Below are 461,373 nucleotides of genomic sequence, written 5' to 3'. Positions count from 1 at the left end.
TCGTAGCCGTGCTCGTGGCGGATCACCTCGCGTACGCCCGGCACGTTCTCCAGCCCGGAGATCGGCTTTTCGGCCGCCAGCATAACCCGCTCCTGCGGAAATCTCTTCTTGATTTCCTTGATCGGACCTTGCAGCACCGGATTCGACTTGTGCATAATCGTAATGTTACGGCACAGCTCTTCTACGTGCTCCATCCGATGGGTGGAGAACACGATGCTCGTGCCGTTATCGCGCAGCTCCTTGACTGTCGTCTTCAACAGTTCTACGTTGACAGGGTCAAGACCGCTGAAAGCTTCGTCGAGAATGAGAATTTTCGGATTATGGATGACGGCCGCAATAAATTGGATTTTTTGCTGATTGCCCTTGGAAAGCTCTTCAACCTTCTTATTGTAGTATTCCGGCACCTCGAATTTGTCCAGCCAACGCTTCAGGTTCGCGTCCGCGTCCTTGCGGGACATGCCGCGAAGCTGAGCCAAGTATATAATCTGGTCGCTCACCTTGATCTTCGGATACATTCCCCGTTCCTCGGGGAGATAACCGAGCATGCTGAGCTGCTCCTGGGAGTAAGCTTTGCCGAAGTAGCGAATAGCGCCGCCGTCAGGCAGAATAAGTCCCAGCACCATGCGCATCGTCGTCGTCTTGCCCGCGCCGTTCGCGCCGAGCAATCCATAAATTTCTCCTTGAGCCACCTCGAAGCTAAGGCCGTTTACAGCGCGTTTGTCGCCGTAATCCTTCACAATGCGATCTACGTTAAGAGAGTTCACCGTCTTTGCTCCTCCTTCCGAATTAAACAGCTCAATATATCTTCCAGTTCCATGCGCTGGACGCCCAGCACCTGAAACCCGCAACCGTTCAGCCAGCTTTCCGCCGCTTCCGCTTCGTTTACTTCGATTCGGTATACGCCGGAGCCGGCTTCCTCCATTCCTTGCAAGCCGGGCGTCCGCGCAATCAGGGAAGCTTCCGCTCCCTGAACGATGACCGTCCGCCATTCGTCGAACAGTCTGTCCTTCTCATACATTCCGAGCGTCTTGCCTCGGTACAGGAACAGGATGTAGTCGGCCAGACGCTTGACCTCTTCCGTAATATGAGTCGCAACGACAAGCGTCCGATTGCCCGGCTCCATGTAGCGGCGGAGCTCCTCCAGCATAATTTTCCAAGCGAAAGGATCGAGACCCGACGACGGCTCGTCGAGAAGCAGCAGCTCCGGATCGTGGGCGAGAACGGCGGACAGCTCGGCTTTGCGCCTCATGCCCTTGGACATTTTCGACAGCTTCATCCGGCCGTCCACGTCGAATTTGCGAAGCAGCTTGCGATAGCGCTCCCAGCTCCAGCCCGGGTACCAAAGGGAGGCGAACCTTCCCTTCTCCTCCGCCGTCATGCCGTCCTCGTAAGGATGAGGATTCTCGGTCAGAAGACCGATCCGCGTCTTGAAGTCGTCGCCGAGCGCTGCGTCCAGCCGTTCGCCCAGCAACTCCGCCTCTCCTCCGAGAATGGGCTCTAGTCCGAGCAGCGTCCGAAACAAGGTGCTCTTGCCCGAGCCGTTGGGCCCTACGATTACGGTAACCATTCCGCTCGGAATGTCGCAATCGAGCGGACCGAGGCGAAACCGTTCGTTCGCGGCTTCCATACCGCGCAGCGAAATAACCGGCTCCTCCGACAATGCTATCGTCATGACGTTTCCTCCCTCTTCCTCTTCAGAATGTCGCGGAACAGCTTCTCCATCTCCTCGTCGGAGCAATGAAGCTGGAGCCCCGTCTCGATAGCCCGGTTCAATTCCTCCGCTACCCGATCAAGCCGATGGGCATCCAGCGCTCCGGAATCGACGCCGGCCACGAACGTACCCGTTCCTTGACGGGTGCGGATAATCCCTTCGTTCTCCAAATCCTGATAAACCCGGCGTACCGTGATGGCGCTGCACTTCAACGACGCCGCCAGCTCCCTGATGGAAGGAAGCATCGTCCCCTCCTTCAGCTGTCCTCCGAGGATGAGCCCGCGAAGCTGGACTTCGATCTGATGATACAAAGGCTCAGGACGTTGTTCGTCTATTCGAATCGGCAGCCACACAAGCTCACCCCTTCTTGAAGTCGTGTTGTCATGAAATCAGAACGTAAACGGCCGGGATTTGATTCGCCTGAGCGTCAGCCGAAACCCTTCGCGGAAGGCGACCGCCGCCAACAATACGCTAAGGATCGGCAGCCAGACACGACCGGTTTGAATCTGGGCAAGCACGGTGTCTACGACATGGATGTCTTGCCAAGTCAGGAAGGCGACTGCAGCCGCGCTGACTACGAAAAAGCTCGTATAGATGACTGTAAATTTCTTGCCGTCATAACCAAGCTCCAGAAAAATGAAGAAGGCGTTGACGACGAGACCGTAACCGATCCAGACGATTGCGTTCTCCAGCCATTGGATCGCCGTCGCCTCGGCGCGAAGGCCGCTTGAAATGGCATACTGCAAAAACAAGTACACAAGGCCATTCAACGGAACCATGACCGCAGCTTGCAGCCATCTGGACAGCACGATCGCTTCGGCCGGAATCGGCATCGTCCGCCAATGGGACAGCCTTTTGTGGTAGGTGTTATTCCTCCAGACGGAGATAGAATTTTTGTTAATCAGCAGGCCGAATGCCGGAAACAAGCACAGGTACATCCAGTCGATCAAGCCATTGGCATTCTTCGGCGTCTCCGGATCGGTCAACACATCGTTGAGGGTCACGCTAATCAATCCGCCCGAGTATAAGACGAAGAGCAAGGTAAGCACGAAGCCAAGCCAATCACTCTTTAATTGGAATCGCCCCAAATGTTTCACGGCCTGCCAGACGCTCATGGCGTGAGCCTCCTATCGTCAGTGTGTTCATGTGTGTATATCCATATACACACTATACACGCTGTCGAAAGCCATCGTCAACTTGCCTTCAATAAATTTTGTGCAACGGGTTTGCTTTTTTGCTATGCTTGGGAATGACCAACAACCGGAGGGATTACCCATGAACGATAAACCTGCGCGACGCGCCCCCGCCCGCCACAATGCGAAGCCGAAGCCGATAATACCGGCGGGCAAAAACGCGAAGCATGCCGCACTGGCCTTGGAACGGGAAAAGAAGCAGGCCGAAGCCGAGGCCAAGGCCAAGCAAGGCTCCAGAAACTCCAGAAAGACGGCAAAGGCGAAGGAACGCCCCAAAGCCGGAACCGCCGAAGCCAAGGGACAGCGAGGCATCAAACCCGCCGCCCCGGAAGGCGACAACAACCCAACGAAGAAGGACGCTTACGCCACCGAGCGCAAAAAAGTGTTGGCCGAGGTGGCCGCTCTCCAAAAAGCGAAGCAGCCCGTTGGCCGATCCAAATCCAAAACATCCGCAAAAACCCGCCTAACCGCCAAGCAAGCCGCGGTTCCTCCGCGCAGCTTCGAGGTGCAGGAGCCGTCGGAGCTGCTCGCGTTCCTTATTTCGCAATTAAAGAACGAAGGCCGAAATTCGATCAAATCGATCCTTGCGCGCGGACAGGTTTCCGTGGACGGGCAAGCGTTGACCGCCTACAATTATCCGCTGAAGCCGGGGCAGACCGTCTCCGTCAGCAGAGCGAGAGCGAAGGAAGCGACACGCTTCGCCGGTCTTTCGATTCTGCACGAGGACGACGATGTCATCGTTATCAACAAGGATGCGGGTCTACTGTCTATCGCTACCGAACAGGAGAAAGAACTGACCGCCTACCGGCAGCTAACCGAGCACGTGCGGGCGGGCGATCCGAGCCGTCGAATCTTCGTCCTGCACCGTCTCGACCGGGACACCTCGGGCGTCATGATGTTCGCCAAAAGCGAGCAGGTTCAGAAGAGCATGCAGGATGCCTGGAAGGATGTCGTAAAGGAACGGACTTACGTCGCTCTAGTGGAGGGGACAGTAACTGCTTCCGAGGGAACGATCTCCTCCTGGCTGAAGGAAAATGCGGCGATGAAAGTGTATTCCAGCCCCGAACCGAACGACGGCCAGCATGCGGTTACCCATTACAAGGTTGTTCAAGCGGGCCGGCAGTACTCCTTGCTTCAGGTGAATCTGGAAACCGGGCGCAAAAACCAGATCCGCGTCCACCTGCAGGATATCGGCCATCCGATCGCCGGCGACAAGAAGTATGGCGCAAAAACGAAGCCGATCGGCCGTCTCGGCCTGCATGCGAGCGTGCTCAGCTTCGAGCATCCGCGAACGGGCGAGCTGATGCGCTTCGATACGGGCGTGCCGACCGCATTCCGGAAGCCTCTCTCCTAACAAAAAAGGAACCGACCGAATCTCCTTCGGAAGGTTCCTTCTTCTTTATGCGAAAGCCGATTCATTCCGCGTCCTTGCCCGCATCGCCGCCGTTCCCGTGGTAACCCCGCTCGCCGTATGGCTGAAGCCGATCGATCCACGACTGTTCGAGCTTGACCAGCTCGTCCTTCATATCGTAATAGATCGACTCGTTCTCCTTGCGCTCCAGCTTTTCCAGCACCTCGAACTCGAACGAATCCGCTCCGTACTCGTTCCATTCCCGCTGCAGCTCCCGGTTCGTATGCGAACCCATCGCGAGCATGAATCGTCTGCCGTTGAGGGACTTAAGATCAGGCGTACTCGCGATGAGCCTGCGTCCGTTGCGGTTATTGACGATAGCGTAGACGCCGCCTTCGATTTTCGTTTCTTCCTTGTATTGCCGTTGCAGCTCTTTCTTACGATTCATTCCGTTCCCCTTCTTCCGTTAATCTTTTAACCAATATTCGCTTCCGTCCGGCTTCCGGTCCAGGAATCCGTATTCGATCAAATAGCGTCTGAGGATAACGTAATCGTCGTAGGCGGTCTTCAGCACCTCGTTCGATTCCTTCTCCGTGTAGATTCGCCCGCGTTCGAACCGATCGGCGATTTGGCGAAGCACGATCAGCTTCTGCTTCTCCGGCAGCTTAAACGTCTTCAACATCCCTTCGGGGCCTTCCAGAAAATATTTCGCAATCGCCGCTTCCCTCTCCCGCTCAGTGACATTGTAGCGGTCGTCGACCATCCGCGCGGTTCGGTGAACGTCCATGAACGCCGGAGCATGCCGATCCCTTTCCTTCAGAAGCTCCATCATGGCGAGGAACAGCTTCGCCTGGCGCTCTTTCTCTTTCAACGCGAATCGATGGTTGCGGATCGTGGACGCGCTGCCTATGCCCAGCTCCTTCTGCACCTCGGCATCGGACCTTCCTTGATGGAACAGACGGAGAAGCTGCGCCTGGTGCTCGGTCAAGCCGGTCAGCTTCTTGTCGAGGGAGACCAAATAGTCGAACATCGACCCGTGCGCCCCTTCGACATGGCGCCGAATATACTTCGCCGCTTCATACCAAACCCCATCCCCCGGATAAACGACGCCCTTCTCCGCGGAATGTCCGCATACGAGGCAGACGTAAGCTTCTTTCTCCTCCGCGTATCCCCACTTAAGCTCCTCCAACGAAGCATTCCAAAATCGTTCGGTCAAATCCATCGAATTAAACACACCTTATATTTGTTTGTTTTATTATAGACATTTAATTTATTTGTCTATTATATTAAACAAGTTTGACTCTTGCAACAAATTAGAATATTATCTAATTAAATAAATGTCTAATTTATGGATTGGAGAGTCCCGCATGCAATTGGAAAAACTCGTCGCTTATCACAAAGCGCTGGCCGATCCGACCCGCATCAAGCTGCTCGTCCTGTTATCCGGCGGGGAGCTGAGCGGTCAAAGCTTGGCCGAAAAGCTGTGCATATCTCCCGCCACCGTCACCCATCACGCCTCCAAGCTCCGCGCGGCCAGCCTTATTAACGAGAGACGCGACAAAAACACGATTTACTTTTCGCTGAACGATTACTTCATCCGGACGAGCGGAGCCGCGACGGCGAACCTCATCTACAAGAATACATCGACAGGAGGCATACCCGATATGGAAGTCGAACCGAACCAACGGCTCCGGGATTCGGTAATCCGGAATTTCATTACTGCCGACGGCAAGCTCAAGCATATTCCCGCGCAGCTCAAGAAGAAGCTCATCGTGCTGGAGCATCTCGCCGCCGCGCTCGAACGAGGCCGCACGTACTCGGAAAAGGAAATCAACGCCTTCATCCAGACATTCCACGACGACTTCGCCACCATTCGGCGGGAGTTCATCATGCATCAGATCATGTTCCGCGAGAACGACAAGTATGAGCTTAACCCGCCGGAATTATGGGCGAAGTGGCGAACGCTGTCTTAGCGTTCTTCTTATGCTTATGCCTGCTGCCGTTTGGCGATCCGCAGCAGGCTTCCGTCTTGCGAGCATATGTACAGCTCCCCGTCCGCATCTACGCCGAAGGAAGTAATCCGTTCGCCGGATTGCAGCAGCGTCCGGTTGTCGACCGTTCCGTCATCCCTTTGCCTCAGAGCCCAGATCGTGCCGGTCGCATAGTCCGCGTAGATATACCAGCCTATCCATTCCGACAACTGCTTGCCCCGGTAGACGTAACCTCCCGTAATAGAGACGCCGAGCTCCCGGCCGTATTCATAGATCGGCAAAATAAGTCCGTCCTTCACGCAGCCCGACGCAGGCTCGTAGCACTTCGACGCCTCCATCGCGTTCCAGCCGTAATTGCCGCCCTTCTCGATTACGTCGATCTCTTCCAGCCGATCCTGCCCGACATCCGCAGCCCACAGCTTGCCCGTCGCCGCGTCGAAGCTGAATCGCCACGGGTTGCGAAGACCGTAAGCGTACACCTCCGGCGCCCCGCCGCCGTTCGCGAAAGGATTGTCGGAAGGTATGCCGTAGGAACGGCCGTAAGCTCCCCCGGAAAGAACGTCTATCCGCAAAATTTTTCCCAAAAGGCTGTTCGTGTTCTGAGCGTTGCCGTAAGGGTCTCCCCCGCTGCCTCCGTCGCCTGAAGCGATGTACAAGTAACCCTCCGGCCCGAAAGCCAATTGGCCGCCCTTATGGTTCGAGAACGGCTGCTCGTATGTAAGAAGGACTAGCTCGCTCTCCGGATCGAGCCGTTCGGGATGCTCCGGATCCGCTGTAGCGAACCGCGAGATGACCGTAGCGTTCTTCGTCGTGTAATTGACGTAGGCGACCCCGGGACGCTTCGGATCGAATGCCAAGCCGAGCAAGCCTTGCTCGTTGCCGTCGGCATATACCCGGTCCGTCAGGTCGAGCACCGTCTCGGGCGTCTTGTCCGGCTGCTTCAAGTCCAGCATCCGAATTCGCCCCGGCTGCTCGACGACGAACGCCTTATTCGCGAGCCCCGCCGACAATCCGCCGTCGATCGTCATCCCGACCGGGTTGTCGAACGCACCTTTGGGAGCGACCTCCTCCAGCGTTACAGCCGGCAAGGCTTGTTCGATCGCGGAATCCAACGGTTCGGAAGGCACGTCCCCCTTATCGTCCCTGCATCCCGTCCATATCGCCATCGCGCCCAATAGCAGCATTACCGTCATCCGCCGCTTCAACTCTATCACTCCCTTTTTTACCGATCATCTCATAACGGGAGCCGCTTTGAGAAGCCGGGCATTAAAGTTACCTCCGCTGCAGCCCAACAATTATTGCCTATCGGCTCGTCGCGTCGCTTCTCCGCCGCTGTAGCCCAACAATTATTGGCTATTTGCTCGCCGCGCCGCTTCTCCGCCGCTGTAGCCCAACAATTATTGGCTATCGACTCGCCGCGCCGCTTCTCCGACCCTGTAGCCCAACAATTATTGGCTATCGACTCGCCGCGCCGCTTCTCCGACGCTGCAGCCCAACTATTATTGGCTATCGGCTCGCCACATCGCTTCTCCGCCGCTGTAGCCCAACAATTATTGGCTATCGACTCGCCGCGCCGCTTCTCCGACGCTGCAGCCCAACTATTATTGGCTATCGGCTCGCCGCGCCGCTTCTCCGCCGCTGTAGCCCAACAATTATTGGCTATCGGCTCGCCGCGCCGCTTCTCCGCCGCTGTAGCCCAACAATTATTGGCTATTTGCTCACCGCATCGCTTCTCCGCCGCTGTAACCCAACAATTATTGGCTATTTGCTCGCCGCGCCGCTTCTCCGCCGCTGCAGCCCAACAATTATTGGCTATCGGCTCGCCACGTCGCTTCTCCGCCGCTGTAGCCCAACAATTATTGGCTATTTGCTCACCGCATCGCTTCTCCGCCGCTGTAGCCCAACTATTATTGGCTATTTGCTCGCCGCGCCGCTTCTCCGACCCTGTAGCCCAACAATTATTGGCTATCGGCTCGTTGCGCCGCTTCTCCGCCGCTGTAGCCCAACTATTATTGGCTATCGGCTCGCCGCGTCGCTTCTCCGCCGCTGTAGCCCAACAATTATTGGCTATCGACTCGCCGCGCCGCTTCTCCGCCGCTGTAGCCCAACAATTATTGGCTATCGGCTCGCCACGCCGCTTCTCCGCCGCTGTAGCCCAACAATTATTGGCTATTTGCTCACCGCATCGCTTCTCCGCCGCTGTAGCCCAACAATTATTGGCTATTTGCTCGCCGCGTCGCTTCTCCGCCGCTGCAGCCCAACAATTATTGGCTATCGCCTACATGTCAAAAAAAACGGCCATATCCCCGCCGCAACGACGACAGGGACAAAGCCGTTCCGCTTCCCGCGCTCTGCTAACGGCGATACCGCACTCGATCAAGGAACGGCATCGTTCTTCCGCAAATATTCGCCTCGTTCCCAACTGCTGAAATGATCGTCCCAGACGATATGGTACAGGTTCCCTTCGATTTCGACAATCGTCCCCTTGGAGCCGTCCGGCACGTATTCCACGGCATCGCCCACTCTCAGTGACATGCCCCTCACTCCTCTTAGCCGAGTCGAAAGACGATTCCATGTCCACCTTTCGGATAGACCCACTTGATGTTCTCGTGAGGGCAGCCGATCCGGCAGCTTCCGCATTCGTGGCACCCTTCGTACCCGACGTGCATGCGGATGTCCTCCCATTTGTACACTTCCGCAGGACAGAAAATCGTGCACAGCTTATCGGGGCAGTGATCCAGACATACGTCCGCACTCAGGACGTGAAGGTGCGATTGCGTGTCCGCATTGAACCGCAGCAAATACTGCTTCTCCTCGATTGTCGTCGCTTTCGCGGCTGCGGAGCCCGAAGCCGCTGTCGCCGAAGGATTCGTATCGTCGCTCATCACTTGATCACCCTCCATGCCCGGTACAAGTCGCGAGCCATCTTAAGCTTCTGCTTCGCCGGCCCGATGTCGCGCCAAATCCGCTTCTGCTTCTCCCATTTGGAAGCGCCGTCCACCGTCAGCATCGTGCTCGCCGCCTTGTTCATCATAGGAATGTACTGCTCGAAGTATTGAGGGAACTTGTCAAAATGGTGCGTAGCGTCCTTGTATTTCTTCAAATCCTGCCCCACGAAGCTGTCCATGAGACGCTTGCGGTAGCCGTCGAGCGAAGCTTCCGAGAAATCTCCCCGGCCCATCGCCCCGACGATCGTCTCCGCCGCGATTCGTCCCGATGTCATCGCCATGTTCGAGCCTTCGCGGTGAATGGCGTTGACAAGCTGCGCCGCGTCGCCGATGACGAGCACGCCGGCTGCGGCCACCTTCGGCATCGATTTGTACCCGCCTTCGGGAATGAGATGCGCCAAGTATTCCTGCGGCTCCGCTCCTTGAATGTAGGGGCGGATCATCGGGTGAGTTTTGACGTACTCCATCAAGACGTAAGGCTTTATTTTATGCTTGATTAGGCCGGATAGCAGCGTCCCGACACCGATGCTGAGCGTATCCTTGTTCGTGTACAGAAACCCCGTGCCCAGAATTCCTTTCGTCGCGTCTCCGAACAGCTCAATCGTGCAGCCTTGGCCTTCCTCCAGATTGAACCTTTCCTCGATTACCTTCTTGTCGAGCTTCAGAACCTCCATCGTCGCAAGCGCAACCTCGTCGGGCCGGAACTCCTTGTGGAAGCCGAGAGACTTGGCAAGCAGCGAGTTCACGCCGTCCGCCAGCACGACGACGTCCGCGCGCAGCTCCCCGTCGGGCCGATCCGTCCGCACGCCGACGACTTTACCGTTCTCCACAATGCACTCCAGCACGACCGTCTCGCATAGCAGCAAAGCACCCTTTTCCACCGCTTTCGCCGCGAACCACTGATCGAATTTCGCCCGCAGCACCGTGAAATTGTTGTAAGGCTCCTCCGCCCACTCCAGCCCCTTGTACGAAAAAGTGACCGCGGACGTCTTATCCATCATCATGAACCTCTGCTCGACGATTGGCCGCTCCACCGGCGCTTCCTTGTGGAAGTCCGGTATGATTTCCTCCATCATTTTGCGATAGAGCACGCCGCCCATGACGTTCTTCGAGCCGGGGTACTCTCCTCTTTCGATCAACAGCACATTCGCACCGGATTTCGCCAGCTCGTAAGCGCAAGCGATTCCCGCCGGCCCCGCTCCGACGACGATGACGTCGAATTTTTCAGATGACATTCGCGTTCTCCTCCTTCCGGCCAAGCGCTGCTTTGAACCCTTCTATGAGCAGAGGCACGATTTCCAGCGCATCGCCGACGATGCCGTAATGGCAAGCTCCGAAGATAGGCGCTTTCGGGTCTTTGTTGACCGCGATAATAAGCCCCGAATTTTGCATGCCGACGATATGCTGAATCGCTCCGGAAATGCCGATGGCGAAGTAAATTTTCGGGGTAACCGTTGCCCCCGTCTGCCCCACTTGGTGATGGTGCCCGATCCATCCGGCCTCCACCACATCCCGGCTTCCGCCGACAGCCGCGCCCAGAACGTCCGCAAGCCTATGCACGAGCTGAAAGCCTTGCGGCCCGCCCAAGCCTTTGCCCCCTGCAACGACGATGTCGGCTTCGTCGATCTTCACCCGTTTCTCCGTCGCCCTGACGATCTCCAGCACCTTAGTGCGCACGTCCGATTCGACGAGCGGGATGCTCTCCTGGATGATTTCGCCGCTTCTCCCTTTCTCGCAAGGCAGCGCTTTCATAACCTTGGGGCGAACGGTTGCCATCTGAGGACGATACTTTTTGCACAAAATCGTCGCCATAATGTTCCCCCCGAAAGCCGGGCGGCTCGCGAGCAGCAAGCCGGTATCCTCCTCGACGTCCAATTGGGTCGTATCGGCGGTAAGTCCCGTCGGCAAATCCGTCGCTACCGCGCTCGCCAGGTCTTTGCCCGTGGAGGTCGCGCCGTACAGCAAAATTTCCGGCTTATGCTTCTGCACGCAAGCCAGCATCGCCTTCATGAAGGTTTCCGTCCGGTAATGGCGAAAGATCGGATCGTCGTACACATAGGCGACGTCCGCGCCGTATTCGAATGCGCTCTGAGCCAAATCGCCAACATTCTCGCCGATAATGACGCCCGCCAGAGCCGTTTTTCGTTTTTCCGCAAGCTGACGACCCGCCCCAAGAAGCTCCAGCGATACCGGAGCGATAGCGCCGTCCTTCTCCTCGATGAACACCCATACGCCTCTATAATCGTCGAAATTCATTGCGCCGCCCCCTGTCCCGCCTCGAACAGCTCTTTGCGCTCCAGTACGATATCGAGAAGCTGTCGAACCCGGTCGGCGGCGGAATCGCCTTCCAGCAGCTTGCCGCCTTGCGGCTTTTGCGGAGCCCAGACGGAGCTGACGATCGTCGGCGAGCCTTTGAGCCCGAGCTGGGGCCGGTCGATGTCCGGCAAATCGCCAACAGACCAAATATGCGGCTGGTAACGGGCCGCTCTAAGCATATTCGGCAGCGGAGAATAAGGCACTTCATTGATTTCTTTCTCAACGGAAAAAAGACACGGGAGCGTCGTCCGAATCGCTTCGTAACCGTCCTCCAGCTTGCGGTGGACGATGGCGTAGCCTTCTTCCTTGTTCACTTCGACGACTTTGTTCACGGAGGTAAGCGGAGGAATATCGAGCCTTCGGGCGATTCCGGGACCGACTTGGCCGGTATCCCCGTCGATCGTCATTTTGCCGCAGACGATCAGATCGATCGGACGAATGTCCGCGATCTTCTCCAGAGCTTTCGTCAGCGCATAGCTTGTCGCCAGCGTGTCCGCTCCGGCGAACGCCCGGTCGCTGATCATGTACCCTTCGTCAGCGCCGATCTCGATGCATTTTTTGATCGCCTTGACCGCCGGCGGCGGCCCCATCGTCAGCACCGACACGACGCCTCCGTATCGCCCTCTCAATCGGACGGCTTCCTCAACCGCGTGCGAATCGTAAGGATTGAGAATCGCCGGAGCGCTGGAACGGTCCATCGTGTTCGTCTTCGGATTCATCTTGATGATTTTCGTATCCGGCACCTGCTTGATGCAGGCGACGATATGCAGCATATGGCCCATCCCCCAATAGAAAGCGCATCATGATTTCTATATATGAAGGGGACGGGCGAATGATGCCTGGGTTTGTCCGAAAAGCAACGGAAAGGAATGCCGGGACTGCTAAGCTTCTCGGAACGGAATGCGGATACGAAATACGCTCCCCTTCCCTACGAGGCTTTCTGCTTCGACGGTTCCCCATGAAGCCGAACGATCCTCTGCACGATCGACAAGCCAAGCCCGGTATTTCCTTTGTCCCGTTGCCTGGCGGAATCTCCGCTATAGAAGCGTTCGAAAATAAACGGAAGCTTATCTGCGGCAATGCCGTCGCCCGTATCGCTAATGGCGACCGTACAGAAGCGTTCCTCCCGATACGCGCGAATTTCGATCGAGCGGCCTTCCGGGATGTGCTGCACCGCATTGGACAACAAATTCGACCAAACTTGCATAAGCAGCACCTTGTCCCCGAGGATTTCCAGCCTTGCCGGGACGCTCAAGCGGACAGCGATTTCCTTTTCCGCAATTTTCCACTCCAGTAGCTGCAACGTCTGCCTCAACTGCGGCTGCAGCAGAAAAGCTCTCTTATCTACCGCTTCGGTTGCGTTGTCCAGAGTGGAAAGCAGCAGTAACTGCCTGCCGAGAGCCGCAAGGCGACGGGTCTCCTGTCCGATAATGCCCGCATAATGACTGATTTGGCCGTTGTCCGGATTTTCCCTTATTATCGAATCGGCAAACCCTTGAATCGATGCCAGCGGAGACTGGATTTCGTGGGAGACGTTGGCGACGAAATCCTTCTTCTCTTGATCCGATCTTTCGAGCTGGAGCGCCATCATTTGAAAATGCGAAGCGAGCTGCCCGATCTCGTCTTTTCTGCCCGTCGGGAGCTTCAATCGGAATATGCCCTGCGAGATTCGCTTGGTCGCCTCGGTCAGACGAACGATGGACTGCACGAGGTAGCGAGTGCTGAGCAAAAAGTAAGGAATGCTGATCAATACCGTAAACGCGAAAAGCAGCACGAAAAAAGTCCGCAGCTCGTCGAACTGCAGCCGAGTATCGTGCCGCAAAAACAGAGCGTACCGCTCCGCGCCCGCTTCCAGAAGAACGCCGACCGTATTGCTCAATCGATTGTCGAAGTAGCTCGTTGAGAACAGCTTATTGGGGTGCTTGGCGATGCCGTGATACTCCGTGCCGGACAGGACGCTTTCCTTGATTGCGGAGGACAGATCGCTCTTGCGGAATTCCCCTCCGTAAAAAATATCGTTGCCCCTCGCATCCGTCACATAAATTTGGTAGCCGAGCGACGCGGTTTGTTCGAGGAAGTCTCCCATCGTCTCGGGATACTGTCCGATATAAGCGCGAATGTTGTCCGCTGCCGTAAACATTCTATAGTCGTTATACGATTTGAGCTCCAAATTATAATAGGCGTTGGCGATAATGAAGCCTATGAAGGAGCTCACCGCAATCGTATAGATGGTTACGAGAAACACTCGCATGTAAAGCGATCTCATGAGGCGGATACCTCTAGCTTGTAGCCGATTCCTCTGATCGTATGAATGGCGAAGCCCTGCTCGTATTCGGAGAACCGCTTGCGCAGCCGCTTGATATGGACGTCGACCGTTCTTTCGTCGCCGCTGTAATCGGTGCCCCAGATGAGACGTATCAATTCGTCGCGGGAAAATACTCTGCCCGGATACTCCGCCAATTGAGCCAACAGCTCGAATTCCTTAAGCGGAGGAAAAAACACCTCGTCGCCGACCGCGACCTCGTAGTTTTTCCGATCGATGATGAGCTGGTTCAGCTTGATTTTGTCGCTGGATGCAAGAGAATATCTCCGGAATAACGCTTTGATCCGAAAGAGCAGCTCCGGCAGCTCCAACGGCTTGGTCATATAATCGTCGGTTCCGTGGAGATATCCTTGCTCCTTATCGCTCAGTTGATCGCGGGCGGAGAGGAGAATGATCGGAATGTCGTAGTTTTTGCGAATGTGATCGCACAGAGTCAAGCCGTCGACCTCCGGCATCATCACATCCAGAATAGCGAGGTCTATCACTTGTTTGCCCAGGACGGCCATCGCTTCGCGACCGTTCGGCGCTTCCGTCACCCGAAAGCCTTCGTGGGTCAAATAATGACCGAGCAATTTGCGATAATTGGCGTCGTCGTCCGTAATGAGCATGTGCTTCATCGCCATTCCCTCCTCCCCTGCCGATAGTTGGCTGCCTATGTTTTGCGAACGTTGTCGCTTCTCTTCAGAATAAAGATCAGAAAGGGGCCCCCGATTACCGCCATCAGGATGGAGGCGGGAATCTCGGCCGGAGCAAGCACCGTTCGTCCGACGGTGTCGGCCGTCAAGATGAGGAGCGCGCCCCCGACCGCCGAGAATGGGATGAGCACCTTGTAGTTCGAGCCTACCAGCACCCTGCCGATATGAGGGACGAGCAAGCCTACGAACATAATCAGTCCGCCGATCGCCGTCGCCACCGAAGCCAGAAGCACAGCCGCAGCCGAGATGACCAGCCGGACCCGCACGATACGAAGGCCCAAATTGCGCGCCGTCTCGTCGCTGAAGGCAAGCAGGTTGCACCACGGACTGAGGAACAGCGAACAGAACAGACCGATTCCGCCGAACAGTCCGAGTATGTATACGTCTTCCCACGTTTTCATCGTGAAAATGGAAGAGATAGCTTGATTGACACTCGTAACCGCATAGCTGCCGCGATAATTGAAAGACTGCCCCAGTCCGGTGAAGGTGGCGTTAATGGCGATGCCGACCAGAATGAGCCGTAGCGGATTCAGATTCGTTCGCCAGGACAAGGAATAGACGAGCCAGCAAGCGAACGCACCGCCGAGCACGGAGAACAGCGGCGACCAGAAGTAAAGCATGGGGAACAGCGTAACGACGGTAATCGAGACGAATCCGGCTCCCGACGATATGCCGATAATGCCGGGCTCCGCCAGCGGGTTTTTCATGACGGCCTGAAGCAGGACGCCGGATACGGCCAGTGCGGCGCCGGCAAGCATAGAAACGAAAATGCGGGGAAACCGCAAGTCCCGGATAATCTCGACTTGTTCGTTGTTTCCGAAGAGCAGCCCTTGAACGAGCTCCCCGAATCCGACCTTGATGCTTCCCGTCATTGCGGATAAGACCGCTACCGTCGCAAGCAGCGCAGCGGCAACGAGAATGACCATCCATTGTCTGAACATCTCACACGATCCTTTGCTTCATTCGATAGAGCTTGCTTCGGGTTACGGGTATAGCATAGGCAGCAGCGCATGGAGCGCTTCGTCGACAGCCAGATTGCCCGTCGTCCCGAACAGCTTCTCGTCGAGATCGAACACCCGTCCTGTCTGAACGGCGCTGAAATGCTTCCAAATGTCGTTCTTCTTGAATTCCTCGTCGAACATCTTCACGACTTCTTCGGGCATGCCGTGCGCGGCGCGGAGAATGACGTCCGGGTTCGCTTGCTGCAAATATTCCGTGTTCGATGCCAGAAATTCGACCTTCTCCCCTTGGACGATATTGACCCCGCCCAGCAGATGAACCAAATCTCCAATATACGAATGCTCGGTAGCAACCAAATAGCTGCCCGGAACGCCTAGCAGAATTAATACCGTTGGCGCTTTCTTCCCTGCCGAAGCTTCGCGGATATCGCTTAATACCTTGTCGTATTCGCCGATAATTTCCGCCGCCTTCTCTTGCCTGTCGTACTTCTCGCCGAGCTTGGCAATCGCGGTCTTCATGCTGTCCAGGCTCGTCAAATCGACGAACGTCGCATCGATTCGGGCATTCACGAATACCGGCTCAAGATCGTATTGCAGCGTCGTCACGGAGAGCACCTCCGTCGGCTTTAACGACTTAACCAGCTCCATGTCCGGACTCATCGGATTGCCTACCTTCGTGACACCGTCGTAACGCTTCGGCAACGTCTTGACGCTTTTCGGCACGCCGACCAAATCGATTTCCAGCCGGTCCATAATTTGCGTTAATGCGACCGTTGTGGAGACGATTCGATGCTCTTTCGTCCCTTCGGCGGCAGCCTCCGTTGCCTTGGCCGTCGGCGCAGAAGCCGTCGGAGCGTCGGCATTCGAGCCCGATTGCGCGCCGCCGCAGCCGGTCAGACAGAACAGAAGCGCCGCGACGAGCGCCGCGGGTCCCTTCAACTTCTTAACCATCGTTGATCCTCCCGCCCGTTCAAGCTTGGGGCTTTCGATTTTTTCCTCTTTGAACGTAGAGGGCTGCTCCGGCGAGAAGGAGGATGACGGCACCCGCTATCCACCATTGAATTCTGGAATTAGATGCTTCCTTCGGGGCGTCCGTCCCGGTCAATGCGGCCGCTTGGTTCGCTTCTCCATCGCCAGACGCGGCCGTCTGCCGATCATCCTCGTCGGATGAGAGCGCTTCTCCCGATGCCGAAGCGGACGGACTTGCAGCCTCGCTGTCATTCTCTTTAAGCTCCTCCGTACTTGGCGCTTGATCGGTCGGTCGTTCCGATGCGAGACTCGACTCGGTGGAAGCTTCTTCGGCATTTGCGACGCTTTCGGACGATTTCTCGCCAGCGGACGCAGCGTCTGCTTTTGCCGTTGCCGACGCTTTCGTCGCGGTCTCCGGCTTCTGCGTCGATGAGGCTGCCTCTTGCGGCTCGCTTGCCGGCTTGGGGGCTTCGGATCCGGTCGGCTGCTCGGCTTTCGCGTTCGCCGGCTCTGTCTTCCCCGTTGCGGCAGGCGTTGATGCCGGTTCCTTAGTCGGCGCAGCCCCATTATTCTTCTCGGCGCTTGATACAAGTTTGAAGCTGGAAGAGTCGAATACGAGCCGGATCGTGTAATCATGGTCGTAATCGATATCCGGCACGGTAACGTGGATTTTGGCGACGATCGGCTCTGTCACATTCGCCGAAAATTCCACGACCCGCTTGTCTTCCCGCTTGTTGACGACAACAACCTTGGTATCGACGTAGCCGCCATTGCCGGGAACCTTGAACTCCGTTACCCATTTGCTATGGTTGATCTTCAGTTGAACCTTCGCCGTACCGCCGCTAACGACGACGGTCGCCGGCTTCTCCCAGTAGTCGTTCGCCATGGAAACGGAATCGTCCTCGGCTTTCAACACCAAATAATCGGCCGTATATTTTCCGTCAGCCAACGCCGTCTCGGCAAAAACCAGGGAAGATCCTATCGACAACCAAATTCCGAGCGCTGCAAGCAGACTCCGTACTGCCAAGCGATATTTCAAGGAAATCCAGCTCCTTCTTGTCGGTTCACCGTCTATTATCCATGCGTTTATTGATGTTACTAATTTTGATGTTGATGTTGATGTTGATGTTGATGTTGATGTTGATGTTGATGTTGATGTTGATGTTGATGTTGATATTGATAATCATTATCATGTTATATGTTACCTATATTTAACGTCCCGCGTCAATAGTATTTTGAATTTTATCCCAATTGCTTGCTTCACCCCGCAGCGCGTCGGTGTTGCATGAACAAGTCAGCCCGGCCAAACCGGTCTGAGACTCCTCAATTTGCAGCTCAACAAGCAAATACGCCTTCGGAGTCCTTTGTACGTCGAAGTTTTGGATTAACTGCAATAGATACCGCTATTCATCCCGTAGAGCCACACCGCTGAGATCGAACTGCAAAAAGCACCGTTATTTTTTTCCATTTCGGTGCTGAACGCTAAAAGCGCCTTAATTAAATGTACCCTTTGCAGGTAATATCGCTAACGCACCGATCTACCCTCAAAATAAAGGTATATTTTGCAGTTGAACGTCGGGCTAGGCTTGGCGCGCGGAGCGTCCATCGGTCATTCGGCGTTAGTCCGGCTCGGGGCCGTTCGTCCATCGGTCATTCAGCGTTAGTACGGCTCGGGGCGGAGCGTCCATCGGTCATTCGGCGCGGCTCGGTTTGGTTCGGCGACAAGCCCGGCTTCGGGTTCGGTCCTGGGAGTCGGACACACGTCTCCAAGAAAGGTCGGTTCCAAGCACCGCTCCTCTGTCGGTTCAGGTGTCTTTGAGATGCTCATGTGGGTGCAAGAGGTTGAAAACTTATGCTTTCTGAAATTCTATGAAAAAGCTTTCGGGAGTTGGAGCCGCCCCCGAAAGCTCTCTCTAACGTCTTATTGCTCCACTTGAGCAAACGGCTGGCGTACAACCTTTACGTCGTAATAGACGATTTTGTTGGAGAGAATATAGTCCGGCTTTTCGCGGTGCGAATGAGACTCGCGGAAAGCTTCGCTGCGCGTCCATAGCTGGAAGTCCTCTCTGCTCTCCCAACGGGTGCTGACAGTCACTTCGTCGTACTCCTTCGTATTCTCGGTCAGCATGACCTCAAGGCCCAGAAACCCTTTCATCCCTTCTACCTTCCCTACACGGTTGAAGCGCTCGATCAGCTTTTCCCCGTTGCCTTTCGTAATTTGCGAGACATTCGTTACAATCACCATGTTTGTTTCCTCCTTGAATGGTTGTGGAATTGGAATAATGACGGGATATGAACCCTTCAGATCGATTTGGGCCGCTACCCCGAACACGTTCAGCATAAAGCGCTGATCGATAACCGATTTCGGCGGTCCGCTGGCCGCGATTCGGCCGTTCTCCATCGCAATCAGATAGTCGCTGTACGCAGCCGCTTGCTGCAAATCGTGAAGCACCATCACGATGGTTAACCCCAGACTCCGATTCAGCCTGCGCAGCGTCTCCATCAGCTCCAGTTGAAACGCCAGATCCAAGTACGTCGTAGGCTCGTCGAGCAAAATAATTTGCGCTTCCTGAGCTAGCGCCATAGCGATTCGCGCCTTCTGCTGCTCCCCGCCCGATAAGGTGTGGAACAGACGGTCTTCGTTATGGCGAATGCCGACTGCGGACAACGCCCATTTGACTGCTCTCTCATCCTCGGGCGACATCCGGCTGCGAAAAGAGGATTGGCGGGGCGCCCTGCCGAGAGCGACTAGCTCACGCACCGTCAGATCCGGGATATGTCCTTTGTCCTGACTTAGCATGGACACCTTGAGAGCGAATTGCTTCCGCGAAAAAGCCGTCCCCGGTTCTCCGTCATAGTGAATCGCACCGCTCTCGGGCCGGATCAATCCGGCGATCATTCGCAGCAAAGTCGATTTTCCCGAGCCGTTGCGCCCGACAATAGCGGTAATTCGGCCCTTCGGCAGCTTCTCGTTCGCCACATGCAGCTGGAAATGATCCTGCTTATAGGCAAGCTCGCTAATTTCAACCGCCATTACTTGATCAACCTCCTTTTTTTCAACAGCATTAAGAAAAAAGGAGCGCCGACGCATGCCAGCAATATGCCGGCGGGCAGCTCCAGCGGATCGAACCAGCTGCGCGCCGCCGTATCGGCTGCGACCATCAGGATTGCGCCGCCGACGATCGAGAACGGCAGAAGATAGCGGTAGTCCTCGCCGATCAGCAGTCGGAAGGCATGCGGCACGATCAAACCAACGAAACCGACAAGCCCCGCAACGCTAACAGCCGCGCCTGCGAGCAACGAGGACAACGCAACGATTAGAAATCGATGGCGCTCCACGTTCTGTCCCAGCGATTGCGCCGACTGGTCGCCGAGCATGAGCAGATTCGCAGATTTCATGGCGAGTGGAGTCAGCGCCAGACCTACGGCGGCATACGGCAGCATGAACAGGAGATGCGGCCAGCTTCTGCCGCTCAAGCCTCCCGCCAGCCACGGAATGACGCTCTGAATCCGGTCGCTGTTCAGCACCATAATGCCGTTCATGATTCCTCCCAGAAATGCGTTGACGGCGATGCCAGCAAGCACGATTTTCACGGGAGAGCTTCCGTTGTCCCAGGCCAGAAAGTAGATGAATGCCGAGGATACCACGGCTCCGGCGAAAGCGAATCCTGGCAGCAGCAAGCTGAATTGGGGAAAAAGAACGAGCGCGATTACGGCTCCGATGCCGCCTCCGGCCGATACGCCGATAATTGCAGGGTCTGCCAGCGGATTTCGCATAACGCCCTGTAGCAGAGCGCCGGAAGCGGCAAGACATGCCCCTGTCAACAACCCGACCAACACGCGCGGAAGTCTCACGTCCCAAATAATCGACTCATTCACGGCATTGCCCTCTCCGAACAGGACGCGCACAATTTCCGAAAACGAGATCGATACCGAACCGCTGCCGACTCCGAATAATATCGTCGCGATCAGTGCCGGAACAATCGCCAGAGCCAGCCAACGCCGCCGCTTATTTCGTGTGCGCACGTTCATGGCTCCAGCAGCTCCGCGAGCCGCTCCACGGCTTCCGCCGCGCGCGTTCCAGGGTTCGTTCCGAACAATTCCGAGGGGAGCACGTGAATTCGCTTGTTCCGCACCGCCGCGAGCGAGTTCCATGCCGGATTGCTCTCCATCTCCCGGACGAAGCCCTTCTCCACTTCCTCCGAGTCGCCGTGAGTCATAACCAGAATCAAATCCGGATTCGCTTCAATTACACGCTCCGCATTCAATTGCGCGTATTGCGGAAAGTTCTGCAAGCTGGGAAAATCCGAAGCGACGTTGTAGCCGCCGGCAGTCTCCAGCAGATTTCCCGCCAACGAATTCGGCAATGCCGCCAAATAAGTTCCCGGAGCGCCATAGACAACAAGCGCTCGTTGAGCCCCCTTCGGCCGACCCTTTATGTCCGCTAGCTTGCGATTCATCACGTCGACCGTCTCTGACGCAAGCGTTTCTTTGCCCAACATCTTGCCCAGCAGCAGGATCTCGCGACGAATATCTTCGATAGAATTCGCTTGCGTAAGAACGAGCTTGACGCCAATTCGCTCCAGCTTAGGAATATCGTTGTCGTTGATCGGATGATTGCCGAGCACGACGTCCGGCCGCAACGCCGCTATTTTCTCCAAATCGACCGTATGGACCGAACCGACGATCGGAACTTCCCGAGCTGCTTCATTCGGGAGAGAGCCATGATCGTCCGGTCTCCCTACCAGCGTCCCCTTCAGCGCGTACACAATGTCGAGCTCGCCGTTCCCCAAAGCGACGATTCGCTTCGGCGTCTCGTCGAACGCCACCTTGCGCCCCGCGAAGTCCTCGACGACAAGCTTCCCTTCGCTAGCGTCTTGGCTTGCATTCATCGCACCGCAACCGGTCATCACTCCCGCCAAGAGAATCGTCGGAATGAGCATAGCAACGCGGCGCCTTGCGCTTTCCTTCAATGGGATATGCCTCCAGCCCGCAATAGATGATAGTGATTATCATTGTTGATTACAGCTAAAGTGTACATTCGGACTGTGAACGGAACATGAATTTCAGATTACATTTTCAGCCGATCCTGATCTGGGAGAATCTGTCCAATTTGTAATGCAAAGTTCATGCTCCGTTCATGAATGCCATGTATCATTCAAAATGCAGTTAAATTAGGCTCGTCGGTTTCGCAGTGAATGCCGTACGGTCGTTAAGGTACGGTGCAAGGTATTATTTTTTTGATTATTCATTGATAATGATAATCATTATTATGATGTCGTTGCAGCTGCCAACCTGAGCCGTTCGAATGGAGGGGCGAAGCGAAGTTAACTAACATCGGGGGGCTGACACACAAGCGGATATACCTGTTAGTACCGGCAATTCAACTATTCTAAACAATCAAAGGAGTGTATTTCATTATGTCTAAAATCTCTTTCTTCAACAAAAAATCGATTGCTCTATTGATGGCTTTGGCACTTGTACTATCGTTCGCGCTGCCGGCTTCCGCCGCCCCGTATTCCGCCCAGTTCCTGGACAGCTCGGGGTCCCCTTCGGCGCATGCTTCCTCTTATATCGATGGCGGAGTCGTCGATATAACGGGCTCTGCGGGCAACTACACGGTGACGCTGAAGCTTAAAAACTTCGAGCCGTCCTTCCCTCTTATACCGATAAGCTACCCGTCCTTGTACGTGGATCTTAACGGCGCTCCAACCGGAGATGGCACGTACGAGGTTGCCGCAAGCAAAACGGTGTCGGGCTCCTATACGTACTTCACGTTCAGTGGAGTCGCCAACTTGACGGACAATTTGCCGGTTTTGCTGCATGTGAACGTAGCCGGCATCCACAACCAGCAATATAATCTGTTCCTCGACTACTAATAGACAGCCCGTCTTAGAGTCTTGATCTGCTGCAATTGCGACCGCTAACCGGAGTGCTTCCGGGAAGCGGTCTTTTTTTCGGCAAAGAGACAAGGAGCATCATGAAAAACGTAAAGCCTGTCCAACGTCCAACGCAACGCCTAATCGCCTCTTTGGCGCACTCCAGTCCGACACTCGAATGGACGGAATAACCGGCTAGGGTAGGGCTATTGAGTTGGCGGACGGGCGAACGGAGAAATTAACCCGCTGTGGTTAGGCTATTAAGTTGGCGGACGGGCGAACGGAGGAATTAACCGGCTAGGGTTGGGCTACTAAGTTGGCGGACGGGCGAACGGAGGAATTAACCGGCTGTGGTTGGGCTACTAAGTTGGCGGACGTTCTAACAGAGGAATTAACCGGCTAGGGTTGGGCTACTAAGTTGGCGGATGGGCGAACGGAGAAATTAACCGGCTGTGGTTGGGCTCCCAAGTTGGCGGACGTTCGAACAAAGGAATTAACCGGCTAGGGTTGGGCTACTAAGTTGGCGGATGGGCGAACGGAGAAATTAACCGGCTAGGGTTGGGCTACTAAGTTGGCGGATGGGCGAACGGAGAAATTAACCCGCTACGGTAGGGCTACTGGGTTGGCGGACGGGCGAACGGAAGAATTAACCGGCTGTGGTTGGGCTACTGGGCTGGCGGACGTTCGAATGGAGAAATTAACCGGCTAGGATTGGGCTACTGGGCTGGCGGACGGGCGAATGGAGAAATTAACCAGCTAGGGTTGGGCTACTAAGTTGGCGGACGGGCGAACAGAGGAATTAACCGGCTAGGGTTGGGCTACTGGGCTGGCGGACGGGCGAACGGAAGAATTAACCGGCTGTGGTTGGGCTACTGGGCTGGCGGACGGGCGAATGGAGAAATTAACCGGCTAGGGTTGGGCTACTGGGCTGGCGGACGGGCGAATGGAGAAATTAACCAGCTAGGGTTGGGCTACTAAGTTGGCGGACGGGCGAACAGAGAAATTAACCGGCTGTGGTTGGGCTACCAAGTTGGCGGACGTACGAACGGAAGAATTAACCGGCTACGGTAGGGCTATTGAGTTGGCGGACGTTCGAACAGAGAAATTAACCGGCTAGGGTTGGGCTACTAAGTTGGCGGACGGGCGAACGGAGAAATTAACCAGCTACAGGAGGGCTACTGTGTCGGCGAACGGGCTGCCTACTAACAACAAAGGCCGTCCCTCGGGCCGCTTCGGACCTTCGGGACAGCCTCTTCGCTGTACGCTTCTTATTCGGCAGACTTCTTGGCCGCTTTCGCGTCCAAATCGAGCAAGCCCAGAACTAGCGTTACCGCCTCTGCCCGCGTAGCAGGTGCGTTCGGATCGAACCTGTTATTGCCTTTGCCTTTGATTAATCCGGCTTCGACGGCCGCCGCAATCGATTTGCGCGCCCACTCCGGTATATTCCCCGCATCCGCGAACGTTAACCGGGCGTCGTCCTTCAACTCCAGCCCGGCAGCCTTCGCAATGATAATCGCCAGCTCTACTCTCGTAATCGATTTGCCGGCGCGGAACGTACCGTCCTCATACCCGCTTATCAAGCCGAGCTTCGAGGCCAGGACGGCATGCTTGCGCGCCCACGCCGGAATTTGCTCGAGATCTCGGAAATCGGATTCACTGACGTCTCCTTCCAGCTTCAACGCTTGGCTGACGATCGTAATAAGCTCGCCGCGAGTAATGTTTTGGTTCGGACGGAAGCTTCCATCCTTGAAGCCTGATACGATGCCCAATTGAACGGCACGGTTAATTTCGCGAATTGCCCAGTGACTGCCCGTATCGGAGAAGTTCGCTTTTGGCGCTTGCTCTTCGTTGCTGCTTTCTTCCGTTTTCGGCTGTTCAGTTTCCGTTGGCGGTTTCTCCTCATCCGTACCCGGGTTTTCGAGACTCGGGCTGGATATGTTGCCGTTGCCTCCAGGAACGGTCGGATTGCCACCCGCAGAAGTCATGGAGCCTTCATCGAACTGAAATTGAATATCGTACGAATGGTGATAGTTGAATTCATTCCAATCGATTCGAACGGTGCCGCTTTGTTTGCCCGACAACGTCGTCAGCGGATAGGACACGACCCGAGTATTGTTCGCCGTGTCGCGGCTGACGATGCTGCCGCTGCTGCCGTTCATAGTAATCTGATTGACTTCGAAGCTCCGCAAGACGGTGAACGACACCGTTTTGCTCCCTCCTGCCACTTTCAGCAGCGCCGGACTGATGACATAATCGTTCGCGATTGACGTACTGTCCGTCCCGTTCTTCAAAATCCGGAAAGGAAGAAAGTAGTTCCCGTCCTGCAGTGTGCCGGTTCCCGAGCCTCCGCCCGGAACGCCCGGTACGACAGGTCCCGCAGGATCCGGTCCGCTCACATACGGAGCCGCAGAAGCGCCGTCAAACCGGAAGCGGATGTCGTACTCGCTATAAATACTCTGCGCCGCCCAATTGAACTTCGTCCATCCGACCGTATCGACGGTCAAGTCTGTTACGGGGAACGATACGACTCTCGTATTGGCAGTCGCGTTCGTGCTCTCCACCGTTACCGCTTGGCCGTTCACCTTCAGCGACGGAATTTCCGCGCTCTGCTTCAAGGTGAAGGAGATTGTCTTAACGCCGCCGGCGATACGTAGCCTTGCAGGCGATACCGCATAGCCGTTAAGAGTCGAGACCTCTTCCTGATCTTTCTTCAAAACGGTGAAACCGATCGTATATTCGCCGTCGGGCAGATCGTTCGCCGTAACGACGGAAGCGTCGAACGACTGCACCGCTTGCTGTAGAGCCGTAAGCGCGGATGCCGTCAACGCTTCCGTATTCGCTCCGTTCACGGCGACTTCGCCCGCAGCGGCAACCGCGTCGGACAACGCCGTTTTCGCCGTTAGCGGATACTGCCCCACCTGCGTGCCGACGACAGCCGCCCGCAGCTTGCCGTTCGCGGCCGCGATCTCCCCCTGCAGCGCGGTATTGTCCACGTCGTTGAAATGGAAGCGAATGTCGTAGGTGTTGTCGTATGAGGCTCCCTGATGCGACGTGACGACCCTTACCTTCGCCAGCGTCTGCTGCGTCAAGTCAGCCGCAACAAACCGAACGACCCGGCTGTTGTCGGCCGTATTTTCGCTAAGCACCGTCACGTCGGAGTAAACGCCATCCTTCGCGACCTTCAATTCCCGAATAACGGAGCTTCCTTTGACCGTCAGCGTAACTTCGTACGTTCCGTCGCTACGAGGCAATATTTTGGCAGGCTTCGCCAAGTAGCTGTCAACTTCGGAAAACGCGGAGTGCGTGGCGTGCAGCGTCGAGTAGTACAAGTCGTATTCGAACTGCGCCACCGCTTTGAAAGCATCGACGGCGGCTTTCAAATCCGCAGCGGCGTTAAGAATATCCGGTCTCGTCGCATTCAAATTAGCGGCGACAGGCTCCGTCGCGGCGATCGCGTCCGACAAATCCGCCTTGGCCGCGTCATAATCCGCAGCGTCCGCGCCCGAAAGCTTTGGTGCCTTGTCATGATAGCGTACGGCATCGACTAGAGATTGCTTAAGCTTCTGATGGATAAGCCGGTTGAAGCTTAAGTAGAGCGATTGCTTCACTCCGTTCAGCTTGAACGTAATATGCCCGAGTCCGCTCCATACGGTATCCAGATTGTCGTCAAAGCTTTTCAGAGCGCTCTGATAGACCGTGTCGCCGATCGCCGTATTGGGATATCTGGTAACAGCCGCAGGAAGAATAGCTTCATACATATCGGGGCTGAAATACACGCCGTTCCCGAACGGTATGAAAAACATGACCTTGTTGTCGTCCGGCCTTTGATTCAACCGAATGTTACCGAGCACTTCTCCCGAATTTACCGTATAGGAGGCTTGAGAGATCGTCGTCACCGCGCGGCTCAACAATCCGACTTTCGCGGACTCCTCATTGGTCGCATTCGGTGTGTCCAGCACGTACAATTCGAAAGGCTCAAACTCCACATACCTGTGCTGCAACGTCCATTCGTATTGCCCTCTGATGCCGGTAACCGTATTATCGACCTGCGTTTGCGTAGCCGCGGGGTCTTCCAAATACTTTTCCCCATTCGTCAAAAGCCTCTGGAGGCTTTTAATGTCACTATGAAAGTATTCTCCTGCGACAGTAGCCGATTTCACGTCGCCGGGGCCGCCGTTCGTTTGTCCGTTAACGAGCGCCTTGCTAATGAACTTGGACATAGCCGGAAGAAGCGCCCGCAGCGCCGTTTTGTCCGCCACTTTTTGCAGCGCCTGAAATCCCTTCAAATGCTGTTCGAGCTTATTGTGAATGGTCGCGTAAGCGGCCTGATCGCCCTCGGTCGTAGCGTTCAATTCCACCTTCGCGGCAAAAATCGCCGTTTCCAGCAACGCTCGGCTGCCGGCCGGGTATTGTCCGTAAGCCGCTCCTTCCGCGCTTCCCTCGTAGACCTCTTGAGCTTTCGCCAATAACGTCTGCAACTTCTCCAGCGTTACGCTGCCCGAATTCGAGCCTTCGCCGGAGCTCGTCCCTGGATCCTCTCCGCCGCTGCCCGGCAAGTTCAGCGGGCCAGTGTCGATGCCGATTTGCGCATGATACCAATGGTTATATCCGATCTCCGTAATATTAATGTGCATTAGAATGTCTTGTTTCTTCGTAATGTCCGTTATGGCGTACCGAATAATCTTCTTATCCGCCGTCGGTCCTGCACTGACTGTCGCATTCACATAAGCGGTCGTATCCGGGGCGCTTGAGCCTGAAATCGGAGGCTTCGCTGCGCCGTCGGGTCGATAACCCAAATATTCGAATTTGTTCAGATTTTCCGTCTCGATCTCATGCTCGAAAGTAATGACTCCGTCATTTACCCTCAGCGTCCCCTTCGTACCGTTGATCTTCATGTACATATTAGCCGTCGAAACGGAGACTTCCCCGTCCTTCAGGATGTTAAAATCGAGCTGGTACGCGCCGTTCTGAACCAGAGCGTTGCCGGCGGCCGCCGATGCGGAAGCAATCGGCCCCGCATATAAGTACGATAGAATCAAGCTAAAAGATAACAAGAAGACGATTGTCGTCTTTAACCGGGTTTTCAATTTCAATGCCGAACTCTCCTTATCGATAGATTGGATGATGTCTTACGCGAGCAAGCTGCACCGCTTTTAGATCGATGCGGGCTAACGTCCTCCCTCCTTTTTAGACAATAATGATAATCATTATCAATATTTGTTCAAAAAAAATAAACCATTGTCGGCGCTAAACGATGTCAGCATCAGCTAATAGTTTACTTTTAAAACGTGAACGGAGAATGAACATTAGATTACAGTTTAAAAATGAAAACGACCCGCGAAGGGCCGCTTTACGCTAACCAGCCCTTCCTCGGATCGTCTCCCTATTCAACATGCTCTCGCACTCAAGTTCCAAAAATCGCATCGATAACCGGCTTCGTATGTCCGCCCGGATAGCACAAGTAGAGCAGCACGTACACGGTAATGCCGGTGAGCGCCGTCGCGAACCAAATGAGCGCCGTCGTACGTCCCCACTTGCGATGCTTGGCGAATTTTTTGCGCCAGGCCAGCGTTAGAGTCGTAATGCCGAAGACGGCGGCAACCGTTGCCAGCACGATATGAAACAGCAGGAAAATCAAGTAGATCGTCTTCAGATCGTCCGGACCGCCCCATGACGTGTTGCCGATGAAAATCGTCCGCGACATGTAGATGATAAAGAAGAGCAGCGCCGCCACCGCAGCCGCAACCATCGTCTTCTCATGCGCCTCGCGCTTGCGCTTAATAATTTGACGCCAGCCGATCGCTACCAGAATCGCGCTAAGCGCTATGAAGCTCGTACTGACAGTAGGAAATATGAAATACCAAGACATCAGGGACTCACCTGCTCCATCGACATGAAATCTGCCTAACTGTCTACATTCTACCTGTCCGCCGTCCTAAGGGCAAACGAATCCGGCGCTTTTCACACATTGTTCAAACGACCGGGGCAACCGTCGCTTCCGAGCCGCTTACGTCATCTTCTTTGGCTCGTTCGGAACGATACCAGCCCATGAAGACGACGAACAAGGCGCCCACGTTCACGAATTCCTGAACCAGCTTCATAATGATGCCGCCCAGCTGCTGATCGTCCCTCGGACTCAACAAGTTGAAGAACGCAGGACCGCCCTCGAACTTGGCAAGCAAGGCAGCCGGATCTCCGGAAACGCAGTACCCCATCGCCTTCGTCCATACTTCGGGATCGTTATAGACCGAGAACAAGGATGTGTTCGCGAAAATAATAAGAACGCAAGCGGGCGTCAGCAGCAATCCGTTAACGAAAATGTAGCCGAGACGCCATAGCGGAGTCAGCCGCGCCCACTCCGGCACCGGGCAATGAATATGCCACCACATGATCATAGCGGATATAAGCAGCAGCACGTAGTATGCCGTGTGTACCGAATAGTGCGTCATAATGTAATCGTGATTTCCCGGCATATGATACACCGAGAATACGAGATTGAACATAAATAAGCCGACGAGCGGATTCATTAAGAAGCGGAGCGGCCGCCAGAATGCCCTGCCGAACATCCATCGCCACAGCCAAGCCGGAATACCATACAACAACAAAGGCGGTACGATAACATAAGAGATCGCCATGTTCGTCATGTGGAACGAGAACATGAGATGACCGAGCAGACTTAGCGGTCCGCCTTGCGTCATGTACAAAAGAAAAATCGCAAGCAAGAACGAGAATTGCCGCTTGAACGGAACGTCCTCGCTTCCCGCGAACTTCTCTCTCCATGGTCCGACCGCGAACGTATACAAAATCGCTACCGCCATCATGAAAGCCATAAACAACGGGCTCCACAAATCGCGGAACGAGAAATATTCAAGTCCCCACATCGGGATTGCCTCCTTCCATGCAAAAGAGAGGCGGAACAGGGCCCGCCTCTCTGAAGTTATTGCCTTATGACCTTACCACCATACCCAGTACAACGCCATGATGACCATCGTGAAGACGACGAACACTCCGGAAAGAATTCCGATGATCGGGAACAGGTGTCCCCGGTCTTTCATGTGCATCCAGAAAGCCATCTGAATAAACACTTGCAGTACCGCCATGCTTATGAGAATGATGTACGTAAACGTGGTGTTGATATCTCCGGCCGATACCGCCGCGAAAGCGATAATCGTAAGTGCGAGAGACATGATAAATCCGACGACGTGCTTCTGGGGGCCTTCCACCCGATGACGCTTCGCCCCCGACTCTTGAGCCGAATGGTTGCTTGCCATGAGATTAACCCACCTTTCCCATCAGGTAAACAACGGTGAAGATGAATACCCATACGACGTCGATAAAGTGCCAGTAAATGGCTGAGACGTAGATTTTCGGAGCGGTAACGACCGTCAAGCCTTTTTTGAAGATTTGAGCGATCAGAAGACCGATCCACAGTACGCCGAACGCTACGTGAGCGCCGTGGAAGCCAACCAGCGTATAGAACGAGGAACTGAACGCGCTCGTTCTGAACTGATGTCCTTCGCTTACGTACGTGTTGAACTCGTAAATTTCCAAGCAGAGGAACGCGAGTCCGAGAAGAATCGTGATGGCCAGCCATACAATCATCGGCTTCACTTTGTTGCTATGCATCGCTTGAACGGCGAATACGCTGGTCAAGCTTGAGAAAAGCAGGATCATTGTAGCTGCGAATACCATTGGCAGCTCGAACAAATGCGAAGCCGCCGGTCCGTCGCCGATGTTGTGGCGAAGAGCCAGGAATGCGGAGAACAACGTTCCGAAGAGCACCGTTTCCGCTCCAAGGAAAATCCAGAAGCCCAGAACCTTGTTGCGGCCTTCCAACGTCGCTCTTTCCGGCTCGTGCGGCAATTGTCCGTCTACGTGCTCGTGTGCGCTCATGCTTGCACCCCTTTATCCTGATCTTCCGGTTCGATATGGTAACCGTGATCGTCATATACGGAACGGAGGAACATGCAGATGAACGTGACCGCGAGACCGCAGATCGTTACTGCCAGGTGATCATACATGAATCCGAAACCGGCGATGAACAAACCGATGCTCATGATAAGCGGAAGAATCGAATTCGATGGCATGTGGATCGGTCCGACAGGCTCCGCCGGGGTCATCTCCGTATTTCCATCCATTTTCTCTTTCCACCATGCATCGTAACCGCGAACAAGCGGAGTTTGCTTAAAGTTGTATTCAGGAGGCGGCGAAGGAATAGTCCATTCCAGCGTACGTCCGTCTTCCCATGCGTCGGCCGCCGCGTTACGCGGTTTGGCCCAAGTGATGAAGATGTTGATCAGGAACGCGATCGTACCGATACCCATCAGGAACGCCCCGATCGAGCTGATCAAGTTCATCGTGTCGAAGCCTTGGTGCGGCAAGTATGTGAATACCCGGCGCGGCATCCCGAGGAGACCAAGGAAATGCTGGACGAAGAACGTCAAGTGGAAGCCGATGAAGAACGTCCAGAACGTAATCTTGCCGATTCCCTCGTTCAGCATGCGTCCGAACATCTTCGGCCACCAGTAGTGAAGACCGGCGAAAATACCGAAGATCAATCCGCCTACGATAACGTAGTGGAAGTGGGCTACGACGAAGTAGCTGTCGTGGTACTGGAAGTCGGCCGGAGCCGATGCCAGCATAACGCCCGTAACGCCCCCCATGACGAACGTCGGGATGAACCCGATTCCGAACAAGCTTGCCGTCGTGAAGCGAATCGAACCGCCCCACAGCGTGAAGAGCCAGTTGAAGATTTTGATCCCCGTCGGCACCGCGATCAGCATTGTCGCGATGGAGAACAACCCGTTCGCTACCGGTCCGAGACCCGTCGTGAACATATGGTGAGCCCATACCATGAAGCCGAGGAACGCGATCAACACGGTTGCGAATACCATCGAGCTGTAACCGAACAGACGCTTGCGGGAGAACGTGCTGACGATCTCGGAAATAACGCCGAACGCAGGCAAGATCAGGATGTATACCTCAGGGTGACCGAACACCCAGAAGATGTGCTCCCAGAGTACACCGTTGCCTCCGGCGCCCGTCTCGAAGAAATTGGCTCCGAACAGCCGGTCGAACATCAAAGCGACGAGACCGACAGTCAGAACTGGGAAGGCGAATACGATCAGGGCCGAAGTAATGAAGATAGCCCAAGTGAACATCGGCATGCGCATGAAGGTCATGCCGGGCGCTCTCATGTTGATGATCGTCGCCATGAAGTTGATACCGCCGAGCAACGTCCCGATACCTGCGATCTGCAGACCGAGCACGTAATAATCGACGCCGTGCGTATCGTTATAGCTCGGGCCTGCGAGCGGAACGTAAGACGTCCACCCTGCATCCGGAACGGCGCCGGCGAACCAGCTGATATTCAGCAGCAAACCGCCGAAGAAGAACGTCCAGAAGCCCAAAGAGTTAAGAAACGGGAACGCGACGTCGCGCGCGCCGATTTGAAGCGGTATAACCGCGTTCATCAAGGCGAACAGCAAAGGCATCGCCGCAAGAAAGATCATCGTCGTTCCGTGCATCGTAATCAATTCGTTGAACGTGTCGGGGAAACGACGTTGTTCAACGGCTTCATCAGCTGAATCCGGATCAAAATCGCTTCCAGACCTCCGACGAGGAAGAACAGCAAGCCCGCGATCATGTATAGAATACCGATTTTCTTATGGTCGACGGTTGTGAGCCAGTCCATCAAGCCCGTGTACCGTTTGACCTTGTGCTCATGTGCATGTGCATGTGCAGCCAAGACAGCGAACCTCCTTCAAAACCTTAGTAGTCGAGCTTGTAGCCAGCGAGGTATTTGGCAATACCGTCGATTTGCTCTTGCGTCAATTCATTGACTGCCGCGCTAGGCATTTGGTTACCCGGTTTGATCTTCTGAGGATCGGTGATCCAATCCTTCAAGTTCTGTTCCACCGTCTTGTCTTCCTCTTGAGGATCGCTGACGACGTCCGAGTTGTACAAAATTCCGGCGATCGTCTGACGCCCGCCGACGCCCGTCAAATTCGGCGCACCCGACTGTCCTTGCTCGCCAACCGCGTGGCAAGTCAAGCATTTGGCCTCGAAGGTAGCCGCGATATCTTTGTCGGCTGCCGTTACCGCAGGAGCTTTCATTGCCGCTACCCACTTGTCGAAGGAAGCTTGGCTGACCGCTTTCGCTTTGAAATCCATATACGCATGGGAAGGACCGCAAAGCTCCGCGCACTTCCCTCGGAAAACGCCTTCGTTAGGGAACTCCAGGAACATCTTGTTCGTGAGCCCAGGGTTCGTATCCATCTTTCCTCCGATAGCCGGAATCCAGAAGGAGTGCTTAACGTCCGCCGATACGAGCTCGTACTGAATTTTCTTGCCCGTCGGGACGACAAGCTCCTGCGCCGTCTTAATGCCGTATTGCGGGTACTCGAACTCCCACCAGTAAAGATGGGCCGTTACTTTGACCTGCACGGCGTTCGCGTCTTTGCTGTAATCCTTGGCCAGTCCGAATACCGTCTGAATCGTCGGAACGCCGAGAATGACGAGCAGAACGAGCGGAATGACCGTCCAGATGATTTCCAGAGTGTGGTTGCCTTCGACTTGTTTCGGAATGGTCTTGTCGCCCGCGCGACGGCGGAAGCGAATCAGAACGTAAATACAGATCGCGAAAACGACCACTACGACCAAAGCCATGATGCCAATGGACAGCTTCATCAAATCAAATTGCTTCTCAGCCACCGGCCCTTGCGGATTCAGCGTAGAAAGATCCGCTCTGCCGCACCCCGACAGAAGTAGCATCAAACCTGCCAACACCGGAAGAAGGCGCTTGGTTACGTGCCACCGATTCATCTCATCAACCCCAATTTGACGTATTCATAGATTGCCTTGAACCCAGGTTCGATCAGGAATCTACATGTTCACGGATGTTGGTTCGAACAACACACGTTCTTAAATCACTCTAATAAATATAAAGATTGATCTGTCAGTTTGTCAACGTTCACAAAGGAGTTCACAAATTGTTCTCAAAACTGTCAAAAACGTTGTCGTTCTAAGGTTTCAGCCGCTTTAGAGCCGTTCTCCGAGCGCCTTCCGCGCCTTGCCGCTCGCCTGCCGCCAGCCTCTTCCGCCGACGACGTCGGATAAATCCCCTCCTCATCTTTTTACCAACGGAGCCCCTTTTTATGTACTCGCCGCCCCGCATACTTTTCAGACAGCCGGAAAATCTATAGCTATTCAAGCCATCGAGGGGGTAGTCCCATGGTTTCCCGACATTTTCTCGGCATATGCGGCAGCGCCGTCCTGCTGGCGACGATGACAGGCTGCAACTATACGGCGCACTTTCAAAAAAGCAACCAGGATTACGCCAGCCGCGCCAAAAACGATCCGAAAACGTTCCAGTCGCGTTCTTACGCCCCGCTCTCCTCCGATCCCGAGCAGCATAAGAACAAATATTTCGAATACAGCTCCGTCGTTTCCCGCAAGGTCGATTCCTTGCCGGGCATTAATACCGCAATGGTGTTCTTGACGGACAAAAACGCCTACGTCGGCATTTTGACGGACGCCTCCGCTACCGGCACCCGCGCGCATGGCGGCAAAGAAGTGAGGGAGCAAGTAAACAGCGGAACCATGGAAGGGGTATACAACGTCGACAACGGCAGCTCCAAATGGGACAACCGCCAGCTGGCCAACCATTACAATTCTTATTTCACCCACAGAGACGTCGCCGACTTGTCCACCGAGCTTCGCCAAGTTATCGGAGAAACGGTGCGCAATGCTCATCCGAGGGTCAATCAGGTTTATATTTCGGCCAATCGGGAATACGTCAACCAGCTTGTCGAATTCGCCAAGGCATCCTGGGGCCGCAAGCCGCTGACTCCGCTCACGAACGACTTCAATACGCTCGTCAGTTACGTGTTCGGGCTGGGCAATGAAGTGCCTCTTCCCTTGTACGAGCGCGACCATGGCGTGAACAGCGGCGCGGCAGGCTCGATCCCATCGAAAGCTCCGGCTCCTTCCCCATCGTCATGAGGACGCGGCAAACCGCTTATTATATATGTAGCGATTAATCCGGTCTCGGACCGTAGTGCAAAAAAAGAACCGACAGGGAGCGGCCGTAAAAACGGTCGCTCTAGCGTCGGTTCTTTGTGCGGCTTTCACTCAGGAAGCCGGGCTATTAAGTTTCACCATCTCGCGTTCGACGAGCGTCGTCAGCTCGTCCTCATAACCTCCGGTGATGCGATATTTGCGAATGTAATCTTTAACGAACTTGCGCGGATCCTTGGGGCGGAAAATTCTCGTCAGTTCTCTCAAACTTTCTTGAACTTCATTGTGGCTACGTTTGGCCATGCAATTCCCTCCCAGTGGAATGGATTCCGCACCGGAACCGGCATTGCTTCATGTTCCGGGACGGAGGCGAGTTACGCCACCGGAGAACCCGAAAAGAACGGTTCGTCCTGCAAGAAGTGTCAATTGCACCGCCACATCAGCCCTGGCAGCCAGTTCGTTCCTGCTTTAACCCATTATACCAGTAATCGGACAGGGATTAAAGCAAAAACATCCGTATCGAATCTTGTCAAATATGCCTAGCGTCGCGCACTTCGAACCAATGCCGGGAGCCCGAGAGAACGAACCGTTCTCCGGACTGAAGCTCATACGCCTTCTTCGGAACAAGCCGTTCCCCTGACTGAAGGAACGTTCCGTTCGACGAATCGTGATCTTCCAGAACGAACACTCTTCTCGATTCGTCGAACCAGAGCGTGCAATGCTTGCGGCTCACCTCTTCAACGTTCAAAGGAAATACAAGCGAGCATTGAAGAGGATCTCTGCCGATCGACAGCCCCTGCTCGTTCAATCGGAAGCTGGAGCCGGCGAATTCTCCTTCGAGTCCGCATAAGCGAGGCTCCTCGTCCGTAACCTTTTCGTCAATCGGGGTGTGTGCACGCGAGGCAAGGGAAGCGTATAAAAGGCCGTCTGTTCGAAATCCTCCAAGGGTACCGAATCCGTATCTTCTTCCATCTTATTCGAGCTTACGCCCGATGTTGCCGACGAATCGTTCCATTCCATATAAGAAACGTCGTCCGACGAACTCCCGGCCCCCTCCGCATAAGCGGGGTACAAGCCATCGCTGCGGCCTCTTGCCGTCATCTGCAAAAAGGCGACGACAGCGAACACGGCTACCGCGATTCCGACGCCGAACGCCGCCAGCAGCGGAAGCGTTCCGATCGCGGCGTCAGCAGCCGACGTTCTTAGCTCTTCCGATTTTTGCGCCGCAAAAACCGGAGTGGCTGCCGTCAAATAAAACGTTGCCGGCGCTATCGCACCGACCGTAATTCGCGCAAGGCGGGCTGCGGTCGCCCGGCTCGATCTTGACAGACCTCGTTCGTCTGTCCGCTGTTTGATGTGTATAGGCAACGCGCTCACCTCCTGCGGCTTCGTTTTAACTTTGTAAACGCTTTCCTATATCTTCAGAAAGGGAAGGAGTAGTAGACAAGATTGTCTTTAGTATATCCAATTCTCCGATCGTCTTCAACGAACTTCCTCCATTTTTTAGCTAAATTTTATTTAATCTTCCTTCCCGCATGCTTTTTCGGATTTCTAAGGACAGCATTCCACTAATGGGCGTTGCAATTCGCGGAAAAATTCTAACAATCGGGTAACTGGGTAAGGTTGCTGGGCGGTTGATATGAAATGTGGAATAAAAAGATTTTTTCTTCTTACTTTGTACTTTTTTAGAGAAATCAATAAGAATAGGACGATTTTTTCACGTTATTGCCGCGTTTTGAGCCGATTTCGGGAGATGCCGAAGGAGATAAGGCGATTTCCTAGTCTTCCTTTCGCCCCCCCTTCGCCCACAATTGAGATTAGAACGATTTTTTCGCTCTATTACCTGAGACGATTCGTGGAAGAACTGCAGGTTGGGCCCGGGCTCGCTTGATGCGCTTATGGGTTTTAACAAATCAAGTTCGTCTTTACGGTGCGCACAATTGAAGGGAGCGAGTTACTCCGTGCGTAATCGTTACAAAGACGACGGGCTTTTCGCATGAGCATCCCGCACCGAGAGTCGCCTCAATCCGCAGCTAACCGGAGGCGAAGCTGCCTCGTCCTGCAGCTTTGGCAACTTTTTCTGAACGAACGGGATAATGGTACAATTGACGGGCAGACGGCACCGGCGCCTCCGTCAGTGCATTTCCGCTAAAAAAGACGCCATCCCAGCGCTAAAGGCCCGGATAGCGTCTTCCCATTCCCTTCTATTGAACGTCTTCCGAAAGATACGGAACCGAATCGGAACCGGTGTTACTAAAGGTCCATTTTCCACCTTTTTTGACTACGCCGTCGGAGAAGACCGTACGGACTTTGAAGTGGATACCGTTTAGGTTGACCTCCATAAGGGCCGAAATAACGACGATAGCCTGATCGTTTTCTTCGGAATCAACGACAGCCCACTTTTCGATAGTCCTCTTGATATCGAAACTGTCGAAAAACCATTGCATCTGCTGCTTCAACTCTTCAGCCTCCGCGTCGTCTTTCGTCGTCACGGTCGCCATGAAGTCGTCCATTTTTTTCTCGTAAATAGCTTTCGTCTGGGCGTCGAACAAAGCTCCAATAGCCGCTTTATCAGCCTCGGGGAAAGAAATCTCTTGCGCAAACAGCTTATCTACGCTCAGAATGTCTGCTTTGAGAACCTCAATATTGTAAATTCCCCATTCGCCCGAGCTGCTTTTGCGCAAAGTAGCGTTGTAGACGGACGAGTATTCCGGGAAAAAAGCTCCGCTCACCTTCACGGTTTCGTCCGTTACTTTTACGACCGCCTCGTCGCCCGAAAAATCGGTGATCAGAAGCTCCTTAAACGTAGTTTGGGTTTTCGTTCGCTCCCAATTCGGAAGAAGTGCCTTAATGTCAACCCCCGAGTCATCCGCAAACAATTGAACGAAGCCTTCCAAATCGTCCGCCGCTTCGATCAAACGAAACTTATCGAAAACGCCGAGAATGGCTCTCTTCTCTTCCTCCGTCGGACCCCAATTGGTAATAATAACCTTTCTTGTAACGCCGTCCCAATCCACCTTTTTGTCGGTCAGCGCTGCGATAAAACGTACGCCGATCATCGTCCGGCTGTTGATCACCTTAATTTCTCCGCTGCTCGCGACGGTTTTCCCATTCACGAACGCCACGTCTCCGCCGGTCGACATTTCGATTTTGTGGCCTTCCGTCGAAGCTTTGATCGTCTTCGTCTTTGCTTCATAGTCGATCTCATAGCCTAGCGCGTTGAAGAGAGCGCGAAACTCTACGTACGTTTTGCCTTTAATAACGATAGGAGCCGCCGAGAAAGCGACCTCTTTGCCGTTCAACAGAACGGTTGCCGTAGCAGGCTTGGCCGATCCGGCCGCCGAAGCCGTTCCGGTCAGACCGAAAGCAAGCACCGCCGCAAATACGAAAAGCATCAAACGTTTCATTCTATCATCCACTCCCGTTATTCTGTGATGAAAATCAGCACTTCCTAATCTAGAATACTTCATCTATTAAATTCATTAATTACTTTTATGAAATTTTTATATTAACTGTTGCCTTGTGTCCGGTCACGCTCATTCAATCAACGAACGCAAATCCTTCAAGCTTGGCTTTTTGAACGAAACCTTCGCCTCATCGTTCTCAAACGCGATCCCCTTGATCTGAATAAGCTTGGGCAGCTCGTCTCCAAGCGGAATAATCTGATCGTCGAAAGCCGTCAACGGCAGCTTGATCTTTTTCGCCTTTGCCTCTACTACTGTTGCGACCAAATTCGGAGACTGCCAGCTCAGCCGATACGTTACTTGCAAACCGACCGGAATCCGTTCTTTCCACAAAACCTTCAAATTAGCGATAAGCAGTTCGCCCTGCAAGTCAAAATCCGCCCCCGTTACGCGAACGTCCGGCTTCACCTGGGGATTGTCCGCTACGGAAGCTTTTGCCAAATTGATTACATCCTCTTCGCTAAGAACGAGCTCCAGCTTCATCCGCTTGACCATCTCGATAGCCCTGTCCTTGACGGGAACCTGCTCGTAGGCGAGATTAAGTCCCTTGTCGGGCGCTATGTACAGAATAAGCCCCGCTCCGGCCAGTACGGCCAATAGCAGCAGCGCGACCAAAAATAAAATTAGCTTTTTCAAAAAAGGCCTCCTCGGTTTGTCCCGTTTCGCAGATTTGGTGGATTGACTTTCGCACGATGGAAGAGTATAACAGGAGGTACAATCGTTGACGGGAACACGTCCCCCGCTATTCCGTTCACCAGAGAGCCGGCGAAGTGCTGCAAGCCGGCGTTCGGATACGGTATCGACATCCTCCCCGAGAAGCCGCGCCGAAGCGAGCTGCACGTAAGCGCGGACGACATTCCCTCGTTACGGGAAGCCGCGTCATGCATATGGATACGCGGAACAAGCGCCGAAAGTTTCGCCGGCAAAGCGATTCATTCGGAACCAGGGTGGTACCACGGAGAGCATCCGTCCCTTTTTTCAGGGGCGGTTTTTTTATGCCGTAAAAAGTTATTCCGATTAACCATTAACCCCAAGAAAGGCTGTGTTGCGCATGTCTCATTCTTCACGCTCCGATCTTAAGGTTCCTCTTACCGACGTTCTTCATGCCGCGCAGGTTTTGCAAGACGTCGCCGTGCCGACTCCGCTCCAATACAATCTGGGCTTATCGTCGAAATTCGGCTGCAACGTTCACTTGAAACGAGAGGATCTTCAGATCGTCCGTTCCTTCAAAATCCGAGGCGCTTACAACCTGATCGCATCTCTTACCGAAGAGCAGCGCAGCCGGGGAGTCGTCTGTGCCAGCGCGGGCAACCATGCCCAAGGAGTCGCTTACTCCTGCCGGAAGCTGGGACTCATGGGCATAATCTATATGCCGTCCACGACGCCGCGCCAAAAAATCAATCAAGTGAAGCTGTTTGGCGGAGAAAACGTGGAGGTTCGGTTGTTAGGCGATACTTTTGACGATGCCTATGCGGAAGCGATCCGGGTGAGTCAGCAGGAAGAGCTGCCGTTCGTCCATCCGTTCGACGATCCGCGCATCGTAGCCGGGAACGCGACGGTCGGCAAAGAAATCGTCGAGGCCGGCATTCATCCCGTAGATGTTGTCATCGTTACCGTCGGGGGAGGAGGCTTGGCTTCCGGAGTTGCCTCTTATGTGAAAGCCGTCAATCCGGAAGCGAAAATCATCGGCGTGGAGCCGGAAGGCGCTCCTTCCATGCGCAAAGCGCTTGATTCGGGAGAAGTCGTCACGCTCGAAGAGATCGACAAATTTGTCGACGGCGCAGCGGTAAAAAGAGCCGGCGACCTGACGTTCGAAATATGCCGCGAGCTGCTGGACGATGTCATCGTCGTGCCCGAAGGCCGGGTATGCACGACGATTCTCGAGCTGTACAACGAGCATGCCATTGTCGCTGAACCGGCGGGCGCGCTTACCGTTGCGGCGTTGTCTACGATAGACCCCGCGTTTTTGCAGGGCAAGAACGTCGTCTGCGTCGTTAGCGGCGGCAACAACGACGTGGACCGGATGCAGGAGATCAAGGACCGGTCCTTGATCTATGAAGGGCTTAAACATTACTTCATGATCAACTTTCCCCAGCGCGCCGGGGCGCTGCGCGAATTTCTCGACGATGTGCTCGGCCCGAACGACGATATCGTGCAGTTCGAATATACGAAGAAGCACAACAAGGAAAACGGCCCTGCCCTCGTCGGCATTGAGTTGAAGAGCCGCGAGGACTACGAGCCTCTGGTCGAGCGTATGACCGTGAAGGGCTTCAAATTCCACGAGCTCAACAAGGATCCTTTGCTCTTCAACTTGTTGATTTAATTGTTCTCGCGCGGTAGCTCGTACCACTGTTGCGCGCCCGCATACACTTTCCGTCAAATGTATGGGAGCTCGTACCACTGTTGCGCGCCCGCATACACTTTCCGTCGAATGTATGGGAGCTCGTACCACTGTTGCGCGCCCGCACACACTTTCCGCTGAATGTATGGGATCTCGTACCACTGTTGCGCGCCCGCACATACTTTCCGCTGAATGTATGGGATCTCGTACCACTGTTGCGCTCCCGCACACACTTTCCGTCGAATGTATGGGAGCTCGTACCGCTATTGCGCTCCCGCACACACTTTCCGCTGAATGTATGGGATCTCGTACCACTGTTGCGCTCCCGCACACACTTTCCGCTGAATGTATGGGAGATAATCCCTACTATTGCGCGTCAAATTTAGCTGTCCCCTCCGTCGAAGCTGACTAATAGGGACAGCTTCTTTTGTTGGAGCAGATTTGCAACTACGAATATACGCGAAACGCGATTCACCCCATTAGCCCCGCTCCCCTCCCTCTCCTCCTTCACTCCATTCGAATACTCGGTTAATCCGGCTCTTACACTTTAGCGCTAAAGTAGCATTATATCGGCGTCCGGATGGAAAAATAGAACCGGATCCCGCCTACTGCGAAAGGTGGCCAACGATGAATCGTCAGCCGAATAAGATCATGATTTTGTACGCGCGTTTCGGCGAAGGGCATTATCAAGCCGCTTCCGCTCTGCGAGACAGCTTTGCCCGACTAGGCAACGCCGAGATCATGCTGATCGATTTGCTTGCGGAATCGCATCCCTTCATCAACGAGTTTAGCCGATTCGTTTACCGCAAAAGCTACACGATGTGGCCCCAAATGTACGGCTGGGTGTACGAGGCGACCCGAGGCATGAAAGCCGATTCGCTGTTTGCCCATTGGCTTCATTCGTTCGGTACGGTTACGATGCAGCGAGTCGTAGAGCGCGAGAAGCCCGACGCTGTCATCCACACGTTTCCGATGATGGTCATGCCGACGGTTACGAACCGGTTGCGAAAAAAAATTCCGATGTTCAACGTCGTGACGGACTTCGATCTGCACATGAGGTGGGTCCATCCGGACGTAGACAAATACTATGTTGCTACCGAGGATATGGCCGAGCAGCTTCTAAATCTCGGCATAACAGCCGAGCGGGTAGCTGTAACGGGCATACCGATCCGGTCATCGTTCGCTCCCGGGAGAGTGCACGAATCGGCCGCCTTCCGTTACGGACTCGAACCTTATCGTCCGACCGTGCTTGTGATGGCCGGGGCTACGGAGCCTTATCCGGAATACGCGCGGCGATCCGGGAGCTTACCGCCGGCGGCAAAGCGCAGGCGGCGATCGTCTGCGGCCGGAATCGGCTGCTAGAGGAGGAGCTTCGCCGCTACTATAACGGGGACTCCCACATATCCGTCCTCGGCTTCATCGACCGGATCGACGAGCTGATGGGGCTCGCCTCCTGCATCGTGACCAAGCCGGGCGGCTTGACGCTCTCCGAGGCCATATGCGCCGGTATCCCGATCGTCCTCTATAGGCCTGTGCCGGGACAGGAACGCAACAACGCCCTTTATTTGCAAAACAAACAAGCCGCTGTCGTGTGCCGGACGTCTTCCGAGCTCTTAACCGCCATGACAGGCATTCTGGAGCTGCCAAGTCTTCGCCTTCACCTCCAATCGGCCGTTCGAAAGCTGCGTCAGGAAAACTCGTCCGATCGGATCTGTTTGGATATCCTTCGTCAATTGAATATAATGGAAGAGGTTTCCGAAACCCCTATACCAGTCTGAACGTAACAGAAGGAGAACTCGCCAGTGAAAACCGCGCCGCTGCGATCCCTAACTTCGTCGAACATGCTTCTCTATATCGTCATCCTGTTTTTGGTCGAATTCGTCCGGGGAGCGACGGTCATCAGCTTCATGCCTATTTACGGCGAGAAGGTTCTCGGATTAAGCCTCGACGTTATCGGGGCGGGCATTACCGCTCATTACGTCACCGATACGGCATTGAAGCTGGCGATCGGCTATTTAATGGACCGCTTCGCCGTGCGTACACTCGTAAATGTCGGCTTGTTCTTTTCTCTGATCGGGGTGCTCCTGCTGCATAACGCGGACGTTCCCTGGCTGTTCATAACCGCTGCCGCTCTGTACGGAATCGGAATATCGCCGATTTGGATCGTCTGCCTGACGAAGGTACGCGAGGATCGGCGCGCTACGCAGATGGGCTTTCTATACACCATCTGGCTTGTAGGGCTAGGCGCGGGACCGGTAGTCACGAACGTTCTGCTCGATGTCGGCCGGGAAATGACCTATTGGATTTTGCTGGCAACCGCGCTCGCATGCTGGATACTTTCCTTTTTCTTGCCTGCTGAGGAGCATGCCCATATCGACCGCACGCCGTTCGGCCAACAGCTTGCCATTCTCGGCGAACGAATGAAGGAAATGAAAACCTTGCTCCCGGGCATGGTGCTGCAAACTCTTGGCGCGGGCATGCTTCTTCCCATATTGCCGAGCTTTGCCGTGAACGGCCTTGGGATGACCTCGTCCCAATATTCGCTTTTGCTCGTCATCGGGGCGGGTTTACCGTTATCGGTTTAATCCCCATGGGCAAGCTGTCGGACAAGCTGGGCAAAAAATGGTTTCTAGTTATCGGCTTTCTCATGTTCGGCATCGTGCTGTACGGGTTGACGCTTAGCCCGTCCATCGGGTTTTCCCTGGTGTGCGCTTTCGTCCTGGGAATCTCCTACGCAGCGGTGCTCCCCGCTTGGAACGCGCTTCTCGCCGCCTATGTGCCTCCCGGCCAGCAAGGGCTTGGTTGGGGTGTCTTCTCGACGGTCGAGGGCGTCGGCGGGATGATCGGCCCTTATGTCGGAGGAGTGCTCGCCACCGTGCTGTCGCAAGCTCATGTCGTTGGGCTCGCCGGTATAATGTTCATGGTCATAAGCATCTTTTACGTATTTTTTCCGTTCCGGCTTTTCCGGGGGAAAGCTAGAAGAATAGGAGAAATCTCATGTCCTGGTTAAGCGGCAGCGAATGGTTCGAATACGCGAAAAATATGAAGCTCGAAGATATCCAAGGCTGGCTCGACCGCTATTCGGCGCTGGGTCCGCTTCCGGGAATCGCCCTTCCTTTGCTGGAGGCGCTGCTCCCGTTTTTGCCGCTTGTCGTATTCGTGGTGGCGAACGCATCGGCTTACGGGATGTGGGCCGGCTTTCTGTATTCGTGGATCGGCGTGTGCGTCGGATCCCTGCTCGTCTTCATGCTGGCGAGAAAGTTCGGCAACAAATACGGCGACCGAATTCGCAAACGATTCCCGAAATCGGAGAAGTTTTTCGGCTACGTGGAACGGAAAGGATTCACGCCCATTTTTCTGCTGTCGTGCTTTCCTTTTTCCCCTTCCGCTCTCGTCAATATTTCTGCCGGCCTTTCCCGAATGCCTCTTCATACGTTCCTCGTATCGATAGTGCTCGGCAAAGCGGTCATGATCTTCACCCTTTCCTTCCTCGGACACGACCTGCGTGCAATGGTGGATCATCCTTGGCGAATCGCCGCCGCTGTTGTCGTTCTCATCGCGCTCTGGCTCGGAGGACGCAAGCTGGAAGCCAGATACGAGTAGTCGGGGGGACGGAAAATGCAGCTGCCATTCGAGGGAACCGGATTCCGCCTCGTATCCGCCGTGTCGGTATGGGGATACAGCATCGCTATCGGTTCCATACTGCTGCTGCTCGGAGGGATGATTGCGGTCATCCGGGCCAGCTCCGACGACAGCGGGAAATTCAGCGAGCTGAGGCAAATGGTGGAAGCGATGTTCGGCACGCCCGCCCATCTGCGTCCCGGATCGGACGATGAGACGGAAAGCTCCCGACAGACGGCGGCCGGCAAATCGTACGAGCCGTTCGAGGATCGTTGTCCCGCTTGTCAAATAACGGTTACCCACGAGCACCAGAATTGTCCTTCCTGCGGCTTGCGGCTTCTCGATTGATAATCGACGGCATAACCGCGACCGGACCGTGGAACCCTACTTCATGAGCTCGACATTCGAAGGAGGGGACGGCCATGTCCGGAGAACTTCCGTCAGCCAAGCAAAAAGCCGCCGCCAAAGCGCAATCGATAGCCGATCGAAGCGGCCAAGGAAAGCAAAAGGCCAGTCAGTTGCAATCGGAGGCCGATCATGCGGCGTATCCGAAGCACGGACTTTAGGAGGGCGAACCGATGAGCGAGCATTCCGGCCAGCATTCCATGGAGCCGATTTCCGGCGAAAAGGTTACCGTGGACGGCGTATACAAGAACGAGTGGGGCAACGAGGAAGAGCTGAAGCGGGGGCAAGTGTTTCCCGCCGATCTCGCGCTCGGGTCGACCGAGTGGGAGCTTGTGGAGTTCAGCTACGAAAACCACCACGAAGGCCGAACGGACCCCAGACTCGTGCCGAAAGCCAACGATACCGACCAATTGGGCAAAATCACTCACCCCCGCCGTCAAATGGACCGGGGCAAAAAGTAATAATAAAAACGGTTGAGCGGCCATGCGGCCGTCCAACCGTTTTTATTAGATTAAGCCTCCTCGGGGGAAGCTTCCTCCCGATGGAGCCATTGCTCCATCAGCTTATCGAGCCTGCGCATGCTTTCTTCGTAAGAGAATACAGACGACGTAATGACCAGCAGCCTCGCCCGGTCCGTCCCTTCCCGGTCTTTGGTCTGAGCCTCGACCAGCTCCGTCAACGTTAACGACGCTTCCTGCGGCGGAGCGGACGCCGCGGCTCCGGGCTTCATGACGCCCTCCCACTTCCATAGCAGCTGCTCGTGATAGCCGCACAGAGACTCGATTTGCCGATCGACAAGATGATTCCACGTTTCTGCCGTTTTGACGCCCCAGTAATGGTCCTCGACCGCATCGATCAGCGACACTCCCCGCTCCAGCGCGGTAAGCATGCCTTTGTACACGACGAGGAGCCGCACGCGAGCCGTTCGGGATTTGCGACGCCATACCCGCTCCTCGGCGAACATGTCGTAGAACTCCTCCAGCTTGCGCAGCTTCGTACGCAGCTTTTCGTGCTCCTCGCGAAAAACATTCTCCTTCAGCTCATTGGACACCGCCGTCCGCAGCAGCCGGGACAGCATCGTCTGCGTCTCCTGCACCTGCTTGACGAACCGTGTGCGATGGCGGGGAGGCGCGACCGCTACGTTGACGACGAAAGCGCTGACCATCCCGGTCAGAACGGCGGCCAGCCGCTCAAGGGCAAGCATCCATCCTTGACTGTGCGCCTCCATGATAACGACAACGGTCACAAGCGTAAGGCCGATCGTTTCTTCCGTCTTCAACTGGATGCAAAGCAGAATGACACCGATACATACGAGTCCGACCGTCACGGGCGTGCTGCCGACGAGCCATACGGCTCCGAGCGCGATAGCGGCGCCCAGCACATTGCTCTGCACCTGCTCAAGCATCTGCATCCAGGAACGGTAAATGGACGGTTGAATGGTGAAAATGGCGGCGATAGCCGCGAGGAGCGGAGATTCCAGCCCGACGAGCGTGCCGATCCATAGAGCCAGCGCAACGGCCAGCCCCGTCTTGAATACCCGCGCGCCAATCGTCATCGCCGCTCACCGCCGTTCTCCGGCGGCAACAGCTCCACGACCGCTTCCGCTGCCTGCTCGCCGTTCAACAATAGAGCAACCTTATGTACGCCCGGATAATGGCGCCGGGTCGACAAGTCCGCGAACGAATGGCGTCTGCTGCCGTACGCCCGGCTCCCTCCGAGTACGACCTTCTCGCTCAGCTTGAATAGCTTGCGATAGAGTCGGCCGTTCGCACGCGGATAGTAGACAGCCAGCTCAAGCCGCAGCTTGATCGGCTCCCCCGGCGGCATCGCGAGCGCATAGCGAACGTCCACCGAGCCTCCGACGGGAACGGAATCGGGGCTTACCGTCCATTCCTCCACCCGGACGCCGGGCTGCGGGCGCATGCCGAACAGAGCCATGACCGCCGGATGAGCCGCCCGGATCAGCCCTCGGCAAGCGTGACGAACGATCCAATCGGTCGCCGCGTCGCTTCCAAGCCATCGTTCGGCCAGCTTTGCCACCAGCTCGGGGTGATCTTTGGAAATATCGTTCAAATTGTTCGCTACGCTTCGGCGCACGTATTCCGACGAGTCCGCGCGAAGCCGCTCAAGTATAGGCAAGATCGGCGAAGGATCTCGCTTGAACGCCGGCAGCGCGTCCGCCCAAGGCAATCTCGGCCGGCAGCCTTCGCTGGCGAGCCGCCGAACGTGCTCGTCCGGATGCGAGGCCCACTCCATCATCGTCGCAAGCATTCGGCCTTCGTCCCTTCGGATGAACGGACGAACGGCGAATTCCGACGAAGACATCGGAGTGAACGCGGCCAATGCGTCAACCGACCGTTCCCAATGCTCTAATCCGTACCGTTCTACGAAATCGGGAAAAAACAAATAAGGAAACCCCCGGCAATTATCCGCTATCGCTTCAAGCACGTCCAACGCCTTTCCATATTCCAAGGGCAATTTTCCGCCCAAGCTTTCCGTAATGCGCCGGATGCGTCCCTTCAATTCCAATTCGTCCCAGCCATCGCCAAGCGTTGCTTCGACGAAGCCGTCCGTATCGAAAACAGGATAGACCGCTCTAACCTTGGCCGCGAATTCCCTTAAGAACGTTTCCCGATACATCTCTTTCAGCGGTTCCGCCACGATGTCTCCTCCTTGACGCCGATTCGGTCGGATTCATTATAGCACGCCGCCTTCCCCATTCTCTCCTCTGCCTTTATAATGATGAGAAACAAATCGACAAATGGTCGACACGGGAAGGGGCGGCATGCGATTGTGATTCTGTTTGTCGTCAACGAAAGCTCCGGCAATGGCCGCGGACGCAAAATATGGCGCCAAGTGAAGCAAGAGCTTCGGCGCAGAAGCATAAGCTATCGGGTCGTCGCAGCGGCGACGGAAGCCGAGTCCGCAAGACAAACGAAGGCTGCGATCGATTCCGGCGATTTGAAAGCGATTGCAATTATCGGCGGTGACGGCTCTCTTCATAGTCTTCTTCCTCATCTCGCGGGAAGCGGCATTCCAATCGGCCTCATTCCGTCCGGCTCGGGCAACGATAACGCCCTTACCTTCGGCATCCCTCGAAATCCGATGAAGGCGCTTGACATCGTCCTTAACGGGCAGCCCCGGGCTGCCGACTTGATCGCGACGATCGAAGCTCCTCCCGCAGGAGCGCATAATACGCCTCATGCGTTCGATTCTGCCGGCTCGCCCTCCAGTCCGCCCCGCTACTCCTCGACCGCCATCGCCGTCGGATTGGACGGAGCCGTCGCCGACGACGTGAACCGCTCCCGGTACAAGCGTTGGTGCAACCGGCTGGGCGTCGGCTCGCTCGCTTATCTTATCGGCCTTCTCCGCATGCTGGCGGTATTTAAGCCGCAACGGATCGCCGTTACCGTCGACGGAGAGCGCCGCGAGTTCGAACGAGGCTGGCTCGTCGCCATCGCCAGCCATCCGACCTATGGCGGCGGCCTCCGAATTTGCCCCGACGCCAGAGCCGACGACGGCGAGCTGCATGTCTGCGTCGTCCATGACTGCTCCGCCTTGCGGATACTGAGCGTCTTCCCTACGATATTGAACGGCTCGCACGTCAAGCAGCCGTATGTCGCTATGCTGCGCGGGAAATCCGTCCTAATAGAAGCTCCCCGCCCCCTGCTTGCTTTCGGGGACGGGGAGCCTGTGGGACGAACGACGATCCGCGCGGACGTCCATGCAGGTCAGCTGCTTTTTTTGACTGCGGCTTCGGGATAGCGGAACGGGAACATGATTTCGAACATTGTGCCTCTGCCAAGCTGGCTGTCGACCGTAATCTTGCCTTGGTGATTGTCGACGATTTTGTAGCTGACCATGAGGCCGAGTCCCGTTCCCTTTTCCTTCGTCGTATAGAAGGGCTGACCGATCTTCGCCAGCTGATCCTCTCCGATTCCGGGCCCTCGTCCATGATTCGAACATACACGCTGTCGTTCTCGCGAGACAGCTTCACCCGGATGGCTCCGCCGTCTATCATCGCCTCTATCGCATTTTTGATGACGTTAATGAACACTTGCTTCACCTGGTTTTCAACCCCGTACACCCACAGCGGCTCCGAGCCGTACTCGGATTCGATCGCGATATTATGCAAGATCGCCTGTGCCTCAAGCAGCGTAACCGTATCCCTCATCATGACGCGTACGTCGTGGTACGACAGCTGGTACACCTGCGGCTTGGACAGCATGAGCAGCTCGCTTACGATATCCTCGATCCGGTCCAGCTCGGAATTCATGATATCGTAGTAGGTCGTCGTGTTTTTCCGACCGGAAGCTATGAGCTGCAGAAATCCCTTAAGCGAGGTTAGCGGGTTGCGGATTTCATGAGCAATGCCTGCGGCCAGTTGCCCGGCCACGTACAGCTTCTCCGAATTGATGAGCAGCTCCTCGTTCTTCTTCCGTTCCGAAATATCCCGGATAATAACTTGAATGGCAAGCTCGTTGTCCAATGTCGTAATCGTTTCCACAATTTCCGTGTGCAGCACTTTGCCGTTCAACGTAATCCATTCCTGCTCCAGCGGACGCCCGCTGCCGATCAGTACGAGATTGTTCAGCCTCTCGCGCACTTCGGCGTGATCCCTCGCCGGCAAAAAAGAGAAAATCGACTTGCCCAGTAAGTCCTTCTCCTCCTCCGCTTCGAACATCCGCATCCCCGAAGCGTTCACGAATCCCCAATGATCCCCTTTGAAAATAGCGATCGTATCGAGCGAGTTTTCGACCAGCAGCCGGTACCGTTCATCCATCTGGTTAAGCCGCTTGTCGATGTACCACGTCACTAGAGTCGACATGAGAATGAGCAGCGCGCCAACCGCAATAATAACGGCCATAAGGTTAATGTCCTGGCTGAGCTTGTCGACGCTCGCGTACGTTTTTTTCTCGATCGTCAGCGCGTGATTTCCGAGAATCTGCACGATAATGGCGGATCCTCCAAGAACAAGGCTCGCCGCCATATTCCGATACCCCAACGATCTCATTTCCGCCAGACGGAAGGAAAAATACGTTCCCGCAAAAATAACGACAATCGACAAAAAAATGTAGACCGGGTGGGGAGTCAGCTTGTCGATCGGCTGCCCCAGCATGCTAAAATAATTCAGAAAAACGATGCCGAACGCAAGAATCGTGCTCCCCAGCAGCAAAGGGTGACGAACGACTCCCTGAAAGGTAAGCATAACGAATGCCATCAACGAGAAAAAAATGATGAAAAACAGGCCTACCGGCATACTCCATTCGAAATACCATTCCTGGTCGAAGGCAAGCATCGTGATGAAATGCTTCGTCCACAAGCCAACGCCGAAGACGAACGCTCCTCCTGCCAGCCAAAATTGTCGGAACGTACCGTTCGTCCTTTTGAGGTTGCCAATGAAGTTGAACATCGTGTACGATGCGAGTATGCTGATTAACAGGGCCAGCGACATGAAAAGGATACGAAATACTGCACCTGAACCATCCATAGGTTAGTTCCCTCGCAAATGTTTTGTCATTGATTGCTAATGTAACCTACTGTTCACATTCGACGGCTTTAGGCAAAATCCTTTCCATTTTGCAGTTATAATTTGTATAAAACAGGAATCTACTAGGAGGAAACATCATGTTCAAATCGTTCTTCGGAGAGTTCAAAACGTTCGCCATGCGAGGAAATGTCGTGGATTTGGCGGTCGGGGTTATCATCGGAGGCGCGTTCGGCAAAATCGTCACTTCTCTCGTCAACGATATCGTCATGCCGCCGATCGGGCGCTTGCTGGGCGGGGTTGATTTTACTGACTTGTTCATTAATCTTAATCCGGAGAAGCTCACCAAAGCGAAGGAAGTCCCCAAAACGCTCATTCAAGCCCAGGAAGCCGGAGCGGCCGTCATAGCATACGGACAATTTATCAACGTCATGCTGGATTTTATCATCGTCGCTTTTTGCGTGTTCATGCTAGTGAAGCTTCTCAATAAACTAAGCCGCAAAAAAGAAGCCGCTGAAGAAGCGGCTCCGGCAGCGCCGACGACCAAGGAATGCCCTTACTGCATTTCGGAAATTCCGATCGCCGCTACCCGCTGCGGACATTGCACATCCGAGTTGAACGCCTCTCCCGCAAGAGGCTGACGAGTTCATGAGCTCGGAAGAGAGATTCGATATTTACGACGACGACGGCTCTCCGATCGGAACGGCATCCCGCAAGGATGTACACAGACTCGGTTACTGGCACCATACGTTTCACTGCTGGCTTGCGCGACGGATGCCGGACGGACGAACGGCCGTGCTGTTCCAGCGCCGAGCCGAGAGCAAGGATACGAATCCGGGCTGCTTCGACATTACGGTAGCCGGCCATCTATCTGCCGGAGAGACTCTGCAGGATGCCGTTCGGGAGATGGACGAGGAAATCGGCTGGAGCGTCCCTTTCGAGAGGCTTGTCCCGTTCGGCACGATCCGGGAGAATGCGAGCGGGGAGCTTCGGGGCGTGCCTTATATCGACCGCGAGATCAGCCATGTGTTCGGCTGCCTGACCTCTCATCCGCTGAATCGCTTCAAGCTGCAGGAGGAAGAGGTCGCCGGCATCTACGAGTGCGACGCGGAGCGGTTGATCGATCTCATGGAAGGCCGGATCGCCGCCGCCCAAGCCGACGGCTTCCGATTAGGGAAGATCGGCTTGAGCGAAAGCTCGGCAACGCTCCGTGTCTCCGATTTCGTCCCCAGAGACTTAAGCTACTATGTCGACGTATTCCGATTTTTGCTCTCCTTGACGGAGCGCGGGGAGATCGATTCGTTCGATAAGCCTTGAAGCAGCAGACGGACCGGCGTCCATTCGAGCCGGCCGTCTTTTATTTTGCCTTCCTGCCAATTTCCCGTAGGCGGATCGTAGAACAGAATCTCGTGCTTGCCGTCGCCGTCGGTGTCCCATACCCGGAAAGGCCGGCCGTCCTGAAAGCGGCCGAATACCTCGCTGTCTCCGACGGCCTCCCACTCCATATAAGCGGTTGAAACGTCCGGGCGTGATTCATTCTGACGCGGCCTTCCCAGCCACCAGATGCCGTCGCTTGGACGATAATACAGCACTTCTTCTTCATCGCTGTCGAACTTGCCGCACCAATAGGACAGCCCGTTCCGAAACCGTCCCATTCCTTCCCAATTTTGATACCATCGTTCAACCATGCCATGGATGTTGTAAAATTCGGTGTGACGCGGAACGGTGTCGAAATCGTTGATTTCCGGTTCGCCGAGAAGCTCGGAAAGCTGTTGGTGCATGCAGCCGTGCAGCCCCGAGCTTTCAATGAACCGGCCAAGCTCGTCTGCGGTGGCGAACGTCTCCGGCTGCGTCAGAATGCGCCGTTCCGCATCGACATCATAACAGGGAGACCGCCGGATCTCTTCCGGAACGGACGTCCACGGTGCGACGAGAGCCGCATCTCCGCCGTTCTTGACGTACCAGGCTATCGCCTTGCGGATGTAATTGCGGTGAAACTGCAAAAAATCGAGCCCGTAGCCGGAGGGCGGTCGCGTAATATCCACGCTATGCCGTGCATGATGCCAACGTTTGTGCTCCTCCAGCAGCCGCTCCGGAAAGTTCGGAATGATCGGCAAAGGCAGTCCCCCTTCGCAAGCGTTCGCCTCGTCGGGCAGACGCCTTTACGACCATTGTATGCCGGCAAGGCTGATGGACTGCCCTCTTAATTATGCCGGCGGCATTCCCGCCGCTTTGCGCACTTCATTGGCAAGCCGATGGAACTCGTCCCTCGCTTCCTTGGACTCCGTCGCGTTGAAGCCGGCTTGCAGGAAAGCAATGATTTTGTTAGCATCCTTTTCGCTCATGACAGACTCCTCCTCCCCGTTCAAGCTCCACCAGCCTTCGCCGCCGAAAGATTCGTTAAGATCGACCGCGAGTCCGTTCACTGTCGTATCGATTTTATATTGATAGATGTTAGCGTGACCGCTCTTCTTGCCGCCGCTCCACGCATAGGTTTGCCAGAAATGCCCGCACGCCTTGCGCTTCGCCATTTCCTCGATCACCGCATAGGAGCCGTATACGCCGACCTCGTAACCGGGCAATTCGGCTTTCGCCGCTTTTAGATAAGCCTCTATATGGCCGTAATCGCCTGGCTGCGCATCGTAATCGACGGCAAAATAGATCGCGCTGCCTGTCGTCTGACCAATCCCAATCGCTTCTTTGTATGCAGACGCTCCATCCAGCTTCCCTGCGGACGCTCCGCCGGACGGCCGGCTCGCCGTCGTCTCGAACACGGAGACGATCTGCATTCCGGCATCCGTAATGACTTTGGCTTCCGCGTCGGTCAACCGCTTCCATTTATAGGCTGCCGGAACAAGGTACCTTCCCGCGAATTCAAAGCCTGACTTAGCAAGAGATTTGGCCGTCTTGGCCGTAAGCGGATTCGCGCAATCGATTCCTTTTGCCACTTTCGCTCACCTCTTTATAAGAAGATGACAGCTCCGCCGCAAACGTTCGGGCTGGATATATATTCAAAAAACTAACATTTGGTTAATAATTGATCATCAGGATATCTCATACCTTGCAGTTATGATGAAATTACCCATTATGCAACGGAGGAGGTCATGATCTTGAGAGACATTAGAGAAGCTATTCATTCTTTGGACGACACTTTTCTGATCAACAAGTTTATTTCCGCCGCGGAATACTCCATGGACGACGAGTTCATCCAAATTCTTCTTCAGGAAATTAAAATCCGCAATCTGACGCTCGAACAAGTGCTCAAGGAGCTGCACTGATTCAAAAAAAAGCGCGGAACCCCTCGCTCGGCTCTGCGCTCCCCAGTTGATTACGCTGACTGCAGCAGCGCGGTTCTCCGAAACTTGACGAAAGATACGATTCGCCACGGCAGTACGTACGAAAAAGCCACGACCATGAACAAAGCGCTTAACGTCTGCGGATCGATCATCTGCAAGTAGCTGCGCAGAGCGAACCGTATGGCGAGAACGGCCACAAACGCGACAATGAATCCGACGTTCTTTTTCGCGTAAATCTGCTTGTCCTCCCGTACTTCGTACTCCGTCGTCCATATGAGAGGAATCGACAGCGCGACCCCGATCGCGCAAGCGACCAGCCACTCATACGCCGGCGCGTGAACGTCCTTGTTCAGCACCAACGCAATGCCCGGAAGCATGAACAGCACCGGAAGCAAAATTCTTCGCCCATCTCCTTTTATCGGACGGTAAAAGCTTCGCGTTCTCCTCCAAAGCACCAGAGCGGCGATCAGAATGAAGGTTACATAAAAAGAATTGCCCATGCTCGCACCACTTTCAACAGACTGGATTCGTTCGTACTCCAAATTCCTCTTTTTCCCTTTTAGATAGTATACATGCATTCCCAACTCCAGTGAACAAAAAAGGCAGCTCCCTCTACTCGGGAACCGCGCCGTTGCTCTTCCACATATCGCCAAGATTAGGTCTTTTGTAGTAGAATGATAAGGATCAATAGTCCTAGCCAATCCTCGAGCCGATCGGGAATATAAAGGGTGCAATATGAAAAAAACAGTCGTGATACTCCTATTTCTTTTAACGCTGCTTAGCGTTAACAACCGCACTTCCTTCGCCGCCGACTTACTCCCCAAAGCAAATTCACAATTAACCATTAATGGTGCTCCTTTCAAATCAACAGCGCCATTACTTAGTAAAGGAAAAGAAGTTCTCGTCCCCCTAAAAGACTTCGTAACTCAACTCAAACTTAATCTGGAATGGAATACCGAATACTCCGGCTATCGAATTAATTCTTTGAAAAAAGTAATTTTAGTAATGCCTAACAGCAAATTAGCAAATATCAAAATTATTAGCGAGAAAAATTATAAGAGTGCTACTGCAGGAATAACATATGAATTTGCATCAAAGATTGAAAGGATGCCCGCCGCGTTAATTAGGCAAAATAATGTCCAATACATATCCCTTCAATGGCTTTGCAAACAATTGGAACTCAAATTACAATCTAATAACTCATCCCTTATTGCTGCTGGTGAAGTTGCTCCGGCAACTTGGAAAAACTTAACGCCGCTCTATGAAACACTTAAAAAGAAATATGAATACGATTATTTTTCTTCCGACCTGGAAACATTCATGAAATATGAATTTAATGCTGGCGTAAATCGTGGATTCATCGAAGTCGAAAATAAACAAATCATTGCACTGATTGGAAAGAAGATTTGGACAAACTATAAAGACACTGCTACAGATTTGACTACCAATAAAGTTATAACACTCCCTCGTTTATCTCAAATTACCATCACAGATGAACTTTCGGGTGATGAGACGATAATAACCTACAAAAACAAACTATATAAAATATCGAATTCGTTCGCATTGTCTTACTTTAAGAAGGATCCTCAAAAAGAGTTCAAGTGGTCTGCAAAAGTTTGGAACGCAATAAAAGAAGAAGAAGTGTTTATTGGTATGACTACCCCTCAAGCATTAATGTCCTGGGGCGAGCCTGATGATATTAATACAACCACAACAGAGTATGGAATTTTTGAACAATGGGTCTACGGATATAGTTACCTCTATTTTCAAAATGGCAAGCTTACAACCATTCAAAATTAATAAATTACGTTCAGGAAGCAAGCGAATTCCAACTCAAGCTATAGCCACTCCCCAGCCGATGGGGATTTCTGCAGGTGAAATCATGAAAAAGAAAATATATTTATCTGTTCTAGCACTTTTAATTATCTTGTCTTCTTTTGGACTCGGGGCATATGCAGCTGTGAAATATTCTTTAAGCGTTAATGGAAAAGCAATTAAAACCGATGTCAAAGTAATTAATGGAAAGCCATACCTAGCATTAGATTCGCTAAAGGATTTGAAAGGGATCACTATTAAACATGATCCCAAGAAAGGTACAATAACTATTAATGACGCACCGGCAAAAACAGCAACTCCAGCCGCTGCACCCAAACCAAACTCAACGCCAAAAACGGTTGATTATAAGAATGTTATTAGTGCCCCTTCGGTTTTCAATTATAGCGTCAATTCAGTAGATGGGGTTAAGCTTACTTGGATGGCAAGCAATATATCCAATAAAACTATTAAATATTACACAGTAAAAATAAGTACTTATAATCCCGTAGGTGATCCTTCTTACGATGAAATGTCCGGTAAAAGTAAATTTACTCTTCAATATGTTGGTCCGGTTAAACCTGGTGAGGAATTAGTTGTATTTAATCTTTTTACTTATCAAGGTGCCTTAGAGACAATTGTTATCGATGAAATATTAATGGAATACACTGATGGTACAAAAGAAACACTTAAATATGGTCTGAAAACGAGCGATAGTAGTGGTTACGAATAAGGATTGGAAGAGGAGGCTGTCCCAGAAGTAAGTTCAAAAAGGGGAAAAATCTAAAAATGGCGGTGCAAGGGAGGTTATCCCTGCGCCGCCTTTGCTAGTTTTGGTCCATTTCCGCTTTCTCCAACAAATTGTGGGCAAGCGAAAGACATCCGACCTCTAGGCTTATCTTCGGCAAGCCGCGAAGTAGACCGCGCCGGAATCCCGGTTGTTTTTCATTTGCCCAAATACACTCTCCGGCTCGATCATTCTCCGAAACCGATAACCTCGTACCACTGTTGCGCTATCGATCACGCATCCCGCCGAATGTATGGTACCTCTTCCCACTGTTGCGCTCTCGATCACACTTCTCGCCGAATGTATGGTACCTCTTCCCACTGTTGCGCTATCGATCACGCATCCCGCCGAATGTATGGTACCTCTTCCCACTGTTGCGCTCTCGATCACGCATCCCGCCGAATGTATGGTACCTCTTCCCACTGTTGCGCTCTCGATCACACTTCTCGCCGAATGTATGGTACCTCGTACCACTGTTGCGCTATCGACCGCACTTCCCGCCGAATGTATGGTACCTCTTCCCACTGTTGCGCTCTCGATCACACTTCTCGCCGAATGTATGGTACCTCGTACCACTGTTGCGCTATCGACCGCACTTCCCGCCGAATGTATGGTACCTCTTCCCACTGTTGCGCCTTCGACTACACAATTAAGGTGGCCATCTCTCTGAAGAACTTTTAAATGCAAAAAGCGCGGCCTTGGAAAACCCAAGAGGCCGCGCTGTGCTTAAAAAGTGAAGTGGTGCTGATGAAGGGATTCGAACCCCCGACCTACGCATTACGAATGCGTTGCTCTACCAGCTGAGCTACATCAGCAAGTCACTTGTCCTATATTATTGATTTTCCCGACAAAAGTCAACAGTAATTTCGCAGGTATTTTTTTACATATATCTAGACGACGTGAAATACCCGATTGCTTCTTCTTTCCTTCGTCTCGGAGCTCCAATCCGCAGCCGCTGCGCCGGCGCCCACGGCGAACGACTTCTCGCTGCCCAGCCCGCTGATCATCAGGTGCAGCTGCTGCTTCAAATCGACCTCGTACGGATATCGCAAGGAATTTCCTTCCGGAGTGCGAATAACCCGGACGATCGGTCTTTGCTTGCTATCCTCGTGAAAACCGCTTACGACTCCGATTTCCCCGCTGCTTAGACGGACGGTCGTCCCCTTCGGAAACAAGGCGAGATTATCGCGCATCCGACGCACCTTTTCCAAATCGTATAATATTCCCGCTCCGCCATACAGAACCTCCAACGCCTCGTGCGGAAGCATCGGGCTATTGTTGCCGCGGCCATTAACGAGCGTATCGAACAAGTCGAACATGCTGATCCACTGAATATGCTTGTGGATGCTATTGCTCTCCAGTCCGTACGGATAGCCGCTGCCGTCGATTCTCTCATGATGGTACAAAGCGCTATGCGCAGTCAGCAGCGGGAAGCCGCTGTCGCGCAGCAAACGATAGCCGAGCTCGGTATGGGACATGTACTTCTCCAGGCTGCTGTCCTTCGCCGTGCATTTCAATCCTCCCGGCAGCAGCAGACGGCCGACATCGTGAAGTATCGCTCCCATAGCCAGCGCGTGCAAATTTTCCGAATTAAGCCCATCCTCCAGTCCGAGGCGGGTAGCGCACACACCCACGTTCAACGCATGCTCCAGAAAATGCTGCTTGTCCCCGTCGGCCAGCATCGTCGTCAAGTGAACCGGCAAGCAGAGATGATTGCGCCGCTCGCGCAAATCGGCCACCAGCATCTTCGCCGCATCGTGGCAGAAGCGGACAACGTTCGCGGACAGCACGTCGCGCTTGCCGACGAGCAGCTCGTCCATCACATGCGACAGCGCCCCGTGCAGAACGATGATCGTCTCGTCGCGAATAGCTTGATCCGGAGCGATATCCTCGGTGCCCTCTTCTTCGATGTGCAGGAACGGCAAGCCCAATTGCGCCAGCTTGTTGATGGCATGCTCCGTCAGAATGAAACCGCGGCCGGCCAGAACGTGGCCTTGCTCCGTATAGATGGATCGTCCCAGCTTCATTCCTGGACGGCATTGATTCGTTCGTACGATAATCATTTTTTCATCGCTCCTTGTAGTTGCTCGGGTTCCGCAACGCTCCCTTGTCATAGTCCTATCGTACCGGAGTCTTACGTCATATGACCAGTGACGGGTGTCACTCCTAAAGTCATGTTTTAAGTGATTCCTGTCGAAAATTACGTCGCTCAACGGTTCCGAAATGCCTTATAATGGAACAGACATGGAAAGGGGAATCACGGATGCTTAGAATCATTATCGCCGACGATCAGACGCTTATGAGGGATGGGCTGCAGACGATCCTTCAACTGGAGGACGACATTGAGGTAGTAGCGACCGCCGAGAACGGCGAAGAGGCTTGCCAGCTTGCCCTGCAGCTCCGCCCGGATCTCGTGCTGATGGATATACGCATGCCGGTGATGAACGGGATCGAAGCGGTCAAAAAGCTGCACGAGCAAGCGCCGGATACGAAAGTGCTTATGCTGACGACTTTCGACGAGGACGATTACATTATAGAAGCGCTCGCCAGCGGAGCGGTCGGCTTCCTGCTCAAGGATATCCCGACGAATAAGCTGCTTCAGGCTGTACGAGACGCGGCCAAAGGCGAGATGATGCTGCCGTCCTCCATAGCGGTCAAGCTGGCGAACCGGCTTGCTTCTCCTTCCGCCCATCGGCCTGCGGCGCCCGGGCGCATGCGCGGCAAGACGACGGACCTTAAATTCACGGAACGGGAGATGAGCATCATCGCCCTCATGGTAGAGGGCCGCACCAACCGGGATATTGCCCAGCTTCTGTTCATGAGCGAGGGAACCGTCAAAAACTATATCAGCACCATCTACGATAAAATCGGTACCAACGATCGGACGCAGGCCGTCATTTGGCTGAAGGACATGACTGTCATATGACAGAGACCGCAGTGAAACGATGGTATGCGAGAGGATTGCGAAGCCATTTCCACCTGCTTCGCGTTCTGGGCTTTCTGCTCGGCATTCTTCTGCTCATCGGCTGGGGGCTCGTCTCCTTGGAACGATCGCCGGCCGGCCAAGGACTCGACAGCTCGAAGTGGCAATGGGCGTCCGCTTCATCCTTCCAAGAAGCCGCCCCTCCCGATCAAGGCTGGATCCCCTTATCGAGCCGACCCGATCTGCATAATGAATCCCGCTATTACTGGCTCCGAATCCCCTTGGCTTACGATGACGAAGCGCCGCTTCTGCGCGAGCCGACGCTCTGGGTATTCAATACCCCCTCTCTCCGGGTGTTCGACCGGGGCAATGGCTGTTTTCCTACGACCCGAAGGAGCGGAGCGATAGGCTCAACCTGTTCACCCACTGGAACGCAGCGCCGCTTTCCTCACCTCTTCCATCCGAGCTGTACATGCTTATCGACAACCGCGAAGCATTGAACCCGGCTCCGTGGATCGGACTGATCGACAAAAGCGACCTGCTCATCCATCTCGTACGCAAAGACACGTACAGCTTGGTGCTCGCCGGCTTCTTTCTATTAGGGGCGTGCGTCGCGCTCGGCTTATATTGGGGAAGACGCGATCGTCTGCATCTTTACTTTTTCCTATTGTCGTTGTGTTGCTGTTACGCCGCCTTCGTCCGCAATTACTTGCTTCAGGCCTATTGGGATCAGCCTTGGCTCAGCTACTTGGAGCTGGCGGTATTCCCGTTCGGAGTGACCGCGTTCGTGAGCAGCATTCATGAAGTGTTCCGCATGACGTTAAAAACCCGGGTGTTGGACGAGTTCCGGCGCATCCTGTTCTGGTTTTCCTGTCTGACGCTCGCAAGCGCGCTGTTCTTGAATATGAAGTGGTATTCGTGGCTGCTCAGCTATCCGCTGCTCGCCTTGTTTCTTCTTACCGCTGTCATCGTATTCTGGGTTCTTCGCTCCACCTACCGGGATCGCAAGGATCCGGAGTCCATCTGGATGCTGGCGGGCTTTCTTATCGTTACGGCTTTGGCGCTCATTCACGTTCTTCGCATTTACTTGCCGGCCGTCTTCGGGCGGATTGAGCATTTCGCGCCGCCGCTCGCAGCCCTGCCCTTCGACTTGCTGTCGATTGCGATGTTCTTGTTCCTTCTCTGTCTCGTCCGGGTCATCATCTACCGTTTCGGCGTCCTGAACGAGAAGCTGCTGCAATTCAACAAAGCGCTTGAGGAAAAAGTTGCGGAACGGACCGGTGAGCTTCAGGGAAAAACGGCGCAGCTCAAGGAAGCGAATGCCAGGCTGTCTCGCTCCATGCGCGAGAAGGCGGAGACGCTGGCCGATTCCAAGGTACTCGAGGAACGCAACCGCATCACCGGTACGATTCACGATACGATCGGCCACTCCCTTACCGCCACTATCGTTCAGTTGGAAGCCGCCAAGCGCCTTCTGGACCGCGACCCGCTGCTGGCGGAGGACAAGCTGGGCGCCTCGCAGGAGCTCGTCCGCCGCGGCCTGGAACAAATCCAGCAATCCGTTCCTATGCTCAGAGAAGACTCCGGGCATTACGACTTGGCCGAGGCCATGAATCGTTTGATTCGGGAGACCGAAAGCTCGACCGGCGCCACCGTCGATTGCACAATCGGAGCGCTTCCCGCTTCCCTGCTCTTGCTGCATAAGAGAGTGCTGTTCCAAGCGCTTCAGGAAGGGCTGACGAACGGTTTGCGGCACGGCGCCAGCAGCCGCTTCGAATTTTCGCTGCAAGCCAAGAACGGACAACTGCTCTTCCGGCTCGCCAGCGACGGCAATACCTATAAGCCTGCCGCATTCGGATTCGGGCTTCGAGCCATGTCCGAACGCGTCTCCCAGTTGGGCGGCATCATGACGGTTTCGCCCGGACAGCCCGGCTGCGTTCTGACCGTATCGCTTCCGTATGAAGCATCCGGCCAGCAGGGACAGGGGCTCGCAACAGGAGGATTAAAATGAACGGCTTTCTTCGCGCGCACGTCCCTCTAATTCGAACGTTGGCCCTGCTGGCCGCGCTGCTTTTTGCCGTGGGATGGGGACTTACCTCCCTGGAGAAAAAAGACGGCACCGTCACCTTGCCCGATGACGGCTGGGAGTGGCATCCGGCCGATTCCCTCGAGGAAGCGGCACCGCCGCCGACCGGAAGCGATTGGAGTTCCTTCTCGGGAACGGTCGACCGGACGTACAGGTACTACTGGCTTCGAGTGCCTCTGCCGGAGGAGTCCGGCCTAGAAAATCCGTATTTATGGATCATTAACGTCGGCAGCATGAAAGCCTTCGACGAGGATCGGTTGCTGCTGGACGCCAACTTTATGAAGAAAGGCGTTCGCTTAAGCGCAAGCTTTCATTGGAAGCTGGTGCCGCTGCCCTCTCCGGCCCCGAAGCAGGTCTACCTGCTACTGCGCAATTCCGTCTCCGGGGGAGTCAGTCCTTGGATCGACTACGGCAATAAATCCGCGCACGTGAACCGGATTCTGCATGAAGATATGGATAACATCGTGCTGGGAGGCATGCTGCTGTTCAGCTGCTTGATCTCTCTCGGTTTGTATGCGAGCCATCGGGACAAGCTCTACGCTTATTTCGCACTTCTAGCTTTTGCCGGAGGATACGCTTCCCTCGTCCGGAACCATTTGCTGCAATTTTTCTGGAACAGCCCTTGGCCTGCGTATCTCCAAGATGTGTGCATGCCTTGGGCAACCTTCGCCACGCTTGGCATTATGGCGTCGCTGTTTCCCGGGCATCTGACTTTGGCAAACCGTATTCTGCGAGTCTTCATGCTCGTTCTATCCATTGCGATGACGATTTCGGCCGCTTTCTTTTTTGACGTTTACGGCTTCTTGGGTGAAATGGTGTACCCTCCGGCCTTTCTTTTCGTTTTCTGCATCGTGTTTATATCGATCTTCGCCGCGTACAAAAGGCGCAAAGATGTGGAATCGGTCTGGGTTCTGGCCGGCTTCATCCTGCTGCTGGCGATCGCGCTCATTCATATACTGCGGTTCGCTTGGCTGCCAGGCATTACCGACTGGCTCCGAGCGCATATCGCATGGATCAACAGCCTGCCATTCGACTTGCTGTTCTGGGGGCTGTTCGGATTCGTTATTTGCCTCATCAGGGTCATTATGTACCGCTATACCGCCATGAATCGGCAGCTTACCGAATGGAACCGTTCCTTGGAGCAAGTCGTGCAGAACCGAACTCACGAGCTAAAAGAGCGGAACGAGCAGCTTGAAATAACCCACGAACGACTGGCCGCGACCATCCGAGAAACTTCGGAGGCTCTCGCGGAGACGATTATTCTCGAAGAACAGCACCGTATTACGGGAACGATTCACGATGCGGTAGGCCATACGCTGACGGAAACGATCGTTCAGTTGGAGGCGGCGAAAAGGTTGCTTCATCGGGATCGGACGCTGGCGGAGAGCAAGCTGGAAGCTTCCCAGTCGCTGGTTCGTCGCGGACTTGCCGATATTCGGCAATCCGTTCGTCTTCTGAAGGAGGATACGGAGCACTATGATTTGCCCGGCGCAGTCGGGGCGCTCATAAGAGAGACGGAAAAAGAAGCACTTTGCTCCATCGAGTGCAAGATCGGCAAGCTGCCCGAGTCCATGAGCATTTTGCACAAAAGAATCGTGTTCCAGACGCTGCAGGAAGGCCTTGCGAATGGCATCCGCCACGGCCAAGCGCGCTTCTTCCAGCTTTCGCTCGGCGTCTCCGGAGATTGCGTGAAGCTGCGGCTGTCCAACGACGGCCTTACTTATGTCCCTTCCGATTTCGGATTCGGACTGGAGGAAATGACAGACAGGGCAGCAAGGCTCGGAGGATTGCTGAAGGTAGAGCCCGGAACGCCCGGCTGCGTCATTACTCTATCGCTCCCCGTCGGCTCTCCCGTGTTATAAACCTACTCTTCAAGGGTAAAATAGGTTTATCCGAGAAACGGAAAGCGTTAGCTTTGCTTTTCGGTTCTTCAAGAAGGAGGGCTTGGCATGGCTTTTTTTCAATCTATTTTGCTTGCGTACGACGGTTCGAACACTTCCAAAAAGGCTGCGGCCGCAGCCGCCCAAATAGCCGCAGTTAATCGCTCCAAAGTCGAGGTTGTGCACGTGCTCGAAAGGCTCAAACCGGTAGTGACCGGCGAGCCTGCGGTGTATACGCCTCCCGGAATCGATCTCATTCAAGACGCTTCGCAGGAAATTCTCGAACAATCCTTCGACTTGTTCCCGCCCGAAATCAACCCCCGGTTGACTTTGCTAAGAGGCGTGCCCGGCCCAACGATCATCGAGCATTCGAAGCAGATCGGCGCGGATCTCATCGTCATCGGCCACCGGGGATTGAACCGGATGGAGGAGATGTTTCTCGGAAGCGTCGGGCAATACGTCGTCAGGCATTCCGCGATGCCTGTGCTCGTCATGAAAGATTAGAAGGAAGCCGGTCGCTCCGGCTTTTTTTAATGACGGGCTATTGTTGTTTCGAGGAGATGATTGCGATATACTAACTAAATAGAACATTTGTTCCCATTTTGTATATTCGCTCAGCTCCGGGAGGCTTCCGCTTTCGATGAACCCGATTCGATATGAACCGCTTGTTCCGCGCACGCTGTTGAATGCCGTGAAAGCTCCGTCCATGCCGTTCGACTGGTCGATCAATCCGTACCGCGGGTGCCAGCACGGATGCAGCTTCTGTTATGCTCGCAGCACCCATTCGTTCCTTGGAGAAAGTGCGGACGATGCGTTTCGAAGCCATATTTATTGGAAGAAGGATGCTTCGGCTATTCTGCGCTCCCAATTGCGGCGCATGGAGAAGGGAAAGAGCGGACTGCCTTCCCACGTTGCGATCGGGACGGCGACCGATCCTTACCAGCAGCTTGAAGGCCGGGAGATGCTGACCCGAGGCTGCTTGGAGACGTTGGCCGAATTCGGCGTTCCCGTCAGCATTACGACTCGCTCGCCTCTCGTGCTTAGAGATCTTGACGTATTAAGAAAGCTGCCCGGCTGTTCGGTCAATGTTAGCGTCCATACGTTGGACCCCATCGTCTGGCGCACTTTCGAGCCGTCCACCCCTTCGCCCAAGCTACGCTTGGACACCGTCCGCCGGTTGAACGAGGCCGGAATCGCCGCGAATGTTTTTATGGCCCCTATATTGCCGTATATTACGGACGACGACGCTTCCACGGAAGCGATCATCGACGGGTGCGCTCGCTCGGGAGCGCAATCTGTCATGCCTTCTTTTCTTCGCTTATCGACGCCTGAAGTGAAAGCTTGGTTTTTCTCGACGTTGGATCGAGCTTACCCTCGCCTGACCGCCGATTACGGAGCGCTGTATTGGCGTTCTTCAAGCGCCTCCGACGAATACAAGCTTCCCGTTCGGGAACGAATCCGCAAACAGCTTGCCGATTACGGCCTTTCTTCCTTTGAGAAGGTCCCGCAGCCAAAAGCCGCCAACACGATCCATGCCGCTCCTCCGTCCGCCTGTAGCGCCGAGGCCGCTCCCGTTCAACTAACGTTATTTTAAGGTGCGTCGATGCGGCGTTGCTTGGGCAACACCCTCGCCTGTGTCCGAATGCTATTCGGCTTTTTTTGCGCTATACCGGTATCTTCCTTATAATGTGAAAAAAAAGAACCGGAGGATTGCCCATGACTACGCTGTTCCGCGAAACTTTGAGTACTTCCAGGCGCGACGAAATGATAGACATTACGAGACAAGTCGCTTTGACCGTATCGCGCCACGGGATGACGGAAGGGATCGCCCTTATTTATTGCCCTCACACGACTGCTGGAATAGCCATTAACGAGAATGCCGATCCGGACGTGAAGCATGACGTGCTTATGCGTTTGGACGAAGTATACCCTTGGAACCACCCGAAATATCGCCACGCGGAAGGAAATACAGCATCGCACCTGAAGGCGATTACGACCGGCACCTCCCAGGCCGTCATCGTAGCGGAAGGACGCTTGGCGCTCGGCCGATGGCAAGGCATCTACTTCTGCGAGTTCGATGGCCCCCGCCAGCGCGAGTTTTTCGTGAAGCTAATGGAAGGCTGAGCCGTTGGAGATTTGGTCCGGGCGGAGTTGTGACCGTTCGCGGCACATTTCCAGCTCCGAGCGGCCGGGTGAGCCGTGTTGTGACCATTCGCGGCACATTTCCAGCTCCGAGCGTCCGGGTGAGCCGTGCTGTGACCATTCGCGACACAACTCCAGCTCCGAGCGTCCGGGTGGGTGGAGTTGTGACCATTCGCGGCACATTTCCGGCTCCGAGCGTCCGACTGGGCCATGTTGTGACCATTCGCGACACATTTCCGGCTCCAAGCGTCCGACTGGGCAGAGTTGTGACCATTCGCGGCACATTTCCGGCTCTGAGCGTCCGGGTGAGCCGTGTTGTGACGATTTGCATCACAGCTCCGGCTCCGAGCGGCCGACTGGGCAGAGTTGTGACCATTCGCAGCACATTTCCGGCGCGGAGCCGCTCGGCTAGGCGGAGTTGTGACGATTTGCATCACAGCTCCGGCTCCGAGCGTCCGACTGGGCAGAGTTGTGACCGTTCGCGGCACATTTCCGGCTTCGGGCCTCCGTTTCGGATGAGTTGTGATCATTTGCGGCACATCTCCGGCTCCGGACCTCCGTTTAGGCGGACGCAGAGCAAAGAAGGGCTATTCCCCCGAGTCTTCTGACCTGGGGGAATAGCCCTTCTTCGCTTATTAGAGTTAGTTCGATACTGTGTTGATTAAGGGAGCGGCGTCGAGCTCTACCGACTGTTCGGCATCATTGTCTTCGAACCAGCGTCCGACTCCTACAAGCGATGGCCCCAGCCGCTCTTCTTCCGGATAAAGGACTCGCACGACCTTCTCCTCGAACAACGCTTCCGCCGTTACTTTGCCGACGGCGACCGCGACTACGCCGTCTTCGAAAGCTCGCAGCAGCAGCTCATCTTGCCCAGTCTCGCGAGCGCGGTGAAACACGCATCGCGCTTGAACGGTACTCGTGAAAACGACGGCATTCAAGCTTCCCGCTATACAGCGAGAAATCAACTCGTCAAGCGGCCCCGTATCCGGCATGACGTGAATATAAGGCATAAGCTCTACGCACTCCGCTCCAGCCTCCCGCAGACGGACGGATATTTTCGGCGAAGGGTCCCCGTACAGCTGGAGCGCTATTCGGGCTCCTTCCAGCGGGAATTCGGCCAACTCCCGGTATACGCCGTCCGTCGTTCCGTCGTCGGCTTTGACGGTTGGCGCGATATCAAGCTTGCGCAATGCGTTGACCGTCTTGTACCCGCGAGCGGCGATCCTCGTAGATGACATAACCGCCAGCAATTCGCTGCGGAGCCCTAGTTCCTCCGCCTTGTTAACGAGAGCTTCGGTGCCGATCCCGGTCGTCAGCACAAGCCAATCGACCGGCTTCACGGTCAGCTCTCGAATTTGCTCTTCCAGCATCCGATCGTCCGAGTAGACCGTTCCTTGAGCCGGATAAATAAAGGGCTGTCCGCCCATCTTAACGACCATTCTCGTAAATTCCTCCGCGCAGCGCGGCCCCGTAACGGCGATATGCTTCCCATCGAGCTTCCCCATTCGTATCGCCCGTCCCTTCCGATGTAAGTCATACTGATTGTACCTTTTTTGGCCGTTCTAGAAAACACTTATGTTAGGTTTCATTCCATTGGAGGCTTCTCAACAAGCGACGCCTGCGCTTTCGAATCGGCGCCTCCGGAAGCCGGCTTTGGCGGCTTGGCGGTCAAAGCATCGAACGCTTTCCGCAAATCATCGTTTTCGATAATTTGCTGCCAAGGATCTTTTGCGAGGTTAAGAGTCTTCTCGATCCGTCCGAGCAACGCCGCGCGAGCGTCCGGATCCGCGAGCGATTCTTTGATCTGCCCAATACCGACGCGCTGAAGCCACTCGGACGTCCGCTCGTTCCAACTGCCCGTCTCCCGGTAATACTGCAAATACGCGCCTGTCCATTCCAGCACTTCATCCTCCGTCTTCACCCTCACGAGCAGGTCGGCGGCGCGAATTCTCGTCCCCCCGTTACCCCCGACATAAATTTCCCACCCTCCGTCTATAGCGACAACGCCCAAATCCTTGATCGTCGCTTCCGCGCAATTCCTCGGACAGCCGGAGACGGCAAGCTTCACCTTGGCCGGCGTATTCAACCGCTCGAACTTCTTCTCCATAGCAATGCCCATTCCGATCGCATCCTGCGTACCGAACCGGCAGAACGTATTGCCTACGCATGTCTTGACGGTACGCAGCGCCTTCCCGTACGCATAACCGGAAGGCATGTCGAGATCCTTCCACATCGCCGGCAAATCTTCCTTTTTCACGCCAAGCAGATCGATTCTTTGTCCGCCCGTTATTTTCACGAGAGGCACCTCGTATTTTTCCGCCACGTCGGCAATTCGCTTCAGCTCTTCCGGAGTCGTCACGCCGCCGTATATTCGGGGAACGACCGAGAAGGTTCCATCCTTCTGGATATTCGCGTGATTGCGTTCGTTCACGAAGCGGCTCTCGAGCTCGTCTTCATGCTCCTCGGGAAATAACATACCAAGATAATAATTCAACGCAGGGCGGCACTTGGAGCAGCCTTCCGGATTCGCCCATTCGAGGACGTGCATCGCTTCCTTGGTCGTCGTCAGCTTCATTCGCGCGATCGCCTCGACGACTTCGTCCCGGGATAATGTCGTGCAGCCGCAAATGCCCTCTTTTGCGTCCACCACGCTATCCGCGCCGAGAGTCGAAATCAGAATAGCTTCCACGAGGGGCTTGCAGCCTCCACAAGAGCCGGACGCTTTCGTGCAAGCTTTGATTTCACCGATGCTTACACAGCCTTTTTCCCGAATCGCCTCGACGATCGTATCCTTCGCGACGCCGTTGCAGCCGCACACGATTTCGTTGCCGCTCATTTCCGCTATGAGGTCAACTGGCGAGCTCGGTTTACCGATTCCTCCGCCGGAAGCGCCGAACAGCACCTCTCGCTCGCGCCCCGCGAAATTTTCTCCTCCCCGGATTAGAGAGAACAGCTTCGAGCTTTCCGAAGTATCTCCGAGCAAAACCGCCCCGACGACTTTTCCATCCTGAAAAACAACCTTCTTGTATATGCCCTCCACATCGTCCTGAACGCGCAACGATTTCGTACCAGGGTCGTCTCCGAACCGCCCCGCCGAAAAGACGTTCGCCCCGGAAACCTTCAGCTTCGTCGAAAGCACGGACCCGGCATAGCCGGACGTTTCCGCGCCGGCGAGCTTTTTGGAAAGAACGGCCCCCTGCTCATACAACGGGGCGACGAGTCCGTATACGACACCTCTATGCTCCGCGCATTCTCCCAGCGAATAGATTCCCGGCACGCTAGTCTGCATGTAATCGTCGACGACGATGCCTCGGTTCACTTCGATGCCGCTGCTTTTGGCAAGCTGGACATTAGGTTTGATTCCAACCGCCATTACGATCAGGTCGGCGTCGACACGCGTGCCGTCCTTGAAGCTGAGACCCGTCACGCGTTTTTTCCCTAGAATCGCATCCGATTGCTTTTCAAGCAGGAATTTCATCCCTTGCCGCTCCAATTCCGCCTGGAGCATCTTGGAGCCGGTCCGGTCCAACTGGCGTTCCATCAAACAATCGAAAATATGCACCACATTAACGTCCATCTTCAGATTGAGCAGCCCGCGAGCGGCTTCGAGCCCGAGCAGACCTCCTCCGATGACGACCGCCTTCTTATATTCACGGGCCGCTTCGATCATCGTATGGCAGTCTTCTATGTTCCGAAAGGCGATAACGCCTTCCTTGTCCGCTCCCGGAAGCGGCAGCATGAAGGGCAGAGAGCCCGTCGCCAGCACCAGTTCGTCATAAGGAACGACTACGCCTCTATCCGTTCGGACCGTTCTGCCAAAAGTATCGATATGCGTAACCGAATGACCGGCGTAAAAAGCAATTCCATTGTCCGTGTACCAATTCCAATCGTTCAACACGATTTCATCCAGCTTGGCATCTCCCGCCAATACGGAGGACAGCAGAATACGATTATAGTTCGGATGCGGCTCCGCTCCGATTATCGTCAGCTCGAACTTGTTCGGATTCAACTTGAGCAGCTGCTCCATGAACGCCACTCCAGCCATGCCGTTCCCAACCATGACCAGCTTACGCCTCATTCCGAATTCCTCCTCTTCTGAACGCAAAAAGCCTATTTCAACCGCGCCAAACTAGCGGTGAAACAGGCTTCGTCGCCGGAGAGACCGCACTCCGTTGTGCGCGTCCATTCATCCTGCCCTATAGATGTAGTATAAGAAAAAACTCTTGATCATGTCAACAAATTTAACATATAATCAAGTTCGCGTAATACTAAAAGTAGGTTATCGACATAACGCTGGAATTCATGTTATATTATATTACGCAAATGGCACTTTTACCATTTCGTTCTGCGCCTTCGCGCGCCGCCCGTCAAGTCAAGGGGAGGAAATCCCATGTATAAACCATTGGTTTGGCTAGAAGAGGGGCTCGACCCCGCCCCGGTCAACAAGCTTGCGCAAGCGTGCGCGGCCCTCACTTGCGTCCGATCCGAGAATGAGCTCAAATCCTCCGTCGCCTCCGCATCCGCCGTTATTCTCCACGTGTCTTACAGCAAGCTTCGCGATCGGCAAATTACCGTCATAGGACTTCGCCGCATGCCGATTCTTTGGCTTTGCGCGGAACCTCGTACTCCGATGGAATTAGAGTCGGGCTATTCTCTTGACGGCATATTGTATCCCAGCATGACCGGCCGCGAGATCGAATGGGCTCTTAAGTGGGGAACTCGCGCTTTTCAAGAGAGAAGACGGTGGCTTGAGGAGAAGGAACAGCTTCTTCAGCGGCTCGAAGAACGGAAGTGGGTCGATCAAGCCAAAGGAATCCTTTGCGAAATCAAAGGTATATCGGAGTCCGAGGCATACGACTTTCTGCGAAAACAGGCGATGAACGAGCGCAAACGGATCGGAGAAGTCGCCGCGTCGATCGTCAAAGTATACCAGCTCATCCATGGCTGACAGATTTGATGTTAATTTAGTTGACACAACATTCACTTCGAACATATAATGGCGATAGCAACCTCGATCGAGGCGGCGGGTTCCGGCGATGAAGCCGGGAACGCCACCTGAAATCACGTTCGCCCGAATAAGCACGCAACGGTTCACGGCACAAGGGAGTGCCCGAGCCTGGCAACGAAGCCGGCAGCTGTCGATTTATTCGACTGCTCCGGCTTTTCTTATGTCCGTAAAAACGGTTTCATAGCTACAATACCAAAGGGAGAGATGTTCAATGGCCGGAAAAGGATTCTTGCAAGCGGGACACAAGCCTTCGCTATTCAGCGCCTTCGCTTACTTCGACGTCAGCTTCATGATTTGGGTGCTGCTCGGACCGCTGTCCATTATCATTATGAAAGATTTCGACTTGAGCGCGGCCCAAAAAGCGAATCTGGTCGCCCTCCCGATTCTGGGAGGCTCCATTCTGCGTCTCGTATTAGGCTTCCTGACCGACCGCATCGGACCGAAACGGACAGCCCAGCTCGGAATGCTTATTACATTCATTCCGCTCATTTGGGGATGGCAGTTCGCCCACACCCTGAGCAGCCTGCATTATGTAGGCCTTCTGCTCGGCGTCGCCGGAGCGAGCTTCTCCGTCGCTCTCCCGCTGGCCAGCCGCTGGTACCCGCCGCAATATCAAGGGCTTGCCATGGGCATCGCCGGAGCCGGCAATAGCGGTACGGTATTCACCACGCTGTTCGCCAACCGGATCGCCACCTACTACGGAGATTGGCATGTCGTGTTCGGATTTGCTCTCATACCGATCGCCGTCGTATTCGTTGTTTTCTCCTTGCTTGCCAAGGACAGTCCTAATCAACCGGCTCCGGCCAAGCTCATCGACTACGGCCGAGTAATCGCCAAGCGCGACACATGGATTTTCAACCTGCTCTACAGCGTCACGTTCGGCGGCTTTGTCGGCATGTCGAGCTACTTGCCGATTTTCTTCAATACGCAATACGATCTTTCCCCAATTCAAGCGGGCAATTTCACTACCTTATGCGTCATTGCAGGCAGCTTCTTCCGACCTGTAGGTGGCTGGCTGGCCGATAAGCTCGGCGGAATCCGCATGCTGCTCTTGCTGTACGCTGGAGTCGCCGTCCTGCTCGCATTCATCTCCACCCTGCCTTCGCTAACCTTGATCACCGTCCTTCTATTCGCCATGATGATGCTGCTCGGCATGGGCAACGGCTCGGTGTTCCAACTGGTTCCTCAACGGTTCAGCAAGCAGATCGGTCTCGTAACCGGAATCGTCGGCGCGGCCGGCGGTCTTGGCGGCTACTTCCTGCCGAAAATTCTCGGCAACGTGAAGCAAGCGACAGACAGCTACTCGACCGGCTTCCTGATCTTGGCCGGAATCGCCGTCTTGTGCATCATCGCCATCCTGGCCGTTCAGAAGAGCTGGAAATCTTCCTTCGTCGGCGAAGGCGGGCGCGCAAACGCCATCGTCCCGAAAGAGCTGTCCGCGTAAACAAGCTCAAGTCCCGCTCGGACGCCAATTTCCCGAAACAAACCCGATGAACAGTCCTCCCCCTTCCCGCATAAGCTGTAGGGACAGCAGCCCATTCGGGAAGGGGACGCTATATTGAACGGTCAAACGGTAATGCTGCCTATCCACGTTAAGAAGATAACCGCCGGAAGCCACGTCAAGGTTAACATTCCGATCGTCGTCGGAGGCACGACCCCCAAGGCGCGGCAAGCGATGAACAAAGCTATTGAGAACAAGTCGACCGAGCTGATGAAGCAGCAAGGCTTTCCCAGCGAGGATATCCAGGAGATGGACGGCACGTTCGAGATCAAGACGAACGAGCGCGGCGTCCTGAGCCTGTCGCTGCTCAATTATGTTTTCACCGGAGGCGCGCACGGCAATACGATCCAGAAATCGTTGACGTTCGATGCGGACACCGGCCGCAGCTATAAGTTGAGCGAGCTGTTCAAGCCCGACAGCAACTACAAGCAAAAGCTTAATGCCATTATCGAGGCGCAAATCAAAGCACGCGAGCTGCCTTTGCTCGTGCCTTACCCCGGCATATCCGACGATCAGGATTATTACATTGCCGACAAATCGCTAGTCATTTATTTTCAGCTGTACGAAATCGTCCCTTATGCATGGGGCTTCCCTTATTTCCCGATCTCGGTATTCGAAATCAAGGATATTATCGACGAGAACGGACCGCTCGGCGAAATGATGTATTAAGCCGACGCTCCGGCAGCGAATATAAAAAAAGCCATCGACTCGCGATGGCTTTTTTATACGGGTCGGCAGGAATCTCGAACGCTTAGTCGATACGCCTTTGCCGTCACACAATCATTTCTTCTTGCCGGCATCGATGTCCTCCGGCTTCAGCCCCGCCCAGACATTCGGCACGCTCACGCTGTCCGGATCGTCAAAAACGAGAAACGCGCTGGGCAAATACCGTTCTCCATATTGTGATGATGGCTTGTTGACGACTTCGCCTTGCCCGTTCACAAGCACCGTAGAGGAGCCTCCATCGAGATTGGCCGCTATGACCGCTCCGTGAGCAAGCATGATTTCCTGCGCATCGTAGAGAGTAGCTCCGATACTATAGCCCGGCTGCCGCCCATCGATCATCAGGAACAGAATCGCCCCGTCCTCCCTCTGCCCCATTACGGTCCGAGGCGCGATTCCCCAACCCTGCTCCTTGCTCGGAATGAGCCCTTTGCCGTTCACGATAATGCGCGGGGAAAAACTGACTGCCTCCGATATGCCCAGATCGAGCAGCTCCTGTATGCCGTAACGTCCGGCGAGCATCTTGCCGTCTTTGTCGATTCCGACGATTTGCGTACTCTTCGCTTTGCCGAGGCCGTTGTAATAGATTTGTCCATGACTAATGACAAGCCCGATCGGCTTGAAGCCGTTGCCTTTCCAATTCGGATCGGCGAACCCGCCCGCATTGACGCCCGCGATCGCTCCGGTTCGCTTCACCATGCTCGAAACCTTCTCGCCCTTGTCAGCTTTTATCGGCACGACCAGTCGGATTTTTTTCGGATCGCGAACCGTCAGCAAATAGCCATGATAGCCTGCTCCGTCGATTTCTTCAACGGACGTCAGCGGCGCGTTCTCATTTCCCAAGCCTCCTGCTTCTTCGCCTGTCCCCGAACCCGGATCGGGAGCGATCGTATGAAGATCCCTCTCTTCACCCATTTGATCAAACCGTTGCACGTAGAGCGCTACTCGTTCCTTTAATCCTTTTTCGCCAATAATATATTTCGCCCAATGACGATGCTGAGTCGTTATCAGGGAATCGGCCATCATATAGCGGAACTCATTGCCTGACGGAGTCAGAAAAAACCACACGGCAAATACGGCTGTTCCCAGCAGCCCGGTCCAGAAGCCCGCTTTTGCAAGCGTCCACACAAACGATTTTCGTCGGCGCCTCGTCTGGCGGCTTCTGCTCGTTCTGCTGCCGACCGGCGACGAGGCCGGCTGTCCGCTGCGAGCGGCGGACGGCGTTGGGTTTGTATTCGGCGGGATGGCGTCCACACTCCTCTCTATTGCTGCCTCACATTTGACGTATGGCAAAGTTATCATGTTGCAAGACAAAAGTACATTCGCCAAAAGTTCTATGCATCCGACAGATTGCATCGACATCATTTCCCAGGAAATGACCAGTGCAGGCAAGCCTGAGGGCGTTTTCTGGTATAATGTAGCTTAATCGTTTCACACAACGCACCCGCCATTGGAGGTCATTGCATTGACAAACGCCGATTATTCGAACTATTCCATCGCCGTCGAGACGGACGGCTTTCCGATCTACCGCCTAACCGACCGCTCGACCGATTCCCTCGTGTCCGTATGCCCCGAGCGCGGAGCCATCGTAATCGGCTGCCGACTGAACGGCCAAGAGCTCTTCTATCTTGACCGAGCCACGTTCCTCGATCCGCAAGCCAACATCCGTGGCGGCAATCCTGTCCTCTTCCCGATCTGCGGACAGCTTATCGGCGGGCAATACGAATGGGAAGGCCAGACGTACGGCATGAAAAACCACGGCGTGGCGCGAATCAATCCTTGGGAGGTCGAAGCCTCGGGCGCGACGGAGGATTCCGCATACGTCACGGTAGTTCTTCGCAGCGACGAAAAGACGCTGAGCGCGTACCCTTTCGATTTCGAGCTTCGCTTCACCTACCGGCTTAAGAACGGCGTATTGTCCATCGAGCAAAATTATTCGAATTTGTCGGACAAGCCTATGCCTATGGTTGCTGGCTTTCACCCCTACTTCGCGGCGGAGGGCAAAAACCTCCCTTACGCAACGGACGCGACGAAATATCTCGACTACAACGACAACGTCGTGAAGCCGCTTGCCGATACGGTCGATTTGAACGGCCTGGTCGAGTCTGTTGCGCTGCTAGACCCGGTCAAGCCGGAAATCTCCTTTCCTCTAAATGGCGAACGGCGAGTTCGGCTATCTTACAGCGAGCAGTTCCGCAACGTCGTTCTCTGGTCCGTCGAGGGCAAGCCGTTCGTATGCGTCGAGCCTTGGACTGCGCTCAACGAAGCTCTGAACAGCAAGGAAGGCTTGCTGCTGGTCGGGCCGGGCGAGTCGCTTGCTCTGGAGCTTAGCTTTGCTTGCGAAGCGAACGACTGAACAACTGGACATTCTAACGCATGAGGCTGTTTATTCGCTCCTGAGACGAGCGGATGGGCAGCCTTTTTTCCTGCTCGTTCAGCGTTTCTTCAGCAGGCTTTCATCTTCTTTTCAGAGAGCTCTGCTAATGTTAAGAACAAGCAAAAGGAGGTGCGGGCAATGAAAGCCAATATCCAACGAGCTCTTCGAAAATGGCTCATCGGAGCGGGATGTACGCTGTCGGTCGCATTGTTATTTCAGTACGCACGGACGTCGGACACCTATCAGGCATCGGTAAATACCGAAACAAGCGGGTATACGCAGAACGATACACCGGCCGCCAATAACGACACAGGCTCTTCGCTAGGCAGGAATGGATGGCGAGAGCGCGCGGGGCAGCGCGAAGACTCCGGCTCTTCGCTCGATGATCGATCCGACTCGTCGTCCGGCGACAGCTTTGGCTTCCGCTCGCAAACGCGGGCGTCATGACCGGTCTCGGCATTGAAAAAGTCGTTCAAACCGACCGATTTCGCGCCATGAACACCGATGTTGACACAGCCTTGCTCGTGGATCGGTACGATGAGCGGCCGTTCCTCGAAGTCCGGCAACAATTCGCCAGCTCGGAAAATCGATTCAGTCGGTTTAATCCGGACAGCGAGCTTAGCCGCTTGAACGGAAGGCACGGCCGACCTTGCCGAATATCGGCCGAAATGGCGGCGATTCTCCAAGCGGCTGCGGCGTATCGCAAGTTAACCGGCGGCATATTCGATCCGGCGATTCTGCCCGAGCTCTCGAGCGCCGGCTACAACGTCAGCTTTGAGAAGATGACGGAGAGGACAGAGCTGCCGAAACCGGACGAAAAAGCTCGCCCGATGGAGCTCCGCGGCTGGCAGCTGTTCCCGCGCGCAGGTCTCGTTCGCCTCCGCCGCGGAACCAGACTGGACTTGGGCGGAATCGCGAAGGGCTGGACGGTCGACCGGGTATCCGAAGGATTAATCGGCCGACGCATTCGCGCCGGGCAGCTAAACGCCGGAGGAGATTTGCGCGTCTGGTCGGAGCCGGGCTTGCCGGCTTGGGAGATCGAAGCGGCGCTTCCCGACGGATTCGCATCGAACGCGCCTTCGTTCCGGTTTGCTTTGCGCAACGGAGCCGCCGCTACTTCCAGCACACTTCGGCGCCAATGGGCAACGCCCGGAGGAAATCGGCATCACTTAATCGATCCTCGCTCCGGCCTTCCTGCCGCCAGCGACACCGTGCAGTGCACCGTCGTCGGAACGACGGCAGCGGAGGCCGAAATAGCTGCCAAGACGGTGCTTTTGCTAGGTAGCGAGGATGGACTCCGCTGGTTGGAACGAACTTTTCCCCTATGCGATGCGCTTTTGTACAAACAAGACGGAACGGCTATCGGCGTATTCGGAAAACACGGTGACGCCGAGTGGAAAGAAGGAGGAGGTATCCTATGACGGATTGGCTGATGCAGCTGCCTACCTGGGTCATTACGCGCGTGGCGGGATTGTCCGCTTTCTATTTGTTGACGATAGGCGTCGTCTCGGGCATTTTTTGCGGATCGCCTGGCATTAAAGGCGTCTGGAAAGCGCGAATCTTTCGATTTCATTCCTGGACGCAAGGCTTCGGCCTCATCGTTGCTATAGCGCATGTCATTGTCCTTGCCATAGACCGCTACGCGAAATTCGATTGGATTACGTTGATCATCCCTTTCTCCGCTCCGCAGCATCGGCTAGAATACGGGCTCGGCTCTCTCGCTATGTATGGCCTGCTCGCCATTCTGTTAACGTCCGATTTCCGCGGACTCCTCGCCAATCGCATTTGGAAAACAATCCACATGACCGCATATCCCGTCTTTTTTCTGGCGCTCATTCACGGGCTTTTTTCCGGTACGGACAGCGCGAAGCCTCTCGTCTTCTGGAGCTACGCAGCCGCGGCCCTGCTCGTCGTAGCAGCCACCGTCATTCGGGCGTTAACCGAAATGAATAAGACGCGCGAAAAAAGAGCCGCCCCCATTCGGAGGCAGCCCCTTCCCTAATCCGAACTATTTGGACTCCAGTCCGTCCAGCAGCGACTCCCACTCCGTCCAGGAGTAGACCGCCGCATACTCCCTCAGCAGCGCAAGCATCCCCTTGGCGAGAAGCTTGTCGGGCACCAGCTTGGCCCATTCCGATTCGAGCCTCTCAAGAGCGGAGGCCGCTTCCGTCCGCACAGCAGGCGGAACCGAGTCGGGAATAGCCGACACAAGCCGCTTCAGCTCTTCGAGCTGTCCATTCCGCTGCTGCGCCTCCGCTTCCAACGGCCATCCGGCCTTCTCCCTCAGAGCGTTCATATCGGGAGCGGGAAGAATCGGCTCTTCGCCGGTCAGCAGAAGCCCTTTCATCAGGTGATCGATCCGATTGATCAGAAAGCGGGAAACACGCCCTTCATCAAGCTCCGCATCGTCGAAAAAAAGCTTCTCTAGATAACGGCCTGTCATTCCTTCGAACATCGTCGCCGCATCCGTGACATATCGCGCCGCCCGGTTCCCGTAAATAGCGGAGATGTGAGACAACGTCCATACCGCCGACCTCGCCCTTGTCCGCATCAGCAAGTTTTGAACTTGAGGATTAAGCCCCGTCGCCGGCTCCAGGAACAACATGCGCATAAAATGCAGATGTTCCCGAAAAAACCGGAATTGACGTTCGATTAGCACGCGAAGCTTGTCCCTGGAAGAAAGCTCCCTGTCTTCAGGGAGCTCCTCCATACAGCGGAACAGCATATCTGTGTAATATTCGAGCACCGATAGGTACAATTCATCCTTCGAATTGAAGTAAAAATACATCGAGCCCTTCGCCATGCCGATTTCGCGAGCGATCTCTTGAATGGAGGTAGCATGGAATCCTTTGCGGGAGAAGCAGCGGATAGCCGCTTCCAGAATAGTCCGCTTTTTATCCTGCACGGGCTTAAGCCCCTCTCTCCCGTTATTCCGCCAACGTTTTCGGCTTGCGGCGCAGCTTCATCAGAATCTCATAGACGATCGGCACGATGAGAAGCGTCAGAAGCGTAGAGCTGATTAATCCGCCGATTACGGTAACGCCAAGACCTTTGGAAATAATGCCGGCTCCTTCGTAACCAAGCGCAAGCGGAAGCAGCGCTCCAATCGTGGCAAGAGCCGTCATCAGGATCGGACGAAGACGAGTACCTGCCGCTTCCAGCAATGCTTCGCGGGTCGTCAGACCTTCGCGCTCCTTGTGAATGACGCGGTCAATTAGCACGATAGCGTTGGTCACGACGATACCGATCAGCATAAGCGCACCCATGAGCGCGGAGACGCTGAGCGTTTCGCCGGTAATCCAAAGAGCGACGAGGCCGCCAATGACGGCGAACGGCAGAGCGAACATGATGGCGAATGGAGCGAGGCCGCCTCCGAACGTCAGCACGAGCACCAAGTAGACAATGGCGATGGCGGCAAGCATAGCCAGACCCAGCTGCGTGAACGTTTCGTTGATCTGCTCGGTAACGCCGCCGAATTTCACTTGCACCGAAGCCGGCTTCTCCAGTCCGTCAACCTTCTTCTGAAGATTGCTCGACACTTTCGCTACATCCTTCTCGGTGATCTCCGCGCTGACCGTAACGACCATCTTGCCGTTCTCCCGGGCAATCGAATTCGGAGATTCGCCTTTTTCGACTTTAGTCACGTCACGCACCGGAACTTCGACGCCGAGCGGAGATTGGAGCTTCGTGTCGATGACGTCGTTGATCGTGCCGTATTCGGCCGTATCGGCTTGTACGTAGACGTTGTAGGTTTTCGAGTCTTCCTTCACCGTCGTCAGCACCGGCTGCTCGCGGGCAGGCATCAATGCCATGGCGATTTGCCCTGCTGTCAGCCCGTATTTGCTCAGCTTCGCCTGATCGGCAACGATCGTGTACTGCTCGTATGTTTTGGACAAGCTCGTATCCACTTTCTCGAACGCTTTGTCCTGGTTCATCAAGTCGACGACTTGATCGACGACAGGTTTGATTTGCTCCAAGCTGTCGCCGTATACGCTGAGGCTGAATCCGCTGCCGCCGATTCCGCCGCCCATGTCCATTTCCGACCATTCGCCTTCCGGCACGACCTTGTGCAGCTCTCCGAGAATCGCTTCCTTTTTGTCCGCGAAATTTTTCGTGTCGCTCTTGAACTGCAAGAAGAACAATCCGGATTTGGAAGGCCCCGGGGACAGCGGGTTTTTGCCGCCGATCGAATATTGCAGTTGAGTAATGTCCGGCTCTTTAAGAAGATACTTCTCCGCTTCCAACGCTCGTTTCTCGACATCCTCAATTCGATCGCCCGGCTCCGGAGAGTACGTAATGAGAGTGTACTTGTCTTCTTCCTCCGGCAGGAAGCTGGCTCCTATTTGCCCGACAAGCGCCAAGCTGCCGCCCAGCAATGCGAACGCGATGACAAGCGTGATGATTTTATGGTTAAGCGCCGACCGGAGAAAGCCGCGGTATTTGCGAGCCAGATACCCCGGTTTTTCGTCGTGATCGTGGTTTTTGGCTCCCGCTTTCAGACCTCTCTTGAACATCTGATGCGCGAGCATCGGCACGACGGTAATGGCAACGAGCAGAGAAGCCAGCAATGAGAATACGATCGTAAGCGCGAACGGCAGGAAGAGCTGACCGACCATGCCGCTGACGAGCCCAAGCGGGAGGAATACCGCTATCGTAACGATCGTCGAGGACATAATTGGAAGGAACATCTCCCGAGTCGCCTCGCGGAACAAGTCTACGCCCTTCAGCTTCTCGCCGGTCAACGCCAGCCTCCGGTAGATGTTCTCGATAACGACAATCGAGTCGTCGACGACCCGTCCGATCGCTACCGTCATTGCGCCCAGCGTCATGATGTTAAGCGTAATATCGAATTGCTGCAGCAGCAGCACCGCGATAATGAGCGACAGAGGAATGGAAACGACCGAGATGAGTGTCGTCCGGATATTGCGCAAAAACAACAGGATGACGGCAATCGCGAACAATGCGCCGAACAAAGCTTTATTCAGCATTGTGCTGACTGATTCCTCGATCGGCTTGCCTTGGTCCATCAACACGCTAAGCTTAAGGTCTTTGTACTGCTCCCCGAGCTTGTCCGCTTCCTTCTTCACGGCGTTAACGACATCGACGGTGTTCGCATCGTTCGATTTGACGATTTGAATACCGATGGACACGGCGCCGTTCGTGCGGGAGATCGATTCCTCTTTGCCGGTCATGCGGATATCGGCGATTTCCCCTAACGCCACAGTCGGAATTCCGTCGGCCATGGTCATTCCCGGCGACAATTCATCAGGCTGCGGCGCCGCCGAGCCCGCTCCGGAGGCTGCCGCAGGAATGGCCGGGATGGCGAGCCGTTTCAAATCGTCGATCGTCGTTACTCGCCCGTCTACAACGATCGTTTTTTCCGAATTTTCCAGCGTGAACAAGCCCAGCGGAGCTTTGACCGCCGAAGCCTGTACAATGCCTTTTACCGTATCTTCGCTTAAGCCAAGCTCTGCCATCTTCGCTTTGTCGAAGGACAGCGTCACTTGTTGAACGTATTGGCCCGCGATCTGTACGGACGCAACTCCCGGTATTCCTTCGAGCACCGGCTGCACTTCCTCGGATACGGTCTTCGTCAGATCCGCAAGCTCCTTCAGACTGCCTTCGCCGGAAGCGCTGAGCGAGATAACCGGAAAGGAGTTGATGGAAAACTTCGAAATTTCGGGAGCCTGGACGCCGGATGGCAGAGCGATTCCCGAGGTCGCTTCGCGAATATCGCTAAGCGCCTTGTCCATATCTTGACCGAAGTCGAACTCAAGCGCGATAGAGGATACGTTCTCCATGGAAGTGGAGGTAACGTTCTTGACTCCTTCCACGTTCTTGAGCTTCTTCTCCAGCGGCGACGTCACTTGCTCGACGACAGAGTCTGGAGCGGCTCCCGGATAGACGGTCGTCACGCTCAAATAAGGAAACGTTAAATTCGGCAAGCTTTCCTGCTTCATGTTCAAGCCGGAATAAAGCCCCGCCACGATGACGATTAGCGTAATCATCCATAGCGCGAACTTGTTTTTTAGCGAAAATCCGATAATGCTCCGCATAACCCCAATCCTTCCGCTTGCTTATTTTTATTAGAGTCCCGATATTGTATCGAACAACCGGTCGACTAGTCAATTGTACGTTGGATCGTATATTCCGGTTTCGTTTCGAACAATCGGTCGATAATTTCGTCCGTTAACGAAGGTGAGATCTAGTTGAATGCCTTTAGTTTGGACAAATGGGGAAAGATTGACTCCTCCCTCGAACCGAACCGAGCGCAACGAGAGACGCAAGAAGCCTCCTGATTAGCTGCACAACATGCATGTGTTTACGAGGTCGTCTATTCGGGTCCAGCAACTACCTGCAGTTCGTACAGTAAATTGTACTAATTTAGCCCGCATGAGGGAAAAGCGGCGGAATTACCTGCACGAAATACAGTCTACCTCCAACTTTAAGGCTTATGCTGGGAGTTACCTGCACAAAATACATCTAGACTCTAAACTTCTCATAGGTCGAGTCCGAAGTCGGAAACCCTCGTTTCGCCTCGGGTCGCATATGAGTCGCTTCAGAACGCTCTAACCCGATTTCGCCCCACTGAACAACCGAAAGTCGCCTATCCAATAGCTTCGCAATACGATTTTGCCCACTTGGAGCTTCGGTTTTGAATCGCATCTTTTTGAACCCCCCTCTGCGAGAAGGCAAAATTGAACTGGAGTTAAGGGACGAGCTGCGGAGGAAATTATTGACGGGTAAAATATCAGACCGCTTAGATGTCTTTGGAACGCCGAAGCTAAAACTCCGGTCGGCCCGATAACAAAAAAAAAAAACCGACCGGCTTCCCGGTCGGCTTAAGCTTCAATACAAATGGCAAGCCGTATAATGATCCGGCTCGACTTCCTTGAACTCCGGCATCGACTCGGCGCACTTCGCCATCGCGTTCGGACAGCGCGTGCGGAACGGACAGCCGCTCGGCGGATTCAACGGGCTCGGTATTTCACCCTGCAAAATAATACGCTCGCGCTCCCGCTGCAGCTTCGGATCCGGCAGCGGAATGGCGGACAGCAGCGACCTCGTATACGGATGGAGAGGCTTCGAGTTCAGCTTCTCGGACGTCGTCACCTCGACAAGCTTGCCGAGGTACATAACGCCGATCCGGTCGGAAATATGCTTCACCATCGCCAAGTCGTGCGCGATGAACAAGTACGTCAAGCCGCGGTCATGCTGCAGCTTCTTGAACAAATTGACGACCTGCGCTTGAACGGATACGTCCAGCGCGGAGATCGGCTCGTCCGCGATAATGAATTCCGGCTCGATGGCCAGCGCCCGAGCAATGCCGATCCGTTGGCGTTGACCGCCCGAGAACTCATGCGGGAATCGCCCGGCGTGCTCCTCGTTCAGGCCGACGTCCTTCAGCAGCTGCTTAACGCGCGCGTCCCTCTCCTTGCCGCTGTACAGACCGTGGATGTCGATACCTTCGGCTATAATGCGACCGACCGTCATACGCGGATTCAACGATGCGTAAGGATCCTGGAACACCATCTGCATGCTCCGGTTGAATTTCCGCTTGCCGTCTCTATCCATCTGCCGCACATTGCGGCCGTTGAACGCGATGTCGCCTTCCGTCGCATCGTACAAGCCGATCAAAGTTCGGCCCGCCGTCGACTTGCCGCAGCCGGATTCGCCGACCAGCCCGAACGTTTCTCCTCGCTTGATCGCGAAGTTCAAGCCGTCGACTGCCTTCAATATCCGGCCGCCGCCCAGATTGAAATGCTTCTTCAAGTCCCGCGCTTCCAGAATGATATCTTCAGCCATTGGCGTGTCCTCCTGCTCCGACCGGACGTCCTACCTTCGGCGCGTCCTCGTGGTTTAGCCAGCATGCGGCGCTGTGGGAGTCCGAGATATGAAAATGACCGGGATCCTGCTCCTTGCAAATCTTCATGGCGTAGGGGCAACGGGCCGCGAACGCACATCCGACAGGCGGTGCATACAAATCCGGCGGCGAGCCCGGGATCGATTCGAGCTCGCTGTTTCTATCGCTATCGAGACGCGGAACCGACTTCAGCAATCCCCACGTGTAAGGATGACGAGATTCATAGAAAATTTCGTCCAATGTCCCCTGCTCGACCACTTTGCCCGCGTACATGACGATGACTCGTTGAGCGATTTCAGCCACTACGCCGAGATCGTGAGTAATCAAAATAATCGATGTGTCCGTCTTCTTCTGAATATCTCTCAGCAGATCGATGATTTGAGCCTGAATCGTAACATCGAGTGCGGTCGTCGGCTCGTCGGCTATGAGCAGCTTCGGATTGCATGCAAGCGCTAGAGCGATCATGACCCGTTGGCGCATCCCGCCCGACAGCTCGTGCGGAAATTGATGAACCCGCTGCTCCGGATTGGACATCCCGACCAGCGACAGCAACTCGACCGCCCTCTTCCACGCTGCAGACTTACTCACTTTCTCATGCTTGATGACGCCTTCGGTAATTTGCGCGCCGATCGTCATCGTCGGATTGAGCGAGGTCATCGGATCCTGGAAGATCATCCCCATTTCGTTCCCGCGAACTTTTTCCATCTGCTTCTCGTTCAGCTTGACGATGTCCGTCTTGCCGTCGAATACGATGGCTCCGCTCTTGATGAAGCTGGGGGGCGTAGGTACCAGCCGCATAATCGTCTGGGCCGTTACCGATTTGCCGCAGCCCGACTCGCCCACGATGGCGATCGTCTCGCCTTTATTCAAATCGAAGGAGACGCCGCGAACGGCCTGAACCTCTCCCGCGTGCATTTTGAAAGAAACCTTCAAATCCCTCACTTCAAGAATGGGCTTGCTCATGGAGCACTCCTCCTTATTTCCTCATCTTCGGATCGAGGGCGTCGCGAAGTCCGTCCCCAAGCAGGTTGAAGCTGAGCAAAATCAAGCTGAATACAATTGTCGGGAAAATCAGCCTGTGCGGCTGATACCTCATATATTGGGCGCCGTCGTTCAACAAGTTGCCCAAGGACGCGAGGGGCGGCTTAATTCCGAGACCGGTAAAGCTCAGAAACGCTTCCACGAAAATCGCCGACGGTACGACGAACGTAATTTGAACGATGATGATACCGATGACATTGGGAATCAAGTGTCGGGCGATAATGCGAACCGGACTCGCTCCCAGCGTTCGCGCCGCAAGGACATACTCCTGCTGCTTCAATAGCAGCACTTGTCCCCTTACGAGCCGCGCCATCGTTACCCAGCCTGTAATGGCGTAAGCGAGAATAATCGAATCCACGCCGGGACCCAACAGAACGATCAGCAAAATCGCGATCAGCATGTAAGGAATGGCGGAGACGATTTCGATAAAGCGCTGCATGACGGTATCCAGCTTGCCGCCGAAGTAGCCGGAGATTCCTCCGTAGATAACGCCAACCACCAGGTCGAGCAGTGCGGCGATTATGCCGATAAACAGTGAAATGCGCGTGCCCCACCATACGCGAACCCACAAATCCCGGCCGAAATCGTCCGTGCCGAAAAAATGCCCGCCCGAAGGCTTAAGGTTGATTTCGCTCAAGTTCTGGGTTTCGTAATCGTAGCCGCTAAGCCACGGAGCCGCGACGGCCAGGACGGTCAGAACGATCAGAACGACTAATCCGATCATAGCCAATTTGTTACGGCGCAATCTCCTCCACGCATCCTGCCAATAGTTGAGAGAAGGACGAACGATGACATCTCCGCCGTTCGACGGATCAGCCGGCGCGAAAAGATCCTTGGATATTTTGCCCATGCTCTACCTTCTCCCTTCCAGCCGGATTCGCGGATCGATCAAGCCGTATGCAATATCTGTCAAGAACATGACGACAATCAGAATGGCTGCGTAGAATATCGTCAAGCCCATGATCATCGTGTAATCGCTCGACGTAATCGAGCTGACGAATTGAGAACCCAAGCCGGGTACGGCAAAAATTTTCTCTACGACGAGAGTGCCCGTCACGAGGTTGACCGCAATCGGCCCATAATCGTGACGACCGGCAAGATAGCGTTTCGAACCATATGAGTAAACACGACCCTTCCGGTCGCGATTCCTTTCGACTTCGCCGTCTTGATGTAATCTTGGCTGGCTACGTCGAGCATCGAAGCCCTCATCATCCGGGCGAGTATCGCTATGGTGCCTAACGATAGCGCAAGCGCGGGCAGAATGCGGTGCTCCGGCCCTGTCCATAGCCCCGGAGGCAGCAGCCCCCATTTATTGCCGACAAAATAGGACAACAACGGACCGATAACGAAGGACGGTATGGAAACCCCGACCAACGCGATGAACATGGCGGAATAGTCGCCGAATTTATTGTGCTTCAGCGCCGCGAAAGTTCCGAGGAACAGACCGACGATGACAGCGAACACGAGAGAAATGAGACCGAGCTCGGCCGATGCGGGAAAAGATTGCTTGATTACTTGCACGACGGGACGATTCGGAAATTGATACGCAACCCCCAAATCTCCTTGAGCGACATTGCCTACGTATTTCAGATATTGCTGCCAAACAGGCTTGTCCAAGCCATATTGTTCCTTCAGGATCTGGATGCTGGCCGGAGGCAGCTTCCCGCTGTTCTCACCGAATGGGTTGCCCGGCAGCAGCTTCATCAGGAAAAAGGTAATCGTCACGATGAGCCACAACGTGATGAGCATATACAGCAGACGCCGCAGCGTATACTTTAGCATGTATTCTCTCCTCCCCAAGCAACATGAAGGAAGCCGTTCCGCCTGACGAACGGCCTCCTTCATATATGGCTTGAATCAAGTCTTTTGGATGGGAATCTTATCCTTCGATCGAAGCCCACTTCAGTTCGAAGTCAGGACCGTAAGGAGGAAGGATAAGCCCTTTTACCTTGTCCTTGATCACGAACGGAGAGGAACGGAAGTACAGCGGGTACAGGGCGGCATCGTCCATCAGAATTTTTTCCGCCTTGACGAGCATTTCGGAACGTTTCGCAAGATCAAGCTCGGTTTGAGCGTCCTTCACGAGCTTCGTATATTCGTCGTTTTTCCAATCTTGAGTATTGAAAGGACCGTCGTTAATGAACATATCGAGCCAAGTCATCGGATCGTTATAGTCCGCGCCCCATAGCGAGGAAACGATGGTGTAGTTTTTGCCCAATTCGCGCTCCAGACGGACGGCATGCGGCAGAGGCTCTGCCGATACGTCCACGCCCAGGTTCGTCTTCAACTGGGACGTTACGAACTCCAGCAATTTTTTGCCGGTTTCGGTGTCGTCGCCGATGATGGACAGCTTGCCGAATTCTTTCACGTCTTTAATGCCGGCTTCCGCCATGCCTTCGGCAAGGAGCTGCTTGGCTTTCGCTGCATCGAACGGCACTTCGATGTCGCCGACGACTTTGCGGAATTCTTGGCCGTTGCCGTCGGAGTTGCCGTTCGGAACGTAACCGGTAGACGGAACGGAGCCGTTCATCAGCACCGTGTTGACCAGACCAGCGCGATCGATTGCTGCGCCGAACGCTTGACGGATTTTTTTGTTCGCGAACGCAGGAACTTTCGTTTGCTGGAAGTTCAGGTAGCCCGTCACGAGCTCGCTCTTGATATGAAGCTCGGATTTGCCTTCGTAGGCTTTCATTTGATCGCCTTTGATATCGGCATAGTCGGTTGCGTTCGTTTCGTACAAGTTCAGACCGGTTGCGGTGTCTTTAACGATGTTAAGAGTGACCTTGTTGATCTTAACGTTAGCCGCGTCCCAATATTTCGGGTTTTTCTCGAGAACGATCGTTTGCTCGTGATCCCATTTCGTGAGGACGTAAGGACCTGCGCCCAGCACTTTGTCGGCTTCGGTGCCGTTTTGCGCGCCGGCCGCTTCGATTTGGGATTGCTTTTGCGGATAGAAGTTCAGGAACGCCAGCATAGAGGTGAAGAACGGAACCGGGTGATCCAGCTTGATTTCAAGCGTTTTTTCGTCGAGCGCTTTCGCTCCGAGCTTGTCTTGAGCCGCTTTGACCGCTTCCGGCGTTTTGGCGTTCATAATTTCCTCGCCGCCGTCGATCCATGCAACGACGAACGCGTAAGTAGCTTTCGTAGCCGGGTCCAGCGTACGTTTGAAGGAATAAACGAAATCTTGCGCCGTTACCGGAGTGCCGTCGGCCCATTGAATACCGTCGCGCAGCTTCATCGTGTAAGTAAGCCCGTCCGCAGATACGGTCGGAAGCTCGGAAGCGAGCGCCGGCTGCGGCTTCATGTCTTTATCCAAACGGTACAGCCCTTCGCTGATCGCGCCCAGGAACGTAAACGATGCGGCGCTTTCCGCAATCGATACGTCGAGCGCCGGAGGCTCTGCCCGGTAGTTCATGACCAGTTCTTGCTTCTTGCCGGTATTTCCGCTTGTTGCGCTTCCGGAAGGACTGCTCGAGCTGCCGGAGTTGTTGTTCCCATTGCCGCAGGCCGCCAACGCGCCTACAAGTGTCAGTGCCATTAGGCCTGTAACGACTTTCCTAACCTTCATTCCATGTGCCTCCCCTAGATGATTGTGCCTTCCATCATGCCGCCGTTATCGTGATGACTTTTTCACTGTGCATATTGTGCGCATGACTTCTCTCACGTATGAATATTTAGGACACGGTCATTCTACTACGCAATGTTCGGAGATAACAATGACAGAAATTATCCAATGTTATATTAATTGACATCAATAGAGAAATATAAGTGACACGAAAATCACGGGAAGCGCATTCATTGGCGAATTAAAATAAGAAAGGGCGAATATACCAGTGAGTGCTTTAACTCATCAAAGCCTTGCCGCGCAAGGACATAACCTAAAGCCGCCTAGCGATGACCATTAATAATTATACATAAACAATGCATAATGAAATTAATTTGAAAAATATTAACCAAATTTAAAATTTAGACGAAACGGACAATAAAAAAAGAAGCTCATTCAAATTAATCTGAATTTTTCTTCGTTATTCGTCTGTTTTCATCCATTATCTCAGTTAACGTGTCGATGTGTTGGTGTGCTGTCGTAGCAATACATTGATGTAAGTCCGCTTAAAAGCTTTAAAACATTAAACCATTGATGCTTATTTATGCATAAAAACCGTTTAAAAAATGAAGTCGACCGCCCTCTGCCGCATCCCCGCCTATGAATTTGAACTCGGTACATACATGTCATGTAATTTACAACTATGGAAAACCGCCCCTTACCCGAGCGAAAGATTAGGTATTGCTTTTTATCTTCGAAGCTTGTATAATTTGAAGTTAGTTAGTAAGTGACCACCTCGATTTTTCCACGTTGGGCAATACCTCCCGTTCCCCACACATTCCTTAATTTGGCTGCTGGAAGGAACACGAACTCTCACCGGAGCGGCCTTGGAGCCGCAAAGACGATGGAGAGGCAGGGCTATCGTTGTTTTCGTGTCAGTGAATCAGGAAGAATCGCGCGGTCGCGCTACCACATAAAAAGACCCCCGCCAGGTAATAACCTGCGGGGGTCGTCCATTTTTATACGGGCTTCGCGGCTTCGTCAGCCGACCATCATATGAATTTCAGCGCCCTTTTCGCCTTCGCCGGAAACGTTCTTCGGTCTCTTAAGCAACAGACCGAGCACTCCTCCGACAATGGCAACATACATCAATATTCCGAAGGTATATCCAAAAGCGTCCGCGTAAATAGGCAAGTCGACTGCTTTCTTGCCTTGATCAATCAGCAAATCCTGCATTCTCGTCGTGGAGATCGTCGTTAACCCGGCTACCGCGAACGACATCATAACCTGCTGGGTAGCGTTGGTCAAGGAGGTTACACGGCCGACCAGGTTTTGAGGAGCGGACTGGATCAGATGCGTGTTAAGCGGCATCATGAACAATCCCATCCCGGCGCCGAGCATTCCAAGCGGCAGCATAATCGAAAGGTCGCTCGAATCCGCCGAAATGTTGGAGAGCAGAATAGCTGCACCTGTCGTAATAATCATCCCGACGACGACGAGCGGACGAGCCCCGAATTTGTCGGAGAGCTTGCCGCCGATCGGCATGAAGACGGCCGACGCCAGAGCTTGAGGAAGCATGAGCAAGCCCGTTTTGATCGGAGAATAGCCTTGCGCTTGCTGAAGGAACAGCGGCACGAGGAACATCGTTCCGAACATCGCCATCTGGGAAATCCATTGAACGACGATGCCTCTCGTGAAGTTGCCGGAACGGAACACCCGCAGCTCCAACAGAGGATTTTTGCGCGTCAGCTCAATGATTACGAAGAGCACAAGCGCCACGACACCGACGGAAATGCCGGTAAGAGTCGTCGCCGCCGTCCATTTGGATTCTCCTTCAGCCGTGAACGATCCGCCCTCGGAGACGCCGTAGACGAGCGCAGCGAACGCGATTGGCGCAAGAATAATTCCCGGAAGATCCAGACCCGGCACCGATTGGCGGGCAATGTTCGGAAGCGTACGAATACCGAGCAGAACGCCAATGACCCCGATTGGAAGATTAACGAGGAAAATCCATTCCCATGTCGCTTTCTCAACAAGCCAACCAGCCAGTACGGGACCGAGCGCAGGCGCGAGAAGAATCGGAATCCCCATCATGCCCATTACTTGCCCCACTTTGTCCGACGGCGCCAGGCGATAGATGAACGCCATCGAAATCGGCATAACGACGCCGCCGCCCAACCCTTGCAGAATGCGGAACGCAATCAGCATTTCCACCGAATTGGCCAGGGCGCACAGACCGGAGCCGATCGTGAACAGCCCGATGGAAATGAGGAACACTCTCTTCGCCCCAAACCGATCCGACAACCATCCGGCAAGCGGTATAACCGCCGCTTGCGCCAGCGCGTAACCTGTGACCGTCCATTGAAGCAGACTGAAATTGCTTTGATTGAACTCTCTCGCCAACTGCGGCAAAGCGACGTTAACGGCAGTACCGTCCAGGATGACCATGAACAAACCGACGATAATCGCAACCAGCGGTCCGATGATTTGCTTCATGGACAGGGAACCTGTCGAAGGTGCAGCATTTGAATTTGAAGCCATGTTTCTCCTCCTATCCTTATAGAGACGCACTCCTGAGCGTAGTCTCTCTTGTCCGTTGACCCGCGCGGGCAGGCGCGGTACAATTGACTTATATGGACTCTACAAAGGGACGCCTGCAACAAAACGGACAATTGTCCGATTTATTTTCGATGTTACCGGACAATTGTCCGGGTGTCAATACGAATACGAGCCTTTATTTAGAAAAAATTAGCGAGGTGGAGCCTATGAACGTTCGACGAGAACGTAAGGATGCCGCGGAGCACCGCAAGCTGATCCTGCGGACGGCCGAATCTCTCTTCGCCGAGCATGGCGTTAACGGTGTCAGCATGCACCAAATCGCCAAAACCGCCGGAATCGGTCAAGGAACGCTGTATCGTCGATACGCGCACAAAGGCGATCTGTGCTGCGATCTGGTGAACGATCACTGCGTGCAATTGATGGAGATATCGACCAAACTGTTGGAGCAGCAGGGCAAGTCGTCGGCCGAGAAGCTCGGGGAGCTTCTGGACCTGTGGATCGATGCCTTGGAGGAGAAGGCCGATCTCGTCATCGTCATCGAATCTCAAAAGCCCAAGGAGTGGGACGAACGGGGAACGACCTGGTTTCATTCTCCTATGTATCGCTTCATGCTCGACTCTACAGCAAGCTTGCTGAGGGATCTCTTGCAAGAAAGGCCCGTTCAACCTTTCGATCCCATGCTGACCGCGCACGCGCTCATTTGCTCCATAGCTCCGGCCGGCTACTTTCATTTTCGACGGGAGCAAGGCTACTCCGTCGAGCAGATGAAAAGGGCCTACCGGCAAATGTATCAGCTTCCGACGAACTGAGCGGAAAACAAAGGCTGCATCGTCCATAGGGCGATGCAGCCTTTTGTCGGTTCAAGCTTCGTAGGATCGGTTCTGGCGCGCTCTCGACACTTTGACGAGTCTCTCGCCGAGCACGATAATCGGCACGACGATTTCAACTAGCAAAATTCCGCTGACGGCATCCAAAATAACGTGTTGCTTAACGAACAAAGTGGACAGAATGATAAGGGAGGACATCCCCGTAATCAATATCATGTTCCATTTATTCCGGAATTGACTCGTCCAGAGCATCCTCATGACCATGTAGCTCGAAAAGCAGTGAATGCTCGGGAAGCAATTGAACGGTTGATCCCGGTTGTAGATATATTCCATCAGTCTAGTGAACGGATCGTTCCCGGTCAGAGCCGGGCGGGGAACCGTCGTCTGGAACACGGAATAAATCATGTAGCAGACGAGCGCGCATACGATATACGTAAGCAAGGCGCGAAAATACACGTTAACGTCTTTTCGAAAAAAATAAACCAGACAAACATAGATGTAGAATATCCAAATCGAATAAGGCAGCGAGAAATATTTGATAAACGGAATCGCTTGATCGATCGACGTAACCAGACTGCTAACATCCTGGTCCGAGCGATTGGTCCATTTGTACATCATACCCAAAAACGGAAACACGAGCATAAAAATTAACGGCGTATACTTCTTCCATTGAATATCCCGAACTCGTTGAAGCATTTTAGTTCGCTTCCCCCTTTGCTCTCTTTTTCTCTATGCGCCCTCATCTTCAATTGTGCTTCGGCAAATGGCTTACGTAGCTGTCGGACAATCGAAGCAGCTCAAGCGCGCGGTCGTACTCCTCTTTGGTCGCCATCGCCGCCTTCGGCGCCTCGCCTTGGAAGGTGTAATTCGTCCCGTCAGCGAAGCCGTCGCCCGGCACGAAGATTCCGTTGCCGTTAATGAAAGAGCCTGTAGGCAAATAGTAGCGCTGAGGCAGTACATTGCTCGTCGAATTGAGCAAATCCTGGCCGAAGTGAATATGGTTGTCTAGAGAGATGCCCAGCAAATTCGCCACCGTCGGAAATATGTCCGATTGGCCGCCGGTCACCGTCAGCTTTTCGGGCTCCGTCTCGCCCGGAACGGCCATAATAAGCGGAATGTTCAGCATTTCCGTGAAATTGTACGGCCGATCGTAAATTTCGTACATCAGGTCTCTTTCGCGACTATTCAGGGAATAAATCGGCAGCCCCATATGATCGCCGTATACGACGAGTATACTCTCATCCCATAAGCCCGATATTTTGAGCTTCTCGACGAACTGCCCGAGAGCGTAGTCGGCATAATGCTGAGCCTGAATATAATCGCCGACCATCGTCCCTTGATACCTCTCCGGCAGCTTGAAGCTAAGCTTTTCCGACGGAACCATATTGAACGGATGATGCGCGGACATCGAGATCAGTTGAGCATAGAAAGGCTTGCCCTCTGCGCGCATCTCCAGCAGCTTGTCGGTCGTCTTGGCATAGAGCACTTCGTCGGACGAGCCAAAGCCGACAAAATCCTTGTCGCCGAAGTAGCTCTTGTCGTAATAATGCTGAAAGCCCAGCGCTTTGTACAGCTCTTTGCGATTCCAGAATTCCACGTCGTTCGTATGGAACGTAGCCGTCTTATACCCATGCTCGGCCAGCGTCTTCGGCATGCTGGGCAGCGCCAGATCTCCATAATCCTGAGAAGCCGCTCCGTATTGCGGAATAAGTAACGACGTATTAACTACGTATTCCGCATCCGACGTATTGCCTTGTCCAACCTGCTGGTAGAAACGAGGGAAATACTTATTCTCTCTCATCAGCTTGTTCAGGTTAGGCGTCACTTCTTGTCCGTCAAGCTTAAGGTCGAGAAGAAAATTCTGAAAAGCTTCCAATTGGACGATGATAAGGTTATCGCCCTTCGCTACTCCGAAATCGCGCGAAGAAGCGGACGACACCGATTGCTTCAGATTGGCGATCTTCTCCGGCGTTATCGTCTCCGGATCGACGGCTTCGTTCGAACCGTTGGCGAACGCGGTCGTGATTCCCCCCGAGAAAACGCTGGAGACCAACGTATGGATTTCGTAGTTAAGGATGCCCATCCCTTCCGCCTGTCTCAGCTCGTTGACGCTGTCCCGGTGTGTCCACACGGTCGATACGCTGGCAATGAGAGAGCATACGAGCAAGACGGAAGCGTATTTCGCCGACTCGCGTACGGCCAATCGCTTGCCCCACGTTCTGACCGACTTCCGAGCGGCAAGCAAAATCCAGAAAACGACGATGTCGATGTAGATCAGCAAAAAGTACGGATGAAGCAGCGAGAAGACGCTCCCCTTCACTTCCGTCACTTGGCCGACCTGCTGCAACGCATGGAAAGTGACGATGACCCCGAAATATTTGTAGTACATAATGACGGCGAAATAGATGCAGGTCATAAGCAGGTCCGCGATCAGGTAAGCGCCCAGCTTACGTCTCGGGAAGAGTAGCTCGATCAAGCCGAACGCGACCCACACGGAAGGAATTCCGGCGATCATCGTCTTCCACAAGGAGCCGGCGTCGAATATGACGATCTGCGCCAAGCCCATTTTGAGTATCATAATGAGGGTGAAAAAGACGAACGGCTTGGAAAACCAAGAACCGATTATTCTCAGACGCATTCGCTCCCACCTCTCTGTTTTCGTATAAATTTCATGGACGGCGCTCTGAGACTTATTCATTATAACGAAAGCAACCTTTCGATTAAAGTAGAAGTGGGAGGAAGGTCGCCTAAAGGTTGGCTAAAGCCGCTCATGTCACGTATAATGTTGCAAATGAAAGGAGTGGCGGCCATGGCCATCCGATATACGCGCGAATACGATCAGATCCTCGACGACTTGTCCCGGGCGATTGCGACGGTTCCGGATTTCTACGACGCCTTCGAGATGGAGGCAGCCGATTGGGAAGAGCTTAGCGATGATGAACGCTCCGTCTGCGTGCGGACGCTTGCCGACGACATCTTCTACGCGCTGGGAGCCGATCCGGAAATTCCCGTCGGGACGGGAACAGCTTCCTACGACGCTTCCCACGGCTTCATCAAAGTCGCGGCGACCGATCAGCTCGTTCACGTTATTCCGCTTCGCGAATAGACTCCGCGGCGGCCCTGCGGATTTGTCCGATTTGGGTCGCCAGGAACGCTATGAACAAGAAAAGCACGATTCCGATCCCGACGACGGACCAGTTGATCGGAACCTTCATCTCCGTCAGCGCCAAATAGATAGACAATCCCGCCACCGTCAACGAGTTTTCCACGAAATTTTGCACGGCGATCGTTTTCCCCGGCCCTACCGACCGTTTCCCTTCTTCCTGCAGCATCGTATTAAGCGGAATGAGGAAAATGCCTCCGAACACTCCCACGAGAAACAACAAAGATACCGTCAGCCACAGCATATGCGTGAATGAAGCGATCATGACCGTGGCAACCATAGCGATTCCGTAATAATAGCCTCGGTGAAGATTGCCTTCCGGCACGAGCTTGGGAGTTATGACCGCACTTGCGACGACGCCCAGCGCCGTAATTCCGATAATGAGCGATTGCTGGTCCGTGTCGGTAATGCCCAGGTTGACCGGAAGCCAGGCAATCAAGGCGATTCGCAGCACCGCCGCCGTCAACCAGAACGACCCGGTGCCGATCAAGGAGAATCGGGCGCGGGAATTCCGGAAGAGCGTCTTCAAGTCGGCAAAAAAGCTGCGCGCGGCCGAGCCGTAACGAATATCGGCATGCCCCGCCCTTGCGGGGATAAGGAAAGTCATCGAGAGGGATATTAAGTATACGAGCAAGCAAACGAGAATAGCCGGCAAGTCCGATCGGGATGCCAACAGACCTCCCGCCACCGTACCGGCGAGAATGGCGAAAATCGTGGATCCCTCCACCTGCGCATTGGCCCGAAGCAGTTCTCTCTCGTTCGAGGTAAGCTCCGATAAAATGCCGTATTTGCCGGGAGAATACACAACCGCCCCGATTCCGACCAGAAAAAAACAAATGACAGGCGAGACGCCGAACAACAGCAGCGTAATGCCCGCCGCTTTCAAAGCGTTGCCGTACAGCAGAACGTGAGCCTTGGCGTTCTTGTCGGCGAAGGCGCCGACGAGCGGCGCAAGCACGACATAAGCGAGCAATACCGCCATCTGAATATAGGTGACCATCCCGTCCGGATTGGCGACGCCTTGACGCTTCACCATCCCTACGATAAGAAAGAAGTTCAGGTTGTCCGCAAAAGCGCTCATGAACTGCGTTACCACTACCGCCTGAAGCGGAGTGAGCCCCATCTTCCTTTTAACCTCGATTCCCCGCATGTCTGCGTTACCCCCGTATCTAATTTCCGCTTCATATTATACACCGATCCCCCTGCCGAGTCATATTCTGCCTGCTAGCGCTGCCAAATCAAATGAAAAACAGGACGGAGCGGCGGCTGTACCCCTGCTCTGTCCTGTCTGTATATAACGCATAAATAAGCCGTAATAAAAGATAGTTACGTCGACCCTTACCGATAGGAACGAATAATACCTCTTAATTGCTCCAGCGTACGCGAAAGCTCCACATTCTCGACGACGTGCTCGCAGCTTTTTCGATAAGTGACCTCATCCGGATAGTGGTCCAGATAGGCGTTGACGACCTCGTAGCTTGTCCCCTTGCTCTCAAGCCGCTCGCGTACCGTCTGCTTGTCCACGTAGATGAAGATGCGGACGACGCGATCGCCGAACAACCGCTTGACGACCGAAGCCCCTTCGCGATTGAGGATCAAGCTTACATCTGCCTCTCCGGACAGAGCTCTCTCCAGCTCCCGATTCAATATTCCGTATTTGTGCCGGTCGATCTCCGAGGTTTGGACGAACAGGCCTCCGTTCTCCCATTCCTCGAATTGCTCCGCGCTTATGTAATGATAGTCCGAGTCCGGTTTCGCCGGATTGCGCGGAGGGCGTGTCGTGCACGATATGACTGGCGTCAGGCCGAATTCCCCGCCGATTTTGCGAGCGATCGTCTTGCGTCCCGAGCCGCTGGTTCCGGTAAACACGAACATGCGCTTTTGCGAATCCATAAGGTCCCCTCCTCTTTTTTTCGTATCCTATACTTTATATATCGGCATAGACCTTTGTTCCCAGAAGGTAATCCTCAAGATATAATCGCAGGAATGCGAAAAAGACCGTAAATAAGGCCAAATACCCGCCGGAAATTATGACCCCGGATGCCTGCCCGAATAGTCGTCTCGTCCGATTTCAATAGTCCTAGAATGTGGTTAGCTATATTTTGTCGTATAGAATCGAAAAACCTGCAACGGAGGCGCATTATGAGGCGATTGACGGCGGTCATGACTATGGTCGCGCTATTATGGACGGGAAGCAATGCTTATGCAAGCGCGGACGCGGCATCGCCGTTCTCCGACATTCGAGGGAACTGGGCGGAGAACACGATAAAAGATATGGTTGCCCGGGGCGTATTGGACGGTTTCGCGGACGGCAAGTTCCGCCCCAACGATCCCGTAAAGGTCGACCAATTTATCAAAATGCTCATTTTGTCCTATGCCGACCTGCATCAAAACAAGGAACGAAGCTGGAACGAAACGTTCCTCTCCTCCTTAAGCGAGGACAATCGCATGATCCTTAAGCAGGACTATCGGTACTTCGACTTCAAGCCGAGCACATCCGGCTTCTGGGCGAAGCCGTTCATTGACGTCGCCAGCGATTTGCACTTCCTGAACAAGAGCCGGTATAGCGATTTTCAAGCGAATATGACCCGCGAGAACGTCGCAGAGGTGCTGTACTATACGCTTCAGGAGACGGAGTTTCTGGAGGACGAGCAGTTCAGCGAGCAAGCGGCGAAAGCGTACGGCGATTTGACGAGCGCGACGGACCGCGAGCGGAAGTTCATCGCCGAATCTCTCGTCAAAGGGATTATGGTCGGTTACGACAACGGCAATTTCGGCGTCGGCAAAATCGTTACTCGGGCCGAGGCGCTCTCTCTGCTGGAGAGACTGACGAATAAGTCCAAGCGCGTTCCGATCAAGGCTTCTCCGGAAAAGCTGCAGCGGCAAGTTCCTACTCAAGGCGGCGGCAGCAAAATCGTCGCGTTCCCGGACAAGAGAATGTGGGATGCGTACGATGTCTTGGTTCAAATCGGAAAAGTGCGCGGTTTGAATCAGGACATGCTGGAGACGAAGTTGCGGTTGTTCAAGGACCAGACGGAGAAGGACGCCGTCCAAAGCCAAACGGCCGGAACGGCCAAAGCGACGGAGGAAGCTACTCTCTGGCTCGACCCTCAATACAATACGTATGGCATCACGATGCGGCTAAGAAGCGGAACGTTCGCCCGGAACCAGGAGTCGGTCCAGACGTTCGCGAACTATTTGTTCGGCTATAACGCATCCACGTTCTATCCGCTGTTCAACTCGGTATGCACCGACACGGAGGCCGGCAAAAAAGTCGAGTCCAAACGCGTCGTCATCGGAGGCGACACCGTCGACATCCAAGTAGACGCCGCGAACAAAACGGTTGTCTTCTCAATTTCCAAGAAGCTGGAAGCTTAGCGTTGCGGAATGCCGGCCTCATAGCTCGTAGTCTCGGGATCGCTAGTTGCGGTAGGTTCGTAGTCTCGTGGGTTGCTGGTTGCGGCGGGCTCGTAGTCTCGCTGATTGCTGGTTGCGGGGCTCTTAGTCTCGTGGGTTGCTGGTTGCGGGGCTCTTAGTCTCGGGGCACAGCCTGCCAGCAACTCACGACTCGATTCCGATGGTGTAACCGCCAGCAGACGGCCACAATTATCGTATCTCCGCCGAACCCCCGACTCCGCGCTGGAATTGTGACGCTATTCATCACATCTCCGCCGACATCCCAACTGCGAGCCGGAATTGTGACGCTAATCAGCACATCTTCGCCGACATTCCGACTGCGAGCCGGAATTGTGACGATATTCATCGCAACTCCGCCGACATCCCGACTGCGAGCCGGAATTGCGACGCTAATCAGCACATCTTCGCCGACATCCCGACTGCGAGCCGGAATTGTGACGCTAATCAGCACATCTTCGCCGACATCCCGACTGCGAGCCGGAATTGTGACGCTAACCATCATATCTACGCCGACATCCCGACTTCGAGCCGGAATTGTGACGCTAATCAACACAACTCCGCCGACATCCCGATGACGTAAAATTGTTTGTGTACCATGTTTTGGAGTCTTACCAAAACAAAAAAAAGTAGGGTATTCTCGGGGTTACGACGCCACCAAGAAGGAGCCCTACTCGATGACTACTATACCCGAAAACATGCTTAACGATCTATTTGAAAATCTTGTCACACAGTTTGTGAAACAGAACATTGAGACGATCATGCGAGCTGAAATCAAACACATGTTGGAGGAGCAGGAAGAACATCAGCGTAATAGCCGGAACGGTTATTACACGCGCACCCTCCACACGAAGTATGGTCACATTGAAGATCTCCAGGTACCACGTGACCGTAATGGCCAATTCCAAACCAGCGTATTCGAGCCGTATCAGCGCCGAGATGGTTGGCTAGAGGAAGCTGTTATTCAGATGTACAAAAGCGGTATGGGCACACGAGACGTCGCCCGTTTCATTGAAAGCATGTTTGGTAGCCAATATTCGCCTACGACCGTCAGTAATATTACAGCGACAGTGTTGGAGGACATTCAAATCTGGTTGCAGCGCCCGCTAAAGAAACGTTACTCGGTTATTTATCTCGACGGTCTTTACGTCAAACTCAAACGCGGCACCGTAAGTGGCGAAGTCGTTTACTTTGCGATGGGGATCGACGAAGATGGTCACCGGCAAATCCTTGGCTTCTACATTGGCGGCCAAGAGAGTTCAAATGGCTGGCGGGAAGTACTCAAAGATCTTTATAAACGCGGGGCGACAGACGTGCTGCTCGGCGTGTTTGACGGCCTGACAGGGCTTGAAGTAGCCTTCCGCGAGACTTACCCGAAAGCCGACGTGCAGCATTGTGTGGTGCACAAAGTCCGTGCTACTTTCCCAAAAATCCGGGTGCAACATCGAACGGAAGTTATCGAGGATATCAAAACGGTTTACACGGCTGAGGACAAAGATCTTGCATTAGCAGCCTTCGACACGGTTTACGCAAAGTGGGGCAAATTGTATCCAAAAGAGATGGAACTTTGGAAGGAGCAACTGCCTACGTTGCTGACCTTTTACAAATTTCCCAGCCTCATCAAGGAAGCCATTTACACTTCCAACCCAATCGAGCGGATGAATAAGGAAATCCGCAAGAGACTCAAGCCGATGAATAGTTTAACGAACATGGATGCGGCAGAGAAGATCGTTTACTTGCAGGCAATCGACTACAACGAACGTAACGAAAGTCGCGCCATACGTGGGTTTGCAGATCCTGAAGTGAAGAAGAAGTTAACCGAGATGTTTGAGGCACGATATTCGGACAAGATAACATCCGAGGAGTAGCGCCACAAAAACCAATCTCCCGCGCCTTCGCTTGAGCTGCGCTCTCCGCCAACTCTAAAACCTAAAATCATGTCCATCATCCCGATGGAAAAACCTACTACACAAACTTCTTGACGCTACCGACATCCCAACTGCGAGCCGGAATTGTGACGCTATTCATCACAGCTCCGCCGACATCCCGACTGTGGGCCGGAATTGTGACGCTATTCATCACACCTTCGCCGAAACTCCGACTTCGAGCCGGAATTGTGACGCTATTCATCACATCTCCGCCGACATCCCGACTTCGAGCCGGAATTGTGACGCTAATCAGCACATCTCCCCCGGAACTCCGACTTCGAGCCGGAATTGTGACGATAATCATCGCAACTCCGCCGGCATCTCAACTGCGAGCCGGAATTGTGACGATAATCATCGCAACTCCGCCGGCATCTCAACTGCGAGCCGGAATTGTGACGATAATCATCACATCTTCGCCAACATCTCAACTGCGAGTCGGAATTGTGACGCTAACCACCACATCTACGCCGACATCCCAACTGCGAGCTTAAGTAGTTGAGACCTTGCCGCTCGCCGAAGCCGCGGCGGCGAGAAGACGACCAATCTCGGGCCCGATATCATCGGGCTCGTTCTTGTAGTTATAGGTGCCGAAGAAAGTTTGCGTGGCGGCTTCGTCAGCGCCGATCAACCGATAGGCCGCAACGGTCTCCGGAGGGGTCGGCACATTTTTCGTCAATTGGCAGCCCATCCGGAAGCGCGACATCAGCTTCTTCTCCATTGCCGACTGGTACCATTCTCCCATCGGTCCCCAATTATCGTTCCATTCATCCGGCTTATGCTCGGACAGAGTCGCGGCCAGCGTCCTTGCTCCAAACAGTGCGTCGTGCATCCCTTGCCCTATCGTAGGATCCTTGAAAGAGAGCGCGTCGCCAACGACGGCCCAGCCTTTCCCCATTCCCCGATAAAAGTCGTTGTCGTAACCGAGCAAGCCCCGAACAGGACCGACAAACTCCGCTCCCCGCACGCGCGCCGGGAGAGTCGTATGCGAAAAGCCTTCTTCGTAGAGATCGCGCATGCCCGCCTCGGGATTCTCCTTGAATCGGCCCAGCCACTGCTCGTCGTTCAATGGGAACATCGCCCCTATGACGAATTGGCCGTCGCTCGTCGGGAACGCAATCGCCCATTTGTCATCCTTCTTGTAAAATTCGACGTGCCGTTCTCCTTCTTGAGCAAAGCCGCTCGCGTAAGCGACATAGGAAGCAAAATCGGTCGGCACCCTCTCCAAGCATTCGCTTCCAGCCAGCTTGCGGATGCTGGACAACCGGCCGTCCGCGCCGACGACCAGCTTTGCGGTAAAGCTCCCGGCATCCCCGGAGCGGTATCGCCCCGCCACTCCCGTTACCGTATCGACATCGCCGTCGCGGAGCAGATCGGTTACGCGAAACCCTTCCAATACGGTAACCCCTCGCTGCGATTTGGCATGCTTAAACAATACGTCGTCAAAATAGACCCGGCGGACGCATAAGCATCCCGATTCTTCTTCCGTCCCCGGAAATCTCCCGTCCAGTACGGCCCCTTCGAAGTTCATATGCGCGCGGCGATAGACCGGAGTCCCCGTTGCGAGCAACGAGTCCAGCACCCCCATCTCCTTGAGCATGGCCACCGTGTTGCCGTAAATATTGTGCGTCGACAGCGTGTCGCTCGGGAACGTTCCGCGATCCAGCAGCAAGACTTCATACCCCGCTCCGGCCAACTCGTAAGCAAGCGCGGAACCGGCCACCCTCGCTCCGACGATAATAACGTCGTATTCCATTCTCATTCCATCGTCTCCTTCCGTCCGCCATCCGGCGAACATCTCTTCGCTTCATCATTGTAGGAAGGGACGAGGCCATATGACCAGTTACGGCAGTCATCGATCCCGTCATGGCGAATCATGACAAGTAAAAGCGTTTCGGCGTCTTTCGTCCCTATTCCCGCCATTCATTCGCATTATGCGGTTGACACGCTGTAGTCATATTTAGCCCAACTCTGGAATCCAATCCGCGAGCCGCTGCTCTCTAACCTGGTTTTGCCCACTTCGAGCGCCACTTTTGAGCAGAATCGTCGAAAAACCCTCTGCAAGCGGGCAAAATCGAACTAGAGCAATACGATGGTGCTGCGAGAAAGAATTAGTTGGGCAAAATCGAGTTGGAGCAACTTGGAGATGCTGCGAGGGGAGTTAGTCAGGCTACATCGAGTTGGAGCAACTTGCAGGTGCTGCGGAAAAGCACGAAAAAAACCGTCCCCGGTCGGAACGGCTTAATTCGCCAACGGATTTAGAACAACGATTCGACCCGAACGGCGCACACTTTGAAGCCGGGCATCCGGCAGGTCGGATCGAGAGCCGGGTTCGTGAGCTTGTTAACGTTCTGCGTGTCTCCCCAATGCATCGGCACGAATACGGTATCTTCCCGAATAGCGCCGGACAGCCTGCAACGGACGACGATCTCACCGCGGCGGGAGGCTACCTTGATCAAAGTCCCTTCCCGTACACCGTGCTTGCGAGCCGTTACCGGATGGATTTCGAGATACGATTCGACGTCCCGGGCGGCCAGCGTATGGCTGCGACGCGTTTGAACGCCGGTCAAGTAATGGGTAAGCACCCGCCCCGTCGTCAAGTTCAAAGGGTAGCTGTCGTCCGTCCGCTCGTCGGGAAAATGAACGGGAACCGGCACCATCTCCGCTTTGCCGTTCGCATGGGCGAACTTCGCTTCAAACATTCTCGGAGAACCCGGGTGATCCACGGACGGGCAAGGCCAATAGATTCCTTCTTCCTTCCGCAGCCTCTCGTACGTAATGCCGTAATAGTCGGCAATTCCGCCTCGGCTTGCAATCCGAAGCTCCTCAAAGATGTCCTCCGACGACTCGTAACGGAAAAAGGAGCCTTTACCCAGTAGTTCCGCCAGCTCGCACAATATGCGCCAATCGTGCTTCGCCTCTCCCGGAACCGGGCGATTCGCAGGACGAAGCAGCACGCGCCCTTCCAGATTCGTCATCGTACCTTCGTTCTCGATGTAGGCCGACACGGGCAGAATCAAATCCGCGAGCCTCGCCGTCTCGGACATGAACATATCGGCAACGACGAGAAAATCGAGCTTCTTCAGCCCTTCCTCCACGAAGTTCGCGTTCGGATTCGAGACGATCGGATTCGAGCCCATGACGAACAAGGAGCGGATTTCCCGGGCGTGAATCTTTTGCATCATCTCATAGGCGGATACGCCCTTGCCCGGCAGCTCGGCAGGCTCAATTCCCCACACGCCCGCGATATAGGCTCGATCCTCGGGGTTCTCGATCAGGCGATAGCCCGGCAGTTGGTCCGCTTTCTGCCCATGCTCCCTGCCGCCTTGACCGTTGCCCTGTCCGGTCACCGCTCCGTAGCCGCAGCCGGGCTTGCCCATGTTGCCGGTCATAAGCGCCATATTAAGAAAGCTCCGCACGGCCATATAGCCGTCGGTCTGCTGCTCGACTCCGCGCGCGGTGAACACCATGGCCGTCGCCGCTTTCCCGAAGGCCAACGCCGCTTGCCTAATCTGCTCGGCGGACACTCCCGTAATATCGGCAATTTCACCTAGATCCAGACTTTCCAGACTTGAGCGGACGTCATCGAACCCGGTCGTCCTCTCGTTCACGAACTTTTCATCGATAAGCCCTTCGTCCAGCAGTACCTTCTGAATGCCTCCGGCAAGCGCGGCATCCATTCCCGGCTTTACCTTCAAATGAAGATCGGCGATCGCCGTCGTCCCCGTCTCGCGCGGATCGATGACGATGAAGTACGTCCCGTTCTCCTTCGCTCTCGTAAAATACGGCATCAGCGTCGGCTGGCACTCCGCAATGTTCGTACCCGCCAAAATAATGCATTTGGCAAGCGGAATGTCGGACATCGGATTGGTCAAGCCGCGATCCGCCCCGAACGTCTTGTTGCCCGCGGAAGCGGCCGCCGACATGCAGAAGCGCCCGTTATAATCGATATATCGCGTTTGGAGCGCAACTCTCGCGAATTTGCCCAGCAAATAAGCCGTCTCATTCGTCAAGGAGCCTCCGCCGTACAGTCCCAACGTATCCGGACCGCCGTTGTCGCTCAGCGCATCGAACTTCCGCTTGATCAGAAGATAGGCTTCCTCCCACGATACCGGAACGAAATGTCCGTCTTTCTTCACGAGAGGCTGCAAAATCCGGTCTCCCGTCAACGCGTGCTGATAGGCGTTCATTCCCTTAATGCACAATCTTCCTTCCGAGGCCGCGTTCAGCTTGGGAACGACCGTATAGACAGGGCGCGCTCCGGAGGCGGCTCTCTCCTCGGTCACTTCCATCTTGCACTGCACGCTGCAAAAAGGACATTGCGTATCGAACGTTTTTCGATCCGCCGATGAGGGCATCGAGGTCGCAGTTATCATGGGATCACCTCCTTATTGGCCGACGGTAACGGCGGTAGCCTGTTGATGGTCGAGCTTGATTCTCGCCAAAAGCTCCTCGCGAACGTCCCGTTGGAATAAGCTCTCGCGAATCGGAATCAAGCCGACCCGTTCGATCCATTGCGCTGTCGTCTCCCGATATCGAGCGTCTTCCCCATACCATTGCGCGAATGCCGAAGCGACATCAAGCACCGCGTCCGGATCGCTCTCGCTATACAGCAATTGCCCTTCGCGGACAAAATCGGTGCCCGAGCCCCCGACGTACACTTCCCAGCCGCCGGGCGTTCCGACGATGCCAAGATCCTTGGCGAGCGTCCCCGCGCGGTGCAGCGGACTTGCCGATACCGCCGCCGAGAAAGCGGCGGGCATCTGCATCGCCTGCAGCCGCTTTTCCAGCCGTGCTCCCATTCCGACCGAGTCCTGCATCGCTTGCCCGTCGAACGACAGCCCTGCGCAGGTGCCGACCGAGCTGACCGCATGCCCGTAAGTATTTTGAGCGTAGGGCATTCCCAGCTCGGCATCGATCAGCTCCGAGAACGGCCCCGCTACGCCGAGCAAATCGAGCGAGGAGGAGCCTAGCTTCACGAGAGGAATATCGTATTTGTCGATCACGTCGGCGATTCGTCGCAATTGCTCCGCATTCGTCACGCCTCCGTACATTCGAGGGGTGACGGCGCGCGCTTCCGCCCCAGGCTCCGCCACGGCTATCCCGCCCAGATAGTATCGTACGGCAGGCTTGCATATCGGACATCCGTCCGCCCTCGCCCAGCCGAGTCCAGCCATCGCTTCCGATACCGAGCGATAAGCCCCCCCGCGCAAAGCCGTCTTCAGCTCTTCGTGATCCATCGTCGTACAGCCGCATACGGCTTCCTTCGGTTTTTCCGACGCCGCGTCCGGATGGGCAAGCGTATAGGCGAGAATGCCGGAAACGAGAGGCTTGCAGCCGCCGCATGAGCTGGACGCCTTCGTGCAAGCGCGCACTTCCTCGAACGTCTGCAAGCCGTCGCAGCGAATCGCCTCCATAATAGCGCCTTTCGTCACGCCATTGCAGGAGCATACCGTTTCCTTGTCGGGCATCGCGGCAATGCGCTCTTCCTCGGAGGACCCCGAAGCGGATACCGGCTCTTCGAGAACGGACACGTCCGCGCCTTGCTTAATATAAGAAAGCAGCTTGTTCCCCTCGCTGCTGTCCCCGTACAGCACGGCTCCCACGATCTTGCCGTCCCGCATCGTCACCTTTTTGTATGTCAGACGTTTACCGTCATAAATCTTTAATGCCGTTTCCGCTTCGGAATCGCGGATTTCGCCGGCGGAGAACACTTCGACCCCCGATACCTTCAACTGCGAATAGAGAATCGAGCCCGCGTAGCCTTCGGTATCCATTTTGCAAATTTCCTTCGCCAGCACTTTCCCTTGCTCATAGAGGGGAGCGACCAACCCGTACACCATGCCTCGGTGCTCCGCGCATTCGCCTACGGCGTATACGCCGGGCACGCTCGTCCGCATGCGATCGTCGACGACGATCGCCCGGTTCACTTCGATTCCGCCGTCCTTAGCCAATTGCACGTGCGGACGCACGCCGACCGCGATGACGACAAGATCCGCCGCCACCTTCGTGCCATCCTTGAACAGAAGCCCTTCGACGCGTTTTTTGCCAAGAACCATCTCGGTCTGCTTCTCGAGCAGGAAGCGCATCCCTTGGCGTTCCAGCTCCGTCTTCAACATCTGGGCGGAAGTCGGAGTCAGCTGCCGCTCCATCAAATGCTTGTATATATGCACGACGTGAACGCTCATGCCCAGATTGAGCAGGCCGCGAGCCGCTTCCAGTCCGAGCAAGCCTCCGCCGATTACAACCGCATTTTTGTACTTTCTCGAAGCAGCCATCATTTTATTGCAATCGTTAATGTCGCGAAACGCCGTCACGCCCGGTTTGTCGGCACCCGGAAGCGGCAGCATGAAAGGCAGCGACCCGGTCGCAAGAATGAGCTTATCGTAAGGAACGCTCCTGCCGGAATCGCTGACGACTCTGCGCTGCTCGGTATCGATATGGGTAACGGTCTCGCCCGTAAATAAAGCAATACCGTTATCGGAGTACCATTTGCGATCGTTGATCGTAATATCCTCGACCTTCGTGTCTCCCTGAAGCACCTTGGAGAGCATGATCCGATTGTAGTTAGGATGGGGTTCGCTTCCGAAAATGGTGATGTCGAAGGCGTCCGGCGACAGCTTCAATATTTCTTCCACGCAGCGGACGCCCGCCATGCCGTTGCCCACCAAGACGAGCTTTTGTTTGCTCATGCAAGCGATACCTCCATGCATCTTTCCGTGAGAAGGATGCCTTATACTAGTAACCGGGTCCGTCAGGCCGCCGCCGCGCGTCCCGCCGTCTTCATCTTTTTGGCGGCGTAATGAATGGTCAGGCATAGACAAGCGAACAAGGCGAGCAAGACGAAGCCTCCCGCGAACGTTCCCGTCGCGTTCTCGATCATGCCGAGCACAATCGGAGGAAAAAAGCCGCCAACGCCGCCCGCCGCCCCGACGATTCCGGTGACCGCGCCGGTGTTGCCCGACGAAACCTTCGGAACCATCTGGAACACCGCGCCGTTGCCAAGTCCGAGGAGCGCTCCCGTCACGAGACAGCATAGGCCGAACGCGGTCAGGTGATGAAGCGCGGCTCCGATAGCGAGCGAGCTAAGCACGATGCCTCCGAATACGATCGTCAGCACCTTGCCGGATCCGATCCGGTCCGCCAGCCAGCCGCCTAACGGTCGAATAAGCGTAGCGACGAGAACGAAGGCGGCCGTCCGCAGACCGGCCTCGGTCGCCGGCATATCGAACAATTCCTTCAATAACGTAGGCAAGTAGACGCTGAAAGCGACGAAGCCGCCGAAGGTCAGGAAATAATAGATGGATAAATACCACGTCGTCCGATGCCGCAGAACGGACATCGACTGCCTGAACGTTCGAACCGCCCCTTGCTTCGGCATCTCCTTCGCTCCGAGGACGAATATCGCGGCGACGACGGTAATCATAACCGCCAGTATGCGGAAAGTCGCGTCCAACCCGTAGCGGTCGACCAGAATGGGAGCTAGGAAGCTGGAAGCGGCAACGCCCAGATTGCCTAGACCGGCCAGCCCGAGAATAAACCCTTGCCGCTCCGGCGAATACCACCTGGACACGTAAGTGAGCGATACCGCGAACGTCGTTCCGCCCATTCCGGCAAGTACGGCGCAGAGGAGCAGCATCCCGTAAGAGGATGCCGCGCTTGCCAGAAGCAGCGGAACGATGAGGAACAGCATCGTCGCCGCGAACGTCTTTTTGCCGCCGAACCGATCCGTATAGATGCCCATCGGAATCCGCAGCACCGAGCCGAGCAGAACGGGAGCGGCGACCAGGACGCTTTTCTCGATCGTCGTCAGCCCGTACATTTCCTGGATCCGGGTCGCCAGAGGCGAGAACAGGTTCCATACGACGAACGAAGCCGACATGGCAAGCGTCGAAAAAAGTAATGCGCGTGTAGAGTCCCGGTTGTTCATGCTCCTTGTCTCCTCGCTATGCAGAATCCATCAAGATGCTTGCGACTCTTCGTTAAGGTGGAGCCACATATCGCCCGTCGCTTCATCCACATCGATACGGAACGTCGTTACGCAGCCTTCGTCGGGCTCCTGAACGAGCCCGTCTTTCAGGTTGATCTTCCAGTCGTGCAGCGGACAGAACACGTGATGGTCGCACACGATGCCTTCGGACAGCTTGCCGTTCTTGTGAGGGCAGCGATTCTCGATCGCTTTGATCGAGCCCCCGACAGCTTGAAGAGGGCTACCTCTATCCCTTCGATATGAACGACGCGGGATCTTTTCTCCGCGATTTCCGATATGTGGCCGACATTGAATCGTTTCATGCGCAGCTTCCTTTCTATCCTCGATTAACGTACGGCAGGCTCGCCGGCTATGGGCACGAAGTTGCGGTTCAGCTCTTGCTTCTCGATAATTTCTTTCCATGGGTCCTTCGTCAGGCTAAGCGTCTTCTCGATTCGCTCGACAAGCTCCGCCCGGTCTTCTTGCTTCTCCAGCGCGGCTTTGATCGTATCGAGGCCGACCCGTTCCACCCATTCGCTCGTCCGCTCGTTGTACTTGCCGGTCTCGCGATAATATTGCAAGTAGGCTCCCGCCCACTCCAGCACTTCCTCTTCCGTCTTCACCTTGCACAGCAGATCGGTGGCGCGAAGCTTCGTTCCCCCGTTGCCTCCGACGTGAAGCTCCCAGCCGCCGTCGATGGCGACGACGCCGAAATCCTTGATGTTCGACTCCGCGCAATTCCGAGGGCATCCCGATACGGCCATCTTCACTTTGGCCGGAGTATTCAAGCGCTCAAACTTCTTCTCCAGATCGATTCCCATCTGGATCGAATCCTGGGTGCCGAACCGGCAGAACGTCGAGCCGACGCAAGTCTTGACCGTCCGCAACGCTTTGCCGTACGCATAACCCGACGGCATGTCGAGATCCGCCCACATTTTCGGCAAATCTTCTTTCTTCACCCCGAGCAGGTCGATCCGCTGCCCGCCGGTCATCTTCACGAGAGGAACGTCGTACTTCACCGCTACCTCGGCTATTTTCTTTAGATCGGCAGGCGTCGTCACTCCGCCGTACATCCGCGGAACGACGGAGTACGTGCCGTCCTTCTGAATGTTCGCGTGGTTGCGCTCGTTCACGAACCGCGACTCCCGCTCCTCTTCATGCTCCTCCGGCCATACCATGCCGAGGTAATAGTTAAGCGCCGGACGGCATTTCGAGCAGCCTTCCGCATTGTTCCAGCCGAGCACGTTCATAACTTCCTTCGAAGTGGTGAGATGCATCGCCTTGATCGACTCGACGACTTCGTCGCGCCCAAGCGTCGTACAGCCGCAGATGCCTTCCTTCACCGTCTTAACGCCATCCGCCCCGAGCACGTAGGTCAGCACATCGGCTACCAGCGGCTTGCAGCCTCCGCAGGAGCCGGACGCTTTCGTGCAAGCCTTAATATCGTTGACGCTTGCGCACCCTTTTTCGTTGATCGCTTGAACGATGGCACCTTTGCTAACACCATTGCAGCCGCAGACGATTTCATCGTCCGCCATGGAAGCGACCAGCTCGACGCCCGATTTGGCCGAACCCCCGCCTCCGGCGCCGAGAAGCACTTCCTTCTCGCGTCCGGTCACGTCTTCCTCGCTGCGAATCATCGCGAACAATCTGGAGCCGTCGCTCGTATCTCCGAAGAGCACCGAGCCGATGACTTTGCCGCCGCGAAGCACAATTTTTTTATAGACGCCGCCGATTTCGTCCTGCACCCGAATCGCCCGAGTGTCCGGAGCGTCCGTGAACATCCCGGCGGAAAATACGTTGACGCCGGACACCTTCAGCTTCGTCGAGGTGACGGAGCCTTGGTAGCCCTTCGTCTCCGCTCCGGCCAGGCGCTTCGCGAGCACCGCGCCTTGCTCGTAGAGAGGAGCGACAAGGCCGTAAGCGATCCCCCGGTGCTCGGCGCATTCGCCGACGGAGTAGACGTTCGGCGCGCTCGTCTCCAGGTAATCGTTGACCACGATGCCGCGATTGACCTCGATGCCGCTCGCCTTCGCCAAAGCCACGTTAGGTTTAATACCGACGGCCATAACGATAAGATCCGCTTGCTCTTCCGATCCGTCCGTAAACCGCAGACCGGTTACCCGCTTTTTGCCCAGAATGGATTCCGAGTTTTTCGACAGCAGGAATCTCATCCCTTGGGATTCCAGCTCTTTGCGAAGCATAATCGAAGCCGGCTCATCCAGTTGTCGCTCCATCAAATAAGGATTGATATGGACGACCGACACTTCCATGTTCAGGTTAAGCAATCCGCGCGCCGCCTCGAGTCCGAGCAGCCCGCCTCCGATAACGATCGCTTTACGATATTTTTTGGCCGTCTCGATCATCGTCTCGCAGTCTTTGATGTCGCGGAAGGCGATGACGCCTTCTTTGTCTGCGCCAGGGAGCGGAAGCATGAACGGCAAGGATCCGGTAGCGATAATGAGCTCGTCGTAAGGAACGCTGATTCCGCCGTCCGTGCTGACGAGCTTGTTCTGTTGATCGATTCGAGTGACCGTCTGGCCGGTGTGCAGCGTGATGTGATTTTCTTCGTACCACGACCAATCGTTAATGACGATATCCTGCATGTCGGCATCGCCCGCCAGAACCGAAGACAGCAATATCCGGTTGTAGTTAGGATGCGGCTCGCTTCCGAAAATCGTAATGTCATAACGATTCGGAGCAAGCTTCAGCATCTGTTCGACGCAGCTAACGCCAGCCATCCCATTGCCTACAAGCACCAGCTTCTTTTTCATGCCATCCACTCCCAAGGTTTTTCCTATCATATCATGTCATGTATTAGCCATTTTAACCATTTATATCGCATAGCGATATTTCTTATGTCATGAATAATAACATATAATTTCTGAAAATGGAAGTTGCCTCCCCGTTATTTCTATTTTTCAGACGATTTTGATGTCAGGTGTAACGTTATGTGACAATTGCATAATGAATTCCGCTTATTTCAACCAAGCTTCTGGCGAATGGTAATAACCCAGTTGTTTCAAGACCATACTAATCGACGGAGTTACCCATGCGTCCAAATGGCTGGCTTGGGAAAAACAGCGTCTTTATCAACGAGGAGGAGGCGAATGCCGGTTGGAGGCGCGAAAAAAATGGGACCTCGCATCCATCGCGACAATCCCGCTTACGATGACGCTGGCCAATTCCATGCTTATCCCCGTGCTGCCGGACATGCAAAAGGCGCTGGGCATCAGCGCCTTGAAGGCCAGCCTATTCATAACCGTCTACGCTGTCGTCGCCATCGTTTTTATTCCCGTCACCGGTTACTTGTCCGATCGCTTCGGCAGAAAAAAGATCATCCTTCCCGGCTTGCTGCTCGTAGCCGCAGCCGGGGCGTTCGCCGGATGGGCCGCCTTGTCTTTTAAAACCCCCTATTCCGCTCTGATCTCTGCCAGAATGCTTCAAGGGCTGGGGGCGGCTGCCAGTTTTCCCATCGTGCTTCCCTTGGTCGGCGATTTGTTCCGGCGTGAGGAGGATGTCAGCACCGGGCTCGGCATCGTCGAGACATCCAATACGTTCGGCAAGGTGCTCAGTCCGATTGTCGGCTCCGCGCTCGCGCTATGGGTCTGGTACGCGCCTTTTTTCGCGATTCCGGCTTTCAGCCTGCTGTCTTTCGTCATGGTCGCCTTCTTTGTCAAAGCTCCAAAACCGGCCGATTCGTCCGGCGGGCAGAAGAATCCAAACAATCAAAAGCCGCAGCGGCAACAAGCCAAACCCGATCAGCAAAAACAAAGCCCCAAAGCGTTCGTCCGGCAAATCGCCGCCCTGTTCCGCGAGCAAGGACGCTGGCTATATGCGACGTTCGCGGTCGGCGGAATCGCTATGTTTCTCGTATTCGGTTCCTTGTTTTATTTGTCCGAGACGCTCGAGGAGAGAAGCGTTCACGGCATCGCAAAAGGCGCCGTTCTGGCCATTCCTCTGGCGGCGCTGTGCACGGCTTCTTTTTGGGCGGGCAAGTGGATCGGCAAAAGCAAACCGAGGATGAAATGGGGATGCTTCGGGGGCTGGTGTGCGCGACCGCCGCCTTGTCGGCACTCGCACTGACAGGCAAGACCGGCTCCGTCTGGCTGGTCGGCATGCTTACGCTTGCCCTGGCCGGGATCGGCATCGGCTTGCCGGGTCTGGATGCCTTGCTGACCGAAGGAATCGACAAAAAAGCGCGTGGCACCGTCACCTCCTTCTACAGCAGCATGCGGTTCGTCGGGGTAGCTGCCGGCCCTCCGCTCGGCGCCGTTCTTATCGGACACTCCATGAACGCTTTGTTCTATACGCTCGCCGCAGCCTGTCTGGCCGACGCCTTGCTGACCTTGTTCGCCATACGGCCCGATCCGGGGAAACCGTGAAAGCCCGAATATCCGGCAGACGCGGTTTCCGCAACTGGACAAAGCAACAATCCGCAAACACCAGGAGCGTTCTCATCGCTTGAAATCCGCAATGACGAGGACATCCATATGCCTGCCGCGCTCAAGCACGGTTTTCACCACGGACTTGCGCAGCAGCGGCTCCCACCATTTTCGCGACGATTGGCCGATAACCATCTGGGTGCTCCGGTATTCATTCGCCTTAAGCATCAGCATATCCGGCACCCGGTTGCGGGATTCGACCCGCTCCATCTCGAACTTGCCGCCCAACCGAACCGTCATTTCCCTTAAGGCGCGCACCCTTCTCTCCAATTCTCCGCGAAGCTCTCTTCCCGAATGAACGTAAAGAACGCGCCATTCCGCCTTTAAGCGATGGGCGATCCGAAATCCGCGCCGGATGAGACGCTCCGCGTTGCCGCTCGTCGTTACGCAGACGAAGATGACTTCCCTTCTGCCGTAAGGCCCTCGCAAGGAACCGTTCCGCTCCCAGGCTTCCAGCCGTTCGTCTACGTCGTCCGCAATTTCGCGAAGGGCAAGCTCGCGCAGCGCGATAAGGTTTCCCGTCTTGAAAAAGTGGTCCAGCGCCTGCTCCACTTTATTCATCGCGTAAATGCGGCCTTCGCGCAGCCTCTCCTGCAAAGCTTTGGGCGTGACGTCGATCAACTCCACCTCGTCCGCAAGCCGAAGGATGCCGTCCGGAACCGTTTCCCTCACCCGGACTCCCGCAATCTGCTCCACCGCGTCGTTCAAGCTTTCGAGGTGCTGCACGTTCAAGGTGGCAATGACGGAAATACCCGCGTCCAGCACCTCCAGCACATCCTCGTATCGCTTCTTGTTTTTGCTGCCGTGCACGTTCGTATGGGCCAGCTCGTCGATGAGAACGACTTCCGGATTGCGGGCGATGATCGCAGGAACGTCCATCTCCTCCAGCTTCGTTCCCCGATAATCGTAGACGGAACGCGGAATCGCCGGCAGAGATCCGACTTGCGCGATCGTCTCCTCCCGTCCGTGCGTTTCCAAATAACCGATGACCGCATCGATGCTTTTGCGGAGCAGGTCGTTTCCTTCCCTCAGCATCCTGTACGTTTTCCCTACCCCGGGCGCCGCGCCGATGTACACTTTGAATTTGCCGCGCCTCATCTTCTCGATCTTCCGCTCTATCTCTTGGGCGCTCAGCCTCCGATAGGGCTCCGACGGCGCAGGCTGCGGAGCTCTCGACTTGGCCGGCAGCACCCGTTCCCCTTCATGATCGGCCCGGTCCGCAATGAAGAACACGTCGATATTGCTCGCCCGCCTCAAAATTCCGTTCACGACCGAGCCGTTCCACAGCTCCTGCCACCGGCTCTGCTTGGAATGCCCGAGCACGATGCAGGTGACATTATTCACCGTAGCATAGCGAATGAGCTCTTTAGGCAGCTTTCGGCGGGAAGGCAACGGAACTTCCTCGAATTTCGCGCCGATTTTTTCCGTCAGCTTCGCGATCGACTGCTTGAAGGCGCCCGCTTCCTTGGACGGAGCTTTGCCCCTGCGCGGCTTAACAAACGTGACGACCATCAGGTCGCCCCCGAGCCTGCGCGCGATTTGCTGGCCGCGACGGATATAGATCGATCCGTTCCAATGGTATTGGGCGGACACGAGAATTCGCTCGGCGGCTCCCGATGCCCCTTGCAGCCCCTGCTCCTCGCGATGCTTCTCCAGCGATTCGTTCACGTCCTCGGCCATGAGCCGGAGAGCGAGCTCGCGCAGCTTGCCGACGTTGCCTCGCTTTAGAAAGCCGGGGTCCTTGACGCCCCCGAGATTGCCTTCCTCCAACCGCTTCAATATCGTCTCGGGGCTGACGTCGATAAGCCGCACCTCGTCGGCAAGCTCCAGCGTGTCCGCCGGGATCGTCGCTTCGGCTTCGATGCCGGTCAGCTTGCGGGCAAGCTGGGTCACTCCCTCCAGCTCGTAGGCGTTAACCGTCGCGATAACGCCGATACCTTGACCAAGCAGCACTCGAATATCGTCCAGACGCGTACGACGCTCGGCTCCCGGACGGTTCCGGTGCGCCAGTCCGTCGACCAGCACGACCTCGGGATTGCGCTTCAGCAGCGCGTCTACGTCGAGATCTTTTTTCTCCTCGTCTCCCTGCATCCAGTGAATGCTCGGCACCCGATCCAAACCGGCCAGCTGCTCCACCGTCTCCGGCCTGCGCTTCGTGGACACGGCGCAGGCGACGACATCGATGCCCCGGTCCTTGAGCTTCTGCCCTTCGTTCAGCATTTGGTACGTCTTGCCCGATCCGCTGACCGCCCCGATATAGACCTTCAGACGACCGCGCTGAATTCGATAAATGGAGTACAACAACTCTTCTGGCGTCTTGCGGCGAAAACTATCCATTACGGCACCTCCCCCAAGGAACGCGAACGCCCCGCAGCACCCTGACGGGCCGGCGGGGTTCGCACAGCTTCTCTATTTGAACCAAGTTTGTAAATCGATATTCAACCTCAGCACGTTGACTCTTGGCTCTCCGAACAACCCGAGGTCGCGGCCTTCGGTGTGCTTGTCGACCAGCTTCTCCAGATCGGCCGCCGCAATGCCGGTCAGCTTGCTGATTCTCGGAATTTGCACCTCCGCCGACTGCGGCGTAATATGCGGGTCGAGCCCGGAGCCCGAGTTAGTAATAAGCGCGATCGGCAGCTTGCCGATCGGAACGTCCGGATTGGCCGTTTGCCATGCTTCAATGGAATCCTTCGTCCGCTTCAGCATATCCGGATTGGATGGCGCGTAATTGTTCGACCCCGATGCTTCCGCCTTGTTGTCGATGCTGGACACCCGGCCTTGGAAATATTTGGGGTCGGTGAACGTTTGCCCGATCAATTCCGAGCCGACCGTCTTGCCCGCTGCGTCCTCGATCAAGCTGCCGTTGGCATGACCGGGCATTAGCGCTTGAGCCAATCCGGTACAAGCAAGCGGATAGACGATTCCGCACAATACGATGAATACGATAGCGGCTCGAACGGTAATCAGGAGAGATGAACCTTCCGACGGTTTTTCGCTCGTTGCGTGCATTAACATTGCCTCCTTCTAATCTATACCCACAAATGAACGAATAGATCGATAAGCTTGATCCCGATGAACGGCACGATAACGCCGCCGAGTCCGTAGACGACGAGATTCCGCCCAAGAAGCCTTGACGCGCTCATCGGCTTGTAGGCGACGCCTTTCATCGCCAGCGGGATAAGCAGCGGAATAATAATCGCGTTAAAAATTAATGCCGATAAGATCGCGGACTGCGGAGAGCCGAGGCCCATGACGTTCAACGCGTTCATCTCCGGGATCGCCAGGATGAACATCGCCGGAATGATGGCAAAATATTTCGCAATATCGTTAGCGATGCTGAACGTCGTCAGCGCCCCGCGAGTCATGAGCAGCTGCTTGCCGATTGCGACGACTTCGATGATCTTCGACGGGTCGGAGTCGAGATCGACCATGTTGGCCGCTTCCTTCGCGGCGACCGTGCCGCTGTTCATCGCCAGGCCGACATCGGCCTGGGCGAGTGCGGGAGCATCGTTCGTGCCGTCGCCCGTCATGGCGACCAGCTTGCCTTCCGCTTGCTCGCGGCGGATGACGGCGATTTTGTCCTCCGGCTTGCTCTCGGCGATGAAGTCGTCGACTCCTGCTTCGCGGGCAATCGTCGCCGCCGTCAACGGATTGTCGCCCGTACACATGATCGTCTTGATGCCCATTCGGCGGAGCTGCTCGAACCGCTCGCTCATGCCGGGCTTAACCGTGTCCTTCAAATAGATGAGACCGTAGATTCGGCTATCGACCGCGACCGCCAGAGGCGTTCCGCCTTCTCGCGCGATCCGGTCGCTTGCGGCGTCCAAATCAGCCGGAACTTCGCCTCCTTGGGCAATCACCCATTTTTTAACCGCATCGACGGCTCCTTTTCGTACTTTTCGGCCGTCCGGCAGGTCGATGCCGCTCATCCGCGTCTCCGCTTTGAATTCGATGAATTCGCCGCCCTCCGCGAGCGATTCATCGTAGCGAAGCAGCTGTTTCTTCATTAGTTCGAGCACCGAGCGGCCTTCCGGCGTCTCGTCCCGCAAGGAGCCGACGGCGGCCCATCCGGCCGTATCCCGCAGACTTTCCTTGCCGACTGCGACGAATTCGCTGGCCATCCGATTTCCGAAGGTGATCGTTCCTGTCTTATCGAGAATCATCGTATTAATGTCGCCGGCAGCTTCGACAGCCTTGCCTGACATCGCCAGCACATTGAATTGCGTAACGCGGTCCATCCCCGCGATACCGATCGCGGACAGAAGGCCGCCGATCGTCGTCGGAATGAGGCAGACGAGCAGCGCAATCAGAACGGGAATCTGAAGCTCGATGTCGAGATAGTCGGCCATCGGCGCGAGAGTGACGACCACGATCAGGAAAATAATCGTGAGACTCGTCAACAGCGTGCTGAGCGCCAGCTCATTCGGCGTCTTCTGCCGCTTCGCGCCTTCGACAAGCGAGATCATCCGGTCAAGGAACGATTCGCCGGGATCGGCCGCAATTCGAACGACGATCCGGTCGCTGACGACACGGGTACCTCCCGTTACCGAGCTGAAGTCGCCGCCCGCCTCCTTGATGACCGGCGCCGATTCGCCGGTAATGGCCGATTCGTCGACGGAAGCGAGTCCGGAGATCACTTCGCCGTCTCCCGGAATCATTTCGCCCTGGGCGACGACTACGATGTCGCCCTTGCGAAGCTCGGCGGAGGAGACGAGCTTGATCCCGTTCCCGACCATTTTGTTAGCGGTTATATCCTTCTTCGTCTTCTTAAGCGAATCCGCCTGCGCCTTGCCCCGGCCTTCGGCCAGCGCTTCCGCGAAGTTCGCGAACAGAACGGTCAGGAGCAGGATGAGAAACACCGTTATATTAAAACCAATATCGTCCTCCGTATGGAAGTACCCAGGAAAAACCGTCATCAGAAGCACAATCAGCGTTCCAATCTCGACGACGAACATGACCGGATTCTTCATCATCGTCAGGGGATTCAATTTCACGAAGCTGTCTTTGATCGCGCTGCGCACGATAGAGGGCGTCAGCATCGATTGGCGAGTTTTTTTCATCTGCATACAGGTTCACCTCATCGTTAGCGGAGCGTCAAATGCTCGGCAATAGGTCCCAGAACAAGGGCCGGAAGAAAGGTCAACGCCCCTATAAGGAGGACGGTGCCGATCAGAATGCCGTAGAAAAGCTTGTTATCCGTTCGGAAAGTGCCTGCCGTTTCCGGCACCCATTGCTTGCGCACGAGCGATCCGGCAACGGCCAGCATGGCGATCATCGAAATATAGCGGCCGAGCAGCATGACCAAGCCGGTTGTTATGTTCCAGAACGAGGTGTTGTCGGCGAGACCTTCGAAGCCCGATCCGTTATTGGCCGCCGACGACGTATATTCGTACAGCACCTGCGAGAGCCCATGGTATCCGGGATTCGATATCGAGCCTTTGCCCAGATCGGTCAGGAATGCGATTGCCGTCGGAACGAGAATGATGAACGGATGCGCCAGAATGGCGATCGCGATCAGCTTCATTTCGCGCGGCTCGATTTTGCGGCCGAGAAATTCCGGCGTCCGTCCGACCATGAGCCCGCAAATGAATACCCCGAGTATCGCGTACATGAGCATATTGACGAGACCGACGCCTTTGCCGCCGAACACGCAGTTCAGCATCATCTCGGCCAGCGGCGCCAGACCCCCGAGCGGAGTGAGCGCATCGTGCATGTTGTTGACGGACCCTGTCGTCGCCGCCGTCGTAACGGTCGTGAACAGCGCGGACTGCGGGATGCCGAAGCGGACCTCCTTGCCTTCCATGCTCCCTTGCGAAGCGTCGATTCCCATTGCGTTCACGGCCGGGTTGCCGCGCAGCTCCGAGAAGTACGTCAACGATAGGAACAGGACGAACAGAGACATCATCGCTCCGAAAATAACCCAGCCTTGCTTGCGGTTTTTAGCGAACAAACCGAACGTATAAGGAAGCGCGGCCGGCAGCGCCCACATGGACAAAATCTCGACCACGTTCGTCAGCCCGTTCGGATTCTCGAACGGATGCGCCGAGTTGACTCCGAAGAAGCCCCCGCCGTTCGTGCCCAGATGCTTGATCGATTCCAACGAAGCGACCGGGCCGATGGCGATTTGCTGCGCAACGCCCTCCAGCGTCGTAACCGATAAGGTTGCGGACAATGTCTGCGGCACTTGCAACGCCACGAGCAGCAGCGTCACGAGCACGGCGGCCGGAAGAAAGATTCGCGTATGAGCTTTGACGAAATCTTCGAAAAAGTTGCCTATCGTCCGGCCTTTGCTCGTAAGACCTCTTACGAACGCGATAGCAACCGAGAAGCCCGTGGCGGCGGACGTGAACATCATCATCGTAATGACAGCCATCTGCGAGAAGTAAGTCAATCCCGACTCTCCGCTGTAATGCTGGAGATTCGTATTCGTTATGAAGCTAATAATCGTATTGAAGGAAAGCGTCGCTTCCATCTCGCCGACACCGTTCGGGTTGAACATCAGAACCCCTTGCGCTCTCAGAATGAGATAACCGACCGCTACCAGCACGATATTGGTGAGCAGGAAGCTGAACGCGTACTTTTTCCACGACATACCGACCCGGTTTTTCAGCCCGATCAGCGCGTAAACGAGACGTTCGAACGGTCCGAAAATCCGATCCAGCCGATTCGGCTCATTCGAGAAAACATGATAGACATAAGTTCCGACCGGCTTGACGAGCAAGACCAACACGGCCAGAACGACGACGATTTGCAAAATACCCACCTGAGCTTCCCTCCTCTAGCGTAACCGCCGCATAGCTACGGCTTAAAATTTCTCCGGATAGACCAAAGCGTATATCAGATACAAAAACAGCAAACCGGCAAAAACCGATACGACGATCATTGAAGTCCGCCTCCTGTCTCTCCCGTCTCGCCGTCGTCCACGACCCGGTCGCACCAGATCGCGAATCCATAGAACAAGCCGAACGTAACGGCAAGCAATAGCGCCATATACAAATCCATCATGGGAAAGGAATACCTCCTTAACGTTGCCTTTTCATACCATCCCTCAGATTGGCGGGTTTAAATCAATCAGGCTTTGCGGGACCCGATATCGTCGCCGATCAGGAACGTAAAATCCGGCCCTTCGCTGTGAATAACGTAATCGGCGCCAAGTCCCTTGTAGACGAGTCTGGGATTGTGGCTGCCGGTCACGACGTAAATCGGCTTGCGCGTCCAGCTGCGGCAAATTTGAATGTATCGGCAGCATAGATTCAAGCTTTTTTCGAATAAATACACCTTGCCTATCGACGCTTCAGGTACGACCCAGGAGTTCTCCTTGGTCGTATTGACCACGATGATGTTCGGCGCTCCGAGCTCGGCGATGCGCTCGTACTCCGTCTTGTTATTGACGATGACCGCGTAGGGGATGCTTTTTCGCTGCAGCAGCTTCAAGAAGCTTTCCCCCGCGATATTCGGCGCCGAAACGAGCACCATCTCATGCTTCTCCATTTTTCGTTCTCCTCCCGATGAGTACCCGAAAGAAGGCAACAAAAAAGAAGCCACGGAAGAGGAACTCTTCGCGCGGCTTCCTTCGAGCGGCTTGAAACAAGCCGTTGTCTGAAAGTCCCGTGGACAAGTCGCCTCTCTCGGTACGCTTACGAGGTTAGCTGTCGGATTCGGGCTCAAGAGTAGCCCTACCTTCCCGATGGGAAGGATTCACCCCGTGGATACCGGCGTTGCGTTGCTTCGGAATGCTTGCGCAGCCCGATCCGGATCCGATTGGTTCCCCCGCTCTTTCGTCTGACGACGATAGACTCAGCGATAAAAGCCGTTGCTTTGTTGCTATAAGTGTTGATGTGTTGCGAAACTTGCGGTATAGCGAATGCAAGATGCTTAAGGATTCGGCCGGTGAGAGTCGTCCTACCCGGCATGCGGCTCCTAGTTGCCGCACGCGGGATTCATCCCCGATCAACGTCCCGGCGGCTCTCACACCGCAGGCTCGTTATCTCGTTGCTGAATCGAATCATACGCCCGCGGTCAATCAAAGTAAAGCAATCTTGAAATCGTTGGAAGTCCGTTTTCGGCGCCATGGGAGGATTGCATCGCTTACATTGGCCACAATCTCGATCATACTCTCTCTCGCTCACTATATATACGATTTTCCAAAATGATAGCAACCGTCTATGAATACTCCTTCCGTGCATATCCGCATTAAAAACGAGAAAGCAAGTCCGAGAGAATGCGGTTACTCGGAGCGCTTAAGAAACCTGTATTTCATGTAACTGAACGCCGTAAGAGAACCAATTAGCGGAATTCCGGCCTCAAACGGACATTCCATGAATTTACAAGACGAAGCGTCCGACGTATGATACGACTCGAATCGCTGAATTCTCGCGTTGCGGGAAGCGGGGGAACCAATGAATGCGGCGCAAGTCGAAGGGGTGAAGTCTTCTATTTTAGAAGGCGGGGCTAATCTTGAAGTCCTAATCCGGCAGCTAACCTCGTAAGCGTATCAAGAGAGGAGTGGACAAGCTTGTCCGAGGATCGATTATGCGGCATTCAGCTGTTCCAATTTAACAAGGAGGAGAATCTGGAGCCGGAAGCAAAAAAGGGCGACTGTCCCGTCTGCCTGCTGAAAATAGCGTGCGGACCGAATATCGGTTGGGGCGAGTGCGCACTGATCACAGACGGCAGATCCGTCGACCTGTCTGTCTGGGGATCGTTCCTCCAGCAGCTGAAAAAGTTAACCATCGCGGAGGCATTGGAGCTGCTTGAGCAGGAGAGGCCACACTGGGGAGAAACGAAAACGGAGCTTGTCCGCAAGGCGTTGACGGAAATCGTCCTGCACCGCGGGCAACAGCTCGATGTCAGCGCGCTGCTGGCTAGGTGCCGAGCCTACTATTCGGTAGTATAGCTCTGCCGCTTCGGCCGAACTTCGGGCGATGTGTGGGACGAGGTACCACCGTTGGCGCGCTTCGGCCGAGCGTCGGGCGATGTGTGGGACGAGGTACCACCGTTGGCGCGCTTCGACCGAACTTCGGGCGTTGTGTGGGACGAGGTACCACCGTTGGCGCGCTTCGGCCGAGCTTCGGGCGATGTGTGGGACGAGGTACCATTGTTGGCGCGCTTCGGCCGAATTTCGGGCGATGTGTGGGACGAGGTACCACTGTTGGCGCGCTTCGGCCGAATTTCGGGCGATGTGTGGGACGAGGTACCACCGTTGGCGCGCTTCGACCGAACTTCGGGCGATGTGTGGGACGAGGTACCACCGTTGGCGCGTTTCGGCTGAACTTCGGGCGATGTGTGGGACGAGGTACCACCGTTGGCGCGTTTCGGCTGAACTTCGGGCGATGTGTGGGACGAGGTACCACCGTTGGCGCGCTTCGGCCGAGCTTCGAGCGATGTGTGGGATGAGGTACCACCGTTGGCGCGCTTCGGCCGAGCTTCGAGCGATGTGTGGGACGAGGTACCACTGTTGGCGCGCTTCGGCCGAACTTCGGGCGATGTGTGGGACGAGGTACCACCGTTGGCGCGCTTCGGCCGAACTTCGGGCGATGTGTGGGACGAGGTACCACTGTTGGCGCGCTTCGGCCGAGCTTCGAGCGATGTGTGGGACGAGGTACCACCGTTGGCGCGTTTCGGCTGAACTTCGGGCGATGTGTGGGACGAGGTACCACCGTTGGCGCGCTTCGGCCGAGCTTCGGGCGATGTGTGGGACGAGGTACCACCGTTGGCGCGCTTCGGCCGAGCTTCGGGCGATGTGTGGGACGAGGTACCACCGTTGGCGCGTTTCGGCTGAACTTCGGGCGATGTGTGGGACGAGGTACCACCGTTGGCGCGCTTCGGCCGAGCTTCGGGCGATGTGTGGGACGAGGTACCACCGTTGCCGCGCCCGACTACTCCGCTTTCACCACGAATGGAACGGTGAACACGGCGCCGTCTCGTTGGAACTGTCCCCATATTTTATAGATTCCGCTCTCCGGAAAAGTTGTCATAAACTCCGCTTTGGGGCCTTTTGCCTTCTCGTCCACGGGGTGAACGTGCAAATATCGGCTCCCGTCCTCCGAAATAATGACGACATGCCCGACCGCACCCAAGTAGGGCTGGAGGTCATCGATGCCTTGCTTGGTCGCCGCATCGCGAATGTCGAACGTCAGCACCGCCTCTTCCTTCGCTTTGACGCTGCTAAGCGTAAGCTCGACTTCTTGGCCGTCGACCTGCCTAACCAGCTTGTCATCGACGGCAAGAGGCGCATGCTCGGCTTCCGCTCCCTCGACGTTCACCCACTCGCTCTTCGTCTCCTTCGTGCCGTCCGCCGTTACGAAATCGGCGAACAGCTTGTATTGACCGCCCGAAGGAAAACGAGCCGTCACCGTAAACGTCCCGTCACCCTTGTAGTCCGGGTGAATATGGGAAAAAGTAGCCAGATCGTGGTCGACGATAATGAGATGCAGCAGCTTTTCGTGATTTTCTTTAAATTCCTTCACGGGATTGCCCGCCGAATCCGAAATCCGAATCGTCACCGCCGAATCCTCGTTCGCCTTGGCCTTGCCGCCATCGAAGGCGAACGCAACCTGCGCGTACCCTTCGCCCGATTCCTCGTGACCGGAAGAGTGCTCCATCCCCGCCATCGAGCTATGGTTCTGCGTTTTTCCGCCGCACGCGGAGAGCAAGCTTATGACCAGCACCCCCGCTGCTGCCGCCTTAATAACCTTTTTCATAATCCATTCTCCATTCCTTAATCCCATTAACGTTTCACTTGAATACGTTGCAGACGAAGGGCGTTCAGAACGACAGACACCGAGCTAAGAGCCATAGCCGCGCCCGCTACCCACGGAGCCAACAAGCCGATCGCGGCGATCGGAATGCCGAGCGTATTGTACGCCAGCGCCCAAAACAAATTTTGCTTGATGTTCGCCATCGTCTTGCGGCTCATATAGATCGCGTCGGGAATGCTGGACAAGTCGCCGCGCATAAGCGTCACATCCGCCGCTTCCATCGCTACGTCCGTACCGGTGCCGATCGCCATCCCGATATTCGCCGTTGCCAGCGCGGGCGCATCGTTAATGCCGTCTCCGACCATCGCAACGATTTTCCCTTGCCGCTGCAACTTTTTCACTTCCTCCGCCTTGCCTTCGGGAAGAACCTCGGCCAGCACGCTGTCGATTCCGACTTGAGCCGCAATCGCTTTGGCGGTCCGCTCGTTGTCGCCGGTAATCATGATGACCTGAATTCCCATCTCTTTCAGCCGCCGCACCGCTTCCGAGGACGTCTCCTTGATCGTGTCCGCCACTGCGACCATGCCCGCATAACGACCATCTATCGCAACGAGCATCGCTGTTTTTCCCGCTTCCTCAAGCCGCGACATCGATTCATAAGCGCTTGCGGCGTCAACACCGTCCCGCTCCATCAGACGGCGGGTTCCGATCGCTACCGATTTGCCTCCGACGACCGCCTTAATGCCATAGCCGGGAATCGCTTCGAACTGCTCAGCAGCAGACAGAGCGATATTTCTGTCCGCAATGCCAGCGACAATCGCCTCCGCCAGAGGATGCTCCGAATTTTTTTCCGCCGTCCCTACTAAAGCAAGAAACTCATCGGTCTCACCCTCGGCCAGCACATCGGTCAATTCGGGCTTCCCTTTCGTCACTGTACCCGTCTTATCCAAAATAATCGCATCGATCTTGTGCGTCTGCTCGAGATGCTCGCCGCCCTTGAACAAAATCCCGAACTCGGCGGCGCGTCCGGAACCGGCCATAATCGAGGTCGGCGTCGCCAAGCCAAGCGCGCAAGGGCATGCAATGACCAGAATGGCGATCGCTTTCTCCAGCGCGTTAGGGACGTCGCCAGGCGTGACGAAAAAGTACCAAACGACGAAAGCGATAGCTGCAATCCCGACGACGATGGGGACGAAAATACCGGAGATGACGTCGGCTACCCGCTGAATGGGCGCCTTCGAGCCTTGAGCCTCTTCGACAACCTTGATAATTTGGGCGAGAGCCGTTTCTTTGCCTACTTTGGTCGCTTTGATTTGGAGCGCGCCGTTCTTGTTGATCGTAGCTCCGATTACGCTGTCTCCCGCCGTTTTCGATACAGGGAGGCTTTCGCCGGTCAGCATCGCTTCGTCCACCGAGGACGAGCCTTCTACGACAATTCCGTCGACCGGGATCTTGTCTCCCGGACGAACGAGGACGATATCTCCGGCGATAACTTCGTCTACCGGGATAGTTTGTTCGACGCCCTCGCGAACGACGAGCGCCGTCTTCGCCTGCAAGCCCATCAGCGATTTAATCGCTTCGGAGGTGCGGCCTTTGGCGAGAGCCTCGAACAGCTTGCCCATAATAACGAGCGTGATCAGCACCGCGCTGGTCTCGAAATAAAGCTCCGGACCGTGACGATGCATGGAGCTGTCCAGCGCCCAATCGACGGTCTGATACAGGCTGTAAAAATAAGCTGCCGACGTGCCGAGAGACACTAGCACGTCCATATTCGCGCTGCGGTTCCGCAGCGCCTTGTAAGCCCCGACGTAGAACTGACGTCCGATATAAAACTGAACAGGAGTCGCAAGGAGAAGCTGCAGCCAAGGGTTCATCAAAATGTCCGGCGTATAGAGCCATGACGTGAACGAAAAGTGACCGACCATCGTCCACAGCAGCGGCAACGACAGCAGAGCGGAGAGAAGCAATTTGGCTTTGTGCTTCTTGATTTCCTTCTCGCGATAGTCGCCGGAAGCGGCGGAGACTTCTTCCTTGAGAATCGCGCGATAGCCGAGCTGCTTCACCTTCGTCTGCATATCGTGGACAGAGACTTCTCCGGGGGAGAACTCAACGTGCGCCGTCTCCATCGCGAAGTTGACAGCTGCCGTCTTCACGCCGGGCAGCTTGTTCAGCCCTTTTTCGATTCGGGCCGCGCAAGCTGCGCAGGTCATGCCTTCGAGCTGAAAATCGACCGTTTCCTTGGCCGTGTCGTAGCCCAGCTTCCGAATGCTGTCCTCCAGCCGGCCAACGTCTACTTTAACCGGATCATACGTAACGCTCGCTTTCTCCAACGCGAAGTTCACGTTCGCCGCAGTCACGCCTTCGAGCTTGTTCAGCCCTTTTTCGATCCGGTTCGCGCACGCCGCGCACGTCATCCCCGTAATTTGCATGGTCGTTTGTTTCGTATCCTGCCCTTGAGCCGATTGCATGAAAAAGCGCCTCCCCTTGTTTCTCCCCCGACAGACCTACTGATTAAACGACGTCGTAGCCTTGCTCTTCAATCGCTTCCTTGATTTGATCGATTGTCAGCCGGCTGTCGTCGAAGGCGACGTCCACCGTGCCGGACGGCAAGTTGACTTTACCTTGGGCTCCCAACGTTTTCAGCGTGCCTTCAACGGAATTGACACAGTGGTTGCAGCTCATGCCTTCTACTTTCAGCGTTACGTTTTTCATTGTTCATCTTCTCCTTCGTTTTTCCTTATTTTTGAGTCCATATGAGAATATTATCCGTCTGTCTTGGTCTCATTATACCCCCCACCCCTATACAAGTCAACAAAAAATTAGTATACCCCCCTATAGTATTTTTAATGTATGCTTTGGAGGCTCCGAACTAAAAAAAGACCGTCGGCATTACCCGACGGCCTTCTTCGTGCACTCGATGGAGCGCCTCTATTCAACGGTTACTTCATCAGCTTGTTTACGGTCGTTAACAATTCCGTCAGCACTTCCGTATCGCCTTCCCGGATACGCTCCACGACGCAGCTCTTCATATGATGCTCCAGCAGCAGCTTGCCGACTCCGTTCAGAGCCGATTGCACCGAAGCGATTTGATGAAGAACGTCGTCGCAGTAGGCGTCTTTCTCGATCAGCCCCTTTAACCCTCGAACCTGTCCTTCGATCCTGTTAAGCCGGCTCGTTATATTGCGCTTGACGCTGTCGGAGTGATGGCTCTTCCGTTCCGAATGATCGGACGAGCAGCAGCCTTCCTCTTCCGTCCGTTGGTCGATAAGGTCCGTCCCTTCGCTCATTTCGCCCTCTCCTTTCGCTTACGTCCATTATACTCCCTCGCCCTATCCAAAAGTAGACGCAAACGAAAAGGCCGCCCAAAAGGTCCAAATACTTTAGACCCCCTGGACAGCCGCTTGATGATCCGGGAAAAATCAGTATGACGTGAAGCCGTATTTTACGAATACTTTTTGGGCTGCTTGCTTCTGCAAATAATCGTAGAACTCGTTCGCTTCCTTCGGATGCTCCGCTTCGCTAAGAACGGCGGCCGGATAGAGGATCGGCGTATGCGCGCTGTCCCAAATCCGAAGCGCGATACGGACTTTCGAAGAGGTAAGAGCATCGGTTTTGTATACGAAGCCAGCTTCCACGTTGCCGGTCTCTACGTATGTCAGCACCTGGCGGACGTCTTTCGCGAATACGTATTTGTCGGAAAGGGTATCCCACACCTCTCGCGTCTGCAGCGTCTCCTTGGCATATTGCCCTGCGGGAACGCTCTCGGGCTGGCCGATGGCGATTTTTTTAACTTTTTTATCCGTAAGCAGCTTGACCGTATTGAACTTCAATTTCGAATCGGCAGGCACGACGAGCACCAGCTCGTTCTTGAGCAGCGTTGTGCTCTTATCCACCAGCTTCTTATCCTTCAAAGCGTCGACCTGCTTCTGCCCCGCCGATAAGAACAAGTCGGCCGGAGCCCCCTGCTCGATCTGCTTCTGCAAAGTTCCCGAAGCCCCGTAATTGAACAGCAATTCGACATCGGGATGAAGCTTTTCGTAATCGGCGGCAATGACTTCAAGGCTATCCTTCAGGCTGGCTGCCGCGGAGATGACGATCTCCGTCTTTGTCGCGGCTTTGGCCGAATAGACAGGTTGAAACGCTACGATTGCCGCAGCCAGCAAGACTAACGCTGACGATCTCCATTTTTTGATCATGCATCTCATTCCCCTTCCATTTTTTTATATTTAGTTATACCTAAATATCATTAATTATAACTAAACATAAACAATATAATAGATCGGATAACGATATGTCAATCTGAATATGTGAGAAAACATGACACAAAAAGCCGTTTTGCAGGAACTGTCCCTAAAGCACGTCACCTTATCTACATAACGAGAGCCTTGATCCCCCTAAAACGGAGGGACCAAGGCTCTCGTTTCTCGCTATTTTCAAGCTTGTTCCTGCGAAGTCCGTCTGCGCCCAAGCAAAGCCATGCACAATACGAACCCCGCAACAGCCAAGGCCGCCATAATCCGATAAAGCCAAGCACCCCCCAGCTCGTCCAGCAGCCAACCTCCGATTCCCGAGCCGATAATGCCCGATACGCCGAAGAATAACACCGTAACCATCGTCTGTCCCGTCGATTTCCATTCCTCCGGAACGATGGAATATAAATATTGCAGCGCCCCCACGTAAAACAGCACAAAAGTAAATCCTTGAAAGATCTGAAGTCCGACAAGCTCATAAGGATCCGTCACGAACGAGCTTAGCAAAAATCTTACGGCATACAAGCCCGCCGCAATCGTCATCAGCAGCCCTTCCCGGCCCGGCCGGATCAGTCGGGAGCTTGCCGCGAACATGATCGTCTCCATGATCGTCATGACGAACCACGACATTCCGGTCAGCCTCATCGATCCGCCAAGCTCATCCATGTACAAGCCGATGAATATATCGTTCATTTTGTGCGGAATCGCCACTGCGAAGACGACGACCAGAAGTGCAATCGTATCTCGTTTCAACAAAAAAGAACGCAAATGCCGCACAAGCACAGGCTTCGCCGATGTCTCCACGTCCGCAAGCCCGAAAGCGAGCAACAGCGCCAGCAAGCCCGCGCCTGCGAAAATCCATGCTAAGCTATCCATTCCCCATTGCGCCAAAACGCCTCCGGCCAGCAATGACGTTATCGCATAGCCGAGCGCGCCGAACATCCTTACCGATCCGTAAGATACCTTTTGCGCCTGCGTCGTTCGAAAATTCAAGCTCTCCACCAGCGGGTCCGTCGGAAGAAAAAACAGATTCATCAGCAGAACCGCCGGCAGCAAGCTCCACAGGTGAACCGATTGGAACAGGAAGCTTCCAGACAAGACGGACAGCAGAATCAAAAGCAACAGCACTTTGCGAACCGTACGATATTTGTCGCTGATGACTCCCCAAAAGGGCTGCGATACGATACAAACGACGCTTCCCAGCCCGAGAATGAAGCCAAGGTGGGTTTTCGATACGCCAACCTTGGCCATGTACACCGGCAAAAACGAAATGAACAGAGCAAACATCGAGAAATAAAAGAAATTAAAGCCCTTAAGACGAATCGTTGCGTTCATGGCGGCGAGCGGTCTCCTTCGGATATAGCGCCTCTGCGTACGCTTGTTGCCGTTTTATTTCATTAATTTATTAATCGTTACCAGAAGCTCGTCGATAACCGCGCTTTCCCCTTCCTGGATTCGTTCGATAACGCAGCTTCTCATATGGCCTTCCAGCAGCAGCTTGCCGACGCTTCCCAGCGCCGATTGAATAGCCGCAATCTGATTCAACACGTCGTCGCAATACGTATCCTTTTCGATCATTCCTTTGACGCCTCTAACCTGGCCTTCGATCCGGTTCAGTCTTGTCATCAGGTTCGCTTTCATCTGGTCGGAGTGATGGCTCTTTCTTCCCCGTCGTGCTCATCGCCGCCGGAATGACAAGCGGCTTCTTGTTCGTTATCGGTTGGCATCATCATTCTCATCCCCTGTCTCGTAAGCTTCTTGTCTTCACTATATACCCCCCACAGGTATTGTCAAGCGCAAACCGCCGTTTTGTGGCATAATCAAAACAATAAGCAAAAACAGACCCATCGAATGGAGAGTGGATACCGGCATGACCGCCGCAACGACGACAACAGCCCGCTCTGTCTGCCCGTTCGACTGCCCGGATACGTGCAGCCTGAGCGTGACGATCGAAGACGGGCGCATAACAGCCATAGACGGCGATTCGGAGCATCCCGTTACCCAAGGGGCCATCTGCAACAAGGTCCGGCATCTGCACGAGCGGGTATATCATCCGGAGCGCCTTCAATACCCTATGAGACGAAAAGCAGGAGCCGGAAAAGGCACGTTGGACGGCTTCGAGAGAATTAGCTGGGACGAAGCGTACGAGCTAATGACGGCCCGAATGCGCCATACGATCCGGGAGCACGGCGCCGAGGCGATTTTGCCCTACAGCTTTTACGGCAATATGGGCATTCTGAATGCCGAAGGCATGGACCGGCGGTTTTTCCACCGGCTTGGCGCAAGCCGGCTGGATCGGGCCATCTGCAACGCGGCCGGCTCGGCGGGATACCGGTATACGATGGGCGGCTCTTTCGGCATCGACCCCGAAGATACGGTTCACTCCAAGCTTATTCTCGTATGGGGCTGCAATATCGTGTCCACGAACATGCATCAGGTCGTCTATGCGACCGAGGCGCGAAAAAGAGGCGCCCGCATCGTCCATATCGACGTGCACCGGAACCGCACTTCCGCTTGGGCCGACGAATTCATCGCCGTCCTGCCGGGCACGGACACCGCGCTTGCCCTTGGTTTGATGCACGTTCTGATCAAGGAAGGGTTGACGGACAAGAAGTTTCTGGCCGCGCATACGGTCGGCTACGAAGAGCTTGCGGCGAAGGCAGCGGAATATACGCCGGAACGAGTGTCCGGCATTACCGGCGTGCCTGCGGATAAGATCGTTGCGTTGGCCCGGGAATACGGCGCGGTCTCCCCCTCGTTCATTCGCATCGGCAACGGGCTTCAGCATCACGACAACGGCGGAATGGCCATTCGCACGATCGCTTGCCTGCCTGCGCTGACCGGCCAATGGAGCATTCTTGGCGGCGGCGCGATCAAGGGCAACAGCGGGTACTCCGAATTGAACAACGACGGACTCGAGCGCCCGGATCTCCTGCCTGATCCAAACGTGCGAACGATCAACATGAACCAGCTCGGAGACGCTTTGCTGGATGCCGAGCCTCCCGTACGGATATTGTTCGTCTACAATAGCAATCCCGCTTCCGTAGCGCCCGATCAGAACCGCGTGCGGCAAGGGTTGATGCGCGATGACTTGTTCACGGTGGTGCACGATCTTTTTCTGACGGATACGTGCCGATATGCCGATTTGGTGCTTCCTGCGACGAGCCACTTTGAAAATCCGGACTTGTACGCTTCTTATTGGCATCTCTACATGCAGTTGCACGAGCCTGTCATCGAGACGATCGGGGAATGCAAGTCGAACTTCACGCTGTTCCGGGAGCTGGCGCTGCGCATGGGCTTCGAGCCGGAGCTGTTCGATCTGACGGAGGAAGAGATGATTCGGGAAGCTCTCGACTGTCCGTCCAACCCGAGTCTTGCGGGCATCACGTATGAAAAGCTGGCGGCGGAAGGCTGGGCGAAGCTGAATCTTGGCGGCTCGCTGTCGGCCGTGCCGGGGCGGCTGCCCACATCCTCCGGCAAAATCGAGCTGTATTCCGAGGCGATGAAGCTCGCGGGACTGCCTCCGGTCCCCGAGTACGAGCCGATCGCGAAGGAGGAGGAGCCGCTGCCCTTCCTGCTGGTGACCGGGCCGAACCATAGCTTTATTAACTCGACTTTCGGCAATCAAAGCCGATTGGCCAAGCTTGAAAAGCGGCCTGCGTTGCACATGAACGATGCCGACGCGGAGACGCTTGGCGTCCGGACAGGCGACCGGGTCATCGTCCGCAATGGACGGGGCGAGGTGCGGATCGCCGTCAAGGCGGGCGCCGACGTGCTGCCTGGCGTGCTTGTCACGCAAGGCTTGTGGTGGGAAGAGGGCAACGAGGGCGTGCAAGCGATCAACACGTTGACCTCTCAACGATTAGCCGACATGGGCGGCGGAGCGACTTTCTTCTCCACCCGCGTCGAAGTCACGAAAGGAAGCTGCTAGGATGGCGCGCAACAGCAATAGACGTTTGTTGACGGAAGCGGATTTTGTGGAGGCGTTGGAGCGGGGAGCGCGGCTGCGAGTGTTTCAAGACGATCATATCGTCAGCACGGGCGGCGTCATCGTTCGCTTCGACGACAGCACGGTTGTCGTGCAGTCCGGTGTCGGCGACATCGATTACTTGTCGCGAACGGACTGCGAGTTTTTCGAAATGAGGAGTCGCTGACCGATATTGGCTCCCTTGCCGCCGGAATGTGCGGGAGCTCGTACCACTGTGGCGCAGTCGGCCGCTCTTTTCGCCGAATGTGCGGGAGCTCGTACCACTGTTGCGCCGCTGGGCACTCTTTTCGCGGAATGTGTGGGAGCTCGTACCATTGTTGCGCGGTCGGCCGCTCTTTCCGCCGAATGTATGGTAGCTCGTACCACTGTTGCGCGGTCGGCTGCTCTTTTCGCGGAATGTGTAGGAGCTCGTACCACTGTTGCGCGCCCCCACACACTTTCCGCCGAATGTGTGGGAGCTCGTACCATTGTTGCGCGGTCGGTTGCTCTTTTCGCCGAATGTATGGGATCTCGTACCATTGTTGCGCGGTCGGTTGCTCTTTTCGCCGAATGTGTGGGAGCTCGTACCACTGTTGCGCGCCCCCACACACTTTCCGCCGAATGTATGGGAGCTCGTACCATTGTTGCGCGGCTTCCCACTCTTTTCGCGGGATGTATGGTAGCTCGTACCACTGGTGCGCGGCTGCGACTCGTCACTCCCGCTCAAGGGCCAGCCCGCCCGTAACCGGGTTGCTAAGCAGGATGCGCGCCTCGAAAGGCTCGCCGCCTTGACCGCCGCCCGCACCCGTGACGGCCCCCGCGCCAAACTTCAGCTTGCCCGTCTTGCCTTTCTCGACGAGGCTCTTCACCATAGCGTCGGTCAGCGTGCGGCCGAAGCTTTCCTTCCACACAACAAACCCGCAGCCTGTCTTGTAGTTGCTGCACCCGTAGCCTTTGCGCCCCATGAAAATCCGGCCGCCGCAGCCCGGCCGAGGACACGCCGCGATCGTACCGTCCGAAGGCTTGTCCGCAACGGCGGCGCTGGCTTTCGGCGCGCCTCCCGCGCGAGACGATCCGCCCCCTTGCGTAGCTTCTCCCGCATCGACAGCAGATCGTGCGCTCTTGCTCCCCGCCGCCGCACGAGTGCGCTTGCCCGCCGCCGGCTCCGGCTTTGCAAAATCGGTCTTGGCCGCAGGCCGCTGGTAGTGAACCTTCTCGATAATTTGGCGCGTGAACTTTTTCACGTTGCCCATGAACGTGTCGGCCGAAGCTTGCCCGCGGGATATTTCGTTCAATCGCCGCTCCCACTGTCCCGTCATCTCCGGCGAAGTGAGCAGCGCGACTCCCGCGCCCCGAATAAGCTCTACTGCCTTGCGCCCTTTAGGCGTAATGCGGATCTGCTTGCCCTGCATGTCCACGTAGCCGACCTGCTTCAGCCGCTCGATGGTTGCAGCGCGAGTCGCCGGAGTGCCGAGCCCGGAATCCTTCATCGCATCCCGCAGCTCCTCGTCCTCGATCTGCTTGCCCGCGCTCTCCATCGCCTTCAACAGCGTCCCCTCCGTGTAATGCTTCGGAGGCTGCGTCTCCTTCTCCTTCACTTCAACGTCGACGCATTGCACCGGTTTGGCGGCATCGAGAGAGAAGGGAGCGTCCGTCTCCTCCTCCTCCTCCTCTTTTTCCTTGTCGGCGTCTTTTCCTTTCGCCTTCGCCTTATCCCCCGCATCCCCTTCGTTCAGCACCTTCCACCCGATCGAAAGCAGCTGCTTCACCGTCGTCTTGAAGGTTTCCCGTTCGACCTCCGTCATGACCGTATGAACCTTGTATTCCGCCGGAGGATAAAAATGCGACAAAAACCGCTTGACGATCAGATCGTAAAGCTTCCTTTCATCCGGACTGAGCCCTTGCGGCTTCTTCACCGTTGGAAGAATGGCATGGTGGTCCTCGACCTTGGTCGCGTTGCACACGTTCCGGTTGCCGGTATGAACGAGCTTCTTGTTCGCGCCTTGCACGAATTTGTCGTAGTCGGAACCTCTTAGCGCGTCCAAGGCGCGATGCATTTCCGGTATATTTTGCTCGGTGACATAGTTGGAGTTCGTCCGCGGATAAGAGATAACCTTATGTTTCTCGTATAGCGTCTGAGCCGTATCCAGTGTCTTCTTGGCGGAAAAGCCGAACTTGCCGTTAGCATCCCGCTGCAGCAGCGTCAGATCGTACAGCTTCCAAGGATACTCCTTCGTGTCCTTGATCTCGTAGCTGGCGATCGTACCGGGCTTGCCCTTTACTTTCGCCTCGATCGCTTCGGCCTTTTTCCGGTCGGTCATCCTTTCGCCTTGCCACAAGCCGCGATACCCGGTAGACTCCTGCTCGAACTTGGCCGTCACGTCGTAGAACTTCAAGCTGTCGAACGCCTCGATCTGCTTATGTCGATCGTAAATAAGCGCCAATACGGGCGTCTGAACACGCCCTACCGACAGCAGCTCGTTATGCTTCGTCGTAAACGCGCGCGAGCCGTTCATGCCAATAAGCCAGTCCGCCTCGCTTCTCGCTCTCGCCGCTCTCGTCAAGTTGTCGTATTCGGCGTCGTCCTTGAGCTGATCGAACCCTTTGCGAATCGTCTCCGCCGTCAAATCGGAAATCCACAGCCGTTTCACCGGTTGATTCAACTCCAGATGCCGGCGAATAAGCGAAAAAATATGCTGCCCCTCCCGCCCGGCATCGCACGCGTTCACGAGAGTATCGCACCGTTCGGCCAGCTCCTTGATAACGTGAAGCTGGTCCTTCGTCCTCGGATTCGGCAGCAGCTTGAACTCGTCCGGAATGATGGGCAAATCTCCGAATCTCCATTTTTTATACTTTTCGTCGTAGAGGTCCGGCTCCGCAAGCCCGATCAGATGGCCGATCGCCCACGAAATAATGTAGGTGTCGCCTTCCAGGTACGTTCGTCTATTTTGCGCCTTCGGCTCGATAACGGCCGCGATATTGCGTCCCATATCCGGCTTTTCCGCGATGATCAACGTCTTCAACAGGCTCGTTCCTCTCCGCTCAAATAACACCCCCGGCAGACAGAAGGCCGTCGACCGGGGTGGGCTTCACCACAGATTCTCTTTCCTCGAATCATACCATGAAGCCGATCTTTGTGCTATATTTTAGGTGCAAAACGACAACGGACAACTGACAAAGGGGTGCGCCAAAATGTTCCATTTGGAGGACATCAACTATGTGGCGGTGCTGGCCGCGACCGTGGCGACGATGATTCTCGGCTTTCTTTGGTACTCGCCGATCCTGTTCGGCGGCGCCTGGATGAAGCAAATCGGCAAAAAAGCGGAGGACATGTCGGGCGGAGGCCCGCTGACTTACGTTCTAACCGCGGCAACGGCTCTTATCGGATCGTGGATTCTCGCGGCCATCGTCACTTTGACGGACGGAACCGTCGGCGCGGGAGTCATCGCCGGGCTGCTCATTGGTATCGTCGTATCGGCCAAAATCGGCATGAACTATTTGTTCGAGGGACGCAGCGGCGGCCTTTTTATCATTACGAGCGGCTATCACGTCGTCTCCTTTCTCTTGTCCGGTCTCATCATCGGAGCCATGTAAACGCGAGGCTTGACGGCATCCGGCAAGGTGCGGTATAGTCTACGCAAACCACAAAACCGAAACGCTTACGAAGGAAGCACCCGTAAGAAAAGGCGAGCGATCGCCCTTCTTGCGCGGTGCTTTTTTGTCGTATCCGTCGGATGCTGCCCGCGTTCGTTCGGTATCCGAATCATCGTAAGCGAATTCGAAAGGAGTCGTTTTTTTCAATGAACACGGCAAAATGGACGTCCGCGCTGATCGTGTCGTTAATTCTGTCCGCTCTCGCGGCCAACCCTATCGCTTCCGCCTTTTCCATCCGGTACGACTCGTCGGTCCGAGCTTCTTTGAACAAGCTCCCGCAGCCTTCGAAGCCAATCGCGCTCTATACCGATGCGATCGGCTTGCAGCAGCAGTTGGACGGCATCGACGGACGGATTGCCAAGCTTCATGCCGAGAACGAGCAGGCTCTGCTCGGCGTACGCCAACGAATCAAGCTGATCGACGCCGGCAAGCTAAGCAGACTGGACGCTCAAGCTAAACAAGCTAAACAGCGTTACCAGCCTTTGTTCGACGACTATCGGGCAGCGAACCAGCAGCTTACGGCGGCCAAATATATTCCTGGCAAAGAGATCAAAGCGGTGCTCCGTTTGAAGGCGGATCTCATGAAGCCGGCGGTCCAGCTCGCGCGGCAAGACATTCGAGCGAAGGAAGCCGCGCTCAAGGAAGCCAAAGAGGCAACCGCCAAAACCGTCAAAAAGATTAAAGACGTCCTCGGAGGAATAAGCTCGTCGAAGGCGAAGATTCAAGCCGAGAAAGCCGCGGCGGCTATCCCCGCGAAGCATCTGTCCTCGGCCTGGAGCGCCGCAGGCAAGTCGCTCAAAAAAGCGGACTCCAAAGGCGTGACGGAAGCGTTATCCGATCTCAACTCCTTGTTCAAACAGACCATTGCCCGTAAACAAGCGATCCAAGCGCTCGAAGTCCAAATCGGCGGTATTATTGCCAAGGCGAATTCTCTGATCCCGGCCTAGTGTCGAATGGGCAAGGCGGCAAGAACGATTCTTAATCAAACTTTAATATGACGTTCATACGCCCATAAGGTTCTTCCAGTAAGATATTGCTTGTAACCTTAAACCTTTGTCATACGTAGTATTGGAGACAAGCGTGCTTGAATGAGGAAACGAGGTGTGCAATGAACCCGAAACAATGGCTGCTCAGCAGCACGATGGCAGTCGCCATCGCCATCGGCAGCAGCACGACTTGGAGCGACGATGCCAAGGCAAGTCCCCTAACGTCCAAAGAAGCCAAACTCCCGACTACCATCTCGAACATAGCCGCACCGACGCAGGATCATTTGCTTCATCTATTGGGCGCGACAGAGGACGAGCTGTACGATGCCTTATATAACGAGAAATCTCTTGCCGAACTGGCCGCCAGCAAGCAAGTCGAAGTTAGCCAAATCATCGAGCTTCAAGTCGCCGAAATGACGGAGCAGCTGGAAGCTCGCCTGTCGAGCGGCAGCTTGTCCCCTGCCGCTTACGAAGCCCAAAAATCGGAGCTGACGGAAATCATTACGAACAGCGTATATGGCGGATCGCAAGGATAAGCGACCTCTCCGATGCGTACAAAACGGCCTGACGGCAACACCGAGAATGATCGGCTGCCTTCAGGCCTTTCTCATCTTTGCTTAAAACAAGTTGACAAACCGATTATGATGTAACTATAATTGTTACAAGAGGAGGGCGGAGACGATGAAAATAAGCAGTCGATTTTCGGTAGCCGCTCATATCCTGTCCCTCCTAGCCACCAGCCGTCCGGAAGATTGCACGTCGGAATTTATGGCCGGCAGCGTCAATACGAACCCCGTCGTCATTCGCCGGATCATGGGTATGCTTCGCAAAGCCGGATTGATCCATGTCCGTCACGGAGTGGGAGGCGCCTCCCTGCTCAAAGGATTGGACGAGATCTCCTTGCTTGATGTCTACCGGGCGGTCAATTCCGTCGGGGAGGGCGAGCTGTTCCATATCCATGATAAGCCGAACCCGAACTGTCCTGTCGGATCGAGGATTCAAGGCGTCCTGGAGCTTGTGCTGTCCAGAGCGCAGGAAGCCATGGAATCGGTTCTGTCCGACATCACGATGGAGGAAGTCGTCAACGCTCTCAACTTGAAATCGGGTTGAGGTTGTTTTTTGCCTCACATGTAACAATAACAGTTACATGTGGGCGGCTATCGATTCCGGAATGGCTTATGGCACGAATGGAAACAGCTATACCAATCAAAAAAAAGAAAACGGAGAGTGTAACCCATGAAAATCGGAATTATCGGAGCAACGGGAAAAGCGGGAAGCCTGATCGCAAAAGAAGCTTTGAGCAGAGGCCACGAGGTAACGGCCATCGTACGGAACCCGGCCAAGGTGACGGATTCCGGCGTCAGCGTTCTGGCGAAGGAAGTATTCCAACTGACCGCCGAGGACTTGAAGCCGTTCGACGTCATCGTTAACGCCTACGGAGCTCCTCACGGCCAAGAGCATCTTCACGTCGAGGCAGGCAGAGTGCTTATCGAAGCCGTAAAAGGAACTCCCGACACCCGCCTGATTGTCGTCGGCGGCGCCGGAAGCCTGTTCGTTGACGAAGCGAAGACGATCCGGGTTTTGGACACGCCGGAATTCCCTCAAGAATATTTCGCTACCGCTTCGAACCAAGGCAAAAACCTCGAAGACCTTCAGGCATCGAGCGGGCTGAAATGGACCTTCGTCAGTCCGGCCGGCTTCTTCAACCCGGAAGGCAAGCGGACCGGCGCTTACCGCAAAGGCAAAGACAATCTGATCCTCAACTCGCAAGGAAACAGCTATATCAGCTATGCGGACTACGCGATCGCCCTCTTGGACGAGATCGAAAATCCGGCTCATATCGGCGAACGCTTTACCGTCGTCGGCGAAGCGGAATAAAGCAAGCAGGGGGTGTCCCGAAAGGTCTGCAAGGACCAGAGGGATAGCCCCCTTTTTAGTGTGAGGGCGCAACAGTGGGACGAGGTACCATACATTCGGCGAGAAGTGTGAACGAGAGCGCAACAGTGGGACGAGGTACCATACATTCGGCGGGATGCGTGATCGAGAGTGCTGTTAGACTAGAAAGTGGACACGAAGAATCGAGAATGGGAGAATATAATTACTTTCATTCGAGGTGTCCGACATGACGAAGAAATACGACAGAGAGTTTAAGATGCAGACGGTTCAGATGATTCAAGAAGGCAAGCCGATTGCGCAGGTAGCACGTGAGGTAGGCGTCCATGAAAACTCACTATATCGTTGGATTGCCGAGCTCAAACAGGATGGTATGCAGGCTTTCCCAGGAAGCGGTAATCTAAAGCCTGAGGATAAGGCGCTACGCGATTTGCAGAAACAACTTCGTGACTTGCAGGAGGAAAATGAAATCTTAAAAAAGGCAATGCACTACTTTGCAAAAGACCGGCGCTGATTTTTCCGTTTATCTACAAATACCGCTTTAAGCTCCGTGTCGCAAAGATGTGCTCTGTATTTAAGGTTTCCCGAAGCGGTTACTACGCATGGCAAAAAAGCTACGACAAGCGGCTTGAGCGCCGCAAACGCAGAGAAGATTTGGAGCAGAAGATTAGGCGTATATTTCTTGGCTCCAGACGCCTGTATGGCAGCCCGAAAGTAACAGCTGCCCTTCGTACTCGGGGAGTCGTTGTATCCGAGAAACGCGTTGCTCGCTTGATGCAGGTAATGGGGTTAAAATCCCGTACCGTCAAGAAATATAAAGCTACCACGAATTCCAAACACAACCTGCCCGTACATGATAATACGCTGAACAGGAAGTTCATACCTGAGGCTCCCAATCAGGCGTGGGTTACTGATATTACTTACTGCCCGACCAATGAAGGCTGGTTGTATTTAGCGAGCGTCATGGACCTGTACAGCCGTAAAATTGTTGGATTTCACATGTCGGATCGAATGACCAAAGATCTCGTCATTAAGGCGCTAGATCGTGCCTACGCCCAGCGTCGGCCAGGAGCCGGATTACTCCATCACTCCGATCGGGGAAGCCAATACGCCTCACACGAATACCAGAAGAAAATGAAGCAGTACAAGATGGAAGGAAGCATGAGCCGAAAAGGCAACTGCTACGACAATGCCTGCATTGAATCGTTCCATAGCGTCCTCAAGAAAGAACTCATTTATCTTACAAAATTCAGGACGCGTGAGGACGCGAAGAAACAGATTTTTGAGTACATTACATGTTTCTATAATGGTGAACGAATTCATTCAACCATTGGCTATTTATCGCCGAACAGTTACGAACGGGCGTTTTCAAATCCGGCCTAATTTTCTCGATTCTAAGTGTCTATTTTCTTGACAGAGGTTCAGAGCGCAACAGTGGGACGAGGTACCATACATTCGGCGAGAAGTGTGGTCGAGAGCGCAACAGTGGGACGAGGTACCATACAATCGGCGAGAAGTGTGGTCGAGAGCGCAACAGTGGGACGAGGTACCATACATTCGGCGAGAAGTGTGGTCGAGAGCGCAACAGTGGGACGAGGTACCATACAATCGGCGAGAAGTGTGGTCGAGAGCGCAACAGTGGGACGAGGTACCATACATTCGGCGAGAAGTGTGGTCGAGAGCGCAACAGTGGGACGAGGTACCATACATTCGACGAGAAGTGTGAACGAGAGCGCAACAGTGGGACGAGGTACCATACATTCGGCGAGAAGTGTGGTCGAGAGCGCAACAGTGGGACGAGGTACCATACAATCGGCGAGATTTGTGGTCGAGAGCGCAACAGTGGGACGAGGTACCATACATTCGGCGAGAAGTGTGGTCGAGAGCGCAACAGTGGGACGAGGTACCATACATTCGGCGAGAAGTGTGATCGAACTTGCAAGGGCGTCCCTCCAAGAGAGGGACAGCCCTTATTCACCGTCGCCGGTCGAGTTTACAGGAACTCGCTAGGCCTGGTAACGGCGTATCAGCTCCAGCTTCAGCCTCAATAGCTCGGGACTGAGATGGACGCGATATTGCTCCGGATTGAGCTTCCGCAAATATTCGGGCCATAGCAGCTCGAGCTGACGCTCGCGATACTCGCGAATTTCGTCCAGCTTCGGCAGCTCGATGATCAACTCCCCGTCCCGGAATACGGGGCGAAGCAACGGCACTGCCTCGTAATCGTCGAACGGCTCCTCTATGTAGGTATGAACCGGATCGATCAGCCGGAGGGGAACTCCTTCCCGCACATCCGATTCATGCGGGAGAGCCAAGTAATCGGCCTTCGCCTTGCCCGTGGTCCGGCTGACGAGCCGGTACGCTTCCTTGACCCCGGATTGGTCACCTTCTCCGGATTGCCCGAAATTTTGATGACCGGCACATATTCTCCGTCTTTCTCGCGGGCCGCCAGCTTGTACACCCCGCCGAGCGCGGGCTGATCGGCTGCCGTAATCAGCTTCGTTCCGACTCCCCAAATATCGATTCGCGCCCCCTGCGCCTTCAGATTGAAGATCAAATTCTCGTCCAGATCGTTCGACGCGACGATTTTTACATCGGACAGCCCCGCCTCGTCGAGCATGCGACGCGCCTGCTTCGATAAATAAGCGAGGTCGCCGCTGTCCAGCCGAATCGCATCCATCTTTTTGCCGCGGCTTTCCAGCTCCCGAGCGATTCGAATGGCGTTCGGAACCCCGCTGCGCAACGTGTCGTACGTATCGACGAGCAACGTCACTTGATCGGGCAGCGCCTCCGCGTATTTGCGGAACGCCTCCTCTTCTCCGTCATGGCTCTGTACCCACGAATGCGCGTGAGTTCCTTTGGCCGGAATGCCGAACAGCTTGCCCGCGAGCAGATTCGAAGTTGCGTGAAAGCCGCCGATGTAAGCCGCTCTCGTCCCCCAAATGGCCGCATCCGCTTCCTGTGCCTGCGAGAGCCGAATTCGAGTAATATATCGTGAGGAGCGGCCTGCTTCACTCTCGAAGCTTTCGTAGCGATCAGCGTCTGGTAATTAACAAAGTTAAGGAGCGCCGTCTCGATGAGCTGCGACTCCATGATCGGCCCCTCCACTCGCACGATCGGCTCGTTGGGGAACACCAGCGTTCCTTCCGGCACGGAATAAAGGTGTCCGCTGAACCGAAAACGCCGCAGCTCCTCCAGGAAAGCTTCCGGGTAATTTTCCTCCTGCGTTCGCAAATAGGCGATATCGTCCTCTTCGAACCGCAGGTTGCTCAAATAGCGAACGACCCGCTCCAGACCGGCGAATACCGCATATCCGTTCCCGAACGGCAGGCTGCGAAAATAAAGATCGAACACGGCCCATTGCCGATGGGTTCCTTGCACCCAATGGGCGTACATCATGTTGATCTGGTATTTATCCGTATGAAGGGACAAGCTTGCCTCGTTCATGTCGTTTGCCGCCTTTCTGAACCTTCCGATTCGGTGCCGCCGCAAATTAGACTGCCCATCCGACAGTATCCGCTTTCCGACACACATATCTGTGATGTAAAAAAGACGGCCTCTCGGCCGCCCTGCGCGTCGTTCACTTCATGCCGCTTAGCCACGAAGCCAACGCATTGATCTGATCATCCGTCAATGTGCCTTTGAATGCCGGCATTCCGTTGCCCCCGGCGCTGATTCGCGCGGAAACATCAGCCGTCGAAAGCTTGCCGCCGACCTTCTGCAGGTTAGGTCCTACTCCGCCGCTTAGATCGACGCCGTGGCAGCCCATGCAATTGGACTTGTAAATCGCCTCCGCTTCCCCGGCTGCTGCCGATGTCGTCCCCGAAGGCGAGCCTGCGGGAGAGCCGGGGCCGATGGCGACGGCGTCGTGTTGTTGTTGCTTTTGCCGCAAGCTGTCAACGAGAGCGCTATCGCCAAGCTTAGTCCCGTCGCAAGAACTTTGAATCTGGTCATCTTCATTCCTCCCGATCCAAGGATCGATTTCAATTCGCGGTTAGTATAACCATTCGGGCTTGGGGCATTCTAAGGGACGAGCATGTGACAATTATTGGAACGGCAGGTGATTGGATGACCCAGCAGGAGGAGCTGGTCGGCCATCTGGCCGAGTTGCGTAAGCGGCTCATTCTGATAAGCCTCTGGTTTTTCGCGACGTTATGCGCGGGGCTCTATGTTTCACCCCGACTATTGCTGCTTCTGAAGCGACACTCCGCCGCAGCGTCTATCGAATGGAACGTCTTCTCGTTCACGGATGGGCTGTTTATCTATTTAAGATGCGCTTTTCTGGTTGCGGCTTTGTTCACGCTTCCTCTCGTGCTTTACCAGGTGTGGGCGTTCGTCCGTCCCGGACTGACGGAACGCGAAGCAAAAGGAACATTCGCCTATGTACCCGTCTCTTTCCTGTTGTTCGTGTCCGGCGTATCGTTCGGGTATTTTCTCGTCTTCCCGATGATGCTTCATTTCATGAAGGCGATGAACGAGAGCGTCGGAGCTGTAGAGACGTATGGAATGGACCGCTACTTCTCTTTTCTGTTCAACGTTGTATTTCCGCTCGGAGTTACGTTTGAGATGCCCATCGTTATTCTGTTCCTGACCCGTCTCGGACTGTTGAATCCGGCGCGCATCCGGAGCGTAAGAAAGTACGCTTATGTAGGGCTTGCCATCGTCGGCTCCTGCATCTCGCCGCCCGACCTTGTCTCCCATTTGTCCGTTACCGTGCCGTTGCTGCTTCTCTTCGAGCTTAGCGCGCTTATCTCCGCGCGGTTCTCCCGCAAGTGGGCGGCCGCCGTCCCGACTGCCGGATAGCTTCACTAACAATTTGGGAGGAATGACCATGTTTCACAATATCGGAGTATCGGGGTTACTGATTATTCTCATTATCGCGCTTATCGTCTTCGGACCGGCCAAGCTGCCGCAGCTCGGCAAGGCGTTCGGGGAAACGTTGCGGGAGTTCCGCAATTCCACCCGAGGCATAGCCGACGATGAAAAGCTCGACCCGATCGAGCTGTCGAAGGAAGAGACCGGGAAGCTAATGTAAGACGAGCCCGCACAACTTCAGCGCGCTTGAAAATGAAAAAAATATGTAACCCCTCTTGAACTGCGACCCGTGGAAAGGCACTTTTACAAGTGCCAATTCCACGGGTCTTTTTTCGTCGTATTCCTAGAAGTTCCTCCAAACATGCTCCAGCAAAAAGAGGCGTGCCCGGCAAGTCGCAGCAGACTTGCGAGGCAGCCTCCCTCGTCCTTCATTTCGCGGAAACGCTAAGCTAAACCAGCAATCCGCCGCCCTTTTCCCGGTATTTCAATATGCCCTCCGCCGCTCGATAGGCAAGAGCTCCGACCGTGTCTGTCGGATTATAGCCGGAGTTTTGCGGGAAGCAGCTCGCTCCGACAACGAACAAATTATCGTGATCCCACATCTGCGAGTATGTATTGACCGCCGAGGTGTCGGGGATGCTCCCATAATGGCGCCGCCCGTATTGTGGGTCGACTGGTAAGTCGTAATTTCGTAGGGCCCAAGCTCCTTGAGCTGATTGACGTTGTCGGCTCCCATTTCCTTCAGTATTTCCGCGCATTTGCCCGATATGAACACGGCAAGCTGCTCGTCTTGTTCTTCGAAATCGAAGGTCAACCGCATGAGCGGATCTCCGAACGCGTCCTTGTATTCGGGATCGAGGTCCAGGTAGTGGTGCTTGTAAGACATCGAGGAGCCTTGTCCCCCGACCGATATGACCCGATTCGCGTATTTAAGCGAGTTGGCCTTGAATTCCTTGCCCCAGGTAGGCGTTCCGCCCGGTATCGGGTTGTTGGATATCGGCCTCTGCCCGGTTTGCGACACGGTAATCGAAGCTCCATGCAGAAACTTCAGGTTGGTGTGATCGAAGTTGTCTCCGTTGTAATCGTCGATACTGACCCCAGCGCCCCGGCGCCGGCGAAATTGTTGAATTCCTTCTTTTCGAAAAATCCGGAAGCGGCTCCCTTGATGACCTGATAGGCGTAGTTGCGGCCGATTACTCCTTTGCCCGAGGCGGAGTCGTAAGGCTTGCCTACGCCGGACATAAGCAATAGCCGCACATTGCTGAATACGTAGCTGGTCAAGACGACGATGTCCGCCGGCTGTACGATTTCTTCCCCCGTCGTCACATCCGTGTACATAACCCCGGTTACTTTGTCGCCGGTTTTGAGAATACGCCGGACGTTCGAGTGGGTTCGGATTTCGAATTTCCCCGTTTTTTTTGCGACCGGAATGACCGTGACGACAGGGTCGGCTTTCGCGCCGTATTCGCAGCCGAACCGTTCGCAGAAGCCGCAATATTGGCACGCCGCCCGGGCGATGCCGTCCGGATTCGTGTAGTTTTCGGACAGGTTGGCCGAAGGCATGATGTAGGGATGCAGGTTCATTTTTTTGGCCGCATCCGTAAACATCTTCATTGATGGCGATGTCTTCATCGGAGGAACGGGGTACGGGCTGGAACGTTTGCCTCCGAGAGGATTCGGTTCTCCGGCTATTCCGGCCATCTTCTCGAACTTGTCGTAATACGGCTCAAGCTGATCGTAGGTGATGCCCCAGTCCTGTATCGTCATCTCTGCCGGAATTTTGTCCTTGCCGTACCTTTCGATCGTCTTGCTGCGTATTTCAAAATCGTACGGGAGGAACCGGTACGTCTGCCCGTTCCAATGCACCCCCGCTCCCCCTAGTCCGTCCCCAAGCAGGAAAGAGCCGTAGGATCTCATCGGCAGCGCCCTTATTTTCTCATCGCTGCGGAAAGTCACCGTCTCCTTGGACAAGTCCTGCATGAGACCGTATCGCGCCGAATACCGAAGCTCATCATGGACCATGAAGTAGTCTTCCGTCTTCCGCTCGCGGCCACGCTCCAGCCCAACGACGGAAAGTCCGCTTTTCGTAAGCTCCGCCGCGATTATTCCGCCGGTCCACCCGACGCCGACGACTACGACGTCCGTTTTCGGTAAAGTCTTCGCCATATCGAAATCCTCGCTTCGTTAATGAGTCGCCATGTGCTCTTGCAAGCTGCTCGGCGCGATTTTCGTAAATTCCTTGTCGATGACGGATACGTAGCTCATTTGGTTGCCCGGATAGTTGCGCATTTTCCAGCCGTTCATGTCGATATTACCGCCGTACAACGGGTCGCTGTACGCTCCTTCGAGGGTGGCGCTGCGGAGCGTCCGAAAAAAACCGCTCGCCGAAATCGTCGTCAGCTTCACCTCGTCGGATTCGAACGCTTTGAGCACCTCGTCCTGCTGCTCGGCCGCCAGCTCCGCGAACCCTTTGGAAAACTTCGTCTGGCTGTAATTGTCGATTTCCTTCAAGCCGATTTCGAACAATTCCCTTCTGCGCAGCCTGCCTTGATAGCCTTGGGTCTTCTCGCCCACATAGAAAGGCGGCGACATGTATTCCCTGCCGTTGAAGCCCCACTCCCCCGCGAGCTGGTGATCGATGAAGAAGGCGACTCCGAGAGCTTTCGCTCCAGGCCCATTGTCGTCTTGCGGGTAGATGCGCTCCGCCGCCGCGTTCGCAACCGCAAATTGCTCCTGGGAGAAGAACATGAGGGCGCGATTGTAGTTTTTCGGTTCGGCTCCTCCCGCCGAATTCGTCGGACTTGGAGCCGGCTCCGCCGTCTTCGAAGACTTCTTGACCAGACTTCCGATAGCGCCGCCTACCGCGAGACCGCCGATCGCATACCCGCGTTAATGAGAAATTTTCGTCTGGATGGCTGCTGGACGTCTTGCTTCCCCTTGCCATCGAGCTTAGTAGGATCTGCCACGCTCATCACCTCGTTTTCGGAATCACTTACTTTTCCTGGTTATTATTTTTCCAAAAAAACGTGAATATGCACGATCGGGTATTGGTCATGCTAAAAAATGTTCAATCCCGGCAATACTGGAGGAAGCCCATGAAAAAAACGACCACATTAGCCGCACTCGGCGTCGGCACTTTGCTGTTGTTGTCAGCCTGCCAAGCAACTTCGATGCGCCAAAAATCCGTCGCGCAAGAGCACGCTGTCGAGAATAAGCAAAATGCCCGCGCTATTCATCAGATGGAGCGCAAGACGGACGAGCGCGGTCCTACCTCTCACGGAATGGGAACGTCCGTGTACAGCATTATCGGAAGCTCCGGCCTGCACAGTCACGGCTTGTCCTCGCATCTGGAGTCGCGCCTTGGCAGTGCGGGCATTACCGGCGTCAAAGCGTTCACGCTGGACGATATGGTCATTCTGGCGACTGCGAAGCGGAAGCAAGAAGCGTCCGCCCAATCCGACGAGCTTCAGCAAAAGCTGCTTAGCCCCAGCGGCTCTCTGTCGGGAAGAAGCCTTGGCGGCTCTCCCGGCCGGATCGGCAAGCTCAACGCCGATGGCGCCGGCGCCGACAACATCGCTTCCGCCGAAAAGTGGATTCACGAAAACTTGGGAAGCGGCGTGAAGGTGTACAGCCTCGTCGATCCCGAAGCGGTGGCGGCCATCGAGCGAATCCGGTCTCATGCGGACGCCGCTCCCGCGCAGCAAGCAGACGATATTCAACGGCTTCTGCAGCTGGCGAAGGCTCCGAATAAATAACGAAAGGGCAATCCGAGCGCATTTAGACGATGCGCATCGGAATTGCCCTTTCGTTTTTTTCGCGTCTGTCCAAAGACGCCAAAAAGCCAGCCTACGCGGCTGGCTTTTTGATGGTGGAAACGCGCTCGCTATAGATTCACTGGGCGAAAAGCTTAAATCTTCACGCCGTTCGTGGGAGACTTTTGATTATGTCCATGATTCTCAAGCTGCGGAAGCATTCTCGTTGTCTTCTCCATGGCAGACTTGCAGAGCGGACAAGTCGGAACCGTATCGAATGCAAAGTTATCCCGGATCCAACCCTTGCACGATTCGCTGACGCAAGACCAGATGAGGGTTTCTTCCTGCGGAAGCTCCTCCGAAATCTTTTTGCGATTGTACATGACTTCGCTCCTTATAAAAGAAACTGCCCTTACGCATAGTAAGGACAGTCTCTTCGCGTGGTTGGTATTACAGTTTTACAACGTTCTCAGCTTGTGGGCCACGGTTGCCTTGAACGATGTTGAATTGTACGCGTTGACCTTCGTCAAGCGTTTTGAAGCCTTCGCCAGTGATAGCGCTGAAGTGTACGAATACGTCTGCGCCGCCTTCAACTTCGATGAAGCCGAAACCTTTGTCAGCGTTGAACCATTTAACTGTTCCGTTTTGCATGGTGGAATTCCTCCAAAAATTAAATTAACATGTTCTTTTAAATTTGCTACGCAAATTAAAAATTCACACATTGGAAAAGGTACCATCTTACAATTGATCACCTTTTACAATATGTGAATAGGCTATCAGTTATACGATTACAATCACTGTACCACGATTCTTGAAGAAAAGCAATCGGTGACTTGCAAATCGATCGAAGCCTATGTCAATATCACATTGTATGTTGCGATCATCCGCAGACAGCCGCATTCTTATTATTGTCCGAAAAGGGCGGCTTTTAATCACGCATTCCATACAAATTTTTGTCGGATTCGCACCTCTTCCGCCGGAGATACGAAGCCATCCGAGAAAAGGGAAGGCGGAGGGGATTGTCCCTTGCCTTCCTTTTTGCATGGATGACCCAATTAATCCGCTGTCAGCTCCCGCGAGAGCTTCGCGCGCTTCCTTCCTCCGCTCCCGACTATCGTCAAAATGGCCGGAAGCAGCATTCCCTCACAAGGAACGTATCGACGAGTATGCCCGCCGTCATCGCAAAGCCGAACAAGTACAATTCCTGCAGCGGCTGAGTCATGAGGACGCCGAACGTCGCCGCGAGAATGAGGCCCGCCGACGAGATGACTCCGCCCGTTCGGGCAACGCCGATGCGAACGGCCTCTCTCCAGTCGAGACGGGCGGCTTCCTCCCGGACGCGGGAGACGAGCATGATGTTATAATCGACCCCGAGCGCGACCATGAAGACAAACGTATACATCGGCAGCCGGTAGCTGATCGTCCCGTACCCGAGCAGACCGTGAAACACCAACCAACTAAATCCGATCGTCGCCGCATAAGACAGCAGGATAGTCGCAATCATGCAGAACGCGAGAACGATTGAACGAGTCTGCCATGCGAGCATCAACGCAATCAACATAGTGACGAGGGTGAACACCGCGACGGTATCCCTTCCGTTCATCGCCCGCACGTCCAGCTGCTCCGAGGTTTTGCCCGCAAAATGAAGCGAAGCTTCCGAAACGTCAAAGCCGCTCCGTTCCAGCAGAGCGGCGCTCTCGTGCCGCCACTTCTTTACGGCGTTAAGCGCCTCCTGATCATAAGGATTCGTCTTTAGAATAACCTGAAATTTAACGGAACGGCGGTCGTCGGACAAGAGGCTTTCGGGTAATTCGGCTGTGTTGGAGAAATCGGGCGCGACCGTGGAAATCGCCCCGTCTCGCTTCAGTGCATCCGCTAATGTTCGGATTTTCCCCATAAAGCCGGCGTCTGCCGCAATAGGCCGTTCCTGCCGGACGATGACTGTCACGGGAGCCAGAAGACCGGGAGGATAGTGCTTCTCCAACGTCTCGAAGCCTTGGCGCGAGCCCATATCCTCCGGAAATGAGTTCATCAAATTGAAGGAATAGCGGATCGATCCGATATTCAGCGACATCAGCAGCAGCACGGCAGCGATGACAGCTATAACAGCCTTCGGTCTGCGCGTGACGAAAGCGCCTGTCTTTGTCCAGAACGAGTCCCTCGCAGGGGATGAAGCTTTGGAGCGCTTCGTCTGCAAACCCGGCTTCGGTACGAACGGCCAGAAAGCCCGGCGCCCCAAGAGCGCGAAGACCGCCGGTATGAGCGTCAAGCCCGCAAGCAAAATAACGGCTATCGCGATGGCGAAGACAGGCGCGAAGCCTTGATACGGCTTGAACACGGCGGCGAACAAGGCGAGCATCGCCAGCAGCACCGTTCCCCCGCTGAATAGAATCGGCTCCGCAAGGGACGTTATAGCCTTGCCCATGGCGTCATACTTCGAGTCCGTTCGGACCAGTTCCTCGCGATAACGGGAAAAGACGAACAAGCAATAGTCGGTCAGCACGGCGAAGAGCAAAATCATCATGATCGAAAGCGATTGTTTGTCGACGGCGACCATCCCGCTCTTGCCCGCCAGCCCCAACGCCCGATCGACGACGGAGTAGACGGCGCCCGCAATCGCTAACGGAATGAAGGCAAGGAGCGGCGAACGATAGATTGCGATAAGCAGCAGAAGGATGAGAACGACCGTAGACAGCATAAGGACGACGTCGGCGTTCCGAAACAACGTCAGCGTATCCGCCGACATCGCCGCCGGCCCCGTCAGCTCGAGCTGGATAGTGCCTGCGCCGTCCTTCTGCCAATAGGACTTGATACGATCGAGCGCATCGAGCGTCTGATCCGATTCAAGCCCCTTCCGCAGGGCAACGTTAAGCATGAACGTCGTTCGGTCCTCGGAGAGCAAACGGTCCTGTTCCGAAGCGGTCATCCGATGAAACGGGACGGCGCTCAGCACTTGCTCGGGCTTGCCGCTTCCGGTGTCCAGCCACTCGCTGAATGCCGAAATCCGGGCTCTGTCCGCTTCGGAAGAAATTCCTTGCTCGTCATGGAAGACGAGCAGAAGCGGCATTCCTTCCGTGACGGGAAACCGTTCGTCCAGCAGCCGCTGGGCGACGGCGGCCGGGTTATCGCCGTTGACGCTGTCTTCTCCCGCGTTAACGGCGAATTCCTTGGCGCCTGGCGCCGTCAAGCTAATAACGACTATAAGCAGCAGCCAACCCAGCACGATGATCTTGGAGCCTCTGCGGCTGCTCGCGAATTGAACCATCTTGCGCAAAGAGTGAATAGTCATGCTCGAGTCCTCCCATCCGTTCGTTCTCCCGCATTATCGAGCAGGAAAATGAACGAACGATGAACGGAGGATTACAAACGCGGAAGAGTGACGATTACCTTCGTGCCTTCGCCAAGCACGCTTTCGACACGAATCGTTCCGCGATGAAGGGAGACGATTTTGTCAACGATAGCGAGACCCAGGCCGCTTCCTTGGGACGAGCGATCCCGCGATTTGTCGGCTTTGTGAAACCGTTCGAAAATGCGGGGCAGCTCCGCTTCCGGAATGCCTATTCCCGTATCGCGGATTTCCACTTCGATCCGATCCTTGCTCACCGTTGCGCGGATCCTGAGCGTATCACCCGTTTCGGAAAATTTAATGCCGTTAGCAATGAGATTGAGCCACACTTCGTACAATAAGTGCGCGTCGGCGGCAAACGTCAACTCCGGGAGGTCGACATCGAGATTCAATCGCTTTTCCGTCCACTGCCATTCCAGCATGATCAAGATTTGCCGGATTTGCTCGTCCAATCGGAACTCGGCAAGCTGCAGCGGCTTGTCTTCTTTATCCAACGCGGCGAGCGTAAGAAGCTGCTTGCTTAGCGAAGACAGTCGACCGCTTTCTTGATCGATAATGGACAAGTATTCTTCCGTTTCCTCGGGCGTCGTCTCCTTGTTCCGCATCGCGCGAGCGAAGCCTTGGATGGACGTTAGCGGAGTCTGAAATTCGTGCGAGACGTTCGCGACGAACTCCTGCCTCATCCGGTCCACTTGCCTAATCGAACCCGCCATTTGCGAAAAATGAAGCGCAAGTCCGCCGAGCTCGTCCTTTCGTCCGCTGTCCAGATCCACGTCGAAATTCCCTTTCACGATTTGCTGCGTCGCCCGGTTAATTTTTTAATGGGCTTAACTATATACCGGGTAAACACGACGATCAGCACCAGACTGACGACGAACGTGCAGCCTATCAGGACGGCGACGATGATGCGGATTTCCCCGATTTGCTGCTCCAGATTCGGTCGGATAAAGAGCGCCGCCGCACCTTCCTTCGTCCGAACGGACACCCCTACCGTGTTTTGAACGCTGTTTTCGAAAAACGCGAACAGCTTTAGCCTGCGATTCTCTTGCGACATTCCATGGTATACCGTCCCATGCAGGACGGATTCGATCTGTTCGGAAGACAAGGAGCCGTGCTTGAACGGCGCTCCGTAGGCGACTGCCGCTGTCGGCGTCTTTTCGCGAATCTCATAGATTTGAAACCCGAGCATGGCGACGCGTCTAAGGTACGCGTCCAAATCGAGCTCCGGATTGTCCTCGTACAGGGAACGGATGCCGTCTGCGATTTCCATGCTCTTGCGCTCGTTATCCGACGTAAGCGTAGTTTGATAGTACAGGCTGGTCAACAGCACACCGACGATTCCGCTAACCAAGGCGATCAGCACGAAGGTGAGAACGATTCGGGTGTATAACGTCCTCACCCTTCCTTCACCTCCAGCTTGTATCCTAATCCGCGAATCGTCGTGATGGCGAAGCCTTCCTGCCTGTCGGCGAATCGATCCCTCAGCCGTTTGACGTGAACGTCGACAGTACGGCTGTCGCCTGCAAAATCCGCTCCCCAAATCAGCTGAATAAGCTGCTCGCGGGTATAAATCCGTCCCGGATTCGCTGCCAATTGAGACAGCAGCTCGAACTCTCTCAAAGGCAATATCAAGGGCTCGCCGTTTATCGTAACCTCATAGCTTTTTCGATCTATCGTCACGTTGCCCAGCTTGATCGCCTCCGAAGAGACGTGCCGATAACGGCGCAGAAGCGCTTTGATTCGGAACAGCAGCTCCTTCGGATCGAACGGCTTCACCAAATAATCGTCCGTTCCGGAAATGAACCCTTTTTCCTTATCCTCGATCGCTCCCTTTGCGGTCAGCATGATGACGGGAATATCGTAGTCGGTTCTGATCTCCCTGCACAGCTCCAATCCGTCCTTGCCGGGCATCATCACATCGACGATAGCCAGGTGAATCTGCTCGTTCTCCATGACTACCGAAGCGGCTTCGCCGTTGTCGGCCTCGAACACCCTGTAGCCTTCTTTGCTCAACACGAACCGAAGCAGTTCCCGGATATGGGGATCGTCGTCTACCGCGATAATATGTATTCTCATTTTTATCATTCTCCCGATTGGCTTCGACGTTTATGATGCCCTCATCATGCCCGAAAAAAGGGATGATTTCAACGAAAATACCTATACCGCGCCTCGGGTGGTGCTTTTTGGAATCATTAAGAAGCCCTCAATTTTCTAAATGAGCTTAACTTTGCATAGTATACTGCCTCCTATATCCCGAATACCCAATCTTATCAAGCAGGAGGTCTATATGAATCACTTACAAGCATGGAAAAAGCTGCTGATCGGAACCGCTTGTTTCGCCGTTATCGCCGCAGGAAGCACGGCCGCCGCAAGCCCCAGCACATTCGCCGCAACGACGAGTGCGACGGCTTCCGCCAGCTCGACCGCCGCTCAAAAAGCGGACAAGCTTATCGCCAAGGCGAAATCGCTTCAAGGCAAAGTACGTTACAAATACGGAGTGAACAGCCCCTCGACCTATACGTTCGATTGCTCCGCCTTTACCAAATATATTTTCGCTTCCCAGGGCGTCACGCTGAAGTGGGGATCTTCCGCTCAGAGCAAACAGGGGACTTACGTCAGCAAGAACAACTTGAGGAAAGGCGATCTCGTCTTCTTCAGCGTAGGCACGCCGGGCAAAATCAATCATGTCGGCATCTATATCGGCAGCGGCAAATTCATCCACAATACAATCGGCGGATCGGTTAACGGCGTCATTATTAGCGACTTGAACTCCGGCAACTATCCGAAGCGTTATATTACGGCTAGAAGAGTATTGTAGCTCCTGCTCGCAGGGCGGATTGGCAGACGTGCCGGCGGAATTGTGGCGCTTTGAGTCACATCTCGGGCGGTAGGCTGGCGTTCCGGCGGAATTGTGGCGCTTTGAGTCACAACTCTGGCGGTAGGCTGGCGTTTCGGTGGAATTGTGGCGCTTTGAGTCACATCTCGGACGGTAGGTTGGCGTTCCGGCGGAATTGTGGCGCTTTGAGTCACATCTCGGGCGGTTGGTTGGCGTTCCGGCGGAATTGTGGCGCTTTGAGTCACATCTCGGGCGGTAGGCTGGCGTTTCGGCGGAATTGTGGCGCTTTGAGTCACATCTCGGGCGGTTGGCTGGCAAACCCGCAGAATTGTGGCGTTTTGAGTCACATCTCGGGCGGTAGGTTGGCGTTCCGGCGGAATTGTGGCGCTTTGAGTCACATCTCGGGCGGTTGGCTGGTGTTTCGGCGGAATTGTGGCGCTTTGAGTCACATCTCGGGCGGTAGGTTGGCGTTCCGGCGGAATTGTGGCGCTTTGAGTCACATCTCGGGCGGTTGGCTGGCGTTTCGGCGGAATTGTGGCGCTTTGAGTCACATCTCGGGCGGTAGGTTGGCGTTCCGGTGGAATTGTGGCGCTTTGAGTCACATCTCGGGCGGTAGGCTGGCGTTCCGGCGGAATTGTGGCGCTTTGAGTCACATCTCGGGCGGTAGGTTGGCGTTCCGGTGGAATTGTGGCGTTTTGAGTCACAACTCCACCGGATTTGCTGGCGTTCCGGTGGAATTGTGGCGCTTTTGACGTCGCTCCTGCGGAGCCAAGTTCAGGTCCAGCCCCAGAAGAAGCCGTCCCTGTCCCAGGCGACCTTGCCTCCGTGGAGCTTCCGGAACGCTTTTTTCACTTCCTTGTCGAGCGAGGCATTGCCGCTTTCGTTCACGAATACGAATTGCTCTCCGAAATTCGTTCTGACATGCGCGATAGCGTCGGCCTGATGAAGAATTCCTCGAAACCGGATTTCTTCGACCATCCATTCGGCAACCTGCTGCGCTGTTGTTTCCATGATGCTCACGCTCCTTGCGCAGATTGTCAGGTACGCGAGAAGCCCTCGTCCACAAGGTATTCCTTCGCTTCCTCATATGTATCGAATACGGCGTCCAGATTCAAGCCCGAATAGATGTACCACATCTCATCTTCTTCCTCGAACTTCAACTCCAGCGTCTGCTTCTTCTCATTGGTCCAGCGCTCTTCCCGCGACGGCTCGTTAGCGGCAAACTCGTCGGTCAACGAGCGGATCGATTCCGCAATCAACGCACGAAAATCATCGGCGGCAAATTCACGAATGTTAACGAACCCTTTGTCGTCGATATCGAAGGGACAATCGTCCAAATGACCGGCATAAACGAAGCCGTTGCCATTCGGATGCAAGTGGTACACAACAGTCTTCTTCTCATAAGCGCTGTCTTCATAATGATAGTTCACGCGTCCCAAAGACACGTCTTTGCGCTGCAATTCAGGAAACGAGCCTGCAATCGCAAGCTTCTCTTCAAAACTTAACATAACTTACCTCCACGTCTCTCGATTCATAGCCGCATTATACCACACTTGCCTCCCCGACTCGTCCTCCCGTCAGAGGATGAACACACAATACCCCCGGCCGAACGCGATTCGCGCGCTACCGAGGGTACTCGACTATTCAACCCGCTTCATCTCACCCGAAGCGACTGCTGCTTCTCACGAAACGTATCTCTCCTGCGAAAATATCTTATCGCGCCTGACTAGATCGCCCTGACCATGCCGCCGTCAACGAGCAGCGTTTGACCAGTCACGTACGTGTTGGCGAACGAACCGTAAAAGACGACAAAACGCGCGAATTCCTCGGCGTACCCATTCGCCCGAGCGGAATCGCCTTGACCGCTGCGGTCTGGAATTGCTCCAGTGAGCTGCCTTGGTCCTCCGCTCTCTTGCTGTCCAGCTCCGTAATCCGATCCGTCGCGATTCGCCCCGGCGCAATCGTATTAATAAGAATGCCGTCGTTCGCAAGCTCCGATGACAAGCTTTTCGTCAAAGCTTGCACGCCCGCCCGGAACACGTTCGATAGAATGAGCCCGTCGATAGGCTGCTTCACGGAAGTGGAAGCCAGATTCACGATCCGCCCTCCGCCCGCAGACTTCAAATGCGGCAATGCCTCGCGAATCATCCGAATGGCGCTTAGAAGGTTGAGCTCGAAGCCGCCCGTCCAATCCTCGTCTCCCATATCGGAAAAAAAACCGCTTGGAGGACCTCCCGCGTTCGTCACCAGAATATCCAAGCCTCCGGCGGAATCGACGGCGTGGCGAATAGCGTTCTTGATATCGTCCGGACTCAAGACATCCATGCGTACCATCGTCGCTTCTTGCCCCGTCGCCGCTCTGATCTCGTCGCGGGCTTCTTCGAGCTGCCCCAGACTGCGGCTGGCAATCGTCACCAGAGCCCCTTCTTTCGCAAATTCGAGCGCGGCGGCTCTTCCCAATCCTTTGCTTGAAGCGGCTATGAAAACAGACTTGCCCGATAGCCCCAAATTCATCGACTGCACCCTCTTAACCAGTTGATCTTAACGAGCCGAACAAATCGGATGGCCCGATGATTATGCTCAACATATCCGATTAGTCAAACTGCCAGCTGCTTAAGCTTAACGTACCGTATTGATAGCTCCGGTGCAACGGCTTCGCTCGCTTGTTTTCGTCGCCGGACCCCATCGCAAGAAGAAGAGGAATGAAATGCTCCGTCGTAGGTACTGCCTCCTGCGCATAAGGCGCAAGCTCCCGATACCGAAACAAAGACTCAGTGTCCCACGCCTCCAGCTTCTCCCGAAGCCAATGGTCGAACGCGACCGCCCAAGCTTCCGCCGATTCCGCCCGCCAATTGACTCTCCGCAAATTGTGAACGGTGCCCCCGCTGCCGATGATTAGGACGTCTTTTTCCCGTAACGCACCAAGCGCCTGTCCGATCTTGTACTGCTGCTCGTTCGTCAAATGCCGGTTAACGGACAAGGCGACGACCGGAATATCGGCCTCTGGAAATACCAGCTTCAACACAGCCCAAGCCCCATGATCAAGACCTCTCTGCCCGTCGCTCGCACTCGGAATTCCGTGCTGCTCGAACAACGTTCGAATTTCATCGCTAAGCGCGAGATTGCCTTGAGCCGGATAAGTCATTCGATACAGCTCGTCCTGAAATCCGGAAAAATCATAAATCGTCGAATAGGAAGGAACGGCGCTGACCTGCTGCGTCGGATGCTCCCAATGCGCGGAGAAGAGCACGATCGCCTTCGGCTTCGTCGGCATGGAAGCGGCAAAGCTTTTCAAAAAAGAGGTGTACTCGTGAACGTCAAGCACCAGCGAAGGGGCTCCGTGAGCAAAAAAGTAAGATGGCATCATATCGGCGTCACTCCTTGTCCGTAGTCGTATTAATATTTTGAAGCAGCCATTCGACGAAGTCCTTCTGGTTCTCTTCGGAAACGCCGTGGTCCGCCGGATAAGACCGGAAAACGCAGCGGGACGTCCGCCCGCCGAAATACGCCGCATTGGCTCGTCCGATCTCCAGCGGAAACACCGAGTCGTACTGCCCGTGAGAAATGAAAACCGATACGTTCTCTACGGAGCGCAGCGGATATTCCGTCTTCACGAACTCCGGAATGTAGCCATTCAATGCCACGATCCCTTTCAGCCGATCGCCAAGCGTCAACGCCAACGTCATGGACAAAATCGCCCCTTGGCTAAAGCCGAGCAAATATCTATTCGTTGCGTCTATCGGATATTTGACGGTCGCTTCTTCCAGAAAATCTTCCAATTTCCGGACGGAACGGTCGAAGCTTTCCCGAACCGGATTGCCCAGCCCTCTCAGCTCATAATACTGATACCCCGCTCCCAGAGGAAGATCGCCGCGAATATGAACGATGATGAATTTGTCGGATAGCGGTTCGACTAGACCATGCATGTTTTTCTCGTTGGACCCTTTGCCATGAAGGGTGAAGATTGCCGGGTATTTCTTGCCTGGCTCCGCATTGGGCGGCAAGTGAACGTCATATTCGTACGATGCTGTCATGAATGCTCTCCTCCTGTTTCATTTAATCAGATATATTAGTAATACAAATTTATTTTCTATATGACTAATTTAACTCCGACCTACTAGCAAGTCAATCGGAAAATTGTTAATATCAAATTATATTTTGTATTACAAATATTTTCGAAGGATGGTTCGGATGGATATAGGATCTGCGATAAGGGCGATTCGCAAACGCAAAAACATTACAATCGCCCAAATATGCGAAGCGACGGGCTTATCGCAGGGCTTCATGAGCCAGGTTGAGACGAATAAAACGTCCCCTTCCATCGCTACGTTGGACAATATCGCTGCCGCGCTGAACGTCCCTTTAACTTATTTGCTCATGAAAAAAGAAAACCGCATGAGCGTCGTCCGCAAAGAAGAGCGGAAAGCGACGACAAGCGGCAGCGAAAAATTAAAGGTCGAGCACTTAAGCGGCACAAAAAACATGAGGCTTATGCTCGTCGAGCTTCCTCCGGGCGCCTCGACCGGCGATGCCCCGCACGCCCATAAGGGCCAAGAATCCCATATGGTAATCCGAGGGGAAATCGTCGCGGAGCAGGGAGAAGACTCGGCCGTGCTGGAGGAAGGCGACTCCTTCAGTTGGGACGCTTGCATCCCTCACTCGGTGAAAAACTTGAGCGATGGAGTTAGCGTCGTGCTCATCGCCGTCTATACGGAGTCGGAATCGGAGCTTGAGCCGGATTTTATGGCCTAGGCTGCCAGCGGGATTCGGCTTGGTTTTCTCCCGAAGAACACGATTCGGGGCGCTTCTTTTTCTCTTTCATTCGGCTTGTATCCATTGAACCTGGTTGGACTTGAGCGACGGTATCCAGCCCTTCGGCGGAGGAACGTTGCTGACGATTGTATGAACTCCGCGAATCGGCACAATTTCGACGAACGCTTCCTTATCGAGCTTCGAATCGTCCGCCAGCGCAATCGTCTGGTCGGCCGACTCCACCATGCGCCGCGACATGATCGTCTCGTTCAAATCATAATCGCTGACGCCCCGCTTCATGGAGATGCCTCCGACGGATATGAACGCCTTGTCGACCCGAAATTGCGACATGACCTGCTCTCCCGTCGCGCCGGACAATGATTGCTGCTCCGGGTTCAGCTCTCCGCCGATGACAATGATTTTGCCGGAAAATCGGCCTGCGTTCAGCGACTCCATCAAGTAATAAGCGACCGCGATGGAGTTCGTCAGCACGGTCAGTCTCTCGCGGCCCGCAATCGCCTTGGCCAGCTCAAGCGTCGTCGTGCCTGCGTCGATAACGATCGTATCTCCGGACACAATCAGCTCGGCAGCCGCTCGGCCGATCCGGACTTTTTCCTCCGCCCTTGCCTTCTGGCGCTGCAAGTACGGAGGCTCGTAATTGGCCGGATCGGAGAGCACGGCTCCGCCATATACGCGCTTCACCCGCCCTTCCCGCTCCAGAACGAAGAGATCGCGCCGCACTGTTTCCTCCGAAACCCCGCATCTGCGCGACAAGTCCGGCACCTTCACTCGCCCTTCGAGTCTCAGATGCTCCAAAATAACTCTTTTGCGCTCCTCTGACGAGATCGACATCGTTTATGCTCCTTCCTTCTCTAATTGCAATAGCTCGGATGCATACAGCGTAAGTCGAATCGGACTCCGTTCATAAATCCGATTTTTCCTCCCATGTGGTTTATTGTGGGGTTGTTCTCTATTCTTGTTGCTTTGCCCCTCTTGTAATGTAAAGCTTTACTGTTGTCGCTGAATTAGAGGGGATAGGCGGTTATGTAAAAACATTAAGAAAGCCGTCCAAGGTTTTTTTGAACCTTGAACGGCGTATTGATATCATTGTATGGGAGACTCTGATTGTAAAGCTATTCGATCGAGAATGCCATGCAGCATTCGAAGCGATGCGTCGCTGCGAGCGGTTTCCGCCCGGATTCGTTCCGCGGATTGGATACAGGGCTCGTCCGTCAATTGATCCGCCCATCGGTCCAGCATAACTTCCATGCAAGCCGGCGACGTTTCCAAATGAAATTGCAAACCAAGCACCCGATCGCCATAAGCAAATGCCTGCTGCGAGCAAGCGTCGGACCCGGCCAGCCTCGTCGCTCCCGTCGGCAATTCGAACGTATCCCCATGCCATTGAAAAGAATGAAATCGTTCAGGCAATCCTGCAAGCCAAGGATGGCGATCTTCCGAACGGTTAATAGGATGCCAGCCGATTTCCTTGCAAGGATGGCGATACACCTTGCTCCCCAGTACGTCGGCCAACATTTGAGCGCCCAGACAAATGCCGAGAATCTTCTTTTCCAATTCGATAGCCTGCCCGACGAACCGCTTCTCCTCGATCAACCAAGGATAGAGCTCCTCCTCGTATACGCTCATCGGACCTCCTAAAATGATAAGTAAGTCCAGCCCGTCCAACCATTCCGCCCGTACGCCCTCGGCTGGATCGAGAATGTCGAGCGTATGCCCGTTATGAGAAGCCCACCGCTCAAAAGCGCCCGTGTCGTCAAAAGAGAAATGTTTAAAGACCTTAATATTCAACGCGCTTCCTCCTCGCTTTGCGGCATCATTCTCATGGAACATGCTTCATGCCCCGATTATATGCCGTAATTAAAGAAGACTGAATCCTGTTTTCCCGCTATTCGGGATAATCAATAAAAATTCAACCTCGCGCGATTCCGGAAACCTAGCTCGGCCGAGATCAAATCCGCATACTTTTTCGTGTAGCAGCTGTATTTTTCAATGTTCTCAGGGGTAAACCGGCTTGACGGACCGGCGCAATTGAGCGATCCGATTACGGTATTCTCGTACGAAAATATAGGCGCTCCGATCCCCGTCGTCTCGCTTGTCGCTTCCCCTGTCGTTATAGCATAGCCTTGAGCTTGGATAAGCTCCATCTCCGACTCGATATATTCGCGCGTCAGAGACTTAAGCGAAGGAACGGATGTCCAGTCGGCCGCTGAGAGAAGAGCTTCCCTCGTTTTCTTCGGCAAATAAGCCAGAATAACCCGGTTTGAGGCACCAATGAACAGAGGCAAACGCAGTCCGATCGGCTCCGATATTTTCAAAATTTGCGGCGAGTCTATGCTGTCGATATAGACGCCTTCCGCATTTTCTCTCGTCGCGAGGTAGACCGTTTCACCCGTCTTTTCGACCAGTTGCTCCATGAAAGGTCTGGCGACCGACCTTAGCATCAAGCTGTCGTGCATCAAAAAGCCGTATTTCATAAGAGAAAGCCCCAGCTTGTACTTCTTCGTCTTGGCGTTCTGGGTGACGAAGCCGTGCTCGGCAAGCGACTTCAGTATTCGGTGAACGCTCTGAACCGGCCATCCCAGCTCCCGGCTCATCTCCGTCATGCTCATCTCTTTTTCGATGCCTTGCGGAACAAGGAGATCGAGCATCTGAATCGCCTTCGAAATAACGCCGGACATACCTTCCCTCCCCGCCGATTAACTCTTTTTGTACCCTATTGTAGCACATGGACATCCCGCTATTCGGGAAGACGAATTGGAAGCCGCGGGTGCAAAAACCATCATTTGCATCAAGATCGACTCCCGTGGTACACTCAGCTTACTTACAAGGAACGGAGGGTTACGTATCATAGACTATATCCGAGTTCGCTCTTTTGCGCCCGCTAACTAAATAGCGCCAAAAGCTCTGCCTGCATGCAGGGGACTCAGGAATGGTCTGTCTATTTTTAAAGGTGACCCTATATTCATTTACGCGAACAGTCGGCTGTCTTCACGGTCGGCGCGGATTTCTACTCGATGTCCTTTTTCGCGTTTCCTTTAGAAATTGCGCGTTTCCTTGCGGATTTTTCCGTCATCCTCTAACGATACCGTAGGCACAGGCAGAGCAGCCTGTGTTTTTTATTTTGTTTTTTACCCCGGGAGGTCGATGAAAAATGGAACAAACGCAACAAAAAGCGATAATCGTCGGAGTCGAGCTGCACAGCAAGCCCGACTTCGACTACTCGATGGAGGAGCTCCGCAACCTTGCAGCCGCGTGCGACGTGGAGATCGTGGACTCGCTCAGCCAGAAAGCGAATCGCGTGAACCCTTCTCACTACATCGGAACGGGCAAGCTTGAGGAATTGTCGACGCTGCTCGAAGCTCACGAGGCTTCTGTCTTCGTTATTTTCAACGACGAGCTCTCGCCTTCGCAAATTCGCAATCTGGAGGCGAAGCTGCAGAGGAAGGTAATCGACCGGACGATCTTGATCCTTGATATTTTTGCCGAGCGTGCGCAGACGAGGGAAGCGCAGCTTCAAGTGGAGGTCGCCCAGCTCCAATATATGCTTCCTCGACTGGTCGGTCTTCGCGAATCGCTTGGCCGCCAAGGCGGCGGGGCCGGCTTGAAGAACAGAGGGGCCGGGGAAACCAAGCTGGAGCTCGACCGGCGGCGGATCGAAGAACGAATAACGGCGCTGCAGTCCGAGCTGGAGAAGCTGGTCGCCACGCGGCAAATTCAGCGGAAGCAGCGGCGAAAGAACGCCATTCCCGTCGTCTGTCTCGTCGGGTATACGAATGCGGGCAAATCGAGCTTGATGAACGTGATGGTCGATACGTACAATCCCGGCTCGAACAAGCATGTGCTGGTCAAAGATATGCTGTTCGCTACGCTGGAAACGTCGGTTCGAAGCATTGAGCTTCCCGATCGCAAATCGTTCCTGCTCACCGATACGGTCGGATTCGTCAGCCAGCTGCCCCATCATCTGGTTAAGGCTTTCCGTTCGACGCTGGAGGAGGTGGCCGAAGCCGATCTGCTCGTTCACGTCATCGACTATTCCAATCCGGAGCATAAGCAGCACGCTGCCGTCACCGAAGCGACGCTGAAGGAGCTCGGCGCCGAACATATTCCGACCATCTACGCCTACAACAAGCTGGACTTGACGGATCGTGACTATCCGCAGATTCAGGAGGATGGCGTCTACCTGTCCGCCAAGAAGCAAACCGGGATCGCGGAGCTTCTGCAGCTGATCCGGTCTCGCATCTTTAACGACTACGTCCAGTGCGAAGTCATTATCCCCTTCGATCAGGGGAGACTGGTTGCCTACTTCAATGAGCACGCCCACGTTCAGTCTACAACCTACGAGCCTGAGGGCACGAGGCTCAAGCTGGAATGCAAGGCGGCGGATTTCGAAAAATACCGAGACTCCTTCGTTTTGATTGAAAGCTGATTTGAACATGAATAAGCCGCGACTCTTTGCACTTGAGTCGCGGCTTTTTACATGAGTCAGATCTAGCTAGCCCAACTGCAGACGGTTATACCCACCAAGCGCATGTGCCCAGACCAATTAGCCCAACTGCAGCTGGTTATACCCGCCATGCGCACGTGCCCAGACCAATTAGCCCAACTGCAGACGGTTATATCCGCCATGCGCACGTTCCCAGACCAATTAGCCCAACTGCAGACGGTTATACTCAACAAGCCCATGTGCCCAGACCAATTAGCCCAACTGCAGACGGTTATTTTCACCATGCGCACGTGCCCAGACCAATTAGCCCAACTGCAGCTGGTTATACCCGCCATGCGCACGTGCCCAGACCAATTAGCCCAACTGCAGCTGGTTATACCCAACAAGCGCATGTGCCCAGACCAATTAGCCCAACTACAGACGGTTATTTCCGCCATGCGCACGTGCCCAGACCAATTAGCCCAACTGCAGACGGTTATACCCAACAAACGCATGTGCCCAGACCAATTAGCCCAACTACAGCCGGTTATACCCACCAAGCGCACGTTCCCAGACCAATTAGCCCAACTACAGACGGTTATATCCGCCATGCGCACGTGCCCAGACCAATTAGCCCAACTGCAGACGGTTATACCCAACAAGCGCATGTGCCCAGACCAATTAGCCCAACTGCAGACGGTTATACCCAACAAGCGCATGTGCCCAGACCAATTAGCCCAACTACAGCCGGTTATACCCACCAAGCGCATGTGCCCAGACCAATTAGCCCAACTACAGCCGGTTATACCCACCAAGCGCACGTTCCCAGACCAATCAGCCCAACTACAGACGGTTATATCCACCATGCGCACGTGCCCAGACCAATTAGCCCAACTACGGACGGTTATACTCAACAAGCGCACGTTCCCAGACCAATTAGCCCAACTGCAGACGGTTATTTTCACCAAGCGCACGTGCCCAGACCAATTAGCCCAACTGCAGCCGGTTATATTCACCATGCGCACGTGCCCAGACCAATTAGCCCAACTACAGACGGTTATACTCAACAAGCGCACGTTCCCAGACCAATTAGCCCAACTACAGACGGTTATATCCACCAAGCGCACGTTCCCAGACCAATTAGCCCAACTACAGACGGTTATACTCAACAAGCGCACGTTCCCAGACCAATTAGCCCAACTACAGACGGTTATACTCAACAAGCGCACGTTCCCAGACCAATTAGCCCAACTACAGACGGTTATATCCACCAAGCGCACGTTCCCAGACCAATTAGCCCAACTACAGACGGTTATACTCAACAAGCGCACGTTCCCAGACCAATTAGCCCAACTACAGACGGTTATATCCACCATGCGCACGTGCCCAGACCAATAAGCCTTTACACGTAAGGGTGCAAGTCTCCTTTTGCCATGCAATATGAATTCGTTAGCCGCTCGACAGCTCGGCCCCGGTCGGATTGATACGAATAACGCTGTGATATAATAATAGAATAACGAAAATCTCCTGGGAGACGAAACGATGATTAAACCTCTGCACGCCATGGATGACTCCGAATGGAGCTTGCTGCTTCAGGATGTGGCGGGTCAATTCGACGATGTTACCCTTAAGCGAGGGTTTCAATATTATAAGCAAGGACGAGTAGGTCATCTCGAAATGCCCGATTCCCGCACGATCCGAGCGGTCGTCGAGGGCACGGAACGTTACCGCGTCGAGATGAATCTGGATCTTTTCACGATGAGCCGCTGCAATTGTCCGGTCGGAAAACCTTGCAAGCATATGGTGGCCGTCCTTCTCGACTACGTCGACATCCAGGGCCGGTCAGTCCATGCGCTGGCCAACGCCAAGACGGAAGCCATGCCCAAAAAGGCTCCTCCTTCCATTAGCAAGTCGACTCAATTAGCCGCAAAAAAACGGGAAGAGCAAGCCAAAATAGCCGAGCTCGCCCTTCGCATTCCTCAAATGCGAATTTCCGAGTGGCACGACCTGTTCGAGCTATGCGTGGCTCCAATGGCCGCAAGTACCCGCAACGATCAATATGTCAAGAACGCCTTGGCCGCTATCATCCGAATAGAGCCGTCGCTTTCCCCCGTCAAAGATCTGCTTTTCGCCTTGCATGCGCACCTCTTCGTACTCGCGAAGCTGATGCAGCCTGCGCTAGTTCAACCTTCTTCTTTCAGTTCGTATATGGGCTATTACACGCAACTGGCCGCCACCGATTTGCAGGACGCTGCCGCCGGCTTGTTCGCGAAAAAGCTGCCGATAACCGACGAGCCTGAGCTTTGGCCCTCGTAGACGAGACGGCTGCGTATCTCCGGGCGGGAATGCTGGCACCAAACGCTTACAGCTATTTTCCGGCAGCCTATACGGGATTATGGATGCATTGGATCTATCCGAACGTCGAAAACCCTAAGCGATTTGAAGACGAACTGCAGCACTTGAAAGCTGCCGAAGCCGGGCTTGATTCCGCGCTTTCCAGACACTCTTTCACATTGGCCCAGATCTGGATGCGCTTCTTCCTCGGCGACGATCAAGAGGCTTGGACGCTAATGAAAAGCACTCCGAAAAACAACGATATCCACCCCGACGACTTGATGGCGTTCTATACCGAATTGACGAAAATGGAGCAATGGTCTCGCTTGGCCGATTGGCTGACCGAAACCGGCCCCTTGCTAACTCCGCGCCGGCGCGGAGGACTGGAGCGTTATTACTCCTTCTGGGAGACCGTTCTCCGGCACAAGCCCGATGCGGAGCCGAAAATGTGGGACTCTCTAGGCAACATGCTTCCTTATTCCGCCTATATTTATGAAGAGCAACTGCTCGCATACGGAAAATGGGATCAATGGATGGACTATCAGCTAAGCACGGGCAGCGAGCCGTTGGACCATCGCGCTACCGAGCTGCAGCCGCTTGAGAAGAACGCGCCGGAGCTGCTTCTTCCGTTCTATCACCAAGCGGTCGAAAGATATGTGCTTCTCAAAAACAGAGACAGCTACAAAGCAGCCGTAAAGCTGCTTAAGCGGTTGGCCAAATTGTATAAAAAAATGAAGCAGGAGGCGCGCTGGGTCGAATTTTTCGAAATGTTCGTGGAACGCCATAGCCGGCTGCGCGCGCTTCAAGAGGAACTGCGGAAAGGAAAGCTACTGCCATGAACGGCATTACAGATACGATTACGATTCAGATCAGCTTGACCGAGCACGGGGATGCGCTTATTTTCGGCTCTCTTAGCGAGCATCACTACTTGACGGGCCTCTATTTGAAGCAGCGTCTTTTTGCTTGGCACGAGCCTTCCTTCTACGGCACTGAGCTTGCGATACAGAGCGTTCAAGATTTTGAGCTCGTCTCGCTTCCCTCCGAGCAAGTCATCTCTTTTTTCGCGGACCGCAAGCTGCTGCGGCATGTCGAATGGAAGTGGAGCGGCTTTGCCGAACGATTGGTGAAGGCGGCCCCCGCGCTTGCCCGGTGCATCGAGGAGAAGCGGTTTTTGCCGAGCTTCGACGCGTACAGGATCGGCAAGCTTCAATGGACTTGGGATGTCGAGGCGTTGGAGCCGCTGGAGAAGGCGGCATTGGACGCGCCGAGCGAGGGCTCGGCGGAAAGCTTGGCGCTGGAAGACGGTATGCGCGCGGCGTTTTCCGCAGCCGTCTTCGCCCGCCATTACGGAACGGAAGCGACGTCGGCGGATTTGCGCAGAGAATATCCCCTGCTCTTTACAAAGGGAGACTCGGCCGGATTGGATTCCGAGGCTTGGCTGGTGGCGGTCGGCTGGAAGGCCGACATTGCGCCGTTCCGGCCGGTTCTGCAATTGCTGGAGCCGGATGAGTTCGGCGAGGACGAGCCTGCATGGGGGCTTCGGCTCATTCTTCAGGACAAGCTGGACGAAGCGGCGATCGCCGCCGTGCGGCTGTCCGAGAATGGCGAGGCGTTCGGCTCGTGGCCCAGCTCTTGGACCGCGCTTGTGCGCGAGCGTTCCGCGAGTTGGCTGGAACGCTTGCATGCTTGTCTGCCCGCCGAACGGTTCGCCGGCGGACGCGAAGACGTACTGAACGGTCCGCTGGAGGATGAAGCCGCCTGGAAGTTCCTAACTTCGGACAGCAATCGCCTGCTCGAAGCGGGCTGGCAAGTGCTTCTCCCCGCTTGGTGGGAAGCCGCCCGCCGGAAAAAGCCCCGGCTGCGCGCCAAGATCAACTCCGGTGCGGGCGGCAAAGCGGGCGGCTCGCTGTTCGGTCTCGATTCGATCGTCGATTTCGATTGGCGAATCGCCATCGGCGATGCCGATCTATCCGAGGCCGAGTTCGCAGCGCTCGTTGCCCGCAACGAGCGGCTAGTTCGCTTTCGCGGGCAATGGATTTCTCTCGATCCCGCTTTGCTCGCACAAATCCGGAAAGCGATGGGCCGGATGGATAAATCGCAAGGTCTATCCTTCCAAGATGTTCTTCAGCTGCACCTGCTTGGAGGCGAGGACGGCGATGAAGGCGGACAATCGAATCAGCTTTCCGAGGAGGAGGATTCGGAGCGCATCCGGCTGGAGATCGAGCTCAACGAGCATCTGGTCAAGCTAATCGGGCAGCTCGGCCAACAATCGGACTGGCCGAAGCTGGAGGCGCCCTCCGGTCTGCGGGCCGAGCTTCGCGCCTATCAGCGCGACGGCTTCGCATGGCTCGCCTTCCTGCGGCGATTCGGACTCGGCGCTTGTCTGGCCGACGACATGGGACTCGGCAAAACGGTGCAATTAATCGCCTATCTCCTGCATCTGAAGGAAGACGCGGACAAGCACACTGGGACGAGCAAAAATGTTCGTAGCCCTTCTCTTATCGTTTGCCCGACTTCCGTTCTGGGCAATTGGCAGAAGGAGCTGAGCCGATTCGCTCCGTCGCTGGACGTCCTGCTTCATTACGGAAGCCGCAGACTTGCAGGCGACGACTTCTATGCGGAAGTGCGAAATGCAGACGTCGTTCTTACTTCCTACGCGACCGCCGCCCTGGATCAAGACACGCTCAAGGAATTCACATGGGCTGCGATCTGTTTGGATGAAGCGCAAAATATCAAAAACGCCCAAACGAAGCAATCGGCCGCCGTTCGCAGCTTTCCGGCCCGGCACCGCGTCGCGCTTACCGGCACCCCGATCGAGAATCGTTTGTCGGAGCTATGGTCCATCTACGACTTTATAACGCCCGGTTATTTGGGCAGCTCGCGGTCTTTCCAAGAACGGTTCGGCAATGCTATCGAGAAGGAACGGGACGAACGGGCGACAGCCGATTTGCAGAAGCTCGTCAAGCCATTTATGCTTCGACGCAAGAAGAAGGACCCTTCCATACAGCTCGATCTGCCGGATAAGAACGAGATGAAAACCTACGTTCATCTCACCGCCGAGCAAGGCGCGCTGTATGACCAAACCGTCAATCAGCTAATGGAGAAAATGCAGAAGCTCGAAGGCATTGAGCGCAAGGGAGCCATCCTTGCGGCGCTCACCCAGCTAAAGCAGCTATGCGACCACCCGATCCTTTTGACGAAAGAGCCTCTTTCGGCGAATGCAGACGGCTGGATCGATGCCGAGCCTCTCGTCGGGCGTTCCTCCAAGCTGGAGCGGCTTCTCGCCATGGTGAGGGAGCTTCGCGAGGAAGGCGACCGCTGCCTTATTTTCACGCAGTATGTCGGCATGGGGGAAATGCTGCAACGGGTACTCCAGCAAGAGCTCGGAGAGCGCGTCCTCTATCTGAACGGAAGCACGTCCAAATCCGCCCGGGATCGGATGATCGAGCAGTTCCAGGCCCGAGACCTTCCGGACGACGAGCAGCCTTCCGTCTTTATTCTGTCGCTCAAGGCAGGCGGAGTCGGCCTCAACCTGACGGCAGCCAATCATGTGTTCCACTTTGATCGTTGGTGGAATCCGGCCGTTGAGAACCAGGCGACGGACCGCGCTTACCGAATGGGGCAGACGCGCGACGTGCAAGTGCACAAATTCATCTCCCTCGGCACGCTTGAAGAGCGCATCGACGAAATGCTGGAAAGCAAGCAGCAGCTTAGCGACAATGTCATCTCCAGCTCCGAAGGCTGGATTACCGAGCTGTCCACGGAAGCCTTGAAAGATTTGTTCACCTTAAGACGGGAATGGGTCGGGTGAGCCTCCGTCCAGAATTAGCTTGGCAAGCTGAGTGCGATTTTTCAAATTGAACTTGGACAGCATGGCGTTGACGTGTTTTTTGACCGCGGCTTCGCTGACATAGAGGCGAGCGGCGATTTCCGGGTTTGTAAATCCTTGCGTAAGCAGCGCGGCCACTTCTTGTTCGCGCGCTGTAAGTCGTTCGGGCAACTGCGAGATAGTCGATTGATCGGACATCGTTTCTGCCGTCGCGAGGCTTCCGGAATCGGAGATCATCCGCCGCAAGTACGACGGCAACCTGCTCTTTCTCGTATCCAGAGCATAAGTCAAAGCGACTTTTTCATCCCCGTACCCCGTATGCCGCGCACCCGGCGTTTCCTCGAATCCGAGGCTTTCGCAGGCTTGCGCGAAATACGGCAGCGGAGGCGGAGACTGGACGAGCAAGCTTCCCGCCAGCAAAGGCTCGAACAAAATCGGAATAATATCGCCGCGAAGCTCCTCGTCTTCGAGATTGTCCACGTCGATCGAATAGACGAATACCCCGGAGGATTGCTCCGGCGCGACCCGCAGCTCTTGTCGCCGTACGGGCGACAACGACTGGAAATAAGCTCGCGATAGCGGTGCGCGCATCAAATAATCAATCGTTCCCTCGTGAATTGGAATAAGCGCCGTCAAACCGACGACGATACCGGCAGCGTTCCGAATAAGCTTCAGCGCTCCCGGGCTTTCTTCAAGCAGCTCGTCAATCGGAAGGGCATTAAGCCGGAGAAGGCTTTCCTCTGCGGTAAGGTCATATCGAAACAAAGCCCCGCTCTCCAAATCCGCGCACCGAACTGTCCATGGCCGAGCCTCATCTCTTCTTCGAGCGGCATACGCCGCCGCTTCCTCCCGATTGCCGGCATCGACAGGCTCCATGTAATGCCGGGATTCTCTGGCATGCCGATAGTGAGCCCGCATAATCGGATTTCCCGCGAAGCGAAGCGCTTCTGCGAACTCCCGCGAGATATCCCTGCCTTGCCTTATCCCCTCTTCGATCTTTGCGAGACAACGGCCGACGGCTTTGCCGCAATATCGCTCGAACGTATCGGGCATGCGTTCCCGGAACGTCCGGCGCATCGCTTCCCATACCCTCTCGTGCAGCTGCCACCCCTCGCTTGCCCGCGAGACGAACGACAGCTTCGACAGCTTCTCGAACCATGTTGAAGCTACTTCTTTTTCCAGCAGTGCCGAGAGCCATTCCTGATGAAAAGACCGGGTTATCGACGCGGCGAACAGCAGCTGCCGAAGCTCTTCTTCCGGAGCTTCCCGCAGCCACACCTCCAGCCGATCCTCGAACGAAAATAACGGCTGCATCGCTTTATCGCCTCCGTCAGAAGAGTTCAGCAACGAAAGCGACAGCGGATGCCCGAGCGTCCGAAACCATACGGCGTCGATAGCTTCATCGTCCGTCTCTCCCGACTCTTGCAAGTAGCCGTGAATATCCTCGTATGACAATTCGGTCAGCGGAAGCCGGATAATGAGCGGTTTCCATGCGGGGGAATGTCTCCACGGTCCTTCGAGCGAATAGCGTCCGGCTACGACGATCAACATATTCATAGGCAGTCGCGGTAAAAATGCGGTGCGGAACCAATGATCCGAGCTGCCGATTTTTTCATAGCTGTCCACGAATAGTACGAGCATTCCGTTCTCGGATTTTCGATGAATCGCGCTTATGCAAGCTTCGAGGCTGGCCGGAGCTTCCTGCTCCGCGCTCCTCCCCAGTCCTTCGAAGACCGCTCGCCATATCCGATCGCTGCCGCTCCCCGTCTCCGCGATGTCTATGCGCAAAGAATGAGCCCCTTGGGCGAGGGCAAGCGATTCGTAGCGATCGAGCAGCGTCGTTTTGCCCATTCCTGCCGTACCGCTTATGTTAATGATTCTTTCGGTTCTCGAATGGATGGCGGAAAGCAATTGACCGAATACGTCGCATTCGAAGCGGCGGCCGACAAACCGTCGCTCCATCCATTCGTTCATCCGTTCTCCGATCGTCTGCCCCATGTTGCCGCCCCTTTCCTGCCATTTTTATCGAAAAGTATACTACCAAAGTAACCGAAAGGATAGCCTCAGCTTCCCCGTGGCGATGGTACAGTCTGAATGTACCCAATCGCAGGAGGGGATTCGAATGTCATTGCTGTCGCTTGATCCGCAAAAACGAGAACGATTGCTTAGGCCGGATATCGTATCGGGCTCGGAAATGCTGCTGCGGTCGCTGCTGCTTGAAGGCGTCGACTGCGTGTTCGGCTATCCGGGCGGAGCCGTTCTCTATATTTACGATGCCATGCACGGAAATCCCGATTTTCGGCATTTGCTCACGAGGCATGAACAGGGAGCTATCCATGCCGCCGACGGTTACGCCCGATCGACGGGCAAGGTCGGAGTATGTTTAGCGACCTCGGGCCGGGGGCTACGAACCTCGTTACCGGAATCGCGACCGCCCATATGGATTCGGTTCCGCTTGTCGTCATTACCGGCAATGTCGCGACCTCGTTAATCGGCACCGATTCCTTCCAGGAGGCCGATATCGTCGGGATGACGCAGCCGATTACGAAGCACAGCTATTTTGTAAACCGGGCGACCGACTTGCCCCGCATTATCCGGGAGGCGTTTCACATAGCCGGGACTGGGCGCAAAGGCCCCGTTCTCGTCGACATTCCGAAAGACGTATCCGCGGCAATGGCGGCGTTCCATTATCCGGATCGGATCGACATTCCCGGCTATACGCCTGATGTCGAACCCGACTCCGCACAGATCGAACAATTGTCTGTCGCGCTTGCCGAAGCGAAACAGCCGCTCTTGCTGGCCGGAGGCGGGATCATCCAGTCGGGCGCTTCCGCCGAGCTGATCGAATTGGCAGAGAAGCTCGGCGTTCCGGTAACAACGACTTTGCTCGGCTTGGGGGGCTTTCCCGGAGATCACGAGCTTTGGCTGGGCATGCCGGGAATGCACGGATCGTACACAGCCAACAAAGCTTTGTTGGGATGCGATCTGCTTGTCGCCGTAGGCGCCCGCTTCGACGACAGAGTGACGATGAGGCTGGACGGCTTCGCTCCGAACGCCCGTGTCGCCCACATCGACCTGGATCCGGCGGAAATCGGCAAGCTTGTGCCCGCATCGATTTCGATAACCGGGGATGCTTCGAACGTGCTGAGCAAGTTAAATAGATCAATGGAAGGCCGACAAATTCCGAGCAAATCGGATTGGGTCAAACGATTGAAGAGTATGAAAATGAGCCACCCCCTGCAATATCGGGCATCTGAAAATATATTGAAGCCGCAGCTAGTCATTGAGCTTATCTCCCGTATGACCGACGGTGACGCCATCGTAACGACCGATGTCGGCCAGCATCAGATGTGGACGGCGCAATTTTACCGATTCAAGCATCCGCGGTCGCTGCTTACTTCGGGCGGACTCGGTACGATGGGCTTCGGTTTTCCGTCTGCGATCGGCGCCCAAGTCGGCAACCCGGACAAGACGGTCATTTCCATCAATGGAGACGGGGAATGCAGATGTGTTCTCAAGAGCTCGCCATTTGCGCCATTCACCGGATCCCCGTCAAAATCGCCGTTATCAACAACGGTACGCTCGGTATGATCAAGCAATGGCAGGAGCTCGTGTACGACGGTCGTTACAGCCAGATCGACTTGTCGGGAAGTCCCGACTTCGTCAAGCTGGCCGAAGCATACGGTGTAAAGGGACTTCGCGCAACTACGCCCAAGGAAGCCGAGGCGGCTTGGAGGGAAGCGCTGGCGACGGATGGGCCTGTCCTGATCGATTTTGTCGTCTCCAAGGGCGAGCTTGTGTATCCGATGATTCCGCAAGGAAAAGCATTGGAGGATATGATCGTGGGGGATTTCGACTAATGAGGGCTAACCGTAAGCAAACGTTGTCCATTCTTGTCCGTAACGCGCCCGGCGTCTTGCAACGGGTATCGGGACTCTTCTCCAGGCGGAGCTACAACATTGAAAGCATCACTGTCGGCGAATCCGAGCAGCAAGGCTTATCCCGAATCATTGCCGTTGCCGACGGTGACGAACGGACGATTGAACAAATCGGCCATCAATTGCGCAAGCTCATCGACGTTATCGAAGTAAATCATTTGAATTCGGCTCCCTTCGTTTCCAGGGAACTGATGCTCATTAAGCTCAAAACCGATCCGGCGCTCCGGGCGGAAATTCAAAATTTGATCCAGACGTTCCGCTGCTCCATCATCGATATTGCGCCGGAATCGATGATTGTCCAAGTCATTGGCTCTACGGACAAGAACGACGCGTTCGTTCAGCTCGTCGCCCGCTATGGCATCGTACAAATGACGAGAACGGGGGAGACCGCCATGAGCCGGGATGAAATTTGCCCCGTTGCAATCGCAGGTCAGCCGCTTGGGAGCTCTATAGTCCGATTTTGAAGAGCGATAGCCCAACTTTGTTGGGTTGCGGCTCGCGCTCGTACGCTATTCCGCCAAATAGCCCAACTACGTTTGGTTACAGCTTGCGCTCATACGCCTTTTCGCCGAATAGCCCCACCACGTTGGGTTGCGGCTCGCGCTCGTACGCTATTCCGTTGGATAGCCCAACCACGTTGGGTTGCGGCTCGCACTCGTACGCTATTCCGCCGGATAGCCCAACCACGTTGGGTTGCGGCTCGCACTCGTACGCCTTTTCGCCGAATAGCCCTACCACGTTGGGTTGCGGCTCGCGCTCGTACGCTATTTCGCCGAGTAGCCCAACTACGTTTGGTTACAGCTTGCGCTCATACGCCTTTTCGCCGAATAGCCCAACCACGTTGGGTTGCGGCTCGCGCTCGTACGCTATTCCACTGGATAGCCCAACCACGTTGGGTTGCGGCTCGCACTCGTACGCTATTCCGCCGGATAGCCCAACCACGTTGGGTTGCGGCTCGCACTCGTACGCTATTTCGCCGAGTAGCCCAACCACGTTTGGTTACAGCTCGCGCTCATACGCCTTTTCGCCGAATAGCCCCACCACGTTGGGTTGCGGCTCGCGCTCGTACGCTCTTTCGCCGGATAGCCCAACCACGTTTGGTTACGGCTCGCGCTCGTACGCTATTTCGCCGGATAGCCCAACCACGTTGGGTTACAGCTCGCGCTCATACGCCTTTTCGCCGAATAGCCCAACCACGTTGGGTTACAGCTCGCGCTCGTACGCTATTTCGCCGGATAGCCCAACCACGTTTGGTTACAGCTGCTCATACGCCTTTTCGCCGAATAGCCCCACCACGTTGGGTTGCGGCTCGCGCTCGTACGCTATTCTGCTGGATAGCCCAACCACGTTTGGTTGCGGCTCGCGCTCGTACGCTATTCCGCTGGATAGCCCAACCACGTTGGGTTGCGGCTCGCACTCGTACACTATTCCGCCGGATAGCCCAACCACGTTTGGTTGCGGCTCGCGCTCGTACGCTATTCCGCTGGATAGCCCAACCACGTTGGGTTGCGGCTCGCACTCGTACGCTATTCGCCGGATAGCCCAACCACGTTTGGTTACAGCTTGCGCTTATACACCTTTTCGCCGAGTAGCCCAACTACGTTTGGTTACAGCTCGCGCTCGTACGCCTTTTCGCCGAATAGCCCTACCACGTTGGGTTGCGGCTCGCGCTCGTACGCTATTCCGCTGGATAGCCCAACCACGTTGGGTTGCGGCTCGCACTCGTACGCTATTCCGCCGAATAGCCCAATCACGTTTGGTTACAGCTCTCGCTCATACGCCTTTTCGCCGGATAGCCCAACCACGTTGGGTTGCGGCTCGCGCTCATACGTCTTTTCGCCGAGTAGCCCAACTACGTTTGGTTATGGTTTGCTACCTTCCCCAAGCTATCTCGATGCGATAGATCTGCGAAATACTTCATTCCGCTGCAAGGAGTATTAGTACCTCGCTCGCAAAAAAGAGACCGCAGAGCTGCGATAAACTGCGATCCAAGAGAGGGCGCTTTCTCAAGCTTCCCTCTCGCGGTCGCAGCGCCACAGCGCCCTCGGTCTCTCTTCTATGCTCGCTATTGCTATACGTTGGCCAACGACGCTTCCGTACGCGCCCGGTCCCGTTCGAGAATCGGACCGAGATAATGGCCGGTGTACGACTTGCCGTTCTTCGCCACCTGCTCCGGCGTTCCGGTAGCGACGATCGTTCCGCCGCCGCTGCCGCCCTCCGGTCCGAGGTCGACCAAGTAATCGGCCGTCTTGATAACGTCCAGATTATGCTCGATAACGAGCACACTCTCGCCGGAGTCGACCAGCCGGTGGAGCACATGCAGCAGACGGTCGATGTCGTCGACATGCAATCCGGTCGTCGGCTCATCGAGAATGTACAGCGTCTTGCCCGTGCTGCGGCGGTAAAGCTCGGCCGCAAGCTTCACCCTCTGCGCTTCGCCGCCCGAAAGCGTCGTCGCCGGCTGACCGACGTCCATGTAACCGAGTCCGACGTCCATGAGCGTCTGGAACTTCCGGTGAATGCGAGGAATGTTCTGAAAAAATTCGGTTGCGTCCTCGATTGTCATTTCGAGCACTTCCGCGATGCTTTTGCCTTTGTATTTCACTTCCAGCGTCTCGCGATTGTACCGCTTGCCTTTGCATACCTCGCACGGCACGTATACGTCCGGGAGGAAGTGCATCTCGATCTTGATAATTCCGTCGCCTTTGCAGGCTTCGCAACGGCCGCCCTTTACGTTAAAGCTGAAGCGGCCTTTCTTGTAACCGCGCACCTTCGCTTCGTTCGTCATCTCGTACACGCCGCGGATGTCGTCGAACACTCCGGTGTAGGTAGCCGGATTGGATCTTGGCGTCCGCCCGATCGGAGACTGGTCGATATCGATAACTTTCTCCAAGTGCTCCAGTCCGAGAAATTCCTTGTATTCGCCCGGACGAGTCTTCGCCTTGTTCAAATCGCGGGCCAGCGTCTTATACAAAATTTCGTTGACGAGCGTCGATTTGCCGGAGCCGGACACACCCGTCACTGCGGTGAACACTCCAAGCGGAAACTTGACGTTCAAGTTCTTCAGATTGTTCTCCTTCGCGCCCTTCACTTCCAGCCAGTTGTCGCCGGGCTTGCGCCGGGCAAGCGGCACCGGAATAAATTTGCGCCCGCTCAAGTAAGCTCCGGTCAACGAATTCTCGTCGGCCATCACTTCCTTCGGCGTTCCCTTCGCAATCACCTGACCGCCATGCTTGCCGGCTCCGGGACCGATGTCGATGATGTAATCCGCCGCCATCATCGTATCCTCGTCGTGCTCGACGACGATAAGCGTATTGCCGAGATCCCGCATGTGCGCAAGCGTCTGAATGAGTCGATCGTTGTCCCGTTGATGGAGCCCAATGCTCGGTTCGTCGAGAATGTAGAGGACACCCATCAGGCTGGAGCCGATCTGGGTAGCTAGCCTGATGCGCTGAGCTTCGCCTCCCGACAACGTTCCCGCCGCGCGGACAGCGTCAAATAGTTAAGTCCGACGTTCACGAGAAAACCGAGACGATTGTTAATCTCCTTAAGAACCAGATTCCCAATCGCCAATTCTTTGTCGCTCAGCTCCAACCCGTCGAAAAAGCGTTGCGCGTCTCCGATAGACAACGACGTAACGTAAGCCATATTCTGCTTCCCAATCGTAACTGCCAGCGATTCCTTCTTGAGTCGGTGGCCATGGCACTTGGCGCACGGCTTCGCGCTCATGTACTCTTGGATGAATTCGCGAATGCCTTCCGACGCCGTCTCCCGGTAGCGCCGCTCCAAATTGTGAACGATTCCTTCGAACGGAACCTGCGCGTCGCGGGTATGGCCGAACTCATTCTCGTAGCGGAAACGAATCTTCTCCCCGCCGGTTCCGTTCAAAATAATTTTGAGCTGCTTGTCATCCAATTCGTCGACAGGCTTGTCGGTCGATATGCCGTAATGACCGCAAACGGCGGCCAAAAATTGAGGATAGTAGTTCGACGTGCTGCCCGCCCATGCTTCGAATGCGCCGTCATCGATGCTTTTCGTTCGGTCGGGAATGAGCAGGTCGGAATCGATGACCATCTTCACGCCGAGCCCGTCGCACTCCGGACACGCGCCGAACGGCGAGTTGAACGAGAACATGCGGGGGCGAGCTCGTCGATGGAGAAGCCGCATACCGGGCAAGCGAGATTGGAGTTGAACATCAGCTCTTCCTTGTCGATCACGTCGACGAGCACTTTGCCTTCCGACAGCTTCAACGCCGTCTCCAACGAGTCGGCCAGACGAGCCGCGACGTCGCTCTTCACGACGATCCGGTCGACGACGACCTCGATGGAATGCTTCTTGTTCTTCTCAAGCTCAATCTTCTCGGACAGGTCGCGGATTTCGCCGTTCACGCGCACCCGAACGAAGCCTTGCTTCTGCACGTCGGCCAGAAGCTTGCTATGCTCGCCCTTGCGGCCCGAAACGATCGGAGCCAAAATCTGCAGCTTGGTCCGTTCCGGATATTCCATGATACGGTCGACCATCTGCTCGACGGTCTGAGCGCTGATCTCCACACCGTGGTCGGGACAATGCGGCCTGCCGATCCGAGCGAAGAGCAGCCGCAAATAATCGTAAATCTCCGTTACCGTTCCGACGGTGGAGCGAGGGTTGCGGCTCGTCGTCTTCTGGTCGATGGAAATAGCCGGCGACAAGCCGTCTATCGAATCGACGTCCGGCTTGTCCATCTGGCCCAAAAATTGGCGCGCGTACGCGGACAGCGATTCAACGTAGCGACGCTGTCCCTCCGCGTAAATCGTATCAAATGCAAGGGACGACTTGCCGGAGCCGGACAGCCCCGTGAGCACCACGAACTTGTCGCGGGGGATGGTGACGTCGATATTCTTCAAATTGTGGGCGCGAGCGCCCTTAATGACGATATTCTCGTTGGCCAAGCAAAAAAGCCCCTTTCGCGACAGCGCGGCGTGGCGTAGGAGCATGCCGGCCGCAGTCGTCCACCGATAAGAATGTGTGTTCCCATTCATTATAGCGAAGTGCGGCATTTGTTGCAAATATGGAATTAATTCTTACGTACGGTTTCATCCGCCCGCCGCAAGCTTTTTAAGAATTTTGATGTCTGTTTGCTGCTCCTCTACGGAAACCGCAATTTCGTTCCATTTGGAATCGTGCTCGGTGTTGCGAACGACTTGCTCGAAGGTGGCGTCCAGCTTGCGCTCCAGCCGGTCGATTTTCGACTCGGTGCGCTCCAATCTGATTTCCGTATCCAGCTTGAAGTCCTGCATCTCAAACTTGAAGTCCAGCATCTCAGTCTTGAAGTCCAGCATCTCGGACTTGAATTCCCGAAACTCGGACTTGAAGGCCCGCAATTCTCCCAGCACTTCATTCAGCAGTTTTTCGCTCATCCCGGCACACTCCTCTTACCTATTGTAACCTGCCTGCAAGACAGCAGTCACTGCCAATGTTTCGACAATCGGCGAGAGCTATAGCCCTGCTTTAAGCTCAAGCAAGGCGTCGCGAAGCTCGGCCGCCCGCTCGAACTGCAAGCTTTTCGCAGCTTCCTTCATTTCCGCCTCCAGACGCTCGATCACACCGATACGATCCTTTTTCGACAGCTTCCCGATGTTGTCCGCGCCGGTCAAATAGCTCGCCTTCGCCTCCGCCACCTTGGTCGCCTCGATAACGTCGCGCACTTTTTTTCGAATCGTCTGCGGCGTTATGCCGTGCTTCTCGTTATAGGCGGTTTGAATGGCGCGGCGGCGCTCCGTCTCCCCGATCGCTTTCTCCATCGAATCGGTGATCTTGTCTCCGTACATGATAACCCGGCCTTCGGAGTTGCGCGCGGCCCGGCCAATCGTCTGGATGAGCGAGCGCTCCGCCCGCAGAAAGCCTTCCTTGTCCGCGTCGAGAATCGCAACTAGCGTAACCTCGGGAAGATCGAGTCCTTCCCGCAGCAGATTGATGCCGACGAGCACATCGAACGTGCCGAGGCGCAAATCGCGCAAAATCGCCATCCGCTCCAGCGTCTTAATATCGGAATGCAAATACCGGACCTTGATGCCGACCTCCTTCAGGTAGTCGGTCAAGTCCTCGGACATTTTTTTCGTCAGAGTGGTCACGAGCACGCGCTCGTCCTTGGCGACTCGGGTGCGGATTTCCCCAAGCAAATCGTCGATTTGCCCCTTCGTCGAGCGCACCTCGATGACGGGATCGACGAGTCCGGTCGGCCGTATGATCTGCTGGACCATTTCCGGGCAAAGCTCCAGCTCGTAAGGCCCCGGAGTCGCGGACACGTAGACGAGCTGCTTTGCCTTCTTCTCGAATTCCTCGAATTTAAGCGGGCGGTTGTCCTTCGCCGAAGGCAGACGGAACCCGTGGTCGACGAGCACGCTCTTGCGCGCTTGGTCGCCGTTGTACATGGCCCGCACTTGCGGAAGCGTCACATGGGACTCGTCGATAACGATCAAGTAGTCGTCCGGAAAAAAGTCCATCAGCGTATAAGGAGTAGCTCCCCTCTCGCGGAACGTCAAAGGGCCCGAGTAGTTCTCGATGCCGGAGCAAAAGCCCATCTCGGCCATCATCTCGAGATCGTATCTCGTCCGCTGCTCGAGCCTCTGCGCCTCCAGCAGCTTGCCTCCTTCGCGAAGCTCGGCGAGCCGCTCCTCCAGCTCCTTCTCGATGTCCACCATGGCCAGCTTCATCTTCTCTTCCGCGGTCACAAAGTGAGACGCCGGGAATATGGTGACATGCTCGCGCTCGCCCAGCACTTCGCCCGTAAGCACGTCGATCTCCGAAATCCGCTCAATCTCGTCGCCGAACAGCTCAACCCGGATCGCTCTGTCGCCGCGCGAAACCGGAAATATTTCCACCACGTCGCCCCGAACCCGGAACGTTCCGCGAATAAAGTTCAAATCGTTGCGCTGATATTGAATGTCGACCAGCTTATGAAGAATCGCGTTGCGCGACCGTTCCATGCCCGTTCTGAGACTGAGCCGCAAATCGCGATACTCCTCCGGAGAACCGAGACCGTAGATGCACGATACGCTGGCTACGACGATAACGTCGCGTCTCTCGAACAAGGAAGACGTCGCGGAGTGGCGCAGCTTGTCGATCTCGTCGTTGATGCTCGAATCTTTTTCAATATAAGTGTCCGTGGAAGGGATATACGCCTCGGGCTGGTAATAGTCGTAGTAGCTGACGAAATACTCCACCGCGTTGTCCGGAAAAAATTCCTTGAACTCGCTGCACAGCTGAGCCGCGAGCGTCTTGTTGTGTGCGATTATGAGCGTCGGCTTGCCGACCTTCGCGATCGTTTGCGCGATCGTGAACGTCTTCCCCGTGCCAGTCGCCCCGAGCAGAGTCTGGTGCTTCTTCCCTTTTACAATACCTTCCGCGAGCTGCCTGATCGCTTCCGGCTGGTCTCCTTGCGGCGAATACTCCGACACGAGGTGAAAAGTACCCTGCCGTTCGTTATCTGCTGCCATATCCCGCTTCCACCTCCAATAGTCTCAAGACTTTCGGCCTATGGGATTTTCAATGGAAAATCCCGATATAAAGTACAAAGCATTTGCCAAATAGAATGTTTGTTCCCATGTATTATATCGATTTGGGGAAGTGTCGTCAAAAGGAGCGAATTACGGAATGAATCGTCTCGACAAAACATCGTCACTCGGAATCTTGGCAGGGCTGGCGGCCATCATAGGAGGGTTCCTATGGGAAGGCGGCCATATTGGAGGATTATTCGAAATCACGGCGGTGCTGATCGTCTTCGGAGGAACTTTCGCGGCCGTCGCGATCAGCTTCCCTTGGTCCCGCTTGCGTAAAATACCCGATGCGCTGCGTCTGGCGTTCCGTCCGCAGGTGGAAAATCCGGCCCAGCTTATCGAAGATATGGTGGAATACGCCACGATCGCCCGGCGCGAAGGAGTGCTGGCGTTGGAGACTCGCGCGGCCGATCACCCGAACCGTTTTTTGCGGGACGGGCTTCAGATGGTCGTCGACGGTACGGACCCGGATTTGAACCGGCAAATACTTGAGGTCGAAATCGACGCGATGGAGCAAAAGCTGGAGCAGCAGGCGAAAATTTTCGAATCGGCCGGCGGATATGCTCCAACGATGGGGATTATCGGAACGGTTATGGGACTCATCCACGTGCTGGGCGGCTTGGCGGATCCTTCGACTCTAGGCCCTGCAATAGCGGTTGCGTTCACCGCCACCTTGTACGGTGTCGCCTCGGCGAATATTTTGTATCTCCCTCTCGCGGCGAAGATCAGATCGCGGATTGCCGAGCAAGTGCACGTCATGGAGCTTATGCTGGAGGGAATTCTCGGCATTCAGGCGGGAGAAAACCCTAATCTGATTCGCAAAAAACTGGTTGCCTTCATGCTGATGGACGAAGCCGACGCGCCCGTACCCGTCAAAACGGAGGAATCGGCGAAAGAGAACGCGGCGGACAAGAAGGTGACTCTAGATGCCCAGACGCGGTAAACGCAGACGCAATGGCGCCTCTCACGAGAATCACGAGCGGTGGCTGATCACGTACGCCGACTTGATCACGCTGCTCCTCATTTTTTTCGTTGTGCTGTATGCGATGAGTCAAATCGACGTCAAAAAGTACGACACGCTCGCCGAGTCGCTGACTCACCAATTCCGCAAAGCGGACAGCGTCGTCGAGCTCGGAACCGGCATTACGGGCGCGGTCGATCGATCGAAATATGAAACTCCGCCTCCGTCGGCGACGCCATCTGACGATCCGCAGCGCGACGAGGACCGGATCAAGGAGCAGGAGCTTCAGGACTTGCTCAAGATCATTCAGCAATACGTAAAGACCAACCATCTGGAACAGCAAGTATTCGTCGAGGATACGCCCAAGGGGATCGCGATCCGGCTGTCGGACGTCTTCCTGTTCGATCTCGGCAAAGCGGATTTGAAGAAGCCGGCGCTGCCGATTCTGGATCGGCTGTCCAGTCTGTTCGACAAGCTGGACACGACGATTTCGATACAAGGGCATACCGACAATTTGCCGATTCAGGCCGGAGGCTCCTTCCAGGACAACTGGGGGCTATCCGCCGGCCGAGCGCTCTCGGTGCTGCGCTATTTCGTCGATACGCGCAAGGTGGTCGAGGACAAATTCGAGGTCGCCGGGTATGCCGACACTAGGCCGATCGCGAAGAACGACAGCGAAGCAAACAGGCAAAAAAATAGGCGAGTCGAAATTCTCGTTCTGCGCCAAGCGACGTCGAACGAAGGCTAGGTTACCAGCAGCAATACCAGAAAGGGATTGTTCCTGGAGGCGGAAAACCGTCCCGGGAACGATCCCTTTTCAAACCGGACCCGGCATGTTCCGTAACGGACGACCGCTTCCTGCCTCGTTGCGATCTTTGTCCAGTGGATAAAAACATACGTTCATTCATACGACGATCATAAGACGATAAATCCACTCTATTTCGTTTTCCCGACTTAAAAATGAAGGTATAGGACGAAAAATTCGTCTTATGGCATTGCTCGCCCTTTCAATTCGACTGCCGCACGAGGAATAGCGATAAAAAATCGTCTTATAACGCCCTCCAACTGTCACTTGGAACAAATAGGACGAAAAATTCGTTTTATTGGTCATGTCTACAAGGGGCCGGAACAGGCAATTGCTCCTGCAAATGTGTTCCCCCTGCATTTTTGACTCAAAATGTCGTATGATTGCAATGAAGTCGCATTTTACGGAGGGTGACCAATCGCATGGGATTGTTCTCATTCATTAAAGGCCAGTTTATCGAAGTTATCGAATGGCTCGACGATCGCGGCGTCCTCGTGTACCGCTTTCCGGCCTACGACAATGCTATCAAGATGGGCGCGAAGCTGATCGTGCGGGAATCGCAAGCCGCTATCTTCGTCAACGAAGGCCAGATCGCCGACGTGTTCGGCCCCGGCACCTATACTCTAAGCACGCAGAACATGCCTGTTCTGACGGCGCTCCGTTCCTGGAAATACGCGTTCAACTCGCCGTTCAAGGCGGATGTCTATTTCGTTAACACAACTAATTTCACCGATCTCAAATGGGGTACGACGAACCCGGTCATTATGCGCGATCCGGAATTCGGCATGATCCGTCTCCGAGGCTTCGGCGTTTACTCCCTCAAAGTGAAAGATCCTGCGGCTTTCCTCAAGGAGCTATTCGGAACGAAGCAAGATTTCACGACCGACAGCATCGCCGGATTTTTCAAAAGCGTTATCGTGTCCGGACTAAGCGATCTGCTCGGAGAGACGAAAATTCCGGTTGCGGATCTGGCAAGCTCTTACGATGAGCTCGGCCAGCAAGCGATCGATCGGCTGCAAAGCCGATTCGAGGCATTCGGGCTGGCGCTTACCGGCATTACGATCGAGAACCTGTCTCTCCCGCCGGAGGTCGAGCAGATGATCGACCGCAAATCGTCCATGAACATCGCCGGCAATCTCGACAACTATATGAAATACCAAGCGGCCGAAGCGATCCGCGAGGCCGCGAACAACCCCGAGGGCGGCGCGGCCGGAACGGGCGCAGGGCTCGGCGCGGGCATGGCGCTTGGCCAAATGTTCGGACAGATGATGAACAAGCCGTCCGAACCCGCGAGCCCTCCGCAGGCCCCGGCTTCGCCCGACCGCTCGACAACGGCTTCGTCAGCATCGGCCGCCGCTTCCGCGCCGTCATCTCCAACGGACCCGGCTTCCTCGGCGGCCACCGTTCCTTGCGCCCAATGCAGCCATGCTCTGCTTCCCGCTCAGAAGTTCTGCCCGGAATGCGGAACTCCCCGTCCGGAGAAGCGATTCTGCTCCGAATGCGGGCAAGAAGCTTCCGCTGCGGCCAAGTTCTGCTCCGGCTGCGGATCGAAGGTTAACGGCGGATGACGATGGATGCCCATACGCCCCCGCCTACCGCCGTCGCCAGCTTCCCTTGCCCGGGGTGCGGCGGTTCCATGCAGTTCGATACCGAGAGTCAAGCATTGAAATGCCAATATTGCGGCGGGGAGCGAACAATTGAACATTTGATGGAGGAGCCGCGAGAGCATCCGTTCGCGGAAGAAGAGGATAGCGCGGAGCTTCTCGATTGGGGAACGGAGCAGCAAAGCGTCCGCTGCGAAAGCTGCGGTGGAGAAAGCCTCATCCCCCTCCGGCAGACGGCGACCCAATGCGCCTTCTGCGGCTCCCCGAAAGTGCTTCCGCAAGGCGAAGCACGCAGCGGCATTCGTCCGGAATCGGTCATTCCGTTCCACGTCTCGCTTGATGGAGCGGCCGAACTGTTTCGCAAATGGAAGGGCAAGCGTTGGTTCGTGCCGAACGCGTTCAAGAAACAGAACATCAGCTCGAAGCTTAATGGCATTTATATTCCTTACTGGACATACGATACGAGCACATATTCGGTCTATTCAGCCGAAGTCGGCATTTATCATTACAGGACGGAAACCCGGACACGCGTCGTGAACGGCAAGTCAGAGACGTACACCGAGCAGGTTCGCTATACGGTATGGCATTGGACGAAAGGCGATTACGACCGAGCGTTCGACGACATCCTCATCCCGGCGTCCGGCTATTACGATAAGGACCTTCTGCGGAAGCTCGGCGATTTCGATCTCGGCCGATTAACCGGCTACAAGCCCGAATATTTAAGCGGCTTCATCGCGGAGAGGTATTCGGTATCCAAGAGCCAAGGCTGGACGTATGCGCAAGCCGAAGCCGACGATCAAATCCGCGACGACGTTCGCCGTCAAATCGGCGGCGACGAAATCCGCAACCTGAACATTCGCACCAACTATGGCGACATCACGTACAAGCACCTTTTGCTGCCCGTATGGAACGCGACCTATTCCTACCGGTCGAAATCTTATCGTTACATGGTGAACGGCCAGACCGGAACCGTATCCGGCCGCGTTCCTCGCAGCCCGTGGAAAATCACATTCTTCGTGCTCGCTTGTCTGGCGGCGGCTATAGGCGCTCTCTGGATATACGGAAACAGCCAGACACCTTGACCGTCACGAGAACAGCCCGTGCCGCTCCTTTCCGGGAGAGACACGGGCTGTCGCCGTTTGTGCTACTCGATTAGCTTCAAGCCGATGGCGGAGACGACGACAAGCCCGAGAAAAAAGAGGCGGACGGGCTTGCGGGACTCTCCGAAAAACGCCATTCCGACAGCCGTGCCTCCAATTGTTCCAATGCCTGTCCAGATTGCATAAGCGGTCCCCATCGACAAAGAATTCATTGCTATCGTAAGGAGAACGAAGCTAAGCGCGAAGCCTCCTACGAGAAGCGTAATTCCGATAGCGTCGCGACGCTCCTTCCAACGATTAATACCGAGAACGCCCACCACTTCAAACAACCCCGCAAATACGAGCGCAACCCAAGCCATTACGATACCTCCTCATCCGAGGCGGTCTTGCTTGTCGTCATCTTCAAGCCGCCGATCCCGATAATAAGAAGAATGACGAGCGTCAGCTTCGCCGGCTCCAAAGTAGAATGAAACAGCAGAGCTTCCGACAGCACCGTTCCCGCAGCTCCAATCCCCGTAAACACGGCATACACCGTTCCGACCGGCAATATTTTGGATACCGCCAGAAGCGTCCAAAAGCTGAACGCGATAGCGATTAGCGTCAACGCCCACTCCCAAACGTTCGAAGCGTGCTTCAGTCCCGACACCCAGCCGATTTCGCTAAGCCCCGCTACGACCAGCCATAGCCAATAACGATTCATTCGTACCCGCACCTCCGCTCGATTTACTATTCCCGGAAAAACGCAGCCGCTCCGTTCGACGCAAAAAAGCCCGGGAGCATCTCGTCGATGCCCGCGTCCGGTCGGCGGCATCCGCCGCTCCAGTCGCAGGAATTAACGATACTCCCGGGCTTTTATCCCTCCGTGTTCGCCTCGCCGTCGCGGCGGGCGCGTTCCCTCTCGGACCGAGCCGGAGCAGCCATGCTGCGCCGTGGAACCCTAGGAAACCTTCAACTGTCGTTGATCGTCAACCAAGAATACTTCACATCGGATGTGAAGTCAACTGTTTTTTCTTTCCTTGCGCGGCGGCAATCCGGGATCGACCTCAGGCTCGGCCAGCGCCGCGGCAGCGGCTTCGGCCGCTTCTCTCTCCGCTTCCTTCGCAGCGTCCAGCTCCCGAGCCGCCGCAAGCTCCGCTTGCGCCGCTTGCCAGGACGCCCCGTTCCTTGGACGCGCTCCGGCGTTCCTCAGCCCTTGCCAAATCGATGCCGATCGCGGCGCCGCTACGAAATCGACGTCCTCATCCGGAGCCAGAACGAGCCCCAATTGGTAATGCTCTCCCGCGTATCGCGCCCGCTGGACGAACTTCACGTGGCCGTCGCGATTTACCACTTCCATTTTGCAAAAAGCCGACTGAAGCTGCAATGCCGCATGCAGCTGCTCCTTCGTCCGCACGATAGAGCCGTTCAGCTTCTTGATTGTCTCGCCGGCGACAAGACCCATTTCGGCTGCGGGCGTACCCGGCAGCACGGCTAACACCTTAACCCCCGATCCGTCTTGCGCGAAAATCGGGTTGCGGCCCTTCTCCCTCCACCTGCTCCATAATACGAGCCCTTCGTGAAGCAAGAAAGCGGCGACCGCCGCAATAACTCCGAGCGGAGTCCACCATTGAGCGCCGGCCGCAAGCGCTGCGACCAGCGCTCCGTATAGAATAAGCGCATTTCCGGAAGCGCGGGCTTTCTGTTCCGGCCAGAACGTCTCCGTCCGGTCGCTGAAGCCGATCAGCACGGGAAAGGCAAGCAGCGCCCAACTGGCCGCGCCATCTCCCAATAGCGGCGCCCATGGCAACGTAAACCCCTCGGCCGAAGAAGCCGACGGAATTAGCCATAGGAGCGGTATCGGCCACACTCCGGACAACGCATAAGCCCCGACAGGCTTTCCGCGTTTGCCTTCCATGAACAGCGGTATAGCCATTTTCGAGCTTTGAAAGCGGACGAGCAGACCTTCGGCAATATGAAGGAGACCCGCAAGAAACAGCAAGCTCGCTATATCGACTCCGCCTAAAGCCTCGAAGGAACGGGCAAACAAGCCGTCATAGCCGTCGGGCAGCGTTTTCCGCGCTATCGCTTGAGCGACCCCGATCGCTCCGGCCGCATAAGCCAAACAAATGTAACGGAGCCGGAACACGGCCAGAACGAACATCGCGAGCCAAATGCACAAAATGGTGTCCGAGTTCAGCTTCGCTCCTACGCCGAAGCTTGCCGCCGACAAAACCAGGCCGACCGCCACCCCTGCGCCCAGTCTGGACAATGTCAACGACAAGGAACCGTATAGTCTGACGTGGAACAGCCGGCGTTGAAGAATGACCCCTTGCCTTGCATGCCACCATACCATCGCTATTGCGATATATATATACGGAAGCGCAAACAGCCTAATGACGGCTTCTCCCGCTTCCTTCAGTACGTCCAATAGAGGATCCAAACAAACGTTCCTCCCTCCGCGAATGCGTGATGTCCAAATAAAAAAAGGAAGCTGACTAAGTCGTCAACCTCCTAAGTATTCGACGAAACCGCTTAAAATCCTGCCCCGCTACGAAGCGATTCCGAGCTTCTCCCGCGCCTTTCGAAGGGCGGCCTGCCACTGGGTATCCGCATCCGGATTTTGCAGTGTCTGTTCATACAAAGTCGCTTCCAGCTTCTCGGCCGTCTTCTCGTCCACAATTCCGGTTATGCCGAGCTCGTGTTGCCGTTGGAACGACTTCACCGCCGTTTCCGTATCTTTGCTGAAGTAGCCGTCCTCCCGATCGGCGGGAAATCCGACGCCTTTCAATATTTGTTGTAAATTTTCGATTTCGCCGCCCGTCGAATCGAGCTTTAGCTCATGATCCCTCGGCAGCTTCGTTGCCAGAAAATAAGCGGGCTGCGTTACCGGGACATCGGGCTCGATGCCCTTCTTCCCGATCCAGGTTCCGTCCGGAAGGAGCCACTTCGATATGGTCAGCTTCACGAGACTTCCGTCCCCCAGCTCTTCGTCATAGCTTGACTGGACGACACCCTTGCCGTACGTCGTTTCTCCGACGAGGACGGCGCCGGCCGATTGCTTTAGCGCTCCCGCCAGCACTTCCGCCGCGCTCGCGCTTCCTTTGTTCACAAGGACGAAGATCGGATAAGCTTTGCTCCCGTCCTCATTGCCGCCGGACAGCTCCGGCTTCTTTTGCCCATCCCTATATTCGTAGTACATGAGAGGCTTCCCTTCGGGAACGAATGTCTGCGCTACGAGCAACGCCGCTTGGAGTACGCCGCCGGGATTATTGCGAACATCGATGACGAGCGATTTCAAGCCTTGCTCCTCCAGCGCCTTAAGCTCGGTCTCGAATTGCTTCGGGGTATCGAACGTGAATTGGTTGATCGAAAGCCGCCCGATTCCGTCCTTGTCTATTTGGCCATGCACCGTCTCCAGATCGATCCGGTCCCTGACAAGCTCCAGCTCGATCGGAGCATTAACGCCGGGACGGAGCACCTTGAGCTTTGCCTTCGTTCCTTTGGGTCCGCGGATTTTCGCGACGGCTTCGCCAAGCGTCATTCCTTGGAGACTGTCGCCGTTCACCGTAAGAAGAACGTCCCGCGGTTGAAGCCCCGCCCGATCCGCCGGCGATCCCTTGATCGGGGAAACGACGACGACTGAGCCGTTATCGATCTTCAAATCCGCGCCGATCCCGGTGAACGCTCCTTGCACCGTATCCGTAAATTTGGACGCTTCTTCTTCCGTCATATAAGTCGAATACGGGTCCCGAGCGCCTCCATCATTCCTTGAAGAGCGCCATCGAGCAGCGTCCCTCGCGAAATCGGAAGCAAATATCGCTGCTCGATCAAATCAAGAACTTTATTCATTTTGTTCAGCTCTTGCGGCTTCCACCCTTCTCCCGAGGTCGTCGCAGCCGCTCCCGCGACGTCCGAATCCTCGTCCCAACCGGGTCCTCGCAGCGAGACAACCGTTATTGCACTGGCCGATACAGCCATGAGTACCATTAGCGCCAAAACGGTGCGTCCCCTAATCCACACGTTCCCCACTCCCCCAAACCGGCATCGCCTCTATATTATGACAAGCCGTCCGAACTTATCCTTATTCCCTTTTTCCGTACCGCATGAGGTCCATCGCGAGAAAACAGCCGACCTTGCGCAAATGCACGAAGGGCGGCTGTTCAAGAGCGCGCTTATTTCAAATAAGGCGCAGGATTGACCGGTTCCGAGTTTTTCCGAACCTCGAAGTGCAAATGCGGCCCCGTCGATTGACCGGTCGAGCCGACCAATGCGATTTTTTGTCCGCGTTTGACGGTTTGGCCTTTTTCGACCAGAATTCCGTTCGCTTTAATATGACCGTACAGCGTCCAAAGCCCGCCGCCGTGGTCGATGATGACGCAGTTTCCGTAGCCGCTCCACGCTTGCGCCACGATGACGACTCCGGATTCCGCCGCGTAAATAGGCGTTCCTTGCGCAACCGCCATATCCATGCCTGCGTGCAGCTTCTTCTTGCCTGTAATCGGGTGAATCCGATATCCGAACGGAGAGGACAGCTTGTAATTGGCCTGTAACGGCATTCCCAGCTTGCCGCCCTTGTAGTAGTTCTTGATCGAATTTTTCTTCGCTTCGAGGGCGGACATCTTCTTGGCGAATGCGGTAAGCTTCCTCTCCGCCTCTTCGCTGATTTCTTCCGATTCCTCGATGATTTCGTTCGACTTGGCTATGACCTGGGCTTTATCCTGAAGCTGCTTGTTATAAGCCGCAATCATGACTTCCTTCTCTTGCTCCTTGTCCTCCAGAGAAGCAACCTGATCCGCCCGCTGCGCATATAAGTCCTTGAGGTTCTCCAGCTCTTCGTCCTTTTTCGCCTGCTGCTCCTCGACCTGCTTTTCATAAGACTGAATTTTCGTAAGCATGTCTTTGTCGTACAGCATAATCGATTGAACGGCGTCGTACCGCTCAAGAAAATCGCTGAAGCTTACCGAGCTGAGCAGCACATCCAGGTAAGAAACTGCCCCTTCCTTGTACAAGAGCCTGATCCGGTCCTGGAACAGCTCGTCCTGGTCGAGCTTTTTCTTCGTCGTCTCTTCCAGCTCTACGCCGATATTATGCAGCTCTTCCTCCGCGTTCGCGACATTTCCTTGCGTCTCCATTAATTCCGCGGTAGCCGTCTCGATCTGGGCGTTCAACTGATCGATATCGGCCAGCGTCAATTCCTTTTTGGAGCTGACGGCTTCGGATTCCTTCTGAGCGTTCTGCTTGCTGCTCTGAGCCTTTTTCTTGTCCCTCTCCGCTTTCCTCTTGGAGCTTTCCAACGCGTTCATTTGCTTTTCCAGCTGCTTAATCTCGTCTTCCAGCTTTTGCGACTCCGTCTTCGCATACCCGTCATAAGGTCTCGCCAACACGGTAACGGCGATAAGCATGGCGAGCGTCCACATGAGCTTCTTTTTCACGCCAGTCCTCCTGCTCCAAGGAATTATACCTTCAGATATTTGCGGACAGAAATTACGCTGCCCCATACACCGAGCAGGATGCCGATCCCGACGATCGTGCCTCCTACCGTCCAGGCCACTTCATTGACGGACGAGAGCTCGATCATCATGAGCCCCATATCGACCTTGGATGTACTAACGATGCGAGCATAACCATAAAGTAAAAGCGCTACCGTAATAACGGAACCGATGATGCCGATCAACACGCCTTCGATAAAGAAAGGCCAGCGAATGAAGCTATTCGTCGCTCCGACCATTTTCATGATCGAAATTTCGCGGCGGCGGGCCAGTATCGTCATTTTGATCGTCGTCGAGATCAGGAACATCGCCATGACCGCCAAGCCAAGCACGATAACCAGGCCGATGTTTCTCACAGCGTTCGTAATTTTAAATAGCTTCTTGACCGTTTCTTCGCCGTACTTCACGTCCCATATCGACTGCTCGGGATCCTTGCCGTTAAGAGCCGTGATCTGCTTAGCCGCGAAATCGATCTTCTGAGGACTGAACACCTCGACGTCGAAGCCGTCCGGAAGCGGGTTCTTGTCGTCCTCGTACCCTTGGAGGGCGCTGCCGTTGTCCCCCAGGTTTTTGCGCAGTCGCTCCAGGCCTTCTTCCTTGGACACGAAAGTCACGCTTTTAACCTCGGGGATTCTCTTGATTTGCCGTTCGATCTCGTCGATCTTTGCTTGCTCGGTATCCAGCTTCAAGTAAACGCGAATCTGCACCTGCTGCTCGATCTGATCGGCGAGCTTGTTGACGTTAATAGCAAGCAACAAGAACACGCCTAGAATAAAAAGGGACACGCCGATCGAGCTCATCGAGGCGAACGACATCCATCCGTTACGGGCTACGTTCTTGCCGCCTTCCCGCAAATGGCGGACGACGGAGTTAAATATCATAGCCGTAATCCCCTCTCTGCTGGTCGCGAACAATGGTGCCTCTCTCGATTGCAATGACCCTCTTGCGCAGCGAGTTGACGATTTCTCTGTTATGGGTAGCCATAACGATTGTCGTTCCGCGGAAGTTAATCTCCTCAAGGAGCTTCATGATGCCCCATGACGTCTCGGGATCGAGATTGCCGGTAGGCTCGTCCGCTACGATGACCGCGGGATTGTTGACGATGGCGCGAGCGATGGCTACGCGTTGCTGCTCGCCGCCCGATAGCTGCGCCGGCAAGCTCTGAGCTTTATGCTTCAAGCCGACCAGATCGAGCACCTCCATCGTACGCCGCTTAATCGAGCGGCGCGGCGCTTCGATGACTTCCATCGCAAAAGCCACATTTTCGTAGATCGAAAGCTTAGGAAGCAGCCGATAATCCTGGAATATAACCCCGATATTCCGTCTTACATAAGGAATCTTGCGATGCTTCAGCTTTCCTATATTAAATCCATTAACGGACAACTGACCTTTCGTCGGAACTTCTTCTCTGTAAATGAGCTTCATGAAGGTCGATTTACCCGCTCCGGACGGTCCGACCACATAGACGAACTCGTTGCGGTCGATGACGACGTTGATATCCTGAAGGGCAACCGTGCCGTCGGGATACGTCTTCCAAATGTCGTGCATTTCTATCACGGTATCACTTCCTGTTAGAATTCGGACTTTAGATACTTCGACATCATGCAATAAAATCCTCTCTTTGTCGATGTTATGCGCTCTGTTTTCTAAGGTTTCGCTGGCTTTGTCGAATCCCAAACCCGTTGCGGGACAAGACTTGCAGGAAAATTTTAAGAATTTTTTAATTTGGGTACAAAACATTTGTGCGACTTTCCCTGTCTAACCGTTTGAAGAATATGGAAATGAATTTTATTTGGATCGGAGAGAGATTCCCAATGAAAAAAGGCTGGATGTGGACGGGGGTCGCGACAGTCGTTCTTGCCGCCGGAGTCGGAATCGGAACGGTCTATTATTATGGCTCGGACGATACTCTGCCGGATGGCGTCACGGTCGGCGGATTATCCGTCGGCAAGCAATCGCCAGAGGACGCGATCGGACAATTGAAGGCTCGCATCGCAGAGTTGGAGGGGACCAAGGTGACGATCGCTTCAAGCGAACGAATGAAGGACGCCCGCTCGTTGAAGGAGCTTGGAATGAAGATCGAGACGGAGGATTTCATAGGCAAGCTTGAAAAGTACCGGGACGCCTCGTGGTGGGAACGGGCTCGTCTTCGTATGGATAACGAGTTGGCCGCGGATCATGGCTTCCAAGTCCAATGGGACGACAAGGTTCTTGAGAAAAAAATCGAGAGCTATTGGGGAGGCTTCTCCGGAGAAAAGCCGATTGAGGCGACGAGGACAATCAACGAACGGGACGAAGTCGTCTATACGGAGGAAAGGCCGGGGACGGCGCTCGATCTGGCCGCGCTTAAGAAGAGCGTTAAGGCGCTCCAGCCGACCTCGCTATCGGAGGGCGCAGTCGGCGGCAGTAAACTATTGTCCCGCTCGTTGCCGCTTCCGATCGTCGAAACCGTGCCGAACGTTACGCTCGCCAAGCTGAAGGAGGAGGGAATCGAGCGAAAAATCGCCGAATTCACCACTTCGTTCACTTCAAGCGCGGCGGGAAGGTCTTACAACGTGACGGCGGCGGCCAAAGCGTTGAACGACACGCTGCTTATGCCGGGGATGTGTTCCAGTACGGCGACATCGTGAGCAAAGCCGAGAAGGAGTATGGCTGGAAGGAAGCTCCCGTTATCGTCAAAGGCAAGCTGACGCCTGGCATTGGCGGCGGTATATGCCAAGTGTCGAGCACGCTGTACAATGCCATTCTCGAAGCGGGGCTCGATGTCGTCGAACGGCGCAATCATTCTCTCGTCGTCCATTACTTGCCTCCGGGGCTGGACGCGACGTTCGCCGACGGGTACGTTAATTTCAGATTCCGAAATTCGACGGGAAAGCAACTGCTGATTCGAACCGTCGTCGAGGATAAACGGTTAACGGTCAAGCTGTTCGGAACGATGCCGGACAACGTGGTATACCGGACGGAAACGGAGCAGATCAAGGTAGTGGCGCCCAAGGTGACTTACGTTGCCAACTCGAAGCTGGCGCTGGGCAGCAGCGACACGCTTCAGAAAGGCGAGCCCGGCTACGTCGTGGACACGTATCGGCTCAAATACGTGGACGGCAAGCTTGTCGAGCGCAAGAAGCTGAACCGTTCCACCTACAAAGCGCAGGCGGAGTTGGTCGCGGTGAACCCCGCTGACCCGCTGCTTCATCCGGAAGGGGCGCGGCTCCCTCGCCTGCACCGGCTCCGGCGGATGAAGGCCCGGTAGAGCCGGTGTGAAGGTGCGGTAGAGCCCGGTGTGAAGGCGCTGCAGAGCCGGTGAAGGTGCGGTAGAGCCGGTGTGAAGGTGCGTTTGGGTGTGTGCTAGGCCGGGAGGCCCGGCTTGGGCAGCAAGCGGCAGCAGCCGGAGGCGGAGGTTGGCTAGGACCGAGAACATAGCGATCCACCGTCACAGCCCGTCCCGGATTCCACTAGAATCCGGGACGGGACTTCTTACCGCCAATTTCTGAAACAACGGAGAAGCACAAACTGTAGAACATACCGTTATTTCAGCCACGAACCGCCGTGCAAGCATATTTACCTGCAATAGGTACATTTAGTTGGACTGCTTATTGCCCCATACGAGGAAATCCATCCTATTAGCTGTACGAAACGCATGTATTTGCTCCCGACTAGCCCCTCCAAACAAACTAAATGCACCTTTTACAGCTGCTTTTCCCGCATAAGCTCCGAACAAGCCACATTGTACCTTCTACAGCTGCTTTTCTCGCATAAGCTCCGAACAAGCCACACTGTACCCTTCTACAGCTGCTTTCCTTCACAAGCGCCAAACAAGCCACACTAGACCGAACTAACCATAGCTGCTTTCTCCAATCCACCTGCCAGTCTATCGCTAATCTCGGAGCCAGTATGCACGCCTCCGCCAATTTACGAAGCATCGGAGAAGCGCGAACTGTAGAACATACCGTTATTTCAGCCACGAACCGTCGTGCAAGCATATTTACCTGCAATAGGTACATTTAGTTGGGCTGCTTATTGCCCCATACGAGGAAATCCATCCTATTAGCTGTACGAAACGCTTGTATTTGCTCACGACTAGCCCCTCCAAACAAACTAAATGCACCTTTTACAGCTACTTTTTCCGCACAAGTGCCGAACAAGCCACACTGCACCTTTACAGCTGCTTTTCTCGCACAAGCGCCGAACAAGCCACACTGCACCTTTACAGCTGCTTTTTCCGCACAAGCGCCGAACAAGCCACACTGTACCCTTCTACAGTTGCTTTCCTTCACAAGCGCCAAACAAGCCGCATTGTACCTTCTACAGCTGCTTTTTCCGCACAAGCTCCGAGCAGCCACACTAGCTGGACCGAACAAACCATTCAGCTACTTTCTCAACTTCCCCCGCTCCCCGCTACTTTTCCGCCGCCCCCCCAATCCATTAGCCAGCTACTTTCTCCACATAGACTCCATCCCGGCCCGAGTCAGCTCGTACCGAACCTTCCGATTCCCCGTCCCGCGCATGAGCGGCACCAGCCATCCTTTTGTACAAAGGGATTTCAACAACCGAACAGCCGTCCTATGATTAATCCCGAAATGCTCTTCCACGTCTTTGGGCCTTATCGGGCGCGCCAAACCGGCAGCCAGCCTAATGACCTCATTCTCCTCAAAAAAAGACCGCAAAACCGGCTCCTTCCTCGTTTCGTACCGGCTCAACAGCATTCGCATGAAGGCGATTATAAGCTCCGGATTACTCTCGACATCGTCATAGGCGATAGAAATTACGTGAAAACCAAGCGCTTCCAAATACAGCTCCCGCCTGCATTCCCCGCAAAACCTGTTGCGATCCATCTCTTTCACGTGGCTGTTGAAGCCTTTGATTTCCCACAGCAGCGTCACTTTCCACCCCGGCACCTTGTATGCGAAATCCGCAAAATATGACTTTCCGCACCAGTCCGTTACCTCGTACTCCGGATGCAAGTCATCGAAACCGCCCTTAAGCTCCCACCAGATTTTTTCACAAAATAGTCTTTCCCCGTGCCTATGTCCCCTCTCAAGCCTGCCCCTGCGTTCTCCCTTGCGCAGATTAAGATGACGGCCTATGAACTCCTTATGAGCTTCCTCGAATGTCACGCGCTTCCCTCCCTTTATCCGCTAGAAAACGAAAAAACGCCCCGGCCACCCCTTAAAGGGATGATCGGGACGTTCTTCGTCTCTTGAGCGTTATTATACGACGTAGATAAGCAAACTTCCAGCGGCATCCTTATTTGAAAATTCCTTGCCATCCCCGCGTAATCTTAACCTACCAGTTCAATCGCGGAGCAGATGCAAATCAAGCCGATTTTATTCTACCGTGGCGGTACGTCGGTCGAAGATTTAACGGGATTAACCACCAAGGAGCGTGCTCCGGACCCGGGACCATCGGTGCCGACACCGTCGGCCGATTGTGCCGCCGAGACACGTATAACCGGGGCGACTGCGTCGTATCCGTTACCCGCATAAGCCGCCGTCTTCCGTCCGGGGAACCACCAATTTGACCGGCCGAGCAGCTTCATCGCGACGGGTACGAGCAGCAGACGGATGACGGTAGCGTCGATTGCAATCGCAATTGCCATGCCGAAGCCAAGCATCTGGATCGGCAGCACGCCGGAAAACGCGAACCCGGCAAAGACGGCGAACATGAGCACTCCCGCACCCGTAATAAGCGGTCCCGTCTTCTCCATGCCTTCCGCGATGCTCTCTTCGTTTTTGCCGGTACGATCGTACTCCTCTTTGATGCGGCTAACCAGAAAAACTTCGTAGTCCGTGCTTAAGCCGAACAACAGCGCGAGGAGAAGCACCGGAACAAAATGAATGATGTAGCCGTTCGACTCTACTCCGAACAGCTCGGAGCCGTGCCCGTTCGCGAATACGAACACAAGGATGCCGAATGTGGCCGCGACGGAGAACAGGTTCATGACGATGGCTTTCAGCGGAAGCAGAATACTTCGGAACGTCAGGACGAGAATTACGAAAATAAGGATGAGCATCACGCCAAGCGCCGGCAGCAAGCTGTCTTTGATTGCGTTCGACGTATCCATGCCCGACATCGTTTCCCCGCCGATCGAATAAGTGGTTCCCGCAGGCAAATCGAACGAAGGAAGCAGCTTATCGTGGAACTGCTTGGCGACCTCGCGCGCCGCATCGCTCGAGCCGTACTGATCCATCTCGACTTCGACGATCGCTTTATGTCCGTCCCCGCTCAAATAGCGGGAAATCATCCATTTGACGTCTCCGGGAAGAGCGGCTCCGTCATTGGCTTGGAGCAGTTGCGATGCGGCTTCCGGCGTCATGCCTTGGAACATGGAAGCGAACGAAGTCACCTTCAAGACGTGATCGTGCTTCTCCAGCTCCGCCTGAAGCGCTGCAAGCCGCTTCAACGCCTCCGGCGCGGCCCAGGACCCTTCTGCCTGATCAAGCACGATCGTTAGCGGGCTCGTCGAGCCAACTCCGAATGATTTTTCCAGCACGGTGAAGCCTTGGCGAACGCCCGTCTCAGCCGGCAGCATCCTGATATCCGGAGAGTACAGCTTCATGCCGACTGCGGGAATCGCCGCTACGAAAAGCGCACCGAGCGTTACGATCAGGAAGAGCGCCGGACGGCGCATGATCGCATTCGTCCAACGTCTCCAGCCGCTGACAGTGCCCGCTTGCCGAGGGCGGTTCAAGAACGGTATTCTCCCCTTGTTGATACGCGCTCCGAGCATGCCCAATACAGCGGGAAGAAGACTTAGGCTGGCCAATCCCGCGATGAAGACGACGGCGATTCCGCCGAACGCGATCGCGCGAATAACCGGCATCGGCACGACGAACAAAGCCGACAACGCCGCAATTACGGTAATGGCCGAAAATAATACGGTATGCCCTGCCGTCGCCAATGTCTTGGCCAGCGCTCCCGCTGTGTTATCCCGTTCCAGCTCCTGCTTGAAGCGGCTGACGATGAACAAGGAATAGTCGATCCCGACGCCCAGCCCCAGCATCATGGCCGCGTTCGTAACGAATACGGACAGCTCCGTCTGAGTGGCGGCCGCATAAATGACTCCCATCGCGACAATGACCGACGCTATCGTCACAAGCAAAGGCGTAAGCATCGCTACAAAGGACCGGAAGACGAGCAGCAAAATTACGATGATTAGAGGAAATACGATCATTTCGGCTTTGGCGAGCCCTTCCTGGCTTTGGGCGCTGTTCTCTCCCTGGAAGGCCGCCGTCCCGACGAGATACGCCTCCACTCCGAGCGATTTGGCCTGCTCGGCCACTCTATCCTGATACTCATTGATTTGATTGATCAAGTAGTCGAATTCAATATTCATGTCGACGATGGCCGTACTAACGTACGGATCGTCGCCGATCAGACCTCCCCGAACGGAATCGGATGCGTCCAGAATGCTGAATACGTCCGTCACGCCTTCCTCCGTCTTCAAACGCTCGACGACTTGGCGCAGCTTGTCGTTGTAAGCAGCCGTTCCCGCTTTATGCTGAGCGTCGCGCAGAACGAGCGTGAGCGAGCTTGCGGACCGACCTTCGAAGCCGGAAGCAAGCTTTTCGTTGGCAATGGTCGAGGTGGCGCCGGTAATTTCCCATCCGCCGCCGCTAAGAATCGCGGGCAATTTGCCAAACACGGAAGCACCCAGCACGAACAGTATGATCCACAGAGCTACGATAACTATTCGGGCTCGGTAGACGAAACGCCCCCATTTCCCAAGCATGTCGTGCAGTTTCATTTTCTCCACCTATCCTTATCTATGTTTTTGATTGCTCGTTCAAACAATAAATATTTAAAATTTAGCGCCGCATTGCAGCCAACGAGCACTCTCGATGCGCGCTAGTATTGGTTGTACATTCAAACAATTCATATCGTCAAGCAAAAAGCGCCTTCGGAGTCCTCCGGACGTCGAAGAAGCTATGCATCGTCATCAGATGAGTATAAGGAGATCCAACGGCGGGTCTTACGATCCGCCGCTTTTGGATTGCAGCGACTCGAAATAGACGGCCAGCATGTCGCCAAGCATGGCGTAAGCTCCGTCCATGTCGAAGCTTGGGTCCGCGAGCTTCTGCAAGCCGACTCCCTCGAACACGGACAACAGTATGGAACTCAGCGGTTTGGAAAGCTCCGTGGGCAACCGCCCGACTTCCTCGACAAGCCTCGCAAGATGAGCCCGCTTCACGTCCATCGTTTCCTTTAACAGCCCGGATGCCTCGCCTTCGCGAAGACCGATAGCAGCGAGCTCGTATCTCAGTCGGAACCAGTCCGGATTGTCCATCGCCCTATTCTTCGAGAGCATGAGCAATTGCCGGATCAATTCCGCATTCACAGGCTTGCCGTAAAACGATGTCATATCGTCGAAGCTTTCGCAATATCGAATTGTTTCCCTGCGCGCCACTTCCGCGAGAAGCAGCGATTTACTCTGGAAATAATAATTGATCAGCCCTTGGGCAACGCCGGCTCTCTTGGCAATCTCCTTGGTTGACGACTGATCGTAGCCCCCTTCGGCCAGCAGTTGATAGGCGGCTTCGATTATCTTCTCCCGCTTGTTGTCTTCGCCCTTCATCCTAACTGCCTCCTACCGATTGAATGAACGTTCAAACAAATATTAGCATGAAAGGAAGCGTCGCGCAAGCGGGTGTAATGGAAAATGAGCGCCGCATGCAAAATCCCGCCCATCGGCAGGCGAGGGCGGGATTTCAGGTATGGCGACATGCAGTCATGGCGATATGCCATCATCCGAAATGCCATCATGGCGATATACGGATTTGACACTGTGCCGCTATGAATTAAGGCCTTGCTTAATTTAGACCCTGCTTAGTTACGCTGCTGCTCAGTTATACCGTTTCGTTTCTACGGTAAACCTTTGCGGCAAACGCTTGTTTAGCGGCTCTTCGCTTCGTACTCCGCAATCCACTCGGAGGTGCGGGAAAGCTCGGCGTCCGCACGCTCGATGGCGGCGGATACTTGCGCGGTCGCGGTTCCGCCGTAAACGTTGCGGGCATTGACGACGCTCTCCGGTTGAAGAACCTGATAGATGGTATCGTCGAACAACGCGGAAAATTGCTTGAACTCGTCCAGCTTCAGGTCGAGAAGGAATTTATTTTGCTGAATGCAGTAGAGAACGGTTTTGCCAATGACCTCATGGGCTTGACGGAAAGGAAGTCCCTTCGCGGCGAGGAAGTCGGCAATGTCCGTCGCGTTCGAGAAGTCCTGATCGACCGCGCGGCGCATCTTGTCGGTGCGAACCTTCATCGTCTCGATCATCGGCGCGAACAGCTGCAACGCTCCTTGAAGCGTCTTCACCGTATCGAACATGCCCTCTTTGTCTTCCTGCATGTCCTTGTTATAGGCAAGCGGAAGCGACTTGAGCACCGTGAGCAGGCCGATCAGGTTGCCGTATACGCGTCCGGTCTTGCCGCGAACGAGCTCCGGAACGTCCGGGTTTTTCTTCTGCGGCATAATGCTCGAGCCGGTGCAGAACGCGTCGTCCAGCTCGACGAACTGGAACTCCGTACTCGACCAGAGGATCAGCTCTTCGGATAGACGCGACAGATGAGTCATAACCAATGCGGCGCCCGACAGAAACTCGACGATGAAATCGCGGTCGCTGACGGCGTCGAGACTGTTCTCGTACACTCTGCCGAAGTTAAGCTGCTTCGCCGTATACAGACGGTCGATCGCAAACGTCGTACCGGCAAGCGCGCCGGCTCCGAGCGGCAGAATATCGATGCGCTTGTAGCTGTCTTGAAGACGCTCGATGTCGCGTCCGAACATGGACACGTACGCCATCAAATGATGCGCGAACAATATCGGCTGCGCCCGTTGAAGATGAGTATAGCCCGGCAAAATCGTGTCCAGATTCGCCTTCGCCTGACCGATCAGTGCCGTTTGCAGCTTGTGCAGCAATTCGACGAATTCGACGACGCGCTTGCGCAAGTAAAGATGCATGTCGGTCGCCACTTGATCGTTGCGGCTCCGTCCCGTATGCAGCTTGCCTCCGACCGGCCCGATTTCCTCGATCAAAGCTTTTTCAACGCTCATATGAATGTCTTCATCGGCGACGAGAAACTCGTGTTCCCCCCGCAAAATACGCTGCCGCACTTTCAAGAGCCCATCCTTGATTTTCTCGACGTCCTCCGCAGGCAGAATGCCGCAATGACCGAGCATCGTGACGTGAGCGAGGCTGCCTTGGATATCTTCCTCCGCGAGCTCCTTGTCGAATGTGATCGATGCCGTATATTCTTCCACTAGCTGATCGGTTTTTTTCGTAAACCGTCCGCCCCATAGCTTGCTCATTGAACGCTAACCCCTCTCTGTCTTCAAAAACGGCAAAAGGGGAGCCCGGCGAAGGTGCCTCCCGCATAGCCCCGCATGAACGGGGGATGGTTTGGCAGGCTTCGCGACGGGTTCCCTTTTGTCTTTATCGATTAAATGCCGGATGCGCCGGTAACGCCGGAAGATACTTTCAGACGCAGCGCATTCAGGCGGATAAAGCCGGTAGCGTCGCCTTGATCGTACGCTTGAGTAGGGTCCGCTTCCATCGTGGCGATGTGCGGATTGTACAGGCTGACCGGGCTTTTCAAGCCCGCTGCCATGACGTTCCCTTTGTACAGCTTCAGCCGGACGGTGCCGGTGACGTTCTTCTGGCTCTCGTTCACGAGCGCCTGGATGGCCAGACGTTCGGGAGCGAACCAGAAACCGTTGTAGACGAGCGAAGCGTATTTGGAAATGAGGGAGTCGCGAAGATGCATAACGTCGCGATCCATCGTCAGAGATTCCATCTTGCGGTGAGCGGTGAAAAGAATGCTGCCGCCCGGAGTCTCATAGACGCCGCGGCTCTTCATGCCGACGAAGCGATTCTCCACCATGTCGACGCGTCCGACGCCGTGCTTGCCGCCGAGCTCGTTGAGCAGCTCCATGACTTCCAGCGGGCTGAGCTTGTTGCCGTTAACGGCTACGCAGTTGCCGGCTTCGAAATCAAGCTCTACGTATTCGCCTTGGTCCGGAGCTTTTTCCGGCGATACGCTCAGTACGTACATGTCTTCCACGTCCGCCGCACTCGAGTCGAACCACGGATCTTCCAGCATGCCGCTCTCGAAGCTGATGTGGAGCAAGTTGCGGTCCGTCGAATAAGGCTTCGAGGCCGAGGCTTGAACCGGAATATTGTGCTTCTCGGCGTAAGCGATCATTTCCGCGCGGCCCGGGAACGCTTCGCGGAACGCTTCGTCGCGCCATGGCGCAATTACTTTGATGTCCGGCGCGAGAGCCGCCGCCGTCAGCTCGAAGCGGACTTGGTCGTTCCCTTTGCCCGTGGCGCCGTGTGCGATGGCAGTAGCGCCTTCGGCCAGCGCGATTTCGACCATGCGCTTCGCGATCAGCGGACGCGCGATGCTCGTGCCGAGCAAGTATTGGCCTTCGTAGAGAGCGCCTGCTTGAAACATCGGATAGATGAAATCTTTGGCGAATTCGGCGCGAAGATCGTCGATGTACACTTTGGATGCGCCGGTCTTGATCGCTTTTTCCTCGAGACCGTCCAGTTCGTCCTTCTGTCCGATATCGGCGGTGAAGGTAATAATTTCGGCGTCATACGTTTCTTTGAGCCACGTCAGGATGACGGAGGTGTCGAGACCGCCGGAGTATGCGAGTACGATTTTTTCTTTAGCCATGTGGGTGGAGACCTTCTTTCGGGAAAATGGTCCGGCGCGACGCCGGAGAGGAACGTTCCATAACGTCCTCGTTATTCGTTACATAATCGCTGCCATGATCGCTTTTTGCGCATGGAGGCGGTTCTCGGCTTCATCGAAAATAATGGAATGAGGCCCGTCGATGACCCCTTCGCTCACTTCTTCGCCGCGGTGCGCGGGGAGACAGTGGAGGAACAAGTAATCGGATTTTGCATATTGGGTAAGAGCTTCGTTAACCTGGTAGTTTTTGAACGCTTTTTCGCGCTCTTTCTGCTCTTCCTCGAAGCCCATGCTTGCCCATACGTCGGTGTAGACGATGTCGGCATTCTCGATCGCCTCGCGCGGATCGAGCAGAACATCGATGCGGCCGCCCGTCTCGGCTGCGGCTTCCTTCGAAATCTTGATAATGCCCGCATCGGGCTCGTATCCGGCAGGCGTTGCGCTGGCAAAATGCATGCCCAGCTTGGCCGCGCCCATCATAAGGGAATGAGCCATGTTGTTGCCGTCGCCGATGTAGGCGACTTTGAGACCCTCCAGCCGTCCTTTGTGCTCGAGCACCGTCTGGTAATCGGCCAATGCCTGGCACGGATGCGACTGGTCGGACAAGGCGTTGATAACCGGAATCGTCGAAGCGCGCGCAAGCTCCACCACGTTCATATGTCCGAATGTGCGAATAATCATTCCGTCGAGGTAGCGGGACAAGACTTGCGCCGTGTCGCGGATCGGTTCGCCGCGCCCCATCTGGATGTCGTTGCGGCTTAGGAACAGCGCATGACCGCCAAGCTGGAACATGCCGACTTCGAACGATATGCGCGTGCGAGTCGACGACTTCTCGAAAATCATGCCGAGCGTCTTGCCTTTCAACGGCTGGTAAACTTCGCCGGCTTTTTGCTTATGCTTCAGCTCGATGGCGAGATCGATCAAATACCGAATTTCCTCCGGCTTGTAGTCAACGAGCCCTAGAAAATCGCGTCCTTTTAAAGCAGCCGCGATTTCTTCCCGGCTAGCGGCAGCGGGTTGCGTTGGCATGGCAATCCCTCCTTCATCTTTCTTGAACTTTCTATGATTGCTTAGGTGCTTAGCGTAACGATTAGGGTTGGCGTCTTTGATGCTTATGCTTGCTTGGCGGCCGCTTTTTCCGTCAGGACGGCGGCAATCAGCGAAACCGCGGCGTCGATTTCTTCATGGGTGACGAGCAAATTCGGCAGCAGGCGGATAACGTTCGGGCCGGCCGGAACGACCAGCAGCCCTCTGCGGTGAAGCTCGCCGATTTGCTCGGAGACCGGAGCGTCGCAGAGAATTCCGATCAGCAGCCCTTTGCCGCGCACTTCGATGACGCCCGGCACGTCTTGCAGACTGGCGCGCAGCTGCGCCGTCAAGTAGTCGCCCGCCTCCGCCGCTTTCTGCGGAGCGTTCTCCTTCAGCATCGTTTCGATCGTGGCAATGACGGCTGCCATAGCGATCGGAGTGCCTCCGAAGGTCGTCGCGTGCGAGCCCGCCGTAAAGGCCGGGACGAATTTCTCCTTCGCCAGCATCGCGCCGACGGGGAAGCCGCTGGCGATTCCTTTGGCAAGCGTGAAGACATCAGGCTCGACGTCGTAATGCTGGTGAGCGAACAGCTTACCGGTACGTCCCATACCGGTCTGAATTTCGTCGAGGATAAGCAGCAGGCCGTGCTTGTCGCACAGCTTGCGCACTTCGCGCAGAAAATCCGGATCGACCGGAATAACGCCGCCTTCCGCCTGAACAAGCTCAAGCATGACGGCTGCCGTACGATCATTCACCGCAGCTTCCAGCGCCTTCAAGTCATGCAAAGGAACATGGACGAAGCCCGCAGGCAGAGGAAGGAAGCCTTCCTTGACTTTATCCTGGCCCGTAGCGGTAAGCGTGGCAAGCGTCCGCCCGTGGAACGATTGCGTGAAGGTGATAACTTCATAACGCTCTTCGCCGCGCACCTTCTGGTGGTAACGACGGGCAAGCTTGATCGCCGCCTCGTTCGCCTCGGCGCCGCTGTTGCAGAAGAATACGGTGTCGGCGCAGCTGTTGTCTGCGAGCAAGCGCGCGGCCTTCTCCTGATTCGGGTTGGAGAACAGGTTGGACATGTGCCACAGCTCGTCGAGCTGCTTCACAAGAGCATTCTTGACCGCATCCGGCACATGGCCCAGATTCGTCACTGCGAGGCCGCTCGCGAAGTCGAGGTATTCCTTGCCTTGATCGTCCCAAAGACGGCTTCCCTTGCCCTTCACGAGAGTGATGGGAAAACGGGCATAAGTAGGAAACAGCGCGCTGTCGCTCATATTCGATCTCTCCTTTGTTTGGGTGATGGTGGCGTTGGCGTTAATGGCGATTGGTGCTATTGGTGCGGTTAAGGCCCTTAAGTAAATAGCTGTAAAATGTACCGTTATTCTTCGTACTATCGATTCCATTAACGCGGTACCTGTAAAACATACATCTATTTTCGGCCTTCGTCGCACAAACGTGCTTTGGTGCTTGTATTAGCTGTATGAAATGCATCTATATCGTTAATTATGGTCGTTAAAGACTAATTAGCTGTATAAAATACAGTTCGTGCGTTCACCGCCGGGGTTGCCGGGGTTGCCGGGGTTGCCGGCAAGAAGCCGACGCGCCAGCCGCACGCTTACCCCCGCAGGATGCGGGTGCCGATGCCGCCTTCGCGGACGGCGCGGCTCAGGACGCGCGGCGCGCTGCCGTCGACGATGAGCACCTCGCGCACGTTGCCATGCAGGCAGCTCATGGCGGCGCGAACCTTCGGGATCATGCCGCCGTAGATTTCGCCGCTCGCGATCATCTCTTCGATGTCGGCGAACGTCACTTGCGGCAGCACGACCTTCTCGCCGTTCACGGTGCGCATAATGCCGGGGACGTCGGTAACGACGATCATCGTGTCGACGCCAAGATACGAGGCGACCGCGCCGGCTGCCGTATCGGCGTTGATGTTGTACCGTTGGCCGGAGGCGTCGATGCCGATAGGCGCAATAACGGGCAAATAACCCAGCGCCACGATGCCTTCGATCAGCTCGGCGTTCACACCCGTCACGTCGCCGACCAGGCCGACTTCGTCGGCGTTAGCGACGGGCTGCGCCTCGATCAGCCGTCCGTCCGTGCCGGACAGGCCGATCGATACGGCTCCGTTCTGCTGCAGCTTGCGCACGATCTCCTTGTTGATCCGACCGGCCAGCACCATCTCGACAACGTCCAGCGTCGCCTCGTCGGTTACGCGCAGCCCATTCAAAAATCGGCTCTCAATGCCAAGCTTGCCGAGAGTCTCGTTAATCGCCGGCCCGCCGCCATGTACGATAACCGGCTGAATGCCGCTCTCCTGCAGCTCGCGCAAATCCTGAAAAAAAGCGTCCGGCAGCGCGGCAAGCGTGCTGCCCCCGCATTTCATAACAAATCGGTTCATCGGCTGCGTTCGCTCCTTATGTCCGGTAAGCCGCGTTGATCCGCACGTAATCGTACGTCAGATCGCAGCCCCAAGCGATCGCTTGGCCGCTTCCCATGTTGAGGTCGACGTGGATCATTACCGTATCGCCCTTTAAGTATTCAAGCGCAACCGCCTCGTCGAACGCGACAGGGCGGGATTGCTCCAGAACGGAAATGTCGCCCAGCCGAATATCGACCGTGCCTACGTTCACTTCGACACCCGCACGGCCGACGGCGGCAATGATGCGCCCCCAGTTGGCGTCGGCTCCGAACGCCGCCGATTTGACCAGACTCGATCCGATGACCGTCTTCGCAATTGCGCGGGCGGCATCGTCCGAGCTTGCGCCGACGACGCGCGTCTCGATCAGCTTGGTCGCCCCTTCGCCGTCGCGGGCGATCGCTTTCGCCAAGTCTTCGCACACATGGCGCAAGCCGTCCGCGAACGCCGCGAACGAAGGATGGCTTCTCGTCAGCTCCTCGTTCTCGGCAAGCCCGCTCGCCATAGCTACGAGCATGTCGTTGGTGCTCGTATCTCCGTCTACCGTAATCATGTTGAACGTGACGTCGGTCACCTCGCGCAGCAGCTCCTGCAGCAAAGGCGCTCCGATCTTCGCATCCGTCGTCACGAAGCCGAGCATCGTCGCCATGTTCGGATGAATCATGCCCGAGCCCTTGGATGCGCCGGAGATTGTTACCTCCTGACCGTCGACCGTCAGCTTGACGCAAGACGTCTTCTTGACCAGATCGGTCGTCAATATCGCCTGGCAAAAATCTTCGGAGCCTTGCGCGTCATCGCGCAATCGGCCCGGCAGCTTCTCGATGCCCGAGACGACCCGGTCCATCTTCAACAGCTCGCCGATCACGCCAGTCGAAGCTACCGCTACTTGATCGGCCGGCACTCCGAGCGCTTCCGCAAGCTTGGCTTGCATCGTGCGCGCATCGGCTTCGCCCTGCTCGCCGGTACAGGCGTTGGCATTGCCGCTGTTCACGATAACCGCGCGCAGAACGCCGCCTTCCCCAAGCGCTTCGCGGGTTACAAGCAGCGGCGCCGCTTGGAACAAATTCGTCGTATAAACGCCGGCAGACGCAGCCGGAACATCGCACAGAATGACGCCGAGATCGTGACGTTCCGTTTTTTTCAGTCCGCAGTGCAGCCCTCCGGCTTTGAAGCCTCTGGGCAGCGTGATGCCGCCTTCCGGCACTACTTCATAATTTCCCATTATCGTTCGTCGTTCCTCTCACGCTAAATTAAGGATAGACCGGGGTGAACTGGAGACCGAGCGTTTCGTCCCAGCCCATAACCAGATTCAAATTCTGAATGGCTTGACCTGCCGCGCCCTTGACCAGATTGTCGATGACCGAAATGACTGTAACCCGTCCCGTACGCTCGTCGACGTTGAAGCCGATGTCGCAATAGTTCGAGCCCCACACTTCCTTCGTCGCCGGCCATTGCCCGTTCGGACGAATCCGCACGAACTTCCTGCCTTCATAGAACTGGCGATACAGCTCCACGAAATCGGCGGCAGACCGCCGCTCTTGCTGCGAGGCGTAAATCGTCGACATAATTCCCCTTGTCATCGGCACGAGGTGAGTCGTGAAGGTCACGGCGACGGGACGGCCCGCAGCGCGCGCGAGCGACTGTTCGATCTCGGGCGTATGCTGGTGCTTGTTTATTTTGTAAGCTTTGAAATTTTCGTTGATTTCGGAAAAATGAGAGCTGAGATTCAAGCCCCGACCCGCGCCGGATACGCCCGTCTTCGCGTCGATAATGATGCTGTCCGGATCGATCCAACCCGCTTTGACGGCTGGATATAGAGCAAGCACGGCGGAAGTAACGAAGCAGCCGGGATTGGAAATGAACGATTGACCCTCCACTTCGTCCCCGAAAATTTCGCACATGCCGTAGACCGCGCGGTCAACATCGGCTTGGGAAGCCGGCTCGTGTTTATACCACTGGCGGTATTCTTCGATGTTTTTCAACCGGAAGTCTCCGGACAAATCGATAACCTTAAGCCCCGCCTCCAAGTACTGCGGAGCGAGCTTCATGCTTACGCCGTGAGGAGTAGCCAAAAACACGACGTCGGCTTTCTCGCTCACAAGGGCCGGATCGACGTCGTCGAGCTTGTCGGCGCGGATTTCCGTCAAATGCGGAAAGCCTTCCGCAATCGGAGACCCCGCGCTGGAGGACGAAATGACGGAAGTGACGTCAACGTACGGATGAGATGCGAGTAGACGGATCAGTTCTACGCCGCCGTAGCCGGTCGATCCTACGATCGCCGCGCGCAGCTTGGGTGTATTCATCTAAAATTCCTCCATGCATAAAAGAATTACGAAGGGTATGAAACAATGGCAAAACCACCCTCAATTGTAACCCATCGAGTCTCGGAAAGAAAGAAGACCGGACCAGGATTCGGCATCCTGCCGGATAATGAATTATTATACACTCGATGTATTATTTATGCAACCTTGGATCATGAAAGCCTTCACCCAGCACCTCGGTCGTGTCGCTAATGATGACGAAGGCATCGGGATCGACTTCCCGGACGAGCGCTTTCAGCTTCGCAACCTCGCTCTGACCGACGACGACCAGGAGAACCGGACGGGATTGCCCCGTGTAGCCCCCTTGCCCTTGCAGCTTCGTCAAGCCGCGATCCAGATCGTGAAGAATCGCCGCGGATACCCGTTCCGGCTCGGAGGAAACGATGAATGCGGCTTTGGACGTATTGAGTCCGACTTGGACGATATCGATCGTTTTGCTTGTGACGAACAGGCCGATGAGAGCGTACAACGCTTTTTCGGGGGATATGAGCAAGCCTGCCGTAAAAATCACGAGGCCATCCAGCAAAGCGACGGCAAGACCGAGCCTGATTCCGGTCCATCGGCGAATCATTTGGGCAACGGTATCGAGCCCGCCCGTCGACCCCTGTCCGCGAAACACGAGTCCCAGCCCCAGTCCGACGCCGAGACCGCCATAAATGGCGGCAAGAAGCGGATTATGCGTAGGCGGCGTCCAATGCGCGGTAAGCAGCACGAACAAGGGCAGCACAATGGAGCCGATCGCCGTTTTCACGCCGAACGACCGCCCCAGTATGAAAATCCCGGCAATAAATACCGGTATGTTAAGCGCCCATTGAATGTAAGCGGGAGGGACATCCGTTACCGAGTTCACGATGATCGATATCCCGGACACTCCTCCGGATGCGATACTGTTCGGAACCAGGAACAAGTTAAAGCTGGCCGCGATCAAAAAAGAACCGAGAAGAAGCGATACGATAGATGCGAAACGGCGGACCGATGGAGAAAAACGCGGTTGCCGGCGATTGTTCTTGCTCATGATGTCAATTGCCCCTTGTGTGAGATCGTGTCCGTGAAAGAAATATCGGTTCGGTTGTCAGTGTTGGACCTCTCCAAGAATAGTATGCATGGTACCTAATTCGAGGAGGCTCCCATGGATACCGGAGAACGAAAAGAGCGAAACGAGACGCAGGACATGAGGATTTTTCGAAAGATCGATTTATGGGTGAGAATCGGTTCCGCCATCCTGGCCGTCGCTGCTATCGCTGCCGCGATCTGGACGAGATCCTTCCGTTAAGAGCCGGAGCCGCCGAGTCCAATTCGGCAACCTCGACGATGCAAAAAAAACGAAGCCCGCAGCCTAATCGATATCGATCGACCAATGCGGACTTCGTTTATGCCTTACTGCACCTCTTGCTTGATCTGGCTTCGCAGATAGCCGTCGATGAAGGGATCGATATCGCCGTCCATCACAGCGCCCACGTTGCCGGTTTCCACCTGCGTCCGATGATCCTTGACCATGCTGTACGGATGGAACACGTAGGACCGAATTTGACTTCCCCATGCGATTTCCATCTGCTCGCCGCGAATGGAAGCAAGCTCGTTCTTCTGCTCCTGGATCTTCAGCTCGTAAAGCTTGGAAGCGAGCATCTTCATCGCACGATCCCGGTTCTGAATTTGCGATCGCTCGGTTTGGCATGCGCAAACGATTCCGGTCGGAATATGCGTGATTCGAATGGCCGATTCCGTCTTGTTGACGTGCTGGCCTCCGGCGCCGCTGGAGCGGTACGTGTCGACTCTCAAGTCTTCGGAACGAATATCGATCTGCACGTCGTCCGTAATTTCAGGAACGACGTCGCAGGAGACGAACGACGTATGTCGTCGGCCGGACGAGTCGAACGGCGAAATACGAACGAGACGGTGTACGCCCTTCTCCGCTTTCAGATATCCATAGGCGTTGTGCCCTTTGACCATGATCGTGACGCTCTTGATGCCGGCTTCGTCGCCGGGCAGGAAGTCGAGCAGCTCGACCTTGAAGCCGCGCTTCTCCGCCCAACGGGTGTACATCCGATAAAGCATCTGGCCCCAATCCTGCGACTCCGTGCCGCCGGCTCCCGGATGAAGCTCAAGAATCGCGTTGTTCTTGTCATAGGGCTCGCTTAGCAGAAGTTGCAGCTCGAACGAATCGACGGCCGCCTTCAGCGCAGTCACGCTGTCCGACCAGTCGGCCGCCATTTCCTCGTCCGACTCGTCCTCGAGAATTTCGATCATGTCCTCGAGATCCCTGCATTCGTTCTCCAGCTTCAAGTACTGGTCGACGACGGATTTAATCCCGTTAAGCTCGGAAATAACTCCTTGCGCCTTCTCGTTGTCGTTCCAAAAATCGGGCGCGCTCATCTTCTCTTCGAAGTTCGCGATCTGCTCCAGCTTCAGATCTAAGTCAAAGAGACCCCCTGAGTGGCTGAAGCCGCTTCGCAGTCTCGCGAAGATCTTGCTTAAAGGTCACGTCTAGGACGGACATGAAACGATCACCTCGTCAATAAGTCGTATGCAGATTAGTCTATGCTGCCATGACACATTTTGTATTTCTTGCCGCTGCCGCATGGGCACGGATCGTTCCGTCCGATTCGCTGCTCTTCGCGCTTGGCCGGACGTTTGCCCTCTTCGGCTTTCGTGTCCACGGCCTGGCCTTCGGCGACCGCTTCGCGCTTCAGGTTGCTCTCGACTTGAGCCTTCATGATATAGAGCGTAATTTCTTCCTCGATCCGCTCGATCATGCCGAGGAACATATTATGGCCTTCGAATTGATATTCGCGAAGCGGATCGTTGCCGCCGTACGCGCGAAGATGGATACCTTGGCGAAGCTGATCCATCGCGTCGATATGATCCATCCACTTGCTGTCTACGGCGCGGAGAACGACGACCTTCTCGAATTCGCGCATCGTATCGGAGCCGATGCTTTCTTCCCGCTCGTCGTACAGCTGACCGATGCGCTCCATGAGCATCTCGATCATGTCTTCCTTCTCTTTGCCCCATAGATCGTCCTTCGTTAGCCGGTCTTCCGGCAAGAAGTTGGCATGGGCGTAGGTGAGAAGGCCGTCCAGATCCCAGTCTTCCGGAACGTCTTCGCTTGAACAGTGGCTCTCTACGGCCCGAGTAACGACGGATTTGATCATTCCGACAACGACCTCGCGGATATTGTCGGAGAACAGAATTTGGCGCCGATCGCCGTAAATTTTCTCCCGTTGCAGGTTGATGACGTCATCGTACTGCAAAACGACGCGGCGAGCGTCGAAGTTGCTGCCTTCTACGCGCTTCTGGGCCGATTCGATGGCACGGGTAATGAGACGGCTCTCGATCGGGGAGTTCTCGTCGAAGCCGAGACGCTCCATCATGCCCATAATATTGTCGGCTCCAAAACGCCGCATCAATTCGTCCTCCATGGAGAGGTAGAATTGCGAGGAGCCCGGGTCTCCTTGACGGCCGGCACGACCGCGGAGCTGATTGTCGATCCGGCGGCTTTCGTGCCGCTCCGTACCGATAATATGCAAGCCGCCGACGCCAGGCACGCTTTCGCCCAGAAGGATGTCGGTACCGCGGCCCGCCATGTTGGTGGCAATCGTAACCGCGTTATGCTGACCGGCGCGGGAAATGATCTCGGCCTCTTCGGCGTGATACTTCGCGTTCAGAACCTTGTGCTGAATGCCTTTCTTCTTGAGCATATCGGAGATGCGCTCGGAGTTCTCGATGGATACCGTACCGACGAGGACGGGCTGTCCGGTCTTATGGCGTTCCACGATTTCCTCGACGACCGCTTTGTACTTGCCGTTCTCGCTCTTGTAGACGATATCGGGAATGTCTTGGCGAATGTTCGGACGGTTGGTCGGAACCTGGACGACTTCAAGCCCGTAAATCCGCTTGAACTCCTCTTCCTCCGTCTTGGCCGTACCGGTCATCCCCGCCAGCTTGCGGTACATCCGGAAGTAGTTCTGGAACGTAATCGTTGCCAGCGTCATGCTCTCGTTCTGAACCTTGAGCTCTTCCTTCGCCTCGATCGCCTGGTGGAGACCGTCGCTGTAACGGCGGCCCGCCATGAGACGGCCCGTGAATTCGTCGACGATAATAACTTCTTCATCCTGCACGACGTAATCGACGTCGCGCTTCATGATATAACGCGCGCGAAGCGCTTGGTTGACGTGGTGATTGAGCAGGACATGCTCGTGCGAATACAAGTTGTCGATATTGAACGCTTTTTCCGTCTTATTGACCCCTTGCTCGGTCAATGTGATGCTGCGCATCTTAACGTCAATCGTAAAATCCTCGACGTCTCTCAGCTTGCTGACGAAACGGTCGGCGGCAAAATAAAGCTCCGTCGACTTCTGCGCTTGTCCGGAAATAATAAGCGGCGTACGCGCTTCGTCGACCAGAATGGAGTCTACTTCGTCGATGATGGCATAGTATAGCGGGCGCTGGACCATCTGTTCCTTGTACAGAACCATGTTGTCGCGCAAATAATCGAACCCGTATTCGTTGTTCGTTCCGTAAGTGATATCGCAGGCGTAAGCCTGCTGCTTCTCCTCGTGAGACAAGCCGTGCATGTTGCAGCCGACGGTCATGCCCAGGAATTCGTAAATTCGGCCCATCTCCTGGCTGTCGCGCAGCGCCAAGTAATCATTGACGGTGACGACGTGAACGCCTTTGCTTGCCAGTGCGTTCAAATAGACGGAAAGCGTTCCGACCAGCGTTTTACCTTCGCCGGTTTTCATCTCCGCGATTTTGCCGCTGTGAAGCACCATGGCTCCGAGCAGTTGGACGTCGTAATGGCGCTTGCCCAGCACGCGCTTCGATGCTTCGCGCACGACGGCGAACGCTTCGGGGAGAAGATCGTCCAGATCTTCGCCTTTCTCTAGGCGTGCGCGGAATTCTTCCGTTTTGGCACGGAGCTGTTCGTCGCTGAGCGGCGAAATTTGCGGCTCCAGTGCATTGATTTGTTCAACCGTTTTCGATAGACGTTTGACTTCTCTTTCGTTGGCGTCGCCGAATATCTTCTTAACCAGTCCGAGCATGGTCTACCCCTCTCTCATATACGCGGGTATAGCAGTATCTCATCATTTTAACAGTTTGAAGGGAGTGCGGCAAGGAAAGGAGACGCTCGTCCCCGCTCTTCGGGCATGCCAAAAAAAGCAAGCCTCGCCAGCAGACAACGAAGACGGCGCCGTCCTCGGGAACGGCGCCGTCTTCGTGTTCGATTTGTCGACTCCTCCGACAGCGCCGGAAGGGCCTTATAGCAAGCTATCGGATGTTGCCTCCGGCGACCCGATCCCCGGAGTTGCCGGAAGGGTCCGTCTTGCCGTCGTCCTCGGTTGCGTGCACGAGCAGGGATCTGCCCCAGACGGAGTTCTCTTTTCCTTTTTCCAGCGTCATGCCCTCAATAACAAATTCCGCGTGCGCCGTGCCGTCCGCTCCCGCTTCCAGGTTGGCGAAATCGCCCGCATGGTGTCCTTCCGGATTGTTATGGCCGTGCTTTTTGCCCGTCGGATTGTAATGTCCGCCCGCCGTCTTGAAATCATTGTTCTCGAAATTTTTCTCGTGCAAATGCAGTCCGTGCTTGCCCGGCGACAGCTGCGACGCCGTCAGATGGACATGGACGCCGCCTTCCTGCTCGGAAAGCTTCGCCTCCCCGATTACCGCGCCCGCGCCGTTCACGATCCGAACCTCCGCTTCCCCGATCCATACCGACCGGGTCTCGCCGTCCCAGTAGACGGGCGTCTCGATAAGATTGGCGGCCAGCCGGATCGGGACGTATGTCGTGCCTTTGTATTGAAGCGATTCCGGAACGGCAACGCCGTTGTTGGCGAATTGCCCGTCGGAGGAGGAGCGGTCCGTTCCTTGAACGAGAAACCGCAGCTTGCTCGGAGATACGGAAATCGAGCCCTTCGTCTGAGCCAGCGCGATGCCGGAGAAAAACACCGATCCGCACAAGAAAGCTGCCGTCACTTGGAAAAAATCGATTTTTCTTTTCATCTGCTCGTCATCCTTCTTAAATTATTTAATGAGAGTGCGGTCGACGATCGACAGAATCGTAATATCGTCGTGAATGCCTCGGGATACTGTCCAAGTCGACGAAATCGTCGGCACCAGATAGAGAGAGATCATCGGAGCTTTGTTCACGAACGCGGTCGCCCCGGCGTCCACTTTGACGATTTTGCCGTTGATTTTCATTTGGCGGCTTCCGATCTTCTGCTCGACCTTAAGCTGGCCTTTCGTCGCCGTGAAGGTGGACGTCTTCGCGTTCCATACGAATTTGTAACCCATCGCTTCAAGCAAATTTTTAGCCGGTACGTACTGGGTTCCGAGCGGATCGGCCACTTTAACCTTAAGAGGCTTGCTGTTGACGAAAACATAAACGCCTTTCGCCGTAATTTCCGAGCTGTCCTCGACCCGTTCTCCGTACAACGAGTTGTACATTCCAGCCTTCAAGCCTTTCGTGCTCTGGCCTTCCGTCACCTCCGCCAAGCTTTCGTACTCTGTCGCGATCCATTTGGAATCGCCCGGCAAAAGCTTTACTCCTTCGAATCTGACATTCGTCAGCGCAACCTGATTAAACCCTTTGTCGAATAGCTCGAAAGCCGTCGCCGGAGTTTGAATCGTGTACGGGCTCGTATTCTGGAACAGCACGATCGAACGAAAATGAGCCTCGGGAATTTTGTCGTTCCCCTTCACAACGTCGGTGCGAATGACCTGGAACGTCAGCTCGTTATACTCCATCTCCTCCAAGCCCTCGAAAAAGCTTTCGGCCGTCTGCTCGACCGCTTCGTCCCCTTCGCCGCCCGATCCGTCCGCTTCCTCCGCAAACGCCGATGTCGATCCCGTTATCGCAAAACAGAGAACCAATGCCGCAAGCGCGCTTTTCCATCCTGCCATCTTCACTATTCACATTCCCCTTTCGTTATGATTGCATTACCGATGATATAAAATCGGTTTGAATTTTCTGCGGGCATTCGGTCGAGTTTGTGCGAAAATCGTGTGAAGATTCCATGAAGAAGAGGAAGGGCTCATGATCGATCGAATCGGGAAAATAAAAAAAGCACTCCGCGCCTTTGGCGGAATGCCCCTATTCTTGCTAAGATGCCGTATGATTGCGCGTCGCTGCCGCAGCGCTTACCTGATAGACGGAACGAGCCGTCCAAAAAGTAGCGACGACAATGACCAGAATGACAAGCGCTCCCGTCGCAATAAGCCTCTCTGCGGGAAAAGAGAATAAGAAGCCTTCCGGCGTCTCCAGAGTTTGCGGCTCGATAATAACGAAGGCGGAGTACGCCCCGGCCCCGAAGCCGAGCGCCGTTCCGAACGCCGCCGTCAACGCGCCTTCCAGCCACAAATATAGCCGGAGATGCGCGGGCGGTATTCCGATCGCCCTTAACATTCCAAGCTGATCTTTGCGCATTCGGGAGGAGCGCAGCATAACGACGGAGAGGCCGGCAACGCCAATCGAAAGAGCGAGCAGATTAAACCGTTCGAACAACACAAGCTGGCTGCCGATGTTAGCCATATAGCCGACCTCGTAATCCGCCGCGCTGCGCAATGTCGGCACGTTCGATTTTCCAAGCGCTTGCGCGGTCTTCTCCCGCAGCTCCTTGGCTATCGAAATCGAGGGAAACCGAAGAAAGAATATGCTGTGAAGCTCCTTCTGCCCTTGTCCAAGCGCCATCAGCTCCCCGGCGTTAAGCCATACTCCCGATGTGCCCGGATAAGCGTATTCGCTATCTTCGACGACACCTACGATTCTCTTCTTCACCTTGCTCCCGTTCAGATCGAACGCCGCTTCATCCCCTGCCGGCTTCCATCCGTTATTGTTCATGAATCGGAGAGCTGCGGCGGAGACGACGATCGCGTCCTTATCCTCCGCCACCTCCCGCCACGGATCGGACGGGGAACGCTCGGAGAACGGCGCCGCTTCCAGCGTAGTCGCAGCCGCGTAAGAGCCGTCTATCCCATGAATCGGGAGCTTGCGATATGCGGACTCCTTCCACGGCAAGCGCAGGACGGACGCCACGACCGGACTCTCGTCTTGCGAGAATCCCGCCTGCTGCACATACCGCTCCAGCTGCGCTGACGTCGCCGGACGAATGTCTTCGGCGTAATAGTCGTAGCCACCCATGTCGGCGCGAGCGTCATAACGAACCAGCACCTCTTGGATGTAGACGGATATAACCTGCGAGAAGCTCGAAAAAAAAGTAACGCAAGCAAACAGCAGAATAAGCAGCCCCGACCTCAGCCGGTTGGATTGAAGCTGCCTCGCGACAAGGTTAAGAATGCCCGCCAAGGCGGTCGCGCGCCTCAGCAGCATCAAAGCAGCCCGGCACCCCCACTCCAGCCACCTTACGCCCGAATAGACGACAACGGGAAGCAGAACGCCGATCCCGATCCCCCAATCGAACAAATCGACACCGACGAACCAATCCCGGCGAACGGACGGCACGGCCAATAGCAGCACGAGAAGCAGCGAATAGACGAGTGAGAGCAAGGCAAACCAGGTATGGAACGTCTCGCTTCGGGACGACCGGGCACGCTTCCCGCCAAGCTCGACCGCGGCGACGGTCAAGAGCGAACGCGACAGCGTCAGTTGGGATACGAGCCAGACGCAGACGAATACGACTCCAATTCCTATCGATACGCCGACAAGCAGCGCTTTGAAGCTCGTCGGCCCGCTTATCCGCAACGTCAAACCGGAATCGACGGCGGTGTAGGCGTTCACGCTTCGAAGCATCCAGGAGCTCAGCCCGATTCCCGCCGCTCCTCCCGCCAATCCGGCCATTACCGCGTAGCCCAGCCCTTCCAGACGAACGATTCTTTTCAGATCAAGACGGCTGAAGCCAATCGACCGAAGCACGAGCATGCCGCGCTTGCGCTCCTCCACGATGAGACGAAACAAGTTAATGGTCAAAATGAGACTCATCAGAATGGCATTCATTTGAATAATTCCGAAAAAGCTGGTGGCGTAGAAGGGTGAGAAGCTTAAGCTTTGCATCGCTCCCGCCTTGACGGATTCCGAGGTCCAGGGAGGACGAGGAAAAGTGGAGCCTACGGCGCTCGTGTACGAGCCGGCGGGCAAGCCGAACAGCTTTCTTGCGCTGTCGGAGTCGACGATGGCGGTCGCATCTGCGAGCTGATAGCCGCGATAGCCGGTCAACCCGGCTTCCCGAACGACCTTCTCCACCTCGAAGGAAATCGCTCGATTGTTCAAATCCAACGCCAGAACGGTGTCTCCTTCTTGAACGGAAAGCCGTTCCGCCGCCGTGCGCGACAGCACGATCCGATCGGCCCCAAGCCGGGTGGAAAGCAGCCCCGTCCCGCTCAGCGCGGGATCCCATCGCATCGCTTCCGTCAGATCGGTCCCGATGACGAGGACGTTGGAAAGAGGCTCGGTCCTGCGCTCGCCGGAAACGGACGAGGACGGCAGCAGCGTCACCGCATACGAAACAATAGGCAGCAGCTTGGAGGAGGAGTCTCCCGCCGATTCCAGCATCGTCCGCATTTCATCGCTAGAAAAATAAGGATTCGACAATAAGGGCTGCTCGATTGCGGGCGCCTCTGCCACGATAGGCCCGAAATGCTGGCGATGATAGTCCTCTTCGCTCCCCTCTATTCCAAAGCGGACGCTGACGACTAGCGTAATAAGCGCAATTCCGACAGAAAGCCCGGCAACGGTAAGCAGCGCGGCCATTTTGCTCTGGGCGATTTCTCTGGCGGCGATGCGCCGAATATGAGGAAAGCGGATGCATATTCCTAAAGCATAGATCAGCATTAGCGCCAATGCGACAGCGGCAATCGGTAAGATCACGGAAGCCCGTCTCCTTGCATGCCGCGGCTTCCTTCCATAGCGGCAGACCGCTGCTCCAGTATCATTTTGCCGCTGTCCATATAGAAGGTGTTGTGCGCATAGCTCGCCACTTTCGGGTTGTGGGTGACGATGACGAAAGAGATGCCGTCCTTGCGGTTAATGTGCTCGATCAAATCCATCATCATCTCGTTGCTTTTGCGATCCAGCGCTCCGGTCGGCTCGTCCGCAAAGACGACCTTCGGCTCGTGCGCGATCGCTCGGGCAAGCGCCACTCGCTGCTGCTGGCCGCCGGACAGCTCGCCGGGACGGTGGCTCTCCCGGTCCTTCAGACCGACGCGCACGAGCGCCTGCCGCGCTCTTCGCTGCGCCTCCTTGCGAGGGACTCCTTGGCAAAGGAGCGGAAGCTCGACGTTCTCCAGAGCGCTAAGCACCGGCACAAGATTGTAAAATTGAAACACGAAAGCGAGCCGCTCCGCGCGAAAAGCGTCACGCCCGCGTTCGGACAGCTTATGCAGCTCCACGCCATCGATTCTTACCGCGCCCCGATCCAGCGTGTCCATTCCCGCCAAACAGTTCAGAAGCGTCGTTTTTCCGCAGCCGGACGGCCCCATGATGGAGACGATTTCTCCTTGCCGCAGCTCGAAGGATACCCCTCGCACCGCTTCGACTGCCCGCGCGCCCGTTCCGTACGTTTTCCAGACGTCGTTCGCTTCGATGATGACCGATTGTTCCATGGCTTCCGCCCCTTTCTGCCCCGTCTACGCTTCCGGAAAGACGGGCAAGCGCATAACAAAGACGGTTCCCTTGCCTTCCGCGCTCGACGCTACCAGTGTTCCGCCGTGCGTCTCGACGAACTGCTTCGCAATCGCAAGACCGAGGCCGGTGCCGCCCGCCGTACGCGTTCGCGAGTCGTCGACCCGGTAAAATCGATGAAAAATATAAGGCAGCTTCTCCGCCGGAATTCCCGGCCCCGTGTCGGCCACTTCAACTTGAACGATTCCTTCTCTGGCGACCGATTGTCGAATCCAGATCGCCCCCTGCTCGGGCGTATAGCGAATCGCGTTGCCGATCAGATTAATAAGCGCCTGCTTGATTCGGGCAGCGTCGCAATAAACTTCGAAGCCTTGCGGAGTGTCGTCTTCATAGGTCAGATCGATTCGTTTCTCTTCCGCTTCAACGCCGAAAATGTCGGCGACTTCCCGTATAAGCGGCGCGAATCGAACCCATGAGCATTCGAGCGACAATTGGCCGGATTCGGCAAGGCTGATTTGCTGCAGCTCCTGAATAAGCCGGGTCATTCTCTTCGTCTCATCGAGCAGGGACAGCAAATTTTCCCGCTTGATTTCCGCCGCACCTTTCCACATCGTCTCCAAGTGCCCGCGCAAAATAGCGATCGGCGTCCGCAGCTCGTGAGCCGCATCGGACACGAGCTGATTGCGCAGCTTTTCCCCTTGAATCCACTCGCCAGCGATTCGGTTGAAGGAATCGGCCAGCATAGCAATCTCGTCATGCCCTGGCTCGTCGTCGGCTCCTTCCAACGTTCCTTCGCGAGCTACGCGGTCCGCTCTGCGCACCAGGCTTCGCAGCCTCGCCGTCATCTGCTGAGAGGCCATGGACGCGATCGCCCAAATCGTGAACAGGAGCAGAAGGACGGCGGCCAAATACGTCATGCCGGAGGAGTCGGCAGCTTTAGCTCCGTCCTGCGGAGGCGCAGCCCACAAGCTGCCGATCAAGAGGCCGATCAGCAACGCGAACGTAGCCGATCCGCCGATCCACAGGAACAGCTTCTTGCGCAGCGTCATGGCGCTTCTCCGAACTTGTAGCCGACTCCGTGAACGGTGACGATATATTCGGGATCGGAAAAATCGCTCTCGATTTTTTTGCGGATGTTGCGAATGTGAGTGTCGATCGTACGCTCGTAGCCGCTGTATTCTTCGCCCAAGGCGATCTCCAGCAAATCCAGCCTGCTGTATACGCGGCCGGGAGACTGGGCTAATGTCCGCACGATCTTGAATTCCGTCGGCGTGAACGCCACGGCCTGACCGTGAAGACTCACCGAATGGTTGGGCAAATTAATCGTAAGCGAGCCTCGCCGAATCAAATCGGCTTCCCGGCGATTCGGTTCGGCCACCGCTGCGGAGGGTGACTGCTGCAATGGCTTGATCCGCCGGAGAATGACGCGAATGCGCGCCTCCATCTCTCGCAAGGAGAATGGCTTCGTGATGTAATCGTCGGCTCCGAGCTCCAGCCCGATCAGCTTGTCGACCTCCTCCGCCCTGGCCGTCAGGAAAATGACGGGCACTTGCGAGAAGCCTCGGATTTTGCGGCACGTGTCAGGTCCGTTCAAGCCGGGCATCATCCAATCAAGCAGTACCAAATCAATCGTTCCAAGCTCTTGGGGAGACCTCAGCTTCTCCAATGCTTCATACCCGCTCGATGCCTCCAACACTCCGTAGCCTTCGTTCGTCAAATAACTGGAGATGAACGAAATCATCTTCTCTTCGTCGTCGACTACGAGAATCGTCGGTCTGCTCATTTCATCATTCATCGCGGCGACTTCCCTCCGTCCGGCGGTTCACTATCCGTATATCTATTGTAACTCGCAGTTATGAAGATTTTGTCAAGCTGTTACAAAGAAAATAGCGGCCCGAACATAATAAAAGCCCCGGCTTCTCAGCCGGAGCGTTAGATTTCGATATTAGGGTTTGGTTCAGCCAACCGATTCAATCAGTCCGTATCTTCCGTCGTCCCGTCGGTAAACGACATTCACTTCCTTCGTATCGGAGTTGGAGAATAAGTAGAAATTGTGGCCTACCATATTCATCTGAAGAATCGCTTCCTCCACATCCATCGGTTTCAGATTAAATCTCTTGGTGCGGATAACTTGCCATTCGTCGTCATCCTCAGGCGCCAGTGTAGCTACGCCGTATCCCGATCCCGATTCCTCCTTAAAGAGCGATCTCGATGCGCCTGTCTGCTTGAGCTTTCGGTTAACTTTGGTCTTGTGCTTGCGAATCTGTCGTTCCAGTTTGTCCACTACGAAGTCGACCGAGGCGTACATATCCTCTCGCTTCTCTTCCGCCCGAAGCATGACGCCCGTCAGCGGGATGGTTACCTCGATGGCATGCTGTCCTTTCGTGACCGCCAGGGTCACGTGCACATCGGATTGGGGAGGTGCTTCAAAATACCTTTCCAGGCGACTCAGCTTTCTTTCGACATACTCGCGAAGAGCATCTGTCACTTCCATGCGCTGACCTCGAATGTTGTATTTCACTGGCATTCCTCCTTTGCCTAGATCCATCATAGCACAGCCTCTTAACAGATTCAAAACATTCCGCAAATAATTTTGAATTATTAGATAACTTTTAGAATAAAACAAAAACCCCGGATTTCTCCGGGGCTCGAGTGGCCGGCAAATCGAAAAAAAGTACGATAGCCTTTATTAACTGCGGCGTTCTCACGCCGAATGATTATGCTCTTGTAACGTTAGCTGCTTGCGGGCCGCGTGCGCCTTGTACGATGTCAAACTCAACGGTTTGACCCTCGTCAAGGGATTTGTAACCGTCCATTTGGATTGCGGAAAAGTGGACGAATACGTCGCCGCCTGATTCCGTTTCAATGAAGCCATAACCTTTTTCCGCGTTGAACCATTTAACTTTACCTTGCATGTGCTAAACATTCCCTTCATTGTTCAATTGACGTTTGACATAGGCGATTTGGCCTGGTCCACAACCAGAATATAACATCCGGGAAAGAATGGTGTCAATGATTTTTTGAAAGCGGTGTCAAAGCGGCTGGGACTGGCGAGCAGTTCAAAAGCCCTGCTCTCGCAGGGCTTTCGGATAAGCGCTTTTCGATGATGTATCAGTAGGCGTTTTTGTTCATAAAACCTTGCACGAAAGTTTTCGAAATAATCTTGATGTCGAACAGAAGAGACCAGTTTTCTATGTAAAAAATATCGTGCGTAATCCGGTTTTCGATCGAGGTGTCCCCTCGCAAGCCGTTCGCCTGCGCCCAGCCTGTAATGCCGGGACGGATATGATGCTTAACCATGTATTTGGGCACTTCTTCCTTGAACTGCTCGACGTAATACGGCCGTTCCGGCCTTGGCCCGACAACGCTCATATGACCGAAAAGCACGTTGAAAAACTGGGGCAGCTCGTCAAGGCTCGTCTTCCGGAGAAACGTGCCGAAACGCGTCCGCCGAGGATCGTTTTCCGTCGTCCAGCCCGTGTCTCCGGTAGACGCCGTATCCGCCCGCATCGAACGGAACTTGTACATGGTGAACGTCCGACGGTTCAACCCTACCCGCTCCTGCTTGAATACGACAGGTCCTTTCGACGTCGCTTTAATCCCGACTGCTATTAATACAAGCAAAGGCAAAGTGACGATAATGGCCGCCGACGCGAAGCCAATGTCGAATGTCCGTTTCAAAAAACGGTTCCGAAGCTCATCCAGAGGAATATCTCTTACGTTAATTAGCGGAATGCCCGCAAAGTTATCGAAATAAGGGCGCGAAGGCAGAATGTCGTAAAAATCCGGAATAATCATCGTCCTGACCCCGGCCTTCTCGCAGGCGGCGACAATCGCGGCGAACTTGGGATGGGCTTGGAGCGGAAGCGCGATGATAACCTCGTCGATCGTCATCCGATCGAGAATCCCGGCCAGCTCGTCGACTTTACCGAGGATCGGCTTGTATTCGCTGAAACTCGGCTCATGCTTGTCCTGGTAATCGTCAAGAAAGCCTACCGCCTCAAAGCCCATTTCCCCATGCTGCTGCAAATTCATGTAGAACCTGCGCCCCAGCGACCCTGCGCCGAGAATGAGCACGAACTGCTTGTTGTAGCCTTTTTCGCGAAAGCGTCTCAACGAATACTTCAAAAGGTATCGGTATATTCCGGCGACCAGCACGTTGCTTACCGCATAAAGAAACAAATAAGAACGGGATACGTCCACTTCCTTCAGCAAGTAGAGGATACTCACGAGCAAAAGCAGGCTGCCCGCATGAATCTGGACGATCTTCATCAATTCGAAAGAGAAGGATTTTTTTCGCTTCGGCGCATAGAGGTTGAGAGAGTAGCTCCCGCCTAGAATGAGCGCTCCGTATATAACGCTCCATAGCAAGTAATTGTCGAACGGAATCGGAGTGCCGGAAGGAAGCAAGCCGCTTTGAAACTTCAACCACCAGGAGAACAGAAAGACAAGCTGGATACATAAGAAATCGACCAAAGCGTACATCTGGGTCAGGAAGCCTTGGCTTCGCCTGATCACATCGATTCACCTCGCGGGGATAACTTTGTTGCGCAGGAGCGCGGCCAGAAATTTGAGCCCTACTCCGGCGTAGACCAGCCCGTTGACGAGCGGGGAATAACGCTTGCGGTAATGCTTGCGATGGAAGAGAATCATCGCCCGGTGAAACTCGTAAATGATTTTGAACGGGCGGCGTCTCGCGCTTGCCCCTTTGTAGTGAACGATGCTCGTATACGGGTAATAGTGAATTCCCCAGCCGGCCTGCTTTATTCGATAGCACCAATCGATGTCTTCGCCGTACATGAAAAATTGCTCGTCCAGCATTCCGGCTTCCTCGATCGTTTGCTTGCGCACAAGCATGAACGCGCCGACAAGACAATCGACCGGATAGTCAAGGTTTTCATCCAAATGGCCGAGCTGGTACTGGTTGAACCTCGGATTGCCCGGAAACCGCTTCGAGAAACCGAATGCGTAGTAGAAGGAAGCGGACGGAGTCGGAAAGCCTCTCCGGCAAGCCTTGTCCAGCGCCCCGTTCGGCAGAACGACCTTGCACCCCGATGCCCCGACCTGCGGATGCTCCTCCATAAACCGTACCATCGTCTCGAACGTATCCGGGCGTACGACAGTGTCGGAGTTAAGCAAAAGAACGTATTTCCCGGCCGCGATGCGCATGCCTTGGTTGTTGCCTTTGGCGAACCCGACGTTGTCTTCGTTGCAAATGAGCGTCGATTGCGGAAATTGGGCGCGGATCTGAGCGACGGAATCGTCCTTGGAGGCGTTATCGATAACGATAACTTCATACCGGTATTGCGTTTCGGAGCGATAGACCGACTGCAAGCAATCGAGGGTCAAGCGACACGTATTGTAGTTGAGAATCAAGATGCTAAGATCCATGCCGTCCCTCCGCTGCGGGGTCATTTACCTATCATACTATCATTATTCACTGTCATTTTATAGCGAATTATGCAAGATATCCGCTCAGGAAACGATAGTCGATTTTCTGCATGAGCATAAATGCCTAGAAAAAAGCCCCCTCCTCTAAGCTGACCGTTCGGTCGGCCTGGAGCAGGGAGCTTCGATTGGCGTCGCACTTCTTCATAACGATTGCAAAAAACACCTTAGCGCCTCCCTCCAAGGCCGCATCGGCTGGAAGCCGTTTGATCCAAGATCGGAGAGATCCATCACCGAATATTTAGGACGAGGCGCAGGACGAGGAAACTCGGCGGTCGAACAAGGCTCGACCTGAACATTTATGCCTGCCTCCTCAAAAATGGCCGATGCAAATTCATACCACGAGCAGCTTCCCGAGTTGGAAGCGTGATAGACGCCGTACCGATCCGACTCTATTAATTCCAACAGGAACATCGCCAAGTCTCGCGTGTAAGTCGGCGAACCGATTTGATCGTTTACGACCTTAAGCGAATCTTTCTCCTGCCCGAGCTTCAGCATCGTTTTGACGAAATTAGCCCCATGCAGCCCATACACCCACGACGTACGGACAACAAAAGCTTTCGTGCACAGCTTTCTGGCATAGTGCTCTCCCAGAAGCTTGGACTGACCGTAAACCGAACGCGGCTGCGTTGGAGCGCTCACCCGGTAAGGAGCCGTCCCTTCGCCGTCAAAGACATAGTCCGTCGAAATATAACATAGCTTGGCCCCGATGCTCTCAGCGGCGGCTGCGATGTGCTTCGTTCCGGTCGCGTTAACGAGATACGCTTGCTCCGAATCCGTCTCCGCCTTATCGACGGCTGTATAGGCAGCGCAATGTATAATGGCTTGCGGTCGAATCCGGTCCAACACCTCCTTGCATTGCTGCGGGTCGGCCACATTCAATTCCTGCCTGCCGAGCCCGTATACCTCGTGCTTGCCTTGCAGGACAAGCATCACCTCTTTGCCCAACTGTCCCGAACCACCCGTTACGACTACTTTCATCTTATTGCCCCAATCCTTTTCCATATTGCCGCTCATCGTATTGCCGGTATTCACCGGATCGAACGCGTTCCCACCACTCGCGGTTGCCAAGGTACCAGTTGATCGTTTCCTTGATTCCTGACTCGAAGTTATGCTTCGGAGTCCATCCGAGCTCCGAGCGAATTTTCGTTGCGTCGATTCCATAGCGGCGGTCATGCCCCGGACGGTCCCGAACATAAGAAATCAAGGACTCCGGCTTGCCTAACTGGTTCAGAATAGTCCGGACGATCTGGATATTCGTTCTTTCGTTGCTTCCGCCAATATTATATACTTCACCGTTAACGCCTTGATGGATGACAAGGTCAATGGCGTTGCAGTGATCTTCCACGTACAACCAATCCCGAATATTCAGGCCATCCCCATATACCGGAAGCGGCATATCGTTCAGGGCGTTAGCGATCATTAACGGGATAAGCTTTTCCGGAAATTGATACGGACCATAGTTATTCGAGCAGCGCGTCATATTGATCGGCAGCCCATAAGTCTCGTAGTAAGCGCGCACCATTAAATCGGAACCCGCTTTGCTCGCCGAATAAGGGCTGTTGGGAGCTAGAGGCGTCGATTCGGAAAATAATCCGGTTTCTCCCAAGGTGCCGTACACCTCGTCAGTCGATACGTGTATAAATTTGGCCGCCTTATATTTCCGAGCCGCCTCCAGCAGCGTCTGAGTACCCAATACATTCGTTCTTACGAAGAGATCCGGCTCTTTGATGCTCCGATCCACGTGTGATTCCGCCGCAAAATGGACGACGGTATCTACTCCGCTTGCGAATATGTCCTCCACAACGCGCCTGTCGCCAATATCTCCTCTAATAAAACGATAGCGAGAATTCGATTCGACGGCTTTCAAATTGTCCAGATTGCCGGCGTAGGTCAAAGCGTCGAGGTTCACGATCTCGTAAGTCGGATACTTCGTTAACATATACGAAATAAAGTTGCTGCCGATAAACCCGGCTCCGCCTGTGACGAGCAGCCTCACAGCGTTACCTCCTCATCGAAGTTCATTTCCGCTTCTTCCAGATGCGGGTGCGACTGGTCTTTGCCCGATAGAACCGGATTCGATACAGGCCAATCGATGCCAAGCGAAGGGTCGTTCCACGCAATCCCGCGATCGTGCTCGGGAGAATAGTATTCATCCACTTTATAAGTAACTTGGGTGTTCGGGACGAGAGTGCAAAAACCATGCGCAAATCCGCGGGGAACAAGCAGTTGGCGTTTGTTCGTTTCGTTGAGCTCAAAGCCTTGCCACAGGCCAAAAGTCGGGGAATGGCGGCGAATATCCACGATAACGTCATATATGGCACCGGCGATGACGCGAACGAGCTTCGTCTGAGCTTTCGGATTCAACTGATAATGAAGGCCGCGGATGACGCCCGCTTCGACAGATAAAGAGTGATTATCCTGAACAAAGTCATATATCAAGCCCTTCTCGCGAAAGCTTCGTTCGTTGTAGCTTTCCGTAAAAAAACCGCGATGATCGCCATGCACATCCATTTCGATAATATAAGCATCCGCAAACCGGGTCGATATTAGCTTCACTCTCGATCGCACCTTCCTATTCTTTTATTTTGCCAAACTCTTCTCCGTATACGATGTCCTGAGCCAGCTCGTTCGCTTTGGCCCAGGAAGCATGAGTTCCCGCATCGGTCCACCAACCGACGAGTATATCGTAGGATAGCTGATTGCTCGCAATATAAGCGTTATTAACGTCAGTAATTTCCAGCTCGCCTCGTCCCGACGGCCTTAGATTTTTGATGATTTCAAATACGGAATTATCGTACATATATATTCCCGTTACAGCGAAGTTGCTTTTCGGAATGGCCGGCTTCTCTTCTATAGATACGATCCGATCCCCGTGCAGTTCGGGAACGCCGTAACGCTGAGGATCGGCTACTTCTTGAATGAGTATTTTCGCTCCGCTGCGTTGTTTTTTGAAATTGGTCAGATATCCTGAAATATCGTCGCTAAACACGTTATCGCCGAGGACAACGACCATGGGTTCGGCTCCGACAAACTGTTCCGCAAGTCCAAGCGCCTCGGCGATTCCTCCCGCTTCGTCCTGAACCTTGTATGTAAAGCTGACCCCCATCTCTTTGCCGCTGCCTAGCAAATTGACGACATCGCCCATATGCTCTTTGCCCGTTACAATTAGAATATCCTGTATTCCGGCTTGCTTGAGCTTGAATACGGCATGAAAGATCATCGGGTACTTTCCTACAGGAAGCAAATGCTTGTTAGTCACTTTGGTTAGAGGAAACAACCTGGATCCCGTTCCGCCAGCAAGTATAATTCCCTTCATCGCTTATCACTCCTGAATGTAAACTCAACAAGTCTGCCGCCCTGCTCAAAACAACGGGTGTTTCTGATATGCTACCACAGCGAGCGTATAGAAAAAAAGAATTTGCATTCGAATAGAACCCGGCCTAACACGAACTTTATACAAAAAAGAGAAATTGTGGTGTATCATTTGAAAAGTGCGCAACTATACACAACAGTCGACGGAGGATATAGAATGAGCTCTCAAAAAATACTAACTTCTCAAAGAATACTAGGTTACGACCTCTCAAGAACATTTGCAGTAATCTTCGTCTTTGTAGCACACATTATTCTGGCCCAATGGGACAATAAGTACAGCACGATATTTTTCACTTCTTTTTCCCCCGGAGTGACTATGTCTTTATTGGGCTTTGTCAGCGCCTGCTTGTTAGCCAACAGCGAGTCGGTAGACAACAAATTTTCTCATTTTCTTTTCAGGAGAATCACACGAATTTACTTGCCGATGATCCTATGTCTCACCTTTGCCGCCATTTTGGCCAAATCGTTAGGAACGAGCATTCAATCGGACCATCTGATTTATCATTACTTGGGCGCAGCCCTCTTTTTTGACTGGTTAAAAGTGCCGAACAATGCGTCGGTCGGTTGGGGGCTTTGGTTTGTTACCGCCATATTGATTATGTATGTATTGCTCCCGGTATTAAAGCTTGCCTTCAAGCATAGAAACGGACGCCTCCACTTCATTCTATTTTACATCCTTTGCGTAACGATCAATATCGTCTCCGTACCGCCCGAATCTTCCTTCTGGAACGTAGCCGTATCCTTTGGATTCGGGGTCTATTTGGCTTCGAACGGTCTGCTGTCGAAAGTATTAAACCTCAAGCTCGTCTGGGCCGTACCGTTGGCCATACTGCTGCTATTCATTTGCAGTCTATGCTCTGCCGGAATTATTCACTTCGATATCCGCAAGCTGTTGTTTCCGTTGTATCCTATCGCTTTCATGCCTATTTTTTTCAGCTTGGCCAGTCGAATTTCCGGCCTTCTCGAGAAAAGCATCAGCAAGTTCAGCGAAATTAGCTTCGAATTCTATATGCTTCAATTTTACTTTATCAATGGCGGCTTCACGAAAATTTTTGGAGGGCAGTTTCACTTGGTTTGGCAAATCGTCATTGGATTTTGCGCGGCGCTGCTCGTCTCCATTCTACTGGCGGAAATCGGAAAACGGCTGCGGCGCGCAGCCGACAACTACTTTCTATAAAGCTATCTCCGATAGAAAAGCCTGGCGTCCATTCGACGACCAGGCTTTTTTGTCGGTGAGATTAAGGGTGTTGGACGTTCACGACATTGGATTGAGACAATACGCTCCCCTTGGTGTCCTTTACTTTAACTTGAACGGTCAATTGAGCGGCGCTCTTGTTGAACTTGTCGGGAAGGACGCATTCGATGCTGTTATCGTTCGTATACACCGTCTGCTGCTCTTCTCCGTTAATGTAAATTTTGCTACCTTGAATAAAATCGAAATAATAATTATCGGCCACAAAATTGGCGCCCGACACATTGATAACGGTCGCTCCATCCGCTTCACGAACGGTTGCATCAGCTTCTGTCACCGTAATCGGACCGCTCCCAAGCACATAATCCGATTTGGCCTGAGGCTTCTCTTGCGGAGAGTAACTGAACTGTCCTCCGAACAGCACATCGTATTGTAGAAGCCGGTAGGGGTCGAGCTGATTCTCTTGGATACCGAATTCCTTGTCCAAAATGTCATCGGGCAACATCGTTATCCCTTTGCGGTATTCCTCGGTCAAATAGTCCGTTAATACGTTCCCTTGCTTGCGGGTCTTTTCAAGAAGATAAGCGGGAATAAAGTTCGGGCTGAGATGAAGCTCCTCCTTCTCCCCATTGAAGTTATTCCATACCAAAAGCGGAGTCGAGAACTTCCTCTTGTAAGCTTCCGCGTCGGTCTCGTCTCCATTGAAATAATGCGCTTCGCGATAAACTTCGTAGTCTTCGCCTAATAATGGAAGATGGTCCCCGAATAGAATGAGGATCGTCGGCTCATTCAGTTCTTCAAGTTGGCTTATGAACAGCTTGATGGATTCGTCTACATCCATAAGCGATTGCGTATAAGACTCCAAAACCTGTTTGGCATCCGCACTCAGATTACCATGAACATGATTGGTATATTTCTGATAACGATCCGCACGATAAGGTCCATGATTAAGCATTGTAACGGCATGTATGAAATCGGGCTCTTCACTGGCTTTCATTTCTTTCACCACTCGCGTCACAAAGTCCCGATCATCCATAAACGGACCTATTTGATTCGGACGATGAAAAAACTCTCCGCTGACAAAGTTGTCGAAACCGAAGTTGCGATAAACGTCAGCCCGATCGTAAAACCAGTTGTGATAAGAATGAACAGCCGTTGATTTATAGCCCTGTCTCGATAAAATGGAAGCTAACGTATCGATTGGCTTCTTAACATACCGCAGGTAGGCAATGGAACCGTCATGGAAAAAACGCGTCGTTAATCCGGTTAATGCTTCAAATTCGATATTGGCGGTTCCCCCGCCAAACGTAGGGGACAGCAACGTTCCCGTCGAATATTTCTCTTGAAGCGAATGAAAAAACGGAAGGGGGTCCTTGTCGAATTGGACCTCCTGCATAACCGTCGGATCCCAGAAAGCTTCGCTCATCATGACGATGATGTTGGGCTTAAATTCGTTGTCCACGGAAAAATTGCTCCCCCGGTTTTGGACAATGGCCTTGATCGCTTCCTTGTTATAGCCTTTGACTTTCTGTATCGCGTCTTCGTGCGCATACTTCAAAAAACCAATAACAATGCCGTTCTGAGAGTAGCTGCCCGATCTTACGGTCTTATTAGTATCGCTCAATCTTAGCCCCTTCGTAACCGGGCCCGGCCCAAATTGAATAAAAACAAACAAAAGAACGAGAGAGATCAACGATATAAGCAAGCTATTGGATCTGTTAAATATTTTTTTTCTTGTCGTCTTGATTGTAAAAATCGAAATCCCAATAAAAAATAAGCAGAATAGCACGATTTTGCCGATTGGCAAATGATTAAGATAAGCGGCGATATCCGTACCTTCACTCGTGAGTAAAAAATCGGACGGGTAAAACGGCTCGCCCCGATAAAGAAGCTTTAGCTGATTGATATAAGCCATTAGTGAAAACACCAACAAAAACAGCAGATATGCAATGGTATTCCAAATGCCGTGCAAGATGGAAAAAACCCGAGTAACGGAAAATATGACGACATAATTCATTAAAAAGAGTATCGGATTTTCAAACAGCCATCTGAGCGTTTGGAGGATACTTCCTCTGCTTACCGTTTCGACGAACAATATGATAACGACCGGAAGAAGAAAGAACAAAACAATTGGATTTAGGCTAAAGTATCGTTTCAACTCGGCAGCTCCCAACCAGATATCATAAAAACGAAAAAAATGTCGATTGTTATCTTAACATAGTACCGGAAGGAATACATTAGAAGCCTCAAAAAACCGATATAGTCATTAGAAGGATGCTATATGGAAGCTTGAATCGTCCTGTATTGCCGAGGACTGGATCGATATAGTAATCAATACGAAATTTTGCTAAAGTGAATATTGTCGAATCGTGTGCATGAAAGACTGAAACCGCAAGGGGAACTAGATATGTCCACCCTATATTCCATGCTTAAAGAAACCGTTAAAAATCGAAGACTCGTATACGAGCTTGCCAAAAAAGATTTCCGCGCGAAATACTTAGGGGCAAGCTTGGGTATTATTTGGGCATTCGTGCAGCCGATGATTATGATCGCTATCTACTGGTTTGTGTTCCAGATCGGGTTCCGATCCGTTCCTGTCGAAAATGTGCCCTTCGTTCTATGGCTAATGGCAGGCATCATTCCTTGGTTTTTCATAAGCGAATCCTTTTCAAGCTCCATCCATGCTATTACAGAGAACGGTTACTTGGTCAAAAAGGTTGTCTTTAACGTTAGTCTGCTTCCTTTAGTCAAAATCGTGTCGGCTTTGTTTGTCCATTTGTTTTTTATCGGTATTCTCTTTCTTATGTTTATAAGCTATGGATTCGCGCCCAGCTTGTATCATCTTCAGGTCATTTATTACGTGTTTGCTTCGATTTTGTTCGCCACGGGTTTTTCTTGGCTGGCTTCTTCCATTGTCGTCTTCATTAAAGATGTAGGACAAATTGTAGCCATGCTCTTGCAATTCGGATTCTGGCTGACGCCTATCTTTTGGTCGCTGAACATCGTTCCGGACAAATACCGGTTTATCCTTAAGCTAAATCCCGTCTATTATTTGGTCGAAGGCTTCCGCAGCACGTTTATTTACCATAAGTGGTTTTGGGAAACTCCTTCGCTTACACTCTACTTCTGGGTCGTGACGGCAATGCTCTTAGCGGCCGGGGCTATCGTATTCAAGAGACTAAGACCGCACTTCGCAGATGTACTATAGGAGGCCGTTATTGAATGGATTCCGCAAGCCCGATTGTACTTAATAACGTTTCCAAAGTATATCGCCTGTACGATAAGCCTACCGATCGCTTAAAAGAAGCCGTCTTCCCGTTCGGAAACAACCGTTATCACAAACAATTCAGCGCGCTTTCGGGAATCACCTTCGAAGTCGGGAAAGGCGAAACGATCGGCATCGTCGGAAAAAACGGCTCCGGTAAATCGACTCTGCTGAAATTGATTACCGGCGTATTGACCGCAACCTCCGGATCGATTGCCGTTGCAGGCCGAATCTCCGCCATTCTTGAACTTGGCGCCGGATTTAACCAAGAGTACACGGGGATCGAAAATATTTTCTTGAACGGCACAATATTAGGGTATTCCAGAGACGAAATCGAAAATAGACTGGACGATATTATCGCATTCGCGGATATCGGCGATTTTATATACCAACCCGTGAAGACCTACTCCAGCGGCATGTTCTCACGGCTTGCTTTTGCAGTCGCCATTAACGTCGACCCCGATATTCTAATCGTTGATGAGGCGTTAGCCGTCGGGGACGTTAAATTTCAGACCAAATGCTTCAATCGGTTCAAGGCATTGAAGGACAAGGGAGTTACGATTCTGTTCGTAGGACACGATATATTCAGCGTAAGAAGCTTCTGCGATAAAGCAATGTGGCTGCATGAGGGGGAGCTTCTGAGGTACGGCGACACGTTGAGCGTTACGGCCGAATATATGCAGTTCATGAACCAAGATTCGCAGCAAAGCAGCGACAAGCATGACGATTTGACGAAGAACGCCTCAATAGAGGCATTGGAAGCAGAGGTAGAAATTCCATTCGACGCCATTAATCGTTGGGGCAGCAATATCGGACTCATTCGCACAGGGCTGATTCGCGGAATAAAGAGCGAGTTATCGAACGTGTTGATTTCCGGAGAACGCGCAAGGGTTACGGTTGGATTCCATATCCCTCCCGATATCGACACCAGCATCCTGCACATTGCTTTCTCGATCAAAAACACGCTCGGCATTGACGTGCTGGTATCCACTACTTATGAAAATGAAAGCTTTCGATTGGAGCGAAGGAACGGTCTGGTAGAAGTCAACTTCGAATTCGATAACTATTTGAATCAAGGGGATTATATTTTGGTCGTCGCGCTCGAAGATCGAACTAATCCGGTAACGGAATACTTTGATTACGTTGAAGGCGCTCAATATTTCAAGATCGTCACAAAGAAGAAAGCCTATGGCGTTCTGAATATACCCGTCGTTCAATACTTGAACGCTAATGGAGAGAAGTAGCATGAGTGAAATAACCATAAACAGCAAGAGCTACTGGGATAATCGGTTCAGAACAAACTGGGAAGCGTATTTGGGCAGGGAGCAGACTGCGTTCTTCTATCATCTGGCGCTGAAGATGATGCCGGACTGGCTGCTTGAAGAGATTGAGAGAAAACAATTCAGCATTTGCGATGCGGGATGTGCCGAAGGGGACGGAACCCAGCTTTTGGCTTCAAGGTTTGCACAGTCCCGCGTTGTCGGACTGGACTTCTCCGAAGAAGCTATTTCGAAGGCAAAGAGCTATTACCCCGATGTCCTGTTCCAATGTTCCGGCATCGAAAATATGGAAGAGCGGTACGATGTCATTCTCTCTTCCAATACACTCGAACATTTCGACGATCCGTTCGCTATGATTCGCCAAATGATGAACAGTGTGGGCAGCTATTTGATTCTTTTGCTTCCGTTCGAGGAGTACCAACGAATTCCCGAGCATTCCTACACTTTCGATTACGATGTATTTCCCTTGAAGCTGAACGGGTTCCATCTCGTCTTTAGCCAAGAAGTGAATTGCAGCGTTATTCCAGGGACACACTGGCCGGGCAAGCAGCTTTTGGTGGTCTACGCGAACCCGGAGAGAGTGCGCATTGAGGATATCCCTTTATCTTCTTTTTACGATCCCAGTCGCTTTAATGAGCTGCAAGCCCGAATCGACGCTTATGTCGTGGAAATCGGGCAATACAAGGACGAAATCAAGGGTAAAGATGAGGAAGTTCTGAAGCGATCCGTCGAGCTGCAGCTTGCCAAGGATGAAATCGCCTCTCTTCTTGTTCGCATTCAGGAGCAGCGGCAAGAACTTGAACGCAAGGACCAACAGCTTTTTGCATTGGCTGGACAATTAAATGAAATTCACAGTTCCGGCTTCTGGAAGGCTGCCACGAAATATTACCGATTAAGAGATCATACTCCCGGGCTGAAATACGTTTATAAAACGTTGCGGCTATGGAAGCGCGAAGGACTTCGCGTAACTATCAAAAGAGGATCCTCCAAAATCAAGAAAGCTTTTCAACAACCGGCCAGCCTTAATAAATCCCATCTGACGAAGATGGAGGAAATGCTTCACATCATCAAAGTCCGTTATGAGAATAACGAGCTTGAAGGCATCGCCATTCTTCCATCTGCCTTCGAATTCGAAGAGTTGTATAACCAACGAACGATTAATCTGGCTAAATATTTATCGAAGCAAAATTATGCGGTCTTATTCGTGGCATGGCAGTGGAATCACGACGAGGTGCTGCTCAAAGCGAATCAAGAGGTGTACCGCAACGTCTTCGAGCTGCCGCTCTACGGGTTTCTGGCCGGGCTGGATTTACTCGAATCCTTATCCTCTATTTCTCGGAAACTAGCATTTCTAACAATGCCTAATGAAACCTTCTACCGAACTCTGCCGACGTTAAGAGCCGGCAATTACAGCATCGTCTACGACATATTGGATGAATGGGAACATTTCCACAAAGTCGGACAAGCTCCCTGGTACGACAAGGCAATTGAGGAAGCCTTTATTCTGAATTCCGATTTGGTCGTTACCGTATCCGAGCCATTGAAGCAGAAGTTCTCTTCCTTACGCAACGACATCCGTTGTATTGGGAACGGATACGATCCCTCGCTGCTTAAAGCGGATATCTCATTAAAAACAAAAGCCGCAGACGGAAAAATCCACATCGGCTATTTCGGACACTTGACAGACTCTTGGTTCGATTGGGGACTCGTCCTTGAGTTAGCGGATCGGAACTCCGATATGGTCTTTCATATTATCGGCTACGGACATCCGGAGTTTATTGAGCACGAGGTCAAAAAACGGACTAATGTCATCCTATATGGAAAAGTTGCACCTAACGAGCTCTATCGGTATGTGCGCCAATGGCATCTGGCTATTATCCCCTTCCTGGGCAGCCAATTGTCGGAAGCGGTAGACCCGATCAAAATATACGAATACTTATACTTTGGTTTGCCCGCCATCGTTACCGGAATCCCTCATATCGGGAATTATCCGCTCGTCACTTATTGCGAGGACAAGCGCAACATGGCCGAGCTGCTGCGAAGCGGCTACGAGCGACTCGCCGCCCCGGAGCCTGAGCGGAACGGTTTGGACCGATTTTTGGCGGAGACGACTTGGGATGCCCGCTTCTCGGAAATTATGCGCTTGATCCCGCAAATCCAATTCTTGCAAAGGATCTATGATGACAATGACGAATGAGCCGTTGAAAATACTTTCGGTCTACAAATGGTCGACGATGGGCGGCGTTGAAAGGGTCTTGTTAAATCGCGCTCATGCGTTCAAGCTCCATCGCAAATCTATCGTTCAGCACGTCTATTTTTTCGAGGACGGCGGAGGCTTGCGGGCTTTCAAGGAATATATCGCAACGCACGAATTAAGCGATTATATCAAGGTAGTCGAGGCTTTCGTTCCCGAATATTACGACGTTATCCTCCCTATCGATACTCCCGAAATTTTCGAACAAATGAGCGATTACGGCAAAGTCATCATGGAATGTCACACATCTTATCGTGAAAATCGGCAATACGTCCGCAAGTTGCCGGAATCGATCGGAGGCTTGATCGTTCCCTCCAAAAACTTCAAGAATTCCATTATGGACGAAGTCCCTTTGTTTCTTCGCGATAAAGTAAAGCTTGTCCGTAACTGCATCCCAGGCCTGCGGACGTCGTCCCCAATTTTTAGCCCATGGCAAAAAACACCGCTCGCCTACGTAGGACGTATCGATAAGCTCAAAAATATCGAGGAAATTTTCCAAATCTTCGCTTCCGCCGTCAAGCGATTCGGAGATCGATTTATATTGGTATTGGCCGGCCCTATCATCAACGAAGATATCGACTTTGAAAAGATGGTTGGCGACTATGGACTGTTAGGCCGAATCGTTTATTTGCCTCCGGTCCGGTTTCACAAAGTCCCTTTGCTCCTCGATATGCTTAAATTCGGCAAAGGGATTTTCCTTTCTTCCTCCAAAAGCGAAAGCTTCGGTTTATCGGTAGCCGAGGCCATGGCTCACGGACTGCCGACCGTGTTGTCCGACATCGACGCGCATCGCGAATTGGTTGAAGACAGCCGTCGCTATCTCTACCGGATCGGAGACATTAACGAGGCGACGGACAAGCTGGCCGAGCTGCTGGACAACTATGAATTCCATAGCGGCGAGCTTGAACAGCTTAGCCATAGATTCGGCGCCGATGCGTTCGTAAGGGATTGGCTAGACGCTCTGGAGTTGACCAGATGAGAAAAAAAATGGCTTACTTCATGCATGTGGATTGGAAATGGATTAAGCAGCGGCCGCAATTCCTCGCTGAGGAATTGCTCGCATATTACGACATCGATTTATTCTACATACGAAATATGAAGGTTCGCGGCCTTATTGACAATCCCCTTGACGAAGCGGCGTTTCACTCCGTAAACCGGATTCGAAAGCTCCCGTATTCATCGCGAAGCCCTTGGGTGCAACAGGCTGAACGTTGGATCAACCGAACGAGTGTCAAGCGCGCGCACGAAACCGACTACGATTACTTCTGGATCACTTCTCCTTACATTTTGCATTTCATCGATATCGAACGAATAAGGGCCCGCAATATCATATACGATTGCATGGACGATATACTGGCTTTCCCGCAAAGCGAGAAAACCCGAAACTCCCTTGCTGCCTTGGAGAAACAGTTATTGAAGCAATCCAATCTGGTCTTTGCTTCTTCCGAGCATCTCAAGTCCAAAGTGGAGGAAAGAGATGCCCAGGCCTTGGTGAGCGTAGCCAACAACGCCTTGTCGCTTACTCTTGCGAAGAGCGGCCATATATTCGAACCGCCGACGGAGAAGATTGAACGGTTTACCATCACGTACTTCGGCACCATTTCGCATTGGTTTGATTTTGACTTGCTATTTAAGTTGCTTGAGCTTCACCGGGACATTCAAATTACGATTATTGGACCGTCGGAAGTGCCGCTTCCCCCGCATGAGAGGATAACGTATACCGGATCGATCGCACACGATGCCATCAAGATTTTCGCCGAACGGTCGGACGCTTTCATTATGCCGTTCCTTGTAAACGAGCTGATTTTATCCGTCGATCCCGTTAAGGTGTACGAATATATCGCTTTCGGCAAGCCCGCTTTCGTCGTCGAATATCCGGAAACGTTAAAATTTGCCGATTTCGTGTACCTCTATCGGAACGCCGAGCAGTTATCCGCCATTATCGATAGAGTCAAACGGGATCGTACCGGCAAAAACTCTTTAGATCAGATCGACTCTTTCCTCCAACAAAACCATTGGGGAGCAAGAGCCCGACACATTCACCAAACGCTGGAGAACAGCCTATGACAAAGCCGAATTCCGACCGGGTTGCCGTCTTGCTTTCCACGTACAACGGCGAGCGATACTTGGAAGACTTGCTCGACTCCCTTTTTCGGCAATCGCACTTGAATTTCGACTTGTTCGTGCGCGATGACGGCTCCGACGATAAGACGCTTCGGATAATTGAGGAATATCGACAAAGGTACGCTAACATTCGCATCGTCTCCTCCGAATGCAATCTCGGCCCGAAGAAAAGCTTCGGAACGCTACTGGAGGTTGCTTTGAAATATTCGACGTATGCTTATTTCATGTTCGCCGATCAAGACGACGTATGGATGGACGACAAAATCGCCAAAAGCCTGCGGCTTATGAGGGAGAACGAAAGCGAAGACGACAGTCTTCCCGTTCTTGTTCATTCCGACCTGATCGTCGTAGACTCGGAGCTGAATCGGATCGGCCCTTCATTCTGGGGCTATCAGAAGCTCGATCCCGATAAAGACGGAATAAACCGCCTGCTGGTACAAAATGTAATTACGGGCTGTACGATGCTTATTAATCGCAAGCTTGCAGAGCTGTCCGTGCCTGTCCCCGACGAATGTATTATGCACGACTGGTGGATCGGGTTAATCGCGTGCTCGAACGGTCGCATCCGTTATTTAAGAGAGCCGACCATTTTTTATCGTCAGCATGGGCGCAACAGCCTCGGAGCCGTGAAATTCGATCTCCCTTATATGCTGTCCCGGTTCAAGAGAATGAAAGGCATCGAGTGGAACGTCGTCCAAGCCTCCGCTCTTATTAGCCGGATCGGAGGGGAGGTCGAAGCCGTTCGGGAGTTCGCCGACCTTCGTAATCGATCGTATGCCTCTCGCCTGTACACGGTATGGAGGCGCAAATATTATAAAAACGGCTTCATCCGGAATATCGGACTGTTCCTTCAGCTTGCCAAGCTAAAGAAGACGACTTAAAAATTCCACTATCATTACGATAAGAAAAGGGGCTATCGATGAGCAAAAAAACGGAGAAGGCCCGTCCTTCCGATAAGGGGCCAATTTCCGCAAAGGAGACAATCCCGTTAAGGTATTGGGCAGTCGTCGGGTTAAGCGTATTGTTTCTTTTTTGGGCTCCCTTTCAGAGAGCGCTGTTCAATGGGAATGATTCTACTTTCGAAAGGCCCATCTACCAATCCATCGTCTGTGCATCCTTGATTTTATTCGGGCTTGCGCTGCTGCTGCTCTCGAAATGGAAGCTAAGAAGCGAGCAAGGATGGCTAAGCGTCGGCTTCTGGCTCATCCCGGCCGCCTACCTTCTGTCATTAGCGAACGCCGCTTCCCAACTTTCCGCTCTCAATGCGCTCTATAGCCAGTTTCTATATGGCTCCATGTTCTTGATCGGTCTCTACGTGATCAAAGACGGCTTAGGAAACCGAATATTCCAATCGGCTATATTGGCATCCGGCTATTTCATCGTTTTGTTCGGACTGTTCCACTGGCTTGGCAACGGAGAAGCTATAAGCTCGCTAGTAGGGTGGTTTACTCCATTCGTCGAGCAAGGAGTTTACAAGGATGCCGTTATGACGGACTCCAACGGACTTCGGCTCGCTTCGGTGTTCCAGTACGCAAATACGTACGCCGCTTTTTTGATCGCCCTGCTGCTATGCGCATTGTTCTTCACCATTAAGTCCTCCGGTTGGAAAAGCGCAAGCCTGCATGCCGTGTGGGTCGTTCCTATTCTGGTTTCCTTCTGGTTGACGCTTTCCCGGGGTGCAATCGTCGTAATCGCCGTCGTCCTGATCATGCTTCTGCTCTTCTTAAAGCCCTATCGGCAACTGTTGCTTATTGCGCATCTTATCGTCGGCTCCATACTAACATTTACGATTTTAGGCAAAGTAACCTCGTACGGAATATCCGTGCATGAATCCTTTTCCGCAAGCTTATCCGCCAAGGGGTGGCTGTTGCTCCTGGCCGCAACGGCTCTCTATACCGCAGCGGCTTGCGCTATGCAGCGGTTTCTCGCTCCATGGCTCTCTAGCAAACTCGAACGTATCGACGGGCTGAAAAAGGGAATCTTGCTCATTCCGGTTATTGCCGTAGTCGCGGGAAGCCTCGTTATTGCGGCTTTAACGCAAGTGTCCGCTATTCGCAGCCTTCTGCCGGCTAATGTCGAGACAAGACTTGAAAATATCAATCTCGCACAACATAGCGTGTTAGAACGGGGTACCTTTTACAAAGATGCCATGAAGCTCGTCGCAGATTACCCTCTTATCGGAGCCGGAGGCGGCGCTTGGTCGGCTTTATTCGAAAAATATCAAAGCAATCCCTACGTCAGCCGTCAGGCTCACAGCTTTTTCTTTCAATATTTGACCGAAGTCGGCATTATCGGCTTTATCGTAATTGCGGCATTTCTAGTCGCTGTCTTTTACTTTTATATTAGACGCTACTTTCAAAGCGATGAAAATCAAAGGGAGTCGAGATTCCTTTATTTTATCCTCGCCCTTTCCTTGCTTACGCACAGCGCCATCGACTTCGATTTAAGTTATTTGTACCTTGTCGTGCTCTTGTTCTTATGTCTGGGAGGTATGGCTTCGGGATTGTCCAAGGAACCTTCGACATCGCCGCTGCTGCCGAAAGATACGAAGCGATTTCCGATATTCCCGGCTATTCTGGCTGTCGGCTCAATCGCGGTTCTGATCCTGTCGGCCCGATTGGTCATGGCCAACTCTTCCTTCAAGGAACATTTAGCCATTCGGCAGTCCAGCAACGATTTCAACGAGCTGATGGATCCACTCGACAAAGCTCTAAAGCTACAGCCGGGTCATCCGGAATATTCCGCGTACTCCATTGATTTGCTTAATGCGGTGTATCAACAAACGCAAGAAGCGGTGTATAAACAAGACGAGCAGTCTATACTGAAGGCGGCGCTGCATCGAGAGCCCCATAACCGGCAATTGATCGAAATACAACTGAACGATCTTATCGCTAACAATGACATTGGCCGTGCTCTGCAACGAGTCAGAGAGGCTCTCCCCGATTTCCCCTGGGATATGCAGTTGTACGAAAAGAGCTTTCAATTAGAGGAAGCGCTTAGCCAGACAGCCCGGGAATCCGGCGATACGGGTACGATCGATAAATACTGGCAGTACATGTTGGCAGACTACGAGGCGATCAAAAGAAACATTGACCATCTGTCCACGCTTCCCAAAGAGCAAAACCAGGGACTTGCATTTCAGGTGACGCCTCAAATCGCTTCCGTCGTCGGATCGAACTATTATCGCCATGGCGACTATCTTGCAGCCGAAGAGGCTCTTAAGCCATATATCGGCGACGACCTAACCGATGAAACCAATGTTACGATCATTCGCTGGTACTTGGCCTCGCTTTCCAAGCAGGGCAAAACCGATCAGAACCTTTACGATCGACTGACGTCCAACGATCCTAGTGAAGCTGATAAAATCGCAGAGATCGTAAACGCGCTCTAACAAAACCGTAAAAAACAGGCTGTCCGGTTACCTGAAGGTAACGGACAGCCTGTTTCATTTGGTACAAGGAAATCTTATGGGTTAGTGGTAAACGTCAGTTGGATTTTATCTCCGGCAGGAGCTTTATCCGTTGCTTTAACACGAACGAATACCGTTTTGTTGCCGGACAGCACTGGAGGGCTGACAAGGTTGAAGGTCGTCCAAGTCGTTCCATCCAAGCTGTACTCATGAGCGTTGGTAATGCCTACGATAACGTTGTCCGTATCGTTAGCGGAAATTTGCTTCGTAGTTGGCTTAGCGGCAACTTTTGCCAGATCAACGCTGGCAATATCGGATGCAGGAGCCGTTCCCGTCGCTTTCACGCGGATCGATACTTTTACGACAGCAGTTGTAGACAGCAGGCTAGTGAAATCAAGTGTGGAGCCCGTAATAGCGGTCCAAGTGCCTGCTCCCGTTTTGGCATTGTAGTTAGTCGAGTATTCCATCTTGTCGCTTACGCCGTAAATCGTGTTCGTAGGATAGAACGCTACTACAACAGGCTTTACTTCGCGGATCGGAAGCGTGTAGTAGTAAACAGCGGAAGATACGGTGCTGCCGCTCGCTTTGAAGCGAACGCCGACTTTGCCCAATGCTTTAGCCGTGGAAACCGGAATAACGTTTTTCAGATCGACTACTCCGCTAACAACTTTTTTCGCATCGTTGCCATCGAACCAAGTTTTACCGCCATCCAGCGTTACCTGGTGCGAAGCCGTCAGTCCCGACAGCTTCTCCGTTGCGAAGCTGAGCGAAGGACCGCCGGAAACTCCGTCTACCGGATCTGTGCCCTTCTTAGGAAGGGTAACAATCAGGTTGTCGGAATGGAATTTCGTAGTCGTTGCTTTGGTACGAACGTAAACGTCAACCGTTACGCTGGAAGAGATCAACGATTTAGCATCAATCGACGCTGCTCCCGCTGTCCAAACCGTTTTGTCCAAGCTGTATTCAAGCTTGGTGGAAGCTGTAATCGTCTCCGTCGTCGGGTTGAACTTAACGACAGTGTTCAAAGGAGTAGCTTCGCGGACAACCGACACCACTTTTGGCGCGGATGCAGGCACCGAAGAAGTTGCTTTTACTCGAACGTAGATGTTCTTCGCCGTAGTGGAAAGCGAAGGAATCAGATTCGTAACATCATACGTTGCAGCCGATACAGACGAGTAGGTGACGCCGTCTGCGCTGATTTCATGGCTGCCGGAAACGAGATTCTTCACTTGCTCCTTCGTAAAGTCAACAGCGACAGCCGTTGGCGTTGTAGCGCGTTTAGCAAGCGAAATGCTATCCGCGTCGGATGCTACATTGGTCGAAGTCGCTTTGTAACGCAGCTTAACGGTAGTATTCGCTGTTCCTAATTTGCTGCTCAGATCAATCTTAGTTCCCGTAACAGCAGTATAGGTCGTGCTGGCTCCAACCGCGTACTCCATCGTATTGTCAACGTTGATCAGCTCTTCTGTCGTTACGCTGAAAGCCGGATCGTTGGCCGTGCCGGAAATCGCGTTGATCGGAGATTTGCCGCGCGGCTTAATTTCGATGGACAATTGCTGGGAAGCCGATGCCGTGCTAGTAGGCTTGATCCGCAGCTTGACATAAGTCGAAGCCGTAACGGTCGATGCAGGTACGATGTTCGTTGCATCGATGGTCGTTCCCGTTATTTTGTTCCAAAGCGTACCATTGGTGCTGTACTCAGCTGCGGTGGTTACACCCGCGCCTTCAATTTTGACAGTTGAAGGATTAAAGGTAGCCGTTGGTGTTGCTGCGCGTTTGTAAAGAGTGATGTCTTTGGTAACGGAAGTAAACGCAGTGCTCGTGGCTGCTTTGCGTACTTTAACGACCAGGTTGGTGCCGTTGGACGCAGGAATCAAGCTGCTTACGTCATAAGTCGCGCCGGTAACCGTGGAAGACCAATTCGAGCCGCCGTCCAAGCTTACTTGGATGCCGGTCGCAGTACCGATGGTCTCGGTCGTTGAGTTGAGCGCCGAAGCAGGAGCAACAGGACGAGCCGGAACGGTCAACGAAGTTCCAGCTCCAGTAGTGCTAAGACGATACTTGAAATTCGTACCAGGGACGATGCTTACACTGCCTACATCGACTCCAGACACTTTAACTTCTTTCCAAGTAGCTCCGTTGTCCACGGAATACTGGTGCGCGACGTCGTAAGTAACCCCCGTAACCGTCTCGTTCACATAATTGACGACCGGAGCGCCGGCCGCGCTCACTGCTGCAGGAATCACGCTAACGCTTGTCGCAACGAGTGCCGCAACAAGCATCGATGATACCTTTCTCTTGTAATGATTGAAGTAACGCATGGTTTTCCTCCTTGGAAAATAGTATTTACTACCTATACCTACTCCATATATCGGCGTATGGAAAACATTACTTTAGACTATATCCGACATTTCTTTCGTAAAATATATCGAAACAGGGATAAAGACCCACTACTCTCTAGCTCCTAAAAAAAACATTCCTTTCCAACCATAGTTGAATGTTGCCTTTCCTTGCACAGCAAAAAGGCCGGCCCGACAGTCGAAATGACCGGGGGCCAGCCCTAATTCCCTAAAGAAAGACTTCGTTAAATGGCGAGGAGATTGACCGTCTCCAGAACAGCGTCTATGACATCCTGAACGTCCCGATCCGTCATGCCGGGGAATATGGGAAGCGAGAGCGCTTCGGAATAATAGGCTTCCGCATGGGAACATACAGTCGTCTCATAGCCGATGGATTGATAGTAAGGCTGTTGATAGACCGGAATGTAATGCACATGAACTCCGATATTCAGCGACCGGAGAATGTCGAATGCGCGGTCCCGGCCGCCTGGCAGTATGTCCTTCTTCCATCTAAGGACGTACAGATGCCAGCTGGAATTCGTATCGGGATGTTGATACGGTACTTGCAGGCCTGGTACTCCGGCCAAAGCGCCTGTATATGCGGCTGCGATCTCGCGCCTTCTCGCAACAAAGGTGTCCAGCTTCTTCAACTGGGAAGAACCTAGCGCCGCTTGCAGATCGGTTATCCGGTAATTGTAGCCCAACGACTGCATCTCATAGTACCAAGGACCGTCATTGCGAAGAAGCTGGCCGGGATCTCGGGTTATTCCATGACTGCGGAAGGCTCGAAGACGATCGGCGTACTCCGCGCTGTCCGTCACGATAATTCCGCCTTCGCCGGTAGTAATATGCTTGACCGGGTGAAAGCTGAACATGGTCATATCGGCCAAGGAGCCCGTTCTTCGTCCGCCATACTCGGCGCCCAAGGAGTGAGCGGCATCCTCGATGACGACCAGTCCATGGTCCCGTGCGATTGCAGAGAACGCATCCATCTCTGCCGGCTGCCCGCTAAAGTCGACAGGGATAATAGCTTTGGTTTTGTCCGTTATTTGTTCAAGTACGGCTTGCGGATCTAAATTGTACGTATCCGGACGAATATCCGCGAATACCGGCTTGCCTCCGCAATAGAGCACGCAATTGCTGCTCGCAACAAAAGTCAGCGGCGACGTAATGACCTCGTCCCCTTGCCCTATTCCGGCGGCATAGCACGCTCCGTGCAACGCCGCCGTCCCGTTAGCGAATGCGACGGCATGCTTGGCTCCGGAATAGTCCGCAATATCCCTTTCAAAACGTTCGATAGCCGGTCCCTGCGTAAGCCAGGCGCTTCTCAATATGTCGACTACTGCCGCAACATCATCGTCATCAATCTGCTGGCAGCCATACGGCAGCATCTTTTCCCGCATTTCCGATCCTCCTAAGGCAAAGCTATCAAATCCGACTTGCTGATCCATTCCTCCGTGCGGCGAACCCCTTCTTCAAGCGTAACCTCGGCCTTCCAGCCCAGCAGCTTTCCGGCTTTATCCGAATTGCAAAGCAGCTTCTGGATTTCGCTCTGAGGGTGAATATGCTCCACGTGACGAATGCGATCCTCATCTCCCACGATCAGCTTCGCCAGATCGTTCACGGAAATATCTCTTCCGAGCCCCGCGTTGACGATCTCGCCGTTGACGGCATTGGAATAGCCGGCTTCGACGACAAAACGAGCGCAATCTTCGACATAGAGAAGATCTCTCGTCTGAGTTCCTTCCCCGTAAATATTCAGCGTCTTGCCGGCCAGCTTATTTTTCAAGAAGATAGCGACGACGCCGCCTTCCCCTCCGGTTTTCTGGTAAGGACCATACGTGTTGAACGGCCTAATAACGACCGTAGGAAGCCCATACGCGTAGTAATACGACAGCACCATATTTTCTGCGCCGATTTTCGCACCGGCATACGGAGAGGCCGGTTTCGTCGGATGGCTTTCGGTGATACCCGTCTCGTCCGTGCATCGGTCATAGACCATGCAAGTGCTCATAAACACCATCTTTACGCCATGCTTCCGGCATTGCTCCAAGACGAAAAACGTGCCGAGAGTGTCGTTATTGAACGTAGTCGTCGGATCGTCAATGCTGTCTTGCACGTTGATGCTGGCTCCAAGATGATAGCAAATATCGAAGCCCTGTTCGAACAACCCGCTCAACGCCGCTTCGTCCTTGATATCCCCATGAACAAATTGCCGTAAGCCCGGATGGGATTTGAATTCCTCGATGTTGCTTTCCTCGCCGTTCGATAGATCGTCCAATATCCAGACCTGGTGACCGTCCTTCAATAAGCGATCGACTACCCAACGACCGATAAATCCTGCACCGCCGGTTACTAATACGTTCATCATGATCATCCCTTTAATCCAAAATGAAATCCAATGTGACGGCCGATCCGCGCGAAACATCCTTCTTGACCTTCTTGCCGAGAACCATCTCCAAATATTTCGGAGGAAGCCCGAAGCCCGGGCGGATAACCCGCAAATTGTCGGCAGTGAACACATCCCCGGCCTTCATATCTTTAACGACGTACAACGAGCGACGGAACTTCAGCGAGCTTTTCTCCCGTTCGCTAGCTCCGTAGGAAATGGTGCCGAGTCCCTGCCAAGCGCGTTCCGTTTCTTCCACGAGATGACGCATTTCCACAGGCTCCAACGAAAACTCGGCATCCACGCCGCCGTCTGCCCGATTCAGCGTAAAGTGTTTTTCAATAACCGTGGCTCCAAGCGCAACGCTGGCAACGGCAACTCCGATCCCTAACGTGTGGTCGGAGAGCCCCACTTGCACGTCGAACAATTGCTGCATATGAGGAATCGTTCGAAGATTCGAATTTTCGGGAGAGGCGGGATAAGAGCTTGTGCATTTAAGCAGCACCAAGTCTTGGCAGCCTGCTGCCCTTACGGTTTGGACAAGCTCGTCCATTTCGGCCACGCTCGCCATTCCGGTCGAAACAATCATCGGCTTGCCTGTTGAAGCAACCTTGCGCAGCAAGGCCACATCGGTGTTTTCAAAAGAAGCGATCTTATAGCATGCCACATTGAGCGATTCCAGAAAATCGACAGCCGTCTCGTCGAAAGGCGTGCTGAATCCAATCATACCCAATTCCGTACACTTGTCGAATATCGCTTTGTGCCATTCCCATGGGGTATGCGCCTGTTCATACAGAGCATACAAGGTTTGCCCTTTCCACAGACTGCCTTCATCCTCGATATAAAAGTCGGCTTTGTCCGACTCGATCGTCATCGTATCGGCCGTATACGTTTGAATTTTTAAGGCATGAGCGCCGCTGCGGGCAGCTTCTTCCACGATTTCGAGCGCCCGTTCCAAGGATTGATTATGATTGCCCGACATCTCGGCTATTATAAAGGGCGGATGATCCGGCCCAACCATTCGTTGCCCGATACGGATTTCAGACGTATGCATGATGCACCTCTCCACTATTTCATTCCGGTATTCGAGTCATACCCTCTTGTTGCGCCGCCCAGTCCTCCGAGAAGATGGAATACAGCACAACATCCTCAAACTTGCCATTTTTCCAGACATGTCGCGACAGGCAGCCTTCTTGTAAAAAACCGAGTCTTTCGTGCAACCGAACGCTCGGCACATTAAAGGCAAGCACCTCGGCACAAATCTTGCGAATGCCCAAATGACCGAATGCCGTCGATAACCCGAGAGCTCCCATGATCGTTCCGCTTCCGCGCGGAGCGGTCGTCTCCCCTAAATAAAGTCCCCACTCGCATTTCTTATTCGTGCCGTCGATATTCCTGAAATAAACGACCCCTATCGGCTTATTCCCTAACTCAACTACATAGTAACGGTGCGCGGGATTGGTCTGCAGTCGGCAAAACCAAGCATAATGGCTGTCCCATTCTATCCTTTCATCCGAGAAGCTGTTAGCGCGAACCCGTTCCGAATTTCTCCACTGCAGAACCATTCGCAAATCCGATTCCAGCAAGGGGCGAATGGAATAATCGTTGTATGGCACCATTGGTCGTCCCTCGAATTCACCTTGTCGTTTCCCATTATTTCATAAGCAAGCCGGCTACATACTCGGCCCCGCCCGACTCCGCGGCCGGCATTAATTCCAAAGCTTTGCGGCTCATGCCCGACACTTCCTCCAAGCGACTTAACAAGACCAGCAGCGCGTCGAAAATAGTTTGAGCCGAAACCTGTTCAAAATGCCCCAGATAGATGAGGGCCCCTGCCCGGGATACGGCTTCCGTCACCTCGACCTGATTGGCCGCCGTTGTAACGACAAGAGCCGGCAACCCCAAATAGCACCGTTCCCAAGTTGCGGAGCCGCCCGCCCCTATAGCCAAGTCGGCTTTGGCCATCAATTCGGACATATAATCGATCTGACAATGAAAATGCACGTTCGCCATCTGCGAGCAGAGAGCTTCGATATGCTGCCTTCGATTGTTCGAGCCTCCAACGACAACGTCGACAAGTATATCCGATTGCTGAAGCCGCTTAATGGCTTTCAATGCTTTTTCCGTTTCGTTCGTCGGATCGCTGCCGCCGAAAAATACAAGTATTCTTCGGACGGAGCCGCTTCTCGTCCTCGCATTCTTTCGAGCGTTCTGAAATTCCTCGCGCAACAGTGCATAACGAGGACCTAGTAATTGCAAGCATGATTCGGGAATGAGGGAACGATATCGCCCTTCCATATTCGCATATAGATTCTGATCGAGCAAGACGTCGCAGCTATGAACGCGATTGGCCAAATCGTCGATCACCATCGTCCGGTTTGCGAGCTTGCGCGTTCGCTCTTCCCATCGGCTGTCGATTGCGTAATGATCCACGATCAACCAATCGACAGAGCTTCGATTCCGCGACATAATGTCCGACGTTTGATCGGCGTCACGCGACCATGAATCGCCTAACCAGCTTTCGTACCCCTGCTGCGAGCTCTCATCAATCTCCGATCTTTGAACGGCGTCCAGCCTTTGCACGGCAAAGCCTTGATGCTGGATGTAGTCGCACAGATGCCCGGGATGCTCCCGGCATACAAATTGCACGAACGCCCCGTTCTTCCGCAAGCTTGCGGCCAGCGTCAAGCATCTCATAACGTGTCCGATACCGATTCGAACGGACGCGTCGGTCCGAATGACTACCTGCAATTCATCAAACCCTTTCTAGAAAGCAACGGAAAGAAAAACCCCTTGGAAGGGGCCGAGACATCATATTTTTTTGTCGATAATGATGCCTATATTTTCGTAAAAGCTGGCTACGATGTCCATCATTTTTTTGGAGGGAATTTCTTTGATGACTTCATTGGTTACGTTGTCAACAAGCTGAACGTAATATTCGTTCAGCTTATCGTGCAAGACAAACTGAAGATGCGCATCTTTGGACTGCAGCCACGAGTTGAGATGATTGAGCTCCTTTTTTAAATCGGCTTTGCCGTATGTAGGCTCCTGTTGTGCTTTGCCGCTCGGAGTTCCCTCCTGCCCGGACGGCTTTTTTTCAATGGTTTGTTGATCCCGAAACATAGAACTGTCGCCAACCGCTTGGATTTCCATCTTGTCATCTTCTCCATTCCTAGTAAGTTCTACTTCTTGCTATCAAGGTATGCCCCATAAGGCATCTGATTCAAATAGGAGTTATACTGGCCGGACAAGTTGCGGATATTTTGTGCTTCCATTCGTTTGGCATCCAGTTTTTTGAGCAGCTCTTCACCCAAATTTCGCAGTTCCGTTTCCTTCACTTGCCACAACTCGTATAATGGTCGATAAGTCTCGACTTCCGCGGGTGAAAGGGAGGCCAGCTCTTTGCGCAGCTCTTTGAGCAGAGACTCCCTCTCTTCGTATAACCGATCTAGCTCATCGACCTCGTCGGCCTGCGGGGAAGGACGAAGAAATTCAAGCACGTCTTCCGTCTTCTCGTTTAATTGCTGGAACAGCGCCTTAATAGCAATCATGGGGCGTCTCCTATTGCTTTTGACTTCGAGCCAGAACCATAGCCTGCTTCCAAGTATCCCTGAATTCCGAGAGAAAGCCTTCAACCTCGTCCAACACCGCGATTTCTTTCGAGACATTGGCTTCGATAAGTCTTCTCTTCAAATAATCGTAAAGCGCCAGCAATTGTTCGGATATCGGATATTTCCTATCGAGGGTTATGATCAGCTCATCCACGATATCCTGTACGCGAGTATTGTAATGATGCGCATGATTCAGATCCTTCTTCTCAATGGCTTGCTTCGCGCGTTTCACGAACATGATGGCCCCGTTATAAAGCATAAGCGTCAGGTCTTCCGGAGGGGCGGTCTCTACTTGGTTATGTTTGTAGCTGTTAACTGCCGGTTGAAGCATAAGAACCCTCCATTAATTCGACTGGAACATGTTTGAAAGATAAGAACCTTGTTTATTCAGCTTTTCCAACGAAGATTGCATTTTGGAAAATTGACTGTACAGCTTTTGCTCATAGTCGGACATGCTGGATTCCGCTACGCTGATTCTTTTGGCATAATCGTCCAGCTGCAAGTTCAAATAACTTCTTGACGGTACGATTTGCGTTTTTTGCGTAAGACCGCTTATGACCTCGCTCTTCAGACTCTCGTACAACCGTACGCCGATTCCGGCATCGGCTCCCCCGTTCTTCAACTTATTGTTGGCGTCGCGGGTACCGTCTTTGGTAAACAGCTCCATAACCTGTTCCGGAGCGTTCGTCAGCGCGTTGCGAAGCTTGTCTTCATCGATATATATTTTTCCTTGCTCCGTATAAGCGAGCAGGTTGCCGTTCGGAGGCGCCGTCGTAATGCCGATATCGGCCAACGACTTGTATTGTCCCGCCGTCAGTCCGGAAACGTTGTTGGACAGATCGAGCCTCATCTTGTTCAACCCGGAGCTGAGAATGCTGTCGTTCCGCAGAAGGCCGGATTGAGCCTTCTGATTCCACATCGTGATGTCCGCTTCCTTCATAACCTCTTTCTGAGAGTCCGTAAGCGGAGAAAAATCCCGGTATTTGGTTTCGCTCAGCTTTCCGTTCGTCTTCTCGATCAAGGCGTTGTACTTTTCGAAAACTCCCTTGATCGTGGAGATGACGGATTCCACATCTATGTTATTGGAAGCGCTGATCGTATAAGGAGTAACGCCCGGATCGGTCAACAGCGTAAAGTTAATGTTGTTCATCGTGAACGTATTGGAGCCGACGTGAACGTCCCCCGTGCCGTTGAAATCTACAATGGCATCCTGACCTTGAATGGCGGTCGTGTCGTTGGCGCCGTCGGCGGCGATTTTAAGCTTGGTGAACAGCATATTCGTGTTGCCTTGGTCGATAATCTGCACAGTTGACGCCTCGCCTGTCTGGGAACTGACGAGAGAAAACCGGTCGGACAGCTTGTCGTAGACCGCCTTAACGCCGGTAGAGGAAGACTGCGCATTAATTTTGGAGACGACCTGAGTTACGCTGTCTCCGCTTAATATCGAGATGTCCTTCGAGCCGGCCGCTCCAGCTATCGTGAGGGTCGTATCCACGCCAAGCGCTTGAGCCGGATTGGAAGCCAGCCCGGTAGCCGCGCTGCTTGTGAGCGACGCCGCCTTCGCCAGTTGGGTTACCTTCAAGGTCATATTGCCGGTAAAGGCGCCGCTCGTCGGCGAAACCTTCACTTTGTCAGCATCGGCTGCCGACATCGCCGCCTTCTTCGTCATAAAGCTGGACTGCAACGTCAGCTTCTGCGCTTCCTTCATAAAATTCGTCATTTCGGTGTTCATGTCGCGATAAGCATCGCGCTGCCACCCTAAGTAAGTCATCTTTTGTTTCATTTGATCGATAGGAACTCGTTTCGCCTGAACCATCTGACTTACCAACGTATCAATGTCCAATCCGGAAGAACCTAAACCGTTTACTCGAATAGTCATGAGCGCTCACCTCTTCATCGATTTTTCAACATAATATATATATCGGCAGAGGACAGGATTCGCTTTACTATTTCTGTTGAATGTGAGAATTAATCGAAGCCCAATCGGAGTTAAGACTCATCAGCTCTGCCGCATCCCGCCATGTAAACAAGCGGCCGGGCTCGTATAACGCTTCGTACAGCCGTCGTATGAGCTCCCAATCCTCCGGCGTGTCCAGTGTCCAACGGTAATCGGGTATCCCTTCATCTGACACTACGGAGCGGCACCGGAAGCGATCCTTGTTGCTATATAAATAAGGGGTAACGTGCTCCCGGTCGTGGGAGGTTTGGGCTTCGTTATGAGCTATGGCAAGCGACTCGAACGAAAACACCTCCGTGTCCAGCCCGCGAGGGAAGGTCCGCTCAAGAGTATTGCTGGCATAATCGCATGGCTCGCCTGCGGCGTACGCTTGCAGTACTCGGGAGGATACCTCCGGATCGATCAACGGACAATCGGAAGTAATTCTAATGACAGTATCCGCACGAGCCTCTGCAGCCGCCTCGTAATACCGCGACAAAACATCGGTCTCGCTCCCCCGATATAAGTTCACGCCCAGCCTCTTGGCCTCGCTTGCGATCGGATCGTCCTGAAGACCGGCCGTTGTGGCAATGACGATCTCCGTCACTTCCTTAACGCACTTAACTCTATCGATTACGTGAGCCAGCACGGTCTTATCCGCCAACGTCTTTAAGACCTTTCCCGGCAGCCTGGTCGATCCCATTCTGGCTTGAATGATAATAACGTTATTCATAGCGGCTCCCTCATACTAGCCTTTCCTCCGTAATCCACTTGCGCAGCGTATCCCGGTCGATAGGAAGCTCCCGATGGGAGCTGACCTCGCTGGACTGCATCAGACAGGCATCCGGGTAGCGATCGGATTGCGATTGTTCCTTGAATGGAGATGGAACGATATACATATCCGAGGTTTCCCATGCATGCAGCTTCTCTTCCTCGGTCATGAGTTCTTCGTACCTTTTCTCCCCCGGTCTTAGCCCTATCTCTCTTCGAACGATCTCGTCCGTTAGATTGTGCTTCTGACTGACTTCCTCAATTAAAACGTCAACGAGATCTGCGAGCAATATCGTCGGCATCTTCAAAACGAATACTTCTCCGCCCAGCGATATTTCATTCGCTTTAAGCATAAGCGTCACTGCCTGCGTAGCCGTCATCATATACCGCGTCATGCTCAAATCGGTTACCGTAACGGAACGATTCTCCAGGATTTGTTTGTAAAAGAGTGGAATAACCGACCCTCTCGATCCCATTACGTTGCCGAACCGCACGGCGGCAAAGGTAGTCTGCTTCGGCCCTTTTTGATACTCCGCAGAGGAGATGAGACGTTCGGCCATCAGCTTGGATGCGCCATATGTATTCGTAGGAGAAATTGCTTTATCCGTAGAGGTGAACAAAACCTTTTTGACCCCGTTTTGAATAGCTGCTTGAATCATATTCTGCGTGCCGATGATATTCGTCTGCACAGCTTCGAATGGATTATATTCGCAGAAGGGCACATGCTTCATCGCTGCTAAATGAAAGACATAGTCAATATTCTCCATAGCGCGAATAAGTCTCTGACCGTCCCGTACGTCTCCGATCAAAAACCGCAGCCGGGAGCTATGTTCGCTAAATACCCGTTGCATCTCGAACTGTTTGTATTCGTCACGGCTGAATATTCGGATAACCTGCGGATTATGAAGCAGCAAATGGCGGGTAAGCAATTGTCCCATCGTCCCCGTGCCGCCAATAATTAAAATCTTCTTTCCTTCGTAGTTCATGTTCTCCACTCCAAACTAAGTTGTAAATGAAGATCGCGCTTGTCGTTGGAAATATTCACGAGCCTCGGCTACATCATTCTTTCCTGTTAAGGCAACGAATTCCGCAAGCGAGACATGCGAAAATCCTTCGATATAGGCGCCGCCTTCCGTACCGTTGTAATAAGTCTCGTTGCTCTCCAGCGCTCGTTCCTCAAACCATTTTTTGTATATTTGTAAATTTCGGGGCGATCTGACCATCCCGCGACCATCGACTGCTTTTACGTACTCGCCCTTCGTGTGTTCTTCGAATTTTTGATAGAGTGGCGTGCCTGCCGCATGAGTACTGTTGTCGGTATAGGCCAGGTCTTGCCCAACTAGGCAGATCGGTTCAAATCTGAGTAGTTTCGAAAGCGAAAACAATGTCGTTGATACCGATCCCCCTGTCTTAACGAGAGGTTCTCCTCGAGCCGAGGCCATCTCTTCCGCGGAATCGAAACCTTCCTGGTACAAAATGAACTGGGGGCCTCGATACCGTTCAACGACTTCCGAATATAGGGTGCTTAAATAAAATAACGGAATATCCTCTTCCGTTTCCCATCCTTGCAGCTGATCTAGCATATTAGGCTGCGGATCGCTCATTACGACGAAATCGGGACGTATGCCATGGCTTAATAGCAACGAAACAACCGTGCCGACGGCTCCTAACAAAGCATACTTGGATGCGTCAGCCAACGAAGCTAGAGATTTGACCAATGACGGTCCTGCACTAATCAAGATTGCTGGCACGGCATGCATATCCTGAAATAGGGAGAGTGACGGATGCATGGTTCGAACATTTCGGTCAAAATTGGCCTGAAGCAAATCGCGATGAACAATCGCGCTATTTTTTTGCATCTGGTAATCGCGCAACACACGTTTTAAGGGCTCCAACTCCGGTGGAACGATGCGTAACGAAGGCTCGTGTACAATCACCAGCACTCGTTGCCCTTGCCATTCTTGTATTCGTTCCGAGAAAAGAAGCAATTCCTCAGTCACGACTGCCATAAGTCTCGGTTCTTCCAATAGCCCTTCAAATACGCCTTTACTTTCCATAAGAGAAAAGGCCGGAACGTTACTCTCCCAGACCTCAACAATAACATCGCTGCCATGAGTTTCCTTCAAGAGCGCCTTTACGTGATGCCCGCACCCCATGCCATAGATAACAATCCGTTCAGGTCTATCGTCTGCCCAATCCTTCAACTGGGCTGCGATGAATCTCTCGGCCTCGTTTACCGGGTCATACCGGCTATGCAAATAGAAAGGAACCCCTGCCGTTTCGGTAAACCCCGTCCACATTCCATTCCTGGCTTTTTCGAGCGATATTGTCGGTGATTGGCCGCTAACTGCGGCTCTATGGATAATGTGGTTCGCGTTGTTCAATGAAGGACTCCCTGCAGGGCGATTTCATAAGATTGGAGCAAGGGCTTCATTTCGTATTGCAGCAAATCGCATAGGGACACAAAATCCTGATGCTCAAGCGCCTCCCTCAATTGGTCGACGAGCGGTGCCAATCCATCCATCCGAACATTCGCCAACACTTCTTGGTCCAAACGCTGTATACCTTCAACGGCCGTAGCGAACCATGCGACACCCTCAAGGAAAGCAATCAGCATATCCGCCCAACTGCCATCGTGTTCCTGGATACAGTGTGCGATTTTCTCCGAAGCCTCCGTTAATTTGGGTACGTAATCATTCATGGTTTCCAGCGTCTCCGCAATTAACTCTTGCTGCATGTTCAGACTTCCTCCTCTAATTCCCAATCGGGAATTTCCCACTTCGTTTTGGTGTTCAGCATGAATTCATCGTCGTCGTAACCGAGCTCACGAGCCGATTCGCGAATTCCTTTCTCGTATACCTCGAACACTTGCTTCTTACCCGCAATGATTCTCGTTAACAGGAAGGATTGATTCTTTAATATGACCTGCAACCTGTCGATTGAAGATACGCGTGAAATCGGATTCATTTTGACATGGTAATTGGATACAAGGGGACGGAAGAAAAAGTTGCTCAACGGATCGCCTAAAATGTCTTTCAGCAAGCGCTCCACATTTCGCAGCACCCGTCCGGCTTTCATGTCCAGAAGCTGAATATTTCCGTCGGGGTTATCCGCCAGCTCGCCTTGCAATTGCTTTAACGAATCCAGCACCTCATCGGCAAACTGAATGATCCCCTCCATCACTCCCAGATGCTCGTTAAAGAAGTCCACCATACCCGCAAACGATTCCTTGATTTCATCGTCGGCCGGAATAGGCGACAGCTGAGAGAATAGCTCTGGGATGGTAACAATCGGATCGTTGCAATATTGCTCAACCACTTCTGCGAACGGCATTTTGACCGTGCCTGGAATATCGGCTCCGCCCTCTGTCGCGTTAATGACCAGCGAAGCAGGCATGACGCGAACAAGATGCTCCATCCAATGCAAGAACTGTCTCCACAGCTCTCTGGACTTCACCTTCCCGCCGTAATAGCCGTCCAAATAAACGGTTCTATTGAAAAAGTCTTTGTCCTCTTGCAAGCTGCTTTGGATCTGTTTGCGCTGAGCTACGCTTATATCCTCATCGGATTCATCCACGTAAAAACTATGTTTGCTATGCGTGACTCCATCATCCGAATAGGCCAGATCTTGTCCGATAAAGACAATAGGAGAGCACCCCAAGTATTGCGCCAACGAATAGTTCAAATGCGCGACGGAATTTCCATTATACAATGCGCCTAAATTTCCGAGCGCTTGGTTCATTTGGTGACTGTGTACAATATTTTCCTTGAACACGGGAACTACAAAAGAGTTCCAATGCCTTGGAATTCTTGCATCCATCAGCGTTAATCCCATTAGCGCGGTGTCTTCCGGAATTTCCACTCCTTTGACACTTAAATCGTAAGAGTTCGTACCCCGCTCCAAAATGCATACAATGTCGGGCGAAATGTCGTTTTTCAACAATACGCGGAACGCCGATTCGGCACAAATGATTAACGCCTTTCCTTTGACTGCTTTTAGCAACGGTATTTGCTTGTCGAGCGACGGGCCTGACGCAACGAGTATAGCCGGTTTGCCTTGGTACTTGTCCTTAAGCTCGGTTAAACGATTGGATTTCAATGAAATCGGAACGTTTTTTAGCTCGTTCGTCATCCCCATCAGCGTGTCTTCCAAGGAGTTGCCCATAGCCGTCATATGCGTGCGCAAGTGGTTGATCAGAGACTCCGTCATTTCAACGTAGAATTGACTGTCTCGTCTATAACTCGCGAAAGTGCGCAGCACCTCGGTTTGTAGGAAATAATATCCAATCATGGATGAGATGTATGTATTTAGGACGACCGAAATATCGCCCATTAATTCGGTCAGAATAATAATCCGTTGGAGCTTGCCTTGAAGATACGGGGACAAGTCGACTTCCTCTAAAAACTTTTTAACAAGAGCCGTATCTTTTTCTATAATTAAAACCCAAGCTGCTTCGGTTTTATTTTCGAGTATTTTTTTGACGATAGCGGACGATCCCATTCCCATCAAAATATAGCCTGTGTTGTCAAAATTCACGCCATCTAAAAATTGTTCAGCCTCATACTGAGGATTGTAGGCGCTTGCCGTATAAAACTCGTTCCCCTGCTCATCGGCCAATTTGAATACCACTTCATCGCCTACGTAGCCTGCCTCGATATGTCCGTAATCAACGTGCTCCATCATGTCGATCAGCCATTGATTATAATCGGTTAAAAATTGAATGTTGCTGCTGTAAGTTGTCATATCTATTCTCCCAAGCCAACAGATCCGGAAACAAGCAACACTCGTCCCAGTAGTTCGTACTTCAACAAATCGGCGACGATTAAAAAGTCTTTGTTTTCGACTGACACTAGAATCAACTGGAGCAACTGATTAATCTCGTCGAGCCTGGTACCCTCGACTCGATATTCGATCAGCAGTTCCGAAATCTGGGTAATGAAAAGCTCTAATTGACGCATGCCGTTGTTAATCTCATAGCGATAGAAAGAATAAACGATCTGTTCAACCGTTCTTTCAAACGTTTCGAATCTCGTATCCATAGCAACCACCTAAACCATTCCATTCGTCCGTAATTTTGAAAAAAAGCCAACCTTAAATTCGGTTGGCTTTTTTTCTTGAAATTGACTATCTTTGCTTAGCGAAGCAGTTGAAGAACGCCTTGCGGCAATTGGTTTGCTTGCGCCAGCATAGCTTGTGCAGCTTGGTTGAGGATGTTGTTTTTCGTGAAGTTCATCATTTCTTTCGCCATATCCACGTCGCGGATACGGGATTCAGCAGCCGTCAAGTTCTCAGACGACGTGTTGAGGTTGTTGATCGTGTGCTCCAGACGGTTTTGGTAAGCACCAAGGTTAGCGCGCTCGCTGGAAACTTTGTTGATTGCGCTGTTGATTGCTGCGATGATCGAACCGAACGCAGTGGAAGTGTTAGCGCTGAATTGGGAACCAAACGCGCTTACTCCGAGCGAGCTCGTGTCCATTTTGTTGATGGACAGTTGAATTTGTTGTCCGGAGTTTGCTCCAACTTGGAAGTTGATTGCGCTAGCGCCGCCGCCGCTGATCAAAAGTTTCTTCGTATTGAATTCCGTTTGGGAAGCAATACGGTTGATTTCTTTCGTCAGTTGCGTAACCTCTGCGCCCAACTTAGCGCGGTCAGCCGTCGTGTACGTGTCGTTGCTTGCTTGAACAGCCAGCTCACGCATACGTTGCAGGATGGAGTGAGTTTCGCTCAATGCACCCTCAGCCGTTTGGATCAGGGAGATACCGTCTTGCGCGTTACGGGAAGCTTGATCCAAGCCGCGGATTTGCGCGCGCATTTTTTCGGAGATTGCAAGACCAGCTGCATCATCGCCAGCGCGGTTGATCCGAAGACCGGAAGAGAGCTTCTCCATAGATTTGGACGTTGCGTTAGTGTTGATGCCCAGGTTTCTGTGCGTGTTCAGTGCTGGCAGGTTGTGATTGATAATCATTTGTGTTTCCTCCTTGAAATTTTAAATTTCCACTTCCATGTGGAGTAGGCTTCATGCCTTACACTCTATATCGGCATAATACGACAATCATTTTAGAGCTTTTTTTAATTTAACCTCTGCTATTTTTTGGGGTTCGGCAGCTTTTTTAATGTGCTGGTATCTATTTTTGCGCTAACGGCCGCTTTATTGCTCAATTGCACGGCATCGTACACTTCCTTGCGCAAAATGTGAACCTCTTGAGGCGCGTTAATCCCGATTTTCACTTGTTCGCCGTCAATAGAAGAGATAAGGATCTCAATATTGTTATTGATGATAATGGATTGGCCTTCTTTTCTAGTCAATATCAGCATAGCTACTCACCGCTTTTCTCGGGGATTTCTCTAAATAAAAGCTCGGAGGTTCCGTAATTCGACTTGGGCGGCAGCACCACTTGTCTGGCCTGTCCGTTCGTCAAATTGATAATTACAGGAGCAAGCAAGTTAACAGTAGACTGCGTGAAGGGCTCCTTGATCGTTACCAAATTGAACACCGCGACTTCTTCCTGCGACTTCAGTTCAAGTAAAGTTTTGTCTTTTTCCTCGATTTCAAACGTATAGTCGGGATGAAAAATAAACGGAGTGGCTACCAAGAAGCCGATGCTTTCATCCTGAAGACTTTGCATATAAGCATAAGGGCTGTCTTCTTCCACGGCGGTAATGGAAAACTCGTTCAGCTCTTCGAAGCCCAGCAAGCTTCCTTTAAATTGCACAACCCTTTCGTGCAGCAGCTGTATCATGAATCGACCCTCTCCTAAACACATAATGCTATAGCATCCGCTATAGCATTCGTTTTGATTATTGATATAGATCGTACTGGGTAACTTGAATATCGATGGAATTCCTCTGCTTCAAATAAATTTCCACCGAGCCCGGGTTGTACTGAACTTCCGGAGAGCGCGGCGTGTACTCTATTTGAGGGCTCTGCGCCTCGATATTAATTATCGGAGCATTCGCCTTGTAATTTATCTTCACGTTCAGACACGAGGCATCTCCAAGATATTGGTAGGGACTTGAAGTCGGGATGGCCCGACTCGCTATTTCCGCAAACGCGTTGTTCGGATTGGTGATTTGCGCCATTCGGTTGCCGTCTGCCACGATTTTTGCTATCGCTTGCAGGAGTACGCTCTCCGATTGACTGTATATGGAGTTCATAAATTGAAGATGCGGCCCTTGGCCCAATCCGATATAAGCAGCCGTCGAGTCGATGGTCAGCTCTCCCATGGGCTGTCGAATGTCCATCTTGGCCATCGGCTGTCGGATGGATTGCTCGCCCAAAGGGGCTTGCCTGTCCTGACTGGCCCACTGGGTGTTGATCCCTATCTGGGCATTCGTCTGACGAATAGACAACCGCAAGTCGTTCAAGCTCCATCCACCTCCGTATCACTGAAATAGCAGCTTCAGAACTACCTCAAGAAATCCACCAGCGTCGGCTGAATGATTTTCGAGCCGACGGACAAGGAAGCTTGATAGACATTCTCGTTCACCTTGGATCTAATGATCAAGTCTTCCAGATCCGCATCTTCCGTCTTCGACTGAAGCGTCTCCAGATTCAGATTCAAGTCTTTGAGCCGGGCTTCCATCAATTCGACTCGATTTATTCGGGCTCCCACTTCGGCGCGTTGGGTAAGCACCTTGTTCAAACGGGATTCAAGCGGCCCCAACTGTGCCGATACGCCCGTCGTATTGGCGGAGCGAAGGCTTGTTATCATCTGATCCAGCACGTGAAACACATTGTCGTCTTCATTCGAATTCGGCGGCGCAACGGCGACCCCGGACGAAGCAGGCGGAAAACCGAAGACGGCATTGCCGCTCAAGTTGACCGTCAGTTGAACACCCGTATTAACAATGTAGTCGATCTTGCCGGTATCGGTTAAGACGTTCTCCGCGGTTCCGGACGGATCATAGGGAAGCTTGTCCGTAAATTGGCCGTTAAATACGTATTTCCCTTTGAACTGACTATTGGCGATATCGACCAATTGCTCCTTCAATTGGGTAATCTCATCGGCGATGTTGTTCAAGGCCACATCAGGGTTCGTGTCGTTGGAGCCCTGAACCGCAAGATCCTTGACCCGCTGGAGAACGTCGGTTACCTGAGAAAGCATTGTATCGTTAAAAGAAAGCCACGATGTTGCGGAATCTACGTTGGACTGGAACCTCTCGTTAATGGACAGGTCGCTCCGATAGCGCAGTGCGTAGGTGATTCCGACGGGATCGTCGGACGGCCGATTAATATTGCGGCCGGTTGACAGCTTCTCCTGAAGACCGGCGGACTGACTTAAATTCTTATTAATATTGCGAAGCAGTTGCGACGTTATGGTGCCTTGCGTGACGCGACCCATCATATTGGTTTACCTCGCTCCCTAATCAAGCTCTTACCTGCCTACCGTTCCCATGCTATTAATAATCTTGTCCAACGTCTCGTCAATCGTCGTCATAAATCTCGCAGCAGCGTTATAAGCATGCTGGAACTTGATCATATTCGCCATCTCTTCGTCGAGCGAAACCCCGCTGACCGATTGCCGGCGGGAATCGACCTGGTCCACGACAATCTTCGAATTGTCGGATTGGCGCTGCGCTTCCTGCGTCGTGATACCGAGCTGGCCGACGATGGAGCGAAAAAAATCGTTGACAGTGCCCTTCCCTGTAAGAGCGCCTGCGTTCACCGTGCCGAAGTTGATCTTCGTATCGTTGAATTGGGAAATAAGCATAGCCAAATCTTTGTTTCCCTTCACGACCGATTCAGTCCCGCCGCTCGTAACGGTGCGCATAGAAGAGGCGATATTAGAAGCGTCGGCCGAGATGTCTGAGCTAATTTGAATATTGCCTGCCGTCAAAGGTCCGCCGTCCTTGGAGACGAAGAACGCCCCTCCCGCCTTCAGCGGATCTTGAGCGGTATAGCCGAGCTGGTGCAGCCCATTCAGCCCTTTGACGGTGACCGTAAGATCGGCGGCAAGCGTGCGATTATTGCCGTTATAGGTGATACCATTCAGCACGGTGCCTTCCGGCAGCACAGATCCCGCGGGAATGGTAATCTCGATATCGCCGTTGACCAATCCGTTCACCATGGTGTTCAACTGAGCCTGATAATCCGTCACGTATTGATCCCGCGACATGATCATTCCATAGATTTCACCGCCGGTCAGATCGCCCCGAAGCTGCCCGTCAAGCCGTCCGCCGTTACGGGATTAGCTTCTCCGTTCTCGACGAGAACCTGAGACCCCAACGAAACCTGATAGCCGTCGGAAGTTTCCCGGACGGTTATGTTAGCCATCTTCGACAGCTCGTCGACCAACACATCTCGTTGATCGCGGAGATCATTGGCATTGTCCCCGAAACCTTCAATACGGCGAATTTGATTCGTCAGCTCCGCAATCGTCTGAACGGCCGTATTCATTTGCGACGCCTTAACCTCGATATTCTCCGAAAGATCGGCGCGCAATTCCTCCAGCTGCCTGCTGGTTTGATTGAATGCGTCCGTTAACGCGTTGGCCGTTTCCCGAACGAGCTTCCGTGCCGTCAAATCTTCCGGACTTTCGCTGAGATCGTGCCAGGAGCTCCAAAACTTGTCCAGAATGGACCGCAGACCCGAGTCGGACGGCTCGTTCACGATCGTCTCCAGCTTCTGCAAAGTATCTAACCGAACGGACCAGTTCCCGTTGTTCTGGCTCTCGTTGCGGAATTGGTTATCCAAGAAGCTTTCGCGTATCCGTGTAATAGAGTTGAACTCCACGCCGGTGCCGAGCTGCCCCGGTATCGTTGAGTGAGTCAATCCGATCGCTTCGATCGGCCTCGTGGCCACCATGTTGACCGTCTGGCGCGAATAACCCGCCGTATTGGCATTGGCAACGTTATGTCCTGTCGTCTGGAGCGCGGCTTGCTGCGTGAACAGACTGCGCCTGGCCGTCTCCAGCCCGTGAAAGGTCGATCTCATCTGCGATTCCCCGTTTCTATCCTTAATAGATCATATTGGCAATCACGCTCTTGAATCGAACAAATTGGGCTTCGGCCTGTTGCCCGGAACGGACGGTTTGGCGTAGATGTAATCCGGCTCGTTGCCGCCCGTCAGCAAATCCAGCGAAAAATCATTGAAATCCTTCGCTTGCTGGATAAGCGCCATGTTTTGATCGTTGAGCCGCTTAAGAGTTTGAACCCGGGCGGACAGCTTCCGAGCAGCCTCCGTCAGCTTCTCTTTGTCGGAAGCGGTCGTTACGTACACGATCAGATCCGACAAAGTCGTCCGAGCGGTAGCCTTAAGCCCCATCTTGCGCAAAATCGAGGCCGTCGCCAGTACTCTGCGCTGCTCGGTCTCCCCGATCTGCTTCACTAGCCGGGATTCTCTCGACGTCACTTCGGTCAGCTTATCCAGCTGATTGCCCATGACCGCTTCCTTCTTCGCTTCGGCCAGATCGATAAGCTGCTCGTGCTGCAACTGCAACGTATCTAGGATGTCGATCAATTCTCGAATCATTATGCAGTCACATCCGTCCGCTCTTTATTTGAAAAAAGGGAGCAGCTTTTCCGCAAGCTTACCCGCGTCGACATGGTAGCTGCCGGTCGCAACGGATTGCTTGAGTTCCTCGAGCTTTTGCGTTCTTTCAGGGCCGTTCAACCGGGTTTGAGCCAGCATCTCCATCGCCTCGGACGAGAATTGGACGTTGTCCGTCTGACGCTTGCGACCGCTCGACTCCGTCCGTTGTCCGTTGTTCGCTTGATAAGGATTGATTGCTCCTACGCGCCTTGTTTCGTTAATTTTCATGGCATATCACCTCGACAAATAAAAAAGACCGATAATCTATAATTATATTATCGGTCAGGTTTATAAAATTATTTAGAGAGAAAACGTTAATCTCTGTCTCGGAGCCTATCGCCAATCCGGTACGCGCCGCCGGAACGGTAATCTTGGGCCGCCGAAGAAGCCTTCGGATTATCGTTGGAGGTCGCATTCTTGACATCGCGATTCAATCGCCCGCGACAGGAATCGCACATAGTGCCGTCTCGAATAAGGATTCCGCACACTTCGCAAGGGTAGGACAAATTCGGCGCCCCGACCAAAGAAATGCGTCCTTCCCGAATGAAACGGGTAATTTGCTTGATGGTAACTTCCGTTTCTTCCGACAGTTCGTTTATAGTTGCGCCCTTGTGATCTCGCAAGTAGTCTACGCAGGCCTCGTATTCCTTCTCCAGCCTTTTCAAGCAGTCGGGACAAACATCGCGAAAATGGCGGGCAAACAGCTTGCCGCAGCGGGGCAGTTAGCCAAATCCATAACGAATTCCCTCCTATCTCTGACATTGTTCGAGCTTCGTTATGATAATTGTACTAGATGTAGAAGAAAAATGCATGCATTTTTGACATGTCTCATGCGATTCATCCTGCGACTTCCGTCCTCAATCCCGGAATCAAGACCGTGCCCATAGCACTCCGTACACCTGTATATCCGACTCTGCGAAAGACGGGCGGGCCATTCGCAGAACGCGAGCGCATTCGTTCATCGTGCTGCCCGTCGTAAAAATGTCGTCGATCAGCACAATGCGGCGCAGCTCGGACGAGCGGAGGACTGCGAGTCTCCCGCTCGAAGCGGAGAGCGCGAAATTCCCTTGCATGTCCAGCATCCGGCTTCGCCGAGACTTGAGGCTCTGCTTCTCGGTGTGATGAAGCCGGCTCAGCAAATGCTCGTGCTTCAAACCGTACCAACGCGCCAACGCCGAAGCCATTCGGTCGGCTTGATTGAATCCGCGTTCCTCCAACCGTTCATCCGCTAGGGGTACAGACACGACGGCATGAAAATAAGAACTTGCTTGACGGACCGAGACTCCCCGTTCAAGACACATTCGCTCGAAAGCAAAGGCGAGCATAGCGGACAAGAGGAGCTCAAGTCTTTCATGCCCTCGATATTTGTAGAGCGCGAGCCAAGCCTTCATGGAGGCGTCGTAACGAACGGCGCTTCGGCTTCGAACGAAATGCGTCTCTCTTCTCCTCGCGCAATCTCCGCAAGCTTCGGCACGGCCGCAAGTTAAGCATATCGGTCGCCGAATCCATGGAATCGAAGCCATGCAAGCGTCGCATAACTGCATAAGCACTCGCCGAGGCTGTTCCATACGCACAGGGACGGAACGGCGTTCGGACGGGCTTGAACGGAGCCATTGGCCGCACAGCAGACAAGGTTCGGCAGCCGGACGAAACCACTTGCCGATATGAACCCACCCTAGCATTCGCCTCTCCTCCCATTTGCAGAAAGATACCCTTTGCGTACCGCCTCCCGATTCATCCCCCGAATTTCGCGGCAAGCTTTGCGTTGGGCGCTTGTCCAGGAAGAAGCGGCAAAATAAACCCGGCCTGCCGGATCGTCGCGGGATCTTCCGGCGCGTCCCGCCATCTGCTCAAGCGCAGCCGCGTCGAACAACGGCTTATCCGCATCCAATACGAATACGTCGCTTTTCGGAATCGTCACTCCCCGCTCCAAAATCGTGGTCGTCACGAGAAGGCGTATTCTCTTCTCCCGAAATAAATCTACTTTATCCGTTCTGGCTTCATCTTCGGAGGACGTTCCCTGGATGGAGTCGGGACGAATTCTCAGATGAAGACGAAGCAATTCGACGAGCGGCTCCACGAATCGAATAACCGGCACAAACAGAAAAACCTGGGCGCCTCGATCCAAAGATTGGGCAAGCGCCTTCAACAGCCTGTGCGGAGGCTTGGCAGCCTGCAGCCATCGGGCTGCGCCCGGAACGGGCAAGCGCCTCGGTACCGGCAAAGGGAAGCCGTGATGCCTGACAGGTACTCTCGCATGAGGGAGCTTCCCGCGAACGGCTTGCCGCTTCAATTCAGCCGGCGGAGTGGCGCTAAGCAGCACAGTCGCTCCGGCCTTCTTGCCTGCCTTGGCCGCCGCATAGTGCAGCATAGGATTGTTATGATAGGGATACGCGTCCAATTCGTCGATCAACACAAGATCAAACGCGCCTTGAAACCGGAGCAATTGATGCGTCGTCGCCAAGGTCAATTCGGCATTTGCGAATTTATCGGCGCTCCCTCCGTACAGAACGGCTCTTTTTGCGTCTGGAAAGGCTTTGCTTAATCGGGGAGCGAGTTCAAGCACGACATCGCGCCGGGGTGTGGCGATTAACACTCGGCCTCCCGAGGCCAGAACGGAATCGATGAGCGGAAAAATCATCTCTGTCTTGCCCGCGCCCGTTACCGCCCAGAGGAGAAAAGTCCGGCCGGAGAGTCGGGATCGTTCATTCCGACGACCGAATGTCGACGAAAGAAGATTGGCAAGCCGCTTCGCAACTAGCGATTGCAGCGTAAAGCTGGAAGGCCGAAGCTGGCTGTAGCCGGGACCAGCGAGGGAGGAAAGTACGCTCGCGTCAGGGCTGAAAGGCGGAAGCCAGCGGCCGGGACTGGCGAGGAAGTTGAGAGCCGCGGCGGCGGCCTCCGCCTGTGCCGGGCTAAGCCCCCAACGCGCGGCGAGCTCGCCCGCATTCGCGGCAGCAGGGCGGGAGACGCTGCGCTCCCGTTCAAGCGTGCCTATTACGAGCAGCCCGCATTCGCGGCTCCTCCCCATCGTAAGGCACGCTTCGCAGTAAGCGCATCGCCGCCCGCAAGCGGCGCACCATGTGCGCCGCAGCTGCGCTGAGCCGCCGCCGCAACGGCGGCAGCGCAAAGACACGGCCCCGCGGCCGCCAGCCGCGCAGGCGAAAAACGCGCCGAAGGCGCGTCGCAGCGGCCCCGGCCGGGGGCCTGCAAGGGCTGCGGCGCCACGGCGGCTGTCAGCCGCACGGCGCCTAGAAGCGCGGCGAGCTGCAGCGCGCGCTTCGCCGCGGCGAAGCCGCCGCCCGCGGGCAACGCCTGCGCCAGCAGCGGGGCCGCTTCTTCCTGCAGGAGCGAGCGGCCCTGCAAGCGCTCCGAGGCCATGCGGGCGAACTTCGCAAGCGTTCGCCCCTCCTCGAACATCCCCTCGCGGCTTCCATTACCTCCGGCTGAGCAAAGCATTGTTTCCATCGCCATCGACAAGTTCCCGAATACGTCCGCTTTGCTGCTGCTCCGCTCGGTCGTCAGCCCGGCACTTCCCCCGGATTCCGCGAAATAAGCCGCGCGAAGAGCCTCTTGCAGCAATTCCTCCACATTCTCCGAATATGCCCGATCGCCGTTTTCCTCCAAGCTGCGCCTCTCTTCTTTCCTTAATCCCTCTAGCGATCCATCTCGAATACCTTTTTGGCTCTTGTCCCGCTTCCTTCCATGAACCTCAAATCGTTCTGCCAGCCAATCGGAGGCCGCTTCCGCAAGCCCTAGCGGTATCGGCTCCTTAAGCCTCGCCATCGCCCTCCCCTTTATTCCCGCGCCAGCGAACCCCGTCCCCTCCGAACGGACTCCGGCCCGAAACTCCTCCTCCAGCCAATACCCCAAATCCACCTCCCATGCAACCGACCATCCGGGAACCCACCCCTCTTCCGTGAGCACCGCATATAACACCGCCCTCATCGCCCAATGCCTCCTCCTTGTTCCTCTCCGACTCGAACAAAAAAAAGCACGCTCTGCAGCCGCCTGTGTAGACAGACGAACCGCGAGCGTGCTTCACCCGAGTTCATTCGAAAACTTGTAAAACGATTGTACACCTTGCCTCATCATCCGGCAACCTCGCTCTTGCTAAAAAGCCTATCCTCCAGCCCCTACCGCGGCAATCGTGCCACATCGTCCTCACAAGCAAGCTCTACCCATACCTGCTGGGGAGACGCTTGCAGCGCTCCCAATGCCGCGAGACGCTCGCTAAGCACCTGCTTGCGCCCAGCGCCGGCTTCCGAGCCCCCCGCCCCTTCCGCGGCGCTTCCCCGATGCTCCGAATGCTCTTCCGGCCCCGAGGCTTCCCCCAAGCGTAAGCGCTCCCACTCTGCGCTGGACTTCACTTCCTCGGCCCGAATCAATCCGACTCCATCCCCCCGGCGAGCGAACCGTTCCATAATTTTGCCCGTGTCGTCCGACGAATTGTCAAGCACGACCGTAATGCCGATATCCATTCCCGTCCGGCGGGAAAATTGCTGCAAAGACCTGACGTACCATTCGATCTGCATTTGGTGGTTGCCCGCGACCAGCACATAGTGACGTCGGTCTCCGCCCGAATGACGCCGAAAAACGCTATGAGTCAAAGCCGCGGCCGCTGCGTAAAAGCCGATTATCCACAACAGCTCGGGAATCACGGCGGCCACCTCCTTTGCTAGGCTGGCCTTCACGCGAAGAACGCAAAACGCCCCGCGCATCGGCCGCACGTTAGGCGACCGAAAAGCGAGACGCATTGCGTCGCTCGTTCAATCGCGCTTTTCAGCATCATATGCCGCAAAGGAGGCGAGAGTTCCGGTTAGCGCCCAAGCGTCGGATTATGCGTACCGGAACAGCTACCGTTCCGTAGGAACCTCCCATTTTTCAGGCTTATTCCGCAGCTCCAGCTCATGCGCCAATGTATGAAATTCGACTTTAACGTCCTTTGGCGCAACGACTCTCACGTCGAACCGGGAAGGCGCCTCGTCCAGCCCGTTCGAAGCGGGCGGCCGTCTCACCGTTACGTACAGCGTATCCCCGACCCGCTCCTCCGACAAAAGCGAGGCAAGCCACGACGGATCCCGTTCCCCCGGCAAGAACGATGCTCTGACGAAAGCCGACACGCTCAACTCGCGAGCGTCCACCGCATCGGCGTATATAGGCCAATATCCGCCCCCGTCAGTCCGAATCACGATCCGCTGTACGTCGGGCCCGACTTCCCGCTGCAGCGCCGGCGCCTCAAGCAGCCGTTCCTCCGACCGCAAAAAATGCCGAAATTCATCCAGCGCCCCGCTCTGCTCGAATGCAGCCAATCCGAGGCCGACCGTCCCAATCAGTCCGATCAGCAGAATGCTCAGTCCGTCGAACTTCAACAAGGGGCTTGCTGCTTTTGCAAAGCCAGGAACACCAATATTTCACCACCCAAGACGATGAAAAGCACCGGCCACCAAAGCGACAATGAAAGCCAGGCGTCCTTGTCCGCCCCCAGCGACTGCGCCAACAACGAGCACCCAGCGGCCAGCAGCGCGATTCCCATCGACCAGGTTCCCACCCGCCATTGGCGCTCCGCCCCGTTAGCCGCGCCGGACAAGCTTCCTCCCGCCGTCGCCAACGTACCTCCTTCGGCATTTTGCTTCATCAAGCGGCTTCGCCCCTTTCCTTTTTGCTTCCGAACAGGAGCCGAACTCCACCGCCTATTAAGAGCACCGCAACGACGGCCGTCTGCGTATATTCGCGGAAATAATAGCCTACCGCCGCCTTCGGAAATTCCCTCTCCAGCCAGTCGACCAGAAAGCGGTCCGCCAAGTAGTACAGACCGAGCGCCAGCAGCGCCAATCCGAGCCATCTTTGATGGTTCAACACTTTATCCACCAACGGAACGTCGCGCACTTCCTCCGGATTGCGCTGCCAACGCGAAGCCAGCTGCAGAGCGTCGAAAAACGCGAAACACCAGAGCAGAGGAATCAGGAAGAAGAACAAATTCAATCGCAGTGAATCCAGTATATAAATCGAGAAGAGAAACGCCCCCATCAGTTGGATTCCCCGCCGCTGCAAGCCCAAGTACAGATGACCCGCGCCCGGAAAAAGCGACAGGAGCATCGCCACCATTTTGCTGCGCCGGCCGTCCTCCCTAACCTGCTCCCAGTCCTCGAACAGCGACCGGTCCTCCAGCTTCTCCCCGCTCTGCTTCAAATTGATCAGCCTCATCGCATCGAAAATGTTGTACAGCCATAGGATCGGCAGCGCGCCCAAAAAGACGAAGAACCCTTCCTGCTCCGTAAAAATCGCGATAAAAAACGTCATGACGATCCAGCCCACGAAGGATAGCAGCAGCGTCAGGCCGCGTGTCATCAGCCCCATATGGAAATGGCCGAGCCCCGGAATAACCGACAGCAGCGCCGTAGCGAACCGCTCGTTGCTTAGCTCGTTGTCCGGGTTCGCTGCCGTAATCGAAGTCGCACCCTGCACGGACTGTGCATCCCTCCCAAGCGACGGAGAGCCTCCCCGCCGAAAAACGTATTTCCACAAATCGACCATATTGACGATCCACAGCCCTCCGGCAAAGATCACCGATAAAACAAAAGGGCCGATGGATTGCGCGTCATCCGTTGCCACGACGCCAAGAAACAACGTACCTACAAAGCCAGCAGGATACAAAATCCCCCGACCGATTCTTCCGAGCAGAAGATGGCCGAGCCCTGGAATCCATCCCAGCATAATACTTAATAGAACTCTTTGTTGCATGTCGCGGTCCTCCCCGTCTATTTTTGAAGCTTATCCAGCCAGGCGACTGTCCGGTCTACCATTCGGTCCGACCATGAAGCTTCCGGTTCGCCGCCAGGACTCTGCTTTCCGCCTTGATTTTGCTCCGGTCGCAGCACCCCTTGCTCGGCCACCGGCTTGCTTAAGCCGCCGGTCAATTGATGAAATCCCCCCGTCAGCAATAGGACAAGCGTCAAGCCGACCGCCACCGCGTAATGAATCGCCGCTCTGCGCCGCCAAGGCTCCCGGAAGGAAGAACCGCCGCGAGCCGCAGCCCGCCGTTCAGCTGTCAATGTCGGCTGCGTCGCATCCGATGGCGCATGACCAACCGCGGTCGTTTCCAGCACAATGGCAGCGACCGTGTCGTCGCCTGCACCGGCACCCGCATGCCGCACGGCTGCCATCGTCCGGTCTACCCAAGCTTGGTCAAGCAGGCCATACGGCCGACTGCTCTCCGCTTCGGCTGTCTCCAGCCATTCAACCGCAGAGATATAAGCGTCCATGCAGCCCTCGCACTGCTCAAGCCGTTCTTCCGCCGCTTCCCGCTCCGACGTTTCTCCCTCTCCCGCTATGTACCTTTGCCAATCTCCGATGTATCCGCATGCCGCACAGCCGCTTCCCCCGTTCATTCCGGTTCCTCCTTCCAGTGATCTCTCATCCAACGCCTGGCCCGGTACAGCCGCGATTCCACCGTTTTGGCGGCAATGCCCTCCCGATCGGCAATTTCCTGGTAGCTTTTTTCTTCCACGTAATAGGCCTGCACCACATCCCGGTAGCGAGACGGCAGCCTTCCGAGCCGATCGGCGAATCTATCGACTCGTTCTCGCTCCAACAACCGTTCGTCCGGGGACTCCGCCGCCGCTGCGAGCCCTATGCCCGCGGCGGCTCCGACCATCTCCGCGCGAAGCTCTACGTCGGCTTCCGGCGTCTCGCGCCTTCGCCCCTTTTTTCTCCGCCAATCGATTGCTTGACGAACCGCGATGCGGGAAATCCAGGTAACGAATCCTTCGCCCCTGTATTCGCGGAGGGAGAGGAAGATGCGGACGAACGTCTCTTGCAGCACGTCTTCGGCTTCCTTGGCGTCCCCCACAATGGGCAGTAACAGCCTGAGCAACGGATCTCGATAGTGCTCCACGATAATGCGGAACGCTTCCGTATCGCCGTCTTGCACGCGCGTAATCCATGCCGAATCGATCGTCTTCCCCTCCTCTCCAATTAATAGACGACGCCGATACCGCCGAACCCTGCACTTTTCTATAAAAAAAATTCGCGATCCCCGAAGCCGCCAATATGCGACCGGAAACCGCGAACCTTATTGCTTTATGTAGAATGCCTCTTAGAGTGTAACCCAGCCGCATTTGATAGAATTGATAACGGCTTGCGTACGGTCGTCGACTTCCATCTTCTGCAGAATGCTGCTGACATGGTTCTTGACCGTTTTTTCGCTTATGAACAGATGCTCGCCGATCGTCTTGTTGCTCTTTCCCTCCGCCATGAGCCGCAGTACTTCCGCCTCGCGGCGGGTAAGCGGATTGTTGCCGCGCGGGATGAACTTGGTAACCGTCTCCCGGCTGGCCGCCGCCCCCGAAGTGGCGCCGATCTCGTCGAGATACGTCATGCGGCGAAGCTGGTTGATCAGCTTGCCCGTTACCTTCGGATGAATGTACGCATGGCCTTCGGCTACGGTACGAATGGCGTTGATAAGCGATTCCGCCTCCATGTCCTTCAACAGGTAGCCGGTAGCCCCTTTGCGAAGCGTCTCGAACACGTAGCTTTCGTCGTCATGAATCGATAGAATGATAACCTTAATCTCCGGAAAAATGTCGCGAAGCCGCTCCGTTGCCACCACGCCGTTTTCCACAGGCATGTTAATGTCCAACAGCACGACGTCAGGCTTGAAACGGTTGCAAAATTCGAGAACCTGAATACCGTCTCCACACTCGCCGATAACTTCCAGGTCGTTCTCCATGTTCAAAATTCGCTTCAGGCCTTCCCGGAACAACTGGTGGTCGTCGGCGAGCAGAACTTTGATTTTCGCGATTGGCGCCTTACTCTCCATGTACTCCAAGCTCCTTTCCTGGCTCCGCTTTTATCGGGACTTCGATCCGAATTTTGGTACCTTGATCGACAACGGATGAAATCTCTATGATTCCTTGCAATAATTCCACTCGTTCTCTCATGCCCATAAGACCGAAATGAGAGTGTACCTTCGCACGGGATTCGATCAGATCGACATGAAAGCCGACGCCGTTATCCTCGATTTCCATATACGCGATATCGCCCAAAAACCCCATTTCCAGCTTAACGAACGTAGGGTGGGCATGCTTGAGAGCGTTATTGAACGCCTCTTGAACGAGTCGGTACATGGCCGCTTCCATAGCGGATGACATTCGGGTTTCCTTGCCATAAGTCTCGAACGTCGATCGAATGCTCGTCTTCTCCTCGAAGTCATGAGCGAACTTGCGGAGCGTCGGAACGAGCCCCAGATCGTCAAGAGCCATCGGCCGGAGATTGAAAATGATTTTGCGAATTTCCCCCAGTCCCAGCCGGATTTGCGATTTCAAATCGATAAGCTCCGCCCGAATGGCCTCCAAATCGCGGGTTTCCAGCATTCTTTCCGCAATTTCCGTTCTCATGACCAGATTGGCGAGCGACTGGGCGGGCCCGTCGTGGATCTCCCGGGCTATCCGTTTGCGCTCGTCCTCTTGGGCGAGAATAATCTTGAGACCGATCAGCTGGCGGTTTTTGGCGGATTCGAGTATGCGGGTCACCTGAGTCAAATCGCCTGATAAATAATCGAGCACGACGTTCATCTGAGAACCGATCGTCTCCGCGCGCTCGATCGATAATTCGGAATTTTTGACCCTTGCCTGCAGTTCGTCGCGCCGGGCTCTCAAATACGTTTCTTTCTCGCGAAAAACCATCAAGTCTAGCTGCAATTGAGTCGCTTTTTCATAAGCGGATTTGATGTCTTGTTCGGTGTAGCGAACGAAATCGCGGCTTACCTCCGTCAGGCGGATACGGGCGAGCCGGTAATTCCGCTCCAGTAAATCGACCTTATCGATCGCTTCGGAAGTTTCGCGCAGCACCTCTTCGAGATCTTGACTAAGAGTCTGCAGCTCCCTGCGGGCGGATTCGCAAATTTCGAATACCTGCACCTTGCTGTCTTCCATAACGCTGATAGCGTTCTGGATGACTCGATCGATTTGATCCACGTGATATTCCATGCCAACGACTCCCTCTTGCATGACGGAAGACCAGCTTCCGCACCGGTCGGGCCTGTCCTTCATCCTAGTATGGACAGGCCTTGCGGCCGATTTAGATCATGTTCCCATCATATCATATTTCTTACTTCCGTCGAGTCGAAGCAGAGATTTTGAGGGAAAGATTAACGAATTGTTATCGTTTTGGTCTTCGGCTCCCACCCGACGGTTTGGCCGAGCTGCTCGGAAATGACGCGAACCGGCACATAAACGCTGCCGTTCTTGTTGATAGGAGCGGCGATTACTTTCTTGCGGACCCCGTTCGCCGTTATCTCCGAATTGCCGACCCACAGCTCGATGATCGAGTCCTCGCGAAGCACGGTCACCCTTCTGGCCGCATTGTCCCAGAACACTTGGGCACCCAATGCGTCGGCGACGAATCTAAGCGGCAAGTAGTTGACACCGTTGACTGTAAAAGGGGCCGTCGTCAGCTCAATCGTCTTGCCGTTCAAAGTTGCTTGCTTCTTGCCGACGCCGAGAACGATGGTCGGCTTCACCGGCACGTATGCGGCGGGAGGGTACTGAATCGCGACATTGTCGAAGGCTAGCTCTCCTTGGAGGGCCCGCTCGTCCTGGTCCTGCTCCAAATTAACGACGTACAGCTTCGTAAGCCGTGCCGGAGTAGTCAAGCTCGCTTTCGTAAGATCGACCTTGATCGACTTCCATCCCGACCAATCGATCGTCCGGGCAATGTCGACGAGCACTTGCTTGCCCTTCGAATCGACGAATTCCCCGCGAATCCAGTTAAAGCTGCTGTCTCCCAGAACATCGAGAGTAAGAGCGCTCGGATTGCCGTCGATCGCGATGCCTTTGCCGTCCGCGCCGAGCAGGTTCGCATAGGCGAAGCGGCTGCCCTTGCCGTAAGTAAAGTCATAATAGAGGCTGAGTACGTTCGAAGTCTCGCGTCCGGGAACGCCGCCGATGATAGAAGCTGTGCCGGTCGTCTCCGCAGGCAAGGCGCTAAAGCTGACGGGAGTAGCGGCATCCTCGAAGTCCGCCAACACCTTCTCGGAGCCCGGAGCCAGAATGGCTGCCGTTCCGAGCCCGTCGTACCGGGCAATAGCGTAGCCCGCCGTAATGCCCGGCTCTACGCTCGTAACGGTCAGCTTGCCGCCGCTTGCTTTGGCTTCAAACCCTTTGAACTCCCATTGCAACGAGCTTGCGGGGACGGAAATTTCCCTGCCGTCCTTCAAGCGGGCTTTGACCGGCACGGAGATAACCGCCCCGGGGCGAAGAATGACCGAACCGGAGTCGACGGTAAGCCGCTCGATTTGACTTGCGCCGATGACTTCGACGCCGACTTCGCTGCTGGCGGTCCCCGCTTTGACGGACACGGTCGCCTTGCCGGCTTTGGCGGCGGTCAGTACGCCATCCTTGAACGTGCCGATTCCGCCGCTTATTTTCCATGTCGCCTCAAATCCGAGCTTGTCGACCGGATTATAGTAGCTGTCGTACGCTTTCACTTGAAACGTGGTCTGTTGTCCGATAAACAACGTAGTAGCGCCGCTGGTGGCGGTAATCCCTTTGATCGTCCCCTTCGGCGCGGTCGTGTAGACGCCGATTCCGTTCGAAACGAGCCGCTGCGTCGTTCCGTACGATGTCGGGTGAGTCAAGGAAGCCGTATACTCTCCTAGAGGACGGCTTACCATCGTCGTCGATCCTCCGCCATCGAGATTGACCGCCTTCCAGACGCCAAGCTGCAGGAGCATCTGCTGAAGCTCCTTGAGCGTCACTCCTTCGCGGCCTCCATTCTCCTCGACCGTGACAAGATATGCGGTCTTGCCGTCCTTCGAGTAGCCGACGGCCGTCCGCGCCCGATCGGCCGAGCCGCTGACGCCGTTAATGTCCCGGGAGAACGCAGCCGCTTTCCCTTGGTCGAGAAGAATCGTATGCCCGCCGACCATCATCTGAAAATCCGACTCCTTATAGGATTCGCCGGTCGTCTGCGATTTCAGGGTGTAGGTCGAAGTTACTTTGTCGCCCGCTTTGAGGCTTCCGGTAATGAAGGCCGCGGCCTTGCCGTGTCCGCGCAATATGTATCCGTTCTCCGGAATCGGCGTCGCGATCGGCGTTCCGGAAGCGGATACCTCCGTGACGACGCCGTTCACAACGAGCGCCTCCGTCGCTTTCGTCGCGCTGGCGGTCGGCCGTTCCGACGCCGTCCAATCGCTCGTGTACATGTAAAGCGCGTCTACGTGACTGTAAGCCTTGTCCGGCTCGGTCTTGTAGGCCGACTTGTTCATGCCCGCGAGTGCGAAAGTCGCTCCGCCCGCAGCAGTGACGGTGCCTTGGAACGTGAACAGATCGATCACCGGCTTCTTGTCCTTCGTCAGCGCGAAGGCATACATCCCTTTCAGTTGGGATGTGCTGACGACCAGCTTGCCGGACTCGATCTGCGCCCCCATCGGAGCGCCTTCGGTAGCCGTATTGAATACGTCTCCGTTCACTCCGGCGACGGCGCCCGTCTCCTTCGCCATGGCGGTAACGGACTGCCCCGTCGTCACGCTGCCTGCTTTCCCGGCCATTGCGTTCAGATTGACGTACTTGTTAGTTAAGTCGATCTGAAGCACGTGAAGCATCTCGGTCGTCTTGGCGGCGACAGAAGGCGTCCATGCGTAATTGATTTGTTTCACGCCGGAGGTGACGATTGCTTCGGATTGCTTGACCAGCTTGTAGGTTACCGTTGCCGCTTTGGCGTCGGCCGCATGGGCGACAGGCACGGCGAGCCAGCCTGCGTTCAGCGGAACGGATGTTGCGAGTATTCCGCCAGCATGAAGGGGATGACGATTTTCGAAATACGAGTGCGAGTATGGGCATAATTACGGGAATAAGGGAGATGAGGCGACTTGCCGGCCTGCCCGGCGCCGGATGACGTTGCGACGAACTCCGCCGCGTCTTGATACGAATAACGCAGCGGGTGAGACGAATAATTGCGCATGATGTTCTCCTATGAATGCATTCAAATTTAGGACAAGAGACTAGTCTCCTAGAAACTCCTAATTTAATAGACTCCCGGAAGGGCGAAAAGTTACACTCCTCAACAATTAAAATCGGCTCATTATGTCGACATACGGCGTTATCCTCTTTCAACACTTCATATATTGACGTCTTTTTCTCGTCGCTCCCCCGCACCTTCACCCTCGCTCCTTTACGCCCAACGCTCCGCCCTAACGCATAAAAAAACCCTCGGACGCACTGCGTCCGAGGGTTACTCACACCGCTATTCCCACTCCTGTCGAATCCTCTTTGGCAGCTTGCCGAATACGAGACGATAGGACTGGTCCAACATTTCCGTCACTTCCTCGTCCGGAACCGTACCGTCCAGCACGACGGTGTTCCAGTGACGCTTGTTCATATGATAGCCGGGAAGGACGGATTCGGGATACTGTTGCCTCATCAGCCAAGCTTCCTCAGGGTCCGCCTTCAAGTTCACGCTTTGCCGAGCTCCGTTCGATCCGAACAGCGCAAACATTTTGCCTCCGACATACAAAACGGGAAGATCCGGCTCGAATGGGTACTTCAACGACGAACCCGGCAGCTTCAGCCCATAGGCAATCAAAGTTTCGTGGTTCATCATGCTTCCAACAAGTCCACGTATTTCAGGAACCGCGTAATCATCGAGGCCGCCTCCGACCTTTTCGCGTTATTTTGCGGCTTGATCGTCGTTGGCGTAACGCCGCTAATAATTCCCGCTTGTACGCAGGCCGCAACGCCGTCCTTCGCCCAGCTTCCGACCTTAGCCCTGTCCGTAAATTTATTCAAAGCCGTGGAAGAAGCGGTCGTCGATACACCCGCATATTTCATCGCACGCACGAGCATTGACGCCATCTCTTCCCGAGTAATGGAAGCGTTCGGCCGGAATTTCCCGTCCGTGCCTCCCGACACGATACCCGCTTTGCTTGCCGCTCCGATAAAGGCGGCGCTTGCGCCTGTTGCCGGAACGTCCTTGTACTTGGAAGTCACGACGCTCTTGTCTCCCGTCAATCCAAGACCTCTTGCAATATATTCGGCGAATTCCGCGCGCGTAATCGCCTGTTCCGGCTTGTACTGAGTGGAGTTAATGCCGCTAACGATAAATTTGGCGGCGAGCTTGGAAACATCGGCTTTCGCCCAATGCTTGGTCATATCCGAGTAAACCAGCGGAGCTTTGCGCATGACCGCATACACGCTGTTCCCTTTTCTGGAAAACTTGACTTTGATTTTCCCGCTTGCCGTTTCCGTAGACGTCGGGACGTACGTCGCATCGCCCGACTCCGCATCGAGTCTGACCACGGTCAACTCGCTGGCGGTCAATCCCGACGAATTGACAGATATGGAGCGTTCGACGTAAGAATCGAATTCACTGACAGTACGCTCTACATTGCCCAAAAGCAAAGACACGGAAAAATCATAGGCATTCCCGACCAACGTTCCGCCTTTCTTGGTTAATGCAGTTGCCAGGCTCGTCGTAGATGACTTCTCGATTCGCACTACCAATTGGACGGAGTTCGTATCGTAACCGGAGCCCTGCAGCTGCTCGGTATAATTAACGGCCTTAAGCGGCAAGGAGAAGGAAGTATCCCGTAGTTCACTTTAAGAATTCCGTTCGAGACGAGAGCCGCCGCGTTAATCAAGCTTCGAACGTTTACGCTTACGATCGCGCCCGCTTCCGTCTCGGGAATTTGCGCCACGAGAACCGGCTGCGTGGCATTCCCTTGCTTGATCGTATTGAAGCCGTTATAGAGCTTGTCGCCGTCGATCGAATATTTGTTTGCGATTTTCCCGGACAACGTCACGCCGGAAGAAGTGACGACAGCCTTCGAATTCACAAGCCTGATCCCGCCGTTGCCGTCTGGCTCCAGAAATTCCGGCAGAACGACTCCGGTGCCGGTCGTCTGATTCGTAACCGAATAGTTCGAGAACGTCTCGACCGTTTGGCCCAACGTATCCTTCAACGGATTTCCGGTATTCGTGTAGCTTATGAGCACCTGCTGCCCGGATTGAACGTCGCTCATCAGGCTGAGAGTAACCTGCTGTCCAGAAATATACACGCTTCGGACCGCGATTGTTACACCGTTTGCTTTAACCGTATATTGGCTCACATTAGGTATGCTGGAGCTTAACGTATTCAGCGGTGTCGAGTACGTCAGCGACAGCACATTCCCGTTAATGACGGCAGAAGCGAGACGAGCCGTACTCCCTCCAGACGCAGTCATCGAATAGCCGCTAATGAAAGGGGCCGGATTGCCGGCAATATCCGCGACGTATGAATTGCCGGGATAATAAGTCAAGGTAACGCCGGCGCCATCCGCCAAGCTTTGGGATAGCGTCAATTCGACTGAATTTCCATTAATGGCTACAGAGCTTATCGATACGACTTTGCCGCCCGAGAGAATCGAGTAGCTCGAAATCGCAGGAACGGGACTTGTCCTCAACGCTTCGTCGTAATTCAGCACGATCTTCTTGCCGTTCGCGACACCTGTTAGGAAGACAGGCGCTGTCGTATCGTTCGGATTGGTTAGGGCAAAACCGGCGAAGGCCGCCAACGTGTTCCCCGCCAAATCGCGGATCGGAATCGAACCCGGCGTATAAGAAACGGTAATAGCTCCCGAGACGCTTGGCTGGCTAGGAAGAAGCAGCAATAGCATCGATCCGCTTAGCGTAGCCGAGCTGACGCTTATCCGGCTGCTCCCCGCCGTTACATAGAAGAGGCTGTTCGCATTGGAAGGCAGCGCCGCGAGCTCTCTATTGAAATTCAATGTAACGAGCGCCCCGATAGCGATCCGCTGACCGGACGCGGCAGCGTCGTGCTCGTCGTGTTCGTCACGTCGCGGTTCGTGAAGGCTGCCGCTTCCTTGCCCAGCAAAGTTTGAATGTGTCTGGACGCATCGTTCAATTGCGGCGTATACGATAATTTCACGCTCTGCCCAACGACAACGCCTTGCTGCAACGCCAGCCTCACCTGAGTGCCGCTGACCGACACCCCCGTCACCTGGCGGAACGAGCCGCTAACCGTAGCATAGTAATTATCGGCATAGGGAACCGTGTCGGGGTTAAGCGTCTCATTGTAGGTCAGGACGATAGAGGCTCCGTCCATTTCCGCTTTTTGCAAAGTTGGAACTCCCCGGCAGCTCCCGTATCGAACGTCCACTGATAAAGATTCAACATGCCGGGATATAGATTGCCGGCCAAATCGGAAATGACCCCGGCCGGAATATTGACGACATACTTGGTGTTGGGGTTGAAGTCCTTTTCCCCGTCGTCTTTGGTCAGAATAATCTTCTTGTTATCCGTCGAATCGAATGAAACCGTCCAATTGATCCGCTCGCTTGCCGTACTAGGCTTGCTTTGGGGAAATGCGACAGCCGTGACGACATCCTCTCCGACTTGCTTGACCGCCTTGTTGAAAGTCAACGTCAAAGTTGTAGTGTTGACGGATACGGCCTTGGCGGATACGGCAGGCGAGTAGATCGACACGGAAGGAAGCGTGTTGTCGACCGAAGCTTTGAACGACCAGCCGCTTTGCCCTGCGTAATAGTTCCCGTTGCCGTCGCGAAAAGCTTGATTGCCGATAACGAGCTTATAGGTGCTGCCGTTAACGAACTTCGGGCAAGCATACACGCTTGGCGAGATCGTCACGACCTTGCCCGCACTGTCCAAAGTAACTGCGCCGGCTCCAACCGGAATGGAGCAGTACGTGGTGTTATCGGATTTACGGATCTCGATCGCTCCGCTCCCCGTGTACACTTTTTCGCTGAAGGTGACGGACAGAACGCCGTTCAATCCGCCCGCGGAATCGACGCTCCCGAGGAAATAAACACGAAATTGCTTGCGGTAGGAGCTACCGTATCGAACAATTCCTCCGTCGTGAACGTCCATTCTTCCTTGTTCGTAATTCCCGGAAAAGGATTGCCGTACTCGTCGACGAAAGCTCCGGGATCGATCATAACGTAGTACTTGGTACTGTTAGCCAGCTTGGACATCGGAATGGAGGTGAAAGAGACGGGTACTTCTCCAACCGTTGCGTTTGATATTTTAGTAGCCGTCGTGCTCGTTTTGATCGTTTGAGCGATAGTGTTGTCGGTATATTTTTTGATGTAGACGTTGCCCGTGCCGATTTTCATCCCGCTCTGATTGAAATACAGCTTGAGAGCTACCGACTTGTCCGCATCGATGTCTACGGCGCCATTCTCAGGGTAGTAGGGAGAAGCAACCGTCTCGTCGAAAACGTCCAATACTCCCAAAGACCGAACTGAAAAGGTTCCCAGATCGTACTCGGCCGAAGGCAGCCCCGAAGTTACCCCGATGAAAGCTCCCGCTTCGAGGATAACCGAATAATCCTGGCCGACCGCCAAGTCCGTCGGTTTGATAAGAATGGTTTTTGTCGTTTCCCATTGAATGTGAACGTCATCTGTCGCGACCGGGTACACTTCCGACCCGAATATGATGTTGCCCGATCCCTTTCGCACGTTCTCGTCAAAAGTAATTCGAATTCCGCGGTCCGGCGTAATGAAGGAACCGTTAGCCGGCGACTGGCTCTTGAGGATGGGCCCTGCGCTTGCGGCGGCAGCGCTCTTAGGACTAACCGTCACGGCGCCCATCTGAAGCAATATGGCGACAATTAGGAACAAGGATATTGCGCGAAAACGGGTCATGAAGAAGTCCTCCTGAAAATGAACAGTCTTGTACCTTATATTTCGGCTGCGAGTATGGAGAATTTTAGGGACAAACGACTTATTTCGCATCCCGGACACAAAAAAGACCTCCGCACTTGAGGAGGTCTTTCGGTGAAATAAGCAGTGTTATTCCAGGGCGCCCTTTTTCAGAGCTTCGACTTTATCGAGACGCTCCCACGGAACGTCGAGATCCGTGCGGCCGAAGTGACCGTAAGCCGCTGTCTGGCGGTAGATCGGACGACGCAAGTCAAGCATCTTGATGATGCCTGCAGGACGGAGATCGAAGTTCGCGTCGATCAGCTCGACGAGCTTCTCTTCGTCCACTTTGCCTGTGCCGTAAGTGTCGACGTTAACGGATACAGGACGCGCAACGCCGATAGCGTAGGCGAGCTGAATTTCGCATTTGTCGGCGAGTCCGGCTGCGACGATATTCTTCGCCACATAACGAGCCGCGTAAGCGGCGGAACGGTCGACTTTCGTCGGATCTTTGCCCGAGAAAGCCCCGCCGCCGTGGCGAGCGTAGCCGCCGTAAGTATCGACGATGATTTTGCGTCCGGTCAGACCGGCGTCGCCTTGAGGACCGCCGATTACGAAACGGCCCGTCGGGTTAATGAAATATTTGGTTTCGGCATCGAGCCATTCGGTCGGAACGACTTCTGCGATAACGTGCTTGCGAATATCGCTGTCGATTTGCTCGGACGTGATCTTCTCGTCATGCTGAGTGGAAATGACGATCGTGTCGACGCGTACGGGCTTGCCGTCTTCGTATTGGATCGTAACTTGCGTCTTGCCATCCGGACGAAGGTAGTCGAGAGTGCCGTTCTTGCGCACTTCCGAAAGACGGCGGGACAGACGGTGAGCCAGGGCGATCGGAAGCGGCATATATTCAGGCGTCTCGTTCGAGGCGAAGCCGAACATGAGACCTTGGTCGCCTGCACCGATGTCTTCGTTCTCTTGCTTGATGTCTTTGCCGTCGCGGCTCTCTAGAGCGGCGTTAACGCCTTGCGCGATGTCGGCGGATTGTTCGTTCAACGACGTCAATACGGCGCAAGTGCTGGAATCGAAACCGTATTTGGCGCGAGTGTAGCCGATTTCCTTGATAGTGCGACGAACGATGGAAGAAATATCAACAAAGTCCGCTTTGGAGCTGATCTCGCCAATTACGAGAACAAGGCCGGTTGCTACGGATACTTCGCACGCTACGCGAGCGTAAGGATCCACTTCGAGGAACGCGTCAAGTACCGCGTCAGAGATTTGATCGCAAATTTTATCCGGGTGGCCTTCAGTGACCGACTCGGATGTGAAGAGATGCCGTCCTTTAATCGACAATGTCTTCGACCTCCACATATAAAATAAACCTTTTCCGCTAGGAAAAGGTTGTTACGACAGACCTTCGAAAAATAATGATACCTGAAATGTCGAGGAGTGTCAATGCTGGAATGTTCCGCCCAGCTCGTTAAAGAACCGTTTGCTGAGCGGAACGAATCAACCTTTTCGTTATTTCTCCCCCGACGGATCCGGCCTCGCGGGAAGACAAGCTCCCTAGGTAAGCCTTCCCAGATCCCGAGGATGCTATGCTGCCAAGATCTCCGGCGAATTCGGTATCTTCCCCCGTCCCCCCATACGAGCCTCCGCCGAACGCCACCCCAAGCTCGGATGCGACCTCGTACTTCAATTGATTAAGGGCCGCTTGGCATTCCGGAACGAGCTTTTTATTTCGACCTGCCATGACTCGATGCACCTCCTTGGATTTTGACGATCCTAGTATGCTCGGGTTCATGGTCTCCAAGGCGTATGAGTTGCTGGACAATTGGGTAAAATGTTCTAGCGCATTCGCCGGCCAAACGCGGACAATAGATAAGCTTGCCCCGCTACGCCCGCGTTGTCCTAACGGTGATTTCGTTGGACTCTCCTTCATAATCCCCGCCTGAGATGGCTAGCTTGAATTTATAGCTTGTATAGGCGCTCAATCCCGTAATTGTGGCGCTAGTGGAATCCAATCCCAATTCCGGGTATTCGACGACACCCCAAGACACCCCGCCATTCGTTGAAATCAGAATGCCGAAGGAAGCGGCTCGGGCAGGCACTGTCCATTTAAGAGTCACGCTTGAGGACGTTTTTCCGGTGTTCGACAGCGACGTTAGCTTCAATGCGTCGGTCTTTACGCTTACCGGATAAGAAGCTCCTTCGTTAGCCCCTCCGACTACCTTCAGGCGAATTTCATACTCCGTATTGGCCTGCAGCCCTCTCACCGTCGCGGTCTTGGAAGACGATGACAACGCGCCGGCGCTGGCCGGCTGCCATTCGCCGCCTGTTGTACGGAATTCGACGGAAACCGATGAAGCTCTAATAAGCGAGGACCAGGATAATGCAACCGTGTTCGCACTCTTGCCGGTTACTGCCAAGGAAGTAACCACTTCGTTGGCAGTCTTGATTGCAAGTACATTGGACAAACCATTGTTCTCTCCGCCCGTAACGTTCAGACGGAGCTTGTAATCGGTGCCCGCCAGCAACCCTGTTACCTTAGCGGTGCTTGCATTTGCGCTTATTGCCGTTTCAACTGTCGCAGGCTTCCACGAGCTGCCGCCGTTCGTCGAAACCTCTACCGTCACGCTCGAAGCGCCGACGGCAGCTGTCCAACTCAGTTCCACCGTACTGCCCGTTATAGCTCCAGACGCTAGATCCGTCAGCGGAGCCGCCACCGTCGTCGCGCTCACGCCGTTCGAGGGCCCTCATTCTGACCGCCCGTTACTTTCAAACGGAATTGATACATTTTGTTAGGTCGAAGCCCCGTCACGGTTGCAGCAGAGCCATTCGCCGCCAACGATCCCGTATCCGACAACGTCCACGTCGCGCCATCCGTCGATTGCTCGATTGCAATGCCTGTCGCGCCTATCGCTGCCGTCCACTTGAACGATGCTGTTGATACCGTAGCGTTCCCGTTTTTTGCGAAGCTTGTAATCTTAATTGCATCCGTCTTTGCGTCAACGATGTTCGATTCTCCTGCATTGCCTCCGCCCGTCACGACAAGTCGGAACTGGTAAGCCGTGTTCGCAGTCAATCCACTCACCGTCGCGACCTTTGCCGAAGTCGTCGACAGCGTACCCGTTTTCGCCGTCGTCCATCCCGTTCCTTCCGTCTTCTGCTGGACGATCAGGCTGGTCGGTTTCACCAGTGCCGGCCAAGACAGCGTTATGGAGCTCGTCGTTTTCCCGCTTGACGTTAGTGTACTAACCGGCACAATAACCGTTTTTATCGAAATCACATTGGACAGCCCGTTGTTCTCGCCGCTCGTTACGTTGAGGCGCAGCTTGTAATCCGTACCCGCCAGCAAACCTGTCACCTTGGCGGTAGTTCCATTAGCGCTTACTGCCGTTTCTACCGTCGCGGCCGCCCACGAGCTGCCGCCGTTCGACGACAACTCCGCCTTCACGCTCGAAGCTCCAACAGCAGCCGTCCAGACCAACTCCACCGTACTTCCCGTTACTTCTCCGGACACTAAGCTCGTCAGCGGAGCCGCTACCGTCGTCGCGCTCACGCTGTTTGACGAGCCCTCGTTCTGACCGCCCGTTACTTTCAAACGGAATTGATACGTCTTGTTAGGTCTAAGCCCGTTCACTGTGGCCGCTGAGGTATTCGCCGCCAACGATCCCGTATCCGACAACGTCCACGTCGCGCCATCCGTCGATTGCTCGATTGCAATGCCTGTCGCGCCTATCGCTGCCGTCCACTTGAACGATGCTGATGATACCGTAGCGTTCCCGTTTTTTGCGAAGCTTGTAATCTTAATTGCATCCGTCTTTGCGTCAACGATGTTCGATTCTCCCGCATTGCCTCCGCCCGTCACGACAAGTCGGAACTGGTAAGCCGTGTTCGCAGTCAATCCGCTCACCGTCGCGCCCTTCGCCGAAGTCGACAGCGTACCCGTTTTCGCCGTCGTCCATCCCGTTCCTTCCGTCTTCTGCTGGACGATCAGGCTGGTCGGTTTCACCAGTGCCGGCCAAGACAGCGTTATGGAGCTCGTCGTTTTCCCGCTTGACGTTAGTGTACTAACCGGCACAATAGCCGTTTTTATCGAAATCACATTGGACAGCCCGTTGTTCTCGCCGCTCGTTACGTTGAGGCGCAGCTTGTAATCCGTACCCGCTAACAAACCCGTTACCTTGGCGGTACTTGCATTCGCGCCCACCGCCGTCTCAACCATTGCGGCCGTCCACGAGCTGCCGCCGTTCGACGACAACTCCGCCTTCACGCTCGAAGCTCCGACTGCAGCCGTCCAATTCAGCTCCGCCGTACTGCCCGTTATTTCTCCGGACGCCAAGTCCGTCAGAGGAGCCGCCACCGTCGTCGCACTCACGCTGTTCGACGAACCCTCGTTTTGCCCGCCCGTTACCTTCAAGCGGAATTGATACGTCTTGTTAGGCCGAAGTCCGCTCACGGTTGCTGCAGAGGCATTCGCGGCCAGCGATCCCGTTGCCGACAACGTCCACGTCGCTCCATCCGTCGATTGCTCGATCGCAACGCTCGTCGCGCCTAACGCAGCCGTCCATTTGAATGGCACGGCGGACACCGTAGCGTTTCCGTTTTTCGCAAAGCTCGTAATTTTGACCGCGTCTGTTTTTGCATCAACGATATTCGATTCTCCCGCATTGCCTCCGCCTGTCACAACAAGGCGGAACTGATAAGCTGTATTCGCAGCCAGTCCGCTTACCGTTGCGCTCTTCGACGAAGTCGACAACGTGCCCGTTTTCGCGATCGTCCACCCCGTTCCTTCCGTCTTCTGCTGGACAATCAGGCTGGTTGGCTTTAATAAAGCCGGCCAAGCCAATGATGCTGTGCTCGTTGTTTTGCCGCTTACGGCCAGCGTTTCAATCGGGAATGAAGCCGTCGTTATCGACTTCTCGTTGGAAAACCCGTTGTTCTGCCCGCCCGATACCGACAATCGGAACTTGTAGGAAGTTGCCGCTTGCAAGCCCGTTACCGTCGCTCCCGCGGCACTCAGCCCCAATGCGCCGGTATTGGCAGTTGTCCATGTTGTTCCGTTCGTCGTTTGCTGCAGGACAATCCCAGTCGCGCCCTTCGGAGCCTCCCACTGGAACTTGGCAGATCCGGCAACAGCCTCTACCAGATTCAGGACGAGAGGCTCCGCATTGGTAGTGAATCGCACTTCATTGGACTTCCCTTGGTAACCCCCGCCTGTCACAGATAAATAAAATCGATAATTTTTGTTAGGAATGAGTCCCGCATCCATCACTTGAGTGGACTCTACCGGCAATTCTACAAATTCCCATGTCTGTCCTTCATTCTCAGATTTATGAATTTTTACTTTAGTGGCCCCGATCGCTTTGCTCCAAGTAAAGAGCGCAAATCGGCTGCCTTTTTCCTTAATGGCAAAATCGGAAATCGTCCTCGCCTCGGTCGTCCACGCCGCCAAGTTCGACGTGCCCGCGCTATTGCCGCCGTTAATGACCAGCCGGAATAGATAATTCGTCGCGGGGAGAAGGTTGCTTGCCGTGGCAGTCGCTGCCGAAGTCGAAATGACTCCCGTCGATGCCGTCGTCCAGTTCGCTCCATTATCCGCGGACTGTTGAATAATAACGTTGGAAGCTCCGCTTCCCGCCGTCCAAGAGAATGTAACCGAGGCCGGGGTGTGCCCCGTAACGGAAAAGTCGGCGACAACCGTAGGAATCCCTACTTCTCCCCATGCATCGATGATTTTCAACCGAACCGCTTTTCGCTGTTGCTCCGTTAAGCTGGAAATTTCCCCTGCCGCCAGCAAATAGCTGTTCTTGGCATCTACAAAGTCGGAAGTTGCCGTCAAATGATAGGAAAGCGCGTTGTAAGTCAGCTTGCCCAATATCGTTTTTCCGTTCAGCCCCAACGAATTGATCTTGGTTGCCATCAAGTAGGCCGCATAATTCGGAATTCCGCTGTTCACGTGAACTCCGCCATTATCTTGATCGATCGTCAAATATTCATATTCGCTCATCGTTTTTGGCTGATCGTAGAGATTTGGATTTTGCATGCTCCGCCCGATCATGCCTGTATCTTCTCCGATCGTCCAATCCGCCGAATCGATCACCGAAGCCATAATATCGGATATCGACTCATTAAGCGCACCGGACTGATAGCGATATTCCAAGTCTGCCGTGTGGGAGGTAACGCCATGAGTAATTTCGTGAGCGACAATGTCTAACGAGCAAGCCGTACAGTTCATTCCTCCGTTGCGGACTCCCGATCCGTCGCCATAAAACATAGCATTCAGCGAATCGTCCCAAGCTGCGTTATCTAGCGGATATCCGTCCTCATCCGGAAGATTAGCGATGGACAATATGCGGGCTCCATTGCCGTCCACGCTGTTTCTTCCAAAGGTATTCAAGTAATAATCGTAGACGATATCCGCATTATAATGGGCGTCGACGACATCGCGATATCTGCGAAGCGAACCGGAATCCTTGAATGTGCTACTCCTGCTCCACGAAGCATATATGTAGCCTTCATCATCGACATCATAATTATAACTAGAAGAAACAATCGCTCCCGAGTGAGATTGGTCGAATAAAAAATAGTACCCTTCGTCTCTCGTAATATTAATAGTCTTGGCAGCTCCGTTATAACCGTAGCCTGTTCCCGACGCAGCCGTAGCGTTTTGTATTTTATTATATTTTTCGATTACTTCGCCCGTTGTGGCATCTACATAGCCGATCCAGTTGCCATGAGCGGGCTTCAAAAAGCTCATTTGTACTTCATACGCCAAATACGTTTTACCTTCGTAAGGATAGATAAGCAACTCTGCGGTCGGCTTCGGATATTTGAAGAGCTTATAATCCGACTCCAGCTCGACAGGTTGTCCGTAGAACGCCTCCAAAGCGGACTTCAACCGGTTTGTCGCTTGCTCCCCGGTAATGCTCGGCTTTGTCGTCTGAACCGCGCTCAGATCCAATTCCGACTTGTCCTGCACTGCATAGACCTGTTGATTGCCGTCAAGACTAACTTGGTAATAATGGCCGTAAATCGGAACCCCGTTCTGAGTTTGTTGCAGCACAACATGTTGTCGGCCGGCTTCGTCGTATTTCGATTTTTCGATCTTGAACGAATACGCTGGCTTTATGCCTTTCAGTGCGTTCGATTTGGATTGGGAAAGAGCAAACGATATAATCGATGCCTGATCCTTCAACGGCTCCGACAGCTTTCCCATCTTGAACTTCGTATTTGGAGAAGGCTCATAGTTGTTTTTGGGTACCGCAGCGGGCGGCATACCGCTTTCGAGATCTGCAGCCAAAACGCCGCTCGCTCCGCTTACGAGCATGACCAATACCAGTAGTACGCTAATGAACTTCCTCTTCATTTGCACTTCTCCTCCGAACCATAAATTCATACTAGAACCAAGTAAATCTATTAAACGCTTCAACTATACCATCTTCCAAGTATTGTATATACAGAGAGTTTGAAATTGCTAGCTAAAGATTTCCCTAAGATCGGTCGGGTTTAGGAAAATTCGGCTAAATTCGCTATAATACTCATGCAAGCCATCTAATCGATCGAAGCGTTGCCGAGGTGCTCACATGTTTTTTTATTCGCCGAATTTCATCGTATTCATGATCGCCCTGCTTATTCCGTACTTCATATTCAAAAGACAGCGTTTGTTCTTGTTAGCTGCAGCCAATGCCCTGTTCTATGCCGCGCATCCCGAAGGGTTTATCGTGCTGTTCCTCGGGATGTGTCTATTGACGTTCGGCATCGTTCACCTTATGACCCGTCCTCGTTGGAGATGGTTGTTCTGGGTAGGAATCATCGCGAACGTGCTAAATCTGGTTTTGTTCAAATACACGCTGTTTGCGCTTGATAACCTGAAGCTCGTCGGCTTCCAAACCGCTTGGACCGACTCCTTCGCCGAATCGATCGTGCTGCCGTTGGGCATATCCTTCTACACATTCGAGTTTATTTCTTATTTAGTCGACGTGAGGCGCGGGGACTCAAAGCCGACCCGGTCGTTCTTCAAGTTCTGGGTGTTCGTCTCGATGTTCCCGCACTTGATCGCAGGACCGATTATGCGCGGCGATGAGCTGTTCCCCCAATTGGACAAACTGCCTGAACGCCGCATTTCCTGGTCGGATATGAAATACGGTGTATATCTCTTCACGCTAGGAATCATCAAAAAGCTCGTTATCGCCGATCAGTTATCCCCTATCGTAAAAGAATATTTCGACAAAGGATCTGCCCTTACCGGCACCGAATCCTGGATTGCTTCCTATACGTTCAGCTTCTTCATCTATAACGATTTCTCGGCGTATACGGATATGGCTATCGGGCTCGGCATTATGCTCGGCGTCCGATTCGCCGACAATTTCAAGTCCCCCTACCTTAGCGGCGATCCGAGCGAGTTCTGGCGCAGATGGCATATTACCTTGTCCCGTTGGATAAGAGACTACGTCTACATCGGCCTAGGCGGCAACCGCAAAGGGGCTGTCCGCACTTACTTGAACCTCTTTGGAGCTATGCTTGTCAGCGGATTATGGCATGGGGCAATGTGGACTTACGTGGCATGGGGAGGCATACACGGGCTCTTGCAAGTTGTGCATCGAATGTCTCTTGGTCTTAATCGCATTAGCTGGATAGCAGCCGTTCGCAAAAGTCGCTTATATCGGGTTATCGCCGTATTCGTCTTTTTCCATATCATTACGTGGACCTGGGTGTTCTTCCATGCTCCGAGTATCGAAATGGCGCTGGATATGACCTGGAAAATGCTTCACGCACATGCTGACAACGTCGTCGCTCATCCTACGTTTCTGCTCATTGTCGGATTGTTCGCGATTCACGTAGCTGAATTTCTGCTTCGCAAATACGAAGGAGCGGTCGGACGCGCTTGGCGCTTTGTTCCTTTCCCTTTGCGCAGCGCTGTCTATTTGGCGATAGTTCTCGCCCTTATCTACTACTCCAAAGGAGATAAATATGAGTTCATTTATTTCCAATTCTAAAAAGCTGCGAAAACGGCTTAGTTGGGGCTTGATCGGGTTGGTCGTTCTTGGGGCGGTCGCGGAAATTGGAGTGTTTCGGAATTTGGACTTTTACGGGAAGGCTCCCTACAGCTTTATCGGTCAATTGGACGTATTGGACCAATCCTTCAAGCACGCGGAGACCAGCCGCATTACGACGGCCGTATTCGGCGATTCGCAAAGCATTGACGCGCTTAGACCCGAGCTTATGGGTTCCGCCGGCGGCCGCGACCCGGGTACGATTTTTAACTTCAGCGTGAGCGGCGGCAAAGCCTTCGATATCTATCACACCTATCTAAAGTACGAAAGCAAGCTTACCGGTCTTCAAGAAGCGATCGTCGTAGTTAACGAGCACCAAATCAACTCTTATCGCATCGACAAAGGGGACATGTTCCGGTACTATGCGGGCTTTAATGATCGGCTCGCCGTCATGGACCGTCATAATTATGGCGAGTTGATGCTTGGGTGGGTATCCAAAGCTTTCGATTTGCGAACGACATGGTCCTCCAAAATCGTCGATCCCTACTTGAAAGGAACATTATCCAAGCCGTTCAAATGGAAAGCCGGCGGTCTTGCCGCCGTTACGATGGTCGACCCCGAGCACATGACCGCGGCCTATGCGGAAGATACCGCCAAACGTTGGTTTGAGGAGTACGATCCGGAAGGCTTGCAGACCGACTCCTTTGAAGCGTTGCTTAGCGCTTTGCATAACCGCGGCGTTCGCATCGTCGTTCTTCAAATCCCGCGTTCCGCCGAATTCGAAACGGCCATTCGAAAGCTGTATCCCGAGGAACGAAGTCAGTATGAACGTACCATTTCTGCGATTGCCTCGAAATACGACGCCGAATTTCACATGATGTCTAACGAAGGACTTCCTCTATCGACTTATTTCCGGGATACAAACCATCTTAATCCCAAGGGAGCGGCTATCGTAAGCAAGTCAGTTGCCGAGTTATGGTTAAAGTGAAGCAAATGAAAGAAGCTGTCGGGCTCTTGGCGCCTCGACAGCTTCTCTTTTTGTACCGGGATAATAGCTATTATTAGTGCCGTTCCATTACTTTAACGTATAACCGCCGCGAACTAAGACAGTCAATCCGACTTTCCCTTTCGGATCCGGGTGCACTCCCCGACCGTCCCGTGGAAACAGAATTAGATGGTTGTTGCCCACTACAGCGCCGGGCTTAATGTCCAAGCCGTCCGTCATATCGGACAGACCGTTGGTGTCGGAGCTGAATGCGATCGCTTTTCCCGTGCGAACAATCAGCTCTCCGCCCGCTGCAATGGTCAACTTCTGTCCAAGCGCCACATTAACGACTTCCAGCTGAGCCATCGTGCCCGTACCTTGACCTCCGCCTGCACCGATTTTCTCCAATTCGGCCGCCACTAGCTCGGCGACCTTCTTGTCGACGTAGCTTTTTGTAACGATTGGATCGTCTGCAAGTCCTGGGGTTGATTCGTTCACATCTGCCTCGGCGACAGACTTAAAGTAGAACGTACCTGCAAGGACAAAAACTACCAAACAAGAAATAAGGAGAATTTTTTTGTTCATTTTATTCAACGCTAGACACTCCTTTGAACTTCTGCCTATCTTATTTTAACGTGACTATTCTTAAAAAGTTACTGCAGTTGCAAAAAAAAGACGATCTGGATTTACCAGATCGCCTTTTCTAGTTACAGATTCATCCATTGAATATAAAAATACGGTATTGTTTTTTGTGCCAAAAGTACTTTTTGATCATTGATAGTGTAGTATATCGACAGCTTGTATTCCTGGAAGTTTGTAATTTTGTCCAGTATAGCCGGATCATTGAATTGAATGGTTTTCTTAATCGTTCCGCTTGAAGCAAATTCGTCAGTTTTATCTTTGCCGTTTAGTGCAAATTCTTTGACGAAAGTGACTTTTGCAGACTCTTGATCTTCTAACTCGAATCTTAGCTTATAAGTTCCAGCCATATCATCTACATTCGAATCTTCTACCATCGTATACTCAAAATCTAATTTCAATCCATTTGCACTCACATAGTTGCTCATATCCAGGTAGGCATAGAATTTATCGAACGTAAAATCATATTTCCCTATTGCTAAGTTATGGAACTTCGTGCTTGGTGCGGAGTCTGTCCATTCGGCAGTCACACTATAAATTTCCGAGGAAACAGTGTTGTCTTTATTTGAAGCATCCCCCGTATTAGGCAATAACTCGGTAATTAATAGATCCATCACATTATCTTTGGCAGCCAAGGGAACCTTGCCTGTGAACGGAACAATTATTCTGCCGCTAGAAATGACTTGACCTTCATATTCACCTACCGCAAGAGGATAGATTTGGCCGTCTTTCCCTTTCAGATAAATGCCATATTTCTGTAGACTGTTTGGTCGATACTCAAGATTTGTTACAGCTAGATCGCCAAAAATGTTAACCTGTTTTCCATCATCCTTGGATCTAACTTTTAGCAGCTCAACATTGGATTTACTCCCAACTCGCGTAAATGCTGCCGTCGAATCTACTGCCGTCTTATAAACATTATATTTATCGGATCTGAAGCTTCCGATTGTTTCTTCCGTTTTTTCATCCACAACTTCTTTTAGATTAATACTTACATCTTTAAGCGTTAGTGTATAAGGTATAAATATTGTCGCCGCAAGTTGAATACTTTCTCCTTTGGACAACTGTAATTTTGAATCAACCGCAATCAGTGCAGGAGTTTTCGTTTCTTGCGCGACACCGTTTATTTTCCAAGATGCTTTAAGCGACGGAACTTTTTGTTCATCATTCGAAATATTAGTTACTTTGATGTTTGCTTGCAACGCATCCTGACTTCCCGATGGTAATCTAGAATAGCCAAGGATCTCAATGTTGTAGTTATCATATGTCATTTTGGTAACAACATTAGTAACTACCTCCGATGCTTTCGGAACCTGATAGGCTGCCGTAGGAATGAATATCCCGTCCGCTTCACTCTGATATCCTGTAATTAGTTTTAAGCCTGTTGCTTTTACATCTATAGGAAGCGTTGCCTTCAAAGAAATAGTTTTTCGTTCTTTCGGCTTAACGACCAAATCCTTAAGATCGCTGTTTACCGCAGAGTAAATGGAGCCGTCTGGAGTCATTACGTAGAACTGTGTGGTTGCTGCTTTATATTCACGTGTGTTCAAGTTTTCAATCACATAAGAGATATCAATAACTCTATCTTCATCATCGACGGACGATTGAACTGTTTTTATTGATGTTTTTAGTTTTGTTTCTTTTGCAGCAATTGTAATGGGTTCATAAGCTGCAACTGCCGGTGCATATCCTTTAGCAAGGTCAAAGGTACCTATGTTTTTCATATAGCCAGCAACGTTAAAATCCCACTTAATTAAATTTACTCGGAGGTTCTTTAGGGTTAGCCCTTCATCTATCGCTGCATAATATGTAATGCTTGCATTAGACTTAGGTGCAACCGTTGTGATTTTTTTATCCTTGTCGACGACTTTAATGGAAAAGCTTTTTCCACTCGTTGTTTTAATTTTTGCCCAATAGTCATCAAGCTGCAGCGTACTTGCACCGTTATTAACGTAATTAATGGTATATACCAAATACAGACCCTTGTCTTGCGTAAAGAGCTCCACATTTTTTACTTGCGCAGTTACGTTTTTAGCAATGGTCAAAGGTGCCGGTATCGCTGATTTGACTGCCGTTGCTGCAAATGACGAAGATACCCCAGATACTGTAACGGAACCAAACACCAATGTGCCAGCCAATCCGACCTTTATCAAATTCTTCGTTAGCTGAAGTTTCAACTTTGTTCCTCCCTAAAAACGTTGGTAACTAATAAACGCTTAAAGGGCTCCAATAGTTTCGCTATATGCAAAATTTTCATCACATTCCATCTGAATGTAATGCTGAGTATAAAAAAACTTCCCCAAGGAGATTCCTTGGGGAAGTTCTTTCGCTTCAGTATTAGGTAGGATCATTAACAATGATGGTTGTAGTAGCTACCAGACCGTTAGACGTAACAGCTGTGATTGTAGCAGTACCTACTGCAACTGCACTCCACGCTCCGTCTGCATATGCTACTTTTGTAGCATCGGAAGAAGAGAAGTACACTGTTGGTCCGAAGTCAGCGCCATATTGATCTTTAATTTCGAGCAAGCTAGCGACGTCAATCGTTGCTTCCTCAGCGTACGTGTACTCAGCTTCCTTAAACTTAATGGATTTAGCCGCTTTTTTAGCATCGGAAGAAGTTACTTTAACTTCAGCCAGTTTGCTAGCGTCTTTCCAGAAAGTAATCGTCGCTTCGCCTTTAGCGATAGACCAAACCGTCTCATAGTCGGTGTTGAAGAGCGTCGTGTCGGAAGAAGTTACAGCCGTGAAGTAACGACCTTGGTCGATCGCGATTTTCTTGCCTTCTGCTGTTTTGCCGACCAGAGTCAGCGTTTTCGCATTGGTTTCTTCATCGTTGTCTGCGTTAGCGAAGAACAGACCTGGATCTTCAACTGCGAAGGAAGCCACTTTGTCGTCAGCAACAACAGTTACGGATACATCGATGGAAGTTCCGCTGCTGATCGTCGTGCCTCCATCGAGGTCAAGACCGATTTCCAGCTTCGTGGAACCAGCAGCAACACCCACAATTTTGTTATTCAGAAGCTCAGCAGAAGATACGATACCCGTAGTAGCACCGGATTTCAATTGAACAACAAGATCAGCATCTCCGAGATCGGACATTTCGCGACCATAGTTGTCGATTACTTTAACGGAGCTAAGTTCAACTACATCAGAACCTGCAATACCGTAAACCGAAGCAAGATCTTTAACAACGGAAACTTTGTTCGGTACTGCTTTGGCTTTCAGATCAACCGTTACTTGGCTAGCAATAGCGCCGCCAATCCAAGCATATACAGTAGTGGTGCCCGTTACCGCAGCTCCAACACCATCCGTAAACGTAAGGGTCAATTCACCCTTGTAGTTGTAGCCTTTGCTTACGACAACAGCTTCGCCGCGGTTAGTCGTGAACGTAACTTGGGAATTCGTATCGGATTTAGCGAATTCCTTCGAATCGATCGGTGCGCCATAGTTGTCAGCAGCAACGAATGCGAATTTAACGCCTTCCTCTTTCGCTACAATGGAACTCGGAGCGCTCAACTGGAAGGTTTTAACCTTTTGTGCTTCTTCAACTTTTACGGACGTGTTAGCAGTAGCGCCAGCTGCTGCGTTCAGTACCGTAATAACAACCGTTCCAGCTTCGGATTGAGCTGGGGTCGCTGCAACAGCATCAAATGTCAATACGCCATCGTCATCTACAGAGAAGGAATCCGGATTAACGATTTTGATATTGCTGATGATGAACTGATAGTCACCAATTTTTACAGTGTTGGAACCCTCTTCGTATTCACCTTCGCCAGCAGGCAGCTTATATGCATTGCCAGCTGCATCTTTGAAGGAGTACGGAAGAACGAGGCCTTCGTCTTTCGAAGTGATGCGAGTTTTGTCTTTCAAAGGAACTACCGGTCCAAGCGACAATTGCGTTACTTGGGACGCGTCAGTAATTTTGAAAGTTTTCGTAGCGGTAATACCCGTTGCAGGGTGAGTAGCCGTAACGATTACCACATCGTCCTTAGCAAGTGCGGAAAGGTCATAAGCTCCGCCGGAAAGAGCGATCGTAGAACCTTTGCCGACAACAGTTGTCGTCAGAGAAGCATTTTCGACTTTTTCGCCGAATTGGTTCGTTGCAACGACATCAATTTTTTGGTTAGCAACTTTTTGCACGCTGCCCGTTGCAATTTCCAGCTTCGATACGGTTTCGTCTACAACTTTAACCGTTACTGCATCGAAGTCGTTAACTTTAACGGAGTAGTCAGCAGCAGGAAGGAACGAGAATTCCAGAACGGCGGATTTTTTGTCAGCCGCTACAGCCGTAGTGAAGCTGTAAGGAACAAGTCCGTTTTTAACTTCCACTTTCAGAGCGGTTTCTTCAGCGGTAGTCAGAGCGCGGTTGAATTCAACCGTGATCTTTTTAGCGCCCGTTTGGGACGTTTTAGCGACTGCGATTGTAGAAGGGTTAAGGATATCAACAGCCGTGTAGGAAGCTTCTACAAGCAGACCGCGAGTAGCGTTTGCCGTGTAGTTGGTCGGAAGAACGAAACCAGCGTTTTGAACCGCTTTGATGTAACCAGCAGCCCAAGCGTCCGCGCCTTCAACCGTTGCTCCTTCAACCGGAGTCAGGCCCAGAGCTTTAGCAAGAACTACTGCGAGTTGTTGAACCGAAATGTTGTCTTGAGGACCGAACGTGCCGTCGCCTTTGCCTTCGAAAAGTTTAGCAGCCGTAGCAGCTTCAACTTCTTGGTAAGCCCAGTGAGCAGCAGGAACGTCGGAATACGTTTGGACCGAAGGCTGAGCGTCGACGTTCAGACCTTTCAAGAGGCCGGCTACGCGAGCGAATTGCGCGCGAGTCATGTTTTGGTCAAGACCAGCTTCTCCATTTGCAAGACCTGCGAAGATACCTTTAGCTTTCAGTGCATCGAATTTCTCTTGAGCTGTCAGTTCAGCAGCGGATGCGAAGGACGCGAACGCGCTAACTGCGAGTGCTGCGGAAAGAAGTACCGGTAAACTTTTTTTCATAACCTTTTTTTCTCCTCCTTGGGAAAACTTCTGTGTACTTGTTTTTTTAGAAGAATTAGAGCTCGAATCTCTCATCGACGTTTCACCCCCTCTCCGGAGTAGAGCATTGTCTATAATTGATGTCTGCTGCATGAACTATGTAGTAGATGCATGTCGCAGAAACTCGTAAACTCGCGAAAATAACACAAAATAGGCAGGGTAAATTATGCCACTTTCAACATTATACATGAGAGCCTTGCCTAGCGTAAAGTATTTTTCGCCGATAACGCTAGGGAGTAGGGCTCAAGTCCCTCTCGCAAGTCTTACAATGTTAAACGCTTGAGATCGGAAAAAGTTGCGGTAGTTGCGCAATTGCTTTATTTTTTTTTCAAATGCTTGGCCCAATCGATTTCTCTTAATGTATGTAGGGACTTCGCTTCATTAGTATAGCTCGGCCCGCTATGCTGCGTCATTGATAAAAGTTTTCCTTCGTATCCATCAACCACCCATGGAGATCCATGGAATACGAAAGAGAGCAAGAGTCCGCCCCGCAGCTTAAACGAGGTCGGACTCTGAGCTTCTTCCGTTAACCTAAGTTTTTCGGGAAGATGTTCGTTTTCAGTTGAAGCATTTTAACGGCGATTTGACCGGCCTCGGCGCGGGTCAGATTGGCTTCGGCGTTAAAGTTGTACACCGGCTTCTTCTGACCGGCAACGGTTACTTCCGAGCCCATCATAATTTTCGCCTTATTGACGGCTTCCGCTGCCGGACGAGCGTAAAAGTCGATCCGAGAAGAGTCGACGAACGACTTGGCCAGCTTAGCTTCAAGCTTCTTGTCGTTAAGCGAAAGCTTCAATTTGAGCGCTCTGGCGATCATTACAGCCGCTTCTTGACGGGTGACGCGAGTTCCGGCGCTGAAGAAGCCTTCCGATTTACCCATGACAATCCCTGCCCTGGCAGCTGTCTCGATATATTCGTAGCTCCAGGTCGTTGTGCTCGTTCCCGGCAGGATGTCGAAGAACGTGTTTTTGTCATCGTAGTTCAACGGGATATTGAGTCCTTTAACCAGTAGGGTCGCAAACTCGCCGCGCGTCGTCTGATCGTCGGCGCCGAACTCGTCGAACCGCAGGTTGTTCATAATCCCTTTGGAATAAAGCGCGTTAAGAACGTTGCGGGCCCACGGATGGTTCGTGATATCGTTATACCCGCGTTTAAGCTTGGTGACCATGTAGTAGCCAAAATCATCGAATGGCACGGTAATCGTGTGGTTCTTCGTATTTACTTCGCCGCCGATGTTCTCCCATACTCCTCGATCCGTGTAGCGGAACACGGATACCGTATAGCCGATCTCATCTACAACATTGCTGTTATAAGAGAGTGTCAGTTCTCCGCGATTCGAGGGGACGACTTTGCGTTCCAACGGGAATTCCGTGAAATTCCCTTCCGTTGAGTAAGGGGCCAATCCGTTCGTAGCCGGAATATAGCCGCTTGTTCCCTTATCCCCGAGCTCGCCTTCCCCGCCGTTGATCCAAAAAATATTCGAGATAGTCGTGAAATTCTGGGTGTTGGCGGAGCTTCTGAAACGGGATACCAAGTAATCCTGAATGGTCACGGTTGAGACTCCGTTATTAATGATATGACCGTAATCGTTCCGGCGTTCAACGACGCCGTCTGTCGGATCCGCGATGCCGAACAACAGCTTCGTTTCCGTATAGAACTTCGTTATTCCGCTGCCGTTCTGATAAGCGGATTTTAAGATGGTGCCTTTAGGGAACGTAAGCTCTATCTGTTTGTTGAAAATGCTGTGTTTCGTCTTCAGCGGTTCCATATACTGCGAATCGATCTGAATCGAATTCGTGTACATGACGCTCACCGTATCGTTAATCGTCTGACTCGGTCTTACGACTCTGATCTTAATGGCGGTAACCTTATTGGCCTTCAGGTCGGAGTAGTCGAATGTAAACCGGCTGTTCGGCTGTTCAACGGCTTGGTATTTGTCGATGAAAACCGCCGTAGCGCCTTCCGCCTCGATATCAAAGCGAACGAAGTTTTTATTCACGATAATCTGATCGCCTACGGTCGGCTGCGGAGCCAGCAGAAGGTAGGAAGAAAGCTCGCGAGCTACTTCGAGGCGTTGAGTCGAGCGCGCGCCGGTTCCGTTAATCAGTTCCAGGTTGTAGACGTGAGAGCCGGGCTCCGGGAATTCCAAATCGCGAACCCTAACGATAAAGTCCCTCTCGTCCCCGGAGAAGTCGTAGTAATACTTTTTGTCGTTCATCGTAAATTCGCGGAGCTTGATCAACTTCTCTATTCCGCCAACGCCGTCTTCATCCTCTTCCTTCGGAATCGAAAGATTAAGAATCGTCTCGGATCCCAGCTTCAGATTAAGAACGCTGGCGCCGCTGCCGCGAATGACCAGATCGTAAGTCGTCCTGCTGGTCACATACTTGTCGTTCTTGAACGCAAAGTCCGTAGATGCGGCAAACAGCTTACTGATGAGATCGTTGTACAGCACATCCGTGCTCGGAGATGCGAAGTCTTGAAGCACGAACTCAGGACGAGTATCGACAGGCACAGGGGCCGGCATAAACTTCGCAATCTTCGATACGTTCTTGTCCGTAATATAGATTTTGATTTCTTTGCGGACCTCTCGCACGACTCCTCCGGAGCCGCCGTCCGTCCTGGCGACAAAGACGATTCGATTCTCGCCGTAGACGAGAGGACCTTCCGGCTTGATGTCTAGTTCAAGCTGGAACTTATAAGAGTTAGCGGCAGGATCGAAATCTTCCGTGAGATCGATATCGGGGGAATCGGTAGGAACCGTTCCATTAACGAAATATTCGGGATCGCTCGTGAAATTCTCGAACCCGATGAATTCGCCGCTGATTTTCAACGAGCTTTCAAGGCGGGAATCGAATTCGTAAGTCTGACCGTCATAAATGTCGGCTACGTAAATATAGTTCTGCGAGATATAGGTGATATCCGCAATGTAGTTAGCGCCTGCGCTATAGCTAAATTGCACTTTTTGCTGTCCGTTAAGGAAGCCGCTAATTTTGTAAACTTCATATACCGGATCCGGGACAGTGGCGCCCGATACTTGCGTTAAGTTAATGGCCGTCGTGCTGAGAGGCAGATAGACGCCGTCCAACCCTGTGGACGGAGCTTTGTCCGCTTTGACCAGGATATAAAAATCGGATTTGCCGACCTGAGCTCCCTTAAGTGGAACCTGCGTTTGCGAGCTGACGTCCGTATTCGTACTTTCGTCAAAGTCCGGCAAGTAATACATTGCCGAAATAAGCGTGTTGCCCGGCATCGATTTGAACTTAGCCGTTTTTGCCGTTCCGAAGGTTCCGTAGGTAACGCTCAAAGTCGCCTCTTGATTCAAGACGGAGTCGTCGTACGGATGATCGGCGGTCGTGAACGTTACGAGCCTGTATTTAGGCGTAACTCCATCCGGGCCAGGAATGATAATTTCAGCCTCGTCTACAGTGACCGTGTCCGTCACTATATCGGCGCTGCTGTCGCCCTTCAATTGGAACGAATAAATAGCCGTTCCGTCAAAAGGAGCATCGTCATAGGGCACCAGCAGCTGCGCTTTTAACGCAAAGCTTGAACCGAACTCTGTAATGGTAGGGATCGTCCCAAGAGCCGGATACTCTCCGCTGCTATGCACGATCTCCAGCTTCGTTAACGGGTTGTCTTTATCGAAGTAATAAATCGTACGCAATACGTTAATGGAGTCCGATCCGTTCTGAACATTAATATTCAGACTGTTGACGCCGGACCTCAAATTCAATGCCGGAGAAAAAAACGTGCCGTCTTCAAGCAACGACGTAATCGCAGCCGTTCCGCCGTTAAGGGCGACGGTTACCTTGGTAGCGTTCTGAGCGACACCTTGAAGAGAAACGGTCGACTTCTCAACGACAGCTTGCGAGCCCTCGTTCAAGTTAATTTCGCTAGGACCGCCCCCGACGACCTTCAGTGCGGTGAGGAACGGCACCTTATCGTACAACACAAAGAACGTATCGGAACGTTCGATGCCGCCTTGCATGCCGGAGAACGTAATTCGATTGAACCCGGAAAACAGAGCCAGATTGTTGGCCGCAAACCGGTTCGTCGTGCCGTCCTGGGCAAGAACCGCAGCATTCACGACACGGGTCGCATCCGGCACCCATTTGTTCGACTGATAATTCAATTGTTCAACCTTGACCTTCATCGTATCTTTGGATACATATGAAAAAGTACCGGTTATCGTTAGAGCTCCGTTCGTCGTTTTGTACACATTGTCTCGAGTAATGATCGTCCCCGAGGAGTCCATCGTATACAATGCAGATTGCCGGATTTGTGTGATGTCGGGAATGAAGTAAGTAGCAGCCGATGCCGCGTTTGCCCGCTGGGCAAGTTCCGAAGGGAACAAGGAAACCAGCAGAAGCGTCATCATCAACCACACCAACGGTCGTTTGATGCGTTGCATGATTCGAATCTCTCCTTTTTGTAAAAAGTACGTGTTGGCGATGCTTAACAACCAAGATAGATTATGTATCGGCATTGTCTGACCCACATTTTAGTTCTGTAAGAAGGTTTAATAAACTTTTCGTGGGGCATGAACAAAATAAAAGACCCGGAATCGGGTCCCGGGTCTTATTTCGAGCGGCTATTCGTCTCCGTCTTCATCCGCATGCGGGCTAGGAAGTCGAGAACCGGACGGCGTGAGCGGTCGACGATTCCGATGAGCTCCGCGCCGATTTGGAGCAGGAAGACCATGACGCAGATGACGATGAACGTCACCCAGTTGCCTAGCCCCGTCTCCGTCAAGTACGACTGAAGCACCGCGCAGGCGCCGAAAAATGCGGCGATACCGTAGATCAACAATACCGTCGTGCGATGACTGAAGCCGAGCTGCTGCAGACAGTGATGCAAATGCCCTTTGTCCGGAGCGAAGATCGGCTTCTTGTTCACCCAGCGGCGGATGATCGCGAAGAACGTATCGGACAGCGGCACTCCGATAATGAGGAGCGGCGTAACGAACGAGACGACCGTAATTTGCTTGAACCCCAGCATGGAGAGCATCGCAAGGCTGAATCCCAGGAACAGCGAGCCCGAGTCTCCCATAAATATTTTCGCCGGGTGGAAATTGAAATGAAGGAATCCGGCGATACTGCCGAGCAGAACTGCAGACAGCAAGATAACCGTACCGTTGCCTGTGAGAATACCCATGACCAGAATGGAGGTGATGGCGATTCCGGACACTCCGGCAGCCAGCCCGTCCAATCCGTCGATCAAATTAATCGCGTTCGTGACCCCGACGATCCAGAAGATCGTCAGCGGAATCGAGAGCCATTCGCCCAACGGCTGCATGGCCGACCCGAACGGAATGTTCAAGATGTTGACCTTCACGTCGAAGCCGAAGACGACGACGCAAGCGGCAGCGATCTGCACGAGAAGCTTAAGCTTCGCGGACAGCTCGAACCTGTCGTCGAGAGCGCCCAGCAGTACGATGATCGTACCGCCCGTCAGCATCGCGGCGATAAGGTTGCGGTTATGCGAGAGCATCATATTGTTCGGGATGAACGGCAATAAGGCTAGAATGACGACGGTAAACGAGGCGAAGATCGCCAGCCCGCCCATCCGCGGCATGATGCGTGTATGAACTTTTCGTTGATTCGGCACGTCGATGGCGCCGATGCGGATCGCGAACTTTTTTACGAGCGGCGTCAAAATCATTGCAAGCGCAAGCGCCACAAGAAACCCTGCGATTCCGATACCTACTAACCAACCTGTCGACATCTACAACTCCCCTTTATCTCTACCGAGGAAGATTATACTCCCGACTATGGAAATTCAACAAGGCTTGTTTTCATGTCGTTTTCCGGCATTTTTCGCTGTTTTCATGGTTTTCATGAAATTTTCACGACGGATCGCCCGGTTTTAACACTTTATCTCCGTCTTTGATCACTTTTAACGCAAAACGGGGTAAAACCAGCATTCTTTTGTAACGCGACGGCTCCTGCAGAAGCCGATAGAACCATTCAAGCCCAAGCTTGCGGAACAATGCCGGAGCCCTCTTCAGCTTGCCCGCTACGACATCGAAGCTGCCGCCCACTCCCATCATGACAGGAACCTGCAGAGCTTCCTGGTATTTTTCCAGCCACGGCTCCTGCGTGTTCAACGATCTCGCGAGCAGCAGGATGTCCGGATTCGCCTCGCGAATTTCCCGAACAACCTCTTCATCGTCGCTGTCTTTGAAGTACCCGTCGCGGCAGCCCGCGAAACGGATGCCCGGAAATTGCCTTTGCAGCTTGTCGCGCGCCGTTACGATAACGTCCGGCGAAGCTCCGAGCATAAAGACGCTCCACCCGCGCCGATCTCCTGCCCGAAGCAGTTCGTGCATAAGATCGAACCCGGCCACCCTTTCTTGTACCGGCTGGCCGACATGGCGGGCCGCCCACACGACTCCGGCTCCGTCCGGAACGACAAGGTCGGCGGTTCTAAGCGCCCGATGGAAAGCCGGATTCTCGAGCCCAGCCATCAGCATAATCGGGTTGCCGGTAACAATACGGTGAGACTTGCGGTCGGCAATAGCCTGGGTGAGGTAGTCGACCGTTTCTTTCATATTCATTTGAGAAAAGAGTACGCCATAGAGCGATACCGTCGGATAGGACTTGCCCACATTGTTCACCTTCCAGCTTTCCAAATGTAATACGTTTGAAGTTGGGTATTTGTTGCGGATTGACGATTTTTAGCGGACAAGCCTGCATTCAACGAATGTAAGCGAGAATACGCTGCGCCGGCTCGACGGCTTCGCGCTTCAACCGCTCGATCGCCGATCCCGCCGATTGCCGCCAACGCTCCGGGTCGTCCAGCAGCTTGGCCGCTTGCTCCGCAAAGCGCTTCGGATCGAGCGCTTCGGTCGATCCGACAGCTTTTTGTCCGAGCCTGCGAAGAAATTGGTCGATCTTCGGATCGTAAGAAAGACCGAGAAGCGGAAGGCCCCGGTTCGCCGCGTAAATAAGGGAGTGCAGCCGCATGCCGAAGAGCAAATCGCATCGGCTCACTTCCTGCAGCATCCGCTGCGGGTCCTCGTAAGCGGGAGCAAGCTCCACCGGCGCCGCACCGCCCAGACGTTCCATTACATACCGCGAAGCATCGTCATCCGCTCCGCGGTGGAACGGCAGGAAGCGCAGCCGCACGGAGCGCAGACCGGCCAGAGCGCCCAAAGCGTCTGCGATACGATCCAGGTCTGCGCGGTCCCCGCGCCAGAAGCGCACCGATACTCCTACGATCGGCGTCGCATCCGTTGAACGAGCTTCTTTGGCTGACTCCTCCGGCACTTCTGCCGAACCAGCCAGCGGCAAGCCCATTACCGGATCGGGCACGACTGCGATGCCGGTCATGGGAACGCCGAACCGGCGCAAGAGCTCCGCCGACTCCTCGTCTCGCACCGACACATACTTCGCCTTGCGAAAAGCCCGCGAAATCGGCCAACGGTAGACACCCCGGTTTACCGGACCGATCCCTTGCGCGTATACAAACGTCGGTTTGCCGCACCACCGCGCCATCTCCATTATTCCGAGATAATACGGAATAGAGCCCAGCCCCGTCGCGTCTTGCAGCAAGCTTCCGCCGCCGCTTATGAGGCCGTCGCTCTTCCGCAGCGCCGACCATATTTCTCCCAGCTTCATTCGGTGAACGGCGTCAACCCCATACTGGTTCTTCGTCCACTCGGGATCGCTGGATAGAACGATAGGCTCCACGGATTCACCGCGCGCCAGAGCTTCCTGCTCCAAGGCGGTCAAGATGCTTTTCAGCACCGCTTCGTCTCCGCTGTTCTTAAAGCCGTAATATCCTGACAGCACGTATTTCCTCGTCCGGCCGTTACCGCCCTGATCCGCCAACTGCATCATCCCCGATCACCCGACATTTCCCGCGCAATAACTGCGTTTATTTTTGCCTGTTCGACTTTATTTTCACGCGCAAGCCGCAAAAAATGCATCTAACGCGCCTTCCCCCCATAATCCGGACAGAACGGCGTCATTAGCTGCATCTTTGCGGAAATTGTCTCGCATTAATAATTCTTTGCTACTTATCCAGAGCGTACTTCTCGACTCTTCCCCAAGTCTTCTCGATGATCCTCCATACGCCAACGGCAATCAGGCCGATTACGATCCCCATACCCAGACCTAGCAGGACGCGAATGATCGACATCGCCAGAGGCGTATGAATGTGCGCGAACGTATCCACCATGGAGAGCTGCGCGATCGTAGCCATCGCCAGCAGAATCATAGCCCAACGGTAACGGAGAGCGATGAAGATTCCAGCCAGCATAAGGGGATGGCCTATCAAAAATTCTTTGGTGCGCGGCCTTACTCCGAACGTGTTCTCCAGGAATGAGCGGAAAGCCAGCTCCAGACCCGATACTTGCCCGGCATTGCCGGTGCGGGTGAGATAGTACATGCCGGCTGCAGCGCCTACGCCGATCAGAACGACCCAGAAAAACGTAACCGGCATCATAAGGATGCGTCGAGCGTTGCCGATGACCGTATCGCCCGAACCGTACAAAAACACATAGATCGCTACCAATGCGATAGGAGCAAGGTGCAGAAGACTGACGCCCCTGAACTGCTGGAGCACCAGACTGTACGTAATATGGTTCAGCATCGCCACTACGAGCGGAACGGCCGCAATCGACAGCACCGAGGTCTTGACGAACAGCAGCAACGCTGCTCCCAGCTTGCGTCCATTGGACAACTCGGCGTCTCGCCGCTCCCGGATTTTTCGAACGAGGAGCACGACGGCTACCGTAGGAGCGGCAATGGCGGCGAACAGCGCCAACATCTGCACCATCAAAGTCGGAGCGAGCACATACAAGCCGGCAGCTCCTATGTATCCGATGACGGTAACCGGAAGCAATAATGCCGGTGCGAACAAGCCCAGCATCAAAGCAACCAGCGCAATCGCTCCGGCCATCGCCAGCCCTCGAAGCGCCTTCTCTGCCGGAGCATGGTGTACATCGAACGCTTGAGGAACGCCAAGCTCGAAGCCGAAGTCCGACATTTTCTCGATGAATCCAACCTCGCGTTCCAAAGCGGTCGCTTCCACCGTTCCTTCAGAGACGGTCGACGTATCGATCGTATCGTCCGTATCGTCCGACTTCTCGGCACCCATGAGGGTATCGACAATCATCTCCAACGGATTGGTCATCTTGCCTTTGACGGAATCCCTGAGAGCGAGCGTGTGTAAATAAATGAGCCTGATGTCGCGATCCTTCACCGCCAAGAACAACCGATCCTGAAGCTGCTCGACCGTAAGCTTCGCGAGCTCTCCATCGGATAAGCTGTGCGCTCTGACGACATTATAATCGAGGTCTTTGGCTAAGGACGAGAGACCTTTGGTCGGAGCTTTCATATTTTCGAAAGCGCCAATGCCCATGCCGTGCTCTTTAAGCAAATCGGCAAGATTCTCTATCGCTTTATTTTTAGCGGGCTCGCTGAAGCCCGGCACTCCTTCGCCGTCGAACAGTACGCGGGTTACGCCGTATTTTTCGAACGATTCTATCCATCGTTTCATCTCATCCCGATCGTAAGGAGAAAAGCGATCGGACAAGCGCGGATACAACTGGTAGCCAGCTGCGTGCAAACGGTCCATTTCCAACGGGTTGGGCTGCATCGGACGGATCATCGCATCGTCGATGCCCATGTCGATAGACACGCCTTTTTGGCCCTCGTAGCTCCAATCCGCTACGTCGAACCCGTGCTTTTTGAATGCCCAGTCGATCATCGATCGGATTGTATCGGCATCTCCCGGCTTCGTAAACATGACATAGGTGCGGTTATTTCCGGCATCTGCCGCCGTCTTTCCTTCAAGCAGCGCCGCCTCTGTCGCGGTGTATACTTCTACCTCGCCCGCCCAGCTTAGCTCTTGAAGCGTGCTTTCGAACACCGCCATGCCGTTGACGCCGGCCTCTTTCAGCTTGGCAAGCTGCTCGTCCAGAAATGCCTCGGGTTCCCCCTTCGTAGAAGAAACCTGGAGCAAATCCCGGTAATCGACAACGACGGCCACCTTATTCGCCGACGATTCCGTCTGCGCTCTCGCGTACATGACCGGCAATGCGGCGACGACGCCGACGAGCACGATCCACCATAACCAATGGACAACCTGCGATTCCATACGTTCAGCCACTGAGGCACAGCCGTCACTCCTACCGTGTAAATAAAATAATCTGTTCTGTACGATGCGATATAAGATGCCGGTTCGACGGATTGATGAGGCTGGCCCTTAGGACTAGCATGCCTCGCAAAAGTAGCGGCTTTTCGGCCGCCACTTGGTTTTCTTCATATATTTTAGTCTTCTTCGGACGATTATGCCAGCGAATCGACGCGCTCCATGACGACGGATATAAGCCGGTTAAGCGAAGCTTCCGCTCCGTCCAGACTTTCTCCCCGCACGGCGAAGTACAATTTGATTTTCGGCTCCGTGCCCGACGGTCTCAAGCAGAACCAGGACCCGTCGGTTAACAGAAACTTCAGCACGTTCTCGGACGGCAGGCCGTCCAGCCCTTTTTCGTAATCGAGCACCTTCTCCACTCTAACGCCCGCAACCTCCTGCGGAGGATTCGACCGCCAATCGTTCATGATGGCGCCGATTTTCTCGAGTCCGTCTTTTCCTTTCAGCGTGCGCGACTCCAGCCTCTCAAGGTATGCGCCATACTGGGCATACAGATCCAACAGGACGGAGTACAGCGTCTTCCCTTGAGACTTGTAGTACGCTGCCGCTTCGCTTATCAATAGCGAGGCGACTACCGCATCCTTGTCGCGAGCGTATGTACCCGTCAAATAGCCGTAGCTTTCCTCGTAACCGAACAAATAAACGTGGGAGCCCGTCTGCTCGAACTGCTTTATTTTTTCCCCGATGTACTTGAACCCCGTCAGCGTATTGAACACTTCGCAGCCGAACGATGCGGCGATATCCGCGCCCATCTCGCTCGTTACGATCGTCTTCACGACGGCGCCGTTCGCAGGCAGCTTGCCTTGCTCTTTCAGACGCGACAACAAATAGTAGACCATCAATGCTCCGGACTGGTTACCGGTCAGCACGACATACTTTCCGGCATCGTTCTTCACAACGGCCCCCATGCGATCGCAGTCCGGGTCCGTTCCGATAATCAAATCGGCGTCTGTCTCATCGGCCAGCTTCATAGCCAATGTGAACGCTTCGTGCTCCTCCGGATTCGGAGACTTCACGGTCGGGAATTGTCCGTCGGGAAGCTCCTGAGCTTCCACCACATGCACGTTCGTAAATCCGGCTTGCGCCAATACGCGACGAACGGGAAGATTGCCCGCTCCATGCAATGGCGTGAATACGATCGATATTCCGGCGCCCGCTCCGCTGCGAAGCCATTCCGGCTGAACCGCGCTGGCGGCCACTGCATCGATGAAACGCTGATCTTCCGCTTCTCCTAGCCAGACGAGCAGTCCGGCCGATTCCGCTTCGGCTTGCGTCAGCCGCTTGACCTCATCGAAGGATTCAACCGCGCGAATGCTTGCGATCACCTGCTCCGCTTCGTGAGGGACAAGCTGGCAGCCATCGGCGTTATAGACTTTGTATCCGTTGTACTCGGGCGGATTATGGCTCGCCGTTATGACGATCCCTCCCGTCGCTTTCAAATCGCGAACGGCGAACGAGAGCTGGGGGGTCGGACGAAGAGAGCGGTATAAGTAGGTTTTGATTCCATTGGCGGCCAGCACGCAAGCGGATTCCACCGAAAACGTATCCGAGTTGCGACGGGAATCATGAGCGATGACGACGGAAGGCTCGGACGACAGCCCCTTCAAATAATTAGCGAACCCTTGAGTCGCCTTGCCGATTACATACCGGTTCATTCGGTTCGTTCCGGCTCCCATTACGCCGCGCAATCCGCCCGTTCCGAACTCCAGATCCCGATAGAATCGGTCTTCGATCTCTTTGTCCTGTCCGGTTATGCCGGTTAATTCAACTTTTGTTTCGTCATCGATAGTAGGATCCTGGAGCCAAGCCTCGAATAGTTGTTGCGGAGTTTTCGGCATCGATTCCTCTTCCTTCCCATTAATAGATCTCTTCTCTCTAAATTAACCTTTATTTGGATCGGATAAAGCGAACATTAGCTCGCCCTCCGCGACCACCGCATCTCCAACCTTGGCCACCGCGCGGCCTTTGCCTATCGGTCCTTTGAGCCTTGTAATCTCCAATTCAAGCACGAGCGTGTCGCCCGGCTTCACTTGTCCGCGGAAGCGAAATTGATCGATTCCTGCAAAAAAGCCCAGCTTGCCCTTATTCTCTTCAAGAGCGAGTATCGCGACCGAGCCTACCTGAGCGAGCGCTTCGACGATCAGCACGCCCGGCATAACCGGATAGCCCGGAAAATGCCCGACAAAATGCGGCTCGTTCATCGTAACGTTCTTAATGCCGACAGCGCGCTTGCCCGGTTCCAGCTCTGTAATACGGTCTATGAGTAAAAATGGCGGACGATGGGGAATGATTTCTTGAATTTGCGTGATATCGAGCATGTGCATTGCCTCCCGAATAGGATTATTGTTCATTCGCATAACCATGCTATTGCCTGTGAATACTATTGTCATCCCTTGCGCGGGACTGCAGCCGCCGAGGTTGACTATAAGAGAGCTTGCCGCCGCAACGTCCCTCTCGTCCGTCGCGGCGGCCGTCTCTTTTGTCTTACGCTCTGTTCAGGTTGCGGAATTTCATGAAGTATATACCCGAAGTAACGAAAGACAACGCGATGCCGCACCACAACACCTCTGAACCGCCCGGCTGATCCAGGAAAAGAAGCACGATGGCTACATAGTAAACGACCGTCGTCGCTTTCCCCATCATATTGGCCGGAACCGTCTTCATTCCCCTGAAATAAAAAAACGCCGAGCTCGCGATCATGCCGATTTCCCGGAACGCCATCACCGCTCCGACAGACCAGGAAATTTTCTCGTTGAACAGCAGCGACAGAACGACGGTCAACATCATCGTCTTGTCCGCAAGAGGATCGAGCATGCTGCCGGTTACCGTAATTTGCCCTCTTCGACGTGCGATATAGCCGTCCAAAATATCCGTTAACCCCGCAAGCAGCACGATCAACAGCGCCGCCACCGGATGATCGTTCCAATATAACGCCAAAAACAGGGGAATTAGAGCAAATCGGGACATCGTCAGCAGATTAGGCAAGTTCATCCCCAATTTCCCCCATTTCTCTCAAGTTCCCCACTATTATAACGCTCGTATGAGCAAATGAAAACTCCCCGCAAGAGCCGAGGAGTCGAAACAGCCGCACATGAAGATCGATAAAGGCGATTAACCCTCTCGGGAGAACACCAAATCGTACATATGCTTCCACGTATTCAGATCGAAAACATCAGATAACGGCTGCTTTCCGAGTACGGAGTACCCGACCGCAAGTCCGAAAATAATCGCGACCACGCAAAGAACGGGAATGATGAAAATTTTGACGGTGGTCCATATAATTCGGAGCGCCACCCGTCCGGTGGAGTGTTGACCGCTCGGCTCCGACGATCGGGTCATTGCTGTCATTCGTAATTCTCCTTCCAAGCACAACGACTGCCGCCGTTCTGGACGGCGGTATCCGTTTATCGATGACGCCTGCGGACAAGTATAGCGAAAATCGAATGCCTGCCGCAACACGTGTTCTAATTATGCCCGCAAATTGTTCGCCATGCCCATCATCTGCTCGCTGGAGGAAAGCGCGCGGGCGCTCAATTGATAAGCCCTCTGCACGAGCAAGAGGTCGGACATTTCGTCGCCCCAAGAAACGTTGGACTGTTCCGCGAAGCCTTGACGAACGGCTACTCCCTGAGGAAGCTCGATCAGGTTTTGAAGGACGTCATCCACGTTCACATCCGCAGGCACGCCATACAAATTGTCTCCGACCGAAACCAGAAACTCCGGCTTCGTCACTTGCACCAAGCTCAGCTTGCCCAAATCGATCGGCTGCGAGCCTTGAGGCCCGTTCGCCGTTAGCGTTCCGTTCTCTTCGATCTTGAGCTCGTATCCGTTAGGCACCCGGATTTCCGCTCCGTTGCTGTTCAAGACAGGCAGTCCCGTATCGGTTAATAGTACCCGATCTCCATCCGGTTGCGCAATAAGCTGGAACGCTCCGTGCCTCGTATAAGCGCTCGCTCCGTCCGTCGTCCGCACTTCGAATAGAGCGTTGCCTTCGATAGCGACGTCCGTCGGATTGCCGGTATCCTTCAACGACCCCTGCGTCATGTCGAGTTGAATGGAGGCGATTCGAGAGCCCCAGCCGTGCGTGTAGCCCAGCGGAGAACGCCGTCCGTCCAGACGAAAATCCTCTTGCTGCGACTGCAAGCTCGTCATAATATCCTCGAAAACCGCGCTCTTGCGCTTGTACCCGACCGTATCTACGTTCGCGATGTTATCGGCGAGTATATCGAGCCTCTTCTGAAGCGCGCCCATGGACACGGATGCGGAAATAATGGAGTTGTTCATATCGCGAGGTCCCCCGTCCTTTATACTCTGCCGATTTCGTTCACGGCTTTATCAAGACTGCGATCGTAGAATTGAATGACCTTCTGGTTCGCCTCGTAGCTGCGCAGCGCCGACATAATATCGACCATTGATTGTGCGGAGTCTACATTGGAGCGCTCAAGGAAGCCTTGGCGAATCTGGACTCGCGTATTCACATCGGCCGGATCGACCTGCCGGATGTCTCCCGCTTCACCCTTGTATTGGAAGGTTCCGTCCCCCTGACGTACGAGCAGGTTCGGATTATCCACCCGGGTCAGCATCAGCCTCGGCTCACCGGCCAACGGCAGTCCTGTCGCGGTGCTCACCAGCCGACCGTCGGCCGTTATCGACACTTGCTCCCAAGCGCCGGTCACAACGATAGGTTGTCCGTCGGCTCCGAGAACCGGATTGCCGGAAGAGGTTACCAGCGTTCCGTCCACCGCCGTCTTAAAGCTTCCGTCCCGCGTATAAAGCGGTTCGCCGTTCGCTCCTTCGACGGTGAAGAAGGCTTGCGGCTGATACGTAACCTCGCCGCTTTCCGGATCGACGTACTTGCCGGAGGCATCGAACGCCACTCCGTCGACCAATATGTCTGAGACGATCGCCATATCGCTCGGGCGATACGTCTCTTGCAAATCTCCTTGGCTCATTCTCAGCAGGTTTTCCTCTGCGAACACCCCTGTGGAAAGCTTGCCTACCTTGTTGTCCGACCCAATGTCTCCGCCCAAAGCGGAAATGAGCATGTCGGGAAAAGACCGGGTAACCGCGCCCGATTCCTTATAGCCGGGCGTATTCAAGTTAGCGATGTTGTTCGTGACCGCATCGTGTCGGCGCTGTTGCGCTACCATGGCCGAAGATGCTGTATACAGTCCTCTTAGCATGAATGCCGCTCTCCTCGCCGCTTAATTTCTCCGGGCTATTTTATCCAGATGATCGAGCAAAATTCCGGTACCTTTCACGACGCAATGCATAGGGTCTTCGGCGACAAGAACCGGAACTTTAAGCTCGTCCGCAAGCAAAGAGTCAAGACCGTCCAGCAGCGCTCCCCCACCGGTCAGGATGACTCCGCGATCGATAATGTCCGCAGACAGCTCCGGCGGCGTCCGCTCCAGCACCGTCTTCGCCGCCGCGACGATTGACATCACCGGCTCCCACAGCGCCTCGCGCACCTCGTCGGAGTAAATCGTCACCGTCTGCGGCAAGCCCGACACCATATCCCGGCCGCGGATGTCGATTTCTTCCCTGCGGCCGTGGAGATGAACGGTGCCGATCTTGACCTTGACGTCCTCGCTCGTGCGTTCGCCGATCAACAGCTTATATTTGTTCTTTATGTACTTCATGATCGCGGCGTCGAACTTGTCCCCCGCGACTTTAAGAGAAGAGGCGGTTACGACGTCGCCCATGGAAAGAACGGCAACATCCGTCGTACCTCCGCCGATATCGACTACCATATTGCCGCTCGGTTGAAAGATGTCCATGCCGGCTCCGATCGCCGCAGCTTTCGGTTCCTCCTCGAGGAACACCTCTTTGGCGCCGCAGCGAATCGCCGCTTCGCGAATGGCCTTCTGCTCGACCGACGTAATATTGGTCGGCGCGCAGATCAGAATGCGGGGACGGCTGAACATGCCGCGTCCGCCTACGCGTTCTATGAACTTCTTAAGCATCATGTCAGTCACTTCGAAATCGGCGATGACCCCGTCCCTGAGCGGACGAATCGCGATGATGTTGCCGGGAGTGCGGCCGACCATCCGGCGAGCTTCCTCGCCGACCGCCAGCACCTTCCGCGTGTCGCTCTCGATGGCAACGACGGACGGCTCGTCGAGAACCACTCCCTTGCCTTTCACATGAATGGACACGTTGGCCGTGCCGAGGTCGATGCCGATATCTTTGCTAAACATGAACGTCAGATCCCTCACCGTATCGAAGATGTATAGTGTCTTATTCGCCGCAGGATCTCCAAATCCTTCTTTCGTATCGACAAATTCCGTAATTTCACGCTTTTCCCGCTGTCAGAACTTCCCGTTTTTTGACGGTCGTCTTTTTGTACTTGATCTTGGTCGCTTCCCCCCCTCTCAGGTGCCGGATCGACTTGTGATATTCCAGAATGTGCTTAACCTGATCCGCCAAATCCGGGTTGATTTCCGGCAGACGCTCGGTAAGATCTTTATGCACCGTGCTCTTGGAGACGCCGAATTCTTTGGCAATCGTTCGCACCGTATTTCGCGTTTCCACAATGCACCGGCCAATCTTGATGGTCCGTTCTTTGATGTAGTCGTGCACGCTCCCGCCTCCCTGCTGAAATAGAATTGGTACAGTATATGAGGGGGATGGGCACTTATTCTTTGTTATACCTGCCGACAAGCCGGGAAAGTCCCAAAAACCGGGGAAAAGATAGGTCTACTCGTCCGAACGATGGGTCTTTAGGCTTATCGCCGCACTGCAATAAAGCAGTAAAAGACGGAGAGCCGCAGCCCTTCCGTCTTTCGATTGCTGGTCCAGGCTTCCGTCTTACGACGAACTCCCCTTCACACTATTCAAAAACAATCGGATCAATTGGGCCTCGAACTCCCAGTTACCTGCCGCGTATAAATATTCGAGGGCTTCTTCCCGAGCATAAGGCTGCCGGTGATGGCGGGGAGAGAGCAGAGCGTTGTATACGTCGGCCAGGCCGACGATTTGCGCATACTCGGGAATGTCGGAGTTCTTCAACGCAAGCGGATAGCCTCCGCCCTGATAGCGTTCATGGTGGAGCAAAGCGCACTTCGCCGACTCGGCCGGCATTTCCTTCATTCGTGTCAGCAGACGATAACCGTCGGTCGTATGCCGCTTGATGATTGCGCGTTCGGGATCCTTGAGTTCTCGCGGGAGCTTGAGAAGCTCGGTCGGGAGCCTCGTCATTCCGATATCGCTGAACATGGCCCCCAGCGTAAGCGCGTAGCGGCGGGAAGCGTCGAAATTCCTAATCGTTCCAATGATGTCCGAGCATAGAGCGACCTGCAGCGAATGCTCGAACAGCTGCCTGTCCGTCAAATAAAGAACGCCGAGCTCCTCGGCGAACGCCGGCTGGGATACGATTCCCATGACGATCTCGCGAAACTGCTTGCGAAAGACTTCTACCGGAAAAGGCATTGACATTCGTCCGAGCCCCAAATCGGAGTCGGCAAAAGCGGTCGCTAACCGAACGGCGTCCTCCCTTGCTCGAACGTCGCTTTTTAACGCACTGATATCAGGAAGCCGGTATTCCGATTCCGTTTCGCCGCTGCGGTCGTTCGCGTCCTCTGGCCATGCGACCCCCGGCTTCCGGCTCCTCAGCCTGACCCTGTCAATTCCAATCCTCTTCAAGCTCTGAATGTAAGGCTCGGTAAGCACCGTTCCTTCCTCCAGCATAACCACGCCGTTCCTCGCGAACACCGGCTTGTCCAACACATCGCCGGGCTCCAAATGCGATACGTATACTTCTCTCATCCGGTCGCCATCCCGTACTTTTTTGAATAGATATTGAAAATTATGACATAATGAATCGATTCTTGTCGATACGTCCAACAAAAAAAGCCGGGCCGCCCGCCTTGTCGGCGACGGCGGGATTCCCGGCTTCCTGCTCGATCGCCCGATGGCAGGCAATCGATGCTTCTACTATTACTTGGCGATGAGCGACGTCGGATTGACAGACTGGCCGTTATTGCGAACCTCGAAATGGACGTGAATGCCTTCGCCCGGCTCGCTCTCGCTTTGAGCGGCTTTCGCGATGACGTCGCCCTGCTCGACCTTGTCTCCCGACTTCACTTTGAGATCGGTCAAGCTTTGGTAGACGGTTTCGAGCCCGTTGGCATGCTTGATGTGCACCTCGTAGCCATTTTTCGCCGTCTGCTCGGCAACCGTTACTTCGCCTCCGAGAGCGGCTTGAACGTCGAACGACTGAGCGTCTTTGCGAGCCAAATCGATGGCCATGTGCGGCGCGAACGTGTTGTTAGGATACTCTACCATAGCGGCTACGCGTTCTTCCTCCGATGCGGCGGCATCGTAGAACGGGATGAGTGTCTTCATGTCGTCCATCTTTGCCACCGGCCATTGGAGAGCCTCCCCATTGGCGACCGCAGGCGCGGCGTCCGGACTTGAAGCGCCATCCGTCTGTTCGCTGGAGACGCTCGATACGGCAGGCGATGTCTTATCCGCCTTGTCCGTGTCCGAGTTCATCCAGAGGATGGTTACGATGATTGCAGCCGCGGCCATGTAAGCTGCAGGAAACACCCAGCGCTTGGAAAGTAGTTTTTTCCAACCGGAAGGCTTGGCGGCGGAGTGCGATCCCGTAACCGACTTTTGAGAGTCTTCGAGCTTGCGAGTAGGCTTGTTGTTGTCATTGATCATTTTTTATCACCTCAGTAAGCCATTGTTACCAGGTGATGGGGTTTTATACCTGTCCGGATTAGAAGATTACCATTTTTATAGCGTGCTGCCATTCGGAAGCTTCGATACTTCCATCAGGTTTACTCCCGGATAGTAGTGTTCCACGATTTCGCGCGACGTACTCCCTGCCTTCGCCATCCCCTCCGCTCCCCACTGGCTCATACCGACGCCATGCCCGCTTCCGTATGTGGTAATGAAGATTTTGGAGCCCTTGATTACCCATTCGAACGATGAGGACCGCAAGCCGAGCATGCTGCGGACTTCGGTTCCCGGCAGCTTGAGCGTACCGACAGCCAACATTTTTACTCGTTGTCCTTCCGACCGTTCGGTCACTCGAATAGGCAGCTTGCCTCCCCCCGCACCCGCAACTATCGGTCCCATGGCCTGCGCCGACTTCGCTCCAAGCAATTCGTAAAACCTCTTGAGCGGCATCTCTACCGTTTCCTTCGAACGAGGCGCCCCCTCTTTATCCCACGGACTTTCTACCGATCGCAAATAAGGAAGCTTGAACGGGAACACATCCTCCGAATTTTCCGTGTAGCCGTTGCTCGTGGAAAAATAGAGCGCATCGATCGGCTGTCCCTCGTAGGCGATGATGAGGCCTCGCGTATTTCGGCACGCTTGGTCGGCTTTCATCCAGCCCTCCCGATCTTGAACGAGCAGCTTGCTCATCCGACTAATCGACCGGTATGCCTGGTGCGTCTGCGTGTCTGTGACGTCGGCGTTCTGTACCGGCATGCCTGTGCGATCATCGTTCATCAGACGCCGGAGGATATAAGTGCGAGCGGCAAGCGCCTGCGCTTCCAGCGCCGCCGGCTCGAAATCAAGCGGCATCTCGGCCGCCACCACTCCGCGTACGTAAGTTTCCAGGCTGACCGTCTCTACGGTTTTGCTTTCCGACAAGTAAACTCTCACGAACGGTTCGGGGTAGCGGGAATTGGGTTCCAAGGGCGTAAGGCCTTGGGTCAAAGGCGAAAGGCCTTGGGTCACGGGCAAGGAACCGGATACGGAATCGGACTTTCCGGGGTCCGGATTTTCCGATGAAGGAGATCCTCCCTGTAATCTCTCGCTCGCGGGCCCGTCCGACAGCCTCTTGGCTTGCGATTGGACTTGCGATTGAGCTTGCGATTGGACTTGCGATTGAGCTTCGCTCTTCGGACTCTCGTTCCCTATTGTCGTCGATAACTGCCCCTCAAATCCCGGTGCATGAACGAATAACCACAATATACCGGCTGCGAGCGTCCCTCCGGCGAACGCAGCCCATTCTATTTTCCAGCTTCGTATCATGGTACCCCCTCATAGCTTGGACTTCTTTCAAACTATGCGTTTTCAGCTCGTGCTAGAACCCGTTCGATAGACTTGCCAATCGGCGAAAAGTCATGTAAGCTTGTCTCGTTACTACGCATACTGCGGTCGGTCGTAAAGCATACGCCGTTCGTTCGGAACTTTCGTTCCGGATGAGCGGCTATTTTATTTTCCGAGAGGATGAGACGTTCTGTGGAGGAGAATCTGGATCCCCAATTCGAGACTGCCCATACGAATTGGATGGAGAAGCAGCGCAAATCGGCCAGAGGGGAACGACGAAGGAGGCTATCACTTCCAAAAGGTGGAAATTATGCCGAGTTGCAGTTTCTAGCTCGAATATGGTGGCCCGCCTTTGGCCAATTTGATAATCTGCATCCCGAGTATGAAGTAAGAGATTTCAAAGACGGGTACCGCTATCTAGACTTTGCACTCTTGCTCGGGGGGCTGCACATTTGTATCGAAATCGATCCCTACGGCACCCACAAACGAGATATCGATCGATGGAAATATAACGACAACCTAATCCGTCATGACCATCTGGTTCTTGACGATTGGAGGATTCTTCGTTTTTCCTTGGATCACATCCAGAGACATCCCCGGCTCTGCCAACAGTTGCTTCAGCAAGCTATCGGGAAGTGGGGGATGGCTCCATCGACTCCGCTACGATGACGGATCCCATCGACCGGGCCATCGTCGCTTATATGAGAACGAACAAAGGGCCCCTTACGCCGATCCAAATCGCCAGAGGACTCCACTGGCACCGGAAAACAATCGCGGTACATCTCAAAAAGCTTCTTAGGGAAGGACACGTTCTCTCCGCTAGTCTCTGTAAAACTCGGATTCGGAGCTATGTTCTTAGTACGGATAACCTCTAGCAGGGTAATGCTCGGCGGTCGGGTGGGCAGACGCGGAAATAAGACACCTACAGTTACTATTTCCGGCGGTCGGGCGGGCAATCGCAGAAATAAGGCACCCTCAGTTACTATTTCCGGCGGTCGGGCGGGCATTCGAGGAAATAAGCACCTACAGTTACTATTTCCGGCGGTCGGGTGAGCAATCGCAGAAATAAGACACTCTCAGTTACTATTTCCGACGGTCGGGTGGGCAGGCGTGGAAATAAGGCACCTACAGTTACTATTTCCGGCGGTCGGGTGGGCAGGCGGGTAGCGTCAAGAAGTTTGTGTAGTAGGTTTTTCCATCGGGATGATGGACATGATTTTAGGTTTTAGAGTTGGCGGAGAGCGCAGCTCAAGCGAAGGCGCGGGAGATTGGTTTTTGTGGCGCTACTCCTCGGATGTTATCTTGTCCGAATATCGTGCCTCAAACATCTCGGTTAACTTCTTCTTCACTTCAGGATCTGCAAACCCACGTATGGCGCGACTTTCGTTACGTTCGTTGTAGTCGATTGCCTGCAAGTAAACGATCTTCTCTGCCGCATCCATGTTCGTTAAACTATTCATCGGCTTGAGTCTCTTGCGGATTTCCTTATTCATCCGCTCGATTGGGTTGGAAGTGTAAATGGCTTCCTTGATGAGGCTGGGAAATTTGTAAAAGGTCAGCAACGTAGGCAGTTGCTCCTTCCAAAGTTCCATCTCTTTTGGATACAATTTGCCCCACTTTGCGTAAACCGTGTCGAAGGCTGCTAATGCAAGATCTTTGTCCTCAGCCGTGTAAACCGTTTTGATATCCTCGATAACTTCCGTTCGATGTTGCACCCGGATTTTTGGGAAAGTAGCACGGACTTTGTGCACCACACAATGCTGCACGTCGGCTTTCGGGTAAGTCTCGCGGAAGGCTACTTCAAGCCCTGTCAGGCCGTCAAACACGCCGAGCAGCACGTCTGTCGCCCCGCGTTTATAAAGATCTTTGAGTACTTCCCGCCAGCCATTTGAACTCTCTTGGCCGCCAATGTAGAAGCCAAGGATTTGCCGGTGACCATCTTCGTCGATCCCCATCGCAAAGTAAACGACTTCGCCACTTACGGTGCCGCGTTTGAGTTTGACGTAAAGACCGTCGAGATAAATAACCGAGTAACGTTTCTTTAGCGGGCGCTGCAACCAGATTTGAATGTCCTCCAACACTGTCGCTGTAATATTACTGACGGTCGTAGGCGAATATTGGCTACCAAACATGCTTTCAATGAAACGGGCGACGTCTCGTGTGCCCATACCGCTTTTGTACATCTGAATAACAGCTTCCTCTAGCCAACCATCTCGGCGCTGATACGGCTCGAATACGCTGGTTTGGAATTGGCCATTACGGTCACGTGGTACCTGGAGATCTTCAATGTGACCATACTTCGTGTGGAGGGTGCGCGTGTAATAACCGTTCCGGCTATTACGCTGATGTTCTTCCTGCTCCTCCAACATGTGTTTGATTTCAGCTCGCATGATCGTCTCAATGTTCTGTTTCACAAACTGTGTGACAAGATTTTCAAATAGATCGTTAAGCATGTTTTCGGGTATAGTAGTCATCGAGTAGGGCTCCTTCTTGGTGGCGTCGTAACCCCGAGAATACCCTACTTTTTTTTGTTTTGGTAAGACTCCAAAACATGGTACACAAACAATTTTACGTCATCGGCAGGCGCGGAAATAAGGCACCTACAGTTACTATTTCCGGCGGTCGGGTGAGCAATCGCAGAAATAAGACACTCTCAGTTACTATTTCCGACGGTCTGATGGGAATTCGAGGAAATAAGACACTCACAGTTACTATTTCCGACAGTCGGGTGAGCATTCGAGGAAATAAGGCACCCTCAGTTACTATTTCCGATGGTCGGGCGGGCATTCGGGAAATAAGGCACCCTCAGTTACTATTTCCGGCGGTCGGGTGGGCATTCGAGGAAATAAGGCACCTACAGTTACTATTTCCGGCGGTCGGGCGGGCATTAGAGGAAATAAGGCACCCTCAGTTACTATTTTCGGCGGTCGGGTGGGCGTTCGAGGAAATAAGGCACCCTCAGTTACTATTTCCGGCGGTCGGGTGGGCGTTCGAGGAAATAAGGCACCCTCAGTTACTATTTCCGGCGGTCGGGTGGGCAATCGCAGAAATAAGGCACCCTCAGTTACTATTTCCGGCGGTCGGGTGGGCGTTCGAGGAAATAAGGCACCCACAGTTACTATTTCCGACATTCAGGTGGGCATTCGAGGAAATAAGGCACCTACAGTTACTATTTCCGGCGGTCGGGCGGGCATTAGAGGAAATAAGGCACCCACAGTTACTATTTCCAGCGGTCGGGCGGGCATTAGAGGAACTAAGGCACCTACAGTTACTATTTCCGGCGGTCGGGTGGGCGTGTGGCGTATCAGCAATCTGACGAGGACAACCCAGCAAAGGAATGCAGAAAAAAGACGCCCCGAAGGGCGTCTTTGACGAACAGCTTATGGAATAAGTACGGAAAACGCGCCACGGCTAAGCCGCTTCATGCCCTTGCCACCTGTTGCTTAATCCGATCCGATCCGATCCGATCTCAATCCGACCTGATCATTACTTCAATGTTGCTTACTCCGATCGCTTCACCAGCTTGCTGCATCCGATCACCAATGAATCCAGCCTAATGAATGTCCGCCAAATCGATCGCTACGCCAATGTCGGCTGAACGTTCAACAGACGAACGGCCGCAGCTTCTTCACGCTCGGGTTGCGCAATGCCAGCAAGCAGGACGGCAGGCTGAAGCGAACGCTGCTCCGCTTCCTCAAGCAGCTCTTCCGGCGACGGAGCGCGAAGAATGTCGGCTCCTAGAGCGCGAAGCTTGCCTACAATGTCCATGTAGCCGCGATCGATATGATGAACGCCGCTTACTTCCGTTACTCCGTCAGCGACCAAGCCTGCGCAAATAAGCGCGGCTCCGGCACGCAGATCGGTAGCGCACACCGCAGCTCCGGACAAATTCAAACCTCCGGTAATAATCGCTGTGCGGCCGTCCACTTTGATCTCCGCGCCCATCTTGATCATTTCGTCGACGTGCATGAACCGGTTCTCGAACACCGTCTCCGTCACGATGCTCGTTCCTTCGGATCGAAGCAGAAGAGCCATCATCTGAGCTTGCATGTCGGTCGGAAAACCCGGATATGGAAGCGTCTTGACGTCTACCGCGCGCAAAGGCTTTTCCGTGCGAACACGAATTCCGTTCTCGTCGCAATCGACGACGGCGCCCATTTCCTCCAGCTTTGCCACGACCGGACCGAGATGGTCCCGAATCGCTCCTTCGACATACACGTCACCGCCGGTAATGGCGGCTGCAATCATATAGGTTCCGGCTTCGACCCGGTCGGGAATGACATGGTGAACCACGCCCTTCAGCCGCTCGACTCCTTCGATACGGATGACTCCGGTGCCCGCTCCGCGGACTTTGGCTCCCATCGCATTAAGGAAATTGGCCAGGTCGACGATTTCCGGTTCTTTGGCCGCATTTTCGATTACTGTCGTTCCGTCTGCCGTCGATGCCGCCATCATAATATTCTCGGTGGCGCCGACGCTTGCGACGTCGAGGTAAATTTTTGCCCCGCGGAGCTTGCCGCTCACGCTGGCTTCAATCGATCCTTGACCGAAGCCGATTTCGGCTCCCATCGCTTCGAACCCTTTGAGATGCTGGTCAATGGGGCGAGTACCGATGGCGCAGCCGCCCGGCAGCGATATTCTCACTTTGCCAAGACGCGCCAACAGCGGTCCCATAACCAAAAACGAAGCCCGCATTTTTCTCACTAATTCATAAGGAGCGTCATACGAAACGAGCGAATCCGCGTTCAATCTGACACAGTCGTCGCTTTGCTGCGAGTGAACCCCCAAAGCCGCGAGCACTTGCAGAATATTCGTCACATCGTCTAGGGCGGGCACGTCATGAATGACGCAGGCTCCTTCTTCCGCAAGCAATGCGGCCGCCAGAATCGGAAGGACGGAATTTTTGGCTCCGTGCACACGGACAGCTCCCGATAGGGGACGGCCGCCGCGGACGATGATTTTGCTCATGGGTGGTTCCCTCCGCGCGTGTAGATAATCATTCCGGAGCAGCCAACTAATTCAGCCTACCCCCGAAAAATCCAAATTACATCATACCATCGTAACCTTGACCGGCACAAGCGCCAAGTTATTCCGGATTTTTCCCTCGAATTGAGGTTTTTCCATTAGCGACTTTCAACCCTTGCATGTCGATCCTACTGCTCCGTATTACCCATTGTCTTCATTCGACCCTAACCTTATGCGGGCCTTATCCGGATTGGAACAACCATTTCATTGCGCCAGCCCATTCCCAATAATCGAGAAAAAAGCGGGACATAAGATGTCCGACGATAACGGCAAGCACGACCTGAATCATCCGGGCGCGAGGGCTGCGCGGGTTGCGGACAAACGCATCCCATTTCACTTCTTGAAGCAGTATCCAGGCAAGAGCAATACAGCCCAAAGTAACGAAAATGGCAAATAGTCCATTGAGCCCCATTGTGGTATATAATCCCGAATCGCTGCCCAACGTTATTTCCCCTCCTTACTTATCAATGAATCAAGTGAGCGAGAATTACTGCGCATTCCGCACGCGTTAGCGGCTCGTCTGGCTGAAACCTGCCATCCCGATAACCGGCCAGCCACCCTTTTCGTTCAAGCGCTTCGATAGCGGCAGCGGCCGGATGGCTTGCAGGCACATCCCGGAAACGCTGCCCTGTCGGCCTCCCCGTCTCGACGGAACCGGCGGCGGCCAGCAAGATGGCGATCTCTCCTCTCGTCATCGGGCGATCGGGCTGGAACATCGAAGACGAGCCGTACATGGCTAGCCAGCCGGCCTTCTCCGCTTTCGAGATAGATCCGTATGCCCAGTGCTTCGAAGATAGGTCCTGAAACCGGGTTTTCGCCGGCAATCCCAAGGTTTCCCTCTCATCAACGGACCGAACGACAAAGGCAACCGCTTCCGCGCGAGTCAGCTCTCTGTCCGGTCTAAAGCGTCCATCGGCGAATCCCGCTGCCCAGCCTTGCTTCACGATAGCTCGAATGGGTTTTTCCGCCCAGTGGCCGGCTATGTCCCATAACGGCTCTTCCGCGGACCGCTCGGTAAGCTTCAAAGCGTACAAACCGTTGGACATCGGACTATTCGCCGTTATCGATAAGTAATACGTCCCGGGTTCAAGAACCGTCAATCCGGACAGCTCCTGCTTTCCCGCCGCGTTTTTCCATGTGTGTATCGTTTGCAATTTTTGGTTCTTCAATGCGATGGAGACGGCAGCCGTTCTCTCGATGTTGCTCATGCTGATGTTCATTTCCCGCTTACCGTCTATTGTAAAACGAAACCAATCATTGTCTTTGCTTGTATCTATTAACCCGTTGTAAATTTTGCCCGTAGCAAGCGGCGTGGCGGTCAGAGCATCGTCGTTCCGCTCGTTGGGATCTTCATATTTCGTAATATATTCCAGCGAGACCGTATACGTCCCGATTACTGGCTCCGGGTTCTCGGACGACTCGTTGCGGATTCGGATGTAGTACTTTCCAGCCCTCGCCTGCCGCAAAATAAGCTCCTCGGCTTCGCCGTCGCCGTTCTCGTCGGCCATTGTCGCGGTTCCTCCAGCGGGCTGTACCCACAAGGAAGGATCAATCCTCGTCGTATCCGTCGTCACTGCAAGACGAAGCGTCCCTTCCTTCGGAAGCGTAACGACTGCCCAATCCTCATCTTGTCGCTGGTGAAAGGTACCGCTCCAATCCTGACTGCGGGCCGGAAGCGTGTAAGCGGACAACGCGCTATCGTTCGGCTCCATCGAATCCGCTCCGATTTTGAGCGTCGAAACGAATCGGTAAGCTGCAGCCGCGACTCCTCCGTCTTTCAGCAAGGGCGGCGCAGCAGCCTTTAGCCAATAGGACTGCCCTTTACGAACAGGCCAATGAGCAGGCGAGAGCGGACGCACGACCTTCTGATCTCCGGCGGAGTAAAGAGTAAGACCGGACTGCCAGTCGACCGCCTCCGCGCTTCCTTCCAGCACGAGAGTCCCGTCATAAGGAATGCGTACCAAAAAACTATCGATATCCTTGCTGCCGCTCCATGTGCCAGCCACTTCCTTGCCTAGCGGAAAAGCGGATGCCTTCGCCAACGTATCGTTCGGCTCTCGCCAATCCGGCACGTCCTTCGCCCGCAAAGCCGTATCTACCCGCACCATTCCGTAGCCGGTCGAGGGATCCCATCCTTTCGGCTCCAGATCCGCAGCCGAACGGCGGAGAGCTTCCCTTACCCGAAGAGGCGTCCAATCCGGATGAGCGCCCCACAGCATAGCCGCCGCAGCCGCAACCTGAGGAGCGCCCATCGACGTTCCTTCCATGCTCGTTCGCCCGCCGCCGATGGCAAGCGTCTCCACCTTCCATACGGCGGCGATATCCGTCTCCGAGCCGTGCGTGGATCTTGCCTCCGCTTGATCGCCCGTTGCGCCCGATACAGCCAGGACGGTCGGGTATGCGGCAGGATATTGAACGGCCGCCTTGCTGCCGAATTCGGCAGCGTCGTTGCCGCTGGCCGCCACGAGCAGCACTCCCCGGCTTTCCGCCAAAGCTACCGCTCCCCGCAACGATGCAGCGTCGCGTCTTAGCCCCAGAGACAGCACGATGATATCCGCCCCATGCTCGACCGCATACCGAATGCCTTCGGTGAGCTTGGCTTCGTCTCCAGCGCCGCTTTGATCCAACGCCTTGATGGGCATAATTCGGCCTTGCCAGCGCGGCTTGGAGGCCAAGTCGCCGGAGCCTGCATTCCCCGCATCCGCGATTGCCGCGATCACTCCGGCAACAGCCGTGCCGTGGCCGTTGTCGTCCTGCGGAGGCTTCCCTTTTTGGAGCAAATTAACGCCGTCCGTCAAGTACGGACGAATTCCGGGGTGGCTCAAGTCCGCTCCCGTGTCCACGATGGCGATGGTCGCCCGGACATTGCCATCGAACGACGACCAAGCTTGGGGAATGCCGAGCGTTTCTAAAAATGCAGGCTTGCGGGCTGCGACCGTCTTGTCCGTATCGCCCGGATCGACGAGAACGTTCGCCTGGCTGAGCGAGCGAACGTCGCCAGCGGTCGCGGCGGATTCCCCATACAGCGAAATTTCCGAAGTCAACGATCCGGCGATTAGCGCGAACACGCATCCGAGCGCGATGAATTTCCCGGAACGAGCGTGCTTCTTCCGCGCGGCACCGCGGTTGTCGAGCTGCTTGTTCACTCTCATCACGCCTTTTCCGTCGCTAACTTTTACACTCCAGTAACATTTCGAGTTTCGACACGGATTCCCTTCTTTTTTCTGAAAATAAGGTCTAAGGTCTCACAACCCTTCGATTATATGGTTCGTAAGCCCGGAGCCTGCGACAAAAAAATCGCCGATCGGCTTTTCATGACGCAAGGTCCGGGAAAAGCGATCGGCGAGCAGGGTGTGTTTGACGGGCTTTTGCGTTATTCGTTCTAACGTACGATAAAATCCGTAATCAGCGAAAATTCGGAGTGAATCCAATCCAATATCGGCATCGGCAGGAAGCCGAGCGCCAGCGTCGCCGCCGCGCATATCCAGATCGTAATCGAAGCCGGCGCCGGGATTCTCAGCCCGGAGTCGTCGGAACCGCTTCTCATATACATCTGGCGGATGAACGAGAAGTAGACCGCATACGAAACGACCGTCGTTGCCAGCAGAATAGCGGCCAGCCAGTAAGCTTGAGTCTGCACCGCCGCGAACAGGATGAGCAGCTTTCCTACGAAGCCTCCCGTTACCGGAAGTCCCGCGAGCGAGCAGAGCAGCACGGTCATGGCCACAGCCGTCCATGGCGCGCGGTGGTACAGGCCGGCGAAGCCCGACAACGTCTCGTTGCCGCCGTTCCGCGATACGGCAGTCAAGACGGCGAACGCTCCGATATTCATAAAGGCGTATGCGAGCAAATAGTAGAAAAACTCCGAAAAGAGAGAAGCGTGAAAATCCGATAGCTCGATAGCAAGCGGCGTAATTAGAATCCCCGCATTAGCTACGCCAGACAGCGCAAGCAGCCGCTTGACGTTCCGCTGCCGAAGCGCGCCCGCCGTTCCGACGATCATAGCCGCAGCCGCCAGAACGGCAAGCGCAAGGAACAAATCGTCTCTCATCGCTCCGTCCGTCCCGACGGCGAACAACGCGGTGTTCATGAACAGCCGGTAAACCATCGCCAATGCGGCGCCCTTCGCCACTACCGCGAGAAAGGTCGTCACTGGCGTCGCCGCCCCTTGGTAGACATCAGAAGCCCACGCATGAAACGGAGCAAGCGCAAGCTTCATAGCGAAGCCCGCAATCAAGAGGAAGAAGCTGACATATAGCAGCGCTTGGTAATCGGCGATTGCGCTCGATTCCAATAGATTTTTGCCAATCGCACTTATATTCGTCGCTCCGGCAATGCCGTACAGGAATGACATCCCGTATAGAATGAACGCCGAAGCGACTCCGCCTTGCACGACATACTTGAATGCCGCTTCGCTGGCGATTCCGCTCCTTTTTCTCGCTCCGATCAGCACATAGGAAGTGATGCTGAGCAATTCCAGACCAATGAACAACGTTATGAGATCGGCCGAGGAAGCCATCACCATCGCGCCCAATACAGCAGGCAGCACAAGATAATAAAGCTCGCCCTTGATCGGAACGTCTTCGCTTCGAACGGAGCCAAGGGACGATAGCACGATAAAGCCTGTCGCGCCTATAAATATTAATTTCAGCAAGCTGCCGAAATCGTCAATGCGATAGCTTCCTCCCAATTGGCTGTACGAAGCCTCTTTCCCTGCCTCGCCGGCGCTCTTGAAGTCCAGCATCAGCCAGACGACGAAGAGAGCGGCGATTGCGAGACCCGCCAAGGCCAGCCAGCCGACGACGTCGCGGGAAACCCGCTTCGGCAGAAACAGGTCTACGACAGCCAGCACGATCGTAAACGCCGACAAGATCAGCTCGGGGGTCAAGTACCACGCGTCGCTCCACGTTAACGTCTGCATGCGCTACCCCCCTGACCTCGACTGAAGTTGCTCTACCAAACCGTGAAACCCGTGCTGCATCAAGTTGGTCAAAATCGAAGGGTACACGCCTAGCAGTACAATGAGCGCGACTAGAGCGACCATCGGCACCGCCTCGATGAATCTGGCGTCTTGAATGCCCTTCAGCTTCTCCGGCAGAGGCCCGTACGTTATCGAGAGAATGCTCCTGAGAATGTAGACCGCCGCGAACAAAATGCCGAGTACTCCGATTGCGGTCAGCCATTTCATCGAGCCGAACAAGCCGAGGAAGGACAAGAACTCTCCGACGAAGCCCGACAAGCCGGGCAACCCGAGAGAAGCAAGCCCGCCTACGAGCAGAATGCCCGACAGGAACGGCACCGAACGCGCCAAGCCCCCGAGCTGGTCCAGCTCCGTCGTCCCCGTTCGTTCGTACAAGCATCCCACCAGCAAAAACAAAAGCGCCGAAATGAGTCCGTGCGAAATCGATTGATACAATGCTCCTTGCAGGCCGATTTCGTTAAGCGAGGCGATACCCAGCAGAACGATTCCCATGTGGCTGATGCTGGAATAAGCCAAGACGAGCTTGAATTCCTTCTGCACGCAAGCGAGAATCGCTCCGTACAGAATGTTGACGACGCCAAGAACCGCAAGCGCGGTCGTCATCGACTCCATCTGCGCGGGCAGCAGGAACGCCCCGAACCGGATAAGACCGTAGACGCCCATCTTCAGCAGAACGCCCGAATGAATCATGACGACCGGAGGCGGCGCCTCCGTATGAACCCGAAGCATCCACGTGTGGAATGGAAAAATCGGAATTTTGACGCCGAATGCGAACAAGAGCAGGAGCAAAGCCGACCATTTCATCGGATCGCTCAGGAAAAAGCCGGCAATCCCGCCCTGCTCGACCGTAACGTTCGCCAAAGCTTGCGGATCGCTCGCGTTATGAAGCAGCACGTCATAGTTGCCGCTGAAAGTTAGATGCGCGCCGTTCGCCGTTTCCGTGAAGCCGAAGCCCAGCGTGGCGATCAGCATGAGGAACGCGAGCAGCATCGCCGCGGATCCGAGGCCGTTGTAAATAAGAAACCGGTTGGCCGCTTTTTCTCGTCCGAAATAGCCCCAGATGCCGATCAGGAAAAACATCGGAATAAGCGTCAGCTCGAAGAAGACGAAGAATAAGACCAAATCGCGGGCGAGAAAAACGCCGAACATGCCCGCTTCGAGCAGCAAAAACAGCGAATAATACGTTTTCCAGCGTTTGCGAATATGAGTCGACGCAAGCGCCGACATGGTCGCGACGATGGCCGTCAAGAATAACAGCGGAAGCGAGATGCCGTCGACGGCAAGATGATAGTCGAACAGAAGCTTCAAGGAAAGCACGCCTTGCTCTTGCAGCCGCAGTTCCGTATTGAGCGGTATAGATAGCCATGTCGCATGCTCCGTATAGGAGCTGCCGCCCGTCCCCGGCTCGTACGCCGCGAACAGCCATAGCGTCAGCGCAAGCGGAATCAGAGTGAACAGCACCGCCGTCCCCCGAATCCATGAGCTTCGCTGCTTCGGCATGAACTGGATAATCAACGCTCCGACGAGAGGCGCCAAGACGATGAACGACAGAACCGGAAAGCTGTCCAGCATTACCAGAACCTCCTTCCGGCAATGGCCAACGCCAGGATGACGAGACCGATCAGCGCCGTAAGCGCGTAAGCTTGCAATTGACCGTTCTGCAGACGCGTATTAAGCCGTCCGAGCGTGGAAACCGAGTAGCCCGCTAACCTTACCGCACCGTCGACGACATAATCGTCGAAGGCGTGTAGAGCTTTGCCCAAGCCTTGAAGCGGCTTAACGAACAAGTAGCGATAGAGCTCGTCGATATAATATTTTCGTTCGATCAGCGCAACGATTCCCGGCGCCTTGGAAGAGAATACGTCGCGGCTCACCGAGCCTTTGCCGTAGATGAGCCAGCCAAGGTACAAGCCGAGCAGACCGACCGCTACGGACACTACGATGACGAGAACGTTTGTATGCTCGTCAGGGGCCGCTCCTGTCAACCATTCCCCGAACCAGCCCTTCCACGGCGTCTCGACGAAGCCGGACGCAATGGCAAGTACGGCGAGGACGAGCAGCGGCAGCGTCATGACATCCGGAGATTCATGGGCGCGCGAGGCCGAATCGCTTCGCGGCGAGCCGGTGAAGACGAGAAAGAACAAGCGCGCCATGTACAGTGCGGTGAAGAACGCCGCAACGGCGCCGACGACGAACAGGAGAGGATGCCCCCCGTCGAGTGCTGCGGTCAGAACAGCGTCCTTCGACCAAAAACCCGAGAGCGGCGGAATGCCGGACAGAGCGAGCGCTCCTATGCCGAACGTCCAGGCGGTCACCTTCATTTTGCGTCCGACGCCGCCCATTTCGCGAATATCTTGCGTATGTACGCCGTGAATGACGCTTCCCGCTCCCAGGAACAACAACGCTTTGAAAAAGGCGTGAGTGAACAGGTGGAACATCGCGCCGGTGACGGAACCGACTCCGAGCGCCAGCATCATGTAGCCGAGCTGGCTGACCGTCGAATAGGCGAGCACTCGCTTAATGTCGTTCTGGACAAGCCCGATCGTCGCGGCGAAGATCGCCGTGAACGCGCCGACGATGGCGACGGTGTTCATCGCGACCTGCGATGCGTCGAAAATATCGAATGTCCGCGCCACGAGAAAGACGCCTGCGGCGACCATCGTCGCGGCATGAATGAGAGCGCTGATCGGGGTTGGGCCTTCCATCGCGTCGGGAAGCCACACGTGCAACGGGAATTGACCCGATTTGCCAACGGCTCCGAGAAAGATCAACAGGGCGATCAAAGTCGTAATCCCCGTGGAAATAACCCCGCTCTGCGTATCGAACACGTTATGAATGGATGCGAAGTCGAGCGCATGATCCGGCATGTACCAGAAGAGCAGCAGCACCGCGATCAGCAGACCCAGGTCTCCGATCCGGGTCACGATGAACGCTTTCTTGGCGGCGGCCTTCGCTTCCGGCTTGTGGAACCAGAAGCCGACTAGCAGGAACGAGCAGACGCCGACCAGCTCCCAGAACACATAGAGAGTGAGCAAATTGTCAGCCAGTACAAGTCCGAGCATGGAGCTCGTGAACAAAGCAACGTAAGCGAAAAAGGTCGAGATTCGCTCATCGTCCTTCATGTATCCTTGCGAATACACATTAACGAGAAAGCTGACGAGCGACACGACGACAAGCATGAGCGACGTCAGGTTCGTGACCTCGAAGCCTGCTCCCAAGGTCAAGCCTCCGACGCGGAGCCAGTCGATGCCGGAACGGTAATCCTCCGCCGTCCCGCCCAGTCTTTCCGAGACGATGCAGAGCGACAGCGCGAGCGAGAGAAGCGTGCCGAGCGTCCCGATCCATGCTCCCGTCATCCGGGCTCCGCGGCCGAGCGCCGTCAGCACGGCGAACGAAGCAAGCGGAAACACGGGGACGAGCCAAGCGTATTGTGCGAAGGAGCTCATCGGTTACCTCCTCAACTCGTCGAATTCGTCCACGTTCACGGTGACGCGGCTGCGGTACAAGACAATCAGCACCGCGATGCCGACGGCGGCTTCCGCCGCAGCGACCGTCATCGTGAATAAGGAGAAAATTTGGCCGGCAATCGACGGAGTCGTTCCGTATTTGGAGAACGCGACGAGATTCAGATTCACCGCGTTAAGCATTAATTCGATGGATAGCAGCACGATGACGGCGTTCCTCTTCGTCAGCACGCCGTACAAGCCTAAGCAGAAGAGCACCGCCGCAAGCGTCAAATACGAGGCCAGCATACTCACGGCGCATCGCCCTCCTCCCGTTTGGCCAGCGCTACGGCGCCAATGAAGGCGACGGTGAGCAGCACCGACACGAGCTCGAACGGAATGGCATACTGCGAGAATAGCAGCTTGCCGATCTCCAGCGTATTGTTCTCATCGCCGGGACGCGCCTCTGCGGGGAAGCCGGCGTTGCGAATCGCATAGAACAAAATGCCGAACAGGCAAAGGCAGCCGATCGCGGCCAGAGTATCCCGCAGAGGCCGGCTCGGCTCTTGACCTTCGTCCTGATGCTTCGTCATCATGATGCCGAAAATCATCAGAATCGTAACGGCGCCGACATACAAGAGCACTTGCACGAAAGCGACGAACTCCGCGTCCAGCAGCACGAACAGCCCGGCGAGCGCCACGAACGTAAACGCGAGCGACAGCGCCGTGTGCACAACCTTCGTGAACTGGAGAGCCATTACCGCCCCGACGATGGCGCATACCGCGAGCAGGAAAAACGCGACGAATTCGCCCGTAAAATCGACATTGAAGTTAAACACGGGTTATTTTGCGCCCCCCTTCTGCGGAGCGCCGATCGGATTGTTGTCCGACCGTACCTTCTTATCGTTGGAGTACAGCCAGTCTTTGTCCTTGAACAGCTCGTCGCGGCTGTATGCGGCAAGCTCGAAATTATTCGTCATGACGATCGCCTCGGTCGGACACACTTCCGTGCAAAGGTCGCATAGGATGCAAATTTCGAAATTGATGTCGTAGGTGTCGATGACTTTTCCCTTCTTGGCCGGGTCCGGATTCGGCTTCCCGGTTAGCGATATGCATTCGGTCGGACAAATGCGGACGCATTGATTGCAGACGATGCACTTGTCAGGCTCGAAATATTGAATCCCGCGAAACCGGTCCGGCATATCGATCGGAACGTCGGGATACGACATCGTCACCTTTTTGGCACCCATTGTTTTTAGCGTGACGCCAAGTCCTTTGAGCATACCTTTCATGGCCTGGTCCCCCTATCCGATCAATTCGATGCCGAGCGCAGTCAAGAAAATATTGAGGATGGCCAGAGGCAGCAGCACTTTCCAGGCAAGCCCCATCAGCTGGTCGACGCGAAGCCGCGGGAACGTTGCCCTAATCCAGAACAGGCAGAACACGATAACCGCGAACTTCAGGAAAAACCAGATGATTCCGGGAATAAAATCAAGCTGCGGCAGCGGAGCGTTCCAGCCTCCGAGGAACAGCAGCGTCGTTAGACACGCGATCGCGTAGACGTAGACGTATTCCGTCAGCATGAAGAACGCGAAGCGGAAGCCGCTGTACTCGACGTGGTAGCCCGCCACCAGCTCCGATTCCGCCTCGGGCAGGTCGAACGGCGTCCGGTTCAGCTCCGAAATCGCCGCAATGATGAAGATGCCGAAGCCGATAATTTGCGGAAGGAAGTTCCAATGCCAGAACTGGTCTCCCTGATAGACGACGATATCCCTTAAATTCAAGCTGCCCGCCATCATCACGCAGCCTACGACGGACATGACGAGCGGAACCTCGTAGCTGATCATCTGAGCCGCGGAACGCATGCCGCCGAGCAAAGAATATTTATTGTTCGAGGCCCAGCCTCCGACGACGATGGCAATCGTCGTTATGCCGGACAGGGCGACGTAGTACAGGAATCCGACGTTCAAGTCCGCGAATTGCAGCTTCTCGTTGTACGGAATGAAGGCAAGCACCGTAAAAGAAGGGACGAACGCCAGCACCGGAGCGAGAATGAACAGTCCTCTGTCCGCTTTGGCGGGAATCGTATCTTCCTTGAGCAGAAGCTTGGCGACGTCCGCCACCGATTGCAGCAAGCCGAAAGGACCTGTGCGGTTCGGCCCGACGCGATATTGCATCCAGCCGATAACCTTGCGCTCGAAGTAAATGGCATAAGTAACGAACAAAATGGCGAAAGCGAGAACGCCGACAGCGCCGGCCGCAAAAATACCGGCCGTCTTCCAGCTTAACGGATCGTCCCAGAAATGCTGCATCAGCAGTCGACCTCCCCGAGCACGATATCGATACCGCCGAGAATCGTGATCATGTTCGTCATGCTTTCCCCAACGAGCAGCTTAGGCAATATTTGCAGGTTCACGAACGAAGGACGGCGGAACTTCAGACGATACGGCTCCGCCTTTCCTTTGGAAACGATATGGCAGCCGATTTCCCCGCGAGGCGATTCGATCCGAACGTATATTTCGCCCGCCGGCGGCCGAATAACGCGGGGAACTTTGCCCATCGTCTCGCCTTCGTCCGGAAACTGCTCAAGCGCTTGCTCCAGAATACGCAAGCTTTGCGTAATCTCCTCCAGGCGGCAAAGATACCTGTCGTAGCAGTCGCCGTTCTTGCCGACCGGAACGCTAAACTCGAACCGATCGTACAAGCTGTAAGGCTCGGTTTTGCGGAGGTCCCAATCGACGCCGGTACAGCGCAGATTAGCACCCGACAGTCCGTACGCTATCGCGGTCTCGGCGCTGTATCGGCCGATTCCTTTGATCCGGGAGAGGAAAATTTCGTTGCCGCTGACGAGATTGTTGTATTCGTCGAGCCGGAAGTACATGTCCTTGACGAAAGTCCGAACCCGGTCCAGCCAGCCTTCCGGAGCATCCCACTTAACGCCGCCTACGCGCATGTAGTTGTATGTAAGCCTCGCGCCACACAGTTCGTTGAACAGGTTCAATATCCGTTCGCGGTCGCTGAACGCGTACAGGAAAGGACTCATCGCCCCGATATCGAGCAGGTAAGTTCCCCACCAGACGAGATGGCTCGCCACCCGCTGCAGCTCCATAACGATAAGTCGGAGAAACTCCGCGCGCTCGGGCACTTCCAGCCCCATCATTTTCTCGACTGCGTGAACGAGCACGTAGTTGTTCGTCATTGCCGACACGTAGTCCATACGATCGGTATAAGGAATGATTTGCGTAAAATTCAGGTTTTCCGCCAGTTTCTCGGTTCCCCGATGCAAATAGCCCATGACCGGCATCGCTTCGGTAATGATTTCGCCGTCCAGCTTGACGACAATTCGGAACACGCCGTGCGTGCTCGGATGCTGGGGACCTACGTTAAGCAGCAGTTCTTCGGTACGAATCACTTGGCGCTTACACCTCCGGGTCGAGCGGAACGTAGTCTTTGCGGAGCGGATGTCCGACCCATTCGTCGGGCATCATGATGCGTCTAAGATCGGGATGGCCCGGAAAGTCGATTCCGAGAAGGTCGTATATTTCGCGTTCGTTCCAATTCGCCGTCTCCCAGATCGGAGTCGCGGATGGTACTTGCGGGTTGTCCCTATCGGTTCGCACTTTCAAGCACCACGTTTCCTTCTTGTCCATGTTGAGAGGATAATAGACGACTTCCATGTAGGTCTCGTAGTCGACTCCCGAAACATTGCGAAGATAATCGCATTTGAAATCCTCGTGGTTTCGCAAAAGAGGAGCCGCAAGCTTCCAATCCTTGCTCTTGACTACGATAGTCGGAAGATGATCGTTCGGCTCGTTGATGTAGGCTTCCTCCACCGCGTCTTCCGCGATCAGCTCCCGGAACAAGCGAACGGCGCGGTCAAGCCGGGGCTGGCTTGGAGACGGCACAGGCGGCGGAGCTGCGTCCGCCTCGTTCGTTTCGCCTGTCGCCGCCTCTGCGACGCCCGCTTTCGAACCGTCAGCAGCCGCGGTGCCATCCGTTGCGGAGGAGGATATCGAGGCGGCTGCGATCTGAGCAGCGCGCGCCGCTTGAGCCGCCTCTTCGGCCGCCTGTGCCTTGGCCGCTTGACGCGCTTCGAACGCCGCCTTCCGGCGAGCGGCTTTCTCTTCCTCGGTCTCCTTGCGCCGCTCTTGCGCGGGGACGGCTTCCTCTTCGCGCTTTTCCTCTTCGCTCATCCGTTCGTCACCCGCTTTCCGGTCTTGGCCTCGTAACGGATTTTTTCCTGCAGCTTGTTGATTCCATAAATAAGGGCTGCCGGATTAGGCGGACAGCCCGGAATATAGACGTCGACGGGAACGATTTGATCGACGCCCTTAATAACCGAATAGGATCTGACGTAAGGCCCTCCGGCTGTCGCGCATGAGCCCATCGCAATAACCCATTTGGGCTCCGGCATCTGGTCGTAGAGACGCTTTAGCAGAGGTCCCATCTTCTTCGTAACGGTTCCCGAGACGATCATAACGTCGGCCTGCCTCGGAGATGTGCGGAACATGACTCCGAATCGATCCAGATCATAGTGGGGCGCCCCTCCCGCCATCATCTCGATAGCGCAGCAGGCAAGCCCGAACGTCAATGGCCACAAAGAATTGCTTCGCGCCCACCCTTTCAATTGCTCAATGGTGCCGAAGAATATGTTGCGTTCCAATTCTTCCTTCTCTTCCGGAGACACGTTCGTCAGATCGAGTTCCATTGCAGCACCTTCTTTTTCCAGGCGTATAAGAGGCCGATCAGCAGCAGCCCCGCGAAAATGACCATTTCGACTAACGCAAATAGGCCCATCTGCTTATACGCAACGGCCCAAGGGTAGAGGAATACGGTTTCTACATCGAATACGACGAACATCAAGGCATACAGGTAATAACGGACGTTGAAGCGGATTTGGCTATCCCCCACAGGGACGTTCCCGCTCTCATACGTCATCTCCTTGCCCGGCGCCGGCTTGTGCGGACGCAACAGCTTCCCGAGCGAAAGGACAAAGATCGGAAACAGGATTCCCAAGACCAGGAAGACGGTTACAATGACGTACGAATTGACGTATTTCTCCACCTCTTCGCCTCCTAAATCGTAGGCCGTCCGGCACGCCGATCCGGTCAAATTTCCTTCACAATTATAGCAAATGCTCCCATTCAAGTCCATGATAAAAGCGTTTACAATATCCAACAAAACCGCCGATATCATTGCCTTGTTCTCTCGTTCGCTCGCTAACGCCGCTTTTGAGCAGAACGGATTTCCACCTTATGGATACAGCTTATTTCATAATCGTCCCGCGAATGATTCATTCTTTCGGCGATTGGCGTGGTGCAGACGCTCAACAGTGGGACGCGGTACCATTCTTTCGGCAGTAGGCGTGGTGCAGACGCTCAACAGTGAGTGGGACGAGGTGCCATACTTTCAGCAGTAGGCGTGGTGCGGACGCTCAACAGTGGGGCGAGGTACCATTCTTTCGGCAGTAGGCGTGGTGCAGACGCTCAACAGTGGGACGCGGTACCATTCTTTCGGCAGTAGGCGTGGTGCAGACGCTCAACAGTGGGACGCGGTACCATTCTTTCGGCAGTAGGCGTGGTGCAGACGCTCAACAGTGGGATGCGGTACCATTCTTTCGGCAGTAGGCGCGGTGCAGACGCTCAACAGTGGGACGAGGTACCATTCTTTCGGCAGTAGGCGTGGTGCAGACGCTCAACAGCGGGACGAGGTACCATACTTTTGGCAGTTGGCGTGGTGCGGACGCTCAACAGTGGGACGAGGTACCATACTTTTGGCAGTTGGCGTGGTGCGAACGCTCAACAGTGGGGCGAGGTACCATTCTTTCGGCAGTAGGCGTGGTGCAGACGCTCAACAGTGGGACGCGGTACATTCTTTCGGCCAATACCAATAAAGCCTCCATCCCCGCTTACGCAAGAGGATAGAGGCCGATCCAATTACAGTCGGTGCCCGCTTAATCCGAAGAAAACGCGGTTGCACTGTCCCGCAAGCTTGCCAAATGTGCGGCAATCTTCTTGCCGTGATTCCTGCCCGACTCGATAAAAATCTCGTTCGCGTCCCTGCCTGTCGCTACGACTCCGGCCAAATACAACCCGGGGACGTTCGTCTCCATCGTCACCTCGTCATGCGTCGGAGGCACGTTGCCTTCCGGAGCCTCCACCCCGATCGCCCGTAGAAAAGCACGATTCGGTCTGAACCCGGTCAATGCGAGTACGAAATCGGCCTCCACTTTTTCCCTAGCCGCAGAATCCGTACGCGCTGCTCCATCGCTCCCCGCCTCATCGTTCGTCCGAACCGTCACCCGAGCGGGTTCAATGGCGACGACGCGCGAACGAAGCCGAAGATCGATCCTGCCCTTAGCGACGAAGCTTTCAAAAATCGGCTTAACCCATGGCTTAATGTTATCCGATACAGATTCTCCCCGATAGACGACAGTTACGCTGGCCCCCACTCTCATGAGCTCTAATGCCGCATCGACCGCTGAGTTGCTCCCGCCAATGATGACTACCTTCGTTCCCGCATAAGGATGCGCCTCTTTGAAAAAATGCGTCACATGAGGCAAGTGCTCTCCCGGTATTCCGAGACGATTCGGATGATCGAAGTAGCCGGTCGCCACAACAACGACGCGCGCGTGCGTAACAAGCCGCTCTCCGCCGTACTTCGTCGTCGACTCGATCCGGAATCCCTTTCCCTCGGGCACGATTGCCGTCGCTTCTTCATAACGGCGAATTCGAAGCTTTTTGCGCTCGGCCACAGTGCGATAGTAATTTAACGCCTCAAGCCTATTGGGTTTCTCGTGCGGAGACACAAAAGGAATATTCGCAATTTCAAGCATTTCCGGCGTGCTGAAAAATTCAAGATACGTCGGATAGCTGGCAATCGAATTAACGACATTTTCTTTCTCGATTACCAATGGATCGAAGCCTTGATCCTGCAGCTCGGCAGCTGCCGACAGTCCGCATGGGCCCGCCCCGATAATGACGATGTCTTCCTCCTGGACGCTGCTCATCTCGTCCTCCTCCTTGCAGCAATAGAAAGAACCGCCCCTTAGGGACGGCTCATCTCTCTTGCGGATTATTCGCCTGCGGCGGCCAGACGGCTAAGAGCGCGGGAAAGCGCAAGCTCAGCGCGACGGTGGTCGGTATCCGAAGCTTTTTGGTTCAGACGCTGCTCGGCGCGTTCTTTGGCCTGACGGGCCCGAACGACGTCGATGTCTTTGCCGAATTCGGCGATCTCCGCCAAAATGACCACTTTGTCCTTGCGCACTTCCACGAAGCCGCCATGAACGGCGATGAACTCTTCGGTTCCGCCTTTCTTGGCTTTCACAGGTGCGATTTTCAAAGGGGTGACGAGCGGAATGTGGTTCGGCAAAATACCGAGCTCTCCCGCTACGCCTTTGACGACGACCATATTCACGTCTCCGTCATACACCTTGCGTTCAGGCGTGACGATTTCGAGTCTTAACGTACTGGTACTCATGTCGATGTCCTCCTGACCGGCGGATTAAACCGCAGCAGCGAGTTTCTTCGCTTTTTCGACAGCGTCTTCGATCGTTCCAACGTTGTGGAACGCCGGTTCTGGAAGTTCGTCATGCTTACCGTCAAGAATTTCCTTGAAGCTGCGAACCGTCTCTTTGATCGGTACGTAAACGCCCGGAATACCGTTGAACGCTTCCGCAACGTGGAGAGGCTGCGAGAGGAACAATTGGATACGGCGAGCGCGAAGCACGACGAGTTTGTCTTCCTCGGACAACTCGTCCATACCGAGGATGGCGATAATGTCGAGAAGCTCTTTGTAGCGCTGCAGCAATCTTTTGACGCCTTGCGCTACGGTGTAGTGCTCGTCGCCGAGAATTTCCGGCGTCAGAATCCGGGAAGAGGAAGCCAGCGGGTCAACCGCCGGGAAGATCCCCATCGCCGCAATGTTCCGGTCAAGGTTCGTCGTCGAGTCCAAGTGAGCGAACGCCGTTGCCGGAGCCGGATCGGTATAGTCATCGGCAGGTACGTAGATCGCTTGGATCGACGTTACGGAGCCTTTTTTCGTCGAGGTAATACGCTCTTGAAGCTGACCCATCTCCGTTGCCAGCGTAGGCTGGTAACCTACTGCGGAAGGCATACGTCCGAGAAGAGCGGATACTTCCGAGCCCGCTTGGGTAAAGCGGAAGATGTTGTCGACGAAGAGAAGAACGTCGCGGCCTTCCTCGTCGCGGAAATACTCGGCCATCGTCAGACCCGTCAAGGCAACGCGCATACGCGCTCCCGGAGGCTCGTTCATTTGACCGAATACCATTGCCAGCTTCGAGATAACGCCGGATTCGCTCATTTCGTGATAAAGGTCGTTCCCTTCGCGAGTACGCTCTCCAACGCCCGCGAATACGGAAATACCGCCGTGCTCGGAAGCGATGTTGTGAATGAGCTCTTGCATGAGAACGGTTTTGCCTACGCCCGCACCGCCGAAGAGGCCGATTTTACCGCCCTTGGTATAAGGGGCCAGCAAGTCGACGACTTTGATGCCCGTTTCGAGCATTTCAGTCTGCGTGGACAGATTTTCGAAAGTCGGAGCTTCACGGTGAATCGGGTTCACGATCGAACGATCCACTTCACCGGCGTTGTCGATCGGATCTCCCAGAACGTTAAATACGCGACCGAGCGTTGCCGGTCCGACCGCTACCGTAATCGGAGCGCCCGTATCGACGACTTCCGTGCCGCGAACCAATCCGTCCGTGGAAGACATTGCTACGGCGCGAACCAGATTGTCGCCGAGATGCTGAGCGACTTCAACCGTCAGTTTGATCTGGCGGTCTCCGGATTGGCTTTCGATTTTAATTGCATTGAGGATGTCCGGCAGGTGGCCGTTGTCGAACTCGATGTCGACGACCGGTCCCAGAATCTGGACAATGCGCCCTTTGCTCATTTGTTTCCCTCCACTGCGCAAACGGCTCCCGACGCGGACAGCGCCGGTGCCATTCGTCGCGTTATTGAGCTGCTACCGTAATTACAACGCGTTCGCGCCGCCGACGATTTCTGCGATTTCTTGCGTAATCGCCGCTTGACGCGCGCGGTTGTAAGTCAATGTAAGCTGGTTGATCATTTTCGTCGCGTTCTTCGTCGCGTTGCCCATGGCGGTCATCCGGGATCCGAATTCGCTCGCTTTGTTCTCCAGCATAGCGCTGTAGACAAGCGTTTCCGCATACTTCGGAAGCAGGACGCTCAGCACTTCTTCGGCAGACGGCTCGTACTCGTAATCCGCGGTAGCGCCTTTGGCGCCGCCGCCCAAGGCAGACTCGTCAAGCGGAAGAAGCTGCTTGATGGTCGGGATTTGCGAGATGGCGTTGACGAACTTGTTGTACACGATGTACAGCTTGTCGTACGTGCCGTTCTCGAATCCGCGAACCGCGGCTGCCGCAATCGGCTTAATATCCGTGAAAGTCGGAGCATCCGACAATCCCGTAATTTGTTCGACGATCGGATAATCGCGGCGAGCGAGGAAATCCCGCCCTTTGCGGCCGATGACGAAAATCGCATACTCGTCCTTGGACTTGTGGTTCTCGCGAATTTCGTTCACGAGCTTCCTCAGAAGGTTCGAGTTCAAACCTCCGGCGAGGCCGCCGTCCGAAGTAATAACCAGATAACCGGTCCGTTTCACTTCACGGCTTTGAAGCATCGGATGCTTCGTGCCGCCGCTTCCGGATGCGATGCTGGAGACGACTTCCTTCAGCTTGTCGGCATAAGGTCTGCCGGCCAACGCTGCGTTTTGCGCGCGGCGCAGCTTGGAGGCTGCTACCAGCTCCATCGCTTTAGTAATCTGTTTCATGCTTTGCTTGCTCTTGATCTGACGCTTTATTTCGCGCATTCCCTTAGCCAATTCTATTCACCGCCCCGCTTACGCCGTTACGGCGAAGCTTTTCTTGAACGCTTGAATCGCTTCGACAAGCGCCTTGTCGTTGTCAGCGGTCAGGTCTTTCGTGTCGCGAATGGAAGCGAAAATTTCCGGACGGTTCGCATCGACGTACGCCAGGAATTCAGCCTCCAAGCGACGGATGTCTTGTACCGGGATATCATCGGCATGGCCTTTGGTCACGAGGTACAGCGAGACAACCTGACGTTCAACCGACATCGGCTGGTTAACGCCTTGCTTGAGGATTTCCAACGTACGAACGCCGCGATCCAGACGGGATTTCGTTACTTTATCCAAGTCGGAACCGAACTGCGCGAACGCAGCCAGCTCGCGATATTGCGCCAAGTCGGTTTTGAGCGTACCCGCAACCTTCTTCATCGCTTTGATTTGCGCGGAGCTGCCTACACGAGATACGGAGATACCGACGTTAACTGCCGGACGTTGGCCGGAGTAGAACAGATCGGCTTCCAGGAAGATCTGACCGTCCGTAATGGAGATAACGTTCGTCGGGATGTACGCCGAAACGTCGCCCGCTTGCGTCTCGATGAACGGAAGAGCGGTCATGGAACCGCCGCCGTGCTCATCGTTAAGTTTCGCAGCGCGCTCAAGCAGACGGGAGTGAAGATAGAAGACGTCGCCCGGGTAAGCTTCGCGTCCCGGAGGACGGCGGAGCAGCAAGGAGAGCTCCCGGTATGCGGCCGCTTGTTTGGTCAAATCGTCATAGACGATCAGAACGTGCTTGCCGTTGTACATGAAGTACTCGCCCATCGAGCAGCCGGTGTACGGCGCGATGTAGAGCAACGGAGCAGGCTCGGATGCGCTCGCCGTAACGACGATCGTGTACTCGAGAGCGCCGTGCTTACGGAGCGTTTCGACAACGCCGCGAACGGTCGATTGCTTTTGGCCGATGGCAACGTAGATACAAATAACGCCGTTGCCTTTTTGGTTGACGATCGTATCGATCGCGATGGACGTTTTACCCGTTTGACGGTCGCCGATGATAAGCTCCCGTTGGCCGCGGCCGACAGGAATCATCGCGTCGATCGCTTTGATGCCGGTTTGCATCGGTTCGTGAACCGATTTACGCGCCATAACGCCCGGAGCCGGGGATTCGATCGGACGGAAGCCCGTCGTAGCGATCGGTCCGTTGCCGTCGACCGGCTGGCCGAGGGCGTTGACGACGCGGCCCAGAAGGGCATCGCCGACCGGAACTTCCATGATGCGTCCCGTACGTTTAACTTGATCGCCTTCGCGGATGCCCGTGTAAGGACCCATGATGACGACACCGACGTTGTCTTCCTCGAGGTTGAGGGCCATGCCCACGACGCCGTTCGAGAATTCGAGCAATTCGCCGGCCATACATTTTTCAAGCCCGTGAACGCGGGCAGTACCGTCTCCGACCTGGATAACGGTGCCTACGTCAACGACTTGGATATCGGATTGATACTGCTGAATCTGCTGCTTAATAAGCGTGCTGATTTCTTCAGGACGGATACTCAACTCGTTCACCCCTGTCTCCTACATCGCGTGCTTTACACGGATGCTTGAAGTTCTTTCGTCAGACGGTCCAGCTTGCCGCGCAAGCTGCCGTCGTATAATGTGTCGCCTATGCGGACCGTAAGTCCACCGAGAATGGACGGATCGACCGTGTTGTCTACCCGAACGTTTTTGCCGAGGAGCGTGCCGAATTGGGCCGCCAGCTTCGACTTTTGATCTTCCGTAAGAGGCTGTGCGGACGTTACTTGCGCATCCGCGCGTCCGAGAACGCCGCCGGCCACTTGGACGTAGGCTTCGAGGACGGCCGGAATTTCGCTTTGACGTCCGCGCTCGATCAACAAATTGACCGTGTTCAGAACGATCGTCGATACTTTTCCGCCGAAGACGGACTTAAGCGCATCGATCTTCTTGTCTACCGTGATGTTGGGAGCGGCCAGAAACGCGCCGATCTCCGCACTTCCGCCAACCGCTTCGGAGACGAGCTTAAGCTCGTTTTCGACGGCGGCGACAAGGTTTTGCGCCTGAGCCAGTTCGAACAGCGCCTTGGCATAGCGTTTGGCTACGACCGAACCGCGGCTCATGACTTAGACCCTACCTCTTGAAGATATTTGTCGACAATCTGGCTCTGCGTCGATTCGTCGACTTGCTTCTCGATGATTTTGGAAGCGATCAGGACGGACAAGCCGCTGACTTGCGCTTTCAGATCGGCGATAGCTTTGTTCTTCTCGCTCTCGATTTCGCGAACCGCCTCTTCCTTCAGGCGGGTTGCTTCGTTGCGGGCGGAGAGGATGATATCGTCCGCTTGACGGGAACCCGTCGTCTTCGCCTGCTCGATGATATCGTGAGCTTCCTTGCGAGCTTGTTGAAGAGCCTGTTTCTGCTCTTCGATATATTGGTCCGCTTCCGCCCGGTTCTTCTGGGCGCTTTCCATCTGCTCCAACACCGTCTGACGGCGCTTCTCCATGATGCCGAACAGCGGTTTGAGAGCAAAGCGCTGCAAGAGCAGGAACAGAATAGCGAACGCGACTAATTGAATTACGAAATTCTCCCATACGAAATTCACCGATGGTCACTCCTTTCACACGGCTGTACTGCCATTCGTTCATCGATTGCAAAAGGAAGGCGTGGAGGCGTTGGCACTCCGCGCCTTGCATTCCTTTAAGTTACTTACTTAGCCATGAAGATGAACGCCAAGACGAGGGAGATGATCGGAAGTGCCTCTACGAGACCTACGCCGATGAACGCCGTCGTTTGAAGAGTACCGCGAAGCTCAGGCTGACGGGAGATGCCTTCTACCGTTTTGCTGAAGATCAGACCGTTACCGATACCTGCGCCAAGCGCGCCCAATCCAAATACGATAGCTGCTGCTAACAGTGCATAAAGTTCCATTGTGTAAATCCTCCTCAAAATAATTAAGTTTGCTTAAAATCAATGATCTTCGTGAATGCTTGCCTGACCGATGTACACCATGGTCAGCATCGTAAAGACGAAGGCCTGAATAGCGCCTACGAAAATACTGAAGCCTTGCCATACGAGCAATGCCGGAATACCGACCCAACCCATTCCGAGAATAACGCCGATCATGACTTCGCCCGCGTAAATGTTACCGTAAAGCCGAAGACCGAGCGTAAGCGGCTTGGCGATCGTCTCGATAAGGTTGATCGGGAAGAAAAACGGCCACGGCTCGAAATAGTGCTTGAGATAATGCTTGCGGTTGTGGCGCAAGCCTTGGATGTGCGACAGTACGATAACGGCCAAGGAAAGCGCCATCGTCATGGCCGCGTCAGCCGTCGGAGATTTCCACCACGAGTATGCCGCATGCTCGCCCTCTGCTGCCGAAGGCAGATCGAAGCCGAATATGGAGGCCGAATGCGCCCCGTGTGCAGGTTCCGTGACGATCCCGAACGGGAGGCCAAGCATATTGCTCACAAAAATATACATAATGAGCGTCAAGCCAAGGCCGAGATAGACTTTACCCCGCTTGTAATCCGTCGCCATCCCGATAATGCTTTGCACGAATTCCACAACCCATTCGAGGAAATTCTGCATTTTGCCGGGATTGTCGACAGACAGCTTGCTTACGCATACGCGCGCGAGGATAAAGACAACCACGCTGCTGATGACGATCATCAGAAGAGCCGCGAGATCGAGCCTAAATCCGCCGAGGTCAATTATTGGCGCGAGATGTTCCATGCTAGTTCTTTTCACCCCTTTCTTCTGAGGAGTGTCCGCTTGTTCGGCGGCGGTTGGACATTAATCCCAATACGAGTGTTGCCAACGGCGCTGTAAATAATCCTGCAACCGTAGCCGGAAGGTTGAATTCCAGCATGCGTACGGATATGATCGCTGCGAGAAGTCCGATCGAAGCTCGGGACAAAAACCCGAAGCCTGAGCGGCTGCGTCGGCCGGTTGCGGCAACCTCCGCTATTCTCGCCGTTTTCCAAGCCAGGTGCCAAGTGCCGAGAAGGCTTCCGATTGCGCCGATCAGATAGCCTCCGAATACAGGCTTCCAGGCGGGGTAGATGACCCACCCGAGGCATCCCAGAGACAAAAAAAAGAACGTGGTGCGGGAAATTTTTCGCATCAAAGCTGGCAATTCATCAGTCAAGTCTTCCCAACTCCCGTATACTTGCGGATTAGCGCCACGGCCGACCCTATACCGGCCACCAGTCCAATCACGAGACCGGTCATGTACCCGTATTCGGTACCGTTCCGATCGTCATATACGGAGCCGAGCCACCAACCAAGACCGACGCATACGGCCAATTCCGCACCGATAGCCGTGACAAGGCCGGCGGCCTTCCACGGATTGTCGTCCGGGGGTAGATTCGGCTTGCGAGGAGACTCCGTCATGAATTCGTCGCTCCTTTGACGCTATTCGGGATGAAACGGCATTTAAGTAAGCCCTTTCTCCCCATGATTCACGTTTTATTGTATCTTTGCGCCGTAAGGTTTGTCAATCAAATGAAAATCAAACTTTGTGTGAACAGCGACTGTAAAAATGCCGTAATATCAATACTTCCGAGGTTTTCCAACCATACAGTTCGACTGTATGCTGTACACACTCGGCTTGTTGGCGAGCAACTGTTCCCGCCGCGAAGAAAAAAGTCGGATTGTCGAATGAAAAATAGAGGGAGCGAATCTCGCGGAGGGCAAGCGATTGAGCGCTAACCAAGAGTGTGGACTTAATCTTGCCGTTTATACATTAATGCTCCGGATTGCAAGAAACGGGATGGCGTCGCTATCCGCGATTTCCATCCCGTCCCCTTCTTTCTAGCCTCGGCGGAACGGCTCCGGGCGCTCACCCCTGCCAAAATGATGCAGAATCGCCTGGGCGATTCGCACGGAAGCCTGTCCATCCCCGTAAGGATTGGCAGCCTGGCTCATGCGGGAATATAGCGCGGCGTCCGTCAGCAAGGACTTGGTCCGCTCGTAGACGTTCTCTTCTTCCGTACCTACCAGCTCCAGCGTGCCGGCTTCGATGCCTTCCGGCCGCTCCGTCGTCTCGCGCAGGACAAGCACAGGAACGCCGTAGGAAGGAGCTTCTTCCTGCAGGCCGCCGGAATCCGTCAAAATAAGATGCGTATGCGGGTAAAAATTGTGCAGCTCGACCACGTCGAGAGGGTCGATCAGCTTAATGCGCGGATGATCGCCGAGAATGGCTTGCGCCGGTTCGCGGACGGCCGGGCTCGGATGAACCGGATAGACGATTGCGACGTCCTCGAATTCGTCGGCGATCCGCTTCACCGCGTTGAAAATTCGGCGATGCGGCTCTCCTTGCGCTTCACGGCGGTGAGCGGTCATGAGGATAAGCCTCTTCCCCTTCGCCCAGTCCAGCATAGGGTGGGTAAAGTCTTGCTTCACCGTATATTGGAAAACGTCGGTTACTGTGTTGCCGGTTATGTAGACGAGGTCGCTCGGCTTGTTCTCCTTGAGCAGATTGCCCGCCGACAAATCGGTCGGAGCGAAATGCAAATCGGCAAGCACGCCGGTCAATTGGCGATTCATCTCTTCGGGGTACGGAGCAAGCTTGTTCCATGTGCGCAAGCCGGCTTCGACGTGTCCGACCTTAATTTGCTGCATGAACGCGGCGTAGCTCGCCAGGAACGTCGTCAGCGTATCTCCGTGAACGAGCACAAGGTCGGGCTTGGCTTCCCGAAACACGGGCTCCAGCCCTTGCAAGACGCGGATCGAAATATCGTTCAGCGTCTGGCGCTCCTGCATAACGTCAAGATCGTAGTCGGGCTTGATGCCGAACACTTCGAGAACCTGATCGAGCATTTGGCGATGCTGCGCGGTTACGCAAACGATCGACTCGATTTGGTCGGGATATTTTTGCAGCTCCAGGATGAGCGGAGCCATCTTGATCGCCTCGGGTCTGACGCCGAAGACGGTCATCACTTTAAGTTTGCTCACTTGGATCGTCTCTCCTCTTCATACGCGTTACTTCGTGCCGTAAAGCCGATCTCCGGCATCTCCTAGACCGGGCACGATATACCCTTGCTCATTCAGCTTCTCGTCCAGCGCAGCCAAGTAAATATCGACATCGGGATGCGCTTCCTGCACCGCCTTAACCCCTTCCGGAGCGGCGATAAGGCACATCAGCTTCGTCGGACGGCAGCCGCGTTTTTTCAATAGGGAAATAGCCGCGTTAGCCGACCCTCCGGTAGCCAGCATCGGATCGATGACAATCAATTCCCGTTCCGTCACGTCCGTCGGAAGGCTCACGTAATATTCGACCGGTTGAAGAGTCTCTTCGTCGCGGTACATTCCGACATGACCGACTTTGGCCGAAGGCAGCAGCTGCAGAACTCCGTCAACCATCCCCAGCCCCGCACGCAAAATAGGGATCAATCCCACCATTCGTCCGGCTATCGTTTTCCCGGCGGCTTTGGAGACAGGCGTCTCCACCGTCACTTCCTCCAGCGGCAAATCGCGCGTAAGCTCGTAGCCCATGAGCATCGCCACTTCGTCTACCAGTTCTCGAAAATGTTTCGTATTAGTCGTTTTGTCGCGAATGATCGTTACTTTATGTTGAATCAGCGGATGATCGCAGATCACGAGTCGCCCCATGATTAGCCTCCCTCTCTTGCGATTGACTTTAGCCCTTGGCGGCCGGTCAATCGTCTTCTCTATGTTGCTTGCCCGTACATTATATCACTGTCTCCCAGCCATTGCGCAACACCCGTCGAATCGTGCCGGAATTAACATTTGTTTTGAATTACCGGCACAGAAAGGTAGGCGTTCGCATAGGTTGAAGCAAAGACATTATGGGGAGGAATCATCATGACCTTACAATCGAGGAATGCGTCTCCGCTCTACAAAGCCGAAGCGGAATGGGTCAAGAACGTCCATTCGACGCGTCAAAAGCTTGCGGGCATCTGCGCTCAGTGCTTGAATCGCACCGTTCGGGTTCAGACGATCGACGGCCACACGTTCGAAGGAGTCGTCATCGGCCACGACCATACGTATTTGCACATCGCGTCCCGAGACACCCGCTTCTGGGGCCCGCTTCGTCCGCCGCAATTACGACGCTTGTCTTGTTCGAACTTCTGGTCATTACTCTGCTGATCTAGACAAAGAACGGTCGAGTGCGGGAATCGTTCCCTCGCTCGACCGCTCTTTTGCCTCGTCGTCATCGTCGTTTGGATATTCGTCCGAACCCGCCCGACTTCGTGCGTGGCGCCGACTTTTTCCGAGGAGTAAAATAGCCGGAAGACTTCTTCGAGCTTCCGCTGCCGTCTTCTCGCGTAATCTTGCCTGAAGACGAGGATGAAGAGGATGAGGACTTTTTGCCGAACAAGCCGTTCGAACCGACCGAGCTTCCGTCGTCCCCCGTCTTGCTCCTTTTGAATATCGAGCCCTTCTTCTCCACCGTAACCGGGGGAGCCGCCTTCTTCTCGGCCGCGCTTGGCGCGTGATACTTCCCGGTTGCGGGCGGGTTCGATCCCATGCTTCCGTAACCGCGATAATCGCCGTAACCGCCCGAACGAGGCCCTCCGTCGAACAAGCTGCCAATCAGATTGGCAAGCAAGTAGCCTTCCAGGAAAGACGGGCTGTAATTTTGCCTGAAGTATTCCTTGCTGTCGACCTCGACTAGGGAATCCTCCGGCTTATTCTCGTCTTTTTGAACATGGATCACTTGATCCGAGTAGACGAGAAACATATGATCGGGATCGGCTTTGGATTGCTGCTCCGGCTTTTTCTGCTCCACCAGCTCTTTCGCCGCTTCCTGAACGGTTACCCCTGCCGCCCTGTAAACATAGGAGGTCTGGCTTCCGCTGCCGTTCACCGATTCCAACGGGTAAGTTTCTTCCACCTTCAAGCTTCCGCATGCGGACAAAAGCGTAACCATCAGCGCCAGAACAACGCTTAAATGGATGGCGGAAGCCCACCTGCTCAGCCGCGAGCTCATCGGTTCCCCGAAGCCATTCGACGTCCGCCGGCAGCACGCTTTCCCCTTCGTATAGCATGAAGCGGCCGTCTTGCCACTCCACCCTAAGCAGCTTGCGGCCGTCCGATTGAAATTGCCAGACGTACAGCTCCCCGCCCGACGAAGAGAAAGGCGCTTGCCCCGCTTGAACAATATTGGACGAATACTGCTCCTCCAAATAATAATGGGTTCCGTCCAGCTCAATCTCGGTCGACACCTCGTCTACCGAATCCAGCCTGCCGTCGATAGCGGCGTACAAGCCGAATTTCGTCTCGGCTCTTTCCTCGACCGACAGATAGCGAATATCCGCGCCGTCGCGAAGCGTCAGCCATACCGCGTTGCGATTCATCGGCTTCGTTCGCCCGGACACCTGGTACGTAACGAGCGACACCTCGCATATATCGCCCGGGCCGAGCGACAATACGCTGCGTTCCGCCTTAAGGGGCTCAGGCGATTTGAATATGTTTTTCACTCGTTTGAACAAGCTCATGACCCATCGCTCCTTCGGCTTGCGCTACAGACATGCCCCGATAATGAATGCCCCGACGAGGTGAAAGGAGCCGGCGACCAGCCCCAATCCGACGACGCCTTGATGCACCCCTTCGTCCAACCGCAAATCGGCCAGCAGACGAAGGATGTACCGGAACGCCCATTCCACGACGAACAGAATGACGAATGAAACGAACGAAACGAGAAGCGCCTCGCCCAAGTCGTCGGACGTCTGGATCGAACGTGCGAGAATGTAGCCTTGAGCGCACAGCTTCATAACGAAACGGATGGCTACCGCGGTGTTCCCGTTCTTCATTTCCTCCAAATCCTTGTACTTCGTAAAAAAGGAATCGACGCCCATCAGAATGAACAGCAGCAGCGCTCCTGCGGCTGTCCATACGAGGGTGCCGACGATTTGGTCTATCGTCACGTTGATTTCTCCTCCCGGATACTAACGGCTCCAACTGGAAGGAAACCCGCTGAGCGGATTATCCTTCGTACTTTTTCAGCAGCGCGGCGAGCTCGTCTTCGACGGCTTGGTCTTTGCCCAGCGCCGCGATTTCTTCGTCGAGCGATTTGCCCTTGGCCGAGTTCAGCTCTTCCGTCGCTTCCGCGTGCGCTTCCATCTGCATGACTTTGTCTTCCATTCGTTTGAGGCCGGACAGGGCGGTATCGGAGCCAAAGCCGCTCATCGCCTTGTTGATTTCGGCCTGCGCCTTGGCCGCGTTCGCGCGGGCTACCAGCGTCTCGCGGCGGTTCTTCAGCTCGGTGAACTGCTTGCGCATATCGTCAAGCTTCGCGCGAAGAAGGTCTGCCGAGGCTTTGTTCTGATCGTAGCTGGCTTTGTATTCGGAAGCCTTCTGCTCGGCCGATTTTTTCTCTTCCAGCGCGCGGCGGGCAAGATCGACGTTCTGCGCCCGGGCGGCGGTATGCGCCTGTTCTTCGCGTTTCTGAACGAGCGCAGACTGCTCTTCGAACAGCTGCTTGAATCTTTTTTCAAGAGCGATTTGGGCGGCTACCGCTTTCTCCGCATCCTCGAGATCGTCTTGCATATCGCGCAAATATTGGTCGGTCATTTTCACCGGATCTTCGGCTTTTTCGATCAGGGCGTATACGTTGGACAGCGTAAGGTCGCGCAATCTTTTGAAAATGGACATGGTATTGCATCCTCCTTCGGATAGGAAAACAAGTGTGTATGCCTTATGTACAGATATACGAAGGAGGAGGTTCAACGTTTCGAATTTCGAAGGCTGCGGCGAGGAATTTGGGGGCGGAAAATGGGATTGGTTAAGTTGCGGCCGATTGCGGGGTTTGCTCTCGCTCGAATGATACACGTAACCGGCTGTCGTAAGGCTACTGAGTTCGTACATGTTCGTTCGGTGCACGTAACCAGCTGTCGTTAGGCTACTGGGGTCGTACACGCTCGTTCGGCGCACGTAACCGGCTGTCGTAGGGCTACTGGATTCGCACATGCTCGTTTGGCGCATGTAGCCAGCTATAGTAAGGCTACTGAGTTCGTACACGCTCGTTCGATGCACGTAACCGGCTGTCGTAGGGCTACTGGATTCGCACATGCTCGTTTGGCGCATGTAGCCAGCTATAGTAAGGCTACTGAGTTCGTACACGCTCGTTCGATGCACGTAACCGGCTATAGTAAGGCTACTGAGTTCGTACACGCTCGTTCGATGCACGTAACCGGCTATAGTAAGGCTACCGGGTTCACACATGCTCGTTCGGCGCACGTAACCGGCTATAGTAAGGCTACTGGGGTCGCACATGCTCGTTCGGCGCACGTAACCGGCTATAGTAAGGCTACTGGGGTCGCACATGCTCGTTCGGCACACGTAACCGGCTATAGTAAGGCTACTGGGGTCGCACATGCTCGTTCGGCGCACGTAGCCGGCTATAGTAAGGTTACTGGGGTCGCACATGCTCGTTCGGCGCACGTAACCGGCTATAGTAAGGCTACTGGGGTCGCACATGCTCGTTCGGCACACGTAACCGGCTATAGTAAGGCTACTGGGGTCGCACTCGCTCGTTCGGCAGGTGTATCCGGTCGGCTATTAGCGGGTTACGGAGGGGCGCGCAACCGGAATAAAAAAACCGCCCCTCAAAAAACGCGGGACGGTTGGAATTCGGGCTATTAGTAAGAAAGGTTCGGATACAGAGGGTATTGAGCGGACAAATCGCGCACGAGACCGCGAGCTTCTTCGAGCTTCGCTTCGTCTTTCGGGTTTTTGAGCGTAAGCGCGATGACTTTGGCGATCGTCTTCATCGCTTCCGTGTCCATGCCGCGGGACGTGACCGCAGGCGTACCGACACGAACGCCGGAAGTAACGAACGGGCTCGTCGGATCGAACGGAATCGCGTTCTTGTTGACGGTAATGCCGACGGAATCAAGCACATGCTCGGCGTCGCGGCCCGTAATGTTCAGATTGCGAGTGTCGATCAGCATCAAGTGGTTGTCGGTACCGCCGGAAACGATGTTCAAGCCTTCGGCGACCAAGCCTTCCGCCAGCACTTTCGCATTGGCGACGACATTGCGGCCATACTCCTTGAAGGAAGGCTGCAAAGCTTCTCCGAGCGCTACCGCTTTAGCGGCGATCGTATGCATCAACGGACCGCCTTGCGTACCTGGGAACACCGCTTTATCAATCGCGGCCGCCCATGGCTGACGACAGAGGATCAAGCCGCCGCGAGGACCGCGAAGCGTCTTGTGAGTCGTCGTCGTAACGAAGTGAGCGTGAGGAACCGGGCTCGGGTGTTCGCCAGCAGCAACCAGACCGGCGATATGAGCCATATCGACCATGAACAGAGCGCCTACGTCTTGAGCGATTTGGCCGAGCTTTTCGAAATCGATCGTGCGCGGGTATGCGGAAGCGCCGGCAACGATAAGACGAGGACGGTGCTTGAACGCCGCTTTGCGCACTTCGTCGTAATTGATCGTGAACGTTTCTTCGTCAACGCCGTAGGCGACGAAGTTGTACAGCAAGCCGGAAGCGTTAACCGGACTGCCGTGAGTCAAGTGACCGCCGTGCGCCAAGTTCATGCCGAGAACGGTATCTCCAGGCTGCAGCGTAGCAAGGTAAACAGCCAGATTGGCTTGAGCTCCGGAGTGCGGCTGCACGTTCGCGTGTTCAGCTCCGAACAATTCTTTCGCGCGATTGCGGGCGATGTCTTCGACGATGTCTACGTGTTCGCAGCCGCCGTAGAACCGTTTGCTCGGATAGCCTTCGGCATATTTGTTCGTCAATACCGTCCCCATCGCTTGAAGCACCGCTTCGCTTACGATGTTTTCGGATGCGATCAGCTCCAGGTTGTCGCGTTGACGTTGCAGTTCGAGATTCATCGCTTTGACGATTTCGGGATCTTGCTTGCGCAATTGTTCCATGGTAGATAGTCCTCCTAAAAATAATTAATAAATTAATCGCATGTATGGGATGAAGCGCCGGACTCCGCCAGCTCCGGTAAATCGTAGACCGCTCGCGCGCCGCCGATCAACCGAGGCCGGGAATAAGCCATCGTCACTCTCGCCTGTCCGATATACCGGATCGAGGGACGTACGGGAACCGCGACGGCTTGAAGATGCATACCGATCAGCGTCTCCCCGATGTCGACAGCCGCTCGGCTTGCACCGATTCGACAAGACACGGGTTGGCCAGCTGCTTGTAAGCGTAAGCTGCCATGGAGCCGCCCGCTTTGGCGACGGGAACCGCAGACACTTCGGTTAATCCGAAGCGTTCCGCAACCGAACGTTCGACCGCAAGCGCGCGATTCAGATGCTCGCAGCATTGCCACAGAACATGGAACCCGGCTTCCCGTTTGACCCGTTCGACGCCTTTATGGATCTGCTCGGCGACTTCCTCCGTCCCGGACGTGCCGATATGCCGCCCCCGCACCTCGCTCGTACTGCAGCCGATGACTACGCATTGTCCTTCTCGGATGCTGCCTGCTTGCACGAGTTCGCGAAGAACCTGCTCCACTTCGTCCGCTATGGAAAGCTCGTTCGATGATGTCATACCGGCATGCCCCCCCCGGTCGCGGCTTCTGGATTAAGGATGAAGCTCTTGCTTCGCTTCCAACGCCTTCACTTTGTTGATTCGTCCGATATGCCGTTCGCCTTGGGAAAACGGCGTTTCCAGCCATACCTTCAAAATTTCCTGAGCGACGCCGGGACCGATGACCCGTTCGCCCATTGCCAATACGTTCGTATCGTTATGCTCGCGAGTCGCTTTGGCCGAGAACAGATCGTGCACGAGCGCGCAGCGGATTCCCGGAGTCTTGTTGGCTGCAATGGACATTCCGATACCCGTTCCGCAAATGAGAACTCCGCGTTCGACCTCTCCCTTGACGACCATGTCGCAGACGGGAACTGCGTAATCGGGATAATCGACGGAATCCGCGCAATGGCTGCCTACGTCTACGATCTCATAACCAAGCTCCTGCAAAAACGGAATCACTACATCCTTCAGCCGATAACCGGCATGATCGGCACCAATTGCGATTTTCATTGGTTGGACCTCCCCTTTCTCACAAGGTTATTATACCTGAATTCGATGCGGCCAAACAGGCTGACAAAAGCTCAAAACCTTCGAAAAGCACGAAAAAGAGCACACGTGCGGTAAGCACGCTGCTCTTTGCCCAGGCGACCGGCCGTCATTCCGATGCTTCACCGTGGTTGAACCCACTCGCGTCGCCAGTCACATCGGAACTTTAAGTTGTAAACTTATCATAACGGAGGAAACGGTAAAAATCAATCGTCGTTCGCGTCCATTTTTCCCAAAATGGCTCTTAGCGCTTCTTCGATTTCATCGGCACATTGCTCGTAAACGTAAAGCGGTCCTCCAAACGGGTCGGCAATGTCGAAATCGGGCAGCTTGCTCTGCAGCTCCATAAGACGAGACCGATCCTTCTCCGAAAGCTGCTGCCCTAACGCCTGCCGAACCTGCCATTCGCTGTACAGCCGCTCCGCCTCGGCCAAATCGTCCATGACCGCCTCTCCGAGCAATGCGTACTCCTTCAGCGTAAACGTCTTGTTCATCGCTTCGGGATGCCGCTGCACGATGGCCCGCTTATGACCCGATGTCATCGTCAAAATCAGATTCGCCCATTCCGTTTCGGATTCCGACAACGTCGACGAAGGGCCAGGCAGCGGTATTCCGCGCCTTTTCAACGTTTCCGTCGCATGAGGAGAGGTCGGAAGTCCGCCGATTGTCGATACGCCCGCCGAACGAACCTCCAGCTTTTTGCCTGCTCGATCGGCCATCTTCCTAAGCATCGCTTCCGCCATTGGACTTCGGCAAGTATTTCCCGTACAGACGAGTAAAATCCGCTTCATGCTTCTCCCTCCTCCTTACATTTTTCAAAACAGAAACAGCAAACCGAATGCGAATAAAATGACCCCGCCGAACGCTTCCCCATAACCGCCTAGCGAACGGCTGATTTTTCGTCCGAGCATTAAGCCCAGAACGCTCATCAGCCCGCCGAAAAAGCCGAACATCATAACGGTTAGAAGCCGATGGGCCGAAAACATGCCTAGAGAGACACCGACGGAAAAGGAATCGATGCTTACGCTGAACGCAAAGACGAGCATCCCCCAAATCGTTCGGTGGTCGATCGTATCGACAACTTCTCCCTTCAATGAAGAATAAACCATATGGCCGCCGAGCAGCAACAGCAGCCCTCCCGCCACCGAGGTGGCGACTCCGCCCAGCAGTCCGCTGACGTATTGCCCCGTTGCCATCCCCGCAAGCGGCATAAGCACATGAAAAAGCGCAATGATTGCGCTTAGCTTCAGCACGTCTCTAATTCGAACGCCTCTCAATCCGATGCCGACGCCGAGAGAAAAAGCATCCATTCCCAGCGCGGCCGCCATAACCAGAATCGTGAGCAATTGCCCGGTCGCGACGGACATCTCGAGCATATCTCTTCTCCCCCTTGGGCGAAAATCCATTCCGCGAACGTTCTTTACAGAACATATGCGGACAAGGGGGCAACATAACCTTGCCGGACAAACATGGCGGAGCGCTGTCTCGATTGCGCGCGTAATGGCGGTACGATACCTAATACGCTGGAGAGATGCGCGCGGCTTCGATGATGAGGATGAGAATTAGACGATTGCTTCGTCTTATTTGTCTTGTTGGTTAGTTGTGGCAGTGAATAAGACGATTATTTGGCGTTATTTCGTTAGCTTCTGCCGGTTTTCTGGTGGTAGGCGAGCAATACGACGATTTTTTCGCTCTATTTAGAATTAGTTGGGCAAAAAAATGAAAATAAGACGATTTTTTCACTTTATCGGCTTTTAGGCGCTGACCACGAATGCTCGCTTTTACCGGAGACGACTTCGAACAAGATGAACATTGATTTGTGGAGCATAGCGGGCACTCGGGCGTTCTGGCGTTCTGCTTGTTCTGCGCGTTCTAGCGTTCTGGGCTTACTTGCCTCGCCAAACTATACCCGATGCTCACGGCCTCCAGCTGCTTTGCGAAGCCGGTTCATGAGCGCGGCCCCGATGCCGGCCTCGGGGAAGCCTTCCGCGACGATATAATCGAGCCCTAGCTCGTCGCATTGGCGCAGCGCGGCATACAAGGCGCGGGCAGCCGTCGCCGGCTCCGCGCGCGAGCCGATGCGCAGCACATGCTCCGCGCGGTAGCGCGCCTCGTGCTCCGCGCAGGCAAGCACGCCGACGCGGCGGCCTTGGCGGCGCGCCTCATCGGCTGCGCGCTGCGCTTCGGCGACCATCCGTTCCGGGTCGCCGGTGACGAGCAGCATTTCGCCGCGGGGGGCGTAATGCGCATATTTAACGCCCGGCGAGCGCGGAGGCTCCGCAGCCTGCCGCAGCTCCGGCAATAAACGCTCTTCCGCAAGCTCCCTTGCCGAAATCCCGGAGTCAGCCGCCGAATCGTCCGCAGCGACGACCGGGTTCGTCTCCTCTGTCCCATGGCTCTGCCTTACTTCAGCCAAATCGCCGATCGCGGCTTGCAAATGCTCCGCAGTTACGCCGCCCGGACGAAGCACATGAACGATGCCGTCCAATACGCGAACGACCGTCGACTCCAAACCGACTCCGGCAGCCCCTCCGTCGAGAACGCCGTCAATTCGCCCATCCAAATCTTCCTGCACATGGCGGGCTTCCGTCGGACTCGGCCTGCCCGAACGATTGGCGCTGGGCGCAGCCAGAGGACATCCGGCTGCCGCGATCAGATCCCGTGCCAACCGATGCTCAGGAAGGCGCACCGCTACCGTATCCAGACCCGCAGTCACGAGCGGCGATACGGCGCCCGGCCTTACCGGCAGCACCAAAGTCAACGGCCCCGGCCAAAATATACGCATGAGCGTTCGTTCGATTTCTCCTACACGTTCGCAAAGAGATTCCACATCGGCCTCGTCCGCAATGTGGACTATGAGCGGATTATCGGACGGCCGCCCCTTCGCCGCAAATATTTTGCCGACCGCCTCCGTGCTGCGGGCATCGCCTCCAAGCCCGTACACCGTCTCCGTCGGGAATGCAACAACGCCGCCGGCGGCAAGAGCCGCGGCGGCTTCTTTCAAATCGGCTTCGCCGCGTTCGGCGGTACTCGAAGCCGTCCAATATTGGGTAGTTGTCATAAGCGCAATAATCCATCCCAGCTCGGTAAGATACTTTTTCAGTATACCACAGTCATGAGAACAAAGATTTCAGGAAGGCGAGCAGCTGTCTGAGCAGCTCCCACAAGAAAAATTTAGCTTTCGGCTTGTCATCGGCTTGAGCGTCCGGCGTTTCCGCTTCCGCCTTTTTCGTATCCGCAACGGCAAGCGACGTTTTTTCAGCCGAGGAAGACCCCGATTTTTTGACCGTTTTTTCTGCGGCGGCCGTTTGTTTTTTCGAGGAGTCCTCGGAGTCTTCTTTGGCCGTAGCGGCGGTTAAACACAGCGGGGAAACAGAACGCACCACCAATTCGCGCCGCCGCCTTCTCCGAGAGTGATCCGCAACGCCTCGTAGTTCCCTGCCGCATAGTTGCGTCCATCGAATATTTTTTCCGGAAAAGGAACATCGGCCAGCGTCACTTGGGCGCTATAGGTCACATCGATTGCTTCCAGAGCCTGCTCCGCAACATCGCGAACCTGCTCCAACCGAGAACGGATAAGCTCGCGAGCTTCATCGTGAGTATTAGGCATCGGACCCCATGATTCGATAAGCGAGCTTACCTCGGCTTGCACATGGCGCTTGACCGATTGATCGAAGTCCGAATCGGAATTCGCAATGATCCGAATGCGGATCGCATCCGAAGGGATGACCGTCCCCGCGTTAGCCGTCGTTACCTTGCCTAGCAGAGCCGCAAAGCCGATAAGCAGCACGAAAGCTGCCGGAATCAAGCGGGAAGAAGGAATAAGGGCGGTAATCTTAATGAAAAAAGAAGAGATAAACTGGCCTTGACGTCGCATAGTCCGTTGCTCCTTAGAGAGCGCCCGCCGGCGCTGTCGCTATGCGTTCCGGAACGTCTTAGTCACAGTATGTCCGGTTCCCGAATCTATAAACCTATCAAAAATAGACTTTTCAACCTCCCCAATATACGCGCAAAAAAAGAGAGGCGCTCGGCCCCTCCCTATCCGTATCTTTCGGCGATGACGTGCCGCTTGATTCCCGCATAATCAACGACGAACCGGACGCTGTCCCATTCCGCCGCCGCTCTGAGCAACTCGGCGACGTCGTCAGCCTGGCCCGCTCCAACTTCCCATGCGACAAGGCGCGGAAGGCGCGGAAGGCGTCCCAACTGCGATGACATTGCGCGGTAAGGGTTCAAGCCGTCCTCTCCCCCATCGAGGGCGAGCCGAGGCTCGTGATCCTTCACTTCCCGTTGAAGTCCGGGCACATCGCCCGAAGGGATATAAGGCGGGTTGCTCACGAGCACGTCGACAACCGGTCCGCTCATGAACGGTTCAAGCAAATCTCCTTGGTAAAAAGCTACGCGCGCCGACACTCCATGCGTCTCAGCGTTGCTGCTGGCGCGAGACAGCGCGTCTTCCGACAAGTCGCTCGCCAGAACGCGCCATTCCGGACGTTCGGCTGCAAGCGTCACGGCCAGAATACCGCTTCCGGTACCGACGTCCAATACGGTCAGGGACGATCGCCCTCCCGCTTCCAATACCGCTTCCGCCAACAATTCCGTCTCCGGCCGAGGAATAAGGACGCCAGGCCCTACTTCGAAACGTCTGCCGTAAAAAAACTGCTCGCCCGTCACATACTGGACAGGCTCCCCCGCAGCCCGGCGGGCCAGCAGCCTCTCCCATCGATCGAGGCCATCCGCCGCCAGCGCTGCCGGCTCCCTCAGATCCCGAAGCAACTCCGTCTTGCCAATGCCCAGCAAATGCAAAAGAAGAAGCTCCGCATCCGCGTCCGCTTCTTCCGCTCCGGCCTCTCGCAGCTTCGCCGCTCCTTGCCGCCACATTTGGCCCAGCGTCGGCAAGCGGAGGCGATCATGCTCTTGCTCTGTATCGCCCATCCGCTTAACCTCCAAGCCCGTGCTGCCTTTTATGCCGGATTTAGCCCATATTCTCACGCTCGAGCATCTCCGCTTGCTCCGCAGTCGTAAGGGTGTTCACGATTTCTTCCATGTCTCCGTTCAGGACGGAGTCCAACCGGTGAAGCGTCAATCCGATTCGGTGGTCGGTTACGCGGCTTTGCGGATAATTATAAGTCCGGATCCGCTCGCTGCGGTCGCCCGTTCCGACTTTTTCCCGGCGCTCGCCTGCGAACTTCGCTTCCTCTTCTTGCCGCTTGACATCCATAATACGGGTACGAAGCACTTGAAGAGCTTTCGCTTTGTTATCGTTCTGCGACTTGCCGTCTTGGCACGTCGCCATGATTCCCGTCGGCACATGGGTTACGCGCACCGCGGATTTCGTCGTATTGACGGACTGACCGCCGGCGCCGCTCGAACAGAACGTGTCGACTCGTATATCCTTGTCGTGAATTTCAATATCGACTTCCTCGGCTTCCGGCATAACGACGACGGTCGAAGTCGACGTATGGATCCGGCCGCCCGATTCCGTCTCCGGCACGCGCTGAACGCGATGAGCGCCGCTCTCGTACTTCATCTTGCGGTACGCTTCCCGTCCGCTGATCTGGAAGATGACCTCTTTGAACCCGCCGAGATCGCTTACGCTCGCTTCGAGCAGCTCCGTGCGCCAGCCTTGGCTGTCCGCGAATTTGGCATACATCCGGTACAAGTCGGCGGCGAACAAATTCGCCTCTTCCCCTCCGGCTGCTCCGCGGATTTCCACGATAATGTCCTTGCCGTCGTTCGGGTCCTTAGGCATAAGCAGAATGCGAATCCGCTCTTCGAGCTCTCCGATGCGAGGCTCCAGCTCTTCGATTTCCATCTTTACCATGTCGCGCATGTCGTCGTCCAGCTTCTCGTCCAGCATCGCCTTGGCGTCTTGAAGCTGTCCGATCGCTTCTTTATATTCCTGATAAGCCTGGTAAGCCTCCTCCAGGCCCGATTGTTCTTTCGCGTACGAACGCAACCGCGAGGGGTCATTCGCTACGTCGGGATCGCATAGCAGCTCGCTTAGCTTGTCATATCGATCCGCCAATACTTGCAGACGGTCCAGCACTTTTCCTCAACCTCCGTTGTCTTGCTCTAAAAAGGTACATTGATTTTATTATATCACATAACCGACGTTTTCGAGATTTCCTTTTCCTTCGCCGGACTGTCCGTTACAATGAATCTAAAATGGCATAAAAAGGAGAAAAAGAATGAGCACTCCAACAGTCGCAAAAGTCCGCTTCGTATCGCCTGCCGATTCCGATCTTGCTTACTTGATCGGGCGTTTGGACGAAGACCTGCTCCGCCGTTATCCCGCGGAATCCGTGCACGGCCTTGACTTCGCGGATCCTCGCATCGACGACATCGCGTTCGTCGTCGCCTATCTGAACGGTACTGCGATCGGATGCGGAGCCATCCGGCCCCTCGATGAGAAATGTACGGAGCTCAAAAGATTTTACGTAGAGCCTGAATGCAGGGGGACGGGCGTGGCAGCCTCGATGCTGCTCGAATTGGAGTCGGAGGCCGGACGCAGAGGGTTCGAGAGCATCAGGCTCGAAACGGGAGCCCTTCAGCCGGAAGCGATTCGGTTCTACGAAAAGAACGGCTACGCTCCCATACCTCCATTCGGAGAATACGTGGATTGCGAGCTCAGCCTGTGCTACGAGAAAGACGTCCGTTCCTCCTGACGGCCGCGCTCTCCCCTGCATCGTTACTTCATTCCTGCACGCTAGCTGACCGTGATGACGCGTCAGCCCTCCGACGGCACGAACTGGGTATGATACAGCTGGGCGTATAGACCGCCTTCGTCCAGCAGCTCGGCGTGCGTGCCGCTCTCGACGATTCGTCCTTCGTTCAGGACGACAATCCGGTCAGCGGCCAGGATGGTCGATAGCCGATGGGCTATGGCGATCGTCGTCCGGTTGCGCATAAGCTGCTCAAGCGCCTCCTGCACGAACGCTTCCGACTGGGAATCGAGATGGGAAGTCGCCTCGTCGAGGATGAGAATGCGGGGCTCCTTCAGAATCGCGCGCGCAATGGCGACCCGTTGCCGCTCCCCGCCCGACAGCCGATGTCCCCTCTCTCCGACCATCGTCTCGTAGCCTTCCGGCAGCGACTGGATGAAGTCGTGAATATAAGCTCTGCGGCAGGCGTCCTCCATCTCCTCCTGCGTCGCCTCCTCCTTGGCAAAACGCAAATTGTCCGCCAGAGTGCCATAGAACAAGAACGGCTCCTGCGTTACGTATGCGATTTGGCTTCTTAACGAATGCAGCGTCGCTTCGCGGATATTTTGTCCGTCAACATAGACACCGCCCTCAGAAGGGTCGTATAGCCTTGCGATCAAGCCGATTAGCGTGGATTTGCCCGCGCCGCTAGGTCCGACGAGAGCGAGCATCCCTCCGGGCTCCACCTCGAAGCTCAGGTTTTGAAGCGCGGGAGCGTCCGGCCTGTACGAGAATCCGACCCCTCGGAATTCCACGCGGCCTTGCAGCTTAGACAGCGGCTTCGCTCCCGGAGCATCCTCGATATCCGGCTCCAAATCCAAATACTCGAAAATCCGCTGAAATATCCCCATTGCCGCCGACAGCTCCAAATGCACGTTAAGCAATCCCGACACCGGATCGTACAGCCTTCCCGTCAATGCCGCGAACGCGATGACGGAGCCAAGCGTCATATCTCCGTTAATGACGTTCCAGCCGCCATACAAATAGATGACAGCCGCTCCGATCGGATTCGTCACCCCGGCTGCCATCGCATACCATCGACCGATCAAGCCAAGCCGAAGCTCCATCGATTTGACGCTGTCGTTCATGGCCGCGAACTTCCGAACCTGCGACTCCTCCCGGTTGAAAATGCGAGTCAACAGCGCTCCCGAAACGCCGAACGTTTCCGCGAGATGAGAGGACATCTCTCCTCTCTGCTTCTGTACCTTCAACCGCAGCTCTTTGCGCAGCGACGAAATTCGGCGAACGGGAAGGAGCAAGCCGGGAAGAACGACTAGCGACAACAGCGCCATCTTCCAGTCTAGCCGGAACAGGATCGTCGCCGTGGCAAGAAGCGTTACCGCCTGCGTAATGGCCGAGACGATCGTACCGGTGATAGCGCTCTGTATCGCTTGAACGTCGCCTGAAATGCGCTGAACGATTTCCCCCGTCCGGGAACGGGTAAAGAACGCCATCGATTGCCGCTGCAAATTGCGGAACAGGCTGTCGTTCAAGTCTCTCATAACGCTTTGGCCGACCTTATTGTTCAAGTGGGTTTGCCAGACGTTTAGCATGCCTTTGCCTACCGGACTTGCGAGCATGAGAAGCGCGAATATCGCAAGCAAGCCGAAATCCTTCTTCGGAATGGCTTGGTCGACGATCTCCTTGGTGGCCAACGGCGCGATTAAGCCTACCAAAGCGGCTGCTAACGATAAAAGGAGGATGAACGCCAACTGCTTCCAATAAGGCCGGAATAACGAAAGAACGCGCGAAAGCTTAACTTCAGACAGCTTGGCGCGCGCTTCGTGAGCTTCGCTTAGTCTTTTCAACGATGACACTCCTTTGACGCGGTCGATAGATCGGTGCTTCGCGAGCCTGCCTTCCTGGCTGTCAACCACAAAAAAGAATCCGCCCCGTTTCGAGGCAGATTCCTTGGCTAATAACTTTACGGCTACACATTGAAACGGAAATGCATGACATCGCCGTCGGCGACGACGTACTCTTTGCCTTCCAGACGAAGGAGCCCCTTCTCTTTGGCCGCGTTCATCGAGCCGGAGCCGACGAGATCCGCGTAGCCTACAACCTCAGCGCGGATAAAACCGCGCTCGAAGTCGGTGTGGATGACGGCAGCCGCTTGCGGAGCTTTCGTCCCTTTGCGAATCGTCCATGCACGGACTTCCTGAACGCCTGCCGTAAAGTAGGTGTACAGCCCGAGCAGCTTGTAAGCCGCACGGATAAGACGGTCCAGGCCGGATTCGGTCAGGCCGAGCTCCTCCAGGAACATCTCCTTGTCCTCGCCTTCGAGCTCGGCGATTTCCGATTCGACCCGCGCGCTGATCGGAACGACCTCGGAGCCTTCCGCCGCAGCGAACTCGCGAACGCGCTGGACGTATTCGTTGCCGTCCGAGTTCGCCGCTTCGCTCTCGCTCACATTCGCCGCATACAGCACCGGCTTAATGGTCAGCAAGTGCAGATCGCGAACAAGCAGCTTCTCTTCCTCGGTCAGCTCTACGCTGCGCGCAGGCTTCTCTTCAAGCAGCGCCGCGTGAACCCGTTCCAGCACTTCGACCTCTTGGGCGTACTTCTTGTCTCCGCCCCTCATGTTCTTCCTCGATCGTTCCATACGCTTCTCGACCGAATCGATATCGGCCAATATTAGCTCCAAATTAATGACTTCAATGTCGTTGATCGGATCGACCTTGCCCGAGACGTGAGTAATATTCTCGTCATGGAAGCACCGTACGACATGAACGATCGCGTCTACTTCTCGAATATTGGCGAGGAACTTGTTGCCCAGCCCTTCGCCGCGGCTAGCGCCTTTGACCAGACCTGCGATGTCGACGAATTCGAAAGCCGTCGGCACGATCCGGTTCGGCGTGACGATGTCGGCGAGCTTCTGCAGCCGCTCGTCCGGCACCTCGACGACCCCGACATTCGGGTCGATCGTACAAAACGGATAGTTGGCGGATTCCGCTCCCGCCTGCGTTATAGCATTAAACAACGTAGACTTGCCGACGTTCGGCAGTCCGACGATTCCGCACGATAGTGCCATTACCGCTAACACTCCTTAACGTGTGCCTCTAAGATTCTCACGTCATTATACCGGAAGCGGGGCGCATCGTCCACAAACCGCTATTGAAGATCTCCGAACTCGAAATCGTCTTCCAGCGACGGATCGAGCTCAGGGGCGTTCTTCGCTTCCTCGGGAACGACGACTGGCTCGGTCGCGTTGTGATTGCTGTAAAAAGCTTCAAGCGACTGCTCCAAAGTCGAAGGCTTGCCCGGCTCGTACTCAACGGTCAAGACGGAATCGATCCGGTACGACAGCGGCCAATGATGCTGGGCGTCCAGCTTGACGAGTACCTCGAGCGAATCGATCTTGATCGTGTCGCGAACGGACGGCTCCATGCTCGACAGATCCAATGTGCTCTCCAGCACGCTCTCGAGGAACGTCAGCGCTTCCGGGCCGTTGCCGTTATAGCTTATGGCGATCTCGTCTCCGGATGGCTTCACGGCCAGTGCGCTGCCCAGCCCCCTTACTCCTTCTATTGATTCCGCCAAATTAATCTGCAAGGAGGACAGCGTTCTGACGACGTTCGCCGTCTCTTCCTTGGAGAGCTTGCTCCATTCCTTGAACTCGTCGGAGTACATATAATAAGCGTCGGGAACGAGAATCGCCCGCAACGAAGACTTTTCGCCATCGATGTCGCTTTTGTTCGTCTGATCCAGCTTGAGCGGCCCGAGCTCTGCCCGCCCTTGCATATCCAGCTTGACGGTGGAGTTGCTGCCTGCGCTTTCTCCGCTCATTTTTTGATTTAAATTAAGCTCGAAACCATACTTTTTCAATTGCTTAGCCGCGTCTTCGGCTTTGGTCAGCCATTCGTCGGCCGACGACTGTTGCGCGGAAGACGTTGCAGACGGCGACGCGGCCGAGGACGACGCCTCTCCCTTGGACGACGAGCACGCCGCGCAAAAAATAATGACGGCGAGCGCTAAATAACGAGCCCGATATAACAATGAAAACATGGCGAACATACCTCCCTGGCGGATAACGTCGTACGGTAATGAGCACAATGACCGGGTATTCACCGACCAAAGGAGGAGCTTCCCATGGAGAACAAGTCCCACAAGGGGAACTACAAAGGAACGACGAATATGGCCGCCAAAAACCAGGATATGGCCTTCGTCAACGACACGCTCGAGAATACGAAATCCGTCGCCCCAACCCCCCGCGCCGACAAAAAAACGGACTAACCTCTCTGTTCCAGGCTCGTCCGGCGCCGCATCATCGGATTAGCCGCGGCTAAGCGCCTATACTTGCCGCGGTTAACCCTCCAACCGTTTCTATACGTTAGCATACCCCGTAAAGCCGGGCAAGCGACGCAAGTCCCTCATACCCATGCATCGTTGTCGTAGCCGCGTTCCTCCCAATATCCCGTATGCGGCTTATCGACCAATTCGATCCGATTCAACCATTTCACCGACTTGTACGCATACATTTTCGGAACGATGAGCCTTGCGGGGCCTCCATAATCTCGATGAATCGGCTTCCCGTCGTGAAGAATCGCGACCATGACGTCGTCCATATTCGCTTGCTCAAGCGACAGCGCGTCTGTATATTCCCCGTCCCCCGAATAGAATTTTACGTATTTTGCCTTCGGATTTACTCCAGCCAGCTTCAGCAGCTCGGAGAGAGGAATCCCTTCCCAGGTGTTGCGGTATACCGACCAGCCCGTCACGCAGTGAAAATCGCTGACCTGAACCTTGCGCGCAATCGCCAGAAACCGCTCCCAGCTCCAGACGGCAGGGCGATCCACCAAGCCGTCCAGCGTGAACGTCCATGTCTGCGAGTCAAAGGAAGGCAGCCGCGTGACCGTATAGACGCGAAAGCGGCCTTCCGCGCCTCCCCCGATTACCCGCACCGAATCCGGCAGCGGCTCGGGTTCCGGAAGCATGCGATTGCCTCCGGATGAAGTATCGTTCATGCCTCCCGCCGTTCCTCCCCGGAAGCTCCTCCGAGTCCCGGCACCGTGCCAAGCCAACGAAAAAAGGGCGGAACCGTCGCGACCGCCATAGCGACGCCGAACGACCATTTCAAGAACTGGCGACGCGTAACCCATTGTGCCGGGTTGGAGACCGGTAGCCGCCAGGCTGCAGAGCTTCAGCCGACTCTCCAGCCTCCGCCCGAATCGTTCTTCGCTCCGGTCGTCTCATCCATTGAATCCGGGTGATCGAATGAAAGAGGATGTACGGCATTCCGACCCAAGTGAGCAAATCATGGACGACCAGAGCGTTATTCGCCCATCTCGGCGGCAAATGACGGAACTGCCACAGCACGATTCCGGACAGCAGCCAGCCGACGAGCAGAATGAGCATAACCGACAGATTCCTTTTTTGACTTGGCCGGTTCCTGATCTGCTTCCAATGCCTTCTCATTAATGGAGCGTACATGACCAGCAGAATTCCGGACACGACGCCGACCCCGATATGCAACTGCTTGATCCATACCCGGCCTTCGCCAAGCCAGCCTCGGACCGCCCCCCAGGACAGCACCAAGCCCGTGACCGCCAGCAGCACGACCAGCCAGCCGTTCCATCTGTGCAGCTCGGCCAATTGCTTGCCAAATCCCGTTTTTTTCTTGTTTTCGTTCATCGCCCGTCCTCCCTTCCCGCCCTCCGGCATCGTCTTTACCGCACCGCTTCACAAGCATTATTACTTAAAATTATAGCATAGCCAGGCGCTCCGAAATGTGGAACGGTAAGGATCTCAATGCGTCATTTTGAAATAAAAGGGAACTTCTCGGGTGAACGGTCGTCGTATTGTACGAGGTGGGCTTGGAGTGGATCATGAATACTTGAAAAATATGACCGACGGTCTCGACCGGAACGCTTTGTTGGAAGATCTGATGCTGACTTACGGCAAGGATGTCTGGAATTACGCTTACTTCCTAACCCGGCGCAAAGACCTTGCGGAAGACATCGCTCAGGATGTGTTCGTGAAGGCGTACAACAGCCTTTATTCCTTTCGCGGCGACTCGCCGATGAAGGCTTGGCTGCTAACGATTACACGCCATGCGACGCTTGACTATCTGAAGTCCTCCTGGGTGCGCAAAGTGGCATTTCTAACTCCCTGGCAGCAACAGGAACGCTCCGTCCCTTCAGCGGAGACGGAATGGTTCGATTCCATGGAAAAAAGGGAAATTTGGGACAGCGTGCTGAGCCTGCCCCGCAAATTACGCGAGGCGCTGCTTCTCTATGCTCATCATCATCTGTCGATCAAGGAAATCGCAGAGCTTATGAATTTGAATGAAAGCACGGTCAAATCCCGGCTGTTTCGCGCAAGGGCGGCCATGAACCGCCAAATAAGCCGAGAACAACGGGCAGACGGGAGGAACGAACCGTGAGCATGCCTCGCAATTGGGAAGAAGAACTGTCCGAGATGCCGACTGGCGCAGGGGGATTCTCGATGCGGACCATCCGCAAGGTGAAGGAGCGAATAGCTATGCAGGAAAAGAAAAAATACCGTTATCGTCAGGCTGCGGCTGCAATTGTTTGTACGGTGCTGCTCGGAGCCGGATATTTGTTGCGGGACGATCTTGCAGATTGGATGAGAAAAGCGCCTGCCGCCAAGCCGGTCATCTCCGACGATGAAGAGGTTCGATTAAGCGTTCAATATTACGACACCGGCTCCTTATTGCAACGCTACAGCACGTTCATCATTCGTCACCCTTCCGTTCGCTTGGAAGCCGTATCCCCCTCAAGGAGAAGCTTACACGGCGGAGGGCTACGTCTCATGGGCGAAAAAAAGCTCTGCGGACATCTTTCAGGTTCCGCTGGCCTATGTCGATGACATGTCGCGCGAAGGGCTCATCAAGCCGTTGGACGCTTGGATTAAGAGAGACAGCTATGACATTGAATCCTTGTATAAGCCCGTCGTACAAGCGATTCGGGAGGCTGGCGCAGGCCAATTATACGGTCTGGCTCCGTCGTTCGAGACATATGCCCTGTACTACAATAAAACCTTATTCAATGCAGCGAACATCCCGTTGCCCAAGGACGGCATGACATGGGAAGAGGTTTGGAATCTCGCCGCCCAATTCGGCGAATCGCCGAAAGGGAATGACATTGCAGGACTGAGCTTCGGGCGATACTCGCCCGCCGCGTCGCTTTCCCTTCTGGGGCAAAGCATGGGTTTGCGGCTAACATCCGCCGACGGCAAGCTGCCTACTATCGATACTCCAGGTTGGCGAAAAGCGCTGGAACCGCTGGCTCGCGGATGGAGGGAAGGATGGATCAGCAAGCAACAGCCCAAAAAGAGAGAGGGCGATATACTCATGAAGGATTTGTATATGGAAGACCCCTTTTTAACGGGGAAATCCGCCATGTCATTCGCCAGTTCTATCTATATGAATGACATTCGTTCCGCCGAGAAGCTGATCCCCTTTCAAGATAAGTGGGGAGCCGTCACTCAGCCGACCGCGACGGGTAATCCGAACGACTCCCGGCTATTCGGAGTGTCCTATATATATGCGATCAACTCTTCCTCCAAAGATGCCGACGCCGCTTGGAGCTTCTGAAAGCAATGGTAAGCAAAAATCAAGCGCTGCGAGACAAAAGAAACAACTATAGCTCGCTGTCCGCCATTCCACTGACCGACAACAGCGAGCCTGAGGATGTATTTTTCCGAATGTCCTCCAATCCTTCGTCATCCTGAGCAACGCAGAGCTTGAAAGCAGCGAGCCCTATCGTCTCACATCGGGCTTTATCGAGAATGGAATGGCCGATGCTATAAGCCTCGTCCTCTCAGGAGCAAAAGCCGGTCGAGAAGGCACTGGCCGACTTGCAGAACGCAGCGTTAGCCGGCAGCAAGGCGGTGTCGCCATGAGCAAGCCTGATCTTCATTTGTCTTTGCCTTCTTCTGACGGTTTCGGCTTGCGGAGCGATGAACAGATTGCCGCCCCCATCCCAAACGAGCCGCGTTCATTCAAAGCGCATGCTGCGACGACACAATGAAGAAAATCGAGCATTCAGGCAGCTAGGGAGGACGTCCTATTTTCCCCGCCTTTCGACCGTAACCTATCGTTCTTTTTTGCGTCTAAAGATATACGTAGAACGCAAGGAGGAATGAATGATGCGCAGATTGTCACCGTTGCTTACCGCGGCCCTTCTCGCGCTTACTTTGGCCGGATGCGGCATGCGCCCGCGACGACGATGCCAGCCAGATTACGGATCCCGCGTCAGCAACCCCCGTCGATACCGCAACCGTCGGCGGCACGTCCGCTTCGCCTGCGCCGTCCGAAACCGTCGATACCGCCCCGCCTGCATCCGAACCCGCGGATGCGGAGTCCACGCTGAAGGCCGCCGCGAAGGATGTCGTTGATAATTTGCGCGACCGCGATTTGATAATCTCGATTGGATTCCGAAAATCAATCCCCTCTCCGTCGACGATCTCAATTCATCGACGCCGAGCTCCCTTCTTCTTCCTTCAAGACAACATACGAATGGGGAAGCGCCGACGGCAGCGGAGATCCGATCCGACTGACTTTTCGCGATTACTTCGAAAAATTCGTGTACGACCAGGATTTTGCCGATGCGCCGAACGTAAGCGCAGGAAAGCTGCTCGGAACGGGAAATACGCCCTCCAATATTTTGGAGGTCTACCCGAAAGCCTCCTTCGTCGAGTACCATTATCCCGGAACCGACAAGAACGGCGGCATGGATTGGAAAAGCCTTGTCGTTGTATTCGTGCCGAGCGGCAGCGATTGGAAGCTGGTATCGATCGTGCACGGCCAATGGACCATCTAAGCAGCTGCAAAAAAAGCGAAGCCTCCTTATGGGGAGCTTCGCTTTTTTAGCTGTCGTTAACGATTACCTGTTCAGATGAAACGGCACCGTCGCGATGACGATATCCTTCTGATTGTACAAGTAAGCCCGAATGAGCAGACTCGTCTGGTTGTGGAGAAGATTTTGCCACCAATGCTTGGTAATGAATTGCGGGATGAGTATCGTGATGTGATCCGTCTCCGCCGTCTTCCACTCGACTGTATCGATGAACTTGATCAGAGGCCTCATGACGCTTCGGTACCGGGAACGCAGCACAATAAGCCGGACGCCGGGGTTCCATTGCTCCCACTTTTCCTCCATACGCCGGATTTCTTCTTCATCGAAGCCGACGTAAACCGCAGCGACGTTGTCGGTCAATGACTTCGCGTAGCTGATCGAATGAAGAACGACCCTCGTAATGCCGGCGACCGGAATGACGATAGTGCTCCCCTTGATATGCGGCTTTTCTTCGTCTATATCGATCCGCAACTGATCGGCGATGTTCATGTAATGCCTTTGAATACGGAAAAAACCGAAGATGACGATCGGAAGGAAAACGAATACCATCCACACTTGACTGAACTTGGTAAAAATAAAAATGAGCGTAATGGTAAGCGTAGTCAGCATGCCGATCGTGTTGATCGCCAGCTTGACGGGCCAGCCTGCCGGCTTCACCTTCAACCAACGAATCATCATGCCGAGCTGAGAGAGAGTGAACGGGATGAACACCCCTACCGCGTAGAGCGGAATAAGATTCTCCGTGTCCCCGTGAAACAAAATGATGAGCAGCGCAGACAATACGCCCAGCATAATAATGCCGTTCGAAAAGCCGAGCCGGTCTCCCCGCACCTTGAACATATGCGGCATGAACTTATCTTTGGCCAGCATGAACGCCAGCAGCGGAAAGGCCGAGTAGGCAGTGTTCGCGGCCAAGAACAAGATGAGCGCCGTCACGGCCTGAATCGCGTAATAGATAACGCCGCGCCCGAACGTCGCGTTCGCGATTTGGGAAACGACGGTTTCCTTTTCGTTCGGGGCAATGCCGAAGCCGTAAGCAAGCAAGCTGATGCCGAGGAACATGACGCCTAGTATGATTCCCATCATGACCAATGTCATCGCCGCGTTTTTTTCCGCCGGCTTCTTGAAGTTCGGGATTGCGTTGGACACGGCCTCGACTCCGGTAAGCGCCGAGCAGCCCGAGCTGAACGCCTTGAGCAAAATAAACAAGCTAATGTTGTTGACCGCGCTTCCCCATTCGGGGATGCTGGCATGGACTCCTTCGACCATCAATTTGACGCCCCCGGCGACGATCAACACGAAGACGGCCGCGACGAACAAATAGACGGGATACGCAAGGACGGACGCGGACTCCGTTGTCCCCCGCAAATTCAAAATCGTAAGCAGCGCAATGACAATCAGAGCAATGGGCACCCGATAATCGTGCAGGGAAGGAAATGCAGAGGTAATCGCATCCGTCCCCGCCGAGGAGCTTACCGCAACCGTAAGAATGTAGTCGACAAGGAGGGAGCCGCCCGCCACAAGCCCCGATGCGGTGCCCAGATTGTCCTTGGCCACAATATATGCCCCGCCGCCGGAAGGGTACGAAAAAATCGTTTGCCGGTAGGAGAGAATGAGGATTAGCAGTAGTCCGAGCACCGCGATGGAGATCGGAATGGAAAACCATATGGCAGCGAAGCCTAGCGTAATGAGCACGAGCAAAATTTGTTCCGTCCCGTATGCGACGGACGAAAGCGCATCGGACGAGAGGACGGCAAGCGCCTTAAGCTTGGAGAGCTTCTCGTCTTCGAGGTGGGTCGATTTCATCGGCTTGCCGATCAGAAACCGTTTGAGCCTGCTGACCATGTCGTTGTTTCTCTCCCCGTTTTGCGGATTGTCTGAGTATTATTTCTTACGCAAGACAAAAATCCGCAGAAACAGGATCCCTGCAGGTCAACACAAAGATATCCAACTGTCACTCCTCCTTCTACGCTTACGAGGTTAGCTGACGGATTCGGACGGCAAGAAGGCTCGCCCTACCTCCAAGACAAACGTCTCGGAAAGATTCACCCCATGCGAAGGCTGCTGACACCGTTCAGCCTGCGCGCTCGGTTCCCCCGTTTTCCCAAGTTCGGAAATTCAGCGATACGACGCGTATAATCAAGTACAGCGCGAATCACGAATTGAATCATACTCCTTCAAATTCCGCCTGTAAAACCGAAAATCGGCCGAAATAACGATGATTCCACCCTATCGCAGCTAATGGAAGCGATTACTTGACCATCGATCTTCCGTTATCCTCGCAAATTGCCGCCAATCAAACGATTTCATGATTTTTACAGTATTTTTCAATCTATCCTGCGATTTATAGACGAAGCGGAAGCCATATGCTACGATAAATGCAATAGCCGGAAGCACCGGTCAAATCTATTTTTGACTGGGCGAGGAGGCCGCAACGTGGATGAAAAATTAGATCTTATCCTCGAAATTGTCATCGGGCTTCGGTCCGATGTCGAGACGCTGAAAGCCGACATGGTTGAAGTGAAGGGCGATATCGCGGAATTGAAAGCCGATGTTGCGGAGCTAAAAGCGGATGTCGCGGAATTAAAAACGGACGTCGCCACGTTAAAGGCCGACATGGCCGAAGTGAAAGCCGATGTCGCAGAGCTAAAAGCCGATGTCGCGGAATTGAAAGCCGATGTTGCGGAGCTAAAAGCCGATGTCGCGGAATTGAAAGCCGATGTTGCGGAGCTAAAAGTCGATGTCGCGGAATTGAAAGCCGATGTTGCGGAATTACAAACGGACGTCGCCACGTTAAAGGCCGACATGGTCGGAGTAAAAGCGAATCTCTCCGCCTTGAATGCCGACGTCTCTGTATTAAAAACCGAAATGGCCGGGGTCAAATTCGAAATTTCCGGAATCAAGGTCGAAATTTCCGGGATCAAATCCGAAATGGATGATATGAAAACGACGATTGCTCGACTCGATGTCCGCATGGAAAGAATGTCCCTAACGCTGGAAAAGACTTTCGAGACAGCGGACAATCGAAGGAGAGCATCACTTATTTGCACGAAGGACATGGACGACACGAGCTTCTGCTCGACGAGATTGCCAAAAGCCTGTTGGAGCAAAGCGCCAGACACCGACTTGCCCATCCGTTCTAACAGCTTCCCGTTCAACGCAAAAACACGCCTCATACGGCCGATAAGGGCTCGCATGAGGCGTGTTTTTGTATAAGACGACTTACAGGTGGCTCGCGATTCTGGATTTCAAAGCTTCTTTGGATTGCAGACCGACCAATTTGTCGACCGGCTGACCGTCTTTGAAGAGGATCAGCGTCGGAATGCTCATAACGCCGAATTGGCTGGCGATTTCAGGCTCTTCGTCGACGTTGATTTTGCCGATGGTAGCTTGGCCTTTCAACTCCTCGGAAAGCTCTTCGACGATCGGAAGCTGCATTTTGCAAGGTCCGCACCACGGAGCCCAAAAATCCAAGAGGGATACGCCTTGAGCGACGGTTTCATTGAAGCTGTCTTTCGTTACGGCGACTGCCATGTTACATCTCTCCTATTCTCATTATGATCGAATGTAAGCCCTATGATGATCGGGTATCTCTAATCTACCCGCTCCACCCAGCAATCAAACTTGCTGCTTCGCCCTTACCCGCGACAGCATCTGCCCAATGGTAATTCCGTCGAAGTACAGTTCAAGCTGATGATCCGCCCCGCAAAAGACGGAATCCATCACCTCTCCCATGTTGGAGCTGACCACGCAATCCCCCTCGGGATTGCCGCTGCACCAGCTCGGGGCAAGAGAGCCAGCCGCCAATGCGCGATAGACATCGGCGAGCGTCAGCCGTTCCGGCGGCTTGCACAGCTTGTAGCCTCCGCCCGAGCCCTCGCGCGTATCGACGATGCCGTTCTTGCGAAGACAGCTCATCACCTTGCGCACTCGCGCCGGATTCGTACAGACATTCGCCGCGATTTCTTCGCTGGAAGCCATTCCTTCAGGGTGGTGGGCCAGAAGCACAAGGCTGTGGACCGCTATAACGAATTCACTGTTCATGTGCGGCGCCTCCCCGGTGATTACTGTAATACTATCAGTTACAGTTAAAAATGTCAAGGGTGTGCCCACCGTATTATTTCGCTTACGGCAGCGGTTTATCCGGCAATGCCGTTAGAAATCGACGCGATCCGGATCCGCCCCGAACCTTCGATCTTCATTAAGGCCATCGATCCGAACGATATCCTCGGGAGCGAGCTCGAAATCGTACAAATCGGCATTTTCCTCAATACGTTCCTTGCGAACCGACTTCGGAATCGTTACGACCCCCTGCTGCAAATGCCACCTCAGCACGATTTGAGCCGGCGTTTTGCCGTATTTGGACGCAAGCTCGCGAATGAGAGGGATATCCAGCCTTCCTTGCATGAGAGGCCGCCAGGACTCAAGCTGTATGCCTTCCTTTCGGCAAAACATAAGCAGCTTCTTCGAGGTCAGCAGAGGATGAAACTCCACCTGATTAACCATCGGCTTGATCCGGCAGGAGCCCATCAAATCCTCCAGATGATGAATCAGAAAGTTGCTGACGCCGATAGCTCGAACTTTGCCTTGCTCGTACAAATGCTCGATCGCTTTATAAGTTTCCAAATACTTGCCCGCAACCGGCCAATGAACCAAGTACAAGTCGACATAATCCATTTGCAGCCGTTCAAGGCTGTTTCGAAAAGCATTCAAAGTATTATCGTAGCCTTGTTCGTTGTTCCACACCTTGGTCGTGACGAAAATTTCCTCTCGCGCAATACCCGACTCTCTTATCGCACGCCCGACTCCGCCCTCGTTCTCGTACAGCGAAGCCGTGTCGATACTCCGATAGCCTGCATTCAGCGCGGCCGTTACCGCTTCCTCGGTTTGCTCGCCTTCCGGAGTGCGCCATACCCCGAGCCCCAATCGGGGCATCAGAACTCCATTCAGCAATTCTACCGTCGATCCGATCGATAATGCCATGTTCGCTCAGCCTCCTTTGCCAGCTTTCGTCCCGTTCGTTATTGCATCATTTTACCACTGCCGTTCCGATCGCGCACATTGTACGACGGCCGCTTGTCTGCCATACTGTGAAGGATGAGTGCTACCGACAATAGAGAGGTGAAGCGGATGAAAATCGATCTGTATTCCGACATGGTTTGTCCATGGTGCCGGATCGGCAAAAGCAATTTGTACGACGCGTTAGCGCAGTGGGAAGCGGCAACCGGAGAGACGATCCCCGTTACGTATCACGCTTATCAGCTCGACCCAAGCTTACCTCCTGAGGGCAAGCCGTTCAAGAGCCACATGGGACAAAAATTCGGCGGCGAAGACAAGATCGCTCCCATGCTTGCCCGAGTAACGGAGGCAGGTGCGGCGGTCGGCGTTACTTTCCGGTTCGACAACGTAACTCGCATGCCGAATACCGTGCTCGCCCACCGACTGACGGTCATCGTGCCGGAAGACCTCCGGGCCGAATGGGTAGAAGCGGTCATGAAAGCTTATTTCGAGGATGGACTCGATATCGCTTCGTTGGACGTGCTTCTAGCTATCGGCAATGAAATCGACGGAGCGGACACGACCGACTGGGTTCGGCGCTTGGAATCCGGAGAAGGCAATGAAGAAATAAACCGCGATTTCGAGATGGCGCGCGGCATGGGCATTACCGGAGTTCCCTTCTTTGTCGTCAACGGAAAGTTCGCCTTGTCCGGAGCTTATCCGGCTTCCCAGTTTCTGGCCGCTTTCCGAAAAATCGCTCAGGAAACGGGAGCCTGAATCCCGGCTTAAATCTCATTCATTTCCGCCGTTACGAGGCGAAGCGCCTCCAAGAAGACATCTAACGTGCGAGTGCGCAGATCGCCTACCCGGATGAGAATGTGGAAGTTGCGCCGAACAGGCAACCCCGCGACATCCAGCAGCTTAAGCGTTCCCAATCCAAGCTCCTTGCGCAAGCATAGATTGGACTGGAGCGTGAGCCCCAAGCCCGCTTCAACCGTTTCCTTGATCGACTGGGTGCTGCCCATCTCCATTAACCGCTTGGATGAATGCCGAATTCGGCGAACATCCCCTCGGTTGCCGCACGCGTGCCGGAGCCGATTTCCCTCACGAGCCACGTCTGCTCGGACAGCCGTTCCGGCGCGACGCTCGCGGTATTCGCCAGCGGATGACCGGCTCCGACCGCGATGTACATGGCATCCTCCGATAACCGGCTCCGGCACGCGTGCGGCAACCGAGGGATGTTCGCCGAATTCGGCATTCATCCCAAGCGGTTAATGGAGATGGGCAGCACCCAGTCGATCAAGGAAACGGTTGAAGCGGGCTTGGGGCTCACGCTCCAGTCCAATCTATGCTTGCGCAAGGAGCTTGGATTGGGAACGCTTAAGCTGCTGGATGTCGCGGGGTTGCCTGTTCGGCGCAACTTCCACATTCTCATCCGGGTAGGCGATCTGCGCACTCGCACGTTAGATGTCTTCTTGGAGGCGCTTCGCCTCGTAACGGCGGAAATGAATGAGATTTAAGCCGGGATTCAGGCTCCCGTTTCCTGAGCGATTTTTCGGAAAGCGGCCAGAAACTGGGAAGCCGGATAAGCTCCGGACAAGGCGAACTTTCCGTTGACGACAAAGAAGGGAACTCCGGTAATGCCCATGCCGCGCGCCATCTCGAAATCGCGGTTTATTTCTTCATTGCCTTCTCCGGATTCCAAGCGCCGAACCCAGTCGGTCGTGTCCGCTCCGTCGATTTCATTGCCGATAGCTAGAAGCACGTCCAACGAAGCGATATCGAGTCCATCCTCGAAATAAGCTTTCATGACCGCTTCTACCCATTCGGCCCGGAGGTCTTCCGGCACGATGACCGTCAGTCGGTGGGCGAGCACGGTATTCGGCATGCGAGTTACGTTGTCGAACCGGAAAGTAACGCCGACCGCCGCACCTGCCTCCGTTACTCGGGCAAGCATGGGAGCGATCTTGTCTTCGCCGCCGAATTTTTGTCCCATGTGGCTCTTGAACGGCTTGCCCTCAGGAGGTAAGCTTGGGTCGAGCTGATAAGCGTGATACGTAACGGGGATCGTCTCTCCGGTTGCCGCTTCCCACTGCGCTAACGCGTCGTACAAATTGCTTTTGCCGATCCGGCACCATGGACAAACCATGTCGGAATACAGATCGATTTTCATCCGCTTCACCTCTCTATTGTCGGTAGCACTCATCCTTCACAGTATGGCAGACAAGCGGCCGTCGTACAATGTGCGCGATCGGAACGGCAGTGGTAAAATGATGCAATAACGAACGGGACGAAAGCTGGCAAAGGAGGCTGAGCGAACATGGCATTATCGATCGGATCGACGGTAGAATTGCTGAATGGAGTTCTGATGCCCCGATTGGGCTCGGGGTATGGCGCACTCCGGAAGGCGAGCAAACCGAGGAAGCGGTAACGGCCGCGCTGAATGCAGGCTATCGGAGTATCGACACGGCTTCGCTGTACGAGAACGAGGGCGGAGTCGGGCGTGCGATAAGAGAGTCGGGTATTGCGCGAGAGGAAATTTTCGTCACGACCAAGGTGTGGAACAACGAACAAGGCTACGATAATACTTTGAATGCTTTTCGAAACAGCCTTGAACGGCTGCAAATGGATTATGTCGACTTGTACTTGGTTCATTGGCCGGTTGCGGGCAAGTATTTGGAAACTTATAAAGCGATCGAGCATTTGTACGAGCAAGGCAAAGTTCGAGCTATCGGCGTCAGCAACTTTCTGATTCATCATCTGGAGGATTTGATGGGCTCCTGCCGGATCAAGCCGATGGTTAATCAGGTGGAGTTTCATCCTCTGCTGACCTCGAAGAAGCTGCTTATGTTTTGCCGAAAGGAAGGCATACAGCTTGAGTCCTGGCGGCCTCTCATGCAAGGAAGGCTGGATATCCCTCTCATTCGCGAGCTTGCGTCCAAATACGGCAAAACGCCGGCTCAAATCGTGCTGAGGTGGCATTTGCAGCAGGGGGTCGTAACGATTCCGAAGTCGGTTCGCAAGGAACGTATTGAGGAAAATGCCGATTTGTACGATTTCGAGCTCGCTCCCGAGGATATCGTTCGGATCGATGGCCTTAATGAAGATCGAAGGTTCGGGGCGGATCCGGATCGCGTCGATTTCTAACGGCATTGCCGGATAAACCGCTGCCGTAAGCGAAATAATACGGTGGGCACACCCTTGACATTTTTAACTGTAACTGATAGTATTACAGTAATCACCGGGGAGGCGCCGCACATGAACAGTGAATTCGTTATAGCGGTCCACAGCCTTGTGCTTCTGGCCCACCACCCTGAAGGAATGGCTTCCAGCGAAGAAATCGCGGCGAATGTCTGTACGAATCCGGCGCGAGTGCGCAAGGTGATGAGCTGTCTTCGCAAGAACGGCATCGTCGATACGCGCGAGGGCTCGGGCGGAGGCTACAAGCTGTGCAAGCCGCCGGAACGGCTGACGCTCGCCGATGTCTATCGCGCATTGGCGGCTGGCTCTCTTGCCCCGAGCTGGTGCAGCGGCAATCCCGAGGGGGATTGCGTGGTCAGCTCCAACATGGGAGAGGTGATGGATTCCGTCTTTTGCGGGGCGGATCATCAGCTTGAACTGTACTTCGACGGAATTACCATTGGGCAGATGCTGTCGCGGGTAAGGGCGAAGCAGCAAGTTTGATTGCTGGGTGGAGCGGGTAGATTAGAGATACCCGATCATCATAGGGCTTACATTCGATCATAATGAGAATAGGAGAGATGTAACATGGCAGTCGCCGTAACGAAAGACAGCTTCAATGAAACCGTCGCTCAAGGCGTATCCCTCTTGGATTTTTGGGCTCCGTGGTGCGGACCTTGCAAAATGCAGCTTCCGATCGTCGAAGAGCTTTCCGAGGAGTTGAAAGGCCAAGCTACCATCGGCAAAATCAACGTCGACGAAGAGCCTGAAATCGCCAGCCAATTCGGCGTTATGAGCATTCCGACGCTGATCCTCTTCAAAGACGGTCAGCCGGTCGACAAATTGGTCGGTCTGCAATCCAAAGAAGCTTTGAAATCCAGAATCGCGAGCCACCTGTAAGTCGTCTTATACAAAAACACGCCTCATGCGAGCCCTTATCGGCCGTATGAGGCGTGTTTTTGCGTTGAACGGGAAGCTGTTAGAACGGATGGGCAAGTCGGTGTCTGGCGCTTTGCTCCAACAGGCTTTTGGCAATCTCGTCGAGCAGAAGCTCGTGTCGTCCATGTCCTTCGTGCAAATAAGTGATGCTCTCCTTCGATTGTCCCGCTGTCTCGAAAGTCTTTTCCAGCGTTAGGGACATTCTTTCCATGCGGACATCGAGTCGAGCAATCGTCGTTTTCATATCATCCATTTCGGATTTGATCCCGGAAATTTCGACCTTGATTCCGGAAATTTCGAATTTGACCCCGGCCATTTCGGTTTTTAATACAGAGACGTCGGCATTCAAGGCGGAGAGATTCGCTTTTACTCCGACCATGTCGGCCTTTAACGTGGCGACGTCCGTTTGTAATTCCGCAACATCGGCTTTCAATTCCGCGACATCGACTTTTAGCTCCGCAACATCGGCTTTCAATTCCGCGACATCGGCTTTTAGCTCCGCAACATCGGCTTTCAATTCCGCGACATCGGCTTTTAGCTCTGCGACATCGGCTTTCACTTCGGCCATGTCGGCCTTTAACGTGGCGACGTCCGTTTTTAATTCCGCGACATCCGCTTTTAGCTCCGCAACATCGGCTTTCAATTCCGCGATATCGCCCTTCACTTCAACCATGTCGGCTTTCAGCGTCTCGACATCGGACCGAAGCCCGATGACAATTTCGAGGATAAGATCTAATTTTTCATCCACGTTGCGGCCTCCTCGCCCAGTCAAAAATAGATTTGACCGGTGCTTCCGGCTATTGCATTTATCGTAGCATATGGCTTCCGCTTCGTCTATAAATCGCAGGATAGATTGAAAAATACTGTAAAAATCATGAAATCGTTTGATTGGCGGCAATTTGCGAGGATAACGGAAGATCGATGGTCAAGTAATCGCTTCCATTAGCTGCGATAGGGTGGAATCATCGTTATTTCGGCCGATTTTCGGTTTTACAGGCGGAATTTGAAGGAGTATGATTCAATTCGTGATTCGCGCTGTACTTGATTATACGCGTCGTATCGCTGAATTTCCGAACTTGGGAAAACGGGGGAACCGAGCGCGCAGGCTGAACGGTGTCAGCAGCCTTCGCATGGGGTGAATCTTTCCGAGACGTTTGTCTTGGAGGTAGGGCGAGCCTTCTTGCCGTCCGAATCCGTCAGCTAACCTCGTAAGCGTTAGAAGGAGGAGTGACAGTTGGATATCTTGTGTTGAACCTGCAGGATCCCTGTTTCTGCGGAATTTTTGTCTTGGCGTAGAAATAATACTCAGACAATCCGAAACGGGAGAGAAACAACGACATGGTCAGCAGGCTTCAACGGTTTCTGATCGGCAAGCCGATGAAATCGACCCACCCTCGAAGACGAGAAGCTCCCAAGCTTAAGGCGCTTGCCGTCCTCTCGTCCGATGCGCTTTCGTCCGTCGCATAGGGACGGAACAAATTTTGGTCGTGCTCATTACGCTAGGCTTTCGCTTTGCATATGGTTTTTCCATTCCGATCTCCATCGGGTGCTCGACTACTGCTAATCCTCATTCTGCTCCTAACCGCAAACCGATTTTTTCGCTACCCTTTCCGGCGGCGGGGCTATATTGTGGCCAAGGACAATCTGGGCACGCGCATCGGGGCTTTGTGGCGGGCGGCTGCCTCTTGTCGACTACATTCTTACGGTTGCGGTAAGCTCCTCGGCGGGACGGATTGCGATTACCTCTGCATTTCCTTCCCTGCACGATTATCGGGTGCCCATTGCTCTGATTGTCATTGCGCTGCTTACGATTTTGAATTTGCGGGGGACAACGGAGTCCGCGTCCGTCCTTGCGTATCCCGTCTATTTGTTCGTCGCGGCCGTCTTCGTGTTGATGTCGCCGGGGGCGTCAATTGATGGGTCGAACGGAGTCATGCCCAGCATCCCCGAATGGGAAGCGCCGGCTCCAACAAACATTAGCTTGTTTATTTTGCTCAAGGCGGTTCAGCTTCGGGGCTGCTCGGCGCTTACCGAGTCGAGGCCGTGTCCAACGCAATCCCGAACTTCAAGAAGCCGGCGGAAAAAAACGCGGCGATTGACATTGGTCATGATGGGATCATACCTATGGCGTCAATGTTCCTCGGCATCAGCTTGCTTGCTTACGGCTTCGGCATTGCCCCGGAACGAAAAGGAACCGGTCCGTTTCCCAAATGCGAAACGCGAGTCGGGCGCGGCGTTATCTTTACGCGTTTCCAGGCCGTGACGGCGCTCATCTGTTCTTGGCCGCGACACTGCCTACTCGGCCTTTCCGCTGCTAGGCGTTCATGCTGGCCAAAGATAGTTAATGCCGCATATGTTCAAGGTGCGGGGAGAACCCGGCTCGGCTTTTGAACCGGCATTATTTGCTGGGCGTATTGGTCTGCGCTGCTCATCACTTTTGGTTTCACGGGGACACGGAGAATCTTATTTCCGTCTACGCGGTAGGGTGTTTCATCCAAGTTCCACTCCTCTCTCAGCCTCGGCATGATGATTCGTTGGTTGAAGGTGAAGCGCCGGCAGGCTGGCCCCGTCAAGCTGGCGATCAACACGATCGGCAACATGCTGACTACGCTTACCCAATTCACGCTCATTTTTATTTTTACCAAGTTCAGTCAAAGTGTGGATGGTATTCGTTTTCGCCTTTCCGATCGTCATCTCTCGGGTTTTTCCGTAATCAAAGGGCATTACAATGAACATCGCCGATCAGTTGCGGAATCGGATATATGACGAAGAAAAGCCGCATATCAAGGGGAAGCACTATCGTCTTGGTCCGCCGGCATTACGAGGGTCGTTCTTTCATTCGATAAGTCGCGAAGTCATTGACCGAACAACGTGCTGCGGTTTACGGTCGGCTTTCGATGAAGAAGAATCCGGCGTATGAGGAAAAGTGGGTGCAATGGAACCCCGGCGTCCCGGCTTATTGTGGCTGCCCCCGGGGGGGGGGGGTTTTTCCCGGTACCGAAGCGTCATGAGGCCTCTGATCAAGTTTCATCGATACAGTCGAGTGGAAGACGGCGGAGACGGATCAACATCACGATACTCATCCCGCAATTCATTACCAAGCATTGGTGGCAACAATCTTCTCCACAACCAGACGAGTCTGCTCATTCGGGCTTACTTGTACAATCAGAAGGATATCGTCATCGCGACGGTGCGTTTCATCTGAACAGGTAATCGTTAACGACAGCTAAAAAGCGTCAGCTTCCCCATAAAGAGGCTTCGCTTTTTTTTGCAGCTGCTTAGAATGGTCCATTGGCCGTGCACGATGCGATACCAGCTTCCATCGCTGCCGCTCGGCACGAAATACAGCGACAAGGCTTTTCCATCCAGTGCCGGCGTTCTTGTCGGTTCCGGATAATGGTAGCTCGACGAAGGAGGCTTCGGGTAGACTCCAAAATATTTTGGAGGGCGTATTTCCCGTTCCGGGGAGCAGCTTTCCTGCGCTTACGTTCGCCGCATCGGCAAAATCTGGTCGTACACGAATTTTTCGAAGTAATCGCGAAAGTCAGTCGGATCGGATCTCCCGCTGCCGTCGGCGCTTCCCCATTCGTATGTTGTTCGCGTCCTGAAGGAAGGGAGCTCGGCGGCTTTGAATACAGATCCTTGTCGACGTCGGATGTGAGAGTAGGGGGAAAATTGCAGTCACCCGATCCGGATGATCCATGAAGCGGACTTTTCAATCGCGGTATCGCAAATTATCAACGACATCCTTCGGCGCGGCCTTCAGCGTGGACTCCGCATCCGCGGGTTCGGATTGCAGGCGGGGCGGTACATCGACGGTTTCGACGCGCAGGCGAAGCGGACGTGCCGCCGACGGTTGCGGTATCGACGGGGGGTTTGTTGCTGACGCGGGATCCGTAATCTGGCTGGCAATGCGTCATCGGCGGGCGCTAACGCCGCTTCCGCCCCAAAGTAAGCGCGAGAAAGGGCCGGCGGTAAGCAACGGTGGACAATCTGCGCATGCATTCACTTCCTCCTTGCGGTTCCTGAGTATATGCTTTAGACGCAAAAAAGAACGATAGGTTACGGTCGAAAGGCGGTTGAAAATATTTTGCCCGACGTCCTCCTAGCTGCCTGAATGCTCGATTTTCAACGTTTTGGCTTACCGCGGCCTTCTCCCGCGCTTCTTGGCCCCCCGCGATGCGGCGGTAGCGCCCGCGATGACGATGCCAAGCAGAATTACGGGATCCGCGTCACACTCCCCGTCGATACCGCAACGCGTCGGCGGGCACGTCCCGCTTCGCTGCGCGTCCGAAACGGTCGATAACCGCCCCGCCTGAATCCAACCCGCGGATGCGGGAGTAAGCTGAAGGCCGCGCGAAGGACTGTCGTTGATAATTTGCGAGACCGCGCATTTGAAAAGTCTCGCTTCATGGATCGATCCGGAATTCGGGGACTGCAATTTTCCCCCTACTCTCAACATCGACGTCGACAAGGAATCTCGTATTCAAAGCCGCGCGGAGCTCTTCCTTCAAGGACGCGACAACATACGAATGGGGAGAAGCGCGCGACGGCAGCGGAGATCCGATCCGACTGACTTTTCGGCGAATTACTTCGAAAAATTCGTGTACGACCAGGATTTTGCCGATGCGCCGCACGTAAAGCGCAGGAAAGGCTGTCTCGAACGGGAAATACGGGCCCTCCAATATTTGGCGGTCACCGAAAGCCTCCTCGTCGAGTACATTATCCGGTAAACGCAAGAACGGCGGCATGGGATTGGAAAAGCCTTGTCGTTGTATTCGTGCCGAGCGGGCAGCCGCATTGGAAGCTGGTATCGATCGTGCACGGCCAATGGGGACCATCTAAGCGCTTGCAAAAAAAAGCGAAGCCGTCCTTAGGGGAGCTTCGCTTTTTTAGCTGTCGTTAACGAGTTACCTGTTCAGATGAAACGGCACCGTGCGATGACGACTAATCCTTCTGAATTGTACAAGTAAGCCCGAATGAGCAAGACTCGTCTGGTTGTGGAGAAGATTTTGCCACGCAATGCTTGGTAATGAATTGCGGATGAGTATCGTGATGTGATCCGTCTCGCCGTCTTCCCACTGCGACTGTATCGATTGAAACCTTGATCAGAGGCCTCATGAGCTTCGGTACCGGGAACCGCAGCACATAAGCCGGACGCCCGGGTTTCCATTGTGCTCTCCCACTTTTCTCCATACGCGGATTTTCTTCTTTCATCGAAGCTCGACGTAAACCGCAGCGACGTTGTCGGTCATGATTCGCGTAGCTGATCGAATGCAAGAACGACCTCTAATGCCGGCGACACGGAATGACGAATGTGCTCCCCTTGAATGCCGGCTTTTCCTTCGTCTATATCGATCCGCAACTGATCGGCGAATGTTCATGCTAAATGCCTTTTGAATACCGGAAAAAACACGAAGAATGACGAATCGGAAGGAAAAAACGAATACAATCACATTGACTGAACTTGGTAACATAGAAATGAGCGTAATGGTAAGCGTAGTCAGCAGCGATCGTGTTGATCGCGAGCTTGACGGGCCCAGCCTGCCGCTTCACCTTCAACCCAACGAATCATCATGCCCGAGCTGAGAGAGGTTTTGTGGAACGGGATGAAAACCCTACCGCGTAGAGCGGAATAGAATTTCCGTTGTCCCGTGAAACAAAATGATGACAGCGCAGACAATACGCCAGCATAATATGCCGTTCGAAAAGCCGAGCGGTCTCCCCGCACCTTGAACATATGCGGCAATGACTTATCTTTGGCCAGCATGAACGCCAGCAGCGGAAAGGCCGAGTAGGCGTGTTCGCGCTCAAGAACAAGAATCGAGCGCCGTCACGGCCTGAATCGCGTAATAGATACGCCGCGCCGAACGTCGCGTTCCGCGATTTGGGAAACGACGGTTTCCTTTCGTTCGGGCAATGCCGAAGCCGTAAGCAGCAAGCTGATGCCGAGGAACATGACGCCTAGTATGATTTCCCATCATGACCAAGTCAATTCCGCCGCGTTTTTTTTCCGCCGGCTTCTTGGAAGTTCGGGATTGCGTTGGACACGGCCTCGACTCCGGTAAGCGCCGAGCAGCCCGAGCTGAACGCCTTGAAGCATAATAAAACAAGCTAATGTTTTTGACGCGCTTCCCCATTCCGGGGATGCTGGCATGGACTCCTTCGACATCCAATTTGACGCCCCGGCGACGAATCAAAAGAAGACGGCGCGACGAAACAAATAGACGGGATACGCAAGGACGGACGCGGACTGTTGTCCCCGCAAATTCCAAAAACTCGTAAGCAGCGCATGACAATCAGAGCAAGCAATGGGGCACCCGATAAATCGTGGCAGGGAAGGAAATGCAGAGGTAATCCGCATCCGTCCCGCGAGGAGCTTTACCGCAACCGGGGGTAGAATGTAGTTCGACAGGAGGGAGCCCGCCGCGCCACAAGCCCCGATGCGGTGCCCAGATTGTCCTTGGCCACAATATATGCCCGCCCGCCGGAAGGTACGAAAAATCGTTTGCCGGTAGGAGAGAATGAGGATTAGCAGTAGTCCGAGCACCGCGATGGAGATCGGATGGAAAACAAATAATGGCTTAGCGAAGCCTAGCGTAATGAGCACGAGCAAAATTTGTTCCGTCCCGTATCGACACGAAAGCGATCGGACGAGAGGACGGCAACGCCTTAAGCTGGAGAGCTTCTCGTCTTCGAGGTGGGGTCGATTCATCGGCTTTGCCGATCAGAAACGTTTGAGCCTGCTGACCATGTCGTTGTTTCTCTCCCCGTTTTTGCGGATTGTCTGAGTAGTATTTCTTAACGTCAGACAAAAATCCGCAGAAACAGGATCCCTGCAGGTCACACACCAAAGATATCCAACTGTCAAATCCTCTTCTACGCTTACGCACGGTTAGCTTGAACGGATTCGGACGGCAGAAGGCTCGCCCTACCTCCAAGACAAACGTCTCGGAAAGATTCACACCCACTGCGAAGGCTGCTGACAACCGTATCAGCCTGCCGCGCTCGGTTCCCCCGTTTTCCCAAGTTCGGAAATTTCAAGCGATACGACCGTATAATCAAGTAAAACAGCGCGAATACGAATCTGAATCATATCTCCTTCAAAATTCCGCGTAAAACCGAAATCGGCGAAATAACGATGATTCCACCTTGCAGCTCAATGGAAAGCGATTACTTGACCATCGATCTTCCGTTATCCTCAGCATTGCCGCCATCAAACGATTCATGATTTTTACAGTACTTTTTTTTCAATCTATCCTGCGATTTATAGACGAAGCGGAAGCCATATGCTACGATAATGCAATTAGCGGAAAGCACCGGTCAATCTATTTTTTGACTGGGCCGGAGGAGGCCGCAAAGTGGATGAAAAATTAGATCTTATCCTCGACATTGTCATCGGGGCTTCGGTCCGATGTCGAGCAACGCTGAAAGCCGACATGGTTTTGAAGTGAAGGGCGTATCGCGGAATTGAAGCCGATGTTGCGGAGCTAAAGCGGATTCGCGGATTAAAAACGGCCGTCGCCAACGCTTAAAAGGCCGACATGGCCAAGTGCAAGCCGATGTCGCAGAGCTAAAAGCCGATGTTCGCGAATTGAAAGCCGATGTTGAAGGAGCTAAAAGCCGATGTCGCGGACTCTGAGCAACGATGTTGCGGAGCTAAAAGTCGAAATGTGCGGAATTGGAAAGCCGATGTTGCCGGCGGGAATTACAAACGACCGTCGCCCACGTTAAAGGCTCGACATGGTCGGAGTAAAAGCGAATCTCTCCGCCTTGAATGCCGACGTCTTCTGTATTAAAAACGACGAAATGGGCCGGGGTCAAATTGCGAAATTTCCGGAATCAAGGGTCGAAATTTCCGGATCAAATCGAAATGGAATGATATGAACGACGAATTGCTCGACTCGAATGTCGCATCGGAAAGAATGTCCTAACGCTGGAAAAGACTTTTTCGAGATCAGCGGACAATCGAGGAGAGCATCACTTTTTGCACGAACGGACATGGACGACACGGAGCTCTGCTCGACGGATTGCCAAAGCCTGTTGGAGCAAAGCGCCAGACACCGACTTGCGCATCCGTTTCTAACAGATTCCCGTTCAAACGCAAACACGCCTCATACGGCCGATAAGGGCTCGCATGAAGCGTGGTTTTTTGTATTAAAGCGAATCTTAAGTGGCTTCGTCGATTCTGGATTTCAAAGCTTCCCTTTTGATTGCAGACGCGACCAATTTGTCGAACGCGGCTGACCGTCTTTGAAGAGGATCAGCGTCGAATGCTCATTAACGCCGAATTGGCCTGGCGATTTCAGGCTCTTCCGTCGAGCGTTGATTTTGCGATGGTCTTGGCCCTTTCAACTCACTCTGGAAAGCTCTTCGGAATCGGAAAGCTGCATTGTTGCAAGGTCCGCAACCACGAGCCCAAAAATCCAAGAGGGATACGCCTTGAGCGACGCGTTTCATTGAACGCTTGTCTTTCGTTACGGCGACTGCATGTTACATCTCTCGCTATTCTCATTATGATCGATGTAAGTTCCCTATGATATGATCGGTTTATCTCTAATCTACCGCTCCCCCCAGAATCAACTTGTGCTTTCGCCCTTACCCGCGACAGCATCTGCCCAATGTGGAATTCCGTCGAAGTACAGTTCAAGCTTGACCGCCCCCGCAAAAGACGGAATCCATCACCTCTCCCATTGTTGGAAGCTGGACCACGCAATCCCCCTCGGGATTGCCGCTGCACCAGCTCGGGGCAAGAGAGCCAGCCGCCAATGCGCGATAGACATCGGCGAGCGTCAGCCGTTCCGGCGGCTTGCACAGCTTGTAGCCTCCGCCCGAGCCCTCGCGCGTATCGACGATGCCGTTCTTGCGAAGACAGCTCATCACCTTGCGCACTCGCGCCGGATTCGTACAGACATTCGCCGCGATTTCTTCGCTGGAAGCCATTCCTTCAGGGTGGTGGCCAGAAGCACAAGGCTGTGGACCGCTATAACGAATTCACTGTTCATGTGCGGCGCCTCCCGGTGATTACTGTAATACTATCAGTTACAGTTAAAAATGTCAAGGGTGTGCCCACCGTATTATTTCGCTTACGGCAGCGGTTTATCCGGCAATGCCGTTAGAAATCGACGCGATCCGGATCCGCCCCGAACCTTCGATCTTCATTAAGGCCATCGATCCGAACGATATCCTCGGGAGCGAGCTCGAAATCGTACAAATCGGCATTTTCCTCAATACGTTCCTTGCGAACCGACTTCGGAATCGTTACGACCCCCTGCTGCAAATGCCACCTCAGCACGATTTGAGCCGGCGTTTTGCCGTATTTGGACGCAAGCTCGCGAATGAGAGGGATATCCAGCCTTCCTTGCATGAGAGGCCGCCAGGACTCAAGCTGTATGCCTTCCTTTCGGCAAAACATAAGCAGCTTCTTCGAGGTCAGCAGAGGATGAAACTCCACCTGATTAACCATCGGCTTGATCCGGCAGGAGCCCATCAAATCCTCCAGATGATGAATCAGAAAGTTGCTGACGCCGATAGCTCGAACTTTGCCTTGCTCGTACAAATGCTCGATCGCTTTATAAGTTTCCAAATACTTGCCCGCAACCGGCCAATGAACCAAGTACAAGTCGACATAATCCATTTGCAGCCGTTCAAGGCTGTTTCGAAAAGCATTCAAAGTATTATCGTAGCCTTGTTCGTTGTTCCACACCTTGGTCGTGACGAAAATTTCCTCTCGCGCAATACCCGACTCTCTTATCGCACGCCCGACTCCGCCCTCGTTCTCGTACAGCGAAGCCGTGTCGATACTCCGATAGCCTGCATTCAGCGCGGCCGTTACCGCTTCCTCGGTTTGCTCGCCTTCCGGAGTGCGCCATACCCCGAGCCCCAATCGGGGCATCAGAACTCCATTCAGCAATTCTACCGTCGATCCGATCGATAATGCCATGTTCGCTCAGCCTCCTTTGCCAGCTTTCGTCCCGTTCGTTATTGCATCATTTTACCACTGCCGTTCCGATCGCGCACATTGTACGACGGCCGCTTGTCTGCCATACTGTGAAGGATGAGTGCTACCGACAATAGAGAGGTGAAGCGGATGAAAATCGATCTGTATTCCGACATGGTTTGTCCATGGTGCCGGATCGGCAAAAGCAATTTGTACGACGCGTTAGCGCAGTGGGAAGCGGCAACCGGAGAGACGATCCCCGTTACGTATCACGCTTATCAGCTCGACCCAAGCTTACCTCCTGAGGGCAAGCCGTTCAAGAGCCACATGGGACAAAAATTCGGCGGCGAAGACAAGATCGCTCCCATGCTTGCCCGAGTAACGGAGGCAGGTGCGGCGGTCGGCGTTACTTTCCGGTTCGACAACGTAACTCGCATGCCGAATACCGTGCTCGCCCACCGACTGACGGTCATCGTGCCGGAAGACCTCCGGGCCGAATGGGTAGAAGCGGTCATGAAAGCTTATTTCGAGGATGGACTCGATATCGCTTCGTTGGACGTGCTTCTAGCTATCGGCAATGAAATCGACGGAGCGGACACGACCGACTGGGTTCGGCGCTTGGAATCCGGAGAAGGCAATGAAGAAATAAACCGCGATTTCGAGATGGCGCGCGGCATGGGCATTACCGGAGTTCCCTTCTTTGTCGTCAACGGAAAGTTCGCCTTGTCCGGAGCTTATCCGGCTTCCCAGTTTCTGGCCGCTTTCCGAAAAATCGCTCAGGAAACGGGAGCCTGAATCCCGGCTTAAATCTCATTCATTTCCGCCGTTACGAGGCGAAGCGCCTCCAAGAAGACATCTAACGTGCGAGTGCGCAGATCGCCTACCCGGATGAGAATGTGGAAGTTGCGCCGAACAGGCAACCCCGCGACATCCAGCAGCTTAAGCGTTCCCAATCCAAGCTCCTTGCGCAAGCATAGATTGGACTGGAGCGTGAGCCCCAAGCCCGCTTCAACCGTTTCCTTGATCGACTGGGTGCTGCCCATCTCCATTAACCGCTTGGGATGAATGCCGAATTCGGCGAACATCCCCTCGGTTGCCGCACGCGTGCCGGAGCCGATTTCCCTCACGAGCCACGTCTGCTCGGACAGCCGTTCCGGCGCGACGCTCGCGGTATTCGCCAGCGGATGACCGGCTCCGACCGCGATGTACATGGCATCCTCCGATAACCGTTCGACCTCCAAGCCGCTGCCGATTTCCTCCCCTTCCACGATGCCGACGTCCAGCTCTCGGTTTCTTACTTTTTGCGCGATATCCGATGTATTGCCGATCGTTATTGCCGGCTGGATATCGGGGTAATCGACGCTGAGGCGAGCGAGCGCTTTCGGCAACACATACTCTCCGAACGTATAGCTGGCCCCGATGCTAAGAGGCCCTCCCGTGTAATGCACGAGCTCGTCGACCATTTCCTCCATCCGGCGGTATAGACCGGCTATTTCCCGCGCATGGTGAAGGACGATTTCCCCTGCCTTGGTCAACGAAACGGATTTGTTGTTCCGTTCAAGAAGACGAACGTTGAACCGCTGTTCCAACGTTCGGATTTGCTGGCTGACGGCCGGCTGCGTCATATGCAGCTTTTCCGCCGCATGGGAGAAGTGGCGCGTATCCGCCACCATAACAAACACCTTTAAAGCCTGATCCATCGGGTCAGAGTCCTTCCCATTTATAATCAAATAGTTATTTTGTCGATTATTATAATTAATTTTTCTTATTATACCATGCCATGTATGCTGAAGATACGTTCATCAGCATCGGAGGTCGACCCGCATGATAGCCAAGCCGCAAACGCCTATTACCGCCAACCCCTTTTCAGCTTTCCCGGTCCCGCCTCTTGCAGGGGGCATATTGCTTACTTTCCTCCTCGCCTTGCTTGGATGGACCTTATCCCTTCTGCCGGGATTGGATCGATTGGGCGCTCTAGCATGCACGCTGTTCTTGGCTACCCTGTACCGCCACTTGTTTCATTATCCCGAGGCGCTTCGTCCGGGAATCCGATTATCGTCGGGAACGCTGCTTCGCGCAGCTATCGTCTTGTTCGGCCTTAAGCTGAACGTTAGCGAGTTGCTCGGACTCGGCCTTCCTCTGCTTGCCCGCAGCGCCGGCACAATCGCGTTCGCGCTGGCCGCCGTACTGCTGCTCGGCCGGCTGTTCAAAGCCGATCGCGCTTTGACGCTGCTTCTAGCGATAGGCACCGGCATATGCGGAGCAGCGGCTATCGCCGCGGTGTCGCCGATTATCCGCTCGAAGGACGAAGACACCGCCATCGGCGCTGGACTGATTGCCTTGCTTGGCACGGCGTTTGCCGCGTTGTATACGTTGCTGCAGCCTTGGCTCCCTATGGATCCCTCCGTCTACGGAATCTGGTCCGGACTCACGCTGCATGAAGTCGCCCACGTCGCCATGGCCGCCTCTGCCGGAGGGCCGGACGCCCTGGCAGAAGGTCTTCTCGCCAAGCTCTGCCGCGTATTTCTGCTCCTTCCCGTGTGCTTGATGCTGGCCGCCTGGATGAAGCGCAAGCATAAGGACAAGACGGGCGAAGAAGCGGGCACGATTCAACGCTTCCCTTTTCCATGGTTTTTGCTCGGTTTCGTCGCCATGAGCCTGGTTGGCAGCTACTTGCTTCCGAACGTCCTCGACAATCCCGCTCCGACGCTCCACGGAGTCTCGTTGCTTACGACTCTCTTGCTTGCCATGGCTATGGCCGGCCTCGGCCTGAACGTCAGCTTGCGCGATCTTCGCAGCCGGGCGCTTCGTCCGCTTGCCGCCATGGCGGTCGCATCGGCCGCATTGTCGACGATTGTATGGTTTACTCTCTAACACTCGTCAATCCGCAATAAAACCCCCGGGAATCGCGTCTTACCGCGCCTCACGGGGGTTGCTTTCTTCATCGCTGCTTCTAATAGCTTTCGTCCGAGCGGAGCAGAATACAACATCGCCTCCACGCAATTCCCTATCCCGTCTCCGCCAGCTGCACATCCACCGTCACGTGGAGCTTCTGCTCCGCCGTGCCCCGATAAATGCCCTTGACCGGAACGATGTCCATATAGTCTCGTCCGTGCCCGAGCTTTACATACCGCCAATCAATCAAATTGTTGTTGGTAGGGTCGATTCCTTGCCAGCCGACTCCCGGCACGTACGCTTCCACCCAGGCATGGGAGGCTTGCTCGAAATCGGCGTCCCTCCCTTGCAAATCGCCGACGAAGTGGTATCCGCTCACATAGCGGGCCGGAACGCCCCGAAGGCGGCAAATAGCGAGCAAGAGATGGGCGAAGTCCTGACAGACTCCCGAACCGATCCCGACGAGCTCCTCCGCCGTCGTATGAACTCCCGTCGACAAAGGCCGATACTCGAAATCGCCGAACACCCTCGCTGCCGCATGCCGGATAAAACCGAACACGCCCTCGTCCGCCCCTCCGATGCCCGCGGCATACTCCTTCACCTTCTGTTGGAGCGTTACATAGTGGGTCGGCAACAGATACTCCGCATTGGCATCGATAAAATCCGGGGTGCGAAGCCTCCCCCACGATTCCTCGGCTCCCCATTCCGCAGCTCGCGTCACATCGCGATCGCGCGTAACGACGGTGGAGTGCGAGGTAATCACAAGCTCCTTGTGCGGATCGTTCGCCGTGAACGAATGAACCCGATTGCCGAAAAAATCCTCATAGGATACGAGAGGCACGTTCGGCTCGATCGTCAAGCGATGATGATAACAAGCCTGCCGCTCATCCGTACGGGGCGTCAGCCGGATTTCATTGACACTGTCCGTAACCGAAGAGCCGTACTTGTAGCGGGTCGTATGACGAATTTCGAGCTTCATGCGGTGACCTCCCGTCCCGGGGAAAAAAAGTATTTGTCCATCGCATCCCCGAGCTGCCGATTGCTCGACAGCAGCTGCTGCAGGACGGAATCCAAATTGTCGAGCGTAAGATCGTGCCGTTCGAGCCAGCCAAGCTCCGATCGGGTTTTGCCTGCAAGACGGATAACGCGCTCCAGCTCGCTGCCGGATTTATCCGCCTGACCGCGCAGCGACTTCAGCCGGTTTTCGAAGGAAGCGATCGCGAATTGAACGGAACGAGGGAACGTCTCCTGAAGAACAAGAAAGCGGCATACTTCCTCAAGCGACATTTCCACAAGCCCCAGCCGCCGGAAAGCTTCCGCGCCGCCGACCGATTTGAGCAGCGCCATCGTGTAGCCGTAAGACGACTCCTTGGAATCCGGCAGCGTTCGGCGAACCGATTGCAGCAGACGAACGATGTTCTCCGAACGTTCCAGGTAGCGTCCGATTTCCATCAAGTGCCACGACTCGTCGCGAACGACGATCGATACTGCGGTTCCTTGGAATGCCGCCAGCCCTTCCTTGACCTTCTGGAAAAAGCCGTGGGGAGAATCCTGCAGCACCTCGTCGAGCTTAACCGATTTGAGCCATAAGTAGAAGCCGTTCATCAGGTTCCACAGCTCGGCGGGCAGCTGCTCGCGAATTTTCTTCAAATTGTCCCGCGCATGGCTGACGCAGCAGAGAAGCGAATTGCCTTGAGCCGTATCCAGCGTCAAAAAGTGGATAACGTCGCGTTCGCGATAAGCCTCATGGCGCTCCTCGTATAGAGCGGTGTCGCCGATTGCCTCGGCTATCCGCTTCCACACCGTATCTCCGGAAGCATCGGATTCCTCTCTCAGATGATAATAGACGTCTAGCAGACGCGCGTGATTTTCCGCCCGTTCGGTGTAACGGCCTATCCAAAACAACGATTCCGCAATGCGTTCCAGCATGGACATCCCTCCTCAGCTTACGCTCCGTTAGACCGACAGCACCCAAGTATCTTTACAGCCGCCACCCTGCGAGGAGTTGACGACCAACGATCCCTCTTTCATCGCCACCCTGGTTAGTCCTCCGGGAAGCACATGCACGTTGCGTCCGTCCATGAGGGCGAACACCCTCAGGTCGATATGCCGGGACACGAGATGGCCATCGACGCTGACAGGCGAAGTCGACAGCTTTACGGTAGGCTGGGCAATATAGTTGTCGGGGTTTTCGAGGATTTTCGCCGCGAACAGCTCCCGTTCCCATTCCGTGGACGAAGGTCCGATCAGCATCCCGTACCCGCCGGATAGCGACGTTTCCTTGACGACCATCTCTTCCAGACGCTCCAGAACGAACTCCCGCTCCTCGGGACGGCTCATTAAATAGGTCGGCACATTGTTCAAGATAGGCCGTTCGTTCAAGTAGTACCGAATCATCTCCGGCACGAACGTGTAGATAGCCTTATCGTCGGCCACTCCCGTTCCGGGCGCATTCGCAATCGTAATGTTGCCGAATCGGTAAGCGTTCATCAGTCCGGGAACCCCAAGCATCGAATCCGGCCGGAAGGACAGCGGATCGAGAAAATCGTCGTCTATGCGCCGGTACAGCACGTCAACCTTGCGTAAACCGTCAATTCCTCGGATATATATTTTATTGTCCCGGCACACCAGGTCACGCCCTTCGACGAGAGTAAGGCCGAGCTGCTGCGCGAGGAAGGTATGCTCGAAGTAAGCGGAATTGAAGCTGCCGGGCGTGAGCAGCGCCATGACCGGCTCGCCCTTGTCGTTCGGAGCCAGATTGCGGAGAGCGGACCGGAAATCCTGCAGTGTGCGATCGATTCCCCGAACGGAGTAATTGAAGTACATTTCGGGAAAGTCATGCGTCATAATGGAACGGCTCTTGAACACGTAGGAGAAACCGGAAGGCGAACGGAGATTGTCTTCGAGGACGAAATATTGCCCTTTGTCGTCGCGGACCAAATCGATGCCCGAGGTCGTAATGTACGTGCCGCCCGGCACGGGAAGCCGCATCATCTCCGTCCGGAAGTACCGGTTGCCCATAACCATCCGGCGCGGCACCAGGCCATCCTTCAGAATGCATTGCTCATGATAGATGTCGGCGATAAAGGCGTTGAGAGCCCGGACCCGCTGGCGCGTCCCTTGCTCGATGATTTCCCATTCGTCTGCGGGAATGATGCGCGGCACAAGATCGAACGGGATCGTTCGTTCGAGAGCTTCCGCCTGATCCGGCTGCGCGAGAGTGAACGTAATGCCCTCCTCCAGAAGTCTGCTGTTCAAGCGGTTCTGCCTGTTCGCCCGCTCCTCGATCGTCATTCTCGACAGAACGTGATCGGCTTTCGAATAATGCTTCCGGACACCCTTCTCGTCGAACATCTCATCGTAAAAAGGGGAGGTTGGCGCGCCCGCCGTTCTCTCGTTAAGCTTTTCCATGCGCATCTTCCCTCTCCGATTGGGTTTTAATGTAATCATATGCCCACAGCAAGATAATGTCAATATTCATTACATATAACCGCCAATTCACCTCGTATATTGACGTATACTTAACATACGATGTCGCTCTTTCGTCATATGTCTACAAATTTCATTGATTGGCCGAATCTCGCTGCCTGTGTTAAAATGAATAAGATGCGTTCGTAAAAGATAGCAAGAGAGCGGTGGTTGTACCCATGGTTATTATTTGCGTATTTTCAACCGATATGTCGACAAGCCTTCAACCCTAGGGTTGAAGGCTTTTTTGTTTATTTTGCGCGCGGCAAACTTTATTTGAAGGAGCAATCATTGTGGCACAAAGGCATACTTCCGCACTCGCGGCGATCTGGATCAGCTTGATCAGCAACGTTCTGTTGACGATTATAAAACTCGCGGCAGGGGTCCTTTTTGCCAGTCCCGTCCTGCTCGCAGACGGCGTCCACAACGCCGGGGATATCATCGCCACGGTCGCGGCGCTAACCTCTTCGATGGTTTCCAAGAAGCCCGCCGACGACGATCACCCTTACGGGCACGGCAAAGCCGAGGTCGTAGCCTCGGCATTCGTCTCCGTCATTCTCGTGCTTGCGGCTCTCTGGATCGGAGCGGAATCCATTCGGGCAATGAACGAGCCGGCAGGGCAAGAGAGCTGGTATCCTCTCATTGCGGCACTTGTCTCGCTCCTTTGGAAACAAGCGTTGTACGTCTATACGATTCGAATCGGAAGAGCAACCAACAGCAAAAGCGTTCTCGCCACAGCCTACGATCATCTGGCCGACGTGTACGCTTCCGCCGCCGCCGTGCTCGGCATCGGCCTCGGCCTCGCAGGAGAGCATTACGGCTGGGCATGGGCAACTTATGGCGACCCGATCGCAGGCATCATCGTGTCGCTTCTCGTCCTCAAGCTGGCGTACGAGATCGGACGCGATTCGGTCGACATCCTGATGGAACGCAACGTCCCCGCCGAGAAGCTTGAGCATTACGAGCAGCTCATCAGAAATATCGACGACATCAAACGGATCGATCGGATTAGAGCGAGAGAGCACGGCCACTACATCATGGTCGATCTCCGAGTCGGCGTTCCGGGCGAGTATTCTATTCAGCAGGGCCATGACATTAGCCGCGAAATCAAACAACACATCATGAATGCCGATTCCGACGTCGTCGAAGTCATGATTCACTTGAATCCTTGGTACGAGGGAGAAGATTAAGCCGATACCTGCGACGCCAACCAAGCTAGCGCACCCACTCCTGCCGCCCTGGCACATCATACCTTACAGGGATGACTCCAAGAGGGGAAAGGCGGCTCAACCGATGCGCGTCTCTAGAAAACAAACGGTTTTCACCGGTGTGCACGACATTTTCATCAGTAGGCCCATTAACGGAGCAAATTCGATCGTCATTACGACGGATTGCGGAGGAGCGGCGGAAGACGGCTTGCCCGAAAAAGCCATTCCGGACGGAACCGTCGTTAAGCTCCGCCGCAAAGCTGTCAGCCAATTCGTTAGCGCGTTCACCGATAGCGGAGGCGAATGCACCCAGAATACGTTCGACATCAGTCCGGCTCTGGCCAGGAAGTTCGGTATCGTCAACAATACGCGTTATACCGTAACCACAACAGCCGTGCACGGACGTGGACGCTGTGCCGAAAACCGATAACCACATTAAACATCACCCCTGGAACCTCCACGAACAGGCGAATCGGAACGATCGGCATCGGCGACGGCTTGGCGGCACAATTCGGCATAAACCTTAGATCCGGAGCGTTTATCACCGTTGTGCATGGCCCGGTTCGCTTGAAGCTTCGTTACGTCGATTTACGCGATCCCGATTTTTTCAGCTACGCATTCAACCTAAACCCGGCGACGAGCCGGAGGCTCGGACTGAACGGAACGGAAACGAAATCGGCCTACAACCAAGTATCGCGAACGCTCGTCATCGTATGAAACCCAACGCAATATCATTCTTCCCAAGCAACACTTGCTGAACGTAATAAAAGGCCGTCCTCCAAAAGAGAACGACCTTTTTCTACGTTTATGTTCGTTAACCAACCTTATTATAAGTCATAATCCACATCGAACCGCCGACGATCGTGACGAGAATGACGAGGCCGAAGATGAGCACCATCAAGTTGTAGCGCGGCTTCTTCTCTTCCTTCAGATGCATGAAGAAGAAGAGCTGCACGACGAACTGGAGTACGGCAGAGCCGATCAGCACGACATAGGCTGCGGTTCCCTCCACCCAATCGTTCAACACGAGCACGAGCGGGATTATCGTCAAAATGAGCGAGAACAAAAAGCCGATGACGTAAGACTTGAGCGAGCCGTGCGCTTCATGCTCGTCTTCGTGGCCGTGCGTATGCTCCGAATGCTGCGCCATCTTACATCACCCCCATCATATAGACGATCGTAAAGACGAAAATCCAGACGACGTCGAGAAAATGCCAGTACAAGCTTACGATGTTCACCTTACGGCGCGTAACCGAATTGATGCCATGGCGGCTTAGCTGGAACATAATCGCGATCATCCAGACGAGACCGATCGACACGTGAAGGCCATGAGTTCCGACGAGAGTGTAGAACGCCGACAGGAACGCGCTCGTCGAGATCGTCGCGCCTTCGTGCACCATTTTTACGAACTCCGATACCTCAAGCCCTATGAACGTCGCGCCAAGAATCGCCGTTACCGCAAGCCAACCGATAAGCCCTTTCTTATAGCCGCGATTCATGCACAGCACGGCAAGACCGCTAGTAAAGCTGCTCGTCAGCAGGATGAACGTCTCGGCGATAACTCCGGGCATTTCGAACAGATCCGCGCCGCTCGGGCCGCCTGCCGTGTTTTGATACAATACGATATACGTAGCGAACAGCGTACCGAAAATGATAACGTCCGTAATCAGGAAAATCCAAAAGCCCATCATCCGAAGCGCTTCCTGGTCGTGATGCCCCTCATCGTGGCCGTGATGCCCGGCGGCCGCAGCCGCGGGCGAATGCTTGTGCGCCGCCATCAGACAACCCTCCCTGCCGCCGCTTCCGTGCGTTTGATTTCATCGACCGGAATGTAATAGTCGGTTTTGTAATTGAACGAGTGGGCGAGCATGCATGCCGCCACTCCGACGAGACCCGGAATCGCAATCCACATCCAATCGAAGACGAAGCCAAAGCCCGCCACGAACCAGAAAGCCGACATGACGAACGGAATACCCGAGTTTTTCGGCATATGAATCGGCTCGAGAGGCGCTTTGGGCGCAGGAGCATGCCCTTCGGCAATCCGCTGCTTCTCGACCCACAGAGGGTCCGCCTCATCGACGCGAGGAGTCGTCGCGAAGTTGTAGAGCGGCGCAGGCGATTGAATCGACCATTCCAGCGTGCGGCCGTTCCACGGATCTCCCGTCGTGTCTTTCTCCATGAACTTAATGCTGTGAAGGATTTGCCATACTTGGAACAAGAAGCCGATCCCCATCAGGAAGCCCCCGATGGTCGATACAAGGTTAAGCCCGAACCAGCCGGTGTCCCAGCTGTACGTATTCATCCGACGGGTCATCCCCATGAGCCCGACGAGATACTGAGGCATGAAGCAGACGTAGAAGCCGATATTCCAAGTCCAGAAAGCCCATTTGCCGAGCCTTGCGTTGAGCTTGAACCCGAACATTTTAGGCCACCAGTAGTACAGCCCGCGAAATATCCGAAAGCGACGCCGCCGATCAACACTTGGTGGAAGTGAGCGATCAGGAAGTAGCTGTTGTGGAACTGGAAGTCGGCAGGCGCCACGGACAGCAGCACCCCGGTCATCCCCCCGACGACGAAGCACGGGATGAACGCAACCGTCCACATCATCGGCTGCTCGAACGAAATCCGTCCGCGATACATCGTGAACAGCCAGTTGAACACCTTAACCCCGGTCGGGATAGCGATAATCATCGTCGTGATAGCGAAGAACGCATTGACGTTAGCGCCGGAGCCCATCGTGAAGAAGTGATGAGCCCATGTGAAGAACGATGCGATGCTGATGCTCATTAGAGCGAATACCATCGACTTGTAGCCGAACAGCTTTTTGCGGGCGAAGGTCGCTACGACCTCCGAGAAAATACCGAACGCCGGCAAGACGACGATATAGACCTCGGGATGTCCCCACATCCAAATCAAGTTAATGTACATCATCGGATTGCCGCCGCCGTCGAGGGTGAAGAAGTGAGCCCCAAGGAAGCGATCGATGAACAGCAGCGCCAGCGTGACGGTCAAAATCGGGAACGCCATAATGATCGTCAAGCAGCTGGCGAGAGTCGACCACGTGAACATTGGCATTTTCATTAGCTTCATGCCCGGAGCGCGCATTTTAAGAATGGTGACAATGAAGTTGATACCGGTCATGAGACTTCCGATCCCGGAAATCTGAATGCCCCAAATGTAGAAATCCTGTCCGACGCCGCCGCTGAACATTTTCTCCGACAGAGGCGGATACGACAGCCAGCCGGCATCCGGCGAGCCGCCGATGACGAACGACATATTGAACATCATCGCCCGAAGAAGAACAGCCAGAAGCTGAGCGAGTTCAGGAACGGATACGCGACGTCGCGCGCTCCGATCTGAAGCGGAACGGCGATGTTGAACAAGCCGAACATAAGCGGCATCGCCATGAACAGGATCATGATGACCCCGTGCGTCGTGAAAATGGCGTTGTAATGCTCCGGCGACAGGAAGTCGAGCTCCGGAACCGCGAGCTGCGTCCGCATGAGCAAGGCGTCGACGCCTCCGCGGAACAGCATGAGCAGCGACGCGATAATGTACATGATGCCCACTTTTTTATGATCGACGGTCGTCAGCCATTCGGTCCACAGCCACTTCCACTTCTTGAAGTAAGTGAGCGCGAAGACGATCGAGATCATCGTCAGGACAATCGCCACATCCGCCCCGTAGATAAGCGGGTCTCCCGTGACGAAAAAATCCGACGCAAAATCCTTTATGTTTTGCAACATGTGTCAGCCCTCCTTTTTCTTTATTCGTGATGTTCGTGATGATTCGTTTGGCTTTCGGCAGCTTGGCTGTCCGCGCTGTTCTCGGCAGTTGCCGCCGGTTGCGCTTCGTGGCCCTCGTGGCCTTCGGCTTTATTTTCGGCAGAGCCTCCGTGCTCATGGCCCTCGCCGTACTTATTGACGATTTGGTCGAACAGCCCTTGCGGGAACGCGGAGTACGAGACGCCCTCCTCTGTTACGCCCGGCTTGGCGAGCTCATCGTAACCAACCTTCGTCATCTCGGACGAGGACGACTTGATGCCCTTCACCCAGTCGTCGAACTCCTGCTGCGACGATGCTTTGGCCGTGAACTGCATCTTGGCGAAGTCCTTGCCGCTGAAGTTGGCGCCGGAGCCCATATATTCTCCCGGCTCATCGGCAATCAGATTAAGCGACATCGCCATACCCGACATCGTATAGATTTGACCGCCGAGCCGCGGAATCCAGAAAGAGTTCATCGGAGCGTCCGAAGTGAGCTGGAAGTGAACCGGCACATCCTCCGGAAATTGCACATAGCCGACCGTCGCAATCCCCTGCTCCGGGTAGAGGAACAGCCATTTCCAATCCAGCGAAACGACCTGTATGGTAATAGGCTTAGCTTCGTGCTCAAGAGGCTTGGATGGCTCCAGCTTATACGTGTATATCGCGGTTACGATCGCAAGCGCCAAAATAATAACGATCGGAACCCCCCACCATATCGCCTCAAGCTTAGTGCTATGAGACCAGTTCGGATCGTATTTGGCTTTGCTGTCCGCCCTCATTCGATAACGCCATACGATAACCGCCGTGAGCACCAATACCGGCACGACGACAACCAGGCATAGAAGCGTTGAAATAATGATTAGATCCAATTGTTGTTTGCCGACTTGGCCCTTCGGGTCGAGAACGCCCCAATCGGCGCCGCAGCCGGTCATCACGACCGTCATGACGGCGAGCGCCGCGAAGGCCGCCGTACGTTTGATCCATCCGGTTGTCTTCATCCCATTCATCTCCTTGCTTCGATCCTGACACGTTATGATTCCAACTTAACAGAAACAATTGATCGCGTGTGAGGTGTTAACAAAGGCGTCAACGTTCCGTCGCAAATCCGCAATAATTTAGTCACCGTTTCGACGTTTGTTGAACCAGAGGGAAATAATGCCCCACAATTTTGTCACTTTTGAGCGACAGGCGGCAAAGCAAGCACAAAGAACCCGTTGCGCCGTTCCAAATCACCAACGGACTGCAATGGCATCAGGAAAACAATCGCAGAGCGTATCAGACAGCTTCTGAAGGAGGGTCACATCCTCTCATCGAATCTCGGCAAAACTCCGATTCGGCGGGCGGGCGGATATGCGAGGAAATAAGACACCTATAGTTACTATTTTCGGCGGTCGGGTGGGTATGCGGGGAAATAAGGCACCCTCAGTTACTATTTCCGGCGGTCGGGTGGGTATGCGGGGAAATAAGGCACCTACAGTTACTATTTTCGGCGGTCGGGCAGATATGCGAGGAAATAAGGCACCTACAGTTACTATTTTCGGCGGTCGGGCAGATATGCGAGGAAATAAGGCACCTACAGTTACTATTTTCGACGGTCGGGCGGGTATGCGGGGAAATAAATAAGGCACCTACAGTTACTATTTTCGGCAGTCGGGCAGATATGCGAGGAAATAAGGCACCTACAGTTACTATTTTCGGCGGTCGGGCGGGCATGCGGGGAAATAAGGCACCTACAGTTACTATTTTCGACGGTCGGGCGGGCATGCGGGGAAATAAGGCACCCTCAGTTACTATTTCCGGCGGTCGGGTGGGCATGCGGGGAAATAAGACACCTACAGTTACTATTTTCGGCAGTCGGGCAGATATGCGAGGAAATAAGGCACCTACAGTTACTATTTTCGGCGGTCGGGTGGATATGCGAGGAAATAAGGCACCTACAGTTACTATTTTTGGCGGTCGGGCGGGTATGCGGGGAAATAAGGCACCTACAGTTACTATTTTCGGCGATCGGGCGGGCATGCGGGGAAATAAGGTACCTACAGTTACTATTTTCGACGGTCAGGCGGTCGGGCGCTTGTCCCCAACATGAAAACAGGCCGCCCTTCGGGCGGCCCGTAACGGAAAGCTTCCTAAAATCGATATTCGTTAGACCGGATCTTTCGCCAGCGACTCCGGCAACCGCTCTTCGTCCTGCCGTTTCTGCATAAGAGGAGCAATCGTTCCGAAAATCAGAATCTGAGCTCCGCCGACCAGGAAGCCGATTCCTACCATCAGCCCGAGATTCCGGTCGTTGAATTGCGAAATATTCCATATGCAGCAAAGGATGCCCAGGGCGATAATGACTACCGAGATCCATTTCAATGTACGCGACATGTTTTTCATTTGCATATCGGTCAACCCCTTTTTCATGAAAGCGCTATTTGTGAACATTTTATCACAAAAATGTGGCGACTTAAAGACATATTTGCCTTTTTTATTCCTCGTGCTTTCGTTAATTCGGACGCGGACGCGGCAATCTGCGAAGGAGCTTACCTTCCCATTAGCTTAACCTCCTTTTCACTTTCCTAAAATGCCTCTCGTCGAGCCTCGATTAATTTAATTCCATAGTGTTCCTGTTCAGTACCTTGCATTATTCACTACAGCATGATACATTATAGCCATTCACTACCTTGCACTATTCACTACTGAGCATTGAATGATTATGAGCGCTCAGTCAGCTCGGCCTTGAACGAAGAACCCCGCCTCAAGTCTGGCCCGAATTCGAACCTGCGGCGGTGTACGGGAATGGAAAGGTTAGGATAGCATGGAATTAACACGGAACGGAGGTGCATCCGTTGGATATCAACACCCAATTCAAAAAAGGAGCGTTGGAGCTCTGCGTCCTCGCCCTCATCCATAAGCAGGACCGATACGGCTACGAGCTCGCCGAAGCGATTTCCGAGCATGTGGAAGTGGCGGACGGCGCGTTGTACCCGCTGCTGAGACGGTTGGTCAACGAAGGATATTGCACGACTTACTTGCAGGAGTCGACCGAAGGCCCTCCTCGCAAGTATTACAGGCTGACGGATACTGGCGCGAGCTACACGAAGGAATTGATTACGGCTTGGAATTCGTTCGTCCGAGGCGTGTACAATCTGATCGAAAAGGGAGATTTTCATGAATAGACAGGAGTACATGGAACTATTGGCTTATTATTTGTCTTCGCTTCCCGATGAGGAACGCGAGGAACTGCTGCGGGATTACGACGCCCACTTCGCCTTCGGCTTGCAGAATGGCAAGAAGGAGTCGGATATCGCACAGGAGCTTGGAAATCCGGCGGAAATCGCCAGCGAGATTGTCGGTCCGGGCTTCTCGGCTCCAGTCCGGCGTCCCGGGCCCGATGCGGCTCGAATGACCGGCGTATCGATCATGCTCTTCTTCGTTCACTTGGTCATGCTTCCCCTAGCGGTCGCATTCTGGTCGTTATTCGTCGCCTATTGCGCCGTTACGCTGGCTTTTATCCTATCTCCGGTCGCCTTCCTGCTGGATCTGCTTCTATACGGCGATTACTATCAGACGAAGCTGTTCGTCAGCATCGGGGTGATGGGCGTCGGCATGCTGCTGGCGACGTTCCTGCCTGCGGCGTTCAGAAAGTGGTCCAAAGTATCGATCGGCTACGGAAAATGGGTTGCGAGAACATGGAGAGGGCGGGCTTGAGATGAAAAAATGGTGGATTATAGGGGGATTGCTGCTTATCGCTATCGGCATTGCCGGAATCGCTACCGGTGGATGGAAAACGAACGAGAAGCTGCCCGAATTCGAGAAAAGCTGGCGTTTTCAAGCAAGCGAGCTGAAAAATCTAGAAATTAAAAGCGACTATAAGGTCAATCTGAAATTCGTAAAAAGCACGGACGGCACCAATTCGGTAAGCGTCAAAGGTCAGGCGCCCGAAAAAACGATTCAAACCGTGCAAGACGCGGTCATCGATAACAAATCCTTGCTCGTCGACCTCAGGCAGAAGCCAGTCAAATACTTCAACTTCCTGGATTTCAGCTTTGTCGGAGTAAAAGAGGAAATAACCGTCTCTTTGACCGACGATGCCGCTCTGGACGCGCTTAAAGTCAATGTCGATTCAGGCTCCATCGCCCTGACGGACGTGTCAGCCAAGACGGTTGATTTGTCCGCCGACTCGGGCAACTTGACGCTGAACAACCTGACGGCGGACAGCTTGAGCATCGATGTCGATTCAGGCAAAATTACCGGCGACGGCGTCCGGACGAAGACGCTGACGCTCTCCGCCGACTCCGGGTTGGTCAACCTCAAGCGAGTAACGGGGAAAGTTGACATGATTATCGATTCAGGCAGCGTCAAGCTCTATAAGGAAGATACGTCCGATACGGTAATCAAAGCGGACTCGGGCAGCGTCTATGTGCAAGTCCCTGCGTCGTTCGCCGGTTATTACGACCTCAAGGCAGACTCGGGATCCGTTCACGCGCCGGAATCCAAACGAGAGACGAAGGATATCGTTAAAGTACGTGCGGACAGCGGATTAATCCGGGTGGAGCAGGCCGGACAGTAATATATATATAGTAGTAACGCATTTAGAGCGCGATTGCCGGGTCACCCGAGGAATCGTGCTCTTTTGGGCCCCATTTCTTTAAGAAGGACATCCAACCCGGGCTTAAGTCGGGGATAAAACGGAACCAACGGCGGTTATGCGAGAGGGGGTCTCCGAGTTACGATAAGCGCATAAGGTTTCTTATTCGGCGTTCCGGAGGAGGATTTCAGCTTGTCTAACCTATGGATCGGCCTGGAGCTTGCCGGCTCTTTGCTGGGATCAATAATTGCATGGATCTCGGGTGCCAAAGCGTCCCGTTTGCTATACAGCGGATCGGCCGAAAGGCTTCATCGCAAATCGAGGAAGCTGCTCGTATGGACCGTCTTGTGCACCCTGCCCTCACTCGTCTCCCTATTCGCCATACTGATGTCGTCGGTAAAGAGTGACACGTTGTTTGGGGCGGATCGCATTCTGCTGCATCTGCCGTTAATCGGCGTTCCCCTTCTGGCTCTCTGGCTCGTTACGGCGCCTGGAGCTTGGCGGCTATGGAAACAAACAAAGAAGCTTTCCGGTTGTCCGCTCCCCTTGGAAGTTCGCCGCCATTCGGCCGCGCCCGGCCTTATCGTTCCCTTTCAGGCGCTAGCTCTGAACGGCGTCGCCGTATGTTACTTCTCAATCGTGCCTCCGGTTCCTTGGAGCTTTACTCGGGCAACCGTGTCTCTATTGATATTCGGACTCACGGCTCTGGCGCTATGGAAGCTGCACGACAAGAGGCTGGAACGCGTCATCCGTTCGAATGCCGCCCTCGCCTCAGCGTCCGGTCATACGGATTTCGCTCCAGCTTTACGGGAATATCGCCCTCGCTTCAACGGCGCGTTCGCCCCCTATTCAGCTAGCGACACCAACATCAGAGGGCATCATCCCAAATAAACCTTCACGCAAAAAAACCGAAGGAAGCGAGCGGCCTTGACCGCGCTTCCTTCGGTTTTTCTTTTGCCTCTCGCCGTTTATCGGCCGTTGAAATCGGGTATAGCCGCGAAGAAGACGCGATTATACAGCTCGGTCTCATCCGTAGAGGCATCCAATATCCCCAGTTCCTTCTGATATTTAATGAAGAATTTGGCGCTTTCTTGAGCGCTCTTCACGCCCGGCTTCCAATGGTAGCCGGCCAAGAGCTTCTCGTTAGTCGCCGCGTCGGCGGAGACGTATTTCTTGTTCGTCTCGATTTCCGCCGTCTCATGCGCGTTAGTGCCGACCCACTCGGCAGCCTTGAGAAGCGCGCGGGTAATCGAAGCGGCCTTCTCCGGATCTTCCTCCGCCACTTTGCCGCTGATGACGGAGTAGCAGCAATAGCCGGATTTGAACGGCTCATCGTGGCCGTTGCTTAGCAGGCGCACATACTTCTTATCGTCGATAGCTTGCTGAGCGGCAGGATCCCAAACGATGAACGCGGCGATCTCGCCTTTCTCCGCGGCGGTCGCAAGCTGCTGCGAAGGGTAAGCTCTCCATTCCACGTCTTTCTGCGGATCCAGCCCTTGCTGCTTCAAAGCGATCGACAGCGTAATTTGCGGACCTCCGCCGATGACGTCCACTCCAATGATTTTGCCTTTGAGATCCGCCACGGATTTGATACCGGAATCGCCCGGAGCGACAAGCTGAATGCATCCGGCATGCAGCCCTCCCGTCAGCTTTACGTCGAGCCCTTGCTCGATCGGCTTGAACCAAGCGAAATTGCCGACCGTGCCGTCGACTTTGCCCGAGGCAATGCCCGATTTCAACGTTTCGAAATCTTGCTGAACCAGCGTAACGTCCAGGCCTTCTTCTTTAAAGAACCCTTTCTCGATCGCCGCATAGATAGGCGCTTCGCAAGTTCCTCCCGCGTAAGCGAACGTCACTTTCTTGAGCGCTTTGGCTCCTCCTGCCGCCTGCGCAGCAGCGGCAGACGACGAACCGGAAGCCGGAGCGCTCGGGCTGGCCGAAGCGTTATCTTTGTTATTTGAGTCTCCACAGCCGGACAATACACCCGCCGCTACTAACACGGCGGCTGACGATACCCATAATCTTTTGTGCGACAATACGTTCTTCATCTGTTTAGGTTTCCCTCCTGTTAGGAATAACTGTAATGAGACCTTCTATGGATTCAGCCACGCATACCGGCTGCGCCCTCTTTCCCGGAATTCTGACGCGAACGAAAAAGAGAGACCGCGCGCCTTCCCGTTCAAGGATGGCTTACCGTCTCCAGCTGTCTGGTCAACCCTTATTAAATTCTTATTAATTCTATCGGATTATAGTGTTATAATAATGACAATTAACATTAATGTCAATAACTAGTTCGACATGGAGGTTTCTTATGAAAAGATTACGTCATTGGTCCGTGCTCGTGTTAGCCGCCGGATTGATCTTCCTCGTCTTGTTCCAATCTCTGTCCGACAATCGAACGAAAGCGTCCCGCGCCCAATCGGCCCCCGCCCGCGAGGCGGAAGAAGCTCCCGAAATCGGTTATCTCGCTCCATCCTTCTCCCTCGCCGGGATCGATGGCAGCCTTTATAAGTGGCGGCAATTCCGCGGCAAACCGGTCGTCCTGAATTTTTGGGCGTCCTGGTGCGGTCCTTGCAAGGACGAAGCTCCGAGCTTCGTCAAGCTGCACGATACGTACAAGAAAGAACTGACCATCATAGCCATCAACCTGACGGCCGCCGACAGCGAGAAATCCGCGCGGGAATTTGCCGACGAATACGGATTCTCGTTCCCCGTTCTCTTGGACAAGGACGGTTCGGTGGCGAAGCGCTACAAGATCCGCCCGATCCCGTCCACCTTCTTCATCGACAAAGACGGCTACATCGTCGACGGAGTGCTTGGCTCGTTAGGAGCCGAAGACTTGAAAATCCGGGCGGAAAAGCTGCTCCGCCCGGATCTCTCTTAACGAAGGCCGCGGCGTCCGCGAAACCAGGCCCTTCCCGTTACTCCCACTACGATAAATAGAATTGCTCCCCATGCCCAAGCGTAGCTTTGCCAACCGTCCGTATCCAGCCCTCCACTTTTGACCGCTCCATTCTCGTAATCCGAGCTCTTGACGGCGGAGTCGGTCTGGGACAATTGAATCGTCTTCGTTTTCGTCGTTGCCACCTGGATGGGCTGCCCGTCATCCGGAGGCATGTAATGGCATGCCGGCAACGTGGCCGTCGGCTCCGGGGAAGCGGCCGATCCGCTTCCCGTTTCGGCGTTGGCCGTCACAGACAGCAGGAGAAATAGGAGCAGCGCCGAAGCTCCCGCCGTCATTCCTCTAAGCGCTTTTTTCATCTCGCTCGTCCCTTTCGTTATTGAATTTCGAATTCGAAGCTGGCCATCGTCATCTGTCCGGTATCCTCGGGTGTAATGTGGGTAATGACGTAGTACGTCCCTTTCTCCGCGAATTCCCCCTTCAGCTCGTAGGAGCCTTTGCTCTCTCCGGGTTTTGCGAGCAGTTGAGCATGGCTTTCGGGGCCTGCTCCTTTGGGCCAAATCTCAAATACGACCTGCGCCTCCGAGAGTGGACTGCTCCCTCTCGTTACTTCCGCCTTCAACGACGCTTTCTCGTTCACTTTAGGCTTCTCGGGACTAGCCGAAAATTCGATTCCGATCCGTTCCTCGCTTCCCGCCTCCGTCGCCGCCGCAGGCGAAGCCGCGCTTCGGTCCGAGCAGCCGGCGGCCAGCAGCAATCCCGCAGCGAGCAGGAGCGGCGCCGTTACGCCAATCAGTCGCTTCCTTAGCTTCAACCTCATTTCGATGCTCCCCTTCGCCTATACGATGTACTCCGGCAGCTCGATTTCCGGAACGAGCTGCAGCGTCTCCAATATTTTCGAACGATATTCGAAGAAAGCGTTGCTGTTCCGCGCTCTCGGACGAGGCAGAGGAATCCGGATCACTTCCTTGATTTGCGCAGGACGCGGCGTCATGACGACAACCCTGTCGCTCAAGTAGACAGCTTCGTCGATATCGTGAGTCACGAACAGCATCGTCGTCCCCCGTTCTTGCCAGATCCGCAAAATCTCCTCCTGCAGGTTCATCCGAGTGAACGCGTCCAACGCGCCCAGCGGCTCGTCGAGAAGCAGAACCTTCGGATGGTTCACGAGCGCGCGGGCCAGAGCTGCCCTTTGCGCCATCCCCCCGGACAGTTGGGGGGTACGCCTTCTCGAACCCTTTCAGTCCGACGAGCTCGATAAACCGATCCACCTCCGCCTTGTTCTTCGACAAAACACCGCGCGCCTCAAGCCCCGTCGCAACGTTTCTCCAGATCGTTTTCCATGGAAACAGCGTCGGATCCTGAAAAACCAAGCCGCGGGAATGATGGGACTCCCGAATCGGTTCGCCATCCAACAAAATTTCACCCGAGGTCGGAAGATCGAGACCGGTAACAAGGCGAAGAAGCGTCGACTTACCGCACCCGCTCGGACCGATCAGCGAAATGAATTCGCCCGGCTGGATGTCCAATTGCACCTTGTTCAAAGCGACTACCGAAGCTCCATGATCGTCGAACACCCGAGACACGTCGCGTATGGAAATATGGCGCCTTCCGCCGCTTTTACCATTTGATCAACCCTTTCTGCCAAATCAGAACGCGATCGCGAACCTTGAACAGCACCGTAATGATTGTCGAGAACAGCACGGCCATGATGAGCAGCGCGGCGTATACCTTGTAATATTCAGCCCAGCCTTGCGCCCAAGGATATAGAAGCCTAGTCCGGCCTTCACTCCCAGCATTTCCGCGACGACCAGCGTCACGAAGGAAGTTCCCAGCCCCATGAACAAGCCGATGAAAATGAGCGGTATTTGGTGCTTCGCGTGGCGCTTCGGCCGCTTTTCCGCTCATTTTCATCGGCTTGTTCATGGGGCTGGGAACTTCCTTCGTGACGCTGGTCGTCGCCGGAAATGCTGGGAGTGAAGGCCGGACTAGGCTTCTATATCACTTGGGCGCAAGGCTGGGCTGAATATTACAAGGTATACGCCGCGCTGCTCATCATGGCGTGCTGTTCTCGACAATCATTACGGTGCTGTTCAAGGTTCGCGATCGCGTTCTGATTTGGCAGAAAGGTTGATCAAATGTAAAAAGCGGCGGAAGGCGGCCATATTTCCATACGCGACGTGTCTCGGGTGTTCGACGATCATGGAGCTTCGGTAGTCGCTTTGAACAAGGTGCAATTGGACATCCAGCCGGGCGAATTCATTTCGCTGATCGGTCCGAGCGGGTGCGGTAAGTCGACGCTTCTTCGCCTTGTTACCGGTCTCGATCTTCCGACCTCGGGTGAAATTTTGTTGGATGGCGAACCGATTCGGGAGTTCCCATCATTCCCGCGGCTTGGTTTTCAGGATCCGACGCTGTTTCCATGGAAAACGATCTGGAGCAACGTTGCGACGGGGCTTGAGGCGGCGCGCGGTGTTTTGTCGAAGAACAAGGCGGAGGTGGATCGGTTTATCGAGCTCGTCGGACTGAAAGGGTTCGAGAAGGCGTACCCCCACCAACTGTCCGGGGGGATGGCGCAAAGGGCAGCTCTGGCCCGCGCGCTCGTGAACCATCCGAAGGTTCTGCTTCTCGACGAGCCGCTGGGCGCGTTGGACGCGTTCACTCGGATGAACCTGCAGGAGGAGATTTTGCGGATCTGGCAAGAACGGGGGACGACGATGCTGTTCGTGACTCACGATATCGACGAAGCTGTCTACTTGAGCGACAGGGTTGTCGTCATGACGCCGCGTCCTGCGCAAATCAAGGAAGTGATCCGGATTCCTCTGCCTCGTCCGAGAGCGCGGAACAGCCAACGCTTTCTTCGAATATCGTTCGAAAATATTGGAGACGCTGCAGCTCGTTCCGGAAATCGAGCTGCCGGAGTACATCGTATAGGCGAAGGGGAGCATCGAAATGAGGTTGAAGCTAAGAAGCGACTGATTGGCGTAACGGCGCCGCTCCTGCTCGCTGCGGGATTGCTGCTGGCCGCCGGCTGCTCGGACCGAAGCGCGGCTTCGCCTGCGGCGGCGACGGAGGCGGGAAGCGAGGAACGGATCGAATCGAATTTTCGGCTAGTCCCGAGAAGCCTAAAGTGAACGAGAAAAGCGTCGTTGAAGGCGGAAGTAACGAGAGGGAGCAGTCCACTCTCGGAGGCGCAGGTCGTATTTGAGATTTGGCCCAAAGGAGCAGGCCCCGAAAGCCATGCTCAACTGCTCGCAAAACCCGGAGAGAGCAAAGGCTCCTACGAGCTGAAGGGGGAATTCGCGCGAGAAAGACGTACTACGTTCATTACCCACATTACACCCGAGGATACCGGACAGATGACGATGGCCAGCTTCGAATTCGAAATTCAATAACGAAAGGGACGAGCGAGATGAAAAAAGCGCTTAGAGGAATGACGGCGGGAGCTTCGGCGCTGCTCCTATTTCTCCTGCTGTCTGTGACGGCCAACGCCGAAACGGGAAGCGGATCGGCCGCTTCCCCGGAGCCGACGGCCACGTTGCCGGCATGCCATTACATGCCTCCGGATGACGGGCAGCCCATCCAGGTGGCAACGACGAAAACGAAGACGATTCAATTGTCCCAGACCGACTCCGCCGTCAAGAGCTCGGATTACGAGAATGGAGCGGTCAAAAGTGGAGGGCTGGATACGGACGGTTGGCAAAGCTACGCTTGGGCATGGGGAGCAATTCTATTTATCGTAGTGGGAGTAAACGGGAAGGGCCTGGTTTCGCGACGCCGCGGCCTTCGTTAGAGAGATCCGGGCGGAGCAGCTTTTCCGCCCGGATTTTCAAGTCTTCGGCTCCTAACGAGCAAGCACTCCGTCGACGATGTAGCCGTCTTTGTCGATGAAGAAGGTGGACGGGATCGGGCGGATCTTGTAGCGCTTTCGCCACCGAACCGTCCTTGTCCAGAGAACGGGGAACGAGAATCCGTATTCGTCGGCAAATTCCCGCGCGGATTTTCTCGCTGTCGGCGCCGTCAGGTTGATGGCTATGATGGTCAGTTCTTTCTTGTACGTATCGTGGCAGCTTGACGAAGCTCGGAGCTTCGTCCTTGCAAGGACCGCACCAGGACGCCCAAAAATTCAGGACGACCGGTTTGCCGCGGAATTGCCGCCACTTATAAAGGCTGCCATCGATCCCCGCGCGAGGGAGAAGGATGGAGCGAGATAACCGATTTCGGGAGCTTCTTCCGCCTCGCGGGCGGGGGCCGATTGGGCGCGGGACGCTTTCGTTCGATTGTCGGACAGAGATTGGAACAAGGACGAGGAAGATCAATCCGGCGGCTAAACACGAGCACGGACCAATGACGTAATCTTTTCATAAGAAACCTCCATGTCGAACTAGTTATTGACATTTAATGTTAATGTCATTATTATAACACTATAATCCGATAGAATTAATAAGAATTTAATAAGGGTGACCAGACAGCTGGAGACGGTAAGCCATCCTTGAACGCGGAAGCGCGCGCGGTCTCCTTTTTTCGTTCGCGTCAGAATTCCGGGAAAGAGGGCGCAGCCGGTATGCGTGGCTGAATCCATAGAAGTCTCATTACAGTTATTCCTAACAGCGAGGGAAAACTAAACAGATGAAAGAACGTATTGTCGCACAAAAGATTATGGTATCGTCAGCCGCCGTGTTAGTAGCGGCGGGTGTATTGTCCGGCTGGAGAACTCAAATAACAAAGATAAACGCTTCGGCCAGCCCGAGCGCTCCGGGCTTCCGGTTCGTCGTCTGCGCTTGCTGCGCAGCCGGCAGGAGGAGCCAAAGCGCTCAAGAAAAGTGACGTTTTCGCTTACCGGGAGGAACTTGCGAAGCGCCTATCTATGCGGCGATCGAGAAAGGGTTCTTTAAAGAAGAAGGCCTGACGTTACGCTGGTTCAGCAAGATTTCGAAACGTTGAAATCGGCATGCCTCGGGCAAAGTCGACGCACGGTCGGCAATTTCGCTTGGTTCAAGCCGATCGAGCAAGGCTCGACGTAAAGCTGAACGGAGGGCTGCATGCCGGATGCATTCAGCTTGTCGCTCCGGGGCGATTCCGGTATCAAATCCGTGGCGGATCTCAAAGGCAAAAATCATTGGAGTGGACGTCATCGGCGGAGGTCCGCAAATTACGCTGTCGATCGCTTTGAAGCAGCAAGGGCTGGATCCGCAGAAAGACGTGGAATGGAGAGCTTACCCTTCGCAGCAGCTTGCGACCGCGCGGAGAAAGGCGAGATCGCCGCGTTCATCGTTTGGGATCCTGCCGCTCAGCAAGCTATCGACGATAAGAAGTATGTGCGCCTGCTAAGCAACGGCCACGATGAGCCGTTCAAATCCGGCTATTGCTGCTATCTCCGTCATCAGCGGCAAAGTGGCGGAGGAAGATGCGCGGATTTGAAACGGCTCAATCGTGGCCGTTGCTTAGCAGGCGCACATGACTTCTTATCGTCGATAGCTTTGCTGAGCGGCCGGGATCCCAACGATGAACGCGGCGATCTCGCCTTTCTCCGCAGGCGGTCGCAAGCTGCTGCGAAGGGGTAAAGCTCTCATTCCACGTCTTTCTGCGGACAGCCCTTGCTTGCTTCAAAGCGATCGACAGCGTAATTTGCGGCCTCCCGCGAATGACGTCCATCGCAATGATTTTGCCTTTGAGATTCGCGCCACGGGATTTCGATACCGGAATCGCCCGGAGCGACAAGCTGCAAATGCTCCGGCAATCGCAGCCCTCCCGTCAGTTCACGGTCGAGCCCTTGCTCGATCGGCTTGTAACCAAGCGAAATTGCCGACTGTGCGTCGAACTTTGCCCGAGGCAAGTGGCCGATTTCAACGTTTCCGAATCTTGCTGAACCCAGCGTAACGCGTCCAGGCCTTCTTTCTTTAAAGAACCTTTCTCGATCGCGGCATAGATAGGCGCTTCGCAAGTTCTCCGCTGTAAGCGAACGTCATTTCTGAGCGCCTTGGCTCCTCCTGCCGCCTGCAGCAGCTGCGACGACGAACCGGAAGCGGAGCGCTCGGGCTGGCCGAAGCGTTATCTTGTTATTTGAAGTCTCCACAGCCGGACAAACACCGCCGCTACTAAGCACGGCGGCTGCACGATACCCATAATCTTTTGTGCGACTACGTTCTTCATCTGTTTAGGTTCGCCTCCTAGTTAGGAATAACTGTCAATGAGACCTTTATGGATTCACACGCATACGGCTGCGCCCTTTTCCCGGAATTCTGACGCGAACGAAAAAGAGAGACCGGCGCCTTCCCGTTCAAGGATGGCTTAACGTTCCCTGTCTGGTCACCTTTAAATTCTATATTCTATCGGATTTATAGTGTTATATAATGACAATTACACATTAATGTCATAACTAGTCGACTATGGAAGGTTTCTTTTACTGATAAAGATTACGTCATTGGTGTGCTCGATGTTAGCCGCGCGGCTTGATCTTCCTCGTCTGTTCCAATCTCTGTCGCGACCAATCGACCGAAAGCGCTCCCGCGCCCAATCGGCCCCCGCCCGCGAGGCGGAAGAAGCCTACCGGGAAATCGTTATCTCGCTCCATCGCTTTCTCCCTCGCCGGGATCGATGGCAGCTTTATTAAGTGGCGGCATTCCCGCGGCAAGACCTCCGTCTGAATTTTTGGCGGTCCTGGTTCCGGTCTTGCAAGGACGAAGCTCCGAGATTGTCAGCTGCACGATACTAAAGAAGAACTGACCATACATAGCCATCAACCTGACGGCGCCGACAGCGCAGAAATCCGCGCGGGAATTTGCCGACGAATACGGATTCTCGTTCCCCGTTCTTTGGACCAAGGACGGTTCGGTGGCGGAAAGCGCTACAGATCCGCCGATCCCGTCCACCTTCTTCATCGACAAAGACGCGTACATCGTCGACGGAGTGCTTTGGCTCGTTAGGCAGCCGAAGACTTGAAAATCCGGGCGAAAAGCTGCTCCGCCGCGGAATCTCTCTTAACGAAGGCCCCCGCGGCGTCGCGAAACCAGGCCCTTCCGGTTAGCTCCCATACGATAAATACGAATTGCTCCCCATCCCAAGCGTAGCTTTTGGCCAACGCGTCTCGTATCCAGCCCTCACTTTTGAAACGCTTCCATTCTCGTAATTTCCGAGCTCTTTGACGGCGGGAGTCGGTCCTGGGGACAATTGAATCGTCTTCGTTTCGTCGTTGCCACCTGGATGGGCTGCCCGTCAATCCGGAGGCATGGTATATGGCATGCCGGCAACGTGGCCGTCGGCTCCAGGGGAAGCGGCCGATGCCGCTTCCGTTTCGGCGTTGGCCGTCACAGCCGCAGGAGAAATAGGAGCAGCGCGAAGCTCCCGCCGTAATTCCTCTAAGCGCTTTTTTCGATCTCGCTGCGTCCCTTTCGTTATTGACATTTCGAATTCGAAGCTGGCATCGTCGATCTGTCCGGTACTCCTCGGGGTGTAATGTTGGGTTAATGAACGTAGTACGTCCTTTCTCCGCGAATTTCCCCTTCAGCTCGTAGGAGCCTTTGGCTCTCTCGGGTTTTTGCGAGCAGTTGAGCATGGCTTTCGGGCCTGCTCCTTTGGGCCAAATCTCAATACGGACCTCGCCTTCCGAGAGTGGACTGCTCCTCTCGTTACTCCGCTTCCAACGACGCTTTCTTCGTTCACGTTTAGGCTTTCTCGGGACTAGCCGAAAATTCCGATTCCGAATCCTTCCTCGCTTCCCCGCCTCCGTCGCGAGCAGGCGAAGGCCGCGCTTCGGTCCGAGCAGCCGGCCGGCAGCAGCAATCCCGCCGCGAGCAGGAGCGGCGCCGTTACGCCATCAGTCGCTTCTTAGGCTTCAACCTCATTTCGATGCTCCCTTCGCCTATACGATGTACTCCGGCAAGCTTCGATTTCCCGGAACGAGCTGCAGCGTCTCCAATATTTTCGAACGATATTCGAAGAAAGCGTTGCTGTTCGCGCTCTCGGAACGAGCAGAGGAATCCGGATCACTTCCTTGATTTGCGCAGGACGCGGCGTCATGACGACAACCCCTGTCGCTCAAGTAGACAGCTCGTCGCATATCGTGAGTCACGAACAGCATTCGTCGTCCCCCGTTCTTGCCAGATCCGCAAAATCTCCTCCTGCAGGTTCATCCGAGTGAACGCGTCCAACGCGCCCAGCGGCTCGTCGAGAAGCAGAACCTTCGGATGGTTCACGAGCGCGCGGGCCAGAGCTGCCCTTTGCGCCATCCCCCCGGACAGTTGGTGGGGGTACGCCTTCTCGAACCCTTTCAGTCCGACGAGCTCGATAAACCGATCCACCTCCGCCTTGTTCTTCGACAAAACACCGCGCGCCTCAAGCCCCGTCGCAACGTTGCTCCAGATCGTTTTCCATGGAAACAGCGTCGGATCCTGAAAAACCAAGCCGCGGGAATGATGGGACTCCCGAATCGGTTCGCCATCCAACAAAATTTCACCCGAGGTCGGAAGATCGAGACCGGTAACAAGGCGAAGAAGCGTCGACTTACCGCACCCGCTCGGACCGATCAGCGAAATGAATTCGCCCGGCTGGATGTCCAATTGCACCTTGTTCAAAGCGACTACCGAAGCTCCATGATCGTCGAACACCCGAGACACGTCGCGTATGGAAATATGGCCGCCTTCCGCCGCTTTTACCATTTGATCAACCCTTTCTGCCAAATCAGAACGCGATCGCGAACCTTGAACAGCACCGTAATGATTGTCGAGAACAGCACGGCCATGATGAGCAGCGCGGCGTATACCTTGTAATATTCAGCCCAGCCTTGCGCCCAAGTGATATAGAAGCCTAGTCCGGCCTTCACTCCCAGCATTTCCGCGACGACCAGCGTCACGAAGGAAGTTCCCAGCCCCATGAACAAGCCGATGAAAATGAGCGGAAAAGCGGCCGGAAGCGCCACGCGAAGCACCAAATACCTCTCCGTAGCTCCCAGTGTCTTGGCAACCTCGAAGAACGATTTGTTCACGCTTGAGATCCCCGACCAGGTCATGACGGAGACGGGGAACCACGTCCCTAGCGCAATGAGGAAGATGCTCGCGGTAAAGCTGGAAGGAAACACGAGCAGAACGACGGGAATCCATGCGGTAGCCGGAACAGGCCCGATAAACCGCAAGAACGGATTCACCCAATACTGAAACAGTTTGTACCACCCCATCAGAATTCCGGTGATCACACCAAAAAAAGCGCCGATCAGATAACCGATCGCGAGCAACCGAAGCGAGTACAGCGTACAGATGAACAGCTTCTCCCGGTCGTTCACGAGCGCATCGGTAATTTTCACCGGCGATGGGAAATACGGAAGCGGCAATGCGTCGAGCTTAAGCGTCAGCAGCTCCCAGGCACCGATCAGCAAGATAATGAACGCCGTTATCGGCGCTTGATATCGCAGCTTGGCGCGAGCTCCTTCGAAGACGAACGAAGCGCCGGTCCACAATAAGTAGACGGCCAGCAAAATCTCGATAGCATAAGCGTAGATATCCGACTTGAGGACCGGCTGCTTGTCGGGGAGCAGGTAGTGAATCGCCAGCACGGCGATCAGACTCAGGGAGGGAAGCAGCAAACGAACGGCGGCGGATAGAGATACACTTGCTTTGCGGCGAATTCGGGCTTCGCCATAGCGAATGTTTTCGGCGATTTCCATTGTTCAGGGGTCAACCTCCTTGGATTCTATCGGAAAAACAAAAAAAGAGATCCTCCCATGCGGGCTGGATCTCCGGTTGTCCGGTCGATTATTTTATTATTCCGATAACATTAGTCGGTATTTGTTTTTATAACCATAGCATTCTCCTCGCATAATTGTCAATAGATGGTTAACGAGCGGCGGTTGACGGCTTTTACCAGGCTATGATACATTCTTTTCAAATTATTCTGCTAAATTTACTCGGAATTATAGGGGTGAACGCACTGTGGCGAAAAAACGTCAAATCAAGCTGGCCGCCTACATGGTGGGAACAGGTATGCACGTCGCGTCGTGGAGGCTTCCGGACGCTCGGCCGGACGCCAGCATCGACATCGACTTTTACCGCCGGCTGGCGCAAACCGCGGAGCGCGGAAAGTTCGATATCGCCTTCCTGGCGGACAGCCTGGCGATCAACGAGCAGTCCCATCCGAATATCCTGAACCGATTCGAACCGATTACGCTGATCGCGGCGCTGGCCGGAGCGACCTCCAGAATCGGCCTTGTCGCAACCGCCTCGACCTCTTATATCGAGCCCTTCAACATGGCGCGCCTGATCATGTCCGTCGACCATATCAGCAAAGGACGCGCAGGCTGGAACATTGTGACAACGCGCGATCTGTCCGGCAATACGGCCCGCAACTTCGGAGCGGAAGAGCACCTTGACCACGGATACCGTTACAAGAGAGCGGAGCAATTCCTCGAAGTCGTCCGCGGACTGTGGGATTCGTGGGAGGACGACGCCTTCGTTCGCGACAAGGACAGCGGCCGCTTCTTCGATCCGGGCAAGCTACACCGGGTGAACCACAAGAGCGAATTTTTCTCGGTTGAGGGTCCCCTCAACATCGGCCGATCCCCGCAAGGGCAGCCCGTGCTTGTGCAAGCGGGTATTTCGGATGCCGGCCAGCATTTCAGCGCCAAAGTCGGCGAAGTGATTTTCTCGATCAAATACAGCTTGGAGGACGCCAAATCTTTCTACCAGTCGTACAAAGACAAGCTCGCGGCCGTCGGCCGCAATCCGGAGGAGGTATTCATTCTCCAAGGCATTTCTCCGATCATCGGCAGAACTGAGGAGGAAGCGAGAGAGAAGCTTAAGCGATTGGAAGGTCTCATTACCGAAGAGACCGGCTTATCGTTCCTGACCGATTATTTCCAAGGCGTCGACTTCAGCGGCCATACGCTCGATTCGCGCTCCGAAGAGCTCGGTCTCGGCCAATTGGAGCTGACCAAGTCCGATTACAAGAAGCATCAGGAAGTTATCGTCAGGGAAAACCCGAAGCTGCGCGAGCTGTATTCCTTGCTGACCGGCTCTTTCAGCGGCGACCATCTCGTCGGAACGCCGGAAAAAATCGCCGACACGCTGGAACTCTGGTTCACCGAAGGCGCCGCCGACGGCTTCATGCTCATGGCGCCTTCGCTGCCGGACGGTCTCGAAGACTTCGTCGAGCTCGTCGTACCGCTCCTGCAGGAGCGCGGATTGTTCCGCCTCGACTATGAAGGCTCGACGTTGCGGGAGCATCTCGGCCTGCCCGTACCGGCGAACCGGTACAGCTTGCCTTTCGCAGAAGCCGCGACCGAGGCAGATTCGACCGCAACAGCCGTCGCAGCCAGCGGAAACGCTCCAACAAACTAGCCAATAAACAATAAAGCGAAAAAATCGTTTTATTCCATGTGCGACCACTAACCAAGGGTGCAATAAGACGAAGAATTCGTCTTATTGCCTCTCAATCGCCCTCCGTTTCGAGCTCCGCACCCAAATAGCACGACTTCATCGTCTTATTTCGCTCAACCATCAATCGCATCGAACAAATAAGACGAAAAATTCGCTTTATCTCGTTCCAGACAGAGACGACGGTAGCCGAACGTGCCCGGATTGCCCAATACGATCTACAAAGGATGGCCGGGTGGCGCAAATCATCCCATAACGACCGACTGCCGACTATTCCGTGCAAACAAACTTCTCTCTAACGACTAACAGCCAGACCGCGCACTTTCGAAAATCCGCCAGATGGTGCCACTTTCGACCATTTACCGGATTTCCAAATTTACATTGTCGAGTATTGTCGCATCTGGTACAATGTAGAAAATTATAAGCCAACTTAAGGGCTATGCATTTCTGGCGATGCCAGCAACAACCCCGCTTCTTGTGAGCGGGGTTGTTTTTTTCATTTTCCCACGTACAAATGGAGGAGATTCTCAATGACCACAACGAAAGAAACGAGAGTTGTCTTGACGAAAGAGGATCTGATCGATCAATTCAAAAGCTGTGGAGTAGCGGAAGGGCAGACGATATTCGTCCATACCTCGCTCAAAAGCCTAGGTTTTGTCGTGGGCGGCGCCGAAACGGTCATACGCGCGCTGTTGGAAATCGTCGGCGAGGAAGGAACGCTGATGATGCCGTCGCAAACCTGGAAAAATCTCGATCCGACAACGGGCGTGCACTGGGAAGTGCCTGTTGAATGGTGGCCGATTATTCGAGAGAACTGGCCGGCTTACGACAAGGAAGTCACTCCCGCAATCGGGATGGGCACCGTCGCCGAAATGCTGCGGAAGTGGCCCGGAGCCAGCAGATCGGACCATCCTGCCCGATCGATAGCCGCAGTAGGCAAGCATGCCGACTATTTGACGAAGGATCATGATTTAAGCGTTATTTTCGGCAAAGGCTCTCCTGTCGATAAACTATACGAGCTCGATGGACACATTCTGCTGATAGGCGTCGGATACGACAAAAATACGTCGTTGCATCTGGCCGAAACCAGAGCCGATTTCCCTACCAAACGGTTCGCCGACGAGAGCAGCGCAATTATGATCGACGGACGGAGAACATGGGTGACTTACAATACTCAAGCGGTGGATGACGAGGATTTTGTCCGGTTGGGCGAAGAGTACGACGCAGCTCATAGCATCCTGGTTCACAAGGTCGGAAACGCCGACGTGCGTTTGCTGCGGCAGCGGCCGCTCGTGGACTGGAGCGTCCAATGGATGGAGAAGAACAGGAAATAAGGGCGATGATCTGAACCTTGTCGGTCTTAGCCTAGCCTGTTAAGCAATCCGTTGACCAAACCACACAAGCCCCTTCGTCCTTAAGGACGAAGGGGCTTTGCTCATGCATGCGTTTAACCCGAGTATTAAATCGGCAACCCGCTCAAACGGCGGGAACCTCGGAGAAGGCTTCCATTAGAAGCTCATAGGAACGAAACCGTTTCTTAGCGTCGCGGATGGTAGCGATCACGATGAACTCGTCGACGCCGTAGCGATCCCGGACTTCGAGCAGCTGCTTGCGCACGAGTTCCTTGCCGCCGTGAATGACGTAGGCCGGCCGCACTTCAATGCGGTATTTCTCCTCGGCCTGCCGGCCGTATTCCTCCGCGTGCTCGACGCTGCCTACCGTAATGATCCGCCCCCCCTCCAGATGAATACGGACGATCCGGTAATCGTCCGCCAGGGATTGCGCTTCCTCATCCGAATCGGCTGTAATGACGGGAACGGCAAGCAGCGCCTCAGGCTTCGATACCGTCGGCGAATAGGAATCCGCGACGAATCGGGCTCGATAGGCTTCGAACGCTTTCGCGGCCTCTTCCTCGTCGTTGTTGATAAACTGAGCGAACACATAAGGCAAGCCCAAGCTCGCCGCCGATTCCGCGCTCAACGAGCTCGCCCCGAGCAAATACAAAGAAGCCGGCTGGCGCGGAATAGGGCTCGCTTTGAGTCCTGCAATCGCATGCTTCGTCAATGGCCGATCTTGAATATACGCTCTCAGCTCCTCGATTTTATCCGGCAGAGGCCGGGACTCGACCGCTCCTTTTTGCAGCGCCTGAATGGAATGCGGCAGCCCGCCGGGGGTTCTCCCGATCCCCAGATCCACGCGCCCCGGAGCCAACGAAGCGAGCACGTTGAAATTTTCCGCTACCTTGTAGGGACTGTAATGCTGCAGCATAACGCCGCCCGAGCCGACGCGAATCGTGCTCGTGAGCGCCAGCAAATGCGAGATCAGCACTTCGGGGGAGGAACCCGCAACCAGATTGGAATCGTGATGCTCGGATACCCAGAACCGGTAATAGCCCCAACTCTCTGCGAGCCGCGCCAGCTCGATCGTCTGGCGAAACGCCGCAGCCGGATCTTCGCCCGGGTTCAACAGCGTTTGGTCCAGAATGCTCAGCCGTACGGACATGTTATCCCCTCCTACGCCTCGACTTGGGCGCTCTCCGCAAACAACGCCTCAAAGCGATCCAGTTCGGTATGAACATACGCCTCATAGACCCCGTCGCCGCTCTCGCGGTTCTGAACTTCGACGACCGGCACGAGACGGGTGCCGTATTTCAGCTCCAGGATGTCTCTCAGGTCGTCTCTCCCCTCCACATCGACGATCGCATAAGCCTGATCGTTCGCCGCTAGCACGCCCTTCACTCTCTCGCAATAAGAACAGCCTTTCTTTCCCCATAATATATATTTACGAGCTTGTTCAGCCGACACGCTCATCGCCTCCGTTATTTGAATGGGGTTGCAAAACCATTTCCGGCAACGACTCGATCGAAGCGACCGTCGGTTCATGATCGATCTCCTCTATTCCGAGCCGGCCGTACCGATTGACGAGAATCGCATCCATGCCTACGCGCGCGCTGCCGACAATATCGTCGTAATAGTTGTCGCCCACATAGACGCATTCCTCCGGGGCGACTCCCGCCAATGCGAAGGAATGACGAAAAATAGACTCCTCCGGCTTCGTCCATCCGACCTCGGACGAGACGCCGATAGCGTCGAAATACGGAGCCAGACCGTGCTCGTCTAACAAACGCCGGGCCGTCGCGTCCCAGTTGCTAATGAGGCCGACTCCGATAGAGCCCCGCTTCAGGCTGCGCAGCACCGATTCCGAGAACGGATAAGGCTGCCATTTGCTCCGCTCCCGCTGTTGAAGCTCCATGAGCCTTTCATACTGCGCACTTAATCCGAACTCCACTCCGAGCTTATGATTGAGTACCCCAAGGTACCATGGAAAATAAAGACGCTCCTCCTTCGCCAGCACCCCGGGGTACGCTCTCATGAAATATTTGTCCGCCAGATGATACGCCAGCCCGACTTCCTCCTCGGTTCGATCGATCCCGTTCTCTCTCAGGAACGACCGATAGACACGTTCCCGCGGCTTATACACCAGCGTGTAGCCCAGATCGAACCAGACGAAGGACTTGCCGCGCAAGTCCCGCTTTCGCTTCCCCATCCGTCAGCCTACAGCTTCTTCAACGACAACGCTTGCCTTGCGGATAGCCTGCTCCAGATCGTCGATCAAATCGTCGGGGTCCTCGATCCCGATCGATAAGCGGATCAAATCCGGCGAAGCGCCCGCCGCCAGCAATTCCTCCTCCGACAGCTGAGCATGGGTCGTGCTGGCCGGATGGATAACGAGCGACTTCGCGTCCGCCACATTCGCCAGATGGGAGAACAGCTCCAAGCTGTCGATGAACCGGTTCGCCGCCTCGTAGCCGCCCTTGAGCCCGAAGGAAAAGATCGAGCCTGGCCCTTTCGGAAAATATTTTTGCGCCAATTCGTAATAAGGGCTGCTCTCCAGTCCTGGATAGTTGACCCACGCAACGTCTGGATGGTTGTTCAAATAATCGACCACGCGGCGCGCATTGGAGAGATGCTTCTCGACGCGCAGCGACAGCGTCTCGATTCCTTGAAGCAGCAAGAACGAGTTGAACGGACTGATCGCTGCTCCGATGTCCCTAAGAAATTGAATTCTCACCTTTGTTATGAATGCCAGCTCGCCGAACTTCTCGACGTACTGCAATCCGCCGTAGCTTTTGTCCGGCTCCGTGAAGCCGGGAAACTTGCCGCCGGTCCAGTCGAATTTTCCGCTGTCGACGATAAGCCCTCCGATAGACGTTCCGTGACCGCCGATGTACTTGGTCGCGGAATGGACGACGACGTCGGCGCCATGATCGAAAGGACGAATGAGATACGGCGTTCCGAAAGTATTGTCCACGATGAGCGGAATGCCGTTCTCGTGGGCGATAGCGGCGATGCGCTCGATATCGAGGACGTTAAGCCTCGGGTTGCCGATCGATTCGATGAATACCGCCTTCGTCTTATCGTTAATGGCTTTCCGGAAATTTTCCGGATCGTCGGGATTCACGAAGCGGGTCGTGATGCCGAGCTTCGGCAAAGTAACGTCGAACAGGTTGTACGTCCCGCCGTAGAGCGTGCTGGCCGATACGATTTCATCGCCTGCACCCGCTACGTTGAAGATGGAATACGTAACCGCAGCCGAGCCCGAAGCGACCGCCAGTGCGCCGACTCCGCCCTCGAGAGCCGCTATTCGCTGCTCAAGCACGTCGTTGGTTGGATTGACGACCCGCGTGTACGTGTTCCCGACTTCGTCGAAATTGATGACCGCTTTGGCATGTTCAGTGCTTTTGAATACGAAGGAGGTCGTCTGGTAAATCGGCACCGCTCTCGCTCCCGTCGCCGGATCCGGCTGCTGTCCTCCGTGCACCTGCAAGGTGTCGAACCTCCACTTGCGTTGCGGATTGGCTTGATCGCTCATCCTCTTCATCTCCTTGGGTTAGAAAATAGAAAGAGACCGGCTTTCCCGTTAAGGAAATTCGGTCTCCAGTTGACTGGTCAACTCGCTGCAAGTATGGATTTTCGTCAATTCCTAGTATTTAAGGCGGATTTAGTGGTTTAATCATACTGCTCGTGGAAAACCCTGTCAATCGGTTAGCGGCTGCTCTTCGAAAAAATTTCTCAAGCTTGCCCGAAAATGAAGCCGTCGGCCGTTCGCGATAATTAGGCGTAGAAGCCTTGCTCCTCCGCATACCGCCCCCAATGCGGCTTGCTTCCGTCGGCATCGGCAATGCCGTACTCGTCGGACAACCCCCACGACGTGCAAATCCGTCCCGTCTTGGCGAATAGATCCGGATCGGCGGCCAGCGCAGCGATCCCCCGCGCCACGAGCGCCGGCGTCTCCGACTGAAGAAAATGCGGATCCTGCTTAGCCGCATCCCGCCAGTTCGCCTCGGTCACGCCGAAATGATCCAGCATCTCTTCCGATCTCAGAAAACCGGGCGTGACGGACACGGCCGCGACGCCATACGGTCTCAGCTCTGCGGCCATTCCTTCCGCCAGATGGATAACGGACGTCTTGGCGACGCTGTAGTACAAATTGCCGCGATACCGGTAATCGAAGCCGTCCGTCACCTCCACGACCAGCCCTGCGCCCCGGGCGACCATTAGAGGAACGCCGTAACGGCTCGTAATCATATGGGAATGAACCCCTCGCCTTTGCATCAGAAGCCCTTTGTCCAATGAGGCCTCCCAGAACGGCGTTCCCCATTCCGTCAGCTTTTCCCCGCCCCACACGTCGTTGATCAGAATGTCCAGCCTGCCGTTCTGCTCCGTCTTCACGCGCTCGAACAGCGCCGCCACTTCTTCCTCCACGGTATGGTCGACCCGGACGGGAATTCCGCGCCCTCCCCGCTCCGTCACCATCGCGGCCGTCTCTTCGATCGTCTCCGATCGACCGATGTCGGACGGGTTGCCTCTGGTGCTCCTCCCCGTACAATACACAGTCGCTCCCGCCGCCCCCAGCTCTACCGCAATAGCTCTTCCCGCTCCACGCGTCGATCCGGCGACGACCGCTATCCTATCTTGCAATGGCTTCATGCTCTTCCCATCTCCTCGTTTCAACTCGGTATGTTCGATTGCTTCTCTATCATACCCCTCCTAACATGACAACTACTGTCATATTAAAATGGTATACTGGCGCTAACGAAAAAAAAGGAGGCGGTCGTTCATGAGAGCAGGCCGGTTGCTGGTCATTCTGGCTTCGCTTCAGCGATACGGAAGACGAACGGCGAAGGAGCTGGCGGAGGAGCTCGAAGTATCGGAACGGACGATTCATCGGGATATGGAAGCGCTCAGCGCTTCGGGAATACCAATCTATGCGGTAAGAGGCGCTCAAGGCGGATGGGTCATGCAGGAAGGATACCGGAGCCGGCTGACGGGACTGACGACGGAGGAAATCCGCTCGCTGCTCATGCTTCAATCCTCAAGCGTCGTCAAGGACCTCGGTCTCGGCGGCGATATGCGGAACGCTTTCAACAAGCTGCTTTCCGCTCTGCCGGACGCGGCGCGGACGGATGCGGAATTCGTGCGCGAAAGGATCCACGTGGACGGAGCAGGCTGGCATTCCGCCGATCCGGAGGAGAATCGGCACTTGGCCGTCGTTCAGGAAGCCGCGTGGACGGAGCGGAAGCTTCGCTTCACTTACCGGCAGCCGGGCTCGTCCGAAGACAAGGAGCGCACCGCTTGCCCGTTGGGGCTCGTCGCCAAGCAAAGCGTCTGGTACATGATTGCCGCGGCAGAAGAAGGGGACGAGCCGCGCACTTATCGGATTTCGCGAATTCGGACAGCCGAGCTGTCGGACCAATCGTTCGAACGTCCGAAGGACTTCGCGCTGGCCGACTATTGGGAGCGGTCGACGCTTCTCTTCAAGGCGAGCCTGCCTCGTTATCCGGCGACGGTGAAGATCGCAGCCGGAGCGGCCGAGAGGTTCCGAAGGGAGCGTTACGTTCGCGTTGCGGAAGAGTCGCCCGCCGAGGACGGCTCCATAGAAGCCAAGGCGGAATTCCATACGATGGAATCCGCCCTGGAGATTGTTCTGGCTTACGGCCGGCGCATTCGCGTTATCGCGCCCGCAGCTCTCGCCGAAGCGGTCGCTGCGGAAGCCTGCGCCATCGCGGCTCTGTATGAAGATGCTTAATTCGATTCGGACGCTCTGACGATAGCGTCCAGAAGCCCCGGAAAGCGGGAGTCCAGCTCGTCTTTCCGCACCGACATGAAGCGCTGGGTTCCCGCCAGCCGCGTATTCATAACCCCCGATTCCCTCAGCACCTTGAAATGGTGGGACATCGTCGACTTCGGAATGTCCGTCGCATACTCTCCGCAAGCCATCTCCTTGCACTTCAGCACATGACGAAGCAGCTCCAGCCGAATAGGGTCGCTGAGCGCATACAGCACGGTCGGCAGCTCGATCTCTTCTGTTTTTGGATGATATAAGGTTCTCATGGGTTTATTATAGCGAAGCGATTGACAACGTTCAATAATTCGAATATATTCGAACAAATGAACTTATAATTCCAATTTAAGTGAGGGGTTGAAGCTTGCGATACATGTTCACGTTCGTCATGTTCCTGATCGGAACCGATACGTTCATCGTCTCCCCATTGCTCCCGACATTGCGCGCGGAATTCGGAATCGCCACGGATATCTCCGGCTGGATCGTATCGGCGTATGCATTAGGATATGCGCTGACGGCTCTTGTCGCCGGGCCGCTCTCGGATCGAGCGGATCGCAAAAAGGTGCTGCTCGTCGGTCTCGTCGGCTTCGCCCTGTTCACCGCGCTTTGCGGCACGGCGACGGGCTTCGCCTCGCTGTTCGCGTACCGGTTGGCCGCCGGGGTATGCGCAGCTTTCGTCTCGCCTCAAGTATGGGCCTCCATTCCGCAGTTGGTCGCTCCTTCCCAAACTCTGAAGACGATGGGCTGGGCGACGGCAGGTCTTTCCTTGGCGCAAATTCTCGGCATCCCGCTCGGCAGCTTGCTCGCCCGCGATAGCTGGCGGCTGCCGTTCTTCGGTGTCGGGGCGCTGTGCATTGTCGCTCTGATCTGGATCTATACGGTTATGCCGGCCGTTCCGCCGAGAGCGGTGTCGGCAGGCGGACGCGTATCCATCGCTCAATCCTACCGAATGCTGTGGGCGGCCGCCGGAGCTCCCCTCGCTTTTTCCGCTCATTTGCTTTATTTTATCGGCTCCTTCGGCTCGTTCACTTACTTGGGCATCTGGCTCGCGGATCGATACGCCCTCACTGTCGAACAGATCGGCTTATTCGTGCTCGTATACGGAGCCGGCAATCTCACGGGCAGTCTTCTCGGCGCGCGAATAGCGGAGAGATGGGGCAAGCTTGCTGCGCTGACGGCGGCTTTGTCGGCTATCGGTGCGGCTTACCTCCTCGCTCCCTACAGCCCGAACGCGGAGATTGCCGCCGCCGCATGCTTCTTCGCCTCGTTCGCGGGAGGTCAGGCGCTCCCGCTTATTCTAAGCTCGCTGCAAGGGCTGAACAGCTCGCTGCGCGGAACGATCTCTTCCCTCGCCAATGCGGCCATGTATGTCGGAACGACGGCCGGGTCGGCCCTGTCGGGATGGCTGTACGTCTCAGACGGCGGCTTTAAGACAGTAGGCATGCTCGTTGCCGTAAGTATGGCGGGCGCGCTGCTCTTGTTTCGCCGGAGCGGCATCGTTCGCGCAGACCGCACCGGCCTGAAGCAGGCTCGCAGCTCGCTTGCCGACCGTTGAAATAGAACAAACCCCATTCCCGATCAGCATCAGACCGTTCCGATCTCCAGCCGTTTCGTCGTCTCGAGCTGCCTCGTTTCGCCGCGCTCGAAGACGACGGGCCACTGGAACAAGGGGCCGTCGTAGACGAACGTATGATACTCCCCGCCCTCGCCCATAGGGCATACTTCCGAAAGCCGCAAGATGTCTTCGTAGAAACTCCGATCCAGCTCCCGTCCGAGCCAGTCCGCCGAGAGCGCGTTATCCTTCACGCGGATGACGATCGCCCGGTAACCGGACTCCACGAACCGGAGCAGCCCTTGACGAGTCGCCTCCCGCTCGTTCCAAGCCGCAGGCGCCGTTCCCGGCGCAACGCCCTCGGCGCTCGGAGCCATCCACAGCGGATATACCGCCTCCAATTCCGCCTTTTTAGCGACTCCCGTCCCCCATTCCCGATGTTCCGCCAGGAACAAATCGCCATAGGCGACCGCCGACAGCCTGTATTTTGCCTTTGCTTCGAGAAGCGAACGAACGTAATCCTCCGTATAGCTTTCGAACGAGCAAGAGATAAATTCCACTGGTAAGCCTAACGCGTCGGCTTGGGCGCGGATCAGCTCCAGTCTCTCCCCGTGTCCGAAGGTTCGGCCGATTTCTTGCGGAACCGTCGTGAGCAAGCACGATACCTCGTATTCCCCGCCGCGCTCCAAGCGCTCAAGCGCCATGCAGCTGTCTTTTCCTCCGCTCCAGGATAATGCCGCTTTCTTTTTCATAAAAACCCTCTATTCATACTCGATTCGCGGCTAGCTTTCCCAAGACGATACTCCCGACGCCACTCCTCGATAATAAGCTACGAAAGCATCCGACGCCATCGGCCGCCCGGTATAGTAGCCCTGGATGCGGTCGCACTCCATCCGGTGCAAAATCTCCAATTGCTCTTCGGTCTCGACGCCCTCTGCCGTCACGGTCAGTCCTAGGCTGTGCGACATCGCGATTACAGCCCGAACGATGGCCTCTCCGCCCGAATCCTCGCTCATATCCCGCACGAACGAAGGATCGATCTTGATCGTCTGCACCGGGAATCGCTTCAGGAGGACGAGCGGCGATTGTCCCGTGCCGAAATCGTCGATAGCGATAATAACGCCGATGTCCGTCAGCTCCTTCAGCAGCTTGATGCAGCGATCCAGATTTTGCACGGCGGAGTACTCCGTTATTTCAAGACACAACCGATTCGGAGCCACGCCCGTCTCCTCCAGCACCTTGCGGACAGTAGCGGGAAAATCGTTCGTCTCAAGCTGCTGGGCGGACAAATTGACCGAAACGACGAGCTCCGCCATTCCTGCGTCCGCCCAGCGTCTCGCCTCCGCGCACGCCTGACGCAGCACCCAAAGCCCGATCGGCACGACGAGCCCGGTATCCTCGGCCAGCGGGATAAACTCGCACGGCGGGATCACCCGATCTTCCGATTCCCATCTCACCAACGCCTCAGCTCCGTATACAGCTCCCGTTCCAAGCGCTATCTGAGGCTGGAATACAAGCCGGAATTGTTCCCGCTCCAGCGCTTTGTGCAGCCCTTTCTCCATCTCGAACCGTTCGGCGTTCTGCGTGCCCAGGTCCGGGGTGTATACCCGCATCCCGCTTCCACCGTTCGCTTTGGCTTGATACATGGCCATGTCCGCGTATTTGACGAGGGTGTCCGCATCGCCCGCTTGATCCGGGTACATCGACGTTCCTATGCTCGCCGATACGTACAGCTCTTGTCCCGCCAGCATGAAGGGCTGCTCCAACTGCTTCAGCATGAGCTCGGTAATCCGGCGGACGTCCTCCAACGCTTTGGCCCGAGGCAGCAGAACGATGAATTCGTCTCCGCCCAGGCGAGAAATCGTATCCTTCGCGCCGAGCGTTGCTTGAAGCGTCGCGGCCACTTTGCACAGCAGGCGGTCTCCCGCCTGATGGCCGAGCGTATCGTTAATAATTTTGAACCGATCCAAGTCGATCATAAGAACGAACAGCTTGCCGCCGGCCTTCTTCGCCTGAACGATCGCTTCCTTAAGCCTCTCTCGGAACAGCAGCCGGTTCGGCAGCCCTGTCAGCGCGTCATGATAAGCAAGCCTCATAATCTCGGCTTCGGCCGCCTTCTTCTCCGTAATGTCGGTAACCGAGCCGATCATCCGCACCGCGCGGCCTTCGTCGTTCCGGATAATATCTCCCGCCATATAGAGCCAGATATCGTTTCCTTCCTGGCCCCGAATCCGGAATTCAAGCTGAAGCGGCCGGCCTTCCGGGTAAGGCGGGGCCAATGCCTCCCGAACCTTGACGCTGTCGGAAGGGTGTATGAGCCGCAGGAACGAAATCGGCTTGTCGGTAAGCTTGGCCGAAGATCGGCTGAGCACCTTGTCCATGCCCAGGTTCCATTCGATCCGGTTCGTCCCCAGATCCCAGTCCCATATGCCGTCGTTCGTCGTTCTGGAGACGACCTCCAGCTTTTCCGCCATCGAGCGTATTCGGCCCCACAGCTTCTCCCTCTCCAAAGTCACGGCCAGAATGAGGCAGCTTTGCCTCGACATGTCGCTGGCCGCATAGTGATTGGCGGGGCTGAACGGCCCAACCATAACGAGGTACCCCCATTCTTGAAGCTCAGAACGGATCGGATGGACGATGACGAGCTCATCTTTGCCGGGACCGGCCGAAGGAGGCAGCCACTCGGCAGGAGGGAACTGCTCCAGCGCGCACCGCTCGCCTTCCCGCGGAACGGGCTCTCCCCGCCTGCTGAAGGTTTGGCGAACGACAAGGCTTCTGCCTCCGCCGGCATCCGTCTCCCACAGCGCCAAACAGCCCCAATGGCTCGAATCCCAATAGAGACTTGCAATATGAATGCTTTCGCTTTTGATTCCCTGAATGAGCCCGTTGGTCATTCTAAAATAGCTGTTCGTCACTTGGTGTATGGTCGTTCGGAGATCGGACAAGCTCTGCCGCGTTCGAACGAGCTCCTCCCGGTTCACCTCGAAGTTCTGTACGCACCCGCAGGAGGAACGCGGAACGAACGCAACGGGCACGTAATCGACGCGAAACGGCGTTGCCCCGTATTCGAGCAGCTCGAACGCTTTGCCGACCGCCCGCTCGCCCAATTGATCGAACGATTGGCGCAGCGTCGTCAAAGGCGGGATATGGATAGCGGATTGCGAAATATCGTCGAAGCCGGTTACGGAAACGTCTCCCGGCACGGACAATCCGCCTTTGCGGAGCGCACCTATTGCCCCGATCGCGTTCAAATCGGTTCCGGCGGCGATCGCCGTGAAATCGATTCCCTCTAGCAGAAGACCTTCGACGGCTTTCATGCCGCCCTCGAATAAATTATCGGAAGCCGAACGCACCAGTTCGGGGTCAACCGGAATGCCGCGTTCGGCCAGCGCTTCCACGTAGCCTATGTACCTCTCGTAGAGATCGTATTGCTCCCGCTGCCCGACAAAAGCGATCCTCCGATGTCCGTGATCGAGCAGGTGCAGCACGGCTTTCTTCATTCCGCCGCGGCCATCGACAAGAACGGCGTATTCGTCGCCCGGCGGCGGAAATCCTACGCATACTACCGGCTTGCCGCTCTGCCCGAACCGTTGCAGCAGCGCATCTCCTGCGGTGGGCATGATCAAAATCCACGCATCGGCCAATTGAAAGGATACCGGCCGCTCCGTGGAAGCCGTCTCCAGATCGTCATCCGCGATTTCGACCGCGATAAGCTGCCCATTCCGGGAATGAACGGCCTTCAGAATGGACGCCAGCACTTTTCCGTAATATTCGCCATCCAGGCGCTGAGCCACGACTCCGATACGAAAAGGCTTCCCCATGGTTCTCCCCGCCTTCTTCAAATATATGGATAGTAGCAATCTTCCACACACGCTCTATGAAACCCTTTTCATTTCAAATAAAACCTATTTTTTGTCGTTACGGATTGGAATTGTTGGCATTTAGTGGAATTAATGACCGACTTCGTCGAATTTCCTCCGCCCTTCGACACCGGGCTTCTTTTCTCCCCATATCTTGATAGAAGGAGGCGACCCCATGCCCAACTACCGAATCATCGTCGATTTATCGGATTTTATGCTTTATTTGCTGGACGGAGACACAGTGACGCGAGGGTATCCCGTCGGAATCGGTACGATTGCCGCCGCCACGCCGACCGGCAGGCTTCACATCGTGAACAAGGTCCCTAATCCCGGAGGCCCGTTCGGCGCTTTCTGGATGGGGCTGTCCAAGCCTCACTACGGCATTCACGGCACGAACGATGAATCTTCCATCGGCAAGAGAGTATCCCATGGATGCATCCGGATGCATAACAAGGACGTCGTCGAGCTGGCCGGCCTCGTACCGATCGGAACCTCTGTCACTATCCGCTATTAATAGACTCCGGCGCAGCCCCGATCGTCCGAGCCTTCTCTTGTGATAAAATACACGTAGACAAAAGAGCGGATAAGGAGCGGTTCGGGTATGGAGACGAAAAACGCCGCGGAGGCGCAAACAGGAGAAGCAGGCGCATTGAAAGTGCTTGTCGCGGGAGCCGGCGCGGTCGGAGGCTACTTGGCGGCAAGACTGATCGAGGCGGGGCAGGACGTCACGCTGCTCGTGCGGGAACGGCGGGAACGCCAACTGAAGCAGCACGGATTAACCGTCATTAGCCCGACCGGAGATACGCGGTGCGAGCCTCGTACGATAAAGGCGGGAGAACCCGGCGGGCCTTTCGACCTGATCGTGCTGGCAACGAAAGCTTATGGGCTCCCGGAGACGCTCCAGCAGATGAAGCCTTACTTGCACGAGGAGTCTGCGATTCTTCCCTTTTTGAACGGAATCAAGCATATGGACGATATCGCTGCCGCCTATCCCGGACAACCGCTGCTCGGAGGCGTCGCCCGTATCGAATCTACGCTGGACGAAGAAGGGCGCGTTGTGCACATCACTCCGTACAGCTCTTACCGGTACGGCACATACTCCCATACCTCTCCCGCTCTAATGGAGCGGGTTCGCGCCGCGCTATCGGGCGTCTCTTCCGTGAAGGAGCATACGGATATCGCCCGGGATATGCGGGACAAATATTTACTCCTTAGCGCCTTATCCGGGGTAACGACGCTATTTCAGGCCTCGGTAGGAGACATTCGCGATACAGGCGACGGCCTCCGCTGGTTCGAGCAGGCGCTCGCCGAGAACGCCGCCGTCATCCGCACCGCCATCGGCCCGCTGGATGACGGTATCGTCGAGCGGCTGCTTGCCGTCATCGCCGGTATGTCAGCGGCAAGCACGTCGTCCATGCTGCGCGATCTGAACGCCGGGCTGCCGACGGAAGCCGCGCACATTCACGGCCACTTGCTGAAGCTCGCCCGCAAGCATGAGTGCAGCGTCCCCTTGCTGGAGACGATCTGGCAGCGGCTTGCCGTCTATGAGCATCAACGGGAATCCAAGCTTGGATAAAGCGGCCAGCCTCCTTCAGCCGCATAAAAGGAGAACGCCTTCGGCGGCTTTGCGGTAATCTGACTAAAATGTAAAAAAAGACGTCCTCCGCCGAACCGTTGCGTCCGGGAGTCGTCTTTTTTTGTCGTTCGCTTACTGACCTTCGGCTTGCCGCTCGGCCACACGCCTGGCATATTCGTCGCCCCACGTCTTCATGTTGCGGATAATGGGCTCCAGCGTCTGTCCGAACTCGGTCAGCGAATATTCGACCCTGGGCGGCACCTCGCTGTACACTTTGCGATGCACGACCCCGTCGCGCTCAAGCTCGCGCAGCTGCAGCGTAAGCATCCGTTGGGTTACGCCCGGAATACGTCTGCGAAACTCGTTGAACCGTTTCTTCCCTTCCAGCAAATGAAATACGATGACCCCTTTCCATTTGCCGCCGATGACGTCAAGCGTCCACTCTACCGAGCATTTGTCATGTTGATTCACGTCGCTCTCCTCCTCGACCATTAGTATATAAATAGATACTATATAACAAGAATGTGCGTACTTCTCATTATACTACCGAACCTTTAATATCAAAGCTGCAAATACAAATAAAGGAGAGATTGTCCATGTCCATAACCAAAGAAGAAGTGCTGAACGCCTTTCGATTCCGCCACGCATGCAAGGAATTCGATTCCGCGAGGAAAATTCCCGATTACGAATTCGCCTTCATTCTGGAGACCGGGAGGCTTTCGCCCAGCTCTTATGGATTCGAACCTTGGCAGCTCGTCGTGCTCCAGGATCCCGTCATTCGAGAAAAGCTAAGAGCGAACACGTGGGGCGCGCAAAAAACGTTGCCGACCGCGAGCCACTTCGTCCTGCTGCTTGCCCGAACGCAAGAGGCGCTGACGCCGGAATCGGACCATATCCAGCACATTATTCGGGACGTCCAGCAGCTCCCTCCGGAAAATGCCGCAGGCAAGACGAGCGTCTACCGCAAATTTCTAGAGACCGATTTCGGGCTGCTCGGCAGCGAGCGGGCCGTATGGGATTGGGCGGGCAAGCAAGCCTACATCGCCCTTGGCAATATGATGACGGCGGCCGCCATGATCGGAATCGATTCGTGCCCGATCGAAGGGTTCGAGCATGTGCCTGTCGAACGTGTCCTGCAAGAAGAAGGCATAGCGGATGGAGAGCGGCTGCGCCTTGTCAGCATGGTCGCCTTCGGGTACCGAGTGCGCGAGCCTCGTTCCAAAACCCGCCGGCCTATCGAAGAAATCGTCACTTGGCTCTAAGACGAAGAGAAGGTCGCTCATCCGGTCTATTCGACGGATCATGCGCCCTTCTCTTCTCCTCCTTCACGGCTTCGCCGACTTCGCCGCCTTCCCCGCAGGCAGCGTGATTGTCACTTCCGTGCCGATATTCGGTCGGCTCCGATAGACGAGGTCGCCGCCCATTTGACGAATAATTCTCCAGGCGACTGTCATGCCGAGACCCGTTCCTTTTACTTTCGTCGAATAAAATAGAGTGCCGATCCGCTCCAGCTGCTCTTCCGTCATTCCGACTCCCGAATCCTTCACCTCAACGACGGCCTCGCCGCCCTCCGAGCGCATCGCAACCCATACGTTGCCGTCCGTAGGGGTCGCTTCGATAGCGTTCTTCACGATATGAACGATCGCTTGACGCAGCTGTGCGCTGTCTCCCGTCACCGTAACGCCGTTCTCCGCTTCAAAGGTAAAACAAACCCCACGGTCGCCTGCAAGAGGCAATAGAAGCGCATGAACCTCCGAGAGCTGCGTCGATAGGCAAAAAGGCTCCATTTTCTTCAAATGGGGCTTCGAAAAGCTCAAATAGTTGCCGATGACCGTCTCCGCCCGTTCCAATTCATCCAGCGCAATCGGCAAATAAGCTTGCGCCTTATCCTGGTCCTTGCGCTGCATTAGCTGTAAAAACCCTTTGACAACCGTAAGCGGGTTCCGCACCTCATGCGCGATCGATGCCGCAAGCTCGCCAAGCGTGTCCAATTTCTCCGCCCTTAGGTGTTCCAGCTTCGACCTCTTCCGTTCCAGCATTGTTTCGTTAAGCTTGCCCGCAACCCAGATCCCGAGCAAGTAAATGAATCCGAACAGAAGCGATTCAAGCCCTTCGAATTTTTCGAATATTCCTGTATTCTCGTTGAATTGGATATATAAATAATGAAACATAAAGGGAAACAAGAGCGGAAGCGTAATCGAGAGACCGAACATCATCCTCCGCCTGCGGGGATGCATCGAAGCGAAGCCGGGCCCGAGCTTCGCGGGAATAGCCGCCGCCAGCAAGTCAAGCAGCGCCATGCCGAATCTGTCGAATTCGCCCATCGACAATTGCGCGGCGAACGCGCATACGAATACGATGCATCCCGCAAGCGGCCCGGCGTACAAGAAAGAAATGACGAGAGGCACAATATGCAGATTCCAATAAGCCTCATCGGCTTCCATCGAGAACACTACGCTGCAGACGGCCGCGCCCCCTTGAATGAGACCGAATAAAATCGGAGCATGACCGTATTTAAGTCTATCTTGAAAGGAAACGAACACCAAATTGGGCGCAACCACAATCAGCAGATGCAACAGAAGATTCTCCAGCAGCAACAGCAAGATCCGTTCCTCCAAAACAGCGGATAGGCCTGACAAAAGTTCCCTATGATACAATACGACACAATAGGCTATATACCCTTTTCCTAAAGATGAAAAATGTTCCAAAATTACAATCAATATCGTTTTTTTGTGTTAATTACATGTAATGTATGTGGGATATATAGTGAAAATTAATTCGTAATACGATATAAATTGTTATTGAACACCGTCACTTGTTAGTTTATATTACACATATAAACTCTTTCCGTAATGAAAACCGTGCTTCGAAGGGAGAAAACATATCATGTTTAACATTCGACGTTACTCTACGGTAGACCATGATCACGTATGGAGGGTTCATCTGCTCGTTGTCGCGGAGGCCGGAGTCGAGCCGACCCACCAGCACTACCACGATATCTTCCATATCGAAGAGCAATACTTGCAAAGCGGAGGCGAATTCCTCGTCGGAACCGACGAGCAAGGCCATGTCGTTGCGATGGGCGGACTGAAGAGGCTGGGAGAAGATCAAGCGGAAATCAAGCGGCTGCGCGTTCATCCCAGCTATCAAAAACGCGGCTACGGCCAACAAATATTGAATAGGCTTGAGGACGTCGCGAACGAGCTCGGATTCCGCCGCATCTATCTCGATGCGCTTCACAACCAGAATGGGGCGCACAAGCTGTTCACGAACAATGGGTATCAGGAAAAAGGCCCCGCCACCATCGACGGCTTCGACGTTATTGTTTTCGAAAAATCGCTGGCTTGATTATTTTCATTTTTACATCGTAATACGATATATAGTAAAGGCAAAAGCCAGCCTTCGCGTCAGGGCGATAACGACGCGAAGGCTGGCTTATTTTAAAGCTATCGTATGCGGATTTTGTAGGGCTCTCTAATGTACTGCGGATAACTCGGGACGCGGAAGACCAGCGGTTGGGCGTAGCTATTCTTCGTCACGTAGTAATAACCGGTTTGCTCATTCCTATCCTCGCCGGGGCTTAGAGCCGTCTTCGTACCGCTTGAGTCGCTAAGACGGAATTCCTTGTCCGTCGCGTCCTTGAACGACTGATCCAAGAGCGTATAGCCCATATGATCCTCAAGAGGAAGATTCAGCATCAACTTCAGTTGAGCGTCCCCGTTCGCCTGCTTGCTTACTTCCAGCCGGAGCTGATCGTCGGGCGCCTTCAGCAGCACGCCCCGCTCGGTATCGATGACGATTTCGCGGTTGTTCTTATCGAGCGCGCGGAACCACGAGCCTTCGACGTAAAGCTCTTTCGGTTTTCGGAAGTAATTGCTTTCGAAATAAACGATGTCCCGATTCTCGCCAACGCCTCCGCCCCCGCTCGTGAAACGCCATTGCTCGCCTTTATCGTCCACCAGCTTTATATCTCCGGCATCGAAAACCTGCTTCGCATTCTTCTCATCGTATTCAATATGAATTTCGGTCTGAAGCGGGCGTACAACCGCTTTTACGAACGTAATGGTCTGCCCTTCCGCAACGACCGTTCGATTAAGCGGGTATTCCTTCGTCATGCCGGCGAATTTGGCGCGGTCGATCGGAATAATAACTTGAAATGGAAGATCCCCTTGCTCGGCAGGCAGCTTTAGCTTCATTACGACTTCCTCGGGCATTTGCAGCCCGCTTAGCAACCGGATATCCAGCGTTCCTCGCTGAACGTCGGACTTCTTCTGTAGACGCATGTCGTCGAACGGGTTCGTCCACCCGATCATCGCCTGCAGCTCCCCTCCGTCGATGGTCGTAACCGAAGGAAACTCGGGATACGCCGATTTCGGATCCTTCATTCCGTAAATGGAGTAGAAGACGACCAGCCTTCTCTCGTCCGCCACGATCCCTTCGACGGTAAACCGAATCCCGTCGCGTTCGTCGGTGATGCCGACCGGCTGGATCATATCGTTGTCCATCGCAAGCTCGACGGAACGATCTCCGGACCAGACCCGGACCAAGTCCACGAAAGTCTCCAGACCCGGGATTCGGCTGACCATGGCGGCGAAAACGGGAGACACCCGCAGCGAAAACAAACAAGCGAGCAGCAGTGCTCCGACCGCCGCCGTTAAAGCGACGCGTCTGCGAATTCTCATCCGGCTGCGGTTCCTCTCTATTCGACCGCGCGCCATTCCTGCGCGAACGGCCTCGTCGAACCTTTCCAAACGCTCCACATCGTATACCGCCTTATCCTCGTCAAATCCGAAGCGTTCCGTCCTCGCCCCATCGGTCATGGAAGCCCCCTCCTCCCTCGCCCAGGTCGGCCCTGAGTTTTTTGAGCGCCTTGTTCAGCCACGTCTTGACGGTTCCATCCGGCTTTTCCAATAGACGAGCAATCTCCGTCAGCGTCATATCCTCATAGTATTTAAGAATAATAATATGACGGTAATGAGGAGCCAGCTTAGCGATAGCGGCATCCAGCCTTAGCCTCTCGTCCGGGAGACGATCGATCGCCGCTCCCTCCGGCAGCCGAAGCATAGGCAGCATCCTGCGCTTCCGCTTTTGCTCGTCGATGCAGCAGTTGATCAGAATCCGGGTATACCAGGTGAGGAACAAGGACGGCTCCTTAAGCTTGCGCAGCTTCGCGTATGCGCGGCAGGTCGCCTCCTGAATCGCTTCGAGCGCGTCGTGCTCGTTCTTCATGTACGCATAGGCAATTCGCAGAAGCCGTTCCCGGTCGTCCGTAACGAGCCGGAAGAACGCTTCGTCGTCTCCGCTCAAGGCCATCCGGGCGAGCGTCTCCGAATCGGGAGCGTTCGCCGAGACCGCAACGTTCGGGGAGCTCGAAGCTTCTTTGTTCGCGGTCATGGGCTCCCTCCTTTTCCATCATTAGACTGCGGAGAGGGGCAAACGGTTTTGCTTTCGTGGTAAAATGTGGGCAGGAGGGGATTTGCAATGTTGAAGTGGTTCAAACGGCTGTTCTCGACGCCATCCGGCTCCGGTTCATACGACCGGACGCGAAAGTTCGCTTACGGCTATCGAATTCCTGCGGGCTTAGGAGTCCGACAAGAGCTGACCGGCCATGCCAGCGGCTTGCTGACAGGACTGGAAGCCGCCTTGACGGAGCCGTACTTGCGGCAGGTCAAATCGCGGGTAATCGCCGCCCATCCGGAAATAAGCAACGCCCAATACGGATGGATGGAGCTGGAGATGAAGCGGTTTTTCGCGCTTACGGCTATCGTGAGGAACGTGCCGATGTATAGCGACGACGCCGATCTTGTCTGGCACGAAATGCTGATGTTCACCAGGGAGTACCAGCAATTTTGCGATTCGTTCGCGGGCTTCTATATTCATCATCAGCCAAACGTCGCCCCGGCTCCCAAAGCCAGGGCGCTCAATTGGACGACAGAGCCGCATTCGAGCTCGTCTATGCTTCGCTATTCGACGTGTCGCCAGAGAATCAGCGACTGCTCGGCCCTTTCTATCAACGGCAAATTCAGCTGGAGCTCATGGATGAGCTGCTCGCGGCAGACGATAGCCGGCTGCGCGCCGCGCTTCGTTTTCGCGATTCGGCGGATTCTGACGTTCAAGCCGTGCAGGACGGCATCGTGGCGGCGATTCGCAGCCGTTCGGCTCAAGCCCATTCCTTCCATAACGAGAGCCATCTAGGCTCGAAATCGTCATTCTTTGGGGGTGTCGACCCGCTATGGACGATGCTCGCATTCGGAATGGCGACGGGGTCGTCTCCCTTCGATCCATGGGAGCCGGAATACCAAAGAGAGCGCGAAGGCGCAAGCTCCAGCTGCCAGTCCGGCGGCTACGGGGCGAACGCGGACGGCAGCGGTTACGACGGCACGAACCGTTACGGGGAGAGCGGGAATGACGGCTCCGACTCGAACGGCAGCGGCGGGGACGACGGGGGATCATCCTCTTGCTCCAGCTCCTCCTGCTCGTCATCCTCGTGCAGCTCCAGTTGCGGAGGTGGCGGCGATTAGCTGCTCCTCCCTCGAAGGCGCATAGCCGACATCGTCCAGCATAATGGCGGCGGGTCCTCCATGAAATCGGAACGTGACGCTTTTCCATCTGTCCGTCCGAAAATCCGGCGCGGCATTACTGAACTCTTCCAAGGGGAGTCTGTACGTTTGGTAAACAAACTCCGACGCATTGCGGAACTTGCCGTCCGACAGGTACTTGTCCATTCCCTCGAACCATGTCATGTCAGCATTCGGAAGCGGTCGCGCCAGAGGCATGAACGACGCCAGCGGCAATCGCGCAACCGTCCCCGACTCATCGGTCAGCTCCACATCGATGCTCAAAGGCGCGTCCGACTCGCTCAGGTCGGCCAAAGAGAACGCCAAGCTTCCATCCTCGGAGAAGGCGGAAGGAACTCCGTCCCACCGGATTTCATAAGACGCATCCCCTTTCTCCCACTCCAGTCGAACTCCTCTGTTCCCCTTGGCCTGCTCCTGCCGATCCACCGCATCCGCATGGCGCCAATCGCTTACTCCTTCAGATTTGGCGGTTATTCCCGCTCCCAGGTCGGAGACGCTATCCCCTTCGAATCGGGCGATAGCCTGAAAGCTTCCATCCTCGTAGCGGCTGAAATACCGCGTGTCGGGCAGCAAAGCAAGTCCTGCCCGATAATCCTGAAACAGCCTTCGTTGCGACGTCTCCCCATGGAGTGTCGCTTCCAGGAAAGCGGACACGTACACTTTGGCAATTTGCCTTTGCTCGTTCGCCGCAAGCACGCCCTCCGGACGAATGAACAGCGACGCAGGAATGGCGTTATCGTAATCGCCCCACTCCGTATTAAACCGGCTATGATTCGCATCCCCGATATACAACGAAGCCTTGAACCGCTCCGGATGGGCAGCATCGAACGAAGCTCTGCCGTACTGGCGGTCCCCGTAAAAATTAACGAGATCCGTATCCTTGGCTCCCTGCAATGTCAAATACGAGATGTCGCTCAGCTTCGAGCGGTTGTTGCCGATCGTCGTATCCGTAGGCGCAAGCGCGATGACGGCTTGCACCTCGTAGCTTCCGATTGCCGGCAAACCTTCGTCTTCGGGGAACCAGACGCCGCGATCGGCGGCCATGGCCGCCGCTTGGCCGCCTCGGGAATGGCCGAGGAGAGCTACGCGCTTGAAATCGACCAGATTGTAAAAGGGAGAATCGGCTTGCGTGCTGAACGATTGAATCTGCCCCACATGCTTGAGCAACATCCATGCGCGAGCCTTCATGTCCTCCTTCGGAACATCGGACCAGACGGAATAGTTCAAGAAATTCTCGTCCACCGAAACCGCGATAAAGCCGCGACTGGCCAGCAGCTCTCCCAAATAACCGTAGCCCTCGTCGGAAAACTTCTCCATAAGATGGTTGCCGTGAACCATAAGCACGAGCGGGAACGGCCCTTCCCCTTCCGGCATCCATACGCGGCCGTTGACGGGCAGCTCCTTCGCATCGAAGCCCCAGAACAACGTTCGCAGCCATCTCCAGCCTTTCAAATAGGGCGAGCCGTCTACAGAATCCGACAGCATCAAGACGTCTTCGCCGAAATCGGACCGGCGTTCATCGTCACCGCTGCCGTACGTAAAGTAGCGATAGGAGTACGTCCCGGGCTGCGAAGGATCTGCAGCGAGCGGCTCGACCTTTTTCGCCGATGCCAGCGCCATGACTTCAACCGTATCGGAGTCGTCATCGCCGGATACTTTACCTGGCCAAACCGCCGACGTATAGCGAATGGCTGCAGCGAGTAAAATACAGGCGAGCAAGACTATCGACGCTTGGCGCCAGCGAATTTTTCGAGCGGCGGCCCATCCGGTTAAAGCGCCCGCTCCGGCGCCCGCCAGCGCTAACAAAGCAGCTCCGACCAGCGACAGCCGCCAATCCCATTCGGAATATTGCAGCGCCACCGATACCAGAGCGCCGGCAAACAGAAAACACCCCGTCGCAAGACGAGGCAGCTTTAAGCCGACCAGAGCTAGCACGAGCGCCGCAAGCCATGCTGTCAGTGCCATCGCTGCGGTCATAAGCGCCATCGCGGAGCCGACGTCGAACGCAATGCCCAGACCCGTCGGCATCCCAAGCGCACTAAACGCCGACACCGCCATGACGACAGCCCATAGCCCCGCCGATGCCCATCTCCACAAGCCGTAGTCATACCGATACATGCCGGAAATTTTGTGGCGCAGCTTTTCACGCCTTGTCTGGCCTCGGCTTGTCTCCGTAAGTTCCGTCCTATTTATATCAACCATAGCTGTAAGCAATCTCCTCTTTGAACGTTCTGTCCTCCCTTGATTATAATAGAGTCAGAAGCTCATAAGGAGATTTAGATGATGAATTGTCCGATTTGCGGCGGTAGCAATTTTTGTGCGATGGAGGCCGGCACTGCCAGTCAAGGCTGCTGGTGCTTCGAGACGAAGTTTCCGAAGGAGCTTCTCGATCGCGTTCCGGAAGAGCTTCGGGACAAGGCGTGCATTTGCCGGAGCTGTGCGGAGCGGGCGGCTTTGGAAGAGGGGTGTCCACGACCCACGACCGCGTTAACCGACGAATAAGGCACGGAGAGTTACTGTCCACGGCCCCCCGAATAAGGCACGGAGAGTTACTATCCGCGGCCCACGACCGAGCTGTCCGCCAAATAAGGCACGTAGAGTTACTATCCTCGGTCCCCGACCGCGTTGACCACCGAATAAGGCACGTAGAGTTACTATCCGCGGACCCCGACTGCGTTGATCGCCGAATAAGGCACGTAGAGTTACTATCCACGACCACCGACTGCGTTGGCCGCCGAATAAGGCACATAGAGTTACTATCCGCGGACCCCGACCGAGCTGTCCGCCGAATAAGGCACGTAGAGTTACTATCCGCGGACCCCGACTGCGTTGATCGCCGAATAAGGCACGTAGAGTTACTATCCACGACCCACGACCGCGTTGTCCGCCGAATAAGGCACGTACAGTTACTATCCACGACCCCCGACCGAGCTGTCCGCCGAATAAAGCACGTAGAGTTACTACTTGAAAAAAAGGTACGGTTCCTCAATAGTATTGAGAAACCGTACCTTTTTGGAGTCAAGTTTGTTGGAAGGACTTTTTCAGCGGCCTCCCTTTCAACGGGAGCTCTTCCTATTCCGATTCGATTACCAAGGAGCTTCGTCCGAGCCGCGCCCGCCGCCGTAGCTTCCGTAGCCTCCCGCCTGCTCCCCCGTTTGCTCTCCCGCTTCCGCGTTCAGGCGTATGCGCTCCACCACTTGTTCAAAATCTTCCGGATGCAGCAGCTCGATCGGCGACACTCCGCGGTCGAATTGAAAATGATCCCCTTCAATCAGGACGACGTAACGCCCGTTCAACCGGGCAATGTGCAGCTTTCCGCCGTATTCGGACAGAGGACCGCGAACCGCGACTTCGTCCAGCTTGAACTTCATCTCCAGCTCCGGCTGATGCTCCACAATACGCGTCGCAGCTTCGACAACCTGATCGTGGGACCATTTTTGCTGCAGCTCCCTTTTTTCAGAAGCCGCCCACACCTCAATATCGCGCTTCTCGGCCGCCGCCCAATCCTCGTACTCCCTTCGCTCCATCGGAAGGTTCGACGTATCAACCGCTTCCCATTTCGTCTCGATGAACTCGTGAACCATCTCCATGACCTGATCGCTCACGATTTCCGGCTTGGACTTCTCGTAGGAAACGTATTTCAGAAAATCCTCGAAATATCGCGCATGGGAAGCCTGATGAACCTTGAGCTCCCACTCCTCCAACATCCCCTCCTCGGGCATGTGCGGATATTGGATCGACTTGATGTTGCGCGAGCTGATCGCCATCTCGACCTTGGAAATCAAGCTTCGCTCGTCCGAAATGCGCGCGATCGAGCTTTCGAAATCGCACTTCAGCATGAACACGAACGGATCGTCGAACAGCTTCTCGTGACGGGCGAGCGCTACGATGAAAGCTCCCCCGCGAACGGCGCTCGCGTCCATGTACGTGCGAAGCAGATCGTCGCCGAAGTGGTGAAACTGCTGCCGATCCTGCGCTGTCCTAAGACGTTGGAACAGATTGAAATTCGGATTGCTGGTCAAATCGTGACCGGGCTCGACGATGAACCGGCCCACCTTCGTAGGCACAGATGCCGAAATCGGATTAACCTCGACCTTGCGCTTGCCGATTCGCGTGAACTCGTCGTCGAGAAAAGCTTTGATCTCGCTGTCCTGATATTCCTCGTGCGTAAGGGTTTGATAGTGCTTGTACTTTTTGGAGGCGTTCGAATCCGACTGGTCGGTGTGTATGACAAAAAAGGATAAGTATTGTACGGTAAATTTCATCGGGTGCTCCTAGCGGCTGGAATTATACTTTATTGTACCTTAGGATTTCGGCTTCGACCATCTTTCGAGCTTCGGGATTCCCCGCGTGAAAAAGCCGGCCATGAATTTCGGCATGCCGAATTCGATCACTTTGGCGCGTACCCGTTCCTGCATCTGCGCGACCGTCAAGTCCGGCAGCGTGAAGCGGCCTCCCTCGTAGCAGTGGCTGCAATACTTGGCGCTCTTCGTTCCGTCCGCCTCGGTGCCGCCGCCTTTCTCGTCCCGCTTTAACGGCATGCCGCAGCTTTGGCAATTTTTATAGACTTGTCCCATTCGAATTCCTCCGCAACTTATTTAGTAGATAGTTCGATCATACGAGGAGGTCGCCCTTTGTGTAAAGAGAGCTTTTGGGAGCGCTTCGGGCGTGTTATACTTTTCCAAAATGTCGCAAAAAAGGCGGTCAAACTCGTGCCGGATTGGTCTTATCGAACGTTATTCCGTCCCTTGCTGTTTCGGCTGCCCGCCCGTGCGGCGCGGAGCCTTGCGCTCGGATTGTTCGGCGCGGTCGGCCGAATGCCCGGCGGCGCGGTCGTCATTAAGACGCTCGGCCATCAGGAGCCTTCTCCTCTGCTGGAGACAGGCTGGTCGGCGACCCCTGTCGGACTGTCGGGCATCGTAGACCCCGCAGGAGTTGCCCGGCGCGGGCTCGCCCGGCTCGGCTTCGGCTTTATGGAGATCGGGCCGGTGACGGCGCTTCCGGTGGAAAGCCGCCAGCCGATCGGGCTGGATGCCGCAGCAGAGCAACTTTGGTTCCCCGAGCCCTATGAGAACGAAGGCTTCAATCGGGTCATGGCGAAGCTTGCGAATCCGGGGCACTCGCTGCCCCAATACGTGAGAGTCGCCCCGATGCCGGGGCTTGAGCCCGAGCGGACAGAGCCGCTAACTCTGCTGATGATGCAGGAGCTTATTTTTGCCGGGGCTGCCGGATTTTACGTGGACGCGCTGCCGCCGGGCTGGGACCTTGAGAGCAGCGGACGAGCGTTATCCGGAGTTGCCGATTGGATGGAGCAGAGGGAGGCGGAACTTCGGAGGCCGCTTTTTTTGCATGTTGCTCCAGACATCGAGGGGAACGGCTTGTCGGGCTTCTGCAAAAGATAGACCGAACGAAGTGGAAAGGTGTCGTCATCGGGGGCGGGTTGCGGAGCGACGGCGGTAGGACCGAGCACGAAGAACCGAGTGATGGCGGTGCGCTTGAAAATGGAGAGCAGGCTGGCGGTAGGGCGGTAGGGCACGAAGAACAGAGTGGCGGCGGTGCGCTTGAAAATGGAGAGCAGGCTGGCGGTAGGGCGGTAGGGCACGAAGAACAGAGTGGCGGCGGGAAAGTCGAGGGAGCGTGCGGCAAGGAGCCTGCGTTGGCGACGCTTCGAACCGTTCGGCAGCATGGTTTGCCGGACTGGATCGTGAAGGCGGGCTCCGGCGTGCATGAGCCTCAAGACGCCGTCGACTTCATGCGCGCCGGAGCCGATGCCGTGCTGCTGGGGAGCGGATTCGTCTTCGCCGGTCCCGGACTGCCCAAACGGGTGAACGATGCGATTCAGCAAGAGCGTCTGCAAGCCGTGCCGGAGATGCCGCCGCCTTCCTTTTGGCGCAATTGGGGATGGATATGGCTGCTTGGGATAGCGATGATTGCGGGCGGGCTCGCCGCTTGGTTCATTGCCGGGACGACGGTGCTGCTGCCATATGACGAAGACTATCTAGGAATGACGGGCGAGCGATTGACTGCGTTCAACGAGCATCTGCTTCATTTCATGTCGCACGATCGAATTACGCTTGCCGGAACGATGCTCTCCCTTGGCATTCTCTATTATCGGCTTGCGCGCTACGGTATCGGTCAAGGAAGGCATTGGGCAAGAACGGCCGTGACGATTTCCTGCGCCGTCGTTTTCCCAGCTTTTTTCTCTATTTGGGCTACGGCTATTTCGACCCTCTTCATGCGGCGGCGGCAATCTTGCTGCTCCCCATGTTCTTGTTGTCGTTGCGCGGGAATCCGGATCGGCCTTATCGGGGAACGGTCAGTCTCGCGAACGACCGGCAATGGAAGCGCGCGATGTGGGGGCAATTGTGTTTCGTCGCTCTCGGGATCGCTCTGGCTATCGGCGGGTTAACGATTGCTGGCGTGGGCGTGACGAGAGTATTCGTGCCGTCGGATTTGGCTTTTCTCGGGATCGGAGCTGCCGAATTGGACGCGTTCAATCCCAGGCTCATTTCGCTCATCGCCCATGACCGGCAGGATTCGGCGGAGCCTTGTTCGCGGATGCGCTGGCGTTGCTCGTTACAGCACTTTGGGGTATCCAAAAAGGGGAGCGCTGGCTGTGGCCCACGCTTTTATTCGGTGGAGCGCCCGCCTTTATCGCGGCTTTGAGCATCCATTTTCATATCGGATATACGGACTTCGTTCACCTGCTGCCCGCCTGGTTCGCTTTTGCGCTCTATGTGACCGGACTTTACCTTCTGTATCCGTACCTCCGCGCGCGCAGCTAATTATGCTGCCGCTAGCTTAAAGGTCGTCGGCTGATGCGTAGTCTCTTAACTCGCGGATGAATAGTAGCCCGTCGTCGGCGGGCTATTTGGTTTGGTGCGCGTACGTCTGGCGGTTTAACCCGCTGGCAGAAGGTTACTCGGGCGGGAGTGCGTACGTTGGACGATTTAACCCGCTGGCAGAAGGCTACCCGGGCGGGAGGGCGCACGTTTGGCGGTTTAACCCGCTGGCAGAGGCTACTCGGGCGGGAGTGCGCACGTTTGGCGGTTTAACCCGCTGGCAGAAGGTTACTCGGGCGGGAGTGCGCACGTTTGGCGATTTAACTCGCTGGCAGAAGGCTACTCGGGCGGGAGGGCGCACGTATGGCCATTAACCCGCTGGCAGAAGGTTACTCGGGCGGGAGCGCGCACGTTTGGCGGTTTAACCCGCTGGCAGAAGGCTACTCGGGCGGGAGTACGCACGTATGGCCATTTAACCCGCTGGCAGAAGGCTACTCGCTCCGGTAGTGTGCACGTTTGGCGGTTTAACCGCTGGCAGAAGGCTACTCGGGCGGGAGTGCGCACGTCTGGCGGTTTAACCCGCTGGCCGAAGGCTACTCGGGCGGGAGTGCGCACGTTTGGCGGTTTAACCCGCTGGCAGAAGGTTACTCGGGCGGGAGCGCGCACGTTTGGCGGTTTTTAACCCGCTGGCAGAAGGTTACTCGGGCGGGAGCGCGCACGTTTGGCGGTTTAACCCGCTGGCAGAAGGCTACTCGGGCGGGAGTGCGCACGTTTGGCGATTTAACCCGCTGGCAGAAGGCTACTCGGGCGGGAGTGCGCACGTTGGACGATTTAACCCGCTGGCAGAAGGTTACTCGGGCGGGAGTGCGCACGTTGGATGATTTAACCCGCTGGCAGAAGGTTACTCGGCGGGAGTGCGCACGTTTAGCGGTTTAACCCGCTGGCAGAGGGCTACTCGGGCGGGAGGGCGCACGTATGGCCATTTAACCCGCCAGCAGAAGGCTACTCGCTCCGGTAGTGCGCACGTATGGCCATTTAACTCGCTGGCAGCGGCTTTTTCCGCGTGGGCCGTAAGTAGCAGTCTTTTCTAGCGGACTGTCATTACTTTTCATCACCATTAATGATGACACTTCACATGACCCCGGTAACTAAACAACGTTACAACGGCCGGATTACAATGGTATTCATAGGGTTCCCAATCCGAGAATAACGCATCTGCCGTGCACGGCGGAGCGTGCCAAATGAAGGAGTCAAACCAATCATGATGAAAAAAAGAACGCCCCGCCTGCTCGCCGCCGCCGTGTTCGCGGCAGTGCTTACTCTGCCTGCCGTCGCGAATGCCGCTTCCGCCGAGCCCGCTGCGGTTGCCGCTCCAGCTCTCAAAACCAAGTTCGAAGCCGAGGGAGCTTTCGCAGCGCTGCAAATCGGCGAGCAAGTCCACGTCTACAACAAGGACGGCCAGCTTTTCAAAACGAAAGGACCTTGGCGCGAAGGCGATCTGAAGGATTTGTTCATCCTTCCTTACGGCCCGGAGCAAATTCCGTTCGTCCTCATCCAGCACGACAAATACGGCTATATGGTATTCAGCGATCTGTGGCCTAAATTCGCCAAGGGCAAGGAGAAGGATACCGAGGAAGCTTACTACAGCGGACGGATCTTCTACAAAGCTCAAACCAGAATCGACGGCAAGACGCGCCACCACTACGCCATCCAAAAAGGCGACGAAGTCATCACTTACATCGCCAACGATTTCGATAACCTGAAAAAAGGTTATCACGAAGGATACCGAGTCAAAGGCAAGCTGAGAGGCCTCGTCCTGTACGACTGCTGCCCTTACACAGTCGTAGACAGCGCGGACGGCAAGCTGTCCGTCTACCACGCCGGAGAAAAAGGCGCGACGCTGTCCGGCCATATCGACTTAAAATAACTTCCGCGAAAGCGCGGCGGTTCCCAACATTTGATAAACGCCTATGCCTATTAGCAGCAGCATCCAGAGCTGATAGGCCCAGGCGTTTATTTTCGTCGCCCCTGCCATTCCCGCCCATTTCAGGATCGGGGACCTCGCATCTGCAGCCCCGGGCACTTCTCACCCGGTCAAGCCGTTAAGCGCCAAGCGCTTGCCGATCAAGCCGCTCGCCCCCGACTCGGTTGAGCCGGGGGCGAGCGCTTCCTGTGCCTGTTCTGTCCGTTATAACCTCAAGCTTTTGCCCGCGTTTGCCTGACGGGCGTTCGCCTTCTTCCTCGCATCCTCCAAATACGTTTTGTAGAACGTGTAGTCCGGATATTCCTTCACCAAGTCCTCATAATACCGCACCACCCGCTTGAAATAATAGCGGGTCGCTTCCGGAGACGCGGAAACGAGCTTCTCTCCGTCCCATCGGTACACGCTCACTTTGTATGCTTCCCCGGTGTCGTGTACCCACAAGGCGATTTCCGCTTGCCCTGACGGAGCTCCGGGACCTCCCGGCATATCCTCCGCCTCCAGCTTGCTGTAGTATCTGTCTCCGGGAAGCAGACGCTTATAGCCGCCGGGCGTCCACTCGATCAGGTCGAGCACCGACCATATGCTGCCGATTTGCCATCCGATGAGAAGCGTGTTTTTGCCCGGTGCGGCAATCGGTGCGACGATCAAATCCGTCACCTCGCAGCCCAGCCCTTTGAAATTCGCGACTTGCCGCCACGAATGATCCTGATTTCTATGCAGGATAGCGATGCGCAGCTCCCCGTGCATGCGATAGACGACCGAAATCTCGGGAAAGCCGTCCCCGTCCAAATCCGCCACGATAACGGCCGGCGTTCTCCCTTGTCCGGACGAACCGGCTATGTAAGCCATCTCCGCTCCCGCCGGCAAAAGCGATGTCAGCGCCATCGTCGCCCATGATCTAAGCTCGGCCATCGGTCTATAACCCAATCCCGCGATAGACGTCCAAATCGTCGCTCACGAGCCTCGTCCCGAACACCTTCGTTCCGTCCGCCACGATAGGCTCGACCGACGGATTCGAAGGATAAGACGTTCCGTCGAATCGAAGCCGGTGCCATGCGGAAGCCTGCCCTCCGCCCGACACCTCCGCGAGAATATCGTGATAGCCGTTCGTCGTCTCGTTGCTGACAATAATCGGGGAACGGACGAGCGTGAATCGCGAGTGGAGAACATACCCGTCCTCCGACCGTTGTCCAGGTTGGAATACAGCGGCGGAGCAGCCTCCCGAGCCGCATACTTCCGCGCCGGTCAAGAGGACGAACGTCTCCGGCACTCCGTCCCCATTAAGATCGATCCGGTTGTAATAATATCGAACCTCGCCCTTTCCCCTCTGCAGCCCGAACGCTCCCGCAATGGCTTCTTCCAGAAGAGGGTCCCTCTCCCTCTCCGAATTCAGACCGAACGTCCGGGACAAATCGACAGAAGGCTCGGCGGTCAAGTCGGACAAGCCTGCCTTCGCTCTTGCGTCCTCCAGACCGCTTCTGTAAAGAAGCTCTCCCGGCGCTTGGACGGATAACGCCTCATAATATCGCGCAACTCTCGGAAAATAATAAGGATACGCATCGGGAGCGGAGACGAGCCGATACCCGCTCCACCGATACGTCTCTACGCTGTAGGCGGCTCGCTCGTCATAAGTCCACAGCGCCAATTCGCACAGGCCGTCTCTCCCCCTCAAGCCGTCCATATCTTCAAGCTCCAAGTAATTGTACTCCGTCCCCTCTTCGATCAACCGCTGAAACCCGTGCGGGGTCCATTCAAGCAGCTCCAGCTCCGATGAGCCCTGTCCCGTCCGCCAGCCGATGACCAGACTCATCTGATCCCGGCGAGTAATCGGAGCCGCTGCGAAATCTGTTACGCCGTACCCTTTTCCCTTCAACGAGGCAACGGGATACCAGCTCGCTCCTTGCCGCTTCAGCGCCAGCAGATACGGTTCCCCCTGATAGCAATAAACAGCCGTTAATTCCACATCCCGGTCGCCGTCTAGATCAACCGCCAGCAGGGCGGGCACGTAACCGGGAACCGGCAATTGCGCAACTTCCGCCCCAGGCGCCAAAAAGCTGCGTACAACGGATAAATAGAGCAAGCCGTTCGAACTCATGGAATCCCTCATTCCTGTCAATATTCAACAGAGTATATGCGGGTAGCCGAGACGTCCATGCCAAGTAAAGGGATGCCGGACAAAATAGAATACGCCGACATCCCTCGCGGAAATGCCGGCGTACGCTCATCGAATTATTTTTTATAAGGGCTGTCCCGAATCCTTCCCGTCCTCGGGCTCTTTCGTAAACCGCGTCTCCAGCTTTTTGCTGACGACGTAGGAGATCGCCACGAACGCAGCGACGTAGAGCAGCTCGGCCGGATGGCGGAAAAACCGCATCACATCGTGACCGATGACCGACACGGAGAACACCATGACCGCTTTGCCGAACAGGATCGCGATGACGAAGGAACGAAGCGGCATGCGAGCGATCGCCGCCGCCATGTTGATGACGACGAAGGGCCCGACCGGAAACAGACTAAGAACGAAAACATATCCGAACGAGTTGCGCCGAATCCAGATCATGCTCTTCTGCACCCTCGGCTTTTGCGCCCAGCGCTCCACGAACCGAGAGCGCCCGATTCGGCGAACGATGAGAAACGTCGTCACGCAGCCTGCGACCATACCGATCCAGGAATAGAGAAATCCGAGCCATAAGCCGTAAGTCGCCGCATTCACGCCTACGATCACGATGGTCGGCAGCGGCGGAACGAACGATTTCAAGAACGTAAGAAAAATGCCGGGCAACGGCCCGAGCGACCGGTATTGCTCCAAGACGCTTTTCAAATCCTCCTCTGTCAAGGAGGACAGCGTATCGGCTATCGACATGGGAAGGGCACCGCTTTCGTTACCGCATGGACGGCGAGAGGTCTTTGTATGCAAGCTTACCGGAACGGGCGCGGGGAATCAACCGGGATACGGAAAGAAAGCGGTCAATGTGCCGTGAACGTCCATCACATCAGGAAGACGTTCGAGTCGGATTACGTCGATCCCAGGTTTTTCAGGAATGTCTTTACCTCGCCTCTATCGATACGAGCAGACGGGACGATCCCATGGCTTTCCCGATCGACGATCGGATTGCGAACGAACGTCAAGCCGTTCTCTCCCAGCCTCCAGCGGCCGATCCGTTCCGTCTTCATGCTCCGCGCAACGCTCGATTCCCATGTCCACTCCAACCTCGTCCATCCCTTCGCCGGATTCCCGCTTTGGCTTATTCCTTGACCGAACCAATGGTTAATCCGGCAACGAAAAACCGCTGGATGAACGGGTATACGATCAGAATCGGAACCATCGTCAACAAGATTTGGGCCGCCCGGAGCGAACGATCCGAAATGCTGCCGATCAATATGGCCTCATCCGGGCTAAGCCTGCTGAAATCGATGCCGACGTACAATTGGGAGTACAAGTACGTCTGCAACGGCCACTTCACGCTGTCCGACATGAGATAGAGGCCCACGAACCAATCGTTCCAATGCTGAACAAACGAGAAGAGCGCGAGCGTGGCCAGGGCGGGCAGCGAGAGCGGCAGGCAAATCCGTAGCAAGATCGTCCAATGCCCCGCCCCGTCCATAACCGCCGCCTCCGTAAGCCCCGCGGGAAGACTGCGAAAGAAGTTCATCAGGATGATAACGCTGAAAGCCGGAACGGCGTAAGGCAGGATCAACGCCCAGAAGTTATTGTAAAGATTCATTTTATTCACGACGATGAAGAGCGGGACCAGCCCTCCGCTAAAAAGAATGGTGAATACGTAATACCAGACGAAAAAGGTTCTGCTCTTGAAACGTTTGACTTCCTGAGCAAGCGGATAGGCCGACAGCAAAATGAGGCACATATTGACTGCAACCCCGGCGACAACTCTCTCCACCGCGATCCATAAGGAGTGCAGGAACGCATGATTTTTCAGGATGATTTCGTAAGCGTTCGTATTGAAACCAAGGGGCCAGAATATTACTTCATTCGCCGAAGTGGACGCTTTGTCGCTGAACGAAATCGCGATCAAATTCAGAATGGGAAACAAGCAAAGAAGCGCCGCCGCAGTCAGCAGTCCCGTAATGAACCAGCGGGAAAGTTTGTCTCGGAGCGTGTTCGAATGAACCATCGCCGGTCACCTCCTAAAAAATCCTTCTGGATGCGAATCGAATGGACAGCCGGTTAGCCATCAGAATAAATGCGAGACCGACAAGCGACTTAAAAAAGCCAACTGCCGTAGCAAACGAATATTGTACATTCACGATCCCGCTTCGGTACGCGAACGTATCGAGAATGTCCCCCGTCTCATAGACGAGAGGGTTATATAGAATGAGGATCTGGTCCTGTCCCGCGTTCAGAATATTGCCGAGGTTAAGAGTAGACAGCATAATCAGTGTAGGTACGATGCCCGGCAAAGTAATATGGCGCATTCGCCTCCACTTACCGCCGCCGTCGACGACGCAAGCCTCGTACAATTCAGGATTAATACCCGCTATCGCAGCCAGGTACAAGACCGCTCCGAAGCCGAAATTCTTCCAGACGTCGGAAGCGACGATCACCGTCCGAAACCAATGGTTGCTCTGAAGGAACGGAATATCGTCGAAGCCGAATGCGTGAATGATCCGATTGACGATACCCTGCTGCGACAGCAGGTCGACAACCATGCCGCCGATCACGACCCAGGACAGGAAGTTCGGCAAGTACGTAATCGTCTGCACCGTTTTTTTGAACCAGCGCCCCACTACCTCGTTAAGCAGCAAAGCAAAGACGATAGAGGCGAACGTTCCTACCGCTATTTTGAGCAATGCGATGACGACCGTATTGAGCAGCACTTGCGAAAAATCCGGTGAATTGTAGAACAAGTATTCAAACCATTTCAGCCCGACGAAGGGCGAGCCGAGAAAGCCTTTTTTCGGTTGAAAGTCGGTGAACGCCATGATCAGGCCGAACATCGGCCAGTAGCTGAACAAGAACAGCAGGACCACGCCGGGCAAGAGCATTAAGTAGAGAGGCGATTGGTTCTTCGCCCAACGTCTCAATGGGCTTCCGACGACAGCGAGAACGTTTGTCTTCATGCCGGACCTCCAAGCTTAGCTATTAGCGCTGCTGCGCGTGTCGCGTGTAATGAAAGAGCCGCCGCAGGAGAGCAGCGTCCCCGCGGCGGCCATATCTTGCGATCCTTATTTCGATTTCGCGTACCAATCGTTTACTTCTTGCGTAATTTGATCGCCGCCCGCCTTCTTCCAGTCGGATACAAACTTATCAAAATCGTCGATCGGTTTGCTGCCAAAGATGATTTTGGCGAAAATTTCGTTCTCCAACTTCTTCAAGTAAGCGCCCTTCTCGATCATCGTTGGCGTCGGCGCGCCCGTGAAGCCGTCAATCACCATATCGGAACGGATGCTCTGAGCCTGATGAACCTCCGAAACCAAGGCATCGATTGTTTTGTTGTTGGTCAAATCGTTCAACATCTGCTGCTGGCTCAAACTTAGACCGTCCTTGTTTCCTTTGTCGACTGCATTCGCGACCGCTACAAGATCGTTTAAGCCTTTGTCCACATCGCCGACCCATTGGAAACCGCCGAAAAACTTGGTTTTAATGCTTGTGCGGAAAAACATCGGGCCCGGTTTGACGACGTCAAAATCCTGCTGCTCTTGGGGAGCCTCCGGGTTTTTGGCAATTTGCGAGTTCGCGCTTTCGACAGGATACTTAAACTCGTAGCCGTATTCGTTCTTCATTCGATCGCGCAAAGCCGAATCTTGGCGTAGAGCGGAATCCATCATTTCGTTCAACTGGTAGATGAACGCTTCCGGATGCTCGCTCTTGGACGATATGCCGATTGCGAGGCTGAACGGATTGGTGGTTACCAGCCTCGCTTTCCCGTCCGGCCCTTGCAGGCTGGTGGCCGAAAACTTGGCCGTCTCTACGTTCTTCACGACGTCCGGCAACGGGTAATACGCGTACCACCAGTCTCCGGTAATCGAAAGCACTTTGCCGGCCACTACTTGCTCTAGCGCTTTATTGAAATCCTTCATAATGAATTCTTTATCCAGCCATCCGTTCTTGAACCATTTGTTAAGCGTCTCCAAGCCCTTCTTCGTTTCGGGTTGAATGCTTCCGTAAGCCAGCTTGCCGTCCGCGCCGACAACCCATCTTCCTGGGTACGCGTTATACGGCTGCATAGCAGGCGACATCTGGTTCACTCCGTCCGGCACAAGATCCTTGTGCAAGAACACGCCGATGCCGTCCGGCACCTTTGCTTTGTAGGCAGCCAACACGTCCTCGAACTGCTCCAGCGTCTGCGGCACCTGCTTGCCTAGCGAGTCCAGAATATCCTGACGGATAAACGTGTTATAGTACGTTCTGCCCCACATCTCCACGTCGATTGGAAGAGCATAATATTTACCGTCAATCGTATAAGGAGACAGGAACTTGCCTCCGGACGCTTCCATCGCTGCCTTTAACCTGTCCTTAACGAGGGGGGATCCGTATTTTTCGATCAACTCATTGAGAGGCGCCAGGTAGCCTTGGCCGGCGAGCACTCCGAGTTGCGCCGTATCGGAGAAGATGGCGTCCGGCAGCTCGTTGCTGGCCATGCCGAGATTCAACTTCGTCTTGCTGTCGTCGAAAGTCGGCGAGAGGAATTTCGTCTTCCACTCAATGCCGAGTTCGTCTTTCGCCCATCGAGTGAACGCGTTGTTCTCGAAGGACTCACCGTCGCGCCACTTGCTGTCCGCCCCGACGAGCGTATGGAATGTCAGTTGGATCGGCGTATCGTATTTGTGAAACTCGAATCCCGTAGGAGACGGTTCGGGAGTCGACGTCGATGCGGGCGGGCTCGCTTCTTGGGTCATCGTAGCTTTGGAGCTCGGACTAGCCTTATTGTCACTGTTCTTGCTGCTGCATGCTGCCAGGATGAGCGAGAAAACAAGTGCGATCGAAATCGCTAGCGTGATGGTTCTTTTGTTCATCGAATATCCCCCTTCAGAAGATGAAAAACGATAATGCCCCGGGTATGCGCGCTGGAAAACAACCGCTCTTTGTAAGTGCTTTCATTTTCCTGCCTTGATTATATATAGCAACCGAATAGCGGTACTACATTCGTATCCAACATTCCTTGTCGTTTTCCAACCTGTTGGCGACGCAGAGTGGGGTCCTGCGGAGAGCCTTCCGGGATGAGGGGATGGGACAAACACTCGGTCGGAGAGAAAAATCGATTCGGAAATGCTGAGGGTGACGAAAATTCGTCGAGTACGGAGAACCGGTTCGTCCATGAGCAGCAGCTCGGGCCGCGGCTTCATGGCGGGTGTTCTTTAACCAATCTTTAATTGTCGAAATAAAGGGGATGCTGTCCGATCGTAGAATGACTAAAGCAAAACCATTATTTAGCCAATTGCTGCCTATTACGATTATTTTGCGGAGGACGAGACGAAGTCATGACAACGAAAAGAATGAAGAAATTATGTGCGGCAACGGCATTTCTGATGCTCCTGCTTTCGGCGGGGAATGCGGTCGGGAACGTATCGGGTACAGCCTTCGCTGCGGACGACGGCTCCCCTGTCGTGAATTTCCCGGACGCTAATCTCAAGAAGGCTTTGCTGGAAATAGGCGTAGACACGAACAAAGACGGCCAAATTACCCAGGCGGAAATGGCGGCGCGCGCCGATCCGTATCATATGGCCACCGGCCTCGCTTCGCTGGGCTTGGGGAACAAAAACATCAAGGACCTTACCGGACTGGAATACGCGGTGAATGTTCGCACCTTGTCGCTGTCCGACAATCCGGTCACTGACCTTACGCCGGTCGCCGGCATGCCCAGCCTGGAGTCGATCGGCCTCAGCAATACCCCGGTGCGGGATTTGAGCCCGCTCGGCCAATTGGCAGAATTGCGGTTCATGGAAATCAGGAATGCCAAGAGCCTGGATTTGTCTACGATCACTTCACTGACTCATTTGGAATTTCTCTACGCTGACCAAAGCAATCTCCGCGACATCGGACCGCTGGCCAGCCTGACGAAGCTGAAGGTCCTCCACTTGTTCAATAATCAGATCAGCGATATTAGTCCGCTCGCGAATTTGTCCGATTTGCGGGAAGTCAGCATTCGATTGAACAAAATTACAGACATCGCCGCATTCTCGAACAAGCCGTACATGCACACGCTGTGGTTAAGCAACAACCAAATCGGTAATGTCGGCGGTTTGACGAATGTGCCAAGTCTCAGCTGGCTTGAATTGGATTACAACCGAATCCGCGATATTTCTTCATTCTCGGCATTGACGAACATGCGGGAACTCAATCTGGACTACAACGAAATATCGGATTTGTCCCCTTTGACCGGGTTGACGAAGCTTGAGAAGCTGGGAGCATACGGGAACAAAATCGAAAGCGTCAGTCCGCTCGCGGGCATGACGAAGCTGACGAATCTTTACTTAGGCGAAAACCGCATCCAGGACATCGCTCCGCTCGCCTCCTTGAAGGCGTTAAAAGAACTCCTACTGGGTAAAAATCCGCTGCGCGGCATCGGTGCGCTCAAAAACTTGACCGGCTTGACGTCGCTTTCGCTGATTGAAACCAAAAGCAGCGATATCGGAGCGCTCGCAGGCTTAACGAGCCTTAAGGAGCTCAATCTCCCAAATAACAGCATTAGCAACATTGCCGCACTCGCAGGCTTAACGGACCTTAAGGAGCTCAATCTCCAAAATAACAGCATTAGCGACATTGCCGTACTCGGGAATTTGGAGAATTTAACTGGCTTGTGGATGGATGGAAACCCGACGATTCGCGATGCCAGTCCGATCTTGAAACTGTCGAAGCTGACCGATCTCAAGTTGGATAAAAATGTCGCATCCTCGATCGCACCCGTCGTCACCGGCGTAGCCGATGGAATCTACAATACGGACCGGGTCATCTCCTTCAATAGAGGAACGGCAACGCTGAACGACAAGCCTTTCGCCAGCGGAACGACGGTAAGCGAAGAGGGCGCGTACAGCTTGTATGTCCGCGATCAAGCCGGCTTGGACAAGGACATTCACTTCGTCATCGACAAACAGCCGCCAGTCGTAACAGGCGTTGTTAACGGCGCCACTTACGAACAAGCCGTCAGCATTACCTATAACGAGGGAAAGGCCGCGTTAAACGGCAAGCCGCTCGGAAACGGAGCGACGGTCGGCGAGGACGGCGCTTATACGCTTATCGTCACCGACGAAGCCAATAACAGCACGACCGTCCGATTTACCCTCCTTCAGAGCGGACCCAAAGTACGCGGGGTAGCCTCAGGCGGCCTGTACAACACGGATAAAGTCATCACGTTCGACCAAGGAACCGCGACGCTCGACGGCAAGCCTTTTGCCAACGGCGGCACAGTAAGCGAGGAGGGCGTGCACACGCTCGTAGTAACCGGCAAGGACGGCAAGGTGACGAAGATCGTCTTCACGATCAAGAAGCAAGGCGGCGACGGACAGACGGTCGACATCGGCGAGCTGCGAGGCGTCTCCGATTGGGCCAAGCCGGATCTGCAATATGCGGGCCGTATCGGATTGACGCTGCCGGTTCAAAGCGATCTGTTCTCCGACAGCGTGACCCGCAAGCAATTCAGCGCGATCGCCGTCAAGCTGCACGAAGCGCTGACCGGTGAGAAGGCTACGGCCGCTTCGTCCAATCCGTTCCAGGACACCTCCGATCCGGAAATCTTGAAAGCTTACCGGCTCGGAATAGTGAAGGGAACGAGCACAGACAAGTTTTCCCCCGGCGCGCTGATTACTCGGGAACAGCTGGCAGCGATGCTCATGCGCGTTGTCGATCAGTCGGGCAAAAAGATTCCGGGCGGTACCGCCAAAGTCTTCACCGACCGAAGCAAGTTCAGCTCCTACGCCGCCGAAGCCATCGACTACATGTCCTCGATCGGCGTCATTTCGGGCCTTACGCCGACGACCTTCGGACCGAAGAAAAACGCGAGCATCGAGCAAGCTGTCATAATGGCTAAAAGATTGCACTCGCTCCTGACGGAGCAATCTGCCGCTGAATCGGGCAGCACCGGTTCTTCGTCCGGAGACGGTCAAGACAGCCCCGATCCCGGACAGTCCGGAGGAACGGAGAGCTTATATGCGTTCGATGCAACCGCCTTTGAGCTGTACGTAAAAAAGACGAACCCTCAGCCGGACGGAGGCCTCTACAAGGAATACGCGATACGAAACGCCCGATCCTTGACATTGCCGCCTTACAGCGCCATCTATTTGACGGCGGGAATCTCTTATCAGGCCTTCGAGAATGAGTCCTACAAATATAATTTCGGGGGAAGCGTGCTCGTCGCGAACCATACCGACAAGCCTATGGTCGTTGCAGCCGGAGCTATCGATTATTCCGTCAGCAGCATTTACCGGGACGACATGGGCACGGTAACCTTTCCCGACGGAAAGAGCCAGAAGCTCACGCCAACCGGTCCCTATCTGCGGCTGATCGCTTTCGACGGCGATTTCGACGAATCGAAGGAGTATAAGGATTATCTCGATCTGAAGAAAGACCTTTACCGGGGCGATTGGATGACGGTTAAGCTTCGGAAGTAGACGAGATAGGGCCAAATACAAAAAGGCGGTCGCAAGCCCATTCCTCGAATGTGCATGCGACCGCCTTTTGTTTGACTGCTTTTGAATGTAATTCACTGCGGTTGTATTTTTATTAAATCCGAGTTTTATGTACTTAAGATCAAAATTCCTACCAATATTACAAATACAGCCACTACTCTACTAATAACAATGATCAGTACTGTGGGGGGCTCTGATCCAAAACTAACTTTTCCTTTTTTAATTCGAAGCATGTAACTATTAAGCAACCAAAGTTGTTTAGGAAAAAAAAGCTGGATCAATCCAATGACGATAGCGATTATTGCCGTAATGATCTCACCCTCTTGAACCCAGAATCACCAGTCTTTTAAGGGAGTATACGGTGAGGGGGTTAATTCAACTATATCTCTATCCGAATAGAGGTGTCGCGGACACCAGTGAAATGCATCCACATGAGGAATTGCTTTCTCAAAATCTGAAATTCGATTAAACCAAGGGACTCTCCTGTCAACATAAGTAACATCCCTAAAACAATACCAACCATGACGAAGCTCTTCGGCACCATCCGACATGAACTCGGCATTTTTACAATATGCACAAATGTTTATTTCAGTGTTTATATCATTTTTTATTTTCTGAAGTGCGATAGAGAAAACGGACTCGCCTGCGCAAAGCAAGCTTTCAAGCCTGGACGAGATTCGAGCCTCCCGTTTTCACGATGGCCTTACGTGTCCGCATTGTGGCGAATCTGACAACTTTAAGAAAAATGGTACTTATCACGGTCGCCAGTGTTATCTGTGTCTGCACAAAGCCTGCGGCCATATGTTTAACGATCTAACGAACACGCCCATCCACCATACAAATTATCCGGAGAAATGGGCCAGTTACCTGCGGGCGATGGTGCAAGGCTACTCTTTGCGCAAATGCGCGAAGTTGGTCGGTATCTCGTTGCAGGTTTCTTTTGAATGGCGTCATGAGACGCCTACACACCTTGTCCCAGATTAAAACAAAATCGCTCGAAGGCATTGTGGAGGCAGACGAGACATACGTTCTGTATTCCGAAAAGGGAAAGCGTAAGCTTCCGCGTAAAACCCACAAACGCGGAGGCGTCGCCAAGAAACGCGGGATATCGGCTGAACAAGTCTGCATCCTCTTCGCCCGAGATCGGACAAAACACACCGTCGCAGAAGTGGCGACATTCGTGCGTCTAAGCACCGCGACGCTGGATCAACTGCTCAGTTCGCGGCTACAATCGGGTGTCATTCTTTGCATCGATGAAAAGCCAACGTTCCGCAAGTATGCCGGTGAACGGAAGTTGCCACCGAGAAGCGCTCCGACAGTCCGTGAAAACAACGGGTAAGGCTCTTCCGAGTTACTGTGAGAACGAAATTCAAAAAATGGTCTCCTAAGCAATAAACATTGGGAATCAGCCAAAAAGAAAGACCTTAAGAATAAGCTCTTAAGGTCGAAATGAACATCTCACGTATCAGTTTTCGTATTCCCAATAAAAATAAGGACTTAATTTTTGTGCGATTTCCTCCCACGTTTCACCCAAACAATTCGAAATTATGTCGTCTATTCTCTCTTTGAGCAGTTTAATATCAAAGTCCTTTACAATGAAACATGCTCTTCCGTTAATAAGATTGGTGGTATTTAACTTCCTATCAAGGGCTTTGGGTGAGATAACAGTAAAATCAAAATTGTCACATGCGCTAGACTCCTTAGTACCAATGCACGCTGTTCCTGACAATAGAAAATCATCTCCTAAATCGACAGTTTCATCGATTTCTAATTTCCCAATAATAGTGGGGTTTCCCGTTATAATAATGCTTTTTACTTCAGGAATAATCAAAATCATGTCCACCTTTCTTAACAAGACTACTGTACTTGTACATGGTAATTCGTTAGTTGGTTATCACGAGTAAACTCGAATGGATTCTTAAAGGTCTCATAATTTACTTCAACTATACCTGGTTTACTCACTTTAGCACCAACCCTAACTCTTTTTGTTCCACCACTGCTAATATACCAAGTATATCCATTTTTCTGGACTGTACTGTATCCATTTCCTACAAACACCTTGGCTGCATCATTCACTTTATTTAATGGAACTACTGCATCTGACAAGCCATCATTTTTTTGAATTATTTGCCTTATTGGCTAAATCAGATGCAGAACCGCTAAAACAAGTTGTATTGTGCACCCAAATCCCAATATCCGTTACATAATACGTATGATAGTCAGCAACCGTAAAGTTATAAACCGTAACTGGCTCATTCAACTTAACGAACTCAACCTTTTCAATAGTTAAGTTGCTTCCGTCAGACTTTTGGAGTTTATCGCCCACTTGGAGTTCATCTGCAAAAACCCACCCTTTTCCTTCAACATAGAAAGGATGGTTGTCGGTAGTCTCGATGGTTTGCTCCCCAACATGCAATTTAATTATATCATCACGTTGGTTTCGATATAAACCAGTTACTTCTTTGTAAGCCAATTCTCCATTAGGGTTATTCTCATCCTTCGAGAGAACTTTATCTCCGACTTCAATGTCTTCGATATTCTTCTCCCCTTCGTCTGTTTGAACCTTAGTTCCTGCCGTAAAACAGTTGCAGTGTGAACTACTCTTAGTAGTCTTGGCTCCCGAAGTTTTACTTATTTTCCCTCCAAACCGGATTCCTTCAGTAGACTACCAACCAGTCGATACCGGAGGTGTGGAACCTGCTAAGTTCCCATTAACATAGGTACTTGATGAAATCATCTTTGCTCTTTAAATACCAAAACATTTGATTCGTCCATCCAGTTTGTGGGAATACAGCGAGTTTCCCGTCGTAGTCATAGATAGTGGGTTATCAACCTCCCCTCGCATGAACCCTATAAATCGCCCGATCGAAGGGTAGTAGTAGCGGTCTCGCAGATAGATAAACCCGACCCGCTATAGGAGCCTCTGTTCGTCGAAGATTTTGACAAACACGAAGAGCAAAATCTTACCATGCTTCGTTATTCCTAGATCAACATTGGCATCTCGGTGAAGACACAATCCGAAGGTCTAGTTAATCAAATTGTTCACCTGCTTAAAGTTAACGTAATCTAAATCGTATCCAGATTGATAATAAGAAATTTGGAATAAGCACTAGGTGGGTATAAATCAAGTAGATGGGGGCGGCAAGCCCCCGACCTCTCACACCACCGTACATGCGGGTCCGCATACGGCGGTTCCTAAAGGTTAACGAGTTTCAAGATAACGAGTCGTCAGACTTAACAGCCCTTGGTCGCTCCAGTAGGAGCGATTGAGGGCATTATTTATGTTTCGGGACATTTCCCAGCATCCGCGGCGAGCATTTGCCATCATTCTTGCCGCCCACTCCGGAACACCAAGGGCGCGTAAGTTCCGGAGCCTGGATTTAGGCAGTTTCCACTGCTTCCACAAACACATGCGTAGTCTTCGTCGAATCCATTCGTCGAGACGTTCGCAGTGCGTCTTTGCGGATGCTAAACGGAAGTAACCCATCCAACCCATTAGATAGCGGTTGAGTTCTTTCATCCGGCTTTCCATTGAGATTCCCCGCGTACGCGAGGTTATCTCCCTTACGCGTTCCTTCAGTTGTTCCAGTTTCTTCGGAGCGATCCGAATCGTCGCGCCTTTGTTGGTTAGGAAGCTAAAACCGAGGAATTTACGGTTCCATGGGCGATCTACTACGCTCTTGTCCCGATTCACTTTCAGTCTGAGCTTCCCCTCTACAAAGCGAATTACCGACGCCATTACGCGTTCACCTGCACGTTTGCTTCGGACGAAGATGTTGCAGTCATCCGCATAGCGCACAAAGCTCAAGCCGCGTTCCGTCAGTTCCTTGTCCAGATCATCCAATAGAATGTTCGCTAAGAGCGGACTGAGCGGACCGCCTTGCGGCGTTCCTTCTAGCGTCTCTTGCCTTGTCCCGTCGACCATGACTCCGGCATTGAGGTAGGAGCGAATCAGCTTCAGGACACGCTTGTCCGAGACTTTCCGTGCTACCCTTGCCATGAGGATGTCGTGGTTCACTCTGTCAAAGAACTTCTCCAAGTCCATGTCCACGACCCAGTGATTTCCTTCTTGAATGTAGGATTGCGCTTGTTTTACTGCGTCGTGGGCACGTTTCCTTGGACGGAACCCGAAACTGTTCGGTGAAAACTGCGGGTCGAAAATCGGTGTCATCACTTGCATGAGGGCTTGCTGGATTAAGCGGTCCATTACGGTTGGGATACCTAACAGCCGTACCCCGCCTCCGGGTTTGGGATTTCCACCCGTTTGACTGGCATCGGTCTGTATGTACCTGATTGGAGTTCCGTCTTTACAGTTTCCCAGCGTTCCCATACGTGCGCTTGTAGCTCGGCTACCGTCACGTTGTCTATGCCGGGTGCTCCTCCGTTTTGTTTTACGCGCTTGAATGCGGCTCTGAGAGTATTCCCCTCAAGCATCCGCTCCAGTAAGTCGTTCTGTCCTTCGCGAGAAGAAAGATCGGTTTGTGCCGACGAAGAACTCGGCGCTCCGGCATACCCTTGCGGTTTCACCGCTACCCTTTGCCGCGAGCTCCCTTGCGGGATATTCTGCTGTCGTTGCTCTTCGCGCGAACGCATCGTTTTCTTCTCTCCTTTAAGTTCAGCCCTTCCGAGACTGTTGCAACAACCCCGTACTATGGCTTCTGCTGACTCCTGCGGACTCAGCGCGACTTCTCAGTCGCGGTTACGAAAGTACTTCGCGTACTCCGCAGGCCTCCCCAGATAAGAACGCCATCTTTCCGCCCGCGCTCGCCCAAGTTTACGGCTACAGCCTTTGGCAGCTTAGGATTTTGTCATGTCTTGGTGACTCATCCGACTGCAACCGCCTCAAATTGGATTCGTGTACCTCGAGCCGTGCTTTTGCCTCCAGCTTCCTTCGGATTCCGCCTCGCGGCGGACACCCTTGCTCCTGGTTATGGTAGGCGCTTGCCAGCCCCCATTCCGGACTTTCACCGTATAGATGACGCCCATGCTGGGCGTACAAAGAAAGACCTTGAGGATTGCCGCCCTCAAGGTCTTAATATTAATTTGATGATAATCTATCCTGTAGTTGTTTATTAATATACCTTTTCCAGCCTATGTTAGAAACCTCATCTTTCGTAGGTTCCTCACTCTCCCCGTATTTTTCGGAAGATCCACTGTATTTTTGCAAGTATTTCTCAGGACTCTCCCACTCAACCATACATTCGTTGCAATAAACATATAATTTTCCACTACTCTTTTCTTTTGCTATGACCACCCAGCCTTGAAAACAAAATTTGCACGTATCTACCGGGAAATTCCACAACTGCATGAACCCTTTCATAGTATCCTCCCCTAATTACATTGCAGGATATGCTGTTACCATATTGTTTGTGCCTTTATCTACTATTATCTCTAAGTAGTTAAGAGTTTTTCCTTTATCGTACTTCCCACTGCCGACGCCTACATTATCAATACGTATTCTATAGATGTCTCTTCCATTCTCCGTTTTGAACGGCAACATTCCACTCTTTTTAATAGTATTCCAGGCCTGATTCACCACGCTAATAGGATTATTACTTTTAAACACACCGTGATAATCTTTATTAGCATTGGGTTTTAAGTGAAGCTTAACATGGTCTGCAGAACCAGAACGCCAATTCAATATTGAGCAATTGGTATTGTGCACCCAAATCCCAATATCCGTTACATAATACGTATGATAGTCCGCTACTGTAAAATTGTAAACCGTTACTGGCTCATCCAATTTAACGAACTCTACCTCGTCAATCATTAGGTTACTTCCATCAGCCTTTTGAAGCTTATCGCCCACTTGGAGTTCATCTGCGAAGACCCATCCTTTGCCTTCCACCCAGAACGGATGATTGTTGGTCGTCTCGATGACTTGTTCCCCAACATGCAATTTAATGATATCATCACGTTGGTTTCGATATAAACCAGTTACTTCTTTGTAAGCCAATTCTCCATTAGGGTTATTCTCATCCTTCGAGAGAACTTTATCTCCGACTTCAATGTCTTCGATATTCTTCTCCCCTTCGTCTGTTTGAACCTTGGTTCCTGCTGTAAAACAGTTGCATGAACTTACTTTACCACTACTTTTACCGCTTGTTTTTCCACCGTTATATCTCAAGCTCGGTGCATTTGAATTGTTCCATGTATTCGTAGTTGGAGGCGGGGAGCCGGAATAACTTGCGTACAGGACATATAGATCGTTATATTCTTTTTCACTTATTATGCTCCAAAAAGTTTGATTAGCCCACTTATCTTCAGGGAACATGACGAGGTTACCTTCTGTGTTATAGTAACCTTTCACTACACCGTCAACTATATACGGCAGAGCGTTAATCATTGATGTATCTTTTGTTATTTGTCTAGTTGGTTTATTACTGTCGTCCTTACAAAGTCCAGAATGAGCATTCATACCATCTGCAGACACACAATAATGACCTGTCGGATCAATATTGATTAACGGATTGTTATGAACGTACGTATAGTTATTTAGGGACAACGGATTATCTAATTGCCCCTCATACGTATCCTTCGTAATAAACCGACCGATCGAAGGGTCGTAGTAACGAGCTCGGAGGTAGATATAGCCCGTCTCGTTATCGTACACTTCCCCCGTATACGTGAATGGATTGGACATCGTCTCGGTTTTACTCGTGAAATTGCCCCACGTATCGTACTCGTAGCTGTTGATCGGATTGCCGGTGCCGTCCTTGATGCTGACGACGTCTCCGTGACCGTTATAGTAGTAATAGCCTTGCTGGTTGGTCGTCTTGTCTTGACGATACAGCAGCTCGTTGCCCCAAACATTTCGAGCCTTCACGTTGCCCGAACCATCGAGTTCTTCGATAATCTGACCGTTCAAATAGATATAGCGAGTCGTTTCGCTGCCT

418 protein-coding genes, 1 tRNA gene, 20 pseudogenes and 6 riboswitches (2 of these 445 cut by a window edge) are annotated in these 461,373 nt (G+C 54.4%); of the genes and pseudogenes, 127 read left to right on the top strand and 312 right to left on the bottom strand.

The window, feature by feature from the left end:
• The 4 genes in view from D3H35_RS16135 to D3H35_RS16120 are tightly spaced (at most 36 nt apart) and all read right to left on the bottom strand, a layout consistent with a single transcriptional unit that may run on beyond the window.
• Positions 1–764 carry the 5' portion of an ABC transporter ATP-binding protein gene (locus tag D3H35_RS16135; protein ID WP_119150296.1) on the bottom strand. It extends 139 nt beyond the left edge of the window, so 764 of the gene's 903 nt are visible here — the first part of the coding sequence; it begins with the start codon at positions 762–764; its stop codon lies beyond the left edge, outside the window.
• A complete protein-coding gene (locus D3H35_RS16130; protein WP_119150295.1) occupies positions 761–1,672 on the bottom strand; it encodes an ATP-binding cassette domain-containing protein in 912 nt (303 codons plus the stop codon). Before D3H35_RS16130 ends, D3H35_RS16135 begins: the two co-directional genes overlap by 4 nt.
• Positions 1,669–2,064: a GntR family transcriptional regulator gene (locus D3H35_RS16125; protein ID WP_119150294.1), complete on the bottom strand. Its 396-nt coding sequence runs from the start codon at positions 2,062–2,064 to the stop codon at positions 1,669–1,671. The genes D3H35_RS16130 and D3H35_RS16125 overlap by 4 nt, the downstream gene beginning before the upstream one ends.
• 36 nt (positions 2,065–2,100) lie before the next feature.
• Positions 2,101–2,826, bottom strand: coding sequence for an ABC-2 transporter permease (locus D3H35_RS16120; RefSeq protein WP_119150293.1), 726 nt, complete (start codon positions 2,824–2,826; stop codon positions 2,101–2,103).
• A gap of 460 nt (positions 2,827–3,286) precedes the next feature.
• Here D3H35_RS16120 and D3H35_RS16115 point away from each other — a divergent pair, with 460 nt between their 5' ends.
• Positions 3,287–4,258, top strand: a complete 972-nt coding sequence (locus tag D3H35_RS16115; protein WP_378124672.1) for an RluA family pseudouridine synthase — start codon at positions 3,287–3,289, stop codon at positions 4,256–4,258.
• Positions 4,259–4,319: 61 nt separating this feature from the next.
• Here the strand turns inward: D3H35_RS16115 and D3H35_RS16110 are convergent, their stop codons facing one another.
• Positions 4,320–4,703, bottom strand: a complete 384-nt coding sequence (locus tag D3H35_RS16110; RefSeq protein ID WP_119150291.1) for a GIY-YIG nuclease family protein — start codon at positions 4,701–4,703, stop codon at positions 4,320–4,322.
• A gap of 18 nt (positions 4,704–4,721) precedes the next feature.
• Complete coding sequence (locus D3H35_RS16105) at positions 4,722–5,477, bottom strand: DUF2087 domain-containing protein (protein ID WP_119150290.1); 756 nt, start codon at positions 5,475–5,477, stop codon at positions 4,722–4,724.
• Between the two features lie 145 nt (positions 5,478–5,622).
• Here D3H35_RS16105 and D3H35_RS16100 point away from each other — a divergent pair, with 145 nt between their 5' ends.
• A complete protein-coding gene (locus D3H35_RS16100; protein ID WP_119150289.1) occupies positions 5,623–6,228 on the top strand; it encodes a DUF2087 domain-containing protein in 606 nt (201 codons plus the stop codon).
• Positions 6,229–6,242: 14 nt separating this feature from the next.
• On the opposite strand, the gene D3H35_RS16095 is transcribed toward D3H35_RS16100, so the two are convergent.
• Positions 6,243–7,430: a PQQ-dependent sugar dehydrogenase gene (locus tag D3H35_RS16095; RefSeq protein ID WP_199728531.1), complete on the bottom strand. Its 1,188-nt coding sequence runs from the start codon at positions 7,428–7,430 to the stop codon at positions 6,243–6,245.
• 114 nt (positions 7,431–7,544) lie between these two features.
• Between D3H35_RS16095 and D3H35_RS30365 the strand changes: the two genes are divergently transcribed.
• Positions 7,545–8,675 carry a hypothetical protein gene (locus D3H35_RS30365; RefSeq protein WP_147355859.1) on the top strand — a complete coding sequence of 377 codons (1,131 nt, stop codon included), beginning with the start codon at positions 7,545–7,547 and terminating at the stop codon, positions 8,673–8,675.
• Here the strand turns inward: D3H35_RS30365 and D3H35_RS31370 are convergent.
• From D3H35_RS31370 to D3H35_RS16030, 14 genes are all read right to left on the bottom strand, one after another.
• Positions 8,623–8,781 carry a hypothetical protein gene (locus D3H35_RS31370; RefSeq protein WP_199728530.1) on the bottom strand — a complete coding sequence of 53 codons (159 nt, stop codon included), beginning with the start codon at positions 8,779–8,781 and terminating at the stop codon, positions 8,623–8,625. The genes D3H35_RS30365 and D3H35_RS31370 overlap by 53 nt on opposite strands.
• 14 nt (positions 8,782–8,795) lie before the next feature.
• On the bottom strand, positions 8,796–9,131 hold the full coding sequence (locus tag D3H35_RS16090; protein WP_119150288.1) for a ferredoxin family protein: 336 nt from the start codon (positions 9,129–9,131) through the stop codon (positions 8,796–8,798).
• Positions 9,131–10,429 carry an FAD-dependent oxidoreductase gene (locus tag D3H35_RS16085; protein ID WP_119150287.1) on the bottom strand — a complete coding sequence of 433 codons (1,299 nt, stop codon included), beginning with the start codon at positions 10,427–10,429 and terminating at the stop codon, positions 9,131–9,133. Before D3H35_RS16085 ends, D3H35_RS16090 begins: the two co-directional genes overlap by 1 nt.
• Positions 10,419–11,450, bottom strand: coding sequence for an electron transfer flavoprotein subunit alpha/FixB family protein (locus tag D3H35_RS16080; RefSeq protein ID WP_119150286.1), 1,032 nt, complete (start codon positions 11,448–11,450; stop codon positions 10,419–10,421). Before D3H35_RS16080 ends, D3H35_RS16085 begins: the two co-directional genes overlap by 11 nt.
• The gene (locus D3H35_RS16075; RefSeq protein WP_119150285.1) at positions 11,447–12,283 is read right to left on the bottom strand and encodes an electron transfer flavoprotein subunit beta/FixA family protein; all 837 of its coding nucleotides are present in this window, start codon (positions 12,281–12,283) and stop codon (positions 11,447–11,449) included. The genes D3H35_RS16080 and D3H35_RS16075 overlap by 4 nt, the downstream gene beginning before the upstream one ends.
• 155 nt (positions 12,284–12,438) lie before the next feature.
• The gene (locus D3H35_RS16070; protein ID WP_119150284.1) at positions 12,439–13,776 is read right to left on the bottom strand and encodes a sensor histidine kinase; all 1,338 of its coding nucleotides are present in this window, start codon (positions 13,774–13,776) and stop codon (positions 12,439–12,441) included.
• Positions 13,773–14,450: a response regulator transcription factor gene (locus D3H35_RS16065; RefSeq protein WP_119150283.1), complete on the bottom strand. Its 678-nt coding sequence runs from the start codon at positions 14,448–14,450 to the stop codon at positions 13,773–13,775. Before D3H35_RS16065 ends, D3H35_RS16070 begins: the two co-directional genes overlap by 4 nt.
• Positions 14,451–14,485: 35 nt before the next feature.
• A complete protein-coding gene (locus tag D3H35_RS16060) occupies positions 14,486–15,469 on the bottom strand; it encodes a FecCD family ABC transporter permease (protein WP_119150282.1) in 984 nt (327 codons plus the stop codon).
• A gap of 42 nt (positions 15,470–15,511) precedes the next feature.
• The gene (isdE, locus tag D3H35_RS16055) at positions 15,512–16,438 is read right to left on the bottom strand and encodes a heme ABC transporter substrate-binding protein IsdE (RefSeq protein WP_119150281.1); all 927 of its coding nucleotides are present in this window, start codon (positions 16,436–16,438) and stop codon (positions 15,512–15,514) included.
• Positions 16,439–16,457: 19 nt separating this feature from the next.
• A complete protein-coding gene (locus D3H35_RS16050; RefSeq protein ID WP_158594139.1) occupies positions 16,458–17,495 on the bottom strand; it encodes an NEAT domain-containing protein in 1,038 nt (345 codons plus the stop codon).
• A 25-nt stretch (positions 17,496–17,520) separates the two neighbouring features.
• The gene (locus tag D3H35_RS33575; protein ID WP_267901397.1) at positions 17,521–17,649 is read right to left on the bottom strand and encodes a hypothetical protein; all 129 of its coding nucleotides are present in this window, start codon (positions 17,647–17,649) and stop codon (positions 17,521–17,523) included.
• A gap of 728 nt (positions 17,650–18,377) precedes the next feature.
• Complete coding sequence (isdG, locus tag D3H35_RS34180; RefSeq protein WP_147355858.1) at positions 18,378–19,490, bottom strand: heme oxygenase; 1,113 nt, start codon at positions 19,488–19,490, stop codon at positions 18,378–18,380.
• The gene (locus tag D3H35_RS16035) at positions 19,490–20,488 is read right to left on the bottom strand and encodes a FecCD family ABC transporter permease (RefSeq protein ID WP_119150277.1); all 999 of its coding nucleotides are present in this window, start codon (positions 20,486–20,488) and stop codon (positions 19,490–19,492) included. The genes isdG and D3H35_RS16035 overlap by 1 nt, the downstream gene beginning before the upstream one ends.
• Positions 20,485–21,429 (bottom strand): ABC transporter substrate-binding protein, encoded by a 945-nt coding sequence (locus D3H35_RS16030; RefSeq protein ID WP_233567960.1) that lies wholly within the window; start codon positions 21,427–21,429, stop codon positions 20,485–20,487. Before D3H35_RS16030 ends, D3H35_RS16035 begins: the two co-directional genes overlap by 4 nt.
• A 447-nt stretch (positions 21,430–21,876) precedes the next feature.
• Between D3H35_RS16030 and D3H35_RS16025 the strand changes: the two genes are divergently transcribed.
• On the top strand, positions 21,877–22,335 hold the full coding sequence (locus D3H35_RS16025; RefSeq protein ID WP_119150276.1) for a hypothetical protein: 459 nt from the start codon (positions 21,877–21,879) through the stop codon (positions 22,333–22,335).
• Between the two features lie 1,268 nt (positions 22,336–23,603).
• Here D3H35_RS16025 and D3H35_RS16020 read toward each other — a convergent pair.
• The 7 genes and pseudogenes from D3H35_RS16020 to coxB form a co-directional block, all read right to left on the bottom strand.
• Complete coding sequence (locus D3H35_RS16020) at positions 23,604–27,428, bottom strand: NEAT domain-containing protein (RefSeq protein ID WP_119150275.1); 3,825 nt, start codon at positions 27,426–27,428, stop codon at positions 23,604–23,606.
• A gap of 311 nt (positions 27,429–27,739) precedes the next feature.
• A complete protein-coding gene (locus tag D3H35_RS16015) occupies positions 27,740–28,204 on the bottom strand; it encodes a DUF420 domain-containing protein (RefSeq protein WP_119150274.1) in 465 nt (154 codons plus the stop codon).
• Positions 28,205–28,307: 103 nt separating this feature from the next.
• Positions 28,308–29,216 carry a cytochrome c oxidase assembly factor CtaG gene (gene ctaG, locus D3H35_RS16010; protein WP_119150273.1) on the bottom strand — a complete coding sequence of 303 codons (909 nt, stop codon included), beginning with the start codon at positions 29,214–29,216 and terminating at the stop codon, positions 28,308–28,310.
• Positions 29,217–29,288: 72 nt separating this feature from the next.
• Complete coding sequence (locus tag D3H35_RS16005) at positions 29,289–29,606, bottom strand: cytochrome C oxidase subunit IV family protein (RefSeq protein WP_119150272.1); 318 nt, start codon at positions 29,604–29,606, stop codon at positions 29,289–29,291.
• Positions 29,607–29,610: 4 nt separating this feature from the next.
• Positions 29,611–30,228, bottom strand: a complete 618-nt coding sequence (locus D3H35_RS16000) for a cytochrome (ubi)quinol oxidase subunit III (protein ID WP_119150271.1) — start codon at positions 30,226–30,228, stop codon at positions 29,611–29,613.
• Positions 30,225–32,029 (bottom strand): annotated as a pseudogene (gene ctaD / locus D3H35_RS15995) (cytochrome c oxidase subunit I). The gene D3H35_RS16000 and the pseudogene ctaD overlap by 4 nt, the downstream one beginning before the upstream one ends.
• Before the next feature lie 77 nt (positions 32,030–32,106).
• Positions 32,107–33,159 carry a cytochrome c oxidase subunit II gene (gene coxB, locus D3H35_RS15990; protein WP_119150270.1) on the bottom strand — a complete coding sequence of 351 codons (1,053 nt, stop codon included), beginning with the start codon at positions 33,157–33,159 and terminating at the stop codon, positions 32,107–32,109.
• 408 nt (positions 33,160–33,567) lie between these two features.
• Here coxB and D3H35_RS15985 point away from each other — a divergent pair, with 408 nt between their 5' ends.
• Positions 33,568–34,338, top strand: coding sequence for a YhcN/YlaJ family sporulation lipoprotein (locus tag D3H35_RS15985; RefSeq protein WP_119150269.1), 771 nt, complete (start codon positions 33,568–33,570; stop codon positions 34,336–34,338).
• Positions 34,339–34,467: 129 nt separating this feature from the next.
• Here the strand turns inward: D3H35_RS15985 and D3H35_RS15980 are convergent, their stop codons facing one another.
• From D3H35_RS15980 to D3H35_RS15960, 5 genes are all read right to left on the bottom strand, one after another.
• Positions 34,468–34,656, bottom strand: coding sequence for a hypothetical protein (locus D3H35_RS15980; RefSeq protein WP_119150268.1), 189 nt, complete (start codon positions 34,654–34,656; stop codon positions 34,468–34,470).
• A 226-nt stretch (positions 34,657–34,882) separates the two neighbouring features.
• Entirely contained in the window at positions 34,883–35,161 is a 279-nt protein-coding gene (locus tag D3H35_RS15975; RefSeq protein WP_158594138.1) for an FHA domain-containing protein, read from the bottom strand.
• Positions 35,158–35,721, bottom strand: a complete 564-nt coding sequence (locus tag D3H35_RS15970) for a hypothetical protein (RefSeq protein WP_119150266.1) — start codon at positions 35,719–35,721, stop codon at positions 35,158–35,160. The genes D3H35_RS15975 and D3H35_RS15970 overlap by 4 nt, the downstream gene beginning before the upstream one ends.
• Positions 35,722–36,557: 836 nt before the next feature.
• The gene (locus D3H35_RS15965) at positions 36,558–37,760 is read right to left on the bottom strand and encodes a copper amine oxidase N-terminal domain-containing protein (RefSeq protein ID WP_158594137.1); all 1,203 of its coding nucleotides are present in this window, start codon (positions 37,758–37,760) and stop codon (positions 36,558–36,560) included.
• 129 nt (positions 37,761–37,889) lie between these two features.
• Complete coding sequence (locus tag D3H35_RS15960; protein ID WP_119150264.1) at positions 37,890–38,453, bottom strand: hypothetical protein; 564 nt, start codon at positions 38,451–38,453, stop codon at positions 37,890–37,892.
• A gap of 415 nt (positions 38,454–38,868) precedes the next feature.
• On the opposite strand from D3H35_RS15960, the gene ilvA reads away from it, so the two are divergent.
• From ilvA to D3H35_RS15915, 9 genes are all read left to right on the top strand, one after another.
• The gene (ilvA, locus tag D3H35_RS15950; RefSeq protein ID WP_119150262.1) at positions 38,869–40,140 is read left to right on the top strand and encodes a threonine ammonia-lyase IlvA; all 1,272 of its coding nucleotides are present in this window, start codon (positions 38,869–38,871) and stop codon (positions 40,138–40,140) included.
• 645 nt (positions 40,141–40,785) lie between these two features.
• Complete coding sequence (locus D3H35_RS15940; protein WP_119150260.1) at positions 40,786–41,520, top strand: MGDG synthase family glycosyltransferase; 735 nt, start codon at positions 40,786–40,788, stop codon at positions 41,518–41,520.
• On the top strand, positions 41,442–41,936 hold the full coding sequence (locus D3H35_RS31365) for a glycosyltransferase (RefSeq protein WP_233568046.1): 495 nt from the start codon (positions 41,442–41,444) through the stop codon (positions 41,934–41,936). Before D3H35_RS15940 ends, D3H35_RS31365 begins: the two co-directional genes overlap by 79 nt.
• Positions 41,937–41,960: 24 nt before the next feature.
• Positions 41,961–42,743, top strand: a complete 783-nt coding sequence (locus tag D3H35_RS34175; protein WP_325050083.1) for an MFS transporter — start codon at positions 41,961–41,963, stop codon at positions 42,741–42,743.
• A gap of 5 nt (positions 42,744–42,748) precedes the next feature.
• Positions 42,749–43,168 (top strand): MFS transporter, encoded by a 420-nt coding sequence (locus D3H35_RS34170; protein WP_325050082.1) that lies wholly within the window; start codon positions 42,749–42,751, stop codon positions 43,166–43,168.
• Positions 43,156–43,761: a TVP38/TMEM64 family protein gene (locus D3H35_RS15925; protein WP_119150259.1), complete on the top strand. Its 606-nt coding sequence runs from the start codon at positions 43,156–43,158 to the stop codon at positions 43,759–43,761. The genes D3H35_RS34170 and D3H35_RS15925 overlap by 13 nt, the downstream gene beginning before the upstream one ends.
• A 15-nt stretch (positions 43,762–43,776) precedes the next feature.
• A complete protein-coding gene (locus tag D3H35_RS15920; protein ID WP_119150258.1) occupies positions 43,777–44,127 on the top strand; it encodes a hypothetical protein in 351 nt (116 codons plus the stop codon).
• Positions 44,128–44,201: 74 nt separating this feature from the next.
• Positions 44,202–44,345: a hypothetical protein gene (locus D3H35_RS31360; RefSeq protein ID WP_199728529.1), complete on the top strand. Its 144-nt coding sequence runs from the start codon at positions 44,202–44,204 to the stop codon at positions 44,343–44,345.
• A gap of 12 nt (positions 44,346–44,357) precedes the next feature.
• The gene (locus tag D3H35_RS15915; protein WP_119150257.1) at positions 44,358–44,645 is read left to right on the top strand and encodes a transposase; all 288 of its coding nucleotides are present in this window, start codon (positions 44,358–44,360) and stop codon (positions 44,643–44,645) included.
• A 50-nt stretch (positions 44,646–44,695) separates the two neighbouring features.
• Here D3H35_RS15915 and D3H35_RS15910 read toward each other — a convergent pair whose 3' ends face one another.
• Positions 44,696–45,739, bottom strand: a complete 1,044-nt coding sequence (locus D3H35_RS15910) for an FUSC family protein (protein WP_119150256.1) — start codon at positions 45,737–45,739, stop codon at positions 44,696–44,698.
• Positions 45,736–46,845 (bottom strand): DNA alkylation repair protein, encoded by a 1,110-nt coding sequence (locus D3H35_RS15905; RefSeq protein ID WP_119150255.1) that lies wholly within the window; start codon positions 46,843–46,845, stop codon positions 45,736–45,738. Before D3H35_RS15905 ends, D3H35_RS15910 begins: the two co-directional genes overlap by 4 nt.
• A gap of 132 nt (positions 46,846–46,977) precedes the next feature.
• Between D3H35_RS15905 and D3H35_RS32500 the strand changes: the two genes are divergently transcribed.
• Entirely contained in the window at positions 46,978–47,949 is a 972-nt protein-coding gene (locus D3H35_RS32500) for a diacylglycerol/lipid kinase family protein (RefSeq protein WP_158594135.1), read from the top strand.
• Here D3H35_RS32500 and D3H35_RS34865 read toward each other — a convergent pair.
• Together D3H35_RS34865 and D3H35_RS32495 are read right to left on the bottom strand one after the other, a co-directional pair.
• Positions 47,916–48,098 (bottom strand): ATP-binding protein, encoded by a 183-nt coding sequence (locus D3H35_RS34865; RefSeq protein ID WP_411675157.1) that lies wholly within the window; start codon positions 48,096–48,098, stop codon positions 47,916–47,918. The genes D3H35_RS32500 and D3H35_RS34865 overlap by 34 nt on opposite strands.
• 311 nt (positions 48,099–48,409) lie before the next feature.
• Positions 48,410–48,967: pseudogene (locus D3H35_RS32495) on the bottom strand (histidine kinase dimerization/phospho-acceptor domain-containing protein); the annotation flags it as partial.
• Between the two features lie 842 nt (positions 48,968–49,809).
• Here D3H35_RS32495 and mscL point away from each other — a divergent pair.
• Both mscL and D3H35_RS15885 read left to right on the top strand, forming a co-directional pair.
• Positions 49,810–50,313 carry a large conductance mechanosensitive channel protein MscL gene (gene mscL, locus D3H35_RS15890; protein ID WP_378124674.1) on the top strand — a complete coding sequence of 168 codons (504 nt, stop codon included), beginning with the start codon at positions 49,810–49,812 and terminating at the stop codon, positions 50,311–50,313.
• A 7-nt stretch (positions 50,314–50,320) separates the two neighbouring features.
• Positions 50,321–50,989: an NUDIX hydrolase gene (locus D3H35_RS15885; RefSeq protein WP_119150251.1), complete on the top strand. Its 669-nt coding sequence runs from the start codon at positions 50,321–50,323 to the stop codon at positions 50,987–50,989.
• Here D3H35_RS15885 and D3H35_RS31355 read toward each other — a convergent pair.
• Together D3H35_RS31355 and D3H35_RS15875 are read right to left on the bottom strand one after the other, a co-directional pair.
• A complete protein-coding gene (locus D3H35_RS31355) occupies positions 50,917–51,789 on the bottom strand; it encodes a hypothetical protein (RefSeq protein ID WP_199728528.1) in 873 nt (290 codons plus the stop codon). The two genes, D3H35_RS15885 and D3H35_RS31355, sit on opposite strands and share 73 nt — an antisense overlap.
• 90 nt (positions 51,790–51,879) lie before the next feature.
• On the bottom strand, positions 51,880–52,620 hold the full coding sequence (locus tag D3H35_RS15875; protein WP_119150250.1) for a DUF1906 domain-containing protein: 741 nt from the start codon (positions 52,618–52,620) through the stop codon (positions 51,880–51,882).
• 162 nt (positions 52,621–52,782) lie between these two features.
• On the opposite strand from D3H35_RS15875, the gene sda reads away from it, so the two are divergent.
• The gene (gene sda / locus D3H35_RS15870) at positions 52,783–52,950 is read left to right on the top strand and encodes a sporulation histidine kinase inhibitor Sda (RefSeq protein WP_158594134.1); all 168 of its coding nucleotides are present in this window, start codon (positions 52,783–52,785) and stop codon (positions 52,948–52,950) included.
• 50 nt (positions 52,951–53,000) lie between these two features.
• On the opposite strand, the gene D3H35_RS15865 is transcribed toward sda, so the two are convergent.
• Positions 53,001–53,468: a CcdC family protein gene (locus D3H35_RS15865; RefSeq protein ID WP_119150248.1), complete on the bottom strand. Its 468-nt coding sequence runs from the start codon at positions 53,466–53,468 to the stop codon at positions 53,001–53,003.
• 235 nt (positions 53,469–53,703) lie between these two features.
• Here D3H35_RS15865 and D3H35_RS15860 point away from each other — a divergent pair, with 235 nt between their 5' ends.
• Both D3H35_RS15860 and D3H35_RS31350 read left to right on the top strand, forming a co-directional pair.
• Positions 53,704–54,768, top strand: coding sequence for a stalk domain-containing protein (locus D3H35_RS15860; protein WP_119150247.1), 1,065 nt, complete (start codon positions 53,704–53,706; stop codon positions 54,766–54,768).
• A complete protein-coding gene (locus tag D3H35_RS31350; RefSeq protein ID WP_199728580.1) occupies positions 54,662–55,513 on the top strand; it encodes a hypothetical protein in 852 nt (283 codons plus the stop codon). Before D3H35_RS15860 ends, D3H35_RS31350 begins: the two co-directional genes overlap by 107 nt.
• A gap of 94 nt (positions 55,514–55,607) precedes the next feature.
• Here D3H35_RS31350 and D3H35_RS35365 read toward each other — a convergent pair.
• The 3 genes and pseudogenes from D3H35_RS35365 to D3H35_RS15845 all read right to left on the bottom strand — a co-directional run.
• Positions 55,608–55,765: pseudogene (locus D3H35_RS35365) on the bottom strand (transposase); the annotation flags it as partial.
• Between the two features lie 541 nt (positions 55,766–56,306).
• A tRNA-Thr gene (locus tag D3H35_RS15850) sits at positions 56,307–56,382 on the bottom strand.
• A gap of 75 nt (positions 56,383–56,457) precedes the next feature.
• A complete protein-coding gene (locus tag D3H35_RS15845; protein WP_158594133.1) occupies positions 56,458–57,630 on the bottom strand; it encodes an HD-GYP domain-containing protein in 1,173 nt (390 codons plus the stop codon).
• A gap of 200 nt (positions 57,631–57,830) precedes the next feature.
• Here D3H35_RS15845 and D3H35_RS15840 point away from each other — a divergent pair, with 200 nt between their 5' ends.
• The 7 genes from D3H35_RS15840 to D3H35_RS15810 all read left to right on the top strand — a co-directional run bounded on the left by D3H35_RS15840 (position 57,831) and on the right by D3H35_RS15810 (position 64,580).
• On the top strand, positions 57,831–58,493 hold the full coding sequence (locus D3H35_RS15840; protein WP_119150245.1) for a response regulator transcription factor: 663 nt from the start codon (positions 57,831–57,833) through the stop codon (positions 58,491–58,493).
• Positions 58,490–58,990, top strand: coding sequence for a hypothetical protein (locus tag D3H35_RS15835; protein ID WP_119150244.1), 501 nt, complete (start codon positions 58,490–58,492; stop codon positions 58,988–58,990). Before D3H35_RS15840 ends, D3H35_RS15835 begins: the two co-directional genes overlap by 4 nt.
• Entirely contained in the window at positions 58,963–60,501 is a 1,539-nt protein-coding gene (locus D3H35_RS15830; protein WP_119150243.1) for a sensor histidine kinase, read from the top strand. The genes D3H35_RS15835 and D3H35_RS15830 overlap by 28 nt, the downstream gene beginning before the upstream one ends.
• Positions 60,498–62,438 carry a sensor histidine kinase gene (locus tag D3H35_RS15825; RefSeq protein WP_119150242.1) on the top strand — a complete coding sequence of 647 codons (1,941 nt, stop codon included), beginning with the start codon at positions 60,498–60,500 and terminating at the stop codon, positions 62,436–62,438. The genes D3H35_RS15830 and D3H35_RS15825 overlap by 4 nt, the downstream gene beginning before the upstream one ends.
• Before the next feature lie 87 nt (positions 62,439–62,525).
• Entirely contained in the window at positions 62,526–62,960 is a 435-nt protein-coding gene (locus D3H35_RS15820; protein WP_119150241.1) for a universal stress protein, read from the top strand.
• A 136-nt stretch (positions 62,961–63,096) separates the two neighbouring features.
• The gene (locus D3H35_RS15815; RefSeq protein WP_119150240.1) at positions 63,097–64,050 is read left to right on the top strand and encodes an SPL family radical SAM protein; all 954 of its coding nucleotides are present in this window, start codon (positions 63,097–63,099) and stop codon (positions 64,048–64,050) included.
• Positions 64,051–64,172: 122 nt separating this feature from the next.
• On the top strand, positions 64,173–64,580 hold the full coding sequence (locus D3H35_RS15810) for a secondary thiamine-phosphate synthase enzyme YjbQ (RefSeq protein WP_119150239.1): 408 nt from the start codon (positions 64,173–64,175) through the stop codon (positions 64,578–64,580).
• A gap of 659 nt (positions 64,581–65,239) precedes the next feature.
• On the opposite strand, the gene D3H35_RS15805 is transcribed toward D3H35_RS15810, so the two are convergent.
• Positions 65,240–66,103, bottom strand: coding sequence for a uroporphyrinogen-III synthase (locus D3H35_RS15805; RefSeq protein ID WP_119150238.1), 864 nt, complete (start codon positions 66,101–66,103; stop codon positions 65,240–65,242).
• A gap of 80 nt (positions 66,104–66,183) precedes the next feature.
• The gene (nirB, locus tag D3H35_RS15800) at positions 66,184–68,676 is read right to left on the bottom strand and encodes a nitrite reductase large subunit NirB (protein ID WP_119150237.1); all 2,493 of its coding nucleotides are present in this window, start codon (positions 68,674–68,676) and stop codon (positions 66,184–66,186) included.
• A gap of 312 nt (positions 68,677–68,988) precedes the next feature.
• Here nirB (D3H35_RS15800) and D3H35_RS15795 point away from each other — a divergent pair, with 312 nt between their 5' ends.
• The 3 genes from D3H35_RS15795 to D3H35_RS15785 all read left to right on the top strand — a co-directional run bounded on the left by D3H35_RS15795 (position 68,989) and on the right by D3H35_RS15785 (position 71,776).
• Positions 68,989–69,546 (top strand): ANTAR domain-containing response regulator, encoded by a 558-nt coding sequence (locus D3H35_RS15795; RefSeq protein ID WP_119150236.1) that lies wholly within the window; start codon positions 68,989–68,991, stop codon positions 69,544–69,546.
• A 271-nt stretch (positions 69,547–69,817) separates the two neighbouring features.
• The gene (locus tag D3H35_RS15790) at positions 69,818–71,050 is read left to right on the top strand and encodes a nitrate/nitrite transporter (RefSeq protein ID WP_119150235.1); all 1,233 of its coding nucleotides are present in this window, start codon (positions 69,818–69,820) and stop codon (positions 71,048–71,050) included.
• A 114-nt stretch (positions 71,051–71,164) separates the two neighbouring features.
• Positions 71,165–71,776 carry a DUF3298 and DUF4163 domain-containing protein gene (locus tag D3H35_RS15785; RefSeq protein WP_119150234.1) on the top strand — a complete coding sequence of 204 codons (612 nt, stop codon included), beginning with the start codon at positions 71,165–71,167 and terminating at the stop codon, positions 71,774–71,776.
• A 111-nt stretch (positions 71,777–71,887) separates the two neighbouring features.
• Here the strand turns inward: D3H35_RS15785 and D3H35_RS15780 are convergent, their stop codons facing one another.
• On the bottom strand, positions 71,888–73,084 hold the full coding sequence (locus tag D3H35_RS15780) for a phosphodiester glycosidase family protein (RefSeq protein ID WP_378124670.1): 1,197 nt from the start codon (positions 73,082–73,084) through the stop codon (positions 71,888–71,890).
• A 211-nt stretch (positions 73,085–73,295) separates the two neighbouring features.
• Between D3H35_RS15780 and D3H35_RS15775 the strand changes: the two genes are divergently transcribed.
• The 4 genes from D3H35_RS15775 to D3H35_RS15760 all read left to right on the top strand — a co-directional run bounded on the left by D3H35_RS15775 (position 73,296) and on the right by D3H35_RS15760 (position 76,209).
• A complete protein-coding gene (locus D3H35_RS15775; RefSeq protein ID WP_119150233.1) occupies positions 73,296–74,186 on the top strand; it encodes an aldose epimerase family protein in 891 nt (296 codons plus the stop codon).
• 159 nt (positions 74,187–74,345) lie between these two features.
• Positions 74,346–74,654, top strand: a complete 309-nt coding sequence (locus D3H35_RS15770; RefSeq protein WP_119150232.1) for a hypothetical protein — start codon at positions 74,346–74,348, stop codon at positions 74,652–74,654.
• The gene (locus D3H35_RS15765) at positions 74,651–75,628 is read left to right on the top strand and encodes an FAD:protein FMN transferase (protein WP_119150231.1); all 978 of its coding nucleotides are present in this window, start codon (positions 74,651–74,653) and stop codon (positions 75,626–75,628) included. Before D3H35_RS15770 ends, D3H35_RS15765 begins: the two co-directional genes overlap by 4 nt.
• A complete protein-coding gene (locus D3H35_RS15760; protein ID WP_119150230.1) occupies positions 75,625–76,209 on the top strand; it encodes a ferric reductase-like transmembrane domain-containing protein in 585 nt (194 codons plus the stop codon). Before D3H35_RS15765 ends, D3H35_RS15760 begins: the two co-directional genes overlap by 4 nt.
• 6 nt (positions 76,210–76,215) lie before the next feature.
• Here D3H35_RS15760 and D3H35_RS15755 read toward each other — a convergent pair whose 3' ends face one another.
• The 8 genes and pseudogenes from D3H35_RS15755 to D3H35_RS15715 form a co-directional block, all read right to left on the bottom strand.
• Positions 76,216–77,112, bottom strand: coding sequence for a TetR/AcrR family transcriptional regulator (locus D3H35_RS15755; RefSeq protein ID WP_119150229.1), 897 nt, complete (start codon positions 77,110–77,112; stop codon positions 76,216–76,218).
• Between the two features lie 22 nt (positions 77,113–77,134).
• Positions 77,135–80,263, bottom strand: coding sequence for an efflux RND transporter permease subunit (locus D3H35_RS15750; protein WP_119150228.1), 3,129 nt, complete (start codon positions 80,261–80,263; stop codon positions 77,135–77,137).
• Between the two features lie 793 nt (positions 80,264–81,056).
• Positions 81,057–82,013, bottom strand: a complete 957-nt coding sequence (locus D3H35_RS15740; RefSeq protein ID WP_119150226.1) for an ABC transporter ATP-binding protein — start codon at positions 82,011–82,013, stop codon at positions 81,057–81,059.
• Positions 82,006–83,034, bottom strand: a complete 1,029-nt coding sequence (locus tag D3H35_RS15735) for an ABC transporter ATP-binding protein (RefSeq protein ID WP_119150225.1) — start codon at positions 83,032–83,034, stop codon at positions 82,006–82,008. The genes D3H35_RS15740 and D3H35_RS15735 overlap by 8 nt, the downstream gene beginning before the upstream one ends.
• A gap of 13 nt (positions 83,035–83,047) precedes the next feature.
• Positions 83,048–83,962 carry an ABC transporter permease gene (locus D3H35_RS15730; protein WP_119150224.1) on the bottom strand — a complete coding sequence of 305 codons (915 nt, stop codon included), beginning with the start codon at positions 83,960–83,962 and terminating at the stop codon, positions 83,048–83,050.
• Positions 83,963–83,965: 3 nt separating this feature from the next.
• Positions 83,966–84,894 (bottom strand): annotated as a pseudogene (locus D3H35_RS15725) (ABC transporter permease).
• Between the two features lie 97 nt (positions 84,895–84,991).
• Entirely contained in the window at positions 84,992–86,680 is a 1,689-nt protein-coding gene (locus D3H35_RS15720) for a peptide ABC transporter substrate-binding protein (protein ID WP_119150223.1), read from the bottom strand.
• A 1,017-nt stretch (positions 86,681–87,697) separates the two neighbouring features.
• The gene (locus D3H35_RS15715; RefSeq protein WP_119150222.1) at positions 87,698–89,197 is read right to left on the bottom strand and encodes a DHA2 family efflux MFS transporter permease subunit; all 1,500 of its coding nucleotides are present in this window, start codon (positions 89,195–89,197) and stop codon (positions 87,698–87,700) included.
• Positions 89,198–89,421: 224 nt separating this feature from the next.
• Between D3H35_RS15715 and D3H35_RS15710 the strand changes: the two genes are divergently transcribed.
• A complete protein-coding gene (locus tag D3H35_RS15710; protein WP_158594132.1) occupies positions 89,422–90,024 on the top strand; it encodes a TetR/AcrR family transcriptional regulator in 603 nt (200 codons plus the stop codon).
• A 51-nt stretch (positions 90,025–90,075) separates the two neighbouring features.
• Here D3H35_RS15710 and D3H35_RS15705 read toward each other — a convergent pair whose 3' ends face one another.
• Positions 90,076–90,738 (bottom strand): phosphatase PAP2 family protein, encoded by a 663-nt coding sequence (locus D3H35_RS15705; RefSeq protein ID WP_119150220.1) that lies wholly within the window; start codon positions 90,736–90,738, stop codon positions 90,076–90,078.
• 49 nt (positions 90,739–90,787) lie between these two features.
• Positions 90,788–92,680, bottom strand: coding sequence for an LTA synthase family protein (locus D3H35_RS15700; RefSeq protein ID WP_119150219.1), 1,893 nt, complete (start codon positions 92,678–92,680; stop codon positions 90,788–90,790).
• A gap of 171 nt (positions 92,681–92,851) precedes the next feature.
• On the opposite strand from D3H35_RS15700, the gene D3H35_RS15695 reads away from it, so the two are divergent.
• Positions 92,852–93,148 carry a hypothetical protein gene (locus tag D3H35_RS15695; RefSeq protein ID WP_119150218.1) on the top strand — a complete coding sequence of 99 codons (297 nt, stop codon included), beginning with the start codon at positions 92,852–92,854 and terminating at the stop codon, positions 93,146–93,148.
• Here the strand turns inward: D3H35_RS15695 and lplT are convergent.
• Both lplT and D3H35_RS15685 read right to left on the bottom strand, forming a co-directional pair.
• A complete protein-coding gene (gene lplT, locus D3H35_RS15690; RefSeq protein WP_119150217.1) occupies positions 93,129–94,355 on the bottom strand; it encodes a lysophospholipid transporter LplT in 1,227 nt (408 codons plus the stop codon). The genes D3H35_RS15695 and lplT overlap by 20 nt on opposite strands.
• A 188-nt stretch (positions 94,356–94,543) precedes the next feature.
• Entirely contained in the window at positions 94,544–95,098 is a 555-nt protein-coding gene (locus D3H35_RS15685; protein ID WP_119150216.1) for a guanylate kinase, read from the bottom strand.
• A gap of 249 nt (positions 95,099–95,347) precedes the next feature.
• Here D3H35_RS15685 and D3H35_RS15680 point away from each other — a divergent pair, with 249 nt between their 5' ends.
• Complete coding sequence (locus D3H35_RS15680) at positions 95,348–96,583, top strand: S-layer homology domain-containing protein (protein WP_158594131.1); 1,236 nt, start codon at positions 95,348–95,350, stop codon at positions 96,581–96,583.
• 154 nt (positions 96,584–96,737) lie between these two features.
• Here the strand turns inward: D3H35_RS15680 and D3H35_RS15675 are convergent, their stop codons facing one another.
• Positions 96,738–97,172 carry a hypothetical protein gene (locus D3H35_RS15675; RefSeq protein ID WP_119150214.1) on the bottom strand — a complete coding sequence of 145 codons (435 nt, stop codon included), beginning with the start codon at positions 97,170–97,172 and terminating at the stop codon, positions 96,738–96,740.
• Between the two features lie 124 nt (positions 97,173–97,296).
• Between D3H35_RS15675 and D3H35_RS15670 the strand changes: the two genes are divergently transcribed.
• Complete coding sequence (locus D3H35_RS15670) at positions 97,297–98,487, top strand: IS256 family transposase (RefSeq protein ID WP_119150055.1); 1,191 nt, start codon at positions 97,297–97,299, stop codon at positions 98,485–98,487.
• Positions 98,488–99,034: 547 nt separating this feature from the next.
• Here D3H35_RS15670 and D3H35_RS15660 read toward each other — a convergent pair.
• From D3H35_RS15660 to nirB (D3H35_RS15635), 6 genes and pseudogenes are all read right to left on the bottom strand, one after another.
• Complete coding sequence (locus tag D3H35_RS15660; RefSeq protein ID WP_119151176.1) at positions 99,035–100,306, bottom strand: NAD(P)/FAD-dependent oxidoreductase; 1,272 nt, start codon at positions 100,304–100,306, stop codon at positions 99,035–99,037.
• Between the two features lie 496 nt (positions 100,307–100,802).
• Positions 100,803–102,920 (bottom strand): assimilatory nitrate reductase catalytic subunit NasC, encoded by a 2,118-nt coding sequence (gene nasC, locus D3H35_RS15655; RefSeq protein ID WP_119150212.1) that lies wholly within the window; start codon positions 102,918–102,920, stop codon positions 100,803–100,805.
• 12 nt (positions 102,921–102,932) lie between these two features.
• Positions 102,933–105,236 carry a nitrite reductase large subunit NirB gene (gene nirB / locus D3H35_RS15650; RefSeq protein WP_119150211.1) on the bottom strand — a complete coding sequence of 768 codons (2,304 nt, stop codon included), beginning with the start codon at positions 105,234–105,236 and terminating at the stop codon, positions 102,933–102,935.
• Positions 105,237–105,298: 62 nt separating this feature from the next.
• Positions 105,299–106,474 carry an MFS transporter gene (locus D3H35_RS15645; protein ID WP_147355857.1) on the bottom strand — a complete coding sequence of 392 codons (1,176 nt, stop codon included), beginning with the start codon at positions 106,472–106,474 and terminating at the stop codon, positions 105,299–105,301.
• A gap of 30 nt (positions 106,475–106,504) precedes the next feature.
• Positions 106,505–106,836, bottom strand: a pseudogene (gene nirD / locus D3H35_RS15640) (nitrite reductase small subunit NirD).
• Between the two features lie 24 nt (positions 106,837–106,860).
• A complete protein-coding gene (gene nirB, locus D3H35_RS15635; RefSeq protein WP_119150210.1) occupies positions 106,861–109,287 on the bottom strand; it encodes a nitrite reductase large subunit NirB in 2,427 nt (808 codons plus the stop codon).
• 343 nt (positions 109,288–109,630) lie between these two features.
• On the opposite strand from nirB (D3H35_RS15635), the gene D3H35_RS15630 reads away from it, so the two are divergent.
• A complete protein-coding gene (locus D3H35_RS15630) occupies positions 109,631–110,599 on the top strand; it encodes an MFS transporter (protein WP_233567959.1) in 969 nt (322 codons plus the stop codon).
• Positions 110,548–110,898, top strand: coding sequence for an MFS transporter (locus tag D3H35_RS32490; protein ID WP_233567958.1), 351 nt, complete (start codon positions 110,548–110,550; stop codon positions 110,896–110,898). The genes D3H35_RS15630 and D3H35_RS32490 overlap by 52 nt, the downstream gene beginning before the upstream one ends.
• 72 nt (positions 110,899–110,970) lie before the next feature.
• Here D3H35_RS32490 and D3H35_RS15625 read toward each other — a convergent pair whose 3' ends face one another.
• The 6 genes from D3H35_RS15625 to D3H35_RS15600 all read right to left on the bottom strand — a co-directional run bounded on the left by D3H35_RS15625 (position 110,971) and on the right by D3H35_RS15600 (position 118,449).
• Entirely contained in the window at positions 110,971–113,295 is a 2,325-nt protein-coding gene (locus D3H35_RS15625; RefSeq protein WP_119150209.1) for a histidine kinase, read from the bottom strand.
• 72 nt (positions 113,296–113,367) lie between these two features.
• Positions 113,368–113,967 carry a potassium-transporting ATPase subunit KdpC gene (kdpC, locus tag D3H35_RS15620; protein ID WP_233567957.1) on the bottom strand — a complete coding sequence of 200 codons (600 nt, stop codon included), beginning with the start codon at positions 113,965–113,967 and terminating at the stop codon, positions 113,368–113,370.
• A gap of 20 nt (positions 113,968–113,987) precedes the next feature.
• Entirely contained in the window at positions 113,988–116,018 is a 2,031-nt protein-coding gene (kdpB, locus tag D3H35_RS15615; RefSeq protein ID WP_119151174.1) for a potassium-transporting ATPase subunit KdpB, read from the bottom strand.
• 23 nt (positions 116,019–116,041) lie between these two features.
• Positions 116,042–117,721 carry a potassium-transporting ATPase subunit KdpA gene (gene kdpA / locus D3H35_RS15610; protein WP_119150207.1) on the bottom strand — a complete coding sequence of 560 codons (1,680 nt, stop codon included), beginning with the start codon at positions 117,719–117,721 and terminating at the stop codon, positions 116,042–116,044.
• 116 nt (positions 117,722–117,837) lie between these two features.
• Complete coding sequence (locus tag D3H35_RS33570) at positions 117,838–117,963, bottom strand: hypothetical protein (protein ID WP_267901396.1); 126 nt, start codon at positions 117,961–117,963, stop codon at positions 117,838–117,840.
• Positions 117,964–118,029: 66 nt separating this feature from the next.
• Positions 118,030–118,449: a hypothetical protein gene (locus D3H35_RS15600; protein WP_119150206.1), complete on the bottom strand. Its 420-nt coding sequence runs from the start codon at positions 118,447–118,449 to the stop codon at positions 118,030–118,032.
• Positions 118,450–118,576: 127 nt separating this feature from the next.
• Positions 118,577–118,771: riboswitch (cyclic di-AMP (ydaO/yuaA leader) on the bottom strand.
• 540 nt (positions 118,772–119,311) lie between these two features.
• A riboswitch (cyclic di-AMP (ydaO/yuaA leader) is annotated at positions 119,312–119,466 on the top strand.
• 7 nt (positions 119,467–119,473) lie between these two features.
• Here D3H35_RS15600 and D3H35_RS15595 point away from each other — a divergent pair.
• Positions 119,474–119,854 carry a hypothetical protein gene (locus D3H35_RS15595; RefSeq protein WP_119150205.1) on the top strand — a complete coding sequence of 127 codons (381 nt, stop codon included), beginning with the start codon at positions 119,474–119,476 and terminating at the stop codon, positions 119,852–119,854.
• Positions 119,855–120,836: 982 nt separating this feature from the next.
• Here D3H35_RS15595 and D3H35_RS15580 read toward each other — a convergent pair.
• The 7 genes and pseudogenes from D3H35_RS15580 to D3H35_RS15550 form a co-directional block, all read right to left on the bottom strand.
• Positions 120,837–121,661 (bottom strand): hypothetical protein, encoded by an 825-nt coding sequence (locus D3H35_RS15580; protein ID WP_233567956.1) that lies wholly within the window; start codon positions 121,659–121,661, stop codon positions 120,837–120,839.
• A gap of 26 nt (positions 121,662–121,687) precedes the next feature.
• Entirely contained in the window at positions 121,688–124,126 is a 2,439-nt protein-coding gene (locus D3H35_RS15575; RefSeq protein ID WP_119150202.1) for a heavy metal translocating P-type ATPase, read from the bottom strand.
• Positions 124,127–124,169: 43 nt separating this feature from the next.
• Entirely contained in the window at positions 124,170–124,370 is a 201-nt protein-coding gene (locus D3H35_RS15570; protein ID WP_119150201.1) for a copper ion binding protein, read from the bottom strand.
• 227 nt (positions 124,371–124,597) lie between these two features.
• Positions 124,598–124,945 carry a metal-sensitive transcriptional regulator gene (locus D3H35_RS15565; RefSeq protein WP_119150200.1) on the bottom strand — a complete coding sequence of 116 codons (348 nt, stop codon included), beginning with the start codon at positions 124,943–124,945 and terminating at the stop codon, positions 124,598–124,600.
• A gap of 132 nt (positions 124,946–125,077) precedes the next feature.
• Positions 125,078–125,854 (bottom strand): molybdate ABC transporter substrate-binding protein, encoded by a 777-nt coding sequence (gene modA / locus D3H35_RS15560; RefSeq protein WP_119150199.1) that lies wholly within the window; start codon positions 125,852–125,854, stop codon positions 125,078–125,080.
• A gap of 237 nt (positions 125,855–126,091) precedes the next feature.
• A complete protein-coding gene (locus tag D3H35_RS15555) occupies positions 126,092–127,243 on the bottom strand; it encodes an MFS transporter (RefSeq protein ID WP_119150198.1) in 1,152 nt (383 codons plus the stop codon).
• A gap of 54 nt (positions 127,244–127,297) precedes the next feature.
• Positions 127,298–127,573, bottom strand: a pseudogene (locus D3H35_RS15550) (metal-sensitive transcriptional regulator); the annotation flags it as partial.
• Between the two features lie 205 nt (positions 127,574–127,778).
• Here D3H35_RS15550 and D3H35_RS15545 point away from each other — a divergent pair.
• Both D3H35_RS15545 and D3H35_RS15540 read left to right on the top strand, forming a co-directional pair.
• Positions 127,779–129,839 (top strand): molybdopterin-containing oxidoreductase family protein, encoded by a 2,061-nt coding sequence (locus tag D3H35_RS15545; protein WP_119150196.1) that lies wholly within the window; start codon positions 127,779–127,781, stop codon positions 129,837–129,839.
• 1 nt (position 129,840) lies between these two features.
• Positions 129,841–130,062 carry a hypothetical protein gene (locus D3H35_RS15540; RefSeq protein ID WP_119150195.1) on the top strand — a complete coding sequence of 74 codons (222 nt, stop codon included), beginning with the start codon at positions 129,841–129,843 and terminating at the stop codon, positions 130,060–130,062.
• A gap of 526 nt (positions 130,063–130,588) precedes the next feature.
• Here D3H35_RS15540 and D3H35_RS15535 read toward each other — a convergent pair.
• A complete protein-coding gene (locus tag D3H35_RS15535; RefSeq protein ID WP_119150194.1) occupies positions 130,589–132,898 on the bottom strand; it encodes a type IA DNA topoisomerase in 2,310 nt (769 codons plus the stop codon).
• 169 nt (positions 132,899–133,067) lie between these two features.
• On the opposite strand from D3H35_RS15535, the gene D3H35_RS15530 reads away from it, so the two are divergent.
• The 6 genes from D3H35_RS15530 to D3H35_RS15505 all read left to right on the top strand — a co-directional run bounded on the left by D3H35_RS15530 (position 133,068) and on the right by D3H35_RS15505 (position 137,791).
• A complete protein-coding gene (locus tag D3H35_RS15530; RefSeq protein ID WP_119150193.1) occupies positions 133,068–133,469 on the top strand; it encodes a DUF1761 domain-containing protein in 402 nt (133 codons plus the stop codon).
• A gap of 206 nt (positions 133,470–133,675) precedes the next feature.
• On the top strand, positions 133,676–134,476 hold the full coding sequence (locus D3H35_RS15525; protein WP_119150192.1) for a hypothetical protein: 801 nt from the start codon (positions 133,676–133,678) through the stop codon (positions 134,474–134,476).
• Positions 134,477–134,637: 161 nt separating this feature from the next.
• Complete coding sequence (locus D3H35_RS15520; protein ID WP_119150191.1) at positions 134,638–135,051, top strand: hypothetical protein; 414 nt, start codon at positions 134,638–134,640, stop codon at positions 135,049–135,051.
• Between the two features lie 145 nt (positions 135,052–135,196).
• Positions 135,197–135,625: an Rrf2 family transcriptional regulator gene (locus D3H35_RS15515; protein WP_119150190.1), complete on the top strand. Its 429-nt coding sequence runs from the start codon at positions 135,197–135,199 to the stop codon at positions 135,623–135,625.
• A gap of 126 nt (positions 135,626–135,751) precedes the next feature.
• Complete coding sequence (locus D3H35_RS15510) at positions 135,752–136,393, top strand: NAD(P)-dependent oxidoreductase (protein ID WP_119150189.1); 642 nt, start codon at positions 135,752–135,754, stop codon at positions 136,391–136,393.
• Positions 136,394–136,637: 244 nt separating this feature from the next.
• Positions 136,638–137,791 (top strand): IS3 family transposase gene (locus D3H35_RS15505; RefSeq protein ID WP_267901361.1). Its coding sequence is split into 2 segments (ribosomal slippage): positions 136,638–136,890 and positions 136,890–137,791, totalling 1,155 coding nucleotides; the frame shifts between segments, so codons are not numbered across the junction.
• Positions 137,792–138,414: 623 nt separating this feature from the next.
• Here the strand turns inward: D3H35_RS15505 and D3H35_RS15500 are convergent.
• Positions 138,415–139,855 (bottom strand): annotated as a pseudogene (locus D3H35_RS15500) (nicotinate phosphoribosyltransferase).
• A 133-nt stretch (positions 139,856–139,988) separates the two neighbouring features.
• The gene (locus D3H35_RS15495; protein ID WP_233567955.1) at positions 139,989–140,300 is read right to left on the bottom strand and encodes a c-type cytochrome; all 312 of its coding nucleotides are present in this window, start codon (positions 140,298–140,300) and stop codon (positions 139,989–139,991) included.
• Positions 140,301–140,476: 176 nt separating this feature from the next.
• Between D3H35_RS15495 and tatC the strand changes: the two genes are divergently transcribed.
• Both tatC and tatA read left to right on the top strand, forming a co-directional pair.
• The gene (gene tatC / locus D3H35_RS15490) at positions 140,477–141,211 is read left to right on the top strand and encodes a twin-arginine translocase subunit TatC (protein ID WP_119150188.1); all 735 of its coding nucleotides are present in this window, start codon (positions 140,477–140,479) and stop codon (positions 141,209–141,211) included.
• Positions 141,212–141,239: 28 nt separating this feature from the next.
• Positions 141,240–141,443 (top strand): twin-arginine translocase TatA/TatE family subunit, encoded by a 204-nt coding sequence (tatA, locus tag D3H35_RS15485; protein WP_119150187.1) that lies wholly within the window; start codon positions 141,240–141,242, stop codon positions 141,441–141,443.
• Between the two features lie 229 nt (positions 141,444–141,672).
• On the opposite strand, the pseudogene D3H35_RS15480 reads toward tatA, so the two are convergent.
• Both D3H35_RS15480 and D3H35_RS15475 read right to left on the bottom strand, forming a co-directional pair.
• A pseudogene (locus tag D3H35_RS15480) lies at positions 141,673–143,389 on the bottom strand (GMC family oxidoreductase).
• An 18-nt stretch (positions 143,390–143,407) separates the two neighbouring features.
• On the bottom strand, positions 143,408–143,971 hold the full coding sequence (locus tag D3H35_RS15475) for a gluconate 2-dehydrogenase subunit 3 family protein (protein WP_411675152.1): 564 nt from the start codon (positions 143,969–143,971) through the stop codon (positions 143,408–143,410).
• A gap of 347 nt (positions 143,972–144,318) precedes the next feature.
• Between D3H35_RS15475 and D3H35_RS15470 the strand changes: the two genes are divergently transcribed.
• Complete coding sequence (locus D3H35_RS15470; protein WP_119150186.1) at positions 144,319–144,978, top strand: hypothetical protein; 660 nt, start codon at positions 144,319–144,321, stop codon at positions 144,976–144,978.
• A 152-nt stretch (positions 144,979–145,130) separates the two neighbouring features.
• On the opposite strand, the gene D3H35_RS15465 is transcribed toward D3H35_RS15470, so the two are convergent.
• From D3H35_RS15465 to D3H35_RS15440, 6 genes are all read right to left on the bottom strand, one after another.
• Complete coding sequence (locus D3H35_RS15465) at positions 145,131–145,358, bottom strand: cold-shock protein (RefSeq protein ID WP_119150185.1); 228 nt, start codon at positions 145,356–145,358, stop codon at positions 145,131–145,133.
• 67 nt (positions 145,359–145,425) lie between these two features.
• Positions 145,426–145,626, bottom strand: coding sequence for a cold-shock protein (locus D3H35_RS15460; protein WP_119150184.1), 201 nt, complete (start codon positions 145,624–145,626; stop codon positions 145,426–145,428).
• 466 nt (positions 145,627–146,092) lie between these two features.
• Positions 146,093–148,264 (bottom strand): MMPL family transporter, encoded by a 2,172-nt coding sequence (locus tag D3H35_RS15450; RefSeq protein ID WP_233567954.1) that lies wholly within the window; start codon positions 148,262–148,264, stop codon positions 146,093–146,095.
• A 71-nt stretch (positions 148,265–148,335) separates the two neighbouring features.
• On the bottom strand, positions 148,336–149,112 hold the full coding sequence (locus tag D3H35_RS32485) for a HAMP domain-containing sensor histidine kinase (protein ID WP_233567953.1): 777 nt from the start codon (positions 149,110–149,112) through the stop codon (positions 148,336–148,338).
• On the bottom strand, positions 149,109–149,720 hold the full coding sequence (locus D3H35_RS32480; protein ID WP_233567952.1) for a hypothetical protein: 612 nt from the start codon (positions 149,718–149,720) through the stop codon (positions 149,109–149,111). Before D3H35_RS32480 ends, D3H35_RS32485 begins: the two co-directional genes overlap by 4 nt.
• Positions 149,717–150,403, bottom strand: coding sequence for a response regulator transcription factor (locus D3H35_RS15440; protein ID WP_199728563.1), 687 nt, complete (start codon positions 150,401–150,403; stop codon positions 149,717–149,719). The genes D3H35_RS32480 and D3H35_RS15440 overlap by 4 nt, the downstream gene beginning before the upstream one ends.
• A 205-nt stretch (positions 150,404–150,608) precedes the next feature.
• On the opposite strand from D3H35_RS15440, the gene D3H35_RS15435 reads away from it, so the two are divergent.
• A complete protein-coding gene (locus tag D3H35_RS15435; protein ID WP_119150181.1) occupies positions 150,609–151,139 on the top strand; it encodes a C40 family peptidase in 531 nt (176 codons plus the stop codon).
• 792 nt (positions 151,140–151,931) lie between these two features.
• Here the strand turns inward: D3H35_RS15435 and D3H35_RS15430 are convergent.
• The 5 genes and pseudogenes from D3H35_RS15430 to D3H35_RS15410 all read right to left on the bottom strand — a co-directional run bounded on the left by D3H35_RS15430 (position 151,932) and on the right by D3H35_RS15410 (position 155,191).
• Positions 151,932–152,168, bottom strand: a complete 237-nt coding sequence (locus D3H35_RS15430; RefSeq protein ID WP_119150180.1) for a DUF6953 family protein — start codon at positions 152,166–152,168, stop codon at positions 151,932–151,934.
• A gap of 26 nt (positions 152,169–152,194) precedes the next feature.
• A complete protein-coding gene (locus tag D3H35_RS15425; RefSeq protein WP_119150179.1) occupies positions 152,195–152,665 on the bottom strand; it encodes a hypothetical protein in 471 nt (156 codons plus the stop codon).
• A gap of 218 nt (positions 152,666–152,883) precedes the next feature.
• A pseudogene (locus tag D3H35_RS15420) lies at positions 152,884–153,671 on the bottom strand (SDR family oxidoreductase).
• Between the two features lie 79 nt (positions 153,672–153,750).
• Positions 153,751–154,524, bottom strand: a complete 774-nt coding sequence (locus D3H35_RS15415) for a DODA-type extradiol aromatic ring-opening family dioxygenase (protein ID WP_119150178.1) — start codon at positions 154,522–154,524, stop codon at positions 153,751–153,753.
• A 7-nt stretch (positions 154,525–154,531) separates the two neighbouring features.
• The gene (locus tag D3H35_RS15410) at positions 154,532–155,191 is read right to left on the bottom strand and encodes an alpha/beta hydrolase (RefSeq protein ID WP_119150177.1); all 660 of its coding nucleotides are present in this window, start codon (positions 155,189–155,191) and stop codon (positions 154,532–154,534) included.
• Between the two features lie 157 nt (positions 155,192–155,348).
• Between D3H35_RS15410 and D3H35_RS15405 the strand changes: the two genes are divergently transcribed.
• Positions 155,349–155,909, top strand: a complete 561-nt coding sequence (locus D3H35_RS15405; RefSeq protein ID WP_119150176.1) for a helix-turn-helix domain-containing protein — start codon at positions 155,349–155,351, stop codon at positions 155,907–155,909.
• Between the two features lie 66 nt (positions 155,910–155,975).
• On the opposite strand, the gene D3H35_RS15400 is transcribed toward D3H35_RS15405, so the two are convergent.
• The 3 genes from D3H35_RS15400 to D3H35_RS15390 form a co-directional block, all read right to left on the bottom strand.
• The gene (locus D3H35_RS15400) at positions 155,976–156,761 is read right to left on the bottom strand and encodes a DeoR/GlpR family DNA-binding transcription regulator (protein ID WP_119150175.1); all 786 of its coding nucleotides are present in this window, start codon (positions 156,759–156,761) and stop codon (positions 155,976–155,978) included.
• A 252-nt stretch (positions 156,762–157,013) separates the two neighbouring features.
• A complete protein-coding gene (locus D3H35_RS15395; protein WP_119150174.1) occupies positions 157,014–157,718 on the bottom strand; it encodes a type 1 glutamine amidotransferase in 705 nt (234 codons plus the stop codon).
• Between the two features lie 110 nt (positions 157,719–157,828).
• Positions 157,829–158,608: an IclR family transcriptional regulator gene (locus D3H35_RS15390; RefSeq protein ID WP_119150173.1), complete on the bottom strand. Its 780-nt coding sequence runs from the start codon at positions 158,606–158,608 to the stop codon at positions 157,829–157,831.
• Positions 158,609–159,081: 473 nt separating this feature from the next.
• Here D3H35_RS15390 and hflX point away from each other — a divergent pair, with 473 nt between their 5' ends.
• The 4 genes from hflX to D3H35_RS15370 all read left to right on the top strand — a co-directional run bounded on the left by hflX (position 159,082) and on the right by D3H35_RS15370 (position 166,498).
• Positions 159,082–160,356, top strand: a complete 1,275-nt coding sequence (gene hflX / locus D3H35_RS15385; RefSeq protein ID WP_119150172.1) for a GTPase HflX — start codon at positions 159,082–159,084, stop codon at positions 160,354–160,356.
• Positions 160,357–161,895: 1,539 nt separating this feature from the next.
• Positions 161,896–162,669, top strand: coding sequence for an SWIM zinc finger family protein (locus tag D3H35_RS32475; RefSeq protein WP_233567951.1), 774 nt, complete (start codon positions 161,896–161,898; stop codon positions 162,667–162,669).
• A complete protein-coding gene (locus D3H35_RS32470) occupies positions 162,657–163,526 on the top strand; it encodes a hypothetical protein (protein WP_233567950.1) in 870 nt (289 codons plus the stop codon). Before D3H35_RS32475 ends, D3H35_RS32470 begins: the two co-directional genes overlap by 13 nt.
• On the top strand, positions 163,523–166,498 hold the full coding sequence (locus D3H35_RS15370; protein ID WP_119150170.1) for a DEAD/DEAH box helicase: 2,976 nt from the start codon (positions 163,523–163,525) through the stop codon (positions 166,496–166,498). Before D3H35_RS32470 ends, D3H35_RS15370 begins: the two co-directional genes overlap by 4 nt.
• Here the strand turns inward: D3H35_RS15370 and D3H35_RS15365 are convergent.
• Positions 166,475–168,514 carry a LuxR C-terminal-related transcriptional regulator gene (locus D3H35_RS15365; RefSeq protein WP_119150169.1) on the bottom strand — a complete coding sequence of 680 codons (2,040 nt, stop codon included), beginning with the start codon at positions 168,512–168,514 and terminating at the stop codon, positions 166,475–166,477. The two genes, D3H35_RS15370 and D3H35_RS15365, sit on opposite strands and share 24 nt — an antisense overlap.
• Between D3H35_RS15365 and ilvB the strand changes: the two are divergent.
• Positions 168,513–170,376: pseudogene (ilvB, locus tag D3H35_RS15360) on the top strand (biosynthetic-type acetolactate synthase large subunit). The gene D3H35_RS15365 and the pseudogene ilvB sit on opposite strands and share 2 nt — an antisense overlap.
• Positions 170,376–170,918, top strand: a complete 543-nt coding sequence (gene ilvN, locus D3H35_RS15355; RefSeq protein WP_119150168.1) for an acetolactate synthase small subunit — start codon at positions 170,376–170,378, stop codon at positions 170,916–170,918. Before ilvB ends, ilvN begins: the two are co-directional and overlap by 1 nt.
• 1,607 nt (positions 170,919–172,525) lie before the next feature.
• Here ilvN and uvrA read toward each other — a convergent pair.
• The 3 genes and pseudogenes from uvrA to uvrB form a co-directional block, all read right to left on the bottom strand.
• A pseudogene (gene uvrA, locus D3H35_RS15335) lies at positions 172,526–175,382 on the bottom strand (excinuclease ABC subunit UvrA).
• Positions 175,383–175,526: 144 nt separating this feature from the next.
• Complete coding sequence (locus tag D3H35_RS15330; RefSeq protein WP_119150164.1) at positions 175,527–175,850, bottom strand: hypothetical protein; 324 nt, start codon at positions 175,848–175,850, stop codon at positions 175,527–175,529.
• Positions 175,851–175,928: 78 nt separating this feature from the next.
• Positions 175,929–177,929: an excinuclease ABC subunit UvrB gene (gene uvrB / locus D3H35_RS15325; protein ID WP_119150163.1), complete on the bottom strand. Its 2,001-nt coding sequence runs from the start codon at positions 177,927–177,929 to the stop codon at positions 175,929–175,931.
• A gap of 157 nt (positions 177,930–178,086) precedes the next feature.
• On the opposite strand from uvrB, the gene D3H35_RS15320 reads away from it, so the two are divergent.
• From D3H35_RS15320 to D3H35_RS15305, 4 genes are all read left to right on the top strand, one after another.
• Positions 178,087–178,932 carry a flagellar motor protein gene (locus D3H35_RS15320; protein ID WP_119150162.1) on the top strand — a complete coding sequence of 282 codons (846 nt, stop codon included), beginning with the start codon at positions 178,087–178,089 and terminating at the stop codon, positions 178,930–178,932.
• On the top strand, positions 178,916–179,698 hold the full coding sequence (locus D3H35_RS15315) for an OmpA/MotB family protein (RefSeq protein WP_119150161.1): 783 nt from the start codon (positions 178,916–178,918) through the stop codon (positions 179,696–179,698). The genes D3H35_RS15320 and D3H35_RS15315 overlap by 17 nt, the downstream gene beginning before the upstream one ends.
• Before the next feature lie 479 nt (positions 179,699–180,177).
• The gene (locus D3H35_RS15310) at positions 180,178–181,323 is read left to right on the top strand and encodes an SPFH domain-containing protein (protein ID WP_119150160.1); all 1,146 of its coding nucleotides are present in this window, start codon (positions 180,178–180,180) and stop codon (positions 181,321–181,323) included.
• Positions 181,320–182,441: a TFIIB-type zinc ribbon-containing protein gene (locus D3H35_RS15305; protein ID WP_119150159.1), complete on the top strand. Its 1,122-nt coding sequence runs from the start codon at positions 181,320–181,322 to the stop codon at positions 182,439–182,441. Before D3H35_RS15310 ends, D3H35_RS15305 begins: the two co-directional genes overlap by 4 nt.
• Positions 182,442–182,503: 62 nt before the next feature.
• Here D3H35_RS15305 and D3H35_RS15300 read toward each other — a convergent pair whose 3' ends face one another.
• The 8 genes from D3H35_RS15300 to ftsE form a co-directional block, all read right to left on the bottom strand.
• On the bottom strand, positions 182,504–182,818 hold the full coding sequence (locus D3H35_RS15300; RefSeq protein ID WP_119150158.1) for a DMT family transporter: 315 nt from the start codon (positions 182,816–182,818) through the stop codon (positions 182,504–182,506).
• The gene (locus D3H35_RS15295; RefSeq protein ID WP_119150157.1) at positions 182,818–183,159 is read right to left on the bottom strand and encodes a DMT family transporter; all 342 of its coding nucleotides are present in this window, start codon (positions 183,157–183,159) and stop codon (positions 182,818–182,820) included. Before D3H35_RS15295 ends, D3H35_RS15300 begins: the two co-directional genes overlap by 1 nt.
• Positions 183,160–183,298: 139 nt before the next feature.
• A riboswitch (guanidine-I (ykkC/yxkD leader) is annotated at positions 183,299–183,411 on the bottom strand.
• A 45-nt stretch (positions 183,412–183,456) separates the two neighbouring features.
• On the bottom strand, positions 183,457–184,878 hold the full coding sequence (locus D3H35_RS15290; RefSeq protein ID WP_119150156.1) for a PDZ domain-containing protein: 1,422 nt from the start codon (positions 184,876–184,878) through the stop codon (positions 183,457–183,459).
• A gap of 108 nt (positions 184,879–184,986) precedes the next feature.
• The gene (locus tag D3H35_RS15285) at positions 184,987–186,168 is read right to left on the bottom strand and encodes a S41 family peptidase (RefSeq protein WP_233567949.1); all 1,182 of its coding nucleotides are present in this window, start codon (positions 186,166–186,168) and stop codon (positions 184,987–184,989) included.
• On the bottom strand, positions 186,165–186,425 hold the full coding sequence (locus tag D3H35_RS32465; protein ID WP_411675156.1) for a hypothetical protein: 261 nt from the start codon (positions 186,423–186,425) through the stop codon (positions 186,165–186,167). The genes D3H35_RS15285 and D3H35_RS32465 overlap by 4 nt, the downstream gene beginning before the upstream one ends.
• 185 nt (positions 186,426–186,610) lie before the next feature.
• Positions 186,611–187,870, bottom strand: a complete 1,260-nt coding sequence (locus D3H35_RS15280) for a murein hydrolase activator EnvC family protein (protein ID WP_119150155.1) — start codon at positions 187,868–187,870, stop codon at positions 186,611–186,613.
• A 23-nt stretch (positions 187,871–187,893) separates the two neighbouring features.
• Positions 187,894–188,808: a permease-like cell division protein FtsX gene (gene ftsX / locus D3H35_RS15275; protein ID WP_119150154.1), complete on the bottom strand. Its 915-nt coding sequence runs from the start codon at positions 188,806–188,808 to the stop codon at positions 187,894–187,896.
• Entirely contained in the window at positions 188,798–189,484 is a 687-nt protein-coding gene (gene ftsE, locus D3H35_RS15270; protein WP_119151171.1) for a cell division ATP-binding protein FtsE, read from the bottom strand. The genes ftsX and ftsE overlap by 11 nt, the downstream gene beginning before the upstream one ends.
• 257 nt (positions 189,485–189,741) lie before the next feature.
• Here ftsE and D3H35_RS15265 point away from each other — a divergent pair, with 257 nt between their 5' ends.
• Both D3H35_RS15265 and D3H35_RS15260 read left to right on the top strand, forming a co-directional pair.
• A complete protein-coding gene (locus D3H35_RS15265) occupies positions 189,742–190,557 on the top strand; it encodes a VanW family protein (RefSeq protein WP_147355856.1) in 816 nt (271 codons plus the stop codon).
• The gene (locus D3H35_RS15260) at positions 190,554–191,177 is read left to right on the top strand and encodes a VanW family protein (RefSeq protein ID WP_147355855.1); all 624 of its coding nucleotides are present in this window, start codon (positions 190,554–190,556) and stop codon (positions 191,175–191,177) included. Before D3H35_RS15265 ends, D3H35_RS15260 begins: the two co-directional genes overlap by 4 nt.
• A gap of 1,180 nt (positions 191,178–192,357) precedes the next feature.
• On the opposite strand, the gene D3H35_RS15250 is transcribed toward D3H35_RS15260, so the two are convergent.
• From D3H35_RS15250 to D3H35_RS15200, 11 genes are all read right to left on the bottom strand, one after another.
• Entirely contained in the window at positions 192,358–193,041 is a 684-nt protein-coding gene (locus D3H35_RS15250; RefSeq protein WP_119150150.1) for a hypothetical protein, read from the bottom strand.
• Positions 193,042–193,256: 215 nt separating this feature from the next.
• A complete protein-coding gene (locus D3H35_RS15245; RefSeq protein WP_119150149.1) occupies positions 193,257–195,671 on the bottom strand; it encodes an MMPL family transporter in 2,415 nt (804 codons plus the stop codon).
• 225 nt (positions 195,672–195,896) lie between these two features.
• Positions 195,897–196,499: a TetR/AcrR family transcriptional regulator gene (locus D3H35_RS15240; protein ID WP_119150148.1), complete on the bottom strand. Its 603-nt coding sequence runs from the start codon at positions 196,497–196,499 to the stop codon at positions 195,897–195,899.
• A gap of 317 nt (positions 196,500–196,816) precedes the next feature.
• Positions 196,817–198,232, bottom strand: coding sequence for an argininosuccinate lyase (argH, locus tag D3H35_RS15235; RefSeq protein WP_119150147.1), 1,416 nt, complete (start codon positions 198,230–198,232; stop codon positions 196,817–196,819).
• Between the two features lie 131 nt (positions 198,233–198,363).
• The gene (locus tag D3H35_RS15230; protein WP_119150146.1) at positions 198,364–199,602 is read right to left on the bottom strand and encodes an argininosuccinate synthase; all 1,239 of its coding nucleotides are present in this window, start codon (positions 199,600–199,602) and stop codon (positions 198,364–198,366) included.
• 78 nt (positions 199,603–199,680) lie between these two features.
• Positions 199,681–200,649 (bottom strand): ornithine carbamoyltransferase, encoded by a 969-nt coding sequence (gene argF / locus D3H35_RS15225; protein WP_119150145.1) that lies wholly within the window; start codon positions 200,647–200,649, stop codon positions 199,681–199,683.
• 83 nt (positions 200,650–200,732) lie between these two features.
• Complete coding sequence (locus tag D3H35_RS15220) at positions 200,733–201,917, bottom strand: acetylornithine transaminase (RefSeq protein ID WP_119150144.1); 1,185 nt, start codon at positions 201,915–201,917, stop codon at positions 200,733–200,735.
• Positions 201,918–202,258: 341 nt separating this feature from the next.
• Entirely contained in the window at positions 202,259–203,044 is a 786-nt protein-coding gene (gene argB / locus D3H35_RS15215; RefSeq protein WP_119150143.1) for an acetylglutamate kinase, read from the bottom strand.
• Between the two features lie 16 nt (positions 203,045–203,060).
• Positions 203,061–204,284 carry a bifunctional glutamate N-acetyltransferase/amino-acid acetyltransferase ArgJ gene (argJ, locus tag D3H35_RS15210; RefSeq protein ID WP_119150142.1) on the bottom strand — a complete coding sequence of 408 codons (1,224 nt, stop codon included), beginning with the start codon at positions 204,282–204,284 and terminating at the stop codon, positions 203,061–203,063.
• Positions 204,285–204,312: 28 nt separating this feature from the next.
• Positions 204,313–205,365: an N-acetyl-gamma-glutamyl-phosphate reductase gene (gene argC, locus D3H35_RS15205; RefSeq protein WP_119150141.1), complete on the bottom strand. Its 1,053-nt coding sequence runs from the start codon at positions 205,363–205,365 to the stop codon at positions 204,313–204,315.
• 151 nt (positions 205,366–205,516) lie between these two features.
• A complete protein-coding gene (locus D3H35_RS15200; RefSeq protein ID WP_119150140.1) occupies positions 205,517–206,398 on the bottom strand; it encodes a YitT family protein in 882 nt (293 codons plus the stop codon).
• A gap of 114 nt (positions 206,399–206,512) precedes the next feature.
• Between D3H35_RS15200 and D3H35_RS30800 the strand changes: the two genes are divergently transcribed.
• Positions 206,513–206,656: a hypothetical protein gene (locus D3H35_RS30800; protein ID WP_158594130.1), complete on the top strand. Its 144-nt coding sequence runs from the start codon at positions 206,513–206,515 to the stop codon at positions 206,654–206,656.
• Positions 206,657–206,760: 104 nt separating this feature from the next.
• Here the strand turns inward: D3H35_RS30800 and prfB are convergent.
• From prfB to D3H35_RS15120, 16 genes are all read right to left on the bottom strand, one after another.
• Positions 206,761–207,880 (bottom strand): peptide chain release factor 2 gene (gene prfB / locus D3H35_RS15195; protein ID WP_119150139.1). Its coding sequence is split into 2 segments (ribosomal slippage): positions 206,761–207,801 and positions 207,803–207,880, totalling 1,119 coding nucleotides; the frame shifts between segments, so codons are not numbered across the junction.
• A gap of 34 nt (positions 207,881–207,914) precedes the next feature.
• Positions 207,915–210,425 (bottom strand): preprotein translocase subunit SecA, encoded by a 2,511-nt coding sequence (secA, locus tag D3H35_RS15190; RefSeq protein WP_119150138.1) that lies wholly within the window; start codon positions 210,423–210,425, stop codon positions 207,915–207,917.
• 226 nt (positions 210,426–210,651) lie between these two features.
• Positions 210,652–211,383 carry a superoxide dismutase family protein gene (locus tag D3H35_RS15185; protein ID WP_119150137.1) on the bottom strand — a complete coding sequence of 244 codons (732 nt, stop codon included), beginning with the start codon at positions 211,381–211,383 and terminating at the stop codon, positions 210,652–210,654.
• Between the two features lie 21 nt (positions 211,384–211,404).
• Complete coding sequence (locus D3H35_RS15180) at positions 211,405–212,283, bottom strand: copper amine oxidase N-terminal domain-containing protein (RefSeq protein ID WP_233568044.1); 879 nt, start codon at positions 212,281–212,283, stop codon at positions 211,405–211,407.
• Positions 212,284–212,482: 199 nt separating this feature from the next.
• Positions 212,483–215,203, bottom strand: a complete 2,721-nt coding sequence (locus tag D3H35_RS15175) for an ABC transporter permease (protein ID WP_119150135.1) — start codon at positions 215,201–215,203, stop codon at positions 212,483–212,485.
• On the bottom strand, positions 215,200–215,937 hold the full coding sequence (locus D3H35_RS15170; protein ID WP_119150134.1) for an ABC transporter ATP-binding protein: 738 nt from the start codon (positions 215,935–215,937) through the stop codon (positions 215,200–215,202). The genes D3H35_RS15175 and D3H35_RS15170 overlap by 4 nt, the downstream gene beginning before the upstream one ends.
• Positions 215,938–215,961: 24 nt before the next feature.
• The gene (locus D3H35_RS15165; RefSeq protein WP_119150133.1) at positions 215,962–217,005 is read right to left on the bottom strand and encodes a HAMP domain-containing sensor histidine kinase; all 1,044 of its coding nucleotides are present in this window, start codon (positions 217,003–217,005) and stop codon (positions 215,962–215,964) included.
• The gene (locus D3H35_RS15160; RefSeq protein WP_233567947.1) at positions 217,002–217,751 is read right to left on the bottom strand and encodes a response regulator transcription factor; all 750 of its coding nucleotides are present in this window, start codon (positions 217,749–217,751) and stop codon (positions 217,002–217,004) included. Before D3H35_RS15160 ends, D3H35_RS15165 begins: the two co-directional genes overlap by 4 nt.
• A gap of 162 nt (positions 217,752–217,913) precedes the next feature.
• Positions 217,914–218,477 (bottom strand): ribosome hibernation-promoting factor, HPF/YfiA family, encoded by a 564-nt coding sequence (hpf, locus tag D3H35_RS15155; protein ID WP_119151169.1) that lies wholly within the window; start codon positions 218,475–218,477, stop codon positions 217,914–217,916.
• A 196-nt stretch (positions 218,478–218,673) separates the two neighbouring features.
• Positions 218,674–218,871, bottom strand: a complete 198-nt coding sequence (locus D3H35_RS15150; RefSeq protein WP_119150132.1) for a cold shock domain-containing protein — start codon at positions 218,869–218,871, stop codon at positions 218,674–218,676.
• Positions 218,872–219,067: 196 nt separating this feature from the next.
• Positions 219,068–220,474: an undecaprenyl-phosphate glucose phosphotransferase gene (locus D3H35_RS15145; protein ID WP_119150131.1), complete on the bottom strand. Its 1,407-nt coding sequence runs from the start codon at positions 220,472–220,474 to the stop codon at positions 219,068–219,070.
• Positions 220,475–220,480: 6 nt separating this feature from the next.
• The gene (locus D3H35_RS15140; RefSeq protein WP_119150130.1) at positions 220,481–221,347 is read right to left on the bottom strand and encodes a glycosyltransferase family 2 protein; all 867 of its coding nucleotides are present in this window, start codon (positions 221,345–221,347) and stop codon (positions 220,481–220,483) included.
• 201 nt (positions 221,348–221,548) lie between these two features.
• Entirely contained in the window at positions 221,549–222,385 is an 837-nt protein-coding gene (gene rfbD, locus D3H35_RS15135; RefSeq protein WP_119150129.1) for a dTDP-4-dehydrorhamnose reductase, read from the bottom strand.
• 1 nt (position 222,386) lies between these two features.
• On the bottom strand, positions 222,387–223,403 hold the full coding sequence (gene rfbB, locus D3H35_RS15130) for a dTDP-glucose 4,6-dehydratase (protein ID WP_119150128.1): 1,017 nt from the start codon (positions 223,401–223,403) through the stop codon (positions 222,387–222,389).
• Positions 223,400–223,963 carry a dTDP-4-dehydrorhamnose 3,5-epimerase gene (rfbC, locus tag D3H35_RS15125; RefSeq protein ID WP_119150127.1) on the bottom strand — a complete coding sequence of 188 codons (564 nt, stop codon included), beginning with the start codon at positions 223,961–223,963 and terminating at the stop codon, positions 223,400–223,402. The genes rfbB and rfbC overlap by 4 nt, the downstream gene beginning before the upstream one ends.
• Before the next feature lie 16 nt (positions 223,964–223,979).
• The gene (locus D3H35_RS15120) at positions 223,980–224,723 is read right to left on the bottom strand and encodes a sugar phosphate nucleotidyltransferase (protein WP_119150126.1); all 744 of its coding nucleotides are present in this window, start codon (positions 224,721–224,723) and stop codon (positions 223,980–223,982) included.
• Positions 224,724–224,936: 213 nt separating this feature from the next.
• On the opposite strand from D3H35_RS15120, the gene D3H35_RS15115 reads away from it, so the two are divergent.
• Complete coding sequence (locus D3H35_RS15115; protein WP_119150125.1) at positions 224,937–225,956, top strand: acyltransferase family protein; 1,020 nt, start codon at positions 224,937–224,939, stop codon at positions 225,954–225,956.
• A gap of 61 nt (positions 225,957–226,017) precedes the next feature.
• On the opposite strand, the gene D3H35_RS15110 is transcribed toward D3H35_RS15115, so the two are convergent.
• Complete coding sequence (locus tag D3H35_RS15110; RefSeq protein ID WP_158594129.1) at positions 226,018–227,595, bottom strand: sulfatase-like hydrolase/transferase; 1,578 nt, start codon at positions 227,593–227,595, stop codon at positions 226,018–226,020.
• Between the two features lie 783 nt (positions 227,596–228,378).
• Here D3H35_RS15110 and D3H35_RS15105 point away from each other — a divergent pair.
• Genes D3H35_RS15105 through D3H35_RS15075 form a run of 7 tightly spaced genes read left to right on the top strand, consistent with a single transcriptional unit; the run spans position 228,379 to position 238,285 of the window.
• A complete protein-coding gene (locus D3H35_RS15105; protein WP_119150123.1) occupies positions 228,379–229,179 on the top strand; it encodes an ABC transporter permease in 801 nt (266 codons plus the stop codon).
• Positions 229,180–229,193: 14 nt separating this feature from the next.
• The gene (locus tag D3H35_RS15100; protein WP_119150122.1) at positions 229,194–230,480 is read left to right on the top strand and encodes an ABC transporter ATP-binding protein; all 1,287 of its coding nucleotides are present in this window, start codon (positions 229,194–229,196) and stop codon (positions 230,478–230,480) included.
• 1 nt (position 230,481) lies between these two features.
• Positions 230,482–232,713 carry a methyltransferase domain-containing protein gene (locus tag D3H35_RS15095; RefSeq protein ID WP_158594128.1) on the top strand — a complete coding sequence of 744 codons (2,232 nt, stop codon included), beginning with the start codon at positions 230,482–230,484 and terminating at the stop codon, positions 232,711–232,713.
• Positions 232,703–233,749: a glycosyltransferase family 4 protein gene (locus D3H35_RS15090; protein ID WP_158594127.1), complete on the top strand. Its 1,047-nt coding sequence runs from the start codon at positions 232,703–232,705 to the stop codon at positions 233,747–233,749. Before D3H35_RS15095 ends, D3H35_RS15090 begins: the two co-directional genes overlap by 11 nt.
• Entirely contained in the window at positions 233,746–234,837 is a 1,092-nt protein-coding gene (locus D3H35_RS15085; protein WP_147355853.1) for a glycosyltransferase family protein, read from the top strand. The genes D3H35_RS15090 and D3H35_RS15085 overlap by 4 nt, the downstream gene beginning before the upstream one ends.
• Positions 234,834–235,775, top strand: coding sequence for a glycosyltransferase family 2 protein (locus tag D3H35_RS15080; RefSeq protein WP_119150118.1), 942 nt, complete (start codon positions 234,834–234,836; stop codon positions 235,773–235,775). The genes D3H35_RS15085 and D3H35_RS15080 overlap by 4 nt, the downstream gene beginning before the upstream one ends.
• Before the next feature lie 38 nt (positions 235,776–235,813).
• On the top strand, positions 235,814–238,285 hold the full coding sequence (locus D3H35_RS15075) for an O-antigen ligase family protein (RefSeq protein ID WP_119150117.1): 2,472 nt from the start codon (positions 235,814–235,816) through the stop codon (positions 238,283–238,285).
• Between the two features lie 74 nt (positions 238,286–238,359).
• Here the strand turns inward: D3H35_RS15075 and D3H35_RS15070 are convergent, their stop codons facing one another.
• The 47 genes and pseudogenes from D3H35_RS15070 to D3H35_RS14835 form a co-directional block, all read right to left on the bottom strand.
• Complete coding sequence (locus D3H35_RS15070) at positions 238,360–240,624, bottom strand: DUF4073 domain-containing protein (RefSeq protein WP_119150116.1); 2,265 nt, start codon at positions 240,622–240,624, stop codon at positions 238,360–238,362.
• Positions 240,625–240,887: 263 nt separating this feature from the next.
• Complete coding sequence (gene pseC, locus D3H35_RS15065; RefSeq protein WP_233567946.1) at positions 240,888–242,045, bottom strand: UDP-4-amino-4,6-dideoxy-N-acetyl-beta-L-altrosamine transaminase; 1,158 nt, start codon at positions 242,043–242,045, stop codon at positions 240,888–240,890.
• Positions 242,046–242,056: 11 nt separating this feature from the next.
• Complete coding sequence (locus D3H35_RS15060; protein ID WP_119151167.1) at positions 242,057–243,010, bottom strand: dTDP-glucose 4,6-dehydratase; 954 nt, start codon at positions 243,008–243,010, stop codon at positions 242,057–242,059.
• A gap of 13 nt (positions 243,011–243,023) precedes the next feature.
• Complete coding sequence (pseI, locus tag D3H35_RS15055; protein ID WP_199728526.1) at positions 243,024–244,085, bottom strand: pseudaminic acid synthase; 1,062 nt, start codon at positions 244,083–244,085, stop codon at positions 243,024–243,026.
• Between the two features lie 19 nt (positions 244,086–244,104).
• On the bottom strand, positions 244,105–244,650 hold the full coding sequence (pseH, locus tag D3H35_RS15050) for a UDP-4-amino-4,6-dideoxy-N-acetyl-beta-L-altrosamine N-acetyltransferase (RefSeq protein WP_119150115.1): 546 nt from the start codon (positions 244,648–244,650) through the stop codon (positions 244,105–244,107).
• A gap of 34 nt (positions 244,651–244,684) precedes the next feature.
• Positions 244,685–245,782: a UDP-2,4-diacetamido-2,4,6-trideoxy-beta-L-altropyranose hydrolase gene (gene pseG / locus D3H35_RS15045; RefSeq protein WP_119150114.1), complete on the bottom strand. Its 1,098-nt coding sequence runs from the start codon at positions 245,780–245,782 to the stop codon at positions 244,685–244,687.
• 60 nt (positions 245,783–245,842) lie between these two features.
• Entirely contained in the window at positions 245,843–246,184 is a 342-nt protein-coding gene (locus tag D3H35_RS15040; protein ID WP_119150113.1) for a flagellar protein FlaG, read from the bottom strand.
• A 29-nt stretch (positions 246,185–246,213) separates the two neighbouring features.
• The gene (locus tag D3H35_RS15035) at positions 246,214–246,582 is read right to left on the bottom strand and encodes a hypothetical protein (RefSeq protein WP_119150112.1); all 369 of its coding nucleotides are present in this window, start codon (positions 246,580–246,582) and stop codon (positions 246,214–246,216) included.
• Between the two features lie 10 nt (positions 246,583–246,592).
• The gene (gene fliS, locus D3H35_RS15030; protein WP_119150111.1) at positions 246,593–246,973 is read right to left on the bottom strand and encodes a flagellar export chaperone FliS; all 381 of its coding nucleotides are present in this window, start codon (positions 246,971–246,973) and stop codon (positions 246,593–246,595) included.
• 12 nt (positions 246,974–246,985) lie between these two features.
• Positions 246,986–248,521 carry a flagellar filament capping protein FliD gene (gene fliD / locus D3H35_RS15025; RefSeq protein ID WP_119150110.1) on the bottom strand — a complete coding sequence of 512 codons (1,536 nt, stop codon included), beginning with the start codon at positions 248,519–248,521 and terminating at the stop codon, positions 246,986–246,988.
• 67 nt (positions 248,522–248,588) lie between these two features.
• Positions 248,589–249,311, bottom strand: a complete 723-nt coding sequence (locus tag D3H35_RS15020; protein WP_119150109.1) for a cytidylyltransferase domain-containing protein — start codon at positions 249,309–249,311, stop codon at positions 248,589–248,591.
• 10 nt (positions 249,312–249,321) lie between these two features.
• A complete protein-coding gene (locus D3H35_RS15015) occupies positions 249,322–250,335 on the bottom strand; it encodes a polysaccharide biosynthesis protein (protein ID WP_119150108.1) in 1,014 nt (337 codons plus the stop codon).
• Between the two features lie 15 nt (positions 250,336–250,350).
• A complete protein-coding gene (locus tag D3H35_RS15010; protein ID WP_119150107.1) occupies positions 250,351–251,733 on the bottom strand; it encodes a motility associated factor glycosyltransferase family protein in 1,383 nt (460 codons plus the stop codon).
• The gene (locus D3H35_RS15005; protein ID WP_119150106.1) at positions 251,730–252,086 is read right to left on the bottom strand and encodes a hypothetical protein; all 357 of its coding nucleotides are present in this window, start codon (positions 252,084–252,086) and stop codon (positions 251,730–251,732) included. Before D3H35_RS15005 ends, D3H35_RS15010 begins: the two co-directional genes overlap by 4 nt.
• A 2-nt stretch (positions 252,087–252,088) precedes the next feature.
• The gene (locus D3H35_RS15000) at positions 252,089–254,092 is read right to left on the bottom strand and encodes a motility associated factor glycosyltransferase family protein (protein ID WP_119150105.1); all 2,004 of its coding nucleotides are present in this window, start codon (positions 254,090–254,092) and stop codon (positions 252,089–252,091) included.
• 2 nt (positions 254,093–254,094) lie between these two features.
• Positions 254,095–254,388: a hypothetical protein gene (locus D3H35_RS14995; RefSeq protein WP_119150104.1), complete on the bottom strand. Its 294-nt coding sequence runs from the start codon at positions 254,386–254,388 to the stop codon at positions 254,095–254,097.
• Between the two features lie 95 nt (positions 254,389–254,483).
• Positions 254,484–255,314 (bottom strand): flagellin Hag, encoded by an 831-nt coding sequence (gene hag / locus D3H35_RS14990; protein WP_119150103.1) that lies wholly within the window; start codon positions 255,312–255,314, stop codon positions 254,484–254,486.
• 119 nt (positions 255,315–255,433) lie between these two features.
• Positions 255,434–255,664, bottom strand: coding sequence for a carbon storage regulator CsrA (gene csrA / locus D3H35_RS14985; protein ID WP_119150102.1), 231 nt, complete (start codon positions 255,662–255,664; stop codon positions 255,434–255,436).
• Between the two features lie 2 nt (positions 255,665–255,666).
• Positions 255,667–256,089, bottom strand: a complete 423-nt coding sequence (gene fliW, locus D3H35_RS14980; RefSeq protein WP_158594126.1) for a flagellar assembly protein FliW — start codon at positions 256,087–256,089, stop codon at positions 255,667–255,669.
• A gap of 58 nt (positions 256,090–256,147) precedes the next feature.
• Positions 256,148–256,714, bottom strand: coding sequence for a DUF6470 family protein (locus D3H35_RS14975; protein ID WP_119150100.1), 567 nt, complete (start codon positions 256,712–256,714; stop codon positions 256,148–256,150).
• 41 nt (positions 256,715–256,755) lie between these two features.
• Positions 256,756–257,694, bottom strand: coding sequence for a flagellar hook-associated protein FlgL (flgL, locus tag D3H35_RS14970; protein WP_119150099.1), 939 nt, complete (start codon positions 257,692–257,694; stop codon positions 256,756–256,758).
• Positions 257,695–257,724: 30 nt separating this feature from the next.
• A pseudogene (gene flgK, locus D3H35_RS14965) lies at positions 257,725–259,283 on the bottom strand (flagellar hook-associated protein FlgK).
• Between the two features lie 42 nt (positions 259,284–259,325).
• Complete coding sequence (locus tag D3H35_RS14960; RefSeq protein WP_119150098.1) at positions 259,326–259,820, bottom strand: flagellar protein FlgN; 495 nt, start codon at positions 259,818–259,820, stop codon at positions 259,326–259,328.
• Between the two features lie 24 nt (positions 259,821–259,844).
• A complete protein-coding gene (flgM, locus tag D3H35_RS14955) occupies positions 259,845–260,108 on the bottom strand; it encodes a flagellar biosynthesis anti-sigma factor FlgM (protein WP_119150097.1) in 264 nt (87 codons plus the stop codon).
• A 641-nt stretch (positions 260,109–260,749) separates the two neighbouring features.
• Entirely contained in the window at positions 260,750–261,562 is an 813-nt protein-coding gene (locus D3H35_RS14945) for a ComF family protein (RefSeq protein WP_119150095.1), read from the bottom strand.
• On the bottom strand, positions 261,556–262,911 hold the full coding sequence (locus tag D3H35_RS14940) for a helicase-related protein (RefSeq protein WP_119150094.1): 1,356 nt from the start codon (positions 262,909–262,911) through the stop codon (positions 261,556–261,558). Before D3H35_RS14940 ends, D3H35_RS14945 begins: the two co-directional genes overlap by 7 nt.
• Positions 262,878–263,828 carry a hypothetical protein gene (locus tag D3H35_RS14935; protein WP_119150093.1) on the bottom strand — a complete coding sequence of 317 codons (951 nt, stop codon included), beginning with the start codon at positions 263,826–263,828 and terminating at the stop codon, positions 262,878–262,880. Before D3H35_RS14935 ends, D3H35_RS14940 begins: the two co-directional genes overlap by 34 nt.
• Before the next feature lie 188 nt (positions 263,829–264,016).
• Positions 264,017–264,541, bottom strand: a complete 525-nt coding sequence (locus D3H35_RS14930; RefSeq protein ID WP_147355852.1) for a hypothetical protein — start codon at positions 264,539–264,541, stop codon at positions 264,017–264,019.
• Between the two features lie 195 nt (positions 264,542–264,736).
• Positions 264,737–265,255, bottom strand: a complete 519-nt coding sequence (locus D3H35_RS14925) for a hypothetical protein (protein WP_119150091.1) — start codon at positions 265,253–265,255, stop codon at positions 264,737–264,739.
• Positions 265,249–265,518, bottom strand: a complete 270-nt coding sequence (locus D3H35_RS14920) for a LiaI-LiaF-like domain-containing protein (protein WP_119150090.1) — start codon at positions 265,516–265,518, stop codon at positions 265,249–265,251. The genes D3H35_RS14925 and D3H35_RS14920 overlap by 7 nt, the downstream gene beginning before the upstream one ends.
• Positions 265,518–266,624, bottom strand: coding sequence for a hypothetical protein (locus D3H35_RS14915; RefSeq protein WP_119150089.1), 1,107 nt, complete (start codon positions 266,622–266,624; stop codon positions 265,518–265,520). Before D3H35_RS14915 ends, D3H35_RS14920 begins: the two co-directional genes overlap by 1 nt.
• 17 nt (positions 266,625–266,641) lie before the next feature.
• Positions 266,642–267,271: a hypothetical protein gene (locus tag D3H35_RS14910; protein ID WP_119150088.1), complete on the bottom strand. Its 630-nt coding sequence runs from the start codon at positions 267,269–267,271 to the stop codon at positions 266,642–266,644.
• Positions 267,268–267,822, bottom strand: a complete 555-nt coding sequence (locus D3H35_RS14905; protein ID WP_267901421.1) for an RNA polymerase sigma factor — start codon at positions 267,820–267,822, stop codon at positions 267,268–267,270. Before D3H35_RS14905 ends, D3H35_RS14910 begins: the two co-directional genes overlap by 4 nt.
• Before the next feature lie 156 nt (positions 267,823–267,978).
• The gene (locus tag D3H35_RS14900) at positions 267,979–268,701 is read right to left on the bottom strand and encodes a response regulator (RefSeq protein WP_199728525.1); all 723 of its coding nucleotides are present in this window, start codon (positions 268,699–268,701) and stop codon (positions 267,979–267,981) included.
• Positions 268,691–269,869 (bottom strand): sensor histidine kinase, encoded by a 1,179-nt coding sequence (locus tag D3H35_RS14895; RefSeq protein ID WP_119151165.1) that lies wholly within the window; start codon positions 269,867–269,869, stop codon positions 268,691–268,693. Before D3H35_RS14895 ends, D3H35_RS14900 begins: the two co-directional genes overlap by 11 nt.
• A 161-nt stretch (positions 269,870–270,030) precedes the next feature.
• Positions 270,031–272,625, bottom strand: coding sequence for a stalk domain-containing protein (locus D3H35_RS14890; RefSeq protein ID WP_233567945.1), 2,595 nt, complete (start codon positions 272,623–272,625; stop codon positions 270,031–270,033).
• 17 nt (positions 272,626–272,642) lie between these two features.
• Positions 272,643–272,843: a hypothetical protein gene (locus tag D3H35_RS14885; RefSeq protein ID WP_119150084.1), complete on the bottom strand. Its 201-nt coding sequence runs from the start codon at positions 272,841–272,843 to the stop codon at positions 272,643–272,645.
• A gap of 282 nt (positions 272,844–273,125) precedes the next feature.
• The gene (locus tag D3H35_RS14880; RefSeq protein WP_378124897.1) at positions 273,126–273,482 is read right to left on the bottom strand and encodes an MmcQ/YjbR family DNA-binding protein; all 357 of its coding nucleotides are present in this window, start codon (positions 273,480–273,482) and stop codon (positions 273,126–273,128) included.
• Positions 273,479–274,450 (bottom strand): S-layer homology domain-containing protein, encoded by a 972-nt coding sequence (locus tag D3H35_RS14875; protein WP_147355850.1) that lies wholly within the window; start codon positions 274,448–274,450, stop codon positions 273,479–273,481. The genes D3H35_RS14880 and D3H35_RS14875 overlap by 4 nt, the downstream gene beginning before the upstream one ends.
• Positions 274,375–275,643 carry a SwmB domain-containing protein gene (locus D3H35_RS14870; protein WP_119150081.1) on the bottom strand — a complete coding sequence of 423 codons (1,269 nt, stop codon included), beginning with the start codon at positions 275,641–275,643 and terminating at the stop codon, positions 274,375–274,377. Before D3H35_RS14870 ends, D3H35_RS14875 begins: the two co-directional genes overlap by 76 nt.
• The gene (locus D3H35_RS14865; protein WP_147355849.1) at positions 275,640–275,996 is read right to left on the bottom strand and encodes a SwmB domain-containing protein; all 357 of its coding nucleotides are present in this window, start codon (positions 275,994–275,996) and stop codon (positions 275,640–275,642) included. The genes D3H35_RS14870 and D3H35_RS14865 overlap by 4 nt, the downstream gene beginning before the upstream one ends.
• On the bottom strand, positions 275,957–276,667 hold the full coding sequence (locus tag D3H35_RS14860; protein WP_158594124.1) for an Ig-like domain-containing domain: 711 nt from the start codon (positions 276,665–276,667) through the stop codon (positions 275,957–275,959). Before D3H35_RS14860 ends, D3H35_RS14865 begins: the two co-directional genes overlap by 40 nt.
• Positions 276,664–277,539 (bottom strand): Ig-like domain-containing domain, encoded by an 876-nt coding sequence (locus tag D3H35_RS14855; RefSeq protein WP_158594123.1) that lies wholly within the window; start codon positions 277,537–277,539, stop codon positions 276,664–276,666. Before D3H35_RS14855 ends, D3H35_RS14860 begins: the two co-directional genes overlap by 4 nt.
• Positions 277,540–277,686: 147 nt before the next feature.
• Positions 277,687–278,889 (bottom strand): methionine adenosyltransferase, encoded by a 1,203-nt coding sequence (gene metK, locus D3H35_RS14850; protein ID WP_119150077.1) that lies wholly within the window; start codon positions 278,887–278,889, stop codon positions 277,687–277,689.
• 127 nt (positions 278,890–279,016) lie between these two features.
• Complete coding sequence (locus D3H35_RS14845) at positions 279,017–279,289, bottom strand: alpha/beta-type small acid-soluble spore protein (RefSeq protein ID WP_119150076.1); 273 nt, start codon at positions 279,287–279,289, stop codon at positions 279,017–279,019.
• A gap of 142 nt (positions 279,290–279,431) precedes the next feature.
• Positions 279,432–280,277 carry a fibronectin type III domain-containing protein gene (locus D3H35_RS14840; protein ID WP_119150075.1) on the bottom strand — a complete coding sequence of 282 codons (846 nt, stop codon included), beginning with the start codon at positions 280,275–280,277 and terminating at the stop codon, positions 279,432–279,434.
• The gene (locus D3H35_RS14835) at positions 280,274–284,908 is read right to left on the bottom strand and encodes a M4 family metallopeptidase (protein ID WP_158594122.1); all 4,635 of its coding nucleotides are present in this window, start codon (positions 284,906–284,908) and stop codon (positions 280,274–280,276) included. The genes D3H35_RS14840 and D3H35_RS14835 overlap by 4 nt, the downstream gene beginning before the upstream one ends.
• A gap of 217 nt (positions 284,909–285,125) precedes the next feature.
• Here D3H35_RS14835 and D3H35_RS14830 point away from each other — a divergent pair, with 217 nt between their 5' ends.
• Positions 285,126–286,538, top strand: coding sequence for an MBOAT family O-acyltransferase (locus D3H35_RS14830; protein ID WP_119150073.1), 1,413 nt, complete (start codon positions 285,126–285,128; stop codon positions 286,536–286,538).
• Positions 286,513–287,523 carry an SGNH/GDSL hydrolase family protein gene (locus D3H35_RS14825; protein ID WP_119150072.1) on the top strand — a complete coding sequence of 337 codons (1,011 nt, stop codon included), beginning with the start codon at positions 286,513–286,515 and terminating at the stop codon, positions 287,521–287,523. Before D3H35_RS14830 ends, D3H35_RS14825 begins: the two co-directional genes overlap by 26 nt.
• 87 nt (positions 287,524–287,610) lie before the next feature.
• Here D3H35_RS14825 and D3H35_RS14820 read toward each other — a convergent pair whose 3' ends face one another.
• The 19 genes from D3H35_RS14820 to spoIID form a co-directional block, all read right to left on the bottom strand.
• On the bottom strand, positions 287,611–288,105 hold the full coding sequence (locus tag D3H35_RS14820) for a hypothetical protein (RefSeq protein ID WP_411675155.1): 495 nt from the start codon (positions 288,103–288,105) through the stop codon (positions 287,611–287,613).
• Between the two features lie 122 nt (positions 288,106–288,227).
• The gene (locus tag D3H35_RS14815; protein ID WP_119150070.1) at positions 288,228–290,336 is read right to left on the bottom strand and encodes a hypothetical protein; all 2,109 of its coding nucleotides are present in this window, start codon (positions 290,334–290,336) and stop codon (positions 288,228–288,230) included.
• 160 nt (positions 290,337–290,496) lie between these two features.
• A complete protein-coding gene (locus tag D3H35_RS14810) occupies positions 290,497–293,154 on the bottom strand; it encodes an S-layer homology domain-containing protein (protein WP_158594121.1) in 2,658 nt (885 codons plus the stop codon).
• A gap of 565 nt (positions 293,155–293,719) precedes the next feature.
• Positions 293,720–297,607 (bottom strand): S-layer homology domain-containing protein, encoded by a 3,888-nt coding sequence (locus tag D3H35_RS14805; protein WP_158594120.1) that lies wholly within the window; start codon positions 297,605–297,607, stop codon positions 293,720–293,722.
• Between the two features lie 167 nt (positions 297,608–297,774).
• Positions 297,775–298,920, bottom strand: a complete 1,146-nt coding sequence (locus D3H35_RS14800) for a glycosyltransferase family 4 protein (protein WP_119150067.1) — start codon at positions 298,918–298,920, stop codon at positions 297,775–297,777.
• Between the two features lie 121 nt (positions 298,921–299,041).
• Positions 299,042–299,803, bottom strand: a complete 762-nt coding sequence (locus D3H35_RS14795) for a WecB/TagA/CpsF family glycosyltransferase (protein ID WP_233567944.1) — start codon at positions 299,801–299,803, stop codon at positions 299,042–299,044.
• 88 nt (positions 299,804–299,891) lie between these two features.
• The gene (csaB, locus tag D3H35_RS14790) at positions 299,892–301,037 is read right to left on the bottom strand and encodes a polysaccharide pyruvyl transferase CsaB (RefSeq protein WP_233567943.1); all 1,146 of its coding nucleotides are present in this window, start codon (positions 301,035–301,037) and stop codon (positions 299,892–299,894) included.
• Between the two features lie 175 nt (positions 301,038–301,212).
• The gene (locus D3H35_RS14785) at positions 301,213–303,300 is read right to left on the bottom strand and encodes a DUF5693 family protein (protein ID WP_119150066.1); all 2,088 of its coding nucleotides are present in this window, start codon (positions 303,298–303,300) and stop codon (positions 301,213–301,215) included.
• Between the two features lie 191 nt (positions 303,301–303,491).
• Entirely contained in the window at positions 303,492–305,195 is a 1,704-nt protein-coding gene (locus D3H35_RS14780) for a phospho-sugar mutase (RefSeq protein ID WP_119150065.1), read from the bottom strand.
• Positions 305,196–305,237: 42 nt separating this feature from the next.
• Positions 305,238–305,675, bottom strand: a complete 438-nt coding sequence (gene fabZ / locus D3H35_RS14775) for a 3-hydroxyacyl-ACP dehydratase FabZ (protein ID WP_119150064.1) — start codon at positions 305,673–305,675, stop codon at positions 305,238–305,240.
• 166 nt (positions 305,676–305,841) lie between these two features.
• On the bottom strand, positions 305,842–306,348 hold the full coding sequence (locus tag D3H35_RS14770; RefSeq protein WP_119150063.1) for a CDP-alcohol phosphatidyltransferase family protein: 507 nt from the start codon (positions 306,346–306,348) through the stop codon (positions 305,842–305,844).
• Between the two features lie 120 nt (positions 306,349–306,468).
• Positions 306,469–306,705, bottom strand: a complete 237-nt coding sequence (locus D3H35_RS14765) for a DNA-directed RNA polymerase subunit beta (protein ID WP_233567942.1) — start codon at positions 306,703–306,705, stop codon at positions 306,469–306,471.
• Between the two features lie 120 nt (positions 306,706–306,825).
• A complete protein-coding gene (locus tag D3H35_RS14760) occupies positions 306,826–307,641 on the bottom strand; it encodes a flagellar hook-basal body protein (RefSeq protein WP_119150062.1) in 816 nt (271 codons plus the stop codon).
• Positions 307,642–307,661: 20 nt separating this feature from the next.
• Positions 307,662–308,540: a flagellar hook-basal body protein gene (locus D3H35_RS14755; RefSeq protein WP_119150061.1), complete on the bottom strand. Its 879-nt coding sequence runs from the start codon at positions 308,538–308,540 to the stop codon at positions 307,662–307,664.
• A gap of 21 nt (positions 308,541–308,561) precedes the next feature.
• The gene (gene mreB / locus D3H35_RS14750; protein ID WP_119150060.1) at positions 308,562–309,557 is read right to left on the bottom strand and encodes a rod shape-determining protein; all 996 of its coding nucleotides are present in this window, start codon (positions 309,555–309,557) and stop codon (positions 308,562–308,564) included.
• 94 nt (positions 309,558–309,651) lie between these two features.
• Entirely contained in the window at positions 309,652–309,939 is a 288-nt protein-coding gene (gene spoIIID, locus D3H35_RS14745) for a sporulation transcriptional regulator SpoIIID (RefSeq protein ID WP_027094289.1), read from the bottom strand.
• A 228-nt stretch (positions 309,940–310,167) separates the two neighbouring features.
• Complete coding sequence (locus tag D3H35_RS14740) at positions 310,168–311,124, bottom strand: HD-GYP domain-containing protein (protein ID WP_147355846.1); 957 nt, start codon at positions 311,122–311,124, stop codon at positions 310,168–310,170.
• Positions 311,125–311,295: 171 nt separating this feature from the next.
• On the bottom strand, positions 311,296–312,024 hold the full coding sequence (locus D3H35_RS14735; RefSeq protein WP_119150058.1) for a M23 family metallopeptidase: 729 nt from the start codon (positions 312,022–312,024) through the stop codon (positions 311,296–311,298).
• Positions 312,025–312,099: 75 nt separating this feature from the next.
• The gene (spoIID, locus tag D3H35_RS14730) at positions 312,100–313,350 is read right to left on the bottom strand and encodes a stage II sporulation protein D (protein WP_119150057.1); all 1,251 of its coding nucleotides are present in this window, start codon (positions 313,348–313,350) and stop codon (positions 312,100–312,102) included.
• A gap of 210 nt (positions 313,351–313,560) precedes the next feature.
• Between spoIID and D3H35_RS14725 the strand changes: the two genes are divergently transcribed.
• Positions 313,561–314,037: a hypothetical protein gene (locus tag D3H35_RS14725; RefSeq protein WP_119150056.1), complete on the top strand. Its 477-nt coding sequence runs from the start codon at positions 313,561–313,563 to the stop codon at positions 314,035–314,037.
• A 614-nt stretch (positions 314,038–314,651) separates the two neighbouring features.
• Here D3H35_RS14725 and D3H35_RS14720 read toward each other — a convergent pair.
• The 28 genes from D3H35_RS14720 to upp all read right to left on the bottom strand — a co-directional run bounded on the left by D3H35_RS14720 (position 314,652) and on the right by upp (position 343,284).
• Positions 314,652–315,842 carry an IS256 family transposase gene (locus tag D3H35_RS14720; RefSeq protein WP_119150055.1) on the bottom strand — a complete coding sequence of 397 codons (1,191 nt, stop codon included), beginning with the start codon at positions 315,840–315,842 and terminating at the stop codon, positions 314,652–314,654.
• A 1,105-nt stretch (positions 315,843–316,947) separates the two neighbouring features.
• Positions 316,948–318,336 carry a UDP-N-acetylglucosamine 1-carboxyvinyltransferase gene (murA, locus tag D3H35_RS14710; RefSeq protein ID WP_119150053.1) on the bottom strand — a complete coding sequence of 463 codons (1,389 nt, stop codon included), beginning with the start codon at positions 318,334–318,336 and terminating at the stop codon, positions 316,948–316,950.
• A 238-nt stretch (positions 318,337–318,574) separates the two neighbouring features.
• Positions 318,575–318,835 carry a DUF1146 domain-containing protein gene (locus D3H35_RS14705; protein WP_233567941.1) on the bottom strand — a complete coding sequence of 87 codons (261 nt, stop codon included), beginning with the start codon at positions 318,833–318,835 and terminating at the stop codon, positions 318,575–318,577.
• 22 nt (positions 318,836–318,857) lie between these two features.
• Positions 318,858–321,539, bottom strand: a complete 2,682-nt coding sequence (locus D3H35_RS14700; RefSeq protein WP_158594119.1) for a S8 family serine peptidase — start codon at positions 321,537–321,539, stop codon at positions 318,858–318,860.
• Between the two features lie 236 nt (positions 321,540–321,775).
• Positions 321,776–323,314, bottom strand: coding sequence for an NADH-quinone oxidoreductase subunit N (locus tag D3H35_RS14695; protein WP_119150051.1), 1,539 nt, complete (start codon positions 323,312–323,314; stop codon positions 321,776–321,778).
• Between the two features lie 3 nt (positions 323,315–323,317).
• Positions 323,318–324,946, bottom strand: coding sequence for a complex I subunit 4 family protein (locus D3H35_RS14690; RefSeq protein ID WP_119150050.1), 1,629 nt, complete (start codon positions 324,944–324,946; stop codon positions 323,318–323,320).
• Entirely contained in the window at positions 324,946–326,820 is a 1,875-nt protein-coding gene (gene nuoL / locus D3H35_RS14685) for an NADH-quinone oxidoreductase subunit L (protein WP_119150049.1), read from the bottom strand. The genes D3H35_RS14690 and nuoL overlap by 1 nt, the downstream gene beginning before the upstream one ends.
• Before the next feature lie 3 nt (positions 326,821–326,823).
• On the bottom strand, positions 326,824–327,126 hold the full coding sequence (nuoK, locus tag D3H35_RS14680; RefSeq protein ID WP_119150048.1) for an NADH-quinone oxidoreductase subunit NuoK: 303 nt from the start codon (positions 327,124–327,126) through the stop codon (positions 326,824–326,826).
• Positions 327,127–327,128: 2 nt separating this feature from the next.
• Positions 327,129–327,656, bottom strand: a complete 528-nt coding sequence (locus tag D3H35_RS14675) for an NADH-quinone oxidoreductase subunit J (protein WP_119150047.1) — start codon at positions 327,654–327,656, stop codon at positions 327,129–327,131.
• A 3-nt stretch (positions 327,657–327,659) separates the two neighbouring features.
• Positions 327,660–328,109: an NADH-quinone oxidoreductase subunit NuoI gene (gene nuoI / locus D3H35_RS14670; protein ID WP_119150046.1), complete on the bottom strand. Its 450-nt coding sequence runs from the start codon at positions 328,107–328,109 to the stop codon at positions 327,660–327,662.
• 12 nt (positions 328,110–328,121) lie between these two features.
• Positions 328,122–329,129 (bottom strand): NADH-quinone oxidoreductase subunit NuoH, encoded by a 1,008-nt coding sequence (nuoH, locus tag D3H35_RS14665; protein ID WP_119150045.1) that lies wholly within the window; start codon positions 329,127–329,129, stop codon positions 328,122–328,124.
• Positions 329,129–330,229, bottom strand: a complete 1,101-nt coding sequence (locus D3H35_RS14660) for an NADH-quinone oxidoreductase subunit D (RefSeq protein ID WP_119150044.1) — start codon at positions 330,227–330,229, stop codon at positions 329,129–329,131. The genes nuoH and D3H35_RS14660 overlap by 1 nt, the downstream gene beginning before the upstream one ends.
• A 7-nt stretch (positions 330,230–330,236) precedes the next feature.
• Positions 330,237–331,010, bottom strand: a complete 774-nt coding sequence (locus D3H35_RS14655; protein WP_119150043.1) for an NADH-quinone oxidoreductase subunit C — start codon at positions 331,008–331,010, stop codon at positions 330,237–330,239.
• Positions 331,007–331,525 (bottom strand): NuoB/complex I 20 kDa subunit family protein, encoded by a 519-nt coding sequence (locus D3H35_RS14650; RefSeq protein ID WP_119150042.1) that lies wholly within the window; start codon positions 331,523–331,525, stop codon positions 331,007–331,009. The genes D3H35_RS14655 and D3H35_RS14650 overlap by 4 nt, the downstream gene beginning before the upstream one ends.
• Positions 331,510–331,881, bottom strand: coding sequence for an NADH-quinone oxidoreductase subunit A (locus D3H35_RS14645; RefSeq protein WP_233568043.1), 372 nt, complete (start codon positions 331,879–331,881; stop codon positions 331,510–331,512). Before D3H35_RS14645 ends, D3H35_RS14650 begins: the two co-directional genes overlap by 16 nt.
• Positions 331,882–332,770: 889 nt before the next feature.
• Positions 332,771–333,826, bottom strand: a complete 1,056-nt coding sequence (locus D3H35_RS14640; RefSeq protein WP_119150041.1) for a YpdA family putative bacillithiol disulfide reductase — start codon at positions 333,824–333,826, stop codon at positions 332,771–332,773.
• Positions 333,827–333,891: 65 nt separating this feature from the next.
• The gene (locus D3H35_RS14635) at positions 333,892–334,296 is read right to left on the bottom strand and encodes a F0F1 ATP synthase subunit epsilon (protein WP_119150040.1); all 405 of its coding nucleotides are present in this window, start codon (positions 334,294–334,296) and stop codon (positions 333,892–333,894) included.
• 24 nt (positions 334,297–334,320) lie between these two features.
• Complete coding sequence (gene atpD, locus D3H35_RS14630; protein WP_119150039.1) at positions 334,321–335,730, bottom strand: F0F1 ATP synthase subunit beta; 1,410 nt, start codon at positions 335,728–335,730, stop codon at positions 334,321–334,323.
• A gap of 81 nt (positions 335,731–335,811) precedes the next feature.
• The gene (atpG, locus tag D3H35_RS14625) at positions 335,812–336,681 is read right to left on the bottom strand and encodes an ATP synthase F1 subunit gamma (RefSeq protein ID WP_119150038.1); all 870 of its coding nucleotides are present in this window, start codon (positions 336,679–336,681) and stop codon (positions 335,812–335,814) included.
• A gap of 18 nt (positions 336,682–336,699) precedes the next feature.
• On the bottom strand, positions 336,700–338,214 hold the full coding sequence (atpA, locus tag D3H35_RS14620; protein WP_119151159.1) for a F0F1 ATP synthase subunit alpha: 1,515 nt from the start codon (positions 338,212–338,214) through the stop codon (positions 336,700–336,702).
• 32 nt (positions 338,215–338,246) lie between these two features.
• Positions 338,247–338,792 carry a F0F1 ATP synthase subunit delta gene (locus tag D3H35_RS14615; RefSeq protein WP_119150037.1) on the bottom strand — a complete coding sequence of 182 codons (546 nt, stop codon included), beginning with the start codon at positions 338,790–338,792 and terminating at the stop codon, positions 338,247–338,249.
• A complete protein-coding gene (gene atpF, locus D3H35_RS14610; protein ID WP_119150036.1) occupies positions 338,789–339,274 on the bottom strand; it encodes a F0F1 ATP synthase subunit B in 486 nt (161 codons plus the stop codon). The genes D3H35_RS14615 and atpF overlap by 4 nt, the downstream gene beginning before the upstream one ends.
• 104 nt (positions 339,275–339,378) lie before the next feature.
• On the bottom strand, positions 339,379–339,600 hold the full coding sequence (gene atpE, locus D3H35_RS14605) for a F0F1 ATP synthase subunit C (protein WP_119150035.1): 222 nt from the start codon (positions 339,598–339,600) through the stop codon (positions 339,379–339,381).
• A 39-nt stretch (positions 339,601–339,639) separates the two neighbouring features.
• Positions 339,640–340,419 (bottom strand): F0F1 ATP synthase subunit A, encoded by a 780-nt coding sequence (atpB, locus tag D3H35_RS14600; RefSeq protein WP_325050076.1) that lies wholly within the window; start codon positions 340,417–340,419, stop codon positions 339,640–339,642.
• On the bottom strand, positions 340,406–340,819 hold the full coding sequence (locus D3H35_RS14595) for an ATP synthase subunit I (RefSeq protein WP_147355844.1): 414 nt from the start codon (positions 340,817–340,819) through the stop codon (positions 340,406–340,408). The genes atpB and D3H35_RS14595 overlap by 14 nt, the downstream gene beginning before the upstream one ends.
• Positions 340,816–341,064: an AtpZ/AtpI family protein gene (locus D3H35_RS14590; protein WP_119150032.1), complete on the bottom strand. Its 249-nt coding sequence runs from the start codon at positions 341,062–341,064 to the stop codon at positions 340,816–340,818. Before D3H35_RS14590 ends, D3H35_RS14595 begins: the two co-directional genes overlap by 4 nt.
• A 420-nt stretch (positions 341,065–341,484) precedes the next feature.
• Positions 341,485–342,627 carry a non-hydrolyzing UDP-N-acetylglucosamine 2-epimerase gene (gene wecB, locus D3H35_RS14585; RefSeq protein ID WP_119150031.1) on the bottom strand — a complete coding sequence of 381 codons (1,143 nt, stop codon included), beginning with the start codon at positions 342,625–342,627 and terminating at the stop codon, positions 341,485–341,487.
• Between the two features lie 27 nt (positions 342,628–342,654).
• The gene (gene upp, locus D3H35_RS14580; protein WP_119150030.1) at positions 342,655–343,284 is read right to left on the bottom strand and encodes a uracil phosphoribosyltransferase; all 630 of its coding nucleotides are present in this window, start codon (positions 343,282–343,284) and stop codon (positions 342,655–342,657) included.
• Positions 343,285–343,497: 213 nt separating this feature from the next.
• Between upp and D3H35_RS14575 the strand changes: the two genes are divergently transcribed.
• The gene (locus D3H35_RS14575; protein ID WP_119150029.1) at positions 343,498–343,782 is read left to right on the top strand and encodes an LSm family protein; all 285 of its coding nucleotides are present in this window, start codon (positions 343,498–343,500) and stop codon (positions 343,780–343,782) included.
• Between the two features lie 64 nt (positions 343,783–343,846).
• Here D3H35_RS14575 and D3H35_RS14570 read toward each other — a convergent pair whose 3' ends face one another.
• The 14 genes and pseudogenes from D3H35_RS14570 to prfA all read right to left on the bottom strand — a co-directional run bounded on the left by D3H35_RS14570 (position 343,847) and on the right by prfA (position 355,729).
• Positions 343,847–344,626 carry a DUF4247 domain-containing protein gene (locus tag D3H35_RS14570; RefSeq protein ID WP_119150028.1) on the bottom strand — a complete coding sequence of 260 codons (780 nt, stop codon included), beginning with the start codon at positions 344,624–344,626 and terminating at the stop codon, positions 343,847–343,849.
• A 4-nt stretch (positions 344,627–344,630) separates the two neighbouring features.
• A pseudogene (locus D3H35_RS14565) lies at positions 344,631–345,134 on the bottom strand (DUF4178 domain-containing protein); the annotation flags it as partial.
• Between the two features lie 24 nt (positions 345,135–345,158).
• Complete coding sequence (locus D3H35_RS14560) at positions 345,159–345,563, bottom strand: DUF350 domain-containing protein (protein ID WP_119150027.1); 405 nt, start codon at positions 345,561–345,563, stop codon at positions 345,159–345,161.
• A gap of 58 nt (positions 345,564–345,621) precedes the next feature.
• Complete coding sequence (locus D3H35_RS14555) at positions 345,622–346,290, bottom strand: PspA/IM30 family protein (protein WP_119150026.1); 669 nt, start codon at positions 346,288–346,290, stop codon at positions 345,622–345,624.
• A 986-nt stretch (positions 346,291–347,276) separates the two neighbouring features.
• Positions 347,277–348,524, bottom strand: a complete 1,248-nt coding sequence (locus D3H35_RS14550; RefSeq protein WP_119150025.1) for a serine hydroxymethyltransferase — start codon at positions 348,522–348,524, stop codon at positions 347,277–347,279.
• A 32-nt stretch (positions 348,525–348,556) separates the two neighbouring features.
• Positions 348,557–349,152, bottom strand: a pseudogene (locus D3H35_RS14545) (TIGR01440 family protein).
• Between the two features lie 33 nt (positions 349,153–349,185).
• Positions 349,186–349,644, bottom strand: a complete 459-nt coding sequence (gene rpiB, locus D3H35_RS14540) for a ribose 5-phosphate isomerase B (RefSeq protein WP_119150024.1) — start codon at positions 349,642–349,644, stop codon at positions 349,186–349,188.
• 121 nt (positions 349,645–349,765) lie between these two features.
• A riboswitch (ZMP/ZTP riboswitch) is annotated at positions 349,766–349,847 on the bottom strand.
• 39 nt (positions 349,848–349,886) lie between these two features.
• A complete protein-coding gene (locus tag D3H35_RS14535; protein ID WP_119150023.1) occupies positions 349,887–350,471 on the bottom strand; it encodes a low molecular weight protein arginine phosphatase in 585 nt (194 codons plus the stop codon).
• Between the two features lie 24 nt (positions 350,472–350,495).
• Complete coding sequence (locus tag D3H35_RS14530) at positions 350,496–351,056, bottom strand: manganese efflux pump MntP (RefSeq protein WP_119150022.1); 561 nt, start codon at positions 351,054–351,056, stop codon at positions 350,496–350,498.
• 527 nt (positions 351,057–351,583) lie between these two features.
• Entirely contained in the window at positions 351,584–352,741 is a 1,158-nt protein-coding gene (locus D3H35_RS14525) for an L-threonylcarbamoyladenylate synthase (protein ID WP_119150021.1), read from the bottom strand.
• 52 nt (positions 352,742–352,793) lie between these two features.
• Positions 352,794–353,069, bottom strand: a complete 276-nt coding sequence (locus D3H35_RS14520; RefSeq protein ID WP_119150020.1) for a hypothetical protein — start codon at positions 353,067–353,069, stop codon at positions 352,794–352,796.
• On the bottom strand, positions 353,036–353,557 hold the full coding sequence (locus D3H35_RS14515; protein WP_119150019.1) for a stage II sporulation protein R: 522 nt from the start codon (positions 353,555–353,557) through the stop codon (positions 353,036–353,038). The genes D3H35_RS14520 and D3H35_RS14515 overlap by 34 nt, the downstream gene beginning before the upstream one ends.
• Before the next feature lie 161 nt (positions 353,558–353,718).
• Positions 353,719–354,672, bottom strand: coding sequence for a peptide chain release factor N(5)-glutamine methyltransferase (gene prmC, locus D3H35_RS14510; protein WP_378125020.1), 954 nt, complete (start codon positions 354,670–354,672; stop codon positions 353,719–353,721).
• Positions 354,656–355,729, bottom strand: a complete 1,074-nt coding sequence (prfA, locus tag D3H35_RS14505) for a peptide chain release factor 1 (protein WP_119150017.1) — start codon at positions 355,727–355,729, stop codon at positions 354,656–354,658. Before prfA ends, prmC begins: the two co-directional genes overlap by 17 nt.
• A 142-nt stretch (positions 355,730–355,871) precedes the next feature.
• On the opposite strand from prfA, the gene D3H35_RS14500 reads away from it, so the two are divergent.
• Positions 355,872–356,348 (top strand): GNAT family N-acetyltransferase, encoded by a 477-nt coding sequence (locus D3H35_RS14500; RefSeq protein ID WP_119150016.1) that lies wholly within the window; start codon positions 355,872–355,874, stop codon positions 356,346–356,348.
• 62 nt (positions 356,349–356,410) lie between these two features.
• Here the strand turns inward: D3H35_RS14500 and D3H35_RS14495 are convergent, their stop codons facing one another.
• The 3 genes from D3H35_RS14495 to D3H35_RS14485 all read right to left on the bottom strand — a co-directional run bounded on the left by D3H35_RS14495 (position 356,411) and on the right by D3H35_RS14485 (position 360,389).
• Entirely contained in the window at positions 356,411–358,261 is a 1,851-nt protein-coding gene (locus tag D3H35_RS14495; protein ID WP_233567940.1) for an ABC transporter ATP-binding protein, read from the bottom strand.
• A gap of 53 nt (positions 358,262–358,314) precedes the next feature.
• Entirely contained in the window at positions 358,315–359,415 is a 1,101-nt protein-coding gene (gene ychF, locus D3H35_RS14490) for a redox-regulated ATPase YchF (RefSeq protein WP_119150015.1), read from the bottom strand.
• A gap of 80 nt (positions 359,416–359,495) precedes the next feature.
• Complete coding sequence (locus D3H35_RS14485) at positions 359,496–360,389, bottom strand: DUF6612 family protein (RefSeq protein ID WP_119150014.1); 894 nt, start codon at positions 360,387–360,389, stop codon at positions 359,496–359,498.
• Between the two features lie 84 nt (positions 360,390–360,473).
• Here D3H35_RS14485 and D3H35_RS31340 point away from each other — a divergent pair, with 84 nt between their 5' ends.
• Positions 360,474–360,617: a hypothetical protein gene (locus D3H35_RS31340; RefSeq protein WP_199728491.1), complete on the top strand. Its 144-nt coding sequence runs from the start codon at positions 360,474–360,476 to the stop codon at positions 360,615–360,617.
• Between the two features lie 137 nt (positions 360,618–360,754).
• Here D3H35_RS31340 and D3H35_RS14480 read toward each other — a convergent pair whose 3' ends face one another.
• The gene (locus D3H35_RS14480; RefSeq protein WP_119150013.1) at positions 360,755–361,348 is read right to left on the bottom strand and encodes a molybdopterin-dependent oxidoreductase; all 594 of its coding nucleotides are present in this window, start codon (positions 361,346–361,348) and stop codon (positions 360,755–360,757) included.
• Positions 361,349–361,457: 109 nt separating this feature from the next.
• Positions 361,458–362,015: a hypothetical protein gene (locus D3H35_RS14470; RefSeq protein ID WP_158594118.1), complete on the bottom strand. Its 558-nt coding sequence runs from the start codon at positions 362,013–362,015 to the stop codon at positions 361,458–361,460.
• A gap of 187 nt (positions 362,016–362,202) precedes the next feature.
• On the opposite strand from D3H35_RS14470, the gene D3H35_RS14465 reads away from it, so the two are divergent.
• The 4 genes from D3H35_RS14465 (at position 362,203) to D3H35_RS33565 (ending at position 364,375) form a co-directional block, all read left to right on the top strand.
• A complete protein-coding gene (locus tag D3H35_RS14465; protein ID WP_119148546.1) occupies positions 362,203–362,766 on the top strand; it encodes an RNA polymerase sigma factor in 564 nt (187 codons plus the stop codon).
• Positions 362,763–363,212: a hypothetical protein gene (locus D3H35_RS32455; RefSeq protein WP_233567939.1), complete on the top strand. Its 450-nt coding sequence runs from the start codon at positions 362,763–362,765 to the stop codon at positions 363,210–363,212. The genes D3H35_RS14465 and D3H35_RS32455 overlap by 4 nt, the downstream gene beginning before the upstream one ends.
• Before the next feature lies 1 nt (position 363,213).
• Positions 363,214–363,939, top strand: coding sequence for an ABC transporter substrate-binding protein (locus D3H35_RS14460; RefSeq protein ID WP_233567938.1), 726 nt, complete (start codon positions 363,214–363,216; stop codon positions 363,937–363,939).
• 304 nt (positions 363,940–364,243) lie between these two features.
• A complete protein-coding gene (locus D3H35_RS33565) occupies positions 364,244–364,375 on the top strand; it encodes a hypothetical protein (protein ID WP_267901395.1) in 132 nt (43 codons plus the stop codon).
• A gap of 130 nt (positions 364,376–364,505) precedes the next feature.
• On the opposite strand, the gene D3H35_RS14455 is transcribed toward D3H35_RS33565, so the two are convergent.
• Entirely contained in the window at positions 364,506–364,712 is a 207-nt protein-coding gene (locus tag D3H35_RS14455; protein WP_119150009.1) for a hypothetical protein, read from the bottom strand.
• Positions 364,713–364,774: 62 nt separating this feature from the next.
• On the opposite strand from D3H35_RS14455, the gene D3H35_RS14450 reads away from it, so the two are divergent.
• Entirely contained in the window at positions 364,775–365,167 is a 393-nt protein-coding gene (locus D3H35_RS14450) for a hypothetical protein (RefSeq protein WP_119150008.1), read from the top strand.
• 63 nt (positions 365,168–365,230) lie between these two features.
• On the opposite strand, the gene D3H35_RS14445 is transcribed toward D3H35_RS14450, so the two are convergent.
• Positions 365,231–367,048: an APC family permease gene (locus D3H35_RS14445; RefSeq protein ID WP_119150007.1), complete on the bottom strand. Its 1,818-nt coding sequence runs from the start codon at positions 367,046–367,048 to the stop codon at positions 365,231–365,233.
• Between the two features lie 109 nt (positions 367,049–367,157).
• Positions 367,158–367,337, bottom strand: a riboswitch (cyclic di-AMP (ydaO/yuaA leader).
• Positions 367,338–367,639: 302 nt separating this feature from the next.
• On the opposite strand from D3H35_RS14445, the gene D3H35_RS14440 reads away from it, so the two are divergent.
• On the top strand, positions 367,640–368,419 hold the full coding sequence (locus D3H35_RS14440) for a hypothetical protein (protein ID WP_199728524.1): 780 nt from the start codon (positions 367,640–367,642) through the stop codon (positions 368,417–368,419).
• Positions 368,420–368,425: 6 nt separating this feature from the next.
• On the opposite strand, the gene trxA (D3H35_RS14435) is transcribed toward D3H35_RS14440, so the two are convergent.
• The 3 genes from trxA (D3H35_RS14435) to D3H35_RS14425 all read right to left on the bottom strand — a co-directional run bounded on the left by trxA (D3H35_RS14435) (position 368,426) and on the right by D3H35_RS14425 (position 370,186).
• Positions 368,426–368,737: a thioredoxin gene (gene trxA, locus D3H35_RS14435; protein ID WP_119150001.1), complete on the bottom strand. Its 312-nt coding sequence runs from the start codon at positions 368,735–368,737 to the stop codon at positions 368,426–368,428.
• Positions 368,738–368,821: 84 nt separating this feature from the next.
• Positions 368,822–369,247, bottom strand: a complete 426-nt coding sequence (locus D3H35_RS14430) for an RrF2 family transcriptional regulator (RefSeq protein WP_119150002.1) — start codon at positions 369,245–369,247, stop codon at positions 368,822–368,824.
• A 111-nt stretch (positions 369,248–369,358) separates the two neighbouring features.
• A complete protein-coding gene (locus D3H35_RS14425) occupies positions 369,359–370,186 on the bottom strand; it encodes an aldo/keto reductase (protein WP_119149996.1) in 828 nt (275 codons plus the stop codon).
• Positions 370,187–370,333: 147 nt separating this feature from the next.
• Between D3H35_RS14425 and D3H35_RS14420 the strand changes: the two genes are divergently transcribed.
• Positions 370,334–370,978 carry a DsbA family oxidoreductase gene (locus D3H35_RS14420; protein WP_119149995.1) on the top strand — a complete coding sequence of 215 codons (645 nt, stop codon included), beginning with the start codon at positions 370,334–370,336 and terminating at the stop codon, positions 370,976–370,978.
• Between the two features lie 8 nt (positions 370,979–370,986).
• On the opposite strand, the gene D3H35_RS34165 is transcribed toward D3H35_RS14420, so the two are convergent.
• Together D3H35_RS34165 and D3H35_RS34160 are read right to left on the bottom strand one after the other, a co-directional pair.
• Positions 370,987–371,226: a LysR substrate-binding domain-containing protein gene (locus D3H35_RS34165; RefSeq protein ID WP_158594117.1), complete on the bottom strand. Its 240-nt coding sequence runs from the start codon at positions 371,224–371,226 to the stop codon at positions 370,987–370,989.
• A gap of 5 nt (positions 371,227–371,231) precedes the next feature.
• Complete coding sequence (locus tag D3H35_RS34160; RefSeq protein ID WP_158594116.1) at positions 371,232–371,393, bottom strand: LysR substrate-binding domain-containing protein; 162 nt, start codon at positions 371,391–371,393, stop codon at positions 371,232–371,234.
• Between D3H35_RS34160 and D3H35_RS14405 the strand changes: the two genes are divergently transcribed.
• Positions 371,386–371,721: a LysR substrate-binding domain-containing protein gene (locus D3H35_RS14405; RefSeq protein ID WP_119150004.1), complete on the top strand. Its 336-nt coding sequence runs from the start codon at positions 371,386–371,388 to the stop codon at positions 371,719–371,721. The genes D3H35_RS34160 and D3H35_RS14405 overlap by 8 nt on opposite strands.
• 8 nt (positions 371,722–371,729) lie before the next feature.
• On the opposite strand, the gene D3H35_RS14400 is transcribed toward D3H35_RS14405, so the two are convergent.
• Complete coding sequence (locus D3H35_RS14400) at positions 371,730–372,374, bottom strand: DsbA family oxidoreductase (protein WP_119149995.1); 645 nt, start codon at positions 372,372–372,374, stop codon at positions 371,730–371,732.
• A 147-nt stretch (positions 372,375–372,521) separates the two neighbouring features.
• Here D3H35_RS14400 and D3H35_RS14395 point away from each other — a divergent pair.
• The 3 genes and pseudogenes from D3H35_RS14395 (at position 372,522) to trxA (D3H35_RS14385) (ending at position 374,281) form a co-directional block, all read left to right on the top strand.
• Positions 372,522–373,348 (top strand): annotated as a pseudogene (locus D3H35_RS14395) (aldo/keto reductase).
• 111 nt (positions 373,349–373,459) lie between these two features.
• Positions 373,460–373,885, top strand: coding sequence for an RrF2 family transcriptional regulator (locus D3H35_RS14390; protein WP_119150002.1), 426 nt, complete (start codon positions 373,460–373,462; stop codon positions 373,883–373,885).
• An 84-nt stretch (positions 373,886–373,969) separates the two neighbouring features.
• Positions 373,970–374,281 carry a thioredoxin gene (gene trxA / locus D3H35_RS14385; RefSeq protein ID WP_119150001.1) on the top strand — a complete coding sequence of 104 codons (312 nt, stop codon included), beginning with the start codon at positions 373,970–373,972 and terminating at the stop codon, positions 374,279–374,281.
• Between the two features lie 79 nt (positions 374,282–374,360).
• Here trxA (D3H35_RS14385) and D3H35_RS14380 read toward each other — a convergent pair whose 3' ends face one another.
• On the bottom strand, positions 374,361–375,068 hold the full coding sequence (locus D3H35_RS14380) for a hypothetical protein (protein WP_199728523.1): 708 nt from the start codon (positions 375,066–375,068) through the stop codon (positions 374,361–374,363).
• 302 nt (positions 375,069–375,370) lie between these two features.
• Positions 375,371–375,550, top strand: a riboswitch (cyclic di-AMP (ydaO/yuaA leader).
• Positions 375,551–375,658: 108 nt separating this feature from the next.
• Between D3H35_RS14380 and D3H35_RS33560 the strand changes: the two genes are divergently transcribed.
• A complete protein-coding gene (locus D3H35_RS33560) occupies positions 375,659–375,787 on the top strand; it encodes a hypothetical protein (protein ID WP_267901394.1) in 129 nt (42 codons plus the stop codon).
• Between the two features lie 396 nt (positions 375,788–376,183).
• Here D3H35_RS33560 and D3H35_RS33555 read toward each other — a convergent pair whose 3' ends face one another.
• Together D3H35_RS33555 and D3H35_RS32445 are read right to left on the bottom strand one after the other, a co-directional pair.
• Positions 376,184–376,318 (bottom strand): hypothetical protein, encoded by a 135-nt coding sequence (locus D3H35_RS33555; RefSeq protein ID WP_267901393.1) that lies wholly within the window; start codon positions 376,316–376,318, stop codon positions 376,184–376,186.
• A 492-nt stretch (positions 376,319–376,810) separates the two neighbouring features.
• Positions 376,811–377,044, bottom strand: a complete 234-nt coding sequence (locus D3H35_RS32445) for a hypothetical protein (RefSeq protein ID WP_233567937.1) — start codon at positions 377,042–377,044, stop codon at positions 376,811–376,813.
• A gap of 1,646 nt (positions 377,045–378,690) precedes the next feature.
• Between D3H35_RS32445 and D3H35_RS14370 the strand changes: the two genes are divergently transcribed.
• Positions 378,691–379,053 carry a hypothetical protein gene (locus D3H35_RS14370; RefSeq protein WP_119149999.1) on the top strand — a complete coding sequence of 121 codons (363 nt, stop codon included), beginning with the start codon at positions 378,691–378,693 and terminating at the stop codon, positions 379,051–379,053.
• 3,913 nt (positions 379,054–382,966) lie between these two features.
• Here D3H35_RS14370 and D3H35_RS14355 read toward each other — a convergent pair.
• Positions 382,967–383,263, bottom strand: a complete 297-nt coding sequence (locus D3H35_RS14355; RefSeq protein WP_411675151.1) for an RrF2 family transcriptional regulator — start codon at positions 383,261–383,263, stop codon at positions 382,967–382,969.
• Between the two features lie 172 nt (positions 383,264–383,435).
• Entirely contained in the window at positions 383,436–384,263 is an 828-nt protein-coding gene (locus tag D3H35_RS14350; protein ID WP_119149996.1) for an aldo/keto reductase, read from the bottom strand.
• A 147-nt stretch (positions 384,264–384,410) separates the two neighbouring features.
• Here D3H35_RS14350 and D3H35_RS14345 point away from each other — a divergent pair, with 147 nt between their 5' ends.
• On the top strand, positions 384,411–385,055 hold the full coding sequence (locus D3H35_RS14345; protein ID WP_119149995.1) for a DsbA family oxidoreductase: 645 nt from the start codon (positions 384,411–384,413) through the stop codon (positions 385,053–385,055).
• Between the two features lie 8 nt (positions 385,056–385,063).
• Here D3H35_RS14345 and D3H35_RS14340 read toward each other — a convergent pair whose 3' ends face one another.
• Complete coding sequence (locus D3H35_RS14340) at positions 385,064–385,960, bottom strand: LysR family transcriptional regulator (RefSeq protein WP_119149994.1); 897 nt, start codon at positions 385,958–385,960, stop codon at positions 385,064–385,066.
• 124 nt (positions 385,961–386,084) lie between these two features.
• On the opposite strand from D3H35_RS14340, the gene D3H35_RS14335 reads away from it, so the two are divergent.
• Complete coding sequence (locus D3H35_RS14335) at positions 386,085–387,134, top strand: YeiH family protein (protein WP_119149993.1); 1,050 nt, start codon at positions 386,085–386,087, stop codon at positions 387,132–387,134.
• A 133-nt stretch (positions 387,135–387,267) separates the two neighbouring features.
• Here D3H35_RS14335 and D3H35_RS14330 read toward each other — a convergent pair whose 3' ends face one another.
• The 3 genes from D3H35_RS14330 to D3H35_RS14320 are packed head-to-tail and all read right to left on the bottom strand — an operon-like array spanning position 387,268 to position 390,566.
• The gene (locus D3H35_RS14330; RefSeq protein ID WP_119149992.1) at positions 387,268–388,134 is read right to left on the bottom strand and encodes a transglutaminase family protein; all 867 of its coding nucleotides are present in this window, start codon (positions 388,132–388,134) and stop codon (positions 387,268–387,270) included.
• Positions 388,131–389,084, bottom strand: coding sequence for an alpha-E domain-containing protein (locus D3H35_RS14325; protein ID WP_158594115.1), 954 nt, complete (start codon positions 389,082–389,084; stop codon positions 388,131–388,133). Before D3H35_RS14325 ends, D3H35_RS14330 begins: the two co-directional genes overlap by 4 nt.
• Before the next feature lie 27 nt (positions 389,085–389,111).
• Positions 389,112–390,566 carry a circularly permuted type 2 ATP-grasp protein gene (locus D3H35_RS14320; RefSeq protein ID WP_119149990.1) on the bottom strand — a complete coding sequence of 485 codons (1,455 nt, stop codon included), beginning with the start codon at positions 390,564–390,566 and terminating at the stop codon, positions 389,112–389,114.
• 350 nt (positions 390,567–390,916) lie between these two features.
• Between D3H35_RS14320 and D3H35_RS14315 the strand changes: the two genes are divergently transcribed.
• The 3 genes from D3H35_RS14315 (at position 390,917) to D3H35_RS30795 (ending at position 392,548) form a co-directional block, all read left to right on the top strand.
• Positions 390,917–391,813, top strand: a complete 897-nt coding sequence (locus D3H35_RS14315; RefSeq protein ID WP_325050074.1) for a cation diffusion facilitator family transporter — start codon at positions 390,917–390,919, stop codon at positions 391,811–391,813.
• A 103-nt stretch (positions 391,814–391,916) separates the two neighbouring features.
• Entirely contained in the window at positions 391,917–392,261 is a 345-nt protein-coding gene (locus tag D3H35_RS14310) for a hypothetical protein (protein ID WP_119149988.1), read from the top strand.
• A 119-nt stretch (positions 392,262–392,380) separates the two neighbouring features.
• On the top strand, positions 392,381–392,548 hold the full coding sequence (locus D3H35_RS30795; protein WP_158594114.1) for a hypothetical protein: 168 nt from the start codon (positions 392,381–392,383) through the stop codon (positions 392,546–392,548).
• A 97-nt stretch (positions 392,549–392,645) separates the two neighbouring features.
• Here D3H35_RS30795 and cyoD read toward each other — a convergent pair whose 3' ends face one another.
• From cyoD to D3H35_RS14280, 5 genes and pseudogenes are all read right to left on the bottom strand, one after another.
• A complete protein-coding gene (gene cyoD / locus D3H35_RS14305; protein ID WP_119149987.1) occupies positions 392,646–392,981 on the bottom strand; it encodes a cytochrome o ubiquinol oxidase subunit IV in 336 nt (111 codons plus the stop codon).
• A gap of 1 nt (position 392,982) precedes the next feature.
• On the bottom strand, positions 392,983–393,609 hold the full coding sequence (cyoC, locus tag D3H35_RS14300; protein ID WP_119149986.1) for a cytochrome o ubiquinol oxidase subunit III: 627 nt from the start codon (positions 393,607–393,609) through the stop codon (positions 392,983–392,985).
• Positions 393,609–395,577 (bottom strand): annotated as a pseudogene (locus D3H35_RS14295) (cbb3-type cytochrome c oxidase subunit I). The gene cyoC and the pseudogene D3H35_RS14295 overlap by 1 nt, the downstream one beginning before the upstream one ends.
• Positions 395,578–395,597: 20 nt before the next feature.
• Complete coding sequence (cyoA, locus tag D3H35_RS14290; RefSeq protein WP_119149985.1) at positions 395,598–396,593, bottom strand: ubiquinol oxidase subunit II; 996 nt, start codon at positions 396,591–396,593, stop codon at positions 395,598–395,600.
• A gap of 1,147 nt (positions 396,594–397,740) precedes the next feature.
• Positions 397,741–397,983, bottom strand: coding sequence for a hypothetical protein (locus D3H35_RS14280; protein ID WP_119149983.1), 243 nt, complete (start codon positions 397,981–397,983; stop codon positions 397,741–397,743).
• Between the two features lie 446 nt (positions 397,984–398,429).
• Between D3H35_RS14280 and D3H35_RS14275 the strand changes: the two genes are divergently transcribed.
• From D3H35_RS14275 to D3H35_RS14260, 4 genes are all read left to right on the top strand, one after another.
• Complete coding sequence (locus tag D3H35_RS14275) at positions 398,430–398,759, top strand: PadR family transcriptional regulator (RefSeq protein ID WP_119149982.1); 330 nt, start codon at positions 398,430–398,432, stop codon at positions 398,757–398,759.
• On the top strand, positions 398,752–399,291 hold the full coding sequence (locus tag D3H35_RS14270; protein WP_119149981.1) for a DUF1700 domain-containing protein: 540 nt from the start codon (positions 398,752–398,754) through the stop codon (positions 399,289–399,291). The genes D3H35_RS14275 and D3H35_RS14270 overlap by 8 nt, the downstream gene beginning before the upstream one ends.
• A gap of 1 nt (position 399,292) precedes the next feature.
• Positions 399,293–400,153, top strand: coding sequence for a DUF4097 family beta strand repeat-containing protein (locus D3H35_RS14265; RefSeq protein WP_119149980.1), 861 nt, complete (start codon positions 399,293–399,295; stop codon positions 400,151–400,153).
• A 210-nt stretch (positions 400,154–400,363) separates the two neighbouring features.
• Positions 400,364–401,062 carry a hypothetical protein gene (locus D3H35_RS14260; RefSeq protein WP_119149979.1) on the top strand — a complete coding sequence of 233 codons (699 nt, stop codon included), beginning with the start codon at positions 400,364–400,366 and terminating at the stop codon, positions 401,060–401,062.
• 77 nt (positions 401,063–401,139) lie between these two features.
• Here the strand turns inward: D3H35_RS14260 and D3H35_RS14255 are convergent, their stop codons facing one another.
• On the bottom strand, positions 401,140–402,219 hold the full coding sequence (locus D3H35_RS14255; protein WP_119149978.1) for an ABC transporter substrate-binding protein: 1,080 nt from the start codon (positions 402,217–402,219) through the stop codon (positions 401,140–401,142).
• A gap of 263 nt (positions 402,220–402,482) precedes the next feature.
• Here D3H35_RS14255 and D3H35_RS14250 point away from each other — a divergent pair, with 263 nt between their 5' ends.
• Positions 402,483–403,055, top strand: coding sequence for a peroxiredoxin family protein (locus D3H35_RS14250; RefSeq protein WP_158594113.1), 573 nt, complete (start codon positions 402,483–402,485; stop codon positions 403,053–403,055).
• Here the strand turns inward: D3H35_RS14250 and D3H35_RS14245 are convergent.
• From D3H35_RS14245 to D3H35_RS14230, 4 genes and pseudogenes are all read right to left on the bottom strand, one after another.
• Positions 403,052–403,432: a hypothetical protein gene (locus D3H35_RS14245; protein WP_119149976.1), complete on the bottom strand. Its 381-nt coding sequence runs from the start codon at positions 403,430–403,432 to the stop codon at positions 403,052–403,054. The genes D3H35_RS14250 and D3H35_RS14245 overlap by 4 nt on opposite strands.
• A 17-nt stretch (positions 403,433–403,449) precedes the next feature.
• A complete protein-coding gene (locus tag D3H35_RS14240) occupies positions 403,450–403,893 on the bottom strand; it encodes a FixH family protein (protein WP_119149975.1) in 444 nt (147 codons plus the stop codon).
• An 18-nt stretch (positions 403,894–403,911) separates the two neighbouring features.
• Positions 403,912–404,608 (bottom strand): annotated as a pseudogene (locus D3H35_RS14235) (ABC transporter ATP-binding protein).
• 85 nt (positions 404,609–404,693) lie between these two features.
• Complete coding sequence (locus tag D3H35_RS14230) at positions 404,694–404,999, bottom strand: hypothetical protein (protein WP_199728522.1); 306 nt, start codon at positions 404,997–404,999, stop codon at positions 404,694–404,696.
• A gap of 263 nt (positions 405,000–405,262) precedes the next feature.
• Here D3H35_RS14230 and D3H35_RS14220 point away from each other — a divergent pair, with 263 nt between their 5' ends.
• The 3 genes from D3H35_RS14220 to D3H35_RS14210 are packed head-to-tail and all read left to right on the top strand — an operon-like array spanning position 405,263 to position 406,866.
• Positions 405,263–406,207, top strand: a complete 945-nt coding sequence (locus D3H35_RS14220) for an ABC transporter ATP-binding protein (protein WP_199728521.1) — start codon at positions 405,263–405,265, stop codon at positions 406,205–406,207.
• Between the two features lie 15 nt (positions 406,208–406,222).
• Positions 406,223–406,468, top strand: coding sequence for a hypothetical protein (locus D3H35_RS14215; RefSeq protein WP_119149974.1), 246 nt, complete (start codon positions 406,223–406,225; stop codon positions 406,466–406,468).
• A gap of 17 nt (positions 406,469–406,485) precedes the next feature.
• Positions 406,486–406,866, top strand: a complete 381-nt coding sequence (locus D3H35_RS14210) for a hypothetical protein (RefSeq protein WP_119149973.1) — start codon at positions 406,486–406,488, stop codon at positions 406,864–406,866.
• 51 nt (positions 406,867–406,917) lie between these two features.
• On the opposite strand, the gene D3H35_RS34860 is transcribed toward D3H35_RS14210, so the two are convergent.
• Entirely contained in the window at positions 406,918–407,199 is a 282-nt protein-coding gene (locus D3H35_RS34860) for a peroxiredoxin family protein (protein ID WP_411675154.1), read from the bottom strand.
• A pseudogene (locus D3H35_RS34855) lies at positions 407,168–407,392 on the bottom strand (TlpA family protein disulfide reductase); the annotation flags it as partial. The gene D3H35_RS34860 and the pseudogene D3H35_RS34855, both read right to left, overlap by 32 nt.
• Before the next feature lie 541 nt (positions 407,393–407,933).
• Between D3H35_RS34855 and D3H35_RS34850 the strand changes: the two are divergent.
• Together D3H35_RS34850 and D3H35_RS14195 are read left to right on the top strand one after the other, a co-directional pair.
• Positions 407,934–408,017 (top strand): annotated as a pseudogene (locus D3H35_RS34850) (ABC transporter substrate-binding protein); the annotation flags it as partial.
• Between the two features lie 263 nt (positions 408,018–408,280).
• Positions 408,281–408,637 carry a hypothetical protein gene (locus D3H35_RS14195; RefSeq protein ID WP_147355842.1) on the top strand — a complete coding sequence of 119 codons (357 nt, stop codon included), beginning with the start codon at positions 408,281–408,283 and terminating at the stop codon, positions 408,635–408,637.
• A gap of 5 nt (positions 408,638–408,642) precedes the next feature.
• Here the strand turns inward: D3H35_RS14195 and D3H35_RS14190 are convergent, their stop codons facing one another.
• The 6 genes from D3H35_RS14190 to D3H35_RS14165 form a co-directional block, all read right to left on the bottom strand.
• Positions 408,643–408,909, bottom strand: a complete 267-nt coding sequence (locus tag D3H35_RS14190; protein WP_147355841.1) for a hypothetical protein — start codon at positions 408,907–408,909, stop codon at positions 408,643–408,645.
• A 603-nt stretch (positions 408,910–409,512) separates the two neighbouring features.
• On the bottom strand, positions 409,513–409,647 hold the full coding sequence (locus tag D3H35_RS33550) for a hypothetical protein (RefSeq protein WP_267901392.1): 135 nt from the start codon (positions 409,645–409,647) through the stop codon (positions 409,513–409,515).
• A gap of 348 nt (positions 409,648–409,995) precedes the next feature.
• Positions 409,996–410,154, bottom strand: coding sequence for a hypothetical protein (locus D3H35_RS30790; protein ID WP_158594112.1), 159 nt, complete (start codon positions 410,152–410,154; stop codon positions 409,996–409,998).
• A 746-nt stretch (positions 410,155–410,900) separates the two neighbouring features.
• Positions 410,901–411,092, bottom strand: coding sequence for a hypothetical protein (locus D3H35_RS31335; RefSeq protein WP_199728519.1), 192 nt, complete (start codon positions 411,090–411,092; stop codon positions 410,901–410,903).
• Positions 411,089–411,730: an ABC transporter ATP-binding protein gene (locus tag D3H35_RS14170; protein ID WP_199728518.1), complete on the bottom strand. Its 642-nt coding sequence runs from the start codon at positions 411,728–411,730 to the stop codon at positions 411,089–411,091. Before D3H35_RS14170 ends, D3H35_RS31335 begins: the two co-directional genes overlap by 4 nt.
• Complete coding sequence (locus tag D3H35_RS14165; protein ID WP_119149966.1) at positions 411,724–412,731, bottom strand: ABC transporter permease; 1,008 nt, start codon at positions 412,729–412,731, stop codon at positions 411,724–411,726. The genes D3H35_RS14170 and D3H35_RS14165 overlap by 7 nt, the downstream gene beginning before the upstream one ends.
• Positions 412,732–412,996: 265 nt before the next feature.
• On the opposite strand from D3H35_RS14165, the gene D3H35_RS14160 reads away from it, so the two are divergent.
• The gene (locus tag D3H35_RS14160; protein WP_119149965.1) at positions 412,997–414,400 is read left to right on the top strand and encodes an LLM class flavin-dependent oxidoreductase; all 1,404 of its coding nucleotides are present in this window, start codon (positions 412,997–412,999) and stop codon (positions 414,398–414,400) included.
• A 566-nt stretch (positions 414,401–414,966) separates the two neighbouring features.
• Positions 414,967–415,770 (top strand): AAC(3) family N-acetyltransferase, encoded by an 804-nt coding sequence (locus D3H35_RS14155; RefSeq protein ID WP_119149964.1) that lies wholly within the window; start codon positions 414,967–414,969, stop codon positions 415,768–415,770.
• 142 nt (positions 415,771–415,912) lie between these two features.
• Here the strand turns inward: D3H35_RS14155 and D3H35_RS14150 are convergent, their stop codons facing one another.
• The 5 genes from D3H35_RS14150 to D3H35_RS14130 all read right to left on the bottom strand — a co-directional run bounded on the left by D3H35_RS14150 (position 415,913) and on the right by D3H35_RS14130 (position 420,426).
• The gene (locus D3H35_RS14150) at positions 415,913–416,938 is read right to left on the bottom strand and encodes an LLM class flavin-dependent oxidoreductase (protein ID WP_119149963.1); all 1,026 of its coding nucleotides are present in this window, start codon (positions 416,936–416,938) and stop codon (positions 415,913–415,915) included.
• Between the two features lie 11 nt (positions 416,939–416,949).
• Positions 416,950–417,246, bottom strand: coding sequence for a glutaredoxin family protein (locus tag D3H35_RS14145; RefSeq protein WP_378125014.1), 297 nt, complete (start codon positions 417,244–417,246; stop codon positions 416,950–416,952).
• Complete coding sequence (locus D3H35_RS14140) at positions 417,230–417,982, bottom strand: HAD family hydrolase (protein ID WP_119149961.1); 753 nt, start codon at positions 417,980–417,982, stop codon at positions 417,230–417,232. Before D3H35_RS14140 ends, D3H35_RS14145 begins: the two co-directional genes overlap by 17 nt.
• A 3-nt stretch (positions 417,983–417,985) precedes the next feature.
• Positions 417,986–419,308, bottom strand: coding sequence for an O-acetylhomoserine aminocarboxypropyltransferase/cysteine synthase family protein (locus D3H35_RS14135; protein ID WP_119149960.1), 1,323 nt, complete (start codon positions 419,306–419,308; stop codon positions 417,986–417,988).
• 242 nt (positions 419,309–419,550) lie between these two features.
• Positions 419,551–420,426 (bottom strand): SDR family oxidoreductase, encoded by an 876-nt coding sequence (locus D3H35_RS14130; protein WP_119149959.1) that lies wholly within the window; start codon positions 420,424–420,426, stop codon positions 419,551–419,553.
• Between the two features lie 130 nt (positions 420,427–420,556).
• Between D3H35_RS14130 and D3H35_RS14125 the strand changes: the two genes are divergently transcribed.
• Positions 420,557–421,525, top strand: a complete 969-nt coding sequence (locus D3H35_RS14125; RefSeq protein WP_119149958.1) for a helix-turn-helix transcriptional regulator — start codon at positions 420,557–420,559, stop codon at positions 421,523–421,525.
• Here D3H35_RS14125 and D3H35_RS14120 read toward each other — a convergent pair.
• Positions 421,522–421,830 (bottom strand): ArsR/SmtB family transcription factor, encoded by a 309-nt coding sequence (locus D3H35_RS14120; protein WP_119149957.1) that lies wholly within the window; start codon positions 421,828–421,830, stop codon positions 421,522–421,524. The two genes, D3H35_RS14125 and D3H35_RS14120, sit on opposite strands and share 4 nt — an antisense overlap.
• 104 nt (positions 421,831–421,934) lie before the next feature.
• Between D3H35_RS14120 and D3H35_RS14115 the strand changes: the two genes are divergently transcribed.
• Positions 421,935–423,116 (top strand): MFS transporter, encoded by a 1,182-nt coding sequence (locus D3H35_RS14115; RefSeq protein WP_119149956.1) that lies wholly within the window; start codon positions 421,935–421,937, stop codon positions 423,114–423,116.
• A 29-nt stretch (positions 423,117–423,145) separates the two neighbouring features.
• Here D3H35_RS14115 and D3H35_RS14110 read toward each other — a convergent pair whose 3' ends face one another.
• Together D3H35_RS14110 and D3H35_RS14105 are read right to left on the bottom strand one after the other, a co-directional pair.
• Positions 423,146–423,865 carry a Dph6-related ATP pyrophosphatase gene (locus D3H35_RS14110; RefSeq protein WP_119149955.1) on the bottom strand — a complete coding sequence of 240 codons (720 nt, stop codon included), beginning with the start codon at positions 423,863–423,865 and terminating at the stop codon, positions 423,146–423,148.
• A 30-nt stretch (positions 423,866–423,895) separates the two neighbouring features.
• Positions 423,896–426,934 (bottom strand): EAL domain-containing protein, encoded by a 3,039-nt coding sequence (locus D3H35_RS14105; protein ID WP_119149954.1) that lies wholly within the window; start codon positions 426,932–426,934, stop codon positions 423,896–423,898.
• A gap of 214 nt (positions 426,935–427,148) precedes the next feature.
• Between D3H35_RS14105 and D3H35_RS14100 the strand changes: the two genes are divergently transcribed.
• Together D3H35_RS14100 and D3H35_RS14095 are read left to right on the top strand one after the other, a co-directional pair.
• Positions 427,149–427,487, top strand: coding sequence for a L,D-transpeptidase (locus D3H35_RS14100; protein ID WP_119149953.1), 339 nt, complete (start codon positions 427,149–427,151; stop codon positions 427,485–427,487).
• Positions 427,488–427,574: 87 nt separating this feature from the next.
• Positions 427,575–428,549: a ketopantoate reductase family protein gene (locus D3H35_RS14095; RefSeq protein WP_119149952.1), complete on the top strand. Its 975-nt coding sequence runs from the start codon at positions 427,575–427,577 to the stop codon at positions 428,547–428,549.
• Positions 428,550–428,681: 132 nt separating this feature from the next.
• Here the strand turns inward: D3H35_RS14095 and D3H35_RS14090 are convergent, their stop codons facing one another.
• Positions 428,682–429,041 (bottom strand): winged helix-turn-helix transcriptional regulator, encoded by a 360-nt coding sequence (locus D3H35_RS14090; RefSeq protein WP_119149951.1) that lies wholly within the window; start codon positions 429,039–429,041, stop codon positions 428,682–428,684.
• Between the two features lie 104 nt (positions 429,042–429,145).
• On the opposite strand from D3H35_RS14090, the gene D3H35_RS14085 reads away from it, so the two are divergent.
• Positions 429,146–429,811 carry an NAD(P)H-dependent oxidoreductase gene (locus tag D3H35_RS14085; RefSeq protein WP_119149950.1) on the top strand — a complete coding sequence of 222 codons (666 nt, stop codon included), beginning with the start codon at positions 429,146–429,148 and terminating at the stop codon, positions 429,809–429,811.
• Between the two features lie 63 nt (positions 429,812–429,874).
• Here D3H35_RS14085 and D3H35_RS14080 read toward each other — a convergent pair whose 3' ends face one another.
• Positions 429,875–431,152, bottom strand: coding sequence for a sensor histidine kinase (locus tag D3H35_RS14080; RefSeq protein ID WP_147355839.1), 1,278 nt, complete (start codon positions 431,150–431,152; stop codon positions 429,875–429,877).
• A 283-nt stretch (positions 431,153–431,435) separates the two neighbouring features.
• On the opposite strand from D3H35_RS14080, the gene D3H35_RS14075 reads away from it, so the two are divergent.
• Positions 431,436–431,897, top strand: a complete 462-nt coding sequence (locus D3H35_RS14075; RefSeq protein WP_119149948.1) for a GNAT family N-acetyltransferase — start codon at positions 431,436–431,438, stop codon at positions 431,895–431,897.
• Between the two features lie 98 nt (positions 431,898–431,995).
• Here the strand turns inward: D3H35_RS14075 and D3H35_RS14070 are convergent, their stop codons facing one another.
• Together D3H35_RS14070 and D3H35_RS14065 are read right to left on the bottom strand one after the other, a co-directional pair.
• Entirely contained in the window at positions 431,996–433,369 is a 1,374-nt protein-coding gene (locus tag D3H35_RS14070) for a DUF4179 domain-containing protein (protein ID WP_119149947.1), read from the bottom strand.
• The gene (locus tag D3H35_RS14065; protein WP_233568042.1) at positions 433,332–433,862 is read right to left on the bottom strand and encodes a sigma-70 family RNA polymerase sigma factor; all 531 of its coding nucleotides are present in this window, start codon (positions 433,860–433,862) and stop codon (positions 433,332–433,334) included. Before D3H35_RS14065 ends, D3H35_RS14070 begins: the two co-directional genes overlap by 38 nt.
• A 168-nt stretch (positions 433,863–434,030) precedes the next feature.
• Here D3H35_RS14065 and D3H35_RS14060 point away from each other — a divergent pair, with 168 nt between their 5' ends.
• The gene (locus D3H35_RS14060) at positions 434,031–434,744 is read left to right on the top strand and encodes a glycine-rich domain-containing protein (protein WP_119149945.1); all 714 of its coding nucleotides are present in this window, start codon (positions 434,031–434,033) and stop codon (positions 434,742–434,744) included.
• On the top strand, positions 434,684–435,070 hold the full coding sequence (locus D3H35_RS30785) for a hypothetical protein (protein WP_158594111.1): 387 nt from the start codon (positions 434,684–434,686) through the stop codon (positions 435,068–435,070). The genes D3H35_RS14060 and D3H35_RS30785 overlap by 61 nt, the downstream gene beginning before the upstream one ends.
• On the opposite strand, the gene D3H35_RS14050 is transcribed toward D3H35_RS30785, so the two are convergent.
• The gene (locus tag D3H35_RS14050) at positions 435,029–437,329 is read right to left on the bottom strand and encodes an alpha/beta hydrolase family protein (RefSeq protein WP_119149943.1); all 2,301 of its coding nucleotides are present in this window, start codon (positions 437,327–437,329) and stop codon (positions 435,029–435,031) included. The genes D3H35_RS30785 and D3H35_RS14050 overlap by 42 nt on opposite strands.
• Before the next feature lie 78 nt (positions 437,330–437,407).
• Between D3H35_RS14050 and D3H35_RS14045 the strand changes: the two genes are divergently transcribed.
• Positions 437,408–437,629, top strand: coding sequence for a cysteine-rich CWC family protein (locus tag D3H35_RS14045; RefSeq protein WP_119149942.1), 222 nt, complete (start codon positions 437,408–437,410; stop codon positions 437,627–437,629).
• A gap of 584 nt (positions 437,630–438,213) precedes the next feature.
• Here D3H35_RS14045 and D3H35_RS14040 read toward each other — a convergent pair.
• Together D3H35_RS14040 and D3H35_RS14035 are read right to left on the bottom strand one after the other, a co-directional pair.
• Positions 438,214–439,392: a DUF3900 domain-containing protein gene (locus D3H35_RS14040; RefSeq protein WP_119149941.1), complete on the bottom strand. Its 1,179-nt coding sequence runs from the start codon at positions 439,390–439,392 to the stop codon at positions 438,214–438,216.
• Positions 439,393–439,431: 39 nt separating this feature from the next.
• The gene (locus D3H35_RS14035) at positions 439,432–439,704 is read right to left on the bottom strand and encodes a zinc ribbon domain-containing protein (RefSeq protein ID WP_119149940.1); all 273 of its coding nucleotides are present in this window, start codon (positions 439,702–439,704) and stop codon (positions 439,432–439,434) included.
• A gap of 135 nt (positions 439,705–439,839) precedes the next feature.
• On the opposite strand from D3H35_RS14035, the gene D3H35_RS14030 reads away from it, so the two are divergent.
• The 4 genes from D3H35_RS14030 (at position 439,840) to D3H35_RS14020 (ending at position 443,836) form a co-directional block, all read left to right on the top strand.
• Positions 439,840–440,529, top strand: a complete 690-nt coding sequence (locus tag D3H35_RS14030; RefSeq protein ID WP_147355838.1) for a dihydroorotate dehydrogenase — start codon at positions 439,840–439,842, stop codon at positions 440,527–440,529.
• Entirely contained in the window at positions 440,430–441,536 is a 1,107-nt protein-coding gene (locus D3H35_RS32440; RefSeq protein ID WP_411675150.1) for a beta/alpha barrel domain-containing protein, read from the top strand. The genes D3H35_RS14030 and D3H35_RS32440 overlap by 100 nt, the downstream gene beginning before the upstream one ends.
• 139 nt (positions 441,537–441,675) lie before the next feature.
• On the top strand, positions 441,676–441,912 hold the full coding sequence (locus tag D3H35_RS32435; RefSeq protein WP_233567934.1) for a hypothetical protein: 237 nt from the start codon (positions 441,676–441,678) through the stop codon (positions 441,910–441,912).
• A 1,258-nt stretch (positions 441,913–443,170) separates the two neighbouring features.
• On the top strand, positions 443,171–443,836 hold the full coding sequence (locus D3H35_RS14020; protein WP_119149938.1) for a hypothetical protein: 666 nt from the start codon (positions 443,171–443,173) through the stop codon (positions 443,834–443,836).
• A gap of 261 nt (positions 443,837–444,097) precedes the next feature.
• On the opposite strand, the gene D3H35_RS14015 is transcribed toward D3H35_RS14020, so the two are convergent.
• The 7 genes from D3H35_RS14015 to D3H35_RS13985 form a co-directional block, all read right to left on the bottom strand.
• On the bottom strand, positions 444,098–444,805 hold the full coding sequence (locus D3H35_RS14015; protein ID WP_119149937.1) for a hypothetical protein: 708 nt from the start codon (positions 444,803–444,805) through the stop codon (positions 444,098–444,100).
• A 4-nt stretch (positions 444,806–444,809) separates the two neighbouring features.
• Positions 444,810–445,988: a hypothetical protein gene (locus tag D3H35_RS14010; RefSeq protein WP_119149936.1), complete on the bottom strand. Its 1,179-nt coding sequence runs from the start codon at positions 445,986–445,988 to the stop codon at positions 444,810–444,812.
• A 141-nt stretch (positions 445,989–446,129) separates the two neighbouring features.
• Positions 446,130–446,756 carry a TVP38/TMEM64 family protein gene (locus tag D3H35_RS14005; RefSeq protein ID WP_119149935.1) on the bottom strand — a complete coding sequence of 209 codons (627 nt, stop codon included), beginning with the start codon at positions 446,754–446,756 and terminating at the stop codon, positions 446,130–446,132.
• Positions 446,757–446,908: 152 nt separating this feature from the next.
• A complete protein-coding gene (locus D3H35_RS14000; protein WP_119149934.1) occupies positions 446,909–447,103 on the bottom strand; it encodes a hypothetical protein in 195 nt (64 codons plus the stop codon).
• Between the two features lie 35 nt (positions 447,104–447,138).
• Complete coding sequence (locus D3H35_RS13995) at positions 447,139–448,026, bottom strand: carbohydrate ABC transporter permease (RefSeq protein WP_119149933.1); 888 nt, start codon at positions 448,024–448,026, stop codon at positions 447,139–447,141.
• Positions 448,027–448,039: 13 nt separating this feature from the next.
• A complete protein-coding gene (locus D3H35_RS13990; RefSeq protein ID WP_119149932.1) occupies positions 448,040–448,972 on the bottom strand; it encodes an ABC transporter permease in 933 nt (310 codons plus the stop codon).
• 105 nt (positions 448,973–449,077) lie between these two features.
• Positions 449,078–450,868, bottom strand: coding sequence for an extracellular solute-binding protein (locus D3H35_RS13985; protein WP_119149931.1), 1,791 nt, complete (start codon positions 450,866–450,868; stop codon positions 449,078–449,080).
• Between the two features lie 465 nt (positions 450,869–451,333).
• Here D3H35_RS13985 and D3H35_RS13975 point away from each other — a divergent pair, with 465 nt between their 5' ends.
• From D3H35_RS13975 to D3H35_RS13970, 3 genes are all read left to right on the top strand, one after another.
• Positions 451,334–454,459: a leucine-rich repeat domain-containing protein gene (locus tag D3H35_RS13975; RefSeq protein ID WP_119149930.1), complete on the top strand. Its 3,126-nt coding sequence runs from the start codon at positions 451,334–451,336 to the stop codon at positions 454,457–454,459.
• A 642-nt stretch (positions 454,460–455,101) separates the two neighbouring features.
• Complete coding sequence (locus D3H35_RS35360; protein WP_417289552.1) at positions 455,102–455,461, top strand: transposase; 360 nt, start codon at positions 455,102–455,104, stop codon at positions 455,459–455,461.
• On the top strand, positions 455,448–455,816 hold the full coding sequence (locus tag D3H35_RS13970) for a transposase (RefSeq protein ID WP_158594110.1): 369 nt from the start codon (positions 455,448–455,450) through the stop codon (positions 455,814–455,816). Before D3H35_RS35360 ends, D3H35_RS13970 begins: the two co-directional genes overlap by 14 nt.
• A 126-nt stretch (positions 455,817–455,942) precedes the next feature.
• Here the strand turns inward: D3H35_RS13970 and D3H35_RS13965 are convergent, their stop codons facing one another.
• The 5 genes and pseudogenes from D3H35_RS13965 to D3H35_RS13945 form a co-directional block, all read right to left on the bottom strand.
• The gene (locus tag D3H35_RS13965) at positions 455,943–456,308 is read right to left on the bottom strand and encodes an Imm8 family immunity protein (RefSeq protein WP_158594109.1); all 366 of its coding nucleotides are present in this window, start codon (positions 456,306–456,308) and stop codon (positions 455,943–455,945) included.
• Positions 456,309–456,587: 279 nt separating this feature from the next.
• Complete coding sequence (locus D3H35_RS32430; protein WP_325050122.1) at positions 456,588–457,112, bottom strand: polymorphic toxin-type HINT domain-containing protein; 525 nt, start codon at positions 457,110–457,112, stop codon at positions 456,588–456,590.
• Positions 457,113–457,679: 567 nt separating this feature from the next.
• A pseudogene (gene ltrA / locus D3H35_RS13955) lies at positions 457,680–459,070 on the bottom strand (group II intron reverse transcriptase/maturase).
• Positions 459,071–459,515: 445 nt separating this feature from the next.
• Positions 459,516–459,797: a hypothetical protein gene (locus D3H35_RS30780; protein ID WP_158594108.1), complete on the bottom strand. Its 282-nt coding sequence runs from the start codon at positions 459,795–459,797 to the stop codon at positions 459,516–459,518.
• Positions 459,798–459,812: 15 nt separating this feature from the next.
• Positions 459,813–461,373, bottom strand: partial view of a polymorphic toxin-type HINT domain-containing protein gene (locus D3H35_RS13945; protein WP_119149926.1) — the 3' end only. Its footprint extends 4,709 nt past the window's final position; 1,561 of the gene's 6,270 nt are visible here — the last part of the coding sequence; its start codon lies off the right edge, out of view; it ends in the stop codon at positions 459,813–459,815.

Source organism: Cohnella faecalis (assembly GCF_003570905.1).
Taxonomy (GTDB): Bacteria; Bacillota; Bacilli; order Paenibacillales; family Paenibacillaceae; genus Cohnella; species Cohnella faecalis.
Note: the sequence above shows the minus strand (reverse complement) of the source record. Positions and strands in the feature narration are given on the sequence as shown.

Excerpts from the sequence above, each read along its gene's own strand:
- D3H35_RS16130 (WP_119150295.1), bottom strand. The coding sequence starts at position 1,672 with ATGACGATAGCATTGTCGGAGGAGCCGGTTATTTCGCTGCGCGGTATG.
- D3H35_RS16120 (WP_119150293.1), bottom strand. The coding sequence starts at position 2,826 with ATGAGCGTCTGGCAGGCCGTGAAACATTTGGGGCGATTCCAATTAAAG.
- D3H35_RS16110 (WP_119150291.1), bottom strand. The coding sequence starts at position 4,703 with ATGAATCGTAAGAAAGAGCTGCAACGGCAATACAAGGAAGAAACGAAA.
- D3H35_RS16105 (WP_119150290.1), bottom strand. The coding sequence starts at position 5,477 with ATGGATTTGACCGAACGATTTTGGAATGCTTCGTTGGAGGAGCTTAAG.
- D3H35_RS16100 (WP_119150289.1), top strand. The coding sequence starts at position 5,623 with ATGCAATTGGAAAAACTCGTCGCTTATCACAAAGCGCTGGCCGATCCG.
- D3H35_RS16095 (WP_199728531.1), bottom strand. The coding sequence starts at position 7,430 with ATGCTGCTATTGGGCGCGATGGCGATATGGACGGGATGCAGGGACGAT.
- D3H35_RS31370 (WP_199728530.1), bottom strand. The coding sequence starts at position 8,781 with ATGTCACTGAGAGTGGGCGATGCCGTGGAATACGTGCCGGACGGCTCC.
- D3H35_RS16090 (WP_119150288.1), bottom strand. The coding sequence starts at position 9,131 with ATGAGCGACGATACGAATCCTTCGGCGACAGCGGCTTCGGGCTCCGCA.
- D3H35_RS16085 (WP_119150287.1), bottom strand. The coding sequence starts at position 10,429 with ATGTCATCTGAAAAATTCGACGTCATCGTCGTCGGAGCGGGGCCGGCG.
- D3H35_RS16080 (WP_119150286.1), bottom strand. The coding sequence starts at position 11,450 with ATGAATTTCGACGATTATAGAGGCGTATGGGTGTTCATCGAGGAGAAG.
- D3H35_RS16075 (WP_119150285.1), bottom strand. The coding sequence starts at position 12,283 with ATGCTGCATATCGTCGCCTGCATCAAGCAGGTGCCGGATACGAAAATC.
- D3H35_RS16070 (WP_119150284.1), bottom strand. The coding sequence starts at position 13,776 with ATGAGATCGCTTTACATGCGAGTGTTTCTCGTAACCATCTATACGATT.
- D3H35_RS16065 (WP_119150283.1), bottom strand. The coding sequence starts at position 14,450 with ATGAAGCACATGCTCATTACGGACGACGACGCCAATTATCGCAAATTG.
- D3H35_RS16060 (WP_119150282.1), bottom strand. The coding sequence starts at position 15,469 with ATGTTCAGACAATGGATGGTCATTCTCGTTGCCGCTGCGCTGCTTGCG.
- isdE (WP_119150281.1), bottom strand. The coding sequence starts at position 16,438 with ATGGTTAAGAAGTTGAAGGGACCCGCGGCGCTCGTCGCGGCGCTTCTG.
- D3H35_RS33575 (WP_267901397.1), bottom strand. The coding sequence starts at position 17,649 with ATGATAATGATTATCAATATCAACATCAACATCAACATCAACATCAAC.
- isdG (WP_147355858.1), bottom strand. The coding sequence starts at position 19,490 with ATGGCGGTTGAAATTAGCGAGCTTGCCTATAAGCAGGATCATTTCCAG.
- D3H35_RS16035 (WP_119150277.1), bottom strand. The coding sequence starts at position 20,488 with ATGAACGTGCGCACACGAAATAAGCGGCGGCGTTGGCTGGCTCTGGCG.
- D3H35_RS16025 (WP_119150276.1), top strand. The coding sequence starts at position 21,877 with ATGTCTAAAATCTCTTTCTTCAACAAAAAATCGATTGCTCTATTGATG.
- D3H35_RS16015 (WP_119150274.1), bottom strand. The coding sequence starts at position 28,204 with ATGTCTTGGTATTTCATATTTCCTACTGTCAGTACGAGCTTCATAGCG.
- ctaG (WP_119150273.1), bottom strand. The coding sequence starts at position 29,216 with ATGTGGGGACTTGAATATTTCTCGTTCCGCGATTTGTGGAGCCCGTTG.
- D3H35_RS16005 (WP_119150272.1), bottom strand. The coding sequence starts at position 29,606 with ATGGCAAGCAACCATTCGGCTCAAGAGTCGGGGGCGAAGCGTCATCGG.
- D3H35_RS16000 (WP_119150271.1), bottom strand. The coding sequence starts at position 30,228 with ATGAGCGCACACGAGCACGTAGACGGACAATTGCCGCACGAGCCGGAA.
- coxB (WP_119150270.1), bottom strand. The coding sequence starts at position 33,159 with ATGAATCGGTGGCACGTAACCAAGCGCCTTCTTCCGGTGTTGGCAGGT.
- D3H35_RS15985 (WP_119150269.1), top strand. The coding sequence starts at position 33,568 with ATGGTTTCCCGACATTTTCTCGGCATATGCGGCAGCGCCGTCCTGCTG.
- D3H35_RS15980 (WP_119150268.1), bottom strand. The coding sequence starts at position 34,656 with ATGGCCAAACGTAGCCACAATGAAGTTCAAGAAAGTTTGAGAGAACTG.
- D3H35_RS15965 (WP_158594137.1), bottom strand. The coding sequence starts at position 37,760 with ATGAAACGTTTGATGCTTTTCGTATTTGCGGCGGTGCTTGCTTTCGGT.
- ilvA (WP_119150262.1), top strand. The coding sequence starts at position 38,869 with ATGTCTCATTCTTCACGCTCCGATCTTAAGGTTCCTCTTACCGACGTT.
- D3H35_RS15940 (WP_119150260.1), top strand. The coding sequence starts at position 40,786 with ATGAATCGTCAGCCGAATAAGATCATGATTTTGTACGCGCGTTTCGGC.
- D3H35_RS34170 (WP_325050082.1), top strand. The coding sequence starts at position 42,749 with ATGGGCAAGCTGTCGGACAAGCTGGGCAAAAAATGGTTTCTAGTTATC.
- D3H35_RS15925 (WP_119150259.1), top strand. The coding sequence starts at position 43,156 with ATGTCCTGGTTAAGCGGCAGCGAATGGTTCGAATACGCGAAAAATATG.
- D3H35_RS15920 (WP_119150258.1), top strand. The coding sequence starts at position 43,777 with ATGCAGCTGCCATTCGAGGGAACCGGATTCCGCCTCGTATCCGCCGTG.
- D3H35_RS31360 (WP_199728529.1), top strand. The coding sequence starts at position 44,202 with ATGTCCGGAGAACTTCCGTCAGCCAAGCAAAAAGCCGCCGCCAAAGCG.
- D3H35_RS15915 (WP_119150257.1), top strand. The coding sequence starts at position 44,358 with ATGAGCGAGCATTCCGGCCAGCATTCCATGGAGCCGATTTCCGGCGAA.
- D3H35_RS15910 (WP_119150256.1), bottom strand. The coding sequence starts at position 45,739 with ATGACGATTGGCGCGCGGGTATTCAAGACGGGGCTGGCCGTTGCGCTG.
- D3H35_RS15885 (WP_119150251.1), top strand. The coding sequence starts at position 50,321 with ATGAGCTCGGAAGAGAGATTCGATATTTACGACGACGACGGCTCTCCG.
- D3H35_RS15865 (WP_119150248.1), bottom strand. The coding sequence starts at position 53,468 with ATGGGCAATTCTTTTTATGTAACCTTCATTCTGATCGCCGCTCTGGTG.
- D3H35_RS15860 (WP_119150247.1), top strand. The coding sequence starts at position 53,704 with ATGAAAAAAACAGTCGTGATACTCCTATTTCTTTTAACGCTGCTTAGC.
- D3H35_RS31350 (WP_199728580.1), top strand. The coding sequence starts at position 54,662 with ATGATATTAATACAACCACAACAGAGTATGGAATTTTTGAACAATGGG.
- D3H35_RS15845 (WP_158594133.1), bottom strand. The coding sequence starts at position 57,630 with ATGATTATCGTACGAACGAATCAATGCCGTCCAGGAATGAAGCTGGGA.
- D3H35_RS15840 (WP_119150245.1), top strand. The coding sequence starts at position 57,831 with ATGCTTAGAATCATTATCGCCGACGATCAGACGCTTATGAGGGATGGG.
- D3H35_RS15835 (WP_119150244.1), top strand. The coding sequence starts at position 58,490 with ATGACAGAGACCGCAGTGAAACGATGGTATGCGAGAGGATTGCGAAGC.
- D3H35_RS15830 (WP_119150243.1), top strand. The coding sequence starts at position 58,963 with ATGCTTATCGACAACCGCGAAGCATTGAACCCGGCTCCGTGGATCGGA.
- D3H35_RS15825 (WP_119150242.1), top strand. The coding sequence starts at position 60,498 with ATGAACGGCTTTCTTCGCGCGCACGTCCCTCTAATTCGAACGTTGGCC.
- D3H35_RS15820 (WP_119150241.1), top strand. The coding sequence starts at position 62,526 with ATGGCTTTTTTTCAATCTATTTTGCTTGCGTACGACGGTTCGAACACT.
- D3H35_RS15815 (WP_119150240.1), top strand. The coding sequence starts at position 63,097 with ATGAACCCGATTCGATATGAACCGCTTGTTCCGCGCACGCTGTTGAAT.
- D3H35_RS15810 (WP_119150239.1), top strand. The coding sequence starts at position 64,173 with ATGACTACGCTGTTCCGCGAAACTTTGAGTACTTCCAGGCGCGACGAA.
- D3H35_RS15805 (WP_119150238.1), bottom strand. The coding sequence starts at position 66,103 with ATGGGGAAGCTCGATGGGAAGCATATCGCCGTTACGGGGCCGCGCTGC.
- nirB (WP_119150237.1), bottom strand. The coding sequence starts at position 68,676 with ATGAGGCGTAAGCTGGTCATGGTTGGGAACGGCATGGCTGGAGTGGCG.
- D3H35_RS15795 (WP_119150236.1), top strand. The coding sequence starts at position 68,989 with ATGTATAAACCATTGGTTTGGCTAGAAGAGGGGCTCGACCCCGCCCCG.
- D3H35_RS15790 (WP_119150235.1), top strand. The coding sequence starts at position 69,818 with ATGGCCGGAAAAGGATTCTTGCAAGCGGGACACAAGCCTTCGCTATTC.
- D3H35_RS15770 (WP_119150232.1), top strand. The coding sequence starts at position 74,346 with ATGAAAGCCAATATCCAACGAGCTCTTCGAAAATGGCTCATCGGAGCG.
- D3H35_RS15765 (WP_119150231.1), top strand. The coding sequence starts at position 74,651 with ATGACCGGTCTCGGCATTGAAAAAGTCGTTCAAACCGACCGATTTCGC.
- D3H35_RS15760 (WP_119150230.1), top strand. The coding sequence starts at position 75,625 with ATGACGGATTGGCTGATGCAGCTGCCTACCTGGGTCATTACGCGCGTG.
- D3H35_RS15750 (WP_119150228.1), bottom strand. The coding sequence starts at position 80,263 with ATGCGGAGCATTATCGGATTTTCGCTAAAAAACAAGTTCGCGCTATGG.
- D3H35_RS15740 (WP_119150226.1), bottom strand. The coding sequence starts at position 82,013 with ATGGCTGAAGATATCATTCTGGAAGCGCGGGACTTGAAGAAGCATTTC.
- D3H35_RS15735 (WP_119150225.1), bottom strand. The coding sequence starts at position 83,034 with ATGAGCAAGCCCATTCTTGAAGTGAGGGATTTGAAGGTTTCTTTCAAA.
- D3H35_RS15730 (WP_119150224.1), bottom strand. The coding sequence starts at position 83,962 with ATGGGCAAAATATCCAAGGATCTTTTCGCGCCGGCTGATCCGTCGAAC.
- D3H35_RS15720 (WP_119150223.1), bottom strand. The coding sequence starts at position 86,680 with ATGAAGGTTAGGAAAGTCGTTACAGGCCTAATGGCACTGACACTTGTA.
- D3H35_RS15715 (WP_119150222.1), bottom strand. The coding sequence starts at position 89,197 with ATGGCTTCAAATTCAAATGCTGCACCTTCGACAGGTTCCCTGTCCATG.
- D3H35_RS15710 (WP_158594132.1), top strand. The coding sequence starts at position 89,422 with ATGAACGTTCGACGAGAACGTAAGGATGCCGCGGAGCACCGCAAGCTG.
- D3H35_RS15705 (WP_119150220.1), bottom strand. The coding sequence starts at position 90,738 with ATGCTTCAACGAGTTCGGGATATTCAATGGAAGAAGTATACGCCGTTA.
- D3H35_RS15700 (WP_119150219.1), bottom strand. The coding sequence starts at position 92,680 with ATGCGTCTGAGAATAATCGGTTCTTGGTTTTCCAAGCCGTTCGTCTTT.
- D3H35_RS15695 (WP_119150218.1), top strand. The coding sequence starts at position 92,852 with ATGGCCATCCGATATACGCGCGAATACGATCAGATCCTCGACGACTTG.
- lplT (WP_119150217.1), bottom strand. The coding sequence starts at position 94,355 with ATGCGGGGAATCGAGGTTAAAAGGAAGATGGGGCTCACTCCGCTTCAG.
- D3H35_RS15685 (WP_119150216.1), bottom strand. The coding sequence starts at position 95,098 with ATGGATTCGCAAAAGCGCATGTTCGTGTTTACCGGAACCAGCGGCTCG.
- D3H35_RS15680 (WP_158594131.1), top strand. The coding sequence starts at position 95,348 with ATGAGGCGATTGACGGCGGTCATGACTATGGTCGCGCTATTATGGACG.
- D3H35_RS15670 (WP_119150055.1), top strand. The coding sequence starts at position 97,297 with ATGACTACTATACCCGAAAACATGCTTAACGATCTATTTGAAAATCTT.
- D3H35_RS15660 (WP_119151176.1), bottom strand. The coding sequence starts at position 100,306 with ATGAGAATGGAATACGACGTTATTATCGTCGGAGCGAGGGTGGCCGGT.
- nasC (WP_119150212.1), bottom strand. The coding sequence starts at position 102,920 with ATGATAACTGCGACCTCGATGCCCTCATCGGCGGATCGAAAAACGTTC.
- nirB (WP_119150211.1), bottom strand. The coding sequence starts at position 105,236 with ATGAGCAAACAAAAGCTCGTCTTGGTGGGCAACGGCATGGCGGGCGTC.
- D3H35_RS15645 (WP_147355857.1), bottom strand. The coding sequence starts at position 106,474 with ATGAACAACCGGGACTCTACACGCGCATTACTTTTTTCGACGCTTGCC.
- nirB (WP_119150210.1), bottom strand. The coding sequence starts at position 109,287 with ATGAAAAAGAAGCTGGTGCTTGTAGGCAATGGGATGGCTGGCGTTAGC.
- D3H35_RS32490 (WP_233567958.1), top strand. The coding sequence starts at position 110,548 with ATGCTTCGGGGGCTGGTGTGCGCGACCGCCGCCTTGTCGGCACTCGCA.
- D3H35_RS15625 (WP_119150209.1), bottom strand. The coding sequence starts at position 113,295 with ATGGATAGTTTTCGCCGCAAGACGCCAGAAGAGTTGTTGTACTCCATT.
- kdpC (WP_233567957.1), bottom strand. The coding sequence starts at position 113,967 with ATGCACGCAACGAGCGAAAAACCGTCGGAAGGTTCATCTCTCCTGATT.
- kdpB (WP_119151174.1), bottom strand. The coding sequence starts at position 116,018 with ATGAAAAAAACTCGCCAATCGATGCTGACGCCCTCTATCGTGCGCAGC.
- D3H35_RS33570 (WP_267901396.1), bottom strand. The coding sequence starts at position 117,963 with ATGATGGATTTGTATATGGCGCTATTGCTTGCCGTTACGTTCGGCTTG.
- D3H35_RS15600 (WP_119150206.1), bottom strand. The coding sequence starts at position 118,449 with ATGGAGAAGCATGAGATGGTGCTCGTTTCGGCGCCGAATATCGCGGGG.
- D3H35_RS15580 (WP_233567956.1), bottom strand. The coding sequence starts at position 121,661 with ATGAAAAAGGTTATTAAGGCGGCAGCAGCGGGGGTGCTGGTCATAAGC.
- D3H35_RS15575 (WP_119150202.1), bottom strand. The coding sequence starts at position 124,126 with ATGCAATCGGCTCAAGGGCAGGATACGAAACAAACGACCATGCAAATT.
- D3H35_RS15570 (WP_119150201.1), bottom strand. The coding sequence starts at position 124,370 with ATGAAAAACGTAACGCTGAAAGTAGAAGGCATGAGCTGCAACCACTGT.
- D3H35_RS15565 (WP_119150200.1), bottom strand. The coding sequence starts at position 124,945 with ATGAGCGAAGGGACGGACCTTATCGACCAACGGACGGAAGAGGAAGGC.
- modA (WP_119150199.1), bottom strand. The coding sequence starts at position 125,854 with ATGATCAAAAAATGGAGATCGTCAGCGTTAGTCTTGCTGGCTGCGGCA.
- D3H35_RS15555 (WP_119150198.1), bottom strand. The coding sequence starts at position 127,243 with ATGAACGCAACGATTCGTCTTAAGGGCTTTAATTTCTTTTATTTCTCG.
- D3H35_RS15545 (WP_119150196.1), top strand. The coding sequence starts at position 127,779 with ATGACCGCCGCAACGACGACAACAGCCCGCTCTGTCTGCCCGTTCGAC.
- D3H35_RS15540 (WP_119150195.1), top strand. The coding sequence starts at position 129,841 with ATGGCGCGCAACAGCAATAGACGTTTGTTGACGGAAGCGGATTTTGTG.
- D3H35_RS15530 (WP_119150193.1), top strand. The coding sequence starts at position 133,068 with ATGTTCCATTTGGAGGACATCAACTATGTGGCGGTGCTGGCCGCGACC.
- D3H35_RS15525 (WP_119150192.1), top strand. The coding sequence starts at position 133,676 with ATGAACACGGCAAAATGGACGTCCGCGCTGATCGTGTCGTTAATTCTG.
- D3H35_RS15520 (WP_119150191.1), top strand. The coding sequence starts at position 134,638 with ATGAACCCGAAACAATGGCTGCTCAGCAGCACGATGGCAGTCGCCATC.
- D3H35_RS15515 (WP_119150190.1), top strand. The coding sequence starts at position 135,197 with ATGAAAATAAGCAGTCGATTTTCGGTAGCCGCTCATATCCTGTCCCTC.
- D3H35_RS15510 (WP_119150189.1), top strand. The coding sequence starts at position 135,752 with ATGAAAATCGGAATTATCGGAGCAACGGGAAAAGCGGGAAGCCTGATC.
- tatC (WP_119150188.1), top strand. The coding sequence starts at position 140,477 with ATGACCCAGCAGGAGGAGCTGGTCGGCCATCTGGCCGAGTTGCGTAAG.
- tatA (WP_119150187.1), top strand. The coding sequence starts at position 141,240 with ATGTTTCACAATATCGGAGTATCGGGGTTACTGATTATTCTCATTATC.
- D3H35_RS15475 (WP_411675152.1), bottom strand. The coding sequence starts at position 143,971 with ATGTTCTTCTCCCAGGAGCAATTTGCGGTTGCGAACGCGGCGGCGGAG.
- D3H35_RS15470 (WP_119150186.1), top strand. The coding sequence starts at position 144,319 with ATGAAAAAAACGACCACATTAGCCGCACTCGGCGTCGGCACTTTGCTG.
- D3H35_RS15465 (WP_119150185.1), bottom strand. The coding sequence starts at position 145,358 with ATGTACAATCGCAAAAAGATTTCGGAGGAGCTTCCGCAGGAAGAAACC.
- D3H35_RS15460 (WP_119150184.1), bottom strand. The coding sequence starts at position 145,626 with ATGCAAAACGGAACAGTTAAATGGTTCAACGCTGACAAAGGTTTCGGC.
- D3H35_RS15450 (WP_233567954.1), bottom strand. The coding sequence starts at position 148,264 with ATGACTATTCACTCTTTGCGCAAGATGGTTCAATTCGCGAGCAGCCGC.
- D3H35_RS15435 (WP_119150181.1), top strand. The coding sequence starts at position 150,609 with ATGAATCACTTACAAGCATGGAAAAAGCTGCTGATCGGAACCGCTTGT.
- D3H35_RS15430 (WP_119150180.1), bottom strand. The coding sequence starts at position 152,168 with ATGGAAACAACAGCGCAGCAGGTTGCCGAATGGATGGTCGAAGAAATC.
- D3H35_RS15425 (WP_119150179.1), bottom strand. The coding sequence starts at position 152,665 with ATGTTAAGTTTTGAAGAGAAGCTTGCGATTGCAGGCTCGTTTCCTGAA.
- D3H35_RS15415 (WP_119150178.1), bottom strand. The coding sequence starts at position 154,524 with ATGATGCCATCTTACTTTTTTGCTCACGGAGCCCCTTCGCTGGTGCTT.
- D3H35_RS15410 (WP_119150177.1), bottom strand. The coding sequence starts at position 155,191 with ATGACAGCATCGTACGAATATGACGTTCACTTGCCGCCCAATGCGGAG.
- D3H35_RS15405 (WP_119150176.1), top strand. The coding sequence starts at position 155,349 with ATGGATATAGGATCTGCGATAAGGGCGATTCGCAAACGCAAAAACATT.
- D3H35_RS15400 (WP_119150175.1), bottom strand. The coding sequence starts at position 156,761 with ATGTCGATCTCGTCAGAGGAGCGCAAAAGAGTTATTTTGGAGCATCTG.
- D3H35_RS15390 (WP_119150173.1), bottom strand. The coding sequence starts at position 158,608 with ATGTCCGGCGTTATTTCGAAGGCGATTCAGATGCTCGATCTCCTTGTT.
- hflX (WP_119150172.1), top strand. The coding sequence starts at position 159,082 with ATGGAACAAACGCAACAAAAAGCGATAATCGTCGGAGTCGAGCTGCAC.
- D3H35_RS32475 (WP_233567951.1), top strand. The coding sequence starts at position 161,896 with ATGATTAAACCTCTGCACGCCATGGATGACTCCGAATGGAGCTTGCTG.
- D3H35_RS15370 (WP_119150170.1), top strand. The coding sequence starts at position 163,523 with ATGAACGGCATTACAGATACGATTACGATTCAGATCAGCTTGACCGAG.
- D3H35_RS15365 (WP_119150169.1), bottom strand. The coding sequence starts at position 168,514 with ATGGGGCAGACGATCGGAGAACGGATGAACGAATGGATGGAGCGACGG.
- ilvN (WP_119150168.1), top strand. The coding sequence starts at position 170,376 with ATGAGGGCTAACCGTAAGCAAACGTTGTCCATTCTTGTCCGTAACGCG.
- D3H35_RS15330 (WP_119150164.1), bottom strand. The coding sequence starts at position 175,850 with ATGAGCGAAAAACTGCTGAATGAAGTGCTGGGAGAATTGCGGGCCTTC.
- uvrB (WP_119150163.1), bottom strand. The coding sequence starts at position 177,929 with ATGGCAGCAGATAACGAACGGCAGGGTACTTTTCACCTCGTGTCGGAG.
- D3H35_RS15320 (WP_119150162.1), top strand. The coding sequence starts at position 178,087 with ATGAATCGTCTCGACAAAACATCGTCACTCGGAATCTTGGCAGGGCTG.
- D3H35_RS15315 (WP_119150161.1), top strand. The coding sequence starts at position 178,916 with ATGCCCAGACGCGGTAAACGCAGACGCAATGGCGCCTCTCACGAGAAT.
- D3H35_RS15310 (WP_119150160.1), top strand. The coding sequence starts at position 180,178 with ATGGGATTGTTCTCATTCATTAAAGGCCAGTTTATCGAAGTTATCGAA.
- D3H35_RS15305 (WP_119150159.1), top strand. The coding sequence starts at position 181,320 with ATGACGATGGATGCCCATACGCCCCCGCCTACCGCCGTCGCCAGCTTC.
- D3H35_RS15300 (WP_119150158.1), bottom strand. The coding sequence starts at position 182,818 with ATGGCTTGGGTTGCGCTCGTATTTGCGGGGTTGTTTGAAGTGGTGGGC.
- D3H35_RS15295 (WP_119150157.1), bottom strand. The coding sequence starts at position 183,159 with ATGAATCGTTATTGGCTATGGCTGGTCGTAGCGGGGCTTAGCGAAATC.
- D3H35_RS15285 (WP_233567949.1), bottom strand. The coding sequence starts at position 186,168 with ATGACGGAAGAAGAAGCGTCCAAATTTACGGATACGGTGCAAGGAGCG.
- D3H35_RS32465 (WP_411675156.1), bottom strand. The coding sequence starts at position 186,425 with ATGGTACTCATGGCTGTATCGGCCAGTGCAATAACGGTTGTCTCGCTG.
- ftsX (WP_119150154.1), bottom strand. The coding sequence starts at position 188,808 with ATGATATTTAACTCCGTCGTCCGCCATTTGCGGGAAGGCGGCAAGAAC.
- D3H35_RS15265 (WP_147355856.1), top strand. The coding sequence starts at position 189,742 with ATGAAAAAAGGCTGGATGTGGACGGGGGTCGCGACAGTCGTTCTTGCC.
- D3H35_RS15245 (WP_119150149.1), bottom strand. The coding sequence starts at position 195,671 with ATGAAACTGCACGACATGCTTGGGAAATGGGGGCGTTTCGTCTACCGA.
- D3H35_RS15240 (WP_119150148.1), bottom strand. The coding sequence starts at position 196,499 with ATGAAGGGCGAAGACAACAAGCGGGAGAAGATAATCGAAGCCGCCTAT.
- argH (WP_119150147.1), bottom strand. The coding sequence starts at position 198,232 with ATGAGCAAGCTATGGGGCGGACGGTTTACGAAAAAAACCGATCAGCTA.
- D3H35_RS15230 (WP_119150146.1), bottom strand. The coding sequence starts at position 199,602 with ATGGCTAAAGAAAAAATCGTACTCGCATACTCCGGCGGTCTCGACACC.
- argF (WP_119150145.1), bottom strand. The coding sequence starts at position 200,649 with ATGCCAACGCAACCCGCTGCCGCTAGCCGGGAAGAAATCGCGGCTGCT.
- D3H35_RS15220 (WP_119150144.1), bottom strand. The coding sequence starts at position 201,917 with ATGAGCGACAGCGCGCTGTTTCCTACTTATGCCCGTTTTCCCATCACT.
- argB (WP_119150143.1), bottom strand. The coding sequence starts at position 203,044 with ATGAACCGATTTGTTATGAAATGCGGGGGCAGCACGCTTGCCGCGCTG.
- argJ (WP_119150142.1), bottom strand. The coding sequence starts at position 204,284 with ATGGGAAATTATGAAGTAGTGCCGGAAGGCGGCATCACGCTGCCCAGA.
- argC (WP_119150141.1), bottom strand. The coding sequence starts at position 205,365 with ATGAATACACCCAAGCTGCGCGCGGCGATCGTAGGATCGACCGGCTAC.
- D3H35_RS15200 (WP_119150140.1), bottom strand. The coding sequence starts at position 206,398 with ATGAGCAAGAACAATCGCCGGCAACCGCGTTTTTCTCCATCGGTCCGC.
- D3H35_RS30800 (WP_158594130.1), top strand. The coding sequence starts at position 206,513 with ATGGATACCGGAGAACGAAAAGAGCGAAACGAGACGCAGGACATGAGG.
- secA (WP_119150138.1), bottom strand. The coding sequence starts at position 210,425 with ATGCTCGGACTGGTTAAGAAGATATTCGGCGACGCCAACGAAAGAGAA.
- D3H35_RS15185 (WP_119150137.1), bottom strand. The coding sequence starts at position 211,383 with ATGAAAAGAAAAATCGATTTTTTCCAAGTGACGGCAGCTTTCTTGTGC.
- D3H35_RS15180 (WP_233568044.1), bottom strand. The coding sequence starts at position 212,283 with ATGGCAGGATGGAAAAGCGCGCTTGCGGCATTGGTTCTCTGTTTTGCG.
- D3H35_RS15170 (WP_119150134.1), bottom strand. The coding sequence starts at position 215,937 with ATGGAACAATCGGTCATCATCGAAGCGAACGACGTCTGGAAAACGTAC.
- D3H35_RS15165 (WP_119150133.1), bottom strand. The coding sequence starts at position 217,005 with ATGACGCTGCGCAAGAAGCTGTTCCTGTGGATCGGCGGATCGGCTACG.
- D3H35_RS15160 (WP_233567947.1), bottom strand. The coding sequence starts at position 217,751 with ATGAATGATGAAATGAGCAGACCGACGATTCTCGTAGTCGACGACGAA.
- D3H35_RS15150 (WP_119150132.1), bottom strand. The coding sequence starts at position 218,871 with ATGCAAGGTAAAGTTAAATGGTTCAACGCGGAAAAAGGTTATGGCTTC.
- D3H35_RS15140 (WP_119150130.1), bottom strand. The coding sequence starts at position 221,347 with ATGGATCTTAGCATCTTGATTCTCAACTACAATACGTGTCGCTTGACC.
- rfbD (WP_119150129.1), bottom strand. The coding sequence starts at position 222,385 with ATGAAAGTAGTCGTAACGGGTGGTTCGGGACAGTTGGGCAAAGAGGTG.
- D3H35_RS15120 (WP_119150126.1), bottom strand. The coding sequence starts at position 224,723 with ATGAAGGGAATTATACTTGCTGGCGGAACGGGATCCAGGTTGTTTCCT.
- D3H35_RS15115 (WP_119150125.1), top strand. The coding sequence starts at position 224,937 with ATGAGCTCTCAAAAAATACTAACTTCTCAAAGAATACTAGGTTACGAC.
- D3H35_RS15105 (WP_119150123.1), top strand. The coding sequence starts at position 228,379 with ATGTCCACCCTATATTCCATGCTTAAAGAAACCGTTAAAAATCGAAGA.
- D3H35_RS15100 (WP_119150122.1), top strand. The coding sequence starts at position 229,194 with ATGGATTCCGCAAGCCCGATTGTACTTAATAACGTTTCCAAAGTATAT.
- D3H35_RS15095 (WP_158594128.1), top strand. The coding sequence starts at position 230,482 with ATGAGTGAAATAACCATAAACAGCAAGAGCTACTGGGATAATCGGTTC.
- D3H35_RS15090 (WP_158594127.1), top strand. The coding sequence starts at position 232,703 with ATGACGAATGAGCCGTTGAAAATACTTTCGGTCTACAAATGGTCGACG.
- D3H35_RS15085 (WP_147355853.1), top strand. The coding sequence starts at position 233,746 with ATGAGAAAAAAAATGGCTTACTTCATGCATGTGGATTGGAAATGGATT.
- D3H35_RS15080 (WP_119150118.1), top strand. The coding sequence starts at position 234,834 with ATGACAAAGCCGAATTCCGACCGGGTTGCCGTCTTGCTTTCCACGTAC.
- D3H35_RS15075 (WP_119150117.1), top strand. The coding sequence starts at position 235,814 with ATGAGCAAAAAAACGGAGAAGGCCCGTCCTTCCGATAAGGGGCCAATT.
- D3H35_RS15070 (WP_119150116.1), bottom strand. The coding sequence starts at position 240,624 with ATGCGTTACTTCAATCATTACAAGAGAAAGGTATCATCGATGCTTGTT.
- pseC (WP_233567946.1), bottom strand. The coding sequence starts at position 242,045 with ATGCGGGAAAAGATGCTGCCGTATGGCTGCCAGCAGATTGATGACGAT.
- D3H35_RS15060 (WP_119151167.1), bottom strand. The coding sequence starts at position 243,010 with ATGAACGTATTAGTAACCGGCGGTGCAGGATTTATCGGTCGTTGGGTA.
- pseI (WP_199728526.1), bottom strand. The coding sequence starts at position 244,085 with ATGCATACGTCTGAAATCCGTATCGGGCAACGAATGGTTGGGCCGGAT.
- pseH (WP_119150115.1), bottom strand. The coding sequence starts at position 244,650 with ATGGTGCCATACAACGATTATTCCATTCGCCCCTTGCTGGAATCGGAT.
- D3H35_RS15040 (WP_119150113.1), bottom strand. The coding sequence starts at position 246,184 with ATGGAAATCCAAGCGGTTGGCGACAGTTCTATGTTTCGGGATCAACAA.
- D3H35_RS15035 (WP_119150112.1), bottom strand. The coding sequence starts at position 246,582 with ATGATTGCTATTAAGGCGCTGTTCCAGCAATTAAACGAGAAGACGGAA.
- fliS (WP_119150111.1), bottom strand. The coding sequence starts at position 246,973 with ATGCTTCAACCGGCAGTTAACAGCTACAAACATAACCAAGTAGAGACC.
- fliD (WP_119150110.1), bottom strand. The coding sequence starts at position 248,521 with ATGACTATTCGAGTAAACGGTTTAGGTTCTTCCGGATTGGACATTGAT.
- D3H35_RS15020 (WP_119150109.1), bottom strand. The coding sequence starts at position 249,311 with ATGAATAACGTTATTATCATTCAAGCCAGAATGGGATCGACCAGGCTG.
- D3H35_RS15015 (WP_119150108.1), bottom strand. The coding sequence starts at position 250,335 with ATGAACTACGAAGGAAAGAAGATTTTAATTATTGGCGGCACGGGGACG.
- D3H35_RS15005 (WP_119150106.1), bottom strand. The coding sequence starts at position 252,086 with ATGCAGCAAGAGTTAATTGCGGAGACGCTGGAAACCATGAATGATTAC.
- D3H35_RS15000 (WP_119150105.1), bottom strand. The coding sequence starts at position 254,092 with ATGACAACTTACAGCAGCAACATTCAATTTTTAACCGATTATAATCAA.
- D3H35_RS14995 (WP_119150104.1), bottom strand. The coding sequence starts at position 254,388 with ATGGATACGAGATTCGAAACGTTTGAAAGAACGGTTGAACAGATCGTT.
- hag (WP_119150103.1), bottom strand. The coding sequence starts at position 255,314 with ATGATTATCAATCACAACCTGCCAGCACTGAACACGCACAGAAACCTG.
- csrA (WP_119150102.1), bottom strand. The coding sequence starts at position 255,664 with ATGCTGATATTGACTAGAAAAGAAGGCCAATCCATTATCATCAATAAC.
- fliW (WP_158594126.1), bottom strand. The coding sequence starts at position 256,089 with ATGATACAGCTGCTGCACGAAAGGGTTGTGCAATTTAAAGGAAGCTTG.
- flgL (WP_119150099.1), bottom strand. The coding sequence starts at position 257,694 with ATGATGGGTCGCGTCACGCAAGGCACCATAACGTCGCAACTGCTTCGC.
- D3H35_RS14960 (WP_119150098.1), bottom strand. The coding sequence starts at position 259,820 with ATGATTCGAGAATTGATCGACATCCTAGATACGTTGCAGTTGCAGCAC.
- flgM (WP_119150097.1), bottom strand. The coding sequence starts at position 260,108 with ATGAAAATTAACGAAACAAGGCGCGTAGGAGCAATCAATCCTTATCAA.
- D3H35_RS14945 (WP_119150095.1), bottom strand. The coding sequence starts at position 261,562 with ATGCTAGGGTGGGTTCATATCGGCAAGTGGTTTCGTCCGGCTGCCGAA.
- D3H35_RS14940 (WP_119150094.1), bottom strand. The coding sequence starts at position 262,911 with ATGGGGAGGAGCCGCGAATGCGGGCTGCTCGTAATAGGCACGCTTGAA.
- D3H35_RS14935 (WP_119150093.1), bottom strand. The coding sequence starts at position 263,828 with ATGAGGGCGGTGTTATATGCGGTGCTCACGGAAGAGGGGTGGGTTCCC.
- D3H35_RS14920 (WP_119150090.1), bottom strand. The coding sequence starts at position 265,518 with ATGAAGCAAAATGCCGAAGGAGGTACGTTGGCGACGGCGGGAGGAAGC.
- D3H35_RS14915 (WP_119150089.1), bottom strand. The coding sequence starts at position 266,624 with ATGCAACAAAGAGTTCTATTAAGTATTATGCTGGGATGGATTCCAGGG.
- D3H35_RS14910 (WP_119150088.1), bottom strand. The coding sequence starts at position 267,271 with ATGAACGGGGGAAGCGGCTGTGCGGCATGCGGATACATCGGAGATTGG.
- D3H35_RS14900 (WP_199728525.1), bottom strand. The coding sequence starts at position 268,701 with ATGGAGAGTAAGGCGCCAATCGCGAAAATCAAAGTTCTGCTCGCCGAC.
- D3H35_RS14895 (WP_119151165.1), bottom strand. The coding sequence starts at position 269,869 with ATGGAATATCACGTGGATCAAATCGATCGAGTCATCCAGAACGCTATC.
- D3H35_RS14885 (WP_119150084.1), bottom strand. The coding sequence starts at position 272,843 with ATGCGCAATTATTCGTCTCACCCGCTGCGTTATTCGTATCAAGACGCG.
- D3H35_RS14880 (WP_378124897.1), bottom strand. The coding sequence starts at position 273,482 with ATGATGAACCACGAAACTTTGATTGCCTATGGGCTGAAGCTGCCGGGT.
- D3H35_RS14855 (WP_158594123.1), bottom strand. The coding sequence starts at position 277,539 with ATGACCCGTTTTCGCGCAATATCCTTGTTCCTAATTGTCGCCATATTG.
- D3H35_RS14845 (WP_119150076.1), bottom strand. The coding sequence starts at position 279,289 with ATGGCAGGTCGAAATAAAAAGCTCGTTCCGGAATGCCAAGCGGCCCTT.
- D3H35_RS14835 (WP_158594122.1), bottom strand. The coding sequence starts at position 284,908 with ATGAAGAGGAAGTTCATTAGCGTACTACTGGTATTGGTCATGCTCGTA.
- D3H35_RS14830 (WP_119150073.1), top strand. The coding sequence starts at position 285,126 with ATGTTTTTTTATTCGCCGAATTTCATCGTATTCATGATCGCCCTGCTT.
- D3H35_RS14825 (WP_119150072.1), top strand. The coding sequence starts at position 286,513 with ATGAGTTCATTTATTTCCAATTCTAAAAAGCTGCGAAAACGGCTTAGT.
- D3H35_RS14820 (WP_411675155.1), bottom strand. The coding sequence starts at position 288,105 with ATGAACAAAAAAATTCTCCTTATTTCTTGTTTGGTAGTTTTTGTCCTT.
- D3H35_RS14810 (WP_158594121.1), bottom strand. The coding sequence starts at position 293,154 with ATGAAAAAAAGTTTACCGGTACTTCTTTCCGCAGCACTCGCAGTTAGC.
- D3H35_RS14805 (WP_158594120.1), bottom strand. The coding sequence starts at position 297,607 with ATGCAACGCATCAAACGACCGTTGGTGTGGTTGATGATGACGCTTCTG.
- D3H35_RS14800 (WP_119150067.1), bottom strand. The coding sequence starts at position 298,920 with ATGTCGACAGGTTGGTTAGTAGGTATCGGAATCGCAGGGTTTCTTGTG.
- csaB (WP_233567943.1), bottom strand. The coding sequence starts at position 301,037 with ATGATGCAGTTGGCGGATCAGGGCGGTAACGGCCGGACGAGGAAATAC.
- D3H35_RS14785 (WP_119150066.1), bottom strand. The coding sequence starts at position 303,300 with ATGGAATCGCAGGTTGTCCATTGGTTATGGTGGATCGTGCTCGTCGGC.
- D3H35_RS14780 (WP_119150065.1), bottom strand. The coding sequence starts at position 305,195 with ATGCCGAAAACTCCGCAACAACTATTCGAGGCTTGGCTCCAGGATCCT.
- fabZ (WP_119150064.1), bottom strand. The coding sequence starts at position 305,675 with ATGCTCGATATCACGCAAATTCAAGAAATCATTCCCCATCGTCCGCCA.
- D3H35_RS14770 (WP_119150063.1), bottom strand. The coding sequence starts at position 306,348 with ATGAACTTGCCTAATCTGCTGACGATGTCCCGATTTGCTCTAATTCCC.
- D3H35_RS14765 (WP_233567942.1), bottom strand. The coding sequence starts at position 306,705 with ATGACAGCAATGACCCGATCGTCGGAGCCGAGCGGTCAACACTCCACC.
- D3H35_RS14760 (WP_119150062.1), bottom strand. The coding sequence starts at position 307,641 with ATGAACAACTCCATTATTTCCGCATCCGTGTCCATGGGCGCGCTTCAG.
- D3H35_RS14755 (WP_119150061.1), bottom strand. The coding sequence starts at position 308,540 with ATGCTAAGAGGACTGTATACAGCATCTTCGGCCATGGTAGCGCAACAG.
- mreB (WP_119150060.1), bottom strand. The coding sequence starts at position 309,557 with ATGTTTAGCAAAGATATCGGCATCGACCTCGGCACGGCCAACGTGTCC.
- D3H35_RS14740 (WP_147355846.1), bottom strand. The coding sequence starts at position 311,124 with ATGAGAGAAGTATACGTATCGCATTTGGAGCCCGGCGATGTGTTGGAC.
- D3H35_RS14735 (WP_119150058.1), bottom strand. The coding sequence starts at position 312,024 with ATGATCAATGACAACAACAAGCCTACTCGCAAGCTCGAAGACTCTCAA.
- spoIID (WP_119150057.1), bottom strand. The coding sequence starts at position 313,350 with ATGATACGAAGCTGGAAAATAGAATGGGCTGCGTTCGCCGGAGGGACG.
- D3H35_RS14720 (WP_119150055.1), bottom strand. The coding sequence starts at position 315,842 with ATGACTACTATACCCGAAAACATGCTTAACGATCTATTTGAAAATCTT.
- murA (WP_119150053.1), bottom strand. The coding sequence starts at position 318,336 with ATGAGCAAAATCATCGTCCGCGGCGGCCGTCCCCTATCGGGAGCTGTC.
- D3H35_RS14695 (WP_119150051.1), bottom strand. The coding sequence starts at position 323,314 with ATGCAGACGTTAACGTGGAGCGACGCGTGGTACTTGACCCCCGAGCTG.
- D3H35_RS14690 (WP_119150050.1), bottom strand. The coding sequence starts at position 324,946 with ATGCTGGACAGCTTTCCGGTTCTGTCGTTCATCGTCTTGGCGCCTCTC.
- nuoL (WP_119150049.1), bottom strand. The coding sequence starts at position 326,820 with ATGAGCTCCTTCGCACAATACGCTTGGCTCGTCCCCGTGTTTCCGCTT.
- nuoK (WP_119150048.1), bottom strand. The coding sequence starts at position 327,126 with ATGCTGGCCTCGTATTTGACGCTTGCGGCGGTGCTCTTCTGCTTAGGC.
- nuoI (WP_119150046.1), bottom strand. The coding sequence starts at position 328,109 with ATGAAAGGTATGCTCAAAGGACTTGGCGTCACGCTAAAAACAATGGGT.
- nuoH (WP_119150045.1), bottom strand. The coding sequence starts at position 329,129 with ATGCAGCATTTCTGGGACGATCCGTTAAGCTGGAAGACGGCCGGTATT.
- D3H35_RS14655 (WP_119150043.1), bottom strand. The coding sequence starts at position 331,010 with ATGAGCGAAGAGGAAAAGCGCGAAGAGGAAGCCGTCCCCGCGCAAGAG.
- D3H35_RS14650 (WP_119150042.1), bottom strand. The coding sequence starts at position 331,525 with ATGGAACTCGATCTGACGAACGTGTCTCCGGAAGAGAAGGAAGAATTG.
- D3H35_RS14640 (WP_119150041.1), bottom strand. The coding sequence starts at position 333,826 with ATGAGCAGCGTCCAGGAGGAAGACATCGTCATTATCGGGGCGGGCCCA.
- D3H35_RS14635 (WP_119150040.1), bottom strand. The coding sequence starts at position 334,296 with ATGAGTACCAGTACGTTAAGACTCGAAATCGTCACGCCTGAACGCAAG.
- atpD (WP_119150039.1), bottom strand. The coding sequence starts at position 335,730 with ATGAGCAAAGGGCGCATTGTCCAGATTCTGGGACCGGTCGTCGACATC.
- D3H35_RS14615 (WP_119150037.1), bottom strand. The coding sequence starts at position 338,792 with ATGAGCCGCGGTTCGGTCGTAGCCAAACGCTATGCCAAGGCGCTGTTC.
- atpE (WP_119150035.1), bottom strand. The coding sequence starts at position 339,600 with ATGGAACTTTATGCACTGTTAGCAGCAGCTATCGTATTTGGATTGGGC.
- D3H35_RS14590 (WP_119150032.1), bottom strand. The coding sequence starts at position 341,064 with ATGACGGAGTCTCCTCGCAAGCCGAATCTACCCCCGGACGACAATCCG.
- upp (WP_119150030.1), bottom strand. The coding sequence starts at position 343,284 with ATGGGGCGACTCGTGATCTGCGATCATCCGCTGATTCAACATAAAGTA.
- D3H35_RS14575 (WP_119150029.1), top strand. The coding sequence starts at position 343,498 with ATGACCTTACAATCGAGGAATGCGTCTCCGCTCTACAAAGCCGAAGCG.
- D3H35_RS14570 (WP_119150028.1), bottom strand. The coding sequence starts at position 344,626 with ATGAGCTCGCGGCTGAGCAGGTGGGCTTCCGCCATCCATTTAAGCGTT.
- D3H35_RS14555 (WP_119150026.1), bottom strand. The coding sequence starts at position 346,290 with ATGTCCATTTTCAAAAGATTGCGCGACCTTACGCTGTCCAACGTATAC.
- D3H35_RS14550 (WP_119150025.1), bottom strand. The coding sequence starts at position 348,524 with ATGGAACAATTGCGCAAGCAAGATCCCGAAATCGTCAAAGCGATGAAT.
- rpiB (WP_119150024.1), bottom strand. The coding sequence starts at position 349,644 with ATGAAAATCGCAATTGGTGCCGATCATGCCGGTTATCGGCTGAAGGAT.
- D3H35_RS14535 (WP_119150023.1), bottom strand. The coding sequence starts at position 350,471 with ATGAAGCGGATTTTACTCGTCTGTACGGGAAATACTTGCCGAAGTCCA.
- D3H35_RS14530 (WP_119150022.1), bottom strand. The coding sequence starts at position 351,056 with ATGCTCGAGATGTCCGTCGCGACCGGGCAATTGCTCACGATTCTGGTT.
- D3H35_RS14525 (WP_119150021.1), bottom strand. The coding sequence starts at position 352,741 with ATGACAACTACCCAATATTGGACGGCTTCGAGTACCGCCGAACGCGGC.
- D3H35_RS14515 (WP_119150019.1), bottom strand. The coding sequence starts at position 353,557 with ATGCGACGTCAAGGCCAGTTTATCTCTTCTTTTTTCATTAAGATTACC.
- D3H35_RS14500 (WP_119150016.1), top strand. The coding sequence starts at position 355,872 with ATGAGCACTCCAACAGTCGCAAAAGTCCGCTTCGTATCGCCTGCCGAT.
- ychF (WP_119150015.1), bottom strand. The coding sequence starts at position 359,415 with ATGGCACTATCGTGCGGAATCGTCGGACTGCCGAACGTCGGCAAGTCT.
- D3H35_RS14485 (WP_119150014.1), bottom strand. The coding sequence starts at position 360,389 with ATGTTTTCATTGTTATATCGGGCTCGTTATTTAGCGCTCGCCGTCATT.
- D3H35_RS31340 (WP_199728491.1), top strand. The coding sequence starts at position 360,474 with ATGGAGAACAAGTCCCACAAGGGGAACTACAAAGGAACGACGAATATG.
- D3H35_RS14480 (WP_119150013.1), bottom strand. The coding sequence starts at position 361,348 with ATGAACGATACTTCATCCGGAGGCAATCGCATGCTTCCGGAACCCGAG.
- D3H35_RS14470 (WP_158594118.1), bottom strand. The coding sequence starts at position 362,015 with ATGAACGAAAACAAGAAAAAAACGGGATTTGGCAAGCAATTGGCCGAG.
- D3H35_RS14460 (WP_233567938.1), top strand. The coding sequence starts at position 363,214 with ATGTCGCGCGAAGGGCTCATCAAGCCGTTGGACGCTTGGATTAAGAGA.
- D3H35_RS33565 (WP_267901395.1), top strand. The coding sequence starts at position 364,244 with ATGAGCAAGCCTGATCTTCATTTGTCTTTGCCTTCTTCTGACGGTTTC.
- D3H35_RS14445 (WP_119150007.1), bottom strand. The coding sequence starts at position 367,048 with ATGGTCAGCAGGCTCAAACGGTTTCTGATCGGCAAGCCGATGAAATCG.
- trxA (WP_119150001.1), bottom strand. The coding sequence starts at position 368,737 with ATGGCAGTCGCCGTAACGAAAGACAGCTTCAATGAAACCGTCGCTCAA.
- D3H35_RS14430 (WP_119150002.1), bottom strand. The coding sequence starts at position 369,247 with ATGAACAGTGAATTCGTTATAGCGGTCCACAGCCTTGTGCTTCTGGCC.
- D3H35_RS14425 (WP_119149996.1), bottom strand. The coding sequence starts at position 370,186 with ATGGCATTATCGATCGGATCGACGGTAGAATTGCTGAATGGAGTTCTG.
- D3H35_RS14420 (WP_119149995.1), top strand. The coding sequence starts at position 370,334 with ATGAAAATCGATCTGTATTCCGACATGGTTTGTCCATGGTGCCGGATC.
- D3H35_RS34165 (WP_158594117.1), bottom strand. The coding sequence starts at position 371,226 with ATGGGCAGCACCCAGTCGATCAAGGAAACGGTTGAAGCGGGCTTGGGG.
- D3H35_RS14405 (WP_119150004.1), top strand. The coding sequence starts at position 371,386 with ATGTACATGGCATCCTCCGATAACCGGCTCCGGCACGCGTGCGGCAAC.
- D3H35_RS34160 (WP_158594116.1), bottom strand. The coding sequence starts at position 371,393 with ATGTACATCGCGGTCGGAGCCGGTCATCCGCTGGCGAATACCGCGAGC.
- D3H35_RS14400 (WP_119149995.1), bottom strand. The coding sequence starts at position 372,374 with ATGAAAATCGATCTGTATTCCGACATGGTTTGTCCATGGTGCCGGATC.
- D3H35_RS14390 (WP_119150002.1), top strand. The coding sequence starts at position 373,460 with ATGAACAGTGAATTCGTTATAGCGGTCCACAGCCTTGTGCTTCTGGCC.
- trxA (WP_119150001.1), top strand. The coding sequence starts at position 373,970 with ATGGCAGTCGCCGTAACGAAAGACAGCTTCAATGAAACCGTCGCTCAA.
- D3H35_RS33560 (WP_267901394.1), top strand. The coding sequence starts at position 375,659 with ATGGTCAGCAGGCTTCAACGGTTTCTGATCGGCAAGCCGATGAAATCG.
- D3H35_RS32445 (WP_233567937.1), bottom strand. The coding sequence starts at position 377,044 with ATGCCCTTTGATTACGGAAAAACCCGAGAGATGACGATCGGAAAGGCG.
- D3H35_RS14355 (WP_411675151.1), bottom strand. The coding sequence starts at position 383,263 with ATGGCTTCCAGCGAAGAAATCGCGGCGAATGTCTGTACGAATCCGGCG.
- D3H35_RS14350 (WP_119149996.1), bottom strand. The coding sequence starts at position 384,263 with ATGGCATTATCGATCGGATCGACGGTAGAATTGCTGAATGGAGTTCTG.
- D3H35_RS14345 (WP_119149995.1), top strand. The coding sequence starts at position 384,411 with ATGAAAATCGATCTGTATTCCGACATGGTTTGTCCATGGTGCCGGATC.
- D3H35_RS14340 (WP_119149994.1), bottom strand. The coding sequence starts at position 385,960 with ATGGATCAGGCTTTAAAGGTGTTTGTTATGGTGGCGGATACGCGCCAC.
- D3H35_RS14335 (WP_119149993.1), top strand. The coding sequence starts at position 386,085 with ATGATAGCCAAGCCGCAAACGCCTATTACCGCCAACCCCTTTTCAGCT.
- D3H35_RS14330 (WP_119149992.1), bottom strand. The coding sequence starts at position 388,134 with ATGAAGCTCGAAATTCGTCATACGACCCGCTACAAGTACGGCTCTTCG.
- D3H35_RS14325 (WP_158594115.1), bottom strand. The coding sequence starts at position 389,084 with ATGCTGGAACGCATTGCGGAATCGTTGTTTTGGATAGGCCGTTACACC.
- D3H35_RS14320 (WP_119149990.1), bottom strand. The coding sequence starts at position 390,566 with ATGGAAAAGCTTAACGAGAGAACGGCGGGCGCGCCAACCTCCCCTTTT.
- D3H35_RS14310 (WP_119149988.1), top strand. The coding sequence starts at position 391,917 with ATGCGCGTCTCTAGAAAACAAACGGTTTTCACCGGTGTGCACGACATT.
- cyoD (WP_119149987.1), bottom strand. The coding sequence starts at position 392,981 with ATGGCGCAGCATTCGGAGCATACGCACGGCCACGAAGACGAGCATGAA.
- cyoC (WP_119149986.1), bottom strand. The coding sequence starts at position 393,609 with ATGGCGGCGCACAAGCATTCGCCCGCGGCTGCGGCCGCCGGGCATCAC.
- cyoA (WP_119149985.1), bottom strand. The coding sequence starts at position 396,593 with ATGAAGACAACCGGATGGATCAAACGTACGGCGGCCTTCGCGGCGCTC.
- D3H35_RS14280 (WP_119149983.1), bottom strand. The coding sequence starts at position 397,983 with ATGCAAATGAAAAACATGTCGCGTACATTGAAATGGATCTCGGTAGTC.
- D3H35_RS14270 (WP_119149981.1), top strand. The coding sequence starts at position 398,752 with ATGAATAGACAGGAGTACATGGAACTATTGGCTTATTATTTGTCTTCG.
- D3H35_RS14265 (WP_119149980.1), top strand. The coding sequence starts at position 399,293 with ATGAAAAAATGGTGGATTATAGGGGGATTGCTGCTTATCGCTATCGGC.
- D3H35_RS14255 (WP_119149978.1), bottom strand. The coding sequence starts at position 402,219 with ATGAAGAACGTATTGTCGCACAAAAGATTATGGGTATCGTCAGCCGCC.
- D3H35_RS14250 (WP_158594113.1), top strand. The coding sequence starts at position 402,483 with ATGAAAAGATTACGTCATTGGTCCGTGCTCGTGTTAGCCGCCGGATTG.
- D3H35_RS14245 (WP_119149976.1), bottom strand. The coding sequence starts at position 403,432 with ATGAAAAAAGCGCTTAGAGGAATGACGGCGGGAGCTTCGGCGCTGCTC.
- D3H35_RS14240 (WP_119149975.1), bottom strand. The coding sequence starts at position 403,893 with ATGAGGTTGAAGCTAAGGAAGCGACTGATTGGCGTAACGGCGCCGCTC.
- D3H35_RS14230 (WP_199728522.1), bottom strand. The coding sequence starts at position 404,999 with ATGAACAAGCCGATGAAAATGAGCGGAAAAGCGGCCGAAGCGCCACGC.
- D3H35_RS14210 (WP_119149973.1), top strand. The coding sequence starts at position 406,486 with ATGAAAAAAGCGCTTAGAGGAATGACGGCGGGAGCTTCGGCGCTGCTC.
- D3H35_RS14195 (WP_147355842.1), top strand. The coding sequence starts at position 408,281 with ATGGAGAGCTTACCCTTCGCAGCAGCTTGCGACCGCGCGGAGAAAGGC.
- D3H35_RS33550 (WP_267901392.1), bottom strand. The coding sequence starts at position 409,647 with ATGGAGCGAGATAACGATTTCCCGGTAGGCTTCTTCCGCCTCGCGGGC.
- D3H35_RS31335 (WP_199728519.1), bottom strand. The coding sequence starts at position 411,092 with ATGACGCCGCGTCCTGCGCAAATCAAGGAAGTGATCCGGATTCCTCTG.
- D3H35_RS14170 (WP_199728518.1), bottom strand. The coding sequence starts at position 411,730 with ATGGTAAAAGCGGCGGAAGGCGGCCATATTTCCATACGCGACGTGTCT.
- D3H35_RS14165 (WP_119149966.1), bottom strand. The coding sequence starts at position 412,731 with ATGGAAATCGCCGAAAACATTCGCTATGGCGAAGCCCGAATTCGCCGC.
- D3H35_RS14155 (WP_119149964.1), top strand. The coding sequence starts at position 414,967 with ATGACCACAACGAAAGAAACGAGAGTTGTCTTGACGAAAGAGGATCTG.
- D3H35_RS14150 (WP_119149963.1), bottom strand. The coding sequence starts at position 416,938 with ATGTCCGTACGGCTGAGCATTCTGGACCAAACGCTGTTGAACCCGGGC.
- D3H35_RS14145 (WP_378125014.1), bottom strand. The coding sequence starts at position 417,246 with ATGAGCGTGTCGGCTGAACAAGCTCGTAAATATATATTATGGGGAAAG.
- D3H35_RS14140 (WP_119149961.1), bottom strand. The coding sequence starts at position 417,982 with ATGGGGAAGCGAAAGCGGGACTTGCGCGGCAAGTCCTTCGTCTGGTTC.
- D3H35_RS14135 (WP_119149960.1), bottom strand. The coding sequence starts at position 419,308 with ATGAGCGATCAAGCCAATCCGCAACGCAAGTGGAGGTTCGACACCTTG.
- D3H35_RS14130 (WP_119149959.1), bottom strand. The coding sequence starts at position 420,426 with ATGAAGCCATTGCAAGATAGGATAGCGGTCGTCGCCGGATCGACGCGT.
- D3H35_RS14125 (WP_119149958.1), top strand. The coding sequence starts at position 420,557 with ATGAGAGCAGGCCGGTTGCTGGTCATTCTGGCTTCGCTTCAGCGATAC.
- D3H35_RS14120 (WP_119149957.1), bottom strand. The coding sequence starts at position 421,830 with ATGAGAACCTTATATCATCCAAAAACAGAAGAGATCGAGCTGCCGACC.
- D3H35_RS14115 (WP_119149956.1), top strand. The coding sequence starts at position 421,935 with ATGTTCACGTTCGTCATGTTCCTGATCGGAACCGATACGTTCATCGTC.
- D3H35_RS14110 (WP_119149955.1), bottom strand. The coding sequence starts at position 423,865 with ATGAAAAAGAAAGCGGCATTATCCTGGAGCGGAGGAAAAGACAGCTGC.
- D3H35_RS14105 (WP_119149954.1), bottom strand. The coding sequence starts at position 426,934 with ATGGGGAAGCCTTTTCGTATCGGAGTCGTGGCTCAGCGCCTGGATGGC.
- D3H35_RS14100 (WP_119149953.1), top strand. The coding sequence starts at position 427,149 with ATGCCCAACTACCGAATCATCGTCGATTTATCGGATTTTATGCTTTAT.
- D3H35_RS14095 (WP_119149952.1), top strand. The coding sequence starts at position 427,575 with ATGGAGACGAAAAACGCCGCGGAGGCGCAAACAGGAGAAGCAGGCGCA.
- D3H35_RS14090 (WP_119149951.1), bottom strand. The coding sequence starts at position 429,041 with ATGGTCGAGGAGGAGAGCGACGTGAATCAACATGACAAATGCTCGGTA.
- D3H35_RS14085 (WP_119149950.1), top strand. The coding sequence starts at position 429,146 with ATGTCCATAACCAAAGAAGAAGTGCTGAACGCCTTTCGATTCCGCCAC.
- D3H35_RS14075 (WP_119149948.1), top strand. The coding sequence starts at position 431,436 with ATGTTTAACATTCGACGTTACTCTACGGTAGACCATGATCACGTATGG.
- D3H35_RS14070 (WP_119149947.1), bottom strand. The coding sequence starts at position 433,369 with ATGACCGATGGGGCGAGGACGGAACGCTTCGGATTTGACGAGGATAAG.
- D3H35_RS14065 (WP_233568042.1), bottom strand. The coding sequence starts at position 433,862 with ATGGCCTTGAGCGGAGACGACGAAGCGTTCTTCCGGCTCGTTACGGAC.
- D3H35_RS14060 (WP_119149945.1), top strand. The coding sequence starts at position 434,031 with ATGTTGAAGTGGTTCAAACGGCTGTTCTCGACGCCATCCGGCTCCGGT.
- D3H35_RS14050 (WP_119149943.1), bottom strand. The coding sequence starts at position 437,329 with ATGGTTGATATAAATAGGACGGAACTTACGGAGACAAGCCGAGGCCAG.
- D3H35_RS14045 (WP_119149942.1), top strand. The coding sequence starts at position 437,408 with ATGATGAATTGTCCGATTTGCGGCGGTAGCAATTTTTGTGCGATGGAG.
- D3H35_RS14040 (WP_119149941.1), bottom strand. The coding sequence starts at position 439,392 with ATGAAATTTACCGTACAATACTTATCCTTTTTTGTCATACACACCGAC.
- D3H35_RS14035 (WP_119149940.1), bottom strand. The coding sequence starts at position 439,704 with ATGGGACAAGTCTATAAAAATTGCCAAAGCTGCGGCATGCCGTTAAAG.
- D3H35_RS14020 (WP_119149938.1), top strand. The coding sequence starts at position 443,171 with ATGATGAAAAAAAGAACGCCCCGCCTGCTCGCCGCCGCCGTGTTCGCG.
- D3H35_RS14015 (WP_119149937.1), bottom strand. The coding sequence starts at position 444,805 with ATGGCCGAGCTTAGATCATGGGCGACGATGGCGCTGACATCGCTTTTG.
- D3H35_RS14010 (WP_119149936.1), bottom strand. The coding sequence starts at position 445,988 with ATGAGTTCGAACGGCTTGCTCTATTTATCCGTTGTACGCAGCTTTTTG.
- D3H35_RS14005 (WP_119149935.1), bottom strand. The coding sequence starts at position 446,756 with ATGTCGATAGCCGATACGCTGTCCTCCTTGACAGAGGAGGATTTGAAA.
- D3H35_RS13995 (WP_119149933.1), bottom strand. The coding sequence starts at position 448,026 with ATGGTTCATTCGAACACGCTCCGAGACAAACTTTCCCGCTGGTTCATT.
- D3H35_RS13990 (WP_119149932.1), bottom strand. The coding sequence starts at position 448,972 with ATGAAGACAAACGTTCTCGCTGTCGTCGGAAGCCCATTGAGACGTTGG.
- D3H35_RS13985 (WP_119149931.1), bottom strand. The coding sequence starts at position 450,868 with ATGAACAAAAGAACCATCACGCTAGCGATTTCGATCGCACTTGTTTTC.
- D3H35_RS13975 (WP_119149930.1), top strand. The coding sequence starts at position 451,334 with ATGACAACGAAAAGAATGAAGAAATTATGTGCGGCAACGGCATTTCTG.
- D3H35_RS30780 (WP_158594108.1), bottom strand. The coding sequence starts at position 459,797 with ATGAAAGGGTTCATGCAGTTGTGGAATTTCCCGGTAGATACGTGCAAA.